Origin of the sequence: Vibrio sp. SCSIO 43097 (genome assembly GCF_023650755.1) — a bacterium.
Classification (GTDB): Bacteria; Pseudomonadota; Gammaproteobacteria; order Enterobacterales; family Vibrionaceae; genus Vibrio; species Vibrio alginolyticus.
The window spans coordinates 461,372-922,744 of the sequence record NZ_CP071841.1 but is presented as its reverse complement, the minus strand read 5'-3'; the positions used below and the strand labels follow the sequence as shown (position 1 = coordinate 922,744).

General features: G+C 44.2%; 373 protein-coding genes, 1 tRNA gene and 9 pseudogenes (2 of these 383 only partly in view). 231 read left to right on the top strand and 152 right to left on the bottom strand.

Annotated elements, in window-relative coordinates:
• The 3 genes from J4N40_RS20430 to J4N40_RS20420 all read right to left on the bottom strand — a co-directional run.
• Positions 1–756: the 5' portion of an ABC1 kinase family protein gene (locus J4N40_RS20430; protein ID WP_005373639.1), read on the bottom strand. Its footprint begins 567 nt before the window's first position; 756 of the gene's 1,323 nt are visible here — the first part of the coding sequence; its start codon is at positions 754–756; the stop codon falls past the left edge of the window.
• Between the two features lie 101 nt (positions 757–857).
• Entirely contained in the window at positions 858–2,081 is a 1,224-nt protein-coding gene (locus J4N40_RS20425; protein ID WP_054577755.1) for an HlyD family secretion protein, read from the bottom strand.
• The gene (locus tag J4N40_RS20420) at positions 2,081–2,407 is read right to left on the bottom strand and encodes an MFS transporter (protein ID WP_017635162.1); all 327 of its coding nucleotides are present in this window, start codon (positions 2,405–2,407) and stop codon (positions 2,081–2,083) included. The genes J4N40_RS20425 and J4N40_RS20420 overlap by 1 nt, the downstream gene beginning before the upstream one ends.
• 107 nt (positions 2,408–2,514) lie before the next feature.
• Between J4N40_RS20420 and J4N40_RS20415 the strand changes: the two genes are divergently transcribed.
• Positions 2,515–3,516, top strand: a complete 1,002-nt coding sequence (locus J4N40_RS20415; RefSeq protein ID WP_250654479.1) for an AraC family transcriptional regulator — start codon at positions 2,515–2,517, stop codon at positions 3,514–3,516.
• Positions 3,517–3,607: 91 nt separating this feature from the next.
• Here J4N40_RS20415 and J4N40_RS20410 read toward each other — a convergent pair whose 3' ends face one another.
• Both J4N40_RS20410 and J4N40_RS20405 read right to left on the bottom strand, forming a co-directional pair.
• The gene (locus J4N40_RS20410) at positions 3,608–4,297 is read right to left on the bottom strand and encodes a VV20781 family protein (RefSeq protein ID WP_081051361.1); all 690 of its coding nucleotides are present in this window, start codon (positions 4,295–4,297) and stop codon (positions 3,608–3,610) included.
• Positions 4,298–4,309: 12 nt separating this feature from the next.
• Positions 4,310–5,845, bottom strand: coding sequence for a hypothetical protein (locus J4N40_RS20405; RefSeq protein ID WP_250654478.1), 1,536 nt, complete (start codon positions 5,843–5,845; stop codon positions 4,310–4,312).
• Positions 5,846–6,211: 366 nt separating this feature from the next.
• On the opposite strand from J4N40_RS20405, the gene J4N40_RS20400 reads away from it, so the two are divergent.
• The gene (locus tag J4N40_RS20400) at positions 6,212–6,904 is read left to right on the top strand and encodes a response regulator transcription factor (protein ID WP_005373624.1); all 693 of its coding nucleotides are present in this window, start codon (positions 6,212–6,214) and stop codon (positions 6,902–6,904) included.
• Positions 6,905–6,907: 3 nt separating this feature from the next.
• The gene (locus J4N40_RS20395; protein ID WP_250654477.1) at positions 6,908–8,230 is read left to right on the top strand and encodes an ATP-binding protein; all 1,323 of its coding nucleotides are present in this window, start codon (positions 6,908–6,910) and stop codon (positions 8,228–8,230) included.
• On the opposite strand, the gene J4N40_RS20390 is transcribed toward J4N40_RS20395, so the two are convergent.
• Entirely contained in the window at positions 8,211–8,867 is a 657-nt protein-coding gene (locus tag J4N40_RS20390; RefSeq protein WP_250654476.1) for a pyridoxamine 5'-phosphate oxidase family protein, read from the bottom strand. The two genes, J4N40_RS20395 and J4N40_RS20390, sit on opposite strands and share 20 nt — an antisense overlap.
• 100 nt (positions 8,868–8,967) lie before the next feature.
• Between J4N40_RS20390 and pdxR the strand changes: the two genes are divergently transcribed.
• A complete protein-coding gene (pdxR, locus tag J4N40_RS20385; RefSeq protein WP_250654475.1) occupies positions 8,968–10,413 on the top strand; it encodes a MocR-like pyridoxine biosynthesis transcription factor PdxR in 1,446 nt (481 codons plus the stop codon).
• On the opposite strand, the gene yjeH is transcribed toward pdxR, so the two are convergent.
• Positions 10,414–11,676: an L-methionine/branched-chain amino acid transporter gene (gene yjeH, locus J4N40_RS20380; protein WP_042522677.1), complete on the bottom strand. Its 1,263-nt coding sequence runs from the start codon at positions 11,674–11,676 to the stop codon at positions 10,414–10,416. It lies immediately after the preceding gene.
• 327 nt (positions 11,677–12,003) lie between these two features.
• Between yjeH and J4N40_RS20375 the strand changes: the two genes are divergently transcribed.
• The 3 genes from J4N40_RS20375 to J4N40_RS20365 all read left to right on the top strand — a co-directional run bounded on the left by J4N40_RS20375 (position 12,004) and on the right by J4N40_RS20365 (position 14,138).
• A complete protein-coding gene (locus tag J4N40_RS20375) occupies positions 12,004–12,459 on the top strand; it encodes an Lrp/AsnC family transcriptional regulator (RefSeq protein ID WP_005373615.1) in 456 nt (151 codons plus the stop codon).
• A gap of 40 nt (positions 12,460–12,499) precedes the next feature.
• Complete coding sequence (locus J4N40_RS20370) at positions 12,500–13,414, top strand: LysR family transcriptional regulator (protein ID WP_042522676.1); 915 nt, start codon at positions 12,500–12,502, stop codon at positions 13,412–13,414.
• Between the two features lie 109 nt (positions 13,415–13,523).
• Positions 13,524–14,138: a LysE family translocator gene (locus J4N40_RS20365; protein WP_005373611.1), complete on the top strand. Its 615-nt coding sequence runs from the start codon at positions 13,524–13,526 to the stop codon at positions 14,136–14,138.
• 142 nt (positions 14,139–14,280) lie between these two features.
• On the opposite strand, the gene J4N40_RS20360 is transcribed toward J4N40_RS20365, so the two are convergent.
• Entirely contained in the window at positions 14,281–14,502 is a 222-nt protein-coding gene (locus J4N40_RS20360; RefSeq protein WP_005373607.1) for a hypothetical protein, read from the bottom strand.
• A 240-nt stretch (positions 14,503–14,742) separates the two neighbouring features.
• Complete coding sequence (locus J4N40_RS20355) at positions 14,743–16,176, bottom strand: glyceraldehyde-3-phosphate dehydrogenase (protein WP_250654689.1); 1,434 nt, start codon at positions 16,174–16,176, stop codon at positions 14,743–14,745.
• A gap of 615 nt (positions 16,177–16,791) precedes the next feature.
• Between J4N40_RS20355 and J4N40_RS20350 the strand changes: the two are divergent.
• Positions 16,792–19,428, top strand: a pseudogene (locus tag J4N40_RS20350) (hybrid sensor histidine kinase/response regulator).
• Positions 19,429–19,496: 68 nt separating this feature from the next.
• On the opposite strand, the gene J4N40_RS20345 reads toward J4N40_RS20350, so the two are convergent.
• Together J4N40_RS20345 and J4N40_RS20340 are read right to left on the bottom strand one after the other, a co-directional pair.
• Positions 19,497–20,840: an MATE family efflux transporter gene (locus J4N40_RS20345; RefSeq protein WP_085569148.1), complete on the bottom strand. Its 1,344-nt coding sequence runs from the start codon at positions 20,838–20,840 to the stop codon at positions 19,497–19,499.
• Positions 20,841–20,961: 121 nt separating this feature from the next.
• Positions 20,962–21,276 (bottom strand): DUF496 family protein, encoded by a 315-nt coding sequence (locus J4N40_RS20340; protein ID WP_005373603.1) that lies wholly within the window; start codon positions 21,274–21,276, stop codon positions 20,962–20,964.
• Positions 21,277–21,517: 241 nt separating this feature from the next.
• On the opposite strand from J4N40_RS20340, the gene J4N40_RS20335 reads away from it, so the two are divergent.
• From J4N40_RS20335 to J4N40_RS20300, 8 genes are all read left to right on the top strand, one after another.
• The gene (locus J4N40_RS20335) at positions 21,518–21,721 is read left to right on the top strand and encodes a hypothetical protein (protein ID WP_031777159.1); all 204 of its coding nucleotides are present in this window, start codon (positions 21,518–21,520) and stop codon (positions 21,719–21,721) included.
• Positions 21,722–21,886: 165 nt separating this feature from the next.
• Positions 21,887–22,537 carry a YceH family protein gene (locus J4N40_RS20330; RefSeq protein ID WP_005373594.1) on the top strand — a complete coding sequence of 217 codons (651 nt, stop codon included), beginning with the start codon at positions 21,887–21,889 and terminating at the stop codon, positions 22,535–22,537.
• Positions 22,534–22,851: a GIY-YIG nuclease family protein gene (locus J4N40_RS20325; protein WP_005373593.1), complete on the top strand. Its 318-nt coding sequence runs from the start codon at positions 22,534–22,536 to the stop codon at positions 22,849–22,851. Before J4N40_RS20330 ends, J4N40_RS20325 begins: the two co-directional genes overlap by 4 nt.
• Positions 22,852–23,181: 330 nt before the next feature.
• Positions 23,182–24,279 (top strand): autoinducer 2-binding periplasmic protein LuxP, encoded by a 1,098-nt coding sequence (locus tag J4N40_RS20320; protein ID WP_005385634.1) that lies wholly within the window; start codon positions 23,182–23,184, stop codon positions 24,277–24,279.
• A complete protein-coding gene (luxQ, locus tag J4N40_RS20315) occupies positions 24,279–26,855 on the top strand; it encodes a quorum-sensing autoinducer 2 sensor kinase/phosphatase LuxQ (RefSeq protein ID WP_250654688.1) in 2,577 nt (858 codons plus the stop codon). Before J4N40_RS20320 ends, luxQ begins: the two co-directional genes overlap by 1 nt.
• A 294-nt stretch (positions 26,856–27,149) precedes the next feature.
• Positions 27,150–27,605, top strand: a complete 456-nt coding sequence (gene slyA, locus J4N40_RS20310; RefSeq protein WP_017635177.1) for a transcriptional regulator SlyA — start codon at positions 27,150–27,152, stop codon at positions 27,603–27,605.
• Between the two features lie 35 nt (positions 27,606–27,640).
• The gene (locus J4N40_RS20305) at positions 27,641–28,699 is read left to right on the top strand and encodes an HlyD family secretion protein (RefSeq protein WP_065275182.1); all 1,059 of its coding nucleotides are present in this window, start codon (positions 27,641–27,643) and stop codon (positions 28,697–28,699) included.
• A 12-nt stretch (positions 28,700–28,711) separates the two neighbouring features.
• Complete coding sequence (locus J4N40_RS20300; protein ID WP_017635179.1) at positions 28,712–29,749, top strand: DUF2955 domain-containing protein; 1,038 nt, start codon at positions 28,712–28,714, stop codon at positions 29,747–29,749.
• A gap of 2 nt (positions 29,750–29,751) precedes the next feature.
• On the opposite strand, the gene J4N40_RS20295 is transcribed toward J4N40_RS20300, so the two are convergent.
• Both J4N40_RS20295 and J4N40_RS20290 read right to left on the bottom strand, forming a co-directional pair.
• Positions 29,752–30,414 carry a flagellar brake protein gene (locus J4N40_RS20295; RefSeq protein WP_064369362.1) on the bottom strand — a complete coding sequence of 221 codons (663 nt, stop codon included), beginning with the start codon at positions 30,412–30,414 and terminating at the stop codon, positions 29,752–29,754.
• 94 nt (positions 30,415–30,508) lie between these two features.
• The gene (locus J4N40_RS20290; RefSeq protein ID WP_017635181.1) at positions 30,509–31,435 is read right to left on the bottom strand and encodes a DMT family transporter; all 927 of its coding nucleotides are present in this window, start codon (positions 31,433–31,435) and stop codon (positions 30,509–30,511) included.
• Positions 31,436–31,583: 148 nt separating this feature from the next.
• Between J4N40_RS20290 and J4N40_RS20285 the strand changes: the two genes are divergently transcribed.
• Positions 31,584–32,039 (top strand): Lrp/AsnC family transcriptional regulator, encoded by a 456-nt coding sequence (locus tag J4N40_RS20285; RefSeq protein WP_005373581.1) that lies wholly within the window; start codon positions 31,584–31,586, stop codon positions 32,037–32,039.
• Positions 32,040–32,044: 5 nt separating this feature from the next.
• Entirely contained in the window at positions 32,045–32,668 is a 624-nt protein-coding gene (locus J4N40_RS20280) for a class I SAM-dependent methyltransferase (protein ID WP_054576117.1), read from the top strand.
• Between the two features lie 526 nt (positions 32,669–33,194).
• Here J4N40_RS20280 and J4N40_RS20275 read toward each other — a convergent pair.
• Entirely contained in the window at positions 33,195–33,743 is a 549-nt protein-coding gene (locus tag J4N40_RS20275) for a hypothetical protein (protein ID WP_017635183.1), read from the bottom strand.
• A 110-nt stretch (positions 33,744–33,853) separates the two neighbouring features.
• On the opposite strand from J4N40_RS20275, the gene J4N40_RS20270 reads away from it, so the two are divergent.
• The 4 genes from J4N40_RS20270 to secF all read left to right on the top strand — a co-directional run bounded on the left by J4N40_RS20270 (position 33,854) and on the right by secF (position 38,078).
• On the top strand, positions 33,854–34,522 hold the full coding sequence (locus J4N40_RS20270; RefSeq protein ID WP_053304530.1) for an SH3 domain-containing protein: 669 nt from the start codon (positions 33,854–33,856) through the stop codon (positions 34,520–34,522).
• A gap of 168 nt (positions 34,523–34,690) precedes the next feature.
• On the top strand, positions 34,691–35,170 hold the full coding sequence (locus J4N40_RS20265) for a hypothetical protein (protein WP_115386539.1): 480 nt from the start codon (positions 34,691–34,693) through the stop codon (positions 35,168–35,170).
• 164 nt (positions 35,171–35,334) lie between these two features.
• The gene (gene secD, locus J4N40_RS20260; protein ID WP_005373570.1) at positions 35,335–37,173 is read left to right on the top strand and encodes a protein translocase subunit SecD; all 1,839 of its coding nucleotides are present in this window, start codon (positions 35,335–35,337) and stop codon (positions 37,171–37,173) included.
• A gap of 2 nt (positions 37,174–37,175) precedes the next feature.
• Positions 37,176–38,078 carry a protein translocase subunit SecF gene (secF, locus tag J4N40_RS20255; protein ID WP_005373567.1) on the top strand — a complete coding sequence of 301 codons (903 nt, stop codon included), beginning with the start codon at positions 37,176–37,178 and terminating at the stop codon, positions 38,076–38,078.
• Between the two features lie 61 nt (positions 38,079–38,139).
• Here secF and J4N40_RS20250 read toward each other — a convergent pair whose 3' ends face one another.
• Together J4N40_RS20250 and J4N40_RS20245 are read right to left on the bottom strand one after the other, a co-directional pair.
• Positions 38,140–38,406: a hypothetical protein gene (locus J4N40_RS20250; protein ID WP_115386540.1), complete on the bottom strand. Its 267-nt coding sequence runs from the start codon at positions 38,404–38,406 to the stop codon at positions 38,140–38,142.
• A gap of 15 nt (positions 38,407–38,421) precedes the next feature.
• Positions 38,422–39,042, bottom strand: coding sequence for a LysE family translocator (locus tag J4N40_RS20245; protein ID WP_021035942.1), 621 nt, complete (start codon positions 39,040–39,042; stop codon positions 38,422–38,424).
• 739 nt (positions 39,043–39,781) lie between these two features.
• Here J4N40_RS20245 and J4N40_RS20240 point away from each other — a divergent pair.
• The 4 genes from J4N40_RS20240 (at position 39,782) to phaC (ending at position 43,977) form a co-directional block, all read left to right on the top strand.
• On the top strand, positions 39,782–40,522 hold the full coding sequence (locus J4N40_RS20240) for an SDR family oxidoreductase (RefSeq protein ID WP_115386541.1): 741 nt from the start codon (positions 39,782–39,784) through the stop codon (positions 40,520–40,522).
• Positions 40,523–40,534: 12 nt separating this feature from the next.
• Positions 40,535–41,743 (top strand): acetyl-CoA C-acetyltransferase, encoded by a 1,209-nt coding sequence (locus J4N40_RS20235; protein ID WP_053349411.1) that lies wholly within the window; start codon positions 40,535–40,537, stop codon positions 41,741–41,743.
• A 44-nt stretch (positions 41,744–41,787) separates the two neighbouring features.
• Positions 41,788–42,135 (top strand): phasin family protein, encoded by a 348-nt coding sequence (locus J4N40_RS20230; protein ID WP_005373550.1) that lies wholly within the window; start codon positions 41,788–41,790, stop codon positions 42,133–42,135.
• Positions 42,136–42,201: 66 nt separating this feature from the next.
• Positions 42,202–43,977, top strand: coding sequence for a class I poly(R)-hydroxyalkanoic acid synthase (gene phaC / locus J4N40_RS20225; protein WP_017819891.1), 1,776 nt, complete (start codon positions 42,202–42,204; stop codon positions 43,975–43,977).
• Between the two features lie 170 nt (positions 43,978–44,147).
• Here phaC and J4N40_RS20220 read toward each other — a convergent pair whose 3' ends face one another.
• The 6 genes from J4N40_RS20220 to napF form a co-directional block, all read right to left on the bottom strand.
• A complete protein-coding gene (locus J4N40_RS20220) occupies positions 44,148–44,282 on the bottom strand; it encodes a TIGR02808 family protein (protein WP_005373546.1) in 135 nt (44 codons plus the stop codon).
• 11 nt (positions 44,283–44,293) lie between these two features.
• Positions 44,294–44,872, bottom strand: coding sequence for a NapC/NirT family cytochrome c (locus J4N40_RS20215; RefSeq protein WP_005373542.1), 579 nt, complete (start codon positions 44,870–44,872; stop codon positions 44,294–44,296).
• A 28-nt stretch (positions 44,873–44,900) separates the two neighbouring features.
• Positions 44,901–45,356 carry a nitrate reductase cytochrome c-type subunit gene (locus J4N40_RS20210; protein ID WP_005389061.1) on the bottom strand — a complete coding sequence of 152 codons (456 nt, stop codon included), beginning with the start codon at positions 45,354–45,356 and terminating at the stop codon, positions 44,901–44,903.
• Positions 45,357–45,434: 78 nt separating this feature from the next.
• Entirely contained in the window at positions 45,435–47,924 is a 2,490-nt protein-coding gene (gene napA, locus J4N40_RS20205) for a periplasmic nitrate reductase subunit alpha (protein ID WP_005389060.1), read from the bottom strand.
• The gene (locus tag J4N40_RS20200; RefSeq protein ID WP_005373535.1) at positions 47,921–48,229 is read right to left on the bottom strand and encodes a chaperone NapD; all 309 of its coding nucleotides are present in this window, start codon (positions 48,227–48,229) and stop codon (positions 47,921–47,923) included. Before J4N40_RS20200 ends, napA begins: the two co-directional genes overlap by 4 nt.
• Before the next feature lie 47 nt (positions 48,230–48,276).
• Positions 48,277–48,762 (bottom strand): ferredoxin-type protein NapF, encoded by a 486-nt coding sequence (gene napF, locus J4N40_RS20195; RefSeq protein ID WP_005373529.1) that lies wholly within the window; start codon positions 48,760–48,762, stop codon positions 48,277–48,279.
• 247 nt (positions 48,763–49,009) lie between these two features.
• Between napF and narQ the strand changes: the two genes are divergently transcribed.
• Together narQ and J4N40_RS20185 are read left to right on the top strand one after the other, a co-directional pair.
• The gene (narQ, locus tag J4N40_RS20190; RefSeq protein WP_025767926.1) at positions 49,010–50,746 is read left to right on the top strand and encodes a nitrate/nitrite two-component system sensor histidine kinase NarQ; all 1,737 of its coding nucleotides are present in this window, start codon (positions 49,010–49,012) and stop codon (positions 50,744–50,746) included.
• Positions 50,747–50,750: 4 nt separating this feature from the next.
• The gene (locus J4N40_RS20185) at positions 50,751–51,365 is read left to right on the top strand and encodes a response regulator (protein ID WP_031777156.1); all 615 of its coding nucleotides are present in this window, start codon (positions 50,751–50,753) and stop codon (positions 51,363–51,365) included.
• 90 nt (positions 51,366–51,455) lie between these two features.
• On the opposite strand, the gene J4N40_RS20180 is transcribed toward J4N40_RS20185, so the two are convergent.
• Positions 51,456–51,629, bottom strand: a complete 174-nt coding sequence (locus J4N40_RS20180; RefSeq protein WP_005373524.1) for a hypothetical protein — start codon at positions 51,627–51,629, stop codon at positions 51,456–51,458.
• Positions 51,630–51,890: 261 nt separating this feature from the next.
• Between J4N40_RS20180 and J4N40_RS20175 the strand changes: the two genes are divergently transcribed.
• Complete coding sequence (locus tag J4N40_RS20175) at positions 51,891–52,754, top strand: DUF6279 family lipoprotein (RefSeq protein WP_047101217.1); 864 nt, start codon at positions 51,891–51,893, stop codon at positions 52,752–52,754.
• A 170-nt stretch (positions 52,755–52,924) separates the two neighbouring features.
• Positions 52,925–54,154 (top strand): peptidase T, encoded by a 1,230-nt coding sequence (pepT, locus tag J4N40_RS20170; protein ID WP_031781280.1) that lies wholly within the window; start codon positions 52,925–52,927, stop codon positions 54,152–54,154.
• 82 nt (positions 54,155–54,236) lie between these two features.
• On the opposite strand, the gene J4N40_RS20165 is transcribed toward pepT, so the two are convergent.
• A complete protein-coding gene (locus J4N40_RS20165; protein WP_005373515.1) occupies positions 54,237–54,701 on the bottom strand; it encodes a dCMP deaminase family protein in 465 nt (154 codons plus the stop codon).
• A gap of 419 nt (positions 54,702–55,120) precedes the next feature.
• Here J4N40_RS20165 and vmeY point away from each other — a divergent pair, with 419 nt between their 5' ends.
• Both vmeY and vmeZ read left to right on the top strand, forming a co-directional pair.
• Positions 55,121–56,248, top strand: coding sequence for a multidrug efflux RND transporter periplasmic adaptor subunit VmeY (vmeY, locus tag J4N40_RS20160; RefSeq protein WP_017635193.1), 1,128 nt, complete (start codon positions 55,121–55,123; stop codon positions 56,246–56,248).
• 8 nt (positions 56,249–56,256) lie between these two features.
• Positions 56,257–59,409, top strand: a complete 3,153-nt coding sequence (gene vmeZ / locus J4N40_RS20155; RefSeq protein ID WP_017635194.1) for a multidrug efflux RND transporter permease subunit VmeZ — start codon at positions 56,257–56,259, stop codon at positions 59,407–59,409.
• 89 nt (positions 59,410–59,498) lie between these two features.
• Here vmeZ and J4N40_RS20150 read toward each other — a convergent pair whose 3' ends face one another.
• Both J4N40_RS20150 and arfB read right to left on the bottom strand, forming a co-directional pair.
• Positions 59,499–61,268, bottom strand: coding sequence for a methyl-accepting chemotaxis protein (locus J4N40_RS20150; protein ID WP_171346088.1), 1,770 nt, complete (start codon positions 61,266–61,268; stop codon positions 59,499–59,501).
• 100 nt (positions 61,269–61,368) lie between these two features.
• On the bottom strand, positions 61,369–61,782 hold the full coding sequence (arfB, locus tag J4N40_RS20145) for an alternative ribosome rescue aminoacyl-tRNA hydrolase ArfB (protein ID WP_017635196.1): 414 nt from the start codon (positions 61,780–61,782) through the stop codon (positions 61,369–61,371).
• A 76-nt stretch (positions 61,783–61,858) separates the two neighbouring features.
• Between arfB and J4N40_RS20140 the strand changes: the two genes are divergently transcribed.
• Positions 61,859–62,461 carry a beta-phosphoglucomutase family hydrolase gene (locus J4N40_RS20140; RefSeq protein ID WP_017819896.1) on the top strand — a complete coding sequence of 201 codons (603 nt, stop codon included), beginning with the start codon at positions 61,859–61,861 and terminating at the stop codon, positions 62,459–62,461.
• An 89-nt stretch (positions 62,462–62,550) separates the two neighbouring features.
• Here J4N40_RS20140 and J4N40_RS20135 read toward each other — a convergent pair whose 3' ends face one another.
• Positions 62,551–63,543, bottom strand: a complete 993-nt coding sequence (locus tag J4N40_RS20135) for an OmpA family protein (RefSeq protein WP_171346089.1) — start codon at positions 63,541–63,543, stop codon at positions 62,551–62,553.
• Positions 63,544–63,745: 202 nt separating this feature from the next.
• On the opposite strand from J4N40_RS20135, the gene J4N40_RS20130 reads away from it, so the two are divergent.
• From J4N40_RS20130 to J4N40_RS20115, 4 genes are all read left to right on the top strand, one after another.
• A complete protein-coding gene (locus J4N40_RS20130) occupies positions 63,746–63,997 on the top strand; it encodes a hypothetical protein (protein ID WP_151515721.1) in 252 nt (83 codons plus the stop codon).
• Between the two features lie 5 nt (positions 63,998–64,002).
• Positions 64,003–65,055 (top strand): 3-deoxy-7-phosphoheptulonate synthase AroG, encoded by a 1,053-nt coding sequence (gene aroG / locus J4N40_RS20125; RefSeq protein WP_213972228.1) that lies wholly within the window; start codon positions 64,003–64,005, stop codon positions 65,053–65,055.
• Positions 65,056–65,214: 159 nt separating this feature from the next.
• Positions 65,215–66,387 (top strand): MFS transporter, encoded by a 1,173-nt coding sequence (locus J4N40_RS20120; protein ID WP_021035943.1) that lies wholly within the window; start codon positions 65,215–65,217, stop codon positions 66,385–66,387.
• A 209-nt stretch (positions 66,388–66,596) separates the two neighbouring features.
• A complete protein-coding gene (locus J4N40_RS20115) occupies positions 66,597–68,159 on the top strand; it encodes a methyl-accepting chemotaxis protein (RefSeq protein WP_151515720.1) in 1,563 nt (520 codons plus the stop codon).
• Positions 68,160–68,300: 141 nt separating this feature from the next.
• On the opposite strand, the gene tkt is transcribed toward J4N40_RS20115, so the two are convergent.
• Together tkt and tal are read right to left on the bottom strand one after the other, a co-directional pair.
• Positions 68,301–70,292 carry a transketolase gene (gene tkt, locus J4N40_RS20110; protein WP_042522667.1) on the bottom strand — a complete coding sequence of 664 codons (1,992 nt, stop codon included), beginning with the start codon at positions 70,290–70,292 and terminating at the stop codon, positions 68,301–68,303.
• A 125-nt stretch (positions 70,293–70,417) separates the two neighbouring features.
• The gene (gene tal / locus J4N40_RS20105; protein WP_005373488.1) at positions 70,418–71,368 is read right to left on the bottom strand and encodes a transaldolase; all 951 of its coding nucleotides are present in this window, start codon (positions 71,366–71,368) and stop codon (positions 70,418–70,420) included.
• A 466-nt stretch (positions 71,369–71,834) separates the two neighbouring features.
• On the opposite strand from tal, the gene J4N40_RS20100 reads away from it, so the two are divergent.
• Positions 71,835–72,836 (top strand): sugar-binding transcriptional regulator, encoded by a 1,002-nt coding sequence (locus tag J4N40_RS20100; protein ID WP_005387670.1) that lies wholly within the window; start codon positions 71,835–71,837, stop codon positions 72,834–72,836.
• A 165-nt stretch (positions 72,837–73,001) separates the two neighbouring features.
• Here J4N40_RS20100 and J4N40_RS20095 read toward each other — a convergent pair whose 3' ends face one another.
• The 5 genes from J4N40_RS20095 to moeA form a co-directional block, all read right to left on the bottom strand.
• Positions 73,002–73,832, bottom strand: a complete 831-nt coding sequence (locus J4N40_RS20095) for a sulfurtransferase (RefSeq protein WP_213907153.1) — start codon at positions 73,830–73,832, stop codon at positions 73,002–73,004.
• A gap of 140 nt (positions 73,833–73,972) precedes the next feature.
• Positions 73,973–74,467: a hypothetical protein gene (locus J4N40_RS20090; protein WP_213906157.1), complete on the bottom strand. Its 495-nt coding sequence runs from the start codon at positions 74,465–74,467 to the stop codon at positions 73,973–73,975.
• Between the two features lie 12 nt (positions 74,468–74,479).
• Positions 74,480–76,585, bottom strand: coding sequence for an LruC domain-containing protein (locus tag J4N40_RS20085; RefSeq protein WP_250654687.1), 2,106 nt, complete (start codon positions 76,583–76,585; stop codon positions 74,480–74,482).
• A gap of 176 nt (positions 76,586–76,761) precedes the next feature.
• Positions 76,762–77,511, bottom strand: coding sequence for a molybdopterin-synthase adenylyltransferase MoeB (gene moeB, locus J4N40_RS20080; RefSeq protein WP_213906155.1), 750 nt, complete (start codon positions 77,509–77,511; stop codon positions 76,762–76,764).
• Between the two features lie 9 nt (positions 77,512–77,520).
• On the bottom strand, positions 77,521–78,756 hold the full coding sequence (gene moeA / locus J4N40_RS20075) for a molybdopterin molybdotransferase MoeA (RefSeq protein ID WP_171346094.1): 1,236 nt from the start codon (positions 78,754–78,756) through the stop codon (positions 77,521–77,523).
• Between the two features lie 287 nt (positions 78,757–79,043).
• On the opposite strand from moeA, the gene folE reads away from it, so the two are divergent.
• Positions 79,044–79,697 carry a GTP cyclohydrolase I FolE gene (gene folE / locus J4N40_RS20070; RefSeq protein ID WP_005373478.1) on the top strand — a complete coding sequence of 218 codons (654 nt, stop codon included), beginning with the start codon at positions 79,044–79,046 and terminating at the stop codon, positions 79,695–79,697.
• A 45-nt stretch (positions 79,698–79,742) separates the two neighbouring features.
• Here folE and J4N40_RS20065 read toward each other — a convergent pair whose 3' ends face one another.
• Together J4N40_RS20065 and clcA are read right to left on the bottom strand one after the other, a co-directional pair.
• A complete protein-coding gene (locus J4N40_RS20065) occupies positions 79,743–80,708 on the bottom strand; it encodes a TDT family transporter (protein ID WP_115386549.1) in 966 nt (321 codons plus the stop codon).
• Between the two features lie 243 nt (positions 80,709–80,951).
• A complete protein-coding gene (clcA, locus tag J4N40_RS20060; protein ID WP_005373473.1) occupies positions 80,952–82,355 on the bottom strand; it encodes a H(+)/Cl(-) exchange transporter ClcA in 1,404 nt (467 codons plus the stop codon).
• A 470-nt stretch (positions 82,356–82,825) separates the two neighbouring features.
• On the opposite strand from clcA, the gene J4N40_RS20055 reads away from it, so the two are divergent.
• Positions 82,826–83,440 (top strand): hypothetical protein, encoded by a 615-nt coding sequence (locus J4N40_RS20055; protein WP_005373472.1) that lies wholly within the window; start codon positions 82,826–82,828, stop codon positions 83,438–83,440.
• Here the strand turns inward: J4N40_RS20055 and J4N40_RS20050 are convergent.
• Positions 83,421–83,834 (bottom strand): helix-turn-helix domain-containing protein, encoded by a 414-nt coding sequence (locus J4N40_RS20050; RefSeq protein ID WP_005387686.1) that lies wholly within the window; start codon positions 83,832–83,834, stop codon positions 83,421–83,423. The two genes, J4N40_RS20055 and J4N40_RS20050, sit on opposite strands and share 20 nt — an antisense overlap.
• Positions 83,835–83,929: 95 nt before the next feature.
• Between J4N40_RS20050 and J4N40_RS20045 the strand changes: the two genes are divergently transcribed.
• The 7 genes and pseudogenes from J4N40_RS20045 to J4N40_RS20015 all read left to right on the top strand — a co-directional run.
• Complete coding sequence (locus J4N40_RS20045; RefSeq protein WP_005387688.1) at positions 83,930–84,838, top strand: aldo/keto reductase; 909 nt, start codon at positions 83,930–83,932, stop codon at positions 84,836–84,838.
• A 367-nt stretch (positions 84,839–85,205) separates the two neighbouring features.
• Complete coding sequence (locus tag J4N40_RS20040) at positions 85,206–86,210, top strand: response regulator (protein WP_005373466.1); 1,005 nt, start codon at positions 85,206–85,208, stop codon at positions 86,208–86,210.
• On the top strand, positions 86,210–86,647 hold the full coding sequence (locus tag J4N40_RS20035; RefSeq protein WP_005373463.1) for a PAS domain-containing protein: 438 nt from the start codon (positions 86,210–86,212) through the stop codon (positions 86,645–86,647). Before J4N40_RS20040 ends, J4N40_RS20035 begins: the two co-directional genes overlap by 1 nt.
• An 86-nt stretch (positions 86,648–86,733) precedes the next feature.
• Entirely contained in the window at positions 86,734–88,275 is a 1,542-nt protein-coding gene (locus tag J4N40_RS20030; protein WP_115386550.1) for an NAD(P)H-hydrate dehydratase, read from the top strand.
• A gap of 436 nt (positions 88,276–88,711) precedes the next feature.
• Positions 88,712–89,755: a GMP reductase gene (locus J4N40_RS20025; protein ID WP_005373458.1), complete on the top strand. Its 1,044-nt coding sequence runs from the start codon at positions 88,712–88,714 to the stop codon at positions 89,753–89,755.
• Positions 89,756–90,932: 1,177 nt separating this feature from the next.
• Positions 90,933–91,343, top strand: a complete 411-nt coding sequence (locus J4N40_RS20020; RefSeq protein WP_225452424.1) for a TnsB C-terminal domain-containing protein — start codon at positions 90,933–90,935, stop codon at positions 91,341–91,343.
• A 207-nt stretch (positions 91,344–91,550) separates the two neighbouring features.
• Positions 91,551–91,731: pseudogene (locus J4N40_RS20015) on the top strand (IS5/IS1182 family transposase); the annotation flags it as partial.
• A 364-nt stretch (positions 91,732–92,095) separates the two neighbouring features.
• On the opposite strand, the gene J4N40_RS20010 reads toward J4N40_RS20015, so the two are convergent.
• The 7 genes from J4N40_RS20010 to J4N40_RS19980 form a co-directional block, all read right to left on the bottom strand.
• On the bottom strand, positions 92,096–94,804 hold the full coding sequence (locus tag J4N40_RS20010; protein WP_250654686.1) for a GH92 family glycosyl hydrolase: 2,709 nt from the start codon (positions 94,802–94,804) through the stop codon (positions 92,096–92,098).
• A gap of 47 nt (positions 94,805–94,851) precedes the next feature.
• Positions 94,852–97,272: a GH92 family glycosyl hydrolase gene (locus J4N40_RS20005; RefSeq protein WP_171346237.1), complete on the bottom strand. Its 2,421-nt coding sequence runs from the start codon at positions 97,270–97,272 to the stop codon at positions 94,852–94,854.
• A gap of 133 nt (positions 97,273–97,405) precedes the next feature.
• Positions 97,406–100,237 (bottom strand): GH92 family glycosyl hydrolase, encoded by a 2,832-nt coding sequence (locus J4N40_RS20000; RefSeq protein ID WP_250654685.1) that lies wholly within the window; start codon positions 100,235–100,237, stop codon positions 97,406–97,408.
• Between the two features lie 120 nt (positions 100,238–100,357).
• Positions 100,358–101,758 (bottom strand): PTS fructose transporter subunit IIBC, encoded by a 1,401-nt coding sequence (locus J4N40_RS19995; RefSeq protein WP_005453038.1) that lies wholly within the window; start codon positions 101,756–101,758, stop codon positions 100,358–100,360.
• A gap of 11 nt (positions 101,759–101,769) precedes the next feature.
• The gene (locus tag J4N40_RS19990; RefSeq protein WP_064376240.1) at positions 101,770–102,210 is read right to left on the bottom strand and encodes a PTS sugar transporter subunit IIA; all 441 of its coding nucleotides are present in this window, start codon (positions 102,208–102,210) and stop codon (positions 101,770–101,772) included.
• A 233-nt stretch (positions 102,211–102,443) separates the two neighbouring features.
• Complete coding sequence (gene manA, locus J4N40_RS19985) at positions 102,444–103,661, bottom strand: mannose-6-phosphate isomerase, class I (protein WP_373924679.1); 1,218 nt, start codon at positions 103,659–103,661, stop codon at positions 102,444–102,446.
• Positions 103,662–103,753: 92 nt separating this feature from the next.
• Complete coding sequence (locus J4N40_RS19980) at positions 103,754–105,661, bottom strand: PTS fructose transporter subunit IIABC (RefSeq protein WP_053349240.1); 1,908 nt, start codon at positions 105,659–105,661, stop codon at positions 103,754–103,756.
• Between the two features lie 385 nt (positions 105,662–106,046).
• Between J4N40_RS19980 and J4N40_RS19975 the strand changes: the two genes are divergently transcribed.
• Positions 106,047–106,889, top strand: coding sequence for a helix-turn-helix transcriptional regulator (locus J4N40_RS19975; protein WP_029802624.1), 843 nt, complete (start codon positions 106,047–106,049; stop codon positions 106,887–106,889).
• Between the two features lie 34 nt (positions 106,890–106,923).
• Here J4N40_RS19975 and J4N40_RS19970 read toward each other — a convergent pair whose 3' ends face one another.
• Together J4N40_RS19970 and J4N40_RS19965 are read right to left on the bottom strand one after the other, a co-directional pair.
• The gene (locus J4N40_RS19970) at positions 106,924–107,700 is read right to left on the bottom strand and encodes a PTS sugar transporter subunit IIA (protein WP_033906396.1); all 777 of its coding nucleotides are present in this window, start codon (positions 107,698–107,700) and stop codon (positions 106,924–106,926) included.
• A gap of 8 nt (positions 107,701–107,708) precedes the next feature.
• Positions 107,709–108,011: a PTS fructose transporter subunit IIB gene (locus J4N40_RS19965; RefSeq protein ID WP_005463048.1), complete on the bottom strand. Its 303-nt coding sequence runs from the start codon at positions 108,009–108,011 to the stop codon at positions 107,709–107,711.
• A gap of 267 nt (positions 108,012–108,278) precedes the next feature.
• Between J4N40_RS19965 and J4N40_RS19960 the strand changes: the two genes are divergently transcribed.
• The 6 genes and pseudogenes from J4N40_RS19960 to J4N40_RS19940 all read left to right on the top strand — a co-directional run bounded on the left by J4N40_RS19960 (position 108,279) and on the right by J4N40_RS19940 (position 113,826).
• A complete protein-coding gene (locus J4N40_RS19960) occupies positions 108,279–110,147 on the top strand; it encodes a fructose-specific PTS transporter subunit EIIC (protein ID WP_033906397.1) in 1,869 nt (622 codons plus the stop codon).
• Positions 110,148–110,279: 132 nt separating this feature from the next.
• Positions 110,280–111,059 (top strand): annotated as a pseudogene (locus J4N40_RS19955) (IS5 family transposase).
• A 316-nt stretch (positions 111,060–111,375) separates the two neighbouring features.
• Positions 111,376–112,026, top strand: a pseudogene (locus J4N40_RS19950) (sodium:calcium antiporter); the annotation flags it as partial.
• 221 nt (positions 112,027–112,247) lie between these two features.
• Positions 112,248–112,478 carry a mechanosensitive ion channel domain-containing protein gene (locus J4N40_RS24685; RefSeq protein WP_373924676.1) on the top strand — a complete coding sequence of 77 codons (231 nt, stop codon included), beginning with the start codon at positions 112,248–112,250 and terminating at the stop codon, positions 112,476–112,478.
• 87 nt (positions 112,479–112,565) lie between these two features.
• Positions 112,566–112,706 (top strand): hypothetical protein, encoded by a 141-nt coding sequence (locus J4N40_RS24680; protein WP_372061284.1) that lies wholly within the window; start codon positions 112,566–112,568, stop codon positions 112,704–112,706.
• 544 nt (positions 112,707–113,250) lie between these two features.
• Positions 113,251–113,826, top strand: a complete 576-nt coding sequence (locus J4N40_RS19940; protein ID WP_033906398.1) for a hypothetical protein — start codon at positions 113,251–113,253, stop codon at positions 113,824–113,826.
• Positions 113,827–114,137: 311 nt separating this feature from the next.
• Here the strand turns inward: J4N40_RS19940 and J4N40_RS19935 are convergent, their stop codons facing one another.
• Entirely contained in the window at positions 114,138–115,112 is a 975-nt protein-coding gene (locus J4N40_RS19935) for a peptidoglycan DD-metalloendopeptidase family protein (protein WP_115386557.1), read from the bottom strand.
• A gap of 253 nt (positions 115,113–115,365) precedes the next feature.
• Between J4N40_RS19935 and J4N40_RS19930 the strand changes: the two genes are divergently transcribed.
• The 4 genes from J4N40_RS19930 to J4N40_RS19915 all read left to right on the top strand — a co-directional run bounded on the left by J4N40_RS19930 (position 115,366) and on the right by J4N40_RS19915 (position 133,636).
• On the top strand, positions 115,366–125,328 hold the full coding sequence (locus J4N40_RS19930; protein ID WP_250654684.1) for a tandem large repeat: 9,963 nt from the start codon (positions 115,366–115,368) through the stop codon (positions 125,326–125,328).
• A gap of 767 nt (positions 125,329–126,095) precedes the next feature.
• On the top strand, positions 126,096–127,808 hold the full coding sequence (locus J4N40_RS19925; protein WP_033906401.1) for a hypothetical protein: 1,713 nt from the start codon (positions 126,096–126,098) through the stop codon (positions 127,806–127,808).
• Between the two features lie 3 nt (positions 127,809–127,811).
• Entirely contained in the window at positions 127,812–128,891 is a 1,080-nt protein-coding gene (locus tag J4N40_RS19920; RefSeq protein ID WP_250654683.1) for a YncE family protein, read from the top strand.
• On the top strand, positions 128,891–133,636 hold the full coding sequence (locus J4N40_RS19915) for an OmpA family protein (protein WP_064376244.1): 4,746 nt from the start codon (positions 128,891–128,893) through the stop codon (positions 133,634–133,636). Before J4N40_RS19920 ends, J4N40_RS19915 begins: the two co-directional genes overlap by 1 nt.
• A gap of 80 nt (positions 133,637–133,716) precedes the next feature.
• Here the strand turns inward: J4N40_RS19915 and J4N40_RS19910 are convergent, their stop codons facing one another.
• Positions 133,717–135,348 carry a sigma-54-dependent Fis family transcriptional regulator gene (locus J4N40_RS19910; protein ID WP_250654682.1) on the bottom strand — a complete coding sequence of 544 codons (1,632 nt, stop codon included), beginning with the start codon at positions 135,346–135,348 and terminating at the stop codon, positions 133,717–133,719.
• Positions 135,335–138,013, bottom strand: a complete 2,679-nt coding sequence (gene tssH, locus J4N40_RS19905) for a type VI secretion system ATPase TssH (protein WP_065275620.1) — start codon at positions 138,011–138,013, stop codon at positions 135,335–135,337. Before tssH ends, J4N40_RS19910 begins: the two co-directional genes overlap by 14 nt.
• A gap of 456 nt (positions 138,014–138,469) precedes the next feature.
• Between tssH and J4N40_RS19900 the strand changes: the two genes are divergently transcribed.
• The 13 genes from J4N40_RS19900 to tssG all read left to right on the top strand — a co-directional run bounded on the left by J4N40_RS19900 (position 138,470) and on the right by tssG (position 153,990).
• Positions 138,470–138,988, top strand: coding sequence for an Hcp family type VI secretion system effector (locus tag J4N40_RS19900; protein ID WP_005373415.1), 519 nt, complete (start codon positions 138,470–138,472; stop codon positions 138,986–138,988).
• 72 nt (positions 138,989–139,060) lie between these two features.
• Positions 139,061–141,139, top strand: coding sequence for a type VI secretion system Vgr family protein (locus J4N40_RS19895; protein WP_005373412.1), 2,079 nt, complete (start codon positions 139,061–139,063; stop codon positions 141,137–141,139).
• Positions 141,140–141,141: 2 nt separating this feature from the next.
• Complete coding sequence (locus J4N40_RS19890; protein WP_064376245.1) at positions 141,142–141,624, top strand: hypothetical protein; 483 nt, start codon at positions 141,142–141,144, stop codon at positions 141,622–141,624.
• Between the two features lie 94 nt (positions 141,625–141,718).
• A complete protein-coding gene (locus tag J4N40_RS19885; protein WP_064376246.1) occupies positions 141,719–143,038 on the top strand; it encodes a hypothetical protein in 1,320 nt (439 codons plus the stop codon).
• Positions 143,019–144,011: a DUF2169 family type VI secretion system accessory protein gene (locus J4N40_RS19880; RefSeq protein WP_053307562.1), complete on the top strand. Its 993-nt coding sequence runs from the start codon at positions 143,019–143,021 to the stop codon at positions 144,009–144,011. The genes J4N40_RS19885 and J4N40_RS19880 overlap by 20 nt, the downstream gene beginning before the upstream one ends.
• Positions 144,004–144,948, top strand: a complete 945-nt coding sequence (locus J4N40_RS19875; RefSeq protein WP_033906406.1) for a hypothetical protein — start codon at positions 144,004–144,006, stop codon at positions 144,946–144,948. Before J4N40_RS19880 ends, J4N40_RS19875 begins: the two co-directional genes overlap by 8 nt.
• 237 nt (positions 144,949–145,185) lie before the next feature.
• Complete coding sequence (locus J4N40_RS19870) at positions 145,186–147,186, top strand: serine/threonine protein kinase (RefSeq protein WP_033906407.1); 2,001 nt, start codon at positions 145,186–145,188, stop codon at positions 147,184–147,186.
• Complete coding sequence (gene tssA, locus J4N40_RS19865; protein WP_250654681.1) at positions 147,173–148,747, top strand: type VI secretion system protein TssA; 1,575 nt, start codon at positions 147,173–147,175, stop codon at positions 148,745–148,747. Before J4N40_RS19870 ends, tssA begins: the two co-directional genes overlap by 14 nt.
• A gap of 26 nt (positions 148,748–148,773) precedes the next feature.
• Positions 148,774–149,280 carry a type VI secretion system contractile sheath small subunit gene (gene tssB, locus J4N40_RS19860; protein ID WP_005373381.1) on the top strand — a complete coding sequence of 169 codons (507 nt, stop codon included), beginning with the start codon at positions 148,774–148,776 and terminating at the stop codon, positions 149,278–149,280.
• 8 nt (positions 149,281–149,288) lie between these two features.
• On the top strand, positions 149,289–150,764 hold the full coding sequence (gene tssC / locus J4N40_RS19855) for a type VI secretion system contractile sheath large subunit (RefSeq protein WP_005373378.1): 1,476 nt from the start codon (positions 149,289–149,291) through the stop codon (positions 150,762–150,764).
• A gap of 61 nt (positions 150,765–150,825) precedes the next feature.
• Positions 150,826–151,236, top strand: a complete 411-nt coding sequence (gene tssE, locus J4N40_RS19850; protein ID WP_250654680.1) for a type VI secretion system baseplate subunit TssE — start codon at positions 150,826–150,828, stop codon at positions 151,234–151,236.
• A gap of 10 nt (positions 151,237–151,246) precedes the next feature.
• On the top strand, positions 151,247–152,995 hold the full coding sequence (tssF, locus tag J4N40_RS19845) for a type VI secretion system baseplate subunit TssF (RefSeq protein WP_033906410.1): 1,749 nt from the start codon (positions 151,247–151,249) through the stop codon (positions 152,993–152,995).
• On the top strand, positions 152,992–153,990 hold the full coding sequence (gene tssG, locus J4N40_RS19840) for a type VI secretion system baseplate subunit TssG (protein ID WP_005373373.1): 999 nt from the start codon (positions 152,992–152,994) through the stop codon (positions 153,988–153,990). Before tssF ends, tssG begins: the two co-directional genes overlap by 4 nt.
• Before the next feature lie 54 nt (positions 153,991–154,044).
• Here tssG and J4N40_RS19835 read toward each other — a convergent pair whose 3' ends face one another.
• From J4N40_RS19835 to J4N40_RS19825, 3 genes are read right to left on the bottom strand one after another with little or no spacing between them, the layout of a single operon-like run.
• Positions 154,045–154,497: an Lrp/AsnC family transcriptional regulator gene (locus tag J4N40_RS19835; RefSeq protein WP_005373369.1), complete on the bottom strand. Its 453-nt coding sequence runs from the start codon at positions 154,495–154,497 to the stop codon at positions 154,045–154,047.
• Positions 154,498–154,528: 31 nt separating this feature from the next.
• A complete protein-coding gene (gene tssM / locus J4N40_RS19830; RefSeq protein ID WP_033906411.1) occupies positions 154,529–157,918 on the bottom strand; it encodes a type VI secretion system membrane subunit TssM in 3,390 nt (1,129 codons plus the stop codon).
• A gap of 27 nt (positions 157,919–157,945) precedes the next feature.
• Positions 157,946–159,259: a type VI secretion system ImpA family N-terminal domain-containing protein gene (locus J4N40_RS19825; RefSeq protein ID WP_186585412.1), complete on the bottom strand. Its 1,314-nt coding sequence runs from the start codon at positions 159,257–159,259 to the stop codon at positions 157,946–157,948.
• A gap of 503 nt (positions 159,260–159,762) precedes the next feature.
• On the opposite strand from J4N40_RS19825, the gene J4N40_RS19820 reads away from it, so the two are divergent.
• The 10 genes from J4N40_RS19820 to J4N40_RS19775 all read left to right on the top strand — a co-directional run bounded on the left by J4N40_RS19820 (position 159,763) and on the right by J4N40_RS19775 (position 168,493).
• Positions 159,763–160,362: a hypothetical protein gene (locus J4N40_RS19820; RefSeq protein WP_005386114.1), complete on the top strand. Its 600-nt coding sequence runs from the start codon at positions 159,763–159,765 to the stop codon at positions 160,360–160,362.
• Positions 160,363–160,371: 9 nt separating this feature from the next.
• Positions 160,372–161,865, top strand: coding sequence for a type VI secretion system-associated FHA domain protein (locus J4N40_RS19815; protein WP_033906413.1), 1,494 nt, complete (start codon positions 160,372–160,374; stop codon positions 161,863–161,865).
• Positions 161,858–162,358 carry a type VI secretion system lipoprotein TssJ gene (tssJ, locus tag J4N40_RS19810; RefSeq protein WP_005386118.1) on the top strand — a complete coding sequence of 167 codons (501 nt, stop codon included), beginning with the start codon at positions 161,858–161,860 and terminating at the stop codon, positions 162,356–162,358. The genes J4N40_RS19815 and tssJ overlap by 8 nt, the downstream gene beginning before the upstream one ends.
• A gap of 11 nt (positions 162,359–162,369) precedes the next feature.
• Entirely contained in the window at positions 162,370–163,695 is a 1,326-nt protein-coding gene (gene tssK / locus J4N40_RS19805; RefSeq protein ID WP_033906414.1) for a type VI secretion system baseplate subunit TssK, read from the top strand.
• Entirely contained in the window at positions 163,692–164,483 is a 792-nt protein-coding gene (gene icmH, locus J4N40_RS19800) for a type IVB secretion system protein IcmH/DotU (protein WP_005386120.1), read from the top strand. Before tssK ends, icmH begins: the two co-directional genes overlap by 4 nt.
• A gap of 147 nt (positions 164,484–164,630) precedes the next feature.
• Positions 164,631–166,148 carry a PAAR-like domain-containing protein gene (locus J4N40_RS19795; RefSeq protein ID WP_136976744.1) on the top strand — a complete coding sequence of 506 codons (1,518 nt, stop codon included), beginning with the start codon at positions 164,631–164,633 and terminating at the stop codon, positions 166,146–166,148.
• Between the two features lie 2 nt (positions 166,149–166,150).
• Entirely contained in the window at positions 166,151–166,897 is a 747-nt protein-coding gene (locus tag J4N40_RS19790) for an AHH domain-containing protein (protein ID WP_226083226.1), read from the top strand.
• Between the two features lie 7 nt (positions 166,898–166,904).
• Positions 166,905–167,471: an imm11 family protein gene (locus tag J4N40_RS19785; RefSeq protein WP_047008198.1), complete on the top strand. Its 567-nt coding sequence runs from the start codon at positions 166,905–166,907 to the stop codon at positions 167,469–167,471.
• A 21-nt stretch (positions 167,472–167,492) separates the two neighbouring features.
• Positions 167,493–167,981, top strand: a complete 489-nt coding sequence (locus tag J4N40_RS19780; RefSeq protein WP_033906419.1) for a hypothetical protein — start codon at positions 167,493–167,495, stop codon at positions 167,979–167,981.
• Positions 167,982–168,082: 101 nt separating this feature from the next.
• Positions 168,083–168,493: a hypothetical protein gene (locus J4N40_RS19775; RefSeq protein WP_033906420.1), complete on the top strand. Its 411-nt coding sequence runs from the start codon at positions 168,083–168,085 to the stop codon at positions 168,491–168,493.
• A gap of 114 nt (positions 168,494–168,607) precedes the next feature.
• On the opposite strand, the gene J4N40_RS19770 is transcribed toward J4N40_RS19775, so the two are convergent.
• Positions 168,608–169,744 carry a multidrug effflux MFS transporter gene (locus J4N40_RS19770; protein ID WP_054577797.1) on the bottom strand — a complete coding sequence of 379 codons (1,137 nt, stop codon included), beginning with the start codon at positions 169,742–169,744 and terminating at the stop codon, positions 168,608–168,610.
• A 99-nt stretch (positions 169,745–169,843) separates the two neighbouring features.
• Here J4N40_RS19770 and J4N40_RS19765 point away from each other — a divergent pair, with 99 nt between their 5' ends.
• Entirely contained in the window at positions 169,844–170,617 is a 774-nt protein-coding gene (locus J4N40_RS19765; RefSeq protein WP_017820362.1) for an AraC family transcriptional regulator, read from the top strand.
• Between the two features lie 90 nt (positions 170,618–170,707).
• Here J4N40_RS19765 and J4N40_RS19760 read toward each other — a convergent pair whose 3' ends face one another.
• Positions 170,708–171,616, bottom strand: coding sequence for a LysR family transcriptional regulator (locus tag J4N40_RS19760; RefSeq protein ID WP_005373334.1), 909 nt, complete (start codon positions 171,614–171,616; stop codon positions 170,708–170,710).
• A gap of 135 nt (positions 171,617–171,751) precedes the next feature.
• On the opposite strand from J4N40_RS19760, the gene J4N40_RS19755 reads away from it, so the two are divergent.
• From J4N40_RS19755 to mnhG, 9 genes are all read left to right on the top strand, one after another.
• On the top strand, positions 171,752–172,471 hold the full coding sequence (locus tag J4N40_RS19755; RefSeq protein WP_054576084.1) for an SDR family oxidoreductase: 720 nt from the start codon (positions 171,752–171,754) through the stop codon (positions 172,469–172,471).
• Positions 172,472–172,863: 392 nt separating this feature from the next.
• The gene (locus J4N40_RS19750; RefSeq protein WP_054576083.1) at positions 172,864–173,799 is read left to right on the top strand and encodes a universal stress protein; all 936 of its coding nucleotides are present in this window, start codon (positions 172,864–172,866) and stop codon (positions 173,797–173,799) included.
• Between the two features lie 109 nt (positions 173,800–173,908).
• A complete protein-coding gene (locus J4N40_RS19745) occupies positions 173,909–174,100 on the top strand; it encodes a hypothetical protein (protein WP_005373328.1) in 192 nt (63 codons plus the stop codon).
• Positions 174,101–174,264: 164 nt separating this feature from the next.
• Positions 174,265–176,934 carry a hydrogen gas-evolving membrane-bound hydrogenase subunit E gene (gene mbhE / locus J4N40_RS19740; protein WP_250654679.1) on the top strand — a complete coding sequence of 890 codons (2,670 nt, stop codon included), beginning with the start codon at positions 174,265–174,267 and terminating at the stop codon, positions 176,932–176,934.
• The gene (locus J4N40_RS19735) at positions 176,934–177,287 is read left to right on the top strand and encodes a Na+/H+ antiporter subunit C (RefSeq protein ID WP_017633704.1); all 354 of its coding nucleotides are present in this window, start codon (positions 176,934–176,936) and stop codon (positions 177,285–177,287) included. Before mbhE ends, J4N40_RS19735 begins: the two co-directional genes overlap by 1 nt.
• A complete protein-coding gene (locus tag J4N40_RS19730; protein WP_033906422.1) occupies positions 177,284–178,780 on the top strand; it encodes a proton-conducting transporter transmembrane domain-containing protein in 1,497 nt (498 codons plus the stop codon). Before J4N40_RS19735 ends, J4N40_RS19730 begins: the two co-directional genes overlap by 4 nt.
• Complete coding sequence (locus J4N40_RS19725; protein WP_054865529.1) at positions 178,777–179,253, top strand: Na+/H+ antiporter subunit E; 477 nt, start codon at positions 178,777–178,779, stop codon at positions 179,251–179,253. Before J4N40_RS19730 ends, J4N40_RS19725 begins: the two co-directional genes overlap by 4 nt.
• Complete coding sequence (locus tag J4N40_RS19720) at positions 179,246–179,524, top strand: cation:proton antiporter (RefSeq protein ID WP_005373317.1); 279 nt, start codon at positions 179,246–179,248, stop codon at positions 179,522–179,524. The genes J4N40_RS19725 and J4N40_RS19720 overlap by 8 nt, the downstream gene beginning before the upstream one ends.
• Positions 179,524–179,817: a monovalent cation/H(+) antiporter subunit G gene (gene mnhG / locus J4N40_RS19715; RefSeq protein WP_005373314.1), complete on the top strand. Its 294-nt coding sequence runs from the start codon at positions 179,524–179,526 to the stop codon at positions 179,815–179,817. The genes J4N40_RS19720 and mnhG overlap by 1 nt, the downstream gene beginning before the upstream one ends.
• Positions 179,818–179,836: 19 nt before the next feature.
• On the opposite strand, the gene J4N40_RS19710 is transcribed toward mnhG, so the two are convergent.
• Positions 179,837–180,544 (bottom strand): GntR family transcriptional regulator, encoded by a 708-nt coding sequence (locus J4N40_RS19710; protein WP_005373312.1) that lies wholly within the window; start codon positions 180,542–180,544, stop codon positions 179,837–179,839.
• Between the two features lie 180 nt (positions 180,545–180,724).
• Here J4N40_RS19710 and J4N40_RS19705 point away from each other — a divergent pair, with 180 nt between their 5' ends.
• Together J4N40_RS19705 and J4N40_RS19700 are read left to right on the top strand one after the other, a co-directional pair.
• Entirely contained in the window at positions 180,725–182,053 is a 1,329-nt protein-coding gene (locus J4N40_RS19705; protein ID WP_005373308.1) for a 6-phospho-alpha-glucosidase, read from the top strand.
• 55 nt (positions 182,054–182,108) lie between these two features.
• The gene (locus J4N40_RS19700; RefSeq protein ID WP_017633701.1) at positions 182,109–183,659 is read left to right on the top strand and encodes an alpha-glucoside-specific PTS transporter subunit IIBC; all 1,551 of its coding nucleotides are present in this window, start codon (positions 182,109–182,111) and stop codon (positions 183,657–183,659) included.
• A 178-nt stretch (positions 183,660–183,837) separates the two neighbouring features.
• Here J4N40_RS19700 and J4N40_RS19695 read toward each other — a convergent pair whose 3' ends face one another.
• From J4N40_RS19695 to J4N40_RS19685, 3 genes are all read right to left on the bottom strand, one after another.
• Positions 183,838–185,868, bottom strand: a complete 2,031-nt coding sequence (locus J4N40_RS19695) for an acetoacetate--CoA ligase (RefSeq protein WP_104980552.1) — start codon at positions 185,866–185,868, stop codon at positions 183,838–183,840.
• Positions 185,869–185,955: 87 nt separating this feature from the next.
• Positions 185,956–186,882, bottom strand: a complete 927-nt coding sequence (locus J4N40_RS19690; protein WP_005373301.1) for an electron transfer flavoprotein subunit alpha/FixB family protein — start codon at positions 186,880–186,882, stop codon at positions 185,956–185,958.
• On the bottom strand, positions 186,879–187,631 hold the full coding sequence (locus J4N40_RS19685; protein ID WP_005373300.1) for an electron transfer flavoprotein subunit beta/FixA family protein: 753 nt from the start codon (positions 187,629–187,631) through the stop codon (positions 186,879–186,881). The genes J4N40_RS19690 and J4N40_RS19685 overlap by 4 nt, the downstream gene beginning before the upstream one ends.
• Positions 187,632–187,786: 155 nt before the next feature.
• On the opposite strand from J4N40_RS19685, the gene J4N40_RS19680 reads away from it, so the two are divergent.
• From J4N40_RS19680 to J4N40_RS19640, 9 genes are all read left to right on the top strand, one after another.
• Positions 187,787–189,424 (top strand): electron transfer flavoprotein-ubiquinone oxidoreductase, encoded by a 1,638-nt coding sequence (locus J4N40_RS19680; RefSeq protein ID WP_005373299.1) that lies wholly within the window; start codon positions 187,787–187,789, stop codon positions 189,422–189,424.
• 242 nt (positions 189,425–189,666) lie between these two features.
• Positions 189,667–190,467: an ABC transporter ATP-binding protein gene (locus J4N40_RS19675; RefSeq protein ID WP_005373297.1), complete on the top strand. Its 801-nt coding sequence runs from the start codon at positions 189,667–189,669 to the stop codon at positions 190,465–190,467.
• On the top strand, positions 190,467–192,419 hold the full coding sequence (locus J4N40_RS19670; protein ID WP_005373296.1) for a long-chain fatty acid--CoA ligase: 1,953 nt from the start codon (positions 190,467–190,469) through the stop codon (positions 192,417–192,419). The genes J4N40_RS19675 and J4N40_RS19670 overlap by 1 nt, the downstream gene beginning before the upstream one ends.
• The gene (locus J4N40_RS19665; RefSeq protein ID WP_005373295.1) at positions 192,419–193,312 is read left to right on the top strand and encodes a branched-chain amino acid ABC transporter permease; all 894 of its coding nucleotides are present in this window, start codon (positions 192,419–192,421) and stop codon (positions 193,310–193,312) included. The genes J4N40_RS19670 and J4N40_RS19665 overlap by 1 nt, the downstream gene beginning before the upstream one ends.
• A gap of 11 nt (positions 193,313–193,323) precedes the next feature.
• Entirely contained in the window at positions 193,324–194,391 is a 1,068-nt protein-coding gene (locus J4N40_RS19660; RefSeq protein ID WP_005382737.1) for a branched-chain amino acid ABC transporter permease, read from the top strand.
• Positions 194,392–194,436: 45 nt separating this feature from the next.
• Positions 194,437–195,681: an ABC transporter substrate-binding protein gene (locus tag J4N40_RS19655; protein ID WP_005373285.1), complete on the top strand. Its 1,245-nt coding sequence runs from the start codon at positions 194,437–194,439 to the stop codon at positions 195,679–195,681.
• Positions 195,682–195,761: 80 nt separating this feature from the next.
• Positions 195,762–196,583, top strand: a complete 822-nt coding sequence (locus tag J4N40_RS19650) for an ABC transporter ATP-binding protein (protein WP_017633695.1) — start codon at positions 195,762–195,764, stop codon at positions 196,581–196,583.
• Positions 196,584–196,592: 9 nt separating this feature from the next.
• Positions 196,593–197,795, top strand: coding sequence for a phenylacetate--CoA ligase family protein (locus J4N40_RS19645; protein ID WP_115386575.1), 1,203 nt, complete (start codon positions 196,593–196,595; stop codon positions 197,793–197,795).
• A gap of 136 nt (positions 197,796–197,931) precedes the next feature.
• The gene (locus J4N40_RS19640; RefSeq protein ID WP_115386576.1) at positions 197,932–198,528 is read left to right on the top strand and encodes a methyltransferase domain-containing protein; all 597 of its coding nucleotides are present in this window, start codon (positions 197,932–197,934) and stop codon (positions 198,526–198,528) included.
• Between the two features lie 3 nt (positions 198,529–198,531).
• On the opposite strand, the gene J4N40_RS19635 is transcribed toward J4N40_RS19640, so the two are convergent.
• From J4N40_RS19635 to J4N40_RS19625, 3 genes and pseudogenes are all read right to left on the bottom strand, one after another.
• Positions 198,532–199,008, bottom strand: a complete 477-nt coding sequence (locus J4N40_RS19635; RefSeq protein ID WP_250654678.1) for a hypothetical protein — start codon at positions 199,006–199,008, stop codon at positions 198,532–198,534.
• Positions 199,009–199,125: 117 nt separating this feature from the next.
• Positions 199,126–199,745, bottom strand: a pseudogene (locus J4N40_RS19630) (c-type cytochrome).
• 76 nt (positions 199,746–199,821) lie between these two features.
• Positions 199,822–200,046, bottom strand: a pseudogene (locus tag J4N40_RS19625) (molybdopterin containing oxidoreductase); the annotation flags it as partial.
• On the opposite strand from J4N40_RS19625, the gene J4N40_RS19620 reads away from it, so the two are divergent.
• Together J4N40_RS19620 and J4N40_RS19615 are read left to right on the top strand one after the other, a co-directional pair.
• The gene (locus J4N40_RS19620) at positions 200,031–200,339 is read left to right on the top strand and encodes a class I SAM-dependent methyltransferase (RefSeq protein ID WP_226083206.1); all 309 of its coding nucleotides are present in this window, start codon (positions 200,031–200,033) and stop codon (positions 200,337–200,339) included. The pseudogene J4N40_RS19625 and the gene J4N40_RS19620 sit on opposite strands and share 16 nt — an antisense overlap.
• Before the next feature lie 131 nt (positions 200,340–200,470).
• Positions 200,471–202,384, top strand: coding sequence for a BCCT family transporter (locus J4N40_RS19615; RefSeq protein ID WP_064354691.1), 1,914 nt, complete (start codon positions 200,471–200,473; stop codon positions 202,382–202,384).
• Positions 202,385–202,474: 90 nt separating this feature from the next.
• Here J4N40_RS19615 and budC read toward each other — a convergent pair whose 3' ends face one another.
• The 3 genes from budC to budA are packed head-to-tail and all read right to left on the bottom strand — an operon-like array spanning position 202,475 to position 205,748.
• Positions 202,475–203,233 (bottom strand): meso-2,3-butanediol dehydrogenase, encoded by a 759-nt coding sequence (budC, locus tag J4N40_RS19610; RefSeq protein ID WP_064354692.1) that lies wholly within the window; start codon positions 203,231–203,233, stop codon positions 202,475–202,477.
• On the bottom strand, positions 203,230–204,933 hold the full coding sequence (gene alsS / locus J4N40_RS19605; protein ID WP_104980562.1) for an acetolactate synthase AlsS: 1,704 nt from the start codon (positions 204,931–204,933) through the stop codon (positions 203,230–203,232). The genes budC and alsS overlap by 4 nt, the downstream gene beginning before the upstream one ends.
• Before the next feature lie 29 nt (positions 204,934–204,962).
• The gene (gene budA / locus J4N40_RS19600) at positions 204,963–205,748 is read right to left on the bottom strand and encodes an acetolactate decarboxylase (RefSeq protein WP_137282721.1); all 786 of its coding nucleotides are present in this window, start codon (positions 205,746–205,748) and stop codon (positions 204,963–204,965) included.
• A gap of 97 nt (positions 205,749–205,845) precedes the next feature.
• Here budA and J4N40_RS19595 point away from each other — a divergent pair, with 97 nt between their 5' ends.
• Both J4N40_RS19595 and J4N40_RS19590 read left to right on the top strand, forming a co-directional pair.
• Positions 205,846–206,727, top strand: a complete 882-nt coding sequence (locus J4N40_RS19595) for a LysR family transcriptional regulator (RefSeq protein WP_250654677.1) — start codon at positions 205,846–205,848, stop codon at positions 206,725–206,727.
• Positions 206,728–206,905: 178 nt separating this feature from the next.
• Positions 206,906–207,661 carry a PhzF family phenazine biosynthesis protein gene (locus J4N40_RS19590; RefSeq protein ID WP_213899180.1) on the top strand — a complete coding sequence of 252 codons (756 nt, stop codon included), beginning with the start codon at positions 206,906–206,908 and terminating at the stop codon, positions 207,659–207,661.
• Positions 207,662–207,730: 69 nt separating this feature from the next.
• Here J4N40_RS19590 and J4N40_RS19585 read toward each other — a convergent pair whose 3' ends face one another.
• Genes J4N40_RS19585 through J4N40_RS19575 form a run of 3 tightly spaced genes read right to left on the bottom strand, consistent with a single transcriptional unit; the run spans position 207,731 to position 210,280 of the window.
• A complete protein-coding gene (locus J4N40_RS19585) occupies positions 207,731–207,859 on the bottom strand; it encodes a DUF2474 domain-containing protein (RefSeq protein ID WP_074190543.1) in 129 nt (42 codons plus the stop codon).
• Positions 207,860–207,879: 20 nt separating this feature from the next.
• A complete protein-coding gene (gene cydB / locus J4N40_RS19580; RefSeq protein WP_213905097.1) occupies positions 207,880–208,887 on the bottom strand; it encodes a cytochrome d ubiquinol oxidase subunit II in 1,008 nt (335 codons plus the stop codon).
• 28 nt (positions 208,888–208,915) lie between these two features.
• Positions 208,916–210,280: a cytochrome ubiquinol oxidase subunit I gene (locus tag J4N40_RS19575; protein ID WP_250654676.1), complete on the bottom strand. Its 1,365-nt coding sequence runs from the start codon at positions 210,278–210,280 to the stop codon at positions 208,916–208,918.
• 154 nt (positions 210,281–210,434) lie between these two features.
• Between J4N40_RS19575 and J4N40_RS19570 the strand changes: the two genes are divergently transcribed.
• Positions 210,435–211,850 (top strand): aminotransferase-like domain-containing protein, encoded by a 1,416-nt coding sequence (locus J4N40_RS19570; protein WP_250654675.1) that lies wholly within the window; start codon positions 210,435–210,437, stop codon positions 211,848–211,850.
• 9 nt (positions 211,851–211,859) lie between these two features.
• Here J4N40_RS19570 and J4N40_RS19565 read toward each other — a convergent pair whose 3' ends face one another.
• Positions 211,860–212,408 carry a sugar O-acetyltransferase gene (locus tag J4N40_RS19565; protein WP_250654674.1) on the bottom strand — a complete coding sequence of 183 codons (549 nt, stop codon included), beginning with the start codon at positions 212,406–212,408 and terminating at the stop codon, positions 211,860–211,862.
• Between the two features lie 338 nt (positions 212,409–212,746).
• Between J4N40_RS19565 and J4N40_RS19560 the strand changes: the two genes are divergently transcribed.
• Positions 212,747–213,613, top strand: coding sequence for a mechanosensitive ion channel family protein (locus J4N40_RS19560; RefSeq protein ID WP_017633679.1), 867 nt, complete (start codon positions 212,747–212,749; stop codon positions 213,611–213,613).
• Between the two features lie 98 nt (positions 213,614–213,711).
• On the opposite strand, the gene J4N40_RS19555 is transcribed toward J4N40_RS19560, so the two are convergent.
• The 7 genes from J4N40_RS19555 to J4N40_RS19525 all read right to left on the bottom strand — a co-directional run bounded on the left by J4N40_RS19555 (position 213,712) and on the right by J4N40_RS19525 (position 221,340).
• Positions 213,712–214,032: a DUF1840 domain-containing protein gene (locus tag J4N40_RS19555; RefSeq protein ID WP_250654673.1), complete on the bottom strand. Its 321-nt coding sequence runs from the start codon at positions 214,030–214,032 to the stop codon at positions 213,712–213,714.
• A 173-nt stretch (positions 214,033–214,205) separates the two neighbouring features.
• Entirely contained in the window at positions 214,206–215,108 is a 903-nt protein-coding gene (locus tag J4N40_RS19550; protein ID WP_213899177.1) for a hydroxymethylglutaryl-CoA lyase, read from the bottom strand.
• Positions 215,089–217,137 carry an acetyl/propionyl/methylcrotonyl-CoA carboxylase subunit alpha gene (locus J4N40_RS19545; protein ID WP_250654672.1) on the bottom strand — a complete coding sequence of 683 codons (2,049 nt, stop codon included), beginning with the start codon at positions 217,135–217,137 and terminating at the stop codon, positions 215,089–215,091. Before J4N40_RS19545 ends, J4N40_RS19550 begins: the two co-directional genes overlap by 20 nt.
• Complete coding sequence (locus J4N40_RS19540) at positions 217,130–217,912, bottom strand: enoyl-CoA hydratase-related protein (RefSeq protein WP_213899175.1); 783 nt, start codon at positions 217,910–217,912, stop codon at positions 217,130–217,132. The genes J4N40_RS19545 and J4N40_RS19540 overlap by 8 nt, the downstream gene beginning before the upstream one ends.
• Positions 217,913–218,016: 104 nt before the next feature.
• On the bottom strand, positions 218,017–219,624 hold the full coding sequence (locus tag J4N40_RS19535; protein ID WP_250654671.1) for a carboxyl transferase domain-containing protein: 1,608 nt from the start codon (positions 219,622–219,624) through the stop codon (positions 218,017–218,019).
• Positions 219,625–219,738: 114 nt separating this feature from the next.
• Positions 219,739–220,908, bottom strand: a complete 1,170-nt coding sequence (locus J4N40_RS19530) for an isovaleryl-CoA dehydrogenase (RefSeq protein ID WP_005373245.1) — start codon at positions 220,906–220,908, stop codon at positions 219,739–219,741.
• Between the two features lie 45 nt (positions 220,909–220,953).
• A complete protein-coding gene (locus J4N40_RS19525) occupies positions 220,954–221,340 on the bottom strand; it encodes a MerR family transcriptional regulator (protein ID WP_005373242.1) in 387 nt (128 codons plus the stop codon).
• Between the two features lie 209 nt (positions 221,341–221,549).
• Here J4N40_RS19525 and J4N40_RS19520 point away from each other — a divergent pair, with 209 nt between their 5' ends.
• The 14 genes from J4N40_RS19520 (at position 221,550) to choV (ending at position 239,329) form a co-directional block, all read left to right on the top strand.
• The gene (locus J4N40_RS19520) at positions 221,550–222,728 is read left to right on the top strand and encodes a thiolase family protein (protein ID WP_033906446.1); all 1,179 of its coding nucleotides are present in this window, start codon (positions 221,550–221,552) and stop codon (positions 222,726–222,728) included.
• 70 nt (positions 222,729–222,798) lie between these two features.
• Positions 222,799–224,292: a CoA-acylating methylmalonate-semialdehyde dehydrogenase gene (locus J4N40_RS19515; protein WP_053304725.1), complete on the top strand. Its 1,494-nt coding sequence runs from the start codon at positions 222,799–222,801 to the stop codon at positions 224,290–224,292.
• Between the two features lie 90 nt (positions 224,293–224,382).
• Positions 224,383–225,537 carry an acyl-CoA dehydrogenase family protein gene (locus tag J4N40_RS19510; RefSeq protein ID WP_006741037.1) on the top strand — a complete coding sequence of 385 codons (1,155 nt, stop codon included), beginning with the start codon at positions 224,383–224,385 and terminating at the stop codon, positions 225,535–225,537.
• A gap of 49 nt (positions 225,538–225,586) precedes the next feature.
• Positions 225,587–226,363 carry an enoyl-CoA hydratase gene (locus J4N40_RS19505; RefSeq protein WP_213891419.1) on the top strand — a complete coding sequence of 259 codons (777 nt, stop codon included), beginning with the start codon at positions 225,587–225,589 and terminating at the stop codon, positions 226,361–226,363.
• A gap of 10 nt (positions 226,364–226,373) precedes the next feature.
• Positions 226,374–227,504 carry an enoyl-CoA hydratase/isomerase family protein gene (locus J4N40_RS19500; protein ID WP_033906448.1) on the top strand — a complete coding sequence of 377 codons (1,131 nt, stop codon included), beginning with the start codon at positions 226,374–226,376 and terminating at the stop codon, positions 227,502–227,504.
• A gap of 19 nt (positions 227,505–227,523) precedes the next feature.
• Positions 227,524–228,420, top strand: coding sequence for a 3-hydroxyisobutyrate dehydrogenase (gene mmsB, locus J4N40_RS19495; RefSeq protein ID WP_033906449.1), 897 nt, complete (start codon positions 227,524–227,526; stop codon positions 228,418–228,420).
• Positions 228,421–228,429: 9 nt separating this feature from the next.
• Positions 228,430–229,188 carry an SDR family oxidoreductase gene (locus J4N40_RS19490; protein ID WP_033906450.1) on the top strand — a complete coding sequence of 253 codons (759 nt, stop codon included), beginning with the start codon at positions 228,430–228,432 and terminating at the stop codon, positions 229,186–229,188.
• Positions 229,189–229,651: 463 nt separating this feature from the next.
• Complete coding sequence (locus tag J4N40_RS19485; protein WP_372081377.1) at positions 229,652–231,673, top strand: diguanylate cyclase; 2,022 nt, start codon at positions 229,652–229,654, stop codon at positions 231,671–231,673.
• A gap of 605 nt (positions 231,674–232,278) precedes the next feature.
• Positions 232,279–232,878: a transcriptional regulator BetI gene (gene betI / locus J4N40_RS19480; protein WP_017820329.1), complete on the top strand. Its 600-nt coding sequence runs from the start codon at positions 232,279–232,281 to the stop codon at positions 232,876–232,878.
• Positions 232,879–232,896: 18 nt separating this feature from the next.
• On the top strand, positions 232,897–234,357 hold the full coding sequence (gene betB, locus J4N40_RS19475) for a betaine-aldehyde dehydrogenase (RefSeq protein WP_064354705.1): 1,461 nt from the start codon (positions 232,897–232,899) through the stop codon (positions 234,355–234,357).
• 180 nt (positions 234,358–234,537) lie between these two features.
• A complete protein-coding gene (gene betA, locus J4N40_RS19470; RefSeq protein WP_005373209.1) occupies positions 234,538–236,253 on the top strand; it encodes a choline dehydrogenase in 1,716 nt (571 codons plus the stop codon).
• Positions 236,254–236,289: 36 nt separating this feature from the next.
• Entirely contained in the window at positions 236,290–237,228 is a 939-nt protein-coding gene (locus tag J4N40_RS19465) for a choline ABC transporter substrate-binding protein (RefSeq protein WP_005382646.1), read from the top strand.
• A gap of 77 nt (positions 237,229–237,305) precedes the next feature.
• Positions 237,306–238,148 carry a choline ABC transporter permease subunit gene (gene choW / locus J4N40_RS19460; RefSeq protein ID WP_005392552.1) on the top strand — a complete coding sequence of 281 codons (843 nt, stop codon included), beginning with the start codon at positions 237,306–237,308 and terminating at the stop codon, positions 238,146–238,148.
• Positions 238,149–238,150: 2 nt separating this feature from the next.
• Positions 238,151–239,329 carry a choline ABC transporter ATP-binding protein gene (gene choV, locus J4N40_RS19455; RefSeq protein ID WP_017633664.1) on the top strand — a complete coding sequence of 393 codons (1,179 nt, stop codon included), beginning with the start codon at positions 238,151–238,153 and terminating at the stop codon, positions 239,327–239,329.
• Between the two features lie 96 nt (positions 239,330–239,425).
• On the opposite strand, the gene J4N40_RS19450 is transcribed toward choV, so the two are convergent.
• Complete coding sequence (locus tag J4N40_RS19450; RefSeq protein WP_017633663.1) at positions 239,426–240,082, bottom strand: NAD(P)H-dependent oxidoreductase; 657 nt, start codon at positions 240,080–240,082, stop codon at positions 239,426–239,428.
• A 243-nt stretch (positions 240,083–240,325) separates the two neighbouring features.
• Between J4N40_RS19450 and J4N40_RS19445 the strand changes: the two genes are divergently transcribed.
• Complete coding sequence (locus J4N40_RS19445; protein ID WP_017633662.1) at positions 240,326–240,760, top strand: globin; 435 nt, start codon at positions 240,326–240,328, stop codon at positions 240,758–240,760.
• A gap of 41 nt (positions 240,761–240,801) precedes the next feature.
• On the opposite strand, the gene J4N40_RS19440 is transcribed toward J4N40_RS19445, so the two are convergent.
• Both J4N40_RS19440 and J4N40_RS19435 read right to left on the bottom strand, forming a co-directional pair.
• Positions 240,802–241,584, bottom strand: a complete 783-nt coding sequence (locus J4N40_RS19440; RefSeq protein WP_005373196.1) for a slipin family protein — start codon at positions 241,582–241,584, stop codon at positions 240,802–240,804.
• 10 nt (positions 241,585–241,594) lie between these two features.
• Positions 241,595–242,971: an NfeD family protein gene (locus tag J4N40_RS19435; protein ID WP_053307604.1), complete on the bottom strand. Its 1,377-nt coding sequence runs from the start codon at positions 242,969–242,971 to the stop codon at positions 241,595–241,597.
• Between the two features lie 498 nt (positions 242,972–243,469).
• Between J4N40_RS19435 and J4N40_RS19430 the strand changes: the two genes are divergently transcribed.
• From J4N40_RS19430 to J4N40_RS19420, 3 genes are all read left to right on the top strand, one after another.
• Entirely contained in the window at positions 243,470–244,438 is a 969-nt protein-coding gene (locus J4N40_RS19430; RefSeq protein ID WP_318123497.1) for a cytochrome-c peroxidase, read from the top strand.
• Complete coding sequence (locus J4N40_RS19425) at positions 244,431–246,788, top strand: ATP-binding protein (RefSeq protein WP_250654669.1); 2,358 nt, start codon at positions 244,431–244,433, stop codon at positions 246,786–246,788. Before J4N40_RS19430 ends, J4N40_RS19425 begins: the two co-directional genes overlap by 8 nt.
• Before the next feature lie 99 nt (positions 246,789–246,887).
• A complete protein-coding gene (locus J4N40_RS19420; RefSeq protein WP_005373176.1) occupies positions 246,888–247,355 on the top strand; it encodes an OsmC family protein in 468 nt (155 codons plus the stop codon).
• Between the two features lie 76 nt (positions 247,356–247,431).
• Here J4N40_RS19420 and gdhA read toward each other — a convergent pair whose 3' ends face one another.
• Positions 247,432–248,784 (bottom strand): NADP-specific glutamate dehydrogenase, encoded by a 1,353-nt coding sequence (gene gdhA, locus J4N40_RS19415; RefSeq protein ID WP_017633658.1) that lies wholly within the window; start codon positions 248,782–248,784, stop codon positions 247,432–247,434.
• Positions 248,785–249,089: 305 nt separating this feature from the next.
• On the opposite strand from gdhA, the gene J4N40_RS19410 reads away from it, so the two are divergent.
• Both J4N40_RS19410 and J4N40_RS19405 read left to right on the top strand, forming a co-directional pair.
• Positions 249,090–250,100 carry a DUF2804 domain-containing protein gene (locus J4N40_RS19410; RefSeq protein WP_053307607.1) on the top strand — a complete coding sequence of 337 codons (1,011 nt, stop codon included), beginning with the start codon at positions 249,090–249,092 and terminating at the stop codon, positions 250,098–250,100.
• A gap of 7 nt (positions 250,101–250,107) precedes the next feature.
• Entirely contained in the window at positions 250,108–250,965 is an 858-nt protein-coding gene (locus J4N40_RS19405) for a sterol desaturase family protein (protein ID WP_182015899.1), read from the top strand.
• Positions 250,966–250,981: 16 nt separating this feature from the next.
• Here J4N40_RS19405 and J4N40_RS19400 read toward each other — a convergent pair.
• Positions 250,982–251,056 (bottom strand) — tRNA-Gly (locus J4N40_RS19400).
• A 371-nt stretch (positions 251,057–251,427) separates the two neighbouring features.
• On the opposite strand from J4N40_RS19400, the gene J4N40_RS19395 reads away from it, so the two are divergent.
• From J4N40_RS19395 to J4N40_RS19385, 3 genes are all read left to right on the top strand, one after another.
• Entirely contained in the window at positions 251,428–251,946 is a 519-nt protein-coding gene (locus J4N40_RS19395) for a DUF4136 domain-containing protein (RefSeq protein ID WP_138940147.1), read from the top strand.
• A gap of 144 nt (positions 251,947–252,090) precedes the next feature.
• Positions 252,091–252,471, top strand: a complete 381-nt coding sequence (locus J4N40_RS19390) for a hypothetical protein (protein WP_250654668.1) — start codon at positions 252,091–252,093, stop codon at positions 252,469–252,471.
• A 50-nt stretch (positions 252,472–252,521) separates the two neighbouring features.
• Complete coding sequence (locus tag J4N40_RS19385) at positions 252,522–253,202, top strand: DedA family protein (protein WP_250654667.1); 681 nt, start codon at positions 252,522–252,524, stop codon at positions 253,200–253,202.
• Between the two features lie 125 nt (positions 253,203–253,327).
• Here the strand turns inward: J4N40_RS19385 and J4N40_RS19380 are convergent, their stop codons facing one another.
• The 3 genes from J4N40_RS19380 to J4N40_RS19370 form a co-directional block, all read right to left on the bottom strand.
• Positions 253,328–253,651: a hypothetical protein gene (locus J4N40_RS19380; protein ID WP_005373158.1), complete on the bottom strand. Its 324-nt coding sequence runs from the start codon at positions 253,649–253,651 to the stop codon at positions 253,328–253,330.
• A gap of 86 nt (positions 253,652–253,737) precedes the next feature.
• On the bottom strand, positions 253,738–254,196 hold the full coding sequence (locus tag J4N40_RS19375; protein WP_017633653.1) for a hypothetical protein: 459 nt from the start codon (positions 254,194–254,196) through the stop codon (positions 253,738–253,740).
• Positions 254,197–254,523: 327 nt separating this feature from the next.
• Positions 254,524–255,165, bottom strand: coding sequence for a murein L,D-transpeptidase catalytic domain family protein (locus J4N40_RS19370; protein WP_005373154.1), 642 nt, complete (start codon positions 255,163–255,165; stop codon positions 254,524–254,526).
• 837 nt (positions 255,166–256,002) lie between these two features.
• Here J4N40_RS19370 and J4N40_RS19365 point away from each other — a divergent pair.
• Entirely contained in the window at positions 256,003–256,578 is a 576-nt protein-coding gene (locus J4N40_RS19365) for an imm11 family protein (RefSeq protein ID WP_206954258.1), read from the top strand.
• Between the two features lie 139 nt (positions 256,579–256,717).
• On the opposite strand, the gene J4N40_RS19360 is transcribed toward J4N40_RS19365, so the two are convergent.
• Positions 256,718–259,078 (bottom strand): EAL domain-containing protein, encoded by a 2,361-nt coding sequence (locus J4N40_RS19360; protein WP_238970430.1) that lies wholly within the window; start codon positions 259,076–259,078, stop codon positions 256,718–256,720.
• Between the two features lie 472 nt (positions 259,079–259,550).
• On the opposite strand from J4N40_RS19360, the gene rbsD reads away from it, so the two are divergent.
• The 14 genes from rbsD to vctC all read left to right on the top strand — a co-directional run bounded on the left by rbsD (position 259,551) and on the right by vctC (position 272,256).
• Positions 259,551–259,970, top strand: coding sequence for a D-ribose pyranase (rbsD, locus tag J4N40_RS19355; protein ID WP_005382620.1), 420 nt, complete (start codon positions 259,551–259,553; stop codon positions 259,968–259,970).
• Positions 259,971–259,993: 23 nt separating this feature from the next.
• Complete coding sequence (rbsA, locus tag J4N40_RS19350) at positions 259,994–261,499, top strand: ribose ABC transporter ATP-binding protein RbsA (protein ID WP_206954260.1); 1,506 nt, start codon at positions 259,994–259,996, stop codon at positions 261,497–261,499.
• A complete protein-coding gene (gene rbsC / locus J4N40_RS19345; protein ID WP_005382618.1) occupies positions 261,496–262,479 on the top strand; it encodes a ribose ABC transporter permease in 984 nt (327 codons plus the stop codon). Before rbsA ends, rbsC begins: the two co-directional genes overlap by 4 nt.
• Positions 262,480–262,564: 85 nt before the next feature.
• Positions 262,565–263,443 carry a ribose ABC transporter substrate-binding protein RbsB gene (gene rbsB / locus J4N40_RS19340; RefSeq protein WP_005373143.1) on the top strand — a complete coding sequence of 293 codons (879 nt, stop codon included), beginning with the start codon at positions 262,565–262,567 and terminating at the stop codon, positions 263,441–263,443.
• A 223-nt stretch (positions 263,444–263,666) separates the two neighbouring features.
• Entirely contained in the window at positions 263,667–264,584 is a 918-nt protein-coding gene (gene rbsK, locus J4N40_RS19335; RefSeq protein WP_047101385.1) for a ribokinase, read from the top strand.
• Positions 264,585–264,619: 35 nt separating this feature from the next.
• On the top strand, positions 264,620–265,627 hold the full coding sequence (locus tag J4N40_RS19330) for a substrate-binding domain-containing protein (protein ID WP_033906467.1): 1,008 nt from the start codon (positions 264,620–264,622) through the stop codon (positions 265,625–265,627).
• A 230-nt stretch (positions 265,628–265,857) separates the two neighbouring features.
• Positions 265,858–266,076: a hypothetical protein gene (locus J4N40_RS19325; RefSeq protein ID WP_005499106.1), complete on the top strand. Its 219-nt coding sequence runs from the start codon at positions 265,858–265,860 to the stop codon at positions 266,074–266,076.
• Positions 266,077–266,236: 160 nt separating this feature from the next.
• Entirely contained in the window at positions 266,237–266,968 is a 732-nt protein-coding gene (gene pnuC / locus J4N40_RS19320) for a nicotinamide riboside transporter PnuC (RefSeq protein ID WP_171345626.1), read from the top strand.
• Positions 266,969–266,978: 10 nt separating this feature from the next.
• Positions 266,979–267,710 (top strand): nucleoside phosphorylase, encoded by a 732-nt coding sequence (locus tag J4N40_RS19315; RefSeq protein WP_017635382.1) that lies wholly within the window; start codon positions 266,979–266,981, stop codon positions 267,708–267,710.
• A 134-nt stretch (positions 267,711–267,844) separates the two neighbouring features.
• The gene (locus J4N40_RS19310; protein WP_005382613.1) at positions 267,845–268,525 is read left to right on the top strand and encodes a Crp/Fnr family transcriptional regulator; all 681 of its coding nucleotides are present in this window, start codon (positions 267,845–267,847) and stop codon (positions 268,523–268,525) included.
• Positions 268,526–268,688: 163 nt separating this feature from the next.
• On the top strand, positions 268,689–269,597 hold the full coding sequence (locus J4N40_RS19305) for a siderophore ABC transporter substrate-binding protein (RefSeq protein WP_005376635.1): 909 nt from the start codon (positions 268,689–268,691) through the stop codon (positions 269,595–269,597).
• Between the two features lie 22 nt (positions 269,598–269,619).
• On the top strand, positions 269,620–270,555 hold the full coding sequence (gene vctD / locus J4N40_RS19300) for an iron chelate uptake ABC transporter permease subunit VctD (protein WP_017820306.1): 936 nt from the start codon (positions 269,620–269,622) through the stop codon (positions 270,553–270,555).
• On the top strand, positions 270,548–271,498 hold the full coding sequence (gene vctG, locus J4N40_RS19295; protein WP_005376631.1) for an iron chelate uptake ABC transporter permease subunit VctG: 951 nt from the start codon (positions 270,548–270,550) through the stop codon (positions 271,496–271,498). Before vctD ends, vctG begins: the two co-directional genes overlap by 8 nt.
• Positions 271,499–271,500: 2 nt before the next feature.
• On the top strand, positions 271,501–272,256 hold the full coding sequence (gene vctC, locus J4N40_RS19290) for an iron chelate ABC transporter ATP-binding protein VctC (protein ID WP_017635379.1): 756 nt from the start codon (positions 271,501–271,503) through the stop codon (positions 272,254–272,256).
• Between the two features lie 42 nt (positions 272,257–272,298).
• Here vctC and cueR read toward each other — a convergent pair whose 3' ends face one another.
• Together cueR and J4N40_RS19280 are read right to left on the bottom strand one after the other, a co-directional pair.
• Entirely contained in the window at positions 272,299–272,685 is a 387-nt protein-coding gene (gene cueR / locus J4N40_RS19285) for a Cu(I)-responsive transcriptional regulator (RefSeq protein WP_005376627.1), read from the bottom strand.
• Positions 272,686–272,772: 87 nt separating this feature from the next.
• Positions 272,773–273,741: a helix-turn-helix domain-containing protein gene (locus J4N40_RS19280; protein WP_250654666.1), complete on the bottom strand. Its 969-nt coding sequence runs from the start codon at positions 273,739–273,741 to the stop codon at positions 272,773–272,775.
• A gap of 116 nt (positions 273,742–273,857) precedes the next feature.
• Between J4N40_RS19280 and J4N40_RS19275 the strand changes: the two genes are divergently transcribed.
• Entirely contained in the window at positions 273,858–275,864 is a 2,007-nt protein-coding gene (locus J4N40_RS19275) for a TonB-dependent siderophore receptor (protein WP_005382608.1), read from the top strand.
• Positions 275,865–275,905: 41 nt separating this feature from the next.
• Positions 275,906–276,187: a DUF2218 domain-containing protein gene (locus J4N40_RS19270; protein WP_250654665.1), complete on the top strand. Its 282-nt coding sequence runs from the start codon at positions 275,906–275,908 to the stop codon at positions 276,185–276,187.
• Positions 276,188–276,275: 88 nt separating this feature from the next.
• Here the strand turns inward: J4N40_RS19270 and J4N40_RS19265 are convergent, their stop codons facing one another.
• The gene (locus J4N40_RS19265) at positions 276,276–276,527 is read right to left on the bottom strand and encodes a YgjV family protein (RefSeq protein ID WP_005376619.1); all 252 of its coding nucleotides are present in this window, start codon (positions 276,525–276,527) and stop codon (positions 276,276–276,278) included.
• An 861-nt stretch (positions 276,528–277,388) separates the two neighbouring features.
• On the opposite strand from J4N40_RS19265, the gene J4N40_RS19260 reads away from it, so the two are divergent.
• Positions 277,389–296,009 carry a retention module-containing protein gene (locus tag J4N40_RS19260; protein ID WP_250654664.1) on the top strand — a complete coding sequence of 6,207 codons (18,621 nt, stop codon included), beginning with the start codon at positions 277,389–277,391 and terminating at the stop codon, positions 296,007–296,009.
• Positions 296,010–296,192: 183 nt separating this feature from the next.
• Here the strand turns inward: J4N40_RS19260 and J4N40_RS19255 are convergent, their stop codons facing one another.
• The 3 genes from J4N40_RS19255 to yccS all read right to left on the bottom strand — a co-directional run bounded on the left by J4N40_RS19255 (position 296,193) and on the right by yccS (position 299,149).
• The gene (locus tag J4N40_RS19255) at positions 296,193–296,495 is read right to left on the bottom strand and encodes a hypothetical protein (protein ID WP_176311502.1); all 303 of its coding nucleotides are present in this window, start codon (positions 296,493–296,495) and stop codon (positions 296,193–296,195) included.
• 80 nt (positions 296,496–296,575) lie between these two features.
• Positions 296,576–296,806: a hypothetical protein gene (locus tag J4N40_RS19250; RefSeq protein WP_005376575.1), complete on the bottom strand. Its 231-nt coding sequence runs from the start codon at positions 296,804–296,806 to the stop codon at positions 296,576–296,578.
• Between the two features lie 189 nt (positions 296,807–296,995).
• Complete coding sequence (gene yccS / locus J4N40_RS19245; RefSeq protein WP_005376573.1) at positions 296,996–299,149, bottom strand: YccS family putative transporter; 2,154 nt, start codon at positions 299,147–299,149, stop codon at positions 296,996–296,998.
• A gap of 324 nt (positions 299,150–299,473) precedes the next feature.
• On the opposite strand from yccS, the gene helD reads away from it, so the two are divergent.
• On the top strand, positions 299,474–301,543 hold the full coding sequence (gene helD, locus J4N40_RS19240) for a DNA helicase IV (RefSeq protein WP_005376572.1): 2,070 nt from the start codon (positions 299,474–299,476) through the stop codon (positions 301,541–301,543).
• 77 nt (positions 301,544–301,620) lie between these two features.
• Here the strand turns inward: helD and J4N40_RS19235 are convergent, their stop codons facing one another.
• Positions 301,621–302,076, bottom strand: coding sequence for a methylglyoxal synthase (locus J4N40_RS19235; RefSeq protein WP_005376571.1), 456 nt, complete (start codon positions 302,074–302,076; stop codon positions 301,621–301,623).
• Between the two features lie 64 nt (positions 302,077–302,140).
• Positions 302,141–303,190, bottom strand: a complete 1,050-nt coding sequence (gene torT / locus J4N40_RS19230; RefSeq protein WP_080960073.1) for a TMAO reductase system periplasmic protein TorT — start codon at positions 303,188–303,190, stop codon at positions 302,141–302,143.
• 43 nt (positions 303,191–303,233) lie between these two features.
• On the opposite strand from torT, the gene torS reads away from it, so the two are divergent.
• Positions 303,234–306,197 carry a TMAO reductase system sensor histidine kinase/response regulator TorS gene (torS, locus tag J4N40_RS19225; protein ID WP_005376567.1) on the top strand — a complete coding sequence of 988 codons (2,964 nt, stop codon included), beginning with the start codon at positions 303,234–303,236 and terminating at the stop codon, positions 306,195–306,197.
• A 50-nt stretch (positions 306,198–306,247) separates the two neighbouring features.
• Here the strand turns inward: torS and J4N40_RS19220 are convergent, their stop codons facing one another.
• From J4N40_RS19220 to J4N40_RS19210, 3 genes are all read right to left on the bottom strand, one after another.
• Positions 306,248–306,439, bottom strand: a complete 192-nt coding sequence (locus J4N40_RS19220) for a hypothetical protein (RefSeq protein WP_005376565.1) — start codon at positions 306,437–306,439, stop codon at positions 306,248–306,250.
• 19 nt (positions 306,440–306,458) lie between these two features.
• Entirely contained in the window at positions 306,459–308,813 is a 2,355-nt protein-coding gene (locus J4N40_RS19215) for a fatty acid cis/trans isomerase (protein ID WP_250654663.1), read from the bottom strand.
• An 80-nt stretch (positions 308,814–308,893) separates the two neighbouring features.
• The gene (locus J4N40_RS19210) at positions 308,894–309,280 is read right to left on the bottom strand and encodes a winged helix-turn-helix domain-containing protein (protein ID WP_017635365.1); all 387 of its coding nucleotides are present in this window, start codon (positions 309,278–309,280) and stop codon (positions 308,894–308,896) included.
• A gap of 306 nt (positions 309,281–309,586) precedes the next feature.
• On the opposite strand from J4N40_RS19210, the gene J4N40_RS19205 reads away from it, so the two are divergent.
• Positions 309,587–311,134 carry an arylsulfatase gene (locus tag J4N40_RS19205; protein WP_250654662.1) on the top strand — a complete coding sequence of 516 codons (1,548 nt, stop codon included), beginning with the start codon at positions 309,587–309,589 and terminating at the stop codon, positions 311,132–311,134.
• 135 nt (positions 311,135–311,269) lie between these two features.
• On the opposite strand, the gene J4N40_RS19200 is transcribed toward J4N40_RS19205, so the two are convergent.
• Complete coding sequence (locus J4N40_RS19200) at positions 311,270–312,127, bottom strand: LysR family transcriptional regulator (protein ID WP_025767859.1); 858 nt, start codon at positions 312,125–312,127, stop codon at positions 311,270–311,272.
• A 140-nt stretch (positions 312,128–312,267) separates the two neighbouring features.
• Here J4N40_RS19200 and J4N40_RS19195 point away from each other — a divergent pair, with 140 nt between their 5' ends.
• From J4N40_RS19195 to yegS, 11 genes are all read left to right on the top strand, one after another.
• Positions 312,268–313,794 (top strand): arylsulfatase, encoded by a 1,527-nt coding sequence (locus tag J4N40_RS19195; protein ID WP_250654661.1) that lies wholly within the window; start codon positions 312,268–312,270, stop codon positions 313,792–313,794.
• 106 nt (positions 313,795–313,900) lie between these two features.
• Entirely contained in the window at positions 313,901–315,202 is a 1,302-nt protein-coding gene (locus J4N40_RS19190) for an anaerobic sulfatase maturase (RefSeq protein ID WP_033906479.1), read from the top strand.
• Between the two features lie 85 nt (positions 315,203–315,287).
• Positions 315,288–316,271 (top strand): AAA family ATPase, encoded by a 984-nt coding sequence (locus J4N40_RS19185; RefSeq protein WP_206948986.1) that lies wholly within the window; start codon positions 315,288–315,290, stop codon positions 316,269–316,271.
• 12 nt (positions 316,272–316,283) lie between these two features.
• Positions 316,284–317,246 (top strand): DUF58 domain-containing protein, encoded by a 963-nt coding sequence (locus tag J4N40_RS19180; RefSeq protein ID WP_017821549.1) that lies wholly within the window; start codon positions 316,284–316,286, stop codon positions 317,244–317,246.
• Positions 317,247–317,825 (top strand): DUF4381 domain-containing protein, encoded by a 579-nt coding sequence (locus tag J4N40_RS19175; RefSeq protein WP_054729304.1) that lies wholly within the window; start codon positions 317,247–317,249, stop codon positions 317,823–317,825.
• A complete protein-coding gene (locus J4N40_RS19170) occupies positions 317,818–318,888 on the top strand; it encodes a vWA domain-containing protein (RefSeq protein ID WP_250654660.1) in 1,071 nt (356 codons plus the stop codon). The genes J4N40_RS19175 and J4N40_RS19170 overlap by 8 nt, the downstream gene beginning before the upstream one ends.
• Complete coding sequence (locus J4N40_RS19165; protein WP_250654659.1) at positions 318,881–320,611, top strand: VWA domain-containing protein; 1,731 nt, start codon at positions 318,881–318,883, stop codon at positions 320,609–320,611. Before J4N40_RS19170 ends, J4N40_RS19165 begins: the two co-directional genes overlap by 8 nt.
• Positions 320,608–321,924 carry a BatD family protein gene (locus tag J4N40_RS19160; protein WP_250654658.1) on the top strand — a complete coding sequence of 439 codons (1,317 nt, stop codon included), beginning with the start codon at positions 320,608–320,610 and terminating at the stop codon, positions 321,922–321,924. The genes J4N40_RS19165 and J4N40_RS19160 overlap by 4 nt, the downstream gene beginning before the upstream one ends.
• Before the next feature lie 49 nt (positions 321,925–321,973).
• Entirely contained in the window at positions 321,974–322,399 is a 426-nt protein-coding gene (locus tag J4N40_RS19155; RefSeq protein WP_132937209.1) for a bifunctional diaminohydroxyphosphoribosylaminopyrimidine deaminase/5-amino-6-(5-phosphoribosylamino)uracil reductase RibD, read from the top strand.
• Positions 322,400–322,571: 172 nt separating this feature from the next.
• Positions 322,572–323,477 (top strand): LysR family transcriptional regulator, encoded by a 906-nt coding sequence (locus J4N40_RS19150; protein ID WP_250654657.1) that lies wholly within the window; start codon positions 322,572–322,574, stop codon positions 323,475–323,477.
• Between the two features lie 8 nt (positions 323,478–323,485).
• Positions 323,486–324,388: a lipid kinase YegS gene (yegS, locus tag J4N40_RS19145; RefSeq protein WP_250654656.1), complete on the top strand. Its 903-nt coding sequence runs from the start codon at positions 323,486–323,488 to the stop codon at positions 324,386–324,388.
• An 81-nt stretch (positions 324,389–324,469) separates the two neighbouring features.
• On the opposite strand, the gene J4N40_RS19140 is transcribed toward yegS, so the two are convergent.
• The 4 genes from J4N40_RS19140 to J4N40_RS19125 form a co-directional block, all read right to left on the bottom strand.
• Positions 324,470–324,805: a YgiW/YdeI family stress tolerance OB fold protein gene (locus tag J4N40_RS19140; protein ID WP_203345389.1), complete on the bottom strand. Its 336-nt coding sequence runs from the start codon at positions 324,803–324,805 to the stop codon at positions 324,470–324,472.
• Between the two features lie 15 nt (positions 324,806–324,820).
• Positions 324,821–325,468 carry an AcfA family outer membrane beta-barrel protein gene (locus J4N40_RS19135; protein ID WP_250654655.1) on the bottom strand — a complete coding sequence of 216 codons (648 nt, stop codon included), beginning with the start codon at positions 325,466–325,468 and terminating at the stop codon, positions 324,821–324,823.
• 163 nt (positions 325,469–325,631) lie between these two features.
• Positions 325,632–327,245: a VRR-NUC domain-containing protein gene (locus J4N40_RS19130; RefSeq protein WP_213971537.1), complete on the bottom strand. Its 1,614-nt coding sequence runs from the start codon at positions 327,243–327,245 to the stop codon at positions 325,632–325,634.
• A 67-nt stretch (positions 327,246–327,312) separates the two neighbouring features.
• Positions 327,313–328,545: an L-lactate MFS transporter gene (locus J4N40_RS19125; RefSeq protein ID WP_005388232.1), complete on the bottom strand. Its 1,233-nt coding sequence runs from the start codon at positions 328,543–328,545 to the stop codon at positions 327,313–327,315.
• A 576-nt stretch (positions 328,546–329,121) separates the two neighbouring features.
• On the opposite strand from J4N40_RS19125, the gene J4N40_RS19120 reads away from it, so the two are divergent.
• Entirely contained in the window at positions 329,122–329,478 is a 357-nt protein-coding gene (locus tag J4N40_RS19120) for a hypothetical protein (RefSeq protein ID WP_005376535.1), read from the top strand.
• Positions 329,479–329,581: 103 nt separating this feature from the next.
• On the opposite strand, the gene dcuC is transcribed toward J4N40_RS19120, so the two are convergent.
• On the bottom strand, positions 329,582–330,949 hold the full coding sequence (dcuC, locus tag J4N40_RS19115) for an anaerobic C4-dicarboxylate transporter DcuC (RefSeq protein ID WP_005376528.1): 1,368 nt from the start codon (positions 330,947–330,949) through the stop codon (positions 329,582–329,584).
• Positions 330,950–331,308: 359 nt separating this feature from the next.
• Complete coding sequence (locus tag J4N40_RS19110; RefSeq protein WP_005376527.1) at positions 331,309–332,433, bottom strand: acyl-CoA desaturase; 1,125 nt, start codon at positions 332,431–332,433, stop codon at positions 331,309–331,311.
• A gap of 271 nt (positions 332,434–332,704) precedes the next feature.
• On the opposite strand from J4N40_RS19110, the gene J4N40_RS19105 reads away from it, so the two are divergent.
• Positions 332,705–333,253 carry a GNAT family N-acetyltransferase gene (locus J4N40_RS19105; protein WP_005376525.1) on the top strand — a complete coding sequence of 183 codons (549 nt, stop codon included), beginning with the start codon at positions 332,705–332,707 and terminating at the stop codon, positions 333,251–333,253.
• 89 nt (positions 333,254–333,342) lie between these two features.
• On the opposite strand, the gene J4N40_RS19100 is transcribed toward J4N40_RS19105, so the two are convergent.
• Complete coding sequence (locus J4N40_RS19100) at positions 333,343–333,960, bottom strand: HAD family hydrolase (protein ID WP_017635351.1); 618 nt, start codon at positions 333,958–333,960, stop codon at positions 333,343–333,345.
• A gap of 363 nt (positions 333,961–334,323) precedes the next feature.
• On the opposite strand from J4N40_RS19100, the gene J4N40_RS19095 reads away from it, so the two are divergent.
• Positions 334,324–336,369, top strand: a complete 2,046-nt coding sequence (locus J4N40_RS19095) for a response regulator (protein ID WP_137282685.1) — start codon at positions 334,324–334,326, stop codon at positions 336,367–336,369.
• 103 nt (positions 336,370–336,472) lie between these two features.
• Here J4N40_RS19095 and cqsA read toward each other — a convergent pair whose 3' ends face one another.
• Together cqsA and ylqF are read right to left on the bottom strand one after the other, a co-directional pair.
• A complete protein-coding gene (gene cqsA, locus J4N40_RS19090) occupies positions 336,473–337,654 on the bottom strand; it encodes an alpha-hydroxyketone-type quorum-sensing autoinducer synthase (RefSeq protein WP_017635350.1) in 1,182 nt (393 codons plus the stop codon).
• A gap of 336 nt (positions 337,655–337,990) precedes the next feature.
• Complete coding sequence (gene ylqF, locus J4N40_RS19085; protein ID WP_005376521.1) at positions 337,991–338,935, bottom strand: ribosome biogenesis GTPase YlqF; 945 nt, start codon at positions 338,933–338,935, stop codon at positions 337,991–337,993.
• A 447-nt stretch (positions 338,936–339,382) separates the two neighbouring features.
• Here ylqF and J4N40_RS19080 point away from each other — a divergent pair, with 447 nt between their 5' ends.
• The 5 genes from J4N40_RS19080 (at position 339,383) to J4N40_RS19060 (ending at position 347,212) form a co-directional block, all read left to right on the top strand.
• On the top strand, positions 339,383–343,048 hold the full coding sequence (locus J4N40_RS19080; protein WP_250654654.1) for an ATP-binding protein: 3,666 nt from the start codon (positions 339,383–339,385) through the stop codon (positions 343,046–343,048).
• Entirely contained in the window at positions 343,032–344,198 is a 1,167-nt protein-coding gene (locus J4N40_RS19075) for an EAL domain-containing response regulator (protein WP_054577835.1), read from the top strand. Before J4N40_RS19080 ends, J4N40_RS19075 begins: the two co-directional genes overlap by 17 nt.
• Positions 344,191–344,787, top strand: a complete 597-nt coding sequence (locus J4N40_RS19070) for a response regulator transcription factor (RefSeq protein ID WP_017635347.1) — start codon at positions 344,191–344,193, stop codon at positions 344,785–344,787. Before J4N40_RS19075 ends, J4N40_RS19070 begins: the two co-directional genes overlap by 8 nt.
• 9 nt (positions 344,788–344,796) lie before the next feature.
• Positions 344,797–346,167 (top strand): GGDEF domain-containing protein, encoded by a 1,371-nt coding sequence (locus tag J4N40_RS19065; protein ID WP_053307630.1) that lies wholly within the window; start codon positions 344,797–344,799, stop codon positions 346,165–346,167.
• Positions 346,168–346,324: 157 nt separating this feature from the next.
• Positions 346,325–347,212: a LysR family transcriptional regulator gene (locus J4N40_RS19060; RefSeq protein ID WP_033906494.1), complete on the top strand. Its 888-nt coding sequence runs from the start codon at positions 346,325–346,327 to the stop codon at positions 347,210–347,212.
• Here J4N40_RS19060 and J4N40_RS19055 read toward each other — a convergent pair.
• On the bottom strand, positions 347,209–347,817 hold the full coding sequence (locus J4N40_RS19055) for a response regulator transcription factor (RefSeq protein WP_017635344.1): 609 nt from the start codon (positions 347,815–347,817) through the stop codon (positions 347,209–347,211). The two genes, J4N40_RS19060 and J4N40_RS19055, sit on opposite strands and share 4 nt — an antisense overlap.
• A gap of 684 nt (positions 347,818–348,501) precedes the next feature.
• Between J4N40_RS19055 and J4N40_RS19050 the strand changes: the two genes are divergently transcribed.
• On the top strand, positions 348,502–349,482 hold the full coding sequence (locus J4N40_RS19050) for a chemotaxis protein (protein WP_025998672.1): 981 nt from the start codon (positions 348,502–348,504) through the stop codon (positions 349,480–349,482).
• Positions 349,483–349,531: 49 nt separating this feature from the next.
• Here J4N40_RS19050 and J4N40_RS19045 read toward each other — a convergent pair whose 3' ends face one another.
• The gene (locus tag J4N40_RS19045) at positions 349,532–350,062 is read right to left on the bottom strand and encodes a prepilin-type N-terminal cleavage/methylation domain-containing protein (protein WP_005376513.1); all 531 of its coding nucleotides are present in this window, start codon (positions 350,060–350,062) and stop codon (positions 349,532–349,534) included.
• Positions 350,063–350,506: 444 nt separating this feature from the next.
• Here J4N40_RS19045 and J4N40_RS19040 point away from each other — a divergent pair, with 444 nt between their 5' ends.
• The 4 genes from J4N40_RS19040 (at position 350,507) to J4N40_RS19025 (ending at position 353,360) form a co-directional block, all read left to right on the top strand.
• Positions 350,507–351,229, top strand: a complete 723-nt coding sequence (locus J4N40_RS19040; RefSeq protein WP_042520743.1) for a sulfite exporter TauE/SafE family protein — start codon at positions 350,507–350,509, stop codon at positions 351,227–351,229.
• A gap of 102 nt (positions 351,230–351,331) precedes the next feature.
• Positions 351,332–352,237, top strand: a complete 906-nt coding sequence (gene rarD / locus J4N40_RS19035; RefSeq protein WP_250654653.1) for an EamA family transporter RarD — start codon at positions 351,332–351,334, stop codon at positions 352,235–352,237.
• A gap of 209 nt (positions 352,238–352,446) precedes the next feature.
• Positions 352,447–352,833, top strand: a complete 387-nt coding sequence (locus J4N40_RS19030) for an MAPEG family protein (protein WP_047101434.1) — start codon at positions 352,447–352,449, stop codon at positions 352,831–352,833.
• The gene (locus J4N40_RS19025) at positions 352,827–353,360 is read left to right on the top strand and encodes a hypothetical protein (protein ID WP_047101435.1); all 534 of its coding nucleotides are present in this window, start codon (positions 352,827–352,829) and stop codon (positions 353,358–353,360) included. Before J4N40_RS19030 ends, J4N40_RS19025 begins: the two co-directional genes overlap by 7 nt.
• Before the next feature lie 284 nt (positions 353,361–353,644).
• Here the strand turns inward: J4N40_RS19025 and J4N40_RS19020 are convergent, their stop codons facing one another.
• Positions 353,645–355,009 carry an endonuclease/exonuclease/phosphatase family protein gene (locus J4N40_RS19020; protein WP_250654652.1) on the bottom strand — a complete coding sequence of 455 codons (1,365 nt, stop codon included), beginning with the start codon at positions 355,007–355,009 and terminating at the stop codon, positions 353,645–353,647.
• Between the two features lie 394 nt (positions 355,010–355,403).
• On the opposite strand from J4N40_RS19020, the gene J4N40_RS19015 reads away from it, so the two are divergent.
• Complete coding sequence (locus J4N40_RS19015) at positions 355,404–355,718, top strand: DMT family transporter (protein ID WP_005376506.1); 315 nt, start codon at positions 355,404–355,406, stop codon at positions 355,716–355,718.
• Between the two features lie 79 nt (positions 355,719–355,797).
• Here the strand turns inward: J4N40_RS19015 and J4N40_RS19010 are convergent, their stop codons facing one another.
• Entirely contained in the window at positions 355,798–356,703 is a 906-nt protein-coding gene (locus tag J4N40_RS19010; protein ID WP_005376505.1) for a DMT family transporter, read from the bottom strand.
• Between the two features lie 168 nt (positions 356,704–356,871).
• On the opposite strand from J4N40_RS19010, the gene J4N40_RS19005 reads away from it, so the two are divergent.
• The 3 genes from J4N40_RS19005 to J4N40_RS18995 all read left to right on the top strand — a co-directional run bounded on the left by J4N40_RS19005 (position 356,872) and on the right by J4N40_RS18995 (position 359,545).
• On the top strand, positions 356,872–357,330 hold the full coding sequence (locus J4N40_RS19005) for an NUDIX hydrolase (protein ID WP_047101439.1): 459 nt from the start codon (positions 356,872–356,874) through the stop codon (positions 357,328–357,330).
• Between the two features lie 104 nt (positions 357,331–357,434).
• Positions 357,435–358,007 (top strand): GNAT family N-acetyltransferase, encoded by a 573-nt coding sequence (locus tag J4N40_RS19000; protein ID WP_047101443.1) that lies wholly within the window; start codon positions 357,435–357,437, stop codon positions 358,005–358,007.
• A 125-nt stretch (positions 358,008–358,132) separates the two neighbouring features.
• The gene (locus tag J4N40_RS18995) at positions 358,133–359,545 is read left to right on the top strand and encodes a coniferyl aldehyde dehydrogenase (protein ID WP_250654651.1); all 1,413 of its coding nucleotides are present in this window, start codon (positions 358,133–358,135) and stop codon (positions 359,543–359,545) included.
• Between the two features lie 175 nt (positions 359,546–359,720).
• On the opposite strand, the gene J4N40_RS18990 is transcribed toward J4N40_RS18995, so the two are convergent.
• Complete coding sequence (locus J4N40_RS18990; RefSeq protein WP_005376501.1) at positions 359,721–360,200, bottom strand: aminoacyl-tRNA deacylase; 480 nt, start codon at positions 360,198–360,200, stop codon at positions 359,721–359,723.
• 156 nt (positions 360,201–360,356) lie between these two features.
• Between J4N40_RS18990 and J4N40_RS18985 the strand changes: the two genes are divergently transcribed.
• The 4 genes from J4N40_RS18985 (at position 360,357) to J4N40_RS18970 (ending at position 365,349) form a co-directional block, all read left to right on the top strand.
• Entirely contained in the window at positions 360,357–361,898 is a 1,542-nt protein-coding gene (locus J4N40_RS18985; RefSeq protein WP_250654650.1) for a glutamate synthase-related protein, read from the top strand.
• A gap of 186 nt (positions 361,899–362,084) precedes the next feature.
• Positions 362,085–364,259 carry a catalase/peroxidase HPI gene (katG, locus tag J4N40_RS18980; RefSeq protein WP_250654649.1) on the top strand — a complete coding sequence of 725 codons (2,175 nt, stop codon included), beginning with the start codon at positions 362,085–362,087 and terminating at the stop codon, positions 364,257–364,259.
• Positions 364,260–364,424: 165 nt separating this feature from the next.
• Positions 364,425–364,877, top strand: a complete 453-nt coding sequence (locus J4N40_RS18975; RefSeq protein ID WP_017820987.1) for an Xre family toxin-antitoxin system antitoxin — start codon at positions 364,425–364,427, stop codon at positions 364,875–364,877.
• 1 nt (position 364,878) lies between these two features.
• Positions 364,879–365,349, top strand: a complete 471-nt coding sequence (locus J4N40_RS18970; RefSeq protein ID WP_005395216.1) for an RES family NAD+ phosphorylase — start codon at positions 364,879–364,881, stop codon at positions 365,347–365,349.
• Positions 365,350–365,428: 79 nt separating this feature from the next.
• On the opposite strand, the gene J4N40_RS18965 is transcribed toward J4N40_RS18970, so the two are convergent.
• Positions 365,429–367,279 (bottom strand): acyltransferase family protein, encoded by a 1,851-nt coding sequence (locus J4N40_RS18965; protein WP_250654648.1) that lies wholly within the window; start codon positions 367,277–367,279, stop codon positions 365,429–365,431.
• Positions 367,280–367,520: 241 nt separating this feature from the next.
• On the opposite strand from J4N40_RS18965, the gene nifW reads away from it, so the two are divergent.
• Positions 367,521–367,796, top strand: a complete 276-nt coding sequence (nifW, locus tag J4N40_RS18960; protein ID WP_115386613.1) for a nitrogenase-stabilizing/protective NifW family protein — start codon at positions 367,521–367,523, stop codon at positions 367,794–367,796.
• A 117-nt stretch (positions 367,797–367,913) separates the two neighbouring features.
• Here the strand turns inward: nifW and J4N40_RS18955 are convergent, their stop codons facing one another.
• A complete protein-coding gene (locus J4N40_RS18955) occupies positions 367,914–369,014 on the bottom strand; it encodes an alkene reductase (protein ID WP_115386614.1) in 1,101 nt (366 codons plus the stop codon).
• Between the two features lie 11 nt (positions 369,015–369,025).
• The gene (gloA, locus tag J4N40_RS18950; RefSeq protein ID WP_250654647.1) at positions 369,026–369,412 is read right to left on the bottom strand and encodes a lactoylglutathione lyase; all 387 of its coding nucleotides are present in this window, start codon (positions 369,410–369,412) and stop codon (positions 369,026–369,028) included.
• 211 nt (positions 369,413–369,623) lie between these two features.
• Here gloA and J4N40_RS18945 point away from each other — a divergent pair, with 211 nt between their 5' ends.
• Positions 369,624–370,052, top strand: a complete 429-nt coding sequence (locus tag J4N40_RS18945) for a PaaI family thioesterase (RefSeq protein ID WP_017820983.1) — start codon at positions 369,624–369,626, stop codon at positions 370,050–370,052.
• Between the two features lie 26 nt (positions 370,053–370,078).
• Positions 370,079–370,468 (top strand): MazG nucleotide pyrophosphohydrolase domain-containing protein, encoded by a 390-nt coding sequence (locus J4N40_RS18940; protein ID WP_115386616.1) that lies wholly within the window; start codon positions 370,079–370,081, stop codon positions 370,466–370,468.
• A 43-nt stretch (positions 370,469–370,511) separates the two neighbouring features.
• Here J4N40_RS18940 and J4N40_RS18935 read toward each other — a convergent pair whose 3' ends face one another.
• Positions 370,512–371,387 carry a universal stress protein gene (locus J4N40_RS18935; RefSeq protein WP_115386617.1) on the bottom strand — a complete coding sequence of 292 codons (876 nt, stop codon included), beginning with the start codon at positions 371,385–371,387 and terminating at the stop codon, positions 370,512–370,514.
• Between the two features lie 215 nt (positions 371,388–371,602).
• Here J4N40_RS18935 and J4N40_RS18930 point away from each other — a divergent pair, with 215 nt between their 5' ends.
• The 7 genes and pseudogenes from J4N40_RS18930 to def all read left to right on the top strand — a co-directional run bounded on the left by J4N40_RS18930 (position 371,603) and on the right by def (position 377,506).
• Positions 371,603–372,946 carry a magnesium transporter gene (locus J4N40_RS18930; RefSeq protein WP_115386618.1) on the top strand — a complete coding sequence of 448 codons (1,344 nt, stop codon included), beginning with the start codon at positions 371,603–371,605 and terminating at the stop codon, positions 372,944–372,946.
• Between the two features lie 290 nt (positions 372,947–373,236).
• The gene (locus J4N40_RS18925) at positions 373,237–373,779 is read left to right on the top strand and encodes an AAA family ATPase (protein WP_181881315.1); all 543 of its coding nucleotides are present in this window, start codon (positions 373,237–373,239) and stop codon (positions 373,777–373,779) included.
• A 107-nt stretch (positions 373,780–373,886) separates the two neighbouring features.
• Positions 373,887–374,894 (top strand): annotated as a pseudogene (locus tag J4N40_RS18920) (AGE family epimerase/isomerase); the annotation flags it as partial.
• 4 nt (positions 374,895–374,898) lie between these two features.
• Positions 374,899–375,246, top strand: a complete 348-nt coding sequence (locus J4N40_RS18915) for a hypothetical protein (protein WP_115386620.1) — start codon at positions 374,899–374,901, stop codon at positions 375,244–375,246.
• A gap of 1 nt (position 375,247) precedes the next feature.
• Positions 375,248–375,787 carry a tetratricopeptide repeat protein gene (locus tag J4N40_RS18910; protein ID WP_064354738.1) on the top strand — a complete coding sequence of 180 codons (540 nt, stop codon included), beginning with the start codon at positions 375,248–375,250 and terminating at the stop codon, positions 375,785–375,787.
• 513 nt (positions 375,788–376,300) lie between these two features.
• A complete protein-coding gene (locus J4N40_RS18905; RefSeq protein WP_017635325.1) occupies positions 376,301–376,765 on the top strand; it encodes an ABZJ_00895 family protein in 465 nt (154 codons plus the stop codon).
• A 234-nt stretch (positions 376,766–376,999) separates the two neighbouring features.
• The gene (gene def, locus J4N40_RS18900; RefSeq protein ID WP_017635324.1) at positions 377,000–377,506 is read left to right on the top strand and encodes a peptide deformylase; all 507 of its coding nucleotides are present in this window, start codon (positions 377,000–377,002) and stop codon (positions 377,504–377,506) included.
• Between the two features lie 72 nt (positions 377,507–377,578).
• Here the strand turns inward: def and J4N40_RS18895 are convergent, their stop codons facing one another.
• Positions 377,579–377,986, bottom strand: a complete 408-nt coding sequence (locus J4N40_RS18895) for a helix-turn-helix domain-containing protein (protein ID WP_169644070.1) — start codon at positions 377,984–377,986, stop codon at positions 377,579–377,581.
• A gap of 84 nt (positions 377,987–378,070) precedes the next feature.
• On the opposite strand from J4N40_RS18895, the gene J4N40_RS18890 reads away from it, so the two are divergent.
• The 4 genes and pseudogenes from J4N40_RS18890 (at position 378,071) to J4N40_RS18875 (ending at position 381,716) form a co-directional block, all read left to right on the top strand.
• Positions 378,071–378,574: a DUF2938 domain-containing protein gene (locus tag J4N40_RS18890; RefSeq protein ID WP_025767821.1), complete on the top strand. Its 504-nt coding sequence runs from the start codon at positions 378,071–378,073 to the stop codon at positions 378,572–378,574.
• A gap of 226 nt (positions 378,575–378,800) precedes the next feature.
• Positions 378,801–379,829 (top strand): phospholipase A, encoded by a 1,029-nt coding sequence (locus J4N40_RS18885; protein ID WP_064354739.1) that lies wholly within the window; start codon positions 378,801–378,803, stop codon positions 379,827–379,829.
• Positions 379,830–379,922: 93 nt separating this feature from the next.
• Entirely contained in the window at positions 379,923–380,381 is a 459-nt protein-coding gene (locus J4N40_RS18880) for a hypothetical protein (protein ID WP_005388759.1), read from the top strand.
• 328 nt (positions 380,382–380,709) lie between these two features.
• A pseudogene (locus tag J4N40_RS18875) lies at positions 380,710–381,716 on the top strand (metal-dependent hydrolase).
• A gap of 40 nt (positions 381,717–381,756) precedes the next feature.
• On the opposite strand, the gene J4N40_RS18870 reads toward J4N40_RS18875, so the two are convergent.
• The 4 genes from J4N40_RS18870 to J4N40_RS18855 form a co-directional block, all read right to left on the bottom strand.
• A complete protein-coding gene (locus J4N40_RS18870; RefSeq protein ID WP_064354741.1) occupies positions 381,757–382,149 on the bottom strand; it encodes a hypothetical protein in 393 nt (130 codons plus the stop codon).
• Between the two features lie 492 nt (positions 382,150–382,641).
• Positions 382,642–384,402 (bottom strand): ABC transporter ATP-binding protein/permease, encoded by a 1,761-nt coding sequence (locus tag J4N40_RS18865; RefSeq protein ID WP_115386621.1) that lies wholly within the window; start codon positions 384,400–384,402, stop codon positions 382,642–382,644.
• A 117-nt stretch (positions 384,403–384,519) separates the two neighbouring features.
• A complete protein-coding gene (locus J4N40_RS18860) occupies positions 384,520–385,047 on the bottom strand; it encodes a DUF6795 domain-containing protein (protein WP_104976122.1) in 528 nt (175 codons plus the stop codon).
• Between the two features lie 252 nt (positions 385,048–385,299).
• Positions 385,300–385,914 (bottom strand): 3'-5' exonuclease, encoded by a 615-nt coding sequence (locus tag J4N40_RS18855; RefSeq protein ID WP_169644072.1) that lies wholly within the window; start codon positions 385,912–385,914, stop codon positions 385,300–385,302.
• Positions 385,915–386,270: 356 nt separating this feature from the next.
• Between J4N40_RS18855 and J4N40_RS18850 the strand changes: the two genes are divergently transcribed.
• From J4N40_RS18850 to J4N40_RS18835, 4 genes are all read left to right on the top strand, one after another.
• On the top strand, positions 386,271–387,131 hold the full coding sequence (locus tag J4N40_RS18850; protein WP_104976121.1) for an immunity 49 family protein: 861 nt from the start codon (positions 386,271–386,273) through the stop codon (positions 387,129–387,131).
• Positions 387,132–387,268: 137 nt separating this feature from the next.
• The gene (locus J4N40_RS18845) at positions 387,269–388,345 is read left to right on the top strand and encodes a threonine aldolase family protein (protein WP_115386622.1); all 1,077 of its coding nucleotides are present in this window, start codon (positions 387,269–387,271) and stop codon (positions 388,343–388,345) included.
• 82 nt (positions 388,346–388,427) lie between these two features.
• Positions 388,428–388,688, top strand: a complete 261-nt coding sequence (locus tag J4N40_RS18840) for a DUF5062 family protein (RefSeq protein WP_005376453.1) — start codon at positions 388,428–388,430, stop codon at positions 388,686–388,688.
• 223 nt (positions 388,689–388,911) lie between these two features.
• Positions 388,912–389,406, top strand: a complete 495-nt coding sequence (locus J4N40_RS18835; protein WP_005376446.1) for a YcxB family protein — start codon at positions 388,912–388,914, stop codon at positions 389,404–389,406.
• A gap of 826 nt (positions 389,407–390,232) precedes the next feature.
• Here J4N40_RS18835 and J4N40_RS18830 read toward each other — a convergent pair.
• Positions 390,233–391,429: a lipase family protein gene (locus J4N40_RS18830; protein ID WP_115386625.1), complete on the bottom strand. Its 1,197-nt coding sequence runs from the start codon at positions 391,427–391,429 to the stop codon at positions 390,233–390,235.
• Positions 391,429–391,998 carry a DUF6795 domain-containing protein gene (locus tag J4N40_RS18825; protein WP_115386626.1) on the bottom strand — a complete coding sequence of 190 codons (570 nt, stop codon included), beginning with the start codon at positions 391,996–391,998 and terminating at the stop codon, positions 391,429–391,431. Before J4N40_RS18825 ends, J4N40_RS18830 begins: the two co-directional genes overlap by 1 nt.
• Before the next feature lie 315 nt (positions 391,999–392,313).
• Here J4N40_RS18825 and J4N40_RS24630 point away from each other — a divergent pair, with 315 nt between their 5' ends.
• Complete coding sequence (locus J4N40_RS24630) at positions 392,314–392,559, top strand: transposase (RefSeq protein WP_115386929.1); 246 nt, start codon at positions 392,314–392,316, stop codon at positions 392,557–392,559.
• Between the two features lie 203 nt (positions 392,560–392,762).
• Positions 392,763–392,915: pseudogene (locus J4N40_RS18820) on the top strand (YcxB family protein); the annotation flags it as partial.
• 119 nt (positions 392,916–393,034) lie between these two features.
• Here J4N40_RS18820 and J4N40_RS18815 read toward each other — a convergent pair.
• The 3 genes from J4N40_RS18815 to J4N40_RS18805 all read right to left on the bottom strand — a co-directional run bounded on the left by J4N40_RS18815 (position 393,035) and on the right by J4N40_RS18805 (position 395,448).
• A complete protein-coding gene (locus J4N40_RS18815) occupies positions 393,035–393,775 on the bottom strand; it encodes a helix-turn-helix domain-containing protein (protein WP_169644074.1) in 741 nt (246 codons plus the stop codon).
• 104 nt (positions 393,776–393,879) lie between these two features.
• Complete coding sequence (locus tag J4N40_RS18810; protein ID WP_005376442.1) at positions 393,880–394,341, bottom strand: carboxymuconolactone decarboxylase family protein; 462 nt, start codon at positions 394,339–394,341, stop codon at positions 393,880–393,882.
• A 195-nt stretch (positions 394,342–394,536) separates the two neighbouring features.
• Entirely contained in the window at positions 394,537–395,448 is a 912-nt protein-coding gene (locus J4N40_RS18805; protein ID WP_250654646.1) for a DMT family transporter, read from the bottom strand.
• 93 nt (positions 395,449–395,541) lie between these two features.
• Here J4N40_RS18805 and J4N40_RS18800 point away from each other — a divergent pair, with 93 nt between their 5' ends.
• The 3 genes from J4N40_RS18800 to J4N40_RS18790 all read left to right on the top strand — a co-directional run bounded on the left by J4N40_RS18800 (position 395,542) and on the right by J4N40_RS18790 (position 398,193).
• Positions 395,542–396,447, top strand: a complete 906-nt coding sequence (locus tag J4N40_RS18800) for a LysR family transcriptional regulator (protein ID WP_025767809.1) — start codon at positions 395,542–395,544, stop codon at positions 396,445–396,447.
• 266 nt (positions 396,448–396,713) lie between these two features.
• Positions 396,714–397,541, top strand: a complete 828-nt coding sequence (locus tag J4N40_RS18795; RefSeq protein ID WP_025767808.1) for an MBL fold metallo-hydrolase — start codon at positions 396,714–396,716, stop codon at positions 397,539–397,541.
• 250 nt (positions 397,542–397,791) lie between these two features.
• Entirely contained in the window at positions 397,792–398,193 is a 402-nt protein-coding gene (locus J4N40_RS18790; RefSeq protein WP_005388788.1) for a VOC family protein, read from the top strand.
• A 240-nt stretch (positions 398,194–398,433) separates the two neighbouring features.
• On the opposite strand, the gene gcvP is transcribed toward J4N40_RS18790, so the two are convergent.
• From gcvP to J4N40_RS18775, 3 genes are all read right to left on the bottom strand, one after another.
• Complete coding sequence (gcvP, locus tag J4N40_RS18785) at positions 398,434–401,298, bottom strand: aminomethyl-transferring glycine dehydrogenase (RefSeq protein WP_115386629.1); 2,865 nt, start codon at positions 401,296–401,298, stop codon at positions 398,434–398,436.
• 126 nt (positions 401,299–401,424) lie between these two features.
• A complete protein-coding gene (gcvH, locus tag J4N40_RS18780; protein ID WP_005376432.1) occupies positions 401,425–401,805 on the bottom strand; it encodes a glycine cleavage system protein GcvH in 381 nt (126 codons plus the stop codon).
• A gap of 53 nt (positions 401,806–401,858) precedes the next feature.
• Positions 401,859–403,154, bottom strand: coding sequence for a serine hydroxymethyltransferase (locus J4N40_RS18775; protein ID WP_005376430.1), 1,296 nt, complete (start codon positions 403,152–403,154; stop codon positions 401,859–401,861).
• 379 nt (positions 403,155–403,533) lie between these two features.
• Between J4N40_RS18775 and J4N40_RS18770 the strand changes: the two genes are divergently transcribed.
• Positions 403,534–404,157: a helix-turn-helix domain-containing protein gene (locus J4N40_RS18770; RefSeq protein ID WP_005376429.1), complete on the top strand. Its 624-nt coding sequence runs from the start codon at positions 403,534–403,536 to the stop codon at positions 404,155–404,157.
• 260 nt (positions 404,158–404,417) lie between these two features.
• On the top strand, positions 404,418–405,536 hold the full coding sequence (gene gcvT / locus J4N40_RS18765; RefSeq protein ID WP_017820967.1) for a glycine cleavage system aminomethyltransferase GcvT: 1,119 nt from the start codon (positions 404,418–404,420) through the stop codon (positions 405,534–405,536).
• Between the two features lie 71 nt (positions 405,537–405,607).
• Here the strand turns inward: gcvT and vdeR are convergent, their stop codons facing one another.
• Positions 405,608–406,336 carry an efflux transporter transcriptional repressor VdeR gene (gene vdeR, locus J4N40_RS18760; RefSeq protein WP_005376423.1) on the bottom strand — a complete coding sequence of 243 codons (729 nt, stop codon included), beginning with the start codon at positions 406,334–406,336 and terminating at the stop codon, positions 405,608–405,610.
• Positions 406,337–406,496: 160 nt separating this feature from the next.
• On the opposite strand from vdeR, the gene J4N40_RS18755 reads away from it, so the two are divergent.
• The 4 genes from J4N40_RS18755 (at position 406,497) to J4N40_RS18740 (ending at position 412,576) form a co-directional block, all read left to right on the top strand.
• Positions 406,497–407,570 carry an efflux RND transporter periplasmic adaptor subunit gene (locus J4N40_RS18755; protein ID WP_104976115.1) on the top strand — a complete coding sequence of 358 codons (1,074 nt, stop codon included), beginning with the start codon at positions 406,497–406,499 and terminating at the stop codon, positions 407,568–407,570.
• Positions 407,570–408,631: an efflux RND transporter periplasmic adaptor subunit gene (locus tag J4N40_RS18750; RefSeq protein WP_005376420.1), complete on the top strand. Its 1,062-nt coding sequence runs from the start codon at positions 407,570–407,572 to the stop codon at positions 408,629–408,631. The genes J4N40_RS18755 and J4N40_RS18750 overlap by 1 nt, the downstream gene beginning before the upstream one ends.
• Positions 408,631–411,690 (top strand): efflux RND transporter permease subunit, encoded by a 3,060-nt coding sequence (locus J4N40_RS18745; RefSeq protein ID WP_171345660.1) that lies wholly within the window; start codon positions 408,631–408,633, stop codon positions 411,688–411,690. Before J4N40_RS18750 ends, J4N40_RS18745 begins: the two co-directional genes overlap by 1 nt.
• Positions 411,691–411,865: 175 nt before the next feature.
• Complete coding sequence (locus J4N40_RS18740; protein ID WP_171345661.1) at positions 411,866–412,576, top strand: COG3650 family protein; 711 nt, start codon at positions 411,866–411,868, stop codon at positions 412,574–412,576.
• Between the two features lie 82 nt (positions 412,577–412,658).
• Here J4N40_RS18740 and fruA read toward each other — a convergent pair whose 3' ends face one another.
• The 3 genes from fruA to fruB are packed head-to-tail and all read right to left on the bottom strand — an operon-like array spanning position 412,659 to position 416,531.
• Positions 412,659–414,398 carry a PTS fructose transporter subunit IIBC gene (gene fruA / locus J4N40_RS18735; protein ID WP_171345662.1) on the bottom strand — a complete coding sequence of 580 codons (1,740 nt, stop codon included), beginning with the start codon at positions 414,396–414,398 and terminating at the stop codon, positions 412,659–412,661.
• A gap of 18 nt (positions 414,399–414,416) precedes the next feature.
• Positions 414,417–415,388, bottom strand: coding sequence for a 1-phosphofructokinase (pfkB, locus tag J4N40_RS18730; protein WP_042520798.1), 972 nt, complete (start codon positions 415,386–415,388; stop codon positions 414,417–414,419).
• 9 nt (positions 415,389–415,397) lie between these two features.
• The gene (gene fruB, locus J4N40_RS18725) at positions 415,398–416,531 is read right to left on the bottom strand and encodes a fused PTS fructose transporter subunit IIA/HPr protein (RefSeq protein WP_025767801.1); all 1,134 of its coding nucleotides are present in this window, start codon (positions 416,529–416,531) and stop codon (positions 415,398–415,400) included.
• Between the two features lie 373 nt (positions 416,532–416,904).
• Here fruB and cra point away from each other — a divergent pair, with 373 nt between their 5' ends.
• Positions 416,905–417,885 (top strand): catabolite repressor/activator, encoded by a 981-nt coding sequence (gene cra, locus J4N40_RS18720; protein ID WP_062730994.1) that lies wholly within the window; start codon positions 416,905–416,907, stop codon positions 417,883–417,885.
• A gap of 17 nt (positions 417,886–417,902) precedes the next feature.
• Here cra and J4N40_RS18715 read toward each other — a convergent pair whose 3' ends face one another.
• Positions 417,903–418,856 carry an endonuclease/exonuclease/phosphatase family protein gene (locus J4N40_RS18715; RefSeq protein ID WP_171345663.1) on the bottom strand — a complete coding sequence of 318 codons (954 nt, stop codon included), beginning with the start codon at positions 418,854–418,856 and terminating at the stop codon, positions 417,903–417,905.
• Positions 418,857–419,082: 226 nt separating this feature from the next.
• Here J4N40_RS18715 and J4N40_RS18710 point away from each other — a divergent pair, with 226 nt between their 5' ends.
• Positions 419,083–419,616 (top strand): RNA-binding S4 domain-containing protein, encoded by a 534-nt coding sequence (locus J4N40_RS18710; protein WP_005376400.1) that lies wholly within the window; start codon positions 419,083–419,085, stop codon positions 419,614–419,616.
• Positions 419,617–419,722: 106 nt separating this feature from the next.
• On the opposite strand, the gene J4N40_RS18705 is transcribed toward J4N40_RS18710, so the two are convergent.
• The 7 genes from J4N40_RS18705 to J4N40_RS18675 form a co-directional block, all read right to left on the bottom strand.
• Positions 419,723–420,541 carry an EAL domain-containing protein gene (locus tag J4N40_RS18705; RefSeq protein ID WP_017820958.1) on the bottom strand — a complete coding sequence of 273 codons (819 nt, stop codon included), beginning with the start codon at positions 420,539–420,541 and terminating at the stop codon, positions 419,723–419,725.
• Between the two features lie 92 nt (positions 420,542–420,633).
• Positions 420,634–421,554, bottom strand: coding sequence for an amino acid ABC transporter permease (locus J4N40_RS18700; RefSeq protein ID WP_053303584.1), 921 nt, complete (start codon positions 421,552–421,554; stop codon positions 420,634–420,636).
• 81 nt (positions 421,555–421,635) lie between these two features.
• Complete coding sequence (locus J4N40_RS18695; RefSeq protein WP_086047417.1) at positions 421,636–422,454, bottom strand: transporter substrate-binding domain-containing protein; 819 nt, start codon at positions 422,452–422,454, stop codon at positions 421,636–421,638.
• Positions 422,455–422,463: 9 nt separating this feature from the next.
• Positions 422,464–423,261 (bottom strand): amino acid ABC transporter permease, encoded by a 798-nt coding sequence (locus J4N40_RS18690; protein WP_213972204.1) that lies wholly within the window; start codon positions 423,259–423,261, stop codon positions 422,464–422,466.
• Positions 423,261–423,995, bottom strand: a complete 735-nt coding sequence (locus J4N40_RS18685; protein ID WP_203345420.1) for an amino acid ABC transporter ATP-binding protein — start codon at positions 423,993–423,995, stop codon at positions 423,261–423,263. Before J4N40_RS18685 ends, J4N40_RS18690 begins: the two co-directional genes overlap by 1 nt.
• Positions 423,996–424,157: 162 nt before the next feature.
• The gene (locus J4N40_RS18680) at positions 424,158–424,814 is read right to left on the bottom strand and encodes a lysoplasmalogenase (protein ID WP_005376394.1); all 657 of its coding nucleotides are present in this window, start codon (positions 424,812–424,814) and stop codon (positions 424,158–424,160) included.
• A gap of 294 nt (positions 424,815–425,108) precedes the next feature.
• Positions 425,109–426,257, bottom strand: a complete 1,149-nt coding sequence (locus J4N40_RS18675; protein ID WP_213972203.1) for an iron-containing alcohol dehydrogenase — start codon at positions 426,255–426,257, stop codon at positions 425,109–425,111.
• A gap of 206 nt (positions 426,258–426,463) precedes the next feature.
• Between J4N40_RS18675 and J4N40_RS18670 the strand changes: the two genes are divergently transcribed.
• Both J4N40_RS18670 and J4N40_RS18665 read left to right on the top strand, forming a co-directional pair.
• Positions 426,464–427,345: an AraC family transcriptional regulator gene (locus tag J4N40_RS18670; RefSeq protein ID WP_033906538.1), complete on the top strand. Its 882-nt coding sequence runs from the start codon at positions 426,464–426,466 to the stop codon at positions 427,343–427,345.
• 277 nt (positions 427,346–427,622) lie between these two features.
• Positions 427,623–430,784, top strand: coding sequence for a chitinase C-terminal domain-containing protein (locus tag J4N40_RS18665; protein ID WP_171345665.1), 3,162 nt, complete (start codon positions 427,623–427,625; stop codon positions 430,782–430,784).
• A 97-nt stretch (positions 430,785–430,881) separates the two neighbouring features.
• Here the strand turns inward: J4N40_RS18665 and glgC are convergent, their stop codons facing one another.
• The 4 genes from glgC to J4N40_RS18645 all read right to left on the bottom strand — a co-directional run bounded on the left by glgC (position 430,882) and on the right by J4N40_RS18645 (position 436,629).
• Entirely contained in the window at positions 430,882–432,099 is a 1,218-nt protein-coding gene (gene glgC, locus J4N40_RS18660) for a glucose-1-phosphate adenylyltransferase (RefSeq protein WP_025767797.1), read from the bottom strand.
• A gap of 537 nt (positions 432,100–432,636) precedes the next feature.
• The gene (locus J4N40_RS18655) at positions 432,637–434,385 is read right to left on the bottom strand and encodes a formate--tetrahydrofolate ligase (RefSeq protein WP_115386640.1); all 1,749 of its coding nucleotides are present in this window, start codon (positions 434,383–434,385) and stop codon (positions 432,637–432,639) included.
• A gap of 236 nt (positions 434,386–434,621) precedes the next feature.
• Positions 434,622–435,926, bottom strand: coding sequence for an inosine/guanosine kinase (locus tag J4N40_RS18650; RefSeq protein ID WP_005376376.1), 1,305 nt, complete (start codon positions 435,924–435,926; stop codon positions 434,622–434,624).
• Positions 435,927–436,158: 232 nt separating this feature from the next.
• Positions 436,159–436,629 (bottom strand): CreA family protein, encoded by a 471-nt coding sequence (locus tag J4N40_RS18645; protein WP_005397614.1) that lies wholly within the window; start codon positions 436,627–436,629, stop codon positions 436,159–436,161.
• Between the two features lie 145 nt (positions 436,630–436,774).
• On the opposite strand from J4N40_RS18645, the gene J4N40_RS18640 reads away from it, so the two are divergent.
• Both J4N40_RS18640 and J4N40_RS18635 read left to right on the top strand, forming a co-directional pair.
• Positions 436,775–437,284 (top strand): flavodoxin, encoded by a 510-nt coding sequence (locus J4N40_RS18640; RefSeq protein WP_250654645.1) that lies wholly within the window; start codon positions 436,775–436,777, stop codon positions 437,282–437,284.
• Positions 437,285–437,479: 195 nt separating this feature from the next.
• Positions 437,480–438,148, top strand: a complete 669-nt coding sequence (locus tag J4N40_RS18635; RefSeq protein ID WP_047103569.1) for an HAD-IA family hydrolase — start codon at positions 437,480–437,482, stop codon at positions 438,146–438,148.
• 430 nt (positions 438,149–438,578) lie between these two features.
• Here J4N40_RS18635 and J4N40_RS18630 read toward each other — a convergent pair whose 3' ends face one another.
• The gene (locus tag J4N40_RS18630; RefSeq protein WP_213967991.1) at positions 438,579–440,009 is read right to left on the bottom strand and encodes a methyl-accepting chemotaxis protein; all 1,431 of its coding nucleotides are present in this window, start codon (positions 440,007–440,009) and stop codon (positions 438,579–438,581) included.
• A 314-nt stretch (positions 440,010–440,323) separates the two neighbouring features.
• On the opposite strand from J4N40_RS18630, the gene J4N40_RS18625 reads away from it, so the two are divergent.
• The 3 genes from J4N40_RS18625 to J4N40_RS18615 all read left to right on the top strand — a co-directional run bounded on the left by J4N40_RS18625 (position 440,324) and on the right by J4N40_RS18615 (position 442,502).
• Positions 440,324–440,497 carry a hypothetical protein gene (locus J4N40_RS18625; protein ID WP_005376381.1) on the top strand — a complete coding sequence of 58 codons (174 nt, stop codon included), beginning with the start codon at positions 440,324–440,326 and terminating at the stop codon, positions 440,495–440,497.
• An 81-nt stretch (positions 440,498–440,578) separates the two neighbouring features.
• Positions 440,579–441,181 (top strand): acyl carrier protein phosphodiesterase, encoded by a 603-nt coding sequence (locus J4N40_RS18620; RefSeq protein ID WP_053303599.1) that lies wholly within the window; start codon positions 440,579–440,581, stop codon positions 441,179–441,181.
• 67 nt (positions 441,182–441,248) lie between these two features.
• The gene (locus J4N40_RS18615) at positions 441,249–442,502 is read left to right on the top strand and encodes a DEAD/DEAH box helicase (RefSeq protein ID WP_181881319.1); all 1,254 of its coding nucleotides are present in this window, start codon (positions 441,249–441,251) and stop codon (positions 442,500–442,502) included.
• 27 nt (positions 442,503–442,529) lie between these two features.
• Here J4N40_RS18615 and J4N40_RS18610 read toward each other — a convergent pair whose 3' ends face one another.
• Both J4N40_RS18610 and J4N40_RS18605 read right to left on the bottom strand, forming a co-directional pair.
• The gene (locus J4N40_RS18610; protein ID WP_042520834.1) at positions 442,530–443,318 is read right to left on the bottom strand and encodes an EAL domain-containing protein; all 789 of its coding nucleotides are present in this window, start codon (positions 443,316–443,318) and stop codon (positions 442,530–442,532) included.
• Between the two features lie 187 nt (positions 443,319–443,505).
• Positions 443,506–444,138, bottom strand: coding sequence for a hypothetical protein (locus J4N40_RS18605; RefSeq protein ID WP_005376385.1), 633 nt, complete (start codon positions 444,136–444,138; stop codon positions 443,506–443,508).
• 183 nt (positions 444,139–444,321) lie between these two features.
• On the opposite strand from J4N40_RS18605, the gene J4N40_RS18600 reads away from it, so the two are divergent.
• The 3 genes from J4N40_RS18600 to J4N40_RS18590 all read left to right on the top strand — a co-directional run bounded on the left by J4N40_RS18600 (position 444,322) and on the right by J4N40_RS18590 (position 445,844).
• Positions 444,322–444,564, top strand: a complete 243-nt coding sequence (locus J4N40_RS18600; RefSeq protein ID WP_042520836.1) for a DUF2164 domain-containing protein — start codon at positions 444,322–444,324, stop codon at positions 444,562–444,564.
• Between the two features lie 174 nt (positions 444,565–444,738).
• Complete coding sequence (locus J4N40_RS18595; protein ID WP_042520838.1) at positions 444,739–445,278, top strand: cytochrome b; 540 nt, start codon at positions 444,739–444,741, stop codon at positions 445,276–445,278.
• A complete protein-coding gene (locus tag J4N40_RS18590) occupies positions 445,275–445,844 on the top strand; it encodes a YceI family protein (RefSeq protein ID WP_017634178.1) in 570 nt (189 codons plus the stop codon). The genes J4N40_RS18595 and J4N40_RS18590 overlap by 4 nt, the downstream gene beginning before the upstream one ends.
• 137 nt (positions 445,845–445,981) lie before the next feature.
• Here the strand turns inward: J4N40_RS18590 and focA are convergent, their stop codons facing one another.
• A complete protein-coding gene (gene focA, locus J4N40_RS18585) occupies positions 445,982–447,433 on the bottom strand; it encodes a formate transporter FocA (RefSeq protein WP_250654644.1) in 1,452 nt (483 codons plus the stop codon).
• A gap of 301 nt (positions 447,434–447,734) precedes the next feature.
• Between focA and J4N40_RS18580 the strand changes: the two genes are divergently transcribed.
• Positions 447,735–448,640 (top strand): LysR substrate-binding domain-containing protein, encoded by a 906-nt coding sequence (locus J4N40_RS18580; RefSeq protein WP_005376369.1) that lies wholly within the window; start codon positions 447,735–447,737, stop codon positions 448,638–448,640.
• Between the two features lie 228 nt (positions 448,641–448,868).
• The gene (locus tag J4N40_RS18575; protein ID WP_017634175.1) at positions 448,869–449,351 is read left to right on the top strand and encodes a DUF1097 domain-containing protein; all 483 of its coding nucleotides are present in this window, start codon (positions 448,869–448,871) and stop codon (positions 449,349–449,351) included.
• 153 nt (positions 449,352–449,504) lie between these two features.
• Here J4N40_RS18575 and J4N40_RS18570 read toward each other — a convergent pair whose 3' ends face one another.
• On the bottom strand, positions 449,505–451,139 hold the full coding sequence (locus J4N40_RS18570) for an ATP-dependent endonuclease (protein WP_138940256.1): 1,635 nt from the start codon (positions 451,137–451,139) through the stop codon (positions 449,505–449,507).
• 268 nt (positions 451,140–451,407) lie between these two features.
• Here J4N40_RS18570 and J4N40_RS18565 point away from each other — a divergent pair, with 268 nt between their 5' ends.
• From J4N40_RS18565 to J4N40_RS18555, 3 genes are all read left to right on the top strand, one after another.
• Entirely contained in the window at positions 451,408–453,150 is a 1,743-nt protein-coding gene (locus tag J4N40_RS18565; protein ID WP_138940257.1) for a bifunctional metallophosphatase/5'-nucleotidase, read from the top strand.
• Between the two features lie 622 nt (positions 453,151–453,772).
• On the top strand, positions 453,773–454,792 hold the full coding sequence (locus J4N40_RS18560) for a TerC family protein (protein ID WP_053307682.1): 1,020 nt from the start codon (positions 453,773–453,775) through the stop codon (positions 454,790–454,792).
• Positions 454,793–455,071: 279 nt separating this feature from the next.
• Positions 455,072–455,263: a hypothetical protein gene (locus J4N40_RS18555; protein ID WP_005376351.1), complete on the top strand. Its 192-nt coding sequence runs from the start codon at positions 455,072–455,074 to the stop codon at positions 455,261–455,263.
• A gap of 186 nt (positions 455,264–455,449) precedes the next feature.
• On the opposite strand, the gene J4N40_RS18550 is transcribed toward J4N40_RS18555, so the two are convergent.
• The 4 genes from J4N40_RS18550 to J4N40_RS18535 form a co-directional block, all read right to left on the bottom strand.
• Complete coding sequence (locus tag J4N40_RS18550) at positions 455,450–456,007, bottom strand: PhnA domain-containing protein (RefSeq protein WP_005376350.1); 558 nt, start codon at positions 456,005–456,007, stop codon at positions 455,450–455,452.
• Between the two features lie 289 nt (positions 456,008–456,296).
• Complete coding sequence (locus J4N40_RS18545) at positions 456,297–456,506, bottom strand: YgdI/YgdR family lipoprotein (RefSeq protein WP_005376349.1); 210 nt, start codon at positions 456,504–456,506, stop codon at positions 456,297–456,299.
• A 136-nt stretch (positions 456,507–456,642) separates the two neighbouring features.
• Positions 456,643–459,051 carry a VolA/Pla-1 family phospholipase gene (locus J4N40_RS18540; RefSeq protein WP_138940259.1) on the bottom strand — a complete coding sequence of 803 codons (2,409 nt, stop codon included), beginning with the start codon at positions 459,049–459,051 and terminating at the stop codon, positions 456,643–456,645.
• 20 nt (positions 459,052–459,071) lie between these two features.
• Positions 459,072–460,307 carry an outer membrane protein transport protein gene (locus J4N40_RS18535; protein WP_138940260.1) on the bottom strand — a complete coding sequence of 412 codons (1,236 nt, stop codon included), beginning with the start codon at positions 460,305–460,307 and terminating at the stop codon, positions 459,072–459,074.
• A gap of 462 nt (positions 460,308–460,769) precedes the next feature.
• On the opposite strand from J4N40_RS18535, the gene J4N40_RS18530 reads away from it, so the two are divergent.
• Positions 460,770–461,373: the 5' portion of a site-2 protease family protein gene (locus tag J4N40_RS18530; protein ID WP_240703691.1), read on the top strand. It continues 425 nt past the right edge of the window; 604 of the gene's 1,029 nt are visible here — the first part of the coding sequence; its start codon is at positions 460,770–460,772; its stop codon lies off the right edge, out of view.

Here is a 461,373-nt window from a genome sequence, read left to right as displayed (position 1 = left end):
GATTTGCTCAATCGGGCTACCATCAATGAATTCCATCGCGAGAACGGAGTCTGAGCAACTTTCAGTATGAATCTTCGGTACGACAAAATGAGGGTGCTCCTTCAAAGCGTCATGATAACGAATGGCAAATTGTGCCTCTCGTGCGTAATCGGCCTCGTCATGTAGCTGCTTTTTCGCTTCTTCGAGCAATCCTTTGTAGTCGACAGACTCGGGAATCAACCCAACGACCTTGAGCAGTGTACCGACATTATCGACGTCGCTATCGATACTTTTCCGTATGCCCGGATATTGCACTTTGACGGCTAGGTTATCGCCCGCATCGCTGTAAGCTTGGTGCACTTGTCCTATTGATGCACTGGCGATTGGTTTGAAGTTAAATGACAGAAACTCAGCTTTCCAATTCGTTCCTAGCGAACTTTCCATTACTGCGTTGAGTTGTTTTGCAGGCATTGGGTCTGCGTTGGAACGAAGACGGGAAAGAATATCGGCAAGTTCAGGTTCTAAAACATCACCAGCATCCATTGACAGCATTTGACCAAGCTTCATTGCAGCGCCACGTAGGTGAGCAAGTTGGTCAGTTAAACGCGCGATGTTCTGTGGCGTCAGCAAGAGGTCTTTCGCTTTTGGTTTGTTGCCTTTGGCTATCTGCTTCGTGCCTTCTGTAATCACATTGCCTGCGACACGGGTAGCAAGTGAAGCGAACTTGCTGAATCTTGAGATGCGATGGGTAGGTAGGCTTCTTTCCTTTGCCGACATGAATCTTCTCCGCTATTTACTAACTAATTGTTATACGGGAAAAGGATATGTTTGGATACAAATGAAAAGAAAACCGCCAGCGTAACTGGCGGTTTGCGAGTTTAGATAGAGTAGAAGAAGTACAGTTGAGACTTCATTCGGATGATGATCCCGCGAATCACATCTAAGAAGGCCATGAAGCCTATCGGTTTTTCACCGCTGACCCATGCCAGGCCAACAGAGCCAACTGGGATATCGTAGCCTTCTGGCTCATCAATCTTAAGACGAACAAAGTGGTGTTTGTTCTGTAAGTTCTTTCCAGTGGTGACACGTACGGAATCATCGAAACCCAGTAGATTACCTTGTGACTCACCTGTTGCTTCAACAATGCCTTCGACGGTCGCTGAGAAGATCTTACCTGGGTAAACGGACGAAGAGAATTCCGCTGGCTGACCCGGTTTGATGTTACGAATCGCCTGGTGGTTGACTCGCATCAGCACGTACTTCTCGTTGGTGTACATGTTGATACGCGGCATCATCGATACACGCTGACCTTCACGCAGGATAAAGTTGGTGACAAAGCCATCTGTTGGGGCATGAACTTTTGTGCTATTCAAATCCCATTGCGCTTTTGCAATTTGCTCTTCAGCTTGGCGCAGTTCGGCTTGTTTAGTTTCAACTGCAAGTTCCGCTTTATGAATCGCCAGTTTTGCACGGGAAATATCGACTTGTTTCTTCTTGATTTGAGACTCAAGAGTTAACACGTTGTGACGTGCCATATCAACCGCACTCGATTGTTTGTCGATATCGCTTTCCGTGATGGTGTTGTGCACCACTCGGTTTTGCTCAACATAACGATCTAGCATTTTTTTCTGCAATTTGTAGTCAACTTTCGCCGCTTCCAACTGGCTCTTGGATGTTTCTAGATCTTGCACTAGCGCCTCGTGGTTAGCTTCTTCAATCTCGATGTCGCCTTTTGCCGTAGCTAATGCAACGCGAGCAGAATCAGCGGATACGTTCGCTTGATTTAATGCGATTTTGTATTGCGTTGGGTCAAGTTCATAAATGAGCTGACCTTCTTTAACTTGCTGATTCGGCTCAATGTAAATGTGGTCAACTTTACCTTTTACATTGGTTGAATCTGGACGCAATTGGATGTGTGGTGACTGCACGACAGAACCGCCGGATAAATCCATCGGGGTGAAGTTAATCAAACCTACCCAGACGAACATTAGCCAACCCAAGCCGCCAAGATAAGCGAACGATTTGGTTGCTTTGTTCCAAGGCATGCCAACCAAACGCAACAGATAAATGAAGAGTGCCCATACCGCTAAACCTTCTAACATTATGCTTCCTCTTTTGGCTGTGTTTCTGTTTGCGGTTTACTTTTCCATGTATCACGCAGATTGATGATGGCTTTTTCCATATCAACGAATGCAAAGATCACGGCTAGCACCCAAACCCAGTGCCAGACAAACCCTATCCAGGTAAGCGCAGTGATGAGCCCTATCTGATGATGGTCTTTGCTGTGTGCTTTATTGATAGGTAATTCATGGATTTTCCAAAAGCCGTAACACGCGCCCGCGACACTCGCGATTAAAACGACAGCAGCGACAACATGTAACGCCGTATCTGCGCCTGTACCGACAAATGGGACACTCAGTAAACTCATTAAACACTCCTCTATCAAACTGTTGGTGTATTGTGATCTGAATTTGATTTGCGGCTTTCTTTGTGACAGATTCAATCACTATAGGATTAAATTTGATGTAATTGGTTATGAAAACGGTTCGGTTTATTCGCGCGATGGGCATTCTAAACATGCATAACCTCGCGTTATCTAAATACAATTTGGACTCGGATGAGTTAGGGATCCCAGCATCGGTGTTTCGTAACCCAATGACACTGATCCCGCTAAAAGCCGTTGCGGAATGGTATCGTTGTGTTGAACAAGCCAGTGGTGACCCGGATGTGGTGTTGAGTCTCAGCCGAGGTATTGAACTGCAAAAGCTAGGGCCAGTGGGACGCTGGTTATTCTCCGGCAATGATTTGGCCAGTACCATTCGGCGAGTGAATTATGGTGTGAGCAACCTACAATCAGGGGCGTTTTTTGCTGGCGAACAGTCGGGTAAAATCATCAAATGGACTTACCACAACCCGTTTATAGAAACGCCAGTAAAGGTGCACGATAGTATCCGCTGTGCGGTATTTATGATTAAGGTGTTACGCGAATTTCTTGGTAAAGATTACCAGCCTTTACGTGTCAAGGTTTCAGGCTCGAGAAAAAATACTGAGCGATACCGGGAATATTTCGGCTGCGAGGTGGAATGGAGTCAGCCAAAAACAGAGATATGGATCCCGGGAGATGACCGACTAGCTTCTCGCCAAGTGAGCCATCGAGAAGACAACCGTCTAGCGATGAGTTTTTCCGATTTGGATGATTTGCTTAATATGCCCGACCCAGAAGATGAGTTGAAAGTGATTTATGAAGTGGTGAATTACAGCAGCCATTATGGATTGCCAACGTTAGAGCGCGTGTCTTCTCTGCTTGATTTATCTGAACAGCAGTTTCAACGTCGTTTGCATAAATTAGGGCTCAATTTTTCGACGGTTTCTGGCTATGTATTGAGTAATATTGCAGCTGGTTTGTTGAGTAAGCGCGTGAGTATTGATGACATTGCCACGCGCCTTGGTTACACCAATGTGGCGAGCTGCAATCGTATGTTTAAGAAACATCGTGGATTAACGCCCAAGCAGTATATGGGAAGATTAGAGAAGTAGTGCTCCACTTATTTCTATGAGTACAAGCAATAAAAGCCCTCAAAAAAGTAGAGGGCTTTGTTTTTTTGTGTGTTGTTGTTTTATGTAATGGCTATTTTTTAGGGCGCCAACTTAGTGCACTTGCAACAGCGCCGATGGCAACTACATCCTTTTTTTGTTCGCTAAGTTCAGGGAGCATCTGTACCGCAATGGTACCGTTCGTCTGCACAGCGGCAATTTCTTGTGTGCCTTCCTTAAAGCTATAACCCAATGGAATGTCTACCGCCATCATGGCGTCAGGACTAGTATGTACAGTTTCTACATTAAAGTGGGTGCTACCAATACGCACTACGCCTGTCTCTTTCTTCTCAAAGCTGATGTCGATGAGAGCGGATTTTGGCTCCATCGCAAACTCACCGACTTTTTTACCATCTTGAGTAATGTCACAGGTGTAAGGATCATTCCCACCAAAATCGACACCCATGTAGTTAACCGACATACCGCCTCCGGTGCAGTTCAAAAGCCAAGTTTCCCCGCTGTCGATCCGAGTCACTTCTGCGCCCATTGAACCTTCTTTGAAAGAGATACGGTTAAACCAACTTGAGTTAGAAGCACTGCGTGAATACTTGCCTTTGTACTTACCAGCAAAATCAAAATGGCCATCTGCACCGAATCCCCAAAAATCACCGTCGGTTTTGATCAGCATTTCTGGTTGTGCTTTTACGGCATCAGTACGATCCATGACGGCTAGGCCACCACAACCAGCAAGGAGCAAGGGAGCGAATAGAATAAGTTTCTTCATGTTTTTCATTGTTTATAGCTTGGTTACATCTAGGGTTTGGTTGGTGAATTGGATGTTCTGAATGTCGTACAACTCGTCAGTGCCTGTATTTGGGCACTCAACAGAAACACTCTTTGCTTTGATAACAGTACATTCCGCCAGTTTGTGTGGCACGATATAGGTGTTGATACCGCCTTCACCATAAATGCTGTTGTCTTTGCTGTTGCCTTCAAAAGTATTGTTTTGATTATTACCGATCACATTCATCGCGTCGTCGCCAATGATCTTCACTTTTGTTAGCCACTGAGATTTGTAGGTGTACGCTTCTATCAAACCGTCTTTGTTGGGAGCCATACGGAAGGTAGGTACTGTGCCTGGATTTGTCTTTTCTGTGTAGAGCTTGACGCCCGCAGAGTCGATATTCGCGGTATATTGCAAGTATCCGTGGAATAAGCCACTGATCCAATCAACGGCTTGAGGATCTTGGGTTTGCATTTCTTCACGCGTTAACGCTTGGTAGCCATCTAAACCATGTCCGTTTGCTTTTGCTACGCCCATGTACGCTTCAAAAGCGGCAGCAAAATATTCGTGAGAATATGAAGGGCCCGTTTGTTTCACACTTTCAGGATCGAAGTCGTCCGATTTCCAATCGTCCCAGTCATACTGAGTAGGGCGCCACACCGTCGGTTTGCCCGATTGAATATCGTTATAGATGCTTAACGCATGAGCTTGAATGTCATTTTGCAGTGCCGCAGTCGCCGTGTTAGGTGCAATACCTTGCGCTTGGACCAAGTGTAAAATTTCTTCAAAAGCGGCGTCTCGTTCGGCTTTTTTACCAAGATTGGCGCAGTAATCGGCAAAATTACTCATGTAATGGCAATCGCCTTCAACTGTCAGTTCTCGATACATTAAAGATTGGCTATTCCTTAGCCAGTTTGGTGTTTCTTTACTAGTTACTAATGTTGACGCGATAGATGTGACAAGTGTATCCATATCATCTTCGTTAAGTACCATCATGCTTACAACAAACTTTTCTAGAGAACTCGTATCAAAAGAGTGTGCTAAGCCCGAGTTTGTAACTGCGTCGTTCAGTTTGTCTTGGCGAATCAGTTCGTTGATAAAGATTTTGGTTAACATCTCATCATTCTGTTCGTCGTTTTCGGTCAGCATTAGTGTGGCATCACGCTCGGCTAATGTCTTAGCGATACGAGACTTGTCAGCACCGTACTTAGAGTCTGGTTGGTTTGTGAGAAGGTGTTGGATGATTTTGGCTGCACGAAAGATTTTTTCATTATTCGCACCGTCATCAACAGCCACAATGTGAAATGTATCGTTGTTGTTTGCTTCGGAAAGGGAGATTTTCACATAGTGGGTGAAGCCCGAATCAGCAGCCACTTTTAACTTGGCTGGAAACTTTGTAGAAACGACAGTTGGGATTGTGACAGTGCTCAATGTTGGCATTGGTGGAGGTGTTGTTTTCGATGGTTTCGGATTAGATTCACTGCCGCCACAAGCAGTTAGACTTATCGCGCAAAATATGGCTAAAGGTGTTAATTTGGAATATCTCATTTCATGTTACTCGTAGACTTTATTAGAGCAGGAAACTTAGAAGCAACATAAAGTCCTGTCTATATAAGCAAACTAAGTCATATATGTTGATATTGTTTTTTGGTAAGACCTATTATTCGATATATTTAAAAATATAGTGGATTTTTATTCCGAATTTTATTTTCTATGTGAAGCTATATTCTGATAATGAATAAAACCTCAGGTTATTGCATGGTTTTAGGGGTATAGAATGATTAGGATTATCGTATATGTATGGTTTGTAAGCGTATGTAAGCCTGCGTTTTATTAAAATTATCATTTAAGTAGGTTGCGCAGTATAGGACGAGCGATATACTCCCTCCATCATATTGGTGGAGTAAATGATTCATGGTGGGTAATACAATCTTACTGGTAGAAGACGACTCAGAGATTGCTCGATTAACCAAAATGTACCTCGAAGCCGAAGGATATACGGTAACTGTCATCGATAACGGTCAAAATGCATTAGAAACGATTAAGGGGCTCAAGCCGGACCTAGTGCTGTTAGATTTGATGTTACCAGGAAAAAATGGCGCAGAAATATGCCAAGAGGCGCGTAAGTTTTATCATGGTATTATCATTGTTTTGACTGCGACCGATGATGAAATGAGCGAGGTGAGCTTATTTAAGTTTGGTGCTGATGATTACCTTACCAAACCGATAAAAGGCAATATCCTTCTCGCCCGTATTGAAGCAGCGTTGCGTCGCTATTGTCGTCAAGTTGATATCGTTGAAGAAGAAAAGCTGAGCCGATATGGCATTAGTCTTTGTCTTCGTCGCTCCCAAGCATTTTACTTGCAAAAAGATATTGGTTTAACGAGTTCTGAGTTTGAAATTTTAGAGCTCCTGATGCTGAATGTCGATAAGCCAGTATCTCGTGAATCATGTTGCCGTCTTGCCCGAGGCATTGAATACTGTATTACTGATCGTTCGATTGATATGCGTATATCCTCACTAAGGAAGAAATTCTCTAAGGCTCATATCCATACGGCTACCATTAAAACCATACGTCACCACGGCTACATGCTGACAGGTAAATGACGCATGTTTTCCCTGTTTACTCGTCTATATGTGGGGTTAGTAACTGGCCTTGCGCTGACTGTTGCTTTGTTTCTCTTTATGGGGGAAGAGTACATGCGCAAAACAGAAGTCGGTGTTTTTTTGAGTGACGGTGCTTATTTTGTCGATCAATACATTGAGCAACGAGGCACTCCGGATTCTCTCTACAAGAAGTTAACCGAAAACGGCAAGCAAGATTTCTTTATCTTTGATTTAACATTGGTTGAAAACTGGGACGGATCACCGCCTTGTCGAGATTGTAATCTGCTGTACCGTATGCAAGGGATACCTGTTTATCTTATTGATGGCAGTACCTATGCTGCGGTATTCCCTTTGCCTAACACTTCGAAGAGTTTAGTTTTCAAAGAAAAAACGGATTTCTTTAGCCCACACGTTGATTGGAATGAAGATTCTGAGATTGTATTTATACTTACTCTACTTTTGGTTGTTGTATGCAGTTTAGGCATTATGGTTTACATACCTGTACGACGTCTTGACCGCCAAATTCGGCAACTAACGGCTGCGCAACAACAATTTGGTTCTGGTGAGTTGAATACGCGAGTCGAGCTAAAGCAATTTTCGCAACCCGTGAAAGAGCTCGCCCAAGGCTTCAACTGCATGTCTGAAGAGATTGAGAGACGAGTGCGCCAAACACACATCTTTACTCAAGCTATTCCTCATGAAGTGCGCACTCCGCTGAGTCGTATTCAGCTAGCGACGGATTTAGCTCGACGCACGAGTGGTGAAATGCAGGCAGAGTTACATGACGATATTGAACGATACGTTGATGTCGTGACGGATTTAACGTCCGACATTGTCATGCTGTCTCGCTTGAGTGTGAAAAACCACTCATGGATCGATTCTGTTGAAATCATGGAACTGCCACTTTGGTGTAAAAGCCGCATGAATTACCTAGGCTTAGAGTCCGCCATGTTGAGAGCAGAAAATAAACTCGCGAACCAATTGATTCACTTTCAGCCTACTTTGGGTAACCTCGTCCTCGATAATTTACTGCAAAACGCCAAGCGTTACGGTGAATCCTGCGTTGAGGTGGCGATTCGAACGGTAGCGGATTGCTGGAGCATCGATATTGAGGACGATGGCCCGGGCATCCCTGAGGCGATGCGAGAAGAAGTATTTATGCCATTTTCGCGCTTAGACAAAAGCCGCAACGCCGACATGACAGGCTTTGGTTTAGGGCTTGCCATCGCTACCAGTGCAGCGCGGCAACTGGGGTGGGAGCTTTCTGTCGGCGAGAGTCACTTAGGCGGTGCACGTTTTACGGTGCTTATTCCTGCCAACGATTAGAGTAGGCTCTGCGGTAGTCTGGCTCAGCGATACCTGCATACAAATCGTCACAAGCTTGCAGTGGACCTACGACGGTTCGGTAGGGTAGGACACCTGCCCAAACAGGAATGTCCATGTCTTCCGCATCGTCGTTGACGCCAAAATTGCTGATTTTCACTGATGCTTCTAGGAGTGGAATACGCAGCAGCATGGTGGCTTTGAGTTCTTTTTCATTACTCAAACGGACTTGTTCTGTTCTCCCCGGAGCGATCTGTTCAATAAAGTGATTCAGCAACCTGTCTTTCTCTTGGTTATCTTCCACCACCTCAAACTGGCCAAAGACCACAGCACTGCGATAATGCGCACTGTGGTGAAACGCACTTCGAGCCAATACCCAACCATCAAACAAAGTAAAGGTTAAGCACGTTTGCACTCCTTGTTTGAGTGAGCGTAACAGTCGACTGTTGTTGGCACCATGGATATACACGTAATCATCGACACGCCATGCCAGCATAGGGATGACCACAGGGCCTGACTCGTTGGTTATCGCAATATGAGCGATTAGGCTTTCATCTATGATGGCGTGCAGTTTGCTAACATCAGAGACGGCTTTATGTGCGCCTTTTTTAATTTCCGTTCTATTGGTGTTGGATAGCATTTTCTCTCCTTGTTTGCTCACGATTACGAGCGATTGATCCTCATTCTTTGATTGCAATGTAGCGTTTAACTGGTAGCTTAAAGAGAGCCACTTTTAACTAATGGATGGATCCAGTTTGTCTTTGATTGATATCGGTGACCTGCATTTAAAAGACACTGATGGAACGCGTCAGCAAGCGTTGTTTTTTGCTATTCGCAAGAAAATTGTTCAAGGACTGTGGATGAAGAATGGGAAGCTGCCTTCTACGCGGAAGCTTTCACAAGAGCTTAATCTAAGTAGGAATACCGTGATTTCTGCCTACGAACAGTTAGTGGCGGAAGGGTACTTGAACAGCCAAAAAGGTTCTGGTTTTTATGTTGCCGTAGAACTGCCAGAGCAGTACTTGCCTGAACCTAGTTCAGTTCAGAGAGACTCATCACCGAAAGCTCACTTTGATATCAACCGCGCATTTGCACCGGGTGTGCCGGATTTGGACGCATTTCCGATGGCGCAATGGCAAAAGTTACTCACTCGCCATATGTCTCGTACTTGCTTGTTGGGGAATCAAGATATTCAGGGTAGTTGGGCATTGCGCTGTGCTTTAGCTGACTACCTCGCATCAAGCCGTTCAGTGAATTGTTCTCCAGAGCGCATCATTATTACCTCTGGGGCGCAGCAAGCGTTGTCGATTGCGACGATGGTAGTGCTCAAACAAGGTGATAAGGTTCTGATGGAGCAACCAGGTTACGCGCAAATGCGGAAGTTGATTCAATTCCAGCAGTATCAATTTGAGCCTTTATTCGTCCGAGAGAAACTAGGCTTTGATGTGGAAGCTGTGACCACAAGCGATGCCGATGCCCTGTATATCACCCCAAGCAATCAATATCCGATGGGCACCACACTCAATACTGAGCAAAGAGGGAAGATCATCAACTGGGCAGTCGAACAGTCACGTTGGATCATCGAAGACGATTATGACAGCGAATTCCAGTTTGCTCATCGTCCCTATACCAGCTTACAGGGGCTAGCGGCTCAAATGGGTCGAGATGATCGTGTGTTGTATGTGGGTTCCTTCAGTAAAGTGATGTTTAACGGATTGCGGCTTGGCTACCTTGTAGTTCCTGAACGTTTAATAGAGCAATGTTTAGTGGTTAAGGATGCGTTAAGTGGTGATTCGCCGACGCATACACAAGAAGCATTGGCAGACTTTATTACTGAAGGTGGGTTATTACGTCATATTCGAAAAATGCGTCGACTGTACAAAACTAAGCATGAACAGATGCATGTATCCATTCAACAGCATTTTGGCGACCGTGTTTGCGTCGTTAGCCAAGCGGCGGGGCTTCATGTTACGTTGAAATGGCAAGACGGTATGGATGAGCAGCGTTTTATAAAACTAGCAGAGCATGAAGGGATCATCTTGCGACCTTTGAGCTATTATGAACACCCAGATTTTCAAGCACGTCACTGGCATGGTGCCGTGCTTGGTTACGGCAATATCGCGTTAGAGAACATAGACGCTGGTATCCAACGTTTAGCTCACATATTTCGAAATGGGAAGCGATGACTATTCAACTACACGTGTTTGTCGCTTATGTCGCCACTGTTTCCAAGGCAGTAAAAGTAGAGTAAAAATGCCAAGTGCATAAAACATTGACCAGCCTAAACATATAAAAACACCGGTACAAAGCAGTAGGGACAGTCCCGCAAGTGTTTTACCAAATCCTCGAAGCAATTTAAAAGCGGCTAACATCGCCAACATGTAAACTAGAACGAATACACTGTTTGCGAGTTTTAGGAAAAACTCCAGATCGAGCTGTGATAGGGTTCCTATCACACAAGATATCAATAATATACCGCCAACTAATATGGTGGCTGAGAAAGGGACACCACGACGCGAAATCTTGGCTAGTGGACTAGAAGGACGATGTTCCCGAGCTTGAGCCCAGACCATTCGCGCTAGGCTCTGTGTGTATAAGTTAACGCTCGCGAAACAAGCGGAGAAACCTATCAAGCTGATTATCCATTTGGCTCCATCGCCTAGTAGTTGGGCACTAAGCCAGGGGATGGATGCGTTATCAAATTGAGCGTTACCATACGCGCCAAATTTTAAAATAACGACAGAGCATGCCCAATAGGTAGCCCCTGCTACAAAACAACCGACCACAATGGCAATAGGGAAATCTCTTTGAGGGTTTTTGAACTCTTCCCCCATATGGGCAAAAGCCTCTATGCCAACAAAACACCAGAACATCACGCCTAACGCTGCGGTAATAGGCCAAATTGACTCTTGTGTGATGGCGGGCATCACAAGATCGGCGCTGTTAACGTCGCCTTTCCATAAAAATGCGCCAACAAGTGCGAAGACACTCAAAGCAATAAGAGTTTGTAAATGACCTGATGATTTTGTGCCCATCAAGTTGACGAACACAAGAAGTACTACCGTGAGAACTTGTGCAAACAGATTGTTGCTAATAGGCTCTGGCAATATTTGTTGTAGAAAGCCTGCGGCGAGTGCAATCGCGGCCGGAACCCCTACCGGAATGACACTAACAAATAGCCAAGCGACACTACTTTCCAGCTTGGCGTTAAAGGCTTTGCGTACAAAAAAGGCTGTTCCGCCCGCGTTGGGGTATCGTTTACCCAGTTGAGCAAAAGTCAGCGCAATAGGACAAATCGCGATGAACAATAAAATCCAAGCCCATAGTGAAAAATAGCCAGCTATACCTGCTGCGATAGCCGGGATCATAAACAGCCCCGTTCCCATTAATGTGGTGGATAACTGTGCGATACCTGATGTGAGTGAAATGTCTTTTTTGAGCTCTTCCATGCGAATTGATTCATCCAATGTTATGAGGCTTATTACGAAAAAGCTTGTAGCTTCTGATTATTTCGTTTTATGTGTTTAAGCGATGCTATTTATGTGTTGAGTGTATAAGGTGGGAATTTGATTTCAATGTGTTATCTATTTTCTGTTGAAATGGATAACAGCACTCATCTCATGCCCGCCAAATAGCATATCCAAAATGTTAATAACAAAATGATTTACTAAACCGTCAATATGACGGTTGTTTTAAATAATTCCAACAAAATGTTGGTTTCTTATGCAGTTAGAATCGGTATAGAATGAGAAAAATAAGGAAAGCTTGGTAACGGTATGGACAAGTTTGATCATAAGATTGTGGATCTGCTCAGGCACAACGCTCGGCTGTCGGTGACTGAAATTGCGGATAAAGTAAACCTTTCTCGTTCTGCGGTAACGGCCCGTATTCGCAAGCTAGAGCATGACAAAGTGATTCTAGGGTATCACGCTGAAATTGCGCCTTCGGGTGGGGATTCGATTTGCGCCTATTTTGCCTTAAAGTTCGATAAATCAACCTCTACGTATTATTGCGAATCATACGCGGACGAATTATACAAAATTGATGGCGTAAAATGGTGTCATGCGATCAGCGGTGAGACGGACATGATGGTTTTTGTCGAAGTGCCTACTATGGCTCGCTTGAATGAAATCAGAGATCAAATTCAACGATATCCAGAGCTTCGAAACCTGATGACTCATACCGTCTTAGCTGAATTCTTTAACACGACTGGGAACCTGTTTGTGAAGTGACCATGAATGGATGCCATGTTGAAAACCCTTCTGAGCGAATATGTTAAACAACATTAATTTGAATCTACTTAGATCCTTGCATGTACTTTTAGAGGAGTGTCATGTCAGCCGGACCGCAGAACGTTTGCACATTACGCAGTCTGCCGTCAGTCGACAGCTTGCACAATTGCGCGATCTGTGTGGTGACCCACTGCTTATTCGTCAAGGTAATCAACTGATACCAACGCCACGAGCAATAGCGTTAAAATCAAAGCTTGATGCATTACTGGCTGAGTTTGACCATTTACTCGATGACCAACCTTTTGAGCCGCGGCAGTGGCAAGGTGAGCTTGTTATTGCTTCTAGTGACTACGTGGCGCAATACGTATTGCCCGATATTGCCTCTCACTTGGGTGAACAAGCGCCACAGTTAGATATGGCGTACCGACTGTGGCAACCCAACTTTCTTGATAAACTTCATGAGACGGGCATCCATATCGCGTCTTCTATGTATCCAGAAAAACCACAGAGTGTGTCGAGCGTTAAAATTGGTGAGGATTCATCAGTTTGTTTGATGAAATCTTCTCATCCGTTAGCAAAGCAGGACCAGATCAGTATTGAAGACTTGATTTCATATTCACACATTAAAGTGACTGGCGGCGGAGACAAAGATTCCTACACTGATTTAGCATTGAAAGAGCTAGGGCACACCCGCCACGTTACCTTTAAGGTTCCATTCTTCTCTGCTGCGATCAATCGCTTAGTTGCAAGTGAGCACCTGATGGTGGCTCCTGAACATATTGCCGTTAACCTCGCTAAACATTGGGACGTAACCCATAAAGCATTACCACTCGAAACACCTATTCATCAATATTGGTTAATGTGGCACCCCAAATACGACACGGATCCTGCGCATAAATGGGTGCGAGAAGAGATTCGCTCAGTAATGCAAATCTCTGAGTATTCCATTCGCTAATACGTACACCGTTTAGCTATGACTTGAAGTCATGATTAGTATGAATAACTTTGATTTCTAATTATACCTCTTCCGTTGATAGAGTGAGCTTCAAAGAGGGGAGATTCTTATGACACTAACAGTTTGGTTATCACTTTTTACCGTGTGTTTATTAGGGGCTATGTCACCAGGTCCCAGCTTAGCTATTGTCGCTAAGCACTCGTTGGCTGGTGGACGTATCAATGGATTAGCTACGGCTTGGGCTCATGCGTTTGGCATTGGTATATATGCGTTTATTACCTTGATTGGGCTCGCTGTTGTTTTGCAGCAAAGCCCGATGCTGTTCAAGACGATTAGCCTTGTGGGTGCGGCATATCTTGCGTATTTAGGGTTTAATGCTTTGCGTTCAAAAGGTGGTGTGGCTGCGAAGTTGGAGTCAGGTGAGGAAACAACGGTAATCCAGTCTGCGCGAGAAGGCTTTTTTATCTCGATTTTAAGTCCCAAAATTGCTTTGTTTTTTATCGCATTATTCAGTCAGTTTGTCGCGCTCGGTAATGATTTGAGTAATCAGATGATCATTGTTGCCACGCCGTTTGTTGTGGATGGGCTTTGGTACACCTTTATTACCCTAGTGCTATCGAGCTCTAAAGTCGTTGACAGAATTCGCTCTAAGGCAGTGTTGATTGATCGTTTGTCAGGGGTAGTACTCATGCTGCTGGCTCTTAGAGTGGTCGTAACGGTATAGACAAGCTCGCAAGACAGAAATACTAAAAGCAGCCCGTGTGGCTGCTTTTCAAAAAAGCACCCTGCCATTTTAAGGACAGGGTGAAAGCAAGAAGTTTCTCAGGAGCGGTCGGGGGAGAGAAACTCATCTAAATCTTATTTACTTACCGGCGAACCTCTTCAAATTCACCTTCAATCGCATCTGCTTTACCTGTATTAAACTCATACTCTTCGTGCATTTCTCTCTGCATTTTCTTGACGCGCTTTTCAATACGTTTACCGGTAATTAATGCTGCGATGGTCAACGGAATCGCAATGATCAAGCTAAATACTAACGTAAAAAAGCCGGTAATCAGTGCTAGTGCAGTTACAATAATCCGATTCATAATCATGACCTCTCTGTAATTTATGTGCTCAGATTAATGCTGTGAACATGAACAAAACATGAATGCTGACGTTCACTTTGTCCGGAGAGTGTCAAATGAATGAAACGAAAAAACGCCTGAGGGTGATCAGGCGTATAAACGGGGAAAAATATTAGTAATGCGCATGGCGCTTATTATTTAGAACAAATATGAGATATTGTCCGCTACGCTATGTGGTTAACGTTGTGGAGCAAAGTTCACCTATCGAGGGAATGTTTGGTAACGAACACCCATCATTTGTTCCATACAGTGCACAACTTGGCAGCTGTAACCGAATTCGTTGTCGTACCAGATGTAAAGTACACAACGCTTGTCTTGTGCGATAGTCGCTTGACCATCTACGACGCCTGCATGACGAGAACCAACTAAGTCAGTTGATACAATTTCTGTTGAATCGGTGTAGTCAATCTGTGCCGAAAGCTCAGAGTTCAACGCCATTTCACGCAAGTAATCGTTCAGTGAATCACGGTCTACGTCTTCACCTAAGTTTAGATTAGCGACTGCCATAGATACGTTTGGTGTCGGTACGCGAATCGCGTTGCCTGTTAGCTTGCCTGCAAGCTCTGGCAATGCTTTAGCAACTGCTTTTGCCGCACCTGTTGAAGTCAGAACCATGTTTAGTGAAGCACTACGTCCGCGACGGTCACCAGAGTGGAAGTTGTCGATCAAATTTTGGTCGTTTGTGTATGAGTGCACGGTTTCAATATGGCCAGAAAGAACACCATATTTATCGTTCAGAGCCTTAAGGACTGGCGTGATTGCATTTGTTGTACAGCTTGCCGCAGAGATGATGGTGTCATCTTCTTGAATTACAGACTCATTTACACCGAATACAACGTTTTTGATGTCACCTTTACCTGGTGCTGTTAGCAGTACTTTCTCTGCGCCTTTACACGCTAAGTGTTGGCTCAGGCCTTCAGAATCACGCCAAACACCTGTGTTATCAACAACTAGCGCGTTATTGATACCGAAAGCTGAGTAATCCACTTCGCTTGGGTTATTTGCGTAGATGATTTGGATGTAGTTGCCGTTAACGATCAGTGCTTTACGCTCTTCATCGATAACAATGCTACCGTTGAACTGACCGTGAACTGAGTCACGACGCAACAAGCTAGCACGCTTCTCCAAATCGCCTTTTTTACCGCCACGAACCACAATCGCACGTAGTCTTAGTGGGTAACCTGGACCACTTTTCTCAATGAGAAGGCGAGTAAGTAGTCGACCAATGCGACCGAACCCGTAAAGAACCACATCACGCGCTTTCAATGAAGAATCTGCGTCGCGAGCGCCATCAAGTGCAGTGATAAGGAAATCGTTTAGAGAGCTTGTATCGTCATGTTCATTCCAGTACATAGTTGCCAATTGGCCAACATCGACACGGCATGAAGAAATGCTCATTTCACAAAGCGCTTGAATAATAGGCATCGTGTGCTCAAGCGAAAGTGGGTTACCGGTATAACGTCTTGCAACGCGATGAGTTTTGAGAATGTCTATAGTAGTAGCATTAATAAGCGTTTTACCAAACAGAACCACTTCGATTCCTTTTTGACGATATAGCTTACCAATTAGAGGGGAAATAGATTCAGCAATCGTTTGGCTAGTTTGCCAGTCTTGGAGATATTTCTCTGGACTCATTGTTGTATTAGACCTTTCACGTTTTGGGGGCTAACCATACTCTCTGCTGTTGCCTCTTCGGCAGCGTGCAAGAGTGTGGTGGGTTATGTAATCGGGTTGTAATAGTTATGTGTGCGGATTCTAAGGTCGGAGTCCTTATTCTGCTAGGAAAATTAAATCCAGTGTAAAACACTACTTAAGGGGACGTTAGTGGTGGATTAATGTGACTAAAGCAGTGGTTTTCACGTATTGACATTTAGAAAGTAACTTACTTTTTTTGCGATGATAACGTTTGCTTTCAAATTATTTTTGTTGACAAAAATGGATATTTTGCATTTTTGTGTGATTTAACTCGATAAGGCAACTCAATAGGTAAACATACAATAGATGATTTCCTGAAAAGTGATGCGACTCTTAGTTGTGAGTGAAACTTTATTGTTTGCATCCAACTTTAAGATCAAAAAATATGACTTGAATCACAATTGCCACTTCATTAGCCGATGATAAAACACTCACAATAACCATAATCTAGGTAGGTGAATGTTGTTTGAAAGTAACAATGTCGTATATGCCTTTCAATGCAAGAAACTAGTCTAATATTAAATAAACGGATGAAATCAACCATTAGGCTGATGGATGTTGAGATTATCAATAAAAACACGCTTAGCACTCCTCGCACTATTACCCGCTGTGGTAATAGTGGTGTTTGCAGTTCAGCAGTTTTCTGATAATGCGTTGCGCGTGAGCCGTCTCAATCAAACGGTTAGCAATATTCAAGGTTTCCAATTGATATCCAAGGCCTCCCACTTTATTTACTCCATAGAGAAAGTACGCCGACAGCCTGATCTTCAAGTCTCTGCAGCCATTAATATTGAAGAACAAGGTGAAGTTATTTCTTCTTTGCATCAAAAGTTTGTGAGTAACCCTAATACTGCTGAGTATGCTGATGAACTGAAAGAAGCCATGCTGGGGGTATTGTCAGGTAGATTGAGTGAGATGGACGACCTGGGTGATTGGGCATTTCAACAGCTCCAAAATATGTCGCGCTCTTTGTTGCAAAATCATCAATGGTATGGCAGTGACGATGGCATTCGCATGCAAAATTTTATTGCCTACCTTGCTCAGCTCTCTTTTTGGACACAGAAAGAAGCTTGGCTGACGAACCGTTTAGTCCAAGACCCTAAGAGTCGGCTAAGTCAAAGTATGTTTTATCAGGCGATTGACAGACAGCAGCAAAATTTGGATGCGTTTTTAAACTTAGGTGGGTCATACGAGCAAGTGGATAAATTGCTTGGCTTGTTTACTTCGCCGAGATATCAGAGAAACTTGGCGTCTCGCGGACAATTAATGTCAGGAGACATGTCACAAAGTGACTACGCCGCGTATTTAAAAGAACTCGATTTTCGTGTGCAGCGCTTACAAGTGCTCATTGATGGGTTCACCAAACAAACTGAGCAGTCGCTTCTCACGCAGGTTCATGAACAAAAGGCCAATATAGCGATGATCAGTTTTGGCGTCGCCTTAGTGGTTATCCTGCTTTGTTGGCTCGGATTTAGTACTTGGTTCCGAGTTAACAGCAAACTCGATGCGATCATTCATACTTTAAACGCGTTGATCAACTCCGAAGAGAAGCAAACAAAAGTCAAAGTTGATGGAAGTGATGAACTGACCATTTTTGCTCAGCAAGTGAATCGAGTGGTTGAAGAAATGCAGAGACAAACTGAAGAAATACTGCATGCAAAAGAGTCAGCAGTATCGGCTAATCGTGCAAAATCTGTGTTTCTTGCCAACATGTCACATGAAATACGCACGCCCCTTAACGGGATCATGGGCATGACAGAAATACTCTCTCAAAGTGAGTTGTCTTCGCATCAACAAGAAGTTGTTGATGACATTGACTCCTCATCTCAAACACTGCTTACTTTACTTAACGATATATTGGATCTCTCTAAAATCGAGTCTGGACGATTGGAGCTGTCACTAATAGAAGCGGATATCCGAGAAGTCGTGTATCAGTCGATGATTTTATTCCAATCCAAAGCAACATCTAAACAGCTAAAGTTAGGTATTAATTTAGCTTAAAATATCCCCATTCGCGTGATGGTCGATGATCATCGTGTCAAACAGGTAGTTACGAATCTGGTATCGAATGCGGTTAAGTTTACCGAAAGTGGGCATGTATGCGTTGATGTTAGTTATGAAGAGTTACTTGAGAAAGAACGTGGAGTGCTGACGTTTAAAGTAGAAGATACCGGAATAGGCATTGATCAAGATAAGTTAACCACGATTTTTGAACCCTTTACTCAGGAAGATGAAGGAGTGTCGAGGCAATTTGGCGGTACAGGGTTGGGTTTGGCAATTTGTTGTCAGCTTGTGTCGATGATGGGGGGCAAGCTCGTAGCAACATCTACAAAAGGAGTGGGCACATGCTTTGAATTCTCGATTGAGGTTGAAGCAATTCCGGTGTTTGGCTGGCGTTCGGAGGTGATTAATAAAGGGCTTTTGATCTGCTCAAATTACGACTACGCCGACCAAGTATTAAAAGAGTGTCGCTTAGCGAAAATCAATCTCTTTGGTGTTAATAATGTGAATGAAGTGCAAGCGATAAATGATGACTTTGATGTCATATTTCTGTGCCACAGTAACGACGCTAATACCGATGAAATCTTGGATAATCTATCATTTAATTACGATCTTCGCCGTGTGATTATTTGCCAGCATCATTTATCCACTCCCTACGAAAATGCAGAAAAAGTACATGCCGTACTCACATTACCTTTCCTTGGCAATCGATTTAAGCATGTCATTGATGATTTAGCTAAGGTTGAAAAGACTATATCAAGTGACAATGTCACCAATAATGTTGTCAGCTCTGAATATCGAGCGTCGCGCTCTCATCGGAGGATCTTAATTGCGGAGGATAATTTGATGAACCAGAAAATAGCGAGTTTTTTTCTGGATAAAGCAGGTTATGACTATTTGATAACAAGCAACGGTCAAGAAGCGTTAGAAGCCATCACAAAGGGAGAAGAATTCGATGCAATTTTAATGGACTGCATGATGCCCGTGATGGATGGACTGACCGCGACGAAAGAAATTCGTCGTTGGGAAAAGAAAGCAGGACGCGAAAAAACGATGATTATCGCACTCACTGCGAGTGTTTTGGAAGAAGACATCCACAACTGTTTTGCGGCAGGCATGGATGCTTATTTACCTAAGCCGTATAAATCGAACCAGTTATTTGAGCTCTTTAGTGAATTAAAACTCGCCTAGCTAACATTTCAACTTAGACAAGGCGTCAAAACGATAAAGCCCCACTTCAGGGGCTTAGTTCTGATTATTCATTGTTGTGCGTTGGCTTGAGCGCCTGCGAGTTTGCTTATGGTTTGGCGATAGGTTAGGTATGCGGAAACACCAGCTAACAGGTTGCCGATACAAGCGCCTAAGAGTAAACCTCGGATTCCATCCATTTGAGCGCCAACCCACAAGCACGGTAGGAAAAAGACAAACAAGCGCAGCGCTGAAATAGTGAGCGCGGTGTAAGATTTGCCTAATGCATTACAAAGAGAAACCATTAGCATACAAACCCCTAATGAACCCAAACTGATCGGCACTATCAGTAAATGCATTTCCAAGACTTGCTCCACTTGCACATCACTTGTCATCAATAATGCGAGTGGGTTTGCGACGGCAAATGTAATGGCAGCAATCAAAAGTTGGAAACCTAGAATGAATTTTACGGCAATACTGACGAGCCTTTGGATATCTTCATAGTTCTTTGCCCCAAGTAAGCGTCCAACCATTGGAGGCATAGACATTGTCAGCGCCAAGACCGAAACGATAGCAAAGAACTCATAGCGTGAACCAAGCGCCCAAGCGGCGACTGCTGCGGTTCCAAAGCTTGCCAATAATTTTGTTGCTAGCATGGAAGACAACGGTGGCAGCAGTTGGCTAATCATCGCGGGGCCCATAATGTTACCGATAGATGCAACACTTTTGGCTACGTTAAGATCTTGCCATTGTGTCGTTGCCCAGTGATTCTTCTTCACGCGAGGAGCGACGACTAAAATACCAAACCCAAAAGCGACGATGGTTGCTATTGCCGCTCCGTTAATACCCAAGTCAAACGTGAAAATAAATAGCGGATCGAGTACAAGGTTCACGCCGCTGGTTATCATCATCATTGTGCCAGGTAACATTGTATTGCCATTAGCTCGGCAGATACTGTAATAAAAATACAAAACCGCACCAGTCCATGAGCTTAATAACCACCAAGGCCAGTAACTGTCGATTATCGGCATAACAGATTCTGGAGCGCTTAATAGAGCTAAAATGGGGTAGCGCAAAAGCCAAATTAGCCCGCCAAAAATAGCGACACCAATTGAGCCGATCATCAATACCAATCCGCCAAGTTGTTTGGCATACCGACTTTCATTCGCCCCAAGAGCTTTAGAAATGACCGCTGTCGTTGCGATCCCTAGACCGACTTGAATACCGATAATGACCATTTGCAAAGGCAGAGTGAAACCTTGAGCGGCTAACGGTAAAACGCCGAGCTGACCGATAAACGCACTATCCACAAGCTGAAAGCTCATTAAAGACAGAACGCCAAATAGCATTGGCCAGGTCATCGTAAATAATTGTTTTGCAAGCGTTGGTTGTGTACTTGTCGTAGTTGAAGACATAGAAAGCTGAATGCGTTAGGAATAAGAGTTAGATTGATTGTACACGGCGGTTAGTTTAGAGACAAAAATAAACCCCGAGGAAGATATTCTTGCTCGGGGTTCGAAAATCTAGCTTACGCGTTTATTTTTTGCCGCTAGTTTGCTTGTCTTCTTCAGTCAGCTCACGAATGCGACGGCTGATGTCACGACGTGCTTTAGAGATCTCAGCGCTTTTAATGATGTGGTCATCAACACGATCTTCATAGTCTGCTTTCATATTTTTGATGATTGCGACGATTTCATCGTGAGTCATTTCTGGTTTGATGTAGTCTAGAAGGTTTTCTAGAAGATCAACACGTTTACGGTTATCACGAACTTTCTTCTCGTTATCAAGAAGCTCACGTTTTAGTTTGTTTTTACGACGAGCTTGGTTAACGATTTCAAATACGCTACTCATAGTTCTCTTTCCTAATTTTATGAATATCTTCCTCGATTAAAGCACAACATCCAGTGGCATAACAGTCTTTAGATCAATAGCAATGCAGAGTTGAACATTTCTCAACCAATTGCGTTGTGTCCATATAATCGTGCTGCTTTCTTCGAGTTTTGGCCAACATTGTAGAATCCATCGATTCATTGTCATAACGTGGCCTTCACTATATTATCAACACCATTGAATGCAAAATGATGAACTTGATATGGACTCTGGTAACACTGCGGAGCAAGTAAATAGTCAAGATAATGAGCAAGTCACTCGCTCTGTGGCTGAAAAGTTAAAAACGGCGTATATCAACGCACGCGAGCAACTCGAAATCATCGAAGTTGAGCTTAATCGTTCAAAAATAATGATGGTCGACCAAGATGGCAATTTGACGAGAGTGCCGATTCTCTCGGAGCATTGATACCTGACCCTATTCGTAAGGGGTGTCAGGTCTTACGCTATGCTTTAGCCTGACACCAACACCTGAACCGCTAACGCTTCTTGCACTGCTGTGTGAATTTATGGCGTATGATTTCGAAGCGATTTAGGTACAAAGTCAAATGCAAAAATAATAAGGAAATGCATTATGAAAGTTGAGCTAACGGCAATTGAAGCACGAGTTATTGGTTGCTTGATCGAAAAAGAAGTCACTACCCCAGATCTTTACCCCCTCAGCCTGAACGCATTAACCAACGCGTGTAATCAAAAAAGCAACCGTGATCCCGTGATGTCACTCTCTGAGTCAGACGTACTCGATGCCGTTGATGCTCTTATTGAGCGCAGGCTCGTCAGTGACGAAAGTGCGTTCAACAGCCGCGTCAGCAAGTATCAACACCGTTTCTGTAATACGGAATTTGGTGATTTAAAGCTGACAGAGCAGGAGAAAGGCATTGTATGCTGTATGCTTTTGCGCGGTGCTCAAACACCTGGGGAAATTCGTACTCGTACTAATCGTCTCGCGACATTTCATGATGTAAAAGAAGTGGAAACGGTCCTTGAGCATTTAGCAAGCGAAGAGAAAGGACCATTAGTGGTCAAATTACCACGTGAGGCTGGTAAGCGGGAGTCGCGTTATATGCATTTGTTCTGTGGTGATGTTGATGCGTCCGAACTTGCAGCGCCTGTGTCTGCTGCAAGCTCGAGCTCCGATCGAGTAAGTCAGCTAGAGCTCGAAGTCGCTCAGCTGAAAGAAGAGCTGGATGAATTAAAAGCTAAGGTTGAGTCACTGCTTTCATGATGGAAAATACAACGCAGCGTTGGAGTGTCTACCTGATACGAAATAACCGCAACGCGTTGTATTGTGGTGTTACCAATGATGTTGAACGAAGATTCAATCAGCACCAAACCGGAAAAGGAGCGAAAGCTTTGAAGGGAAAAGGCCCTTTGGTATTGGAATGGTCATCGGATTTTGACTCAAAGACGCTTGCCATGCGAGCAGAGTACTATATTAAGCAACTAACTAAAGCGAAAAAAGAGCTGCTCGTTATGTCAAAAGCAAATATTGTCGTCGACGAACATCAACAAATGATGTTAGAGATAGTGGCACTCTGATAAGCCCTTGCTACGCAAAGATACACGGAAACCGCCTATGTCACATTGGCGGTTTCTTTTTGTTTTTGGAGTACCATGTAGGAATAAACTGACGCATAATGGGCTGGCGTTCTGTTTAAAGGTCCCGAGTATGAAAAGCGCGAAATGTCTCTACGTCATCGAGACAAAGGAAGCGACTCAATGTACTTTATTTGCATCCACTCAGACCAAGAACCAATTTACTATTGAAACAGGCACTAAGAGGAAGGTAGATTACAAGAGTATAGGATGACTCGGCTAGGTAATGAATAGAGCTGAATTAGGCTCATAAAAAAGCTAAAAGAGCAGTAGATGAAAAAAGCGTTAGTATTCTCCCTGATTTCAATGGCCGCTTTTGCGCCGAATGTGCAGGCCACCCAAGTTCTTAATGGGTATTGGGCATATCAAGAGTTTTTAGACCAGTTTCCACAACAGAAGCAGCTAACTAGTGCGTTGGCTGAAGTGGTAAGAGAAACCCCTGTACCCGTAGCAAAAGACAAGAAGCGTCCACTGAAAATTTCTGTTGTTTATCCAGGGCAGCAGATCTCTGATTATTGGATTCGAAACATCGACGCGTTTGAAAAACGCCTAGATAAGCTTGATATCGACTATCAGCTAAATCAAGTGTTTACTCGTCCTAATGCAGATATAAAGCAGCAAAGTTTGTCTTTAATGGAGGCGCTGAAAAGCAACTCCGATTACTTGATCTTTACTCTAGATACCACAAGACATCGTAAGTTTGTTGAGCATGTCTTAGATTCAAAGAAAACCAAGTTAATTTTACAAAATATCACCACACCTGTTAGGGATTGGGAACATCATCAGCCGTTTCTTTATGTTGGTTTCGACCACGCAGAAGGAAGTCGTGAATTGGCCGTTGAGTTTGGCAAGCGTTTCCCTAAACATAGCCACTATAGTGTTCTCTACTTCTCAGAGGGCTACATTAGTGACATCAGAGGCAACACTTTTATCAACCAAGTGAACCGCGATAATCAATTTGAACTACAATCTGCTTACTACACCAAAGCAACAAAGCAATCTGGGTATGAAGCTGCAAAAGCCAGTTTGGAGAAGTATCCGGACGTTGACTTCATTTACGCGTGTTCTACCGATGTAGCATTAGGTGCTGTTGACGCTCTTAAAGAGTTAGGTCGTGATGATGTCATGATCAATGGTTGGGGCGGCGGTTCAGCAGAGTTAGAGGCGCTTTCTAAAGGGGAGTTAGACGTTACCGTTATGCGTATGAACGATGATACAGGTATTGCAATGGCTGAGGCCATTAAGTGGGATTTAGAAGGAAAGCCAGTTCCCACCGTTTACTCTGGTGATTTTGAAGTCGTTACCAAATCGGACTCTCCAGAAAGAATTGAAGCATTAAGAAAACGTGCATTTAGATACTCAGATAATTGATGACAACTACATCAAAAACAAGAAAGCGTCGCTCACTGTCGACGCTTATTACCAAAATAATTATTCTCGTACTTGCTCCGATCATTCTAGGCATCTTTGTTCAGAGTTATTACTTCTCGAAGCAGATTATTTGGCAGGAAGTCGACCGAACCAAGCAGCAGACCTCTGCCCTGATCCTGAACATTTTTGATAGCCATTTTGCAGCGATTCAGATTCATCACAACAGCAATTCGAAAAGTGATGTTGTATTGGATTTTTATACAGAACGTGATGAAGAGGCACTCAATTACTTTTTCATGAGTATTGACCAGAGTGATCCTTCCCATACACCGGAGTTTCGTTTCCTAACCGATCATCAAGGTATTATTTGGGACGATGGCAACGCGCATTTCTATGGCATCAACAACCTGATACTTAGCCGACTTGCCAGTCAAGTGACCTTTAGCAACAACTGGTATTATCTACCCTCACAGACCCCGATGGGAACTCGTCATCTGTTACTTCGTCGTGTACCTGTTTTACAACCTAAAACCGGTGAAGTGATGGGGTACTCTTACAATGTTGTTGTTTTAGATAATAACTTTGGGTTGATGGAAAGGTTAAAAAATGAAGGCAACGTCGACAATGTTGTGTTGGTCGCTAACAACACACCATTGGCAAGCTCATTAGTAGGAGATGAGGCTTATCAAATATTTGACGTACTCAAACGACGAGAGTCCCAGCACAAGCTTGACCAATTATTGATCATCAAAACCCCTATTGAGGTAAATGCCGCCGAGACTGACTTGTGCTTGCTTACTGTGCAAGACAATCAGAGCGTGGTGACATTGCAAATCCAACACCTGTTAGCAATGCTAGCCTCAGTTATCGGTATGGTCATGATTGCGCTAATGACTAAAGAATGGATCGAGAATCGAGTAGTTGAAGAGTTAGGATCCCTGATGGCATATACCCGCTCGGCTCGTGAAGAAAAAGGATTTGAGCGTTTTGAGGGGTCAGATATTGAGGAATTCGATCATATTGGTTCGACACTAGAAAACACTTTTGAAGAGCTTGAAGCACAAAAGCGGTCTTTCCGCGACCTGTTTAACTTTGCGTTATCACCTATTATGGTGTGGTCTGAATCGGGTGTACTTGTCCAAATCAATCCGTCAGCACGCAAAGAGTTAGTCATGGAAAACGATGTTGAAACCATGCACCCAGTGTTCAAAGGTTTCAAAGAAAAGTTGATGCCACACCTTCGCATGGCGGCTCAGGGAGCTACGTTGACAGGCGTTAATGTGCCAATTGGAGACAAAGTATATCGCTGGAACTTATCGCCGATTCGAGTTGATGGAGATATTAGCGGTATTATTGTTCAAGGTCAGGATATAACCACGCTTATTGAGGCGGAAAAACAGAGTAACTTGGCGCGCAAAGAAGCAGAAAAATCTGCTCAAGCCCGTGCCGACTTTCTGGCTAAAATGAGCCATGAGATCCGAACGCCAATCAATGGAATTTTAGGGGTTGCTCAATTGCTAAAAGACTCTGTGGAAACAGAAGAGCAGAATAACCAAATTGACGTACTTCGACATAGTGGTGAGCACTTACTTGCTGTTTTGAATGATATTTTGGACTTTTCGAAGATTGAGCAGGGTAAGTTTAATATCCAAAAGCACCCGTTTTCTTTCACTGATACAATTCGAACGTTAGAAAACATTTATCGTCCTATTTGTGAAAGTAAAGGTGTCAACCTTGTCATTGAAAACAAAATAGATCCCAATGTTGAAATCTTTACTGACCAAGTTCGTCTGAACCAAATTTTATTCAACCTAGTCAGTAACTCAGTAAAGTTTACGCCCTCGGGTAGCGTGCGCTTGCATGCGGAACTTGAGCAGTTCTATGGCGCTGACAATAGTGTACTGGTCGTGGAAATTACGGATACAGGTATCGGCATCGAGTCTGACAAACTCGACCAAATGTTCGAACCTTTTGTTCAAGAAGAAGCAACAACGACTCGAGAATACGGTGGCAGTGGCTTAGGGCTGACCATTGTGAAGAGCCTTGTCGACATGCTGGAAGGTGATGTTCAAGTCCGCAGTCAGAAAGGCTTAGGAACGACTTTTGTCATTACAATGCCAGTGAAAGATCGTGAGCGAGTACTCACCCCTCTTGATTCGAGTTTGCGAGTTAAGCCAGGTGAACTATTTGCAGAGAGTCTCAAAGTGTTGTTGGTAGAGGATAACCATACTAACGCATTCATTCTAAAAGCGTTTTGTAACAAGTACAAAATGCAGGTTGATTGGGCGAAAGATGGGTTAGAAGCAATGGAATTCTTAAAAGATCATACTTACGATTTGATACTGATGGACAACCAACTTCCGCATCTTGGTGGAATTGAAACGACCAAAGAGATCCGACAAAAGCTAAAACTAGGCACGCCAATTTATGCGTGTACTGCTGACACCGCGAAAGAAACCAGTGACGCCTTTATGGAATCGGGTGCGAATTACGTGCTTCTCAAGCCGATTAAAGAAAATGCGCTCCATGAAGCATTTGTGGATTTTAAACAGCGGTTCTTAGTTGAGCGAACATGAATAATTGGCTCACTACGGGATAACCCAATTATTCATTATCTGAAAAGCACAACACCATGACTGTGGGTTGTGCTTTTTTGTATCTGCCCCTTTTACTCTTATACAAATCAGACTTTATTGGTCTCGACGTTTGTTGTGTACATCGCTGCATTTCAAATTCAAACATAGTGTTGTATTACTTAGATTTCCCCCCTTCACTGACACACCTAGCGTGATTTCAATCACAAAAAGATATTTACTTAGCGTGCTAACTATTTTATATTGCTTAGCACGCTAAGTAATTGAGTAGATCTTATGATTCAAGACATCAACAGTTTGCGAGACCTTTCTCTGGCTGAAAAATTATCTCGTGTTGCTCGTTTGTGGAAAATGGTTGCAGATCGCGAGTTAGAGCCTTTAAACCTAACGTATCCGCGTTGGACTGCGTTATGGAAGCTTTATCGAATGGGTGACAACATCAGTCAGAAGCATTTGGCTGAAGCGCTTGAGATCGAGTTAGCGTCGTTGATGCGAACATTAAAATTATTAGAAGAGCAATCTCTGATCGTTCGCCATTGCTGTGAACACGATAAGCGAGCACGTATTGTTAGCCTCACAGAAGAGGGGAAAACCCTACTAAAGCAAATGGAGGCTCGAATTCTTCAAGTTCGAAGCAAGCTCCTAACGGACATCAACGACCAGGAACTTCAGCAGCTTTCATTGATTCTTGATCAGATTGCTCACAATGCACTTGATTCACTTAGCGAATAAGTCAGAAAACCGAATAAAAAGAGAAGTAAACGCCTATGACTCCAGATCAAAAATTCGCACGTTGGATCAAATATTCTTGCGTCGCGTTTGTCCTTGTCTTTGCCTATTTTCTAGTTGCAGATCTCGCCATGCCGTTGACGCCTCAGGCAATGGCAACGCGTGTGGTAACTAAAGTGGCCCCCCGTGTGAGTGGGCAGATTACACATCTTTATGTTGCCAACAACCAAGAAATAAGCCAAGGCGATCTACTATTTCAGATTGATCCCCTGCCTTATCAGCTCGCCGTAGAAAAGGCTCAACTTAACCTTGAGCGTGTGATTCAAAACAACGAACAACTTGATGCTTCTATTGCGGCGGCAAAAGCAGACGTTGAAGCGAGCAAAATCGTGGCGGAACAAAAAGTTCGCGAAGCGAAACGTCTTAATACCCTGTTTCACCGTAATGGTACTTCGCAACAACAGCGCGATGACGCACAGAGCAGCGCAACGGCAGCTAAAGCGAACTTACTGGCCGCACGTGCTCGTTTAAAAGAGTTGGAAGTAAACCGCGGTGATTTAGGCGCGACGAATGTGAATATCCGCGTGGCGCAAAACCAGCTAAAACAAGCGGAACTTAATCTGTCTTACACTCAAGTCTCGGCGGAACATGATGGCGTTGTCGCTAACTTGCAGCTGGAGACGGGGGCCTATGCGGCAGCTGGTACACCTCTTGTCGCTTTAGTCTCCGATGACGTGGATATCATTGCCGACTTTCGTGAAAAGAGTTTACGACACTTTAATCAGAACAGCCGTGCGTTAGTGGCTTTTGATAGCTTGCCTGGTGATGTATTTGAAGCTCGTATTACGAGTGTGGATGCCGGGGTCAGCTCGGGTCAGTTCGATGCGGATGGTCGCTTAGCAACACCAACTGACTCAAACCGTTGGGTGAGAGACGCGCAGCGCTTACGTTTACATTTAGCTATCGATGAGCCTCAGCAGCGTGCATTTCCAGCAGGGGCACGAGCAACCGTGCAGTTGTTGCCAGAAAACGCATTATCTGGCTGGTTAGCGAGATGCCAGATCCAATTCTTGAGTCTTCTTCATTATATTTATTAACGAGGAGGCGATATGAAGTTATGGGACCACCCCATGTCGGAAAACGACTTCCGTCAGTGTTTGCGCATTGCAACTGGTGCGACTATTGGTTTCACTTTATGTAAAGTATTTGGTTGGAACTATGGCGTATTCTTTACTGTAACCCCGATGCTGTTACTTGGAATGGTGCCAGTCATGAGTCTACATGCCGCACGACAACTGATTTTTTCAGCGGTTGTGTGTGGATTAGAAGTTGGGGTGCTTGGTGGATTGTTTGGTGGGCACCCAGGCATGATGACAATCATTGCATTCGGGTTGTTCCTATATAAATTCGCCTGTATGTCAAAAGGGAGCTTGTTCTTATTTGGAGCGAACAGCGTACTGAGCTTAAGCATCATGCTGCATTTTGCTAGTTATCCAACCACTGACTTAAATGACCTAATATTTAGCAACCTGCAAGCGAATGTTATTTCAGTGATCGTTGCTTATGTGGTGACATTTTTGATTCCCGATGCGGAACCTCGTCAGCCACCAGCGAAACCGTCGCAGCCTAAACAGAGTCATCGAATGCGTCATGAAGCCCTTATGGGGGCGAGTATCGCTACAATGTCTTTCCTTGTATTCCAGCTATTTGACCTCAGTGACTCTATGTCTGCTCAGGCGACAACCTTACTTTTATTGTTTCCTATGCATTGGAACGGTGCTTTAGGGTATGCGCGAAAAAGAGCAATGGGGACCTTGATGGGGGTGACCTTTGGTATTGTCGGACAACTTGTATTATACGATTGGTCGGATACCTTATTGTTTATCGTCCCATTGCTTTGGATTGGTGCAATGATGTTCAGTTATATGCACGTGAAAGAGTCTAGCGGTTCGGGAGCCGGATTTGGCGGTTTAACCACATTAGGCATTTTGTTCGGCCAATATCTTACTCCGGATGGTGACTTAATGTTCAGTGCGCTGTATCGCGTGAGCAGTATTTTGTTTGCTATTGTTGCGACGCTGCTTGTGACCTATACGGTTCACAGAATACTCAACAGCTTTGAGGCGACGCGCTTTAGCGAGCAGTAAGTTCAGACGTTACTGGTTAGAAAGGATTGCTCCAGTAACTCTGTTTTTAGTTCGTGAGTCATCGCAATGGGACTGGCAAACTTAATTCCAACTACCCATCCCTTCACCAATTTCTTAATGTTGGCAATGACACATCGATTTTCTTCTCCGATATAGTGGCTTAACGGGCATTCGATGGTAACACTCTCACCCACGTTGAATTCGGGCTCAATCAAGGTTGATATACCAACACCTGCTAGAGAGAAATCGATAAGGCTACCGTCGTAGACATTCCCTGCATGAATAACGTTACAGTCCATTTGCAACTTGTAACGCTCATGTTCCCGAACTGGTTTGGTTGCAAATGTTCCTGGAATGCGGATAAACAAAAGGGGGGATGGTCGAACGGTCGTCGTCAGCACGCTGGACTTAAACGCAATGACATGGCCTAACTCCGTATCTGATACACCACGCACGATGACATCGGCGTTGGGGAGTTTTCTCATCACTTGCTCTTCAAGCAAACGCATTGGTATATCAAGAATCAAATAAGCATTTTCTTTCATCCCCAGATAGGTGGTGGAATACGTATATTGATCCTTAGGCCCAAATTCGAAATTAGTAGAAAGTTTCATTCCCGGTTTGAGAAACCTATGCAGTTCATCTTTAGTATGAGTGGCTGGCATCACATTGGCGTTTTAATTATTAGTTAAGCTGAGGCTATCAAAACGCCATTTTGTTATTCAAGATAGTAAGGCATAAGTTTTTGTAAAATCATCGCTATCTGTGAAGTGGTGGGCGATAAGTTTGGCTCATTCCACCTTTCATAAAGATTTGGCTTGCCACAATACTGCCGCATGTGACCAACATCAGCGCTAACCAAGTGAGAGAATCTGGTTGTTCACCAAAAATTGGAACGGCAAGAAGTGTCGCGACGACTGGAGTTAATGAACCAAAAGCTGCGCTGGCTTCGGCACCGATGATCCTAATTGCATAAATGAAAGTGAAAGAAGCGATTAAACCTGCGCCAACACCTTGTAGCATCGCGTGGCCAAATAACTCCTCCCATGGCCACTGGCTGAACGGTGTTACCACCAAATAACTGTCTACCCACCCGAAACCAACGGCGATGATGAGCAGAGCCAAAGACGCGATTGCAACGAATCCTGCACAGACGTGTGCATTAAGATTGGCGACACGAGCGCTGATGGTGAAAGCAGCCCACATGATGCTGCCAGTTAGAAACAGGATATGCCCTTGCAACTGAGACCAGTTGTACTCTGCGCCGCTATTAGAAAGAAGGAATACGAAAATCCCTAACAACACCGTAGAAAGCCCGATTAAGCGGTGAGCACTCAGCGACTGTTGATAACAAAGTACCGCGATAGCAGAAACAAACAATGGCAAAGTGCCAGGTACTAATGCACTGCCGTGCGCCACGGGAGCGAAATGCATAGCCGTTCCGACGACCAGAAGATAGGGAAGGCCGCTTCCAACCACAACACCAACCAGGTAGCGTTTAGGCACTACGCGCAGCGACTGTTTATGCTTAATCACAAATGGTAATAAAATTATACTTGGGATTAGAAAGCGAACTAACGCGATATCGGCTGGCTGCAAGGCAGAAATTGCGCCCCCTTTTAAAGAAATAAAGAAACCAGACCAAAGCAGTAAGGTCGTTAATATAGCAGCGTATCCCAAGATCATTATCGACATGTCCATTTGTAAATGATGTGTTAATTGTTGAATAAAACTCTTGCCAAAGGGAGGCAAAGTTTGACGTAATTAGGCTTGATATTGGTGATAAATTGCGTATAAGTGTTAATTGTTGGTGATTAAAGGCATGGAAGAATAAATGGATAAAATTGACAGGCAACTTATCAACCTAATGCAGAAGGATGCCACTCTGACAACGGCAGAACTTGCTGACCAAGTAGGGCTATCGGCATCACCTTGTGCAAGGCGCATTAAGCGTTTGGAGCAGGAAGGTGTAATTAGTGGTTATCGAGCTATTGTGTCCAGAGACACTGTAGGCATCGCGATGACTGTATTTGTTGAAGTGAGTTTAAATAACCACCAAGCTTCTTCGATTGATGAGTTTGAACATGCCGTTGTTGAGATGGATGAAGTGATCTCATGCCATGTCGTATCAGGGGCCTATGATTACCTGTTAGAGGTGGTCAGTAAAGATCTCGCTGGTTATGAAACATTTACTAGAAAGTTACAGCGATTAGAAAATGTGAAAGATATTCATACCCACCTGGCGATTAGACAAGTGAAAGGAAATGGCAGTTTGCCGATTTATGCATAAGAAAGATGAAATTTTTCGATAGACTTAAGATTGCCCACTATCATCGAAAGCGATATAGACAGTTTGGTAAAGACAGAGCCCGAACTCTGGGATGGGCAGATAAGTATAGTCAGATCAGCCGTTTTGAGGCGTTGTGCCGAGGGTTAACGTTAGACGGTTCAAGTATTTTAGATATTGGGTGCGGCTACGGAGACTTGTTAGCGTTTATCGAACTTACGGGGGGGCTTCCTCAAAGCTATATTGGCATTGATCAGCAAAAACAGTTTATCTCTGAAGCCAGAAAACGAGATTTTCGTACGCAAAGTAAGTTTATATGTGGCGACTTTTCAACGTTGGTATTGCCTCGTTGCGACTTTGTTTTTGCTTCCGGATCATTGAACTATCAATCCACCAACCCAAATCATACCATTGAAATGATTGATAAAATGTACCGAGCGACAGAGAAAGGTTGTGTGTTTAACTTGTTGGATGAATCCAAACTACCCAGCATGAAAATGTTAGCGTCGCACAATAAAGAAGGTGTCTTTCGCTATTGTCGGTTGCTGTGTCCGAATACACGATTGATTGAGGGATACTCCGAGCACGACTTTACGATTGCCATGATCAAAAAAGCGAAGTCCGTTTCCTGACTCCGCCTTATAAATTCTTAAGCCTTATTGGTTTTTGTATTGTGAGATTTCACAGTTACCTGTGTATCTATCAACCTTGAATGAGAAAGCGGCTGAATGGTATTCCCTCCCATCACTCCATATTGTTTCTCCGAAGATTTTACAAAGATCCAAATCACTGATTGAACCGAACTCTTTTACGTGCCTAACTACTGACAAAAACTTGGCTTTGGTAGCATTAGGACACTCCCTGTTACTTAATCGATTGATAACCATGTTTGTAGCATCATCTCCAGCCAAATGTGACTTTTTATTAAATTTTATTAATGGCTAAACTAACCAAAAAATGTCCATAAGTAAAGCATTAATGTGACGTATGTCTCTATAAATTGATTGTCTTGGTCATGGTTTAGTCAAGTTTGTCAAAGGGAACAATCCCATTATTTACATTTGATATCATTCACGACTAAGGAAAGATAAAAAGCACGAATAACGTCCAATATTGGAGTGAAAAACCAACATCGTCTATTCAAAACTGGCTCTGTTTTTACTTCGAAACATCTTGAGCGTATTGAAGCGCTCGGGCTTCTTTATCATAGACTTGTGACAGAGTTTGATATTGTGAAGAGAGGCGCTTGTAATCTTCAGCAAGTTCCAAAGCGTTGGTGTTATACCATTCCGCAGTTATTTGATTGGCTGTTTTGTTTGACTCGCGGCACTTCTGGGCCAGTATCTCCCACCCATTTGCTGACCATTGGGATTGTGTGCTCAATTTAAGCAGCTGATTCGCTTTAGTTGTGAGCTCTTCTTTGTATTGAATCGATGCTTTTAATTGCGCTTTGAACACATTTTGGTTCGACTTGGCACGCCAAAGTAGCACGAGCTCATGCAGTGAAAAGGTTTCGGACAATAACTGACGCTGTTTATGTTCGGTCAAAAGTGTATTGAATACCTCAACATGCTGATTGTAATTGGACTCTAAACGATTGAATTGGGTAAGATTGTCATTCCACGACGATGGGTTACATTGAATATTGGCGTGCCCCGTTATCGGGAACAGAAGAAATAGTAGTATCCAATTGAGTCTGTTGATCATTATTGCTCGCGTTAGTTGACCTGCTCTTTTGAGTATATACCCAAATTTCTACGACATGCGTGCTGCTGGTGGGATAAGAATAAAGAATAAAGAATGAAAAGGAAAAGGGCATGAAGAAAATTCTCGTCGCATTGATTGTCATGCTGTTGCTCGGCGGAGCGGGGGCTGGATACTATTTCTTCTTTATGCAGAAAGATGAACCTGAAGCACCAAAGGCTACACAAGTCGAGCAATCGTCACTGCAAAAAGAAACATCTAAACCGATTCTGGATTTAGAAGCCGTTCCCCCGGAAGTTACCGAGTACTACGTTATTGAGCGTCGTGTCAATGTTTACAACAAGCCTAACCCTAATGCTTTAGTTGTCGATACGCTCTATAAGGGAGAAAAAGTATCGGTGTTAGAAAAAGTAGATGGGTGGTACCGAATCTCCGGCTATCTTGTCTATGAAGAGGGTGGAGAAGAAAAAGCCGAATGGTTGAATGCTGAAGGGTTATCGGATGCAGAGCCAGTTATTAAAGAGCAAGAGCGCTTAGAGATATTGGATGAATACCTACAGAAGTCGGATGATTTAAAAGTTCACTTGGATATTTTCCGTAAGAAAACACAGCAATTGTTAGACGATGAAACCTGTGATCCGAGTGATTTTGAGGAGCTCGGAGGCTGGGTTCGTTCTGTGACGTTCAAAAAGCGCAACGTTTACTTCATCTATTGTGGCGGTTTGGAGCAAGAGAACAAGATCTACTTAGATGTTGATAAGGGCGAGATTTTTTATAGATAGCTCACCACTAATTACACTCGTTCTCTAAAGACGTTTTGATAAAAGCAATAACGATGCAAACCTGAAATCAGAGATTTATAACTTTTTAGTTGTGAACCATAATCAATAGGAATACTATCAACGAGTCAAGTGACCTAACTTGGCTCTTTGTGTTTTTAGTGAGTTCCTATGCCTTGGATTTACCTTAGAAAGTTGATTGTGCTGCTATTTGCAATGGTATTGCTACCAGTGCATGTATCTGCTGCGCAAATCGATCACAAGGCTCACGTACCGCACTTTTCTAAGCTACAACCTTTTGTAGCCGTAAGTGTATCGCCAAACTCTTCCGTCGATTTTTCTGAAGTTTCAGAAGAAAGCTCTCAATCTCCAGTATCTGAAGGCCATGCAAGTCTCGATTCCGTTGCTTTGTTTAACTCTCAGCGCTGGACGTCTTACTTACGGGAAGGGCTTGATGACGAGCACGTAGATTTTGTCGGCGATCTCACTACTCCGTTTTACGCTGATGCGGGTTACGCATACAGCTTGATGGACATTAACTGGCGTCACAACCAGTCCACATTTTATCATTTCACAAGCGATCATCGCATTTCTGGTTGGAAAGAGACCAATGCCATGTACGTCGCACTCAATAGTCAGTTTTCTGCCTAAACACCATCTATTTGCACCATTGTGCACTCTTAACACGACGATTGTATTCGACAGGACGTGAGCGTTCTGAGCATTTCATACCCTGAATTTATTCTGGGAGCATCTGTCGTGTGTTAAGCCTTGTTATTAAAAGCTTCACTTCATTGTGAAGGGATGATGTTTACATGAAAAAAACACCAAAGCAGCAAAAGAACAGAAAGCTGATGAATCACTACTCAGCTTGGAAATATGTCGTATTAATCACGACGGTCATTATTTTAACCCTAAGTGCTATACCAACTTGGTTTGGCGAACAGCCTTCTATCCAGTTGACGTTTGCGGATCAAAACAACAGTGAAATGTCGGTTGTTCATCTGAATCAACTGCTAAAAACCAACCATATTTCAGCCGACAAAATCATCGAAAAAGACGGCAAAACAACCATTGTATTCGATGGTGAAGATGCGCAAAGTAAAGCTCGTGCGTTGTTAAACAAAGAGCTAAATAAAGACGACAGCATCACTTTCTCATACGTATCGGTTGCGCCAGAATGGTTGAATGAGATGGGCTTTAGCCCAATTAAACTCGGTCTTGATCTTCGTGGTGGCGTTCAGTTCTTGTTGAATGTTGATGTGAATAAAGCGTTTGAAGAGCAACGTGATGCGTTGATTGATGAAATCAAAGCGAATCTGCGTGATCAACGTGTTCGTGGTGTGCAAGTTCGAGCAGAAAGCGGCAACCGAATTACGGTAAACAGTGACAGCGAGCAAGCATTGTCGGAAGTAAACAAGTTCTTGCGTCAAAACTACCCGGGCTGGATTTCAAAAAGTTCATCTCGTGGCTTTGTGCTTGAACCAAGTGAACAAAATATCCAAGAATTTCAATCGTCGACCCTTCAACAAAACCTGAAGATCATGCGTGGTCGTATTGAAGAACTTGGTATCACAGAAGCACTAGTGCAACGCCAAGGTAAAGAGAGCATTCGAATTGAGCTCCCTGGTGTACAAGATCCTGCTCAAGCGAAAAACGTTATTGGTGCAACAGCAAGCTTGGCGTTTTATGAAGTGAAAGATGCGAGCCAAGCACACAGCAGCCAAGATCTTGTTCTTCAAGATAATGACGGTCGTACTGTGATTTTGGCAAAACGACCAGTTCTAACGGGCGAGCACATCGTGAACGCTCGTGCTGGTGTCGACAAAATGGGCATGTCAGAGGTAAATATTTCTCTTGACCACGCTGGTGGTAAGAAAATGAGTGACTTCTCAGCAACTCACATCGGCAAGCCAATGGCGACCGTTTACCGAGAGTACAAAACAAACGATCGCGGTGTAACTGAGCGTAGTGAGCGCGTTATCAGCGTCGCGACTATTCAATCTCAACTTGGTAGCCAGTTCCGTATTACTGGGGCAGGTAGCATGGACGATGCGCAGCAGTTAGCGCTATTACTTCGCGCGGGGTCACTGACAGCGCCGGTTACTATTGTGGAAGAGCGTACTATCGGTGCTTCTCTGGGGGCAGAAAACATTGAAAACGGTTTTGCAGCACTGGCTTTAGGTATGGGACTAACACTGACCTTTATGGCACTTTGGTACCGCCGCTTAGGTTGGGTAGCAAACGTGGCGCTTTGTGCCAACATGCTTTGTTTGCTTGGCTTAATCGCCTTGTTACCAGGTGCGGTTCTAACGCTTCCGGGTATTGCCGGTTTAGTGTTAACCGTCGGTATGGCAGTAGACACCAACGTTATTATCTTTGAACGTATTAAGGACAAAATGCGTGAAGGCCGCAGCTTCGCTCAAGCGATTGATCTTGGCTTTGACAGCGCATTCTCGACCATCCTTGATGCCAACATTACTACCATGATCACCGCCGTGATTTTGTACGCCATCGGTAATGGCCCAATCCAAGGCTTTGCCTTAACACTCGGATTAGGTTTGTTAACCAGTATGTTTACAGGCGTATTTGCCTCTCGAGCAATGATCAATTTAATTTGGGGCCGCGATGCCCGTCGTGATGTGAGGGTTTAATCATGGTCGAAATGCTAAAACAAAATATTCGTAAAATTCGCTACTTTACTACGCTAGTTTCCATCATTCTAACGGTGATCGCGATCGTCGCTCTAGGCTTTAAAGGGTTGAACCTAGGTTTGGACTTCACTGGCGGTATGGTGACAGAAGTAAAGGTAGATAAGCAGCTAACTAACCATGATCTGCTTGACGTTCTGCAACCAAAGCTTGGTGAATCTGCGTCAGTGACACGCTCTGGTGAAGATGGCCGTTGGGTGATTCGTTACTCTGCGCCGGAAGATGGACAAACGTTGCCAAGTGTAGAAGAGGTGTTGAAGCCAATCTCTCACCAAGTTGATGTTGTCAGCAACAGTATAGTTGGCGCTCAAGTTGGCCAAGACTTGTTTGAACAAGGTGGCTTAGCATTGTTGATTTGTGTGTTGAGTATTCTCGGTTACTTGTGTTTCCGTTTTGAGTGGCGTTTGGCCAGTGGTTCACTGTTTGCTTTGGCCCATGATGTGATCTTAGTGCTTGGTTTCTTTGCAATTACTCAAATGGAGTTCAACTTAACCGTTTTTGCAGCGGTGTTAGCAATTTTAGGTTACTCATTGAATGACTCGATCATCATTGCAGACCGAATCCGTGAGCTGTTGATTGCGAAACAGAGTTGGAAAACAGAAGACATCAATGATCAAGCTGTTATCGCGACGTTTTCACGCACTATGGTGACATCTGGTACGACATTGATCACTGTTGGTGCATTATGGATTATGGGAGGAGCGCCTTTGGCTGGTTTCTCAACCGCCATGTTTATTGGCGTTCTGTCGGGTACATGGTCTTCGATTTCGATTGGTACTGTGCTGCCGGAGTGGTTGAAACTGGAGCCGAAACATTATCTTCCAGTTGAGATCGACGCTGCGCCATAGCATCGTTCTTTTAAGGTAAAAGTGCTTGCGCCACTCATTTTGAGTGGCGCTTTTTTTGTGCTTATTTCACGCGCATCAGACGATGTTTTACTCGTCCCAAATCGAACTCTAAGACTTGTGAGCGCTTCATTGCTTCGACTTTATTCAACATTGGCTCTTGGTAGCCTTTCTTCTTCATCCACTGAAGAGGTACAGAGAAAGCATCTTCATTAACGACATAAGACTCGCCTTTATGCTCACCGCTATAGACGTTCACAACCCAAACTCGGGCTTGAAAGTCCAATACTTCACCCATGACTTTAGCGATTTTATTCAGAATATTTTTCATTGTTTCCAGTTTGCCTTAGCTTAGTAGCAACCAGACACCAACTCCCATCATTAAAGTGCCTGCGATACGGTTCATTAGACGTACATTCTTAGACTGACCTAATACGTGTTTCAACCCTTTACCACCAGTAGCGTACAGAGACATGCAAATGAACTCAAACAGTAAAATAATGGAGACAAGTATGATCAGTTGCGGTGCAAGCGCTGCGTTTTGGTCTATAAAAGGCGGTAAAAGAGAAATCATAAATGCCCAGCCTTTTGGGTTTGCGATTGCGGTAACGAAGCCTTGCATGATCAGTGCGATATTGTCACTCTTTGGTGTTTCTAAGTTGTCGACATTAATCGCAAGTTTCCCTCGCGATCGCCACATTTCAACACCAAGATAGAGTAAATAACCGCCACCAATGAACTTTAACGCGATAAACATCCAAGGATAATTGAGCATAATCGCAGCGATACCTAACACCGCAGAGACTGACACCAGCGCAACACCGAGAAGTTCTCCTATCATCATCCATAACGTGCGACGATAACCGATACTCATACCTAACGTTAGGGCGAGAGTCATGCACATACCAGGCGTGATTGAGACAAAAAAGAAAGTAGGGATGAACATACTGAGCAATGCAAGATTCATATCTGTTGATGATTTAGTGATTAAAGAGAAGCCACAAAGATAGTGCAAAGTGGAAAAGGATGCTACTACAAAGCGAATGATTACTTTCACTAGTAGCTAGTTGATGTTCTTCGAATATATAAATTTAAAATGAAATTATATTTTAATCTATGCGTCATAATAGTGCGTATTGCACCAGTATGAGACAAGCTCTTATATCATTTTTAGATTAAATATATTTAATTTATTATATTTTATCGGTATTAATCATCACTGTATTAAAATAATCAAATTGATAACTAAATTATCATTAAATGCAGTAATTAAATGATATGTTTGATAATTATTTTTACTGATAATTGAATTATTATTCTAATCTCAATTTTGTTGTAATCATATAGGCTTAAGATTCAGATCTTAAATCATGACATAATGTAACGTCTACCATTCTGTATGTAAGTGCATGATATTTAATAATTATGTTTCTATTTCTGTTGGTGTGGCTTTTGTGGAAGTGTGATTTAAAACAATGACTTATGTAAAATTAACCATTTTATAACATTTCACGGGTAATGAGATCTAAATCAATCTTATGCAATTGGGTGAGTTTTTTATTTGAAATGTAATATTTCTAGGTTAACTTAAAATAAAGGCAGCACGGGATTAGTTGTCAAAAGAATAAATAAACACGTCAGTTGGTGAACTATTTCATCAGTGTATTAAGTTTGCTTTTTAAATGCCGTTAAGAATGGAGTCTTCAATGAAGAAAGTCGCTTTGATCACTGGATCAAAAGGCGGAATTGGTTCTGCTATTTCCTCTCAATTAGTCAATGACGGTTACCGTGTAATCGCTACTTATTTCACAGGTAACTACGAATGTGCGCTGGAGTGGTTCAACAGCAAAGGGTTTACCAAAGATCAGGTTCGCCTTTTTGAGTTGGATGTAACAAACACGACAGAGTGTGCAGAGAAATTGGCGCAATTGCTTGGGGAGGAAGGAACCATTGATGTTGTTGTCAACAACGCAGGAATCACACGTGATAGCGTGTTTAAAAAGATGACTGCGCAAGCTTGGAATGATGTCATCAATACCAACCTCAATAGTTTATTCAACGTTACGCAACCCCTCTTTGCTGCAATGTGCGAAAAAGGCGGTGGTCGTGTCATCAATATCTCTTCAGTCAATGGTCTTAAAGGGCAGTTTGGTCAAGCAAACTACTCGGCGGCGAAAGCTGGGATGATCGGTTTCTCTAAAGCCTTAGCATACGAAGGTGCTCGCTCGGGTGTGACAGTTAATGTTATCGCTCCGGGTTACACGGGTACGCCAATGGTTGAGCAAATGAAGCCAGAAGTGCTGGAATCCATCACGAACCAAATTCCGATGAAACGTCTTGCGACACCAGAAGAAATTGCAGCATCAGTGAGCTTCTTGGTCAGCGATGCGGGCGCCTACATCACCGGAGAGACTTTGTCGGTGAACGGCGGCTTATACATGCACTAAGGAGAGAAGATGATGGAAAAAGTATTTATCGTAGCAGCGAAGCGTACTCCAATTGGTGCTTTTGGTGGCAGCCTGAAAAATACTTCTGCTGGCGATCTGGCAGCAGTAGCGATTAAAGGCGCGTTGGAAGCGGCAAAGTTGCCTGGCGACAAGGTTGACGAAGTGATTGTCGGCAACGTTGTTGGTGCAGGTCAAGGAATGGGGGTTGGCCGCCAAGCGGCACTGTTTGCTGGGATTCCTGAATCTGTTCCTGCATATGGCGTAAACATGGTTTGCGGTAGTGGCATGAAAACGGTCATGGATGCCGTGTCCCATATCCGTAGTGGCGATGCTGAGATCGTTGTAGCAGCGGGTGTTGAGGTCATGTCTCAGATTCCGTTTGCTGCACCAAGCAGCATTCGTGATGGCAACAAAATGGGCAATCTGGAGCTAAAAGATCTGCTCATAGCGGACGGTTTAACCGATGTTTACAACCAATATCACATGGGTGTGACGGCAGAAAACGTAGCAAAACAAATCGGCTTAACTCGCCAGCAGCAAGACGAATACGCGCTGTCTAGCCAACAGAAAGCGGTAGCCGCTATCGAAGCTGGCAAATTTCAAGACGAAATTGTGCCAGTGGAAGTAAAGCAACGCCGTGAAACCGTGATGTTTGATACGGATGAATACCCAAAAGCGAACGCGACAATGGAAGCCTTAAGCAAGCTACGTCCTGCTTTTGACCGCGAAGGCACTGTGACTGCGGGTAATGCATCAGGCATTAACGATGGCGCGAGTGCGATTATCGTGGCGTCTGAAAGCGCAGTTAAAGCGCATGGATTAACGCCGCTTGCTGAGATTGTAAGCTATGCGCAATCGGGTCTTGATCCGAAGATCATGGGCCTAGGTCCTGTTGAGTCGGTCAATAAAGCACTCGAAAAAGCAGAACTCACAGTAAATGATATCGACGTTTACGAGTTAAACGAAGCATTTGCAGCGCAAGCACTTGGCGTGATTCATCAGTTGGCGGAAACAAACCAAGTTCCAGTTAACGCGATTCAAGATAAAGCGAACTTTAACGGTGGTGCTATCGCGCTAGGACACCCGCTTGGTGCATCTGGAAACCGAATCTTAGTCACGCTGGTTCACGAGCTTCATAAGCAAAATGGTCAATATGGCGTTGCTTCACTTTGTGTGGGCGGCGGCATGGGCACGGCTGTGGTTGTAAAGACAGTTAAGTAATTATTTAAAAGGACATTTTTAATTCTTTCTCTAGGAGACAAACCATGTACACAGATTTCTTCAAAACATTTAGCGATCAAACTGAAAAAAATCTAGAACCTTACTTGAAGTTCAACAAGCTAGTGACAAAAAACGTAGAAGTGTTGACCGAGCTTCAATTGAACGCCATTCGCACATACAGTGAAGTGGGTCTAAACCAGATGAAAGCAGCGACAGAAATCAAAGACGTAACGTCATTGACTGCTTTCAACAGTCAGCAACTAAGCGTACTTACTAAACTTTCTCAACAAATGATGGATGACAGCAACAAGCTTCAAGCGATTGCAAAAGAGTTCAAAGAAGACGTTGAGAAAATGACTTCGGAAAATCTAAAGACTGTTACTCCAGCGTAATTTGTCCGATTCTCGCCGCCCCTAGATTTGGGCGGCGTTGTTTTTTCCGAATATAGGAGTAAGACTATGTTTCAACACTTCTTTTCGGACTATCTTGTGAAGCTTCAGGAAACCAATCATCAGTGGTGGCATGATTTCGAAGTGAACAAGGCAGTCGTGAACTCTCCTTTAAACAAGGCCATGCAAGAAGTGAACTTTGAGGATACTGCCAAACTGTTCGAACAAGCTGCGAATCAGCCTGCTGCGATTTTAAAGCTGCAAGCACAGTGGTGGGAACAGCAGCTGCAAATTTGGCAGAATGTTGCATTGGCAGGGAACCAAGCACAAATCGTCGAAGCTGAAAAAGGGGATAAGCGTTTCTCAAACGAAGCATGGCAAAATGAAGCCATGTATAGCTTCATCAAACAATCCTACCTTTTATTTAGTAAGACCTATCTGGACACCATCGAGTCTTTGGAAGGCTTAGATGAAAAGACGAAAGAACGTATTATTTTTTTCTCTCGCCAAGCCATTAACGCCCTTTCTCCTTCCAACTTCATCGCCACTAACCCAGAGCTTTTGAAGCTGACACTTGAGCAAAACGGTCAAAACTTACTGGCAGGCTTAGAGCAGTTGAAAGAAGACGTTGAGTCGAGCGCAGACATTTTAAAAATTCGTATGACGAATAACAATGCATTCCGCGTGGGAGATGACGTTGCGACGACACAGGGCAATGTGGTTTTTCAAAACGAATTGTTTGAGTTGATTCAATATCGACCTCTAACAGAGAAAGTGAATGCGACGCCGCTGCTCATCGTCCCACCTTTCATCAATAAATACTACATCCTTGATTTAACGGCAAAGAACTCAATGGTTCGATGGTTGTTAGAGCAGGGGCACAGTGTATTTATGATGTCTTGGCGCAATCCAGGCAAGGCACAAGCGCACATAGAGTTTGGTGACTACGTGACAGAAGGCGTAGTGAAAGCCGTCGCTGCAATTGAAGATATAACAGGACAAGAGCAAATCAATGCCGCTGGTTACTGTATTGGTGGTACTGTTTTAGCAAGCACGGTTGCGTACTACGCTGCAAAACGTATGAAGAAGCGCATTAAGTCTGCCACTTTCTTCACCACGTTGCTCGACTTCTCTCAACCAGGTGAAGTCGGCGCGTATATCAATGACACCATTGTTAGTGCAATTGAAGCGCAAAATAACGCAAAAGGGTATATGGACGGCCGTTCCTTAAGCGTGACGTTTAGTTTACTGCGTGAAAACAGCTTGTACTGGAACTACTACGTCGACAATTACTTGAAGGGTAACAGTCCGGTTGATTTCGACTTGTTGTACTGGAATAGCGATAGCACCAACGTCAGCGCTGCATCTCACAATTTCTTGCTTCGCGAGCTCTATTTAGAGAACAAGCTGGTGCAAGATAAAGGCGTCAAAATTGGTGGAGTATGGATTGATCTCAATAAGATCAAAATTCCTAGCTATTTTGTGTCAACGAAAGAAGACCACATTGCGTTATGGCAGGGAACTTACCGTGGTGCGCTGAACACGGGTGGTAACAAAACGTTTGTCCTCGGTGAGTCTGGTCATATTGCGGGCATCGTGAACCCTCCAGCTAAAAATAAGTATGGTTATTGGTTGAACGATAATTTGGATGACTCTGCTGATGAGTGGTTGAATAACGCGGAACACAAAGAGGGATCGTGGTGGACACACTGGAACGAGTGGTTACTCCAATTCAACCCTAAAGAGCAAGTTGAGCCTTTCCCTATTGGCTCAGAAAACCATCCGGTTATTGATGAGGCGCCAGGACAATACGTCAAACAGGTTCTGCCAGTAAAAGAATCTTAAACAACTCCCTATAGCAGTAAATCTTAGCGGCCTTTATGGTCGCTTTTTTTATGTATGATTGCTTGTTTATTGTTGGCAAGTACCATTGAGTAATAAATAAAAAGCGCCGAGCATTTGCTCGGCGCTCAGTGTCAACAAATAGGCTAGTTGACGAGTAGAGATGTGTTACGTTACACCTCTTTATCCTTACCAAATGACAGCAGCCAGAGAGAGATTGCTGCTACCGCCACAAAGCCGGAAAGAATAATCACTGGCATAGCACTGTAGCCAAGGATATGCCAAATTACAGATTCTAATGTACTCATGGTAAGTCTCCTTAGTGCCAGCCTTCAACGCCGCTCATGTCTGGTAGTTTGTGCGCAATACCTTTGTGACAGTCTACACATGTTTTCTCGCCTGAAGCTAGAGCGGTGGAGTGTTGTTCTGCCGCACGTGATCCTTGCTGAGAGTAATCCATGAAATCAAACTCATGACAGTTACGACATTCAAGAGAGTCATTCTTTTTCATACGTGCCCACTCTCGTTCTGCGAGGTGTCCACGACGCTCTTGGAACTTCTCTGGCGTATCGATCGTCTTCGTTACGAAGTGTGCAAATAGCTCTTTAGATGCCTGTACTTTACGAACGATCTTATCCGTCCATTCATGAGGAACGTGACAGTCTGAACAAATCGCACGAACACCAGAACGGTTGGAGTAGTGAATTGTTTCTTGAATTTCAGCAACGATCGGCGCGTGACAGCCAGAACAGAATTCTTCTGTGTTGGTTGCTTCCATACCTGTGTTGAATGCGCCCCAAAATAGAAGGCCACCAGCGAAGCCTAGAAATAAAACCACACCAGCGGCAGCTTTACTCGGGCTCGACAGTCTCTTCCAAAACGCTTTAAGTATTTTCATAAGTAACCTCTTAGTACTCGCGTTTCAATTACTGAAGCGAATCGACTGCCTTAAACTCGTTTTCCACTAGTGGTTTTGCATCCGTTTGTGGAACGTGACATTGCAAACAGAAGTAACGACGAGGAGACATATCTGCCAGTACCGCATCTTCTCTGTTTACATAGTGCGTTACGCTAATTTTAGTCGCACCTGACTCTTTTGCATTTTTCCAGCTATGGCATGCAAGACACTTGTTAGCATTTAACGAAATTTCGTAGTGACGAATGCTGTGTGGGATCAACGGTGGTTGATAAACATAGCTGTCTTCAACAATTTGATCTTTAGGGAAGTCTTTGAACTCGTCTGCTGGACGCGTATCTTCCAATTGAGACATTCCACGTAAAGATTCTAGACCTCCAATACCACCTGGATTATCCAACTCAGCTTGCGCAATGCCTGTCACTAACGCACCTACAGATAAAACTGCGACAAGTAATTTTTTCATCATTTCATCTCCGCCTTTATGGCTTAAATTCTTTATTAGGCCGCCATAATGACGGCCGTAGCATTCAGTATCTGAAGGTTAAGCAATCTTAGTGATTTTGACTGGGCACTTCTTAAAGTCTGTCTGTTTAGACAGTGGATCAGTCGCATCTAGGATAAGCTTGTTAATCAAAATACGTGCATCAAAGAACGGTACGAATACCAAGCCTTTTGGCGGACGGTTACGACCGCGAGTTTCAACACGAACGCGTACTTCACCGCGTTTGTTTGCCATGAGTACTTCTTCACCACGACGAACATTGCGTGCTTTTGCGTCTTCTGGGTGCATGTAACACACTGCGTCTGGTACTGCTTTGTATAATTCAGGTACACGACGAGTCATGGTGCCTGTGTGCCAATGTTCAAGAACACGACCAGTACATAACCACATATCAAATTCATCGTTCGGTACTTCTGGTGGCGCTTCGTATGGCGCGGAAATGATCTTCGCTTTGCCGTCAGCATTGCCGTAGAAGTCCCAACCAGAACCTTCTTTCGCGTATGGGTCTGAACCTTCTTTAAAGCGCCACTGTGTTTCCTTACCATCAACAACAGGCCAACGTAGACCACGTACTTGGTGGTAGCGGTCGTATGGAGCCAAATCATGCCCGTGACCACGGCCAAATGTTGCGTATTCCTCAAACAGACCTTTTTGAACATAGAAACCGAAGTGGTGAGCATCGTCATTCAGTTCACGAGCTTCTTCGATAGGGAATTTGTCGACGTTACCATTGCGGTAAAGTACGTCGTACATTGTTTTACCACGGTATTGAGGCGCTTTCGCTAGAAGCTCTTCAGGCCACACTTCTTCCATTTTGAAGCGTTTCGAGAACTCCATTAGTTGCCAAAGGTCCGATTTTGCTTGACCGACTGTGCCCACTTGTTGGTACCAAGCTTGGGTACGACGCTCTGCGTTACCGTAAGCACCTTCTTTTTCAATCCACATTGCGGTAGGAAGAATAAGGTCTGCTGCTTGTGCTGTTGCTGTCGGGTATGGGTCAGACACAACGATGAAGTTTTCTGGGTTGCGGTAACCTGGAAGACGTTCTGTGTTGATGTTTGGACCGGCTTGCATGTTGTTGTTACATTGAACCCAGTAACAGTTCAGAACGCCGTCATTCAGCATACGGTCTTGCAATACGGCGTGGAAGCCAGGTTTTGGTGGAATCGTACCTTCTGGCAGTTTCCAGATGTCTTCTGCAATCTTACGGTGTTTAGGGTTAGCAACCACCATATCCGCTGGTAGGCGGTGAGCAAACGTACCAACCTCACGAGCGGTACCACATGCTGATGGTTGGCCCGTTAGTGAGAATGGGCTGTTCCCCGGAGTCGAGATCTTACCGGTTAGTAGGTGGATGTTGTAAACCAAGTTATTCATCCATACACCACGAGTATGCTGGTTCATACCCATCGTCCATAGAGACATCACTTTCGTGTTTGGATCCGCGTATTGCTTCGCAAGCTCGATAAGCTTCTCTTTCTCAACACCAGAGATTTCAGATGCTTTCTCTACTGTGTATGGCGCTACTGATTTCTTGTACTCTTCGAATGAGATAGAAGTGAGTTTGCCAGAGTTCGGGTTCTTCGCTGCTTTTTGTAGCGGATCGTCGTCACGTAGACCGTAGCCGATGTCAGTGTCTGCTTGAGTGAAGTTCGTGTGTTTGTTCACGAAGTCCCAGTTTACTGCATCGTTTTCGATGATGTAGTTTGCGATGAAGTTAGCAATTGCAAGGTCAGACTGAGGATTGAAAATGTAGCCGTGGTCAGCCAACTCAAATGAACGATGGTAGTAAGTAGAAAGCACGTTCACTTTAACGTGAGGGTGGCTTAGGCGGCGGTCAGTAATGCGAGTCCATAGAACCGGGTGCATCTCTGCCATGTTTGAGCCCCAAAGAACGAAAGCGTCTGCGTTCTCGAAGTCATCGTAACAACCCATTGGCTCATCGATACCGAATGCGCGCATGAAACCTACAACGGCAGAAGCCATACAGTGACGAGCGTTTGGATCAATGTTGTTTGATCGGAAGCCTGCTTTCATTAACTTTGACGCAGCGTAGCCTTCCATTACTGTCCATTGGCCTGAGCCAAACATACCTACGCTTGTTGGGCCTTTTTTCTCGAGGGAAGCTTTCCATTTCTCAGCCATGATGTCGAAAGCGTCATCCCAAGAGATAGGTGTAAATTCACCATCTTTGTGGAATTTGCCATCTTTCATTCGTAGCATCGGTTGAGTTAGACGGTCTTGACCGTACATGATCTTAGAAAGGAAGTAACCTTTGATACAGTTCAGACCTTTGTTTACTGGTGCTTCTGGGTCACCCTGTGTTGCTACCACTTTGCCGTTTTGAGTGCCAACAAGAACAGAACAGCCTGTACCACAGAAACGACAAGGTGCTTTGTCCCATGTGATTTTGGTTTGATCAGAGCTTGCAATCAGGTTGGCTGCAGATGCTGGTAGTGTCACACCTGCGACAGCAGCAGCTGATGCAGCCGCGTTTGCTTTCACAAACGCACGTCTTGTCATTTTCATACTTCACCCTCGATTTGGGAATGTTGTGTTCCAGTGTCTTCTTCATCCGTTTCTTCAAGCCCAGTTTCGATTTGGTGATAAACCAATACCGTGCTTAAGACGTTCGGTAAATTGTTAATGGCATCGATAGTGTCTGTGATGAAACCTTGGTTCTCAGTTTCAAGTACGACGATAATCTTGCCTTCAGGACTGTCACCATAGATTTCCGCATTTTCGTGTGCTTCTATCTTTTGTTTGATTTCGTCCAAATGTTCCGGCAGCACATGTACTACCAAACTTGAAATATGCACTTCATTTAGTGACATATAGCTCTCTCATTTATTTTTATTGCCTTTGGCCGACGACATTCGGCTTAGGCTGTTGTATTGCTCACATTGATGGATGAAGTCGGGCACACTGAAACACAGGCGCCGCAGCCGTTACACTCATCAAGGTCTAAATTGGGTTGTGCTACTTTCCCCAGTTCTAATTTGAACTGAATTGCCATCGGGTCGCACATATCCCCACAACTTCGGCATTCGACATTTTGTTTTGCTAAGCAGTTATCGTTGATACTTGCTTTTGCTTGCCAAGGTTGTTCTGTTTCTGGCAAGAAAAGGGGCTCAGGACAGGCGTTTGCACATTGATAGCAAAATGTGCATTCATCGATGGAAAAATCGACCGAGGGGAATCCGCCATCACTTTTGGTTATAATCTTTGTTTCACAGGCCTCAATGCATTTACCGCAGCGAGTGCAATCGTCCGTAAACTGTTGCGGTTTAGTTAACCAAGGCAAACGTACGGCGTTGTCGGGGTGCGCTTTTCTTGCAAAGAGTCTTCTTCTGGAAAGGTCTACCACTTAGTCACCTCGAAACTTGGAACCCAAACTAAGCATAGTCCACAATTTTCATTAATAAACTGTCATTTAAACTAACGAAATTGTAGTTTTTGACATATTTGTATAAATACCTCTTAGGGGGTAAATGGTATGCAATATTGTTTTGGATCAATAAATTCCGTCGCAGGTGATCACATATTGATAAAGTTGAAAGGTAATGGGTTCATTGCACGTACATATAGGATTGTTAATGGGCGAGGAACTCAGATTGTTTAAAAATGTGAAAAAGTCGGTGACGCGCACGATTGCATCCGCGATGCTTCTTATTTTGCTGCTCTCAGTCGCTACGACTGGTTTTGCGATTTTTACGTTAGCGTCGAGTTTGAACGATGCTGAAGCCGTCAATGTTGCTGGCTCGATGCGAATGCAAAGCTACCGTCTGGCGAATGATATTCAGGTTAAATCTGTTGACTATTCTTCACATATTGACGCATTTGAACATTCGATATATTCACCTTCAATGAAAGCGCTTCAGCATTGGTCTGTGCCAGAAGACATCACTCACGATTACTACCGTCTTATTATCAGATGGCATGAACTCAAGGCGGTGCTGAGAGGAGACAACCCGGCAGAATATCAACTCCTAGTGGCCGGTTTTGTTGAACAAATCGATGAGTTTGTATTTAAGCTGCAGAGCTTTTCGGAGCAAAAACTGATTAACTTAGCCTGGATCGGCGGGTTAGGGTTGGGGGGCATTCTTTGTGTCAGTATGTTTGTCGTTCATTTTGTGCGCCTCGAAGTTGTTCGGCCTCTGCGTGCCTTAGTTTTTGCTAGCGAGCAAATTAAAAATCGCTCATTTAATATATCGCTCAATGTATCCAGCGATAATGAAATGGGAATACTGACTCGAACCTTTAATCGGATGGCGACAGACCTTGGTAAGTTGTACCGAGGATTAGAACAAGCGGTTGATGAGAAAACACGTAAATTGCAGCATGCCAACCAGTCTTTAGAGGTGCTGTATGACTCGTCAAAAGAACTCACGGCGTCGCGTATTAATCAAGACAATTTCCAGGCGATTTTGCAGCATATCGTCAGTCTTGAGGGCATTAAAGCGGTCAAACTTGAAATCGAGCAGCTGGGAGAACCGAGCTGGATATTGATGGAAGGAGAAGAATGCTGCCAAGATTGTGATGAAGATTGCCACGGTAAAGCCCTGATGCTAGATGGTGAGCACTTGGGTTATTTATATTGGAAAGCAGGGTTACCTTGTCCGAACGAGGCTCTTATTGACAACTTCGTGCAGATTTTATCACGCGCCGTGTATTACAATCGGGCGCAGCGCCAAGCAGAACAAATTCTGCTGATGGAAGAGCGAGCCACTATTGCTCGGGAGTTGCATGATTCATTGGCTCAAGCACTCTCTTACTTAAAAATTCAGGTCGCTTTGTTAAAGAGAAGCGTAAAGAACTTGCCTGACGAAAAGGCGATCGCGCAGGCTAATCAAGTTATTGCTGAGCTAGATACGGGCTTATCTGCGGCTTATACGCAGTTACGCGAGTTACTGACGACGTTTCGTCTTACGATTAAAGAGGGCAGTTTTGGCCAAGCATTGCAAGACATGGTTGAAACGCTCAGTGAACAAACTGCTGCGGACATTACGCTAAAAAATAGACTTTCATCAACTGAACTGGATGCACATCAGCAGGTTCATTTACTACAGTTGATAAGAGAAGCGGCAATTAATGCTATCAAACATGCGCAAGCAGATAATATTCACATTCAATGTCTCGATAATGATGGAAAAGTCACAGTAACCGTTAGCGACGATGGAATAGGCTTTGAACATCAAGACGAAAAATTAAATCATTACGGTATGAGTATCATGCAAGAGCGGGCCGCTAGACTGCATGCCGATCTTCACATCGAAGCATCGATAAACAAAGGTTGTACCGTAAAATTAGAATTCCAACATAGTAAGGAAGTAAACAGTGACAGTGTGTAAAGTAATGCTGGTGGATGATCACCCACTCATGCGAAGAGGTATCCACCAGCTTTTAAGCTTTGAGCCTGAGTTTGAGGTCATTGCAGAAGCAAGTAATGGCGCGGATGCAGTAGCGAAAGCGCATGAGCTGGAACTGGATCTTGTACTTCTTGATCTTAATATGAAAGGCATGTCTGGCCTTGATACTTTGCAAGCACTGCGTGCAGATGGCTGTGAAGCCAGAATTGTCATTCTAACCGTTTCGGATAGCCCAGCAGATATAGAAGCAATAGTTCGAAGTGGTGCCGATGGCTATTTATTGAAAGACACTGAGCCCGATGAGTTGGTTGAGTTGCTAAAACAAGCGCATCAAGGGGACAAGGCATACAGCCAAGAAGTTTCTAAGTATTTGAGTGAACGTTCAGAGCAAGAGGACGTGTTTGATACACTGACCGATCGTGAATCTCAGATCTTAAGAGAGGTGGCAAGAGGTTTCCGCAACAAGCAAATTGCCGATCGTCTTTTTATCTCTGAGTCTACGGTTAAAGTACATATGAAGAGTTTACTTAAAAAGCTTCAAGTTCCTTCTCGTACTGCAGCAACCGTCCTTTATCTTGAGCGCTTTGGCGACATCAAATAACATTGTTGGATTTGAATCTGTAATAATAAATAAAATCAAACAGTTATATTGATTCTGACGAATAAAAAAACCGCCTGTTAGGCGGTTTTTTTACTTGTCTGGGCGAATAGAGTACAAGTCACTGTTGTGCTTACCACACTCCAAATAGTACTGATAAGCCACTTTTTTGCTTTCAGCAATGACTCTCATGCAGTGCATTTTCCCCTGTTCAAAATATCGAATCTCATATTCTACACTGGTATCAAGTTGCTCAGCGGCTGCCATACTTCGCCTCCATAAACCATCCAAAAAACATCCATGCAAATTATATGCCGTTATAGGGAGCGTCGTTCGGTACGTTTTTTAGCCGATAATTGCGCTCTAACTCACTTTTTTGCGGATAGCTGTGATCAAAAAGTTAATTTCAAACTCTATATATTATTAAGGTGGCAATCAATATTTGTCACACTGGTGTAAGTTTGCCGCAATACTAAGTGATACAGGTTGAGTATAGAACTTAATCAACAGAAAAGGGAATACGAATAAGTGACTAAATTAAAGGGTGTATCTAATAAGGCGCTTCGTTATGGCCTTCTATTTTGCTTCGTATTTCTGCTTGCCGGTTGTGCGAAAAAGTTTTTATACAGCAATATCGATTGGTTCGTGCTCGATTACTTAGAGGACTATGTCTCGTTGCAAGGGGAACAAGAAGTCCTGGTGGAAGAGCGCTTATTATTGTTGGCAGACTGGCACAAGAAAGAGGAGTTACCATTATATATCGAACATTTAAAAGACCTTGAGAGATTAAAAGCGAGCGATATCACCTTAAATTACTTACAACAAAATCGAGATAGAATGCGAGCGCATTACGATAGAGTGGTCAGCAAAGCAGCACCAGATCTTTTTGCGTTAAGTTTGCAATTAACGAAAGAGCAAGAACGCGAGTTTTTGAGTAATGTACAAGAACATTATCAAGAGCGAAACGCAAAATATGCCGATAAGACAGAAGACGAAGTGCGTGAAATTATTCTGGATAACACTGAAGAGTGGATGGAAGAATGGCTAGGGAATCTATCAGGAAATCAGCGTCAATTAGCTCAAAGATTTTCTCAGCAAGTTATTTTAAACAGCCCTTTATGGAGAGATTATCGAGCCACGGTATATCAAGAGCTCGAATACTTGTTCGACAACAAATCTAATGTTGTGACTTATCAAGATATATTTATGCGACTCTTGTTCGAGCCAGAGAGTTATTATAGTGAGCAGCTTTCTCTGAATATTGACTCTAACTTTGCATTGGTTGATCAACTGACATTAGATGTTTCTCGTTCGATGACCGATAAGCAATGGCGTCATTTTCGTGAAAAGGTTAAAGAGTGGCGAGTACTGGCTGAGGAACTTTTAGATTAAATTCATACTTCAATGAGCGAAAGCAAAGCGCAAAAGCCTTTCTTATCAAAAAATGATTCAAAGCAAATTCTTATTGAGCTAAGAGCGTAACATAGCGTGAGGTTTGATGAGGCAACGTCAGCTTATCAATGCGTGATAATGCCTCATCGTACAAAACAATGAGAATAAATATGAAACATTTAGTTGAAAGATTTCTTCGATACGTCACGTTTGATACCCAATCCAATCCACATGTGACGCTTTGCCCAAGTTCACCTGGTCAGCTTGTGTTTGCTGAGTTACTTAAAAAAGAGATGATCGAGCTTGGTTTAAGTGACGTGACTTTGGATAAAAATGGCTACTTGATGGCTAAACTGCCAGCCAATGTTGATTATGAGGTTCCTCCTATCGGCTTCATTGCCCATATGGATACCGCGCCGGATGCATCTGGCAAAAACGTAAAGCCGCAATTCATCGAAGATTACCAGGGTGGCGATATTGCATTAGGGTTGGGGGATGAAGTGTTATCTCCCGTGCAATACCCAGATTTACATCACCTACATGGCCACAATCTTATTACTACCGATGGCACTACATTACTTGGCGCGGATAACAAAGCTGGTATCGCAGAGATTCTTTCCGCGGTAGCTCTGCTACTGGAAAACCCAGACATTCCACACGGCGACATTTGTATCGGCTTTACTCCGGATGAAGAAATCGGTCGTGGTGCAGATTTGTTTGATGTTAAAAAATTTGGCGCGAAATGGGCATACACTATAGATGGTGGCCCGCAAGGTGAATTGGAATACGAAAACTTTAATGCAGCAAACGCTGATGTAATTTTTCATGGAGTTAGCGTTCATCCAGGTACCGCAAAAGGCAAAATGGTCAATGCGATGAACTTGGCTGCGAAATTTCAAGTTCAAATGCCCCAAGATCAAACTCCGGAAACAACCGAAGGTTACGAAGGGTTCTTCCATCTAAAATCGGCAGAAATGGGCGTTGCACGAAGCGAGCTAGGTTACATTATTAGAGACTTTGACCGTCAAAGACTTGAGGATCGAAAAGCCTTTATGCAGAAACTCGTCGATGAAATGAACACGGGTTTACGCCATGGTTCTGTAGAGCTAAAAATAAAAGACAGCTATTACAATATGAGAGAAATGGTTGAGCCTTACCCTCATATCATTGAGCTGGCAAAGCAAGCGATGGAAGCGTGTGATGTGGAACCGATTATAAAACCTATTCGTGGTGGTACAGATGGTGCCCGTTTATCTTTTATGGGTTTGCCGTGCCCGAATATCTTCACCGGTGGTTTTAACTTCCACGGAATTCATGAGTTTATTTCTGTTGAAATGATGGAAAAATCAGTACTCGTTATTGTCAAAATTGCTGAGCTCACAGCGAAAAAACACAGTTAAAAGACTACGTCGAGACCTCTTGCAGATTTAATAACAAAATAGCCCAGATCTCTCTGGGCTATTTAAATATTAAGATGGAATACTAGCGCACGTCTTTGTCTTCAATTTCAATGTCTTCTAGCGGTAACCAGTCGACTTTCACACCCGCTTGGTCGAACATATCTTGACTGACTTGGATTTTATCTCCCCAGCGAGATAAAAAGTCTTCAGACTGCTCAGGGCAGTGTACGTGTGAGATCCCTGTTTGAATGATCTTTGCCGCGCAGTTAGGGCAAGGAAAATGCGTTACCCAAATATCACATCCGTCTAAGTCACGTTTTGAGAACAAAATTGCGTTCTCTTCCGCGTGCAGTGTTTTAAGGTATTTCAACTCGCGCTCATCGGTGTCGACACTGTCAGAAACACCATGCGGATAGCCATTAAATCCAACAGATACAATGCGATTCTGTTTAGTAATAACGGCACCGACTTGTGTTGATGGGTCCTTACTCCAAGACGCCACTAGTTCTGCCATCTGGTAAAAGCGTTTCGCCCATTTAGAAATCATAGTCATCCTCTCTGTCGAAGGCGTTGAATTAATTGAATGATAACCCATTTATATTAAAAAAATAGTCAAAATCGGGGTCTTGAGTATGAAGGCGTCACTTTTTACCTTTTTAGCCACAAAACGTTCTTATCTTGAGCACTGAATCTCACTTTACGCCCGAATACAATACTCCCGTTAGTGTTTCCAAGCACACGCTAAAATTCGCGATCTCCTAAGGCGTATATTAAATAGTTATGATTGAGTTGTATGTATATTGCTCATTGAATACCACTGTTAACTAAATTACTTTATTTTCCTTTTGTTTCTCATGTTTACATTTAGAAACACCTTGGGCGCTTTTCAGTGAAGTTTTCAGTGGCAGCAAGGAGTAAGGTTGATAGGAATTCAACAATATCCTGTTCTATAAAGACGGTAAATACATGCAAAAGAAACCACTTGTCGCACTAATGGCGGCTACAGCAATCCTCGCTGGATGCGGGGAAGCTAATAATGCCCAAACGAAAGGTCAAGCGCCTCTCGTAGTGACTCAGGATGTCACGGTTATCGACTACCAACCGAGCAAGTCTTATATCGGTCGCATTGAAGCAGTAGAAGATACCAATATTACCGCGCAGATTTCTGGCTACTTAAAAGCTCGTCACTTTGAAGAGGGGCAAATGGTAGAAAAAGGGCAGCTCCTTTACTCTATCGAGCCATCTTCTTTTGAAGCCCAAGTCGCGAGTGCTAAAGCCGCACTTGCACAAGCTAAAGCGGCGCTAAAAAAAGCCGAATTAGATCATACTCGAGGTAAAAACTTGTTGCCTCGCGGTAGTATCTCTCAATCTGAGTTTGATGCTTTAACTGCGGCACTTCTTGGTGCGAGAGCAGAGCTAGAAGCGGCAAATGCTCAACTTAAACTTGCTGAAGTTAACCTTTCCTATACTCAAATCCGAGCACCTTTTAGCGGACGTATTAGTGATACCAAAGTGAGTACGGGTGATCTGGTTTCTCCATCATCTGGCGTGCTGACAACTCTGGTGAGTTTAGATCCAGTTCATACCTCATTTAGTGTGAGTGAGCGTGAGCGTTTAGCTATGGGTATGGATCAAGTAAAAGGTGATGGCTCGGCTGAATCAAACCGCGTTGAAGTTCAGCTTGAACTGGAAAATGGACAGTTTTTTGAGCATCTAGGTAAGCTTGATTTCTTAGGTAATCGTATTGACACCAAAACGGGTACGATTGCTATGCGCGCGCTAGTGCCAAACCCAGAGCAGAAGTTACTTCCGGGTCAACACATCAAAGTGAACTTGAGAGATAAGAACACGAAAGACGTTATTGTTATCCCACGACGTGCCGTACAGACTGACTTAGAAGGTGACTTTGTGATGGTGATGGCTGAGGGAAGTGTGGCAGAGCGTCGTAACGTCGAGCTTGGCCCTCAGGTTGAACAAGGCATTATCATTCGAGAAGGGCTCGATCAGGAAGATACGGTTATTACACAAGGCCTACAACGTGTGCGTAATGGTGTAGAAGTGCGCCTTCAAGCACCTGCTGAAGATAAGCAGTAGGGGGCACTATGTTAAGTCGTTTCTTTATTCAGAGACCTAAATTCGCGCTGGTTATTTCGATCATATTAACGCTAGCCGGCGCGATCTCACTGGCGATTTTGCCAGTGGCTGAGTACCCACAGATAAGCCCGCCATCAGTAAGCGTTTCGGCTTACTACACTGGCGCGAGTGCGGAAGTTGTCGAGCAGGCCATTGCGGACCCCATAGAGACGTCAGTCAACGGCGTTGAGGATATGATATACATGTCTTCAAAGAGCGCGAACGATGGCTCTTACAGCCTAAACGTCACGTTCGATGTTGGCACCGATCCAGATATGGCGCAAGTTAACGTGCAAAACCGCGTGTCACAGATTGAGTCAAAACTGCCTCAAGAAGTTCGCATGGTTGGTGTGACGGTGAAAAAGCGTTCACCTGACTTGCTGATGGTACTTAACTTCTATTCACCTGATGGCAAATACGATGATCAGTTCTTGATTAACTACATTAACTTGAATGTAAAAGATCAGTTGGCTCGTGCGAAAGGTATCAGTGAAGTTAACGTGATTGGTGGTGGCGAATACGCAATGCGTGTTTGGTTAGATCCTGAAAAAATGGCCAACCTTAAGCTAACCACGTCAGACGTATACGCCGCTTTGGCTGAACAGAACGTTCAAGTTGCGGCAGGGCGTGTAGGTGCAGCACCATACAACAATCCGCAAGAAGTTCAGTTTAACCTTGTGACCAAAGGTCGCTTGGAAAGCGTGAGTGAGTTTGAGAACGTAGTCCTTCGAGCTAATCCCAATGGCTCTACGGTTTATCTGAAAGATGTTGCTCGCGTTGAACTAGGCAAAAAGTTCTACGATGGTAACGGTAAGTTCCGTGGCCAGGACGCGTCAATCGTTGCGTTGTCTCTTCAATCGGATGCGAATGCGTTAGAAAGTGGTCAGGCCGTCATGGAGCTCCTTGAGGGCTTGAGCAAAAACTTCCCAGAGGGAATGGAATACGAGACCAGCTACGATACAACCGTGTTCGTATCTGAATCGATCAAAGGGGTAGTAAAAACACTGATTGAAGCGATTCTATTGGTGATCGCTGTAACTTACTTGTTCTTGGGTAGTGCGCGTGCAACGTTGATTCCTGTTGTCGCGATCCCCGTTTCTCTGATTGGTACGTTTGCCATCATGCAGGCAACGGGCTTCACCATTAATACGGTTACTTTGTTTGGCCTGATCCTTGCGATTGGTATCGTGGTGGACGATGCGATTCTGGTTATCGAAAACGTCGATACTACCATGGCGAAAGACCCAACCATTTCACCGCGTAAAGCGACGTTGCTAGCGATGAAAGAAGTAACGGGACCAATCATCACGTCGACCTTGGTTCTACTTGCGGTATTCATACCCGTCGCCATGCTGCCAGGTATCACCGGTATCATGTATCGCCAGTTCGCTTTGACCATCTGTATTTCGGTTGTGATTTCATCCATCAATGCATTGACGCTGTCTCCAGCACTTTGTTCTCTGGTATTGAAGCAGGGTGGGGGCAATACCGCTAACTGGTTCCAGGCTTTCAACCGAGGCTTAGAGCGCATCACTACGCGTTATGGCCAGATCGCTGGTTTCTTGGTGAAGAAGTCTTTACTGCTCGTGACGTTCTTTATAGTTGCTATCGCAGCGGTCACTTTCTTTGCGAAAACCACCTCTACAGCGTTTGTTCCTCAAGAAGATAAAGGCATTTTGCTGGTTAACGTACAGCTACCAGATTCAGCCTCTTTATCACGTACTGAAGAAGTCACCAATGATTTAATGAAAATGATCGGTGAAGAACCTGGTGTGGATGGTGTGACGGTTGCGAACGGTTACTCGTTTATGACAGGCGCAGCAGCATCAAACGGTGCTTCTGTATTTATCAAATTGCATGACTGGGATACTCGTAACTCGCTGCAAGGAGAGCACTCTGCTAATGCTATCGCGGCACGTATTAACGGTCGAGCGGCGACAGAGTTACCTCAAGCGGTTGTTTTTGCGATGGGACCACCGGCGGTTCCTGGTATGGGCGCTGCGTCTGGTTTTGAGTTTGTGCTTGAAGACACGCTAGGGCGAAGTCGTACCGATTTGTCGATGGTCATGGGAGAAATGATCCAAGCGGCTAACCAAGCGCCTGAAATTGCCTACACGTTTAGCACGTTCCGCGCGAATGTTCCGCACTACTACGTTGATATCGATCGTGAGAAAGCGCAGCAATTAGGTATTTCGCTGTCGTCTATTTTCCAAACCTTGCAAGGCAACTTAGGTTCGCTTTATGTGAATGACTTCACCATGTTTGGTAAGAACTTCCGCGTAACCATGCAAGCTGATAGCCAGCACCGTAGCAGCATGGAAGATCTAGAGCGTTTCCATGTTCGTTCTTCGAACGGTGATATGGTTCCGTTAAGTACGCTAGTGAGCTACGAGCAAGTGTTTGAGCCTGATGTGGCATGGCGTTACAACATGTACCGCAGTGCTATCATTCAAGGCCAACCAGCTCCGGGTTACTCTAGTGGTGATGCGATTGCCGCAATGGAACGCGTTGCTGCTGAAGTTCTTCCGCAAGGGTACACGTATGAATGGACAGGTATGGCTTATCAGGAAGTGCTTGCGGGCAACCAAGCCATTTATGCGTTTGCGCTGGCTTTGATCTTCATTTACTTGTTTATGGTGGCTCAGTATGAAAGTTGGAGTATTCCACTGGCTATTATTTTGGTGGTCCCAGTAGCCACGTTAGGTTCCTTCCTTGCGTTAAATCTAACTGGCACGCCGCTTAACTTGTATGCCCAAATTGGTCTTGTCTTGCTCATAGCCTTGGCGGCGAAAAACGCAATTTTGATTGTGGAGTTCGCCAAGCAAGAGCGTGAAGAAAAAGATGCTGATATCGATAGTGCAGCGGTTAAAGGAGGCACGTTACGTTTCCGCGCTGTGAATATGACATCTTGGTCATTTATCCTGGGTATCTTCCCGCTTATCTTTGCCGCTGGCGCGGGGCACGTGAGTCAAAACTCACTCGGCGTGTCGCTGATTGGTGGTCTATTGTGTGTGCTTCTAGCAGGTACATTCTTGATCCCAGGCTTCTACGCTCTGGTGCAAAGACAGCGTGAGAAAGTTCATGGCGGCAACACCAAGCTGGTTCCTCTTGATGATGAATAATCACATCCGAAGTGCGCAGTAAGCACGAAGTGACAATTGAAAAAAAGCCCGAAGCAATGATTGCTTCGGGCTTTCTATTTTGAAAAGGGTTATTTTAGCGCAGTTTTGAATTGTGCAACGGCTTCATCCATATCATGAGCTTGAGCAGAGACAGAGTTCACTTCATGCAAGCATTCCTGAGCGGATTGCATGTTATTCTCAGATATTGCGTTTAGCTCGGTGATTGAACCGCTAACTTGGTTCATCACGATACCTTGTTCTTCAATTGCTGAAGCTATGCGCTCCGAATTACCTTGAATTGAATGCATGTCAGTAATGATCTGTTGCAGGCTAGAATCCAGTTTTTCAGAAGCATTAAGTGTTTGTTGCCCTTGATCGTTACATTGATCAATATCAGCAACAACTGTAGACATTTGAGTTTGAATGTCTGCAACGACCCGTGTGATTTCCTCTGTGGATTGATGAGTTCGGCTAGCTAGGGCGCGTACTTCATCGGCGACAACTGCAAACCCGCGGCCTTGTTCTCCTGCTCGCGCGGCTTCAATTGCTGCGTTGAGAGCTAGTAGGTTGGTTTGCTCTGCAATTTCTTGGATGATGTTCACGGCACCACCAATTTTATCTACATGCTGATTCAGCGAGCCAATCGACTGCTGGCTGTTTGATAAAATCGTGGTTAGTTGACCGATGTTGGTTACCGTCGCCTCAACAACTCCTCGACCTTGCTCGGCATTATTCGCTGCCTGATGTACGCCTTCTACCGCAACTGATGTGCTTTCAGAGATTTCACCTATTGTGGCAACCATTTGCTGAACTGCCGTCGCCATTGATGCTGTGTGGTCAGTTTGCGTGTGGAATTGCTCCATAACGCCTTCTAACTCACGATGCATATTATCGGTACTTGCAGTGAGTTGCGCCGATTTTTCTTGGGTACTACTAATTAGATGCTCAAGCTTATCCAATAGGTCATTGAGGTGATGACTGATATCAAATAGCTCGTCTTGACCTTTCAAATCAGATCGAAGTCCCATGTTGTTCGTTTCGCTGATACTTCGAATGGTGCCAAGTAAGCTATTCACTCGCGTATTGATTGAACGTGAAATTTGCCAAATCAATGCGAAAATAACGACTAAGATCAGAGCTGTAATGACCTGCTTGATGGTCGACATTTGTTCATCACGTTGTGCGGCAGCAGAGCTAAGGGCTGTGGAAAAGGTTTCAAATTGCTCTTCTACGGCATGGGATAATGCGCGAGTTTCACCGAGTAGGCCTTTGTCATAAGCAACCCCAACAACTTGCTTTTGGGCCGCCAATTGCTTACCTGTTTTGATAAGCTCCGGAGCATATTGCCCCTCAAGCAAGTCACTATTGAATAGTCCTGCTTTTACCGCAGAGTCAAAACGGACTAATGCCAATAACTGCTGGTGGTCTGAACGTTGTTTAGCTTCTAATAGTGCTTGTTCGTAACCGGCGAGAAGCCCACTCTTTGAATCAAGCCCGTATCGTTGGTAAGCGCTGACCAGATTCTGAAAGCCCCTTTGGTATGCGAGCAAGTCTTGCTTAAATTGTTGACTGGAAGGTAATTCATTACTCTTGAGTATGCTCGCAAGCTCTTTTTCTGTGTCTATAAACTTGTCAACATTGGCGTCAAACTTATTTAGATATTTGTCATTACTACGCAGTAGGAAATCTTTTTCATTTCTGCGTAAGTTGAGTAAGCGTATTTCTAGATCACCAACGAGTTTGATGGCGTGATTAAGATCATTGCTCTTATTTTCAAAATGGGATGACGTACCCAAAAGGGCCACGATGCCTAAAATGGCGATAACTCCGAGGAAGTAGAGTTTTTGCCTAATAGTCATATTGTTGTTTCCTGAATAAGTAACTAAAAAGAGAAATCCAATGAGATTTCCAAGGGCTAGCAAACGTTGTTCAACTAACATGTCGAGAAAACGACATGCACTAATACAGCACTTTTTTACGTTGCTGTTTTTTCGCTCCGTGCTTGTTTTTTGTATCAAGTCGTCGGCGTTGAGAAGCGCGGGTTGGTTTCGTTTTAATACGCTTCTTCTCCTGTAAAGCGGCAGCTTTTATCAATGCTTGAAGCCGATTTAGGGCGTCTTCCTTATTTTGTTCTTGTGTCCGAAATTGTTGCGCTTTGATGATGATCACGCCATCTTTACTTATACGACTATCAGAAAGTGCAAGTAATCGCTCTTTGTAAAAGTCAGGTAAGCTTGAATGCCGGATATCAAAGCGCAGGTGTATAGCGGACGCTACCTTGTTAACGTTCTGGCCACCATTTCCTTGAGCTCTAATTGGGGATAATTGAATTTCCCACTCTTGAATTGTGACGGAGTTCGAAATTTTGAGCATGATAAGTAAATGCCGGTAAGGACGATTGAAAGAGCTGATAAATTAACATTACAGATGCACAAATAGAAGAAAAGACATGAGCACGATTGATTTTAGACCCTATGAGGGATTCATATTTGATATGGATGGTACTCTAATCGATACCATGCCAGCCCATTTGGCAGCTTGGCAAGCAACTGCTGAGCGTTTTGATTTTCCGTTTTGCCAGGAATGGTTTCACAGTTTGGGAGGGATGCCGAGCTTTAAAATTGTTGAGGAACTAAATCGTGTGCATGAGCTTTCATTAGATCCTAAAACTGTCGCGACATTTAAAATGGAAACATTCGCTGCTATGGAGCTTCATGGTGACGTTATTCCTTGCACGAACATCGTGTTAGAGGAATATTTAGGCCATAAGAAAATTGCAGTCGGGACTGGCAGCCAACGAGAAAGTGCCATGCGCTTATTAAGCCATGCAGGTTTATTAGACAAGTTGGATGTTGTAGTAACCGCGAGTGATGTAGAGAACCATAAACCCTTTCCAGATACCTTTTTGGTGGCCGCGGAACAACTCGACTTGGAGGCGTCACAGTGTCTTGTGTTCGAGGATACTGAGTTGGGGAAGCGAGCGGCGCATGCAGCTGGTATGGATTGCGTTATGGTGCAAGATAATGAGTTGATCTTTTTCCCAAAACCATAGTGGCAATATCCCTTAATATGAGATCAAAATGGGGTGCAAATGCACCCCATTAATTTTTTACCACATCATCGATCATGAATCATAGATGCTTATTCTGGTTGAACTAGCTCTTGGTATTCAAATGAAGGTACCACAACTTCTACGCGACGGTTTTTCTCACGACCTTCGCGAGTGCTGTTGTCAGCAACTGGGTTTTCTTCACCCATACCTTTAACTGTCAAACGATCTGAACCAATGCCAGCTGCGGTTAGGTAATCAGCAACAGATTGAGCACGACGCTCAGACAGTTTTTGGTTGTATGCCGCAGGGCCTGAGCTATCCGTGTAACCAGTAATCTCTACTTGAGCTTGAGGATATTCGTTCAAGAATGAAACAAAGTTGTCCAGACGTTCAGAAACGGACTCTGTTAACTTAGCACTATCGAATTCAAACGTACCTGTACCGTACTCTTCTTTGTGCACCTTGCTCATCATCACTGGTTCTGGATCTGGCTCGATCACTTCTTCCGTTACAACTGCTGCAACAACTGGAGCTGCTGCGAATTTGTAGTTAACACCGATACCAAAGAAGTTAGCATCCATGTCGTCCCACACGTCGTCAGACATATCTTGGTAGCGTTGGTATTCAGCGCGAACACTCCAGTTTCTATCGATCGAGTATTCAGCACCCAAAGAACCTGTTGGGACAAAGTCTGTTTCGTCATCAGACATCATGTAAGCACCACCGATCTTAGCAAATAGATTCCAAGAGTCGTTTAAGTGCCAGTTTAATTTAGGTGCAAGTGTTAAAGCCGTTAGATTGCCGTCAATCGTATTAATCGTATTAGCCCCTGACCTAGAGTTTCCTTCATAGTCGCCTAAGAAGTCTACGCCGTACTCTAGCCCGATGATATCGGTAAAGTCATAACCGATATGTAGTCCTGCACCGAACGCTTCATCATCACAAGGGCTATTTAGATAGCAAGCGTCGTCAAGTGTAGTCATGCCCACTTTGCCCCCGATGTACATTTCAGCTTGAGCAGAGTTTAAAAGCGCGCTACTACCAGCTACCACTGCTGCTACTGCAATTGCTACTTTGTTCATAATGTTTCCTTGTATTGATTGCATATTAACTTCTACTTCGTTTTATCAAAAAATTAGAAAAAACCAGCGTTTATAAGAAATTAGTTTAATATTCTAATCATTTCATATCAAGCAACAATATATTTGAACTTGATCAACATTTACTACCCAAAAATACCTCACAAACTTCTGATATTTCTTACATTGTAGTAAAGATTTTTTGGTGCATAAGAAAATTGATGATTATTTTGAACTTTTTTTCGTAAACTTTACTTTACATTGTGCGCAGTGGTTAACAGGTGGTTTTTATTTGCATTTATTTGCAAAAACTGATTGCAAGTCTACGCCTAAGCCGATAAGTTACTTAAACGCTAGACAGAAAATGACCACAGCCCTTGATGCTGCTCGCTTTGTGAACAATGTTGCAATGAGTTCAGTTGGTAAAAATGGGGTCGGAAATAAAACCAGGAAGTAGAAGTAATGTTTCAAACTGATGATGTAAGAATAAATAGAGTAAAAGAGTTATTGCCACCTGTTGCAGTATTAGAGAAGTTCCCAGCGACTGAAACCGCTTCTTCGACCACTTTTGATTGCCGTAACGCCATTCACAATATTCTTGAAGGAAAAGACGATCGATTACTCGTGATCGTTGGCCCGTGTTCTATTCACGATCCGGCTGCCGCGGTTGAGTACGGCAAAAAGCTAAAAGTACTACGTGATGAACTGGGCGAGCAGCTTGAGGTTGTTATGCGAGTTTATTTTGAAAAGCCGCGTACGACCGTTGGTTGGAAAGGCCTTATCAATGACCCTTACTTAAATGACACCTATAAGCTAAATGATGGTCTACGTATCGGACGTAAACTTCTTCTTGATCTAACCGATATGGGCTTGCCAACGGCAAGTGAATTCTTAGATATGATCACACCTCAGTACGTGGCGGATTTGATCAGTTGGGGCGCTATCGGTGCTCGTACGACAGAATCTCAGGTTCACCGCGAGCTAGCTTCTGGTCTTTCTTGTCCTGTAGGTTTCAAAAACGGTACAGACGGGAATATTAAAATAGCGAGCGACGCGATTCGTTCTGCAAGCGCTTCCCATCACTTCCTTTCAGTAACAAAATACGGTCATTCCGCGATCGTAGAAACCGCTGGTAATCCAGACTGCCATATTATTCTACGTGGCGGTAAAGAACCAAACTACAGTGGAGCACATGTAGCTCAAATTAAAGATGAGCTGGACACCGCAGGTCTGCCGAAAAAAGTGATGATTGATTTTAGCCATGCTAACAGCTCGAAGCAGTTCAAGCGTCAAATGCTGGTGTCTGATGATGTATCCGAGCAAATCTCTGCTGGCGAAGAAGCCATTTTTGGTGTGATGATCGAGTCTCATTTAGTTGAAGGTCGCCAAGACTTAGTGGATGGCAAAGCAGCCACTTATGGTCAGTCGATTACTGATGCATGTATTGGTTGGGAAGATACGGAAACGGTACTTCGTCAGCTTTCTGATGCAGTAAAAGCGCGCCGCAACAAGTAAGCTCAACAGAAAAACTTTTTAAAAGCGAAAAGTGAATAGTGAAGAGCCAGAGGTACTATGCCTCTGGCTCTTTTTGTTGAGAATTACTCTCATATCTTTCTATTGTTTCTGCTTTCCTATATGTTATCTGTATACGTCGTAACCAAAAGGAATTTGGAATTGAATCGTAATGTATGGCTTCTATCCCTCTGCCAAGCCTTATTAATGACAGGGAATATTTTACTCATATCTGTTATTGCCCTTATTGGCAAAACACTTGCGCCGTCATCAAGTTTTATCACATTACCAGTTGCACTGCAGTTTTTGGGACTGATGGCCGCGACAATTCCTGCGTCGCTAATTATGGGCAAGTTAGGGCGTCGCCTTGGTTTTAGCCTTGGTAATGTCATTGGCATTTTGGGTGCTAGTCTAGCGACGTATGCATTAAGTCAACAAAACTTCTATCTGTTCTGCATGTCTACGTTTTTGCTTGGTGTTGGTATAGGTTTCGGTACTCTATACAGGTTTGCTGCCATTGAAGTGTGTGAAGAGTCGGCAAGGCATAGGGCGATTTCGATATCTATGGCGGGTGGGGTGTTAGCGGCGATCCTTGGGCCTAATCTGGCCGTGTACTCGCAGCAGTGGTCAGATGATGGCTTATACATTAGTGCATTTGCTGTGCTTGTCGTGCTTTATATAACCGCGTTGGTTGTGCTGCAAACCATTCGTTTTCCACCTGCACACACGCAGGCGCTACACGCTAAGGCGGATAAGCTGAGACTGATTATTCGTCGACCTAATTTCATGCTGGCAGTTATCGCGGCAATGGTTGCGTACGCGGTGATGAACATTTTAATGACAGCAACTCCTTTAGCGATGATTGGTTGTGGCTTTGATTTTGATAAAGCGGCGGGAGTGATCGAATGGCACGTGTTGGGTATGTTTGCACCTGCGTTTGTCACGGGCCGTCTGATAGAACGGTTTGGCGCTAAGAATATGATTTTGGCGGGTGGATTGCTATTTGTTGCTTGTATTGGAATTAATATACATGGAGTGTCTATCTGGCATTTTAGTCTTGCTTTAATCCTGTTAGGAATAGGGTGGAACTTTATGTTTATCGCAGCAACCGGGCTGTTTAGTCAAAGCTATGAAGCGAAAAACAGAAGCAAGGCTCAAGCGTTTAATGAATTCTTCGTGTTCAGTTGTGTCACCATCACCGCATTACTATCTGGTTGGCTTGAGTCTACCGTAGGTTGGCAGAATCTTAATTTGTATGTTCTTCCATTTGTGTTACTCGTTATCGCGATGTTTGCGTTAAAAACGAATAAAAAGCCAGAATCACAAACCGCTTAATTAAGGCTTAATATATAACCCGGCCTATCGTGTCGGGTTTGTTTATTAGCTCAAATCAACAATCTCTTCTTTATGTTTTTATCGATAATGTGAATTCCCACAATAAAAATGTCGATTTGATAAGACTTTTTATCTAACTTTTTGTAATAAAAATAAAAATCCTGTATATATCTTGCCGAAAATCAATAAAAACTAAAGAAGTTTCGTCTATGTCAGCCAATATTTCTCATAAAGCTCAAGAAACTCTCGTGAGGGAGTCTGAGGAACTCGTCTCAACAACGAACTTACAAGGTGTTATTACATATTGTAATGAAGCCTTTTGCCGCGTTGCTGAATACACTCACGAAGAACTTGTCGGTCAGAACCACAATATAGTTCGTCATAATGATATGCCTAAAGCCGCTTTCGGTGACATGTGGGCACGCCTTAAACAAGGTAAAGCCTGGCGTGGAATGGTTAAGAATTCCACTAAGTCTGGCGGTTACTATTGGGTTGATGCTTATGTCACCCCTATCTACGAAGACAACCATGTTGTTGGGTATCAATCAGTGCGCGTGAAGCCAAAGCGAGAGTGGGTTGATATTGCGACAAAAGCCTACAAAAGCATGCGTGCTGCAGAGAAGTCTGGCCGAACTTGGTCGTTGAAAATCAATGAAACCATTCGCTATGCGATTCTACTTGGTGCACTAACCGCACCTGCAACCGCATATGCGTTGTCTGTTGAAGGGCCGTTGGCTTGGCTTGCAAGTGCGTTACCTGCAAGTGTTCTGGCTCTGTTATTCCGCCAAGAGTTAATTGATACACCTCAGCAACTTAAAAAGTTACAAAAGCAATATGACAGCGTAAGTCGCTTGATCTATTCCGGTAACACGGCATTTTCGATTGCCGATTTCCATATCAAAATGCTATCCGCAAGAATTCGAACCGTGTTAGGAAGAATGACTGACTCCGCATTGCCTTTGCAGCATTGCGCCGAAGAGCTCAGTCAAACAACGGCAGAAGTCTCGGCTGCATTAAATCAGCAAAATACCGATATTCATCGTGTGCGAGATGCTACCCAAGAGGTGGAGTCGTCGGCAAATTCGGTTTCTTCGAGTACCAATGATGCCCATATGTTGATTGATGATACATTGAAGTCATGCTTGATGGCGAAGGAGACCATTGATCAAACGCACACCAATCTAGCGCAATTAAGCCTTCAAGCTGAAAAAGCGACGGAAACGACGTATCAACTGAGTGATCAGGCGCAGAAGGTGAACCATTTGATGGAAGAGATTGGTGGGATCGCAGAGCAAACCAATTTACTGGCACTTAACGCGGCGATTGAAGCGGCAAGAGCAGGGGAGCAAGGTCGTGGTTTTGCTGTTGTAGCTGATGAGGTCCGCGCGCTTTCTGGGCGTACATCCAATGCAACTGAACAAATCCAAGCTTCTATCTCCACTATGTTGGCAACGATTCAAAGTTGGCAGAAAGATATTCTGGCAAACAAAGAGCAAACCGATGCCTGTTCTCAAGTAGCAGAACAAAGCGCGTTGCGTTTGTCTGAAGTTGAACAGATGATGCAAACCATGAGTGGGCTGATGGTTGATGTAGCAGAAGCGGCGAATAACCAGTTAAAGCTATCTAGTGATGTAAACCAGCACATTCATTCTATCGCTTCGACCGCAGAACAAAACTTGGCAGCAACACATTCAGTTGAACAAAACAGCCGACAGTTGAAAGACCAAGTACAAGATTTCTATCAGCTCGCACTTCGATTTGAAGACAAATAGTCGTAACGAAAGTTGTGATGTTTATGTCCTGGCTGCGTTTATGCGAATAGGAGCCAGATAAAAGAAAGCCCCGCCATTGCTGGTGGGGCTTTTCAGTTTTCACATTCGCAATAGAGAAAACTGACTATCTTTTTACTGCAATTACGCGAGTAGCTCTTTTGCTGTGTTCACTACGTTTTCAGTCGTGAAACCAAACATTTTGAATAGTTCGCCAGCTGGTGCAGATTCACCGAATGAAGTCATACCGATGATGCGACCGTCGAAGCCTACGTACTTGTACCAGAAGTCAGCAATACCTGCTTCAATTGCGATACGTGCTGTTACGTCTGATGGCAGTACAGCTTCACGGTAAGCGGCGTCTTGTTTGTCGAATGCGTCTGTTGATGGCATTGAAACAACGCGTACTTTCTTACCTTCAGCAGTTAGCTGTGCTGCTGCTTCTACTGCTAGTTCAACTTCAGAACCTGTTGCGATAAGGATTAGCTCAGGCTTGCCTTCGCAATCTTTCAGAATGTAAGCACCTTTCGCGATGTCTGCTACTTGTTCTGCTGTGCGCTCTTGTTGCGCAAGGTTTTGACGAGAGAAGATAAGTGCTGTCGGTGCATCTTTACGTTCAATCGCCAACTTCCAAGCTACAGCGGACTCAACTTGGTCACATGGACGCCATGTGCTCATGTTTGGTGTTAGGCGTAGCGATGCCATTTGCTCAACTGGTTGGTGAGTTGGACCATCTTCGCCAAGACCGATAGAGTCATGCGTGTACACTTGGATGTTCTGAATTTTCATCAGCGCAGCCATACGCATTGCGTTACGTGCGTACTCCATGAACATTAGGAATGTTGCGCCGTAAGGAACGAAACCACCGTGTAGCGCGATACCGTTCATGATCGCTGTCATACCGAATTCACGTACGCCGTAGTGGATGTAGTTACCAGAGAAGTCGCTTGCTTCTAGAGACTTAGAACCAGACCACATGGTTAGGTTAGAAGGTGCTAGGTCAGCAGAGCCACCCATGAACTCTGGTAGTAGAGCACCAAATGCTTCTAGAGCATTTTGAGACGCTTTACGTGATGCAATGTTTGCTGGGTTAGCTTGAAGATCAGCAATGATTTGGCTTGCTTTTTCTTCCCACTGTGCAGGAAGCTCGCCGTTTACGCGGCGTTTAAATTCAGCTGCCAGCTCAGGGTACGCTGCTTCATAAGCTGCAAATTTCTCGTTCCACGCTGCTTCCTTAGCTGCGCCTGTTTCTTTCGCTGACCATTCTGCGTAGACTTCTTGCGGAATTTCAAAAGGACCGTGCTCCCAACCTAGTTCTTTGCGTGTTGCTGCGATTTCTTCTGCACCTAGTGGCGCACCGTGACAATCGTGTGAACCAGATTTGTTTGGTGAACCAAAACCGATGATAGTCTTAGTACAGATAAGTGTAGGACGTGGATCCGCTTTCGCTGCTTCAATTGCTGCGTTGATTGCGTCAGCATCGTGACCGTCTACTGCAGGGATTACGTGCCAACCGTAAGCTTCGAAACGCTTAGGTGTGTCGTCAGAGAACCAACCTTCAACGTGACCGTCGATAGAGATGCCGTTGTCATCCCAGAACGCGATCAGCTTGCCTAGACCTAGAGTACCTGCAAGAGAACATGCCTCGTGCGAAATACCTTCCATCAGACAGCCGTCGCCCATGAACACGTAAGTGAAGTGGTCAACGATGTCGTGGCCTTCTTTGTTGAACTGTGCTGCTAGCGCTTTTTCAGCTAGAGCCATACCAACCGCGTTAGTGATGCCTTGACCTAGAGGACCCGTTGTGGTCTCGATTCCTGGCGCGTAACCGTACTCTGGGTGACCAGGAGTTTTAGAGTGAAGCTGACGGAAGTTTTTCAGATCGTCGATAGACAACTCGTAACCTGCAAGGTGCAGTAGAGAGTAAATCAGCATTGAGCCGTGGCCGTTAGACAGTACGAAACGGTCGCGGTCTGCCCACTCAGGGTTTGATGGGTTGTGGTTTAGATGAGAGCGCCAAAGAACTTCAGCGATGTCAGCCATACCCATAGGTGCACCTGGGTGACCAGAGTTAGCTTGTTGAACACCATCCATGCTTAGCGCACGGATTGCATTTGCTAGATGTTTACGATCCATAGTGATTACTTCTCGATATTTGATTTAAATAGAGGGAACTCGCCGAAACAAGTTCAAATAGAATTTTTTGAAAATAGTGCTGATGGTAAAAGCGAGTAGACGGGCTACTCGCTTTTGGTAAGCAATTAAAGCTTAGCTTCGATCATCGCTTCTAGTTTGCCTTGGTCAACGGCGAAGTTGCGGATACCTTCAGCCAGCTTCTCAACAGCCATTGGGTCTTGGTTATGTTCCCATAGGAACTCTGCGTGAGTCATTGGTGCTGGACGCTCAGCTGCGCCTTTAGAATCAACTAGTTTCTCAACTACTTCACCTTCAGCTGCTTCTAGTTCTGCAAGTAGAGCAGGAGCGATAGTTAGACGGTCACAACCAGCTAGTTCTAAGATCTCACCGATATTACGGAAGCTTGCGCCCATAACTACAGTTTTGTAGCCGTATTCTTTGTAGTAGTTGTAGATCTTAGTTACAGATAGTACGCCTGGATCTTCTTGAGCTTCGAAGTCACGGCCTTCTTTCGCTTTGTACCAGTCCATGATACGACCAACGAATGGCGAGATTAGGAATACACCCGCTTCTGCACAAGCACGTGCTTGAGCGAACGAGAATAGAAGCGTTAGGTTACAGTTGATGCCTTCTTTTTCTAGGATCTCAGCTGCGCGAATGCCTTCCCAAGTTGAAGCCAGTTTGATAAGGATACGGTCGTTAGTGATGCCAGCATCGTTGTACATTTTCACTAGTTGACGAGCTTTCGCTACGCTGCCTTCCATATCGTAAGATAGACGAGCGTCTACTTCTGTAGAGATACGACCTGGGATAGTTTTTAGGATTTCTTTACCGATGTTTACTGCAAGCATGTCACAAGTGTCTTGAACTTGTTGAGCTTTGTCGTTGCTCTGTGCTTTAGCGTATTCGATTGAAGCATCGATTAGAGGTGCGTACTCTGCGATTTGAGCGGCTTTAAGGATAAGAGAAGGGTTAGTTGTTGCGTCTTCTGGCTGATACTTTTTAATTGCATCAATTTCGCCAGTGTCTGCTACTACAGTCGTTAGTTTACGAAGTTGCTCTAACTTGTTGCTCATAATCGATCATCCTATTTAAATGGGCTTAAGCGTGATTTTTGTTATCACAGCTTGTGCATTTGCAAGCGAGTTAGCTAACCGTCTCATCGCATTTAATGAGACATCTGCTCAGCCAACTACGGAAAATTTCGTTACCGAACAAATGCTATGAACATTTGATCGATAGCTGAGTAAATGATGTGTCCATATTTATCCTATCTATGCTGAAAGTCAATCGCTGAAATGGACTTATAGTGAACTTCATCAACGTTTTTTTACTGTGTGTTTAGTGGTTAACCCAAATAAACGTTTGCCCTTATTGTTCAAAGCTTGAGCGTTGTCCAAGAGGGTAAAAAATTGTAGTGAGAAAATGTTATTGCGATGAGCAAATGTAGCGTTTAAATTGATAAAGAACATATGCTAAGTCAATGAGCATATGTTCACTTATTGCATACAATATCGATCCTCTTAAAGGGCGAGAGAAACCATGAGCAGTTCTAATCAAGATATTTCCATTGAAAACACGGATTTGTTGACAGAGATTTCCGTCGCGTATTATCAAGACGGTGCGACTCAGGAAGAGATATCGAGAAAATTTGCCATATCACGCGCAAAGGTCGGGCGAATGCTCAAGCAAGCGCGTGATGAAGGCATTGTTGAAATTACCGTTAAATATCATCCGGTGTTCAGCGCTAAGATCGAACAACGTTTGATCGAACGATTCGGCGTTAAGCGCGCGCTTGTTGCTCTTGATCAACCGAATGAAGAAGCGCAACGACTACAGGTATCGGGATTGGTGTCCAATTATCTCACTAGCACGCTCAAAAACGGCATGGTGGTGACGGTCGGACAAGGGCGCAACGTGTCGTCTGTCGCTCACCATATTGGTGTTATTACGCCGCGTGATTGTAAATTTGTGTGTGGCATTGGTGGTATTCATCCGCGTGGCGGTATGTATAACGCCGACCATATTTGTCGTCAGTTGGCGAAGAAATATGGGGGAACCTCTGAAACCCTTTATGCGCCGGCATACGCAGAAAATAGAGAACAGAAGTTGGCCTTCATGCAAAATGCAACCGTGAAACAAACGCTCGACCTAGCACGTAAAGCCGATGTCGCTTTGGTTGGTATTGGTGACATGAGCGAAAACAGTTACATGGTCGACTTAGGTTGGTTTACGCCTGATGAAGTGGTTCAGTCGAGACTTCAACAAGGTGTGGTAGGGGATTTTGCAGGTTATGACTTCTTTGATATTCACGGTAATGTAGCGAACACGGTAATGAGTGACCGAGTAATTGGACTTGGTATTGAAGAGTTTCGGCCGATCTCGGAAGTCATTGCGATCGCAGCTGAGAACAGCAAGCCACTCGCTCTACTCGGAGCATTAAGAACTGGAGCGATAGACGTGATCGCCACGAGCGTTAGCAACGCATTAACCGTGCTCAACTTAGATGAGCAAATGCACGGCAACGCGACATCTGAACGCTAACGGAAATAGTCGGCTTTTGATGTAGTCAGGCTATGAGGGGTGACAAATCACTCATAGCCAGTTTCTATTTCGAAATGACAAGTTTGGTTTAGAAGCTGCGTTTAGTTTATTGGAACACATCATCTTTAGATAAACGTAAGATACTTTGTTAAACAGACACTTGTCTTAACACTCGATAGGTAGAGAGTGGTCTGTACCCCATTCGGTCCAAGAACCGTCGTACACCGACAGGTTGTCTAGACCAATTTGATACGCCGCGAGTAATAAAATGCATGCGGTTACACCGGAACCGCAACTAAAAATAATCGAATTGTCACTATCTATCGTTAGTGCGCTAAATATCTGTTGCAACTCTGAATTTGGTTTAATGTGACCGTTGGTCAAGAGTTCTTGAAACGGTAAGCAAACCGAATTTGGAATGTGCCCACTACGTAGACCTTCTCGTGGCTCAGGCACTTCACCAAGGAATCGTGCTTTGGCTCTGGCATCGATGATGTTGGCACTTTTATTGGTTGAATGAGCAAGAACATCTTGTGCACTCAAAAAGGCATTTTGGTTGAGCTTACCTGCAAAGTTACCTTCTTCGCTTGGTTGCGATAGGGTACTTTCAACAGGGAATCCGGCTTCAACCCAAGCGGGAAGGCCGCCGTTTAAGACTCGAACATTATCATGTCCCATAGCTTTGAACATCCACCAAGCTCTTGGCGCGGCTAAAGTGCCAGAGTTGTCGTAAACCACAATCAAATCTTCGTTGTTCAAACCGAGTTGTTGCGCACTTTGGTTGAAGCCTTCTTCTGTTGGCATCATATGCGGCAGGGAAGAACCGGGTAAACAAAAGTCATTGTCGTAATCGAAGCGTAAAGTATTTGGAATCCACTTATCTTGAATCTTTTTGCCTTCAGAAGGGATTTGAAACGCAATACTAGCGTCGAGGAGCTTGACGTTAGGTTGGCCGAGAAAGCTATTGAGTTCATCAGTACTAATCAGTGCTTGCATTGTCTTTAGTTTGCTAGGTGGATAATCTTACTGTTTTACAACAAAAAAATCGCATGTTCAAAAGAACGATGCGATTTTTAAGCTTGAGATTGAAGATTTATGATGAAAGGTCGCTTTCGCCATGCCTTCAATCTATCTAGTTACATGGTCCAAGTGTTGTCTCCAGAAGTAATCACTTTCTGAATTGGGTCACTGCCGTCATAGAACCAAATTTCAACAAGTAGGCTACCTTGGCTATCAGAAACATTAAAGTCGACGTTTGCTGTACCGTTGTTGAGTGGAACCGATGCGACTTTGCTTGGATATTTTGCATCGTAGTTACCTGAACTGTTCTCGACAAACTCTTTGTACACGCTTAGGTGTGCACGTTGTGAAGAGAAACCACTGATGTTTACATTGAGCGTACCTTCCGTCACTGGGTTGTAGCTAAAGCCATCCGGTACTACTAGGTCCTGCATGGTTGCATTTTCTACAGTTACGGTAGTCTCTTCTACGGTTGTTTCTTCCTGTTGGGTTGTGTCTTCCTCTGCAACGGTGGTTTGGGTTGGTGAAGGTGGTGTACTGTTACCACCTCCGCCGCCACCGCCACAAGCCGTTAGTGCTAATCCCATGATGATTGTGATAAGTGCTTTCATAATGTTATCTCCCTATGGAATGTAGCATTTGTTAGGTGTTGGAGCGGTGTGCCAATCTGTGCTTCGTTCGCCACCAGACTCAGCCCAAGTTTGGAATTGAGGGTATGCATCGACCATGTCTACACGCTCTAGCGGCCAATCCCAATCTTCTACTATCAACAGTGCCCAAGGTAAGTTGTTTGCTGTTTTGAAGTACACACCTTGCGCAGGGTCACTTGCATCGACGCCGACACCGAAGAGGTTTTGGTCATCAAACTGTTCTGTTGGTGCTTGGTCTGCTAAGTGAACTTCCCACTTACGCCCTGGTTGGAAAGTAATACCATCGCCATGGTAAGTGCCTGGTGTTGCAAAGATGAACGGGTCGTATGGCATGGCTTGAATTGCTGAACGGTCAGAGCCTTCAGTGAAGTACACATTCAAGGTAAAGGTGAGTGAAACGTTATCATCACAGCCAGACTCGGTACGGAAGTAGCTACAGCTGCTCGCCGCGTGTGTGCTTAAGTCTTCACTGATGATGAAAATGGCTTCATCAGAAATACTTTCCAAGCCATTAGATGCTTGTTCTACACCATTGAAGGAGAGCGTTGTTAGTCCGTTTTCAATCGAGCGTCTTAAAACACCCGGTAGTCGGATTGCGAAGCCATTTTTGTAACTTGCGCCGTAAGCCGCTAGGTCACCAGTAATTTGAATATTCTCAACATGACCAGCAAGACTGGTTTCAGTGATGCGGAATTTCACGACCACATCGTTCATATCGTAGTCTGCGGTGTATGGCCAGTTATCTTCGTAAGCGACGGTGGCGTAATCTTCTGCACTCGGGAAATATTCCACTGAGTAGCCATTACCAGTGATGGTAATTGGGTAATCTTCCACCTCACCAGATGTCGAACCACCATCGTAGTTTAATCCGGTTTGTTGGCTAAAGCGGAATCGGCTCCAGCTTGAACCTTCAGTTGCAGCGGTTGAAACGACAAACGGTAGGGGATTATTACCCGCAGACAGTAGTTGGTCAGTAAAGACTTGTTCGCCTTCATCATTAAAGTCACCATCGCGGTTCCAGTCAAACCATGCTGATAGGTAGCCAGAAGTGGAAGCCGTCACATTCACAATTGAACTTAAGCCTGGGTCAAGTGCGGATACAAAACCAACACCATCTTCATCAGCGGTGCCAACAGAGTTGTCGTTTGCTTGACCGTCGGCATCACCATCTGGCGCGACAGAACCAAGCCAAGTTACACCGTCCACCTCGTGGCGAGGACCATTTGACGCAAGTGTTGTGTGGTAGCTGTCTGGAGCATCACCAAAATCGATTGGCTCGTCTTCGTCAATCACTGGAGCATTTGCACAACGTGCGCCATCATTTTGGCTTGAGCTTGGACCGTTAGACACAAACTCAACCGCAGGAACGATACCTGCTGCGATATTGGCTGCGTTACCTTCCGAAAGGTCAACGCGATAGATTTTGCCATCTTGGTTACGTGACACGTAGTAGTTTCCGTTTACATCGAAGTAGCCAGCACCAAATGTGCCTAACTCGCCAGTGTCGCCTATCGCAGTCGTATTACCATTCGATGGGTTGAACTGGTACAGCACTCCAGAGTTATTGTCGATGCCGTAAAGGGAACCGTCGCCTGGATGGAATGCAAAGTCGGTTAGGTTCACAGTCGCTGTTGAACTAATTTTCACGATGCTCAATGTCGCATTTGGATCAGAATCGAGCGGAGAAAGGTCAATGGAGAAAAGTCCTTTGCCTTTGCGGTACAAGTAGTAGACGTGGTTGTAAACGTCACCTACGTAAAAGGTGTGGTCGGTTGGAAGACCCGAAACATTAAGCGTCTCTGCTTGGAAGTCTTGACCAAGACGAACAATCTTTTTGTTTGTGGTGTCGTAGCCGTAGATATAACGGTCAGTGAAGTTAAAGCCTACACCGTTGATGCCCGAAGCCAAACCTGTGTCGTCCTCTAAAAGAGTCGTAGAACCTGTAACCAAATTGACGCCATAGATTTGAACCGGGGTTGATTGGAATAGGTATGCTTTGCTTGGGCATGTGTCAAATGGCGCCGCTTGTGCATAAGCGCTCGCTATTAGAGACCCAAGTAGTAGTGATGTCCTTTTCATAATTCGCCCTCTCATTGGTTCGTGATATATGCAATGAAAGGAATGTGCCAACTTTTAAGTGGTTGAATTTTATGGATTTAATATTTGTAAGGAGAAGGGTTTTAAATCTGATTGTCAAAATGAGAAAAAAGCCCAACATCGAGTTGGGCTTTTTGGGAATGATTAGAGGTTTAGAGCTAACTACAAACCGGACAGGTGGGCATTTTCATCAGATTCATTTCTCGCCAAGACATGCTGAGCGCATCCAAAATCAGAATTTTGCCTTTCTTTGGTTGGCCGTAATCAGCAATCACTTTAATCGCCTCCATCGCCTGTACTGCGCCAACAATACCCACAACAGGCGCCATGACTCCGGCTTCGACACAACTTAACGCACCGCTGCCGAAGAGGGCACTTAAGCACTGGTAACATGGTTGCGCTGGGTCATCATAAGTAAACACGCTCACTTGGCCTTCCATACGAATAGCCGCGCCTGAAATTAGCGGTGTTTTAGTCGCAAAACATAGGCGGTTAAGTTGATTGCGCGTATCGACGTTATCTGATGCATCAACAACAATTGTGTGCTGTTCGATCAAGCTTTTTAGCTCTGTATCATCAAGACGTTTTTCGATGGTATCTACAATGATGTGCGGGTTAAGTTCGCGTAGTGCATCAGCAGCCGATTCGACCTTCTTACGACCAATATCCGCATCGTGGTGCAGAACTTGTCGCTGAAGATTAGACAACTCGACGATATCATCATCAATCAGCGTAATTTTACCGACACCAGCAGTGGCCAAATATTGGCTTGATGCGCAGCCTAAACCGCCAGCACCAAGCATCAGTACCGATGCTTGTTTGAGTGCTTCTTGCCCATCAAAGTCGAATTGACGAAGAATGATTTGGCGGTTGTAACGCAACATTTCCTGATCGGAAAGAATGTCCACAACGTCTTCCTAGTAAAGGGTTGAGTTGAATAGTTGAACCTGAACCGTTTCGCCCACTTCAACTCGGCCGCGCTCACGTTCCAAGACAACAAAACAGTTCGCTAGGCTCATTGAGCGGAATGCGCCAGAGCTTTGGTTACCGGTTGTTTCAACGACAAACTTGCCATCTTCCAATGTATAGATACCACGTTGGTAATCGGTACGGCCTGGCGCTTTCTTAAAGGCGGTTTTGGTTGTTGCCGGAATAGACTCGGGTGCTTTCCATTCGGTGTGGCCTGCAAGTTTTGCCAGCATTGGTTGGACAAGCACGTACATAGTAAGGACTGCAGAAACCGGGTTACCTGGCAGACCACAGAACCAAGCTGTACTTAGCTTACCAAACGCGAAAGGTTTACCCGGCTTGATTGCTAGCTTCCAGAAACCGATTTCACCAAGTTCTTCAAGAATGTCTTTGGTGTAATCCGCTTCGCCCACACTGACACCGCCTGAGGTCACGACCACATCTGCCAATGTTTGTGCTTTCTCAAAAGTTGCTTTCAGAGTCTCTGGGCAATCTGGAATGATGCCAAGATCAACGGCTTCACAACCGAAGTTCTCGATAAGTGGTTTAATACCGTAACGGTTGCTATCGTAGATTTGGCCTTCGTCTAGCGGCTCGCCCAGTGGTTTAAGTTCATCACCAGTAGAGAAGAAAGCAACTTTTGGCTTACGTACTACTGTCACATGGCTTATACCAAGAGACGCAATCATCGGAATATCGCGAGGTGTCAAACGTGCACCTTTTGCAAGTACGATGTCGCCTTGCTTGATGTCGTCACCTGTTGGGCGGATGTTGTTTTGTAGCTTCACGTCGGTTTGGTTGAACTGAATGCCATCATCTGTCACTTCAGTATTTTCTTGCATGATAACGGCATCACAACCCTGTGGGATTTTTGCGCCAGTCATGATGCGAACACAGGTACCTTGAGGCCATTCACCTTCAAAAGGTTGTCCTGCAAATGATTTACCTGCCAGAGGCAATACAGAAGATGACTCAAGATCTTGAATGCGAATAGCGTAGCCATCCATTGCTGAGTTATCGAATGGTGGTACGTGAATAGGAGACAAAATGTCTTCTGCCAGTACAAAACCGAGTGCGTCTGCAAGTGGAAGAGAAAGCGTTGTTTGGATAGGTTTGATTCGCGATAACATTTTGTCCATCGCTTCTTCAATTGGCATCAAGCCAGGTGCGTCGCAGCAGCCCATTGAGAAAATCCTGTGTTCTTTTGTTTTGTGGCAACTTTACCATAAAAGGGGACTGAGTAAGAATGTCCACCTATAAAATATGGGTGTAATTATTCAAAAATCCGAGTATCCTTGTCAGCCATCCAAAAGGGGTAAAAAACCTGCGGAGCTCAAGAAAATCAGCTCAGTACCTTCATCTGATGTGACTTGGTGTAAAGACACGAACTGAGCAACTCAAAGCGAAAAGTATGAATGCAATTTTGATTGGGTTTGTACGAAGGCTGAAGTAAAACAAAAGAGGAAGTGGAATGTCAGGTCTTAGCGAGTCAGCGAAGTTAGTAAAAGAAGCGCTAGAGCAACGCGGTTTGGAAACGCCAATGCGTCCAAACAACGTAAGTCGTGAAGAGAAGAAAGAGAAGATCGAACACCACATGCGTGAGATCTTAGGTCTACTTCAACTTGACCTCACTGACGATAGCCTAGAAGAAACCCCTCACCGCATTGCTAAGATGTACGTTGACGAAATCTTCTCTGGTCTGGATTACTCCAACTTTCCTAAAATCACGGTGATTGAGAACAAGATGAACGTGAGCGAGATGGTTCGCGTGAAGGACATCACGGTGACCAGCACTTGTGAACACCACCTTGTGACCATCGATGGCAAGGCTGCTGTGGCTTACATTCCACGTGGCAAGATCATTGGCCTGTCAAAGATCAACCGTATCGTTCGCTTCTTTGCCCAGCGTCCACAAGTTCAAGAGCGTATGACTCAGCAAATTCTTGTTGCACTTCAAACGTTGCTTGAGTCCGATGATGTGGCAGTGACGATTGACGCAACACACTACTGCGTGAAATCTCGCGGTGTGATGGATGCAACCAGCGAAACGACGACAACAGCATTGGGCGGTATCTTCAAAAGCAACCCAGCAACGCGTGCCGAGTTTCTGCACGGTTTACGCTAGGTAACCAAGCACTATTCTAAGAGGATGGCAAACGCCATCCTTTTTTTATGCTTGTTTAGAAAATGACTTCATGATTTCTGGCCAATACATTTTGACGTAACCTGCCGATACCCAAACAACCAATACAGTCGCGATACTGAGCTCTAGAAAACCAAAGTCGTGCAGCCAGTGCCATTGAGGGTGCGATTCGGCAAAAAAAGAGGTTAAGCGATGCATTGCGATAGCGCTGATCACGGAAGGAAAGGTTACTGCCGCGATAGAAGGTTGAAACTTCAAGCGAAGTAAGCGGAAGTAACATAAGTAGATCAATAAAGTCATAGTGATGGCGATCCCTGCCAATGCGCCTGTTAGTATCGGATCAGGTAAGGGAAAGTTCACCAAGTATGCTGCTAATGACAAGTTTACCGGCGCGGCCATAATCGCGAGGGTCGGTCTTGCTCGCCTTGGTAGAGAGCCGAAAAACACTAAACGATACAACACGAGTGGCAGCATGAAGAAATAAATGCCGATGCACATCATCGCTAACGTTTCGGAGAATAAGTTGTGACCTAGTTGAGAACCGGCTAGTGAACTACTGATCAGCCCCACCGGATAAAGAAACCAACTCGGTACGATATTGGACATTTTGAAGTTCATTAGCTGAAAGCTAAAAAACAGCACCATCATAGTAAAATGCAGCAAAAGCGCCATAAACCAAAGTGGATAAGCGATGATAGGCGCTACAGCGGCAAGATAATCTGCAAGGATCAGTAACGCCATACTCATTGGTGCCATTAAACTACCACTCAGCGGGTGACGAATGTCGACCATGAATAATCGTGGATTAGCGGCATATTTTATGAGTACAGGGGCGAGTAAAAGTGCGCCGAGTGACGCCAAAAATGGGCGTATCGGTTCACCAATCTCAGGAACATAGAGTGCCCAAGCTTGCCCTAAACCTATCATACCTAGTGCCAACGCGGCTTGAGACGGCGGGACACTATAAAACTGCACAAGTCTTCTCCAGTTCAAATCTACTCCATTTGATTTTTGCCTGAATGAAACAAAACATGACGATTTGGATGAAATGCTCTATTTAAATAGCGAATACTAACAAGTATGGAGAGGGGTTTCTCATGAAAGGTGGTGAGCAAATATCAGAGAATGATAATTTTGTGAGTTTGGTATCGAATATTTGGGAAAAGATGTAAAAATGCAGAGTTTATCGCTCCAAACCCTTCGATAGTCTGGAGCGAAGTGATAACAAAGAGAATGTTATGTTGATTGATTCTCCGGTAGATCCTGCTGGCGTAACTTTTCGTTTTTGATTGTGCGATGCAGCAGCTGGCTGTAAATAGGTTGTCCACCCAACAATTGAGCAATAATCACAGCGCCCAAACAAGTAATGATCAATGGCAGGATTAAGTAGTAGTTATTCGTCATTTCAATCACTAACAGAATACCAGTAATCGGTGCACGTACCGTTGCAGCAAACAGGGCACCCATGCCCGCAATCGCAAATACACCAGGCTCGATATCAAGCGCAGGGAGCAAGACATCAGCACTTGCTCCGAACGCATAACCAAATAAGGTTCCCAGAGCAAGCATAGGTGCAAAGATGCCTCCCGGCGCACCAGAACCAAAACAGAGCAGGGTTGTAATTACACGACCAAAGAAAAGCAAAACTAAAATGGATACCGAGTAGTTACCGTTAGTAATGTCAGGAATAAGGCCGATACCACCACCAGTTAGTTGGGGTACGTACAAAAGAAGCAAGCCAAACACGCCTCCCAGTAACGAACCCACAATCAAGTAGCGCTTACGATCGTTTTTGTGAATTGCGACAAAACTGTCTTGTGCCACGGTAATCAGTTTGTTGAAGATCACGCCAAACACGCCAAACAATGCGCCAAGCAATAAAAATAGCCATAGGGTTTGAAGCTCTGGCGACTGGTATTGCGGCATAGTGATAACGGCGTCTTGCCCGTTGATGGCGCGAAACACTATGTTCGCCATAATGGCAGAAATGATCACTGCACGAATTGAGATCAAAGAGTAGCGAAACTGAGGTCGCATTTCCTCCACAACGAACATAATGCCTGCGAGTGGGGCATTAAAGGCCGCAGCCAAACCACCAGCAGCACCAGACGCGAGCAGGGAGTGGCGGGTATCGTCATCCTTTACGCGGAATATATCGGTCACCATTCGACCAACAGCGCCCCCCATTTGAACGGTTGGGCCTTCACGACCCAGCACCATACCTGAGCCAAGTGCGCCCATGCCGCCGAAGAATTTTACTGGTAGAACTCGCCACCAGCGCACTGGACGAATATTATCCATTGCCCCTTCGATTTCAGGAATACCAGAGCCTGCCGCTTCTGGCGCAAAGCGGTGCACAAGAAAATAGCCAATAAAAGCTAAAAGTGCGCTAATGAGAACCGCTGCCAGCCACAATGGTAGAACATTACCAATTTCGCTTCTTAACCATTCTGTTCGTGTTTCAGAAACGAAATGAACGGCAAGCTCGAAATACGTACCGACAAAACCAGCCAACGTACCCACAATGGCGGCCATAATGAGAACAGAAAATGGTGTTGACCCTCGAGAGACAAACTGGTTAATCGCATCTTTCGGTACGTGCGCTAACACAGATTTCACAATTCTCTCGCGTTTGGTCATTAACAAGCTCTCCTGTTGCTGGGGGAAGGTACGAAAGAAAGTATACGCTTCGCAGAGTCTAGACCTAATCAATAAAGATGCAATTTAGCTTTTCACTATTGAGTGTTCGAAGTGTCGCGATATTATTCATTCACTCAGATTGTGCTATTGCTCTCATAATTTAGGATAAAAAACTTGTTTTTTGAGAAAAATGAACCATGCTTTAAATGTAAAGCAACATGACTGCTTCAGAAGGAGGGATGTGAGGTTTTACACACAATTTGGATGGATTCAAACCCTACGGTAAGTCCTCGTTTTATGTCCGGGATGCATCAATAGACATCGCCGATTCGCACACTCACGATTGAGTAACGAGGTAGAGGCGCACGCACATGTGCGCCTTCTTAATTTCTGCGTTATAACTTTCATCACCATAACTTTCATCGCCACCTGCCACTATTTTTCTCTTGAACATTTTCTTGCAGTCAGTAATGTCTTGGTTCGATGTCAACCAACTAGAGCAGTGCATGCGCTTTTATCTTCGACTCTTACTTTCTTTATGTTGTTGTTCGGTAACGTTTCCGGCACTTTCAACGCCGAGCTGGTGGCAAGACACGTTGTCAGCAATGCCATATTCCAATCTAAAAGAACGTATAGAAAAAAGTGGAAGCTGGTATGGTTGCGAAGTGCAGTTGCGAGACAACTCAACGTTTATCAGCGCATTTTGTTTGGATGATTTTTCGTACTACCAGCAGCACTTGTATGGTGAAGTGATTTTGAGAAGAGAAAGTGCTCAGTTCTCGTTTCTTACTGAATACGAGTGGCAGCGTCTGAATGACTTACTTCTCAACTTAAGAAAGGATGGGTTAGTTTTACGCAGAGTTACTATCGGACAAGAACACTATGATGTCGTTGAAGCTCTGGAAAAGAAATCTTCCGAGCTTGTCGATAAAGAAGTTATTTTGTTGATGAACCGCTATCCACAAGAAACGATTCGAAGTTTGCTTTGGGTAAAACCGGACGAGTTTCTGACGCCATCACCGTCCTTAAATGTGCAATTGCGCAGTGATGGCGAAATTATCGAGGTCAAAGTGACTCGTTTTTAGATTCTTTATGGAGAGATAGGAAGGTCGCCATTGCAGATTCGTCCAAAAAACCATCCGATTTTTTGTGAGCGCGCAGGTATTGATAGCCTGCGATTAGCTTGCGGTGTAGCTCTTCTGCATCGTCTGACAACGGCTGATTCATAACGTGTTGAAAGGCAAGTTTGTACGCATCCATATCCACGACTTCAGCACGGCGATATAGATAACCACATCCCGTTGCTAACCATTCGAGAGAGCAATTGGCGCGCATTGCAATTTGATTTGCTTTGGTTAGGCTAGGTTCACTGCCTTTAAGGTATTTGCGTATTAAAGCTTCAGACACATCGACGCGTCGAGCGAACCCGCTGATGCTTTCTTCTCCGATCAGGGTGGCTAGGCGTTGGGCAAAAGACATATTTCGTACTCCAGTTCGAATTGCGAAAGTTTACCCGTTGAGCCGGTACGAAAACAAGACTACGATGAATGCAGATCAATTGAAGGAGAAAACCCATGGTTGCAAAAGTAGTAACTGCACCAAAAGGCCCAGAGTTCTCAGAGCTGGTTCAAGGATATTGGCGTGCAGTTGAGTGGGGAATGACGGCTCAAGAGCGTTTGTCATTCCTCAAGCAACACATTGAGTTAGGCATTACGACAGTCGATCACGCCGACATCTACGGTAATTACGAGTGTGAGGCGTTGTTTGGTGAAGCGCTAGCTTTAGACAAGAGTGTTCGTGAGCAAATTCAGATCGTGACGAAATGCGACATCAATTTGTGTGGCGATAAAACGCCAGAGCGTAAGATCAATCACTACGACACGAGCTCAGCACATATCTACCAATCGGTGAATAACTCGCTAGAACGTTTGAATGTGGATGAAATCGACGTACTTTTAATTCATCGTCCTGACGTGTTAATGGATGCAGACGAGGTTGCAGAAGCATTTTCTGAGCTTCATAAAGTCGGCAAAGTGAAGCACTTTGGCGTGTCTAACTTCACTCCACGCCAGTTTGAACTGCTGCAATCTCGCTTAGGTAAGCCGTTGGTTACTAACCAAGTGGAAATCAACCCACTTAACTTTGAGGTTGCTCACGATGGAACGCTTGATCAAATGCAAATGTTGCGCACGCGACCAATGGCTTGGTCTTGCCTCGGTGGTGGTTCAATTTTTAGTGGTGACAGTGAGCAAGCTGTTCGTGTCCGTAACGAATTAGAAGCAATTCGTGAAGAAGTGGGCGCAGCGAGTATTGACCAAGTAATTTATGCCTGGGTACGTCGTTTGCCATCTAACCCTATTCCAATCATTGGCTCTGGTAAAATCGAGCGTGTGCAAACTGCAGTTAATGCATTGAACATCGAACTTACTCGAGAGCAATGGTATCGCGTATGGGTGGCTTCTAAAGGTCATGGTGTGCCATAGAATTGATATCTTATCGATGAAATTATTATTAAAGGCATCCTCTAGTAGGGTGCCTTTTTAGTTTTAGCGCGTTACTGTTTACCCATTATGGAAATGGAAAGAATGAAATTCGAGCAAAAATGGGCTTTGGATGTTAGCTGCAACTTTTTGCTTACTTTGGGTGGAGGAGTTTTACCCATGTTTGTTTTATGTCACTAAACAGCGAATGTGATGCTTGCTTTTTAGTCATTTTGTTCACTCATTCATTCATATTGCGTATGCTTATCGAATAATAAAGAAATAAAAAACTCGTCAGTTTTCTCGTATTACATGCTGTAACAATCTGTTAGACTCCGGCGCAGATTGTGGAATATAAAAAGGTGATTGAATGTCTTTTCCCGTACTCATCTGTGATGATTCAGCGTTAGCACGCAAACAGATGGCGAGATCACTACCAGCCACATTGAATGCCGATATTACGTTTGCTATCCACGGAAAAAACGCGCTAGAAGAACTCGAAAAAAACGAGTTTAAATTGATGTTTCTTGATTTGACCATGCCAGAAATGGATGGCTTTGAAACACTAGAGCACATGCAACGGTTGGGGGATAAAACTCCGGTGGTTGTGGTGTCGGGGGATATCCAACCTAAAGCGAAAGAGCGCGTGTTCGCACTGGGTGCAAAAGCGTTTATTCAAAAACCGATCGCCAAAGATGAACTCAAGAAGGCGCTTAAAGAGTTGGTCGAGCCAGAACCTCGTCCTCAAATTATCACGCCTGTCTCTATTGAGTTACCGATTTTACGTCGTCGCGATATTTACATGGAAGTGGCTAACGTTTCAATTGGTCGAGCAGCCGATGCGTTGGCGCGTCACTTTGATGTGTTTGTGCAACTACCTTTGCCGAACGTCAATATCTTTGAAGTGAGCGAACTTCACATGGCCCTACGCGACTTGGCGTCGCATGACAACGTATCGGGTGTTTGTCAGGGATTTTGTGGCGAAGGTATTGCTGGCGAAGCGCTAGTGATCTTGAGTGACTCAAGCGTATCTGATCTCAAAAAGTTGATGAAAGTACCAGCAGACAGCGAAGAGTTAGAAGAGCTTGAGCTGCTAATGGATATTTCTAATATTTTGGTGGGGTCGTTCTTAAATGGTTTAGGCGAGCAGTCTGAAGTCCGATTCTTCCAAAGTCCACCAGTACTCCTTGGTCAGCATATCTCAATTGACTCGATCATTGAATCTACAACTGGAGCATTCAGCCGCACGATGACATTCGAAGTGAGCTACAACATTGAAGGGACGTCGATTCGTTGTGACTTGTTGTTTATGTTTGTGGATGAATCCTTGCCGCTGCTTGATAACAAACTGTCTTATCTAATGGAGGAGTTCTAATGTTGAATATGCCAGCAGAGTTTGAACAATTCCATTGGATGGTGGATATGGTACAAAACGTCGACATGGGCTTAGTGGTCATTGATCGAGATTACAATGTACAGGTCTGGAATGGGTTTATGACTCATCACAGTGGTTTGCAGTCTCATGATGCGATAGGTCGTTCTATATTTGATATCTTCCCTGAAATCCCACAGGAGTGGTTTAAATTAAAAACAAAACCAGTGTATGACCTAGGCTGTCGCAGCTTCATCACATGGCGACAACGACCTTACTTATTTTGCTGTCGCAATGTTCGACCAGTCACGCAGCAAGCGGAGTTTATGTACCAGAATGTTACGTTGAACCCAATGCGCACACCGACTGGAAAAATCAACTCGTTGTTTTTGTCTATACAAGACGCGACGGCTGAAGCTCTGATGTCTCAGAATCAATAGCGATAAAAAACTTTCTCAAAAGCCAAGGTCCGCCTTGGCTTTTTTGTATACTTATAATTGTGTTTCCCAATGCGTAGAACGTGAATATGGACTTTAATCTCGCCCTAAAACTCTACACCGCAGAGCAAGTAAAAAACGGTGAAACGCTGGCTGCGCAAATGGCTGGTGTTTCTATGTATAGCTTAATGCAACGCGCTGGTATGGCCGTGTATGAGCGCTTTTTACATCTGTATCCTAAATCAAAAAATATCTTAGTGATTTGCGGTAAAGGGAATAACGGTGGCGATGGTTACGTATTTGCATCTCTTGCGAAACAAGCTCAACTCAATGTACATGTTTTCCAAATTGGTGATGTATCTGCGCTAAAAGGTGATGCTTTGCGCGCATACCAAGATTGGCAGTCAATCGACGGTGTTAACAATGATTGGGATGAATGGAATACCGCATTGCTAGAGGCGGATGTGATCATTGATGCCATGTTAGGTACTGGTTTAAGCGGTGAGGTTCGTTCGGAGTATCGTCGCTATATTGACCAAATTAATCAAATTCATACCCCTGTGATTGCAGTCGACGTTCCTTCTGGTCTGTGTGCTAATACAGGTGCAGTTTTAGGTGATGCTATTCGTGCCGAGCATACTGTAACCTTTATTGGGGTTAAGCAAGGCTTATGCACTGGACAAGCGAGAGATCGAGTTGGCGAGCTCTACTTTTGTGGTTTAGGCGTCAATACTAAGTTTGATACTATCGAAGTAGAAAGTGCATTAGGTATTGATCATCAGGTTGTTTCAAGATTAATGCCCAAGCCAAATCCAACGGTCCATAAAGGTGACAACGGGAAGTTGCTTTGTGTTGGTGGCAATCAAGGGATGTCTGGGGCGATTCGTTTATGTTCCTCCGCTGCGATTAGAGCCGGAGCGGGTTTAACTGCCGCAATTACTCACACGAGTAGCCTTATTCCACTGCAGGTTGGTTGCCCAGAAGTAATGAGCCAGAGCATCACCACTGACTTGCTCAGGGATACTGAGAACGACTTAACTAAACGCATACGCTGGGCTGACGTATTAGTGTTTGGTCCTGGCTTTGGAGATGATGAGTGGGCTTATCAAGCCTATCAATATCTGGCTCAAGAGCAGAAACCTAAAGTTGTTGATGCTGATGGCCTCAATATTCTAGCGATGCTGAGCCAGCGATGCGATGGCACTCTAGTGTGCGACAACCATCGAGTGATCACGCCGCATCCTGGAGAGGCAGCTCGACTACTAAATGTAACCATTCAACAAATAGAAAGTGACCGATACTCTGCTGCAAGACAACTGCAAGAGCGTTATGGCGGTGTAGTGGTTTTAAAAGGCGCGGGGACGCTTATTTACGATGGAACGAGAATGTACGTCTGTCTAGCGGGTAACGCCGGAATGGCGACGGGGGGAATGGGAGATGTGTTATCTGGAGTCATTGGTGCATTACTAGCCAAAGGTTTACCAATTTCTGTTGCCGCACGTTTAGGTGTGGTACTTCACAGTCATGCTGCTGATATAAACGTGAGTCAGAATGGTCAAATTGGTCTTTTGGCAAGTGATGTCGTTAGCACTCTTCGTACCGCTATCACCCAAGAGCTCTATCGAAATTAATTAGATTTCATGCATTGCTGAGAAAATTGGTCGATTTTTTTGAGTACTTTTTTACGAATTAGCAGGGCATCTTAGTATTAGGTGATTGAGTTTTAGGCAGATTTGAGAGGTGATGCGTTTTAATTTTTAAGATATGACGCAAAGGTTTGCGCAATGGGTTAACTTAAGTGTTTTCTCAAGTTGTTGATAGTTATAAATAATAAGAGGTTTTGGTAACTTGGGGAGCGTTTTTGATATGCGATTTTCAAGATGGTATCACAAAAAAAATTCAAATATCAGACTTGTAGGAAATAAATCACAGCCTATAATGCTGAAAACCGGAGCGTCTGCCAACGCTCCGGTTTTTTTGTGTCCGAAGAACAGTGAACTCGTCTGCCAACGAAGTCACTACGCACTCTGAAATGACACATATACATATGAATCAAGGAATTACACAATGCGTATCGAACAAGAACTTAAGTTAGGTTTTAAAGATGTACTGTTTCGCCCGAAACGTTCTACCCTTAAGAGCCGTTCTCAAGTAAATTTAACCCGCGATTTTACATTCAAGCATAGTGGTCGTCAATGGTCTGGTGTGCCAGTAATCGCAGCAAACATGGATTCGGTTGGTAGCTTTGCAATGGCTAAAGCGCTGGCTGAGCATGGTGTAATGACCGCTGTTCACAAACATTACACGGTAGAAGATTGGGCTGAGTTTGCTAAATCAGCAGATAAAGTAACCATGAATAACGTTATGGTGTCTACGGGAACATCTGATGCAGACTTCCAAAAAACCAAAGACATCATGGCACTTTCAGATGAATTTATTTTCATTTGTATCGACATTGCAAATGGTTACTCAGAGCATTTGGTCGAGTATGTTGAACGCGTGCGAGCAGAGTTCCCAGACAAGGTCATTTCTGCAGGCAACGTGGTTACTGGTGATATGTGTGAAGAGCTAATCCTAGCTGGTGCAGACATCGTTAAAGTGGGTATCGGCCCAGGCTCTGTATGTACAACTCGTGTAAAAACGGGTGTTGGTTACCCGCAGCTTTCTGCAATCATCGAGTGTGGTGATGCAGCGCACGGCCTTGGTGGCATGATCGTCGGTGACGGTGGCTGTTCTTGTGCGGGTGACGTAGCGAAAGCATTCGGTGGTGGCGCGGATTTCGTAATGCTAGGTGGGATGCTAGCGGGTCACGAAGAGTCAGGCGGCGAAGTGATCGAGAAAGACGGCGAGAAGTTCATGAAATTCTATGGCATGTCGTCGAAGAGCGCGATGGACAAGCACTCAGGTGGTGTCGCTGGCTACCGTGCGGCCGAAGGTAAAACCGTATTATTGCCATACCGTGGTAGTGTTCACGGCACTATTCAAGACATCCTTGGCGGCGTTCGCTCAACATGTACATACGTAGGTGCAGCAAAGCTTAAAGAGCTAACCAAGCGTACTACATTCATCCGCGTTCAAGAACAAGAGAACAACGTGTTCGGTAAAGAGTAAATCGACTGAATGTAAAAAGTGTAAAAGCAACCATATATTGATACTTGGTGCAACCATAATTTGATATTGCCTCTTCATAAGTCTATTGCTTTTTATGTTTATGACATTTTTGAAGAGGCAGTTTTATGTCTGCTTTACCTTCCCCTTCTACAGCCAGCCTGCTTTAACTTGAAACTGCGTTTGACACTCCTGCTCGAAACTAAACTAAATCACGTGAAAAACATACACCGTTACGTCAGTGCTAAGATGGGAAAAAGAGTCACGGTAGAATCATTTTAGAATGTGCCGCTTGTTATCATTTTGATTTCGAGCTTAGCATCGTTCGTTTTTGCTCCTAGCCGATACGGCTTTCATACTGCTTCAATAGCAAAACCCATACCTATGTTCCAGACTTTCTAGTATCAGTTTGATACCGGTGAATATACGCTGTATAAAGTAAAATCCGATATGGAGAGTTCAAAATCGGCATTTCAATGTGAATGGGAAGCAAAAGTACAAGGCGCGTTTGCGTTAGGTTTGGATCTAGAACTGGTTACAGAGGAAGAAATACTGGATGAGGTTATCTCTAGCAACCTTAAACTTTTGCATCGATATTCCTCAAGAGATAACCGAACCACTTTCATCAAACTCTCCTTACGATGTTAAAACTGAATGGTACCCAAACAGCGAAAAGTTTAGGACATCACCTCTGTCTAAATGGAAGAAAAATATTTCCATTCCTGTGTGATTTGCTCTCTCGAAGCCTACTGAAAACAAGCTTAGAGACCTCACCTCCTCTCGAATCTGAATTGGGTTGTTATGCCTAAGAAATCGTTCTCGAGTTTTCATCGGAAGTCGGCACTTCAGCAAGAAAAGCCTGAGCCAAATGAGAGGGTGTCGATACCAGCGATGTTGATGAAGAAACATATCGAGATATATCTGCATTTCCTGACAATATAGCCACTCAAATTACTTTTCGTCTAAGCATTCTTCGTTATTTAGCACTGTAAGTGCGAAAAATCATTCCAAAGACTATTGAACCACATCGTGTTGTACTACAACGGTTATATGACAGGATTATTCCAAGTGCAATATCAATACACCGGTGGTTGGTTTTCAGAGTATCTGATCATATAGATCCAAGGAATAAAGATAAGGGTAATAGTAAAGTCTAGAACTAACATTCGTTGATGCTTTGATGAAACAAGCTGTAGAAAAAGTTATCTTTGGGCGAAAAGCGCGTATCAGAAGGGCCTACAAGCGCGTGCGAAGGCAATTACGTCAGCATAATCTGAACAATGGAACGAAGTACAAATACCCAACTTATGAATCCCTTCGGAAACGGGTTAAAAAGAAGGCCCCTTTCGAATTACTGACCGCGGAGAAGGGGGAGCGAGTCGTGAAAATAGAGTTTCGTCGGATGGGGAAAAAGATGTTGAGTTTTTACGTCTTTGAGAGGGTAGAAATAGATCATACGGTGGTGGAACGCTTTGTTGTACATGAAGAGCATTGCAAGTCATTGGGCCGGCCTTGGCTTACTCAATTAGTTGATTGTTACAGCAAAGTTGTTATTGGTTTTTACCTAGGGTTTGAACCACCTTGTAATTAGGTGGTTAAGTAAATCTCGATGTTTGCTCAGTAACTCATTAGATAAATAACCTAAGTCCGTGACTTCCATACCTACAGTTAAGATTGATTCCAATATTTCGACTGCAACTGAAGTTGAACCGCTCTTGACCAATTTAACTAACACATAATTAATATTGCTGACGGTGCGATTATGCTCAGGTGAAACATTGAGAAGTTGTTTTCTTACCAAAAGCTCTATGGTTCGAAAAAAGTGGGAACGAAAGTATGGTTACCACAGGCCTTCATCGTCGGAGACCGCTATGTATCGCGTAAAACAACTACTAGGCGCTTCACTCACGCTTCGAAATTACAACGCACAAGTTGGGGAGGCATACGCCATTATCAAAGCACTCAACACGCATACTTGAAAGAGGTTTTTGGTTATATCGATGCGACAACGTTAATAGACATGATGATTACTCCTGTTCTTACTGGTTGCACCATTAGTTTGGTACAACGGTGCTAGAAGGGAGGTGCGAAGATCACATCAAAGCTACTAAGTGCATTAAGATAGAGTTGAGACTTGAACTATCTACATATGAGATCAAATCGCAGAATTCAGCATTGGAAAGGTTCGACCGATTTTGTCAACACGCTGTCCGTTACTTCTACTCATACTAAGTGCGCCATTAGTTTGGCGCAACGAAGCTAGATAGGAGATACGTTCATCACATCAAATCCCCCTGTATTCTTCAAGCTATTTTAGCCTGAGGAATACATTTCAAGTGAAGCTTATTGAGGCGCTTTCATCGCTTCAGATTGCTCGCCCGTCATCACGAAGTGCAACTCACCACCCGGTTTGAACTCGGAATGGTCGAAGAAGAAACCGTTATCCAACGCTTTGCCATTGATGGTGACAGACTTGATGTACATGTTGTCATCGGCGTTGTTCTCTGTGGTGATGGTGAACGTGCCGCCTTTCACCGGAATCACGGCTTTGTCGAATAGCGGACGACCCACAGTGTAAATAGGTTCTGCTGCGTTCACTTGGTAGAAGCCTAATGCAGACATCACATACCAAGCGGACATTGCGCCCACGTCTTCGTTACCAATGACGCCTTCTGGCGCAGCGAAATACATGTCATCCAGAATGTGGTCGACGACTTGTTGTGTCTTCCAAGGTTCTGCCGTCCAGTTGTATAGGTAAGGTACGTGGTGATCAGGCTCGTTACCCATCACGAACTGACCGATGTAACCCGACATGTCGTGTGATTGGCTCGTATCGGCGTTGGAGTCCGCATTAAACAGCGCATTCAAGTTAGCGAGGAATGCCGCTTTGCCTTGTTCGGTTACGTTTTCAGGAAGAGAGAAGTCAGTACGGTCGATGTGCTCGCCGCCCATCACGTTAGCCAGACCGTTCAAGTTGTGCGGTGCAAACCATGTCCATTGCCATGTATTGCCTTCGGTGAAGTCTTCACCACGGTGCTCGGCGCGGTAAGGCCAGAACACGTCACTTTCGTTGAGTGCTTTGCGGTCTTTACAGGCGTTGTAGTCCATACCGTCTGGGATAGACAGCGCCATGTTCTCGTCCAAACATTCTGCTTTCAGGTTGTTTGCCCAAACCTTGCTGCCGCTGTTCATGTAAGCCGGACGCATAAAGCCCGTCGCACCCAATGCGTTGCCTTTGGTGTCTTGCAGTTTGCCGTATTGCTCTGGGTTGTAATCGAAGTAGTTCTTGAACGATTCTGAGCGTGCCATGTAGCGGTCGTACTGTTGGTCGTTGCCCGCAAGTTTAGCGATCTGAGCGATACACCAGTCGTAGTATGCGTTCTCAAGACCGTAAGACACAGACTCGTTCACAAGCTCGTCGTATTTATCGACTTTTAAGCCTTCAACATAACCCGGTTTGTCACCAGAGTCCGGTGCCCATTTAGTGTTAGCTGGAATAAAGCCAACGTCTTCTTGGTAGTCGTTATGACGTGTCATGACCGTGAAGCGTTTGTCACCGTTCCAAGCGTCTTGGTAAGGCACCCAGCTCTCTGTTTTATCAAGGTTGAAGTTGACTGTTTCGTCAGCGGCTTTCAGTGCCAAATCAAACTCAGCTGCGGTAAAGGCTTCTGGGTGTTTGACCATGATATCGGCAATAACCGAGACCGCAGGATGACCGACCATTTCACCGGTGTAATCCGAGTGCAGTTCCCATTTTGGTAGTACGCCGCCCGTTTGATATTTGTTCAATAGATCGCGTGCGTGTTCAATCGCGCGGTCTTTATCGATGATGGTTTTCAGTGGGTGCGCGGCGCGGAAGGTATCCCACATTGAGTACACTGAGTAGTTCACTAAGCCATCTTCTGCTTGGTGCACTTTGCCATCCATGCCACGGTATTTGCCATCCACGTCTTGGTATAGGAATGGAGCTACAAACGTACGGTAGAGCGAGGTGTAGAACATGGTTTTGTCGGCTTTGTTGCCGCCTTCTAGTTCAAACTCGCCAAGGATGTTTTCCCAAGCCACGCGGTTTTGTTGTACGACGTTGTCGAAGTCCCAGCCGTTAGTGTCTGCTTCTAGGTTTTTCAGTGCGCCGTCAACGCCAGTGCCAGAAATCGCTACTTTGACCACCAATGGCTCATCGCTCTTGCCAAAGTTCAAATGCGTTAGGACATCGTTTGCGCGTTTTGCCAAACGTTCTAGATCAGGTTCTGGTTCGCCCGGCATTGGTTTGTGCTCTGCGTAGCCGCGGTAATCTTCCAAGCCGACTTCAGTCGCGTCAGTTGGAGTCAGTTTGCTTTCAGAAGCCAGCTTGGTGTACAGGTTTTCTTCGATGATTGGATCAGAGAATTCTGCTGCGAAGAACACGGTTTGCCATTGACCCCATTCGTTTGAGGTACGCGCGCCTACGACTGTGGTATCGTTAACGCGTTTGTAGTAGATGCTGCGAGAGTGGTTGCCGTATTGCTCCAACAGTTCGTGTTGCAGGTCGATACGTACTTTGCGGTCTTCACCCGGTTTGAAGGTGTAACGTTGGAACGCCACGCGGTCGGTTGCCGACAGTTCAGCTTTTACGCCAGTTTCTACAAGGTCAACCGAGTAGTAACCAACCTCTGCCACTTCCGAGCTTTTATCTATGGTCACGGCATCGGTATTGAAGCCTGTATATGGCAAGAAAGCGAAGTCGTTTAGGTCGCCTTTACCTGCGCCGGAAATGTGGGTCATTGAGAAGCCAGAAAGCAGGCTGTGCACAGGATCGTATTCGACAGGTGAACCTTTGCCATTCCAACCGTTTGGATCGAAGTTATCTGGTGATGGCTGAATCATACCTTCTGGCATAACTGGAGACGGGTTAACGTTGCCAAGACCTTTAGTGCCGATCAAGGTATCAACGAATTCCAAAGTAGGGGTAGAGATAACCGGAGTTTCTGGATCAGAGTCGCTGCCACAACCAGCAAGACCAAGCATGGCGGTTAACACTGCGGTAGAGAGTAGGGTTCTTTTTAGTTTCATTGTTTTTATTCCACGAGAAAAGGGGACACGAGGTCCCCTCAAAATCATTATTCGCCTAGGTTGGCTTGCATTGCTTCAGGCTTGTCAGCTGTCATCACGAAGTGCAGTTCGCCGCCTGCTTTGAATTCGCTGTGCTGGAAGGTGTTGTAAACATCCAGTGGCTTACCGTTGATGGTCACTTCTTTGATGTACATGTTGTCTGGACCGTTGTTCTCAGCCGTTACCGTGAAGGTGCCAGAGCCAATGTCTACCGTCGCTTTGTCGAAGATTGGACGACCGATGCTGTAGGTTGGATCGGTTGGCGAGATTTGGTAGAAGCCCAGTGCTGACATCAAGTACCACGCCGACATTTGACCTACGTCTTCGTTACCGATGATGCCGTCTGGCGTCGGTTTGTAGAACTGGTCGTAAACTTGGTCTAGGTATTCCTGCGCCTTGTAAGACTCTTCAGTACGGTTGTACAAGTAGATGACGTGGTGCGAAGGTTCGTTACCGTGAATGTACTGACCGATGTAGCCTGTCATGTCTTGGTGCGCTTCGCCGCCATTTGGATCGGCAGTAAATAGGTTATTCAGCTTCTCGTTCAAACCTTGCGTGCCGCCCATGATTTCAGTCAGTTTGTCCAAGTCTTGCATGAACGCCCATTGCCACTGCCACGCGTTACCTTCTGTGTAGTAGAACGCGTCAGACTTGTATGGGTCGAAGTCAGTTGAAGCGTATTTCAGTGCACATGGGTCGCCTTCTTTCAGCTCTGTTGGTACGAAGAAGCCCGTGCCGTCTGCGTTACCTGCTTTTGCATCCCAGTGTTTCAAAGAGTTGTAAGAACGAGCTTTGAGCTCTTCATACGCGTCCATATCGCCAGCAGCTTTTGCCATTTCTGCGATCGTCCAATCGTAGAAGGAGAATTCCAACGAGTACGACACTGAGTTCCAGTTCGGGTAACGAACACACTGTTCTTTCTCGTGGTAGTTCAACTGACCTGCCATAAGTGAGCTTAGGATGTCGTCATGAATCTGTGGGTATTCATGCGGTGTGTAACGTGCTGATTTTACTGACGCGGTGTAAGCTTGCTCAGCATCAATCAAGCCTTTGGTCACCGCATCGCCTAGAATTGCTGCCGATGGGTAGCCGATCATGGTGCCAGTTTCTGAGCCGTGACCTTCCCACTTCGGCAGTAAACCAAACTCGTCGTTGGATTTACGAATCAAGTCTTTCACGTATAGCGTTGCTTGATCTGGGTCGATGATGGTCCACATTGGATGAACCGCGCGGAACGTATCCCACGTTGAGTAAATCGAGTAGTTTGGTGTGTCGCCATCTTTCAGTGTGCGCACCGTGCCAAGCATATCCACGTATTGACCATCCACATCGTAGAACTCGATTGGCGCGATCATCATGTGGTACATGCCAGTGTAGAAGTTGGTTTTCTCTGCGTCAGTGCCGCCTTCAACTTTGATTTTCGCTAGCTTCTCAGCCCACGCGTCTTCCGCGTCTTCTTTCACTTGTGCTAGGTCGAAACTTGGTGCTTCCGCTTCTAAGTTTTTCTGTGCGCCTTGCCAGTTAACAGGAGAGATACCCACGCGGATTTCAATTGGTTCTTCGCCTGTGCCGAAGTTTAGGTAAGCCGTCAGATCATCGCCTGAGTAAACCGCGCCATTGCGCATTTCGCGCGTTGGTTCTAGATCTTGTTCGCCTAACAGTGCCTTGGCGATTGGTTGGTTGAATTTAGCGTAGAAGAAGATGTCTTGACCTTGGTGGTCTTGCCCTTGGAACCAGCCTGTTGATGTTTTACGACCGCGAATGGTGTATTCGTCCACCACTTCTACTTTGTTCTTCAAAGACTTGCCGTTGTTGTTCATTAGGGTATGACCTAAATCGAACTTCACGTTACGGTCAGCGCCATCAGCAAAGGTGTATTTGTGCAAACCAACGCGTTTGGTTGCGCTCAGTTCTACTTCGATTTGACCTTGGTTTAGCTTGGTTTTGTAGTAGCCTGCGCTTGCTTCTTCATTGGCTTTGTCGAAAGAGTTTAGCTGTGTGTTCGCCATGTCTGCGTATGGCAGAACCAAGATGTCGCCTAAGTCTGTTGCGCCTGTACCTGAAAGGTGAGTATGGGAGAAGCCGTACAGCGGAACGTCAGTGTTAACTACTTCGCCAGTTTCGTAGTTGGATGAATCCCAGTAGCCAGATGCCGAGTGCCAAGGGTTAAGCCCTGACTCGTGATCAGTGTTAGAGCCGATGAAAGTATCTGGAGACAGTTGAACCATACCTGCCGGTACCGTCGCGCCCGGGAACGTATGACCTGAAGCTGCTGTGCCGATCATTGGATCGACGTATTTCAATACCGCAAGATCAACAATTGGATCGCCCGGTAGTGAAGAGGAAGAATCGTTGTCACTGTTACAGCCAGCCAAGCCACCCGTCAGACCAACCAGGATAGCCAAAGAGATAAGATTACGTTTAAACATGTGCATACCGTTTTGTCGTTATTCGTATATAAAAAGTGTTTATAAGAGACTGTTTATAAAGAACTGCTTATAAAATTTTCTTGTAGGGATAGCCGGGAGATGCGCTCTCCCGGCTGAGTTGTCACTATTGGGATTAACGAGAACCTGCTGGCATCTCGTCTTCATGCAAGAACTCACCGATGCCTTGTGCTGGTGGAAGATCTTGCTCTAGAGAGCCCCAACGTTGATTTGGTTTGTCGCCCATCACGAACTCCAACTCACCGCCGTACATGATTTCGTCATGAGTCAGGTAAGTGCGGTTGAAGTCTTTGCCGTTGTAGCGAGCCGATTGAATGAAGATGTTTTCGCGGCTAACGTTTTTCGCGGTAACCGTGAACTTCTGGTTGTTGCAGACATCGATAGACGCGCTTTCAAACAGCGGAGTACCGATTTCGTAGATGCCAGAAGAAGCGTTCACAGGGTAGAAGCCAAGTGCACGGAACACGAACCACGCAGAGAGCGTACCGAAGTCGTCGTTACCACAAATGCCATCAGCGGTGTTCTTGTAGCAAATGTTGGTCGCTGCGGCGATGGCTGCCTGACCTTTCCAAGGTTGACCCACGTAGTTGTACAAGTAAGGAACGTGGATATCTGGTTCGTTACCTTGAACGTGCTGACCAACGTTACCTGTGTTGAACACTGGGAATTGGTTGTCGCCTGCGTTGCGGTCTGGGTAGGTTGACCAGTACTCATCCAAGCGCGCTGCGAACAAGTCACCGCGTTCTGCTTCAGGATTTTGTGTCTTGTCGAAGCGTGTCATCAGGTCAATCAAGCCGTGAATGTCGTGCTGAACACTGAACGAGTATTGCCAGCCGTTCGACTCAGAGAATGCCCAGTTGAACATGTCTGGACGCCAGTCTTTACCAACCGCGCGACCGGTGATTGGGTCTACCCAACCTGCATCGATAAACTCGCCATCGTAGTCACGGGCTTTGAACCAACCTTGGTATTGCTTACCGCCGAAGTCGAATTGCGCTTGCCAGTTTTTAGAACGGTTAGCGAACTCGGTGTAGCGTGGATCTTCTTCACCGAAGACTTCCTTGATCGATTGTGCGATTGCCCAGTCGTTCATTGAATATTCAAGCGAGTAAGATGCTGTCCAAGAGTCTTTAAACGGTGAGTGACCGCCGTAAGAATCTGGTGGAGTGTCGTGCAATTGCGCTGGCACGTAACCTTGTTCTTCGTACTCTTTGATCCATGCTACGCCTTGGCTCGTTGCGGCGCGCGCGTCTGTGATCATCGCTTCAACTAAACGTTCTTTAACGTCTTTGCGCTCTGCTTCTGTGAAGCCAAGATCGATCATGCGTTTTTCTAGTGAGCCTTTCGATAACACATCATGAATCACAGGCGTTGAGTGCATGCCCATCATCATGCCAGTTTCGTTGCCTTTGAATGTCCACTCAGGCAGGCGACCTTTGCGCACGTTGCCTTTGTCATCCACCCATTCTTCTTCGGCGTAAGACAACATAGACAGCACCACGTCGGCTAGGCGGTCAGGTTCAAGAATCGAAGACAGGGGTTGAACTGCGCGGTAGGTATCCCATAACGAGAAAGTGTCGTAGCGCGTGAAGTCTGCTTTGCCATCTTTGTTAGCATCGGCTGTGCGGATCGACTCTTTCAGCGTATCAATCTTATCGCCCCAAGGTGTGTTGCCATCTGGGTAAGCGTTACGACCTTGGTTAACTTGGCGGTAGCGACCATCTAAGTCAGAGTGAATGGTTTGACCTAGATACGAGTGGTACATCGCGGTGTAGAACGTCTGTTTGTAATCTTCGTCGCCAGAGACTTGGATCTTGCCGAGTTCGTCTTCCCATTTCTTCGTTGCCGCTTCACGTACTTGGTCGAAGTTCATGCCAGCAACTTCTGTCATGTTAAGAGAAGCACCTGACTTGCCGTTCTCGCCGATCTCAACGTTTGATAGCGCCAATTTCGCTTCAACCGTTAAGCCGTCTTTGGATGTGTCGAACTCAACGTAAGCGCGTGCGTATTGATACTTGCCACGTGTTTCGTTACCGATTTCCGTAATGCCTTCTGGCACGTCCATGTAACGACCTTGCTCTTTATCGTAGTAAGCAAAGCGAACGTTTTTGATTGGTTGGTCGAATTCCATCACGAAGAATTCTTTTTGGCTTGGTGCCCAGCCGTCAGAGAAACGGTGACCTTCAAGACGGTTATTGTCTTTGTCCCATTTCAAGTAAGAATCAGAGGTGTAGTCCCAGTTAATTTTGAAGCCAGTGTTCACGATGATTTCTGACTTCTCATCACGAGGGAAGGTGTAACGGTGTACACCAACGCGATCTGACGCCGTCAACTCAGCTTTGATGTCGTAATCCAATAGATCGACTTTGTAGTAGCCTGCCGTCGCTTGCTCGTCACGATGTTGGAAGCGAGACGCTTCTAGGTTTAGCGTTGCCGAACCTTCATCAATCATGTAATCCGAACGCGAGTTGATTGGCATGACGAAAATGTCCTTCAAGTCGCCAGCACCTGCTCCGGAAAGGTGGGTATGAGAGAAACCGGAAGTACGTGCGTCGTGGTAGTAGTAGCCTGAAATGTATTCCCAGCCGTTAGAACCGTTGTTTGGAGAAAGCTGCACCATGCCGTGTGGTGTGGTTGCACCAGGGTAGGTGTTGCCTAGGTTACCTGTGCCGATGAATGGGTTGACGTAGCGTGTTACGTCCATATCGGCGAAATCTACCGGAATGTGAACGCCCATGTCGATTTCAGGTGTTTCTGGGTTTGGCTTGTCATCGCAGTCGCCATCGCCAACTGGAGGACATACTGGCTTGCCGCCGTCAGGAATATCCGGCAGTGCAGGGTTGGTGTCACCGCCTTCATAAATGTTGGTTGTGTCGTCGTTACAGCCAGTCAGACCGACTAGACCACTGAGAACTGCGCAAGCGAGTAGGGAAGGTTTGAATTTCATTTTTAAGCCTTGTAAATTGTAGGGTTATGTAATTAAAAAAATCAGGGGTATTACTAAAACTTAAAAACTTGAAATAGAGCCCTTTGGGGGAAAGGGCTCTTAGGGGGAGGAGCTTAAGGTTTAAGCTTTCACAAGAGTCGCTGCGTTACGCATCGCTTCTTTCGTTGAACACTCAACAACGTTTGCTTTTGCAAAGCGGTGAGCGTCTTTTACTTGGATATCGTGAGCTAGAATAACCAGCTTCGCGTTTGCTACATCTAGGTCAGTGATGCGGTTCTGGATACCGTTTTGACCTTGAGTTTCTACTTTGATTTTCAGACCTGCTGCTGCACCTGCTTTCTCTAGTGCTTTCGCTGCCATGAATGTGTGTGCTACGCCAGATGGGCAACATGTTACTGCTACGATGTCGTACTCGCCTTCGCCTGCTGCTGGAGCCGCTTGAGCTTGTGCAGGTGCTGCTTCAACGATCTCGTCTTCTGCTTCTTCTTCAGCAACTGGTTTCCAGAAGCCAACGATAACTGCTGTTGTTAGTGAGCCTAGTGCGATACCCACAACGTACATTGGGATGTTGCTTGATACAGGAGCTGTGATTAGACCGCCCCATGGTGCGTGTAGCAGTACGTCTGTTAGGAAGCCGAACACACAGCCAACGATACCACCAGCAACGATTGAAGGAAGAACGCGTACAGGGTCGTTTGCTGCGAATGGGATAGCACCTTCAGAGATACCGATAGAACCCATGATTGCTGCTGCTTTACCTGCTTCTTGCTCTTGCTTAGTGAACTTCTTCTTGAATAGGAATGTTGCTAGTGCCATACCTAGAGGAGGCGTACAGATTGCGATACCAACACCACCCATTAGCCATGGTTGAGTATCAACTTGAGTTTGAGCGAATAGCGTTGCTACTTTGTTGATTGGACCGCCCATATCGAATGCAGTCATACCACCAAGAATCGTACCTAGAACCACTTTAGAAGCGCCAGCCATAGAAGCTAGGAATTCGTTCATAGACGCCATGAAGATCTTGATTGGCTCGCCGATACCCCATAGAACGATACCTGCAGAGATAAGCGTACCTAGTAGAGGGTAGATGAAGTAAGCGCCCAACGCAGTCATGTTAGCAGAAAGAGGGATCTTCTTAAGTTGGAATACCACACCACCTGCGATGAAACCCGCTACGATACAACCAAGGAAGCCGCCGCCCATGTCAGCCATGATGCCAGAAGAGATCATCGCTGGTGCTAGTGCTGGTTTGTCTGCAATTGAGTAACCAATGAAGCCACCAAGAATAATTGGGAACAGCACCAGACCTTTAATACCGATATTAGAAATATCAGCCAATAAACCGTCCGCAGGAACCGCACCTTTACCTGATGCCATTACCGCTAGCGCCAGTAGTACACCACCCGCAACGATAAATGGAAGCATGTGAGAAGTACCGAATAAAAGGTGACCTTTCATGGTACTTAGGATTTTTTTGAAATCGCTATTATTACTAGCTTGAGCTGTGATTGTACTCATAATTTCACGCCTTATGAATTAATTAAAATATTTAGTATTTGGTTTTCGTCTTTTACGTTATGAATATCTTCAATAAACTCTTCGCTAAATTTACCGAATAATTCTTGAAGAACATAAATATGGTGGTCGGCACCGTTATCTGGTGAGGCAATCATGAAGAATACGGTCGGTTTGACTCCCTCTTCGTCGCCATACTCGATGCCTTCGCGCTTTACGCCAACAGCGATTGCAGGCTCTGTAACCGCTTTGCTTTTTGCGTGTGGGTAAGCGATGCCGTCCATTGAAGTTACGCTTAATGCTTCGCGCGCTTCGATGTCGGTTAAAAAAGCCTCTTTGCTGCTGATTCGATTATTTTCGAATAGCATTTGCGCTAGCTCTTCAAAGACTTCTTTTTTATTATTTGCTTGAAGGTTGCCTTTAATTAAATTGACGTTTGTTAGTTCTGTAATCATTTTTTGACTCATTGGTACTGAAGTAATGAGGCAAATTTAATTAATGTTACGGTTTTCTGAAATAGTAAAAAAAAACCAATAACTATATTTTTGTATCACACAAGCTTAAGTGTGATTTAGCTCTCCAATATATCAATATAAAACTAGGATGAATGAATATCAAAAGCCAATAACGGCGGTTATTGGCTGAACTATAAAATGTAACAGTATGAAGGAAGCTTAATTAGCGTTCACTAACTGTGAGCGCGCGCAACACGACCTTCACAATCCAAAGTGACCTGTTTTGCGTAAGCCGGAATGAAAACTGATTGTCCTTTTTCAACCACGCATGTTTCACCGTTTGCGTGAGTTAGCACAAGTTTGGTATCCAGAGGCATAAGGATCTCAGCGGTTTGAACTTCTAGAGTACGCTGGTGAGCTTGTTTAACGATGGCGAATTTGAAATCGTCCACAGGAATTGGGTATTCCAACATATCGTCGATTTCAGTCGGTGCAAGCAATAGGCTGTCGAATGGCTTCTCATTGAAGCGTGTACATGCAACAAGCTCTTTCACGTCCATGTATTTTGGTGTCAGACCTGCGCGCAGTACGTTGTCTGAGTTTGCCATGATCTCAAGACCTGTACCTTTTAAGTAAGCGTGTGGCGTTTCTGCATCCAAGAACATAGCATCACCCGGTTGTAGGGTAATCACATTAAGCATCAGTGGTGCAAACAAACCAATATCGCCAGGGTATTGCTTCTCTAGCTCAAGAATAAGGTTGAACAGAGGTAAGTCGGTGATGCGAGCTTGAGCCAATAGCACCGTCAACGCCATCTCTTTCTGTTCGCCCTCTAGTGACAGTAGACCCGAGAAGAAGGTCGCCAAGCCCGTTGGCGTTTGGTTTGCGATTAGATCATCTACCAAACCTTGTAGCTCAGGAATCGCCAGCTCAGAGAAGAAGCTGATGATTTCACTTGTTGGGCGGAATCCATTCATCGCTTGGTATTCGGTTAGCGCGTAAACCAATTCTGGTTTGTGGTTTGGATCTTTGTAGTTACGGTTTGCAGCGGTTAGGGGAATGCCTTGTTTTTCTTCCAGTGCAAAACCTAGTTCTGCTTGTTGCTTGTTTGGGTGCACCTGAATCGACAGCGCTTTCTCAGCGGCAAGCACTTTAAACAGGTATGGAAGTTCACCAAAACGGTTTGCGACTTCTTCACTCAGAAAAGCATTCATGTCTTGAGCAATCAGTGAAGAGAGTTTGGTCTCCTTGCCGTTCACCATCACCACTGAGCAACCGTTTGGATGCGCGCCCATCCATACTTCTGCTTGTGGTTCGCCCGTTGGGTTTTCAATGCCAAACAGTTGGTTAACAGAAGTAGTACTGCCCCAAGCGTAGTTTTGAATCACGTTGTTCATCAGGAAAAACGTCGGATGCGCAGCTTGAGTTTGAATCGTTTGTGTATCGGACATCGTTAAATCAGACATAGAGTGTCACCATGAGAGAAAATCATGGCTTGGGCGACATTGCCCAAGCCATAGGAGCCATTTGGGGGTAGGGGTGATTAAGCGGCTGCTTGCATCATTTTTGCTTTACGTACTTTCTTCAACGTTACACACGTTACTGCGGTAACCGTTGCGCCAGCTGCCATACAAATCAGAGCAAGGACTGGGTGGTTCATCGCGCCAAGTAGAGCGACAACTGGACCGCCGTGAGCAACGCTGTTGGTGATGCCGAATGAGAACGCCATTACTGCCGCCACCATTGAGCCAAGTACGTTTGCAGGAATCACTGACATTGGATCTTGCGCTGCGAACGGAATAGCACCCTCAGAGATACCAACCAGACCCATTGCACCTGCTGCTTTACCTGCTTCGGTTTCTGATTCTTCGAACAGGTCGAACTTACGACCAAGCGCCGTTGCCAGTGCCATGCCTAGAGGAGCAACAGGGATTGCACACGCCATCGCACCCATAAATTGAGTTTGACCGCTCGCAATCATGCCCACAGAGAATAGGAATGCGACCTTGTTGAATGGACCACCCATATCGAAGCCAGCCATACCACCAAGTACGATACCCAGTAGAACGACGTTACCTGTACTCATGCTAGTTAGTAGCGCAGTCAGACCGTCCATTAGGCTTGCGATTGGCGCGCCGATAACGAAGATGAATAGACCTGCGATGAATAGCGAACCTGTGATTGGTGCGATCATGATTGGCACCAAAGGTTGGATGAATTTGTGGTAGTTAATCGACGTAATCCACTTCACGAAGTAACCCACAAGCAGACCTGCGATGATGGCACCGATAAAGCCTGTACCAGCGTCTGCGCCGTAGAAAGAACCGTTGTTTGCAATCCAACCACCGATCAAGCCAGGAGCTAGAGCTGGGCGGTCAGCAATCGCGTAAGCAATGTAACCGGCAAGGATTGGGATCATCAGCGTAAAGGCAACCACACCTACGTTGAGGATTTGGTTCCACATGCTGCCTTCAGGAATTGCCATGCCCGCTTCACTTGGTTGACCACCGACTGCAAGAGCAAGTGCAATCAACAGACCACCTGTTACAACGAATGGGATCATGTGTGATACGCCGTTCATCAAGTAGCGGTACAGATCAGAGCGAGCCTGAGAGGCTTTGTTTGCAACAGACGCTTGTGCATTGCTGCTTGCTTCTGCTTGGTATTCTGGAGCGCTTAACGCTTCGTTAATCAGACCTTGAGCATCGCGGATAGGGGCTTTTACGTTAGTTTTAACCACGCGTTTGCCCGCAAAGCGGTTTATGTCGACTTTTTTGTCACACGCTACGATGATTGCGTCTGCACGTTCGATTTCTTCTGCGGTTGGGCTGTTTTTCACACCGATTGAACCGTTCGTTTCAACCTTGATTTCGTAACCCATCGCCGCTGCACCTTTCTCTAGCGCTTCTGCCGCTAGGTAAGTGTGCGCTACGCCCGCAGGACAACCAGTAACACCAATGATGAAGCCTTGGTTTGCTGGTGCGTCTGTCACTGCTTGAGGCTCTTCTTTAGCAAGTAGAAGTGCCAGTGCGTCTTGGCTGTTTGCTGCACCTAAAAACGCATCGATGAAACCATCTTCAATCAGTTTTGAAGACAGTTCTGCAAGTACTTCGATGTGGTGGTTATCGCCACCGTCTGGAGAAGCGATCATGAAGAACAGCTTTGAAGGTAAACCGTCTTCCGCGCCGTACTCGATACCTGATTTGCTTACGCCGATCACAACCGCTGGTTCAATGACTGCTGCACTTTTTGCGTGTGGGATAGCAACGCCATCCTCAAATCCGGTATTACCTAATTCTTCACGTGCTTTTATATCTGTTAGAAATTGCTCTTGGTCTGAAATACGACCTTGGGCGTGTAGAACTGCAACCAGTTCTTTAAATACGTCTTCTTTTGAAGACGCTTTAAGATCAAGCTTAATTAAGTATTCATTTATTAGTTTGGTGATCATTATCGAACCCCTATAAATATAATTTTTATTTCAGAGGTATTTTTAAATTACTGAGAAAAAGACTGTAGTGAATAAAAAATGCATTTACTGGAGGATTGTAACCGACTAACTATAGTGTGATTTAGATCGTTCACTGGACAAATCTAGCTGCATATCTGTGACATGATGGATAAGAAGCTAAACGATAAGTGAAATGTGGCTTTGCTCCCATTTAAAAAGGGATTGAGTGTTTTTGATAGAGTTTTTGTTACTGGAAAATTGATGCGTTAACTGGGTTTTTGTAACATTAAAATGGAAGTGTGATTTTGCTCAATAGCACAAAAATCCAGTCCGGTGTATATCTATAGTAAATAGCATCATTGATGCATATATAGAGTGTGAGACAATGATTTTTCATGATTTAATTTCAGCGGTATTAAATGAAAGAGAGCCATTTCATAATATTTGGTTTGCAGGAGATTTTCATACGCCGCCTGAATTTAGCTATCAAGTTAATTTCCCTCGCCTAGAGTTAGTTCTGGATGGGGAATATATTAATGAAATGGAAAGTCATGATCGAAAAGTAACGCACATCGTTGCTAAAAAAGGCGACGCGATATTTATTCCACCTAACTGTTGGAATAAACCAGACTGGGATACCGATTGCTCAGTGTTAAGTATTTTGTTTGGGCGTCGACAACTTGGGTTAAGTTTGGTGAGCAAACGCAAAGGTGAGGCAAACTTTTACGATATTCAAAAGCATAGCATCCAAACACGCTCAGGATTTGCGATAGATAACATCTTAGAAGCGTTGAGCTCACTGGCTCGTGAGAATACTAAAAAACCAATGGATGAGCTTTTACTGCAAGCATTACTGCAATACGCGAAGACGATGTTGGATGCACCAGTCGAGCAGCAGTCACATAGCCGTGTGCAAGATCTCTATCAAGGGATTTGTATCTACATTCAAGAGAACTTCCATCGCCCAATCACACGTGACAGCATTGCGTTGAGATTCAGTATTTCCTCGAACCATTTGTCGCGCTTGTTCCGTCAGCAGGGGCACATGACCTTGGCAGACTACATTACTTGGGTACGCGTGGATCGTGCGAAGTTTATGCTCAAAAAATACAACTTCAAACTCAATGACGTGTCAGTGCGCTGTGGATTTAAAGACGTGAACTATTTCTGCCGAGTATTTAAGAACCGTACAGGCAGAACGCCGACGGAATATCGTGGTTCGATTTAAGCCTTCAGTCAGAGTGCGTAAATTATAGAGAAGTTTAGGCGAGCAGCCTCGACATGGCGTACATCAGCAGCGCTTGTAAGTCGACGCTGCTTTTTGTTAGTAGTAGGCGTTCCGCTATTTGATCGGTAAGCAGATTTCGTGTGAGGTTAGTAGCCGCAATGATCTGATCTCGGGTCGGCCTTTCTGGCATCACCAGTGCTATAGTCAGATGAACATCACCCATCTTTGAAGCCCAATCCATCGACTTTTCATTTGCAATAACGGCAATGGAAATGTGGTCAACACCTGAAAACATCACATGCGGTAGAGCGATCCCCGGAGTCACGCAAGTTGATGAACGTTCTTCGCGTTTAATAAAAGCAAGAATCAGTTCGTCGGGATGAATGGGGTGGATCAGCTGAGCTAATCCTTTAAGACATTCAAACTTGGTGAGCTCGGTATGCGCTTTGGCGTAGTGCCATTTGATTTCACAAGGTGGGCAAATTTGCGGTAAACGCTCGGCCAGTTGGCTAGAAAACTCATAGTTGATATGAGATCCCACCACCGTAAAGTGTTCAGCAATCATGTCTTTGATGACGAAGCAGGCCAGCTCTGCGTCAATGCCAATCGCTGTGATTTGACACAAATCACCTTGTTGTAGACCTGCTTGCAAAATCGCCACGGACTTGGTGAGTTCCGCAACACGATTTTGCGTTACATTAATGATATGTAAGGTACTTTTGAACTTCTTTGCCACTCGATTGAGTGGCTGAGCAAGGTGCGCACTGGCATTTGCATTATCGACGAAAAAGGTGATTTGGTATTCGTTCATCTGCAAATTTAGTCGCGGCAGTGGACGAGGAATACTTTGTCGACGTTCAGCAAAACCTCTTCAATGGGGATTTGAATTTTGCGCGTCCCTTCGAATCGGCCTGGTTGTTCTATCTCAATATCCGACACGATCAAAACCCGATCCGCTTGAGCAATATCGTGAGGAGTGAGCTGATTCTCTATCCCCATCGCACCTTGCGTTTCTACTTTAATTTGCACGTTATGTTTTGGCGCAGCTTTCATGAGTGCATCTGCCGCCATATAGGTATGAGCGATGCCTGTAGGGCATGCTGTCACCGCTACGATTTTCATGTTCTATCCATTTTATTTTTTGTGGATATTAACACAGCCACCGCAGATTGAATTGATTTGAGCTGGATTAACGCAAGAGCTCTATCACAGTTTGAATCTCATGTTACATTAATCCAGTTAATGCACTTTTAGTCCTATATATCAAAGGGTAGGCACTGGTTAATCTATGCCCAAATAAAATGAGTAGGAACGCATACGAGCCAGGGGATCCTGTATCTCAAACTCACTTGGGTATATATTCGAGCGTGAATATTGGAAGGTAAAGCAATGGACATCACAAACCTAATTGAGCTGGAAACGATATGTTTAGATCTAAAAGCTCAAACCAAAGATGAAGCGCTCAAAGAGCTGGTCGATATGCTAGAGGCCGCTGGCAAGCTCAACAGTCAAAGCCAGTTCTTGGCAGATATCTGGAAACGAGAAGAGATCGGTAACACAGGATTTGATGATGGTATTGCGATCCCTCATGCCAAAAGTGATGCTGTAGCGCAACCAGCTGTCGCGGTCGGGATCAGCCGTAATGGGATTGATTATGGCGCCGAAGATGGCGAGCTGTCCGATGTGTTTTTCATGCTGGCGTCTCCAGATGGTGATGATCATCATCACATTGAAGTATTGGCACAAATTTCCACCAAACTTATCGAAGACGGCTTTGTTGAAAAGCTCAAGCTGGCTCAATCGCGAGAAGAAGCGCTTGAGATGCTGACTGATATTCAAACCCAATCCAATGAATTTCTCCCGACTTCTTTAGAATTTGCATCAGACCCCCTGAGCCCTTGGGCGCAAAAACTTGGCCGCATTAAAGAGCACCTGCTGTTTGGCACATCCCACATGATCCCGTTTATTGTTGCGGGTGGTGTGTTGTTGTCGTTGTCGGTGATGATCTCTGGACACGGTGGTGTACCACAGGAGGGCATTCTGGCCGATATTGCCCAAATGGGGATTGCTGGCCTGACATTGTTTACTGCCGTTCTTGGCGGTTACATTGCTTATTCCATTGCCGACAAGCCGGGCCTTGCGCCGGGTATGATTGGGTCTTGGATTGCGGTCAGTCATTACAATACGGGTTTTTTAGGTGCAATTGTGGTCGGCTTTTTCGCCGGCTTTGTGGTTTGGTTGCTGAAGAAAATTCAACTGCCGGACAGCATGAGTTCGCTCGGCTCGATCTTTATCTACCCACTGGTTGGTACGTTTGTTACCTGCGGCGCAGTGATGTGGGTGATTGGTGCGCCTATCGCCAGCGCAATGACGACCATGAATGATGTGCTGACGGGGATGGCGGGCTCGGGCAAAGTGATGTTGGGTACCGTACTAGGTGCAATGACCGCGTTTGATATGGGCGGTCCTATCAACAAAGTGGCGACTTTGTTTGCTCAGACACAAGTAAATACTCAACCGTGGCTAATGGGTGGTGTCGGTATTGCGATCTGTACTCCGCCGCTGGGCATGGCGTTAGCGACTTTCCTATCGCCAAGTAAATTTAAACGTGATGAACGTGAAGCTGGTAAAGCAGCGGGCATCATGGGCATAATTGGTATCAGCGAAGGAGCGATTCCGTTTGCGGCGGGCGACCCAGCTCGCGTCCTGCCTGCGATTGTTGCTGGTGGCATTGTTGGTAACGTGATTGGCTTTATGTTCCACGTAATGAACCATGCCCCTTGGGGCGGTTGGATTGTTCTCCCTGTCGTGGATGGAAAAATTGGTTACATCATCGGCACGATTACGGGCTCAGTTACCACTGCATTGATCGTGATTGCACTAAAGAAAACCGTCACCGAAGATGAAAGCTACACTGGTCATTCTCAAGTATATGGTTCCGTTCAAGGCGAAGGTGAGGCAGATGTTTTGGCGGTTACATCTTGTCCATCAGGTGTGGCACATACGTTCTTAGCGGCGAAGTCATTGGAAAAAGCGGCTTGTGCACTCGGCATTAAGATTAAAGTCGAAACTCAAGGGGCGAATGGCGTCATCAATCGAATTACCGAGAAAGACATCGAGAAAGCGAAGTTTGTGATATTTGCTCATGATGTCGCGATCAAAGAACCGGAACGTTTTCGAAAAGTAAAAGTGTTGGATGTCAGTACTAAGGATGCCTTGCTTCATCCAATTGCTTTATTGCAAAACAAGAATGAATAGCTATCTTTTAGTTAGCACTTTCTTCGTTAAATTTACTATATATTTGGTCGACTAAGTCGGTAAACTGGCTCCAATTTGGACTATCGAGCACTACCTCAGAGTAGTACGATCTTGAAACCAGTTTGGCCATGGATGACATCTCTAATCAACCGTGGTTCTCTCACTTTCTGGATTGATGAAGAAGCCATTCGCAAGTGGAAGCAGAATAAGCAAGGTAAACGTGGTAAACCTTTTTAGATCAGCGGCTTAGCCATTATCACTGTGCTTATAGTGAAACGAGTTTTCTCAATACCGTTGAGAACATTGCAAGGGTTTATCGATTCTGTTTTTTTCATTGGCTAACGTCCCTATAGCCTGTCCACATTACAGTTGTATCAGTCGAAGAGCTAAGCAAGTCGAGGTTTTATTTAAACCAAAGACTAGAGGTGTAATATATCATCTAGCCCTCGATGCGGCAGGTCTCAAGGTCTATGGTGAAGGTAAACGGAAGGTCAAGAAGCATGTAACTGGCGGGAAGTGTAGAGTCTGGAGAAAATGGCATTGAGCTATCGATACCAGCACTTACGAAATCGTTGCGGCAGAACTGATTTTATCTAATGTTACCTATGCAGAAGTCCTCCCTTACTTGCTCAAGCAAACAAGTCGTAAAATCATAGCGATATTAGGTGATGGCGCTTATGACACAGGGGATTGTCACGATGTCATACGTATCCAAGTGTAAGTGGAAAAAAACGATACGGCTACCATAAACGCTCACTATCAGAGACAGCAATGTATCGAGTGAAGAAGTTGTTAGTTGAGCGGTTAAGCCTGAGAAACTACAATGTTCAGGTTGATGAAACTTACGCCATGATTAAAGAGTTGAACAAACTTACAGGGTTTGGTATGTCTGAAACTCAGTGTGCAGTATGAGAATTGCTCAACTTCAGGCTGTTTGGTGCTCTGACCGAATTACGAAACAAAGACCCGTTTGGTTCTAAAAGCACTCGTCTGGACTACCGATGTGAAGAATATGAAGAGTTAGCTAAAACAGAATCAAATAAATTTGGCAGAGGAGAGAAAATGAATCGAGATATAGGTTTATAGGTTTCGCCTAGCTATTTAACAAAGTATTTAAGATTGATTCGAAACACGTGGTATTACCAGTTCAAATTGAGTTTAGTGTTTACGGTGCAATGAATTTGTTCTGATCCATTGATACTGAATACTCTCGTAAGGGACTTTTTCCATACTTTTAGTCATTACGCTTGACGTTGGTGCAATGCTATGGAATCACCATATCAGCACGTTAGAAGCCTGGACTTTGATTGGTGGATTCATGCTTTTGATTGGTTGGTCAATCTGGAGCGCACTACGCTCAAAGGGAGACTACTTAGAGCAAGAGACGGGCTACGAACTGTCTAGCCAACGTATGTCACAGAAGTCTTCCATTTTCTGGCTGTTTACAGGGTTAGTGTTACTGATTATCAGCTCGCGCATTTTGGTGTGGGGAGCTGTGGAAATCGCACAACAACTCGGTGTCAGCGATTTATTGATTGGCCTAACTATTGTGGCTTTAGGAACGTCATTACCCGAATTAGCGGCATCTATAGTGGCGGCTCGTAAAGGCGAGCATGATATAGCTGTGGGTAATGTGGTAGGCTCAAATATGTTTAACTCCTTAGCAGTCATCGGTATTGCGGGCACCATTGCACCTATTGCCAATATTGGTGCTGAAGTCTTCTGGCGTGACTGGACATCGATGCTTTTTGTCACGGGATTACTGCGGTTGACCGCCGCTCGTTTTGGCAAATCACAGACGATTTCTCGCAGTGAAGGCGTTGTTCTGTTGGTGTGTTATTTGGGATACAACAGTTCTCTAATCTATGGAGCGCTTTAATACATAAATATTGAACAGTGAACTTATTGAGTCACGCAGTAAGATGGAACACATTACGGTTTTTTATGATACGCGTTAGGCACTCGTTGTGCTGATCTTGCAAAATACGCTCTTGACAATTTTATCTTGGCTTATGTGGTATCCAAGCTCGTCAACCTCGGGATATTCAAAAAGACAGACAAAGTCAGTGGTGGAGATGAAATTATCGCTCGCTGTCTCAAGTGGCTTCTTATGCGGTTTGTTTAGTCGCACTTGTAGATGTTGCCAGTTTGATAGCTTTAGTGGGTGCAGCGGGTTTAGCGATTGGTTTAGCTCTGAAAGGCACCCTGAGCAACACTGCCGCAGGTATCATGATTTTATTTCTGAAGCCGAACAAAAAAGGTGGGTTTGTTGAATTCGGAAGCTGCTCAGGTAGCTTGGTTGATATTGGTTTATTCACTCCCGTGTTTTAGACGGCAGATGGCCTTTACATTTCTAGTTAGAACAGTGTTATTTGGAGCTCAACTGTTTGTAATTTTAGTCATAGCAACAAACGTCGTATGTATATCATGGTTGGTATCTCTTACCAATATTTAGTCGAGGTCGGGTTGAACGTACTTAAAGAACTGGCGTTATCCCAAGCGCATATTCTTAAAGATCCTGAGTCTCAAGTAATTGTTCGCATGCTGGCTGATAGTTAGTTTGGCCTCCAGCTTTGCGTCTGACGTCCAACGGATAAATACTGAGAAACCTATTGGTCGGTGCAGAAGCAAGTGAAGCTAAATATCAATACGGCTGGGTTAGCTATATTCCTTTTCCCGCAGAGAAATCTTTACATGAAGTGGTTGTACAGTAATACTGAAGGTAACTTTCTTACCTATGGTTTTTTAGTAAACTGTCGGGTTCACAAAAATATCAACTTATGGTTCCTTTAAGTGATATCAACAAATGGTTGCTTTTTGAGTAAGCTATTGAAGTGAAAGAAATCGTAGATATCACTTTATGGTTGTTTCGATAGGAGGTTCGAATCATTATGAGCCGTAAGTAGCGCTCTTTTTGTCTCAGTTTTCTTAGCGGCGATGTATTCGTGTATACATGCAACGGTTTTTAGAGATAGGTTGGAATATTAGTCGAAATTTGAAACTGTAAACGCGTTTTTGGGACTAGAATTAAGTATCATGAAGATAATATTTGTCATTATCTTCAAATTCTTGTGAAGAAAGAACCAGTTTGGAAACTAGCTTAATGAGTATATATCAGGTAAGAAACCTCAATCGTTACTTTAAAGTTCTTGAGCATGATCCGTATCAGAGGGCCATAGATGCGGGCGATGATGATCTGTTGAATAGGCTTTTCAATGAGCCAGTAAGAGCAGAGGGCTTGTCTGATGTTTGGGTAGAAGAGAGTGTTCAATTTACGGCTCACTACAAGACATCGGTAAAAACCCCTGACATATCTGTTTGGGGAACGTGTTTAGTGCTGACGCTGCGAGCGGCTGAAGTGCTTAAACCATACATTGAAACAGATGGTGAGTTTTTACCTATAGTGATTGATGGTGAGAAGTTTCAGGTTTTCAATGTCATGAGCTTTGGAGAAGAAGACCAGGAAAATACGAAACACGAATATATTGATGAGCATCCGGTTGGCTTGACGTCGCTTAAGTTCATCGAGTTGAGCGTTGCAGATAAGTATGTTTTTAAGTCGTTGATGCAAGGGTGTAACTTGCTGTATTGCGATGATAAGCTAAAGAACTTGTGTAATGAACATGACCTGCGTGGTGTCGAATTCGATCTCGATCTACTAGATGTGTTCGACTACTAGTATACTAGTAAGCCGTTTCATTTTTATTGTCTCGTAGTTACCAATTGATTTTTTCTGTGACTACTTAGTAATACTAGTTATGAGTTTCTTTTATGTAATAACGTTTATTGTTGAATTTCTGAGTTTGAAACGTGATGTCACAAAGTATCAATTCATGGGTATGTAAATAAAGATTAGAATCATTAAGAGCCGCATGTAGCGGCTCTTTTTGATCATGAAATTGGTTAGTGGCGACAGACTACGAAGCGCTCAGAGGGTTACGAGGACTCGCTTCAGATAAATGAAGAAAGAGCGAATCGAAGTGGCTGTTGTTACCTATTTGACTGCTCATACCGTTGCCATTCCGCTGTTAACTCTGCTTTTTCTTTTCTCGCTGCAATCAGCATTTCTATATTTACGTCAGTGTTTGGGTGCCTTTGAATGTATCGCTCGTAATCAACCGGAACACCATTGATGTGCAGTTCAAGATGTAAATGCGGCCCTGTTGTTCTTCCTGTGTTACCCGTTTTCCCTATCACTTGTCCTCGGCTGATCTTCTCACCAACATGGACGTTGCGCTGAGATAAGTGTAGGTAGCGTGATACAGAGCCATTTGTGTGGCGGATATTAATGTAGTTGCCGGCAAAACGGTTGTAGCGGGACTTTAAAACGATGCCATCGGCAATACTACGAATCGGTGTACCTACAGGTGTGGCATAATCAGTGCCTAAGTGCGGAGTCGTTATATTGGTCACTGGATGTGTTCGCTTTAAGTCATAGTCAGAGCTCACTCTGTAGTTTTTATCAAAGGGTGAAGAAAACATGAACTGATTATTTATCGACACACCATGCTCATCAAATACGTTACCGTGACCATCATTGATAATAAATAAATCAGTTTTACTGCCTAAATAGTAAAAAGAACTAATGTAAGTTTCATTTTTACTATTTAATTTAGTTCTTAAGATAAAGTTATCACCTCTTTTAATAGAGTCAATAATATTAAACTTGCTTTTGATAAGTGCTAATAGCAAGTTGATCTCTTTTTGATTCACTCCTGATTTTAATAATGAAGCGACAAAAGAGTATTCAACAACACCGATAGTGATTTTTTGCCTACGAGTATTCTTATTAATTGGTGGCTGCACATTCTCACTTTCGAATTCTAAAGGCTTGATGGTAGGTAGCCTATCCACAGGAGTGAGGAAGTAGTGAGAAAGCGATACGCTAATCAATATGATTAACGCAGTAGTGATAAGGGCTACGGTAGGAGCTTGCACACTCCTTTTTATTATTAAAATAGTCATTAGTTTTGTTGATTTATCAATACTGACAGTTGTGCGTAGAGTATAATATTTTAAATAAAAACTAGCATTAAAGCATGAGTAATTCCTCTGTTTTAACTAAGTTAATGATTATAGGATGTGAAAATAATTTTAATAATTCAGTCAAAGTGACGGTTGGCTTGGTGTTTATGCCTATTTTGTTGGTGTTAATGTCACGTTGAGAAAATATTTTTCAATAATATAATCTCGGGAAAATATATTTTGCCAAATTACTATGTTCGCTAAAAATACGCTGAAATTAACATTAGGTCTTACGCTTACATCTCTTTTATTGAGTGCATGTGGTGGTGGTGATGGAGGAGACAACACACCGCCAGCTAGAAGCAAAGGAAGCATTTCCGGTATGGTGTTTGACGCCCCAGTCAATGGCGCCAAGATTGAGGTTTTCGAGTTCAAAAATGGAAACTTAGGTCGGAAGTTGGCTAACACAACGTCTGATGCCTTCGGAAACTATCTGCTAGAGTTTGAATCTTCGTCAATGCCTCTTTTTGTTGTTGCAAAAGAGGGGAGTTATACCGATCCGTTTACAAATGAAACGGTATCTGTGAGTAATGCGAAGACACTTAAATTTGAAGGTGTTGTGAACTTTAAAGAGGGGAGTGAGCAAAAGTTAATGCTTACTCCGCTGTCGAACTTGGCAGCAGGCTTGGCAAAGTACAAAATTTCCCAGGGGGCCACAGATGAGAGTTCCTTTTCAACTGCTTTGGATAGTATCAATAGCATGTATGGTTTTGACGTAAATGAGACCAAACCTATTGATATTACCAAAGGTGGGCAAAGCAGTTTTGCTAGTACTGGGCATCAATACGGCGCTTTATTAACAGCATACTCGTCTTACTCTTACGATCTTATAAAAAAATACGGCAACAGCGATAACGTCTACACTTCAATGCATTTCGCTGACATCCAATATCGGGATGTTATTGCAGATGGTGTTCTTGATGGTCTTGAAGTGAGCCAGACTTCAGGAGCAGTGACTCCCCTCAGCTTTGGACAGAAAAAGATAAACAGCGACGTTTACACACGTGACTTATCTCAGCACGTTTTGATCGTGGTAAACGACCCAAGTATCAATATTTCAGGTACTGATGCTGCCGACTATGTCGACTTTAGTAAGAAGCTTAATGACTTAGGTACATATGGCAGTACAGATGGCGTCATTCCACCGCGAGATGGGACGGAGATTGATACCACAGCGCCTATCGTGACACGCATTGACCGTGATGTACTTGCAGGCACCGATAAAGTTGACCTAAAAATTGTTGATGATATCGGTGTAGAAGACGTATCCGCCTTTATTCAGTATCAGATTAATGGCTCTTGGTCTGGTGAATTTCAATGTAACGACATACAAGATTTTGGAAGCACATTCTGTTCGGTTGAATTTGATGATTTTGAAGTTGGCCTTCGAGAGACCAACGTAAAAGTTAACATTAATACCAAAGAGATCGATAGTGTGGATATGAACCCTGCCACAGGGCTCTCAAACGTAACAGCAGCACGGTTAGTCTTGTATACAGCGGATGTACTGGGTAATGAGTTAATTCCAGGCAGCCATTCGGGTCTTCATATCAACTTTGAATGGGATAACGATGCGCCTGTTATCGATATTACATCGGCGAGTGCAATTAATAACCAACTTAAAGAATACGTTCTGAAAGGCGTTGTAAAAGAAAGCTCGCAAGAGATTAGTTCGGTCAGTATTTCATTTAAAGATGGCTTACATGAGGGCGTCACATGTTCTCCTGTCACTGTAGAGTCTGGAAATGCTTGTGAGTTTAGTAAGGCTTACCCAACTGATGAATTCCTATCTACGACGGTCTTTGAGGTTCGAGCGAGGGATAGCAAAGGCAATACGGGCTCTGCGCAGCATGCAGTAAGTCGTGACGATCAAGCGCCAGCACAGACGATAACCTATCCTGAAGGTACGTCAATGACGTACGTAAATGTGGGTTTAGATGGTGAACGAACCACTTACGATGGTATCTACTCTCAAGATACGTACACCCCAGACAATGTTCAAGCAAGCCGCGATTTCCTGAAGATTGATTATGCGTACGCAAGTTTAGGGATTCAGAGCTCATTAAAAGGGATAGATTTTAGTAACTTCAACGCTAATTTATTGAAAGAGAATAAAATCCCTTATGTTCGTGTGAAAGTTTCAGACGTAAATACCGATACGGTTTTAGGCTCTAACGCTAATAAGGTTAAGCTTGTCGTCAAGTACTACGTAAGCCAAAACAACGATAATAATTACTCACTTCAGCAAGTTATTGATACAACCGCATCAGATGACGATTACATCGCAAAAATTCCGCACGAAACACTGTTAGATAGCAATGGGCGAGTAGAGGATGTCATTTATTACATTCCTTTTGTAAGAGATATTTTGGGTGACAGCTTTAAATCGGTATCAGAAAACAGTAGTCAAAAGTTAGTCATTCAAACCATCGATGAGTCTGATAACGAAAGCACTCCAAGAGAAGTATATTTTAGAAGTAGCTTTGACCTACCAACCATAAAAGTGGTGACACCATTTATTGGTGCGCGAGCTCAACTTGAAGGGTTGAGCCCAAGTGGTGAATTCACTTCACTTGCAAGTTGTACCACTATCCAGCAACTGGAAAGTGACCAGTCCATGGCTCTTGACGTAGCGAGTTGTGAAACCACAACTGACGTAGTGAATTATGATTTCATGCGTGTTCGTTTAATTGGTATCGAAGGCAGTGAGCCATACTATTACCAATGGAAAAGAGATCCAGGGACCAAGAAAGTAACGGTTGACTTAAACAAGGCCAATATTGGTGTGTATTTTAAGCTCAAAGGTTCTCAAACTTACTATATTACTGAACTATCGACATATCAGACTGGTTTGTTTGATTTCCAGTGGGATCAAGTGACAGCGGGAGAGAAAACTTCAGAACGTGCGATTCAAATTCTTGATGAGGTGCGCTACGCGTTATCAGGTACGAATAACAACTCATTCTTTGGGTTTGACCCAACGGTTGTGTCTTATGCAACCAATGAAATGCTTACGACTAAAGCGATTCCAGACAAGCCATCAAATGACTATCTACACCGATTCCTTGTTGAAGCAATTGATAGTATTGCCGAGAGAATGCCAAGAAATAACTCATTAGATTTTGCATCTGCTATTTACGATGATTTTAGCTACGATGGAAAAGCAAATGGTGTAGGGGCAGGAGGAAGTCAAGTTACGCTCGATTCTTACACGTTTGGCGCTGAAACTTATCGAAAAGATCTGGCGCAATCCTATTATGAAATCATGGCGAGCAAATACGGTATTGAGACCAATATCGCGCAGCTCTATGCTGATGATATTTCGATGGCTAATCCTGACTTAAATGGTAAGAACATTTTTGATACAGAGGGTAGCAGTATCGATACCTTGCCTCCGCAGCCAAAATTAACCATTGAAAGCGGTAGAGAGACGATGGTTGGTAATAGGCTTTATATCGCTGGCGAGGTTGTTTCTAAAATTGTCCTAGACGATCCTTCTGGTATTGTAGGAACCGACGCTCACGGCCCGAAGTTTAACACGATGTGGTATCAAGCCAATGAGCCAAATATTGAAATACCACTGGACATCAACATCGTAGAAAACTCAGACAGCAGCAATACTTATCGAAAAGAGTACTTCTTCACCCTTAACTCCCAGTCTAGTGAACTAAAAGATATTATAGAGTTTGCCGTGGAGACCAGTGCTATGGACCCACATGGCAATGCGTATGGTTACAATGGTAAATCTCCGTTTATAGAATCGGTGTTTATTGATAACGACTTCCCTAAGGCCAGTTACCTTCCACCCAATGATGTCGATGGTAAACCTGTAGAAAACGGTATTTATTTAAATGCGAACAATACTCATGAATTAACCTTCAAGGTTGAGGATATTGTTGGTGATAAGCTTGCCTCGAGGGGCCTTGTTTTCTACCAGCAAACCGGTGAAAAAGTAACATACACACCAGAAAACTTTGCAAGTAACTCGAAAGACGCGTTTAAAGTCAAACTATGTACGGGCGAGATTTGTTCAAATCAAGGCTCTACGATTTATCCTGGTGATGGAGATTGGTTAGTTGTTGCAGCAGCAGAGGACAACTTAGGTAACTCCGTTTCAGAGTTAACTAGCACCGCTCCGAGATTCAATATTCGTATCGACTCTGAAGCCCCTATTGTAAAAAGTGAGCAGGTTCAAAGCCGTTTAGGTGGTAATAACCAATGGGCACCTGTCATTGATTGGGGGACGTTAAGCTCTGGCAATAACGTAAAAATAGATTTGCGCCGCGGATCTGGTCAGGCTCTGACATTAGAAAGCTGTGACCCTCTAACAGAGGCGTGTGACGTACCATACCTAGTTGGTGAACAGCCTGACGTCAAAGTCCAACTGGTTTCAAAAGCATTTGATTACGATGAATGGAATGAATTTTACGTCACTGCGACGGACAACGCTTACCCTGCCAATGTTAGTACAACAGGGAAATTTACCTTCCAAGTCGATAACAAAGGCCCTGAAATCATCCTAAATACGCCTTGGGTTGAAGACACATTGTCTAAAGAGAACTATGTCATAGGGCGTGAGTTCAATGTGCGATTTAAATCCGTAATAGACGATTCAGACCTTGAGCAAGTCTCGCTGTATCAAAGTGGTAAAGATTCGCCAATTAAGACAATTGTGCCAACGGATTCATCTAAAGAGTTTGTCATGTCTCTTATCAAGAGTGACACAGATAAAATAGACATTTCTGAAGATGAAAAAACAACGTCATTGTATGTAAAAGCAACCGATATTTATGGTTTTGAGTCTAGTTCTAACACGCACAAGGTTATTCTTGATCGTGATGGACCAACATTAGGATTAAGTGGTTTCAATGCGAATGACTACTACTTAGGTAACTATGTCTTTGACCTAACGGCGCTAGACCTAAATGCAAACGGTGATGTTTCAATTAATGGTGTCAATCGAGAAAGCCTAGAGTATTGGACGTTTAGCGATCTGGAACCATTACCTGGCTCTCCCGGTACAAAAATCAATGAGGATCTCAAAGTGAGCCTTGGTGATTTAGGTACGGGTACACACAAGGTTCGTTTAAAAGGGTCTGATGTTCGTGGCAACACAACCTTAACCAGTGATGAGCAAGATTTTACCGTCAAAGTGTACAACTCCATCCCGCAGGTGACGCTGGCGATGAGTTACACGGATGGAACGCCAATTACAAACAACACCATCTATCAAGATGGGAATATCGTACTTACGCTTGATATTGTTGATGATAGTGGCGTTGATCGAATTGACTCAACTTATAGATTCTCTGGAGAGCAAAACGGGACTAACTTTACGTTCTCAGAAACCGCAGATGGCACTTGGACTGCAACGTTGCTTTCTACACAAATTGCCAAAGATGGTAATTATGAACTTGATATCAAAGTTTATAACAAAGTTCGTTACCTTGATGAAAAAGACCGAAAGGTTGGAAAAGTAAACCAAACCTTTAGCGTACAGCGTGAAGGCGTGGTTCTAACAGTTGAAAGCCCGCTGGACTTCCAAAATTACTTATCTGATGGTGTTCTTGATGTCACCTTTACTACATTGAGTGCGGTCAAAGCCAAAACGTTAGAGTGTTGGGTTCGTGAAGAATACAACTCTCTGGATGCGCCACCAACTAATGAGCAACCAACTTCTGGTGTTATCAACGTATCGCAAGAACCTTACAGTTGTAGTGTCAATGTTGGGCAAAACATGACCAAAGCACCTGTTACTTTGATCACTAAAACCTTGGGTACAAATGGGCGTGAAACGATCAACAAGTTCAATTTCTCGATGGTGGATATTGATGCACCGACAGTCGTAGATGGTAACTCATACAGTTTTAAAGGAAGTGATGTTTGGTTTGATGAAGCTTTGAAGAAGAAGATGCTCACATTTGAGCTCTCTTTCAATGATGCTTTATCAGGCGTGAATACCGAAAGTTCAGATGAATATCCAAAGTTGGTTCGTAATCTTGGCAACAAAGCTTATACACCAACGACTTGTGCCAAAGGTGTTGGAAATATCAAGTGTACGTATTCTGAATCCTATGCCGATATTATTGATGGCCTGAGTACAACTCAAGAATACAAAATCAAGAACTTATCTGATTTAGCAGGAAACTTGACGCCAGAGCACGATCTACTGCTTGAATTACCTAAAGGTTCGGTAGTCGTTGAAATTACTGATCCGGTTGGAAACACAACCATTAATGGTCAGCAGCTTGTCGCCAAATTCAGAATTAAGCTGTATGAAAACTCTAGACTAGACAATGTGATGGCCAGGTTTGGAACGGAATCCTACAACTATAAAGATAATCCGGAGAAGTTTGCACAATTAGAGGTGTGTGCAGATGATCCAACCTACAAGTGTTCAACATTTACAAGTGAACTTCCTAGCGATGCGGATGGAAAAACGATCAGGACAACGATTACCGCAACGGATGTGTGGTCGAGAGTCGGTGAAGCGACCGTTGATATTAAAGTTGACAACACACCTCCAAGTGTTGGCGATGAGATTATCGTAACCGAATCGCCAACAAATCCTGATAATGTTCGTTTTCGTTTTGACATAACGGACACTGGTAGCAGCCTGGCAACAGTAAACTACTCGGTTTTAAACCCGAGTTATCAAGAAGAAAGAGTAGAGGATGGGAATGGTTCATCTACGTACTTTGAACTACCGAAATCTCAGTTAGAGGGGCGTGGTTCAATCACAGTAGACATCAAAGCGACAGATAGCGTCGGACTGTATTCTGATATCAGAAAAGTCATTGATATTAGTGTTCCTAAAGTCACGGTTGATTTCGATGGAATTACGAGTTTGCAGGGTGGGAAACTGTTCTTAACCAAGGCAAGCCAGCCGTTTACGGTATCTACGGTGGAAGGAGAAAGAGTGAAAGCTTCACAATATTCTGTGGAGCTTATTCCAAGCCTCGGTGATTCCTTGCGTTACTCAGGTGATGTTATCTCATCTAGTGGTAATGGAATGATGAACTTTGCCGTCGATAACCAAGGGTCATATACCCTTAAGGTGACGGTGACGGACTCAGTTGGAAGAGAGAATACAAGCTTTGAATTACTAGGCAAAAGTTATGATGGAAAGGTTATCGAATCTATTGTTGATTATGACGCTCCAAGTATTTCGGGCTTAAGTGCTAATCAAACCTCTAAGGTGCCGACAAACGATAAGTATCAACTAGAAATTAGTGCATACATTACAGATAAAAATTTAAATCTCGTCACGTCAAAAGCGGTGAGTGGTGGTAGCACAGTAGCTCCTCAAGCGATTACTGAGCCGACAACCGAAGCGGGGCCTTATGTCATAAGCTATTTGTTACCGAAAGGCGATCATACGATCACGGTGGCAGCAACAGACAAGGTGGATAACAAGAGTGAAAGTTCTATTGACGCGCATGTGGAAGCGGCAACCGTTCCCGGGCTAAGTATCTCTACCGCCTCAAGCGCCCCTCTTTTTGGAGGCGAAGAGATTACGCTTGCGTTTAACTTTACAGAAGAAGTTACGAACTTTGATATCTCAGATGTCCATCTTGTCGCTAGTGATAGCGGTGTAACAGGAACGTTAAAACAAGATACTTGGTCGACTTCAGACAATATTACGTGGACGGTTAACTATGTCAGCCCAGAAAAACAAGATAAAAATATCACTATTCAGGTAGAAGACAATAGCTATCAAAGTACCAACACAATTCCTGGAAAAGGAAGCAGCTTAAGTATCGCGGTTGAAGGAACCTTACCAAAACTAACCAATGTGACATTTAACCCCGAGCATCAGAGCGTGGGGCAAAGCGTGAGTGTCTCGCTTGAGTTTGATAAAGAGCTCCAAGAGGCGACCGCTACGCTTGGCGGCAATCGCATTAGTTCTCTGTCAGCAACGGCAGATAAAAAGGTCTGGGTTGGTGATGTACAAGTTCCGAGCACCGCGCTGTTAAGTGTCGACTTGGTTGTTAGTCAGTTTAAAGATTTGACTGGCAACATAGGTGAGGATAACACCGCTCACGAATTGCCAATCACGCCAACCTTAGCTATTAAGCCAGTGGGCAGTGTGGATGAAACGCATGCCGCCACGCTACAATTTGAAGGCACGTCGACACGTTTTGACGGTCAGTCCCTGCGTCTTGAAGTGAAAGCCCAAGGCAGCGCGACGGTACTAAAAAGCGGCAGCGCGACAGTACAAGCCGGTGGCACTTGGATCAGTGACGCAATGGACATGAGTCACCAAACCAATGGTACTTATACTGTGATGGTGACGGGGACGAACTCAGCGGGCATTGAAGTGAGTGAAAGCCAGAGCTTTACACTGGCGCAGTCTCTGCCAACGCTGACTAACGCGACGTTTACGCCTGAGCACCAAGCCATCGGCCAAAGCGTGACGGTGACGCTGGAATTCGATAAAGATCTGCAATCCGCCGCAGCAGAGTTAGGTGGTACGACGATCACTTCATTAGTGGCAACCGCGGACCCAAGTGTTTGGACTGGTGATGTGGTGGTACCAAGCACGTCAGAGCTGAATGTGGCGTTGCTTGTTCGTGACTACCAAGACTTATCAGGAAATACCGGTAGCCAGAACACGGCTTACTCCATGCCGATCACGCCAACTTTAGTTATTACGCCAGTGGGTAATGTGGATGAAACGCAAGCCGCCACGCTACAATTCGAAGGTACGTCGACACGTTTTGACGGTCAGTCCTTGCGTCTTGAAGTGAAAGCTCAAGGCAGCGTGACGGTATTGAAAAGCAGCAGTGCAACAGTACAAGCCGGTGGCACTTGGATCAGTGACGCAATGGACATGAGTCACCAAACCAATGGCACTTATACCGTGATGGTGACGGGGACGAACTCAGCGGGCATTGAAGTGAGTGAAAGCCAGAGCTTTACACTAGCGCAGTCTCTGCCAACGCTGACTAACGTGACGTTTACGCCTGAGCACCAAGCCATCGGCCAAAGCGTGACGGTAACGCTAGAATTCGATAAAGATCTGCAGTCTGCAGCGGCGGAGTTAGGTGGTACAACGATCACTTCATTAATGGCAACCGCGGACCCAAGTGTTTGGACTGGTGATGTGGTGGTACCAAGCACGTCAGAGCTCAATGTGGCGTTACTAGTTCGTGACTACCAAGACTTATCAGGAAACACCGGTAGCCAGAGCACGGCTTACTCCATGCCGATCACGCCGACCTTAGCCATCACGCCAGTGGGCAATGTGGATGAAACGCATGCCGCCACGCTACAATTCGAAGGCACGTCGACACGCTTTGATGGTCAGTCCCTGCGTCTTGAAGTGAAAGGCCAAGGCAGCGCGACGGTACTAAAAAGCAGCAGTGCAACGGTACAAGCTGGTGGCACTTGGATCAGTGACGCAATGGATATGAGTCACCAAACCAATGGCACTTATACCGTGATGGTGACGGGGACGAACTCAGCGGGCATTGAAGTGAGTGAAAGCCAGAGCTTTACACTGGCGCAGTCTCTGCCAACGCTGACTAACGTGACGTTTACGCCTGAGCACCAAGCCATCGGCCAAAGCGTGACGGTAACGCTAGAGTTCGATAAAGATCTGCAGTCCGCCGCGGCGGAGTTAGGTGGTACCACGATCACTTCATTAATGGCAACCGCAGACCCAAGTGTTTGGACTGGTGATGTGGTGATACCAAGTACGTCGGAGCTCAATGTGGCGTTGCTTGTTCGTGACTACCAAGACTTATCAGGGAATACCGGTAGCCAGAGCACGGCTTACTCCATGCCAATTACACCGACAATACACCTAGACGTTATCAACGATGTTACTGGAGTGGAAAGCATGACAGTAAGTGGTAGCAGTGAACGGTTTGAAGATGGTGAGTTCATAGATATTAAAGCAGTCGACGCTGATGGTACAGAAGCCACAGGTATGGCTACCGTGCTTTCAGACTCATGGACGACTGATTTAGATCTTTCAGGACTGAAGGAGGGGGTAGTGACGATTTATGTAAATGGTACCAACAAGCTTTCCGCCTCTGCCGAAGAGGCTCAAGCAACATTTAACTATGATCGTTTCGCAAGTACAGCCTCCTTAGGTGCTGTTTACAACCGATATTTTAGTGAGAACAAAACTTTAAAAAATGCGGCATAAATAAAGCGAGCGTTTAGCTCGCTTTATTTCTTTGGGACTTTTTGTGATATTTATCAAAATAATTGCCTTTATTGATAAGTTACTCGAATTAATGAATCGTCTTAATACAAGGCTGAATAACTATAATAACTAGGCCAATGTTGCTTTTAGGTGTGTATGACGTGATTGTGATGGTCGCTCGGCAGGTGCTGTGGTGAATGTGTCGCGTTGAAAATCTTTTTAAATATTATATATTTACGCTCGTTTCTATACTCTGAGTATAGTGTTCTGCATGAGGTCGATGGGTAATACCTCACCTCTTTAACTCGCGATGAAGCAAATTTAATCCTAGCAAGCTTCAGAGCAGTTACTTTTGTGAGTGCGTAATGCGCTCACCTTTTTATTTAAACTTCCTCAGTAACAGTCAATTTGTTGTTTGTTGCTGAGGAGGGCACCTCATAAACTTCTGAATTTCCTCGTGCTTACCTGAAGCGCACGTTACTACGATTTTTGTTAACTTCAGTCCATAAATTAAATTTTTTTAGATAGTACGATTTTACCATTTTGACAGAGTGCGTGATGTTACTGGCTTTTGTTGTGGTCAAATCGCATGTTTTGATAGCAAAAGTCACCATTTTTTTGGTGTTTTTGATTTCGGGCGATTTTTCTATCTCGTTGAAAATAAATGGCTAAGTAAGTAGGATACGCAGACCAAATCGTACTTGTAAGCCTTATCAGCTTAATTGTCACCGCAGCCATATTTACGATGTTGGTTGTGGAGAATTCAAATGCATTTAGTTTGCAAATTTATACCTAGCTCGAAGCTATCCTCCAACGAGCTATCTTATGTTCTTACACCGGACGAGTGTATAGGGCAGCTTTCGCGTTTGCGAAATTCAGATGACATCCTTAGAAACCTCCCTAAAGAGTTGGCGCAAAAGATTTCCATCTCTGCCAAAAAAACGACCAGCGCATTGCTAGCTGCTATAAGAATCGAATTGGGAAAAGGCAATTGGGTGTCATTATCTACCGTTGCTCGTCGGTCGCCATTGACGGACTCTCAGCTGCAAAGCTTCCCTAGACTTAAATCACTCGTTGACTCTGTATCTGCTTCGAATGAAAGCAAAGCTTTTAAAGCAGGATACAAGCAGGTTACCGACGATGTTGCTTTAGTTCGTAGTTACACGCATGTCCCCTCTGAGCCAAGTCTAGATCAAAAAATCGTTGTCGAGTTTGCAGGGCAGTGGTCTAGCAACGCGGCATGTTTGATGTTGGGAAAAACGGAAGCTCAAAAAGAAAAAGTGACTGTAGGCAAGGCTGATACAGAAAACAAACACCGCAGCCTCGCGACATTTAAAGATCTCGAAGCTGAGGGCAAAACGCTCTATATCAAAATCCCTTGCACTGATCAGCCTCAGCCAATTTTGCTTAAACTCGCCGAAGATATGCAACCCGTTGATAAAGAAATTCAAATGGATGAGTGGGATAACGTGTTGGTGCCTGTACTACCTATGCTAGAGGGCCCAAATGGACATGAGTTGGTTGCAGAAGGTTATTTCTATGTAATCTGGAATAACAAAGTTTGGCGAGAGGTTGAAGTTACACCAAAAGGCTACTTTGCTGATGTCGATTTAGAGTACTACAGAAATAATGATCCTGAATCCTCGATGAAAACACGACATGTCAACATTGATGGGGCCAACCTTGTACCAGACTACTATATTGGCGAAGAAGCATTTGAGATTTATCAATCCGGTCAGAAAGTGTATTCGGGACATCTAAGCCTTGATCAAGGTGCTAGGGTATTCCGCTTTGTAGATGAGGAAGTAGATGTTGTTTTTCCAGAATTAGATATTGATCCTATCACTGTTAAAACGGTGCTAAGCCCTTATAAAGCTGGCAAAGATGGTTTGCGTATTGCGCAAGGCGTTCCTCTACCGCATATTTGGGTGCCATACAAAGTCGCGGGAAAAGCACAAGAATGTTATATCCATTACTCCGAGTTGGCTTTGACAAACACGGAACTGTCTGAGCTAGAGAGTGATCCTGCTTCAATTGCTAAGTCTCTTTCAGAGTTGCAAATATACTCCTCATCCCAAAGCTTTAATAATGCGGGCGAGAATATTATTCCAGTTTCCGGTACCGCATCGACAGGCATCGGCAGTGGAGTCATCAACGAACACAAAGAGAGCAATATCGCGGGGCTTAAGTTGGCTCCAAGAGGCGCATTGCCTTCTATACGTTACCTTCACGAGCCTTTGACAGATCAGCCGGACGATTTCTTTGGGCTTCGTAACATAGAACAGGATTGGATTCACAAATCGTACTTTCGTTCAGCAATGAAAGATGACGATGGTTATATGACGCTTCGGTTCGCATTCCCGCCGGAAGAGGTCAAGAGCGTCGATATTGTTCGAGGTGTTCATTCGAGCCTCTCCACCGGTAGCCAACGTCTTGTCGTTGTAGAAGAAAATGTACCCATTTCAGAATTGCTAGGTTAAACCATGAAGAAAATACTATTACTGTTGCTTGCTGCTTTATCGATAGCGGGTTGTAAAGATGACGGCCGCACTTACATTGGTGAACACAACTATTACACCATGGAGCCAAGTGAGATCTTTAAATCTGACTCTGCGACATACCAACAACGTGACTTTCCTCGTTACTTTATCCATCGCGCCAAAGAATGGCCAAGGGAAGACTTAAATGACGCGAGCTCTTACGATTTGCCACGCGTTCAGTTTACTTGGGCCAACTTATCAAACGACTCAGGCTATGAGCCAGACCCTATGTATAATGAATACGAAGGACGAACCAAAATTTGGAGTATGAAGACTGATGGCACCGATTTACGTTTGGTGACCGATTTGCCATGGCTTGGCGATGGTGACATAACTGTTGATAAAACCAGTCGCTCGCCAAACAATCGTTACGTTGCAGTCGGTTTTGGTTTGACTAACTACCTTTTTGATATCAAAAACCAGAAGCTGATTAAGCTGCCACATGATATTGAAGGCCCTTCCGGATTTTTATGGGCGGAAGATAGCAGCTACGTTTATTACCGCACTGGTAAGGTTGGTCGTGTGGTTTATAAGTGGGATATTGCTAAAGGTGAGGCGGAAAAGACCGATCTTTACATCAGTGATACTGGCTTCATAAAGTACGGGAAAAGATATCAGGTAAATGATTTTGCTGCGCTTATTTACGATGCAAATACAAATCAAAAAGCAAAAGCAGTTTTTTGGGATAAGGACTTAGCGACGAATAAATCAAAAGCGGATTATAAAGCCATAAGTCCAGAAGGGGACATTGTCTGGGCGGCTAATCGCAACTATCACAATGTGTTTGTCGTCGACCTAGCGAAAGGTAAACAGATTAAGCGTGATGGGGCAATGCAATATGCCATCGGTTTAAATAATCGTTTTTCGCTAACAAATTACAACGCGATGCTGATGTCGGTGCAGAAAAACCATACTAAACAAGCGTGGAGCTGGTCTCCATTGGGTTATGGGCGCACGTTAGATCCTGCAATTGTGTATAACCTCTCCGCAAATCAAGGAAATTGGTTTAAGGAGGCGAACTAATGGCTTTTACGTTTGATAATGAAGTCTATCTGTTTGGAGCTTTCTTTAGTGCCGTAAAGAACGATGATGGTGTGGAAGTGTGGCCGGACTGGCATTCCCAGCCAGATCTCACTCAAGTAAATGAGCTAGAGGGTAAGATTCGTCCCATACCTTTGACTCCAGTGATGGTCAATGCCTTGTCGGGAGGTGAACCCGCACTGTGGGGCACCACCAGAGAGGGAAAATTGGTCGAGTTAGGTTTAGGCGAGCCACCACAAGCAATGGGTAAGCAACCTTTATCGGGAGAAAAGGTCGACTCTGAAAGTTCTGTACCGAGTGATGTCAACAATTACGAAGTACTCAAGTTGGGCAACCGACCGGAAGGGATCTGCAAAGGGAAAAGCTATGAATTAAGCTTTCCACCATTGCGTTTGTTGGCGCAGATGATTGCGCCGCTGAATGATCCAGAAAGTACTGGGGGCGCAAAAAATCTAGTAAGTCTTGCAGAAAACATTAAGCATTTTGCCCAGTACATTGATGATGGGACCAACAAAACAAACCAAACGGGTGTGAAGTTCCAACTTACTGAAATTGCAGTAAACCAACTTGCTCCTGCCTATGCTGGTGGTGACCTTTCGCCAGAACAACAAAGTTACAATGATTGGTTAGAGCGTCAGAAAAAAAGAAACAAACCCCTGAAAGGTTTTGTTGTGCCAAGAACGCACAGTTGTGCAGTGTTGTTCACTGATAATCTTTATCGTGGCGCGGAAGTTTCGCTAGTTAGACCGGTTAAGCAGCTCAAAGCGGGCGATTTAGAGAGCGCCGCAGAAGAAGTGATTAATGTGAAGGTAGTCGATACCAACGTTGCAAGATGGGCAATTGAAGTTGGTGAAAAAAACGTTTTACCAAGTGCATTGTTTAACCTTGACCCTAGCCAAGTTGAAGATGGTTTTTATTTGTTGCGCATCCAATTTTGGGAAACTGAATGGAAAGCACTCGATGAAACACGTAAAAAGTTACCTGAAAGTGTGTTGAAGGCCAATGCCACAAAGCAGTTTATGAAACACCCTAAAACTGATGTGGAGCAGAATGTATATACTTATGAGCTGCATGAAAAGCTGACGTTTATCGAGACAGCGGGCATTGGCAAAATGGCGTGCGTGTGTGGTGACATGATCACCTTAGAGGAAGCGCTCATCCAACAATTTCCTAATCAGTTGCCATCTTATTCAGACTACGCGACAAAGGGGTTAACCTATCAAACTAAGCAAAAGCCGGGCGTCGCACCGTTATCTTTGCATGCTGCGATCAACAAAACCTACGAATCGTTGAGCAGTGATTTTCTCTCCATTGACGGTGCTAAGCTTTTTGGCCCACCTGCGGATATGGCGAAAACCATCGGGCAGGCGCTATGGGAAAACAGTGAATCAGGGGCTTTACCTCCATTTCTGATGAGTGGTATCGCGTTACATTCGGCACTTGCCGCCACCAGTGGTGTTAAAAAGAGCGTCAGCCTTGCAAAGGTTTTTGCGCGTAAAGAGCTAACGCTGAAACAAGCACAAGCGTTAGTGTTTAGAAAGCATGTAATCGATATTCCTTATATCAAACGTGCTTTTAAAGCGGCAGGCCCAGAGTCAAAAATCATGCGTGGCGTTGGACGTTTAAGCAGTGATTTTTTGAGCGGAACAAATCGCGCGCTACCAGCAATTGGAGTTATCGCAAGTGGCAAGGAAGCGTTAGAGCAATATTCGGCGTTCTCTGAACAAATTAAAAATGCGAAAGAAGCGCAAGAAACTTTAAGCAAATACTCTGAAAACTATCTTTCTTCTTTAACGTTTGTTCGTCGCTTTGATAATCCAGAACATTGGCAAAAAAAGGCAGAAGCGGTGCAGGAAGCGCTTGGTAAAGAAGGGAATGCTCAGATCTTTGTTGATGGTCAAGGGGTCGTTGTTCGAATGAACTTCAAGTTTAACTCTGCTGAGTTTGAGAACGAAGTTCAAGTACTGCATATCGACTATATAGAAGTATGTAAAAAATTATGCCAGCTTTTATCCAAAAACCCTGATTACCAAGTTGCCATTATTGGCCATGCAGGGCCAATAGGAACGCATGAAAATAACTTAAAAATTTCCAGATTGCGTGCGGATGTCGTTAAAGAGGCCATCCTTGCCAAAGCAAGCGAAAAAGAACGAGCGAATCTAGAATCAAGGTTGTGGATTGAATTTAAGGGTAAGTCACAACTGATTGATGATATCGAAGGTTATGCCGACGTTAACGACCGATCAGATACTGCTGATATCGCTGTGAACCGACGTGTAGAGGTTAGGTTGATCATCCCTGACTTTGCGGTTTCCCTACCACCGAGCCGCTCGGGAACGATGGCATTAAATCGCGCGCATCAAATTTGGGAAGGGCATCAGCTTGCGGCAAAGGAAGCTCAAGATAAGTTGATTATTGCTGCCGTTGATGCAATGGCAAGTGTCGCAATCTGGACGCCTGCCGCACCAGTGGCTGCCTATTATTTTGCCGGTAAAGTGGGTGCAGATCTTTTGGGCGCTGCAACTGATTTCTATGGCGACCTTTTTGGTGATGCGACGTTTAAGGAGATCAAAGCTCAGTACAACAACAAAAGCATGCTAAAGACACTCAGTAGCATCAACAAAGAGCTTATCTCTCTGTACAAAGGGATAAGTCAAGACCTTCAACCTCAGGTCATTGATGCTGTTGGCTTAGCTGACTTTCTCAAAAAACAGGCGAATCATGATGAATTGTTGAAGCGCTTTTTGTTGCGCTCTTATGCTTTGAATTCATTGATTGAGTTACTAACGCTTCTCCGCGCTAAGTGGAGCCTGACGGGGGACTTTGATGATTTCATTGAGGATTATCGAGTTGACGAGTTTATTCAGCTGTATGTCATGAGTGATAACTGGGAAATTCCAGTCAATGATGGTAATACACTGGCCCTGAACTGGGTAAACCGCTTTAAAAAATCTGGTTTGTTCTCTAAATCAGATGCCAATAGCTCGTTACAATGGAGTTACGGTGAAAAAATAGGGGGGGCATTTAATACGGGATTCCCTGTACAAACACGTCTATTCTTGGACCGAAAATCAGATGAGTCCTTGCAAGAAAGAGCTTCTATCCGAGAAGGCCTAAAGGCATTTTGTCACGACTTCAACTTAGCTACAGTAGAACTTGGGCATGATGATATAGAGTTCAGCCGCTTGCTGGTTCAAGACGGTGCTAAATGGACGCCATATGTAGAGTGGGCATTTGCGCAGAATGGACGAAAGCTACGCCCACAAACTCGCGTGAAACTACAGGTGGTTTTAAAAGACAATGTCTCATCTAAGGCACTGTTTTTACAGGAGGTCGCTTATCGCGCCGCTGTTGTTGGTTTGGACTCTCATGGGCCAACCTTTGATGTGTTGTTTACAAAAATGGATGCTTCTCAATTCGAAGACCCTGATGAAGCGATTAAAGAACACTTTAAGAGTAAGCGTGTTGAGGAATTGCATGGTCTTGAATTTGAACCAACATATGAATTTGGTGAGTTTTTAATCCATGGCATCAAGCCGTTATGTCCAAATGTTAAAGTCATAGATGAGGTGAAAGCCTTCTTTACAGGTCAAAGCGTGTTTGAATATGTTCGAGACACTGGTGCTTTTGAGCAGATGAGATATGTCTTCTCACTAGGAGGACATGATTTGCTAGCGGGTAAGTTAGAGGGCTTGGGTACATATAAAAATTACACTCTAGATATTACTGAAGTTAACTTTGGTATCGATGGTCAAAGCCCTGCACAAGAAGCGAAAAACTTTAACGGTCGAACATTGGAAAAGACGAAACTCACAGACACTGACTTTTTAATCGAAGAGTTTGTCATGAGTGAGTCTGCATCATCCCGAGACACTACACCGAAGGTGATCGATGGCAACCTTATTATTTTGCCTGGTGTTGAAATTGACGGTGACCTTGCTTGGGGTGAAGGCAATGCGAATAAACTGATAAGCAACAAGTTTGATTGGTCGAAAGAGCAACGGTTCTCACTTTGTTTTGCGGTGTTAGGGGATGATCGTGCGAGTGACGATTACGATACAATGTTACTCAATGCCATTGAATGTGGGGTGAAACTGCAGATCAAAGATGGTCCAGTTAAACATGACGTGATGCATTATGCTGGAGTGGTCAACATTCATTCTCGTCTTGTTACCGAGAAGTCAAATACTGGGTATAATGGAATAGAAACAAGAACCGTTTTTGATCTAGAGCTTGACGATAGCGGCGCGACTAAGCGTACAGGTCTGGAGCAAAGCGCCGTTCAATTTATTGATCAGAATGACGCGAATTTCTCCCGTTTATTAACTTCAAGCGAGAAAAAGTACCTTTATATCATTCGCTTTGAGTACTCTTATGTGTCGCCTACAGGCAAACTAGTTAATGGTTTAAGACCTTTTGGTGATGTTTTAGATGGTAATGATCTAAAACCTATCAAACTTGAGCTGGCTTCATTTGAACAAATGGATGTAAGTGAAGGTTATGAACTACCGAAGTTTGAGCTTCAAGTTCCTGCGGTGAAAGACTTCATGACGGGTAAGCCATGGATAGAAACGGTTGAAAAGGAAAATGCGACAAGTGAGGCGAATCACTTACACTGGAAAAACCTAGGGGTACAGAACGAGCAGAAAGGATATGTTGAGAATTGGATAACGAAACAAGCGTCTTCGCTCAATGCTCCGGAAATCGCTCTTTTACAGGCAAAGTAACATACAAAAAAACCGCCTTCGGGCGGTTTTTCTTTTCTTATGACTTCATACTGAATTTAGAATTTTCTTTTTAAGCCCCATCAACCCGCTGCAGAAATGTCGTATTTCTTCATCTTGTGGTTGAGTGTGCTCATTGGCAGCGCCAATTGCTCAGCGGCCTTCTTGGTGTGCCAATTGCAGGCATTTAAGCAATCGATGATCACTGTACGCTCGTATTGGCTAACGACGTCTTTAAGGCTCTTTGAAACGTCTTCTAAATCCGCTTGTGCTTGCTGCTCGTAAGCAGGTTGCTCTGGGGTAGGTGAAGCTGCTTTCATGTCGATACTTGGTACATCTTCTGGGATTTGTTCGCCAAACTCAATGTGAGTAATGGTTTCAAAATCGGACAGTAGCACCGAGCGCTCAATGATGTTCTTAAGCTCACGCACGTTCCCTGGGTATTGGTAGGCAAGCAGCTGTTTACGTACGTTGGCACTTAACCCTGGCGCTTGCGGCAAACCTAGCGTGTTGGTGGTGTGTTGCACGAAGTGCTCTGCGAGAGGGAGGATGTCCGACTTGCGTGCTCTTAAAGGTGGCAATGTAATCGGGAAGACATTCAAACGATAGAACAAATCGGCACGGAATCCGCCATCTTTGATTTGCTGCATAAGATTACAGTGGGTTGCGGCGATTACGCGCACGTCCACATCAATCTCTTTGCTGGTGCCGATTGGGCGAACTTTACGTTCTTGTAGCACACGCAGCAATTTAGCCTGCAGTAGCATTGGCATATCACCAATCTCATCCAAAAATAGTGTGCCGCCGTTGGCTGCTTCAAACAAACCGACTTTGTCTTTGTCCGCGCCAGTGAATGAGCCTTTCTTATGGCCAAAGAGTTCTGACTCTAATAACTGCTCTGGGATTGCGGCACAGTTCTGTACGATCAAAGGTTGTTCTGAACGATTAGAGTTTTCGTGAATGTATTTCGCGATCACTTCTTTACCAGCGCCCGTTTCACCACGCAACAGAACGTCGACAGGAAGAGATAGCACCTTATCAAGACGATTCAAGACATTGAGCATTTCTTCGCTCTCTGCAATAGGACCCTGATAGGTTTTTTGGGTACGCTTTTTGAGTTGAGTGTTCTCACGCATTAGGGCGTGATTGTCTGCATTGAGATTTTTAATCACTTGCCCGTATTGCTCTAACCACACAGCTTGGCGAATATTACTCGCTGCCATTCGACAAAACTCCGTCAAGGCTGCCTCGTTGTCGATGACGTTCAAATCGAGTAAGACTAACAGCCCAATGGTTTTGCTTTCGCTATCAATCAAAGGCCAAGCCAATAAGTTCTCGCTTTTTAATCCCAGTGTCTGTTCTGTTTGATAGATGCTTTCGCAGTCATAGCCGTTGTACTTATACAACTCGTTAATCAACACCACTTCACCATTACGAATGGCAAAGTTAAATGGATCGTTCTCACTGGCTGAGTCTAACTGTAATGCTTCCCAAGGGTGGGAAACAATCGTTTTATCGTTATGGTGAGCGGTACTTGGAATCAACGCCTGCCCAGTCTGGTCCAAAACATAAATGATGCCGTGTTTTGCGAGGGTCATTTGTCTCGCAGCAGTCAACACAGCATCCAACGTTTGGGTAAGCTGGCTGCGATCAGCCAAAGACTGACTGATCGCAAGTAGGGCGTTACTAAGTTCGCTATGGTTAGCTGAACGCATAGGTTAGTGTTCCTTGCTCATCGACAGACACTTCGATTTGCGTATGTGAATCATCCTTGTCATGCACTAATAGCTGAGTCGATAGTTGCGGCAGCAACTGACGGTTGATGACCGCGTCGATATTACGCGCGCCTGTTTCAGCAAGGCGGCAGTTACCTAGTACGAACTCAACCAAACTTTCTTCGTAGCTTAGCGACAACTTGTGATGGCTCTGTAGACGCTGAGAAACTTTATTCAGCTTGTGGTGAATAATTTCTGTCATTGCTTCATCAGACAGCGGAACAAATGGTAGTACTGACATACGTGCCAACAGCGCTGGTTTGAAATGTTGGTTCAATGTAGGACGAATAGCTTCTGCGATGATGTTCGCATCGATGTCTTTTGATTGATGAACCAAAGATTCAATCTCGTGCGTTGCAAGGTTACTGGTCATGATGATCAGCGTGTTCTTGAAATCGATGGTTCGGCCTTCGCCGTCGTTCAATGTACCTTTGTCGAACACTTGGTAGAACAGGTTCAACACTTCAGGATCGGCTTTTTCCACTTCATCAAGAAGAACAACAGAATATGGACGTTGACGAACCGCTTCTGTCAGCATGCCGCCTTCACCGTAACCTACGTAACCCGGAGGTGAACCGATTAGGCGAGATACCGTGTGCTTCTCTTGGAACTCAGACATGTTAATGGTCGTCATAAAGCGCTCACCACCAAACATTTGATCAGCAATCGCACGAGCCGTTTCGGTTTTACCCACACCACTTGGGCCAACGAGCAGGAATACGCCTGTCGGTGCGTCTGGGTTACCTAGACCAGCTTTCGCAGTTTGAATGCCTTCAGACAGTGCATCGATAGCGTATTCTTGGCCTTTGATGCTTTGTGTTAGGCTTTCTTTCAGTTTTAGCGTGGTTTCTGCTTCGTCTTGAAGCATCTTACCCATAGGAATACCAGTCCAGTCCGAGATGACGTGGCTAACTTCATCTGGACCCACTTCAAAGTGAACCAGTGGGTTGCCATTGCGGATTGCATCTAGCTGTTCTTGGCAGGCCGAAATTGCAATGCGAACGGCTTCTTCATCCATTTCTGCATATGGAGAAACGTTTTGCTCTTGTTCTGAATCTTCTTCTGCAACAAGCTCCTCTTCATTTGTTTCGCCAAAGACCAGTTCATGCAAACGAGAGCGTAGAGCAATCATCTCTTGGATCTGCTCTTTTTCTTTGTGCCATTGCGCTTCTTGTTCTGCTAGCGCTTCTTTCGTTGTTTCCATTGCCAGTTTTAGGTCTGGAATGTTAGCAAGGCTGTGCTTGTCGCCAGTTTGCTGCAGAGCATCACGCTCAAGTGCTTCAAGCTCGCGCTGTTGAGCTGCAAGTTCTTGTTGCAGTGTCTCTACAGAAGCAGGAATGGCATTAAGGCTGATGTTCACTCGTGCACACGCCGTATCTAGTACATCGATCGCTTTGTCTGGCAGTTGACGACCAGAGATGTAACGAGCAGAAAGTGCTGCCGCAGCAGTGATAGCATCGTCACGCACGTAAACGTTGTGTGACTTCTCGTATGTTGGGCGCAGACCACGAATGATTAATGCTGCTTGCTCAGGAGACGGTTCGTCGAGTTTCACCAATTGGAAACGACGCGCAAGAGCAGGATCTTTCTCGAAGTACTTCTTGTATTCCGACCATGTTGTCGCAGCGATGGTTTTCACTTCACCACGCGCTAGGGCTGGTTTTAGCAAGTTTGCCGCGTCGCTGCCGCCTGCTTGGTTACCACCGCCAACAAGGGTGTGTGCTTCATCGATGAATAGAATGATTGGAGTTGGTGAGTTTTTCACTTCATCCAATACTGCGTTTAGGCGTTTTTCGAATTCGCCTTTTACGCTTGCACCAGCTTGCAGAAGACCCATGTCCAGGCCGTAAAGCTCAACACCTTTGAGGTTGTCTGGTACGTCACCTTGTACAATCTTAAGTGCCAAACCTTCTACTACTGCGGTTTTACCAACGCCCGGTTCACCAACAGCAATAGGGTTGTTTTTACGGCGACGAGCAAGAATGTCCACGATTTGGCGGATTTCTTGGTCGCGGCAGAAAACAGGGTCGATTTCGCCTTTGCGTGCTTTACCAGTGAAGTCGGTTGTGAACTTGCTCAGTGCTGAGCCATCCTCACGAGCTTGTGTTTTCTCTGAAGTAGCAACTTGCGCCTCAATAGAGTGGCTTGTTAGCTCTGCAAAGTTACGCTTAAGGCTGTCAGGGTTTACCGCTTCAAGGATAGAGGCGTAACCATGTTGGCCGTAACGGAGAGGGTTGCTAACAAGAGTAAGGAGTAAGGCACCAGAGCGGATTTGTGTTTCGGATAGATCTAAAGAAGAAACCAGCCAACTTTCTTGCAACCATTCGATTAATAAAGCAGAAAAAACAGGTTTGCTGCCATTTCCTTTGGCGTTGGTGTCGAGTGTGGATCGAACCGATTGTCTTAATAAGTTCTCAGAACAATCAAAATGACTTAATAAGACGTCAAAATCACTATTTGGCCTTTCTAATAGACTCAGTAAATAATGCTCAATTTGAACTTCGTTTGCTTTTTCAGAGACTGCAAGTGCAGCGGCGTCTTCTAATGCTACTTTTGCAATCGGGTGTAGACGCTGAATTAATGAAGAAAGGTTTATATTTATCATAGCCATTTTATTCTTTAGAGGAAAAGAGGTAGCAGCTATTATACTAAAAGTGATTGCGTTCTTTTTTTATCAAGATATTTTGACTATCGTTTGTTGGTTATTTTTAATGATTATTGTGACATTAATGTTTGTGGTTATTTTAATGGCGTTGTTATTCTAAATTAATTGATAGTAAAAGTGTCGGATTTATTAGTTTTAATGACTTTATTTACACGGTTTTATATGGTTATTTTCACTTTTTAAAGTTATAACAATTTATTATTATCTTAATCCAACTTTTTGGTTTTTTATCCAATAAATTGTACTCAAGATATTGGTGAATAATGTCTTAATTTATTTAAATTGTTGTTTTTATTGCATTTTTAAAGTTGGCACGGACTTTGATTATACCAAGTAGTCGCGGTGATAAGCGATTTGGTGATTTAAACAAAACAGATTTTAGAAAAGGAAATAGCGATGCCAACTCCAGCATATATGTCTATCCAAGGTGAGACTCAAGGCCATATTACTAAAGATACTTACTCTGCAGATTCAGTAGGTAACACATGGCAAGAAGCTCATGTTGATGAGTTCCTAGTACAAGAACTTGATCACGTGCTAACAGTTCCACGTGATCCACAAAGTGGTCAGCCAACTGGTCAACGTGTACACCGTCCACTTGTTGTAACTAAAGTTCAAGATCGCTCATCTCCACTACTATTCAACGCACTAGTATCTGGCGAAAAACTTCCTGAGTGTGTGATCCGCTTCTACCGTACTTCAGTTCAAGGTAAACAAGAGCACTACTACTCAATCAAATTGATTGATGCGCTACTTGTCGATATCCAAACTCGTATGAACCACTGTCAAGACGCAGCAACAGCTGACCGCGTGACAGAAGAAGTGCTTAAGTTCACTTACCGTGCGATCGAAGTAACTCACGAAAACTGTGGTACTGCGGGTAACGACGACTGGCGTGCTCCACGCGAAGCTTAATTGCTCGTCGCGTAAAGATTCAGGGCCAACGATTGTTGGCCCTAATTCGATTATTTGTATCAGGTAAAAGATATGGTGAATGACGTAGAATTTAAATTTGAAGTGCCTGGATGTGGGCATGAATTTCGGGTTGAGAGCTTTCATGTTCATGAAGAGTTATCTAAGCCTTTCCACATCAATCTCTCATTACTTTCACTTGATCCAGATATCTCGTTCGATGAGTTAATACGTAAAGCAGGAACATTGACACTTTACGGACAAGGTGTTGGGGCTGCGCGTGTGTTCAACGGCGTGGTGAATGAAGTTCGTTACTTAGGGACTGGACGTCGTTTTTCTCGTTATCAATTAGTCTTGGTTCCTCAAGCTTGGTTCTTATCTCAGCGCCAAGATTGTCGTATTTTCCAGCAAAAGTCAGCGCAAGACATCATCACAGAAGTACTCGATGATGGAGCAGTCACCGATTACCGATTTGAAGTGTCGGGTACTTATCCTCCAAAAGAATACGTTCTGCAATACCGTGAGTCTGACTTGCACTTCGTGCAGCGTATGATGGCTGAACACGGTATGTGGTATTACTTTGACCATAGCGATTCAAATCATACGATGGTCATTGTCGACAGTAATGACGCGATTGCACCTTTGATAAGCTCGCCACTAAATGCTTCTTACATTGGGCCGATTGTTTATCATGCCGATGGTGGCGGTGTTGCCGATCGCGAACATATCTCTGATCTCGAGTTAGTTAACCGCGTTAGAACGGGACAGGTTACGTACACAGATTACAACTACGAACACCCTAAAATTCCACAAGAGATGACACAGGCTGGCGAGCTAGACCAAGATCTCAAGCAGTTTGATTATCCTGGACGATACGTCGACCCGCTGATGGGGCAGGTGAGAACCACGGAGTGGATGTCGGAACACATAGTCGATAATCAACAAGTGGAAGCAACGAGTGACGTAATGCGCTTAGCATCTGGTTACAGCTTTAACGTCAGTGACCACCCGCGTTCTGAGATTAACCGCGATTACCTCATGTTGTCCGTAATGCACACAGGTCAAGATCCGCAAGTGCATGAAGATGAAGCGAGTGGTATGCCAACCACTTACTACAACCAGTTCTCGTGTATTCCACGTGATGTGGTGTTTAAAGCGCCTAAACTAGCGGCACCAGTAGTGGATGGCCCTCAAACGGCGGTCGTTGTAGGACCAGAAGGTGAAGAGATTTACACCGACAAGCTTGGTCGAGTGAAAGTACAGTTCCATTGGGATCGCTACGGTGATAACAACGAGCATTCAAGCTGTTGGATTCGTGTAAGCCAATCCATGGCGGCGCCAACATGGGGCGCAGTTTATTTGCCGCGTATTGGCCACGAAGTCGTAGTAACTTTCCTTGAGGGGGACCCAGATCGTCCGTTAGTTACGGGCGCAGTTTACAACGGTTTGCATTTCCCACCGTACTCTTTGCCAGAAAACAAAACTCGTACCACGTTCCGCACGCAAACGCACAAAGGAACAGGTTACAACGAGTTGAGTTTTGAAGACGAAGCGAACCAAGAAGAAGTCTATATTCACGCTCAAAAAGACATGTCGACCAAGGTGCTCAACAACCGTTACCGTGATATCGGTCAAGATGAATTCTTGAAGGTTGCACGTCACCAAACGAATGAAGTTCATGGTGACCATAAAGAAACCATTCATGGGCATAAAACGACACAGGTAAACAGTACGTTTACGGAGACAGTCGAGCAAGACGTTACCGTTACATACAACGCGAACGAAGCCCAGTATGTGAAAAACAATTCTGACTTAGAAATTGGTGATAACCGTACGACTAAGATCGGTAAAAATGATGACTTAGATATTGGCGAAAACAGTAACCTTACTATCGGTGCGTCTAAGAGTTCAGATATTGGTGCGGATGATAACCAGACGGTTGGTGGCAACTTAACGGTATCAGTGAAAGGGAACACCGCTTATAAAGCTGATGGTGCAACGCAAATTATCAGTGGCGACAAGATTGTATTGAAAACGGGTGGTTCCTCTTTAGTGATGAACAGTGATGGTTCAATAAAGTTATCAGGCTCGGCTATTACGATCGAAGGCAGTGACAAAGTCGTCGTGAAAGGTGGCAACGTAGTGGTTAACTAACAATGGAAAAACAACCTCTTACAACAGAAGTAATATCAGAGCAGCAAGCCGAATCAACGGCTTGCTTTTCGCGTTTTGGAATAATAGTGGCTATCAATGAGTCTACGGGCAGTGTGCGAGTTGATTTTGATGGTAACCCATTTAAGCAGCCACTCACTGCGAGACTGGGACGTGGCTTTCGTCGTTCTGAACTGCAAATGGCTATCGATAATCGATTAAGTTGTCGAGTTGAGTTTTTGAACGACGACTTAAGCTTGCCTCTTGTGACGGACATTTTCTTCTCCATTCTGGATGACTCTGACGAGTTTGTATTGCGAGCGAAGAAGATGGTTATCGAGACAGAACAAGAGTTGGTAGTCAAAAGTGGTGAGACAGAAACTCGCTATAGCGGGCGCGATGGACGAATTACCACTAAAGCGAAGTACGTCACTTCTCAAGCAGAAAAAGCACAAAAAATTCAAGGCGGAACGATCGCAATTAACTAATTACCTAGCATTAGCTAATTTACGTCGAGTTAGCTAATTACTTTGTATTAACTAATTGCAATCGCGTTATGGCACGCTAATAACGGATAACTAGATGCGACAAAGAATCGGTGTCGAGCACCTAAAGGCACCCATAACCAATCAAGAAGTCGAAGGCGCGTTAGCAAAAGCTGATCGCGCTGTGAATGACCTTTCCCAGTTGCCAGTAACATGGCTGGATTTCTGTAATGAAAAGCTGTCCATTGCTTCTGAAAGTATCGGTTTTTTAATCAGGCAGCGAGTTCAAATTCACAAAAGGGGTTATCCAAGTAGTGAGTTGGCGTATCTCAAGCTGATCGAACGCCAAATTGAAGAACTGAAGCAGGTGTACTTGTCGTTTTATCGGCTAGCACCGGGGTTGATTCATCAGTTAAGAGGCCAGGAGCCAGAAATCTACAGCTGGCTGATGCTACAGGGCGAGTTGGGCTCAGAGTTGGATAACCTTTTGTGCGGATTGAGTTTACTCGAAGATATTGACGCTAAAACCGCAATGGTCATTGCCGTACAATCTCCGGTTGAATCTATGGATAGCACGCTTTCGGAGCTTATTGAGGGTAATGCGACATCCAGTGCGTTTTACTTTGAATGCTTACGTGTACGTCAAACATTAAGTGTTTCTCTCATCAAGCGCTGGCACAAAGCCAGCATCATTAGCTCTCATGTTGCTTTGCCACTGCTCGCTTTACAAGACGTGAAAGAGGGGATTGATTGGCTCAATGACAATGCAGGCAGCGAACAATATCTATTTGAACGTTTGATTACCAAACGTGACAGAGGCACTTGGTTCCGTCAGTGCTTTGGCATCGAACCAAATGGATTACCATCAGCGCAAGTGCTCACTTATGCCAAGTTACTTGAGTTAAAAGAGTTTGAGGCGTTTGATATCTCTTCTTCATTAGCACCTGTTGATTTTGCGCTGGGTGGTAATTGGAAACTGGTGCCCCAAATCATCGAGCACTTGGAAAGTCTGGAGGAAGCTGAAGGTGAAATTTGGCTTCAAGCCTTGTATGTCGTCTACGGAAAGCTTCTTCCTCTGACTCCGCAAGATGTTGGTGTCGAGTATGAATGGGAAGAGATCGTCGATCTGCTCAATGAGTGGGTGGAAGATGAAAAATACATCCAAAATCTACCAAGCCGCTTGGGTTACGCATTGAGCTTCGAGTCTACGTTAGCTGCGATGCAAGATGCTAACGTTGATGTGCTGTTCCGAGATTGGCTATGGCGTCAACTCTGTATTCAATCCAGAGCCTACGTGCCTTGGGATATGGCAATGCCGATTCATCAACAAGACTGGAACTTCAACAATTTAAAGGCCGCACCTTCTGCGAGCGAACGATTCAACTTAAGGAATAGCAATGCAGTTATGGGATATTGAGGCGCACCCTGAGCTATCACTTAAAGGTCGTTTTCAACGTGACGAAAACGGCGATGAAGTCTGGGTTGTAGTCGCCAAACGCACATGGCAATTCGATGGTGTGGTTTGGCACGAATTAGGTGAAAGTGAAATCTTCGATGATCCCCAATATTTGGGCGAAGAAGGCTTCTCTGCGATGAAAGTTGACCACGAGTTCGCGTATACCAAAGAAAACACAGATGTACTTGTTTACGGCAAAGCGCGCAGCTACGCGAAAAAGCCAGTGACATACCAAGAGTGTCGTGTGCTGATTGATGGTCATATCGATAAGACTCTCGCTATTCACGGGGAGCGAGTATGGGTTGAGCATGCTGGTAGTATAACGCTGAGCAACCCAGTCCCATTTATTGAAAAAGACATTGATTACACTTGCGCGGTAGGCGGTGATTTACGTAACCGAATAGGCGGTGGTGTTGCCGATTCCAACAAAGAATTGCTTGAACAGAAAGTACCCTCGATTTTTTATCCCCGAGAGGACTGGAGTGCCGCCGCGAAAAAACTACGCGTTGCGGGGTTCGGGCCAGTGCCTCCGTTCTTTGAGGCGCGCCAGAAGCTGGCCGGCACGTTCGATGACGATTGGATTGAGAATCGCAAGCCAATGTTGCCACTCGATTTTGATAAGCGGTTCTTCCAAAGCGCGCCTATTGATCAACAGTGCAAAGGCTTTCTTCGTGGGGGGGAGCGTTTGATGATGAGTGGTTTTTGTCATGATGACACGCTTTCATTTCGAATTCCTAAAGAAAAATACCGTGCGATCGCGACGTTTAAAGGTCAAAGTTATCAAGCTGATATGGCGATGTACACCTTATTCGTTGATGCGGAAAAGAAAACTATATCAATCAGTTACACGGCTGCGTTTCCTTGTCAGGGCAAGGAGCATTTGTTGGTGTCGACATCGATCACTAAGTTGGAAGAGGTAAGCGAGCATGCATAATTCAACAGGCCGTTACGTGCTAGGGATGGAAGTGATGACGCCAACCGGTATGAATTTAGATATTGCTAGTGCAGTTTCGTATGCTGATTTAGGAAGATTCGACCAATGTGTAGGGGATGATGGTATCGAGCGTTTTACTTACGCCAAAATCGAATACACCAAAGAAAGTGAGCAGTTTGAGAAAACGTGTGAGTTAATCACCCACTTGCTTGATTCATTGTTAGCACAGTTACCACGTTCATTGAGACCAATACCTTTGCTTATAGCTGTGCCTGCGTCTGTTTCACTAGTAAAGGTGCAAGAATGGCTTGGTGAAAGTAACTATGCTGAATTTCTCTCTGTGGTGAATGCTGTTCATGCCAGTGGGCCCAGTTTCGTTCTCCAGGCCATGAAATCATTGGATAAATATGATGCTATGATGTGTATCAGTGTCGATTCCTTGGTGAGTTCGATGCAAACACTCATCGACGATGCGATGGTAATGAGTACCAATAATCCATGGGGCGTTATTCCGAGCGAGGGTGGGGCGGGTTTAATTCTTTGTCGAAAAAACACCGTAGAAACATTGAAACTTAAGCCTCAAGCGCAGCTTGGCTACATTGATACGGAATTAAACACTTCAGACCGAAGAGGCATGTTTCGACTTGTTCAACGTGCGAGTAAAAAGCTCGATTCATTTGGTGAAGTGTATTCCGATATGACGAACCTGCGCATGCATTCGGAAGATTACGGCTTTGCTCTGGGGGCGAAAGCAGAACGATTCACGAACCCAGAACAACCGCAGCTTATCAATGAGTTGTGGGGCACAATGGGTAGTTGTTCTTCTCTCGCTTTAATTGCCTTTGCGGTCAGAGAGCACCACTTTAAGCAACCAACTACATTGTTAATGTTCGACTTTCATGGTGACAAAGGAGTTCTCCAATTACTGCAATGTTAGTGGGCACTCATCGATCAAATGGCAATGAAAATATACTCATATTATTAGGTTGAAGTTTGTAACACGAAAAAGCGTATAACTCATGCAGTGAAAGCGTAAGTAAAAAGGTCTAATAAGTTAGTAATAATAACTAAAATAATAGGCTTACTGTTTGTTTTAAATACCAACCTTGATACAAGTACGTTCAAGAAAATATTATTCAACTCTAATAATATTTATTCTATGAAAGAGTACTAAGTGTCTAATAATCAGAGTACAGCCAAAGGATATATCGATCAGTTGGTTGTTAAAGCTATTGAGAAAAAGAAACTGAATGAGCAAAGGCTAGCAGAAAAAAATAAGCCGAAGCTTGAGTACGTGCTTTTTTCACAGTTTGATGTATTAGACAAGCTTCCTTCTAAAAATGGTAAGACAACGGTTTACCATCTTGCAAAAAAAGGGCAGCCAGAGAAGCAAATCTGTTGCAAAGTTATCAATGATGACTCGCCAGAATTTGCGAGCAAAATGTTGATTAACGAAGCGAGCAGGCTGGAGCTTTCTCAACACCCTAGCGTGGCTAACTTTGTAAAAATCGGCAACGAATTCGAACGCCCATATTTGATGTACGAGTGGATCCAAGGTGAATCACTGGCAGAAAAAATGGAGCGTCATTCTTCTAAAGGCTTCCGCCACGACCACATCGCTTGGTTGGTGTATCAACTCGCTGGCGCTCTAGAGTTTATGCATACAAGAGGTATCTGCCATCTTGATATTAAACCATCTAACGTATTAGTGAGTGAAGGCGATTACGTTAAGCTCATTGATTTCGGCGCTGCTCGTTACATTGGAGAGACAGAACCTTACGCAGAAGCAAGCTTGAGCTACGCTTCCCCTCTTTATATAGAAACTGGCATCGCGGAACCGCAAGATGATGTTTACTCTCTCGCTTTGCTCGCTGGACACCTATTTTTAGGATCAATATTTGGTGATGCTTGGAATAAGCAGTTAAAAGATCGAAAGCGTCCGGCTTTGATCCCGGCTCATATTTGGAAATTGCTGAAAGAAGTCATCAACAAACCAAGAGGGCATGGCTATACCGCTATTTCTTTTGCTCAACAGTTAGCGCGAATCGATACGCAATCAATTAGCTCAAATTCTAACGCACCAATTTTCAGTAGCTTGCGTAACGCGGACTTGCTGCTTACACACTGTAAGCCAAATGATAAAACGGCGTATGGTCGCTTTAAAATATTAGAGGCGAGCTTAGTGTTGAGTGTGCTGGCAACAGCAGGAAGTTATTTGTATCAACAGAATAAAGATCAATTGGATGCCATTTTTTCCCGAGGTGTCACTACTGTAACTCACGTTATTACGCCCTCTGAAACGGCTTCTTTTTTGGCTCAGCCTCCATGGAAAATCAAAGAAGAATTGTCTCAAGCTACTCAGAGTATTGATATGACAGTAGCTTATCGAACAGCATATCAAGCTCAGCAGTTAAGCCTCTCGAATTTATATGAAGAAAAACAGGCTCAGTTAACGTCGTATCAATCGTTAGCGGATGGCTTACCAATGGCATTAGTCGAATTACGTAAGGAGCTTGTCACCTTGCGAGAAACCCTTGTTAGTGACGGTGCTCTGTTTCCATATGCGGATGAGGCGTTGACTAAAGTGATGTCTGGGTTAAATGTCGCGTCTATCGATTCCATGAAAGTATCTGCCATAGCTGGCAGTCGAGATAAGCAGATTGCTCGCTTAATTTTAGATGGTGAAGCTAAGCTCGCAGAAAATGAAATGAAAGAGACATGGTTGTTAAACCAGTCACAAGCCTATTTCTACAACCAAATCTTACCAAAGGCTGTGATGGAAAATATTAATGACTCCATCGATAAACATGCAGAGGCGCACTTTTACACCAAAGCAATTGAAGAAGCCGAATTAGCCAAAGCCTACTTCGGTAATACGCCAGAACTAGACAAAAAAATAAAGGATTTAATCGTCGCAAGAAGCGAATTTATTTTGTTTAGCACCGTGATGGAGCAATCCGTTTACGACAAACAAAAGCTACATGAATCCCTTGCCGATTTAGAACGGAATGCACCAAGTAAATTTACAGAAATCACGAAAATTCTAGATAGCATGGCGTCAGATGCGATTGAGCAGAGCCATCGATTATCTAAGCCAGCAAATGGCGCAATTGCGGTAGCGCGTGCGTTGAGAGATTACTTGACTGAAGGAGACGTGAATTTTGTCCAACATTGATATCGATCGTCTGCTTAATCCTATTTCTGATGAATCTCCAGTGGGAAACGATGCCCGTTACGAGTTTTGCTACGAAATGATGGAGTCCGAAGTGAAGAAATTCGGTTCCTTGTTTGGCGAAACAGTAGATTGGAGCGTGGTAAAAACGCACGCGACTGAAGTTCTAGAGCACCACAGTAAAGACTTAAAAGCCATTTGTTACCTCGTTCGCGCGCTAACAGAAGAGTTTGGTCTGCAAGGCTTTGAACAAGGTCTAAAGCTGCTTAGTGAGGCGTTAAGTCGCTTTGGCGTTGAATTGTATCCTTCGCGAAAGCGGGGTCGAGATGGCGCGGTCGAATGGTTGAACCATCAGTTTAAACTGGTCAGCAGCAAGTTAGCGGAAAGCGCTCAGTCATGGGATTTGGTATCAAACTGCATTTCGACTATTGAAGAAGTGCAGCGCCAGTACGACGAGGTTTACCAAGACTCAGAAGCGGATTTCTTTGAGATTCGCACTCAACTCAATGTTTTATCTCAACAAGCGGCGGCTGATGAGCAGAGCGATGATGCAGTCGTTAACGTTGAACAAGCGGCGCCTGCACCAGCTACGCAGTCTGCTGCCGAAGAAACGCCAGCGCAGAATGAAGTGCAAACCGCACCGGTGAAGGCGGTTCCGCCGGCCCCTAAACCTGCGCCAGTTAAGAAAGCGGTAGCAAAAGAAGTCGATGTCGATACGGACTTCTCTTCGCCTACGGCTTCTAAGCGCACCTTGAAGAAGGTTGCGGAAGTCATGCTTCATGCGAACCCAAGTGATCCGCTGGCTTACCGGATTTATCGTCATCTGACTTGGGATGACATTGATGGTCTACCCGACCACCAAAATAATCAAACGCCTTTGAGCTTGGCAGTGTCGTCCGATCAACAAGCGGAATACCGAGATAAAGCTGAACAAGAAAGCGACATCGACACCATTAAGCGTTTGGAGCGCACATTAACGGATGCGCCGTTTTGGCTGACGGGCCATTACTTCGTGTATTCGATGCTTAATAACTTGGGCTTTGATGATGCAGCGCTTGCTGTGAAACAAGAAGTGACGCGTTTTGTTGAATCGCTAGAGGGCATCGAGCACCTCTCATTTAAGAATTCTATACCATTTGCAGATGAAGCGACCTTGAGCTGGTTATCGACTCAAGATACTACTTCTTCGACTTCTCAACCCGTTGCTCAAACGGTTGTGATTTCGCAGGAAGACTCGCTGCCAATGGAGGATATCACTCTAGAAAATCTAGGGGAATGTGCCGCAGAGCTTGCCCACAAACTTGAGCTGGATAGCTCGGGACGAGGGCAGTTCATGCTGTATTTACAATTGATAGCAGCTTACCAGTCTGTTGGATTATACCCGTTGTGTTTGCCGTATCTTGAGAAGGGGTGGGAAGTACAAAAAGCGTTTAATCTCGCGAGCTGGGAACCCCACTTATCGTCACAGTTAGAAGACCTAATTCGAAAAACACTCCATCGGTTATTTGGAAGCAAGGATCTTCTACCTGAGAAGTATGAAGAGTGGAAAGCAATTTACGACTAATTAAAGAGTTAGATAAGGAACGAATTATGTCACGTGACGGCTCGGTGGCTCCTAAAGAGCGAATTAATATCCGTTATGTTCCAGCAACTGGCGATACGCAAGAAGACGTAGAGCTGCCGCTAAGCATGATGGTAGTTGGCGACTTTACTGCGCGTGCAGATGAGACACCAATTGAAGAACGTACTCCAATTAACATCGACAAAGACAACTTTAACGAAGTGCTAGAGGGCATGTCTCCAAACGTTAAAGTCAACGTTGAAAACCGTCTTTCTGATGAAGAAGGCGGCCAGATTGGTGTTGATCTGACGTTCCAAAACATGAAGGACTTCTCACCTGAAGCGATCGCGAAAAGTGTACCTGAACTAAACAGCCTACTTGAGCTTCGCGAAGCCTTGGTTGCACTTAAAGGTCCTCTAGGAAACGTGCCTGCGTTCCGTAAGAAGATCGCATCGGTTCTTCAAGATGAAGAAGCGAGAAAGAAACTGTTGGATGAACTAAGCATTGGCAACGACCAAGACGCGAAAGAAGAGTAAGGGATATCATGTCTGCAGAAGCACAAGCGCCAGAACAAGAAGCAGCCTTAGTTGAATCAGGCTCACTTCTGGATAGCATTCTTAACGAAACACGTTTAAAGCCAAGTGATGAAGGTTTTGACGTTGCAAAACGCGGCGTAGAAGCATTCATCAGTGAGCTACTAAGCAGTTCGAACACAGAGAAAGTCGACCAATCTCTGGTTGATCTGATGATCTCTGAAATCGACCAAAAATTGTCTAAGCAAGTTGATGCAATTCTTCACAACGAAGAAGTTCAAGCGATTGAATCAACGTGGCGTGGCCTTAAGTACCTGGTTGATCACACTGACTTCCGCGAGAACATTCAAATTGAACTGATCTCTGCGAAGAAAGACGAAGTTCTTGATGACTTCGAAGACGCTCCAGAGGTGGTGAAGTCTGGCCTGTACAAGCAAATCTACACACGTGAATACGGCCAGTTCGGTGGTAAACCTGTTGGCGCCGTCATTTGTGATTACGCTATGTCTGCCTCTTCGCCTGACATCAAACTGATGGAATACATGGCGAACGTAGGCGCAATGTCTCACGCACCATTCATCACGTCGGCATCGGCTAAATTCTTTGGCCTAGACAGCTATGAAGAGCTGCCAAACCTAAAAGATCTGAAGTCTGTATTCGAAGGTCCACAGTACGCGAAATGGCGTGGTCTGCGTGAGCACGAAGATGCACGTTACCTAGGTCTATGTACGTCTCGCTTTATGTTACGTACGCCTTACTCTGTAGAAGATAACCCAATTAAGGCGTTTGACTACGATGAGCAAGTGACAGACAGCCATGATAACTACCTATGGGGCAACTCAGCGTACGCGATGGCGTCTAAGATCAGTGAATCATTTGCTAAGTACCGTTGGTGTCCGAACATTATTGGTCCTCAAAGCGGTGGTACTGTACAAGATCTACCGGTTTACAACTTTGAAGCTATGGGTCAAATCGAGACTAAGATCCCAACCGAGATCCTGGTTTCTGACCGTCGTGAGTATGAGCTAGCAGAAGAAGGCTTCATTGCGCTAACCATGCGTAAAGGTTCTGACAACGCGGCGTTCTTCTCTGCAAACTCTGTTCAAAAGCCGAAAGTGTTTGCGAATACGCCGGAAGGCAAACAAGCCGAGATGAACTACAAGCTAGGTACTCAGCTTCCTTACATGTTCATTATCAACCGTTTAGCGCACTACATCAAAGTGCTACAGCGTGAGCAAATTGGTTCTTGGAAAGAGCGTTCTGACCTAGAAATCGAATTGAACAAGTGGATTCGTCAATACGTTTCTGACCAAGAGAACCCGCCAGCGGAAGTTCGTGGTCGCCGTCCGCTTCGTGCTGCGAAGGTTGAAGTATCAGACGTAGAAGGCGATCCAGGCTGGTACAAAGTATCGATGTCTGTACGTCCTCACTTCAAGTACATGGGCGCAAGCTTCGACTTGTCTCTAGTTGGTAAGCTAGACCAATAACCCATTACTGAAACCATCAAGCAGCCAGTGAAGACTGGCTGCTTTTTTCGTAGGATCGCATATGGAAAAAGGTTACCGTCTTTTAGAGCGGATCGAGCTAGGAGAACCAAAAAACTGCTACGAGAAAGTGGTGTCTCATAAGCATTTGATTGAATCCATTCACTCGCATCTCGCTGACTTGTTGAATACGCACTCCGGCAACGCAATGATCGACAATGAGTATGGTCTGCCAGATTTTAACGACGTACTTTCTAACAACACAAACCTCGTTCGCCATATTCAAAAAAACATCACGTCAACCATAGAACGCTTTGAGCCCCGACTGTTTAATCTCGAGGTTCATTACCGTGAAGACCACCATAATCCATTACAACTCGGCTTTGGTATTCGCGGCGAAGTTTCCCATAACGGCGGTAAAGTCCCAATGTCGATCGATGTCTACATGGGAACCGACGGCCAATTTAACGTTTAGTAGGTGCCACTTGAGTAACAGTAAATACTTTCAAGATGAACTCACGTATTTACGCGAGTCGGGTAGTGAGTTTGCCAAATATCATCCGAAGTTAACTCACTTTCTCTCTGAAGGAACTTTTGATCCAGATGTCGAACGATTGCTGGAAGGTTTTGCTTTTTTGACCGGACGCATCCGCGAAAAGATTGACGATGAACTTCCTGAGCTAACGCAATCTCTGATGACTTTGCTGTGGCCACATTACATGCGTTCGATCCCGTCTTTGTGCATTAGCGAACTAAAACCGCATACCGGAAGTGTTACTGAGAAAACCGTGGTGAAACGTGGTGCGGAAATGGCTAGCGAGCAGGTAGAAGGCACGCAGTGTTTGTTCCGTACTTGTTATGACGTCAATCTATACCCAATTACGATTACTAACATTGAACAAACTAACAGCCGCACCAGTTCGATGATTGATGTAACGTTATCGACGGAGCATGGCCTTGAGCTGTCTCGGATAGGTTTAGACACGCTGCGATTGCACCTGCATGGTGAGATTCATATTACTCGCACTGTCTTCTTATGGCTGTTCCGTTATCTAGATTACTTCGAGTTGGATGTTGGTGGCGGCTACAAACATCGTTTAGGGCCAGAATACGTTAAGCCAGTCGGGCATGAAGAGGACGAGGCGCTGTTGCCCTACAGCAAAAACTCCTTTGCAGGCTACCGTTTGCTGCAAGAATTCTTCTCTTTGCCAGATAAGTTCATGTTCTTCGACATTAAAGGCTTAGAGTGGCTAAAAGGCATTCCACAGCGCAGTACGGTCAAAATCAAATTCCACTTTAAGCGTGCTTTGCCTTCAGAGGTGGTGCTTAAAGATAAACACTTAAGGTTGCACTGCACACCTGCGGTTAACTTGTTTGAAAAAGACGGCGATCCAATCCGTTTAGAGCATCGACGAAACGAGTACAAGGTGCGTCCACAAAGTAACACTCAGGAGCATTACGAGGTTTATTCCATTGAGCAAGTGGAGAGTTGGAGTAAAGACGAGCGTCGCCGAAAACCACTGATTGAATTTGAATCGTTTGAGCACCAAATCAACCAGCGTGATAAGCGAGAGTTCTACAAATCCAAAGTGGGCGAGCGAGTAAGCGGAAGAGGGTTAGAGCGCTATATCTCATTCCATACTCACAATGGCGACATCGCGGATTTAGGGACTGAAACAGTATTGATGAAACTGCAATGCAGTAACGCGGACTTAGCGGAGCGCCTGTCAGTAGGGGACATCACGTACGCGACGCACAAATCGCCAACGTATGCGACGTTTAAAAACATTACTAAGCCAACACAGTCAGTAAGTCCTCAGGTTAATGGTGAACTTCAATGGCAGTTGATTGCCAACATGTCGCTCAACTACTTGTCTTTGGCCAATATCGATGTGTTGAAAGTGTTGCTCTCGACTTACGACTTCCACTCTCGAGTCGATAGACAAGCCCACCGCGCGTCGATTCATCGACTTGATGGCATTATTTCTTCAGAGATGAAACCAATCGATCGCGTATTTCGTGGTGTATCTGTGCGTGGTAACCAATTCAAGCTCGTGACGGACTCTAAGTTCTTCGTAAATGAAGGCGATATGTTCCTTATGGCCACGGTATTGAATGAATTTATCCGTTTATATTCGAGTGTGAACTCCTTTACCGAACTAGAGGTGTTCGATGAAGCGACGGGCGAGGTTTACAACTGGGCAAGCCTAATCGGGCAGCAGACGATACTATGATTAACACACTTTCTGATAAGTCGAATGAGTTTAGTTTCTACCAAGCGGTGTTGCTGTTAGAGAAACACTACCAGCTGGAGCCAAACTCAAATTTTGTTGCCGTGGGCGAGAACAAATACTTTCACCAAGAGCGAATTGAGTTCAGCGTGTCGCCAAACCTGTGCTTTCCAAAGAGTGATATGGACTTTATTACTCATATGGAAAGAAACGGACAGCAATATTCACGTATTGAGACGAACTTTCTTGGCTTGCATGGTTCAAGCTCGCCCCTGCCAGCGTCTTACACTGAGAAACTCGTCGGTCGTGATCCCGATGATAACCCAGTGAAGGATTTCTTCGACTTTTTCCACAACCGCTATACAAGCTTACTGTATCGTGTTTGGAAGAAATACCGATATCACGTGCAGTACAAAAGCGGGGCAAGCGATGCGTTTTCTGGGCGCATACTGCATTTGGCTGGTCTCTCTAGTGTTATGCAAGATTGTGAAGTCGCGGAGTTAGATCGAGCGAAAGTTCTGTCTTACGTGAACCAGTTATCTACGCGTACACGTTCACCTAAGCTTATTTCCGGTATTGTTTCGCACTACTTTTCACTGCCGAATGTGCGAATCGAAGAATGGGTTTATAGACGCGTAGAAATCGCTGAAAGCCAGCGTAACAAACTCAATCGTTCCAATTGTGTATTGGGGCAAAGCTTACACTTGGGACAAAGCATTGCGGATTTGAACGGCAAGTTTAACTTGTGTATCGACAACATTGATTTTGAAACGTTTAAGCAGTTTTCCTACGATGGTGAGTTACATAAGACGCTGGTGGGCTTGATGCGCTTTATTCTGCGTGACCCAATGTCGTGGGACCTAAAGTTGACAGTTAACCTAGACAGTATTCCAGAAAACAAACTGGGTAATGGAGAAGGGAACCAACTAGGTCAAACGTTCTGGCTTGGCAACCCAGGTGATAAAGACGCCAAAATTCGACTTATCGGAAGCATATAAGAAAGCCGCTCAACGAGCGGCCCTTTATGTTTTCCTCGAAGAGGTCAGAAAAGCTTAACGACTGATCGGCTGATGCAGTACAACGGTAGTATCAAGCCTTTGAATGCCGTTAAATGATTCAATTTCATTACAAAGATGATGAATAGACTGCAGGTCGGGCGCTTCAATTAGGGCAATAATATCAAAGTTGCCACCAACAACGCTCGTTAAGCGAACCTCAGGGATTTCTTTAAGTGCATTCGTTACATCATTCTTCTTACCCTTTTCACAAGAGATCAGTAGATAACTAGCGGCTTTTCGCCCTTCATTTTCTACGCGAATCTGTGCGGTATAGCCTTTGATAATACCGGTCTTTTCTAAACGATTAATTCTTTCTGCTACTGCTGTTCGAGACAAACCAATGTTTCGGGATAGATTCGCAATCGACTCTCGCCCATTCGACAATAGACTTGAAAGTATTTTTCGATCTAATTTATCTAAACCTTGTAAAGTCATGTTTGAAATCATGTGTTCTGCCTATTTTGTTTTTATATTGTTATTAAATCGACTCTGGGAGCGTAAAGTTATACAGCTCAGCAAGAGTGAATGGGTTTTTCTGTGTCAACGGAGTGATGCGTAAGCTCAAGTCCCTCCCTGACACTTTTATGTCACTGACAAAGCTGCCGTTATGAGTGTTTGTCAAGGTCGAGTCACCTAGCAATCTGTATATCGCCCATTGACCACTCTTATTTAAAACGTGCTGTCTGCCTTCATCGGTTACATCCTGGAGTGTGATACTAATATTGAAGTCACCATTTTGCGGTGGCCATGCCATTTCACGAATGCGGCTTGGACCGTGGTAGTAACTTATATTGGTATCTGCAATTTTTAAGCTCGCTCTAATCGCACTAGAATCAAGATCGAGTACTCTTGCACTAAACGGAATATGAACGCGGTTAGTGCTTTTATTAATTAATGTGTCTCGAATAACGTTATAGTTACGCAGTTGCACTAACAGAGCCGGAGAGATTGGCATCGTCTCGCCATCCACCTGTTTTGGCGTCCACAAATTGGTATCGTAGAACGGTGCAAAATTTTTCTGAATAAATGTGTCTAACAAGCCACCTGAAGCAAACAGTAATTCAAAATCTTCAATTGAGATTTCCTCAGTCGCTGTTAGATCAAATGGGTATCGTCCTAGCCCTATCTCTTTAAACTTGGTGTAAATCTCGCTGTACCATTGGGTTTGAATGCCTTTAGCGGACTCTTTAATCATGACTGACCAGCTTTGTTGAACCACATCTAACAACCAGCTACGAACGGGTTCCGGTGATTTTTGGGCAATCTGTTTAAGTTTGATTAATGGGTCAGCTTCACTGCTGTTCATTCGATGCTGAGCTGCCGCTAGCGCCGCCATTTGCGGGTCAGGTGCATCAGCGATGTCTTTCATATAAGTGCGAACACGGCTTAACGCTGTTACGGTCTCATCCCAAGGAGTAGGGGAGTTTGGTGTTTCACTGACCTGAAGTTGGTTTAATAAGTGAAAAGCTTGTTCAACACGTTTCATCAACAAGTAATCAGGCTTAACTACTTCCTCTACTGCGTCTGATGCGGAGTCTGCCGCTGCCACGAGTTTCGGGTCTAGTTTTGAAATCAGAGCATTTTTTTCACCAACGGGTGAAAATTGTGTGTTGGCATAGACCTGCTTCAGTACGGTTGTCATTGGTGAAGAAGGGCCCGAGATTAAGTCTATCGCGTTCGTTAGATCGCCGACATTGTCATAGTTTTGGACTTTTAGTTCACTCAGCGCATTGCGCCAATTACTGATGTAGTCGTCAGTATATTTTTTACGTACTTCCTCTTTGAAGGCTTCTTGTTCTTCACTAGTAGGAATAACGTGTTGTGACAGACCTAAAACCCAGTTGTCACTGATGACTTGTTGTGACATTAGGTCCACGCGTGGTCGATAAAAAGTACTAAAACCAGTGGAGGTATAGATCTTATCTACGATCAAGCGTTCACTATCGATTGGTGTGTTGAATACATTGCTAAACTCAAAACCCACAGCTCGTTGCAGATCTAGGGTTCCTAAATCAATCGAATTTGCTTCGTTTAAAATGCCTGCATAAACGAGATCAACATTCGAATTTGCTAGCAGTGAGCGACGTGTTGCGCGAACAAGATCCATATTGATATCAATTGGATCAAACTGTGTGCGAAAGTAAGCGTCCAAATAGCGCATCGCCTGATTGACGACGTCACTTTGGTTGCTCAAATCGTTCATCATTTGGAGAGTTTGATGACGCAAAAAACGGATATCACGCTTTGTTGGATCGTTTAGCATTAGATACCCCTTCAATAGAGGTAAAGCGCGTGTAAAAGTGTTTTGATTTTGTGTCAGTTGTAGACGGTAACCTTTCTCAATGAGAGGTATCAACTGTTGAGCAACGTCCTTAAGTAATGCTTCGTAAGCGATGCGAGTGCTTTGATCCAAACGGCTAATGTTGAGTGGTAATATCTCTTCATCCAAAGCCTTAGAACCTTTAAGCCACGCCCCATAAGAAGGCTCTATTGCTTTCGTCGCCTTCGCTAAAAGCTCATTGAATCTTGCATCTTGCTCCACTTGCGATTTGTCATCGATACTCAAGAGTTGATTCATCACGTGTAAGTTACTGTCTAATGTCGTGAAAAAGAAGTAACTGCCCCCAGTAAGCAGGATAATAGAGCCGAGTATTGCCAAACGGCTTTGTCTCTGAATTAGACGAAGATACGTCTTGTTTTCGCCCGCAAAGTCGCTTTCCGGCAATATTTGTGAATCAATCAGAAAGCGAGAGAAATAAGGCGTTTCTGTTAACTGTGTATGCTCTGACGCGATAATAGGTAAGTTGAAGTAATTACTACAACTTTTTGCAAGCAAATTGTACTTGCGACCGCCTTGCAGACTCGAACTAAAGAAAATCTCACGGATGTCTAGTGAATAGACACCGTTGTTAACATCACATAGACGCTCAAGCACATAGCTGACTTCAGACTGACATAGCTCAAACTGCTTAGGGAAAGCGAGTATTGCTTGTTTCTCATCAATGTCCGTTGAATTAGCGGATGCATCTAGCGCATTACTTTCAAGCACTCTCACTAGATTTCGATAGCTATCGCGGTAGTACTCTGCAAATACACCCTTGGCTTCTTTTAGTGGGATAGAGAGGAACTCAACACGTGTCTTGAGAGAGCTAAAGTGCATGTATTCTTTAAAGCCATCTAACTTGTCTAGCTTTGACATAATCAAATAGATTGGCAATGCTGAAGACGTTTTAGAGTTGATGGTACTCAAGCGCGCCAATAACGACGAAATGGTGTACTCTTTTTGTTCTGGCTCAGAGACGATCATGAACTCGAAATCGATGAAGAATAGACACCCAGAAAATGGCTTTCTAGGTCGATGATGAATAACTTCTTCAATGAACGTATTCCATAAAGAAGCATCACTGCTTGATACTTCCTGGAACACTAAGCGTTGGTCTGGTTTGATGTATACAGCGCTGTCAGATTCGTACCATTCAAAAAAGTCATTCTTAGCGGTTCTAGTGCGATCCATCGGTTTAATTGCACTAGAATTAAATAAAAATTGACGTCGCCCTGACCCTTTATTACCAAGCATCAGGTAAATTGGTTTCTTGCCTGAGTTAGCAAGAAGAGGCTGGATAACCATAGAAAGTGCTTCTTCCTCGGTTTCCAAATGTTGAGCTTTAGCGTTGTTCTTTTTCTTCAACCATAATGTGAATTGAAAAATGACGTAAACAATGGCGATAGCACCAAGGGTCAGCCAAAGATAAATTTGATCGATTTCGTCAAGAAAAAGCAGATAAATAGTGGTGATAATTGCAGCCACTAAAAACATCAATATGGTAGAAATCACCACTGGATTTCTAAACAGTTTTTGTTTGAACATAAGCCTAAAACTTCTTTAATTGTATTGTTATTTATTGTCAGTTTTTTCAGCTTGTAGCTGACTCAATTTATATAGGTAGATGTTCAGTAAAAGGGTTGCGCGGTCAATTTCCTTTTGCTGTGAATACTTTTCAGCGTATTCAATACGACCTAAAAGCGGGAATAACGAGTTACTGTATTCGTACGCCTTTTCAGAGTTCTTATCTACATTCTGTCTAGCTACGTTGGCAAACACCGTTCTTGCGTCTGAGAATCGCTTATAAACATCCATAAACTGGTCTTCTAAATGGGCGCTCTGTGTCAAAAAGTTCTGACGTAGTTGCTGTGCAGAAGACGAATCCGGATAGATTGCGATTAATTCATTGGTCAAGCTATCGAGCTCGCTGACGTTACTTACTTTTGCCGAGTCTAAAAACCAGTTATTCATCATAATATCGACACGATTAATGGCCTGCGTTTTCAATGACTGAGCATATTTTTTATTTTCGTAATCTAACGAGGCGACCAAATTTACAAGTTCATTAAGTGAAGCTTGATTAATTTTTTGTTCCAATGTTCGATAACGTTGTTGCTCGTACATGAAATGTGAACATATCGCAGTAACAATCAAACCAATAACGAAGTAGATCATAAATCGACCAGACTTTGCCGGTGATGCTTTCTCTTGGCTATTTAGGTTGGGTAATGACACCGGTGCCGGAGAGGGAGACACATTCACTTTAATTTCAGGTGCCTTCTGCGTTGCTGCAGGAGCGCTAGTGTTGGCTTGTTTTTTCTCGCGTAACTCAGCCGCAATCTGTTGTTCTTTTATCTGCTCAATCCATTGATTCAAAATACGGCGAATGCGACCTAATGACGGCGCTTCAATACCGTAATGAAGACGAAGCTCTTCCTCAATCCTCAAGCATAATTGATGTGCTGCCTCTATCAATGGAAGCTCTTCTGGTAACGCCCGATGCTTATTAATTCGTTTTTCAGTATGCTCTACCATCCATTCAATAGCGCTCATTCGTGCCTTTGACTTTGAATGCTCTGGATACGCGTTGAACCAATATACGACACACACATCAAGTATTGAGTTTAACCCTTCAACAAGGCCTCTTAAGCCGTCGTTATAGGTTGACGCAACGGTAAAGTAACAGCAACAACGTAGGTCTTTCGCTTGGGTACTCAAGATCTTTTTTGAGAGTGTTTGAACCGTTTTCCACGAGACTCTCCCTGTGACTTTATTCAGGTTGTTTATTTGACGTTTAATTTCGTCAAAATCCTCAGAACCATTAGGATTAGAGCCGCTTGGGTTATTTTCATCGATTGGTCTTCGAGCGAAGTCGGTAAAAAACATAAAGAAAGTTCCAACTGATCATATAGAAGTATTAAGTTATATAGGATTTCACTACTGTTATATTAAATTATAAGCAGTGCACATCTGCCGCAATTCTATAGACAAAATAAGCGGATTAGATAATAAAAATTCATTAAAAGAAATTAAATTACTTTTAGTGTGATCTTTGTTCATAATATTAATATCAATAGTTAAGTATATTTATAAGAAGAAACTTATATATGAAGATGAGAACGTTGATTAAAAAGTAACTAAATTGTTATCGGAGATTACGGTTTGTTCAATTAGCAATCAAATTCTGTGACTTCTATTTAAATAGAAAGATTTACTGTCTCGTCACTTAATCTGTAGTCGGTTCTTTAGTTTTTGTTTGTAGGTAAAACAACCAACCTGATAGTTGAAATGTATTAAATTATAGGTGTTTTTTTAGGCTTATTGAAAAAGAGAATATAATTGATATCTTTCGCCTCTAAGTAGAATATCGGTTTTCCTAGAGGGACGAAATGCTAAAACCAAGTCAAATTGGGCTGATTTCAGCCATGTGTCTATTTTCTTCTGTTGCAATGGCAAAAGGGGAGCGATATGGACTCTCTACCAGTATCTTGACTATCGATAGCATTAAATACGATGAAGGTAAAAGTGGTGAGCAGGATACGCTTAGGTTCGGCTTGGTTCATACTCGTCCTATTGATGAAAACAATAACCGTTGGCGTTGGTGGTTAGGGCTAAACTATCTAGCAGAAGATATTGAAGCGCCAGCAAACGGCTTATATCAAGAAGCGACGAACTATGAACTTCGTGTTGTTCCTCAATATGCGTTGACTTCTTGGAGGGTTTTCACGCCATATGTTGGTGCGGGCTTGTCTGTCGGTTACTCGCAATATTCTAATCGCTGGCAAGTAGACCAAGAGGGCTATCGTTATGAGAGTGTTGAAGACATCGACCAGTTTGAGTTAGGTGCGGTTGTGACCCTTGGTACTGCTATAAAGTTAGGCAGTAATCCTGACGCCCATATACAAATTATCCCGCAGGCCTCTTATATCCTTCCGGTTGTAAATGATGGAATTGGTGGGCTTGAACTATCAGTTTCTTTGCTCTTTTGAGGTTCGTAAATGTACTCAAATCAGCTAGTTTTATTTATCTCAAAGTGTCCAGAGGAATACACCGGTGCAAAGCATATTGAAATGCCTGAAAGTGGTGGTTCGATAGGTCGTTCCCCAAGCTGTAGCGTGTCTTTAGCCGATCACAACCGCTTTATATCGGGCACTCATTGTTTGCTCAGCGTGTATGGAGATACCTACTATATAAGTGACGTATCAACTAATGGCACAATGGTAAATGGGAATAAAATACTAAAAAATCAACCCGTTGCGATAGTTGATGGCGACATCATTTCTTTAGGGCAATATGAGATTGGTGTTTCTCTTGAGCACGTTACCTCAACACTAGACATCGCCGCTGATATTGCTCCTGAGCGAGTATCTAGCGATCCTCTGGTTAGTCTAGGAGATGCGGTTGTCGAAGAGGAAGAAAAAGTCGGTGCCTTAGAAGATTTGTTTATGGAGACTAAACAGGATGACATTGATTGTCATGATCCTGTTGCTCACCTTAACTTTTCGATGCAGCGAGATGACGATTACTTAATTCGTGATAATGAGCGTACAGAATCTGAACAACCTAGAACCGTGGAAAGCACGCGTCAGGTGGTCGATGACAGTTTCAGTATATATTCCGAATTTGATCAACCAAGCCTAATCCCTGAAGACTGGATGGCTGCGGAAACCAAGAGTAACGCATCAGTCAATGACGCATTAGCGCCAGAAAGCGGTAAGCCACATAGAGCCGATATTGCCTCAGCTGAGGTGATGCAACCTGGCACAGTAGCCCCAGATAGCGCGATTCAAAGACAACATCGTACGCCTAATGTAACTGAGATGGTCGTAGAGCAGGCTAATACAGGGTCAAAATGGGAAGAGATGACCCAATCTTTTACGCCTTCTCCTAACACTAATCAGCAACTTCAAATACTTACGGAGCATCATGCGATAAACACCACGACGAAAGCACAAGTCGATACTGATGCGGCCGTTTGCTCTCAAGATATAGCGCAAGCGTTTTTTGATGGTTTGGGTATTCGAAATCCAGAGTTGATGACAAACGAGGCGCAGTTATTCAAGCAAATGGGCACTTGCTTGCGTTTATGTATTGATAACCTACAGAAAGAGTTGCACGAAGTGGAATCGTTAAAAGATGAGCAGAGTGCGAGTGAGGCTAACTCGAACATTGCAGAGCTAATGCTCACTTTGAATAGTCAGCAATTACTGGCTCCAAATGAACTGGTTGAACAAATGCTCGATGAGCTGAACGACCACCAAGTGATGCTTAACAAAGCACTGAATGAGCTCGTTTTAGAACAGTCTGAAACGAACGATCCCGTAGCATTTGCTAACAGGGTCGCTAGCCAGTCTTTGTTCTCAACTAAGTCAAAGCTGTGGGCCGAATACCTAGATTTCTACACTAATAATCGTCGCCTGCTTAATGAAACATCCTTAAAAGGGCTGATTAAGAAAAACTATAACAAAGTGATTAAGGGAAACCATGCGTAGTATCGCTGTATTACTCGGATTTGCCATGTTGTCCGGTTGTTCCATGTGGGATCAATTTAAAGAGTCCACGGGTATCACACCAGAAACTTCGTCGATTGAATTGGTTATTGAGGCATCACCTGTACTCAATGTGAGAAATGGGGGCCAGTCATCTCCAGTTATTCTTCGTCTTCACGAATTAAGTTCGCCAGTATTGTTCCGAAGCTTAGATTTCTTTGCCTTGTTTGAGAGCGATAAAGCGTCGTTGGGTGATGAGTACATCAAACGTTACGAATATCAAATACAGCCAGGTGGAAAAGTTCATGAAATGCTAACTCTAGACCCTGACACTCGTGCCGTCGGTTTTTCAGTGGCTTTTCGTGATATTGATGGTTCGTCATGGCGAAAAGTGGAAGTTATTGAAGAGAAGAGCGAGTACTACATCAAGCTCAAGTTAGAGGGCAGTGAGTTAATTTCTGATAACACTCGCGGCATTGAACAGGTTTACTTTTAAGGGATAGAAACATGTCTTTATACAATCCAGTTGTTTGGCAAGATGGAATGTTCATGAAGCCGCAGCATTTTCAACAACTCGATCGTTCGCAAAGTAAACTATCGAGCCTACTGAGTGCCAATGCATCGCCTTTGCATTGGGGAGTTAAACGTTTAGAAATCAACTCTCAGTTACTAGCACTGGGTAAAATCGGTATTACTCGTGCTGAAGGTATTTTACAAGACCGGACACCATTTGAGCTTCCGTTGCTTGCTGAGCTGCCTGAAGTGAAAGATGTAGATCCTTCGATTGCCGATAAAGTCGTTTATTTGTGCTGTCCGTTACCATCGGAACGTTCTGAGTTATTTGGTACCAAAAAAGACGGTGCGCGCTATACGATGGAATCTCAAGAAGCGGTTGACGCTTGTTATGATTCGGAAGACATGGCAAATATCGTCGTCGGTAAGCTTAACTTTTGCTTAATGTACGATCATGAAGATAAGAGTGCTTACACGTCTATTCCGATCTTAAAGATCTCAGAAGTGAAGCCTGATGGCAGCGTGATCTTAGATGATAGTTTCATTCCTACCTGTATCGATATTCATGCGTCGACAGTACTGAGTAAATTTGCGACCGAGTTTGCTTCTATGTTGAAGCATCGCGCGGAATCGATAGTCCAGCGATTAGGGGTGGTGGATCAACAAGGCGTATCATCGGTTTCTGACTTTATGCTATTGCAAGCGCTCAACCGATACGAACCCTTATTTTGGCATTTCGCCAGCACAGAAGCTGTGCATCCTGAGTCTTTGTATCGAATTCTTCTTCAGGCAGAGGGTGAGCTTTCGACGCTGTGCTCAACGACACGCCGACCTATTGAGTTTACGAAGTACAATCATGGTGATCTTACTAGCTGTCTTTCTCGCGTCCTAGACAGTGCGAAAATGACATTGAGCGTGATGTCTGAGCAAAGAGCAATTCCACTGACCTTAAAAGATCAGAACTATGGCATCAGAACGGCAGCAATCCCTGACAATAAGATCATTGATACGACAACCTTTATCCTCGCAGTTAAAGCCGACGTGACCTTGGATGTTCTGCATACCCAGTTTGTCAGCCAAACGAAGATCGGTTCTATCGATAACATACGTGACTTGATTAACCTTCAACTGCCTGGGATTGAGATCAAACCAATGCCAGTTGTGCCACGCGCGCTGCCGTATCACGCTGGCTACACCTATTTCGAGCTCGATAAAACGGGCGAAGAGTGGATGGCATTGAAGAACACTGCTGCGATTGCGATTCACGTTGCGGGCGATTTCGCTAACTTATCATTGCAACTTTGGGCCGTTCGTCTATGAGTTACGCAGAAACCGACGTCACCGTAGTCTTATTCCAACCAGAGCCTGGCAAACCAATGGAGGTAATGCCAGCGCCTGACTTGTCGAGAAACATAGCAGTACAAGATCTATCTATCGATAACATGGGTATTAACCCGCTAGTGGACCAGTTCTCATGGTTGATCGCCAGTCTGTCTTGTATGTCTTCGATCCCTTGGCTTGATGACCCGATGCCATTTCGTGAACAAGTGGCACGTGAGATTCGAAAAGGTGAACGAAAACTTAATGAAATGGAGCTCGATCGTGCTTCGGTTCTTGTTATTCGTTACTGCTTGTGTGCGGCGATTGATGAATCTGTTTGTCGGCAAGAATGGGGAGCAAATAGTCACTGGAGCCAGAACAGCTTACTGTCTGAATTCCATAACGAAACATCTGGTGGTGACAAGTTTTTCGTTATTCTCGATCGCTTAAAAGCCGACCCTCGTAAATACCGTCACGTTATAGAGTTTCTCTATTTACTGCTTCAACTTGGTTTCCAAGGCAAGTATGGCCGTGAAGAGCGTGGTAACGAAAAGTTAGCGGAAATTGGCAGCACCATTTATCGATTAGTGCGAGATGACCGCCTAGCAGAACAAGAAAAAGTTTCTTTAATCAACCTTAAAGCTAAATACCTAAAGAAGCCGTTAAAAAGGGTAATTTCACCCAAGCTGACCTTGAGTCTTAGTGCGATGACGTTTGCGCTTATGTATGCGGCAACCTACATCGTCATAGACTTAAAATTTCAGCAACTGCTTGAAATGTATAGATAAACAGAGGTCTAAAATGAGATCTTCTGCCAGTTTTAGGGCTTATTGTGAATATCACTGGTCTTTTAGTGAAATTCACTAGTTATTTAGAGAGATTGCAGCTTGCGATCTCTTTTATCATTCAATCAATAAAATTCAAATGGATTGGTTATGGGCGTAACAGTTGGTGCGAATGGACTTTCGATAGTTCATAAAGGCTCAGGTGGTGAAGCGAATGCAACGCTCCCAGATGTTTGTTTAACTAAGGTCGGCAAGCCAGTCGTTCCTATCCCTTATGGCAACAATGCTAAATCAGCAGACCTTGCAGGTGGGACTACGACGGTCTCTATGGATGGCGGTAACAGTGTCGCTATCAAGGGCAGTACGTTCTCAAAAAGTACTGGCGATGCGGGCGGTGACAGAAAAGGCGTTGCCTCAGGCACGATAGAAGCCGAAGCAAAATTCATTTCAGCTTCACCAACGGTTAAGTTTGAAGGTAAGGGCGTATGTCGCCTGTCCGATCAAATGACCATGAACAAAGCCAACACTGTGTGTCTTGGCGGCGCACAAAACCCATCGGTTTCTGTGAGTGAAGAGCAGGAAGGGACGTATACGGTTGATTTGTATCTCTCATACTCAGACGGTGAACCCGTTCAAGGCGCAACATACACTCTCACAGATCAATCTGGCGCGGTGTTTGAAGGAACTCTCGACGACAACGGTAAAGCATCTGTTGGTGGCGTTGCTCCGGGGGAGTTTGCTATAGAGTACGGCGAGGACAGCCGTGATTTTATGCCAAATGTCCCAACCAAGACCAACCCGAACTTTGATCCAAGTGCAAACGCGCAGCTAATTATTGAAGAAGCTAAGCGTGGAGAAGTCGGTTTCTGGGAGAATGCGTGGAAGAGAATGTCTGGTGCTGCAAGCTGGGTTTGGGGCGTCATTCTTGGTGACTTTAACGATGATGCCTCCGTAGAACAGATTATTGCCAATACGGCCCTGACCATGATCCCTGTTGTCGATCAAGCAGCAGATGTCCGCGATTTATCAGCGAACATTATGACGTTGTTGAATGAGGAAGAACGTGAAAAGTCGGAAAACTGGCTAGCTCTTTCATTAACGCTTATCGGTTGTGTCCCGACATTTGGTAGTGCAGTCAAAGGCACTTGTAAAGTTGCGTTAAAAGGCGGTAAAGGAACATCAAAAGATACTTTGCTTGCTGTTTTAAGAGGCATGGGTAAAGGCGATCCAGAAAAATTCCTACGCACGTTAGATTGGATGGATTATGCAAAACAGACCAGCCAGATTGTTAGCGATGTTCTAAAACCTTGCATTGAAGTGGCAACTGAGTTGGCTTCACACGCAAACAGAATGGGTGCAGATGAGCTCGGTACGTATTTCTTGAAGTTAGCGGATGAGGTAAAAATCATCGATAAGATGGTACCGGATAAGCTTAAAGAAGCGATGGGCGAGTTTGATGACCTTTTTGCTCGAATTTTAGGTAAGAGTGAGAAAACTTACCCAGCAAAAGTAAAACATAATACTGGCGAGTCTGCACAGTCAGGAAAGAGTTCTGCGAAGGCAAATGAGGATAAAGGGACTAAAACAGTTCGTTGTAGAGTGTGTAAGCGGGCAATCGCCGATAAACGACATAAGAAAAAATGTGTCCTTCCAGGAAGGAAAAAATGAGTATGAGCAATAACGGTTTTTCTCGACATGTTTCTGGTGAAGCATTACTAAAGGCCAATCATATATTAGCTGAAAAATGTGATTGTCCTCTTACTGGACATCATCTGATTAGCTTTAATTTGTTCGAAAAGCTATCAACTCAGCGAACAGAACAGATGCGAAACAAAGAATACAGTTGGAACAGTTTAGACAATATAGTAATACTTCCCAGCAGTGACAAAGGTACGGCTAAAAAGGTTGCGTGCAAGTATCGATTGCCTTGGCATTCTAGCGGTCATACGGGTAGAAATACAGTAAGTAAACTTAATCTTAAGAGTGATGAACAAGTGTACTCTAATGCAGAGCCTACCTCGATGTTAAATGGAGGGAATCCAATGAAGAGGGCTAGTATGCTGAACAAAGACAAAAATAAGATTAAAGCATATCCTTCTAAAGCCTATCATAAGTTTGTAAAGCAAGAATTGCTAGAGACGTTGGAAAAGCTACACTGTGAAATGCCACCTCCTGTATATCGAAAAGAACTGAATGATCTTTCGGAAAGAATTTGTGACATGATAAGTGAATTTACGATATTGCTTCACAATACAGGAGGTGACTTTTCTCCAAAAGGAAATGGTTGTAGAAGCTCAGATTGTCAGCAAAGAACACACAAAAATACAACTTGGCCGGAGATAGAAGAAATATGGAGTGGACTTTTTTATAAGAAAGCCCTTAAGTTCAATTATCTAAAGGTTGCTAGTAAATTATAGGTTTGAGATGGAAATAGCATACATAAATGAAGACTTTAACGAGGGTGAATCATTATTTACAGCCGTTGATAGTCGGTCGTCTTTCTATGATGATAATGATTTCACTCCCACTTCTTGTATAAGTGAGATTGTGTGGAAAGATGATGATATCTATGAAATGGAAGCGTTAGATTTAATCAGAGGCGGTGCTTTTAATGTCACTAAGCCTATTGCTGAACTAATTATGAGTTTCGACCCATACGGTGTTGAAGTTTATCCCGCAAAATTAACCTGTTCCGGAGACGGAGTGTTAACTGAGCGCTACATAATAGCAGTAGATAACTTAGTAGATGTCGTTGATTATGATAAAAGCATAAAAGTGACTGACGTAACTACTCGTTTTTACTTATCTGATGAAAAGATCAAGGAACTTCCGGATAGCAAGAGGCATGTTTTTAAACCTGTCGGAATGACAAAAACGTTCTTCTCAATCGAGTTGTTTGAAGCGCTTGTCCGTTTAGATGAGGAGGGTAAAATAAACACTAGTATCGTTGCCTTTTCATTTGATACATCCGAAGAGACGCCCCGAGTCTAGTGTAAGTAGGTAAATATAATAATGACTAACTACATAGTTTTATCTAAACAATCTTTGACTGACTTCCCATTCCAGCAAAGCCCTAAGCCAATAGTGCCAATTGAGCCTGATTTACTGCTTGAAATGACCTTTTCTCCAAAGTTATTTATCATCAGCGATATTGCGTCAAAAGTGGAGAAACTGGTCGTACACGGAGTAGAGTGGTTAGACGCTCGTGTCGATTGTTCTCCAAGCCAACCAACAGATGATCAAATTAAAGTTTACGAAGATTATCGAATGCCTTACATCCATCAAACTTATAAATTGACGGACAAAGAAAAACAATACGGCAAGTTAAACTGGTTAGACATCGAGTCAACGGAGTTTGATTTCTCTAAATTAGAAAATATTCCCTTAGAAGAACGATTAATATTTAAACTAGAAGAAGACTTTGGATTAGTTTTTATTCACCAGAGTGTGATTGACCTTCTTAAGAAAGACGTCAAAGACGTTTGGGTAAGGGATGTATAATTAATAGCGCCGAAAGGCGCTTTTTATTTTCTTTAAAATAAAGTATGGTCTCCCTCCTTTTAAAGTGGTAAGTGTTGAATAATTCAACAGTGGTTAGGTAAATGAATAAAATAACTAAACTCGCTTTGGCTTTGTCCGTATTGACATCTATTGTTGGGTGTCAACTGGTGTCAAATACGCCGATGCAATCGACAGCAACGAAGGAAATAATTGAAAAAGCAAAGGCAGAGTTTGATGGACAACGTTTTTATAAGTTGAATGAATATGATGAAGAAATCAACGTTTCAGATGACGGGGTCATTACCTTCAAGTCTTACTTACCACGCAGCGGCGGCTATGAATGGGTACCAATTGTGATACGCGATACTAGTTTTCGTGTTTCTTGCGATTATTTCAGTGAATATGTTGAAGCTGGAATGGTTGTTCAGGTTCAGTTTGTAGGTAAACGCGGGCGCATTGAAAATTACGACAAGCAACGTTGTGAAGAGTTTGGCGAGCCAACATGGCAATAAGATCTATGGATAATTAAAGCGCCGACAGGCGCTTTTTATTTACGTTTTAGTTAACCGTTAGAAAAGATGTAGACCAATCTTCGGAAGATTAGGCAAGCAATGCGTAGTATCTGGTCACAAGTTGGTATGAACTTGCCTTTTAGAAAACGCTAATAAAATCGCTAAACAGCTACATGATAATAGAACGACACCTAAGTTTTGTACTGTTCCAGCCATCGCTAATCCCGTCCCGATCATGATGTAGTACATGAGCCCAAATAAAGCGCCTGCGCTGCCAACCTGTTGTTTATAATTAACGAGTGCATCACTGAGTATGTTGGGTATCGCAATCCCGTAAGACATGACGACTAACACCATTGGAGCAACAAACCAGATTGATTGGTTCAGAATCAACACACCGACTGATCCAACGCTAATCAATATTGCTGAGAACCAAAGTAGCTGGCTTTTTTGAACATTTTTGGACACTAGGGATTTGTTTAAATAACTCCCAAGCAGAGTGCCTAACCCCAGTACCATGCCACTGTATCCAAATTGTTCGGAGTTATACCCAAGTGCTGAGAAAGTAAATGCGCCAAGCTGGTAATAAGAAAATAGAGCAATGTTATACAAAGCAACCAGTAATCCTGAGCGCCAAATTCGCGCGTCTCTTACCATTTTCCAGCTAAGTTGATGCAACCGTACTGGTGTCTGTTCCTTCTGTGTTTCAGGAAGCTTAATAACGTTATAAGCGAACAATACTAACGCGATTAAAAACAAGGCAAAAAATACATAACGGTATCCACCAAGCGCTGTAAGCTGCCCGCCTAATAGCATGCCAACTACCGGGCTGATTGATATACCCATCCCCATTAAGCTGAAGACTTTACTCAGTTCTTGACCGTCAAACGCGTCACGAAGCATGGTCTGTGTGACAACGGATCCTACCGCGATACCAAATGCGCTTAGGGCTCGCGCGGCCATGACAACAGCAAAGCTTTCGGTTTGAGTTGCGAGTAAAGATGCGCAACCATAGATAAAGAGCCCAATAAGCATGGTGGGCCTTCTTCCCAGTTTATCTGCGAGAACTCCCCAAACTACAACGCCAATGGCAAAAGCTAGGAAGTAAATCGACAATGTTTGGGCTGCTTGTGCGTGGTTTACATCAAATGATAGAGCGATTGAGCTCAACGCTGGGCTATAGATGGTTTCTACAATTTGCGGAAACATCAACATAACCAGCATGAGCCATAAAGAGGGCTTAGTATTCATATTGTTACCCATCGTTAATGAAGTTGGCGGGCAGTATAAATGAGGCTATGATTGATCTAATAACAACATAAAAACCAAATACATCAATATTCGGACAAAATGGCGCTTATTAACGAAAAAACACAATTTGATGCAGACAAGATTACTAATTATGTAGTGGGAATTGCTGCGGATATTGGCAAGCACGACTCAGGTATGCATATGCACAAGAAAGGGCAGTTATTGTACGCACCTCAAGGTTGTATGAGTTTTGCTCTGGAAGACTCGATTTGTATTTTGCCACCGACAAAGGCGGTTTGGATCCCACCTAATACGCCGCATCGTGCACTAATGACGAATGTGGTGGCGTATCGATCTTTGTATTTTGATTGTGAGGAGTTTGCCTGTCCGAGTAAGATCGCGATGATAGAAGTGAATAATTTACTCCAAGCTCTTATTGATAAAATGTCATTTTGGGAGTGGGATAAGCCTAGCAGCGAGATGGTAAATACGACGGCGCTTTTTTGGGAGGAGTTTTATGCTGCGAAACGTTATTCGTTTCAGTTGCCTTTGCCATCGCATCGGCGCTTAACAACGTTTCGTCGAGAGTTGGTTGAACCTTCATTTCTAGCTCCTTCGCTTACTACTCTTGCAAGCAAAGTTGGGGCAAGCACCAAGACGGTAACACGATTATTTAAGTCGGAAACGGGTATGAATTATCAAGATTGGCGGCAACAGTGGAGGCTTTTAAAAGCAGTTGAATTGTTATCAACGGGCATGCCAGTCAGCGCAGTTGCCGATTGGCTGGAGTTTTCGTCAGACAGTGCATTTATTGCATTTTTCAAAAAGCAAACTGGACAAACACCTCTGACGTTTATGAAAACCAAGCCTTAAGAGTCAAAATGCTCACACTCTTTCTAGAACAACCCCCAGGTTCACAGGCTCAGCCTATAAAGCATACATAGACAGGTACCAACGTGCAGGTTACTTGTCTTTACTCTGCAGTTTGCGAAAGTATTGCGTGGTAAAATCAACAAAGGCTCGGATGCGTTTTGGTTGATGTCGGTCGTGATGATAAAGGAGTGAAAATTCCACACTCGGAATGCTCCAATTGGTAAACACTTCTTTTAGCTTGCCTGTCTGGAGTTCTTGTTGACAATAAAGTGCTGGCACACGGATGATGCCATTTCCCGCCAAGGCTGCTTTTATCATTACTCTGCCACTCTTACATCGTAACTGTCCACGTATCTGGTGTTCCGTTGACTGCTTTGTATTCGTGTTCTCAAATGCCCACCGTGTCACACTACCTGTCAAACAAACGTGTTTTTCTAAGTCCTTTGGATGCGAAGGATAGCCATATGTTTCTAAATAGTTTGGGCTTGCGTATGTCCCCATTTCCACATCGATCAGTTTGCGAGCGATAAAGTTGGAGTCGTCTAACTTTCCCATTCGAAAAGCGATATCGAATTCATCCGCGATTAAATCGACACGATGGCTACTAAAATCTAAGTTAATGCTCACTTGTGGGTGTTGGATTAGAAACTGAGCAACGATATCTGCGACAACGTCTTCTCCTAAATAGCCCCCCACACAGTTGATACGAATGTCACCTCTTAAGTCTTCTACATCATCAACCACTGCCATAACAGCTTGATCAATATTGTGAAGGGCAGTTTCACACTGTTTATACAGAACCTTGCCTGCTTCGGTGAGGTTCAGTGTTCGAGTGGTCCTTTGTAGCAAAGTGACACCAATCTGTTGCTCCAGATTTGTTATTTGACGTGAAACGTGTGAGCGAGAAACGCCAAGTTGCTCTGCTGCTTTCGTGAAGTTTCCTAGTTGAGCGATTAGGACGAAAGAGCGAATATCCGCAAGGTTGATGTGTGTTTGCATGATGACTTCTTCATAATTCAAAAAAGTATTGTTGCAGTATAACAACAGTGTTTCAACTAGGTCGGTATATATCAACAAACAAAGTTTTCTTAAACTTACCGCCACTGATGTAAACCGTTCGATTAAGGATTCAAAATGAAAAAGTTAATTGTTATTACAGGCGCTAGTTCAGGCATTGGTGAAGCGATTGCACGTCACTTCAGTGAACAGGGCCATGCTCTTCTTTTGTTAGCAAGACGTGTAGAACGTTTGGAAGCATTAAACTTACCAAATACGCTTTGTGAAAAGGTAGATGTGACCGACAAAGCTTCTTTTGAGGCTGCAATTGAGAAAGCTGAAGCGTTGTATGGTCCGGTAGATGCACTTGTAAATAACGCAGGCGTTATGCTTCTAGGTCAGATAGATACTCAGGAAGCATCGGAGTGGAAGCGCATGTTTGATGTGAACGTAATTGGTTTGCTCAATGGCATGCAGTCCGTCCTAGCACCTATGAAAGCACGTAACAGTGGTACGATCATTAACATCAGCTCTGTCGCGGGCAAGAAAACATTCCCTGATCATGCTGCTTATTGCGGTACCAAATTTGCGGTTCATGCTATTTCTGAAAACGTACGTGAAGAAGTTGCGTCATCGAATGTTCGCGTTACGACGATTGCACCTGGTGCAGTGGAAACGGAATTACTTTCACATACAACGTCTCAAGATATTAAAGATGGTTATGACGCCTGGAAGGTGGATATGGGCGGTGTGTTGGCCGCAGATGACATCGCACGCGCAGTGCTGTTTGCTTATCAGCAACCGCAAGGTGTATGTGTTCGTGAAATTGCTTTGGCACCGACAAAACAACAACCTTAACATTGAGTTACGGCGATTTTAGGTCACTAAAGCCGTAAAACTTTGCATATCGATTCGTGATTGAGATGGCATCTTTAAACTAAGTTGCGTGAAAATTTAGGTCATCCATTTAAATCCGGACACTAAGTGTGTTATTGCTTATACCCAAGTTACTCAAGGTGAGAAAAAACTTTGAGTAATTTGGGTTTTTATTTGGTCTCAATTTAGGTAGCGGAATTTATTTAGGTCGAAGGCGATAGTTGTGAAGAAAGGAGAGTGTGACGTAAAACAAAATGAAGCAATATCCGTCTCTTAATGAGAATTGATTTCATCAACGTCACAAGCCGTTACAATTATCCGTTAGGTATTATACTTTGTGGGTGGTTAATATTTAACCAAACAAGGAGGTGTGTATGAAACGATTCGCAAACATACTTTTTGCAACACAAGGATTGCCAGGCCATAGTGACGCCCTCGAACAAGCGATGAGGATTGCATCTAGCAACAAAGTGCCTGTCTCAGGGCTAATAGCGTGTCCTGATTTCCCAACAGACATGATCCAGTATCAGCAAAGTTATGAGCAATCGCTGCAAGACTCCCTCAAACAAAGTATTCACGAATACAGACAGAAGCTGGGACTCTCTGAAGAGGATCTCGCATTTCCTCTTACTGTGAAAAGCAGTGAAAAGCCCGCTGTCTGTATTATTCAAGAAGCATTAGCTGATAACAAAGATCTCATCATCAAAGAAGCTGAACCGCTCGGTGAAGGTGTTGAGGGTTTCAAAGCTATTGATATGACTCTGTTACGAAAATGCCCTTGTCCGCTTTGGTTGCACCGACCAATTGATAAGCCAAGAGATAAGCGCCGTGTTGCTGTGGCTATCGACCCATTAACGGCAAGCGATGAACAGCACTCATTAGCCGTGCGTTTACTCGAATTATCGCGTTCGATAGCCGACACCTGCGATAGTCGTTTACACGTGATTTCTTGCTGGGAGTATTACTTAGAAAACTACCTTAATGGTAACGCTTGGATTCAAGTCGATGATGCTGAGTTGAAACATGAACTCGACAAAGCAAAAGCCGATCATAAACAAGCTCTGCAACAGCTGTTGGAGGAGTCTGGGATTACAGGTGAAATTGTGATTCACCACCTGCATGGAAAACCCGACGAAAAGATTCCAGATTACGTAGAGAGTATTGAGGTAGACGTGCTGGTAATGGGAACCTTAGCGAGAACTGGTATATCTGGCTATGTCATTGGTAATACGGCTGAAAATATTTTGCAATCGATTAACTGTAGTTTGGTCGCTCTTAAGCCCGATGGCTTTGTCTCACCGATTCAGTAATTGGGGTGTAACAAAGTTGGGTTTAAGTGATGTTTTAGGTAAAGGAGGGAGATGGATCTCTAGAACATGGAATTATCAATGTATCAATAAGTTATCAGAGGAGAGTGACATGAAAAACCTATGCCCGAAATGCCACACAGAAATGATAGAACGTTCGAATGTTTATGTTTGTCCGAGAAATGATATCGGTGACTGCACCTACGATGCATTCGAGTTAGCTGATGACGATAATCCATATACATTCAGCCAAGAACACGTAAGTAGTGACCTACGTTCTTATGCCGTAGCAGACAGCAAATAGCGGTTTGTATCGGCGTTCCTCTAAGTAGCACTCAGTGATTACTGTTTGCTACTTTTCCCTTGGTTTCATGATCGTTTTTGAAGCGCTTGGGTTAAAACAATACAGTGGAGTTTGTCATTTGCGCCGAATAGGGCGTACCTTCTTATAATAACGAATGGGCTGCGATGTTGAATAACATAACGGGTAAAGAAAACCTGCCGAAAAACCTAGATAATCAGTTGGTCTTACTGATTTTCCCTGCGCTGCCAGTTTTAATCTTCTCTTTTCTCTTCTATATCTATACTCCTGCAGGCGTGAGCTGGAATGCGGAATGGATACCAAGCCTCGATATCAACCTTAGCTTTAGATTAGATGGTCTTTCATTTCTTTTTGCGGGACTGATCAGTGGGATTGGCGCACTGATTCAAATCTACGCTTTGGCTTATTTACGAGAAAGTGATAGCCGGTTTTCCTTTCATTTGTATCTAACCCTATTCATGCTTGCCATGCTAGGGATTGTGATGAGCGATAACATTCTGTTGTTATTTGTTTTCTGGGAACTCACCACCATCACTTCTTATTTACTGATCGGGTTTAATCACGAAAATAAAACGTCTCGGAAAAACGCCTTGCAGTCGCTGATTGTTACTGGTGCTGGTGGACTAGCGTTGCTAGCTGGTCTTATCTTGCTGGGAGCAATGGCAGGGAGTTATGAGCTAAATACCATTATCGAGCAGGCAGACACTATTGCGCAGCATGAATGGTTTATCCCATCTCTAGTGATCATACTACTCGGTGCATTTACTAAATCTGCGCAATTCCCGTTTCATTTTTGGCTACCTAACGCGATGGCAGCTCCCACTCCGGTCAGTGCGTATTTACACTCGGCAACAATGGTAAAGGCAGGCATTTACCTATTAGCACGTTTATCGCCAGTTTATGCCCACAGCGAGATCTGGTTTTATGCTTTAGTCATCACTGGGAGTATCACGGCCATTTGGTGCACATTTGTCGCATTAAAACAAACTGACTTGAAGCTGATGCTAGCCTACAGCACGAATGTTGCTTTGGGTAAATTAACATTATTACTAGGTATGGGCACAGATTTGGCCGTTAGTGCAGTATTGATGTTTATTCTCGCTCACTCTTTCTATAAAGCTGCGCTGTTTATGGTGGTGGGTAATATCGACAAAGCGACAGGAACACGAGATATTGATCAATTGTACGGTCTGAAGTCAGTTCTCGTCATCAGCATGGTTGCGGGGAGTTTGGCCGCATTGTCTAAAGCGGGGTTCCCGCCGTTGTTAGGCTTTTTGAGCAAAGAATACATGTATAAGTCCGCAGTAGAGCTCAATAATTGGATCGCCTTTGTACTATTAATCGTGAATATACTGATGGTCGCGCTAACCATTATGCTTATTGCGAGACCATTCTTTGCTCGCCATGATCTCGTGCCGATTGAAACTAAGCCAGTTGAGACAAAAAAAGCCATGTGGATCTCGCCTTTGCTCCTGGCACTTGGCAGTCTCCTGGTCCCGTTATTCGGTTTAAATTGGTTAGATCGCAATATTATTTTTCCGGGCTCTGCTGACATTCTGCCCACAGCAGCTCTTAAAGAGACATCACTATGGCATGGCGTGAATGTACCGTTAGTGTTAAGCGTTATTACGTTAGCGTTGGGGTATGTGGTGTACCGTGTTTATCCAGCTGTGTCTGCATTTTTTCAACGGTTACATCTATTCGTCCCCAAAGCGGAGAATATTTTTGAACGACTATTAGATGGCATGATGACAGTGGCGAAGTGGCAAACGGCGCGGTTACAGCAAAAGAAATTGAGTCGCTATGTCCTATTATTTTTCACGGTACTTGCCGTTGCGTTACTGAGTCAGGTAGCGCTTATTCCTCTGCCTTTGGTTGGCGAACTTTCAAGTGTCACTTTCTATGAGATTGGTATTGCCTTATTGTTGATTGGTGCTGCGCTCGTATGTACGTTGTCCCACGCAAGACTTCTTGCGATTTCTGCGCTTGGTATGATTGGCTTCATGACCACGCTTGTTTTTATGATTTATAGCGCCCCGGACGTTGCGAAGACTTTACTGTTAGTGGAAACATTAATGGTGGTCTTTCTTGCATTGTTAATGCGTCATATGCCACGTCTAACCACCGTGCCCAAGCATTCAATAAAACGTAAAGTAGCGAATATTTGCATAGCAGGTGTGATAGGTGTTTCGGTTACTTTACTTTTGTTGGGAATCACGTCTCAGCCGATGGACTCTTCGGTGTCAGATTTCTTTGCAGAAAACAGTGTCCCGGGTGGACATGGGCGAAACATTGTTAACGTTATTCTGGTCGACTTTCGCGCATTTGATACATTGGGAGAAGTTGTCGTCGTTGTTATTGCTGGGATTGCGGCAGTGAGTTTGCTTAAGACAAGAGCGAAAAAACAAAATCGTATCCAATCATTAATTTTTGCAACCACGGCACACATCGTTTCGGCACTCATGCTCGTATTTTCAGTGTATCTGTTGTTACGTGGTCATAACGAACCGGGTGGTGGCTTTATTGGTGCGTTGATTGCCGTTATTGGTTTATCACTTCTCATGTTCGCGGAATCACCGAAATACGTTCGTTCTAGGTTGTATTTCAAACCGTTTCTCATTGCGTTATCTGGCATCGCATTGAGCTTAGTTTCTGGTGCTTTGAGCTTTGCGTTTGATAAACCGTTTTTGACCGGACTGTGGTGGAAAGACGTGATACCACTAGGGACGCCATTGGTTTTTGATGTTGGTGTTTACCTTGCCGTTATAGGTGGCGTGATGGGTATGCTGCTTCGTATTAATGAGGAGCTAGAGTGATGGAAATAGTCTGGAGTGTTGTCGTTGGAGTATTTGTCGCAGCAGGTGTTTATTTAATGCTTGAAAAGCATATCTTGCGCCTTTTGTTCGGCATCATGTTACTCAGTAGTGCGGTTAACCTTGCTATTTTTACCGCTGGAAGGCTGACGCCTGGAGAGCCGCCATTGATTGGCGATAATGCTCTTTTACCACCAGATAGCGCGGCAAATCCTTTACCTCAAGCGCTTATCTTAACTGCGATAGTCATCGGTTTTGGACTACTTATTTTTGCTTTAATGCTGTTCTATCGAGCTTATAAAGACACTGGAACTGCAAACGTCGATGAAATGCAACGTTCTGAGGAGGGTCAATGAGTTCGATTTTGCTTACGTTACCGGTTGTTCTCTCGCTGAGTACGGCGTTGACTATCTTCTTCGTCCGTCGCTCAACAAAAAGTGTTGAGTGGTTGAGCGGTGTAAGTGCGATTTCGAACCTTTTCGTTGCGGGCTTTCTCACAGAAAACATCATAAATAATGGTATTCAAGCCGTTGCTTTTGGTCAGTGGAGTGCGCCATTTGGTATCGTGTTTGTCGCAGATTACCTCAGCGTTGCTATGGTGATGATAACGGCGGTGATTGGTGCGATATGTGTTTTCTACGCGATGGCGGACCTTCACCGAAAGCCCTCCTATAGCAATTACCATGCGCTAATGCACGTGTTGCTTGCTGGCGTTTATGGCGCTTTCCTGACTGGAGATATTTTTAATCTGTATGTTTGGTTTGAGGTCATGCTCATTTCATCATTTGGTTTAATGGTGTTAGATGCAACGAAAACTCAAGTTGATGGTGCAGTAAAGTACGTGATGTTGAACCTGATTTCGACGCTGGTATTCTTACTTGCTATCGGTTTATTGTATGGCGCAACGGGCACCTTGAACTTGGCCGATCTCTACACCAAAGTTGGGGGAAATGAATTGAGCATCAACATGATGCTGTCCGCGCTATTTTTGTTTGCCTTTTCTATTAAAGCGGCACTCTTTCCTTTATTTGCTTGGTTGCCAGCTTCTTATCACACGTTACCAAGCGGTGTGGTGGCACTGTTTGCCGCGTTGCTTACTAAAGTCGGTGTATACGCGTTGATAAGAGTCTTCACCTTAGTATTTCCGCTCGCCGAGAGTGGCTGGCAACCGACGTTAATTTGGGTCGCAGGGCTAACCATGTTAACGGGCGTTTTAGGAGCGGCTAGCCAATTCGACATTAAGAAAATTCTTTCTTTTCATATTATTAGCCAAATAGGCTATATGATCATGGGGTTGGCTATTTACACTCCCTTAGCTTTAGCCGGTGCCATTTTCTACATTGTTCATCACATCATTGTAAAAGCGAATTTGTTCTTAATAGGTGGATTCATCGAGCGCAAATATGGCTCTAGTCAACTTGAACATTTGGGTGGGGTATATAAAGCTATGCCTTGGTTGGCGTTCTTGTTTCTTGTGCCTGCGTTTTCTCTGGCCGGTTTTCCACCGCTATCGGGTTTCTGGGGAAAGCTATTGGTCATCAAGTCGAGCATACAGGCTGAATATTACTGGTTAGCAGGTACCGCGTTATTGGTGGGGTTGCTTACTGTCTACTCGATGACGAAAATTTGGAGTGAGGCATTTTGGAAAAAGCCATTTAGAGAGAAGCCAGAACAGACTCTGCAGGCCAAAGTACATTGGTTGTACTGCGTTCCAATTATTGTATTGACGACGTTGACGCTAATCATTGGCTTAGTGGCGGAGCCTTTTTATCAATTTTCCGTTCAAGCTGCAGAACAACTGTTAAATCCGACTGAATACATCAGAGTGGTGTTAGGAGGAAATACATGATCTATCTATTCCTCAATTTTTTCTTAGCGTTAGCGTGGATGATGCTTAATGGCAGCTATTCGAGTCTGAATTTTGTTGTCGGATTTACGGTCGGTTTTTTTGCTTTAAGGTTGAGTCAACCATTTGGATTGAAAACGAGCTATTTTCAACGTTTTGCATCTGCATTGAAGTTATTGATGTACTTCGCTTATGAAATGGTTATATCGGTTGCGAAAGTGGTGTGGGACGTTGTGACACCTACTCATTTGAGTCAGCCTGATATCGTTTATGTCCCTCTGGAGGTCGATTCTGATCTAGAAATCTCATTACTGGCGAACATGGTTTCTTTAACACCGGGCACGCTTAGTTTGGATGTTACGGCTGATAAAAAGTATCTTATCGTTCATGCCATGTTTGCACCTGAACATGAAGAGGTTATTCGCGGAATTAAAGATGGGTTAGAGCATCGAATTTTGGAGGTGACGCGTGGATAGTTGGCTGCAAATAACGGTCACTTTTGCCTATTCTGGGCTACTACTCAGCTTTGTTATGGCTTTTGCTCGTTTAATTCTAGGACCAACGCTAGCTGATCGAGTTGTGGCGTTAGATCTGATTTCATTTATCACTATCGGATTTATTACGGTTTACACCTTAGACAGCGGTGAGGACGCTCTGTTAGATATCGCCATTACATTAGGTTTGGTTGCATTTCTCGGCACGATCGCATTTGCACGTTTGATCGTTAAAAGAAAGGAGAAAGAATAATGGACGTGTTGATTGGACTATTTTTATGCTTAGGAACATTGTTGACCTTGGTTGCAAGTCTAGGTGTCCTGAGGCTTCCTGATTTGTATACCCGAATGCATGCAGCGACCAAAGCTGGAACTGTCGGAGTGAGCTGCTTGTTATTAGCGGTCGCTTTCTCACTCCCTGAAGTTACCGTGATCTCTCGGGTTATCGGTACGATGTTGTTTATCGTTCTCACTGCGCCAGTCGCCTCCCACCTGCTCGGCAGAGCAATGCGAGAGGTCGGATATAAGATTTGGCGCAATGATTAACCATTAGCGTCGAATAGTACTACGTCCTAGTTGAAATAAACTCGAAGCTGTATTGATGAAGTCGGAAGTAATTGACGGTATATTCAAATGCACGACCATCTTCTAGGTAACCAGTGGACTCAACTTTTAGAATAGGGGAAGCTTCTGATTCATTCAGGTATGAGGCCGTCTCTGCATCTAACAAATACGGTTTGACAGACTGACTGCTTTTCGCAATTTTCAATCCTTTGCTATTTTCAATGTACTCATATTTAGAACCATTCATTATGGCTATGCTCAAGTCTGGAAATAACACTGCTGGCATATGAGTGACTTCGTAAATTTCAGGCTCATCATTAATACATCTGAGTCTATGTATTTCATATGTATCATCATTGGGCGAGAGATTTAACTGCTTAGCAACCTGTTCATTCGGTTTTTTAAGTTCGAACTTTATGACTTGAGAGCTAGGCGTTTTCCCCTGTTTACTGACTTCCTCGATAAAACCCAGCAAATGTAAGGCATCATGTTGGGCTTTTAGATCGTTTACATAAGTTCCACTACCTCTTGTCCGACTAATTAAATTATTGTCGACCAGAATTTGTAAGCTTTTTCTGATGGTTACGCGGCTTACGGAAAACTCTTCTTGCAAATCACTCTCTTTTGGAAGCATCGATTTAGGTTGTAGTTCCCCATCTTTGATCTTTTTTTCTAATCGTTCCGCAATGTCTATGTATTTGGGTTTCATAATACCTCGCTAAGTCTTGGATCATGATAGCAAGAATGTGATCTGAGATGTAGTTAATACTTTTCCTTAGGATCTTTGTGTGATTTTTATCTCGTATCTTTGTGCTTACACTTTAAATGTATCATAAAAGTATTAATACTTATTTTATACATTTTCAGGATAAACATTTGAGGTAGCGAAATGAAACGTCAAAAATTAACGATTGTTGGTGCTGGCAGTACATACACACTTGGTATGATGAACAGCCTTATTGCCGAAAAAGATAACTTTCCACTCGCAAAAGTCGTGTTTTACGACATAGATGAGAAACGCCAAGAATCGAATGCATTAGCTACTGAAATTCTATTGCGAGAACACTATCCAGAAGTTGAAGAGTTTGTTTATACAACGGATAAATCTGTCGCATTCGCAGATTCGGACTTTTTCTTTATCCAGATCCGCACTGGTGGGTTGGCCATGCGCGAGCGCGATGAACAAATCCCGCTATCCAACTCTTGTGTTGGGCAAGAGACATGTGGCGCGGGAGGAATGGCATATGGACTTCGCTCTATCGGCGACATGATCCAGCTAGTGAACGAGATCCGACAAACGTGTCCAGATGCGTGGATTCTTAATTACACCAACCCGGCGGCAATTGTCGCTGAAGCTTTAAATCGTGAATTTCCGCATGATAAGCGAATTCTAAATATCTGTGATATGCCAGCAGCGATTATGGTCAGCTATGCGCAATTGTTAGGATGTGAAATTTGGGACTTCGTTCCTGAATATTTTGGGCTTAATCACTATGGCTGGTTTACCAAAATTCGTAACAAACAGGGTGAAGACTTAACGGACAAAATTAAAAATATCATCCTAAAAGAAGGGATCAGTGCGGTTGATGCGGAAATAGCGGATGACCCATCGTGGCAAGCCACATTCAAAAACATGAGAACAATGCTTGCTGATAATCCAGAGTTTTTGCCGAATACGTATCTTCAGTACTATTTGTACCCTGAAAAAATGGTGGCGAAAGAGGATATCAACAATACCCGCGCAAGGCAGGTAATTAACGGCCGTGAGAAACGAGTGTTCGAATTGAACGCAAGAATAATTGAAGCGGGCACCACGAAGCACGAAACACTGCATGCCGATATCCATGGTCGATACATGGTGAGAGTTGCGGCTTCGCTTGCCTACAACTTGAGCGATGTGTATCTCGTCATCGTACCGAATAATGGTGCTATTACAAATTTACAAAATGACGCCATGGTAGAAGTTCCAGCTGCGCTAACTAGTGATGGACCGAAAGCTTTTACTGTAGGAAAAATCCCAACCTTCCAAAAAGCCATGATTGAGAGCCAACTTGGTTACGAGAAATTAGTTGTGGATGCTTGGTACGAAGGAAGTCAGCAAAAGCTGATTAATGCACTCACACTTAACCGTACCGTGGTTAATGTGCCAAAAGCTAAAGAAATAACAAAACAATTACTAGAAGAAAATAAAGCCTACCTTCCTCAATTTTTTCAATAACAACTGGACGTTCGGGGCCTACTTGTAGGCTCCGTGAATGAAACAAGAGGTTTATATGAAAGACATTATTCAAAGGTTCGGAGCCGCGATGTTTGTTCCCGTTCTATTATTTCCAGCAGCGGGCATGTTATTGGGTTTCTCTGTTGTGCTGTTAAATCAAGAAGTGTTTCCTTGGGCACTAGAGGGGAGTGCTTGGGTTAAAGTCTCGACGATCATTTTACAGGCATCTCTCGCTGTATTTAAAAATATGGCACTTATTTTTGCCGTTGGGTTACCTATCGCTTTAGCTAAAAAAGCATCTGGTCGCGCTGTACTTGCAACACTCGTTTCCTACATTACGTTTAACTACGTTATTGGTGGAATCCTTCAATTTTGGGGACCAGAACTGGGCGTGAACTATACGGAAGGTGAGCGAGGTTTGACTGAAGTTGGTGGCATTCTAACGCTTGATACCAACTTACTAGGTGCCATTTTAATTGCAAGTCTCTCTGTTTGGGTTCACAACCGATTCTTTGATAAAAAGCTACCGGATTGGGCGGCTGTATTTGGCGGAACGCCATTGGTTGTGATCATTAGTTTCCCCATTATGGTCGTGATGGCAATTCTAACTTGTTTGACTTGGCCAAGTATTCAGCATGGTATTAACAATCTGCAATCATTTTTGGTTTCTGCTGGATCGTTAGGGGTATGGCTATTTACGTTTTTAGAGCGAATCATGATACCAACGGGGTTGCATCATTTCGTATATGGTCCCGTTTTTTATGGGCCAGTTGCAGTCGATGGCGGAACGGTTGCCTATTGGATTCAAAATATACAGACATTCGCCCAGAGCTCGGAAAGTTTAACGACACAATTTCCTCAGGGTGGTTTGATGTTGACGGGAATGGGTAAAGTGTTTGGTTGTACGGGTATCGCACTAGCACTCTATTCAGTTGCGAAAAAAGAAAATAAAAAGATGGTGATGGGGTTAGTGCTCGGAGCCGCAATCACAGCAATTCTTACAGGGATAACCGAACCAATAGAGTTTACATTCTTATTTATCGCACCTGCGCTGTTTGCTTTGCATGCGTTGTTATCTGCGACAATGGCAACGATCGCCTTTATGTTTGGTGTTTCCGGTAACTTTCAGACTGGCTTGATAGACTTCATTTTCCAAAACTGGTTGCCTTTGGCTGGTAACCATGCAGGAACATACGTGATTCAGATTATTATTGGTCTCATGTTTACTGGTGTTTACTTTGTTACGTTTCGCGCGCTTATTTTAAAATACAACATACTTACTCCGGGACGTGAAGGTGCAGATAGTAAGTTGTATTCCAAAGCTGACTACAAAGAAGCGAAAGCGGTCCATAACAGTAGCGCAAGTCCGTCACAAGCTAGTGCCTTTATTGAAGGTCTGGGTGGAAAAGAAAACATTGAATTGTTAACTAATTGCGCGACGCGTTTGCGTGTTAAAGTTAAAGATGTCTCTCTTGTAAAGGAGAACGCATTTTTCACACAGCACGGAGCGGTGAATATTGTTAGAAATCAAGAGAGCCTTCAAATCATCGTTGGTTTAACGGTGCCACAAGTTCGCGAAGATATGAGCCAACTGATAAAAGCTTAACCCCCAAACTAATGCTCCAGCTCATATGGCTCAAAGGTGAGATAGAATTATCTCACCTTTTTTGTGTACATGAAGCATATTTCGCGCAGTTTCCACGAAAGTGGGGAGGAGTTATTGAGCGAGCTAAAAATACAGTTAGGTTATACCCGTCTGTATTGTTGGAAGACTTGTTGAGTCTCTAAGTGACAGTGGCGCCACTTTCTATGTTGAAAAGCGTTTTAATTTCTTCCAGCACTTCTGGGTTAGCAATAGCACCAATGTTTTTTACAGCTTGTCCGTTTACCAATTGTTTCACTGCTAGCTCAACCAATTTGCCTGAGCGCGTTTTAGGAATATCACTGATAGCAAAAATTTGTCGTGGGACATGGCGCGGTGAACATTTTGTTTTCAATGTTTGGCGAATTGAATCGGTGAGTTGTTGGGTTAACTCGACGTTGTGAGCGAGTTTTACTAGTAACCAGATTTCTTCAGACTGCTGGTTTAACTTGCCGACAGCGATGGAGTCTTCAACCTCGGGTAACGCGTTCACTTTCTGATAGATTTCAGCGGTACCGATGCGTACGCCGCCTGGATTTAAGGTTGCGTCACTACGGCCATAAAAAATAAAGCCGCCATGTTCGGTTTGCATCACATCGTCGCCATGGTGCCAGATATCGGTAAACTTGCTCCAATAAGCGTTGTGATAAAGTTCGCCGTTGTCGTGCCAGAAGCCAATAGGGAAGTTAGGTAGCGAGTTATTACAAGTCAGTTCGCCGCGTTTTTGCGTAATAGTATGTCCATCATCCTCTAGAACACGTGCGTCGATTCCCAGCCCTGCGCCTTGGCATTCACCTTTGTAAACTGGTGAGATAGGGTTTCCCAGTACAAAGCATCCGCAAATATCCGTGCCGCCAGCGATAGAAGCGAGATGCAAGTCCTGCTTGATGTGCTGATAGACATAACTAAATTGTTCTGGGTAAAGCACCGAACCAGTTGAGCAAAGAGTTTTGAGTGACTTCAGGTTATGTTCTAGTTTTGGAGAGCAGTTTGCCTGTTCCAGTGCTTCTAAGTATTTCGCTGAAGTACCAAACAGCGACACGCTATGTTCTTCTGCTAATTGCCATAAGACGGAGTGATCAGGGTAAACCGGACTACCGTCGTAAATCACTAAGGCTGCACCACTCGCAAGAGCGGAAACATGCCAGTTCCACATCATCCAACCACATGTTGTGTAGTAGAAAACCTTGTCTTGCGATTTGATGTCGCAATGCAGTTGATGTTCTTTGAGGTGATTGAGCAAGGTACCGCCTGCGGAATGGACAATACACTTAGGTTGACCTGTTGTACCAGAAGAATACAAAATGAATAACGGGTCATTAAACAGCATTGGTTGATATTGAATTGATTGTGGAGAAAAGTGGTGAGTAATATCGGACCAAGAGACAAAGTCAGAAGTGGTAGCTCTCTTAGCGTTTTGTAAATATTCGATTTGGCATACGCTAATAGTAGTCTCTTCGGAGGCACTGCTTAACTTACTACTAAGAGTGGTGTTCTTGTCCGTCATATCGAAAGCTTTGCCTCCGAACTGGTAGCCATCACAGCAAAAAAGAACTTTCGGCTTAACCTGACCAAAACGCTCTACGACGCTATCGATACCAAAATCAGGAGAGGTTGAAGTCCAAATAGCGCCAAGGCTTGTAGTAGCCAACATGGCTATAACGGTTTCAGGAAGGTAGGGCAAATAACCCGCAACGACATCGCCTTTACCGACACCACAATTGAGTAGCCATTGTTGAATGGCAGAAACTTGTTCAAGCAACTGTTTACCGGTGAGTTGTCGGTGTTCACCGCTTTCATTGCTAAAAACAATAAACTCACGCTCTGGTGATTGCTCAGCCTGAGATAGGAGGTTCTCTGCGTAGTTCAGCGTGGCGTCAGCAAACCATACTGTGTCTCTATTTACATGGTGATGATTAGAACCTGTTTGTGTCCATTTGGGACTGCCAAGGCTCTTGATTTGCGAACCTATATCTCCGATTACGTTGCAAAACTGCCAAGTATGTCGCCAAAATTCATCATTGTGCTCAATGGACCACTGGTGTAGAGACGTGTAATTGTTGATTACGGTACCTTCGGCTTTGTCTTTATTAACCTTTTCGATGAACCGTAATAAGTTGCTATTGCTGACGCGCTCAGCAGATGGTGACCAAATAGGTGCAGAATTTGGCATAGGTCCCTCTAATTTCAATTCTTTTGAATATGACCAAAAACAAAATAAAGGGGCGAACATAGCGGTGTTCGCCCCTTATCTGATCGTTTAAAGTTGTTCGGCAAGCTGAGGTAGTACCTCAAATAAATCACCAACCAATCCATAGTCGGCAACTTCAAAGATAGGAGATTCTGGATCTTTGTTGATCGCGACAATCACTTTGGATTCCTTCATTCCTGCAAGATGCTGGATGGCACCGGAAATCCCAACCGCTATATAAAGCTTAGGTGCAACGATTTTACCGGTTTGACCCACTTGTAAGTCGTTGGCAACAAACCCGGCATCAACTGCCGCGCGAGAAGCGCCAATGGCAGCACCTAGTTTATCGGCAACTTGTTCGATCAACGCGAAGTTCTCTTTGCTACCGACCCCGCGTCCACCTGACACAACCACCTCTGCCGCGCTTAATTCAGGACGTTCTGACACGGTTTTATCGACAGAAACCAATTCAACCATTGGAGCTGAGATAGTGACCTGCTGATGCTTAATATCAGCTTGGTTGTGACAAGTAACCGGCTCAAACGCAGACGCGCGCACGGTGATGACGCGAACCTTGTCGCTGGTGGTCACTTTGGCAAATGCGTTTCCTGCGTAAATAGGGCGGATAAAAGTGTTTTCATCGATAACTTGGACAATATCGGAAATTTGCCCAACGCCGAACTTCGCTGCTACTCGCGGTGCAAGATCTTTCCCTTTTGATGATGAGCTAGCCCAGATTGCGTCAAAACCTTCAGCAACACTCACTACAATAGGTGCGATACTCTCGGCAAATTGATGCTTAAGTTGCTCATCATCGACACAAATTACGTTTGATATACCATCAACGCGACAAGCTTGTTGAGCGACTTCTTCACACTGGTGGCCCACTACGATCAAAACATTGTCTTGGCTGACTTGTTTTGCTGCATTAACCACTTTGAGTGTGTCAGCATGCAATTGGTTATTGTCATGCTCTGCTATGATTAAGTTCTTCATGAAATCACCTTCGCTTCGTTACGCAGCTTATCGAGAAGCTCTGAGACAGATTCAACCTTGATGCCACCTTTTCTTTGCGCTGGCGGTGTGATTTCTTGAATGGTTTGGCTAAATACCACTTCAACACCCAGACTGTCAGGTGTGATGGTATCTAACGGCTTGCGCTTAGCTTTCATGATATTAGGCAAAGAGGCAAAACGCGGTTCATTCAGGCGTAAGTCAGTACTGATCACCGCAGGTAAGTTCATCGCGACCGTCATCAAGCCGCCGTCCACTTCTCTCACGACCTGAACTTTTTGATCTTCTATCTTCACGTCGGAAGCGAAAGTTGCTTGAGGCCAGTCAAGTAGGGCGGCCAGCATCTGAGCCACTTGGTTGTTGTCCGTATCAATGGATTGTTTACCCGTAATCACAAGCTGTGCTTGTTCTTGCTCAACCAGAGCTTTGAGCAGCTTAGCGACGACCAATGGCTCTATTTTGTCTTCAGTATCGATATGAATAGCGCGATCGGCACCTAACGCAAGCGCAGTACGTAGTTGCTCCTGACACTGGCTACCGCCGGCACTGACAACGATGACTTCATCTGCAATACCTTGCTCCTTTAGTCGTACGGCTTCTTCAACGGCTATTTCGCAAAATGGATTAATCGTCATCTTGACGTTATTGGTTTCAACATCGCTATGGTCCGCTTTCACGCGAACTTTAACGTAGGGATCAATGACCCTTTTGATTGGCACTAGTATTTTCACGTTAGATTCCTTTTACAGTGAAGACTATGTGTTTACAGTGAAGACGATGTGATGACGTCTTTAAAATGATGTTAATTTACCTTTACGTTTGCGTCAACTTTAAATATATTGTTGATTAACAAGTTGGCAACATGCAAAGAAAAAGGAATGCAATCATGGAAAGAGACTGCATGGAATTTGATGTTCTGATTGTAGGCGCAGGTCCCGCAGGCTTGTCTGCGGCATGCCGAATCAAACAATTAGCAGCAGAAAAAGAACAAGACCTCTCTGTTTGCGTGGTAGAAAAAGGCTCTGAAGTTGGAGCGCATATTTTATCGGGTGCGGTGTTTGAAACGCGAAGTTTGGATGAGCTTTTTCCCGACTGGCAAGAGAAAGGCGCTCCGCTCAATACCAAAGTAAACCAAGATAAAACCTACTATCTAGGCAATGACATCAATGGTCATGAACTGCCTTCTTGGGCGGTGCCTAATACGTTACATAACAAAGGTAATTACATCATAAGTTTGGGCAGTCTATGCCGATGGATGGCGTTGCAGGCTGAGAACTTGGGGGTGGAGATCTACCCAGGTTTTACCGCCAGTCAAGCGATCATCGATGAAGATAGTCGTGTTTGTGGCGTGATCACGGGCGATATGGGGTTAGACAAAAATGGTGAACAAAAAGGAAATTTCGAACCTGGTATTGAACTGCGAGCGAAGTTTACTTTATTTGCTGAAGGCGCACGGGGGCATATTGGTAAGCAGTTGATTAACCGATTTAATCTTGCTGAAGAGAAAACGCCTCAACATTACGCTATCGGTTTTAAAGAGCTGTGGGAAATCCCATCAGAGCAGCATCAGCAAGGTTTAGTAGTGCACGGATTAGGTTGGCCGCTATCAAATGAAGCTACAGGTGGCAGTTATCTCTACCATTTAGAGGGAAACCAAGTTGCCGTCGGGTTGATTGTTGACTTGAATTATAAGAATCCGCACTTGAGTCCATTTGATGAGTTTCAACGTTTTAAACACCACCCGTTGATTGAGCAATACCTCAAAAATGGGAAGCGTATTAGCTATGGCGCAAGGGCGATCACCAAGGGTGGCTTTCATTCGCTTCCCACTCAGCAATTTGCTGGTGGTTTATTAATTGGATGCGATGCAGGAACACTTAACGGCGCTAAAATCAAAGGCACACACACGGCAATAAAATCTGGCATGCTTGCCGCTGAAGCAGTATGTGAAGCCCTTGAGAGTCAGTCAGTTACTGCTGATTATCAAAAGCATTTCAAACAGTCTTGGCTGTATGAAGAGCTTTATCAAGCACGTAACTTCTCAAGTGGCATTCACCGCTTTGGATCGTGGCTGGGCGGTGGTTTAGCGCTGCTGGAACATAACGTATTAAAAGGCAAAGCTAAGTGGCATATCCGCTGTGATAAGCCTGATCATCAGTCTCTGTTATTGGCGGAAAGCAGCAATGAAATTGTCTATCCGAAGCCTGATGGCGTGTTAAGTTTCGATCGCCTCTCTTCTGTTTATCTATCCAATATCTTCCATGAGGAAGATCAACCATGCCACTTACGACTGGAGAACCAGCGGATCCCTATTGAGCAGAACCTTGAATTATATGCAGAGCCAGCACAGCGCTATTGTCCGGCTGGCGTGTATGAAATCGTACAGGGGGAGCAGCAGCCAGAGCTGCAAATAAATGCGGCCAACTGTATCCACTGTAAGACCTGCGACATCAAAGATCCAAGTCAAAATATTACCTGGACTCCGCCAGAAGGTGGTGGTGGTCCGAACTATCCAAATATGTAAGCGTTTGAGAATAATTTTTATTAACAATTTATTTACTTAAAGTTTGCGTTAGTTCAAATCTTTCTCGATGAACTCGATTGCAACTTAATCTTTCAGGCACTATTCTGATTTTAAATTGACGTTTACGTAAACTGAATACAAAGTTGATGCATAGGTGTAAAAGCGGTTACCAGTATCAAAGTTAGGTTTGATCAAATAGTGCTCAATGGAACGCACTTAAAATAACGAAAGGGAGATCAACTATGGTATCGGAATCGCCTCTGTTGCAGGTAAACGATATTTCATTGGCTTTTGGTGGGGTGAAAGCTTTAACTGACGTGAGCTTCCATGTGAATGAAAAGGAAATTTTTTCAATCATTGGCCCAAACGGTGCAGGTAAAACCTCAATGCTCAATTGCATCTCTGGTCGATACACACCAAACAAAGGCTCTGTAATCTTCGCTGGAGATGATGTAACTAAACGGACACCTAGCCAACGAGCTGAGTTAGGGTTGGGAAGAACCTTCCAAAACTTAGCGCTCTTTTCTCACATGTCGGTACTGGACAACATCATGGTTGGCCGACACCACCTACTAAAAAACAACTTCGTCACGGGGCCACTCTATTGGTTCTCTAATGCGCAGAAAGAAGAGATGGCGCACCGCAAATATGTGGAAGACGTGATCGATTTTCTAGAAATCCAGCACATCCGAAAAGCGACTGCAGGCACCCTATCTTACGGCTTACGTAAGCGTGTAGAGCTTGCTCGTGCCATTGCCTTAAAACCTAAGTTACTGCTGCTTGATGAACCAATGGCAGGTATGAACTTGGAAGAAAAGGAAGACATGGCACGTTACATCATGGATCTGAATGAAGAATTAGATATCACGATCATCATGATTGAGCACGACATGGGCGTGGTCATGGACATCTCTAATCGCGTTTTGGTTTTGGATTTCGGTAAACACATTGCTACGGGTGAGCCTGAAGAAGTGATGGCCAACCCACATGTGAAACAAGCGTACTTAGGCGAAGAGTTACCGACATTAGAGGAGAGTGCATAATGGCACAGCAACATAATGATTGGGCAGATATAACCCGCTTAGATACCTTTCCAAAAGTGTTGCAACACAATGCCAAGAACTGGCCCGAACAAGTCGCAATGCGTGAAAAGGAGTTTGGTATATGGCGAGAGTTCACTTGGAAGGATTATGAAAACCGCGTCAAGTGGATGGCACTGGCACTACGAGATTTGGGTATTGGTGAGCAAGATGTCGTTGGTTTGTTAGGTGATAACCGCCCGGAATGGGTATGGGGCGAGTTAGCGGCACATGCGATCAAAGGTTTCTCGCTGGGCATCTATCAAGATTCTATGCACGAAGAGGTGGCGTACCTTATCAACTATGCCAAAGCAAAAGTCGTGATTGCCGAAGATGAAGAGCAATGTGACAAGCTGCTTGAGCTTGGTGATGAAATTCCTAGCGTTGAATACATTATTTACTGCGATCCTCGTGGAATGCGTAAATACGATGATCCAAGATTGATTGATGTTGAACAGGTCTACAAAAAAGGTCAGCTGATTGATAAAGCGGACCCAGACAAATATCTCAATATGGTTGTTGAAACCAAAGGCAGCGATCTTTCAATTCTTTGTACAACGTCGGGTACGACTTCTAAACCAAAATTGGCTCAGCTACACAGTGGCACGTTCTTGGATCACTGTGCGGCTTACTTGCGTGCAGACCCTCGTTCCCCGGGCGACAACTACGTTTCTGTTCTGCCTTTGCCTTGGATTATGGAGCAGGTTTACGTGGTTGGTCAGGCGTTGATTTCTCGTCAAATCGTTAACTTTGTGGAAGAACAAGAAACCATGATGTCCGACTTGCGTGAAATCGGTCCAAACTTTGTGCTGTTAGCGCCACGTGTGTGGGAAAACATTGTGGCAGACGTGTCTGCACGAATGATGGATTCGACACCGTTTAAGCAAAAGATGTACAAACTGGGCATGAGCTTAGCCAACAAAGCGCTGGAGCAGGGTAAACGCTCTAAGTTGGCTGAATGGATTCTTCTGCGTGCTCTGCGTGACCGTTTAGGGTTTTCGAACCTGACATCTGCGGCAACCGGCGGTGCGGCGATGGGACCGGATACTTTCCGTTACCTACAAGCTATTGGTGTGCCACTTAAGCAGCTTTATGGTCAGACCGAAATGTGTGGCGCATACACCGTGCACCAAGCGGATGATGTGGATTACGATTCCGTTGGTGTTGCGTTTGATAATGCAGAAGTGAAAGTCATCAACCCGGACAGCAATGGCGTTGGTGAAATCATCGCGAAAAGTACAGGCATGTTTACTGGCTACTTAAACAACCAAGCAGCATATGATGAAGATGTTCAAGATGGTTGGATGCACACAGGCGATGCGGGCTATTTTAAAGATTCCGGTCACTTGGTGGTGATTGATCGTCTGAAAGATATGTCGGAAACCAGCCATGGCGACCGTTATTCGCCACAGTTTATCGAAAACAAACTCAAGTTCTCGCCGTTTATTGCAGAAGCCGTGGTGGTAGGTAAAGGTCGACCTTGGCTGTCTGCCATCATCTGTATTCGCTATGCGATCGTCGCGAAGTGGGCAGAGCAACGCGGCTTGGCATTTACCAACTACACCAACTTATCTGCTCAACCAGAAGTGTACCAAGCGATTCGTGAAGAAGTTCAAAAAGTGAACGAATCCCTACCGGATGCACAGAAGATCAGCAAATTCATTCTACTTTACAAAGAGCTGGATGCCGACGATGGAGAGCTAACTCGCACACGTAAAGTACGCCGTGGTGTGGTTGCAGAGAAATACGGAGACATCATCGAAACCATCTACAGCGACGATCCAAAAGTCGATGTCGATACAGTGATCACTTATCAAGATGGCACCAAAACACGCATTCAAACGTCGCTAGTTATTGAAACGCTTATTGAGCATGAGCCAACACTAGTGGATAGCGAACAACGGAGGATCGCATAGTGAATACGGATTTATTACTGCAACTCGTCATTAATGGCGTGATCGTTGGCATGTTGTATGGCGTTGTCGCCATGTGCTTTGTATTGATTTACAAATCGACCCAGGTGGTCAACTTTGCTCAGGGTGAGTTCCTGTTGATTGGCGCATGGGTATGTTGGGCGGCATTGGTACACCTACAGTTACCGTTTTTTATAGGCTTTTTACTCACGCTCGCGTTCATGATGATTTTTGGTATCGCCGTGCAAACCATTGTGCTCAGACCGTTGATTGGTGAACCGATTATCTCTGTGATCATGGTGACCATTGGTCTATCGATGTTTTTCCAAGCGCTGATGAAGTGGATATTCGGTGTCTCTGCTGTGTCGTACCCGCAAGTGTTCGAAACCAACGTGGTGAATATCGGAGGTTTGAATGTTGAGTTTGCTTACATTCTGAGCTTGATCTTCTCAATGCTCATCATGGGCGCGTTCTACTGGTTCTTCAAATTCAGCAAAATGGGTCTGGCAATGCGCGCAACGGCATTCAACCAGCAAGTAGCCCAGAGTCTTGGCATTTCCATCAAGAAAGTGTTCGCCATCAGTTGGGCCATTTCGGCAATGGTATCTGCAACAGCAGGGATTGTTATCGGTATCGTTAACGGCGTATCTGACGCGCTATCCATTATTGGTATCAAAGTTTTCCCAGCCGTTATTTTAGGTGGCTTAGACTCGGTAGTCGGCGCAATTGTCGGTGGTATTACCATCGGGGTGCTAGAAAACTTGGCTGAGTTTTTTGATAGCCAATACCTGCAAGTGGGTAACCTGTACAACATCGCACCATTCTATGTGCTGTTAATCATTCTTGCCTTCAAGCCATATGGCCTGTTTGGTACCAAAGATATTGAGCGTATTTAAGGAGAAATAACATGGCTCAACTTAGCATGCGCCCATGTGGGGATTTTCGAACCACATACAAAAGCGATACGCCAATTTTTGAAACCAAAACCATCAGAAGCCTTGCGATTGCAGGTGTCATCGCCATGCTGGCAGCACCGCTGGTCTTGGATATTTACTTCCTAAACCTGTTTATTCAGATTGCATACCTCGGTATCGCGGCATTGGGCTTAAACATTTTGGTTGGTTTTACCGGACAAATCTCGCTAGGTCACGGTGCGTTCTTTGGCTTTGGCGCCTTTGCATCGGCTTGGCTAAATAACCAGTTTAACATTCCAGTCGTGTTTGCGATTCCGCTCGCGGGTTACTTAACCATGATTGTGGGGATGCTGTTTGGTCTGCCAGCTGCTCGAATTAAAGGTTTATACCTAGCTATCGCAACGTTGGCGGCGCAGTTTATTCTAGAGGACTTCTTTGCTCGCGCAGATTGGTTCAGTGGCGGCTCATACGGTGCTAGCGCGAACCCAATTAATTTGTTTGGCTTTGAGTTTACGACTGACGAAAGCTTCTTCTACATCGCTCTGTTTGCGCTGATCTTCATGTATATGTGGGCATCAAACTTAATCCGTTCTCGTGACGGTCGCGCGTTTGTCTCAGTACGAGATCACTATCTATCAGCAGAGATCATGGGCATCAACCTAACCAAGTATCGTCTGCTCTCATTTGGAGTGTGTGCATTCTATGCAGGCATCGGGGGGGCACTCTACGGACATTATCTAGGGTTTGTATCAGCAGAAGGCTTCACCATCATGATGTCTATCCAGTTCTTGGCAATGATCATCATTGGTGGCTTGGGTTCAGTCAAAGGCACATTGATGGGGACGATATTTATCGTATTGCTGCCTGAAGTTTTGGAGTTTGGCGTAACGGGGCTTTCAGCGTTTGGTGATACCACCGCTTTCACTGATGGTCTGGCTTACTTCAAAGAGATGGCGATTGGTTTAGTCATCATGTTGTTCCTTATTTTCGAACCTCAAGGATTATCGCATCGCTGGCAACAGATTCGAGCATATTGGAAACACTATCCGTTCTCATATTAACGTGGAATTAAGTGGAATATACCTCAATAACAAGGACAACGAGTTATGAACAAAGGACATTTAGCGACAACGTTGGTGCTGTCATCTGCACTGTTTACTACCGCAACTTGGGCAAAAGATTCTGTGTTTGTCGGGCAATTAGTCGACTTTTCTGGACCAACTGCCTATGTGAGCAAGCCTTATGGTTCTGGCGTGCGAGACGCATTGCGTTGGATTAACCAAAACGGTGGCATTAACGGTACCGAGCTCGAATTTGAAACAGTAGACATGGCGTACAAAGTACCAGTGGCGATTTCTAACTATAAACGTTGGGTTGCGCGTAAAGACATGGTTGCGCTGCAAGGTTGGGGTACGGCGGATACCGAAGCGCTTATTTCGTTTGTTACCAAAGACAAAGTGCCGGTGTTCTCTGCTTCTTACTCTGGTCACTTAACTGACCCAACTGGCAAAAACCCAAAAACCGCGAAACCAGCGCCTTATAATTTCTTTTATGGTGCGTCGTACTCAGATGCGTGCCGTGCGCTAGTTAAGTGGGCGAAAGAAGATTGGGAATCTAAGGGCAATCAAGGTGCGCCGAAATTTACGCACATTGGCGATAACCATCCATTCCCGAATGCGCCAAAAGAAGCGTGTGCAGAGTACGCCAAAGAACTTGGTTTTGATGTGCAAAACCCAGTCGTTGTGTCACTAAAACCAGGGGACTTCAAAGCGCAATGTTTGTCGCTGAAAGAGTCAGGCACCAACTACGGTTACATTGCTAATATCGGTAGCTCGGTTATCTCACTAGTGAAGTCTTGTAACACGGTTGGGACAGAGTTCCAGTACATGGCAAACATTTGGGGCGGCGATAAGCCAGTGCTTGAAGCAGCAGGCGATGGCCTTAAAGATTACGTTTTCCCAGGTATGACGGCGTTTTGGGGAGACGATAATGAAGGCATGAAGCTGGTCCGTGAGATTTCTAAGCAGTCTGAATCAGAGCCGGGCGAATTCAGAACTCACCATTACATTCGCGGTATTTGTTCTGCGTTCTATATGAAAGAAGCAATGGAGTGGGCGAAAGACAACGGTGGTATCACAGGTGAAAACATCAAGAAGGGCATGTATGTCCATGACAACTGGGTACCACAAGGCTTAGAAGGTGTTTGTGTCCCTGCGAACTGGAAACCGGAAGATCACCGAGGCACAACAACCGTGAACGTCTTTATGGGCAACAACGATGGCGGCGCAGTTGATATTAAGAAAGTATCTCAGGTGACGTTGTCACGTCGTGACGATTGGCTAGGTTACTAATCTACGACTTATTAATAACAAAGCTTACTGAAAATAAGGATGGGTGAGAGAACACTCTCACCCTAGCAAGGAGTAGCTTGATGGCTGAATTAGCAACGAATATCGAACCGGCAGAAATACTGCTTTCAGTGAACAACATTGAAGTCGTCTACGACGAAGTAATACTAGTACTTCGCGGTGTGAGTTTAGAAGTTCCAAAAGGGCAGATTGTGACCTTACTGGGCGCCAACGGTGCGGGTAAATCCACAACGTTGAAAGCCATTTCTGGTTTATTGAAAACCGAAGATGGTGAAGTGACGCGCGGCGAAATCAACTTCATGGGCGAGCGTATAGACAACAAAAGCCCGGAAGAGATCGTCCGTTCGGGCATCTTCCAAGTTATGGAAGGGCGCCGAATTGTTGAAGATATGACGGTAATAGAAAATCTTCGCTTAGGCGCTTATACACGCTCTGACAACGAAGTTGAACAAGACATCGAAATGGTGTTTGACTATTTCCCGCGACTCAAAGAGCGCACTGGCCTGGCGGGCTATTTGTCTGGCGGTGAGCAACAAATGTTAGCGATTGGCCGAGCGTTAATGGCTCGACCGAAGATGATTTTGTTGGACGAACCGTCTATGGGGCTTTCTCCACTGCTAGTTAAAGAAGTATTCAGCATTATTAACAAGATCAACAAAGAGCAAGGTATTACCATGCTTTTGGTTGAACAGAATGCCAACTTCGCTCTTCAAGCGGCCGATTACGGTTACATCATGGAATCAGGCAAAATCGTACTAGATGGCAGCAAGCACGAATTGCTAAACAATGAAGACGTAAAAGAATTCTACCTTGGCGGCGGCGATGAAGATCGCAAGAGCTTTAAGAATCTGAAATCTTACAAACGTCGTAAGCGTTGGTTGTAAGGAGCAAGGATGAACGAACTATTTGATGCGAAAGAATCGTTGTCTCTACAGGCGCGAGAAGAGTCGTTGTTTCAACGTCTGCCAACGTTGATTGAAAATTCGAAAGTCAATAGCGAACATTACGCGGCGCATTTTTCTGGGTTAGAGCCTACATTGGCAAACAATCGTGAAGGGCTTGCTAAGTTCCCGATTACACGTAAGTTCAATGTACCTAATCAGCAGCAACTTAAACCGCCGTTTGGTGGCTTAAATAGCGTTGCCATTGGTCAAATGGCGCGTGTTTTTCAGTCTCCTGGGCCTTTATATGAGGCTCAAACGGATGAGGCCGATTTCTGGCGTATGGGGCGTGCGTTTCACGCAGCTGGGTTCTGTGCGGGTGATTTAGTGCATAACACGCTCTCTTACCATTTCTCTCCTGGCGGATTTATTATGGATGGTGGTGCAAGGGCTTGTGGCTGTGCGGTATTTCCGGCTGGAGTAGGCAATACCGAAGCGCAAATAGAGGCAATTAAACAGCTTCAACCTAATGGTTACACTGGCACACCTTCGTATTTGCTGACGTTGCTACAAAAGTACCAAGAGAAATACGATGAGCTGCCTAGCTTTGAGAAAGCTCTGGTCTCTGGTGAAGCGGTTACAGCAGACATGCAACAGATGTTTGAGGACAAAGGCATTGCAGTCTTTCAAGCCTACGCAAGTGCAGAGCTTGGTTTGATTGCTTATCAAGTGTCTGGTGAACAAGGATTAGTGATTGCCGAAGATATTATTGTTGAAATCGTTGATCCTGATGGTGTTCCTGTACAACCGGGAGAAGTCGGTGAAGTCGTTGTAACGTCGCTCGATGAGAAGTTCCCGCTGATTCGCTACGCAACGGGAGATTTATCGGCATACCTAGAAATGGGCTCGGATTCGCTACGCACGTATGCACGAATTAAGGGCTGGATGGGACGAGCAGACTCCGCGGTGAAAGTAAAAGGGCTGTTTGTTTATCCGCATCAGATCCAAGAAGTCTGTCGTCGCCACGATATTAAAGGCTCCTTGAAAATTGAACGCGATGGCTTCAACGATGCCATTACTTTCTGTTGTCATGATGTGCATGTATCAGCAGAGGACATTCAAGCAACACTCCAGTCTGTCACTAAACTGAAAGGCAATGTCCAGTTTGTACCGAACCAAGCGGAGCAGCCGTTAATCAATGATCTTCGCAGTTAACTCATTGGTGGCATAAGTGCAGTAGAAAGTGGTTGTCATAAAAAACTAACAACGTCAGACAAAAGGCTAGAAAAGGGATACCACATTGCGCTGCGTATCCCTTTATTTTTTACTACCGCAATCAGGGAGCGGGTAAATGAAACAGGCACCAATGATTAACACACAATTCTGGGATGATTTGTTTATCCGAGGCACTATGCCTTGGGATGCCCAATCGACACCTCAAGAACTCAAGGACTATCTCGACAATTCACTTCATGTAGGCCAGTCAGTGTTTATTCCTGGGTGTGGTGCCGCTTATGAACTGAGCACTTTTATTCAATATGGGCATGACGTGATCGCGATGGATTACAGCCAAGAAGCGGTAAAAATGGCGCAATCAGCGTTAGGTAACTACAAAGATAAAGTCGTATTGGGTGATGTATTTAATGCCGATTTTTCTCACTCGTTTGATGTCATTTACGAGCGGGCCTTTCTCGCAGCACTACCGAGAGACATGTGGTCAGAATACTTTTCGACGGTGGATAAATTATTGCCAAGCGGAGGTTTTCTAATTGGTTTTTTCGTCATTGATGATAATTACCTATCACGCTTCCCTCCATTTTGTTTGCGAAGTGGGGAGTTGGAGGGTTATCTAGAACCGGCGTTTAAGCTTGTGGAATCCTCAGTGGTGGCAAACAGTGTTGAGGTTTTTAAAGGCAGAGAACAATGGATGGTGTGGCAGAAACGTTAGTCGTCACTGAGACTTCTTTAGAAAGTATTCGCGGAAACTGTCTGGTTCTTTTTTAATCGCTGAAAAGTAAGTCACAAATGTATGATATTTGGTCGATGCCATGAGCCAGAGAGCGATAATAGGAAAAAGTACAAAACTAACAAAAAAAAGTTTATGTTCATCTTCAAGAAGGAATAGGCCAAGAGCGTAAACAAGGAACTGAAAGTAAATATTGATTAAGTTGATTTCTGCCGCTTTAGGTTTGCCTCTAACAATCATCATGCTTGGGATAACAAGCAGTAGAGTCATGACCCCAGCAAAAGAAAAGTTTAGAGCCAAGAAAGTATCAGTAGTTAAGTGCTCAGACGACTGGTCAATCAATATTGCCAGCAACGTTACTGCCATGCCGCCTCCCATCATAATCAAGGTAATGACTGCCACGCCAACAAGAAAAACCCAAATAGAAAGGTAATGGTTGTCAAAAAACTCTTCTGCCTTCAATCTTTTAAACCTCATCGATACATACTGTGAAATAACAGAGGTTACTTCACTCTATTCCTGTTGAGGGGATACTCACACAGAAAGAATACGTATGTAAAATATCAATAAGCGTTAGTTTTAAAGGCGGGAGTTACCCCCATAATAGGTCGAAAGGTATTTCAGAATGGCTTCGCGATTATCACCCGGCAGTTCATCCATCCCTTGCTCTTCAATCATCCAGTCTAAGGTTTCATCTCATCGTTGGCGGCTTAGTCATTGTTGTGTGACCATGTGTAACGAATGACAGGCTGAGCAGACTGCCGCGACGAGTTCCATATTCTCTCCTGGCGCTAATATCCCATCACCAGCTGATTTGACCTCCATTTCAGATGAAGCAGTATTCCAATCTGGTGGCGTGTAGGGTTTTGGGTTGCTAGCCATGCAATGATTGCGGCTCGCGCACCCTGGTCTTTTACGCCGGGAAAGACCATGTTTGTGCCCGGAGCAAACTCTGGTGGTGACGCCAAAAAAAGCATCCAGTTTTTCTGCGTCCCATTGACCTTGATGCTGTTTGATGGCTTCGCTGTAATTGAAGCCTGTAAAGCCGGCAATATCACGCTCTGCTAAGCCCCAAAGAGGCAGCCCCACAAGCACTTCCTCCATTTTTCAAACTGGTGACAAGCTTTACACACCATCGCTTGCTGTTCGCCTGCGGCTATCAACTCGTCATTGTTTGCTAAGGCTGAGTAACTTAACAGCGCGAGAAAAGTAAACGAGAGCGGGAAAACCCGCTTATTTAAGGATGTTGCTTTCACTGTTATTCCCCCTTCATGTTTAACCCTTAACAATCAGCGCGATTCGGTGGAAGGTGTTGTTGAGGTAACCTTTCGGGTTCCATGTGATAGCAAAAGGTTGGCCCACCTCTTGGTCATCAGTCGCCTTTGCCCCAACTTCGTAGTAGCCCGCTTGGGGGAATGTCACTTTGGCGTTGAACGTCTGCCAAGCGCTGTCATTGGCTGGGGCTGCGAGTTCGGCATCCATACATGTTGCGCCAAAATCAATCCTTTCTCGCTGCACTACCGAGAGACCAGTGGCCAGATTACTTTGCTATGGTGGATAAATTGCTGACAAGAGACGGTTTGTTAATTGGTTGTTTCGTTATAGATGATGATTACCACTCTCGCTTCCCTCCATTTTGTTTGCGAAGTGGGGAGTTGGAGGGTTATCTAGAACCGACGTTTAAGCTTGTGGAATCCTCAGTGGTGGCAAACAGTGTTGAGGTTTTTAAAGGTAGGAGCGCTGGATGGTGTGGCAGAAAAGTTGCCGTATTTAAACGCTATGGCATCAAATAATGAATACAAAATCAGCGTCACATAATGCATCTTTTAAAGACAATTATTCTTGTGGTAACGATAAGTGTTGTGAATTGGCGAAGTTGCGAGAAATGTGGATCATGTCCTTTGAAAATATAAGGATATATAATATGGACAAATCATTTTCTCTCATCGATAAGCCTACCTTCTTAGGCTCACTCTTTCTTTTACTCAGCGTCGTTATACCCTTAATTTTATTTCCCACACAAGGTGCGGATTGGATAGCTTCGGCCAAATTTTTCATGACCGATAAGCTTGGTGTGTTATACCTCGCACTGGGTATCGCAGCAATGTGTTTTATGATTTACACCGTGTTCAGCGATCTTGGCCAAATCAAACTTGGTGAAGCCGACGAGCAACCAGAATTTGGTAACGCCTCATGGGCTGCAATGCTATTTTGTGGAGGTATTGGCGCAAGTATTCTGTATTGGGGGTGTATCGAGTGGGCATACTACTATCAATCACCACCATTTCAGTTGGAAGCAGGCAGTGAAGAAGCCATTCGCTGGGCCGCGACTTATGGTCTGTTTCACTGGGGACCGATTGCTTGGTCAATTTACCTTATTCCTGCTCTGCCTATCGCTTACTTCTTTTATGTACGCAAACAACCTGTTTTGAAAATCTCTAGTGCGTTAATGCCTGTATTAGGAGAAAAGCGTGCAAACGGTGGTATTGGCAAGTTTATTGATGTGTTGTTTATTTTTGGTATGTTGGGTGGCGCGGCGACTACGCTTGGCTTAGCAGCGCCTCTTATCAATGGTGGTCTACATCATATCTTCGGTCTTCCAAACAATACCTTCAGCCAAGTGGCTGTATTACTTCTCTGTACTGCTATTTTTGGTTACTCCGCGTATGCAGGGCTTGAGAAGGGGATCAAATTCCTTAGTAACATTAACTTCTGGGGTGCGATGGGCTTGTTACTCTTTATACTTGCCGTTGGGCCAACCGTGTTCATGTTAGAAACGGGCTTAGATTCAATTGGTCGTATGTTGTCTAACTTCTTTGTTATGGCTACCTGGGCGGAGCCGTTTGGTGGTTATGGTGAGTTTACAGATACACACTTCCCGCAAGACTGGACTATTTTCTACTGGGCATGGTGGTTGGTCTTTGCTCCTTGTATGGGATTGTTTGTTGCGCGTATCTCGCGTGGAAGAACGATCAAACAGATGGTCGTAGGTTCTATATTTTACGGTTCTTTAGGTTGTTTCTTATTCTTCATTGTTTTAGGTAACTATGGTTTATCGTTGCAATTGACGGGTGAGCTTGATGTCATTGCAATCCTCAACGAATCAGGCGCGCCAGCGGCTATTTTTGCAACGTTAGACACATTACCGTTAGGGCCAATCGTTATTGGTGTTTTTACACTATTGTGTATCATTTTTACGGCGACTTCGTTTGACTCTATCTCGTACATTCTTGCGTCTGTGGTTCAAAATGATGTGACGGAAGAACCGATGCGCTGGAACCGTTTGTTCTGGGCGTTTACTTTGTCTTTTCTGCCAACCGTCCTAATGTTCATGGGAGGTTTATCGACATTACAAACCGCTGCGATCGTGGGAGGTTTACCGTTGTTAGTTATCTCGGTGATGTTGATGGTGTCCTTTGTCCGCGCGGCGAGCCTAGATATTAAACATCAAGCAGAATACGAAGAGCCAACCATTAACATTGAAGAACTGCCGGAAATTGACCCTTGGTCAACAGAGGGAATGGCTTTGGCGAAATTTGAGCGCTTTAAAGACTTAGCTCAACAGGCGGCTGAAGAAGAGCGCGAAGCAATGGCGGCCCTGATGAGCATGCGTAAGAGAATTCGCGCATTTGCCTTAGAACACAGCTGTGAATCTGGGTTTTCGGACCATCATTTACCAGAAGAGATGCAAACAGAGCTACAGCAACTAACCGAAGCGCTTGAGTTGGCTCAAAAGAAGAAACAAGAACTGTCTGAGCAAGCCCAAGAATCTCGAATGGAATTTAATCATGTGTTATTAGGCGGCGCGTCGGCAGGTTTAGCAACATCGCAGGCTTAAGAACAGGCACACAAGAGCCGAGTACAAACTCGGCTCTTTTTTTGCGTGGATACCTTACAGTTAAAAATTCTGCTCAATCAGTGTTAATGCTTACACTATTTTAGGTTGACCATCTGATGCGGTGGCACCGCCGTCTACAGGTAGGTTTACGCCATTAATGAAAGATGCGTCATCACTTGCCAAGAAAGTCACGACAGACGCAATTTCTTCAGGTTCGGCTGCTCGGCCAAGCGCAATGCGCTCATTGAATTTATCGCGGATGTCCTGCGGCCAGCCGTTTGTCATGTTGGTTTTTACTAAACTTGGGCATACGGCGTTAATTCTTACCCCATCCGCACCATGGTCCAATGCCATCGCTCGGGTAAGGTTCACCACTGCGCCTTTACTCGCGCAATAGAATGCGGCACCCCAGTCACCACCCAAACCGGAAACGGACGCGGTATTTACCATACAACCTTTCGTTTTTAAGAGTTCAGGCAAAGCAAACTTCGCGCAATAAACAACACCATCAATGTTTACACCAGAGATCTTCTTCCAGTCTTCCAAACTACCTTCAATCACGGAACCTGGGACATGTACGCCAGCATTGTTTACTAAAATATCCAGTTTACCGAAACGGGTAACAACATCAGAAATCAGTGCTGCGACTTTGTCTGGATCAGAAACATCAATGGAATGTGCCGACACACGCTGTTTATCAAAGCCCTCAACGGCGTTTGCCAACTGCTCTTCATTCCAATCGGCAAGAGCGACGTTTGCGCCTTCTTCATACAAACGTTTTGCGATGGCCAAACCAATGCCATTGGCAGAGCCAGTCACGAGTGCGACTTTATTTTTTAATCCTCTCATGCGATTTCTCCTTCGAAACTTACAAAAACGGGATCTTGATTTTTCTCTGTGCGCGGCAACATCAGTTTGTCGTTGTCGCTGTAATCTACGGGGATAGCCACCACTGCTGGTCCTTCAACGTCCATGGCTTTATTCAATGTCGGTAGCAATTCGTGTTGACTAGTCACTGCGAAGCCTTTCGCGCCAAATGATTCGGCGTAGGCCTTGAAATCAATTGGTCCAAATTTCACACCAGAGCAGCGCTGATATTTGTTGATCTCTTGCATTTCTACCATGTTGTAGGCGTTATCAACCCACACAATATGGACGATATTGCAGTTCAGTCTAACCGCGGTTTCTAACTCCATGCTCGATTGCATAAAACCGCCGTCTCCCGATATTGATACCACTTTGCTACCAGGTTTTAGTAGGCTGGCACCAATGGCCCATGGTAGTGCAACGCCCATTGTTTGTTGGCCGTTAGACACCAGCATTTGGCGAGCTCGAAAACAGCTTAAGTAACGAGCGATCCAGATGTGGAAGCTCCCCATATCAAGGCATAGCGTGGTATCTGGTGTGATGATGGATTGCATGGCTTTAATTAGCGCCAGTGGATGAAACCCTTGCTTGTTATAGACATTGGGATAGGTCTTGATCACTTGCCGTTGCAGTGCTACCTCTTCCAGTACTGAAAGTGCCGTTGGGGAAAGGCGAGCATATTCAGAGATATAGCTGCCCATTTTGTCTAATGACTGCGCAATGTTTCCGACGATTTCAACACAAGGCTGATAATTAAGTTGGTATTCTGCTGGTTCAATATCGAGGTGAATCACCGGGTTGCGGTGGCTGTTCCAAAGCTCAGGGTCATACTCTATTGGGCTAAAGCCGATGGTGAGAATTAAATCGGCGTCCCGCAGTAAAACATCGCCAGGTTGGTTATTAAACAAACCGACACGCCCAGCAAAGTGATGATAGTAATTGATGTCTACCGTGCCGGCGGCCTGGTAAGTGCCGACAACGGGTAGCTGCGTATTTTGAAGAAATCGGGCGATAGCAGCAGCGTTTTGACTGCGGCTCGCGTGAAGGCCAAGTAAAACCACACAGCGCTTTGCTTTACTGATTCGACTGACCGCTTCTTCGATTGCTACGATGTCTGCGCAACCAGGCTGTGTGTAAGGCGAGGGGACAATAATGTCCGTTTGGGTTTGCTCGGATAAAACATCTTGGGGGAGACTCAAAAAGCAAGCCCCAGGACGACCTGACTCTGCGATACGAAATGCGTTCGCCATGATCTCGCTTGCGGCGTCCACATGCTGCACTTCAGCACTGAACTTGGTTATAGAGCGAAAAATACTGACGGTATCCATGCTCTGGTGTGTTTGTTTTTGCTGGTCAGTTCGTTTCACCGCGCCACCGATAGCAATCAGCGGATCGCCTTCGGAGTTTGCTGTTGCCACCCCCGTAACTAGATTTCCACAGCCTGGGCCTGACGTAACCATTGTGACGCCTGCTTTACCGGTTAGTCTTCCCATAACGCCCGCCATAAATGCGCCGTTAGCCTCGTGACGTACAGGAATCATTTGGATGTTAGTGTCTTCAATCGCATCGAACAGTCGATCGATTTTTGCACCGGGAATACCGAATATGTACTTAATGCCGAGAGACTCTAGCTGTTGAGCGATCAACTGAGCTCCATTTTTATTTGAAGGTTTGGATTGCATTTGTTGTCCTTATTATTTGCCTGACTTTGTTACTTTTCCGCCTTTTCTATGGCGGTATTTATATCTTCCGGAGCCAAATTGGCGCTGAGAAAGTCTGTCGATACTGGGGTATCAATCACTAGCCGTGAGACTTTGCCAATCTGGAGAAATCCTGACGAAATGCTGTAATCCTGGATATGACCACCTCCTTGGCGGTCATCGGTAATAAAATGTTCGTGATAGCCGGGTACATTGATGCCAGTCGTATATTTAGGACTGCGAAAGCCGGCGACCACGCCTTGCTTATGCGTGAAGCGGAATGTTGGTTGTTCTTTGACCACTTCAAGCATTGGTCGATAAGGGCGTGTTTGTTTAGGTACGGTACGAGTACGAACTGAATCGAAAACACCATCAATGCGCACTGCGCAAAATAGGTTATCGCTTGGAACCAGGTCGTCTATGAGGCTATGGACTTCATGACGTGACATGCGCGATGTCAGTGGCAGCTCGATATCAGGCTTAAAAAAAGTCATGACAGCAAAGGGCGTTTTTTGCGCCAGGTCTGCCGGGTTTGCGGAGCCATCCGACTTGAGTTGAAAAACTTCCTTATCAAACGCAATCAACTCACCATCCAATTCATTGAACGTACCTAAACCAAAATCCCCATGTTTCAGCAGTTCTTCTATGGTTGTCGAGCCTTCGTAAACACCAGCGATCAAAGCACTCATTAACGAAGTCTGATAAATCTCACCATCTCCGGTAACATGATGGTATTCAGAAAATTCTTTCGCTACTTCAAGCGAACAAGCGCATAGAGGGTTATAAAATCCACGCATGAGTAAGACCAGTTATGCAATGAAGAGTATATTTAGATTGACTTCTACACGGTGCTAAATCCAATATAAAAAAGATTTATTTTGATATGGAAAATATATGGAATTTCGCTACCTGAAGTATTTTGTCGCGGTCGCCGAGATTCGTCACTTTACCCGAGCAGCTGAACAGTTAGGGATTGCGCAACCTCCTTTGAGTCAACAAATCAAAAAGCTAGAGCACGAGCTTGGCGTGGACTTATTTAAGCGCTTGTCTAGAGGAGTAGAACTGACCCATGCAGGGCAAGTCTTTTATTTGGATGCGGTAAATATTCTTGCTGATGTGGAACGCGCTAAAGCAAAAGCCCGACAGATTGCCCGTGGTGAAAATACGCAGGTTAAAATTGGGTTCGCGACGTCAACATCAACCTGCATTAAGGTATTGGAGAGGATTGGGCGTATTCAAGAGAATGGGGTTCATTTACAGACGGCGGAACTGTCAATGCCAGAGCTTGCCGCTCAGTTAAAAAGCAAACAACTTGATCTCGCAATCATGCGGCTACCCTGCTACGCCAGTGAGCCTTTTGAACACAAGGTGTTGTTTAACGACACGTTTGTCGCAGTGATTCCGGCGGGGCACGAACTGGCAAAATATCCCTGTATCCAGATGAAACAGTTGAGAGGCCATAAAATTTTACTGTTTCCACGAGAGACGGGCCCCGCATTGTTTGATGGCATGAGCACACTTTTTGCCGACGCAGGAGTAAGGCTCGAACCACAGTTCGCAGCACCGCAACTTCGTACGACGATTGCCATGGCGCAGGCCGGGTTAGGTATCGCTCTCGTACCGCGCTCACTGGCTGAACATCTCGATGATTCCGCGACAGTCGCCGAGATTGATGATATCCCTCTCACTAGTCGTGTTGTTGTTGCTTGGGAGGCATCTAATCTCAATAAACAAGCGTTAAAAGTAGCCATGCACATCGGTCATGTAGAGGCTTAAAGCTTTGTCATATAGCCTGTCGATTGTACCCAACGAACAAAACTTACTGAAAATTGCGACTCTGTTGTCGTATATATTACCTACATCAAGTTGACTTGATAGCTGAACTCTCGTTTTTATCGAGATGATAATGACGAGGAACTTGATTTAATGCATGGTTAAACCGCAAGGATGATGGATGATTAAAGCGCAAACATTTGATGTATTTTGTGATGAGTTGGCTCAAGGTAACCCTTGTGGCGTTGTCGAACTAAATCACTGGCTGAGTGATTCTGAGTTACTTCAAATCACTCACCAGGTCGCTCAACCTGTTACATCATTTATGGTTCAGTCTGGCAGTGACTACCACATTCGCTGGTTTAGCCTAGAAGGAGAGATAAACCTATGCGGACACGGAAGTTTGGGCGCAGGCACTGCAATCATTTCCAACTATCATCAGAATGAGGTCATTCTAAAAAGCCAGTATGGCCATATTACCGTTACTGAACTTGATGGAATGTACAGGATCGTGATGCCAAGTTGGCAAGCCAAGCCTCATGCCATCCCCTTGGGTATTTCAGGCTTTTCCAATCGCCCAGTAGATGCTTTTACAACGCGTGATTTGGTTGTTGTTCTTGAATCAGAGGATGATGTTGTTCGCTATCAACCTAACTTTGATGAGCTGATTAAAATTGATGAGTTTCATGCGGTCATCGTGACGGCTCAAAGTTCTGATAGTAGCTATGTGCTGCGTTACTTTGCACCTAAAATCGGTATTTCAGAAGATCTTGCCACAGGTTCGGCTCAGTGCTCATTGGCGCCTTATTGGTTTGAAAAGCTAGGCAAAGAAAAATTGACGGCTCGTCAGCTATCTCGTGCTGGTGGTTATTTTGAAGTGGCTCGCGGTTTAGAATCTACGATCGTATTGTCTGCACACGTGAAAAGTCGGACTTGAATGTAAACGCCTCTAGCTCTTACACAAGATCTAGAGGCATCCATTTTTTATTGACTTAAAAGTGCCGAGCTAAGATTTTAACCCTGCAGCGGTCATCATGACGCGAAATAACATAGACACTAACCCTAATGCAGCGACGCTAACGACCCATATTCCAATCATCCAAGCCCATTGGCGGCACCAATTTTTGATTTTCATACTCACTCCTTATCAACTCGTTAATGGTACGCTTCGCCTTCTTTTACTTTTCCGGAGAAGACGTAGTAACTCCAAAAGGTGTAAGCCAGAATGATCGGGATGATGATCACTGCTCCAACGAGCATAAAGCGCTGACTGCTTGCAGGAGCCGCTGCTTCCCATATTGATATGCTAGGAGGAATGATATTTGGCCAGATACTGATGCCAAGCCCTGCGAACCCGAGAATCACGATCACTAGCGCCATCACGAAAGGGCTGCGCTCTTTACGCTTTTTAACGGAGTCAGCAATCTTCAAACATACCAGTCCAGTAATGACTGGTACGGGCAGTAAGTAGAACAAATTCGGCAGAGAAAACCATCTTTCCGCAATGGTAGGGTAAGCAAGTGGAGTCCAAGCGCTCACAATGACTAATGCGGAGATCATCGCCAGTAGTGTTTTATTAGTGAAGCGGTACATCGTGTTTTGCAGTGCACCTTCCGTCTTCATGATGAGCCATGTGCTACCGAGCAGCGCGTACGTTGCGACTAAACCCAAACCGCAAAAGATGGGAAAAGGGGTAAGCCAGTCTAGTTGGCTACCTACGAAGACGCGGTTTTCCACCGCAAAGCCTTGAATTACCGCGCCAACAACGATGCCTTGGAAAAACGTGGTTAAAATCGATCCGACCATAAAAGAGCGATCCCAGAACTTTAAGTGGCTTTCCAATGCTTTAAAGCGAAACTCAAATGCGACTCCACGAAAGATCAAAGCAATCAACATCAACGTTAAAGGGATGGTTAGCGCTTCAATAATCACCGCGTAAGCCATCGGAAAAGCGCCAAATAGAGATGCGCCTCCAAGCACAATCCAAGTTTCGTTACCGTCCCAAACTGGCGCGACACTGTTGACCATGACGTCTTTTTGTTTTTCATCCTTGATGAAGGGCATCAGTATTCCAATACCCAAATCGAAGCCGTCCATGATGATGTACATCAAAGTGGCAAAAACGATGATCGCGAACCAAATCACGGATAAATCAAAATGCATATTCTCTACCTTAACTTTGTGACAAATTCTAGATGCGGCCTGAAACGGTCGTCATGTCGTGCTCATCGTGCTCGATTGCATCGGGGCCTTTCTTGATTTGGTGGATCATGTAGTAATACCCAAAACCAAACACCAAGCTGTACACAACAAGGAAACACAGCAGGCTGATGCTCATTTGTAGGTCTCCGTGTGCAGAAACCGCATCACGCGTTTTTTGTACGCCATACACGACCCAAGGTTGTCGACCAACCTCTGTCGTAAACCAGCCAGCGAGTATTGCGATAAGGCCAGATGGCCCCATAAATAATGAAAATTTGAGGAACCAACGCGAGGTATAAAGCGTGTTCTTTTTTCGTAACCACATGCTGTAGAAGCTTTGAAAAATCATCAGAAGTCCTAGCCCGACCATGATTCGAAATGACCAAAAGACGATAGGTGAGTTCGGTCGTTCCTCTTTCGGGAAGTCTTTCAGCGCCGGGATTGGCTCAGTTAAACTGTGGCGTAGGATCAAACTTCCTAGAACAGGAATTTCTAAGGCATAGTCTGTGCGTTCTTGTTCCATGTTTGGCATGCCGAACAAAATCAATGGGGTTGGTTTGCCATCACTGTTATCCCAATGTCCTTCGATGGCAGCGATTTTGGCGGGCTGGTGTTCCAGAGTGTTTAGCCCATGCACATCGCCAATCACGGCTTGGAGTGGCGCAAGGAACACTAAGATCCCGAGCGACATCGAAAACATGGTTTTTACCGCAGTCGATTGATTGCCTCTCAATAAATGCCAAGCGGCTGACGCGCCTACAAAGAGTGCTGAACTGACAAAAGCTGCAACGCTCATGTGAGCCAAACGATAAGGAAATGAAGGATTGAAAACGATAGCAAACCAGTCGGTTGGCACCACACGTCCGTCGACAATTTCATAGCCTTGTGGCATTTGCATCCAACTGTTGGAGGCGAGAATCCAGAAGGTCGAAATGATCGTGCCTAACGCCACCATCGAGGTTGCAAAAAAGTGCAGCTTTTCGCCGACGCGACGCCAACCAAACAGCATCACGCCAAGAAATCCGGCTTCGAGAAAGAAAGCCGTTAACACTTCATAAGTCAGTAATGGGCCAGTGATAGAACCAGCGAAGTCGGAGAAACCACTCCAGTTGGTGCCGAATTGATAGGCCATGACAAGGCCAGATACAACGCCCATCCCAAAGTTAACCGCAAAAATTTTCGACCAGAAGTGATAGAGCTTTTGGTAATCGGGATTACGTGTTTTTAGCCATAAGCCTTCCAGCACGGCGAGATAGGTGGCCAAACCTATGGTGATAGCGGGGAAAATAATATGAAAGGATACCGTGAAGGCGAACTGTATCCGTGCAAGCATAAATGCGTCGAGGCCAAACATTAAACTTCCTTTGATCTTTTAAGTTTTATGAGAGAGCTATTTTAAAAGGAGCGGAATGAGGGAAGTAGGTACAGACAGTGACTATAAACCTATAACAGATTAAATATTGAAGTGTTATTATTTTGAATTCAGCTTTATGGAGGGGGATTTGCGTTTGGCGAAGTATCAAGAGTTAGTGGAACAGCTTAAAAGGCAGATAAAATCGGGGATATGGCATCCGGGTGACAAGCTGCCTTCTCTGCGTCGCCAATCTGAACACTCGGGTTTAAGCTTGATGACGGTGTTGCATGCCTATCAAATTCTGGAATCTCAAGGCTGGGTAACGTCACAGCCGCGCTCTGGTTATCGAGTCGCTCCCAATATTAAGAGTTCAAATGAACCCCAAGCGCCAGCCGCGGTTTCGTGGACAGAGCAGGTAGACATCAATGAGTTTATCTTTGATGTTCTGCAGGCGAGTAAAAATCCATCCATGATCAATTTTGGCTTTGCCTATCCAGACCCAAGTTTGTACCCACGCTATCACGTGAATCGGGCGATGAGCGCAGCCGCTCGCAATATGCCGATTTCCACCACCTTTGATAACTTACCGCCGGGAAACGAACAATTACGCACCATCATCGCGAAGCGTTATGCTGCGAAAGGCATTGAAATTTCACCCGATGAAATTGTCATTACGGCAGGCGCGCTGGAGGCGTTAACGCTCAGTTTGCAAGCTTGTACAAGACCGGGAGATTGGGTGGTTGTGGAGTCGCCTGCATTTTATGGTGCATTGCAATCCTTAGAGCGGTTAGGTTTGAAAGCGCTCTCAGTAAGAACAGACCCAGTCACGGGCATTGACCTAGACTCATTGGAACGAGCGCTGCAAACACACGATGTGAGAGCATGTTGGCTGATGTCGAACTTCCAAAATCCTCTGGGTTTTACGCTCACCAACGAGAAAAAACAAAAGCTGATTGAGCTGACACAGCGATATAACGTGCCAGTGATTGAAGATGATGTGTACAGCGAACTGCATGCCGAGAATGACTCGGTTTACCCACTAAGAATGTTTGATGACACGGGCAATACCATGTTGTGCTCGTCGTTTTCAAAATCGTTAATCGCAGGGCTACGTATTGGTTGGGTTGCGGCGGGAAAGCGGGCGCTAGAGGTACAAAAGTTACAGCTAATGAGTACATTAGCGACGAGTGCACCAGTGCAAATGACATTGGTGCATTATTTAACAAGCCGCAATTATGAATTGCATTTGAAGCAGTTACGGAAAAAGCTGTTTGAACGCAAAAGTAAGATGACGGGTCTGCTCAGTGAGCTGTTACCTGAAGCAGTCAACGTGTTAAGCCAAAGCGGCGGGTACTTTATTTGGTTAGAGCTCCCCAAGCATATTGATGCCTTGCCAATATATCGAGAAGCACTAAAAGGTAATATCAGCATCGCACCGGGAAAGATGTTCAGCCTGACAGAACAATACGATCACTGTATTCGTCTTAACGCTTCTTTTGAGCTCAATGACAAATACGTTCATGCTCTCATTCTGCTTGCCAATATTATTCGCGACCATTTGGCGAAATAGCGACTTTCTTCAGTTTTTTGGTTTAATGGAGCGCGCCGGATTTCCGACAACTCGATCGCCCGGCACAACGTCTTTGGTTACGACAGAGCCAGCGCCAACGATGGCCTGGTCGCCAATGGTCACGCCTGGCAGTATGATAGCGCCCCCACCAATCCAAACGTTATTGCCGATTTTTACCGGTTTGGCGATCTCATCTCCGGCTAAGCGTCTTTGTGTATCGAGTGAATGAGCGGCTGTGTAAATTTGCACTCTAGGCCCAATCATGACGTTCGCGCCAATCTCAACTTGTCCATTGTCCAGAATAATGGCATCCCAGTTGATGTAGGTGTTTTCCCCGATGGACAAGTGGCAACCGTAGGTAAGTTGAAGCGGTGGCTCTATACAGGCGCTGTTTTCTAATTGGACGCCCATTTCCGCCAATAGTTGTCTACGGATATCTGGGTTTGGCTCGTGGTTAAATTGGAAGACAAGCTGCGCGGTTTTGGCGCGCATGAGCTTTAGTTCTTCATCCAGACAATTATAGGTTTCTCCAGAGCGCATCCGAGTCAGTTCTGACATAACAATCATTCCATCAATATTATTTGCAATAAGGTGCATAATGATAAGTGAAGGAGATTCGAAGTGAAAATTTGATGCTTAAAAATCAGAAAGTTATCACTGATTTGCCTTGCGTGTTTAGTCGGTTGATTGGCTCGTTGAGTACACAAATACGTGCTCCTTAAATGGCTTAATCGTGTTGAAGCCAAAGCGGGAAACCACTCGAAGCGTTTTGCGTAGATTACAATATAGTTAATAAGAAGAACTTAATTGAGCCGCTTGCGCTATCGATTGACCTAAAAATTTAAGACTTATGCGCTCTGGCTTGCTGGCAACGATGAATCAAGAGTGAGCACTTTATGTTCGAACGGGTCATTTCATTTTTAGAAACAACACTGTTTACCTTTAACGAACAACCTATCACGTTGTGGGCGATATTGATGGTGCCGACATGGGTGATTGTCGCTTTATGGTTGTCCAAAATTTTAATCAAAACCGTTACGTCAAGAATGTCCTCATCGGGGAAAGATCCAAACGTCATTCATTTGGTTAAACGGATATTATTTGTCATCGCTCTCGCCATTATTTTTATGACCACACTTTCGATGATCAATGTGCCAATTACCGCGTTCGCCTTTCTGTCTGGTGCCATCGCTATCGGCTTCGGTTTTGGTGCGCAAAACATCATTAACAACTTCATAAGTGGCTGGATTTTGATTGGTGAAAAGCCAATCCGAATTGGGGATTTTTTAGAGGTTGAGGGCGCCAAAGGCACTGTCGAGCAAATAAATACACGTTCAACGAGAATCAGACGAACCGATGGTGTTCATATGCTCATACCCAACAGTCAGTTGATTGAGAACGTTGTGATCAATTGGACGTTATGCGACAGATTAGTTCGTGGCTCGGTCGTTGTCGGTGTCGCGTATGGGAGCGATGTCAAACAGGTTGCTGCCTTAATGGCGGAAGTGACTTCGCAGCAAGCGCAAGTTCTGAGTTCGCCAGCGCCAGATGTGTTTTTTCAAGACTTTGGTGACAATGCTTTGATCTTCGAATCTTATTTTTGGATTAACTCAACGGTTGAGGGCGGTATTCGCTCGGTCGCAAGTGCCATGCGTTTTGAAATCTACGAAGCTTTCGAAAAGCACGGCATTGAAATCGCGTTTCCACAACGAGATGTGCACATTGATGGGGAAATCAAGTTGTCTAGGGAGAGAAACGGATAGGGCGATAAGCGGTATTGGTGTTCTTATCTTGGTGTCGAGTAACCATAGCGAGGCGGTCACAACACGGATTCACCTCGCTAGAAACAAGTTTGAAGGCGTTATTGGTTGTCCCACATGACTTCGCATTCTTCTTTGATTGCTGATTTTAGCAACTCAATCAGTGGAAACGCTCTGCGTCCTAGGCTTACCGCGGGCTCTGCTTGTTCTTCCTCTTCGTTTACATCAGTAGGGAGGTTTTCTTCAGCTGCATTTTTCGCAGATAGAGCAGAAGTTAATCTTGATAGCGCGTCAGGAACATCTTGAGCGGAAATTGATCCCGGCACCGTGCCGCTGTGACCCATCATTTTGAGCATATCTAATGCAATATCACCAAACATTGTGACGTTTGAGTGGCTTCGACAACGAAATGTTATGAGCATTTACCTGATCCTGTTTTATATGTTCGGTTTGAAACTAAATTGTAGCTGAAATCAGATACTAATTAATGTGATGAAGACCGTTGAGCGTTAAGGTTTTTATGAGTAACAACAAAAAACGGGCACGTACGTCTGCATGCCCGTTGAAATACATTACCTGATTGGTTGTTGATGATTTACAAGCTATACGGATCGCCCAGAGCTAATGCGACCCTAGAAGCAGGAGACTTTCCTAACGCACGGCAAATTTGCCAACCCGCTTCATTGATGACGCCAAGGTCAACGCCTGTTTCAATCCCAAGTTGCTCACACAGATAAAGTACATCTTCCGTTGCAACATTGCCACTGGCTCCTTTCGCGTAAGGGCAGCCGCCGAGCCCCGCTACTGCGCTATCAATGGTGTTGATGCCCATTAACAAGGCTTGGTAGATATTGGCTAATGCTTGTCCATAAGTGTCATGAAAATGTACTGCGAGCGCGTCTTTTGGCAGTAGCGTTAACAACGAATCCAGCATGGCGATAACGCGATTAGGCGTTGCTTTACCGACAGTATCACCGAGCGAAATCTCATAACATCCCATATCAAACAACGTATTGGCGACCTTGGTAGTTTGCTCTGGCTTGATTACTCCCTCATATGGACACACCATGGTACAAGACAAGTACCCGCGTACAGGAATGTTGTGCTGGTTCGCCAATTCGATAACGGGTTCAAATCGAGCGAGACTTTCGGTAATGCTGCAGTTGATGTTCTTCTGGCTGAACGTTTCTGAAGCGGAGCCAAACACCGCAATTCGCTTTACACCGCTTTCCAGCGCACGTTCTAACCCTGCGAGATTTGGTGTGAGCGCGCTATAAACCACTTCAGGCTTTTTTGAGATACTAGCAAACACCTGATCGGAATCGGCCATTTGAGGCACCCACCTTGGAGAGACGAAAGATCCAGCCTCAATATGCTTTAAGCCACTGCTGCTTAGTTGGTTAATCAAACGGATTTTATCAACCAGCGTCACTGCCGTTTCATTTTGCAGACCATCACGAGCGCCGACTTCGACGATATTAACCTTCGCTGGTAGCATATTCGCGCTCCTTATCTTCACTGACGTTATCCGATATCAAAGACAAATTCAGCAGGATGGAACCGTGCTGTACTTGGTCCCCGTGCTGATAAAACAATTCGTCGACTTTTGCTGCTACCGGAGCCGTGATGGTGTATTCCATTTTCATTGCTTCGAGTACCAAAAGCGGATCGCCCGCCGCCACTTCGTCACCTTTAGCCACCATAACTGCTGAAATTATGCCGTTGAGTGGTGCGGTTGGACTTAGTTCATCATCTACATCTTTTGCAGAGTCAAAGTTAGGTTGATGAGCGAACGTGCGCTGCTGACCAAGATAAAATAGTGTTGTCTTTTGTTCGTTGCTAAGTGCATTAAAGGTGTAACGCACATTATCAATATCGACGATAAACTGGTTGTCACTTTCAAGCAGGATGACCTGATGCAGCTCCTCACCACATCGGACAGTGAAGTGAGATCCTGTATCTTGCGATGATTGTTGCAAACGTACCTGATGGTTGGCATTGGCATCCGTGAAGTTAAATCGGTAAACGTTGTCAACTGACAGTCTAAAACCTCGTCTGGTTGGCGCGGGTAACGTTGAGCTGTCTGATTTTGAAATGAGATCATTCCAGCGAGCAACCGCCGCCAATGTAAGCCAGATTGAATCCGACACGTCTTGCTGCTCATTTATGCCTTGTTGATGTGTTACGATGAAACCTGTATCGAGCTCAATCTCGGCAAAGGCTGGCTGCGAAATAATACTGTGCAGATAACCAATGTTTGTCGTTACTCCACGTACGTGATATTGAGTTAACGCCTGCTTAATCTGCTTTAGAGCGATATCACGAGTTTGCCCCCAGACGATCAGTTTGCTGATCATTGGATCGTAATATTCGCTGATGCTATCGCCTTGGGTAACACCACTATCAACGCGTACGCACGCTAGGCGCACACTACTGTCTGATACGGGTTCTTTTAAGTAATCAATGCGGCCAGTCGACGGCATAAAGTCATTGTCTGTATCTTCTGCGTAAATTCGCAGCTCAATTGAATGACCGTTGTGGGTGATTTCAGATTGCGAAATAGGTAAATGCTCGCCAGCTGCGACTTTTAATTGCCACTCCACCAAATCAACGCCGGTGATCAATTCAGTGACAGGGTGTTCAACTTGCAGACGGGTATTCATCTCCATGAAGTAGAATTGACCTCGGCTATCGAGTAAAAACTCTACCGTGCCCGCGCCAACATAGTCGATCGCTTGAGCGGCCTGAACCGCAGCTTCACCCATTTGTTTACGCAGTTCATCACTAAGACCGGGAGCTGGTGCTTCTTCGACTACTTTTTGGTGACGGCGTTGAATGGAGCAATCGCGATCAGAAAGATAGACACAGTTGCCATGTTGGTCAGCAAATACCTGAACTTCAACGTGGCGAGGCTGCAATATACATTTTTCGATTAGAAGCTGCTTATCGCCAAAGCTTGAAAGTGCTTCACGCTGCGCACCGTCGATGGCCAGAGGCATTTCGGCTGCGCTATTGACCACTCGCATGCCTTTACCGCCGCCCCCTTGGGTTGCTTTAAGCATCACTGGGTAACCGATTTTTTCAGCTTCCGCTAATAAGTGCTCTACGCTGTTGTCTGTGCCGTGATAGCCGGGAACCAAGGGCACGTTCGCCTCTGACATGATTGCCTTGGCTTGAGATTTAGAACCCATTGCCTCAATTGCGCTGGTGGAAGGGCCAATAAAGGCGATGCCATTTTCGCTGCACGTTTTCGCCAGTTTCGGGTTCTCGGAAAGAAAACCATACCCAGGGTGGATAGCATCGGCTTGCCATTTTTTCGCAGCACCGATAATCGCATCGATATCGAGATACGATTCACTCGCCGGAGCGGGGCCAATGAATTCAGCGAAATCCGCTTGTTTAACATGTAAGCTGCTGCGATCCGCTTCGGAATAGACGGCAACCGTCTCTATAGCCATGCTTTTTGCAGTTTTAATGATTCGGCAGGCAATTTCACCGCGGTTTGCGATCAGTATTCTTTTAAACATGATTCCTCCAATTGGCGGCGCGCTTTTCAAAAAATGCAGCTAGTCCTTCTTGTCCTTCACTGGACACGCGAGCGGTTGCAATAGCTTGGCTGGTGTATTCAATTAATGAATGATCGATAGGTTGGTTATCACAGCGTAAACAAAGTGCTTTTGCAGCCTGCATGGCTTGTGGACCGTTGTTGAGCAGGTGATCAATGGTGCGATTGACGGCTTCACGTGGTTGAGAGTCTATCTGATGAAGAATACTCATCGATAGTGCGGTTTCGGCATCAATCAGTTCCGCGGTTAAAAAGTAGCGTCGGCTTTGTCGTTGTCCAATCGCTCGAATGACGTAGGGTCCGATTGTCGCGGGTAACAAACCGAGTTTCACTTCACTCAAACAGAAGCGGCTTTCAGGTGTACCGATAGCGATATCGCAGCAGCAGATAAGCCCAAGTGCGCCGCCAAATGCAGCGCCATGCACCATAGCAATGGTTGGTTTGCTAAAGGTATCCAGTTTGTGCAAGAGCAACGCTAACTGCTGTGCATCTTGCAGATTTTCCCCCTCGGTTTTGGTGGCCATTGACTGCATCCAGCCAAGATCCGCACCCGCAGAAAAGTGTTTACCTTGCGCCGTTAGTACCAATGCACGTAGAGAGTTGTCTCTCTCAAGTTTTTCCAAGGTGTCGATAAGTGAAGCAATTAATTCATCATTAAACGCGTTGTGTTTCTCTGGTCGATTGAGGCTCAACCAAGCAACGCCATTGCTGTCTTTTTCAAGCAGTAGTCCGGTCATGTGACTTCCTTTGTCTGACATTTCAGTCTGTATTTCAATGCTCGCTAACCATTACTTTTTAAACATCGGTATTCGCGAGGAGTTAAGGTTTGCCTTGCATCCGGCTACATGCGGAAGATGCCAAATTTACTGTCTGGTATTGGCGCATTAAGCGCAGCAGACAGAGCAATGCCGACAACATCACGGGTTTTCGCAGGGTCAATAATGCCGTCGTCCCACAGGCGTGCACTGGCGTAGTATGCATGGCTTTGAGTCTGATATTGCTCCGCAATTGGACGTTTGAACGCTTCTTCTTCCTCTACGCTCCAGCTTTCACCTTTGCGAGTTTTGATATCGCGGGTCACTTGCGCCATCACGCCAGCCGCTTGCTCTCCACCCATGACGGAGATGCGCGCGTTTGGCCACATCCACATCATGGTTGGATCATAAGCGCGGCCACACATGCCGTAGTTTCCTGCGCCATACGATCCACCAATAACCACGGTAAACTTCGGCACGTCTGCACACGCAACAGCAGTTACCATTTTCGCACCATGTTTGGCGATGCCTTCGGCTTCGTACTTCTGACCGACCATAAAGCCCGTGATGTTCTGCAAGAAGAGCAGAGGAATTTTGCGTTGTGCGCACAGCTCAATAAAATGCGCGCCTTTTTGTGCTGATTCCGAAAATAGAATGCCGTTGTTAGCGACAATGCCAATCGGCATACCGTGAATATGGGCAAAGCCACAGACCAAGGTTTCGCCGAACAAGGCTTTAAATTCATCGAGCTGGGAATCATCAACAATTCGGGCAATGACCTCTTTAACATCAAACGGCTTTTTAAGATCGGTTCCGACGATGCCGTACAGCTCTTGGGCAGGAAAACGTGGTTCCTGAGGTGCTTTTTGCTTGAGTTGAACGGGTTTCAAGTGGTTGATTTGTGAAACCGCTTGTCTTGCCAACTCTAACGCGTGGTGATCATTTTCTGCGTAATAGTCCGCCACACCAGAGGTGCGACAGTGAACGTCTGCGCCACCAAGATCTTCCGCGCTGACTTCTTCACCTGTCGCTGCTTTTACAAGAGGTGGACCTGCCAAGAAAATCGTACCTTGTTCTTTGACTATGATGGAAACATCACACATCGCAGGAACATAAGCGCCGCCAGCGGTACATAGCCCCATGACCACCGCAATTTGTGGAATGCCTTTGGCCGACATACGGGCTTGGTTGTAGAAAATACGGCCAAAATGGTCTTTATCTGGGAATACCTCATCTTGGCGGGGTAGGTTAGCGCCGCCAGAGTCGACTAAGTAAACACACGGCAGTTGGCATTTTTCTGCAATTTCTTGTGCTCTTAAGTGCTTTTTCACGGTGAGTGGGTAGTAACTGCCGCCTTTTACCGTCACGTCGTTCGCGACGATCATGCACTCAGTGCCGTCAATTACACCCACACCGGCAACCACTCCAGCACATGGAACGTAATCTGGATACACATCCCAACCCGCGAACTGGCCAATTTCTAAGAAGGATGAACCGGGATCGAGGAGGGCAAGAATGCGCTCACGTACCGGAAGTTTGCCTTTCTTCTGCTGATGCTCACGTGCTTTCTCGCCGCCACCATCTTCGATTTGCGCAGTCACGGTATAGAGTTGATCCACGAGCGACGCCATAGAGCGGTAGTTTTCCTGATACTGCTCTGAATGGGTATTAATATTGGTCGTCAAACAAGCCATAAATAGCCGATCTCCATTCGGTAGACGGGTGACACCACCCGCCTTTATCTATGTTGAATAAGATTTAGGTTGAATAAGGAATTTATTTAGATTCAGAACGCCTAGGTATGTTGATTAGGCGCTTTCGTTAAACAATTCGCGACCAATAAGCATGCGGCGAATTTCTGAAGTGCCCGCACCGATTTCATACAGCTTGGCATCTCGCAACAAACGGCCCGTATCAAACTCGTTGATGTAGCCGTTACCGCCAAGTAGTTGAATCGCATCCAGTGCCATCTTGGTTGCCAGCTCTGCGCTGTAGAGGATCGCGCCAGCAGAATCTTTACGTGTGGTTTCACCGCGATCACAAGCGGCAGCGACGGCGTAAACATACGCTTTAGCGGCATTCATTTGTGTGTACATATCGGCGATTTTTGCTTGAACTAGCTGGAATTCACCGATGGATTTACCGAACTGTTTACGGTCGTGAATGTAAGGCACAACGATATCCATACACGCCTGCATGATGCCAAGTGGGCCGCCTGCAAGCACCACACGTTCGTAGTCGAGGCCGCTCATCAATACTTTCACGCCTTGGTTTTCTTCGCCGAGAATATTCTCCGCAGGGACTTCGCAGTTTTGGAAGACCAGCTCACACGTATTCGAGCCGCGCATGCCCAACTTGTCGAGTTTTTGTGCTTGAGTAAATCCAGGGAATCCGCGTTCCACAATAAACGCCGTGATGCCTTTGGAGTGCTGGCTTGGGTCTGTTTTTGCGTAGACAACATAGGTGTGTGCATCAGGGCCGTTGGTGATCCACATTTTGTTGCCATTTAATAGGAAAATATCGCCTTTACGTTCGGCTTTAAGCTGCATAGAGACCACATCAGAGCCGGCGCCGGGTTCACTCATAGCAAGGGCGCCGATATGTTCACCGGAGATGAGCTTAGGTAGGTATTTCTCTTTTTGTGCTTGTGTGCCGTTGCGGTGGATTTGGTTGACACAAAGGTTGGAGTGAGCGCCGTAACTTAACGCAACCGAAGCGGATGCTCGGCTGATTTCTTCCATAGCGATAACGTGGGCGAGATAGCCCATGCCTGCACCACCAAACTCTTCGCTGGTGGTCACACCTAAAAGACCCATGTCACCTAATTTGGACCAAAGATGGTTTGGAAAGTCGTTAGTTTGGTCGATAGATTGCGCTAGCGGCGCAATTTCTCTTGCAGCAAAACTATTGATTTGCTCGCGAAGCAAATCGGTATTTTCGTCATAAACAAAGTTCAGGGAAGAGTAGGTAGATTTCATTGCGTGTCCTTGCCTTTACGTCACCTACATCCCAGAGTTGAGGTGTTAGGTGACTTTTTCGCCTTTCATGGATCTCAGTGTGTTTTGGCATCGCAACTGCGCAGCATTTAACTCCATCATTACCGCTTGAATGTCGTTTGCTTGCTGTTGCAATGCTGCCTTCTTCTCTTCGATCAACCGAATCATATAGTTCAACTGCTCAGTACTTTGATCGGTATCGTAGAGTTCAAATAACTCTTTGATATCTGCAAGAGAAAAGCCCAATCGCTTACCTCGCAAAATCAGTTTTAGTCGAATTCGATCACGACCATTGTAGATTCGAGTGTTGCCTTTACGTTCTGGAGTTAGGAGACCTAAATCTTCGTAGAAGCGAATGCTTCGAGTAGTAATGTCGAACTCTTTCGCGAGCTCGCTGATCTTAAATGTGTTCATTCCTTAACCTTACGACTTTCGTATAACATTTACATGAATATACAATTCGTTAACGTTAAAGTAAACAAACAACATCCACTCTTGAGCCTTGATATCACTCGCATTTACTCGAAATCAAAGAATCACTCGAACAAACAATAACCTCAAACTTGACGTTAACGTAAATGTTAGTATAGTTATGACGTAAACGTCAACAAAAGGTTAATGGAATGAAAAATGAAACATGGATTGTTGCCGCTAAGCGAACGCCTATCGGCTCTTTTCAAGGTGCATTAGCTTCAACAGATGTCACGGAACTCGGTGCGAAAGCCATTCAAGGGGCGCTAGCCGAAAGCCAACTCGATGTGCACAAAATAGACGAAGTGTTGATGGGGTGCGTTTTACCCGCCGGTGTGGGGCAAGCGCCTGCAAGACAAGCAAGCCTTAAAGCTGAAATGCCACAATCGATTGGTTGTACGACACTGAACAAAGTTTGTGGATCGGGTATGAAAACCGTGATGCTGGCATATGACCTTATTCAATCTGGTAATGCGCATGCTGTCATCGCTGGTGGCATGGAAAACATGTCGTCTTCTCCTTATCTATTAAAGAAAGCGCGTGATGGTTTCCGTTTAGGTCACGAGCAAGTGCTTGATCACATGTTTTATGACGGTTTGCAGGATGCCTACCAAGGCGAGCTGATGGGTGTCTTTGCAGAACAGACGGCGCAAAAGTATCAGTTCAGCCGTGAAAGTATGGATGCCTGGGCGCAGCAGTCGGTTACTCGTGCGCAGCAAGCAATCGAACAAGGTTTGTTCAAAGAAGAGATCGTGCCCGTTAACGTAAAAAGTCGACGCGGCGAAACCTTGGTTGTAGATGATGAGCAACCGAGCAAACTCGACGTCACTAAAATTCCTACCTTACGCCCTGCGTTTGCCAAAGATGGCGGCGTAACCGCAGCAAACTCTAGTTCCATTTCGGATGGTGCGTCGGCAATGATCTTAGTCGATAGTGAGTTTGGTCGTCAGGAAAACCTTCAGCCTCTAGCCAAAATTGTCGCGTACAGCACGCATGCAAGACAGCCTGATGAGTTCACCATCGCACCAGTCTTCGCGATTGAATCGCTGCTGGAAAAAACGGGCTGGGACAAATCAGACGTGGACCTTTGGGAAATCAATGAAGCTTTTGCTGTCGTGACTCAATACGCGGTGAAAGCTCTCGAACTGAACGAGAGCAAAGTGAACCCTCGCGGAGGGGCTTGTGCGCTGGGGCATCCAATAGGCGCAAGTGGCAATCGAATCCTTGTCACTTTGATTCATGCGCTAAAACAAACTGGTGGTAAGCGTGGCGTTGCATCGCTTTGTATTGGCGGCGGCGAAGCTACCGCTATCGCGATTGAAATCTGCTAAATCACTCTCAACAAAGTTTCACTTACATAACAGTAGTCAGTAACAAGCTGAAAAATACAAGGATGTCATCATGACAGAACAAGTAAAGCAGTATATCGGTGGTGAATTTGCCATCTCCGATTCAAAACAATGGCTAGATGTAACCAACCCGGCAACCAACGAAGTGATTGCACAAGTACCTTGTGCCACGGAATCGGAAATGAATGCGGCGATTGCCAGCGCAACAGAAACGTTCAAACGCTGGAAAGAAGTTGCAGCGCCGGAGCGTGCTAGATTGATGTTGCGCTACCAACATCTGTTAAAAGAGCAACACGATGAGTTGGCGATACTGCTTTCAAGTGAGACAGGCAAAACCCTCGCGGATGCAAAGGGTGACATTTGGCGCGGAATTGAAGTGGTAGAGCAAGCTGCAAACATTTGTAGCTCAATGATGGGCGAAACGGTTGAGAACGTCGCGACCAATATTGATGGTTACTCTTACATTCAACCGCTCGGCGTTTGTGCTGGCATTACACCGTTTAACTTCCCTGCGATGATCCCATTGTGGATGTTCCCGATGGCGATCGCTTGTGGCAACACCTTTGTTTTGAAGCCGTCAGAGCAAGTGCCACTAACGGCAATGAAACTGGCGGAGCTGTTTGAACAAGCTGGCGCACCAAAAGGCGTATTGCAAGTTGTTCACGGGACCAAAGAGCAAGTCGACCGCATTCTGACTGATCCAGTTGTTCGTGCGATCTCTTTTGTTGGCTCTGTGCCCGTTGGTGAGTACATCTACAAAACAGGTACAGACAACCTGAAACGCGTGCAGTCATTTGCAGGTGCTAAGAACCACATGGTCATCATGCCGGATGCAAACAAACAGCAAGTCATCAATAACCTAGTTGGCGCGTCAGTTGGTGCTGCAGGCCAACGCTGTATGGCTATTTCGGTTGCCGTATTTGTCGGCGAAACCAAAGAATGGATTCCAGAGCTTAAAGAGGCGTTAGCTCAGGTTCAGCCTGGCGCGTGGGATGATGAAACCGCTGGTTATGGTCCGCTGATTAGCCCTCAAGCGAAGCAGCGAGTGGTGAATCTGATTAATGAAGGCAAAGCGTCAGGCGCGAATTGTGTTCTGGACGGGACAGACTGCCAAGTGCCTGGCTTTCCGAACGGTAACTGGGTGGGGCCAACACTGTTTACCAACGTGACCACAGACATGTCGATTTATCAGGAAGAAATTTTCGGGCCTGTGCTGTTAACTATGGAAGTGGATGACCTAGATGAAGCGATTGAACTGATCAATGCAAACCGCTTTGGTAATGGTACGTCTATTTTTACGGCGAACGGCGCTGCCGCGAGAAAGTATCAACACAATATCGAAGTAGGTAACGTAGGCATCAACGTGCCGATTCCGGTGCCATTGCCATTTTTCTCATTTACTGGGTGGAAAGGCAGCTTCTACGGCGACCTGCATGCTTACGGTAAACAAGCGGTTCGCTTCTACACCGAGACGAAAACTGTCACCGCGCGTTGGTTTGAAGATGACATTCCAAGCGGTCCAAACATGACTATTCAACTTAGCTAATTACTGGATTAGCGACACCTCTAGCCAAGCCCTTCATCCTTTTAGAGGGCTCGGATACAAATGCAACGAATTAGACCTTAGGACTTCAAGATGGATTTTGAATTAAACGAAGATCAACTCGCGTTTGCCGAAGTAGCAAAGCAGTTTGCAGACCAAATGTTAGCGCCGCACGCGGCCGAGTGGGATGAAAACCATCACTTCCCTAAAGATGTACTGCGTCAGGCGGGTGAGCTGGGCTTTTTGAGTATCTACACGCCACCAGAGCACGGTGGCTTGGGGTTATCTCGTTTGGATGCGGCGATCATTTTCGAGCAGTTGGCTATGGGTTGTACCGCGACTACTGCGTTTATGACCATTCACAACATGGCGACGTGGATGATCACCAGCTTTGCCAAAGCCGAAGTGGCGCAGCAATTTAGCGCGGATCTAATTTCGGGTGAAAAGCTCGCTTCCTACTGTTTAACCGAACCTAATGCCGGCTCTGACGCCGCTTCTCTAACGACTAGCGCAGTGCGTGATGGCGATGAGTTTGTTCTCAATGGCGCAAAAGTGTTTATCTCGGGTGCCGGTGATACAGATGTATTAGTCGTGATGGCGCGTTCCTGTGGTGAAGGAGCGAGTGGCGTTTCTGCATTCGTTGTTCCTGCTGATTGCGAAGGCATTAGCTACGGTAAAAAAGAAGCCAAAATGGGTTGGAACTGCCAGCCAACTCGCATGATTACCTTCGAAAATGTCCGCATTCCGGCTGACTATCTGTTGGGTGAAGAGGGAGAAGGCTTTAAGTTCGCCATGCTTGGTCTGGATGGCGGTCGAATCAATATCGCCACGTGTTCCGTCGGTACTGCGCAACAAGCACTGAACGAAGCCAAGCAATACATGAACGAACGCAAACAGTTCGGCCGTTCACTGGCGCAATTTCAAGCGTTGCAGTTCAAGCTTGCTGATATGGCGACTGAGCTGGTCGCTGCGCGTCAAATGGTGCGACTCGCTGCCGCTAAACTCGATGCCCAGCACGCAGAAAAAAGTGCGTACTGTGCCATGGCAAAACGCTTTGCTACTGATGTGGGCTTTAAAGTCTGCGATCAGGCGCTGCAAATTCACGGTGGTTATGGCTACATCAAAGAATATCCAGTCGAGCGCCATTTCCGAGACGTTCGTGTTCACCAAATTCTTGAAGGTACCAACGAAATCATGCGTCTGATCGTCGCAAGACGATTACTAACGGAAGGCGTTGAGCTGCTTTAGTCAGCGAGACACAGCCTTACCTAAAGAAATTAAAAAGGACTGAAAGATTATGACGGCACAAATGAAATTAGAGCGCGAAGCGCATATTGCCAAGCTCACGATTAGTAATCCGCCAGCGAACACTTGGACGCTTGAGTCTTTGAATCAGCTAAAAGAGTTGGCGATTGAACTTAGCAATGATCGCTCTATTTATGCGTTGGTTTTAACAGGCGAAGGCGAGAAGTTCTTTTCTGCTGGAGCAGATCTTAATAACTTTGCATCGGGTGATAAATCACAAGCAGCAGACATGGCGTTCGCATTTGGTGAAGCGTTTGAAGCGCTGTCTGCATTCGATGGGGTTTCTATCGCAGCGATTAATGGCTATGCGATGGGCGGCGGTCTGGAAGTGGCGATGGCGTGTGACATTCGTATCGCAGAAGAACAAGTACAAATGGCACTTCCTGAAGCATCGGTAGGTTTGTTGCCGTGTGCGGGTGGGACGCAAAACCTGACCGCGTTGGTAGGTGAAGGTTGGGCGAAGCGTATGATCCTGTGTGGCGAGCGTGTGACGGCCGAGCGAGCGGAAAAAATTGGGTTAGTCGAAGAGGTGGTGGCGAAAGGTCAAGCACTCGAAGCGGCTATGGAGCTAGCACAGCGTGTTGCAGGTCAATCACCGAAATCTGTGTCTGCGTGCAAAACGCTCATTCAAGGTCGACGCAGCCAAACTCATGCAGCTGGATTGGTTTTGGAGCGTGAACTGTTTTTACAGCTGTTCAATACACAAGATCAGACTGAGGGTGTGAATGCGTTTTTGCAAAAGCGCAAGCCACAATGGACAAACAGCTAGCGGAGGCCAAATGACAGGTACAGTAAATGTTTCAAAGCTTAAGTGCGCTGATGGCTCTGTTATTGGTGTGCTAGAGCTTGATAACCCAGCAGCTCTCAACGCGTTGAGTTACGTGATGATTGAGAAGTTGTACAAACAGCTTAATGAATGGCAAACGGACGACAGCGTCATCGCGGTATTCTTGCATGCTCAAGGTGAAAAAGCGTTTTGTGCTGGTGGTGATATTCAAGCGATCTACCGTGCACTTGAAAACAAAGAGCAAGACTTTGATTCTGCGTTTTCAGCGATGGAAACCTTCTTTGACCTCGAATATCGCTGTGACCATCTTATTCATACTTATCCAAAACCGATCATCGCGTGGGGACATGGTTATTTGATGGGCGGGGGAGTTGGCCTGTTTATGGGTGCCAGCCATCGTGTAGCAGAAACCACCACACGCTTTGCAATGCCAGAGATTAAAATTGGCCTTTACCCAGATGTAGGCGCGACGTACTTCCTGAACCAGTTGCCAAAACATTTGGCACTGTTCTTAAGTTTGACGGCTTGTCAAATTAACGCAACAGATATGAAAGCGTTGGGGTTAAGCCAATGGATTGCACAGCCAGAAAACAAGCAAGTGCTGCTGGATCTGCTTGCATCGGTAAGTTGGAAAGGTGAAGCGAACATCAACGAAAAAATCGCCACTACGCTGCGTTCGGTACACGTGGACGAGCCAACCGAAGGGATGTTGATGCCCTATGCGGAATTGATTGAGCAGTTATGTTCGGGTGACTTAGCGTCAATTGTTGATGCAATCAGCCGTGCTAACGTTGATAACAAGTGGTTCGTCAATGCGCAGAAGTCACTGAACTATGGCAGTCCGTTGTCGCTCAGTATCACTTATCAGCAGTTAACGCAGTATCAAAACCTCTCTTTGAAAGCGTGTTTTGATATGGAATTTAACCTAACACTACGTTGTGGCTTAGAAGGTGATTTTAGAGAAGGGGTTCGTGCGCTGATTATTGATAAAACCAATCAACCGACTTGGCAACATCGCACGGTTTCTGACGTAACGCCACAAGTTTTGGAGCGCTTCTTCTCGCCAATTGACTCAGCAGAATACCCACTGACCGCATCGTCGGTAGCTATAGCGGCACTTTAGTACAAGGAAGAAATACGATATGGACAAAATTGCATTTATTGGCCTTGGTAACATGGGTGCGCCTATGGCTAAGAATCTACTTAAAGCGGGCTTGAACGTCGAAGTATTTGATTTGAACCCAAACGCAGTTGAGGAGTTGACCGCATTGGGCGCTTCAAGTGCCGATTCCGTTCAGCAGGCAGTACAAGGTGTTGATGTGGTTGTCACTATGCTGCCAGCGAGCCAACACGTTCAAAGCGTTTATCTTGGTCAAGATGGCATATTAGATAGCGTCGAATCAGGCACCTTGCTGATTGATTCATCCACCATCGATCCTGCGACTGCTCGTTTGGTTGGCGAAAAAGCATCGCAACTTGGTATAAGTTTTGTTGATGCACCAGTATCTGGTGGCGTTGCGGGCGCAGCAGCAGGTACGTTAACTTTCATTGTTGGCGGCTCGCAAGAGAACTTTGTTCAAGCCAAAGCGGTGCTTAGCCACATGGGTAAAAACATCTTCCATGCGGGCGATGTTGGAGCTGGTCAGGTCGCGAAGATCTGCAATAACATGATGTTGGGCATTTTGATGAGCGGCACCTGTGAAGCACTAAATTTAGGGATGGAAAACGGACTCGATCCCAAAGTGCTTTCCGACATCATGTTGCAAAGTTCAGGGCGTAACTGGGCGCTAGAGCTTTATAACCCTTGTCCAGGTGTGATGGAAAATACGCCTGCAAGCAATGGTTATCAAGGCGGCTTTATGAGCCAGTTAATGGCTAAAGATCTGGGTCTTGCGATGGAAGCGGCGGTTGCCAGTCAAACATCAACGCCAATGGGCAGCTTGGCTCGTAATCTGTTTAATTTTCACAACGGTCAGGGCAACGGGCAAAAAGATTTTTCAAGCTTGTTTGAGTTCTACCAAAAGCAAAATCAGGCCTAAGGAGCGCTTATGGAGTTAGCAAATAAGGTCATTGCGATCACGGGGGCAGGGCAGGGGCTGGGTAAACAAATGGCACTGTCACTGGCGGAAAATGGCGTTCATCTTGCGCTTATCGACCTCAATTCAGAGCAACTGGCTGAAACGAAAGCGGAATGTGAATCTCTCGGCGTTACCGCTCGTTTTTATGTGACGAACGTGACTGACGAACAGCAGGTGTGCACTGCTTTTGAGCAAATTGAGGCAGATTTCAAGCAGCTCAATGGCGTTATCAATAACGCAGGTATTATGCGTGATGGTATGTTCATTAAAGTCAAAGATGGTCAGGTTAACACGATGTCGCTGGAACAATTTCAGTCTGTTCTAGATGTGAATGTAACAGGCACTTTCCTGTGTGGCCGTGAAGCGAGCAAGGTAATGCTGAACACCGATAGCAAAGGGGTTCTGATCAACATATCCAGCGTTGCGCGTGCCGGGAATATTGGTCAAACCAACTATTCAGCATCTAAAGCGGCGGTAGCCACCATGGCAACGGTGTGGGCGAAAGAGTTAGGGCGTTTCGGAATTCGCTCAGTGGCGATTGCTCCGGGTGTCATCAAAACTGCCATGACAGACCAAATAAAACCTGAAGCGATGGAACGTTTAATCGGAATGATTCCGGTTGGACGTTTAGGTTTGGCGGATGAAATTTCATCGACCATAAAATACGTGTTAACCAACGAATTCGTGACCGGACGAGTGTTCGAAGTCGATGGCGGAATGCGAATGTAACCCCCTCTGCAACATAAAAAAAGGGGAGCGAGTTTGATTGTCCGCTTCCTTCCACTTTCTTCTTTCTTTTATTGCTTCTATCTGAAAAATGTATTGGATGCATGGTCGACTGCTATCTCATCGAACGGTATAAAAATTGATTCTATTTCTAATGTGAATGGTTAGTTCTATATTGCTTGTCATGTAAATGTATCAACTCACAACTAAGACGATCTTTTGTCTCACTAACGAGATCATTATTCTTGGTGTGTAAAAAACACTCTCATTGGTTGTATTGTGACCGAAAACTATTTCGGCATCTAAAGATGGTGATTTATTATTCAGCGCAAAATACATGGGAATATGAGGCTGACTGAATAACCTTCAGTTGTCTTAATAATAAATAATCAGAATTCTCAATTACACTGAAGTAACTACCCATTAGGGAAGAGCAATAATGTCACTATTTCATTCGCTTAGGACGATGCCGCTATTATTGGGGTGTCTGTGTTTTTCTGTTCAGGCCTCCACAGAAAAGGTGGAACAGGAAGGTAAGTTTTTACAGTCGTTAGAAGGCATCGAAAATCAAATTTACGCATTACCTCAGAGTTCTTTAGCTTTGATTGAAGCGTTAGAAGAAGAGTCTTTGCTACAAAACCAACCAACAGCGCTGTTGGTGCGTTACTGGCTTGCCAAGGCCACGGTTTTAGAGCTGCTAGGGCGCGTAGAAGAGAGTCAGAGTGTCGTTCAAAAAGGATTGGAGCTTGTGCGTCCACAGAGCCATGAGTATCTCCTGTTTAAGTTGATTCAGATGCGAACTATGGTTGGAAAGAGCGATATCGATACCGCGCTTTCTGCGTTGGATAGCTTGTTGGAAACATCGCGTGAGAATGGTGATAAGCAACTTGAATCAGAAATCCTGTTGCTAAAAGGACGCTATTACGATGAGCAAGGTGAGTTTAAAAAATCTTATGCTGCACTTATGTCGTCCATGGATGCGGCTGAATCTTCAGGTGTTCACGGGCTGGTCGAACGTGCAGCACTAGAGCTAGGTGACGTACTTGTCAAAATTCAGGGTTACGACCGATCTGAGGCGCTTTTGGAACAAGCATATCGCTATTTTAGGGATAGGCGTATGTCGTTCAATGAGTTGTTGAGCGTTTTGACGATAGCGAAACTTCATAAAGCACAGTTCCAATACGAAGAGGCGATAGCGTCATATCAGCGAGCGTTAAAGCTGGCTCAAATTATCGGTGATGGACGCTTTAGATTTCGAGTTAACCTTGAACTTGCAGCTTTATATCGTGAGACGAATCAAGAAAAGAAGATGGTTAACCACTTGAAGCTGGCGGAGAATTTACAGTACAGAGAAACGTCTAGCGCGTATTTGGCAACATTTAAGTTGTTACAAGCCGAATATATGTTAGAGCAGCAGCAATTTGAAATACTTTTAGCGATGATCGCGCCAATGCTGCCGGAGATTATAGAGAGTCGATACGTCAAGCAACAGCAAATGGAGCTACTAAAAGTCGCCGCTATGGCCTATGCGGGAAGCAATGACTTTAAACTAGCATTCGAAACTTACGGTAACTATCACGATAAATTTATCCAATTTAGCAATCAAAGAGAAGTTGAAAATCTTGAGCGCCAGCAGACGTTATTTGAGTTGGAACGACTTGAATATGAGAACGAAGATCTCAACTGGAACAATGTTTTGCAGCGTATGGAGCTAGAAAATAACCGTCGTACTTTTTACTTATTAGGTGAAGCGCTACTTGCGCTCATCGGTGTTCTATTTTTGATGGCGGTAGTATTTCTCGTCGTCAATCGCTCGCGTTTGAGAATGCGTCGCCTCGCAAAGACAGACACATTGACAGGGTTGTTCAATCGCCGTTTTTTAGAGGACTGGTTCACTAAGCCAGTAGAAGTGAGGCGTGAGCGAAAAGAGAAACCGGTACCTCAATCTAAGCAAGAAAAGATACAACACTTTGTTTATGAGCAAGTCGAGCAAGTTAAGTACGGTTATCTAGCTTTAAATAAATGGGTAGATAGCAAACTCGATAAACAGAAAATGGTGCCAAATAAACCACAATCGGGGCCAGTAACTTTAGCGTTAATCGATGTGGATTATTTCAAGCAGGTAAATGATACCTATGGGCATGTGTTTGGAGATACCGTACTAACGGGCGTTGCCAAAGTGTTGGAGGAAACTGTACGTGAGAACGACATTGTTGCTCGCTTTGGTGGGGAAGAGTTTGTTGTTGTTATGCCCAATACAGACCATAAAAACGCCCTTATTACTGCAGAACGTTTACGTAGCGCTTTATCCCTACATGGCTTTGTTACGGAACAGAAAGAAGAAGTGAGAGTGACCTGTAGTTTTGGAGTCGTTACCACTGAAGATAATGAGATGAGTTTTAAATCACTTTGCGATCAGGCCGATAAATTGCTTTATCAAGCGAAAGCGAACGGACGCAACTGCGTGAAAGGTCGCTCGCTAGCGTAACAGAAATCAAGAGTTCAGGCTCATCGCACGATGAATCTGAACTTATCCCTCCCATTTACTTTGATAGCCAAGTGACTTTGAGATCCTTGCTTCGAATATAAAACGCTGAATCTAACATCTTAAAGTCACTTGGCGATATTACTTAAAAATGGCTTAAGGATATCGAATCGCATATTCATGGCGTTCAATATAACCTCTCTCTTTGCCTTCTTCACCTTCAAAGTGCGAATGCCACTTGTGTCTACAAAACTATAACAAACTAGTGTGTCTATTCTTTGTACAAATAAACCGTGTACAGGTGAAATGATTAGTGGTCGATATAAATTTTTTGTGGCACAGATTTTTGTTGTTCAAAAATCAACTCGTTCATAATCGTTTTAAAAATAGAGTAAGAGTTAAGTATTTGATTTTGTTTTTCTTGTTTGTTTGTTCTTAAACTAAAATCTAGTTATCCCGACAAGTTCTTACCGAGCGATTTTTCGTACACCCTCAACTTTTCATCCTTTTTTACTAACATTTTTCTTTAAAAATAATTTGAGTTCGAATTAATTTTCAGGCATTTTATATTTAACTAACCGTTCAATTAAAAATAACAGGGACGCAAAATGCCAAAGGTGGGGATGCCTGAAATCAGAAAACCGCAGCTTGTGAAAGCGACAATGTCAGTGATTGATAGAGTCGGTTTACACGCGGCGAGTATTTCGTTAATCAGCAAAGAAGCCGGTGTATCAACGGGGATTATCAACCACTATTTCGGTGGTAAGCACGGATTGCTGGAGGAAACGATGCGAGAAATCTTGCGTCAGCTTTCGTCCACTATCACACAGAAGTTACGTGAGCTGCCAAGTGATGCTCATCACCAAAGAATTAATGCAATCATTGACGGTAACTTTGTCGGCTATCAGGCAGAAAACCAAGTTGCTAAGACTTGGCTGGCGTTTTGGTCGTACTCAATGCATGACGAGCAGCTCAAGCGTTTACAGCGTGTCAACGAACGACGTCTATTGTCCCACCTAAGAAAAGAACTCAAAGCATTATTAAATGCAGAGCAGGCTGAATTGGTTGCTCATGGTATTGCATCACTTATTGATGGAATTTGGCTGCGCGGAACGCTCAACCCGCAAGGCATTGATGCAGAAAGAGCGAGAATCATCATCAACGATTATCTCGAAAAACAACTTACGTTTTATTCTGAAAAAATATAAAAGTTACAGGTCTTCAAAATGGAAATGAAAGCACACTATATCAATGGTGCGATGTACGACGGGTGTTCAGATGAACACTTCACCACTTACAATCCGGCGAATGGTGAGCCATTGGCCAACATTAAACAAGCGAACCAAGACGATCTTCAAGCAGCGATTGAATCGGCAAAAAAAGGTTTTGCTGCATGGTCGGCGATGACTGCGATTGAGCGCAGCCGTATTTTACACAAAGCCGTTGCCATTTTACGTGAGCGTAATGACGAGTTGGCTGCATTGGAAGTGGCAGATACTGGTAAGCCCATTCAAGAAGCTATCGCGGTTGATGTCACAACAGGTGCCGATGTTCTTGAGTACTACGCTGGCCTTGCTCCAAGTCTACAAGGTGAACAGCAGCCACTCAGCGACGACCAGTTTTTCTATACACGTCGTGAGCCATTGGGCATTTGCGCGGGTATTGGCGCTTGGAATTATCCAATTCAAATTGCGATGTGGAAATCGGCGCCAGCACTGGCTGCGGGCAACGCAATGATCTTCAAGCCATCAGAAGAAACACCATTAACGGCGCTTAAGCTCGCCGAAATTTATTCAGAAGCGGGCATGCCAGATGGCGTATTTAATGTCGTGCAAGGGGATTACCGAGTAGGACAGATGCTAACGGCGCATCCTGATATCGCAAAAGTGTCATTCACAGGTGAGTCAGGCACCGGTAAAGTCGTCATGAGTGACAGCGCTAAGACACTAAAACAAGTAACGATGGAGCTTGGTGGTAAGTCTCCACTGATTATTTTTGATGATGCGAAGTTAAACGATGCCGTTTCTGCGGCCATGGTGGCGAACTTCTACACCCAAGGTGAGGTTTGTACGCACGGTACACGTGTATTTGTCCATGAAGGTATTTATGACGACTTTATCGCACAGCTTAAAGCCCGAACCGAGTTGTTAGTCGTCGGCGATCCGCTTGATGAGAACACGCAAATTGGCGCGCTAATCTCTAAAGATCATGAATCGAAAGTTCTAGGAGCGATTGAAGCCGCGAAAGCGAGTGGCGCGACGTTACTGACTGGCGGCTACAAAGTAACAGACAATGGCCTAGCTAATGGTAACTTTGTTGCTCCAACCGTATTTGTCGATTGCGATGATGACATGAGCCACGTTCAACAAGAAATCTTTGGCCCGGTAATGTCAGTTCTGAAATTCCGCGATGAGTCGGAAGTGATTGCGCGTGCAAATGGCACCGATTATGGCTTAGCGGCAGGTGTATTTACTCAAAACCTATCTCGTGCGCACCGTGTGATCCATCAAGTTCAAGCGGGTATTTGTTGGGTGAACACATGGGGTGACTCACCTGCGGAAATGCCAGTTGGCGGCTACAAGCAATCAGGTGTTGGCCGTGAAAACGGAGTCGAAACCCTTAAACATTACACACAAACGAAGAGTGTTCTGGTTCAGCTAAGCGACTTCGAAAGCCCTTACAAATGATACTACTCATAGTAGATAACTGACCACTTTAGCTTGTTAAAATGCTCGATAACTACGTTGTCAATTTTGATTGTAGGTTAACTACTTATCAAAATTTCCGCCTTGTTCTCAAGCATTTTTCCTACGCTAATTTCGTTCACTTATCTACGGTGATGAGTATTAACTCCTAGGAGAATAAAAATGCAACAACACTACGATTACATCATCGTCGGTGCGGGTTCGGCCGGCTGTGTGTTAGCGGATCGCTTAAGTGAAAGTGGTCAAAATTCGGTCCTATTACTCGAAGCGGGTGGGTCGGATAAAAGTATTTTTATCCAAATGCCAACAGCGCTTTCTTACCCGATGAACACTGAAAAATACGCGTGGCAGTTTGAGACGGTTGAAGAGCAAGGGTTGGATGGTCGCCAACTTCATTGTCCTCGCGGAAAAGTTCTGGGCGGTAGCTCATCTATCAACGGCATGGTTTACGTTCGCGGACACGCTTGTGACTTTGACCAGTGGGAAGAGGAAGGCGCGAAAGGCTGGAATTATCAGTCGTGTTTGCCTTATTTCCGTAAAGCAGAGTCTTGGATTGGTGGTGCTGATGAATATCGGGGTGATCACGGTCCAGTCGGCACATGTAACGGCAACGATATGAAGCTCAACCCGCTGTACCAAGCTTTTATTGATGCAGGCAAAGAAGCTGGCTACCCAGAAACAAAAGATTACAACGGTTATCAGCAAGAGGGCTTTGGCCCAATGCATATGACCGTCGACAAAGGCGTACGCGCTTCGACCTCTAATGCATACTTAAGCCGTGCTAAAAAACGCAAAAACTTCACCCTAATGAAGAGGGTGACGGTTCATCGAGTTTTATTAGAAGAAACTGGTGCAGAAGGAAAGAAAGCGGTAGGCGTTGAATTTGAAAAGTCAGGTTCAATTCAGCAATGTTTTGCGAATAATGAAGTGATTTCGAGTGCGGGTTCGGTTGGCTCCGTTCAGCTGTTGCAGCTTTCAGGCATTGGCCCTAAGGCAGTATTAGAAAAAGCGGGCATTGAGGTGAAACACTCGTTGGAGGGAGTAGGTAAAAACCTGCAAGATCACTTAGAAGTGTACTTCCAATATCACTGTAAACAACCTATCACGCTCAACAGCAAATTAGGTTTGGTGAGCAAGGGCTTGATTGGCACTGAGTGGATATTAACTCGCAAAGGCCTTGGTGCGACTAACCACTTTGAATCGTGTGCATTTATCCGCTCTCGAGAAGGGCTAAAGTGGCCAAATATTCAATATCACTTCTTGCCAGCGGCAATGCGTTATGACGGGCAAGCTGCTTTTGATGGTCATGGTTTCCAAGTGCACGTTGGACCTAACAAGCCAGAAAGTCGCGGGTCGGTCGAAGTTGTCTCTGCGAATCCGAATGATAAGCCGAAGATTGAGTTTAACTACATTTCCACTGAACAAGATAAGCAGGATTGGCGTGATTGTATTCGCCTTACTCGCGAGATCCTCAATCAGCCAGCCATGGATGAGTTTCGTGGGGACGAGATCCAACCCGGTCTGAACATCACAACGGATGAACAGATTGATGAATGGGTGAAGCAAAACGTCGAGAGTGCTTACCATCCATCTTGTACCTGCAAAATGGGCGCAGATAATGACCCATTAGCCGTCTTAAATGAGCGATGCCAAGTACGCGGTATTCAAGGCTTGCGTGTGGTGGACTCTTCTATTTTCCCAACCATTCCGAACGGTAATTTAAATGCGCCAACGATTATGGTGGCAGAACGCGCCGCGGATATGATTTTGGATAACGCCCTAGAAACGTCGAACAACGTACCAGTTTGGATTGCACCGGACTGGCAAGAGATGCAACGAATGCATCCGCCAAAAAGAGATCTCGATTCGATCTCATAAAATGAAAAAGTCAGTAATCATTACAAGGAATTCAACATGTCTAAGATGACAAAAATCTTCTCAACAATTGCACTAAGTACTTTAGCAACAGGCGCTTACGCCAACCAATGTGAAACGGTTCGTTTCGCAGATGTAGGTTGGACTGACATCACTGCGACCACTGCCGTTACATCAGAGTTACTTAAAGGGTTGGGGTACAAAACGAAGACTGATCTTCTGTCTGTGCCTGTAACTTACTCCTCTATGGCTAATGGCGATATCGACATTTTCTTAGGTAACTGGATGCCAACGATGGAAGGTGATATCGCGAAATACCGTGATGCAGGTACTGTTGAAACCGTACGCGCGAACCTCGTTGGCGCAAAGTACACGCTAGCGGTTCCAAAATACGTTTATGACGCAGGCGTAACCAACTTCGCTGACCTAGTAAAACATGCCGACAAATTTAAAGACCGCATTTACGGCATTGAACCAGGAAACGATGGCAACCGCTTAATTCAGTCAATGATTGATAGCAACGCATTCGGCCTAAAAGATTTCAGCCTAGTTGAGTCCAGTGAAGCTGGCATGGTGTCTCAAGTATCACGTGCCGCACGCCGCAATCAATGGATTGTGTACCTAGGTTGGGCGCCGCACCCAATGAATAGTAACGTTGAAATGGAATATCTAGCGGGTGGTGATGACTTCTTCGGTCCTAACTACGGCGGCGCGAACGTCTACACAAACGTACGTAAAAATTACCTCGCTGAGTGTCCAAATGTAGGTCAGCTAGTGAAAAATCTAGAGTTTAACCTAGAAATGGAAAATGAACTGATGGAAGCGATTCTTAACCAGAAACAGAAGCCATCAAAAGCAGCGCAAGCATGGTTGAATGCAAACCAAGAGCAAATTGAAGCGTGGCTAGAGGGCGTGAAAACGGTAGATGGCCAAGATGCGCTAACAGCTATTACAAACTACTTAAAAACAAACGCTTAATAAGCAGTATTTGAGCTCGTTTTTTTAAAAGAAAGTGGGCAGAGTTTTGCCCGCTTCATTAACACAAAGGTTTTATTTTGAATTTTATTACGGACAACAAACTACCGTTGGGCCAATGGATGGAAACTGGCGTCGATTGGTTAACCATCAATGCATCGGGTTTTTTCGATGCAATCTCTATTACACTTGAAACGATCATTCTTTTCGTGGTGGACATTTTTAAATGGATGCCACCTGCAGCGCCAATCATTATGACGGCGGCAATTGCTTGGTTCTTACATCGCAGCATTCCTCTTGTCGTATTTATCGTGTTGGCCTTACTCGCAATTCTCAACCTTGGTTACTGGCAAGAAATGCTGGAAACCTTTGTCCTTGTGTTTGCAGCGACAACGATTTCCGTATTAATTGGCGTGCCGTTGGGCATTATGGCGGCGCACCGTCCTTGGTTATACACCTTGTTGCGGCCAATACTCGATTTGATGCAGACCGTACCGACATTCGTTTACCTAATTCCAACCTTGGTTCTGTTTGGCTTAGGTATTGTCCCTGGTCTAATCTCGACCATCATTTTCGCTATCGCTGCGCCAATTCGATTGACGTACCTCGGCATTATTAAAGTTCCGGAGGAGCTACTTGAAGCGGGTAAAGCATTTGGTGCCAGCCGCATGAAGTTGCTGTTTAAGGTGGAGTTGCCTGCGGCATTACCAAGTATTATGGCCGGTGTTACGCAATGTATTATGTTGTCTTTGTCTATGGTTGTCATTGCGGCGCTTGTTGGTGCTGATGGGCTTGGTAAGCCAGTCGTACGTGCACTGAATACGGTAAACATTTCACAAGGTTTTGAAGCGGGTTTAGCGATTGTACTCGTTGCCATCATTCTTGATCGCTTGTGTAAAGCACCAAACCAGAAGGAGGCATAATCATGGACGCTATTACTATTAAAAATCTTGATGTCGTTTTTGGTCAGCAACAAGCACAGGCGCTAGCACTACTAGATCAAGGGAAGTCTCGACAAGAAATCATTGATGAAACTGGCCAAGTGGTTGGGGTTGATAATGTTTCGCTGAACGTGAAACAGGGTGAGATCTGTGTCTTGATGGGGCTTTCGGGCTCGGGTAAATCAAGTTTGCTGCGAACGGTTAACGGATTGAACGATATCTCTCGTGGCTCTCTGAAAATCAAAGATGGCGACGATATGGTTGAGCTCTCTAACTGTGACGAACAGAAGCTGCGCCACCTTCGTACGCACCGCGTGTCCATGGTGTTTCAGAAGTTTGCATTGATGCCATGGTTAACGGTGTTAGACAATGTAGCGTTTGGTCTAGAGATGCAAGGCATTGGTAAAGCTGAGCGCCGTAAAAAAGCGCGTGAACAGCTCGAAATGGTCGGTTTGTCTGAGTGGGAAACGAAATTCCCGCACGAGCTCTCTGGTGGTATGCAGCAGCGTGTTGGCCTAGCGCGAGCGTTCGCGATGGACACAGATATCTTGTTAATGGATGAGCCGTTTTCAGCGCTTGACCCATTGATTCGTGCTCAGCTTCAAGATGAATTGATTCTGCTGCAAGAAAAGCTAAACAAAACCATTCTTTTTGTGAGTCACGACTTGGATGAGGCGCTTAAAATCGGCAACAACATCGCCATTATGGAATCAGGAAAGCTGATTCAACATGGCAAGCCAGAACAGATCATTCTTGCTCCAGAAAACGATTATGTGGCGGACTTTGTTGCTCACACTAATCCATTAAATGTGCTGAAGGGACGTTCCTTAATGCGTGACGATTTGGTTCGCGAAGATACGCGTGTTCTGATTTGCCCTGATAAAGATATTTGGGTGATACAAGAGAGCAAGGGGTTAAGTTTAGCGGATAAAGGTAAATCGTTGATTCAATGGAAGAGCGATTCTTCGAACCTTGATGAAGTTAATGAAAACTCTCTGGTTCAGGTTAGCCCAGAAATCAGTATGCGAGAAGCGATTGAACTTAAACAGCGCAGCAATCAGCCTCTGCTTATGGTTGAAGATAATAAGCTGGTTGGTGTGTTAAGCGACAATGAGCTTTACGATGCATTGCTTGGTAATTTTAAGTCAGAGCAAGTTGCGTAACGTTGACGCAGAACCAAGTAAAAAAGAGCCGCACATTAATGCGGCTCTTTTTAGTTTAAACAATGAGTTAAGTCGCTAAGCTAAGACAATGGTCGACTATAGAGTCGTAATTACCTCATCCATTGCAAGGCGTGCTTTTGGAAGACCATGATTGTAATCTTCCCCATCTTTATGGTAGCCAATCGCCAGCGCAACTTCACAAATATGGCCCTCGAGCTCTTCTTTAAACTCTTCTCCAATCAGAGCCGGATCGACACCTTCCATCGGTGTTGAATCAATGCCTAGTCGTGCCAATGTGTGTAGTAGGTTGCCTAGTGCCAAATAGACTTGTGCTTTTGTCCAGTTTCCGTTGAAGCCATTTTCGTCCGTATTTGCATCGGCAAAAGCGTAAGCACCCATAAAGTTGTTGTACATCTCCGCTGGCAAGTGGCCAGATGTTACTTCTGCATCCACACGTTTCGCAAATTTCTCTTTAGTAAATTTAGGATCGTAAGCAAACAGAATCGTATGTGATGCGGCTTTCGCGTGTGGTTGGTTAAACTGGTGCATATTTGCAAACGTATTGTGGAAACGTTGCTTCGCTTCATCACTTTCAATAACGATGAATTTCCATGGTTGTGAGTTGATAGAAGACGCCGACAAACGCAGTGCTTCTTTGATTATCGCCATGTCTTCTTGAGAAACGCGCTTGGTTTCATCATATTTTTTTGCAGTGTAACGGTTATTTAGATCGGTAATGATTTGATGGGACACGTTTATATCCTCTTTATGTGATGACAGATGAGGATGCACTAGCATCGAAAACCATGCGTACCTCGAATATGGGTTCATGATAATGGATATTTTTTCATTGATAAGAGGGTGTTTATTTAAATCACTTTTTACTTTTTGTTGAAAATCGATGTGAGTTGATCGATTTGAAACTTAAAAGTCCTTATTTGGAAGCTTTTATTTGATATTAAATTAAACTCATATTGAGGCGTAGGGGAAAGCAACATGAACGTGATTGAAGTTTTTAATGATAGCTATGAACGTTGTACTTCAGATCAGGAGTTTTTCGACTTGTTCTACAAAAATTTATGGTCGAAAAGCGCCAACTTTAGACAGAAGTTTGACGGTATAGACATGCACCAACAAGTGAGAATGCTTAGAGGGTCTATCGTGTTTTTTATGATGGCAGATACCTCGACCGAAGCGCACAAAATGGTGGAAAAGTATGGGAAAAAGCATGCAAGTGCAGATATTGGTATAGAGCCGCAGGATTTTGATGTTTGGCTTGAGAGTTTGTTAGAAACGGTTCGGCAGTGTGATTCTGGGTACGATGCCGATGTTGAAACCGCTTGGCGAACATGCTTTAAAACGGGCTTAGAAGTAATGAAACAAGAATGTGATAAAGAAGATGGGCACATCCTTAAAGCGAGTACCAAATAAGGAAGTAACGTGAGTGGTCGTTACTTCCTAGGGGCAGAATCTTACTTATCTTGTGTCTCTTTATTCTTTTTCACCGCTTCGGCGATATCACTGACAGCTTCGACAAGATTGATCGGCATTGGAAAAATAATAGTGGATGTTTTGTCTGTAGTGATTTCAGTGAGTGTCTGCATGTAACGTAATTGCAGTGCATTCGGTGCTTCGTTGAGCATTTGCGCTGCTTCTTTTAATTTATTTGAAGCCTCTAACTCACCAGTAGCGTGAATGATCTTCGCCCTACGGTTACGTTCTGCTTCTGCCTGACGGGCTAGGGCTCTGACCATGCTGTCATTTAAATCAACATGTTTGACTTCAACCGTAGCAATCTTGATTCCCCAGTCATCAGTCTGTTGATCGAGAATGGATTGTAAATCCTTATTGAGGCGTTCTCGCTCTGATAGCAATTCATCGAGTTCATGCTGACCCAATACCGAGCGCAGCGTGGTTTGTGCTAACTGACTGGTGGCATCGCTGTAGCTTTCAATATTGTTAATCGCCATTTGAGGATCGACTACGCGAAAATAAACGACCGCGTTGACGCGCACAGAAACGTTATCTTTGGTAATTAAATCTTGTGTCGGCACATCCAAAACGACAGTACGTAAATCAACCCTCACCATTTGCTGAATAAATGGGATAAGGATGATCAAACCAGGTCCTTTGACTTCTTGAAATCGACCAAGAAAGAACACAACCCCACGTTCGTATTCTCTCAAAACCTTGAACATTTGGGTCGCTAGTGCGAACAGCAGCACCACGATCACCGCAACGGTATAGAGCATCATAAAGCGCCTCCTATTTATTTTGGCGGTCATCAGGCATCACAGTTAAGGTCAGCCCTTTAACATTAACAATGGTGACGTGATCACCTTGTTTGAATTGTTGATGGTCTTTGGCTTTAGCTCGCCATAACGCACCGTTGAGTTGAACGCGTCCTTCGCCATCGATAAAGTCATCGCTTACCACGGCGACCTTCCCAGGGTAAGTCTCTAAACCCGTCGTTACACGCCGGCGACGAATTTTGAGCAGCAGGCCGACGGTCAGCACGATTAGAGCCACGGAAAATATGGCAATACCAAAAATCAAAGGAAGGGCGATCTGGAATCCTGGTAACTCACTGTCCATGAGAAATATCGAACCGAGTACAAAGGCGACAACGCCGCCTAAGCCCAAAATACCAAAGCTCGGGCTGAATGCTTCCGCTATCATTAGTGCAATACCGAGTAACAGCAGACCAAGACCTGCGTAGTTGACGGGCATCATTTGTAGTGCGTACATGGCAAGAAGCAGACAAATCCCACCTAGCACACCGGGTAAGCCAATTCCTGGGTTGTAAAATTCAAGAAGTAAACCGTAGATGCCGATGAGCATTAGAATGTAGGCAACGTTTGGATTGGTTATAACGGCTAGCATTTCTGCTCGCCAGTCGGGTGTTCTTTCAATCCATACGGGATTTTCCAGTGACAATGTCACATCACGATTGTTAACTTTAACAGTTTGTCCATCAATGGCTTTGACTAAATCCTCTGGTGAGTTGGCTATATAATCAATAACGTTTAATTCCAATGCCTCTGTGGCGTCCAAACTCGCTGCTTCGCTCACTGCTTTCTCTGCCCACTCTGCATTTCGGCCATGAAGCTTTGCTAAGCCTTTAATATAGGCTCTAGCATCATTAATCACCTTTTTCTCCATTGCGGTTTTCGCGGGAACTTTCTCTGAACCTTCGTTGGTTCCTTCTGGCGTTTCTTCCGCGTTTTGATCTTTGCCATCATCCGATGAAGGAGGTTGAGGCGTACCACCTAACGCGACGGGCGTTGCAGCTCCGAGGTTTGTCGCTTCAGCCATGGCGGCTACGTGACTAGCGAGCAAGATGTATGTTCCTGCACTGGCAGCTCTAGAACCAGATGGGCCGACCCAAGTTGCAATGGGAGTCGAGGAGGTGGTAATCGCGTGAATAATATCTCGCATTGCGCTATCTAAGCCGCCTGGTGTGTCCATCTCTAAGATCACTAAACTGACACCGTTTAGTTGAGCTTCTTCTATTTCACGAGATAAATAGTCGCTAGTAGCAGGCCCTATAGCGCCTTTGACAGGAACAATCCAAACGGTATTCGCCAGTGCTTGACTGGCAATCAAGAGTAAAGGTAAGAACCATATCCATAGTCGTTTCATGCAGTCCTCCTTGTGTGGTCACAGGGACTTTTTGAAATCCTAATTCAAGTATATCCAAATAACTTAGAGATGCTTGAGTATAGGTTCTAATGAATAAGTTCCCGAGGCTAATTAGGAGACTACATTTTTATATATAAACGCTGTGTGAGATAGTAAACTAAAGCAAATTATTGGTAATTGTGATGTTTATGTTTATTGTTCAGCGTTTGATTAAGTTGGCCGTTATCTGTGCCGTATTCTTTACTATTTTCGATCTGATCTCGTATGGAGAGGTGACTTGGTTTCAACGGTTTTTGGCTTTTCTACACTAAACTCAGATTTCAATACGTTAGCTACTCATAAGGCGATAGGTTTCTTCCTATTCGCCTTATTACTCCCTCTTCAACCAAAGCCTTAAACAAAGCAATACTTAACTCGTTTTTTCAACTTCCTGTCGGTGGAAAAAACGCCAAAATGCAACTAAGTTCATATCAATGATAAGTTTAAGGTATGTAGTTGATGAGGCAATTCAGCGCAATCGCACTAGCTGTTGTAACACTCATTTTGAGCCAAACAACAACCGCAAGAAACGCGAAGATGTTAGGTGATATCTCCCTAGTTCAGCCCATACAGGGTGATCCTAATGTGGATATTAAGCTAGCGAGAATTGGCTGGCATCTCTTCCGCGATCCTCAATTATCGTCAAATGGTAATGTCAGCTGCGCGACATGCCACAATCTGCAAACCAATGGCGCTGAAAATACACCTGTCTCTACGGGGGTGAAAGGTGATGGAATTAGAAATTCTATAACAGTGTTTAATGCAGCGTTAAATTATCGTTTTTTATGGGATGGTATGGAAAACACCTTGATGGCTCAGATTGATGGTCCAATCCATAATCCAATGGAAATGGATTCAAACTGGCAAACAATAGAGCAATATGTAAAAGAGAGTGAACATTATCAAGCTCTATTTAATCGTGACGGTGAATTGCCGATTAACGTTCATAATATCAAGTCCGCTATTGTGGAGTTTGTTGAAGGGCTGCAGACGCCTGGCGCACCATTCGATGCTTACTTATTGGGTTACACGCATGTACTGAGTGAACAGCAAATCAGAGGTTGGAAAACATTTCAGACTTCAGGTTGTGTGCAGTGTCATCAGGGCAAAAATATCGGCGGAGCGATGATCCAAAGGTTCGCCTATTTCAAGGATAAGCCAGTAGTAGAGGACTCGGGCAGGCAACTCGTTACGATAGAAGATGAAGAGCGATTCTATTTTAGAGTAGCCAGTTTACGCAATGTCGCGCTAACGAGTCCTTATTTTCATAATGGGCAAGTCGATAAGTTATCCGACGCGATACAAATCATGGCTAAAACCCAGCTCGGTATAACGATGAACGATGAGAATGTCGCGGACATTGAAGCATTCTTGCAGTCGTTGACAGCACCTAGACCCATAATTTTAGAGGTGTTGGAAAATGAATAAATTCAAACTGATCAACTTTTGCTTTTTTATTGGGATACTGACGTGCTGCACACTGGCGTATATGTCGTATATGAATTCAAAAAACGCTCAAGAATTTCATGCTGGGCTAATGAATATCGGACATGAGTTGATTGAAGAGCGTGATGTTATCGTGAACCGATATGCCGTTGAAGATAGGAAAAACTATGAGTTAACAACATCTTTAGTAGAGATAGAAATCGCAGTACAGGCACTGTTGGAATCATCAAAGGCATCAGTTTGGTTTCCCGTGACACCCAATCGTATAAAAGTTAGGGATACGCTTGAACAGTTTAAGGAGCGAGTGCTTCAAACAACGTTGAAGCTTGATATGTTAATTGGTGTTCAGGTAGAAAATCGGTATGCATTACTCATGTTGTTCAATTTATATCAGCAAGATGTTTCTACCGAGAGCGGTCAATCTTTGGGTGGCAGTCGTTATTTTGAATTTCTCAACCAGTTGCTTCTAACACAAACTGAAGTTGAGAGTGAAAAGGAAGCGAACTTCCTTAAACGGCTTCAAACGAGTGATAAAAGAATTGAATTGCTGACGAATGAACTGCTTGATCACACTTATATTGAGTTTGTCGAAAGCTCAGAGCATCGGTTACTCAATATTGCTCAAAGTGAGGCGCGTTTTACGTGGTTGTTTGTATTTATCGCGGTGATGTTTCTAGTTAGCGCGTTTGTTTATCAGTCACATCACCGAATGCATAGCTTAAAACAGTTGAATCTTGAAATTGAAGAGGCGAGAAACAAAGCCGAGCGAGCGGCAAAAGCAAAATCAAATTTTCTTGCTGCAATGAGTCACGAACTAAGAACGCCGATGAATGGTGTACTAGGGCTTTCTCAAATGATTGCAGAAGAGACCAAAGAGCCGACGACGAAAGAGCACATTAGGGTTATTCTTGATTCTGGCCAGCATCTGATGACGATCCTCAACGATATTTTGGATTTTTCTAAAGTTGAAGAAAACAAACTGGAATTTGAGCAAGCTAAGTTTAAGCTCGATCAAGTGCTTTCTCCGGTGTGTAGCGCAATAAAACCACTTGTTGATGAAAAAAATATCGAGTTAATCTTGGAAAACGAGGTTTCTGAATATACTGAATTTACTGGAGATTGTGCGCGTTTACGACAGATCTTGTTTAATCTCGCCGGTAACGCGGTGAAGTTTACCAATGAAGGGCATGTGCTGGTTAGAACTGAGTTAGATGAATCGAATCAGTTGTTGGTCATGCGCGTGAGCGACACCGGTATTGGTATTGCGCCAGACAAGCACGAGCATATTTTTAACTCGTTTGAGCAAGCAGACTCATCAACGACTCGAAGGTTCGGCGGAACAGGGCTTGGGTTAGCCATCGTCAAAAAACTAACCGATTTGATGGGTGGCCATATTACTCTGAAGAGTATAGAAGGCGTTGGAAGTCAATTTATCGTTGAGTTGCCGATTCCTTGGGTAGAATCTGCTCCGAAAAAGCAGCAAGAAGCACCGAAACCTCGCGCAAAATCACACCATTTAAAGATACTACTTGCTGATGATAACCGTGTGAATGCCATTGTGGCAAAAGGGTTTTGCGAAAAGCTTGGGCATGAAGTGGAAGTTGCAGAAAATGGATTAATCGCGGTTAAAAAGGCGAAAGAGAACGAGTACGACCTGATCTTGATGGACAACCATATGCCCGAGATGAATGGCGTTGAGGCGACACGCGTTATCCGACAAGAGTTAGGTATCAAGACATTACTCTTTGCGTACACGGCAGACGTATTTCGTGAAGCTCACGATAGCTTTATCGAAGCAGGAGCAGACCATGTGCTTACGAAACCGCTACAGCATGAGAGCTTTTCAGACGCTCTCAAACAGTTTGCCGCCAGACTCGAACCGAAACAGAATCCGCCACTAACGAGTGACAGCAATGTGCTTCAATTGCAACGTAAGCCAATCGAGAACTTAAGGTTAACAGAGGAAGAACTCTCCCGTTCAGGCATGTTTACTTCTTTACGAGATGAGCCAGAAGCGCTCGACGAGTTGCTAAAAAGCATTATTGTCGATTTTGAGACTTCTGTTGATGAACTTATTGAATACTTTATGGCTGAAGACTTTGCTTCATTAGAGCTGACGTTGCACAAAACGAAAGGGATGGCACTGAACCTAAGTTTACCTATTTTGGCGAGCCAAACGGAGGCCCTGGAAACTCAACTTAAAGCCAACCAAAGTCCCGAGATTGAGCAGTTGCAGATGCTGATCAATCGGTTACAGGTCAACATCCATCAGTCTCATAGACTTTTGGATGATATCCAGAAGAACAATGCCGATCCTCAACAGATTTTATAGTCCCTGTGAGTGCGATGCTTTCCTTAACTCATTTTGTTGTGGTTTACTGTGGCAAGGACGGATAGTGTTGATTCGTCGTCGGAAAATCAGGGAGTTAGAATGAGTAAGCATTCCGCTTTAATCAAATGGCATCGTAAAGCTGGCGAAGAGTTTAGTGATAATAAGTATAGTAGGGCACACATTTGGCAATTTGATGGAGGGTTGCAAGTCCCAGCATCTCCATCTCCCCACGTAGTACCATTACCACTATCCGTAGAAGAAAATGTTGATCCAGAAGAAGCGTTTGTCGCGGCACTTTCTAGTTGTCATATGCTCGTTTTCTTGTCTATTGCAGCAAAGCGGCGTTACGTTGTGGACAGTTACTTAGATGAAGCGGTAGGGGAGCTTGAAAAAGGCGAAAACGGAAAAGAGTGGGTATCAAAGGTAACGTTAAACCCTAAGATAACATTCTCAGGTGAAAAACAACCGACACCATCTCAATTAGAAAAACTGCACCACATGGCCCATGAGAATTGCTTTATCGCCAACTCCGTTAAAACAGAAGTGACAACGCTTATTGCGAATTAAGTGGAGCTCTTTATCAAAAAGCGCGGCCTATTGCGGAGTTATATTAAGCCAGCAGTCATCCTGCTGGCTCGTTCATCTAGACGACACCTTGCTCAATCATTGCATCAGCGACTTTTCTAAAGCCTGCAATGTTGGCGCCTAAAACTAAATTTCCAGGTTGGCCAAACTCTTTACTGGTTTCGTTTGCATTGATGAAAATATTTTTCATGATGGTTTGCAACTGACTATCCACTTGTTCAAACGTCCAGTTTTGCATGCTGGCGTTTTGCGCCATTTCAAGTTGACTGGTTGCAACGCCGCCTGCATTGGCTGCTTTGGCAGGCCCATAAGCTATGTCCGAGTCCACGATAATATTGGCAGCATCACGGGTGGTTGGCATGTTCGCCCCTTCACTAATCAAAATACATCCGTTTTCGATAAGAGCCAGTGCGTCGTCTGACGTTAATTCATTTTGAGTCGCACAAGGGAAGGCAGCATCAGCCTGATATCGCCAAACAGCATGTCCTTCATTAGGATAGTCGCCCTCTGGTGTGTATTCTGCTTCAGGGTAAGTTTCTAAATATTCTTCTAAGCTTGCTCTTTTCACTTCTTTCAGTTGTTTTAGGAGCTTAAGATCAATACCGTGCTCATGATAGATCGTACCTCGAGAGTCGCTGCATGTAACCGGCGTTGCTCCCATATGGTACAGTTTTTCAATGGCGTAGATAGCCACGTTGCCAGCACCAGAAACGAGGCAAGTTTTCCCTTTCAATGAATCGTTGCGGTCGTTGAGCATGCATTCTGCAAAATAGACGGCGCCATATCCTGTCGCTTCTTTTCTGGCGAGTGATCCACCCCAAAGAAGACTCTTGCCTGTAAGCACACCTTCGTAGCGCCCCGTCAATCGTTTGTATTGACCAAACATATAGCCAATTTCGCGCGCCCCGACGCCGATATCGCCTGCGGGAACATCGGTGGCAGGACCGATATGACGGTACAACTCGTTCATAAATGATTGGCAAAATCGCATGATCTCGCCGTCGGATTTTCCTTTAGGATCGAAGTTTGAACCGCCTTTGCCGCCACCGATAGGAAGGCCAGTCAGTGCGTTTTTAAAGATTTGCTCAAAGCCGAGAAATTTTATGATGCTCGCATTGACTGAGTGATGGAATCTCAATCCTCCTTTGTACGGCCCCAAAGCAGAGTTGAATTCAACTCGATAACCTTTGTTTACTTGTACATTTCCAGCATCATCAACCCAAGGAACTCGAAACATGATTTGACGTTCTGGCTCGACGATCCTCTGGATAATCGCTTGTTCCTTATATTTATTATTGCCTTCTATTACCGGCGCGAGAGAAGTTAATACTTCTTCTACCGCTTGGTAAAATTCTTTTTGCGCAGGGCTACTGTGTTGCAACGCAACAATAGTATCGTGTATGTATGACATAGATTTCTTCCTTGATGTGAATAAGCAATCAGTTTATATGAATGTATTTCCATTAAATAGTGATTTTGACCAAGATTCAATGGTTGTAGTGGTATTTCCTGCGGATGAGAATGTGCAGCTTATAACCCGGGCAGTGTTGGTTGAGATAGGTAGGGTGAGCTAAGTAAGCGGGTGGTTGAGTGATCAGTTTCACATATAACAAGCAGAAATCACTTTAGTCGATGTTGTTGTGCAGTTACGCAAATTGTTTATGTTAACGTCATGTTAAAGTTTTTGTGTGTGATAACTTGTGAAAAGACAACTATATGGATGAGCTTAAGGTTCTGAACTCGTTTATTCAGCAGAATGGTCTACCAGCGTTTGGCCACCTTGATGGAATTCCAACATCGTTACAGCTAGATAAATTTACTTACCTCGATGAGATGGATAAGCCAGTGTCTAAGTGGCGCCGTTACCGCGATTATAAGCAGTTTCAGTTCGTCAATTTGGTCACACCTGATTACGTCATTGGAGTAGCGATTGCGGATATACGGTATTTAGCATCCGGCTTTTGCTACCTGTTTGATATTAAAAAGAATAAGTTGATTGAGCAACAATGGTTGAAACCTTTTAATATAGGTTATCAAACTCAGCCTTCCAGTTGGTGCAGTCTTGCCCATCTTGCTAACAAAAGAGTTCAGTTTTCTATTAAGGATGGTATTTGGCACGTCCACTTTGTGACAGAGTCAGTCAATGCGGATCTCTATTTACGTCCAGAAAATATGAGTTTGCCATTAATGTTGTGTACGCCAACAGGTTATGCGGGTTGGACATATACTCAGAAGCACAATGCGTTAGCAGTAGACGGTAACTTGTTCATATTAGGAAAAGAGCAAGATCTATCAGAGGTGGCTGCTGGTTACGATTTTTCCGCTGGGTACATGCGACGAGAAACAAGTTGGCGCTGGGCAAGTATCAATTGCTTTGAGGATGACAGGCGTCTGGGGTTGAACTTGGCAGCTGGCGTTAATGAAACTGGCTATTGCGAAAATGTATTGTGGATTAATGGTCAGCGTCACTTTTTGCAACCTGTGCAGTTTCAGTTTTCACGAAGTGATGAAGGGCAAAAGTGGCATATTACGTCGGAAGATAAACGAGTTAACTTACAGTTCACGCCTTTGAATCGACGCTCAGAGAAGAAAAATTTTTGGCTTCTCAAAAGTAACTTTCGTCAGTACATCGGTTATTTCTCTGGCTATCTTATCGATGGAAATGGCATCAAACATCAGTTAGAAGAAGTTATGGGTCTTACTGAAGATCACTATGCAAAATGGTAGAAACACAATGGATTGGACGCAGTTGATGGACCGCCCAGAATTACTTCTGATGATTCTGGCTCCAGTTTTCTTTTTCTGCATGCTTGCCGAATATTGGTTCGGACAAAGAAGGGGACGCTTGCCTGAAAGCGCGACGTATTACTTCCCTGAAGTAGCGTGTAATTTTGTTCTTGCGGGCTTACACCAAGCGACAGACATACTCACGGGTTTACTGATTGCTCAGTTGTATTTGTGGTGGTTTGATTGGCGTTTGTTTGATATCGAAATGAGCGTCTCAGCTTTTCTTTTACTTGTTGTCCTGCAAGATTTTTTCTATTACTGGTTTCATCGGGCTAGCCATCGTATTCGTTGGATGTGGGCCGCGCACGTTGTTCATCACAGTTCGGAAAGAATGAACTTCAGTACCGCCTTTCGTCAAAGTTTAATGTATCCGCTAGCGGGGATGTGGATTTTTTGGTTGCCCTTGGTGATTATTGGTTTTGAGCCAAAATGGGTTGTCTTCGTTGTGTTGTTTAATCTGGGCTTACAGTTTTTTGTTCACACCCAATCAGTTCGTTCGCTCGGGCCACTAGAGTGGGTATTTAACACGCCGTCTCATCATCGCGTTCATCATGGTGTGAACCGTCAGTACATCGACAAAAATTATGCGGGTGTATTAATTATTTGGGATCGAATGTTCGGAACGTTTGAACCAGAGGTGGAAACGGTTCGGTATGGGGTTTCTAAACCTGTAAACAGCTTTAATCCCATCCGCGTGACGTTTGCAGAATGGAAAGACATGTTTTATGACGTAACTCGACCAAACTTATCATGGAAACAACGCTGCCGCCGTTTGTTCGCTCCGCCATCGGATTTTTATGAGTAAATTGAGATAAAGAGATTGGAGCGGGCAGCGGGAATCGAACCCGCATCATCAGCTTGGAAGGCTGAGGTAATAGCCATTATACGATGCCCGCGCATCGATAGGACTCGGTTAATATGCCACACTGGACGAAAAAGAAAAGTCTTTTCTCATCAAATGTTTGTCAGTTGCCTAAAAAAGTAGCGGACTGATGTTAAAGTGTTCATTGTCTCTGGTTTTTTGTGGCACTCGCGATTTCGTTACTAAGCCTAGAGGCTTCCAATTAGGTCGTAAACACCGAATTCTTAGGTGTTTAGATGTTGATGATATTCAAGATTTTCTGTGTAAAGGTTAATCTCGTTTATTGAACAGTCACGTTTCATGGTCAAGACTAGATATTGAAATGATTACTTTTTACTGTTGATGCGTATGTATAACACAGGGTAATTCTGCTGAAACAGTCAGCTTAACCAAAGGAGATTTAACATGATGAGAGGTTTGATATTAGGGCTGGTGGTGATGCTGGTATCTGCTTGTACTACCGTTACAACCGATGTGGATAAACAAGCCGACTTTTCAGCTTACAGAACGTTTGACTTCGGTGCTCAGGCGGAAGCTCCTACCAGTATTGATGGTCGACGTATTGAGCAAGGGCTTGCTGAACAGCTTGAGAGTAAGGGTTTAATTAAGGTAAATAGTGGCGGTGACCTTTACGTACATCATGATATCGTAGAAGAATCCGAGCTTGTTTCTTCAGGATCGTCGGTGAGCTTTGGCTATGGCTGGAATAGCTTTGGTGTGATCACTTCAAGCCCAGAAAGATATAAAGAACGTAAGTATGGGAAGTTGGTGGTTGAACTGGTTGATGCAAAGGCTAATCAAGTCGTTTGGAAAGGCGTTTCAAGTCGTAAACTGTCTGAGTCATTGAGCTCTGAGAAAAGAGAATCTCTCATCCAAGAAGAAATCGCGAAGATGTTTGAAAGCTACCCTTACGGTGAAAAATAATTAGTATTCTTAACGATTAAGAATACTAATTGCCAATAGTTACGCACAGGGTTAAAAGAACTTATTATTTTGGTTTTGGTTACCTTTGTGCGTACGACCCTGATTGCTTTACTCGGACTACTTTTCTGCTTGTTGGCTCCGAGCATGAGCCTGGCGCACTCACACCCAAATTTTCTTTCCTTTCATAACCAGAATATTGCTGTTGACGCTAAGTCGAAGCACTTTTCAGAACATCCTATCTCTCCAATACAACAAGACTATCCGAGTTTAAACAGCCAGAATGTATTGAGGGTTAGCCATGCTAAGGAAATGAGCTCGAACGACGATGTAGAACCCGAATGGTTTGAAATGCTTGATGTAGCATGGTGGGCGCATCGTTCGGCAATTTACTCGATGAAGCGGCTAAAACGCATCGGCAATGAGGCTTTAGGTTGTTGTATTGAAAGTATTTTTACTCACTTTAAATACAGAATCGGAGTGAGAAAAGAATCGAATTTCATATACCGCTTTATACATGCTCGCTAACACACTCCATGTTTTTGCAACTTTTGGTTAATTATGCTTAGGAGCGGTTTATGTTTGATTCGATAATTCAGGTCTTGAGTGCCTTTTGGCATCAAGATTTCACGGCGTTAATGGCGCCAGGCAGTGCAGGTTTAGTTTATTTTGTTGTTGCTGTGATTATTTTTTTGGAAAGTGGTTTTATTCCTGCTGCACCTTTCCCATGCGACAGTGTCGTCGTATTATCCGGTACGCTGGCGGCGGTTGGCGTCCTTGACCCAATTATGATCATGTTGGTGATAGCTGTTAGTGCGGGATTGGGAAGTTGGGCGGCTTATTTACAAGGCAAGTGGCTAAATCGCTTACCTAAGGTCCAAGGTTGGGTGAGCGCGGTTCCTCAAAAGCGTTTGGAACAAGTCGACGTATTACTCAGTAAACATGGATTGATTGCGCTTTTTTGTGCGCGGTTTATTCCGGTTGTTCGCTCCCTATTGCCATTAATGATGGGGTTGCGAGTGAAACGTATTAGTAAATTCCATTACTTTGCGTGGTTGAGTGCGATTTTATGGACGCTGATATTATGCGGTTTTGGTTCATTACTTCCTTTGCTACCAGAAAATATGAGCAAAGCAATCACAATGCTATTAATGGCGGCACCAATAATTACTCTTGTGATTGGGATGCTTAGTTTCTTGTTTATTAAAGCACGTCGAGCGTTCTGTAAATCCAAGGATGTGTCAGAGTTTTCCCAGTAAGTTTACTTTGATTTGCACTTTTAAGCTTGTATGCAGATTAGACATCTAATCGACAGGTTTTTATCAGTAAAAAGAAAGGCGCATACATTGCGCCTTTCTTTTTGAGTGTCGTTAGGGTTTCGAATTTAATAGCCAATGCTATATAAGTATTCGCCAACTTCTTTGCACTGAGACTTGTAGATGTTCTCTACTTCAGACTCATTCTTATCTGCTGCTTTAAATTCAAGTTCGGCAGACGATAGCTGGTCAAAGCTGTAGTCTCTCTCAGACATTAAGTAGTGTCTGAACATCGCTCTGTGTTCCGGAACTGCAATACGTGCGTTAGAAACGTTGGCACACTCTAACAAAGTGTCGTTACTCATTTCTTCTGGCTTAGTTTCTGTGTTTGCTAAGGTTGAGCCTGCTGCGAATAGTAATGCTAGTGCGATGGTTGTAGCGATTCTTGTCATTATATGGACCTCAAATTGGTTCTAGTAACAATGAGCATATTGGCTCTTATGGTTACATTTTCGTGTTCTCTGTATGTCATAAAAAGTTAAACAACAGAGAAGGCGTTGCGACCATGAGTAAAGACGTACATTAAGTTCGCTTCCTTTCTTCCTGAGAGGCGATAAAGAGAGCGTTGACTCATGAGTCCGCCATAACTGTCTAGAGGTAAGCGAGATGCTTGTTTTGCCAACTCCAGTAGTGGTGGAGAAGAGAAAGCAATAAGTAAAAAATAATCAGGAGTAAAATCTGATGATAAAACGCCATCAGTAGCTGATGTTCGGCGACAGGAGACAAGCCCGAACAACTCGCGCTTTATATGTAGGTAGTAACTTTCTGATCCCCAAGAACTCAGAGAAGCTGAGGCATGAAAATCAGTGTGTGCTAGCTCAAAATCGTCTTGTTGTGAGAGTTTAAGTAAACGCTCGGAAGTGTAATGTTTGGTGTGGTGCCACTCATGCGCATATGAAGCTGTGATGAGCCCTGAGAGCAGGGACAAAGAAAGCATCAATAATATACGGTGTAGATAACGCAAGAAGTAACCCTAAACATATAAAGCCACAGTTACCCACCATGATTAAGGAATCTTAGTGGAACTATGATAACGATGAAAGCCAGTGTCTGATGAACTCAGCGTATACTAACGAGATGGAAGGGGGATGAACAGAGTTTTCTGATCGCACTTAGGTATATGAGCGAATAACACAATAATTTTCGCTTTCGAGTAAGCGAAAATGGAAAGAGAGTCGTTGCACAGGACGATTAAGCTAACAGGATTATTACTGGGGAAGAAATAGAATCTTCTTTTTTCTTCCCCATATGTGTCACATAGGTATTACGCGCTTGCGTAAATAACGCTGCCGCCTTTTATAGTGTCAATGATCTCGCGAGACAACTTCTCTGGTAAAGCAGGGCAACCCCAACTGCGTCCGAGGTATCCATTCTTCTTGATAAAGGAAGGGTTTGCGTAATCGGCACCGTGCACGACAATGTAACGCTCGCGAGCTTTGTCGTTTAATCCAGAGCTTAGCCCATCTAATCGAAGTGAATAGCCATTTGAGCCGTAGTAAGTGGTATCAGTCAAAAAAGTGCCCAATGATGTTTTTCGCGAGTTCACGACATTTGAAAACTGTGTCGCTGTTTTCTTTCCGCTGTTCACGCCGTGAGAAACATACGTATTGTAGATTAGCTTCTTTTTATCTAAATCAACCACATAAAAACGCTTTTCAGTTGATGGTTTACTATAGTCGATGATCGTTAGTACCGACTTCTTTCTATCGGGTGTCTTCTGATAAGCGATGTAAGCGTCACTGAACAACTTAAAGTCTACTATGCCATCTAGCTTGGCTTGTTTAAACACATGTTCAACTTGCTTTGGTCGTAAATGATCCCTGGGTTCGTTATCTGATTGTTTTGCAAAAGCAAAAGGTGAGACAGACAACAGCGCACATGTAAATAATAAAATTAACTTTTTCATCTTGGCTAAATAAAACTCTATGGTGTTACAAATTTACCGATTGCTTCATGCATTCGTTAAAACAACATGCACATCAATATAATTCTATTCCCAATGTTTCTTATTGCACGCTTAGGTGCTTGATATTGGGTTGACGATAAGTTTTCGAGTTAAAAACTAACTAATTGAAACTTATATAAAATATGAAGTTTAACGATGGTTTCTATAAACTTCGGCGTAAATAATATCTGATATATGTAATTAATAAAACTGTGTTTAAGGATATTTGTGAAGTTGCTAATTTATAAAAACGGCGTTTTATTTTTCGTACTTTAGAAACTCTTTTTATTTCAATGTGTTTTCTTTTTCTACGCTTTATCCAATACCTCAAAAGTTTGTGATTTAACTCGTAACAAATCGTAACGCCGAATCGTTATGTGTATAAGTGCATTTATAATGTATGAATAAACAACAGGGTGGTAAGAAAAGGCAGTAAAACAGCGGTGAATCGGTTGTTTTTAATTCACGATTGACAAAGCCAAGTCTAAGTCGTACAAAAATTGAACTTGTGAATGTATCGTTTAAGTGAGAGTGATGAGCTCGACAAAAGTGAAGTGATGCGTGCTATTGTTTATTCTCTAATTTATTCGATTACATAAGGAAGGGTACATAGTAAAAATTGAAAAAATAATTCTATCGTGTGGATTAAAATATATAAATAATAAAACTTAGAAATTAAAATATAAGAACGCCAGATCTGAATTCATTAAATTTTTGAACATGAAAGTAAACTCTATCTATTATGTTTGGTTTGGTTTGGTTTGGTTTGAAAGCGCTCAAATTGATTTAAGGACGGTTATGACAGCATTTAATAAAGTGTTTATTGTCACTCCCAATGTTAATGATTTTGCAATGTTGCGAGAGTCGTCATTGGAAATGTCTCTTCAAGTAACGGCAAGCAAACCTATCCAACTCTATGGAGAGCCTGTTAAAGCCAGTTGGAAAAGTATTGATATTGAATGGTTAGACGTTAAGGGTGAAAAGCCATTACCCAGGCCTGATATTGCAGCATGGGGATCTTTTACTCTTGCTGTATCCGCTTCTATTGCGGATAAGCTCAATGTGTTAAGCGAGAATGTCGAATTTTTACCATTAAATCTACAAGGAAAGCCTTGGCGAGCATTAAACATTGTCACTCAAATTGATGCCATTGATACCTCTGCTACCGAGTATAATCTTCGTCATGGTAAGCTAAGTCGTGTTAGACCGTTTAAGAAACTCGTTTTGAATAGAGAAGCCGTTAATGAATCTGATTTGTTCAGAGTAAAAGGTGCTGGGCTCAGAACGTTTTGCACGGACAAAAAAGGTGGCTTGTACGATAGAGTCAAAGCGCTGAATTTGACCGGTTTGGATTTCAAGGAAGTGCTGGTTTAAAAACGAATAAATAGTAATTTACTCAACTAAAGTCATAGATATAGGTATGGGGGAACAAAAGCTGAGCATCTATCAATTAAGCTCATATACAACTAAATACAGCCGCCACAGCTGTGACTGCTGTACTTCTCCCCTTAACTTATGTTCTTGAAACCCTAATTGAGCTGACCATGGACGCATCAAATCGACTGTCGTCATTTGCCGATTGCCACCACAAGCTCAATTGTTCTTTAGTCATTGGTTTGCCAAATAAATAGCCTTGCATATAGTCGCAGCGGTATGCCGATAACCATTCATGCATCATATTGTGTTCAATACCTTCTGCTGTAACCGTTTTATTTTGGGCATGGCATAGCTCAATAATAGGTTTGATCACATGTCCGTTGTTGGTGTTCATCAATGTAACGAGGAACTCTCGATCAAATTTGATTTTTTGAACCGGATACTGAACGAGCTGAGTTAACGATGTGTAACCAGAACCAAAGTCATCAATTGCAAGACGGTAGCCACGTTTTGATAGCTCATCAAGTAGGGCCGTGCCTTGTTGTTCTGCGGCAAAGGTTTCGGTTATTTCTATCTCAATACATTCTGGTTTAACACTGTGCAGTGTCGCTTGTTCATGGATGTAGTTTGCCATTTCTATCGAGTTTAGCTCTGCTGATGAAAGATTGACCGAAAGAACAATATCCTTACCGAAAATATTCCTTAATTGATGGTATTCCGCCGTTGCATTGGCGAAAACCCAGCGGTCAATTTTATCAAATAATCCGGCTTGCTCTGCAATTGGAATAAACTCCTTTGGGGGGATAGGGCCGATACCTTCGGCTTCCCAGCGCAACAAGACTTCTAACCCCTCAATTTCGTTGCTTCGATTGTTCATATAGGGTTGAAAAACAAGGTGGAATTCTTCCTCTACATTGCTTTTTCGGAGCGCACGTTCAAGCTGACTTCGTCTTTGAGACTCAATATTGAGAGCGGCTGAATAATAGGCGTATTGATTTTTCCCTGCCCGTTTTGCTTGATACATAGCCGCATCGGCACTGGAGAGTAACTTCGCGATGTCAGTACCGTCTTGAGGATATTGTGCAATACCTACGCTTGCCGTAACGGGAAATGAATTACTCCAAGATGAACTGAGATTACTAATCGGTTTTAGTAACTCTGATGCAAGCAAATCAGGCAAGCGTTTTACCTCTTGATTTGAGCTCAGCAAAATTGCAAATTCGTCACCAGATAACCTGGCGGCAAAGCAGGGGCTGTTGTAATCGTGCGAGAACTTTTGACAAGCATTCTTGATGTGTGATGAGAACACTTTTAATAAGTTATCTCCCAATTCATGCCCGTATTTATCATTCACGTATTTAAAGTTATCAAGATCGACGTAAACAACCCACAGAAACTGCGAAGGGGAGATAAGTTGACGAGTGGCAAGCTCATGAAAACGATGGCGATTGGCGAGTTGCGTCAGGTGATCCGTTTCAGCTAGGCGTTTTGTCTTTTTATAGATGACATTAAGTTCCTCATACATATCAAAAAAGCGTGCAGAGAGGCGTCCTATTTCATCGTTTGTTTCTAGCTTTTCAATATTGTCACGTTGATTAGATTCAAGTTCGTTCAGCTGCTTATCAAGGCGAGAAACAGGGCGCAACACATAGCGGTACAACACCAAAATGATTAATGTGATGGTGAAAAACGCCGCTACGCCAAAGGAGAAAGCAAGTTCTAGCCACACTTTATCGACTTTATTCCACATTAAATATTCGGCAGGAGAAAGCACGGCATAAAAGTGCGGCAGCAGCTCAATGGTTTGAGCGAGAGGAATATCAAGATAAATGGGTTTGTCGGCGAAAGTAATCACGCTGTGCGTGTCAAACTCGATTTCATGCTTAATCTCGTTAAAGGCTTCAAGTGATACGGAAACTACCACAAAAAACACATTTTTCGAGTCAAAGCTCAAAGGGTGAGTCCCCGTTCTTTTGTCGACGACCTCATATTGAAGAAGAATGCTTTGTCCACTGGAGTTATAAATAAAGCCAGTATGACTGAAAGCCTCTCTCTCATTGAAACTTCGTGATATGTACTCTAACACCTTTGGGTCGACCACGCCCGATGATTCGTAATATTTGTTTTCTGTGTAGTAGAGAAGGTTTTGTTTTCCGTCGAGGATCGCCATGCTCGCATCGCCTTTGTAACCATGGCTCAATACTTCAGCGGTCTCGTCTAATCGGTTAAACAAGACTCGTTCACGATAGGGGTTGTTATGATTTACCAAATAGTCTTGTAATACATCACTTTTACTGAGCGTATAGGCATAGCTATTAAGAAAAATATTCGCTTGTCGAAACTGCCCGGCGAGCTTTTCCATCTGCAACTGAATATAGCTGTCTTCCCGCTTGATGAGCGTCACTTTTTGAATGCTATAAATAATATAGCTAGATACTAACGCGCTTAATAAGATCACTGGCGCGACAAGCAAAATGACTCTATTGCTTAACTTCATTATGGTTCTTAGTTTCCGTTTGTGTCCCTACAAACGTCGCGTACCAGGTAAGGTACTGAACGGATGATGTGTTTTGGCAAATTGTAACCAGATTGTAAGGTGAGCGTTCTCCAAAATCAGGCAGCTATCTAAGAATTGTGATGACGTGAAAGGTTTCGAGCTTATTAACTAGAGGTTTTCTCAGTAGTTGGACGTCTCTTTTCTTCCCTCCCTGTATAAAACCTAACTGTAATGACAGGGAAATACTGTCATCGAAACGTTTCGATGATAAAGTGTGACTCAAGTGCACTTTTCCTATTCAATGACAATTGAATTACAGATCATTCTCACACCTTATCGATCTCACACTGGTCAAATTGCGATGACGAATTATTATTTCATCGAAACGTTTCGATGAGTTTTCTGTTAATAACAAAACACTTTAAAACAGGCGCTCATGGTTGTATGAACGTGTAACCGAAAGGTCGATGAGATGAAAAAAAGTACCCTAATTAACTCAGATATTTCTTACTTGGTGGCGACGCTAGGCCACACCGACGAGATCACTATATGTGATGCTGGTCTACCAATCCCAGAGCATGTTCAGCGAATCGATTTGGCGCTAACGCATGGGGTACCAAGTTTTCTTGATACTGTTCGCGTAATTCTATCTGAGTCCCAAATCGAAGGGGTCATCATTGCGGAAGAGTTCTCTGATGCAAGCCCAGTTTTGCATGAAGCGTTGCTCAACGAACTGAGCAAAGAGAGTGAAGAAACGGGCAAATCTATTGAGGTGAGCTACGTGTCACATGAAGCGTTTAAAGCACGCACGGCCCAAAGTCGCGCTATCGTAAGAACGGGCGAATGCTCGCCATATGCGAACGTTATTTTCCAAGCGGGCGTGGTTTTTTAAGCCAGAGATATTGAGGACAGATTATGACTCAAGCCATTCTACAACTAAGCGAAATTGAGAAGGCGTTTCCGGGCGTAAAAGCACTCGACAAAGCAAGCCTGAATGTTTATCCAGGCCGTGTTATGGCGCTGATGGGTGAAAATGGAGCAGGCAAGTCAACGTTAATGAAGGTGTTGACAGGCATTTACCACATGGATGCGGGGAGCATTCAATATCAAGGTCAGCCGGCGGCCTTTAAAGGTCCACGCGATTCACAGGAAGCTGGTATTAGCATTATTCACCAAGAGCTGAACCTGATTCCTGAACTGACGATTGCCGAAAATATTTACTTGGGACGAGAGTTCACTGGATCCTTAGGGCGTATCCAGTGGAGCAAAATGTATGACGAAGCTGACAAGCTTTTAAAACGCCTCAATGTAAAGCATTCATCAAAAACATTGCTTGGCGATTTAAGCCTTGGTGAACAACAAATGGTGGAAATTGCAAAGGCACTTTCGTTTGAGTCGAAAGTCATCATTATGGATGAGCCAACGGACGCATTGACCGATACCGAAACGGAATCACTGTTTAAAGTGATTAATGAGCTCCGCGAGCAAGGATGCGGCATCGTATACATTTCGCATCGTCTTAAAGAAATCTTTGAAATCTGTGACGACATTACCGTGCTTCGTGATGGTAAGTTTATCGGTGAGTGCAAGGTGTCCGACACTGATGAAGATGGCCTAATTGAAATGATGGTTGGCCGAAAATTAGAAGAGCAATATCCACGTATTGATGTCCAACATGGCGAAACTTGTCTTGAAGTCATTGGTTTGACTGGGTCTGGCGTTCAGGATGTGAGCTTTACTCTCAAGCGTGGTGAGATTCTTGGAATTTCTGGCTTGATGGGCGCAGGCCGCACTGAACTCATGAAAGTCATTTACGGCGCATTACCTAGTGAGCATGGTGTTATCAATCTTGATAACAAAACTATTAACCCGGTTAGCCCGCAAGATGGTTTGGCAAATGGTATCGCTTACATCTCTGAAGATCGCAAAGGCGATGGTTTGGTTTTAGGTCTTTCGGTTAAGGAGAACATGTCACTTTGTTCGCTAAACCAGCTGACCAAAGGCTTCCAGATTCAACACAGCGACGAAGTGATTGCTGTGGAAGATTTTATTAAGTTATTCAACATTAAAACCCCAACGCGAGATCAAATCATCGGCAACTTATCTGGTGGTAACCAGCAAAAAGTTGCGATAGCGAAAGGGTTAATGACGAAGCCTAAAGTTCTGATTCTGGATGAGCCGACACGTGGTGTTGATGTCGGAGCAAAAAAAGAGATTTATCAGCTCATCAACAAGTTTAAGGCCGAAGGCATGAGCATCATCTTGGTTTCTTCCGAGATGCCTGAAGTGCTCGGCATGAGCGACCGTATTTTAGTGATGCATGAAGGTCGTATCACTGGCGAATTTGATGCGAAAGACGCCGATCAAGAAAAATTACTCGCCTGTGCCGTAGGCAAAGAGATCAATGAGGAAGCAGCATGAGTACGAATACCATGAGCAAACCAACCGAAACTGGCAACAAGAAGTTGTTCACAAAAGAGTGGCTGATTGAGCAAAAATCACTGATAGCTTTGATCTTTCTGATCGTTGTTGTGTCATTTTTGAACCCGAACTTTTTTACGGTCGACAACATTCTCAACATTCTTCGTCAAACCTCCGTGAATGCCATTATCGCAGTGGGTATGACATTAGTTATTTTAACAGCAGGCATCGACTTAAGTGTTGGTTCGGTATTGGCATTGTGTGGTGCCTTTGCGGCAAGCATGATTGCGCTTGAGGTTCCGGTGCTGGTGGCGGTTCCAACTGCTTTAGTCGCAGGTGCAGCGTTAGGTGCGATCAGCGGTATCATTATTGCGAAGGGTAAGGTGCAGGCATTTATCGCTACGCTGGTTACCATGACGTTACTACGTGGTGTGACCATGGTGTACACCGAAGGTCGACCAATCTCGACAGGCTTTACTGACACCGCGGATGCGTTCGCATGGTTTGGTACTGGCTACGCGCTAGGCATTCCAGTTCCTGTTTGGTTAATGGTGGTTGTGTTCGCTGCGGCTTGGTATTTACTTAACCACACGCGCTTTGGTCGCTATGTTTACGCACTAGGCGGCAATGAGTCTGCGACTCGCCTATCAGGTATCAATGTAGACCGAGTGAAGATTGGTGTCTACGCCATCTGCGGTATGTTAGCAGCGCTTGCAGGTATTATTGTAACGTCTCGTCTTTCTTCGGCGCAGCCAACAGCAGGTATGGGCTACGAGCTAGACGCTATCGCAGCGGTTGTTCTTGGCGGTACCAGCTTGATGGGCGGTAAAGGCCGTATCATGGGTACCTTGATTGGTGCGCTGATCATCGGTTTCTTGAACAATGCACTTAACCTACTTGATGTTTCTTCTTACTACCAAATGATTGCAAAAGCAGTGGTTATCTTGCTTGCGGTATTGGTAGACAACAAAAACAAGTAATTCATAACAATCTGTATATATAACAGTGAATACAAACCGAGTCAGGGGACGTGTACTGGCTCACCCTACACAAAGGACTAGAACGATGAAAAAACTTGCAACTCTTATCTCTGCTGCACTTCTTTCTTCAACCGTATCGGTAGCGGCGCAAGCTCAAGATACCATGGCGATTGTGGTTTCGACGCTAAACAACCCGTTCTTCGTAACGATGAAAGACGGTGCGGAAGCAAAAGCGAAAGAATTGGGGTACGACTTAATTGTACTGGACTCGCAAAATGACCCGAGTAAAGAACTGTCGAACATCGAGGATTTAAGTATTCGCGGCGTAAAAGCAATTCTTATCAACCCAACGGATTCTGATGCAGTGTCTAATGCAATTCGTATGGCGAACCGTTCTAAGATCCCTGTGTTGACATTAGACCGTGGTGCAAGCCGTGGTGAAGTTGTGAGTCACATCGCGTCGGACAACGTAATTGGTGGTGAAATGGCAGGCCACTACATCATGGAAAAAGTCGGCGAAAAAGCAAAAGTCATTCAACTTGAAGGTATTGCGGGCACATCGGCAGCGCGTGAGCGCGGTGAAGGCTTTATGAATGCCGTGAAGGGCAGCGATATGGATCTTCTTGCTAGCCAACCAGCTGACTTTGACCGCACAAAAGGTCTAAACGTAATGGAAAACCTGCTAGCGGCTAACCCGGATGTACAAGCGGTATTTGCACAGAATGATGAAATGGCGCTAGGTGCACTTCGCGCAGTTCAAGCTTCTGGCAAAGATGTCGTTATCGTTGGTTTTGATGGTACGGAAGACGGCATTGCAGCAGTTAACCGTGGCAAACTAGCGGCAACTATTGCTCAGCAACCAGACCTTATCGGTGCTTTAGGTGTTGAAACGGCTGACAAAGTTTTGAAAGGTGAAGAAGTAGAAGAGTACATCCCAGTACCACTAAAAGTAGTCACTAAGTAAGTTTCAAGTTCCAATAAATCATCCTAATTTTTGCTCTCTCCTCCGTTTATATCTGTCGTTTAGGAGGTGAGGGCAAACTTACCCAAAATACTGCAAAGTGTGGGGTATAGATGCCTTTGGTTTTTTATCGAGACTCCTTCGTCAGGAAGAGAAGTTAAAGTCATCTAATGTATTTTCCTAAACAGTTTTTAAAAAGGGTTCATTCAGAACCGAGGATAACCGTATGAATAAGTTAGTGGTGTTAGGTAGTGTAAACGCTGACCATGTTCTTCAAGTGCCTTCTTTCCCTCGCCCAGGCGAGACGCTGCATGGTCGCAACTATCAAGTTATCCCAGGTGGCAAAGGTGCCAACCAAGCCGTCGCGGCGGCGCGATTAAATGCAGACATCGGTTTTATCGCTTGTGTGGGCGACGACTCATTCGGCATTAACATTCGCGAAAACTTCAAAATGGACGGCATCGATATCACTGGTGTGAAGATGCAGCCAAATTGCCCGACAGGTATCGCGATGATTCAAGTGTCGGACAGTGGTGAGAACAGCATTTGCATTTCAGCTGAAGCGAACGCCAAACTGACAGCAGAAGCGATTGAGCCAGATTTAGAGCGCATTCGCCAAGCAGATTACTTGCTAATGCAATTGGAAACGCCGATGTGCGGCATTGAGAAAGCTGCGCGTGTAGCGAAAGATGCCAAAACCAATGTCATTTTGAATCCTGCGCCAGCTCGCGAACTGTCAGATGAATTACTGTCTTGCATTGACGTGATTACACCAAATGAAACGGAAGCTGAAGTTCTGACAGGTATTACTGTAACAGACAACGAAAGCGCGCAAGAAGCGGCGAATGTGCTACATGGTAAAGGTATAGAAATTGTCATGATCACACTCGGTGCAAAAGGCGTTTGGTTAAGCCAAAACGGTCGAGGCGAAATCATCTCGGGTTTCCGCGTTGAAGCGACGGATACTACCGCTGCGGGCGATACATTTAATGGGGCATTCGTCACTGGTCTCCTAGAAGATTTACCTTTAGAATCAGCGATTAAGTTTGCACATGCGGCGGCTGCAATTTCTGTGACCCGCTTTGGCGCGCAAACGTCGATTCCAACCCGCGAAGAGGTGGACGCGTTTCTCGCTGAACAATAAGGCGCACAACGCCTCATTAAAATAGGAGTAGTAACATGGCGACGATGAAAGACATCGCAAAACTGGCAGGGGTTTCCACTTCAACAGTGAGCCATGTTATTAACAAGACGCGTTTTGTGAGCGAAGAGATCTCTGAACGCGTTAACAATGCCGCAAAAGAGCTTAACTACTACGCGCCCTCTGCGTTGGCGCGTAGCCTCAAAGTCAATCGTACCAAAACCATTGGTATGCTCGTGACAACCTCAACCAACCCATTCTTTGGCGAAGTCGTAAAAGGCGTAGAGCGCAGCTGCTACCAAAAAGGCTACAGCCTCATTTTATGTAACACCGAGGGTGATAACGAACGTATGCGTCAATCCATTAATACGCTATTGCAAAAGCGTGTCGATGGTTTGATTTTGATGTGTTCGTCGCTAGAAGGAGAGCGTATCGATGTATTTGAGCGTTACCCAGATATCCCAGTAGTGGTAATGGACTGGGGGCCGATGCTATTTACAAGCGATAAAATCCAAGACAACTCACTTCGTGGCGGTTACTTAGCGGCGAAATACTTAATTGATTGCGGCCATACCGAAATTGGGTGCATCACTGGCCCTTTGATTAAACACCAAGCGCAAATGCGATACGAAGGTTATAAGCGAGCAATGAACGAAGCGGGCTTGGAATTTAATGCCAATTGGATCATTGAATCGGACTTCGAGTGTGAGGGTGGGTATCAAGCGTTCAAAAAAATGGCTCAGCGTGGCGCATTACCTAGCTCGATTTTCGTCTCTAACGATATGATGGCGATGGGGGTGATTAACGCCGCAAATGAGCTCGATATTAAAGTGCCGGACGACCTGTCCATTATTGGTTACGATGACATCCATATCGCGAAATTTATGTCGCCATCGCTAACTACCATTCATCAGCCTAAGTACCGTTTGGGGCAGGCTGCCGTTGAGACTCTTGTACGAAGACTGGACGACAAATCTAACGACGCTCAAGTCGTTCAACTGGAACCAACATTGGTTGTACGCAACAGTGTGACGAATTTCTCTTAATTAAAAACAAACGCATGGTTAACAAATTTAGTGCATATAATTTATAAAAAATGGGCTAAAAAATAAATAAGCATGCAAAACAGATGTTCGAATTTATTAACTCAACATTTGAAAAGTGTGATTTTTTGCGAGTAACTCGAAAGATTTCGTGTCGATAGTGCTTAAAAAGCTTATTATTAATAAAGCCTATAATTAGATTTATAAATTATTGAGATGAATGGAAAATCTTTATGTTAGTTAAGAGATATGCACAGTATTCAGTAAAGAGGCCGTGGTTTCACCGTTTCAATATTTCACTAGTATTAACGGTGTTTGTCGTGAGTGTTTATGAACTACTTGCGAATGAAGAGTATGTATACTTGGCTGGCGTGGTGTTTACATTTGCTTCGACTTTACTGTTCGCGTCAGCATCGACGTTCAAAAAGCGCTACCTAGGACACGAGTCCTAGTTCATTTGGAATGAATAATTGAGATAAATAGGTACTTTCAAGTAAGTAATGAATCTGATTTATGATCGAGTGCATCAAGAGGAGGACAAATGTCCTCCTTTTTGTTGGATATCACGTTCTAATATAGGCGTATTCCAAACAAAATAATAAAGGACATGTTATGGACCTCTTTGCCTTACTCGATATTAATAATACTCTCTTTAACATTCCGATCGGCGACGGCTACGCAATGAGTTGGATCGAAGCTTTCGGTACCGTTTTTGGACTGCTTTGCATTTGGTTTGCCAGCCAAGAAAAAACCATCAACTACTTATTCGGTTTGCTGAATGTCACGCTTTTTGCCGTTATCTTTTTTCAAATTCAGTTATACGGATTATTGCTTCTTCAATTGTTTTTCTTCTGTGCGAACATTTACGGCTGGTATGCGTGGACCCGTCCAAACGCACAAGGTGAAACGCTGGAAGTTCGCTGGTTAAATAAACAGAAACTTATTACTACTGCCTCTATTAGCGTTGCATGTATCGCATTATTAACGATCTATATCGACCCATTTTTCTTTGCGCTAGCAAACATTGCTGTTGATAGCTTGAATCTCTTTGGTGCTGGCTTGGCTGAACCGGTGCTTGAACCTGACGCGTTTCCGTTCTGGGATGCGACCATGACAGTACTTTCTGTTGTTGCACAAATTCTGATGACACGTAAATACGTCGAAAACTGGATTCTATGGGTCGTGATTAATATTATCAGTGTGGGTATCTACGCGACGCAAGGTGTTTACGCAATGTCTGTTCAGTACGCGATTCTTATGTTCATCGCTGCCAATGGCACGCGTGAGTGGGCTCGTAGCGCTAAGCGCAATGGCGATAAAACCTTAGCGCACGCTGCTGCGTAAGGAACGAAAAATGGCCAAACAACCTCATATCGGAGTGGATGAAACACAAATCGCTCCCCTCGTTATTGTATGCGGCGAGCCAGATCGAGCGAATCGTATCGCGGCATTATTTGATGATGCAGAAATGGTGTCGGAAAACCGCGAGTACCGTGTGTTTACCGGCAACTACAAAGGCAAGCCTGTTTCAGTGTGTAGTACAGGTATAGGTGCGCCATCGATGATCATCGCAGTGGAAGAGCTAAAACAGTGCGGTGTGACTCATGTGGTACGTGTTGGATCGGCGGGGGCAATGCAATCAGGCATTCACCTTGGCGAGTTGATCATTGCCGAAGGCGCGGTAAGAGATGAGGGCGGCTCTAAAGCGTATGTCGATTCGTCTTATCCAGCCTACGCAAGCTTTTCACTGTTAAAGGAAGTTGAGCGTTACTTGTCGATGCAAAAAGTGCATTATCATTTTGGTGTGGTGCGTTCTCACGACAGTTTCTATACCGATGACGAAGATGCAATATGCCAACATTGGAACAAGAAAGGCATCTTAGGTGCCGATATGGAAACCTCTGCGCTGTTTACGGTCGGTCGACTACGAGGCCTTCATGTGGCTTCGATATTAAACAACGTGGTGCTGTATCAACAAGATGTGAAAGAAGGTGTTGGTCAGTACGTTGATGAAGCCAAAGTAATGATGCAAGGTGAGAAGAGTGCCGCGATTACGGCATTAGAAGCCTTGGTTGCTCAGCGTTAGCCAGTCTCTATCTCAGTAAGTCACATAAACAGAATAGATGTAAAGCGACAGCTCACTGTCGCTTTTTTATTTGGAGTTACGGGGTACAATCCACCTTAAATAGTTGTCCGTAACTTTTTCTGAGAGAGCAGAAAATGAAAATCAGCCCTTATCCGACTGGTCGCTTCAAAACATACCTTGAAGAAAAGAGTGCCACCTTTCGCGATTTGATTTATCAATGCCAAATAAATTCGCGTTACTTTGATGCTGGGGAAGCAATTCTCCGCCAAGGTGAGCAACTTCAGTACTTGTATGTTGTGCCAGTAGGTCGAGTCTCGATGAACATATTGGCCGCAAATGGACGACGTTTTCAATTAGGGGAAGCTAACTGCGACTATCATATTTATGGTGAAATGGAGTTCTTCACTCAGACTCCTTGTCAATGGAATGTGATAGCAGATGAACATATGCAGGTTGATGTTATCTGTATCCAAAAACTAACCGAAGCACTGCAAAATCATCCCCAAATGATGGTGTTCTTCGCTTCAGCATTGGCTGAGGATTATCAAGACTCCATGGATATCTACACTAATCGTTTGTTGCATCCCATTACTTACAACATTGCCTATGATCTTCTCGTCCGTAATCAGACGGATAAGTTGCTTGGTGGTTTTGATAAAGTGAACCAAGAGGCTGAGCGGTTTGGTACCTCAGGCCGAGTCTATCGACGTGCAGTTAAGGACTTGATTGAAAAGGGATTGATTACAAAAACGGACAACGGTTTGGAGATTATTGATGAGCTGGCACTCAAAGCGTTTATTGAAGCGCATGAATGATACGCCCAGGTATTGGAACTGATGGGTTTTATAAGTCTTTGATATATCTAAGTCTTGAGTAAACGTAACTAATGTAAAGTACCTTAAATTTTGTTGAATGCATTAAAGAGTAGCGTTATATTGCGAACGCGTATGATAATAGATCTCATTAAGGCTTAACAAAATGAAAAAATTCGTTGGTGCGGCTATGCTGTCGTTATTTACTGTTTCTCCTTCTTTCGCTGCTAAAGTTGTGATTGACCACTACATGGGTCAAACAGAGCTAGAACAATCCCCAGAGCGTGTGGTTGTGATTGGCTTTGGCCCGCTAGATGCGTTGGACAACTTTGGTATCGATCCTGTTGCAGTATCTAACTCTTCTAATCTTCCTAGTTACCTTTCAAAATACAGCAAAGATAACTACACCTCTGCGGGTAGTTTGTTTGAACCTGATTTTGAAACCATCTACATGCAAAAACCGGATTTGATTTTGGTTGGTCCGCGAGCGTCTGCGAAATATGAAGAGCTGAGTGAAATTGCCCCTACAGTTGTTTTTGCGGCGAAAGAGAACCAAGGCTATTGGGAAGGCACGCAAGCGCAATGGCGCAATATTGGTAAGATCTTTAATATCGAAGAAAAAGTAGAGCAGAAAATTGAAGCGCTAGATGCTCAATTCAAAGCAATCCGTGACTACAACCAATCGAACAAAAATGATGCATTAACGATTTTGAGCATGGGTGACAACATCAGCGCGTTTGGTGCCCAGTCGCGATTTGGCGTCATTTATAACGACTTTGGCTTCTTGGAAACGGTTGAGCACGTGAAAACGGGCACTCACGGAGATGTCATTTCTTATGAGTTTATTCGTGAAGCTAACCCGAAAAATATTCTCGTGGTTGACCGAAATTCTCTGACAGGTACGCCGGATAACGATATTCGTAAATCCATGGATAACGACTTAGTCAAAGCGACCGCAGCATATAAAAATCATAAAATCACTTATTTAGATGTGGACGCGTGGTACTTATCGATGTCTGGTGTGACAGCAACAGAAAAAATGGTCAGTGAGATAAAGCAAACCGTTGAACTGTAATCCAAGATAGCAGAGGTTAACTTTGAAGAAGTTATTGCTAACCCTTGTGGTTTTAAGCACGGTTTCGTTATTTGTTGGGGTGGCAAACATGACGCCCCAACAACTCTTTTCAGGTGATGAGAAAGCATTAGAACTTTTCTTTACCAGCCGTATACCACGTTTATTTGCCATATTGCTTGCTGGTGCTGGCTTGAGTATTGCAGGTCTTGTCATGCAGCAAATCAGCCAGAACCGATTTGCGGCACCTTCTACAACTGGTACGATCGAATGTGCCATGCTGGGCTATGTACTGAGCGTGGTTTTCTTTGGTAATGATAATCACCTTTGGCTCGTGTTCGGCATCTCGGTATTTGGGACGCTGGCGTTTGTTTTCTTTATTCAGCGCATTCAATTTAAGAGCGTGGTTTTTGTGCCACTTGTCGGGATTATTTTCGGCAATGTCATCCAATCCATGACTACGTTTATCGCTTACAAATATGATGCACTTCAAAGTCTGAATGCTTGGACAGTCGCAAACTTCGCCAACATCTTGCGTGGTGATTTTGAACTGCTGTACATCGCGGTACCAATGGTTATCCTCAGCTATCTTTTTGCCGCAAGGATCTCTGCCGTAGGTATCGGAAAAGATTTCGCGATTAACTTGGGTTTGAATTATCAGCAGGTTGTGACGATTGGCGTGCTATTGGTGTCCATCATGTCAGCAAGTGTCGTGATGATTGTTGGCCAGTTGCCATTCCTAGGGCTGATTGTGCCGAATCTCGTGAGTCACTTTTATGGCGATAACCTCAAAAAGAACATTCCGCTTACGGCCATGTATGGGGCCATTTTAGTGTTGTGTTGCGATTTGGTGAGTCGTTTAATTATTTTCCCTCATGAAATGCCAATCTCTATCGTGATCAGCATATTGGGTGGCGTGGTATTCATCGCTATGTTGTTGCGAGGTAAGCAACATGCGTGATTCAACGAAAATCCTGCTGCTAGGTGGCATTGCGATTCTTTTCGCGTGTCTGTTTATTGGTATTGGGCTAACGGCTGACAACTACCAATATTTTTTGTCTCGTAGAGTTCCTAAAGTATTGGCGATAGTGCTAGCGGGTGTGGCCATTGCTCAGTCTTCACTTGTATTTCAAACCATTACGCACAACCGAATTTTAACGCCAAGTATCATGGGTTTTGATGCGCTGTATGTGTTAACCCAAATTTTGATCGTGTTGATTTTTGGTGGGTTGAGTACCTTAGTTCTTAACTTGTACGTCAATTTCGCGATTGCAGTAATTGTAATGGTGTCGTTTTCGCTACTGCTGTTTGGGTTTTACTTTTCAAAAGGCAGCAAGAACTTGATTACGTTGCTATTGGTCGGCTTGATCTTTGGTCAGCTATTTTCCAATGCGGCGTCATTCTTTTCTTTGCTGATGGACCCAAACACATATGCAATTGTTCAGTCGAAACTGTACGCCAGTTTCAATAATGTCAAAGTGAACTTGGTTTACTTTAGTGCTCCGGCTTTGATGTTTGCATGTTGGTTGTTGTTTAGGATGCATCGCACTTTAGATGTGTTTTGGCTCGACCAAGACAATGCGAAAAGCTTGGGTGTTGATGTACCTAAAGTGACGAGAAATGTGTTTATTATCTCGGCGGTTTTGATTGCTATTTCTACGGCTTTGGTAGGGCCAATCATGTTCTTTGGTTTACTAGTGACCAACTTAAGCCGAGAAATGTTCCGAAGTTACCAACATAAAACGCTATTGGTCGGATGTTCGTTTCTATCCATCAGTTCACTACTTGCTGGGCAATGGATAATCGAAAACGTGTTCAGTTTTGAGACGACGTTGAGTGTCGTAATTAACTTTATCGGCGGTGCGTATTTCTTATACCTGCTGCTGAAAAACAAAGTTGTATAAATATGATAGTAATAGACAAATTAACGAAGGCTTTCGGTTCAAACAAAGTCGTAGACGAGGCCAATACTCAGTTTGAAAAGGGCAAGGTAACATCGATTATCGGTCCAAATGGCGCGGGAAAGAGCACGCTGTTATCTATGGCCTCGCGCTTAACGGAGCGAGATGGCGGTAGTGTTATCATTGATTGCAAGGAAATCGCGGAATGGGACACAAAAGAGCTAGCGAAAAAACTGGCAGTACTTCGCCAAGCTAACTCGATTACAATGCGGTTTACCGTAAAAGAGTTAGTCTCTTTTGGTCGTTTCCCATACTCTAAAGGAAATCTGACTAAAGAAGATCATGAGGTCATAGAACAAGCGATCGACTACTTAGATTTGCAAGATATTCAAGACAAATACTTGGATGAATTAAGTGGTGGTCAGCGACAGCTTGCATTTATTGCTATGGTGATTGCACAAGATACAGACTATGTCTTTCTTGATGAGCCTCTTAATAACTTAGATATCAAACACTCTCTTCAGATCATGAAAGTTGTGCAGCAGTTAGCCCATGACATGAATAAAGCCATGGTGGTCGTGATTCATGATATTAATTTCGCGGCGTGTTACTCAGATGTCATATTGGCGCTTAAGAAAGGTAAAGTTGTGGCGAGTGGTGCGGTTGAAGAGGTTATTCAAGCATCTACGCTAGAGGACATCTATGAAACGCCATTTAACATCATAGAGTTAAACGGTAAGCGCATGTGTACTTATCATTAAGCGAACTAGTTCGTTTTTAACGAGATCAATAGATAGGCGGGCTTACTTGGTGAGCTCGTCTATGATTGGGCATCGGCTCTCTGCATCTCCAGGACAAGAAGAAACCCAACCTTCAAGTTGTGTTTTGATCTCCATGAGGTGTGCAATTTTTTCTTCAACCTCTCTCAGTTTGTCCATGGTTCTTGCTTTTACTTCGCTACTTTTGCGGTTGGGGTTATGAGCAAGTTGTACGAACTCTTTGCATTCTTGCAATGAAAAGCCTGCGCTTTTTGCGCGTGATACCAAGTTAAGCTCTTGAATATGATTATCTGAATATTCGCGATAGCCAGAGTCGCTACGCGCTGGTGGAGATATGATCCCTTTGTCTTCATATAATCGAATCGACTTAGATGAAAGCCCTGTGAGCTTCGCGACAGCACCAATATTCATGTTTAACCTCCATAACGTTTAAGGCGAGTATATACCGATGTTGTGGATAAGACACTCCTAAATAACAGTTAGTTACCTAGAGTCCCCTTACTCTTTAATCACTTCATGTGGTGGCACACCAAATGCCTTTTTAAAGGCATAAGTGAAGTTAGAAGGGTGGTGGTATCCGGCTTCATAGGCGGCTTCTGTTATCGTCACTAAGCCACGTTCTAAATGTTGCCTAGCAATCTCAAGACGTCGAAAACGAATGTAGCCGTTTATGGTCATATTAAGTGATTGTTTAAATCGGCGCTGCAGGTTTGAAACACTCATTGAGAACTGGCTCGCCAACTTTTCTAAGCGTAGTTCTTGATCAAGGTGAGTTTCAATATAGCTGACAATATCCTCAATCCGACCATCAATGTGTCGTTCAATACTGCTGTTTTTAGCACTGAAATTCTTAGGAATTTGCTTGGTGGCTTGATGTAATATTTGATAGATCAAGCTTTCGACCTCTAGCTTCTCTTGGAACTCTTGCGGTGTTTCTCTATTTGTTAACGTTTCAGCCAGTTCGCATAGCGTCTGGTTAAGCTCCAACTGTTGAAACGCCTGATGAGAGTTAAAAAAGGCTCGATGGCTACAATTTTGCTCAAGGCGGGCCTCTAGCCATTGGGGCTTAACCAATATGTTGATCTTATTAATGAGGTTATCTTTGAGCAGTGAACGACGAAAATTTGCAGGTTTGAGTAAGTTCACCACTACACCCTTAGGGCCGTCGCTCGCGTCTAAATCAAATTGCAAACCGTCGTAGCCAAACGAGAGTCTACCTTCTAAAAGAATAGTGACCAGCAGTGAGGCGTGTGCAGTAGAAACAATATTCGAATCAATAAGTTCTAGACAACGCCCACCATGAACAAAAATTTGATCATTGTACTGATATGATAGGAACTTACCTTCGGCCAGTTGAGTTTGACAAGGTTGGCCTTGCGTGACAATCCATTGTTTCTCTGTCGCCTCTAGTCTTTGGGTTAAAGCTATCTTGGCAATTTTAGTTCGTTTTGTTGTGACTTCCTGCATTTGACACTTCCTCATAACACTTGTGCGATTTCGCATAACCAAATCGCCTTTGTATTTATAAAACTCATGCTTATTATACCTGAGAATTATTATCATTAATATTTAGGAATGAAGTTATGGAAAGCCCTGCTTGTTCACCTATCAAGCTTTCAAGCCTTTGCCTTGCAGTGGGAATGGCGCTATCAACCCCTGTTTTAGCTCAAGATACTGAGTCACATTTTGAAGAGGTCGTTGTATGGGGAACGAAAGTTTCCAGCAACACTGAGTCGATGTTTGCGGACGACATGTCACTGAAGCAAGCGGATCATATGTCTGATTTACTGCGCGATATTCCCGGTGTAGATGTTGGTGGAACACACTCTGTGAATCAACGTATTACGATTCGTGGTTTGAGCGAAACCGATTTGGACATTCGTCTTGACGGTGCTTCTCAGCATGCGAGCATGTTCCATCATATTGGTAACTTGACGCTGAACCCTGACATTCTCAAATCTGCGGACATTCAGGTAGGTAATAACTCTGTGACTCAAAACGGGTTAGGCGGTTCGGTTTACTTTGAAACGAAAGACGCTCGTGACTTACTTCGTTACGATGAAAAGTTTGGTGCGCGTGTTTATGGCGGCTATGCATCTAACGACAACCAGCAAGGTTCGTTGACACTGTACGGACTTTTGTCCGAAAACATTGATGCGATGGTCTATGGCCATTACGTTACGCGTGATGATTTTGAAGATGGTGATGGCAATAAAACCTATGGTGCTGCAGGTGATGTTTACAACATTCTGGCTAAGCTGGGGTATGAACTAAATGACATCCATCGTTTTGAGCTCTCTTATGACATGTACCGAGACAGTGGAGATTACAGTCCGCGTCCTGATATGTCTGGTAGTGCAAATAATAGCCTGTCGAGCAAGTTACTTATCCCTACGGATTATGACCGCGATACCGTTACCTTGAGTTACGAGTTGCGAGGCGAACAACACCAAGGAAACGTCACTCTTTATAATACCGAGACAGAAATTAAACGTGACGAAACGGTGATGGCCCCTCGTTGGCCCTCGAACCGTTTATCAAAGAACACCGCCAAAAACCAAAACTTTGGTTTGAATGGCAAATTCCAGTCAGATGTTATGTTAGGTGAGTTTGATAATCGAGTCACTTATGGCTTCGACTACATGGATAAAACGTCTTCGAGTTACTACGGTAGTCGTAAGTTTATGGACGAATCGGCGATTTCAACCGCACTGTTTGTAGAAGATCAGTTCTTCTTCTCTGATGCCTTCTTTATTACCGCAGGTATGCGCTTTGATGATTACAAACGCAAAGCTGAGACAGGAACCAGTAATTATGATGATGTGACTTGGGCTCTAGCAGCAGAGTGGGCGGTGACTCAAGATTGGACGTTGTTTGCGAGTGCACGTTCTCTATTTAAAGGTCCAGAGCTAATGGAAACCTTTATTGCTTACCAAGACGTTGCATTTTTAGAGGATGGGCTAAAGCCAGAAACGGGATTGAACACGCAGGGTGGTGTTCGTTTTGATAAAACCTTTGATAAGCATTTCTTTGGGGCGAATATTACGGTATTCCAAACGGAAATTGATGATTACATTGCAGACCAGTATCAAAACGCGACTCAAACTTACCTGATTTACAACTTAGGTGATGTTGAGATTAAAGGCTTTGAAGCAAGTGCTTCTTATGGTTACGACAAGTTTAACAGCAAACTTTCTTACTCTAAGTCGGACACCAAAAACAAGAATACTGGTGGTCCTGTTGCTGGGGGCAATGGGCGTAGCATTGATATGGGTGATAGCATTGCTCTAACTTTGGATTACCAGTCAGACGCTTTAGAAACGATCTTCGGGTGGAACTCAATGTTTGTTCTAGAGGAAGACAACGTCTTTGATGGTCAGCCAAAGAAAGCAAGTTATGATGTACATAATCTATACGCTCAATGGGTGCCGTCTGATATTGATGGACTGTCGGTGACCTTTGGTATTGATAATGTATTTGACGAGTTGTACAGCTCTCACGCGTCTCGTTCTGGTACTGCACGTGGCTTCACGCTTGATGACTACGAGCCGGGTCGCAACTTCAAGCTCTCTGCAGCTTATCAATTCTAACAAGGTTCTTCATAGGACGTTTCAAAGTAACGAGTAAGTTCATGATTAAAGAAAGCACCCGAATAGATAGCGAACACGCTGACAAATACTTAGTGACGCTTTGTCGGCATTTTGGACGAAAAGTTCCTGCTACTTGGAATGAAAATAGCGGTTTGGTGACATTTCCGACGGGAAAAGCTGAGTTTAACCTTTGTGTATCTAGCTTAACTATAACCTGTGAGGCGGATTCAGAAGAGAAACTGAATACGGTTAAGGCGATCATTTCATCGCATGTGGACATGTTTTCTCGTCGAGAAACACTAGCACTTAGCTGGGTTCGTTAGCGCTCGTTTAAGGATGCTGTGATAGAAAGGGAATGTTAAAAGCAAAAGCCCGCAATCTTATGATTTGCGGGCTTTTATTGTTTGAATGCTATTGCGCTTTCTCAGGCTCTAGGCTTTTTTTTTCCTGCTGCATTTTTGCTAGGAAGTAGATGTTAACGCAAGCAATAAAACCGTTAGTTAGTACTACAGGCCAAGAATCAATCATTAGTCCGTAAGCGGTAAATAGCGCACAACCAATAAAGTTAAGGATACGAAGCTTAACAATATCTTTCATAGTTAGCGAAATAGCGACCATGATTGACGCTGCATAACCTAAAATCTCAACCATATTCATGTCCATTTTTTGACCCTCTTAAAATCTGCCGAATTTTGTCGGTACCAATTCTTCTCATCTTGAGATTAATGAGGAAGCTCCATGCCTCGAATGGTCTTTTTTTGTTGTATGGACGCACTATATCAATGGAAAAACCGTGATAAAAGCCTCAAATCAAGGTTAAGAGAAGGTTAGCGATTACGCAAACGTTTAGGACTGGAATTGCTGATAATTTTACTTATTGTGTTGATTGATAATAACGATGACATTAATAGCTCAAACACCATTGAAAGTAAGGGAATATTTACATATCATTGAAAATGATAATTATTTTCAAGTGCTGTGTTTATGTATTTTATTATTAGCTTGCTCGTGTTTTTTTTGCTGTATATCAGAACAAAACCGAACTCGTGGTGTGCGGGGATTCATATCGTAAGCCACTTTTTTATCGTTGCATTTTGTCCTGCAATTTATGTTGTTCAATATTTAATCGTTACGTTTTTTTCGTCACCGATATTGATTAAGCTGTCATCACGCTCCGGTGTATACAACATTCTCATTGCTTTTCTTCCATTATTGATCGCAACCGGCAGTCTGGCGTTTAGCTGAATGATTTCATCTCTCTTCTTTTCTTAAAACAACTACACTTAATCAGAATAAGGTATCAATTTCATATAATTATTCGATATCTACGCGTCAGCACATGTGTCACATTTCTGTGACTACGAGTAAGTTTTACTTATGTTGCTTGGTAGTAGGGTATTTATCGATTGTTTAATGATTCAATACTTAGTTTAATCGTATAAAGGTGTGCAGTATGCCGCACTAAATTAATAAGAAATTATCTAAAAAGGTTAATGGGAAACGTAAGCCATTAGCGGAGGTCAGATGAGTACGCACACGGTACCGCAGAGCGCGATTGTAAATGCTGTCAAAGGTGAAGTTTTGGTTTTGGGCCTGGATGGAAACGTTAAGGTCATAAAAGCGGGGGATGAGTTAAGACCTGGCGAGATTATTATCACAGAAAATAATGCTTCTGTCGACGTACAGATAAATAATGAGCTTTATCTGGTCGATGCAAATTGTGTTGCTTGTCTTCCTGTGCCTTCTTCTGAACCGTTAGAACCAGTATTGGTACAATCTCCAGTTAATGGCTTAGTGACTTTTGACCCAACGGCTATTGGAAGTGCTGACTTCGACGCCAACGATATTGCCGCTATCCAGCAAGCTATTTTAGACGGAGCTGACCCTACCGCTATTTTAGAAGCAACAGCTGCTGGCGCAGGTGCTGAAGGCTCGGCTAATGCTGGCTACGTGACGGTTGAATATAATAACCCGGAAGTACTCGCTTCTACTTTTTTTGAAACGTCTGCGACTCGCAGCGGAGAAGATGATCGCGACGAAGATGACGGTTTGAATGTCACGATTTTTGCTGATGGTGGGCAGTCACTGCAATCTAGCGTAACAGAAGGCTCAATTTCTCTATCTAGCTACCCGCAAACCATTTCTTCTAGTGTGCTGGTTGAAGCAGGGGATCTCGCACTTGATACTGCTTCATTTGTACCTGAAACGTCCTCATTAGAGTCTTTGTTAACCGAGTTAAATAGTGACATTACCTCTGGTGGTCAGCCAGTGGCGTTTGTTTACGACGAAGCGCAAAATGCCATTATCGGCACTCAAGGTGGTAACGAAGTGCTTCGTATCGAGATCGAAGCGACATCTTTAGGCCGTGATTTAGAGTTAGAAGTCGTTACCACGATTAGCCAGGGCGTTGACCATGTTGCGTCTGTTGCTGATGGCCAAGTATCGATCGTCGGTGATCAAATCAATATTGCTTTTGATATTACAGGTGCAGATATTGGTGGTAACAGCATTCAAGCGCCTATCGATTTTACGACAACCGTTATTGATGGCGATGATCCTGCGCCGCAAAACGTTACTTTTGAAAACGTTGAATCTTCTTCTACACCAATTACTGGCACCTTTGTTGATATTGGTAGTGATCAATTGGCAACGGTCACGTTTAATCAAGAAGGACTTAGTCAGTTCGATGGCCTACTGAGTGATAATCAGGCGACAGAAGCGGTACTCTCTGAAGACGGCAGTACTATCACCTTGTCCATTGCTGGCTCGAATGAAACCGTCTTAACCATCAGTCTGAATACTGATGGTACCTACCAATTTGAGCAATTTAAGCCGTTAGAACAAACAAACGGTGAAGATACGATTGAGCTCTCTTTACCAACCACAATCGTCGACTATGACCAAGATACGGCAAGCAACACCTTTACGATGACCATCCTCGATGGCGATAACCCAGTGATTGAGAACGTGACGGGCTTGTCTTTAGATGAGGCGGGGGTTGACCAAGGTTCACAGGAAGGCGCGGCAGTAACAAGTGGTACTGGGTCGATCACGACAGCGGTCGGAAGTGACATCATTGATCACTATGAGTTGGAACCTACAGAGTTCAATGTTGGTGGAGAACTCCAATCTCAAGGGCAGGTTGTTCAACTAGAACTAGCGTCCGAGAGTAACGGCGTACGTACTTACGAAGGCTTCATCGAGCTGGATGGTGTGCGTATTACCGTATTTGATGTGGCGATTGATGCACCTGCATTGGGCGAATACCAATTCAACTTGTATGAACAACTTGACCATACGGGTGCTAACGATGACTCGCTCACTTTCTCACTGCCAGTTTACGCGGTAGATGCGGATGGTGACCGCTCCTCTATTACCGAAGGTTCGAACACACCAGAAGCTGCGCAAATTGTCATTCAAGTTCAAGATGACGTTCCTTCGATTGATGGCGTTGATGCGCTAGCCGTCGATGAAGACGATTTATCAAGCATTGGCTCCGATCAAAGCGACTCTGTGTTCGCGCAAGGTAGCTTCACGACTACTCAGGGCTCAGACCGTGTTGTAAGTTATCAATTAGAGAGCGGCACTGATCCACTCAATGGGTTGGAATCGCAGGGGCGATCTATCTCTCTGACGGAAACAACCAATTCAGATGGCAGCTTTACCTATTCTGCAACGGCAGAAGGGGACGCTATCTTCACCTTACAAGTGAACCCTGACGGTTCTTATTCATTTACCCTTGAAGGTCCAATCGATCATGCTGTGGGTAGCGATAGCTTAACTCTAGACTTCACTATTGTCGCAACGGACTTTGACGGTGACACCAGTTCACTTGTTCTACCGGTAACCATTGCCGATGATGTGCCAACCATTAATGACGTTGTTGCTCTTACCGTCGATGAGGATGACTTAAGTTCGGTAGGCTCTGACCAATCACAGCCAACGCTGGTTGAAGGTCAGTTCACGACGACTCAGGGTTCTGATGGCGTCGTACAGTATCAGTTGGATGTAAACGCTGATTCTTTAAATGGCCTGCAATCTCAAGGTCAAACCGTTTCCATTGCCGAAACGCAAAATGCAGATGGCAGTTACACCTACAGCGCAACGGCAAATGGCAGTGCAGTTTTCACATTAATTTTGAATACCGACGGCTCGTACAGTTTTGAGCTGCAAGGTCCAATTGACCATGCGGCAAATAGCGACAGCTTAACCCTTGATTTTAGCGTTATTGCTACAGACTTCGATGGTGACACAAGCCAAATCGTATTGCCTGTTACCATCGTGGACGATAAGCCGGTTATTACTGACGTCGACGCCATTACGGTTGATGAAGATGATCTAGCGTCAATTGGCTCAGACCAAAGCAATCCGATTTCTATTGATGGTAACTTCACCACCACACAAGGTTCAGACCGAGTGGTGAGTTACCAACTTGATGGCGCATCAACACCAGTTGACGGTTTAACGTCGCAAGGCGTGGCCGTCACGCTGACTGAAACCGCAAACGGTGATGGCAGCTTTACCTATCAAGCAACAGCAGGCACCGAGTCGGTCTTTACACTGACAGTGAACACTGATGGCTCTTATAACTTCACGCTTGAAGGGCCAATCGACCACGCGGTAGATAGCGATGAGCTGACACTCAACTTCCCAATCATCGCAACAGATTTTGATGGCGACACCACAAATGCCACTATCCCTGTGACGATCGTGGACGATAAGCCAGTGATTACTGACGTCGACGCAATCACGGTTGATGAAGATGATCTAGCCTCAATTGGCTCAGACCAAAGCAACCCGATTTCTATTGATGGTAACTTCACCACCACACAAGGTTCAGACCGAGTGGTGAGCTACCAACTCGATGCTTCAGCAACACCAGTGGACGGTTTAACCTCGCAAGGCGTGGCTGTCACACTGACAGAAACCGCAAATGGTGATGGTAGTTTCACTTATGAAGCGACTGCGGGTGGTAACCCAGTATTTACTCTGACAGTAGATACTGATGGCTCTTACAACTTCACGCTTGAAGGGCCGATTGATCACGCGGTGGATAGTGATGAGCTGACACTGAACTTCCCAATTATCGCAACCGACTTTGATGGCGACACCGTTACTGAAACCATTCCAGTTACGATTGTTGATGATGTACCGACCATCACAGCGGTGGATGCGTTAAGTGTTGATGAAGACGACCTTAGCGGTGTGGGCTCAGATCCAGGCGGCGATCTGTTCGTAGAAGGGGCGTTTACGACCACTCAAGGCTCTGACCGAGTGGTGAGCTATCAACTGGATTCAACCGCAGATCCTGTTGCGGGGCTGACCTCTCAAGGTGAGGCGATTACCTTGGTGGAAACCGCGAATGGCGACGGCAGCTTTACTTATGTTGCGACCGCTGACGGCAATCCTGTCTTCACGTTGAATGTAGCAACAGATGGTACGTACGACTTTACGCTGCAAGGCCCGATTGACCATGCAGCAAACAGCGACAGCCTGACGATTGATTTCCCTATTATTGCCACCGATTTTGATGGTGATACGACCACGGCAACCATTCCAGTTACAATTACGGATGATGCACCAATCATCGATAATGTTGTGCCTCTGGCTGTGGATGAAGATGATTTATCAGGCATTGGCTCAGACCAAACTGACGCTGTGTTTGTTGAAGGCGCGTTCACTACTACTCAAGGCTCAGACCGAGTGGTGAGTTACCAACTTGATTCAACTTCTGATCCTGTTTCGGGATTAACCTCCCAAGGTGAGCCTGTTACTTTGGTAGAGACTGCGAATGTCGATGGCAGCTTTACTTACGTGGCTACCGCGGATGGCAATCCTGTCTTCACCATGAACGTGAATGCAGACGGCACATACAACTTCCGTCTAGAAGGTCCGGTGGATCATGCGTTAAACAGCGACGAGTTAGTACTGAACTTCCCAATCATTGCAACAGACTTTGATGGCGATACGACGACCGCGACCATTCCAGTCACGATTACTGATGACGTTCCAACCATTAATAACGTTGTTCCACTGACAGTAGACGAAGATGATCTCGCTACAATTGGCTCAGACCAAAACGATGATGCGTTCATGTCGGGTTCTTTCAGCACAACTGAAGGCTCGGACAGCGTTGTTAAATACCAGCTTGATGCAACAGCAGATCCAGTAGCAGGGTTAACCTCTCATGGTGAGCCTGTCGTACTTGCTGAGACAACAAATGGTGATGGCAGCTTTACTTACACTGCCACAGCAGATGGCAATGCCGTATTTGAATTGGTGGTGAAGCCAGATGGCAGCTACACCTTTACTCTGCAGGGCCCACTAGACCATGCGGTGAATAGCGACAGTCTGCAAATCGACTTCCCGATTATCGCAACAGACTTTGATGGCGACACCTCATCGAAGACGTTACCTGTCACCATCGTTGATGATAAACCAACCATCACTGACGTAGACGCAATCCGCGTGGATGAAGATGACTTAGCGACGATTGGCTCCGACGGCTCAGATCCAATTTCGATCGATGGCAACTTCACTACAACGCAAGGCTCTGATGGGGTAGTAAGCTACCAATTGGATGCTGCTGCAACGCCAGTTGATGGTCTAACATCACAAGGTGTGGCCGTCACGCTGACTGAAACCGCAAACGGCGACGGTAGCTACACTTATGAAGCGACAGCAGGAACTGAAGCAGTATTTACGCTGACCGTTAATACGGATGGCTCATACAACTTCACGTTGCAAGGTCCAATCGACCATGCGGTAGACAGTGATGAACTGACACTGAACTTCCCAATCATCGCGACGGATTTTGATGGTGATACCACCACAGAAACGCTCCCAGTCACCATCGTTGACGATAAGCCAACTATTACCAATGTTGATGCGATTACCGTTGATGAGGATGATTTAGGTACGATTGGCTCAGACCAAACTGACCCGATTTCAATCGATGGCAACTTCACCACCACACAAGGCTCGGACCGAGTGGTGAGCTATCAGCTCGATGCTTCTGCAACACCAGTAGCTGGACTCACATCACAAGGCGTGGCAGTCACGCTAACTGAAACCGCAAACGGCGATGGCAGCTTTACTTACGAGGCGACGGCGGGGAGTGAAGCGGTCTTTACGCTGACAGTGAATACTGATGGCTCTTATAACTTCACGCTAGAAGGGCCAATTGATCATGCTGTTGATAGTGATGAGTTAACGCTCAACTTCCCAATCATCGCAACAGACTTTGATGGCGATACCACAAATGCCACTATCCCAGTGACAATTGTGGACGATAAGCCAGTTATTACGGACGTGGATGCCATCACGGTTGATGAAGATGATCTAGCGTCAATCGGTTCAGACCAAAGTGATCCAATTTCTATTGATGGTAACTTCACCACCACGCAAGGTTCAGACCGAGTGGTGAGCTACCAACTCGATGGCACATCAGCACCAGTTGACGGTTTAACCTCGCAAGGTGTGGCGGTCACGCTAACAGAAACTGCAAATGGGGATGGCAGTTTTACCTACGAAGCAACAGCGGGCTCTGAAGCGGTCTTTACGCTGACAGTGAATACTGATGGCTCTTATAACTTCACACTTGAAGGACCAATTGATCACGCGATTGATAGTGATGAGTTGACGCTTAACTTCCCAATTATCGCAACCGACTTCGATGGCGACACCGTTACTGAAACCATTCCAGTCACAATTGTTGATGATGTACCGACCATCACAGCGGTGGATGCGTTAAGTGTCGATGAAGATGACCTTAGCGGTGTGGGTTCCGACCCTGGCGGCGATCTGTTCGTTGAAGGTGCGTTTACCACCACTCAAGGCTCTGACCGAGTGGTGAGCTATCAACTGGATTCAACTGCTGATCCTGTTGCGGGGCTGACCTCTCAAGGTGAGGCGATTATCTTGGTGGAAACCGCCAACGGTGATGGCAGCTTTACTTATGTGGCGACCGCAGACGGCAATCCGGTATTCACGTTAAACGTAGCAACAGATGGCACTTACGATTTTACGCTGCAAGGCCCGATTGATCATGCAGCTAACAGTGACAGCCTGACGATTGATTTCCCAATTATTGCCACCGATTTTGATGGTGATACGACTTCGGCAACCATTCCAGTCACGATTACGGATGATGCACCAATCATTGATAATGTCGTGCCTCTGGCTGTAGACGAAGATGATTTATCAGGCATTGGCTCAGACCAAACTGACGCTGTGTTTGTTGAAGGCGCGTTTACGACTACTCAAGGTTCAGACCGTGTGGTGAGCTACCAACTTGATTCAACGGCTGATCCTGTTTCGGGGCTAACCTCCCAAGGCGAGCCTGTTACTTTGGTAGAGACTGCGAATGCTGATGGCAGCTTTACTTACGTAGCTACCGCGGATGGCAATCCGGTCTTCACCATGAAGGTGAATGCAGACGGCACATATAACTTCCGTCTAGAAGGTCCGGTTGATCATGCGTTAAACAGCGATGAATTAGTTCTGAACTTCCCAATCATTGCAACAGACTTTGATGGCGATACGACGACCGCGACCATTCCAGTCACGATTACTGATGACGTTCCAACCATCGATAACGTTGTTCCACTGACAGTGGATGAAGATGATCTCGCTTCAATTGGCTCAGACCAAAACGATAATGCGTTCATGTCGGGTTCTTTCAGCACAACTGAAGGCTCGGACAGCGTTGTTAAATACCAGCTTGATGCAACAGCAGATCCAGTAGCAGGGTTAACCTCTCACGGTGAGCCTGTCGTACTTGCTGAGACAACAAATGGTGATGGCAGCTTTACTTACACTGCCACAGCAGATGGCAATGCCGTATTTGAATTGGTGGTGAAGCCAGACGGCAGCTACACCTTTACTCTGCAGGGCCCACTAGACCATGCGGTGAATAGCGACAGTCTGCAAATCGACTTCCCGATTATCGCAACAGACTTTGATGGCGACACCTCATCGAAGACGTTACCTGTCACCATCGTTGATGATAAACCAACCATCACTGACGTAGACGCAATCCGCGTGGATGAAGATGACTTAGCGACGATTGGCTCCGACGGCTCAGATCCAATTTCATTCGACGGCAACTTCACTACAACGCAAGGTTCTGATGGGGTAGCAAGCTACCAATTGGATGCTGCTGCAACGCCAGTTGATGGCCTAACATCACAAGGTGTGGCCGTCACGCTGACTGAAACCGCAAACGGCGACGGTAGCTACACTTATGAAGCGACAGCAGGAACTGAAGCAGTATTTACGCTGACCGTTAATACGGATGGTTCATACAACTTCACGCTGCAAGGTCCAATCGACCATGCGGTAGACAGTGATGAACTGACACTGAACTTCCCAATCATCGCAACGGATTTTGATGGTGATACCACCACAGAAACGATCCCAGTCACCATCGTGGACGATAAGCCAACTATTACCGATGTTGATGCGATTACCGTTGATGAGGATGATTTAGGTACGATTGGCTCAGACCAAACTGACCCGATTTCAATCGATGGCAACTTCACCACCACACAAGGCTCGGACCGAGTGGTGAGCTATCAGCTCGATGCTTCTGCAACACCAGTAGCTGGACTCACATCACAAGGCGTGGCAGTCACACTGACGGAAACCGCAAACGGCGATGGTAGCTTTACTTACGAAGCGGCAGCGGGGACTGAAGCGGTCTTTACGCTGACAGTGAATACCGATGGCTCTTATAACTTCACGCTAGAAGGTCCAATCGACCACGCGGTAGATAGTGACGAGCTGACACTGAACTTCCCAATCATCGCAACCGACTTTGATGGCGACACGTCTGCTGAGACAATTCCTGTCAAGATCGTTGATGACAAACCGACACTTGGTGGCATCGAAGCAACAAGTGTGCAAACGGTTGACGAGGACGATATCCCAACAGTCGGATCTGATGGTACGCAGTCGAACAGCATTGCAGGTAACTTCATCGCGACTGATGGTTCTGATGGCATTTTGGAGTACAGCGTTTCTGACCTGACGACGCCAGTACAAGGCCTGACCTCTGGTGGTCAATCTCTGGTTATGGTTGAAGTATCAAACGCAGGTGGCGTTTCAGTTTACGAAGCTCGTATTGATGGCACGACGACACCAGTATTCCGTGTGACCCTTGATGCCTCTGATGACAGCTACACGTTCGATTTGCTTGCTCCTCTCGATCATCCAAATGCTGATGGCCAAAATGAACTGGTCATCAATTTACCGATAAACGCGACTGACTTTGATGGAGACGTGTCGAACAACATCACCTTACCAATTACGGTTGTGGATGATGTTCCGACCATTGATGGTTTGCTAGCAGGCAGCGAACAAACCGTTGATGAAGATGGCCTACCAGCAGGTACGGATGCTGCAAGTGCAGAAGATACTGTTATTTCAGGTACTTTTGATATCACCGGAGGTGCTGACCAAGTTGCTTCTATTCAGCTGAGTGACCTGACCACGCCTGTTGCGTCACTGACTTCAGATGGTGAAGCTATCACCTTAGTTCTGTCTTCTAGCGCAAATGGCGTGAACGTATACCAAGGTGTTGCTGGCAATCCTGCTGAAGTGGTTTTCGAACTGACGCTGGATGCAACGAACAACTCCTATGAGTTCGATTTACAGAAGCCGCTTGATCATCCCGATGGTAATCAGCAAAACGAGATTGTTATTAACCTCCCTGTGACGGCGACAGATAATGATGGTGATACTTCACCAGCCTTCACATTGCCAATTACCGTTGTGGATGATGTTCCAGTTGTTACCAATATTGAAAGTCTACGTGTCGACGAAGATGACTTACCTCTTGGTTCTGATGGAACGAAAGAGCCATTAACGGTATCAGGTGAGTTCGAAGTCACTAGCGCAGATGGTATTGATGCTTTCGAATTGGATCTGAGCTCAAATCCTATCCCGAATCTGAAATCGGGTGGAGAAGAGGTAACACTTTCTCAAGACGTTGGTGCTTCAACTGCTGACGCGCGTGTTTACGTGGGACAAACTCCGGGTGGAGTGACGGTCTTCACGTTGACACTTCATCAAGATGGTAAATACGACTTTGAGTTATCTGGTCAGTTAGATCACGCGGTTAACTCTGATGAGATTTTGTTGAATCTACCTGTGAAGATCACGGATGGCGACAACGATATCATCACTGCGACCTTGCCAGTGACCATCGTAGATGACAAGCCAACCATTGATGCTATTAGCTCTGGTAGTACCTTGTCTGTGGATGAGGATGATATTCCGAGCCAAGGTTCGGACGACACGCCAGAATCCAATATCATTGGTGGCAACTTTGACGTTACTGATGGTGCCGACTCTATCGTTAGCTTCCAGTTGGATAGCTTAACGTCGCCTGTTTCTGGACTTACCTCAGGTGGTCAACCGCTTGAGTTGGTTGAGTTTTCAAATTCAAATGGTGTGATTGAGTACCGAGCTTATGTACAAGGTACGACGGACACCGTCTTTAAACTGACGCTAAATGGTTCAGCAGACAGTTATGAATTTGAACTGTTGGGTGCACTTGATCATCCTGCGGGTAACGATGAAAACTCGTTAGTCATCAACTTCCCAGTCAACGCGACCGATTTTGACGGCGATGTGTCCAATAACATCACCTTGCCGATCACCGTGGTGGACGATGTTCCAGCTATTGTGAAAGTGACAGACTCTAGCCAACAAACCGTTGATGAAGATGATCTTTCCGGTGGCTCTGACACGACAAGTAGTGATTCAACGGTATTGAACGGCGGATTTGAGGTCGTTGCTGGTGCAGACAAGATTGTCAGCTACCAAGTTTCAGACCTCGATGCAGTCGTGTCTGGTTTAACGTCGAACGGCAGCAGCATCGAGTTGAATCTAGTAAGCACGAATGGTGGAGTAACCAGTTACGAAGCGGTTATTACTGGCACATCAACTAAGATCTTCACGCTGTCTCTTGATGCGAATAATGACAGCTACCAATTTGAGCTGTTGGGACCAATCGACCATGACGCTGTTCAAGGTGAAAACAACCTTGTCATTGATATTCCAATTACAGTAACAGACTTTGATGGTGACACGTCATCATCACTGAATCTTCCAATTACCGTAGTTGATGACATTCCCGAAATTAAATCAGCAGATGCTTTGGCTGTTGATGAGGATGACCTTGCCAACGGCTCTCAGGCAACCAACAAAGACAGCCTAGAAGCAACGGGCAATTTCGATACGGTGGAAGGGGCAGATACCGTTGTCTCTTATCAGCTGGATCTTACTTCTAACCCGATACCAGGAGTAACTTCAGGTGGTTTTGCGGTGACGTTAGTTCAAACCGCGGTAAGCAACAACAACTTTACTTATCAAGGTCAAACACCTGATGGTAACTCAGTGTTCACACTAGTTTTGAACGCTGACGGCTCTTACAAGTTTACGCTTGAGGGTGCGCTAGATCACTCAACTCAAGGCGAAGATACACTCATACTTGATCTCCCAGTCTTTGCGACCGATGTCGATGGTGATACGGCAGGTATTAACTTACCAGTGACGATTACCGATGATGTTCCAACCTTGCACGATGCATCTATTTCGCGTGTTGAGGGGCAAGGCAGCCGCACGGTTCGTTTATTCCGAGACCCTGTAGAGGGGGATGATGACCTTGGTGCTGACGACGCACAAGTGACTTCATTCTCGGCTGATGATTCAGGCATTTACTTTAAGCAAAATGGTGTTGATTCTGATTCTGTCGATTTGAACGGCAGCGACCAAGTCGTATTTGTTCACAAGGTTCTTGACGGAGTGGATACTGAAATCGGTCGTTTGGTTGTTCGAACCGATGGCAGTGTGTCATTCCGTCCGAATGACGACCTTGACCATACCGAAACCGACTCGATTGATTTCACCATCAACGTTGTTGCAACCGATGGTGATGGCGATATCGCAGATGCCGATGTGGATATCTCGATAAGAGACCGCAATGCGCAAATTGACACGTCTACCGTTACTGCGTTCGAAGACCAAGGGCGTGATGGTGTCGTTGTGGGCGTTGACTCTGCAAATACTCAGGACAACTTGTCGACGCTGGATGTTAGCCCTGCGAAAGTCGACTTGGTTATCAATTTACACGATATCGACCGTAACGAGAGCTTAGGTGACATCACTATTCGAGATGCTGATACTCACAACGGTACGTTCTACTACAGAGACGGCAGTGGCAACTACATTGAATTAACATCTGTGGGCAATACGGTTGTTCTCGACGCATCAAATGTTGAGCAGTCATTCAATGGTGAGCTTGTCTCGTTAGATAACTTGTACTTCGTACCAGATCGTCATACATCAACCGATGCTTCTGGTATCGATCCTCGTATCCGCGTGGAAATTCTTAACAATGGTACGCCAGATCATACGATTAATGGTCGTTTAGACATTGAAGTTGCTGCCGTCGCAGATATTGCAACGTGGACGGCAAGCAGCGAATTTAACTACTCGGTTGATGAAGATGGAAACAATGTCGCACTTAACATCACGGCTGAAACCCAAGACACTAGTAACCCAGAAGGCATTGTGTACGAGCTTGTCTTTACACAAGGAGAAGGTAACGCAGAGTTAGTCTATTCAGATGGTAGTGCGATACCAAAATCCGGTGGTGTTTATCTGGTGGATGCAAGCCGAATTGATGAAGTTCAAGTTGATCCGATAGATAACTTCTCGGGCGAAATCAGAATTGATGTCACCGCTATTACGACGGAAAACAACAATCCACTGCTTGGGAAAGATACCGCTCGCTCAGAAACCGAAACCATCATTATTGATGTAAACCCAGTTGCGGATAAAGGTAGTTTTACTGTAAACCGAATTAATGTGTTTGAGGATAATGCTCGAACTCAAAATACGGTAGACCCTGTCACTGATCACGATCCACTCCAATTAAGTGAAGTGATCACCATGAAACCATCAGCGGACTTAGATGGTTCTGAAGCGTTATTTGTGCGCATTTCTAACTTCTCAATTGATGGGGTTACTTTGGTGTGGCTGGACTCAGCAAACCCAAGTCAGATAGTAGAAGTGACCGATTCAGGCGGCAATGTACTTTATTACGAAGTGCCAGAGTCTGAATTAGCGAACGTCGAAGTTCTTCCTCCGTTGCACAGCAATGATGACTTTACTTTCAATGTCGAAGGCATTGTGAAAGACACAGCATCATTGTCTACCGGTACGACAGAAGATGTGTTGTCACTGGGCAGTAAGACCGTCATCGTTGGTGTAAAAGGTGTTGCTGACATACCAGACACGGTATTAATTGACGCGGGGAACGTTTGGAACCGATTCGTAGACGGAGATGTGGCCGGGATAGAGACGACTATCGAAGAGAATGGTGTTGTAAACCTTAACTTCTCGGTTGTATCTGGTGAAGTTGCCGATAGACCACAGGATGATTCAGAAGCCATTACTGTTATCCTGTCCAACATCCCCGACGGTGTTCGTGTCGTAGATTCAGACGGTTCAAGCGTTGACCTCACCTTTGTTGGCTATGATGGTAACGGTCAACCGATTTACGAAGCAAACATCACTGGGCTGAATTTTAATTCCGGTATTCAAATTATTCCGGAAGCCTCTTCAACTGAAAACATTGCGATTACAGGGACGATCATTGTTACCGAGAATGATGGTCATAGTCGTGTGATTGAAAGAGAGGTAAGGATCAAGGTCGAACCCGTTATTGACGCTCAAGATAACTACGTTGTTCGATCGGAGGGAGATGAAGATACGCGCTTTGACATCGATTGGAAACCGACGCTCGTACAAAGCCCTGATACCGATGAATTCTTTAGTGATGTAACCATCTCTGGATTTCCTCCAGGCAGCACGGTCTATGTAGATGGTGTGGCACAAACGCTTGTTTCTGGAACACTAACGCTTTCACCGCAAGCCGGTGAATCAGAGCAAGATTTTTCCGCTAAAATCTCTCAAAGTGGCTATGTTCAAGTTCAGTTGGAGCAGGATTCAAGTACTGACTTTGACTTGACCACAACCGTCACTGTGAAAGAGATTGACCATGAATATGTTGACGCTTCGAATCCCGGTGAAGGTATCGCTGAGAAAACCATCAATGGTACGGTGAATGTCCAAGTTAATCCAATCGTTGAGCCAGAGGATAATACGGGGGCAATAGATGACCAAACCCGTCTGCTTGTCACTGAAAGTGGTGGTGGTGCTACCGATATCGTGAAGTCAGACGATCAAGGTAACATTGACTTTACGATCAACACTTCTATGGGGGGCGAATCTGGTGCTCATATCATTAAATACCAAGAGTTTGATGCGTCTTCAGATGAAGTGGTGACTCAACTTGTTGTTCAATTTCACAATGTGGACCCTGAGATCCTCAACCAATTGGTTATCGTCGGTGCACTAAATGAAGGTGGAGGTCGCTGGACAGTAACCGATGAAGACAACTTCTCAATTAAAGCGCCGTCTGGCCTTGATTTAACACCAAGCGATGACAGCGACGATGGCGATAACGGTGGTCTCTCTCAAATTGGCTTAACCATTTACGCAGAAGTGAATGATTTGGGCGAAGATTTGGGCAACGAAAAAGATGCGACTGTCGTGCGTCAAACGGATGTGACACTAGAGTTTCCAACCGTCCTCACACCGAAAATGAGTGTAGCGGCAGAGATTCAGGTGGCTGATGATGTCCAAATTCAAGCGTTGGAAGACAATTCTATTAACCTTGGTGCTCAGTTGACGTCGAAAGTCGATGCGATTAATGCAGATGGTGTGGAAGATGTCTTAACTATTATCGTCGACCCGACAGCTCCTGGCATTCCTCCTGGTTTGGTGATCACGGGGACGGATGTTGATTTTGTCAATGGTAAATACGTGTTCCAAGCCCATATCGATGCGAGTGGAAATATTACTGGCCTTGATGGTTTGACGATGCACTTGGCAGAAGATTACGCAGGTGATTTCGAATTGCCAATTCGGTTTGTCACTAAAGACACTGAGTCCGGTGATGAAAAAGAAAATAATGTCCAGTTTCCAGTTCAGGTTTTACCGGTTGCAGACGTTCCGAGTTCAGCCGGGGATCAGCCGTTGGATAGCGATGTCACACCAAATGTAAGAGTAGATATCGTCGGTACTTTCGGCTTGGATGCAAACAAACAACCTGTGACTGATCTAAATAACGACGTTCCCACGGCGGATGGTGTTGGTTACGAAGATGGCTTAATCCAACTTAACTTGAGTGTTGATTTTGCCGATCAATTTAACAACACTCAAGGTGGTCGAGAAACACTAACGAACATCAAGTTAGAGCTTGATGACACAACATTAGGTGAGTTTGTTGATGCCAATGGTAACAGCTTAGGAACCAGTATTGAGTTTAATGAAGCTGAGATTTTAGCTGGTGCGCTTGACAATGTTCTGTTTAAGCCAAAAGAAAATTACCCCGTAGGTGGTGGCCAAAATACCGTCAAGATTAATATCGAGGGAGAAATTACTGATGAAGCTGTGTTTGATCAGTCTATCTTGAATAACTCTGGCGATAATATAGATGTGAGAACCTTCACTGACGATGTCACATTTGAAGTTACGCCAGTCGTTGATGACATTACCATTACAGGTGCCGATCCGACGCAGCCAATCACGGTGATTGGTGACGAAGATACTTTAATTTCGCTGAATCAATCGGGCTCTGGTGTTTCGATCAGCCTGAACGATAATGACGGTTCTGAGAGTTTCGTTTCACTCAAGTTAACGGGGCTTCCTGATGACTTTATCGTTAAATCCAATTCCTCTGATTATGTTGTTAAGAACAACGGTGGGGGCGAATGGAGTATTCAACTAAAAGATCTCACTCAGACGTCCATTGACCTGAGTGACATCCAAATTAAACCGCCAAAACACTTTAGTGGCGAGGCTGAGATAGGTATTACGGTCTTCATTCAAGAGGAGTTGCTACAAGTTCCAACGGAACGAAACAACAACTTTACGCTTATTGTCAATCCTATTGGTGATGATGTTGATGTGAATCCCGATACTTCGGCTGCAGGTAATGAGGGCGAAGACATTGTTATTAATGTAAATGCGTTAGTGGTTGATAACAAAGAGTCCATCGGAGATGGTGCAAACTACCAGGAAAATGATCCAGAGACGCTGAGAGTTGAGGTCTCCAATGTCCCTGATGGGGCGAGTGTTTCATTACCTGATGGGACAGTGTTTACTGACCAAGGCGGCGGCATTTTTGTCTTAGAAATCAATGCTCAAGACTTGGATCAAGTGGTGTTTAATTCTGGGGATCGCAACGATAACTCATGGGATGGTTCGCTGCATTTCAAAGTGCAAGCCGTTGATACTGGGCTCGATGGCAGTCAAAGCTTGGGCTCCGCAGAGGAGTTTGATGTCACTGTTGATGTTGAAGCAGTGAACGATCGTCCAGAGTTCGTCAATACCGTGGATGTGGAAACACCAGAAGATACGCCAATGCTGCTTGATGGTTTCAGCATTACCGATATTGATGCCGTACTCGATGATCCGAATGCTGAATATGTACTCAATGTGAACGTCGACAGCGGTATCTTGGAGCTTAATCCAACGCTCATCGCTACTTACAACCTAACCGTGAGCGGTGATGGTACGGACTCCGTTGAACTGAAAGGTACAGTGGCCGATCTAAACAATGCCATTGCAGACGGTCTGATTGAGTTTAATCCAGACCTGAACTTCTTTGGTGACGTTCAGGTGGACGTGACAGTCGATGACCAAGGTAATGAAGGTATCGTAATTGGTGGGGTAGATGACACCCTAAATACCAACAGCAGCAGCTTCAATATTGAAGTGACAGCGGTGAATGATACCCCAGAAACTACGCCAGTGACGCTACCGGATATTGAAGAAGATAGTGGTGTGTTCTCCATCTCTGAAGCGGATCTTATTGCGAATGCGACAGACGTAGAGAACGATAACCTCACGGTCAGCAATGTTCAGTTAACGGATCCGAATTCGGGTAGCATTACTTTCAACAGTGGTACGGGAGAGTGGGAATTTACCCCAGCACCAGATTACAACGGTCCAGTTGAAATCACGTACACCATTACAGATGATGGCACGACAAGTGGTGCATCCGATCCTAAATCGGTTAACGGCAGCGCATCGTTCAACGTAACGGAAGTCAATGATGCTCCAACGACGTCTGAAGTGACACTTTCTGATATCGCAGAAGACAGTACGGCGGTTGATATTACCCAAGCTGATTTGTTGGCGAATGCGTCTGATATTGAAAACGACACCTTGATGGTGAGCAATGTCCAGTTGGTTGATCCAAGCAGCGGCACATTGGATTTCGACAACGTAACAGGTACATGGTCATTTACTCCTGCGCCTGGCTACAACGGCAAGGTCGATCTGACCTACGACATTACCGACAACGGTACAACGAACGGTGTTTCTGATCCTCAAACGGTGTCAGGAACGGCGACCTTCGAAGTCACTGAGGTGAACGATGCACCGGTAACATCAGAGGTAACGTTGAGTAGTACGGAAGAAGATGGTGGTTCGGTAACTATTACGGCTACTGAGTTGCTGAGCAACGCAAGTGATCCTGAGTCAGACAACTTGACCGTCGATAATGTTGTGTTAGTGGATCCAGCTTCCGGCACGCTGACTCAAGTGAGTGCGACAGAGTGGACGTTTGAACCCGCAGCAGATTTCTTTGGTGACGTTAATTTCACTTATGAAATCACAGATGACGGAACCACTAACGGCGCTCCAGACCCAATTACAATCGCGGGCACAGCAGTGTTGAATGTTGAAGCTACCAATGACGCACCTGAAATCACTGCAACGTCGGTAACGGATACGATCAATGAAGCTGATGGCCAGAAAGTAACGGGTATTAGTGTGAGTGACGTCGACTTTGCGGGCGCACAAGCAAATGAAAGCATGACCGTGACTCTTACAGTTACCGAGGGCGACCTTCGTGTCGAGCCGCCAGCAGGTAGTGGTGTGACTGTTGGGGCGGGGATGGCTGGTGAAATCACCCTAATGGGCACACCAGATAATATTAACTCCGTTCTTGGAGCAACAGACGCTTCTGAGGGTGTATTTGTGGATGCAGGAGATGTCAACGCAGCTTCAATCACTTTATCGGTGAAAGTCGAAGACAACGGCGTGTACTTCGAAAATGCATCGGGTACCGCATTGGAAGCGAATCAAGACTTCACTATCAATGTGACACCTGTAGCTGATGCACCTACATTGAGTATCAATCCTCAGTTTAATTACATTCGTCAAATTGCGGCTAGCCAAACCGCGAGCAGTCAAGGTTTAGCGATTGTCGGAATCATGGCGGCGCTTACTGATATTGACGAGGTGCTGTCTTTGGAGCTAACGGGCGTACCAGCTAGTGCTGAGGTAACAAGTGGCGTTTCTCCATCAGGCATTAGCTTCGATGGTACCACTTGGACAGTACCAAGCGATGAAATTGATACGCTAGAAATTGTCGCAACAGATACTAACAGTGGTATTGATGTCGGTTCTTACGATATTTCGCTTACGGCGATATCAACGGAATCTAATGGCGATGAAGCGCAGTCTTCACCTGTCCAAATTAGTTTGGATGTGAGTAGTGATAGCGACGATATTGACCAGTCAACCGCAGTGGACGACAGCTATTTAGTCAGCGGAGACACAGGTACCAACTTGATTGGTGGAGACGGTGACGACGTTATTCTGGGTGGTGATGGTGATGACGTGCTTATCGGTGGCTTAGGCTCAGATATCTTAACGGGTGGAGACGGCAGCGATATCTTCAAGTGGACGGTAGATTCCGTTGATGAAGGGGCAGTGGATACCATTACTGACTTCACTGTTAACGAAGACAGTATCGATTTACGTGAAGTTATCTCTGATCTCAATAACTCAATGATCGACATGGATGATCTGCTTGGTCACATTTCGGCAGACTACGATGCATCGACGGAAAGTGTTTCTCTGAACATTACGACGGATGCAAATGTTCAACAGACTATTGTCGTGGAAAACTTAGGTACTTCAATCGACTTCAACGGTCTTAGCTCCAACGAGATTGTAGAGTCATTGCTCAACAACGGTGTTATTGATAACGGATAAACCTGTATACAACACAAAAATGGGCGGCTCTGATAAGCCGCCCATTTTTTTCGGGAAAGCTTGATTTTAAACAGGAGTATTTGAATCGAAATAGAAATAAAGTGCGAAGCAAAGGGGTTATCTTGTTACGACGTTATAGTGATAGTTGGAAATTAAAATAGCGATAATTTGACGTTAAATCGCCTAAACGTGGATGTCTAGCAAGCTGCCAATGATTTCATTGTTTTTCTCTATGACAGACGCGCCAACTCGGCTATAACCAGCGGCTTGTGCGAGGTTGATGAGAGATTCAACTTTTTGAGAGGGAAGGCTAGGTGTTGAGGCTGTTATTGCGACATCCGCAACCGCAGCTAAATCGATGTTGTGATCAGAAAGCTCTTCTTTTACCTTACTTACATTATTGCTAATGCCATGTGCAGCTTTCTCGGCCATTTGTTGTGACATCTGAACGATGTGGTATCCAGATTGAATTCCCGATACAGGCATATCACTACTCCCAACATTATGATAGTGAGAGCATAGGTGGAGTTTATAAAACGTTCAAGTGTTTTATATCAATGACTTGATTAGGCAAACAGTTTGGCAAGCATTTCTCTTTCTTCACCAGATAGAACCGGTTTTTGCGCTTTATTTAGTTTCACGCTGATCTCACCTTGTAATGACTTTAACTGACTTGCCGTTAAATCACTGAGCTTTTGTTTAAGTTCATTAAATTGTTGTGCGTTCATCTCAATACCTTCGTCGTGATTCGGTTTATCCGTCGTTGCCCGAAATTCTTCATCCTTTGGATACAACATATTTATTCAACCAAAATAGATTAGAATTTGATCGATTGCTTTTTGTCCGAATATTGTCAAGGTGTGTTAAGTGATACGTCAGATTTTTCCTAAGAAGGTACATAATTACCCACTTTGGGGTAGATGGAAGCGTAAAAAGAAAAAGGGAAGCGATATAGCGCTTCCCTCTTACATATGGTTTGAATGTTACTAACTTACCCTGACGGCAAACTTACTAGCAAGTGAATGAAGCTCTGGGAGCATGCGATAGATAAGATGAAGTTGCTGCAATACCATGCGGGCAGAGCTGTCGTCTTCATCGCGCCATTCGTTTAAGCGTTGCTCGAGTCCAGCATCATCAATATTAGATAGGTCACACTCCTCACAATGCTGGTGAAGCTGTTTATGAAGTACATCCAGATGCTGATGAATACAACGGTGAGCATCTAAAACGAGTTTATGAATTGACTCATCTTCGATGCGAGTTCTGTGCGCGCCTAATGCAGAAATATAGTTCAACATTGCGTGATTTAACGTTAGGAAGCGAAAACTTTCATCAACAGCTGCGCGATATTTGCCAGGCTCCGCCAGCATCGTACTAATCGCAGAAGAGAGTGAGGCATCATTATTGTGGGCCTGGCGGCGAGCGATACGGTAACTCAAATTGTCTTTCTTGCCGATTCTATACTGACCAATGATCTGATCGAGATACTGCTTGTTCGCCTCTATCGCATCCGACATAACTTTGTGAAGCCTTCTCGACTGCCAGTCGGGCAAAATAACTAATACAGCTCCTACTGCAAGCACACACCCGATGAGGGTATCTGCTAGTCGAGGAAGGACAACTGCGTAACCTTCACCTAGTTGATTAAATAAGAAGAGGACGAGCAGTGTAATAAAACCAGTCGCGTACCCATAGTTGTTCATCCGGAAGGCGAAAAACATCACACCAGAGATAACGATAAATACTAACTGGCTTTCTTGAGAAGGGAAAAAAGTCAGCAATGGTACACCAATCAACAAACCAGCTAATGTACCTATTACTCGCGCCGTCAATTTTTGGCGAGTGGCACTGTAGTTCGGTTGGCATACGAATAAAGTGGTTAAGAGTATCCAGTAACCTCGGTCGATGTTGAATATTTGAATGATTCCATAGCCAATCGTTAAGGCAATTGACATACGTAATGCATGCCGAAACAGCATCGAATCTTTGTGTAAATTTGCTGATATACGCTGCCACATCGCTTTTAGCGTGTGTGGGTTGGTATCGGCGAGGGTATCTTCTTCGAGGCCTTCAACATCTGGGTTGTTAATGTTATTAAGTTGTTTTTCTACCGTCGCTAAGTTATTGAATAAATATGTTAACTGCATCAGCAGACGTTTCCAGTGCCCTTGCTTTTGTTCTTCTAGATAAGCAAGAGAGTTTTGTACTTCAGCTAATGCCAGAATAGATTGATCGGTATGGGAGTATTCATTTCCTAGCTGAATGGCTAGTGCAATATCACGACACGCTTGGGCTTGAGACTCCAAAAGATATTTAAAACGAAACAGCACATCAGAACGTTCAAATTCGGTCGCTAAATCCTGATAGCGATAATGGCTAGAACTGACGCGTTCGTGAATGTCTTGAGCGATGAAATAAATATTTAAAAATCGGTCACTAGGCCCATCAATGTGACCCCGTTTCGATCGGTTAAGTAATGTGGTTTTACAAGCGTTTAGTGCCGTAACCGTGGCAGCATTGCATTTTGCAGCTTCAATCCGCAGCGGTTGTGGCGTCAAGTTGGTCACAGGGTGAAAAAGCTTGGCTTTCGCATCAAGATAATTCGCCATTTGGAAGAACACATTGGCTAAGCTTTGTTGCACCGGTTGAAGAGGCCAAAATATCTGCCAAATCATGGACATGAAGTAATACCAGGCGGCACCAGTCAAAAGCAGTAGTGGCTGAAACCAAATGTTGGTGCTTTCATGTGCGCCAAGCATAGTATAAATAGCGATCAGCAACGAACCAAAAGCAATACTCGCGTACTTAGGACCTATCGCCCCAAGAATGATGAAGCCGAAGGTTGAGATAAATAATCCCAACGCAAACGCCCATGGGGTATCGAACAAGATTTCAATTGAAAAAGCAGCAAGCGCAAAACAGAGAAAGGTGAGAATCAGAGCCTTGATGCGTCCAGTGAAACTGTCATCACTTTCAGCCAAAGCAGCAGCAATAACGCCTAATATTAATGGCGTTATCAGCGTGTTTTGCTCGAAGTACCAAGTTGGGATAACCACACCCAGTAAGGTAATGAGGATAAGAACGCTGTAATTTATCGTCTTGTTTGCCCAATATAGCCGAAATTTAGAAGTTGCTTGCACAATGCGCCTTATGTTTCCGATGAAGAACAGGGGGAATACTACCAGACCCACTATAGCGCGTTTATGATTTACTTTAAGAAAAATTCGTGGTTGCTGATAAAATCAGCAGGGATGTCATTGACTTATATTAAAGCTGCCAGGTCATGTATTGAGGATTGTAAAGCCAGCTTCAAATAACCTCAGCTTTAGGTTATTAAATCGACAGTAATGTGAATTTTATTAAAGAATAGAAGAAGAAGCTTACTTAGGAGCTCGCCGTTGCTACAATTTAGCGCCTTAAAATGATATAAATCGACAACTTCTAAACTAAAAGGCGCACGTTTCATGCAGCTTACTGCCACTAGCAAAGCACAGTTTTTTATTCAAAATGAGTACCATCACGTCGAAATAAAAGAGAACAGTGTTTTATTAAGCTCGATAGGCAGTGAAGAACATATTCCTTTTACGATCTGGAATGGCAAAGTTAGCGTAAAGCGTGGGTTATTATGGAGCTCTTTACAGTTTTTTGCTCATGAACACGAAGGCAAACAACAAAGCTGGCTAGTCCAAGGTTTACCGTGGCCACAATGCCGAAAGTTCGCGCTTGAGGCCGTTCGTCAATATCAAGAGTGGCACAACACTCAGTGCCGAAAACTGGCTGAGTATCTACCTAAGTGGGAAGAAGAGCTTTACAAACTAAAGCACTTGCCTGCTTACTTATCGCATTCTCAAGTGGTCTCCTGGGTTGAAAGTCTTAACCAAGAGTTAAGCGAGATGAAAACCACCCTAGAAGAAGCCAAAATGCGAATGCCGAATCGTATGTCGCAAATAGAGCCTTGGCTCATTGATACCTCTGAGGCGCTTGGTGAGCGTAATCGCGATTGGCTAGAAGCAGAACGTCCAAATTGGGAAGTGCTGTTTAATCAAATTGAATCCTCTCCTTTGAATTTATCCCAGCAATATGCGGTATTACTCAACGACGACCACAACTTAGTTCTTGCTGGTGCCGGCTCGGGCAAAACCAGCGTTTTAACCGCACGAGTTGCCTATTTGTTGCAAAGCCATCAGGCTCAAGCAGAAGAGCTTCTCATGTTAGCGTTCGGTCGTGATGCGGCGACTGAAATGAAAGAACGCTTAGTAGATAAAGTGGGCATGGCGGCAGACGGTGTGCGCGTCAACACATTCCATCAGTTGGGCTTGTATATTCTTAAACAAGTCGAACAGCAACCTGTCGAAATTAGCCCTTTAGCGTTGGACGAAAATCAACGAACGGCATGGTGTGTAGACTGGTTGAAAAAACATTGGATGACACCCACCAACTTTAAACGTTGGCAAAAACATTTAGACAAATGGCCGATTGCGTACCTAAAAGGGGATGATGAGTTAGGAAGCCATTCAGAAAATCCAAAACTGATCGCTTGGCTAGATTCGCAGCTGTCTCATTTAGCGGCGGTAGGGTTGACCAAAAAGCAAGTACAAGAAAAGCTCGTAAACCACCAAGACTATACGCGTTTAAATAGTGAACTCGCCTTATGCTGGCCATGTTTTACAGCGTGGCAGAAAATGCTTAAAGAAAGCAACCAAGTGGATTTCCCAACCATGATCAGTCGTGCGACAGATTATGTGAATAAAGGGAAGTTTGTCTCGCCATGGCGCTTTATTATGGTCGATGAGTATCAAGATATCTCTCCAGATCGTCTGGCATTGATTGAAGCACTGTGTGAATCCACTCAGAAACAAGCAGGTGCCACGTTATTTGCTGTTGGCGACGATTGGCAAGCGATCTATCAGTTTGCAGGAGCGGATGTAGATCTTATCACTGGCTTTAAAGAACGCTTTGCTCACTCTACCGTTCATCACTTAGATACAACTTATCGTTTCAACAATCAGATTGGTGATGTAGCGAATACATTCGTGCAGCAAAACCCATCGCAGTTGCCGAAAACACTAAACAGCCACAAACAACGCAAGCAGAAGAGCGTACATACCGCGCCGAGCAATCAAGTGGAAAAGATCTTGGATCACTTGAATCAACAAGCCAAGCAAACCAAGTCAGTTTTATTGCTAGGACGTAACCATTATCATAAGCCCGATTTGTTCGACGATTGGTTGCGACGTTTCCCTAATCTCGATATTCGCTTTATGACTTGCCATGCGAGTAAAGGACGCGAAGCTGACTTTGTGATTATTCTTTCTGTGGATGAGGGGCAATTCCCCGCTAAGAAGAAGCAAATTCACATTGATGGTGCGTTGACGGAGTCCAAAGACAAATTCCCTTACGCAGAAGAGCGCAGGCTATTTTACGTGGCGATTACACGTGCGAAAGAGAAGGTTTGGATCACGCATACTGGTGCGGGATCTGCATTCGTTCAAGAGCTCGTTAATGGTGACTATCCCATAGTGACTTCCCGTTAAATGCAACGTTTAGAATGTTAAAAACAGCAAGGGCGATACTTGGTATCGCCCTTGCTTTATTTGGTTGGCATCAAAGCTTACATGCGCTCAGCAAGATAGGCTTCGTAATCCGGTACTTCGATGTCTACTTCTTGCTCAAGAAGAGGGGAGTTAAACAGGAACTTAGCGGTGGCTCGGTTCGTTGCTACAGGAATATTCCAAACACTAGCAATACGAAGAAGCGCTTTAACATCTGGGTCGTGAGGTACGGCATTCAGTGGATCCCAAAAGAAAACGAGAACGTCGATTTTGCCTTCTGAAATGAGAGCGCCTAGTTGTTGATCACCGCCCATCGGACCACTGATCATGCTCTTGATCGCAAGTCCAGTTTCTTTACTCAGCATGTGTCCTGTCGTGCCAGTTGCGTAAAGGAAGTGACTCTGTAGCTTTTCTTTGTTTTCTTTTACCCAGCGAAGTAGCTCAGGTTTGCAGTTGTCGTGAGCAACCAAAGCCACATGTTTATGGGTTGGCATGGTACGAATGGTTTTTTGCATCAAGATGTTTCCGTTTGTATGATTTTAAAATTGTTGTGACTCAATAGAACACGTTTTTGGTCTTTCAATCAACAGCCTTAACACGGAATGTCGGCCTATATTCTGACGGAGATAACGATTCTTCGATCGTGTCGTCATGAAGCGTCTTCGGAGTCAGTGGTTTGATGGTTGGTGAGGCATGTTTGTCATAAGCTTCACCTCTTAAGTAATGCGTTGCTTGCATCACGGAAAGCCGACCTTGCTGCACCATTTTATCTGTTGGTGCGAAGAGTACTTTGTTACGTAACAGGCCTCGATATACACCATGACTTAAGTACACAGAAACTAAACCGATCTCCTCGGCTTTGCCGGCACTGCGCAGCTCACTGATGGCCGCTTCAATCGCCACTGCACTGCCAACAATGTAATCTATATTTCCCATATCGATCACACGTTGAACTAGGTTACGTTGTAACTCCTTGTCGTTGTCTGCCCAAAATGAGTCAACAATGTTGATATCACTTCCTTGTATCGCTTCATAAAATCCGGCAGTAACGGGTTTCGTACCACCACGAGTTCGCGGCCCCAAAAGTAAGGCAATGTTGGTTTTTCCTGACCCCTTTGGATGGCGAGCTGCCAAATATTGACCCGCTTCGTATCCCATCCAATGCCAGTCAACACCGACAGTCCCTTTTAGCAACTCACTTTGTTCTTCATCCAAGTCGAGTTGGTTCACAGTAGCAAAAACGGGAGTATTCCCCACCCAATTTTTAAGTGAATGCTCGTAAGCCTGTGGGTCCACGGTCCCAAGGATAACCGCATCTGCTCCCCATTGGTTACACAGTGCGAGTTGTTGTTCTTGACGGGTTTTGTTTGGGTAGCCGCCCGCTTCAAGGACTCGTAGCTCGACACCTTCTCTTTTCGCTTCGGACACCATTCCATAGTTTACTGACAACCAGTATGAATCCTTTAGGTGAGGGTATATTGCACATATTTTCTCTGCGGCAACCGCTGGCAAAGAAGCAACGAGGGTTAAAGTGGCTGCAGAATGTTTGAAAAATGTGCGAAATGCGTGTTGATTTTTAACCATGAAATGAAGTTCGTTGGCATAGATTAAGTAAACACTGCAAAATATAACGTAATATGTCGCTGAACACGAACATTAAGGTCATGAAAATATGCTGCTAGCAACTGCAAGCATCGGTCGTAAACTTTTGTTGTCTTTCATTGCGATGGCAATACTGGTCATGTTATCGGCACTTATTGGTGTGTCTGGATTTTCTTTGGTTGCCAAAACCGAAAGAAATGTCGTGGATTCTGCGATTCCCGCCATGATTGAGGCGAGACAAGTCTCTGAGTTGAGTACTCGTATTATTTCGTCTGTACAAATGTTGTCGAACGCAAGAAACGAGCAGGAAAGAAAGGAGTCAGGGCGAGTGCTGTTCGAACAGCTCGAGTCTTTACTCACTCACATCAAGGAGCTCGGGAGTGAGTCGTTCGATTCTCAATTGTTAGAAGCTTTAGAGAATAACGTCCAGAACGTTATCGACAATTTGGCAGAACTCGGTGTTTCGGTTGAAAAAAAGCTGTGGCTTGCAAAAGAGATAGATACTCGTGTTGAAGAAATGCGTCTGCTCAGTGAAGAGCTAGAACAACTAACTCGTACGCAAGTTCAGAATACAAGCACCATTGCTGTTGCTAACGTCACGCATATTTATGACTTATTAGAATCGAATAAAAAATCGCAAGTTTATCAGGCGCTAGATGCACTGGTGGAGGTCGATCTTGATCTGACCGAGCGATTGCATGAACTGCACTTGTTGGCCTTTAAAATGTTGAATCAGATTGAAGAGGCTCGGACATTAACGAATATTGAGCGAATTCAACAGGTTCAAAGTGATTTCGATAGCAACCTCAAAATCATGCAACGCCGTGTACTCGCTGTGGAAGATCCTACGCGCTCTAAGCAAATGAGCCAACTGCTCATAGAGCTTGGTAAGCGTCAGGTCGTATTTTCTATACTGATGCAGCAATACGAGAATAACGAACAGTCACAACAACTGATGCAAAAGACATTAGAGTTGTTCTCAGAGCTTAATGGCACGGTCAACAAATTGGTTGATGATTCAAACAAAACCACTACCGTTGCTGTAGACCAATTGACCAGCACACTGAAATTCGCTCAGTGGTCTTTAACCGTTATTTCAATTGTTGGTTTGATTGTATTGGTGCTGATTTTATGGCGTGTGGTGTACCTTTCTGTTGTGAAGCGGTTAGCTGAATATTCCGCTGCGTTGCTGTCTGTGGCGCAGGGTAACTTAGCGGTTGAGTTGGAAGTGAAAGGCAAAGATGAGTTGGCGCATATGGGGCAGGCCATCATCACGGCTCGTAATACCGCGCAAGCACTAAAAGTGGTAGCAGAGGGTGAAGCTCAAGCCAAGCGAGAGCTTGAGGAGCATAAAGAGCATTTAGAAGAGCTCGTTGAGCAGCGCACTTCGCAGTTAAAACAAGCAAACCGCCGTTTGAATGAAGAGGTTTTGAATCACGCTAAAGCTCGCAAGCAAGCAGAGCAAGCGAGCCGAGCAAAATCGGCATTCTTGGCGACGATGAGCCATGAGATAAGAACGCCAATGAACGGAGTGTTGGGGACAGCACGCTTGTTGATTGACTCAGGCCTCAACCCAATTCAAAAGCGTTATGCGGAAATCATTAATCGTAGTGGTAAAACGTTGCTCGCGATCCTTAATGATGTACTGGATTACTCCAAGATTGAAGCGGGGCATTTAGAAATTCGTCACATGGGCTTTGATTTACACCAAATGGTGGAGGACACTTTCCAGTTAATGAACAGTCGAGCACAAGAGAAGAAGCTGCTGTTCTCCTACCATATTGAAAGTGATGTTAGTCGCTACTGGAAAGGGGATGTCACCAGAATCAGTCAGGTGCTGAACAATCTCGTTGGTAACGCGATTAAGTTCACTGACGAAGGAGAAATTGATATCTACGTTAGCCTGAACCCAGAGGACGAGTCGCAAGTCCTGTTTGAAGTATCAGACACTGGAATAGGAATTGCCAAAAAATACCAGAGAACGTTGTTTGATGCCTTCACGCAAGCTGAAGGTGGGATGAGCCAAACTGGAGGCACGGGGCTTGGACTTGCCATCAGTAAGCGAATCATTGAAGCGATGGGCGGTGTTTTAGAAGTCGATTCCGAAGAGGGAAATGGTAGCCGATTCTGGTTCTCTATTCCGTTAGAGGAAAGCGAACCTATTGAAACAGGAACCGTGGCAACCGCACGTTGCAAAGTGAAAGCAAAGGTCTTGCTAGTAGAAGATAATGAAGTCAACCGAGTGGTCGCGGAAGGCTTTCTAGAAAGCATGGGGCACCAAGTCGTGATGGCAGAAAACGGCTCACAAGCAGAGCAACTGATCAGCACACAAGATTTTGATATCGCTTTGGTCGACATCAACCTCCCTGATTGTGATGGAACTGAGTTGATCCAACGCTTAAAGCGGATTGAGTGTGATAAGCCGGCCAATAAAGCGCTTGCCGTCACGCCAATGATTGCAGTGTCTGCGCACGTTTTTGCGGAAGAAGTTGAGCGCTATCTAGCCGCTGGTTTTGACGGATACTTGCCTAAGCCATTGGCAAAAGAGGCACTCGCGGCATTGATTCAGGATGCGCTAGACGGAAAGCCGTTGTTGTTGCCACAAAATGCCGACTGTACCCCGTTTGATCAAATTTCGCCTCAAGAACAAGAGCTACAATCAAAGGTCGTTCAAGCACCTAAAACAAAGGAACCCGATGTGGTTATCATTAATCCGAGCGTGATTGAGTCCGATATGAAAATCTTGGGCAGAGATAAGATGTTGCACATTATTAATCTGTTTAGAGCCACCAGCACTGATGTATTAAGCAAGCTGCAAGCGTCTGCTGAGGACAATGATAGTAAAGAAGTAAAGAACCTTGCCCATAAATTAAAGGGCAGTGCAGGAAGTTTAGGACTAACTGCGCTAATGAACGCTTGCCAAGCAATTGAAGCCGCGCCTCAACCTCTAGATACCTATAATGCGACTAAAGATGATTTAGTTTCTCAAGTGTCTGCATCAATTCAAGCTCTGGATGAGTTAATGGCGAAGTAATCCATCGAGCATTGAAAATAAAAAAACCTCCGGCTTTCCGGAGGTTTTTTCTATTCGGTCATGTCATCTTCCCACTCGAATCGAGTGTCTAGGGCATAAGGGTCATCATCAAAAGGATGTTCCACTTTGCCACGCAAGTATTCGAGTTGATGCTCAAGCATATTGACCGTTTCGTAGTCTCCCTCAGAACAAGCAACGTAAATCTGTTGTTCAAGAGCGGCAATGTTATCTCGGATACCCATGAGAACCCCCTTTAAATCATCATCGATTCTCAAAACGATTATAGTCAAGTAATCCAAATTCGATCGGTTGTTTTGTACGGTACCAATTATGTAAACGATCGCTAAATGACCAGAATTTTTCTGAGCTTCTACGAATCGCAAAATTATCCAATAACTTAACGTAATCGGACTCGTTTTGGATGGCACTAAATTGATCGACAAAATCTTTTACTTGGTTTTCGTTGATCGAGAAAAATGCCGCAGGGTAGCTTCCCACAACGCCGCGTACAATGGTCATATCATCGTTAGCAAAGTCACGGTTACTTTCTTCATCAAACAAGCTAGAGATGTTTGTGTGTGCATTGTTGTGAAGTAAGGTGAACAGTTCATCTTCCCCTGATTGACTTCTCACCATAAGCATAGTGATTTGCGGAACGGTTTTTAGGCCTTCACCACGAACGTGGTCAATACGTTTTAGTTGCTTTTCACTACTCGCAGAAAGAGCCGTGTCTTGAATTTCGTAGCGAGGCAGAAGCACATCTGAGACATGTTCGCTCAACAACTCCACCAACTCCGTTTTTGGATCGTCACTCTTATACTGAACGCTGGTTGGTTGGTTAAACGGCTTCACATTTCGTTGTAAAAAGTCACTCAACTGCGGGCTTTGATCTTTATACCAGCTAGATTGCAGTTCATGGCGCATATCGGCGGGTAACAACGAGATAAAGTTACTTTCGCCTTCTAGACGCAAGAAGTCCATAAACATTCGTGTCATGAGCTGATGGCCGAAGTTACCGTAAACGTCAAACCCAGCAACAAGCAAATAGTGGATACGCTCTAGTAACGCGTAGTCAAGAATCCACACTGTTTTAGGCTGCTCACCAACTAACCCTTGAACAACAGAAGCACTATCAAAATGGCGGAATATCGTTAATGCCGCATTATGGTTGGTGCCATTACCGTCCCAAATTACATCGGTGGATAGGTTTTCACCTTCTTTAAACCAGTTATTAGTGAACTCAGATTTAGCCTCTAGGTAGCGAGCTTGCTGGCGCGCGTACTTGACCCAGTTGGTAACAGGTAGCGTGTTACTTTCTTGTTCTGCCGGTAGTTTTAGGTTATCAGCCTGAGATCGGTAAAACTCATTTACTTCTGGGATGTCTGCTTTATCTGGATCAAGGAAAAACACCCAAAAGCGATCATTGATAACATTCAATGCCAGTTGGCCACGACAAACTGGGCCTTTGATGTATGCCATTATTGTATTTTGTGCATTATCTAGCATGAACTTAAAGCGCGATTTCACTGGAAGGTCGATGAATGATGTCATCGGGTTTGCAGCAACTTCTGGTGCATAACTCGGTAGCTGGCTAACCGTGTAATCAGCATCAATAAACCAAGTTTTCCAGTTCTCTATGCGTTGCTTGTTTACCGCGAATGGCATGTGAGTTTTATCTACTATGGTCCCTTGCTCTGGAATAATTCGATAAAACACACGTTCAACCCCTGGATCATCGTACGGGCGACGCGTTGAAATACGTTTGACGGGCTGTCCTGGTGGTGTAGCAGAGCGGACGAGCGTGAAGAATCGGGGATCTTCATCGAGTTCCGAAAAGTAGAGATGAGATAAAAACAAATGCTCATATATATACCTAGCCATCAGCTGATTTTTCAAATCAGAGTGGTTAAGTAATGCTTCGTACTTATCTATTTGCGCTTGCTCTTTCTCACTAACAGGTCGGTGAACGTTCATTATTGCGCCGTTTTCCAACCAAGTCATGAGTGTGTGGTATTCACTGTTTGATAGGTTTGGCATACCAAAAGGCATTCCCCAGGTCGGGTTATCCTTTTCGTATTGCTCGTATTCTTCAATCGTTGGACAGGTTTGCTCTCGGTCTATCGAAAAGTCAAAGCCTTCTAACTGGACTTGGTCAGGCAATGGGTGGCGCTCTTTTTGTTGTAGCAAACGTGCGATAAGGCCTGCATCAATGTTGGCTGCCATGCTTTGATCACGTTCGTTGAGAACCGGATGAAAACCCGCATCGCGCCACTCTTGGGTTGTTTCTGCATCTTCGAATAAGCGTGTTGGTGCTGCGGCTGTGAGTCTTGTTCCTTCATATACCAGTGCTTTACTCGCACCACGGTCAATGCCCTCAACAGAAGAGAGCTTAAGTTGACATGGTGCATCGTAGCACGCGTGGCAGACGACACAGCGGTTATCCATAATGGGTTTAACTTCGCTTTGGAAGAAGTTTGCTTGAGGGGTTTCCACGTCAACTGTGCGTTCACGCACGAGCTGTGGACCAAACAGTTGGTCATAGTTAAGACCAGCATAGGTTGCACAGCCGGCAAACAAAGTAGCAATGCAAAGTGTAAAAATTAAGCGCAAATTCATTGAGTTATTTTACGTGATTCGAATTTGCATTAATTAAAGCAAAATAAGCGGTCAATTACCAAAAGTTGGGCCAATTAGCGTTAATTTTTCTGTTGATTGTCTGAGCGCTTGAAAATGTAACCCTGGCGGTGGACTGTCTGAATTCTGTCTGTTGGAACGCCTTCGTGAACTAGACGCTTTCTCATTCTGCTCATGTGCATATCGAGTGCTCGATCATGTTCAGTAAATTCACGTTTTAGTACTGTTTCGTAAAGAAAATGCTTACTAAGTACTTGATCTTGATGGTGAGTGAGAGTTTGCAGCAGCTTAAATTGAATGCTTGTTAACTGAACAGATTTCTTGTTTGGCAAGTAATTGAGTACCACAGAGTGAGTGCGCTTATCTAGTAATAGCTCCTCATCATTATGGTGAACGCCGTTGTGTTGGCATTGGTAAGTTTTTCCATTTGAAACCTTGGAGTCAAGCACGCGGGCACCTTAATTATTAATGGTAGTAAAACGTATTATCATTAATATTTATATAAAAGCAATCAGGTACTTTATGGGCACTGTGATATGCGTAGACAATCTTAATATTTGAGATTAACAGTAGTGATGAATGGTGCGATGGCGCTCTGAACTAAAGTGCTATTGGAGTGCGTATTAGCTACAAATAACGGTGTAATGTTAGGCGAAGATAGAAAGAATTCTCATTTAGTAAATTCGCTTATCCGCTATTTGTGAACTATACATTCTGTTGCAGGAAGCACTTTTCTAATACACACAGAGGTTTATATGACAGCGAAATATGGCGTTAAACGCCGATTAGCGATTCTTGCCGCCGCTTTAATCGGTGCGACAAGTAGCAGTATCGCAGCAGAGAAACCAAATATTCTCGTCATTTGGGGTGATGATATTGGCCAGTCCAATCTCAGTGCTTACACGTTTGGCTTGATGGGGTACAAAACACCAAATATAGACAGTATCGCCAAAGAAGGCATGATGTTCACTGACTATTACGGTGAGCAATCTTGTACAGCGGGCCGTTCTACTTTCATTACGGGCCAAACCGTTCTTAGAACAGGTTTGAGTAAAGTGGGGCTTCCAGGTGCTGATCTTGGCTTGAAGGAAGAGGACGCAACCATTGCCGAAATGCTGAAGCCGATGGGCTATATGACAGGGCAATTTGGTAAAAACCACTTAGGTGATAAAGATGAGCACCTTCCTACTAATCACGGCTTCAATGAATTTTTTGGCAACCTTTATCACTTGAACGCCGAGGAGGAGCCAGAAAACGTCGATTATCCTAAAGATCCTGAGTTTCGTAAAAAGTTCGGTCCGCGCGGTGTTATCCGTTCGTACGCTGATGGCAAAATTGAAGATACAGGACCTCTAACTCGCAAGCGCATGGAAACCGTGGATGAAGAGACGTTAGATGCGGCACTCGACTTTATGGATCGTGCAGTCAAGGCTGAAAAACCTTTCTTTGTCTGGTGGAACGCAACTCGTATGCACTTCCGTACTCATGTGAAAGAAGAGAACTCTGGAAAAACAGGCATCAGCGAGTATGCAGATGGTATGGTCGAGCATGATAATCATGTAGGTCAGCTGCTGAAAAAAGTGGATGATTTGGGTATTAAAGACAACACAATCGTCTTTTACTCCACCGATAATGGCCCACACATGAACTCGTGGCCAGATGCAGGCACAACGCCATTCCGTGGAGAGAAAAATACCAACTGGGAAGGTGCGTACCGAGTTCCTGCGATGGTACGTTGGCCGGGTAAAATTAAAGCTGGCTCTGTTTCGAATGATATCATGCATCACATGGACTGGATGCCAACGTTCGTTGCTGCCGCGGGTGATGACAATATCAAAGAGAAATTGCTCAAAGGTTATAGTGCGAATGGTAAGAAATTCAAAGTTCACCTAGACGGCTATAACTTCCTACCATATTTGACTGGTAAAGAGGATAAGGCCCCACGTGAAGAAATTTTTTACTTCTCAGATGATGGAGACTTAACTGCACTTCGTTATAACAAATGGAAGCTGGTCTTTATGGAGCAACGAGCAAAAGGCACGTTGCGTATTTGGGCTGAACCATTCACCACACTTCGTGTTCCTAAGATCTTCAACTTGCGTATGGATCCTTACGAAGTGGCTGATATCACTTCTAACACTTACTATGATTGGATGCTAGACCGTGCTTACATGCTTGTTCCTGCGCAAGCTTACGTTGGCAGATTCCTTGAAACGTTTAAAGAGTTCCCACCAAGGCAAAAAGCAGCAAGCTTCTCGCTCGATCAAGTGATGGAGAAACTAAAAGAGAACCCAAATAAGTAAGAAAAGCTAAGTGAAGTTCCACATCTAGAAAGAGGCTCATTAACGTGAGCCTCTTTTTTTATCTGTAAAATTCTATCTATTCAGGTTTGTAGAAAGCTTGATGACGAAAACGCCTAACGCTTCAATTGACAAGATTTATAAACAAATTGGTTCGTAGTGGGCTGCCGTTAAGTTGGCTTTGATTTTTTCACGTAGAGCGATGTGGGCTGGGTTGTTTACCTCTCGCTTATGGTAAACGAACTTGTAAGGGATAGAGCGTATCGAAATGGGGCAGGGCAAAATTTGAAGTTTGAGCGCTTTGCTCCACTTGTTTGCAAAAGATTGAGACACGATCCCTAAACTGTCTCTTTGGGCGACATACAGCGCCATGCCCGCTAGCGAAGAGGTGATCAAGTCGACTTTTCTTTCTTGAATTGTTTCCTTTGCTAGTTGCTCGAACCCCGACATGTTGTTCCATTTTCCTGAAAATAAACAGTGAGTTTCCTCATAAAATTGCTCTTTTGTGAGCGTGCCGTGTACACGGGGATGGTTCTCACGACAGATAACCACGGCTTCTTCCTCATAGGCATCTTCAATAATAAACGCTGCATCTTTCGTGATCACCGTATCGATTACTAGATCGACTTTTTGTTGTCTTAACAGCTCAAATAATAGGAACTTTTCGGGTGGTGATTCATAAAAAATAGTGTTCTTTATTGGGTCCATAATGTGCAACAAAATTTCCGAACAACACACTTCAAAATGATTTTTATCAGATATCGCATTGTCAATAATATTAACCGCTTGCTGGAATTGCGGCAGTAATTGATAAGCGGTGGAGGTTAGTGCGATCCCTCGTCCTTTTTTAACGAATAATTGCTTATCTACGACTTGCTCTAAACGCTTTATTGCAGCGCTCACAGCAGGTTGTGTAAGCCCTAATTGTTCCGCGGCTTTTGTATAAGATTGAAACTCCGCAACAACAAGAAAAGTTTGGATCAAATTCAAGTCCATAACGTCACTCATAAATTTAATTTATAGGTTAACTAATTTTGACTGCATTTATCGCCTGAAATTAGTGCTTTATCTTATATCAACAATGGTATTGAAAAGCGAATACCATTTTTACGCACTAGCGAACTCTTGGAGATAATATGAAAAATGCGACCAAAACGAGCAGTAAAAAACTCGTACTTAACGCATGTACGTTAGCTTTGGGCGCTGCATCTGCAGTTGCACATGCAGCGGACAAACCCAACATTCTTGTCATCTTTGGTGATGATGTTGGTTACTGGAACCTTAGTACCTATAACCAAGGCATGATGGCGTACAACACGCCAAACATCGATAGCATTGCTAAAGAAGGTGCGAAGTTCACTAACTTCTACGCACAGCAAAGCTCGACAGCAGGCCGTTCTGCATTCATCACTGGTCAAATGCCAAAACGTACAGGTCTATCAAAAGTGGGCTTACCAGGCGTTCCGGAAGGTATCTCGGAAAAAGATCCGACGATTGCAACCGTGCTTAAACAAATGGGTTACGCAACCGGACAATTTGGTAAGAACCATTTAGGTGACCGAGACGAGCATCTTCCTACCAACCACGGTTTTGATGAATTCTTCGGCAACCTATACCACTTGAACGCAGAAGAAGAGCCAGAGAACGTGGATTACCCTAAAGATCCGGAGTTCAAGAAGAAATTTGGCCCTCGTGGCGTTATCCATTCTTACGCTGATGGCAAAATCGAAGATACCGGTCCACTAACGCGTAAGCGTATGGAAAATGTTGATGGTGAGTTTCTTGATGCCGCTGAGAGCTTCATAGAAAAACAAGTAAAAGCGGACAAGCCGTTCTTTACTTGGTTTAACACCACTCGCATGCACAACTTCACGCATGTTCCTGAAGAATACCAAGGTAAAACAGGTGCCGGTTTCTACGCGGATGGTGTTAAGCAGCACGATGACCAAATCGGTCAGCTACTTAACAAGATCAAAGAGTTAGGTGTGGATGACAATACAATCATTGTTTACACCACTGACAACGGCCCTATGGTGGATTTGTGGCCGGATGCAGGGATGACACCGTTCCGCTCAGAGAAAAACACTGGCTGGGAAGGGAGTTTCCGTGTGCCAATGTTGATTAAATGGCCTGGAAAAATTGAGGCAGGTAAAACATTCAACGGCATGATGTCATTAGAGGACTTTTTCCCGACACTAGTTGCTGCGGCAGGTGATACCAAAGTTAAAGACGAACTGCTAAAAGGCAAAAAAGTTGGCGATATGGACTACAAAGTTCACCTAGACGGTTACAACCAACTGCCATATTTAACGGGTAAGTCAGACAAATCCGCACGAAATGAGTTCGTTTACTGGAGCGACGACGGCGATCTTGTGGCATTGCGCCAAGGAAAGTACAAGTTCCACTTTATGATTCAAGAGAATGAAACGGGTATGGATGTATGGCGTAAGCCGTTCACTAAACTTCGTGTGCCACTGATCTTTGACTTGAGCATTGATCCATTTGAACGAGGCGATCAAGGCATGGGTTATTCTCGTTGGATGTACGAGCGTTCATTCTTAATGATGCCAGCAATGGATACAGTGAAAGAGGTGATGGGTACATTCAAAGAATTCCCGCCTCGTATGGAAGCAGGTTCGTTCGTACCTAAGTCTTCTAAGTAAATTAAGATTATATAGCGCTTTTTGGAGCGCTATATACCCAAATAGCTTCACTTTTGCTGTACAGCGCTCACGAGGTTATTTGGGTATATGTAATAGTGAGAAACGTATGAGTAAGATTTCCCCTCGCCATTCTACTACTATGCCTATTGTTCCTCTTAAAACGGCGTCTAAAGCGCCGGTTCTGGGCGCGTATGACCGTCGATTCCATGTGATGGCAAAGCCAGGCGGAGCAAAGTGCAACATCGATTGTCAGTACTGCTTTTATCTGCATAAAGAAAATCTACTGCACCAAGAAAAGCAGCCAAAAATGGACGACGCAACACTGGAAGCGTTCGTGAAAAGCTATATCGAAAGTCAGGATGGCGAAGAAATTGTATTCTCATGGCAGGGCGGGGAGCCGACGCTGCTTGGGTTGGACTATTTCCGCAATGTCGTAGCTTTGCAAAAGAAATATCAGCCGAAAGGCGTTCGCATTGAAAACGACCTTCAGACCAACGGCATTTTGCTAAACGATGAGTGGTGTGCGTTTTTAAAAGAGCACAACTTCCTAGTTGGCTTGTCGATTGATGGACCACGAGAGCTGCACGACAAATATCGCAAAACCCGCAGCGGTAAGCCAACGTTTGATCTCGTGATGAAAGCGGTAGATAAGCTCAAAGCGCATGGCGTGAAATTCAACGCGTTGGTCACGGTGAATCGTCACAATGCGAAATACCCGCTCGAAGTATATCGATTTTTAACCCAAGAATTGGGTGTGACTTATATTCAGTTTGCGCCGGTGGTAGAAGCCAACAACTTCCAAACAACCGCGCCGCAGTTTTGGAACGAACAGATGATCCCAACCAAAGGTAGTGATCTGGCTAAACCGGGGCATCCAATGTCGATTGTAACGGATTGGTCAGTCGATCCTGAAGACTGGGGACGCTTTTTAATGGCGACCTTTGAAGAGTGGGTGAATAACGATCTTGGCCGTGTGCTGGTTAATCTGTTTGAAACCGCGGTGGCGCAAGTAATGGGGAAACCGTCTCAGCTTTGCGTGACGGCGGAGTTTTGTGGCAAAGGGTTGGCGATTGAGCACAATGGCGACGTGTTCAGTTGCGACCACTATGTGTATCCAGAATACAAACTCGCCAACATTCATGAACACTCACTGAATGAAATGGCCTTCTCTACAAGACAATATACTTTTGGCATGGCAAAACGCGATTCATTGCCGACGTATTGTAAGCAATGCCCTTACTTGCCTTATTGTTGGGGTGAGTGCCCAAAAAACCGTTTGATCAAAACGCCGAATGGTGAGAGTGGTCTAAACTATTTGTGTTCGGGAATCAAAATGTTCTTTGATTATGCGTTACCGATGTTGGTTGGTCTTGCACAACTTCTCCAATCTCAAGAACCGCAAAGATAACATAGTGAATATAACCTTAAGTTATTTCATTTGTTCTTATACTTAACTATCGAAAAGACGGCTTAAACCATTGAAAAGGTATCCTATGAACCACGCACAACAAGCGATAAAAGAACTCATCGAACAAACAGAAAAAAGCGTCATTGGACAAAGCCACGTGGTTCGAGCTTTAGTCATCGGGTTATTAACAAATGGGCATATTCTGCTAGAAGGTTTACCGGGAACGGCAAAAACACGTTCCGTAAAATCGTTGGCGAACTTGTTAAACACCAGTTTTGGTCGAATCCAGTTTACGCCGGATCTTTTACCATCTGACGTGACGGGTACTGAGGTTTATCAAGAGCTGGATGGTAAGCCGCAACTCCACTTTCAACCTGGGCCCATTTTTAACAGCATTGTACTTGCTGATGAGGTCAACCGTGCACCTGCCAAAGTACAAGCGGCACTGCTTGAAGCCATGGCCGAAGGCACAATCACAGTAGGCGATAAAACTCACGTATTGCCAGACTTATTTATGGTGCTTGCAACGCAAAACCCAGTAGAGCAAGAGGGCACGTACCCACTGCCAGAAGCGCAAATGGACCGCTTTATCATGAAGGTTACCGTCGATTATCCAGAAGATGACGCAGAACGTGACATCATTCGTTTGGTGCGCAGTGAAGAATTGGGTGCGGAAACCAGCAGCGAAATTATTACGCCAAAACACATCGAGCCAGACGTGCTGCTAGAAGCGCGCCGTCAGTTACCAAACATCGTGGTATCAGACCTAGTGGAAAACTACATCGTTGCGTTAGTGATGGCGACTCGTAAGCCAGAGCGTTATGCTGATTCAAACTTAGCAAAATGGATTGAGATTGGCTCTAGTCCTCGTGCTTCTATCGCACTCGACAAATGCGCTCGTGCGTATGCGTGGATGCAAGGACGTGACCACGTTACTCCTGACGATGTGCGTGCCATGGTTCCGTCTGTATTGGGCCACCGTTTTTCTTTGACCTACGATGCACTGGCAGATGGGGTCGATCATCAACGAGTCGTACAAGAGCTGCTAGATTGTGTAGAAATTGGGTAAGTGGGAGGCATTATGGCTAAGCCAACTCTTGCGCCAAAATCACAGGGGATGGATCCCCGTTTGTACTGCGATTATGCTCGTTTAGTACGTCTGCAAGCACAAGCAGAATCATTCAGTTTACTTCCTCATCTAAAAGCGGGTAGCGTACTCTCTGGCCGACACAATTCGTTGTTTCGCGGTCGTGGATTGAACTTCGAAGAGCTGCGCCATTACCAATTGGGTGACGATATTCGTAACCTTGATTGGAAAGTTACGATGCGTACAGGTAAGCCGCACGTGCGCAGCTATACAGAAGAAAAAGATCGCAACGTAATCGTGTGTGTCGACCAGAGAAGCACAATGTTTTTTGCTTCGACGCAAGTAATGAAATCAGTTGTCGCGGCAGAGATCGCAGCGATGTGTGGGTGGCGAGTATTAAAAGATGGCGACCGAGTCGGTTTTGTCATCGCATCCCCGCAGGCATTGTTTCACAGCAAGGCACAGCGTTCGCAAAACGATCTTCTGGCGCAACTTAAACGTCTCGCTAAAGCCAATCAATCGCTCAATGTGGACTCCTGCAATTCCGAAAAAGTAACGTTCAGTCAATGGATTGAGCTTATTAAACGCATGAAGCTCAAGCAATCCACTTTGATTTTTATCAGCGACTGGAGCGACTGCGAGGAGCACCACCTTGATCACCTTAAACAGCTACAACAGCACAACGATGTTCTTGCAGTGATGGTCAGTGACCCATTAGAACAAGCGCTACCAGACGATTTGGCAAAATCGAAATGGGTGGTTGGTGATGGGCAGTATCAACTCAATTTAGACAGCAAAGCAAAGGTAGAAGCTGCGAGCGCAAAGCTTGAGGCTCGAACTAGCTTACAGCGTCAATCACTCTCTCAACTTATGGCGATGAAACACCTTCCGCACATCGAACTCGATACGACAGGTGAGCACATTAAACAATTCCAAAAACTGGTAGGAGGGCGTTAAATGAGTGATCTTCCTACGCCTCCGAGTACCTACATACTCAGAGAGCTGCATGATGTGGCTGTACCACCCAGCGTGAGTTGGTACCCGCAAACTATTGGCTGGAAAATTTTAGCGGCGGTTGTGCTCATTGCATTGGTGTATGTCGTATATCGATTGGCTCGGCAATGGTGGCATAATCGTTACCGAAAAGAAGCTCTACTGGCGATTTCGCAAATCAAATCGAGCGACAAAGACATGCCAAAAGTATTGTTCTCTGTGCTTAAAGTAGTGCTGATTCATATTGATAGCCGCAACGCGAAATTGTTTGATACCGCCTTTCTGCGCAAGCTCGATGCGCTGTATCCGCAAACCGAAGATTCTCAAGCAAACTCGCAAATGGTTTTTAACGATGAGCTTTCAAAGTGCTGGCTACAAAGTATTGTTGACCCAAGCGTTACGCTAACCAACGAAGAGCGAGTAACGCTTATTGCTCGTGCGAAAAACTGGGTGAGTGAGCACCGTTGTGATGCTCAAAAAAGCGCGGCAAATAAATCACCACGATTGAAACGCAAAGCACATCAGGGAGGTCAACATGAATGATCTTCTTGCATCGATAACTGGTTTGTCTGGTTTTGAATTTGCTCACCCAATGTGGTTTCTGGTTTTGCCCTTGCCGTTGGTGGTGTACTACTTGGTGCCCGCATATCGCACTAAGCAAATGGCGATCAAAGTGCCGTTTTTTAGTCAGCTGGTGGAAGCGATTGGCGAGACGCCATCAGAAGGTGCAAGCCAGTTGACCCCGAGTTGGTGGCAGCGAGCAACGTTAATTCTTTCATGGCTTTTGGTGGTGTGTGCGATGGCAAAACCCACCGTGTTAGGCGAGCCTCAAGTTCGCGCGAGTTTAGGCCGCGATGTGATGGTGGTGGTGGATCTTTCGGGCTCCATGGCCGAGCCAGATTTCACCTCACGTACAGGCGAAAAAATTTCTCGTCTTGATGCGGCAAAAGAAGTGCTGTCGGAGTTTGTTCAGTCTCGTAAAGGTGACCGATTAGGCTTGGTGCTTTTTGGTGATGCTGCTTTCGTGCAAACGCCATTTACCGCAGACCAAAAAGTGTGGCTCGAACTGCTTAACCAAACCGATGTGGCAATGGCAGGGCAGAGTACCCATCTTGGTGATGCGATTGGCTTAGCGATTAAAGTTTTTGAGCAAAGCGATAAGTCGCGTGGTGCTTTAGAACAAGATCAAAACCGTGAAAAAGTCGCGATTGTATTAACCGATGGTAACGACACGGGCAGTTTTGTTGAACCGATTGATGCGGCGAAAGTTGCGAAAGCCAAAGGCGTGAGAGTACACGTCATTGCGATGGGCGATCCGGAAACGATAGGTGAAACCGCGTTGGATATGGACACGATTCATCGCATTGCGAAAGAATCCGGCGGTGAAGCGTTTGAAGCACTCAACCGTGATGAACTATCGGCTGCCTACGACGAAATTGGCAAACTGGAACCTCAACTTTACGAAAGCACCACATACCGCCCAAAACAAAGCCTTCATCATTACTTGATGGCGTTAGTGGTCATCATGCATTTGCTCGCGTTCAGCGTCGCAACACTCAAAAGAAGGGCTGCAACACGATCATCATTAGGAGAGAGCGATGTTTGATTCTCTTAGTTGGACGCAATTCTTTACGCAGTTTCATTTTATTCGACCACTGTGGTTACTGGCTTTGGTCCCCATGTTTTTCTTGGTGTGGTTACGCTGGCGAGAAGAAAGCAAGCCAAGCTGGAAGGATATTCTGCCCGAACATTTACGCAATGCTTTGACGATAGGTGAGCGAGGCTGGCGTAAGCAACTGCCGCTTAAGCTCTTGATGCTGATTGTGTTCATCGCCATTGTGATTTGTGCAGGCCCAACGTGGCAACGAGAATCTTCTCCCTTTGGCGAAGATAAAGCCTCTATGCTTGTGGTGCTTGATAACAGCGACTCGATGCTGCAAAAAGATCTCCCACCAAGCCGCCTTGAGCGTTCCAAACAGAAAATACGCGATTTGCTAGTCGCGCGAAAAGGCGGAAAAACGGGTTTAGTCGTGTTCGCGGGCAGTGCTCATGTCGCGATGCCTATAACTCAAGACAGCAAAGTATTTGACCCGTTTTTGGCGGCCATTACGCCAGAAATTATGCCCGTGCAAGGTAAGCTTGCCGAAAAAGCATTGCCGTTAATTGACCAACAATTGCAAGGTCAACCAGGCTCCACTGTTCTGTTGGTGAGTGATGGCGTTAATCCAGCCACGATTGAGCAATACCAAGCGTATTTCTCGGGCAAACCTTATCAACTGTTAATTCTTGCGGCAGGGAATGCTGACATTGTGAGTAACAACCCAATGGATTTGGATTCTCTACAAAAACTGGCTAGTCAGACTAACGGTCGATTGGTGGAAGTGACCGTCGATAATAGTGATATCGAGCAACTGAACCGATACGTTGAGCGCAATATGCAGCTTAATGGCGAATCTTCAATGCCTTGGAAAGACATGGGATATCAGCTTCTGTTCCCAATCGCGCTGATCATGATGCTGTGGTTTAGAAAAGGGTGGTTAGTGCAGTGGTGCGTGATTGTAATGGTGAGCGGCACGTTATTGATGCCAACCAGTGCGTTGGCGGAGAACATTTCTGTTAAAGCCGAGCAGCCACAAGTTGTGCAAAAAGTGACGGCTTTCGACAAGGTAGCGCAATGGTGGTGGGATTTGTGGCTAACGCCAGACCAACAAGGACAGCGTTTGTTTAACAAACAAGCGTATTTAGAAGCCGCGAAACACTTTGTCAATCCATTACGCAAAGGCACGGCGTACTACTACGCTAGCGAGTTTGAACTCGCCCACAGTGCGTTTTTGGAAATGCAAAACGACCCGTCCGAAGAGGTTCGAGATTACGGTCTTTATAATGCGGCGAGTGCATTGGCGCGTCAGCGTGAATATTTGGCTGCACGTGACTTGTTAAAATCCCTAGCCAACAAGCCAACGTTGAGCGAGAGGTTAAGACCGGATGTTGAGCATAACTTGAAAGTGATTGGTGGTATTGTAGAGGACATCAACCGGATGAGTGAGAGTCAGGCAGGAACAGAGCAAGAAGCATCAACCGAGCTAGGCGATAACCCTCAAACCGCAGAAGGGGCGGATGAAAAAACGTCAGCGGAGTTGATGATTAAAGAGACGTTAAATGCAGACGACATCATAGGTAGCCAAGAATTAGCCGACAAATGGTTAAAGCGAGTCGAAGCGGATCCGAAGTATTTCTTACGCGCTAAATTCCAAATTCAATTACGCTCGCCAACAACGGGTAGATCAACTACGACAACGGAACACAATACAGAGGAGGCTGCCCAATGATGATGAATGTCCATCGCGTTACCTCTTTTGCACTTCCTGTACGGATAGTGGCATGGTTAGTGGTTTGTTTGAGTCTGTTCGTAAGTCGTCACGTTTTCGCTCAGGACATTTACGATCTTCAACGCAATCATGGTGTTGAGTTGCAAGCGTGGGTTGGTCAACAACCAACGGCTGGAGAAAAGCGTAAAACGCCAAGTTTTAGTGTCAACGAGCAAGTCATTTTAACCATCGAAGTGGCAACGCCGCGCTGGTTTACGGGTGGGACGCGAATTGGCAGTATTGAAATGCCCAATGTTATCGCCAAACAGCGTAATCAGTTAGCCACTAACTTCACGGAGCACAAGGGCGGACAAACTTGGTCGCGTCAACGCTGGGAAGTGACTTTGTATCCACAAGCATCTGGTGATTTTGTGGTTCCACCTGTCGCAGTGGGCGTTCAGGTGTCTGCGCCGGACGGCGAGAAGGTATCAGGCACACTTTACACGCAGCCGATTAAGTTCAAAACCGTCTTGCCATCGGGCCTGCTGAGTGGTGAGACACCTTGGTTTGCTGCAACAGATGTAGAGGTAAAGCAAGAGTGGGATACCTCCACTGAGTCACTCAAAGTTGGGGATGCAATCACGCGTAAAATCACCATTTCGGCTCAAGATTCACTATCTGTGTTGCTACCAGACTTGTTGAAAGGAGAATCAACAACCCGTTACCAAGCGTACCCTCAACCACATCGTCTTACAGATACGCAAACACGTGGTGATTACCAGTCAACACGCACAGAACAGAGCGTGTACGTGATTCAACAAGGTGGTGAATTAACCCTGCCGGATTATGAGTTCCGTTGGTGGAACAGTAAGACTCAGCAAGTGGAAACGGTGATGTTAGAGGGCAAAACTTTTGCCGCGAAGCACACGTTGAAGTCCTTCATCAGAACGTACTTTGAATGGATTGTTTCCACGCTTGTGTTGCTGGGTTTTGTGATTATTTCATTGGTAGCCATTAAACGTTACTACCGCAACAGACCGACACCAGCATGGCTGACGTTCCACCGTTTGTTAAAGGCTAAACGTTGGTCTCAAGCAAGGACCATATTGTACAAACAATTGCGTTTAAATACGGCCGAGCTAGAAATGACCAAAGCCGATACGAGTGAATCGTGGCAAAAAAGTGCGTCGCGAATGCAAAATGGTGAAAATAGCGCTCATTTACTGAAGTCGATGTGGCGCAAAATCCAGACCAAACAAAAACGCTTTAAATTCCGTATTCCGCGAGCGTTACCAGAACTGGACAAAGTCATTGGAAGAGATGGCAATGAATAAAACGGGGCGCTAATATAGCGCCTCGTTTTTATTAGAGAATAGAGTTCAAATGAGCCAAGAGTTTATGCGCCGCGCATTGGAAGTGTCCAAAAATGCGCTTCCTGAATGTCAACCCAACCCGCCGGTTGGCTGCGTGTTAGTGAGAGACAATCAAATCGTTTCTGAAGGTCATACTCAAGCGATTGGTGGCAATCACGCGGAAGTGGAAGCGCTGAATGCGTATCAAGGCTCGTTAGAATCGGTGACGGCATACGTTACGCTAGAACCGTGTTCGTTTGTTGGTCGCACGCCAGCTTGCGCGGTGACATTAGTCAAATCCGGCATAAGCAAAGTCGTCGTAGCCATATTGGACCCCGACCCACGCAACAGTGGTCGAGGTATCGAGATTCTAAAACAAGCAGGTATAGAGGTAGAAACTGGTTTATGCGGCGAGGAAGTCAGCGAGTTTCTTACCCCTTACCTAGGCAAAGCCTAAGTCAAGCTTTACGTTGCACTACGGTGCCAGTTTATGTAGTGAATGAAGTGCGTCAAAATTGAGTTAAAACTCATTAAAACAAGCGATACCGCTCATTTATTGCACTTGGCTACGTGAAGGATCATGCTGTTAGATTAAAATAGAGAAAGTGACTTTTGAAAAATTTAATAGCATGAAACCGACCGACCTTAATCTTATCCCCATTTTCACTGCCATCTATGAAGAGCGTAACTTGTCTCGGGCGGCGGCGCGCTTAAACATCACCCAGCCTGCGGTGAGTAAAGCGCTAGCAAGGCTACGTGATATCTACGATGATCCATTGTTTCATCGTTGCGTTAAAGGTGTCGAGCCTACCTCGTTTGCGATGGATATTTATCCTGCTCTTCTAGCTTCAGTACAAAATTTCACTTCGACATTATCGGCCTCTAATGAGTTTGACCCTAAAGTGTCGAATAGAGTGTTTTCTATTGCCTGTGTGTCCGTTGCGAGCTTTGAGTTGCTACCTCAAGTCATGAAACAAATCCGTGTGTCGACGCCAAATGTTGCATTAGAAGTACATCCGCTTTTTACGGAAGATTTTGAAAGTGATCTGCGGTTACAACGATACGATTTGATCATTGATATCACACCAAGAGCAAGAACGGTGCTAAAACTGGAAACTGTACTTACAGAGCGTTTGGTGGTGGTATGTAGCGAAACGCATCCACGCCTGAATGACGAGATTACGGCTGAACAATTTTTTGAAGAAGAACACGTAGTGGTTTCGCAGTGGCAGAGTCGTAAGAGCTTGTTAAACGCCGATGACATTGCCGACTTGGATAAGAGAAAGATTAAGTATCGAGCCTCAGGCGTACTAGAAATGCTCCCAATTATTTGTGGTAGTGAATACATTGGTTTAATGCCAGAGTCGATGATCAACTTGTTCAATAACACCTATCATGTTAAATCTTTATCAATGCCATTTGATGAACAAATGTATGAGCTTTGCACAATCTGGCATCCTAGTCGCACAAACGACAGCGCCCATCAATGGTTGCGTTCACAGATTAAGCAAGCAGGAAAAGTCATCAACCAATAGGAAGTGCAATGAAAAAGACAATACGTGCCATCCTTAACGGAAAAAAAGCTGGGAATCCAGAGTTAAGAGATGCAATCATGAAAATGAGAGAAAAAGGCATCGACGTACAGGTGCGTGTGACGTGGGAATCTCAAGACATGCCGCGGCTAGTGAAAGAAGCGGTTGATGAAGGCATTGAACGTATTGTTGTCGCTGGTGGCGATGGGACCGTCAATGAGGCGGCTTCTGCGATTATTCAAATTGACGAAGAAAAACGCCCTGAGTTAGCCATTATTCCCCTTGGTACCGCCAATGACTTTGCTACCGCTATTCAAGTACCTAATTCCATTAAGGCGTCTTTATCTCTTGCTGTTGAGGGGCAGTCCGCTTTGGTCGATTGCGTCAAAGCGAACGATCGCTGCTTTATTAACGTGGCAACAGCAGGGTTTGGCGCAGAAGTTACAGCAGAAACGCCTGTTGAACTCAAAAACTTTCTTGGCGGCGGAGCTTACACGCTAACTGGTGTTGTAAAAGCACTTGGCTTTAAACCATATGACGGAACAATAACGATTGAAGGTGGTGCGTATCAGGGAGAAATGTTGCTCGGCGCGTTTTGTAATGGGCGCCTTGCTGGAGGTGGGCAAGAGTTAGCTCCAAAAGCGATGATTAATGATGGGCTGATGGATCTAACATTGGTGTGCCCATTTTTACCTCATGAGCTGCCTAAAGTAATCGACGAGATCAATAACCCGAGTGAGAAAGGAGAGTTTGTGAAGTACACAAGAGCAAGCTGGTTGGAGATAGACTTCCCGAATCCATTGCCTCTTAATTTAGATGGAGAACCTTATCATTCGAGAACCATTAGATTTGATGTTCAGCCTAAGAGTATACGATTAGTCGTACCGCAAGATTGTCCTTGCTTGACTAGCTAAACGAGCGTTTTCCATGATTATTGCTTAACACAGCCACTAAAATGTGGCTGTGTTGTTTTTGTTGAGGTATTAGTCAACTTCTTAACGTTTTTGAATGGTCTCAACGTCTATCTGCGTAGCTGTCCAATCTGAATCAACCTCTCCTCGAATCATTACGGTATCTTTTGGTGTCACTTCTTGACCCATCCAATCTTCGTTGTCGATCTCTACTTCGATCTCACCAGTGTTGTCTTTGAACAAGTAAGTCTCGTTACCAAATGATTGAACAATATGCCCGGTTAGCACTACAGCGCTGTCGTCGGTTGCGTTGCGCGCCTCTTTCACCGTATTGATTGCACTGACTTCTGGACCATTAAACGCGGCGAAAGCCGAGCTTGAAAGTAGAGCAAGCATGGATGTTAACAATACTCTTTTCATTATCATCTCCTTATATTAGAAGTAATAAGTTGTGCCTACGTTAAAGGATGCAGTGTTTGCGTAGCTGTCTAGTTGGTATTTAGCGTTTGCGCCAATCGTGAGCTTTGGCAACACTTGGTATTCCGCGCCCACAGAGAACATTGCGCCTAACTCGTTGCTTTTCTCCGAGCTATGGAAAAGCGTGTTGCTTATTTCCACATCGTTATTCGCGACAAGCTCATATTCTTGATGTTGAGCAACCTTGGCGTCGTATTGTGTGTAAGTTAAACCCGCTTTGAATTTTGTTGTCCATTTATCACTTAATGCATAGCTAAACACTGGTGCTAGCGAGACTTGTTTGGCTGTGATAGAGGAATCCCAATCCATTTCATGATTGTAATCTTTGCCATCAATTGTCTTGATACCAAGGTCCTTAGAACGGCCGTCATCAAGGTCAAACTGGCTGTAACCTAGCTCAATTGCCCAATTGTCATTAAACGAGTAACCGATAAATCCTGAGAAAATACCATCCTCAAGTTCTGGGTTAAGTGTTACATTTTCAGCTGAAAAGTGAGGTTCCAAGTCATGGTCAGTGGTGCCTAGTCCATATTCCAGACCTACATAAGGAGCCGCAGATACCGAAACTGAGCAGGTAACGAGTAACGCAAGAATGGTTTTGTTCATTTTATTTTGCCTCTTCAAATCAACTTAATGAGTAGAAGCGCATTGTGTGTGATGAAGCGTGAAGTGATCGTGAAGAAACGAAAATATTTCAGAAAAAGAGCAAGGTGCGGTAAAGAAGAAATTGTTTTAATGAACATGCGCCAAGCTCTTTATATAAAGTGTGTTAACTTGCGGCGACGTAACACACCGCAAATGGCACATTAAGGCGGGTAAACTCTTTAATCCAACGCCATTGGTTGTCTTGGAGTTTATCGCCTGGCCCTTTTACTTCAATCCATTCGAACTCGTTTCCTTTAAAAGCAATCAGATCAGGCATCCCATTGCGGTAAAGCTTTAGGTCACTCAATTGTATTTTAAATAGCGCCATCAACATGTTAGTTGGGATTGTATCGAGTGCTGTTTCGAGTAGTTCTTTACTTATTAAGCTCCAATGCACAAATGGATTGCTGATACCAAACTTCTCATCGTAATTTGTCAATAACGTATGAGTGTTACCCGTTTCCAATTCGTCAAACGCCGCATCTATCAAAGCTTGGCGCTTGGTAACAAAATCCGAGTGATATAAATCTAAAGGACGGTGTTGATAAGCGTTAATGAATGCCCCTTCAATAGGAGCAAAAATCGCATCCCAAAAAGTGAGACCAAGTAATGCATTAAGCAGTGCATTTTCGGCGTAAAATACAGTCCAGCCTAAGGACTCAAAATACGCTTTGCTGGCGAGTTCGACTCTCTGTTGAGATAAATCCAGTTCAAGGCGGTATTCCGTACAGGTTGGCTTCGTCACTCTTGGCACTTTCTCGCCTTGTTTTCGTTTTAACCGTTGCTCAAGTTTTTGTGCAACTTCGAGCTCAGACACATCGATCGGTGAGTTAAGCATATCTGTGACAATGTCACCAAATAAATCATCATGGTTTAATTTGTCATAGATACGTGCGCGTCGTTCTCGGCTCGGTGTGAGTTGAGTTTGGCCAAATAGAGACAGGGCGGTCTCTAGATCATTAAGCCGTTCGTAATCACGTGCTATGTCATTCAACATGTGCTCGCGTTTACGATCTACGCAACGGTGTTTAACGGGCTGAGGCATTGCCTCAATTAATAAGTCGAGATTGGCTTTGTCTTTTCGGTCAAATTGCCAGTACAGGTTGGCCAACTGGCTCAGTTCAATTAAACGGTCTATTTGCTCACGTGAATCAAAGAAACGGCGCACTTTACTCAATTGATATTGCTCGAACTGATGCAAACCTAAGTCATCAAGCACAAACTGACTTAAGTCTTGATGGGTGTTGGCAAAAAACAGAGTGAGCAACACGTCGATCATATGAGCTGAATTGAGTTTGACGATCGTAAACTCAAGCTTCTCTATACGATCAAATTCCGCATTACTCAAACGTTCGACAAGGGCGTCTTTCTTGAGTGATTTCGGCAGTTCGGGATAAAGCGCAGAGATTTCTGGTTTGGTCAGTAAATTGGCCGCTAACTCTTGATGAGAAAGGTGTGGGGAAAGGGCTACAAACTCATGCTGACTCAATTCTACCAGTGCTTCATTGATAGAAGGTATTTCTTGATAACTCAGCTTATCGCTTCGAAACCAACACCCCTTTCGGCTGTATAAACGCACCAAAAGGCACTGGGCGTGTTTGCTCAAAGAATCAAACGAGCAAAGCCATGCGTGTTCTTCCTTGGTCAGTAAATCGCTGTACCAAGTTACTGCGTGATGAGTCAGCTTGAAGAAGTTCTCTAGATAGTAGTCTGGTGCAAGTTCGATAGGGCTTTCCATAAACGACCGATAACAAAAAAGGCTTAACCCATAGGTTAAGCCTTTTTGCTATCAAATCAATTCGCAATTATGCGTTTTTTAGCTGTGCTACTTTCGCTTCAGACAATGGCTTAGTGATGAACGCAAGTACGATACATACTGCCATCATTGCAGAAGAAATTGTGTAAGCCAAGGTGTAGCCGTCGCCATTTGTCATCGAGAAACCAACAACCGCTGCGCCGATTGCACCACCAATACCCCATGCAGTGTAAAGTACGCCGTAGTTAGTTCCGTAGTTTTTCAGACCGTAGAACTCAGCCGTTAGAGTAGGGAATACCGCTAGAAGTGTACCGTAACCTACCGCTGCGATTGCTGTACCGATGATCAGTGTAAACTCAGAGTCGAACGTCGCGAACAGCACCATGTTTACGCCTTGTAGAACGAACGCGAGTAGAAGCGTACGAACACCGCCGATTTTATCTGCAAGCATACCCGCGGCAACACGACCGCCAGAGTTGAATACAGCAAGAATAGACGCTAGGTAAACCGCGTTTGGCAAGTTTGCTTGAACGCTTGCGATTGTCGTGATGTTACCAATGATCATTAGACCAACAGAAGCTGCAAACGCGTACATGATCCATAGAGAGTAGAACTGTGGCGTTTTCAACATTGCTTTCCAAGTTAAGTCATCTGACTTTTTCACCGCTTTAGGTGCTTGGCCTTCTTTTACTTTAGGCTCAGCAGGTGTGTAGTCTGCTGGTGGGTTGTTGATGGTTGCTGCAAGAGGAACTGCAATCGCTAGGATACCAACACCAAGAACCATAAAGCTAGTTTGAATGCCCATGCTGTCTATTAGCGCAGAAGTTACTGGCGCAAGGTAAATAGCCGCTAGACCGAAACCTGCCGCAATAATGCCGTTAACCATACCTTTCTTCGAAGCGTGGAACCACTTCATCGCAGAAGGTGATAGGCATGCGTAACCAAAACCGATACCTGCACCTGTGATCACACCGAATGTAATGTTCAACATTAGTGGAGAGTTCACAAAGCCAGACGCGATCATGCCCAGACCTGTAAGAACAGTACCTAGGATAAGGATCATTCGAGGGCCCATGCGGTCTTGAAGAATGCCTGCAATAAGAAGACAGATAGAGAAAGTGATGGTTGCAGTTGCGTAAGGTGCAGAAGCTTCTGCAGCACTCCAGCCTGATTCAGTTACCAGTGCCTTGTTGAATACACTCCAAGCATACAGGATGCCAAGACAAAGGTTGATACAGAACCCTGCTAACAGGATGCGCATAGCTTTATCAATCTTGCTCATTTTTATTCTCAGTTTTTCCTCTTATTGGCAATGCCGCAAAGAAGGTTGGTTTAAAGATGTTTTTTCTCAAAATTAGTTTGCGTTTTTCAACGTTTAACGCAATGAGCGCGGATTATAACCAATAAATATGTGATTGGAATCTCTTTTTACGGTTACTGATAAAATAATTTGCAACATTAAAAGTGGATGTGAATTCATGGTTTTGTATGTAGTAAGAACGTTGTAAAAAAGTGATATTTTTTGTTCGCTAATAACGAATGATGAGTCAAGACAGAGAGGTTTTACGCTGTTGAGTGCACAGTTCACATTTCAAATAAAAAATTTCAAAATGTTTCCATGTTAACCATCTGTAACAAAAATGGCGAATTTATCATCTAACTGTCGTAAGTATCAGATGCAAAGGGTTTCTTAATTTTTAATTGTTAACCTTTTGTAATAATTGAAGCTGATTAGCTTTTATGTTCATTAAGTGAGCAAAAAAGTAACTTGTAATTGCTGATTTTAGGCGCAGAATATAGTGAAAAATGAGTTTTCATTTATGAAGGGATGCTTTTTAGATTTGTTGTGAGGTGACTTATGAAACTGTTCCTATTACTCATGGCTTCGGTATCCGCTGGTATCGCATCAGCAGACCACATCCATTCATTTATGTTGGGCTTATCTATTGCTTCTTTAGCGGTAGGTAGCTGTTATTTCTTCGCATTTCGCAGCTCGCGCTTTCCACAGCTTGCTTTATTCCTACTCATTTGCGGTATGCTTTCTAAGTTGACGATAACCGTAGTCGGTGTGATGTGGGGAATGTCCGCGGAATTAATCACGTCTCCAATCGTATTCGCACTTTCATATTTATTCTTTTCGCTTGCCGTTACCTACTTATGGTTTAGCTACAGAGAGAGCATCACTAAGATTCCTGACCGATTTAAGTCAGCGTAAATCAACACATTAGAATAAAAAAAACGCCAGCACATTTGCTGGCGTTTTTAATTAAACGTAATTTTGTTCGGATATTGCTTTTAGTTTGATCGTGGCAATACCGTTAGGCACTCATTGGAACAAGCACCATAGTACCAATAATCACCGTGATAAGGCCTGCTAGAACTGGAACGGATGTGCGTTTTACAACCTCAAACGGGCTGATGTTTGCCATACCTGATGTCGCAACGATTACGCCAGATACTGGTGAGATAGTACGGCCTAGGTTTGATGCTTGAAGCATCGGGATAATTAGGAAAGCAGGGTTTAATCCCATTTTCGCAGCCAAAGATGGTGCTAACTCCACGAACGCATAAAAAGGCGCGTTACCCGAACCCGTTGCAATTGCTGCTGCAACTGTCAATGCAGTTAGAATAAGCATTAAAGCAACGCCGCCTGCACCAGCATTATCTGCTAGATGAAGTAGGTTATCGATAGCTCCGATAGACATCAGACCTTGTGCAAAAACCCCTGCGGCAACCAAAAGCATCACAACGCCTTTGAACGCGTCAGCCATGCCTGCGTAACAAGAATCTAAATCTTCTAGTGATTTCTTACCATCGAACTTATTTACAACATAATGGATCAGAGCTCCAAGGAAAATCGAACCAACCACAATAGTGTAGATGTCTAGACTAAGTCCTGGAATGGTACGACCGTTGAATAGGAAAACGCCGATGATAGGTAGAAAAGGAAGAGCTGCATAAAACGCTGGTGCGTCAGCTTTGATCTCTGATACATCAATTTTTTCCATTGGTGTATTTTCTTTCTTATCTAAGTATTTGTTCCAGAAGAACGCTGCCGCTGCCATGACGATGATTGCGCAAATAGAAACAGGCAACACAGTTTGTACCGCAAACACATCAAGCTCTAAACCAGACTTTTCTGCTGCGATAACAACATCACCAGAAGTAGGAGAAAGGATGATTGCCGCTGGAGAGGCACACACTGCAACGGCTGCTGGACGAGAAATGCCCATCGCGACCATCATTGGGAATAATGTCGCCATTAATAGTACGCCAAGGCCTGTTGCAGAACTTACCGCAAGAGACATTAAACACGCCACAATGTAAGCCGCTACCAAAAGGACGTAAGGAGACTTGATGACAGAAAGCGGTTTAGAGAACTGTTTCACTACCACGTTGTTCGCGCCGATATGAGTCATGTATGACGCAAAACCACAAAGCAGCATGATTTGCATACCAAGACCGCCACCGCGGTATTGAAGCATGTATTTCACGTATTCAAGCGCATCTGTCACCATGTTACCAGTTGAGGTGATTTTTGACGGCAGCACGTCGTGCCCCAAAACGCCAGTCATAAGAAGTAAAGCAATACCAGCTGTCAGTAACACGCCCGCAGCTTTATAGCCTTTGACAATAAAGTAACCCACCGCAATGGTAACCACTAAGCCAATTAAGAGCTCTAACATAGGGATCTCCGAATGTTATGTAAAAAAGAAAGAAACTGTTTCAGTTTATGACAAGGAATTTACAGAATTCTTAGCTGTGGCACGAGACAAATATGGGGCTTGCATGATCTGAGACAAATAATAATTTAATAAATAATTTCGTTAGATTGTATTGTTGGAATTTGGTTTTCTAAGTGTTATGTGCTGGTTTGAAGCTATTTATAGGAAGGAAAATATGACTAGGAAAGTGAATGAATAATGAGTGAATTGATTCACAATAGGAAAAAGACTTTACTCAATAAGCAATTGTTGGAAAACACTCTTCACAACAAAAAAGCTTCGCCGAAGCGAAGCTAAGTAATCGTAAGAATGAGGATAAACTATGCGTATCGACGAACCATAAGGTTCCAACTACGTTGCTGCCGTTCGAACTCTGCTTTAATTTGCTGGTATTTCATTTTCGTTACAGAACATTCGTATTTTTTTACCACACTGGCAGTTTTAGCACCGAGTACTTCTTTGCGCATCTCGTAGTATTCCTGCATGTGATGAACTAGAGTATCAAACTCGTGCTGTAGCTGATCGAGGATTGTTTGCGTGTTCGGTTTCGATTCTAGCTTTTCTCTTGCTTTCTTCAAAAGTTGACTCGCACGGGCTTTTTCAATTCTAAATGTAGGCGTTGTGCGCAACTTAGATGTAAGTCCTAGCCAAGAACATGACTTTATCAACCACTTCGTTGGGTCGTAATGCCACCAATACACGCCATTGCGATAGTCATTCTCGAAAATATGATGGAAATTATGGTAACCCTCTCCAAATGTGAAAAAGGCGAGTACACCATTATCGCGAGCAGTGTTTTTGTCTGTGAAAGTTTGCTTACCCCAAATATGTGCGAGGGAGTTAATGAAAAAAGTTGTATGGTGACTCATAAATAGTCGAGCCGCACCAACGACCAATAACATCCCCCAGATATCACCGTAGATCAGTCCTAGTATGACTGGGAAACCAATATTAGTCAGTAGGGCAAGTGGAACATAATACTTATGCTGCCACATGACGATTTTATCGCGCTTTAGGTCACGGCAGTTTGTATATTCGTTTTCCTTTGATTTATTGTAATCACGTAACATCCACCCAATGTGAGAATACCAAAAACCCCGCTTGGCTGAGTACGGATCTTTATCGTTATTGTCGACATGTTTGTGATGCACACGATGATCAGAAGACCAATGTAATGCACTATTTTGCAAAGAAAATGCTCCTCCAATCGCAAAAATGGCGCGCAAAATAGGATGAGCTTCGTATGTTTTGTGGCTCCAGAGACGATGATAGCCTGCTGTAATAGAAAGGTTAGTGAAACTAAATGCAATCACTCCCCAAATTAGATGTTCCCAACCTAGTCCAAAATGATATGCATACCAAGGCATTACAATAAAAGTCAGAACAAAACTGGCAGAAAATATTAATGTATTCAACCAGATAACAGGTGGTTTGTTTTGAGTCACAGGTGTATCCCTAACTTTGAGCTAACAACTGTTCGCCAGAATATCAGCGTACACATGTAAGTCAAATTAAAGTTAGACAAATGTGACTATTCCTTTGGGTGTAGATTAAGGAACTTGATGGGATATTTTGCTTTTAATTGAATAATGAGTAGTATTAAAAAATGAGCTCTGGCTTAAGGTGTATAAAATCTGCCAAGAAACAAGTGTTATAAAGGTGGAATATACCGAGACTCTATAAAGAAGCAAAAATGTAAGAAAATAGGAATACGTAATGGATTTACGATTAGCGGAATATAAGGACTACGAGCGCATTGCGCATCTTCATGCGGATAGCTGGAAGCGTCATTACCGTGGCATTCTTAGTGATAACTATCTTGAGAAAGAAGCGATTGACGACAAACTACTGATTTGGCAAACCCGTTTGACCAACCCACCATTCAATCAGCACATTGTCTTGGCGGAGGAGGGAGGTTTGCTACTTGGCTTTGTTTGTGTGTTCGGCAACCATGATTTCGAGCGTGGAACCTTTATTGACGCATTGCATGTTGATGACAGTTACCGTGGTCGTGGGATTGGTAAGCAGCTATTACTTGCTGTCGCAGAATGGCAACAGCAGTACTTTAAAGACACAGGTCTTTATTTAGAAGTTGTGTCGCAAAACATTTCTGCGATTGAATTCTATCGCCACATTGGTGGTCAAGAGGATCAAGAGCGAACTTGGCGCGCACCTGATGGCAAAGAGGTGTTAGAAAAAGTATTCCGTTGGAAGAACGCCCAGTCATTAGTTAGTGGGATTGAGGAAAACGTGATTTACTCCTAACCTAGCGTTCTAAAACATTAGATAAGAGCAGTCTCAACACTGCTCTTTTTTGTTTATGCACCCTAACGTTATGTTTTATTGAAAGCTTTCTAGAAGTTAACCCCCATGGCTTTTAGTTCGAGCTCACATTGCTGAGCATTTTCAAACTGAATAGCAGCCATGCCAACTGCTCGGGCACCTTCAACATTGTAAGGCATGTCATCAAGAAATACTGTCTCTTCGGGGTTAAGCTGATACTTTGAAAGTAGAGTTTGGTAGATCTCCGCTTGTGGTTTTAGTAATTGAACTTCAGAAGAGATGATTGCTCCATCAAACAGTGGCCAAAACTCATAGGTAGTACGAAGATGTTCCACAATTTCGTTGATGTTGTCTGTGAGCGCATATACGCCATATCCGGCTCTTTTTACTCGTTTTAACAGCTCTATACTGCCGTAAAGTAATATTTGAGTGTGTTTTACATAATAAAAGAAGCGGTCCATTTCTTCCGTCGTTACTTGGTGTTCACGTTGATAACGCTGTTTTGCTTCCCTTTCGGAGATCGTCCCTTTATTTAAATCTTTCCAGATTTGTGATGAAAATAGCATCTGAGCCATTTTCTCTGATTCTACGGAACCACCAAATGTTAAGCGAACGATTTCTACTGGAGACCAGCGTACCAACACATTACCTACATCAAAAATGACATTTTTTATCTGGACAGAATTCATAACACACCCCAAGCCAATTGTTCTTCACCACGCTATATGCGGTGAGTGCTGTTTTTGAATCGTTGGAAAGTCGTGCCAAAGGCGCGACTTAAGTTTCTTACACAAAATGAGATTAACATCCAATTGGATACAGAGCGATTATCGCAAAATTGCACTAAACTATATGCAACTTTGTTTATTTGGTTGTAAATCAAGTGTAGCTGTCTTAAAAGATTGAAACTAAAGATAAGTATTGCGAGCTGTTTACGTCATTTCGCGCTGCTTATAAATGATGATTAATATATAATTAGTTAATAATAAAACGATAAAAGTGAATCAAAATCACACTATTGTGCGTCAGGCGGAGTAAGCAAAACAGATTATATGGACTCGATACGTAAGGTTTATCAATATGCAGAACCAAACCTAACTCTCGTTGGCTGGATGGGGTTTCTTGGCTTTCCGCTGTACTACTTTGTCTGGGAGTTTGCCTTTCCACAGGCTTATGAAAATTTACCCCTTAGATTGTTTTGTTCGTTATTGTTTTTCGGAATCATTTTTAGAAACCGCTTATCATCGACTTGGAGAGATTATGTTCCTATTTATTACCAAGTGACGATAACGCTGTGTTTACCGTTTTTCTTTTTTTATATGTTACTGATGAATGACTGGTCCAATGTATGGGTTATGTCGTTTATGTCTGCAATTTTCTTACACATTTTACTGGTTCATGTTACTAGGGTCATGTTTGCTCAAACCTTTGCTGGGATAGGCTTGGCCACATTCTTCGCTTGGGTTGCAAAAGGGTTCCATCTGGACCTGACCATGGATTGGACTCATGTGCCAATCTTTCTGTTTATTTATGTCTTCGGTAATTTGTTCTATTTTCGTAACCAAGTTGAACATGAAGCAAAAGTCTCGCTGGCAAAATCATTCGGGGCAGGGATTGCACATGAAATGCGTAACCCGTTGAGTGGGCTTTGCACTTCAATAGATGTTATCCAGTCGATCTTGCCCAACATGAAAGAGGCAGGAAAAGAGCAGTACGTCATGAGTGTAGAAGATGTCACCTTATTACGTGAAGTGAGTCAGGATGCAATGAACATTATCCAATCGGGTAATGAAACCATCGATTTATTGCTGACTTCGATTGATGAAAATCGAGTTTCTCGTTCTAGCTTCAAAAAATATTCAGCTCACTCGGTCGTTGAACAGGCAATTGAAAGCTTCAGTTATAAACGTGCCACTGATCGATTTGCCATATCGTTGGATGCGAGAAGTGAGTTTGAGTTTCTAGGTAGTGATACGCTGCTTAAATACGTTATGTATAATCTTTTCAAGAATGCCTTCCATCACCGTAAATCTGAAGATTTTCACATACATGTATCCATGATAAGTTCAGAACGCTTTAATCAAATTGTTGTAACCGATAATGGTGCTGGTATTGCTCCTGATGTTCTACGCAATATCTTTCAAGACTTTTACACCACCGGCAAATCAGGAAGTTATGGTTTGGGCCTACCGTTTTGTAAAAAAGTCATGCGTTCATTTGGGGGGAACATTGAGTGTCAATCTCAGTTAGGAGAGTGGTCTCAATTTACGTTAACTTTCCCACTAACGACATCTGATACCGTTACTGAAATCAAAAACGATCTGACTAAACTCAAAACCATTCTAACGGTGACTAGCCAAGATATCTTGGTGTCTAAAGTAACAGATATTAGCCGTTTTATGGGCTTTGACTCGACGATTTTAGATGCCAACCAAGTACTCAAAAAGAAAGAGTACGAGTTCGAATTCGATCTGATTTTTATCGATCTTGAGAGCTTAGATCCAAGAGCAAACCAATTGGATAGATTAGAATCTCTCTTGTCTTTCACTGAAGCACGCATAGTTTATCTTTTTGAGCATCATCCGACTCAGAGAGCACGTAAGGCTGCATATGAACCTATTTGGATCGAAACGCAAGCCTGGTTATTGAATACTAAACCAACTATTGAGCGTCTCTTATATGATTCAAGCTATGTATCGACACCAACGGCCTCGGTGACGTTAGATAATTCAAATAAGCGCACAATTATGGTCGTGGATGATAATGAATCTTTGCGTAAATTCACGGCAATGTTACTTGAAAAGCAAGGCTTTGAAGTGATTCAGAAAGAAGACGGGCAGCAGGCTCTGGATACACTAGAGCAAGAAGATGTTGATCTCATTCTGATGGATATCGAAATGCCAATTATGGATGGTGTAGAAGCGTCTAGGCGAATTCGAAGCTCGGATAAAAACTATGCGTCGGTACCTATTATTGCGCATACAGGGGATAGTTCACCTGTCACGTTGGACAAAATTGGGTCTTCGGGTATGTCTGACTTCATCGTAAAACCGGCGGATAAAAATCGTTTGTTCGATAAAATCGCAAACTGGATCTAATCATTCGCGACTTGTTTTCTTGAGGCGAGTTGCTCACAACGAATAACACGAATAAAGAGCTCAGCAAAACTGTTGAGCTCTTTAGTTTTATCTACACACTAACTTACACAAACTCTAAGTCAGGGTGTGCAAATGCTTGTTGGCAGACAGTGAGTACATGATCAACTTCAGCAGCTGTCATGTCTGCATTGACTGAAAAACGGATGATGTTTTTGTTCCTTCCAGTTGCAGGGCGGCAAAACACTGCGCCGTAAACATTTCGCTCTTCGAGAAAGTCGCGGACTCGCTCAGTGTTTCTCTCGTTACCACATTCTAATGCGATAATTTGTGATTCACTGCGAATAGTAAATCCAATGCGTTTTAAACCAACGGCTAAAGACTTGGCTCTTTCAAACAGAATATCTCGCTTATCATCTGATTTTCTTATGACGTCCAGTGTTTTCTCTAGCCGAATGATCTCTTGCGGTAATACGGTAGAACTAAATATTGCAGGGTACGCCACAAATGGAAGCGTCTTCGCCAGTTTTTCTGGGCCTAAAATCGCGCCAGCACGATAAGCAAATGTCTTGGCAAGACTAACGGTAATAAAATCTACCTTATGAGTTAAGCCAAGACCCTGCAGTATCCCCGCACCTTGTGGACCGTGTGTACCTAAAGAGTGTGATTCATCTACAACCAGGCCGCAGTCAAACTCCTGTGCTATTTCGTAGATATCACGTAGAGGAGCGATGGTCCCGATAGTGCTGTAAACCGAATCCACAACAATGATCCCTGAACCGTGACGTGAAATCTGTTTTCTTAGGTGACTGGTGTTGTTATGCATGAACGGATGAATTTGTGCTCCGGCAATACGTGCGCCTTCCCACAAAGACATATGTGCAAAGAAATCAATGTACACAGGTATGTTCGGTGCACAAATAGTCTGCAATAAACCGACATTCGCAGCCCAACCAGATTGAGAAAGTAGACAACTAGGCATACCAACGAAACTGGCTAGTTGCGTTTCAAATACAGGTTTCGATTCATCGTCTTGTAAGAAAATCGCGGACATCACGACGTTGTCATCGTGCTGGGAAATCGCATCACGATGCGCGTTTTGAATCTCCTTATTATGAGACAGTGCAAGGTAATCATTGCTTTGCAGGACAACGGCATTACACGGTGGGCGTTTACCAAGAACAAGGTGTTTTTTGTTCTCATTCGGTTCGATTAGATCTTGAATATAAAAATCTAGGCGTTCCTCGATAAAGGAGGGAAGTGGTTTGCTTTGTATAGTTTCACTCATAATAAATCTCTTCTTCATATGGAAAAACGCCAGCGCTGACACTTATTCATATTGCGGATTTTGGGGAGAGTGTCACTAACCAGGTTGCATAAGTTTGCAGACCCTTGCAAACTCGACATTTGAGGGTTGGATGGTGGCTGTAACTCTATAGGGGCCCGGGGTCTAAACTAGTTTGTGCTTAAAGTTTATACGGCGATTTTGCGGTGTTTTTTCGTGCTTCATATCTGGGATTTTGGATGAGGAATATAAAGTTTGAAAAGTGAAAAAATGGGCGCATTAGATAACAAAAAAGGCGCGAAAATCGCGCCTTGAAACATGAGTAGATAAGAGACAAGCTTATCGCTTATTACGTAAATAGCGCTTACGACGCTCTTCTTTACGCTTCGCTTTCTCTTCTTCTTTACGGGCGGTTTCAATCTCGACTTCAATCAGCTCTTGAGTGATCATTTCTGGGCGTTCTAATGTAATTTGGCCCAAAGTGCCTTGACGAAGTTCGTGCAATAAGATCTCTGATACTTTGTGCAAGTCAACACGTCCACCTGCACGTAGTGCACCGCGGCGACGACCAATTTCTTCCATGATCTCGATATCTGATTCTGGAAGCTCTTCAATTTGATAACGCTCTTTAAGCTTGTCTGCATAATGAGCTGCTAGGTATTCAATGGTATAGAATGCGACTTCGTCATATTCCATCGCTGTATCTTTTACCGCGCCAGTAGCCGCAAGGCGGAAGCCACTGTGTGGATTTTCCACTTTTGGCCATAAAATCCCTGGAGTATCAGATAATACGATGCCATTTTGCAGGTTGATACGTTGTTGACGACGTGTAACCGCGGGTTGGTTACCTGTTACAGCGATTGTTCGGCCTGCGAGGGTGTTAATGATCGTCGACTTTCCAACGTTTGGGATACCCATGATCATGGTGCGAATGTTTTTACCAATTTCTTCTCGGTGTGGGGCAAGTTTGCGGCAAAGCTCCATGATTCGATGTACTTCTTGTGGTTCAGAAGTCGTGATCGCCATTGCTTTTACATGTTGCTCTTGCTCCAAGTGCTCAATCCACAGTTGAGTTAACTCTGGATCGGCCAAATCACGTTTGTTCAAAACTTTAACGACAGGTTTGTCACCACGGATTTGAGAAATCAAAGGGTTTTCACTACTGAAAGGAATACGAGCATCCAGTACTTCGATGATCACATCCACTTGAGGGATTGCTTCTTCGATCTCTTTACGTGCTTTGTGCATGTGGCCAGGAAACCACTGGATTGAGTTATTAACCATTTGAATTTAATACCTTAATTTTTCTAATGCTCCAGCGGTTGTAAAAGTAGCAATGTGAATCTTGAGTGACACAATACTAGAACGCATTTTCTAAAACTGTGTTTACTTCAAGCTGCTCGAAACCGCGGAGTTGAGCTTTCTTTCATGTTAATGCGTCAGTTTATCATGGAATGATGATGAATCATTCAAGATGAAAGTAAAAAGCTATGGCGTGCAAACCTAAAAGCACACATCCCTTATGTATACCGACTCGCAGTGAATATCCGTCTGGGTGAGAGACCGAACGCAAACGCTGTGTAGTCAAAGGTGGATTGTGTTGTCAGATTGTTCTGACGAATTTTGGTTTTCTGCTTTTATATCAAAATTTTATTTTTATTTCGCTATTGAGCGAAGTTTGACTTTTATCTGACAAAAACTAGTCTGAGCTTCCATTCAGAGGAAGCAGTCATGCTCAGTATTCTTAGAAGTATTACGGTATCGTCCGTCGCCTTAATTTTTTTAGCGAGTTCTTTTTGCTCAACTGCCAAACCGAGTCCTAAACCGAAGGTCATCGTTGGTGTTATTGCGCAAGACGAAGCTAAAGACTCGTTTGACGGTAGCGTTGGTCCTTCGTACGGAATTAGTCTTGAGTATTTGTCTAACATTACTAAAGCTCTGGATTATGAGTTAGAACTTCGGACTTACAAGCATATTCCGTCTTTACTTGCGGATGTCGAAAGCAAGAGGATTGATGGTGCGGTTGGATTTAGTAAAACAGCAGCAAGAGAAAAGCGTTTCTTGTTTTCGATGCCTTTTTTTTCGAGCACTATCGCTGTTTGGTATCGGAATGCCACTTACCGAGATAGTGATGCGCGTGATCTTAAATGGGTGTGTGTTGAGGGCAGTGTGTATTGTGACAACCTCACTGAACGCGGTATCGATAAGATACATTACGTTAAAACACGTTTAGAGGCGTTTAATGAAGTTAAGCGAGGTAAAGCGAACGCGCTGATTTACACTTATGTTGGTATTACCCAATATTTGGATTTGAATGACATTGTAAAAGGGGTTGTCGATATTCCCAGTTGGTTGAAAAACGAAGAGGTGAGTTTTATCGCTTCGTTGGACAAACAGAGTCTGATCGATGACATCAACAAAATCCTTCAGTGGGAGCAAAATGGAAAAAACATTCGCTCCGTCGCCTCGAAAAATCCTTACCATATCAGTGATAAGTTATTGGTAGATTACCGACGTAATCATCAAAACAAACTAGTGATAACTTACAGCAGCAGTGACGAAGCTTATCCGTTTCTCTACCGAGATTCGCAAACGGGTGAGTTAGACGGTTTCTTTCCAGACTTCATCGACTTATTGCAGTCTCGTACTGGCTTGAGCTTTAAGTATGTGAAACCGACGTCGAGCCTTTCCAATGGATTAACGGCATTTGATGCCGATATAGTCCCCATCTCTTATGTGGGTGAGCTACCTAAGTCAGATTGGTTGTTCACTAAACCATTCATGCACAGTAATTACGTGGCTATCCAAGCGGAGCAGAGCAAGCGCGATAAATCTGCACTGAAAGAAGCGGGTATTCTGCTCACTTTGAAAAAGCAAGGGTTAGTTCATTTGGGCACTTGGCAGCAAGGCCAAGTTGATCATTATGATGATTTGAAGAAGCTGCTTACCGATTTGAAATCGGGCGTTTTGGATGTGGCTTACATTCCTGACGACATCGTTCACAACATGATTGCACAAGATCAAGTCAATGGCTTGGTGATCAATGCGGAGGACGTTTTGACGTTCTCTAATGCATTTGCGGTTGCAAACCACAATACACAACTGCAACACATGTTGAACAGCATCATCGAAACCATTGATTCTAACGAGATCGAAAAACTGCTGCGTTCTCACCGAAGCTTCAAACTGACTTATGGCTATGACGCGGAGCAGATCGCTACATTTGTTGTTGCTGGTTCATTCATATTCTGTCTCATGTTAATTGCGGCGTATTTCATCTTATCTCACATGCGACTTAAAGTGAGGTTAGCCGAATTTAATGCTGACAATGAGGAAGCGGAAAAGCAATGGCTGATGGACATCATCAAAGAGATCAATAGCTTGGTTTTTATCCATAGTGAAAATAACCATATGGAGATGAGCAATTGTGCCAACTACAACAGTAAACAGTGCCAACAATGTAAGTTGAAAAGTGATTCTGCGCACGCTCCTCTGGTGAATAATTTTGATGAACTAACCACTGTTATCGCTGGAAAGCGTATTTCAGAAGAGGTTGCCTCGTCGGGCTGTGAACTTGATATTAAACATGTATATCGAGAACGCAAAGTCATCGCTTCTCCTAGCGGTAAGAACAAGTTTGTACTGACTGTTATTCAAGATATTACCCAGCAAAAAGAACGTGAGCAGGCGTTAATCGATGCGCAAAAAGAAGCGCAAACCGCGGTACGTGCGCGCGAAAACTTTTTGGCAACCATGAGTCACGAATTAAGAACGCCATTGTCGGCAGCACACGGCATCCTCGATTTGCTAAATCGCCAAGTGACGGCAGATTCAAATCGCGAGTTAATTGCCCAAGCCATACGCTCGCTCAATCATTTGAATACGCTAGTAGACGAAGTACTGGATTATTCAAAGTTAGAGGCAGGGCACTTAACCGTCGCCCCAGTTAAGACCGACTTGCTTAAAACCTTGTGCGATGTGTTTCGAAGCTTTGAACCACGAGCGCTTGCGAAAGGTTTGGATTACAAAGTGACAATCAAACCATTTTCGAATGCTTTCATTGAAATCGACGCGCTGCGATTGGTGCAAATTACCACCAATCTACTCTCCAATGCGGTGAAATTCACTGCCGAAGGAGAGGTTGGAATCAGTGTCATTCTTCATGAAAAGCAGCTTATTTTGAAAGTGGCGGATTCAGGTATCGGCATGACGGATGACCAACTCGAAGGCATTCTCAATCCTTTTGTTCAAGCGGATGACACTATTACGCGTAAATATGGCGGTACTGGATTGGGGCTAAGCATTGTTGACCGATTGATCGACTGCATGGGCGGCGTGCTCTACATCGATTCACAATTTGGCTTGGGCACGACGATTACTGTCAGACTGCCAATTGAGCATTGCGACTCTGAGCCAGACGTTTGTTTGAACTGGACGTATAGCGAGAGCTTACCACTTAATATTCGCCAGTGGTGTGACGCGTGGAAAATGCGTCCAGCGACGTTAAAAACAATGGTGGCGAACCTTCACCCTATACACGACAGCGATGCCAGTTTTAATGGCCTAATGCTGCGTGACGAACAAAGGGTACTTGGCAGTCTTACGCTAAGAGAGATTCAATATCCAGATACATTGTTCAATTTGCTCAGCCAAACGCAGCAAGAAACCAAGCTTAGTGACGTAAATCAAGAAGTGGTTTCTTGGGTTCTCGGCACGGTACTGGTCGCAGAAGATAATCCCATTAACCAAAGTGTGATAGCAATGCAGCTTCATGAACTTGGAATCGAACCTGTCATTGTGAATAACGGCCGCGAAGCATGGGAATACATCAACCAAGATGAAAACGTTGTGTTGCTGCTGACCGATTTTCATATGCCAGAAATGGATGGCTATGAGCTTGTTAGGCACGTGAAAAACTCCGAATTTAAAGCAATTCCAATCATCGGTGTGACAGCAGAAGATGCTCGTCTTGCCATTGAGCGCACACAGGATATCGGCATTGATGATGTGCTCTACAAGCCCTATGACCTTAATCAATTAAAAACCGTTTTGATTCCATTTATTGGCGAAAAAGAGAGGGGTAGGCTGCCCGGCTGGATTAAACGGTTCAAAGCACAGGACGCAAAAGAGATTGCGCGCGTGTTTAGTCAATCAATGTCTACAGATATAAAAAACTTAAACGCCGCATCGACTGAGCGAGACAAAAAACGGGTCATTCATGGCATCAAAGGAGCGGTTGGGGCGATAGGGGTAAGCATGCTGACTGAGCTTTGCATTGAGGCAGAACGAGTTACTGCTGCGGAGTTTGACAGGCGAACAGCGGAGCTAATTTTACGAATCGAGCAGGAGATCGAAAACATAAACTATTGGGTAGAGACAAATGAATACACAATTTAATGTGATGGTGATTGATGACCATCCGCTACAAACCACAATACTTACGCAAATATTGGATCGCTATTGCGCGCAAGTCATCCCTTTTAACTGTGTGGATGCCGCTATTCAGAGTGTGCAGGAACAACATTTTGACGTAATTTTTTGTGATATCCAAATGCCCGGAAAAGACGGCATCGATATGATGGAAATGCTCGATAAAGTCCAGTACCAGGGGCAAGTTGTACTGGTCAGTGCAATGGAATTGACCATTATTTCTGCGGTAAGAGCCATGTGCGAGGGATTTAGCTTTGAAGTATTAGGGAAGCTGCCTAAGCCATACGATGAAAATGAAGTCGTTGATTTGTTGGGTAAAATAAAAGATGAAAAAGCGAAACAAGTCAGCTTTGCTCAACCTATTGAAGTGGAAGATCAAGAATTCCTGTTTGCTCTGGCTGAAGGGCGAGTGAAAAATTATTACCAGCCTTTAGTCGATGTGCAAAGTGGGGAAGTGCTTGGGTATGAAGCGCTCGCGCGTTGGAATCATCCTATTTATGGTGTGTTACCCCCTCATTATTTTTTGCCAATTGTAGAGCGTTGCCGCCTTTCTGGAGAGTTGTTTCAAGCTGTATTGAGTAATGTTATCTATGACATGAAACACCGCGGATTGACGCAAAACGTATCCATCAATGTAGACCATGAAAACATAGAAGATACGGCGTTCTCTCATTACTTTTTACAGCAATGTTTAGAGAGCGAGATTGACCCATCACAAATCACCATTGAAATTACAGAGCGAGATACATTTCAGACTAGCGCGTCCCTGTACAAGAATTTACTCAAGTTGAGGATGAACGGTGTCACTGTCTCAATAGATGATTTTGGCACGGGGTCATCGACGTTTGAAAAACTGGCTCAACTGCCATTCAACGAGTTAAAAATCGATCGTTCGTTTGTACAAGGTGTCGAATGCGACATCAAAAAACGCAACATCGTTGTTGCTATTTGCGCGTTAGCGAAAAGTTTGAATATACGACTGGTCGCGGAAGGTATTGAAGACGAAGTCACACTGCAAGCGATACGTGAGTATGGGATTGATCTTTGCCAAGGCTTCTACATTGATAAACCCATGCCACTAGAAGCCATAACCATACTAAATGAAAGATATGAATAAATTGAATTACTTGATCTTTGACGATCATCCTCTCGTTTGTGTTGCAATCAAGTCATTGTTGGAAGAGTTAGGGAAAACAAATGGGGTATTTACTGCAACATCAGCGAAGATGGCATTACAAATATTGAAAAAGGAAGAAATTCAACTGTTGATCTTAGATGTGAACTTGGCAGATTGCGATGGGTTTGATTTCTACAAACGTATCAAATCCCATGGTTATGAAGGCAAAGTCATTTTCTTCTCCGCTGAAACTAGCCAAATGTACAGCCAAATGGCTTTTCGTTCTGGCGCTGATGGCTATGTGTGTAAATCGGAAAATCACGACATTCTTAAAGACGCGATAGAAGCGGTAGAGAAGGGGTATACCTTCTTCAAATTTAAGCAAGTTGTTAACAGCGTTCGAGAAATGCCACAACTTTCAAGCAGAGAAAGTGCAGTAATGAAGTATTTATTACAAGGAAAGTCCAATAGAGAAATCGCTTCAGTGCTATCAATAAGTGATAAAACAGTCAGCACATACAAACGCCGTCTATTGGATAAATTTAACGTAAAGAACATTGTTGAGCTAACAAGAGTGGCGGGGGCGTAAGACCGCATCATGACACTTAAAAGTATCGCGTTGTCTCTTTTCATCGCAACATTACTATTCGTCACTTCTGTCACAATGATTGGTGCGGTGTTAATTTCTTATGAAGTAAAGCAGTTCAACACTTACGCGAATAATTTAGCCAAAATAAAACAAAAAGTAATTCTCATGGGGCTATTGACGGAAGCGCAGCTCGAGCAATACAAAGGCATGAGCGTGAGTGAAGTAGAAGCGCAAACAGAGCTGAGCTTTCAAGATGCGATTTACTCCCTGTCACGTTATGAAAAACTTAATTACGTTGAAGCTGTTGCACGGAAATCGCTTCATCAGGCTGAAGCGTATTTATCAAATGCGTTCAATCGACAAAATGCCGTTATGTATTTTCGTTCTTATACTGGAAACAAACTCATCTTAGAGAGACCGATTGAAGCGCTAGAGGGAGTGAAAGCCACATTTGATGTTGATTGGTGTAAAAGTAACTATTCTTGTGTGTTAGCCGCGTGGAAAGAGCAACTAACGGACCGGGTATTGTTTTCCCTACCATTTAAAACGACATACTCCGATGACATGGCGATAAGCATCATGAGTCCGGTTTACTTTCAAGGTGAGTTAGTGGGAGAGTTCTCGGAACAATTATACCTCTCGCCGCTTTATAATGATGGGAAAGCGGTGGATGTTCAAATAGCGAATGGGAACAAACAAATGGTGATTTATTTCGCTGGCTACCCCTTTCCATCATTCGCGTACACCCAATCATATGTCGCAGACAACAACAATCTTATCGTTTACATGTACCCATTCAGCAAAATTGTATTGGATTACGTGTTCTTGTTTATCATCTTCTTTTTCGTAACCTTAGCGTATTACAACAAAGCTTATGAATCTAAAGAGAGCCAACTTCGCCTCGCGAAAGCACTGACGAACGTGACGAAAGATGATTTAACGGGATTGTTTAACCGCAGAGTCTTTCAAGATAGCGAATTCAAACGTCGTTTGGAAACCGCGCCATATTCCGTCATTGCAATAGATGGCGATAGGATCAAGCGAATCAATGACCATTACGGTCACCATGTAGGGGACGAAGTTATTGGGATTATTGCTGATGCTATGTCTAAAGTGTTTCGAAATAGTGATTATCTAGTTCGAACTGGTGGTGATGAGTTTGTTGCGATTCTGCCGGGTTGCAGTATCAGCCAATCTTCAATATTGGCGAAGAAGCTTCGTAGTGTCGTTAAAGATAACCGACTAAAAACCTTGGATATCGAAGTTAGTGTGAGTACTGGTATCGCGGCGAATGAATTACACGAAACGCTTCAGGACGTTATTGTACGTGCAGATGAAGATCTCTATGAGATGAAAAAACACAGACAAAAGTCCCATTAAGCAGGTCTAGTATTGACTAAATGTTAAGTTACGGAACATAACCATGACATAACTGTTTGATTAATTTGACCAAACAGAATGAGTGGTCTTTTATATTAGAGCAGTCAACAAATAGTGATTGCTCTATTTATTCTCGACCTTACATCTGGTGTCGCACGTGAACAAAGATCTCGACTTAAACTTACTTAAAATACTTGTCTTACTGGATAAGCACCGTCAGCTCAAGCCCGTTGCGAAAGCGATGGGGAAGAGTGAAGCGTCAATTAGCAAATACCTTGCCCGATTGCGACTCCAGCTAAACGATGAATTGTTTATTCGGCATCCTCATCACATGGAACCGACGGACTATTTAAAACGTCAATTACCTAAAATTTCCGATGCACTCGAGAAGCTTGAAACTTGTCTAATTAGAGATGAGTTTGAACCGGAAAATTACGAAAAAGACATCACCATTTGTTTACCGCAAACCGCTCAATACTCATTTGGGCATTTACTTGCAATGGATTTAATGGTGCTGTTTCCCAAGGCGCACATTTCGATAGCAACGATTACAGAGTATACGATAGAAGAGATAATCCTAGGCAAAGTGGATGCGCAGTTACATTACTTCAACGAGGATGTTCCGAAATCTGTTTATCAGAAGTTCATCGGCTATGCGCCTGCTGTGGTAGTTGTCCCTGAAGAGCTGGGAATTACCACCCTGGAAGAAGCGGCCAAACTTCCCTTTATCATGTTAGAGATTATCGGTTGGAAAGAGAAAGAGCAGCTCGTTAAGCGTGCAATGGAAAGCCACGGTATGGTCATCAACCGTATTGCGGCTCTAGACAACGTAAGCAGCGTATTGAAGCTAATTAAGCAAAAAAGCGCCGCAACCGTGTTACTTGAATATCAGGCGCCAATTGATGGATATAAATTTATAAGAGTGCCAGAGCATTTTTACCCAGATGGCTGGCCAAAAGTGGTTGTACAGGTGAAGCAAAGCTTAAGACATGATGCAATGCACCAGTTGTTAATCGGTGCTATTGCAAAATACATGAGCGCTTAGCGGCAAAACTCAATGTTTTCTGACTGAGGAATAGTATGCAGAAGTTCAATCAACGTGTCCGCATGGTACTTTTTCAGAATACGCGTTTTGTAGGTGCTGATTGTTTTAGCGCTGAGTGAAAGTTGTTCAGAAATCTTCTTATTTGAGTAGCCTTGTACAAGATAATGGAACACCATGGCTTCGCGATTTGAAAGTGTTACGTTACCCGACGATGGTGTGTGAGTCGACTTAAACATTGAGTAACCGCGTGAAACACTCACAATTGCGTCAATAATGGTCTCTCTTGTTTCATGTTTGCTTAAGAAGCCATTTGCGCCCATTTCGTACGCTGCTTTAGAAAGACTCGAGTAGTCACGTGAAGAAACAAATAACAGTCGGCCACGATATCCTGTCGCTAAAATGTTTTTGGCTAAACGCATACCATCGCGGTCGCCAAGCACTACGTCTAAAATAATCAAATCAATCTTTTGGCCTCGGACAAGATCCATCACTTCCGCACTGTCAGTGGTTTGAATCACTTCAGCTGCGTTGATTATAGATTCAACTAGAGAAGCAAGTGCTTCGCTATACAATGGTTGAGCGTCGATAATAAGAACATTATTCAAAGTTAACCTCACCTAATACATCAACTAGTGTGCTGTCAGGCGACAGCGCAATTGGATGAATAGGATTGTAGGAAAAACCTTGCTAAGAGGAAGGAAAATGACTCTTTCCAAAAGTGAAAATCAGTGTCTTGATTATGGGAATAACGATGTCAGGTATTGAAATACCTAGTGATAGGATGATTGCTTAAAACTTACGCTGACAGAAAACTAACAAACTGAAAGTGTTCTTTCAGTGTTCTATGTCTTCAGATTTTCTTGCGATGCCTCTAGCGCTTCGATTTAAACTCGTGTGTTCACAAGCGCAGTTTTATACCATGCCACTTGAAGAGAGCTTGTTCTACACCAGGCATGAGCACAGTAGCCAACTTTGCACTGATATCTGTTGGATAGGTTTGGCTATTGACGCTGAACATCACTTCAAATTATTTCTAAACTTTTCATTGACTCGGTCGCTAAAAGTGGAGGTGTTAATTCGCACTTTGGCCACTCATAATGTCGTGTTCAAAAATGAGACAATTTTACATGGTTTGGTATGGAAATGTGCGTTAGCCGTCCTTTTGATGGTTTACAAATTTTGTTGTAACGACTAAAAAGGACTTTTGGATTTTTAGCCAGAGAATGGCTTCTCATGGCGTTTGCATCAAACTTTTTCTGATGCGTATTTTTGGTTGGATAATTGGCTTTATGAGTAACGTAACCAGCACCATTTTGACAGAAAGTGGTACCAATGAGCTTGAAATCATCGAGTTTCATTTAGAAAAAACATTGCCAGATGGCAGCACAAAAACTTGTTATTACGGCATTAACGTTGCGAAAGTACGAGAAGTGATTCGCGTGCCAGAAACAACCGATTATCCAAACGCACAACCTCATATGATTGGTGTGTTCTCATCCAGAGATGTACTGACGCCTTTAGTGGATTTAGCTGGTTGGTTAGGTGTGCCAACACGACAAGATCTGGAGCGCAAGTTTGTAATCGTTACGGATTTCAACAAAATGACCAATGGCTTCTTAATTGACAGCATTTCGCGTATTCATCGCATCTCTTGGAATGATGTGGAATCACCAAGTCAGTTTTTGGAAGCGGGCGAACAAGATTGTGTAGTAGCCGTTGTCCGTAAAGAAGGCAACCTGATCATGATTCTCGACTTTGAAAAAATCATCGCAGACATCAACCCAGAATTGAGTATGGAAAAATACGATGTGAAAGGGGACAAGTCGGTGGATCTCAACCAGAGAATGGTCGGTAAGCGTAATGCTAAAACGATCATGGTGGTGGATGACTCAGCATTTATTCGCTCTTTGATCCAAGATACATTAGCTTCTTCAGGCTACAATGTGATCACATGTAAAGACGGTGGTGAGGCGCATGAGAAGTTGATGAGTTTGATCGAGGTTGCGAAAGAAGAAAACTTGCCAGTTAAAGAGCTATTAGATGCGGTGGTTACGGACGTAGAAATGCCTCGAATGGATGGTATGCACTTAGTGAAGAGACTACGCGATACCGAAGCGTTTCATGAAATGCCGATCATTATGTTCTCGTCATTGATGAGTGAGGATAACCGAGCGAAAGCACTATCTCTTGGCGCAAATGATACGATTACCAAGCCAGAGATTGGCCGCATGGTGAATATGATGGATAAATACGTGTTTAACTTTGCGTAAAAAACCGATCAGATGAAACAAATAAGGCTGCCGATTGGCAGCCTTATTTTTATTGAGGGCAGGGAAGAATATCTAAGGTGTAACTCTCGTTTGGAGTCTGCGGTGGCCCATATAAAATTCCGCATTGTGTAAGGCTAGCTCTTTTTTCGTCGGCTGCAGCAATGACCATTTCGCGAGTTGTTGAACCAGCCGGGTGATGAAATGTTTTCCAATCCGAGTCTTCTTCGTTCAGTCCTTGCACGAGTAACTTCATCGATTCGCTATCAGAATCAGGATATCCATATAAAAAAACACAGCGCTTTGAACCACCAATATTACAGCCGTCAAATGGTAAATCTGCCATTAAAGCACTGTCTACGAAGTTTGAAACGTAAGGCTTGCTTTCCAATCCCGCAATCGCCATTTTCCCATAACCCACGCCTAATGCTGACGCAATAGCGCCTTTCATTCCTTCCAAACGTGCTTCACGTGCATCGCTTTGAAGGTTTAAAAAGCGTGGCGCGGCAGTGACAGCAAGAATACCGAGCACGACAATAACTACGACTAACTCTATTAGAGTAAATCCCGTTTGTTTTTTCATATTATTTTCACAGCAAGTTAAAGGTAGAAAAACACTGACCGTACACTTGTTTATTGTGTAAATAAGTACGGTAATGATAAATCGATCAGTAGTATAAAGAGGTGAGTTGTAAAGTGCTATACCGACGCCGCACTAATTGACTGAATCCATTAAATGCAATGGAGAATTCACGGGTCTAATTCTGCTAGATTTTAAGAGGTCATTAATTCCGCTGAAGAAATGCTGCGTGAACAGGCGAGCATGAATCCTCTTCGATGTAAGCAAACATGTACATCAGCGGAATGAAATACAAAATGCAAATGAGGGCGAACCGCACAAATGGATTGTCTTTTTATTCACTTTGATGAATGCTACGCGGAATTCATATCGCAGTATGCCTGAGGTATTCATCATGCGAATGTGCTTTGGTCTTGTGTTTATTTTTCAAATATAAGAATAATCTAAATGGAATTCGATTCGATAAACTTCCTTGCAATAGGTTTGATATTTCTTGGCTCTTATGTCCAGACCGCAATCGGTTTTGGCTTGGCTATTGTTGCCGCACCTTTACTGATTCTTTGGGCGCCAGAATATGTTCCTGCGCCAATCTGTTTAGTCGCGTTATTTATTTCGTTGATGAATGCGATGAAGCACCGCAGTAGTGTTGAAATCGGCGGCTTAAAGATGGCGTTGATTGGGCGAGTGCCGGGATCAATTGCTGGTGGCTTGCTACTCTTTTTTGTATCTACACAAACTCTCACGCTTTGGATTGGTTTGTTGGTGCTGTTTGCAGTCGTGGTGAGTGTTTTACCGTTTCGGGTTGAGCCTACGCCTTCGCGTATGACATGTGCTGGTTTCTTTTCTGGGTTGTTTGGTACCAGTTCTGCGATTGGAGGCCCTCCGATGGCGTTATTGTTGCAGCATCAAGAAGCAAATCAGTTACGCGGCAACTTATCGGCTTTTTTTGTTTTCAGTTCGATTATTTCACTAATAGTACAAATCCCAGTGGGCTTCTTCACATTGCATCATTTGGTCATTACTATTCCTCTATTACCTGCTGCGGCGCTTGGTTACTGGCTAGCAATGAAAACTACCCAGTCGTTACCAAAAGAAAAGATTCGGTTTGGGGCACTTATGTTGTGTTTTGTGAGTGGCTTTACCGCCGTCGTACAAGCGTTGAGCCAATAATGCCATCTGCATCATAAAGTCACTGCGGGATTGCATTCCTTTTTATGTATGGCGGACTTGTTTACTTACGCCAAATTGGTCGTTTAGATGGGCGATAGTTTTATGAATAACACTCGTTATGGCACTTTTATGGCAGCATTCTCCTTTGTGATCTGGGGATTGCTACCAATTTATTATCGTTATTTACCAAATGCTTCTATGGATGAGTTGCTAGCATGGCGAATCATTGGGTCTGTACCTGTCGGGTTTCTAATTGTACTTGGGATAACCCGTCGAGGGCTGAATTGGAAAGAAATCTGGCTTGATAAAAAATCCTTGTGGTACACGTTTGTGGCGAGCAGTTTGATGTGTATTTCTTGGAGTGCGTTCACTTGGGCTTTGACCCATCATCGGGTCATCGATGCCAGCTTAGGCTTCTTTATTGGACCATTAGTATCTGTTGCGCTGGGCGTATTTATTCTTGGGGATAGGCTCTCAAAAGGCAAACTTATTGCAATAGTGTTGGCAACAATTGGTGTTATGTATCAAGTGATTCACTATGGTCAGCTGCCCGTTATCGCACTAACGATGGGGTTGTTCTTTGCTTTGTATGGGCTTTACAAGAAGAAGATAAATTATGACTGGAGTACAACCTTGTTTGTTGAGGCGTTGTTACTGACTCCAGTTGCACTCGCATATTTGCTCTATAAACAATGGGCAACTGGTGAACTGGCTTCGGGCACAGATACCAAAACATTGCTTTTGTATTTTGGCAGTGCACCTATCACACTTTTACCACTTGTATTTTATTCTATCGCAATACGTATAACTAATTTATCAACCGTCGGTCTAATGCAATACATCGAGCCAAGCTTGCAGTTTGTGTTGGCAGTTATGTTTTTTGGCGAGTTGTTTGACGAAGTGAAAGCGGTGACCTTTGCATTTATTTGGGTAGGGCTGTTGTTCACCATTTTTGAAAGTATTATCAAAGGGCATCGGCGCAAAAAGCTGGTCAAACACCCCTTATAGTGGTTTCAATATTCTCACATATTAGCTTCTTTATTCTTATGCCCTCCATTCGAGGGCATTTTTAATGTCATGAAGCATTGGCTTTCGTTTTTTGCCTGAATAGAAATCATAACTTGAGATTATTTTACGCATTATCATAATGATACCGCTATAGTTATAGCCAAGTGACACGCTTATATAAGTGAAAACCAGATCAAGAAGGACGACATATGATCACTGCTCTGTATGCCAACATTCTCGCAATACTCATTATTTGGTTGGCTGTTCAAGTAATTAAGCAACGTCGCTTAAATCAAATTGCTTATGCCGATGGTGGGGTAGAGGCTCTACAAATTGCTCGTAGTGCCCAGAGTAATGCGACAGAATATATCCCCATCACCCTGATTTTAATGGCACTTTTAGAATTCAATAGTGCTTACCCAACATGGATACATCTCATCGGTGTTATTTTTGTAATTGGTCGAGTTATTCATGCTAAAGGCATATTGAAAAAAGACTTGAAAAAGCGCATTAGAGGGATGCAGGTGACATTTCTGGTGATACTTTCATTGGTTGTGTTAAATATGATTTACCTGCCATACGATAAGTTATGGTAAGTCTGCGACGTTATATTCCATCGCCTTGGGTACTCGTTCTGATTGGATTAGTACTGAATATTGGCGCGATCATCGTTACTAGCTTAGTCCTTGATAAGTTGGGTAAACAGCACTCGCAGCTCGCAGAGCAAACAGCAGAAAACTTGTATTCCATCCAACTCGCATGGAACAGTGTGGAAACCCTAGAAAGAAAAAGAGAAGCTTTACTGCTGCATGTGCACATAAGTCAGAGCGTAGCGATACCTTTAGAGCTAGAAGAGGTATTAGCAGGGCATTTATCTTCCTGGGTTCTCAACGAGTCGGATGAAATAAAAATTGATCAACTTCCTCAACTGATGTCAAAGATAAATCAGGCACAAGCTTCGTATAGAGACCGCATCGATAATTACTACATTGAGAATGTAGAGCTCAATGAGGTAATGGCAAAGCAGGATGAAAAGATCGCTTGGTACAAGAATATCGGACTCTTCTTGCAAGTATTCGGACTTGCGTTAATCCTTGCACGCGACTTAGCTAGGAAGCAATAAAAGCAAGAGCTAAAGATCAGGTTTATTGCGAAATGCCAATGGTAGTTTGCAAATTGCAATTTATTCTGTGAGCAAACAGTAGCTATTGGTTAAGTTTTAATGAAAGTGATTAAATAACAACCTGTTTTTGTGCACTGAAAAGTTGGCACGCCTCATGCTTTAGTATGAGTGACCCTTTCTAAGCCGAGGGTCACCTAGCCAACTGACGTTGTTAGTGAACCATCTTGTTCACAAATATATACAGCCAATCACGACTCCTTGTGGTTGGCTTTTTTTTATGCAGTCTAGAACTGTGCTTTAATCCAGATCATGCGATGGTCGGAAGATACATCCTTACCATCACCATACTTACCGATACGTGCATCGTTAAATAGTTTACGGCCTTCTTCATAAGACGCTGACCAGTACACACCAGAGTCTATTACATTCAAATTTGCTGAAGGCAAGGCATAGTCTACCCCTAAGCCAAACGTTGAAGTGATGCGATTCGGATATGGGTGAGTTGAACTGCGGTCAACAGCGTGTTCAGCTGCACCAAAGCTTGTTGGGTAACGCTCACCATTCATCACGGTTTGATTAACCAATGGATCGTTGTGCAGCTCTTGCATTACAGAGCTAATACCGTCACCAGCCACTGGATCAAGGTTTTGATCACCCATCATTACGAATTTAGTGCCGTTCGTTAAGCCACCTGTTTTACCCGCATCGTCGTAAAAATAGTCTTTGCCTTGAATGTAATGATGCCAAAACTCCACTTCTGCTGCGTTTTGCGCTTTGTTTTTACCGGTGTCGAATACTGGTGGAGTAGGATGAGACATCAACAAGTGTACAACTTCTTCGCCATTGCGAGTTGGAATGATGATTGGCGCGTCGACGTGATTTTTCGAAGATAGACGCACTTGATCCCATTCTTCCGCTGAGTACCATTCATCACCACACTTCATGCCGTCTGGAATCTTTTGCGAACCGTCACAGATAGTAATGGTTGGAATTTTCGCACCTTCCATATCTTTCCATTTAAATGCTTGGAATGTACGTGTGTTTGCCGTGTCAATTTTATACTTAGACATAAGGGCAAATGCATATTGACCATGGTACATGCCAAAGCCCCATGCATCACCTGGCATTTGACCTGCGGTTCCGTTGTTGTCGAGATCAAACTCACTCAATAACCCTGTATTGGTTGAATAAGACTCAGCATAAGGGTATTCAATAGGCTCAAGGTTTGCTTCACCGCCCGCGCCATCGATACTTTGCGCGACAGACAAGTAGTTCTTCTGGAATCCTTCAATGGCTGCTTTGCTTTCACCTGTTCCATCGTTGTTGTATTCCGCCATCATGAGAACATCAGGACGATTCTTTTGAATGATTGCTGCAACGTTACGAATTTGAATGACTTTTTCCGCAGTGGTTTTGTCTTCGGCTGCGATTGAACCGTCTAAATAAGAGGTGACCAACGCAGCTTGCTGCGTTGGTTCAATTTGCATTTCATCTACCAAAGTTTCGAAGGTAGCGCGGTCAAAAGAGAGGTTGTAAGTCGCTATTTTTACTTCTTTAGGCTGGACATTGACGTATTCAGTATCGTCATTACATCCAGATAGTAGAGCGGCGCCAACAAGGACAGCGATAGAGGTTTTGATTGCTTTCATGGGTACGTCATACCTTATAATTAATTCGGCTGAATATTAAAGTCATCAGTCATTGTTTTAAGCGATATTAGTCACACAAACGTTTTCATATTTACATGTTCAATTAGTTTTTGTGTGATTTGTGCAATAAATGCAACACTTTCAACACCAGAAGGTTATATGTAAATTGTTAAAAAACGGTGTCGTTATTGATGCGAAATAGAGAGTCCGCCACCGTTAAAAAGAAAAGCGTAGAATTTAAGCGTGCATGAGATGTTTGAGTTGTATGCTTATCGACGTGTTTTATTTTTTATGTTTAGATTTCCGTATATAATAAGCAGTCAATCAGAAGTGAGGACGACCTCACCGCTCTATCTTTTCTCGGGGACGACCCCATCTCGTTGGGAAATGTGACATGGCTTGGGGAATTCTCTTCATTGCGGGCTTGTGTGAAATCGCATGGGCTGTCGGTCTTAAATATTCACAAGGGTTTACCAAATTCGGTGCTTCGGCATTCACTATTGTCTTTATGTTATTGAGCTTTTGGTTGCTTGGCATTGCGTTAAGAACCTTGCCTTTAGGCATTGCTTATGGAGTATGGGTAGGGATTGGCGCAATAGGCACGGCAGTCGTGAGTATTTATCTGTTCAATGAGCCAGCAACACTTATCAAAGCCTTAAGCTTGCTAATGATTGTCGCTGGTATCGCAGGGTTAAAAATATCAGCTTAACGTTAGGCTAAACACAAAACAGCCAGAGTCACTCTGGCTGTTTTTCTAAATGTCGTGTTTACGGTTCTGGCGAGGTATATCAAGCGTTGCGCTTAATAAAAGGTAACCGTAAGTGATGACCAAACGCATTAATTAATGCGCCTGTAACAATCAGACCGCCACCGACGTACGTCCAAATGATCGGAACCTCGCCAAAGAAAATGATGCCCAACAACACAGAAAATACGATCTGGATATACGAATAAGCGGAGGCTTTACCCGCTTGTTGAGTTTGCATCGCTTTGGTTAACCCCAATTGTCCAATTTGGGTAAAGACACCAACTAGAACCAACATGAAAGTCAGATATAAATCGGGCATTACAAAATCGTCGCCAATCAGTAAGAGTGAAGCGGGGAGAGCAACCAACGGGAAATAGAAAATGATCACTGAGCTGTCTTCTGTCTGACTCAGTTTTCTGACAATGACGTAGGCAATTGAGCTACCAAATGCGCCTAAGATCGCAATCATGACGCTAAACATTGGTAAAGCGCTATCTGAGCCTTGCCCAGTTTCTGGGCTTACCATGATATAGATGCCGAGTAAGCACAACGCAATACAAAGGAAAGTTGACGGCTGGATGCGCTCTTTCAAGAAAAATACGGCGAGTAGTGCAGTAAATACCGGATGAATATATTGGAATATCGTCGCTTCTGCCAAAGGTAAGGTGGTCACTGAATAATATACACACATCAGAGCCATCGTACCCACAGCACCGCGTGCAAATAGTAATGGCTTATTATTGCCCCATACAGAAATTCGTTTTCGCTTTACATCGAAATAACTAATGATAAGTGAAACGAGCGCTCTTGCTGCAACGATTTCAAAAACGGGGATACCGTAGTTGCCGACGTGCTTTACTGTAGCCGACATCAGAGCAAAGCCGAACGCGGAAAGCACCATAAAGCGCACACCGATGGGAATCATAGTGTTGAATGAATTGGACATTTTACTGCTCATTTGTTGCGACAGATCTCACTTTAGCATACTTAGTTAGCGATTAAATCCTCTAAACTCAAACACTTCTGTCGGCAAGATGAATAAACAGTAGAATACGTAGCAATTAATCTGCCTCTCTCAGCGTAACAATAAAAACTCGATATTTAAGGAGCTTACATGATCCCGATAAAAGCAACGCATGTTTCAGGCGTTGTCATTTCAAAAATTGATGGCATAGAAAAAATGTTGTTACTCAAACGCGTAAAAGGTGGCTATTGGTGCCATGTTGCAGGTGGTATCGAAGCGGGTGAAGCCGGGTGGCAAACCATTTTAAGAGAGTTAAAAGAAGAGACACTAATTGACCAAGTTGAGTTACATACAGCAGACTTTCTAGAGCAGTTCTACGAAGCAAAAAATAACCGTATCATGGTTATCCCATGTTTTGTGCTACTTTGTCCGCCTAACCAATCAGTTGTTCTTAACGAAGAGCATACAGAGTATCGCTGGTGTACGCTTGAAGAAGCTAAGCAGCTGGCTCCGTTTGCCAATCAGCATCACCTATATGAACATGTATGGAAACATTATGTAGATGTGGCATCACTAACGCCATTTACGCTGATCGATCAAAAGGGCTAAATGAACGGCAACGGCTTTGATTAGTTTTTATAGAGAGGTTTGTTCTCATAAAATGAAGCGTTAGGATTTGCGCTGAGCGTTCACAATAAAAAGGAATAACATCTATGGATGAAGTCACATGCCAAGAGACGTATCAAGGAAATCACTTACAGAAGCGTTTTTCCGTCTCGCAAAGGGTCTCAATTGAGCCCCTCAACACGAAACACGCGTCCGCTTTACTAGAGGTTGTGAACACTCACCGAGAGAGCCTTGAGGGCTATCTACCTTGGACGGATTCTGTCACGAATCATAGAGAGGCCGTTAACTACATTTCCCAGCGAGTGAACAGTAACGCGCTGGATTCCCACTGGTGTGCAATTTATTTTGATGAGCAGCTTACGGGTGTTATTGGCATTAAAGGTGTGGATTCACATACGCGTGTTACTGAAATTGGCTACTGGCTTGCCAACAATGGGCGAGGCCATCGTGTGATTGATCAAGTGCTCGCAGTATTGATCCCTTTTTTGAAGCAGAAAGGGCACGCACAATTCATTCAGTTCCATTGTATGGAAGATAACATCGCTAGCATCAATATTGCTGAGCGTGCAGGCGCCACATTAAAAGAATACGTTGATCATGAGTTCGATATGCTTGACCGCTCTCAACGACTAGGCATTTATGAACTACGTTTGATGTAGTATCCACCCCAGAAATATTTTAATCAGAGTTCGAACTCTAACTTCACGAGCGCTACAATAGTAACATTGTTGCGCTCGTGTTAACTTGGGGCGTCATTGGCAGAAACTAGGCTAGGAGAAGCATCATGAACGCAATCACAGAGGTTGAAGTAGATAACTTGTTACAGCAAAGCCTCGGACGCTTAAAAGCGGCATATGCAGCCGAGCCTTATCCTAGTTTGGATGAACGTAAACAGCGCCTCGTTTTGTTAAAAAAATCTCTGCTTGAGAACAAACAAGCGCTGGTTGAAGCGTTAAGTGACGATTTTGGCTATCGCTCAGAATTTGATACCGCAATGACCGACGTTTTGCCAACGGTCTCGCATATTAATTATACCCTCAAGCGACTAAAAAAATGGTGCAAACCCAGCAAGCGCGAATCCGGCTTATTGCTCGCACCTTCTAAAGTAACCGTTCAGTATCAACCGTTAGGTGTCGTCGGGATCATTTCACCGTGGAACTTTCCTGTGATTTTGAGTCTTGCGCCTTTAGTGACAGCATTGGCTGCTGGCAACCGCGTGATGATGAAGCTCAGCGAATTTACGCCAAAAACCAATAAAGTCATCGTCGATATTTGCCGTGGGTTGTCTGAGTATGTCGAAGTTTTTGAGGGTGAAGCAGACGTCGCACAAGCATTCAGCCAACTGCCATTCGATCACCTTTTGTTCACGGGTTCTACGAGTGTTGGCCGCGCAGTGGCAAAAGCGGCAGCGGAAAACCTTACCCCGGTGACGTTAGAGTTGGGTGGAAAGTCCCCGGTGATCATTGCAAAAGATGCAGACATGAAGAAAGCCGTTGATGCTATCTTGTTTGGTAAATGCATTAATGCAGGCCAGATTTGTGTCGCGCCTGACTACGCGTTTGTACCGCAAGAACGTGTCGAAGAGTTCATTTCGCTATTCTTAAAACGTTTTGAAAAGCTCTATTTAAAATCCAACAAGAATCAAAAGCTGACCCATATTGTCAACCAACGACAATATGATCGTTTGACTGCGCTACTTGAGGATGCAAAAGCGCAAGGTGCAAACATTCATACTGTTGAAGCGTCGCCCCAAGAGGAACGACTTCTGTATCCTCATTTGGTCACGGACGTGTCGCCGAAAATGCGAATCATGCAAGAGGAGATCTTCGGGCCATTTCTACCAGTCAAGCCCTACAATGCGGTTGATGAAGCGATTGATTACATTAATCAGCGCCAAAGACCACTTGCGCTGTATGTTATGTCGGACGACAAATCGACCATCAAATATATTGTACGCCACACGCACAGTGGTGGCGTCGGCGTTAATGATACGGTTTTACATGTTGGCGCTGAAGATGCGCCTTTTGGTGGCGTTGGTGAATCGGGTATTGGGCATTATCACGGAGAGGAAGGATTCAGAACTTTTAGCCATGCGAAAACCATTCTTCACACACCGAAATGGTTGCCAAGAGCGAGCGTATTAATGCGCCGTAGGGCTATGGCGATAAAAGCGATCCAAAAGATCTTTGTTCGATAATAATTATGATTTGATTGATAAAAAACCGCCCGAATAGGCGGTTTTTTGTTTCTATGTGCTCTGAAACGCTGAGCGCCAAAGTCCGAGAAACTTCCATCGCGTGCTACCAACAAAACAAAGAAAGGCTCTTGTTGAAAGAGCCTTGTTCAGGAAATGTCGAGAGATCTTGGCAAGTTTAATGCAGAACTTCACTGCTGAATCTTAGATATCTACAGTCGTTCATCAGTTCTTTAAACGCCTTTCGGTCCAGCTTAATCAGAGTTTCATGATCGCCAGCTTCAAGGTAGACATGTTCCAAGTTTGCTAGTCTTTCATCGCAAACTGTCGACATGTGGTAAGGACTACCAATCGGTGGAATAGCGCCGTGTTCACAATCGGTGAAGAGTCGGTAAACCATACGCTCTTTCACCAAGTGGAAGGTGGCATTAAATTCGTCGTTTAATCTCGACAAACTGATTTTGTTGTTGGCAGGTAAGACCGCCATCATATGACGCCCTTCATGATCCTCTAGAATCACACCTTTTGCGATATTCATTAAAGGCACACCTGCTGCAACACCACTTTGTAGCGAGCTATGACTGTGGCTGTGATTCACGGTTTGAAAGTGAATGTTATGCTCAGTCAAATATTCATCTAATCGGGTTGCAATCGTCATATAGCCTCCACGTGTATGAGACCCATAAAAAGTATAGGTTAGTCGGGCGACAATCGCGCATTTTACTCGGCGACACTGACGCTCTTTACGCTCCTGTTCTACGCTTATTGCAAGCCAGCGAGAAAGCATGGTTAACAATAATAAATAGGGGGCAACATGAGCAAGCCAATCATCGCTGATAACAAGCCGATCAAAGTAGAGTTGAAAGCTGGGCAAGAATATTACTTCTGCCGATGTGGGCGCTCTAAAAATCAACCTTACTGCGATGGGTCTCATTCAGGAACCGGCTTAAAGCCAATGAGCTTTAGTGCGGAAAAAGACGAAGATGCCTATCTCTGCCAATGTAAGCATACCGCCAATGCTCCTTTTTGTGATGGTACACACAAGCGATTTACCGCAGAGCAAGTCGGTAAAGAGGGACCGGAACAAAAGCGAGAGAAAAGAGACAAACCAACAGCGTCTGCTACACAAGAAGAACCAACCCTCGAGTTTATCCACCAATTAGCGAGAGAAGGACTCTCTAAACTCGGTCATCATGGTCCGATGGCTGCAATGGGGGTTCCTAGGCATTTGCTACCACATTGGGATGCTATACAAATCATGGTGGCGCAAATGGCGACACAACCGTTGTTGGAAGACGTTCCTGTGTCTACCGAGTTGATTGTGGGACCAAACGCGCGTAAGCCGCTCAGACTCGCCATTCCTTTGTTGGTGTCGGACATGAGTTTTGGCGCACTTTCTGAAGAGGCGAAAATTGCACTAGCAAAAGGTGCAGAGTTGGCAGGGACTGGGATTTGCTCTGGTGAGGGTGGCATGTTACCGGAAGAGCAAGCCGCCAATTCACGGTATTTCTATGAGCTTGCTAGTGCTCAATTTGGCTACGACGAATCTAAGCTTCTTAATGTTCAGGCGTTTCACTTCAAAGGCGGGCAAGGAGCAAAAACGGGCACGGGTGGTCATCTGCCTGCAAATAAAAATGTAGGTAAGATCTCTCGGGTGAGAGGCATCCCCGAGGGACAACCAGCGATATCACCACCAACGTTCAAAGATCTTCACACTACTCACGATTTCAGAAAGTTTGCTGACAGAGTTCGTGGCATCACAGGCGGTATTCCAATTGGATTTAAACTCAGTGCCAACCATATTGAGCAAGACATTCAGTTTGCGCTTGATGCTGGGGCTGATTACATCATCTTAGACGGTCGCGGTGGTGGCACGGGTGCGGCGCCAACTATGTTCCGTGATCATATTAGTGTGCCCACCATCCCTGCATTAGCTCGTGCACGTAAGTACTTAGATGAAAAAGGTGTAAGTGACAGCGTCACATTAATCATCACTGGTGGGTTGCGAGTTCCTACGGATTTTGTCAAAGCGTTGGCACTTGGAGCAGACGGAGTAGCGATAGCAAACAGTGCGATGCAATCGATCGGTTGTGTCGCGGCTCGCATCTGCAACACCAATAATTGCCCTGCAGGTATTGCGACACAAAATGCCGATTTGAGGCAGCGTCTCGACGTTGAAAAGTCATCCCAGCAACTGAAAAATTTCTTCGAATCCTCGGTCGAGCTCATGAAAGTCATGGCGAGGGCTTGTGGTCATCACGCTCTGAGTGAATTTAGTCATCATGATTTAGCGACCTGGGATCACAACATGGCGAGGCTGTCTGGGATTAAGTATTCAGGTATGGACTTAAACTGATCTCTATCCATATTTTCTGCATATAGGTACATGTTTGATAACAATTATTTATTCGCTGAAATGTTTGAAATTTTGACTTGGCGTTAACTAAAAAAACAGTGTATGAACTACGCTGTTTGAGGTGGATATTCGATTTATTGAATAACAAAGAGTGGTTACCACAACCACGACACGAAGGAGCATTATATGAGCAAAGCAAACGGCGGTTCGGTAGGTAAATGTCCAGTTATGCATGGTGGGCAAACATCTACAGATAAGTCGGTGATGGATTGGTGGCCGAATGCCTTGAACTTAGACATCCTGCATCAACACGACTCCAAAACCAACCCATTTGGTCAGGACTTTAATTACAAAGAAGAACTGAAAAAGCTAGATGTCGAAGCACTTAAAAAAGATTTAAAAGATTTAATGACTGATAGCCAAGAATGGTGGCCTGCCGACTGGGGACACTACGGTGGTTTAATGATCCGAATGGCATGGCATGCAGCGGGCAGTTATCGTATTGCGGATGGCCGTGGCGGTGCTGCTACAGGCAACCAACGCTTTGCTCCTCTCAACTCTTGGCCAGATAACGCCAACCTGGATAAGGCTCGACGCCTTTTATGGCCAATCAAGAAAAAATATGGCAACAAACTAAGTTGGGCAGACCTGATTGTCCTTGCCGGTAACATGGCGTACGAATCCATGGGTTTTAAGACCTTTGGCTTTGCGTTTGGACGAGAGGACATTTGGCACCCAGAAAAAGACACTTACTGGGGCTCTGAGCAAGAATGGTTAGCCACAAGTGACGCTGATAACAGCCGCTACTCTGGTGAGCGAGATTTAGAAAACCCGCTTGCTGCGGTAATGATGGGTCTTATCTATGTGAACCCTGAAGGGGTAGACGGTAACCCAGATCCTCTCAAAACAGCACATGACATGCGAGTGACCTTTGCGCGAATGGCAATGAACGATGAAGAAACCGTCGCGCTCACAGCTGGTGGTCACACGGTGGGTAAGTGTCATGGTAATGGTGATGCCGCAAACCTTGGCCCAGAGCCCGAAGCAGCAGACGTTCATGAGCAAGGTCTTGGCTGGATTAATCACAAAACACGTGGTATTGGTCGTGACACGGTAACGAGTGGCATTGAAGGTGCTTGGACAACACACCCTACACAATGGGACTACGGATACTTCCACCTACTATTTAAGTATGACTGGGAACTGAAAAAGAGCCCAGCAGGTGCATGGCAATGGGAGCCAATCGACATTGAAGAACAAGACAAGCCTGTCGATGTTGAAGACGGTTCTAAGCGCTACAATCCAATCATGACCGACGCCGATATGGCGCTCAAAATGGACCCTGAATATCGTAAGATTGCAGAAAAGTTCCAAAATGACCCTGCGTACTTTGATGACGTTTTTGCTCGTGCCTGGTTTAAGTTGACACACCGCGATCTAGGACCAAAATCATGTTATTTCGGCCCTGATGTGCCAAGCGAAGATCTTATTTGGCAAGACCCAACGCCTGCAGGTAAGACAGACTACGATGTCGATTTAGTGAAAACAAAAATCGAAGCAAGTGGCCTATCCATTAGTGAGCTAGTAAGCACGGCTTGGGATAGTGCGCGTACTTACCGTGGCTCTGACCGCCGAGGCGGCGCAAATGGTGCGAGAATTCGCTTGGCTCCGCAAAAAGATTGGCAAGGGAACGAACCTGAACGTCTAAGACGTATTCTTGCGGTGCTAGAAAAAATAGCAGCAGAAGAGGGCTGTAGTGTTGCAGACGCTATCGTGCTTGCTGGGAACGTAGGTATTGAACTGGCTGCGCGTGCCGCAGGTCATGATGTTTCCGTACCATTCGCGCCAGGCCGAGGTGATGCCACCCAAGAGATGACGGATGTGGAATCGTTCGAAGTACTTGAGCCTGTTGCTGACGGTTTCCGAAATTGGTTGAAGAAAGACTACGCGGTTAAGCCAGAAGAGCTTTTATTAGATCGTGCTCAGCTTATGGGGCTTACGGCGCCAGAAATGACGGTACTTATCGGTGGTATGCGCGTTCTAGGCAGTAACTACGGCGGTGGAAAAGAGGGCGTATTTACTGACCGAGTCGGCACTTTGTCGAATGATTTCTTCGTGAACCTTACTGACATGGCATATACGTGGAAACCAGTGAGTGCTAATCAATATGAAATCCGTGATCGTAAAACCGACGCTGTGAAGTGGACGGCTACTCGAGTGGATCTTGTCTTTGGTTCAAACTCGATCCTGCGTTCGTATGCGGAAGTGTATGCGCAAGATGATAATCAGGAAAAATTCATCCATGACTTCATCGCCGCATGGACGAAAGTCATGAACGCGGATCGTTTTGACTTGCAATAAGTGAAACGATGCCCGTCGGTAGATGGGTTGATGAATAAGTAAGAGAGGCGGGCGAAAAGCCCGCCTTTTTCTTTACCTATCTTTTTACTTTGATTGTTACTTTGATTGAAAGTTAAGCTCATTTGAACCATAATAACTGGACCATATGAACCATAGGAGCTTGATATGGCAACTGCAGCATTAAAAAGCTTCAAACCGAAACAACCTCATAAAGCCAATTTCTGGTTTATGTTGGGTATTGAAGACGCTGAAACAGGTCGCACTGATGCGGTTCACAAAGGCTTTGAGCCAAAGGTGTATCGCAATATTGTTGAGCGTGTGAAGCTTTCTCAGAGTGAGTTTCAAAACGTCACATTGATACCTGTTAGCACGATCAAGCGTCGTCTAAAAAACGATGAGCGCTTCAATACGCAAGAAAGTGATGCAATCTATCGATTAGCGATGTTATTGAAACTCGCGACAGAACTGTTTGACGACGAAGAGCGCGCGTTAAAATGGATGAGAGAGAATGTGTATGGCTTAGGTGGAAAACGTCCACTTGATATGGTCTCGACCACGGTGGATTTTGAAATCGTAAAAGATTTGATCGGCCGTTTAGAGCACGGGGTATTCTCGTAATATGAAGCTCTATCGTCTCACACAAAAGAAATTTTCTGACACGCCATTCAGCCCCGTTGGCGCAAAGTTATTTGGAGGGCGATGGAATTCAAAAGGAACCGAAGCCCTCTACTTCTCTGAATCGGAATCCCTTTGCTCGTTGGAAGTATTTGTTCACGTAAACAACGATCCTGCTATCACCAAACTTTACGATTTATATCGTATTGAAATGCCAGAATACCTCATCGCCACCTTAGATGAAGAAGATCTCCCTGTGACGTGGCGAGCAATACCGGCGAGCGAGTCTACGCAGTACATTGGTGATCAGTTTCTCAATGATCCTCATCCAGAGTTTGCCGCGCTGCAAGTGCCTTCAACGATTTCACCTCGTGATAAAAACTACGTGGTGAATCCAAATCATCCCAAAATGAAAGAGATCATCAAGAAAGCCGAAAAGCTCGATTTCGCGTTTGATCCGCGCATTTTCAAATAGACGCCTAGCTTTGTCTTGTTTTAAAGCATTCAGCGCTTACCTTAGATAAGCACTGAAGCATAAAAGTTTATTCCCTTGGTTAATGTCGGTCGTAAGTGAACTGTTGCGCTTCATTTGTAGTGTTGTGGTAATGCCCAAGCACCAACTCAGCACCTTTGTAAGATAAATGGCTGTCATCCGTATACATCGCATTGTTTGCTCCAACTCTCATTCGACATACGCCATTTCTGCAAATGGCATCGGTCAAGTCGACAAACTCAACGTGCTCAAATTGCTCAAAGTAGTTCACTAACTTCGCCACGTTTTGAGGGTGATGTTGTTTGGGAGAAAAGTCGCAGGCAGACTCTTCTGTCTCGCCAAACAAACGCGCTTTCCAAAGGCATTCTCCTACCGCAAACGGTGCAGAAGGGGTTGGACCGAAAACGACCACTTCCTTTCCTTTCAGTTCATTCAATAATTTGGTTAATGATGCTTCATAATCGGCTTGTGAAAGCTCTTTATTGAAATTAGAAGAGATAACAACGCGACGAATGGAAGGGGTACTTAGAATGGTATCGACAGCCTCATTGAAGAACTGTCGGCAAGAAATTGAGCCAGCAGCTTCTAGGATGTCGACATAACCGACCGCACAGGAATCTTGAGTAAGTTGCACCACGCCAGTTGGTGTTACTTCGGATAGACGCTTCACGTAAACCATGCTGTGACTATTGCCTAACACAGCGATGGCGGGCTGCGGCGCAGACGAGCACACATCGTTAACGTTGGTGTTGCCGTTGCAATCTAAACCATAACCGTTGTTAACGCGCATGGCCTCGAAAAATGCGCTTCTTTCTGGAAAACCACCGTTTTGATGACCGATAACGCCGAGCGTTAGCAAGGGCAACGTCAACAACACAATAACCGCGGACACAGTGCGCATGCTCATGGCTTTTCGGCTACGGAACGGCTTTTCAATAAAGCGCCAAGTGAAGTAAGAAAGTACAAAAAGAGCGATAACGTAAAGCGGGATATTGACGTCTTGTGTTGTGTCCAACACGTAGCGGTAAAAGACAAATAATGGAATGTGCCACAAGTATAAGCTGTAGCTGATTAATCCGACGAACACGACCCATTTTAGGCTCAGTAATCTACCGCAGACATTGTCTTTAGAGGCAAACAAAATCACCAACGCGCTACCGATGACCGGCACCAGCAGCGTAATGCCCGCGCCATCTTGCGATTTTTCAAACAAAAGCGCGGAAGCCAATATCAAAACGATGCCAATGGTTGCTAGAGTATCGTTAGATTGAACTTGGACTTTTCTCATCACTAATGCGAGTAATGAACCGGTTGCCAGCTCCCAAGCGCGAGAGAAGATCATGTAAAAAGCGAAATCAGGATCGTTGCTCGCGTAGACAATAGTCATCAAACTCAGCACAAATACCGTGATAAAAAAAGTCAGGTAAAACGCGTTTTTGCCACGAGCGAGTAGCATGAGTAGCAAAGGAATGACAATGTAGTATTGTTCTTCAACGCCCAAGCTCCATGTGTGGAACAGCGGGTTGGCTTGATCTTCTAAACCGAAGTAATTGTGGCCTTTCAAATACAGAAGAATGTTGGATGAAGAGAGAATGGAAGACACTGCAAATTGACCAACGTCTTTGTGTGCTTGCGGCAAAAATAGCCACCAAGACATCAAATAGCTGACGGCGATCACCACCAGTAAGAGGGGGAGTATGCGACGAATGCGTCGCTCATAAAAATCACCAAGGCTGAACTTCTGGTTTTCTAAGTCGTTAATCACGATGGTGGTGATCAAATAGCCGCTGATCACAAAAAACACGTCGACGCCAATAAAGCCACCAGCGAATTGCTCAACTCCTGCATGAAACAAAATCACCAACGTGACAGCAATCGCCCTTAATCCGTCTACTTCTGCTCTGTAAGTCATATCGTGTTGCTCCAACATTCCGTTTAATGAAGTAGAGCAAAATATGAACCAGAAATAATGTTTATTTAAATCAGTACCTTAAAGTGATTGTCAAAATGAAAATGCTAGGTGGGTTAACGAATTCCCAAATTGAATTTCAATATGGAAACCCCATAAAGAATGATCTTAAGAAGAGCTAAATCAAAGAACGTAAAGCGCGAGGCACTTAGACTTCATTGAAAATGATTACGCTAAAGAAACGATGACAGAGAATACGATTCAGGAAAAAATTGCCAGCTTTACTTGTATCGAAGAGGCTTTGGATTACTTCGACATCGAGTTTGATAGCCGATTTATCGAAAACAACCGAACCGAGTTGGTTAAGAGGTTTAACGGCTACTTAATCCTCACTAAACCGGATGATTGGTTTTTAGGTCGTCGTGCTTTAAAGAATGCTTACTGTAAAGTACAACGCCGTTTGCTCAGTAAAACGACGCGCTCTGCGTGCCGAGGTTGTACATCTTGTCAAAGACGTTAATTCTGGTGGCTTGCCTAAAAAGAACCCTGCATCTTGGCGTCACAGGGGGAAGAGCAAGGTTCTTTTGGGTTAGCTATTGGTTTGTCGCGAGTTGCGAATCAGCTTTACGTAGATGAATTAACCCGCGTGATACGCAGGGTAGTCCACTAAGCCTTTTTCACCGCCGCCGAACAATGTGGCAGGGTCATGTTCTGCCAGTGGATAGCCATGCTTGATGCGGCTTGGTAAGTCTGGGTTTGCAACAAACGGACGGCCAAAGCCAATCATGTCAGCTAAACCACTTTCGATCGCGTGTTGCGCCTTTTCAGCGTTGTAACGACCGGCATAAATCAGTGTACCTTTGTACGCCTCACGAACTGCGGTTTTAAAGTTGTGCGGAGTGTCTGGCGCGTCGTCCCAATCTACTTCTGCAATGTGAATGTAAACCACATTGAGTTTATCAAGCAGCGCTGCAGCGGCGGTGTAGGTTTCGACTGGCGTACTATCAACGGTGCCATTTAACGAAGTGAATGGTGCAAGACGAACACCAACACGCTCAGCGCCAATAGCTTGCGTCATCGCTTCTATCACTTCACCAAGAAAACGCAGACGGTTTTCAATAGAGCCACCGTATTCATCGGTGCGGTTATTCGCTTCAGAATCGATAAACTGGTTAACCAAGTAGCCATTCGCTGCATGAAGCTCGATACCATCGAATCCGGCTTCTATCGCGTTTAGGGCGGCTTGGCGGTACTCTTCAATAACGTTCTTGATGTCTTGTTTGGTCATTTCACGTGGCTCAACCACGTCGACAAAACCCGGTTCGTCTGTGCCGTTATCGACAAATACTTTCACGTTTTCTGCTTTTAGCGCAGAAGAAGAAATAGGTTGCTCACCGCCAATGTTATCAGGGTGAGTCACGCGACCAACGTGCCACAATTGCGCGAAGATAGTGCCGCCATTCTCGTGCACCTCATTAGTTACCCTTTTCCAGCCAGCAATTTGCTCTGGGCTGTAAATGCCTGGTGTCCATGCATAGCCTTGACCCATTGGCGAAATTTGTGTGCCTTCAGCAACGATTAGGCCCGCTTGAGCACGTTGAGCATAGTAGGTCGCCATCATATCGTTAGCGATATTACCTGGTTGAGAAGCACGAGAGCGCGTCATCGGAGGCATAACGATACGGTTTTTTAATGAGAGAGAGCCAAGTTGAATGGGTTGAAATAATGCGTCTGTCATAGGAAACCTCGTTATTTTTGAGTTTGGATGAGTTCGATTTGGTAACCATCGGGATCTTTAATGAACGCGATGTGAGTTTCTCCGCCTTTCATTGGACCTGGCTCGCGAGTAACGTTGCCACCAAGCGTTTTAATTTTTTCGCAAGCGGCGTAAATATCTTCAGACCCCAGTGCCATGTGTCCGAATGCGTTACCCAAGTCGTAACTGTCGGTATCCCAGTTATAAGTTAGCTCGATGGTCGCGCCATCTGGTTGATCAGGGTTACCAACAAACACCAGTGAGTAACGGTATTCTTGGTTTTCAAAACGATCCAAAACACTCATTCCCAGAACTTTTGTATAAAATTCGATAGATTTGTCTAGGTCAGCTACACGGATCATCGTGTGGAGAAGCTTCATAAGTCGCCTTTTCATAACGTTGCGTAATCACTATGCAAACCATATCGCCACTCTAAATAAACTGGAAATTATCGTTAATTATTAAAATGATTATTTAGTGTTATGAAAAGCGAGGTTGCTGGCCCTGCAACATGCAAACAAAGATTACTCGCCGTTTCTTTTTAATTGTTGGCATATGCTAATTACTCTTTTGAGAAACCGAGTAACTATCATGTCCACAAACAGCTACTGTCATTACACTCACGAGTCTCATCATCAATGTGCGGTTTGTTCTTCAATTAATGTGAATCCGAACTCTTTGGCCGTGAACTACCAATACCTAGCCGATGGTTCTGTTGTCGGAGAGTTTCACGTTTTACCGCGTCATCAAGGTTACACAGACCTGTTGCATGGTGGTATTGCCAGTTCGCTTCTCGATGGTGCAATGACGCATTGTTTGTTATCTAGAGACATTCAAGCCCTTACGGCGCAGTTGGATGTGCGCTACCATGCACCTATTCAGTTAGATGATCGAGTCACGATTACTGCACACTGTGAAGGTGAACGACGCGGTATATATCAACTGGTGGCTCAATTGCGGGTCAATAGCGAAGTTAGAGTGACGGCTAAAGGGAAGTTTATTCGTCCTAAAAAGGCATAAATAAAAACGTGTTCTACGGAGAGGCAATGAAGAAATTTGATGAGCTGTATGCAATTGCGACGAGAAAATCTCAATATGACCAAACCAACACTTGGTTTAAAGGCGTAGAGACTTATCTGGAGGCCATTGGCAAAGAAGTTGATGAAGTCCGCGAAGAGATTCGTGAGGATCGCCTTTGTCATTTGGAAGACGAGTTAGGCGATGTGTTGTGGAACTATCTTAACGTATTAAAAGCGCTGGAAAGAGAAAAGGGCATAGATCCTGAGAAAGTACTCGAAAGAGCCTGCAACAAATACGATCAGCGTGTATCTGCGATTGAGTCGGGACGCAGTTGGGATGAGATAAAACAGCAGCAGAAACAAGCCTTGAACGCAGAGTATGAAGCCGCGCAGTTAGAAGATGTAAAGAGCCAATAACTGCGCTTGGTATTGAAAGGGTTGGTTAATAGGGAATACCTAGTCAGCCCTTGGAACTGTTGACCAACAGTAGGTCACAAGGTGGTTGATCAAGTAACGTGTCTACAGTGCTGCCAGACCAAAATTGAGATGACATGCTTCGTTTACATGCCCCCATAATCAAAATCGCCGCTTGTGATTGCTTAACTGCTTTTGGTAACGCCGTTTCAGGGTTTCCTTCCGGTAATAGTAATGGAACTCGCGTTAACTTTTGCGCACTAATAAAATCTGTAATGCCTGCTTTTTGATTGCTTAATATCTCTGCACGATAGCGAGAGAGGTATGGTGCGACGTATCGGCAGTAAACGAGCGTCATTTTCCCGCTTAAGGTTTGTTCTAATTTTGAGCCTCGCGAGACGATGGCTTTATCTACTATCGACTTTTCATCCCCTCGATGAAGTGGGTCGATTGCACAAAGCATGTTGGCGTGAGAAGGCCATGACCGCTCACTCAGTAGCAACAAGTCGCAATCTTGTTGTGCTAGTTCTGTGAGCATCGTTTGAATCTCGTGTTTGTTAAAGTGTCCCACGAGCAGTAAGTCAGTGTGGTCAACAAGTCGTTTCGCAACTTGCTCAACCCAATGGCTCCCTTTGAAATGCTCGTAAGAGAGCGTTGGTATTTCAAGCTCTTCTTCTTCACAAAATTCGAAAATTAATGCGTTGAACTTTAAGGTCCAAGCTTCAAACTCAGCTTGTCTTTTTTCTATATGGTCAGAGTTGAAACTGAGAAAATGAGCGAATGCGTGATCTTCACTTCGGCGATGGTCTTCCACTAAAACTACAATAGGCTGGGCCAGCGCTGTCGAAAATTGAATCACTTTACGAAGCACCTTACGACTTGGTAAGGCGGCCTGCTGAGTCAGAAAAAATACAGGTGCCATTGATTACTCCATTATCAAACAAGGCGAATGAGCCTGACACACATTCAAGTCTATACCATGAACTGATGCAGAGGCGTTTTGTTTCTGCGAGCGAAATATAAATTCCGCAATTAAGTCAACTATCGCCTAGAATTTTAACATCAAGAATTCATGCCTTCGGATAGCACATATCGTCAATGCGGCGAATGTGGTAGTGAAAGCTATAGGTAAAAGTAATGATAGATTCCAACCAATTGCAAATTAACCGCAAAGTGCCACATTTGCTTGCTGAGATCATTAAAGCGATAGAATCGACCGAAGACTTGAGCTTTTTGAAAGACTATCAAGAAGCACAGATTGCGAACATTTTGGAGTCGGTCAACATTGCTTACCGTAAACGTGTCATAGAAGCAGTGCCGCCTGAGAAGTATTGGACGGTATTAAATTTGCTCCGATACGACACCGCCAAGCACATTCATCAATCACTCAATAAAGACTTACAACATGAACGCTTGACGTACATAAAGGATTCAGAACTGATCATCTTTGCGGACTTTCTACCGACCGAGTTTGTAGATGAATACCTTATTGATCAAAGTGAAGAGTCTGTCGCGCATATCCAACAAGCATTGTCGTATGAAGACAACAAAGTTGGACGTTATGCCGAGCCTCACTTTCTGGTCGCAAACCCTAAAAACAGCGTAGGAGGCATCAAAACCGAGCTGCTAAAACGCGGGCAAAGTCCAGTGCGGTTGATTATTGTGCGTGATGCAAGTGGTGTGATTGGTACGATAGAGCCGCAAACCCTGTTGCTGCACGAGAATCATATCAAACTTACCGACTTGACCGTAGTTACGCCAATTCTAGAAGATATTCAAACGATTCAAAGCGTCAGCAAACAAGTCTCGATTGATGGTGGAGCACATTGGTTTCCTATCATGGCTGGTGGCAAAATTATGGGCGTCTTGTCGATGGCGACCATTGCGATTACGTTGCGCGAACTCAGCCTACAAGCCGTAGTGGCAGAAAACGTACGAAGCGAAGAAGATTTGTTCACACCATTAAGCGTGGCGACAAGGCTAAGAGCACTTTGGTTGGTGATTAACTTGCTGACCGCTTTCGTAGCCTCCGCCATCATTGGGCTTTTTGATAATGTGGTCGAGCAGGTCGTTGCGCTTGCGATCTTAATGCCTGTCGTGGCGAGCATGGGCGGCATCGCGGGTAGCCAAACCTTAGCGGTGGCCATTCGAGGTATCGCACTAAACCACTTGCACCAAAGTAACTTGAAGCTATTGGTGAATAAGGAATTAAAAATCGCCACCATTAATGGTTTAATTATGGGATTGGTGATCGCGGGTGTCGTTTATATGGTGTTTGATTCTTGGCCATTGGCACTTATTATTTGCTGTGCCATTTTCCTCAATAGTTTGGCGGCCGCGGCATCGGGTACGTTGATACCATTCACGTTGAAGAAGTTTAACATTGACCCCGCCGTGGCTGGCTCGGTAGTATTGACGACCGTTACCGATGTCGTCGGTTTCTTTGCGTTCTTAGGCTTAGGTGCCATTTTCTTGATATAGATATCCAATTGACGTGTTAACCAGCAGAACCAATCGCACCATTTCCTAACCCAATATTTTGGGTACGTTTGGTTCGCTCAAAATTCCTCCGTTTTCCATAACCGATGAACACGTCGTTTCGGTTCTTACTTTGTATATCTCTTCACTGCCCAGTTCTATTCCCCCAAATTTCCCACTACCGATCTCGCTTAACGCTGGCGTGCCAAATGCCAATTTCAAACGCCAGATGATGCCCATTTTCTTGGCTGTATACGCATTACTTCACTCAAACAAAAAATAAGGAAACAATTTTGAATAAACTCATCGTATTCACTGGTGGTCCCGGTGCAGGGAAAACTTCGGTAATCGAACAGCTAAAAACACAAGGCTTTATCTGCGCGCCAGAAACCGGTCGTCACGTGATACAAACGCAGGTTGCCAATCACGGTTCAGCATTACCTTGGAATGACAAACAAGCTTTTCGAGACGAAATGATGAAGGCAGAAGTGAGCAATTACCGAGCTTTCAATGTCCACCAAGGGAATGTGTTTTTTGATCGCAGTATTGCGGACGTATATGGCTACAGTAAGTTGGAACAACTGCCAATCTCGCATGAGCTCATCACGCATTGCCAGACGCTTCGTTATCATTCTCAAGTGTTCATTTTTCCACCTTGGGCATCGATATTCAGCAACGACGAAGAGCGAAAGCAAGATTTTTCTGAAGCGGTGGCTACGTATCAACAGATGGTCAACGCTTATCACAAATTTGGTTATCAATTGATCGAAGTGCCCAAAATGTCAGTCGAAGACAGAGTAGCGTTTATTCGCGGCTCAGTCATCGAACGAGGCTGAAAGATGATTGACGCAAACAAATGCGTAAGGCGATTGTGAGCACGACAACAATATGCGTAAAGGGAGTTATTTATACTGGATAAAATTCAATAACTTAATTGAGCATTATGTCTTTTAAATATCTTACCTTATTGCTCGCAACGATGAGTATGAACAGCTTTGCTGATGTAGGCCTGCCTTCGGGGGATGATTGGTTAAACCATGTGACGAATGGCCTAGCCCCATATTGGATGATGGAAAGCGCGCATGGGCAACCTGCGGGGAATTTTCCGACTTTTCGTTGTGATAACGGTGTCATTCTCGACCCACAAAAGCCGTGTGAAGAATTAAACAAAGGGTGGATTAGCCCGCACTTCGATCGCGAGTACACCCGCATGAAATCGCGCCAAACTTACGCTTATGGCGTACTTTTTCATCTTACGGGTGACAAGCAAGCATTAGAGCTGGCAAAGAAAGGGGCTTATTACCTGATTGATCATCAACAAGATGAGAAAAACGGCGGGTTTGTGAGCTTTACGCGTAGTGGGAAACCGGGGATGGAGTGGCAACAACGAACTTCTCAAGACCAAGCTTACGCCTTAGTGGGTTTGGCGATGTACTACTACTTGACTCAAGATCCAAAGGTCGAACAAGCGCTTATCGACCAGCAAGCGTTTATATTTAAACAATACCGACGAAGCGATGATCGCGGTCTGGCTTGGGTTTTGAAAGACGGTGATGGGGAAAGTGCGAAGCAGCAAGAGCTAGTCGCTCAACTTGACCAAATTAATGGCTACCTGTTGTTAACGGCGCCATTTTTACCAGAACCAGCGCAAGCCAAGTGGAAACAAGATCTGGAGTGGCTGACGCAAGTGATGCTGGATAACTACCACTCCGACAAAGAGCAGCGCTTTTATGGCGCGATACACCACAAAGCGGTAATGATGCCAGATGCGAAACACAATGATTTTGGACACACCATCAAAGCGTATTGGATGACGTATCTCACTGGTCAGTTGTTGGAGAATTCCAATTGGACAGAGTTTGGCTTCAAAGGAATGAAACACACACTTAAACAAGCGCAATACCAGCAAAACTTTGAGCAAGTCAAAGCGCGCTTCTCACCAGAAAGGCAGAGCTATGCTTCTCTTTGATATTATCCGACAAAACGTTAGAGTACTAGCTAATCGAGTACACAATGCAAATCTAGAATCATCTGGCTGCATTTTGATTGTTAATGTGAAGTATTTGAAAGTCGAAAGGGAATATGGGAAAGCTCCTCAAATATCTAGAGTTTCATTAGCAAGTATAATTTCTCAAGAAGACAAGTATAACTTTGATTCGAGTGCTTATGTTCGTGGTCAAATTGCCAATATGTGTGAAGCTAGTGCTAAAGCTCCGATCAATACAAAGTTTCAAATTGTAAGCGGTCAGTATGACGATTCATACTCGACAGCAGTCTTGTTTATCAAATGTACATGGGAATAACATGAGAATTGTTAACGTTTTATTCGTAGTGCTCCTTGTTACGGCATGTAACGATACTACGTCAAAGTTTGAGGCAACTAAAACGACAGAAAGCCTCCTAACTAAGAACCGAGAAGCTCCAGAGCAGTTGTACAGCGAAGCAAATAAATTTTATGAACAAGGTGATGTGCAAGGAGCAAAGTCTTTATTGATCAAAGCTATCGAAGTGGATGATGTTCATAGTAAAGAGCTTTTAGGGGTAATCCTTCTGAAAGAGCCAAAAGTCATGGATGTTAAGCGGGGCTTTTCTTTAATCTCAGAGGCTGCTGATGATGGGTTGGCTAGTGCACAATTTTATTTAGGATCATGTTTGTATGATGATGGCTGTGGTTTACCTGAAAATAAGGTGCTTTCAGCCTATTACTTGACGCAAGCGTTAAATAATGGTGAAGGTGGTGCACAAATGCTACTTGGATTTCTAGATGAAGAAATAGGTGACACTGCGATTGATCAAAAAACATATGCGGTAGAGCTGAATCGCTATATAGAACAACTCAATTAATATTGCGGCTTAATGTTTTATAGGGTTTTAATCGAACCTCAAACAGAGAGTGCTGGACTTCTACAAAGCAGTAGAAGCCACAGCGAATCTGCAACAATAATCGAGTGTGTAATAGAAAATAAAAAGCCGTCAGAACCAACTGGTTTTGACGGCTTTTTATTCTATGACAGGTAGAGGATTCAATTTTCAGCGCGATAGGTCCATGAAAACTTAAGTGAGATTCCAATCACGTCGCATAATCTCACTAGTGTCATTGGAAATAAATGAATTGTTTCTGATACATAGAACGTATTAACATGGTTGCACTAGGCCCATATGAGTAAACTTATTGAATATACAATTTGAGAGAGAGGGTTTAGTTTTAAAAAATAACAGTTAGTTGGAATCTAGGTTAAATGAAAATAAAACTATTTAAAAAGCTACAAGTTGTATTTCTTGTGGTGTTGTTTCTCTAGGTTGTCCAAGCGGAAGCATGATCTAAAACGCTTATTTTATTCAAATAAATGGAAAGAAATGAAAGTGGAATTAAAAAATAACTATTCAGAATCAGAAATAAACCAGCCACCATCGGTACTTCTTGTTACGTCTCTGTTGTGTCTGGCGTCCGTTTGTTGGGCTGCATTGCTGTTGGCCATTGAATATATTGTTGGGATAGAAATGAGTGGTACAGGCTTTCTTAGCACGTTAATCCCAGCCATGAGTGTTGGTTATTACTTCGGCTACAAGACTGGAGATGTAATGCCATCAAAAACAAGATGGTATGCTGTTTTACTGTGGACTTTAGCAAGTTTGGTAGTGTTCTCTCTTATCTTAATGTCGTTAGATATTTCTCCGTTTTATTTATTATCTGAGCTCGGTGGGGTAAGTATTTTTATTGCTATCATAATGCTAATAACGATTGGCATCGCCTACTTAATTTTAAAAAGTGGTGAGAAAATGGCGATTAGAGTATTACTCAAAGCCAAGGAAAGTCAGTAGATAAAATACAACAAACGATTCAATTAGGATCATGACAAGACGCCAGCCATAATGTGCTGGCGTTTTAGTTTCCTGTTTGTAGGATTTTTTGTCTAAAAGGCAACCCCATTTATTGTGTTGTCGTTTGAGTTAATGGTTTATGCCTTGTACGCAAGATAGCTTAGCAGGTTTATGTATCGAGAAACGTGTGTATAATTCGCCACGAATTACGATTTATAGATATGAAAGGTAAGTATGGCAGTCCTCGAAATTCTCTCCATTCCAGACCCAAGGCTTAAAGTAAAAGCAGAAAAAGTCACTGATGTATCGACAGTACAAACGCTGATAGACGATATGCTAGAAACACTTTACGCAACGGGCAATGGTATCGGTTTAGCTTCAACCCAAGTAGGCAGAAAAGAGGCGGTTGTTGTCATCGATATCTCTGACGAACGCAATGATCCTTTAATCTTGGTTAACCCAGAAGTGGTGAGCGGAGAAAACAAAGCACTTGGTCAAGAGGGATGCCTCTCTGTTCCTGAGTACTACGCAGATGTAGAGCGTTACACGTCAGTTGTTGTTTCTGCACTAGACCGTGATGGCAACCCGATTACAATCGAGAGCGATGAGTTCTTGGCGATTGTGATGCAGCACGAAATTGATCACCTATCTGGTAACTTGTTCATTGATTACCTTTCACCGCTGAAGCAAAAAATGGCGATGAAAAAAGTGAAGAAGTACGTAAAAGCGAAAGCTAAGTAATATGAAAGGAAGTAACTCACAACCGCGAGTTACTTCCTTTTAAATCAAGAATAGGAAGGTAGTGAGAGCGGTTTATCTCTGTTTTTGGGGGACATAACGCTTTACGACCTTCATAAGCTTCTGAAATGAAGAACAGTCCATATGTGACTCATGAGGGCAGGTGGCAACATGGTTTAGGCTGTCTCGCACCGCTTTCAAACGTTTTATTTGCTCATCAATCTCAAGTGCCTTTTTCGTTAGTAAGTCACGATCGATATATGGCTTTGAAACTTCTGATTGATTCAACATTTCTGCCATTTCGTTAAGCGATATTCCAGCGATACGCCCCAAACTAATTAAATTGAGTGTATTGAGTACCTCTGATGAATATTGGCGTCTCAATCCATTCCTTCCTATCGAGCGAATTAACCCCAGCTGTTCGTAATACCTGAGCGTTGAAGTCGGCAATCCTGATTTTCTAACCACTTCTGCAATATCCATATTATTCCCCATTGACTTCAAGTTGGCTTTAAGTTGTAACATGCAACTAAGACCTTAACAAATCAAAAACTTGAGGAGAGAAAAATGCTGCTTTTAATGGGATTGCAAGCTGTGCTAATAGGGATTGGTGCCACTTTGATAATGGATTTATGGGCATGGTTACAAAGGAGAGTGTTTGGTATTCCTTCATTAAACTATGCGTTGGTTGCGCGCTGGGTTTTGTACATGCCCCAAGGAAAGTTTATGCATGCGCCAATTATGGCGTCAGAGGCGATGCCGGGAGAAAAGTCACTTGGCTGGTTTTTGCATTATGCCATCGGCGTTACTTTCGCTTTGGCTCACGTTACTGTTTTTGGTCATCATTGGTTGGTAGAGCCCAGTCTAATGCCCAGCTTAATTACAGGCGTGGTAACGTTGATCTTCCCATTTTTGGTCATTCAACCTTGTCTAGGATTTGGTTTTGCTGCGAGTAAAACCCCAACACCTTGGAAAGCCCGTTTTCTTAGCACATTGGCGCATTTGGGTTATGGTTTGGGTTTATTCATAGCCGGGTTTGCAATCAAAGTTACGAGCCAGTATTTTGCATAGAGAACATGAGCATCATGCAAACGAGTGGTTTTTATCTATGATGCTCAACTCTTGGTTGTTTTTTGCGCTTTGATCATAGTTGACCGATATGTCTAAAGTCTGTTGCATTTATCCAAGACGTAAAGTCGGCGGACATTTAACATTGCCTTAACGTCAGAATGGCAAGCGGTTTACCAAGAAAAACTAAAATTATCTGGTTTGACATAAAGAATATTAAGGGTTTCAGATGGCTTCAAAAGTGGCAGGGATATCAATACTGAGTTTATTGGCAGCGCCAGTTGCGATGGGAGAAACAGCCAGTGCTTATGATTTATGTTTGCTAGACAAAATAAAGCAAAGCAAAGGTGAGGAAACCATAAAGAGCATTCGCGTGCAGTGTGAGCTTGACACAGTAACCAGCACAGTGCCCGCAGATCCAGAAATTGAAGAGCCTGAAGAACTTCAGGAAAGCTTGGTCGACAAGCGTTTGGAATCAGAACGAGAAAACGCGTTCGAACCGTTTAGCCTAGTCGCGCATCGCGTTAACTATATTCTTCCGTTTACGTACAGTGATCGAGTAAATAAACGCGCGTATGCCGACACCAAATACGGCGATGAACTGCGTAAGGAAGAGGCGGAGTTCCAAATCAGTTTTAAAGTACCAATGAACTATGATGACTTGTTGTTTGATGGCGATGGTCTGTTTTTTGGAATGACTCTTAAATCATTTTGGCAGGTATACACGGGTGCAGCATCTCGTCCATTCCGTGAAACCAATTATCGTCCAGAGCTTTTTTACTACACCCCAACTGACTGGATACCACTTGATGGTTCGACTTGGTTAGGTTTTGGTATTGAACATGAGTCTAACGGTCAGAGACAGGAGCTATCGCGCAGTTGGAACCGTGTCTATGCCAACGTAACCTTTGCAAAAGACAATTTTGCGGTTTCTATCCAGCCTTGGTGGCGTATACCTGAAGATGAAAAGACATCGCCTAATGATCCCAAAGGTGATGATAACCCGGATATCGAAGACTATATGGGACACTTTGAGCTATCGAGTGCTTACAAGTGGAATGGTTACGAGTTTACCTTTTTAGGTCGCCAGAACTTTCAAACACATAAGGGTTTTGCAGAACTGGGTGTGTCATTTCCGATTTGGGGCAAAGTTCAGGGGTACGCACAATACTCAGCGGGTTATGGTAAGAGCTTGATCGACTATGATCATAATCAGCAGCGGATTGGTGTTGGTATTGCAATCAACGGTGTTTTGTAGTTTTTCGTAGATGGATAGAAATTAACACTGGCAATTGAAATTTCAATATTTAGAATGCGAGGCTGAAATTGATTTCTAACCTAGAGTGATTTTATGCTTCGTGATTACACCTTCGATTGTCTTGTAACTATGCCTCGCCATGAGCTGGAAGAGTTTAGTGCTCGTATGATCAGTAAAATGGTGCCAGAAGACGTGATGAATGAGCTGTTCACTTTTGATCAAGAAGAAGTGGATAGTGAAGACCGCATGTTGTCTGCACGTCTTGATGCAATGCTACGCATGACAGCAATCGCACTGAGTGAAATTCAACAAGCGTTTGATGACTCAGACAACGCAAAGCAAAATAGCGAGCGAATGACGCGATTGGTGCTTTGGCATTTCTACGCGATCTCATTCCGTTTGGAAGAGGCCATCACGCTAGAAACACACTGTGCTCTAGTGGAAAAACTAATCGAAAATGCACCTTCGGATGTTTTTGCGTGGGTAAAAACATTGACGGAGCTGCTGCACACTTACGCTGAAATCAACGCGAAAGAGAATCCTCAAGACTAAACACCTGTCGTTTATCGTTCAGTAAATTAGAAACAAGGCGAGCCATTTGGTTCGCCTTGTTTTTTCGCGTCAGATAAACCTTCGGGTTTGAAATACCAAACAAGCCTAGACTCAGATTTGTTCGTTCACTAGCGAACGGCGTGATTCCTTCTTACACTGAATCAAGGTGTTTGTTGCTAAACAAGCAAATGCATGACTAAGTCGTGTATTGTTTTCCACTTAAATGCGGATAATTTATGTCGAAGAACCTTCTGGTTTTTAAATTGGAACCGACTATTGAGCGTTCACGCTTTCCAGCTGAGCTTCATCTATCTAAAGGAAGTGAACGATGGATCCGTTAACGCAAGGTTTATTGGGTGCAGCTTTGCCACTGGCCGTGAGCAACAAGCGAAACCTTGCAGTTGTTGGCGTGTTGGGCGTGTGGTCTCTGGGATGGCTCCGGATTTAGATGTGCTCATCCGTTCTTCAACTGATCCTTTGCTGTATTTGGAATACCATCGCCAATTTACTCACTCGCTCTTGTTTATCCCGTTTGGTAGTTTCATTTGTGCTTTGGTGTTGTATCCATTGTTCGCAAAAAAGCGAGGACTAAGCTTCCGGCAGAGTTGGTTTTACTGCGCGCTTGGTTATAGTACCCATGCGTTATTAGACGCATGCACCAGTTATGGAACACAGCTTCTATGGCCGATAAGCAACACGCGTTATGCTTGGAACACTATTTCGGTAATCGACCCCGCGTTCACACTCCCTATTTTAATATTGCTTTTGTTTGTTGCACTGAAGCGAAGCCCAAACTATGCCCGCATTGCATTTTTATGGTGCCTGGCTTACCTAAGTCTTGGAATGATCCAGCGAGATAGAGCAGAAGTAGCTGGTTGGGAAATCGTCAAAGAGCGACAACACAACGCTGTACAATTAAAAGCCAAACCAAGTTTCAGCAATCTTTTGGTTTGGAAACTAATTTATGAAACGGAAGAGAGCTACTATGTAGATGCCGTAAGGGTGGGGCGTTCAATAAAAATTTACCCTGGCGAATCAACTCCAAAGTTAAATATAAAAGAGCAATTTCCGTGGCTAAACCCGCAATCGCAACAAGCAAGAGACATCGAACGTTTCCGTTGGTTTTCAAACGGTTTTGTAGCGACGGATCCGAATAATGAAATGCGAATTGTTGATATGCGTTATTCCATCGTACCAAACCAAATTAATGCGTTATGGGGCATCAATCTATCCCCAAAAGCCAGCGCAGACGCGCACGTTGAATACACTGCTCATCGAGGAAGTACTGCAGAAGATCGCCAAGTTTTCTTCAACATGCTTACGGATTTTGAGTGATGGCTTTACTTTGGATACCGATGCGGTGTCGTAGTAACCATTACGTAGACTGAAAGTCCTTTACTAGGGTCGGCTTGCTAGCGAAGAAAATCTTGCCAAACAGGGACTTGTACTTCCAGCCAAGAGACAAAAGCCGTTTAGCTAAGTTCTTGTTTTCAATGATTGCAACCTCAACACCTTGGTAGTGGTAAGGATTGCTTTTGATATAGTCGATAAATGCAGTAAGCACGCCTTGCCCGCGAACGGAGGGTGCAAAGTTGACTGCTACAATAGAAAAGCGTTGGCTACCTGCTGGGCAACGGACTAAACAGTGCCCAAGAGGATGAGTAATAGTCTCAGAAAATTCAGGAAAAGGGCGAGACTCAAGCTCTTGAGAAAGCGCATCGTATCGCTGACATAGATAAGAAAATAGTTGTTTCGCTTCGCTGTTCATATCGGTGCCGCTTTTGTGTTGCTTGGTTTGAAGGCATTGATGTCTCAAACATTGTAACCATAGATAGCAACACAAAACGCGGTAAACTTTTTCAGTAATGATTTCCTATTTTTGAAACCTGAATTGTTACAAATGAAGTTGATTGGGTTTTATATGGTAGTTGTGAACGAGTATTTCTAGTTGAAGGGAGAATACGCTGGTTACTGGATTCTTACTGGAATTCCTTTGTTAAAAGGCGAGCTGCTTGGTTTAATGCCGCTCGTTTAACTGCGAGTGGCATCTGTTGTATTTCGTCACCTTGTACAGCGACGATGGGACATGATGTGGGATCTTCTATCCTAGCTCTTCATGGTCTAAATTATCTCATTAACCACTCAGAGCTAGATTCTTAGTCTCGCCAAGGCTCGCTGGACTGACACAAAAACATCGTTAAACTCCTGTTATTAAATTATTTGGTCCGCCTTTGCTTACTTTTGAACGCTTAACTAGGCGTTACTCCAAGTGCTTAAATTGCAATGCCACAAGTCGCTGATACAACTCACAGCTTTGCATTAATGATTGGTGGTTACCGACATCGACTAACTCGCCATTGTCGAGCACCGCAATTTTATCCGCATGTTGGATAGTCGAAAGACGATGAGCAATAATCAGCGTTGTGCGTCCTTTCATTAGAGCTTCAAGTGCTTGTTGAACGTGATGTTCACTTTCACTATCAAGGGCGCTGGTAGCTTCGTCTAGCAGTAAGATTTTTGGATCTTTTAGAATCGCGCGAGCAATCGCAATACGCTGCTTTTGTCCGCCCGATAGCCTAACGCCGCGCTCCCCTAAAAAGCTGTGATAGCCCTCGGGAAGCTTCTCAATAAACTCATGGGCATGGGCTTTTTTCGCGGCTTCGATAACTTGTTCATCCGTGGCTTCTGGATTGCCGTAACGAATATTGTGAAACACATCATGGCTAAACAGCGCTGGTTGTTGAGGTACGAGTGCCATTTGGCGTCGAAGCTCGTTTGGATCGAACTGTCGAATGTCTTCGCCACCAAACAACACTTGCCCCTGTTGTGGGTCATAAAAGCGTTGCAGCAGTTCGAATAGCGTTGTTTTACCTGCACCAGAAGGGCCGACCAACGCCAACACTTTTCCTTGTTCAGCAGTTAGATTTAACTCTTTGATAGCTGGTTGATTTGGGCGAGAAGGGTAGTTGAAACTCACCGAATTAAAGTTAACCTCAGCAGGCATGTCGGCACGGACAGGCAAATGGTTGCTTGGCGCTTTAATATCACTGGCTACTTGAAGGATCTCAATCAGCCGTTCGGTAGCACCTGCGGCTCTTTGCAATTCACCCATGACTTCGGAAATGGTTGCAGTCGATGAGGCAACCATAATGGCATAAAACACAAATGCGGCTAGGTCACCCGCAGACATTTTTCCGTGAATCACATCGCTGCCGCCTACCCAAAGCATGCCTGCAATCGCGCTGAACACAATCACAATAACGCCTGATATCAGGATCGCTCGCTGCTTTACTCTCTGTCTACCTATTTCATAAGCTTTTTCCACCTCGACAGCGAAAGCCGCTCGTTCATGCGACTCTGAGCTAAAACTTTGCACGGTTTTAATATGTTCTATCGCTTCTCCAGCGTAGCTTCCGACATCGGCCATTGAATCCTGACTTTTGCGAGAGAGCGCACGCACGCGTCGTCCATAAAACAAAATTGGTACCAAAACCAAAGGCACAGAAGCAAGCACAATCAGCGTGAGCTTAACGTTGGTAGCGAATAACATAATGATGGCACCAAAACACATCAAAGCGCTACGCATCGCCATCGAGAACGATGAACCAATAATGCTTTGCAGCAATGTGGTATCGGTAGTCAGGCGCGACATTATGTCGCCACTACTGTTAGTCTCAAAATAGCTCGGATGCAGCGTAATCACATGGTTAAACACTGCAAGGCGAATATCCGCACTAACGCGCTCACCTACGGCAGAGACAAGGTAAAAGCGAAAGAAAGTCCCAATGGCAATACACAATGTGACACCGACAATAAACTGAATCGCATTGGTGAGCTCTTGCAATGATTGCTGAGCAAAGCCTTGGTCGATAAGAATGCGCACTCCATAGCCAACGGATAACGTCAAACTTGCTGTCGCGACAAGGGCAACCAAGGCTGCCGCAACCCGCCATTTATAAGGTGCAATAAAGGTGCTGAGTTTAAGAAGAATGCTGAGGTTTTTGTTATTTTTTCTGCTCATGAGTGACTCACAAAGCGTTTTAGGTACCTGGCATAGTAAGCCAGTTTGGTTGGTGAGACCAGCGATCTACCGCGTTCGGATTAGGAAGTTGAGGAGTTTGATAGAGTAAACATTACTCTATCTGTTTACTTTTAAGTAATCACTTAAGTCACATTGACTACTTACGGAATCCCCATAGGATTGAAATTCAAACTTTCTGATGGGGTTGGTGGCTTCGCAGTTTAAATTAGACATATTTACTCTTTCCTTCATACCGATGACATGATGCCTGAAAATTCCTTTCCAAATAACAACCTTTTGATTGGCAACGGTTGTGGTCACTTCTACACTGCATATTGTTTGAAATAGGCCATCGAAAATACTTAGAACTTTGTTCCTTTTTCTGAAAACAGGATCAAACTTGAATTCCCCATTTGTATTCGTGGTGAAGCTACGTTCGAAAGAACGATTTGCTGACCGAATGTTAAGTACTACATTTGCATTCTTTATGGGAGTATCGTTCTTCGTAATACGTCCTTTTATGCTTGGTGTAAACTCTTGAGCTTCCTTACCAAAAAATAAAAAGCCAACAGCAAAAACAGAAATCAGTACGAGTATGAGTAAAGCTGCAAACTGTTCTAAGAACAGAAAAACATTGTTGATCATCGCTTACAAATCAGTAGTCAGTGAATACACCTCGAATTGTTGCGTATTGTCTCGAATGACTATAGCGAGTATCTAAATCGGTGAGACATAATTCACGATTTTTTTAGAAGTTTTGGAGGATAGAGTGACCCAGGCGATCTTTGTTTTGAAAAAGAAGCACTGCGATAGTGACAGATATAGCCAATATCGCATGTATATCGAAAATCACTTAAACGTCTAAGAGACTAGAATCAGCTTTCAGTTCGGAGGGGGTTACGCACGGCTTTTGGCGAGTAGCAGGTCGACTTTTCCTTTGGCTGTTTTACTGACCGTTTGCATCAACTGAAAACTTGGTTTTTCGACGCCTGAGTTTTCTATCCCTTCGACCATTAAGAGCCAAAGCTTGGCTGTCATTTGCGCATCGGCTAGTGCACGGTGGAAAACACCGTCGTTGTCGATATTTTTATAGCGAACAAGTTCACCTAGCTTATGTGATGGGGCTTCTTGAATGAGCCGTCTTGCTACCAGTAAGGAGCAAGCAAACTCACCCGAATAACCACAGTTGATTCGTTCAAGCTCTGCATCTAAAAATCGTTTATCGAAGGACGCGTTGTGAGCGACAAGGTTCTCGCCAGCAATGAACTCACTAAATGACGCCATTACCTCTTCGCAGCTTGGTGCCGATCGCAACATATTGTTGGTAATGCCGGTGTAGTTCTCAATGAAAGAACTCACTCTGAAACCGGGATTCATGAGTTGCTGAAAGCTATCGACAACCTCGCCATTGACTAACTTTACTGCACCAATTTCTATTGCGCGATCACCTAAAGTAGGAGAGAGACCTGTGGTTTCAAAGTCGAGTACGACCACAGAGTTTGCTTGAGGCATAAAATTTTCCAGCTGAGTAATATTGCGCAAGAGTATTATTGAAAGCGACAGAAAAAGAAAGGCGAACACAATGGTGAATATCTGTCTATCTTTACTCCACAAAGTCAGTGTTCGTCGTCCACTGTTTATGGACAGGCACGTTCTGGCTTACCCATCGCGGCTTGTGCGGTAGCCTTATATTTCAAATGTTTTTCGGCTTTTCGATTCATTTCAATTAAGCATTAACTTTCGATATAAAATACTGATTATAAATTGATTTTATAAATCCACTTCGGCATCATTCACGGCTTGATTTTAAAGATGAATGTCATCACGGCAAAAAATTAGAACAACTTATAATGCGAGGCTAGGGAACGATGGAACAAATGAAAAATCACTATTTAGAGATACCTGAAGAAAGAAAATTGCGTATTTTTCGTGAAGAAGACGAACGTTTCTACAGCTTTTGGGAAAAAATGCTTGATGAAAAGCAGTCCTTTTATCAACAACCTCTCAAAAGAATGAAAGGCGACGCTTGGTATTCGCTTGATGCATTCTTCACTGCTTCAAAATACGGACAACATCAGGCCTCACCAGCTTATATAAAAAGAGCGCTTGAGTTACTGAATAACGTGTACTTGCTGGCCAATCATTCAGACAAAGTGGTTGAATTCTCCGTTGGGCAACGACATTTTTCGGAAGTAGGTAACCGTTCTATTGCAGGGGGAACGATGGATGCTTGGTTGGATGAAATCTGTTTAGCGATGGCCGCGAGAGATTGGCGCTGCGTAGAGCTGATGACCATCATGGATGAGTCGTTAGTGCGTTTAAAAGATCCATTCGATGTTGCGCTAGTCGAGTTCGTTAACGGTGTATTTAGCAATTCATCAGCGTTACCAGAGTTATTGCAAACTGTGATGGAGAAATCCTCCCCGCAATACTTAGAATCAACCAGAGTGCCATATGTACACTCTTTGTTTATTCCATTTGTGAATGTGTTTGTTGCCATTATCGATGGCGATGAGGCACATTATCAAGAGGCACTGAGGGATGCGTTAGAGGCGCATTACCAGTTCTACATGAATGAAGATGTTCGCTATTCGCCAAAAGGAAATGTTTCTCTGAAACTGACTGGTCTTGCTGCATTAGCATACGATAAGTATGGCTGGACGATTCCAGAAGCCGCATATTTACCGAAATGGCTTGTTTACGGTGAGCATGATCTTCGTTCTGCGTAAATCACTCTTAAGTTAAATCTATGTCCAATCGGAGGTTCAGCATGGAAGCATAAGCAGAAAATGCATCGCGAAAATGCAGTTTACGCCTCCGTTTTAACAAGTTACATTGTTGAAACTTTGATTCAAAGGACAGAACAATGAGTGCCCACCTAAAACAGCTTTGTCATACCCATCTCTCCGGTAATAAAGAAGATTCTCCAGCCGAACACTTTGCGAAAATGGCGAAGTGGTGCGAAGAAAACAACGTTAATCACGATGTCTACGGTGAGGGAGAAACGATTCAAGCGTTCGAGCAAAAGGTTGCCGATCTGCTGGGTTACGAGGCAGGGCTTTTTGTTGTAACAGGAACGATGACGCAACCAACGGTGCTTGAAATTGTCACAAGACAAAAGCGTAATCCTATTGTCGCCATGCACGCATCTAGCCATATTCCGGTGCATGAAAAACAAGGTTATCAGCTTCAACATCGCTTTAGTATTTTGCCAGTAGGGAACCCTTATCAAACATGGAAGCTTGAGGATCTCACTGCGTGGCCGGATGAAATCGCAGCCGTTCTTTATGAACTCCCAATGCGAGAAATTGGCGGTCAGCTACCTTCATGGCAAGAACTAGAAGAAATTAAAACGTACTGCGCCGAAAATGACATTCATCTCCACATGGATGGCGCAAGACTATGGGAAACCGCAGCTTACTATCAGAAAAAATACCGCGAGATCGCCGCTAGTTTTGATACGACCTATGTTTCACTTTACAAAGGCATCAACGGCATGGGCGGCTCTATGCTGCTTGGCTCAAAGGCGTTCATTGAACTGGCCTCAATGTGGATGAAGCGCCAAGGTGGCAACCTGTATCACAGAACACCTTATGTGGTGTCTGCGGCGATGCAGTTTGATGAAAGGTTGGCACAAATGCCAGCTCTGTTTGAGCGAACAAAGCAGATCTACAAGATCATTAAAGAGTTCCCAACTTTGGCGGTAAGACCAACCCAGCCTCAAGCAAACATGTTGCACCTTATCCTGCCATTTAGCTGCGAAGAGTTGAAAGAACTCCAATACACGTTTGCCACGGAAAAGGGCATTTGGTTTGGTAACCCGCAAGTCACGGCACATCCAAATCAATCGATTATTGAATGGTATGTTGGTGACTACCTGCTCAATCTTGGTGATGACGAATTAAGGTCGTTTTTCAATCAGTTACTCGGTAATAAGGCATAAACTTATCAATATGCGAGCTTACTAACACGCCATACGTGGCACTTCATGTATTCTTAATTGAAGCGAAGAAGAGGATTTATCAATGTCAAAAAGCTCCAAACTTCACAATGAAGACAAACTGGTTAAGAAGGCACTAGAGATTGGTGGGAAGATGGCGAAGCTACAAGGCTTTGACCTTCCTCAGTCACCACAACCTCTAAGAGTAAAAGCGATTTACCTATTCTTGGTTGATGCCAAACAGATCACCCCATTACCGGAAAGCAAGCTAGACGGCGCAAGCATCAAACACCGACTGGCAGTCTGGATACACAGTGCATTGCCAGACAACGACCCTCTAAAGTAGAAAACCTCATAAGTCATATAGGTCATTAATTAACTAGGCGAGCCAAATGGTTCGCCTTGTTTGATCTTGGCGAGTGCACCGAGGTCTTTTGGCGTGGCGGTATCATTGATTTACAAAACAAAATCAAAAGGACTAAAGATAAATCTCGAGAAGCGCTACAATGCAGGTGTTGCGAGAGTGCAACCAAGATTACTCATTTACAGAAGCCTTGAAGTAACCATACATGTCTAAAGATTTCGAATTCACTACAGAATACATACTCGACAAACCTTTCTTTGCTGAGTGTTATGATCAAACTAGCCAGCCAACGAAGTTCCCACAAGCGTACCTAAAAGGGATGCTGTTTCTTATCTTTGGTGTGGTTTTATTGGAGTTTGAACTGCTACCTAACGGTTATGTCGGTTGGTTCTTTATCGTATTGAGTGTGATTGAAGCGTGCAGCGTTTACTTCAAAAGAACTTGGTGGCTGTGGCGTCAAACCATCAGCTCAAGTCGCGGCAGTAAAGTGGTGTTTGAAGTGAATGCAGATGGCGTACGCTACAAAAGCGGTAAAGTTGACCGCAGCCTCGCTTGGAATGATATCGACCAACTCGAACAAACTGATTTGGGCTTTATCCTTCACCTTGGTAAACAACGCCAATACATCAGCAAATCTTGCTTAAACGAAGAAGTGATCGCGTTTATGGTAGAGCGGCACGCGGCATCAAAAGCGAGCTAACAAAAAAAGCGAGTCCGTGGGTTTGCTTTTTTGATCTTAGGGTTTGATGCTTATGGGGTAGCTCTGATTCAGACTCAAAATCTGAACCACTACACTCGGTGTTTCTGGTTGCGTCTTTCCAGTATATGGACTCCTTAAGTGTGCTGCGGAGTTAGTGTGTAAACTGAACCAAAAAAGTGGCAATGAGATAGTTTATTGTGAGCCTAAAGTGATGACGCCAACTTCTAGAGCATTTTTGCTCGATTACTATGTTCGGCAAAGGTTTTACATTCGTTAGTTTGTTGGATTTTCCCTAATAAAGTTCATGTGGCCAGTGTTGGACTTATGCGTCTAAAGGTAACTTCTATGCGGAAGAAACTTATTCGATTTGAGGGGGCTATCCATGGAATTGCGATTCGAGCCCCATGGGAGGCGTTCGAAGTTTTAGGGAAAGTAGCCTATGAGAATGGAGTGTGCAGCGAGAATCGAACCTACATCATCATCAGCTTGGAAGGGGGCGCAGTTCGGGTTTTGTAAGAGCTATTTCCCATTAAATCTATTTAATCTCAATTGTTTAAGTTACTTTTCCAACAGATATCCAAAAACAGTTGAAATTGTAAACCTACATTTTGGCTCCTAATCACGAATTTGAAAATAGTGAAAAATTCATTATTTTCAAATTCGTTTTGATAAATCGCGACCCGATTTGGTTAGAAAGTTTCATCTAAAAAGTGCTTAATAAGAATCCCATTTAGCGGCGTTATGTCAATGTCACCAGTTAACTTATGAGGTGATGAGTTCACCTCTAACTAAGCAATCACGTTACTATGCCATTGCAATGGTTAGGTTAACTTAGCAACGATATCGCTTGTTTAGATACTCTGACTAGTCGTCCAATGGTTCTTTCGAAAACCCATCTAATGAATCGGGCGGATAGATCCTCAATGATGGTCCCATAGTGGCCGGCAAAAACAAGCATATGGCCTAATAAGCCTTTTAGTTGCTCTTTATTGCGCTTAGATGATTTAGCAACGGCTTCTAGCTTTCTTGAAAGCCAATCATAAAAGGTCAAGCCAGCAATCACGCCTGCTTGAATCGTTACCGTTGACAAAAGAGCCACATCTTTCAAATAGGTGATAAGTGCGCCCTGTATTCTATCGGCCCAATACTCCGAAAAAGAAGCTTGATTTCGTTGCTCATACTTTAGACGGATAGGGGTAAATAAGTGGTCATTCGATTTCCTCTTCAACGCTCCCCAAGAATCCGAGGAAGCAGTGTTTAAGTAACCCGGATTTTTGTTTCTTGCCATCAAATGGGCTGATATGCTTAACCCAGTGCCAGAGTCCAAGCGGTACTCGCCTGTTGAGATTGGAGCATGAATAAATGGCCAAAGCGGTATTTTTGGTACAGGATCAGCACCATGCGTACATCGATAAACACCATCGTTTAGCTTTTCCGATGAGCGTGCGTATGCTTCCAGACCAACTCTAGGAGCGCCAAAGGTGTATAAGGTGGTTCTGACCTTCATCTCATTACGCACCCAATCAGCGCAAAGTGATGCGAGTGCTCCACCTAAGCTGTGCCCAACGCAATGTATACGTTTTGGTTTAGGATTCATCTGCATAATATACTGCTTCAACTTGGGGCTAAGACTTTGAAAACAATTGTTGAAACCAGCATGAGCGGGCGAACCGTTTGGTGATCCTTTCACCCCTATATTCGCATTTGTGATCCAGTCATTAGCATTTTGTGTTCCTCGAATTGAAATGACAATTTCATTCTCAAATGTAGAACCTTTACCAGTGCCAACCACTGCAAACGCCTCTGAAGTTCTCATCAAGCCAGGGATAACTTTACGCAATACCGGTACATTGGATAAACCCGCTACACCGCCTGTAAAACCATCAAATACATCATCTTCAGAAAAAGAAAAGTGATTTGAAAAACTGTTTTTGCCCGGCATGATAAAACGGCCATTATTTTCATAGGCTTTGTAAGGAATATCCGCTATTTCTGAAGCCATTTTTGGTGTTAACTTTGCCATTACGTGTCCTTATTTAGTAATATTTTTTCAGAAAATCCTTTCAAATCACACCTACTAATAATTTCAAGATCGAGGCCATTCTCAACAAATTTATTTTTAAAAAAGTAACGATATTCGTCCGAATTAATCTCACAACTTAAATCAAGAAGATTATCTGAAATAAATTCATAGGGTTTCACGTCAGAAAAGCGAGCCTCTAGTAAGTAGTATTTTTTTCCATCTACAAAAATGTAAATACCAATGTAGCTAGAGGATTCATGAAGGGCAGGTTCTTTAAACGTCTGATAGTGGTATGTAGGTTCGAAATGAAAATAACCATTTTCTGACGTAATTGTCTCGGTGATATAACGGTTTTTAGAAAAAGCCGTGTGTAGATAAACTACCTCGCTAGTAAACGCTTTCCCGTCTAAGTATAAGCGACCAGTAATCTCTGAGCTAAGTATGTATTGAAACTTTTTTGATTTGAAGAAATTAAACATATCTGCGTTACAACCTGTTGAGAGCAATAATATTGTGGCACTCATAAGGGAAACCAGTATTTTAGTCATTTGTTTGCCAATATTGTACATAGGTCAACCCATATCCACGCGTGAGACGATACTATGTCCTAATGCTCTCAAGTGCTAGCCTAGAACCGCCCCAATTCTCAAAAATAAGTCATGTCAAAGCTTATATCTAGGCATACTTTAAAAAATAATGTAAATGACATGTCTATTACTTTCATGGGTTAAACATAAGTAGACTCCCTCTGGCAAAAAATACCGAGCTATTCGTTAAAGTACTTATCCACGTCCATTTCGTAAGCTTGCATACTCATTGTCTCGTTCTGAATTCTTATCATGAAGATCAGTTAACAATAGCCACCGCGAAAATGGTTTTTTTTTATAACCGATAAAACATGGCGCCATCTCAACTTTTTTCAGCACCATTGCTATATCACAGCGAAAATACCTCGAGTTCACTATAAAGCTCATCTATGTGCTTGGGCAGGTTGGAGTGGTGTCAAAGATGAGCTTCCGAAAGCGAATGTTACTCTCGACTGGTTCCATGTAGTGTATTTATTTACACGAGCTGTTGATGACGCTCGAAAAACAATGATATGCAAAAAGCTCTTCGTTGGGCGGTGTTAAAGGATGCTGAGAGTCCGATGACAGATAGGCAAGTACAAGCTCTAGTTGACTAGAGCAAGTAAGAAAAGTCCTAACAACCTTAGAAAAGCACCCAGAGAGAATACTTCAACGTTGGAGCTCGACCTATGCTAATACCGAGAATTTTGACTGACCGAGGCACTGAATACTGTGGCCGTGTTGAACAGCATGATTACCAACTCTACCTAGCTATCAATGATATCGACCAACTCGAACAAACTGATTTGGGCTTTATCCTTCACCTTGGTAAACAACGCCAATACATCAGCAAATCTTGCTTAAGCGAAGAAGTGATCGCGTTTATGGTAGAGCGGCACGCGGCATCAAAAGCGAGCTAACCAACTCACATCAAGCTGGAATGAGCGATCGAAAAAGTAGGTGATATATGATCGAACATTGTAACAAGTATATGGTCGATTCTGAATCAATGGGGTTTGATGTAGAAAGCTAATAAGGTTTAGAGGTTTCTCTTTCGGACATACTGCTTCGGTGTCATGCGCGCAATCTGCTTACACTCTCTAGTCATGTGTGCTTGATCGGAAAAACCTTGCTCCAGCGCCAACTCCGATAAAGTAAGATCGGGTTGCGCTCGGAGTTGCTCTAAAGTGTGCTTCACTCGTTTAATGCGTTGGTAATGTTTAGGAGTAATCCCCAACCATTTCTGAAAATTGCGCTCTCTCTGGCGCTGACTGATGGTCCCTGTAGGTTGGTCAATAATGTGGCCGACATACTGCGGTTCATATTCCTCAATCAGTGTTTGAACCCAGCGATATAACGTAGAAATCCTTGCATATGGCGAACGAGCTATTTGCAGAGACTCAAATGTTGCTAGTGCAGAAGAAGCCAAAGGGTGGTCGTCTTGAATCCGCAATAGCTGTTCTAGACGTTTACCAAATAGTTGATAACCAACAGCAGGATGAAAGCGTACGCCAGTCATCACCGCGCCTGGCGGTAGGCAGACCTGATGTGCCAGAATGCTTATAGGCAGTAGGACAACCCCCGGCGTCTGCCACTCACCATCCATTTGTACTTCATTCTGTAAAATGAATACCACACCTGTACCAGCATCACTGAGTAATTGTTTACGTACGGTTTGCGTCGTATCAGGTTTGACGGATGCTGACCAAATGGCTTGAACATAGCCAGCTAAAGCCTTTTGAGGTTTTAAAATATCAAATTCTAAGTTCAAATGAATCATCCTATTTAACCTCAACTTAAATGAGAAAGTGATACACATGTACTTTTCTTCCTATTAAGTTGAGGTATAAGCATTGGCTTACAAGTAAGAACCGTCAAATAGAATTATCGAGGTTTATAGACTCCAACCTTTGGCTTAAATGCCTTAACTATTCGGTTCCAACTATTGATCGCGTTGATCGCAATTGTTAGGTTGACCATAGCTTCTTCTCCAAAGGTATTCAAGGTCAGCTGATAGGTATCATCATCTACTGGTAGGCCAGCAGTTAGTAATTCAGCCCAGCCAAGCGCAACGTGTTCTGCATCGCTGTAGAATGGCATATCTTTCCATGCACTAAGCCCCCATATGCGTTCCGGCTTTTCACCTAACTTAAGCGCATCTTTACTATGCATGTCGATACAAAATGCACATTGATTGATTTGCGATATGCGTAACTTAACCAGTTCCCATATGATCATGTTCATAGTTTCTGATTGGCTAAATTGTTCATGGAAGTAAGCTTCCTGAGCGTATAGGATTTCTATTGCTTTTGGCGCTACTTCAATATAGTTGAGTCGTTTTTTCATGGTCATTCTCCTCTGTTTTTTACATAGTAAAAAACGCTCTTAGCAAAAGATTGAAGATTTTCGACATGCACTCAATAAAGTTAGATAAAAGAGTGAACGACGAAAGCGAAAAGTGTACCTATTGGAAACCAAGAAAACTTATGCCAATTAACAAAGTATTGCTCTAAATAATGGACTTAAGGTTGGCGTCTATTTTTACTCCACCACCTTCCGTAAACGAGCAAAAGGTGCTGAGTTACCTATATACACACCAGCCGCAACGATAAAGACGCCTAAAACATTTTCCCATTGAGCCTGCTCACCAGAAATGAACGAAATCAGTAGAGTGAATACCGGCATAATATTAAATAATGGAGACATTTTATCTGGACCAAGAACGATAGCACCTTTCATCCAAAAATAATAAGCGATCAAAGTGCCAAACAGGCTCATGTACGCTATTAGTGATAAGTCTTTAAATGTTATGGCATTTAAGCTACGGCTAAAGTCGCCGTGGTACATCGCTATAGCGACCATTTGAATGGCACCAATACTTAACACCCAACGTAACTGCTGAGTTAATGGGATATGAGATGTTAAACGCTTCGCTAGAATTGTGTATAAACACCCACTAATTAAAGCAAATAACATGTATAGATCACCAATATTACTATTGCTGCTAATAGAATGAATATTTCCCCCTGTAATGACGATTACCACTCCACAAAAACTGATTAGTGCACCTAAAATAGTTTTAACCGAAATGGAAGTCTTGAGAATAACGCCCGACAACAAGATAGTGACAAGTGGTAGGTTTGCCTGAACAACCGCTGCGTTAACTGGGGTAGTAAATCTCATTGCAGAGAAAATAGAGAAGTTTTGGATAGTTACACCCACGGTTGCTATAACAAACAACGACAACATACTTTTTCGTGTGAGTTTGGCTCCATATGGAGAGCGTTTAGTACCTCTTATCAGTAAGAGTATTAAAGCTGCAACGGAAAATCGTAACGTCGCTGAATCCAAAGGAGAGACATCGCTATTAATAGCCTTTATTACGTTAAAGTTACTAGACCAAAAAAAGATAGCGACAACAACACCGCACCAAATTGATAAATGCTTAGACATAGATCTTCCTGATAAAAATTAACTTGACGCGATAATGCTATATATTTCATATTTGATTTTTAATAGCCAAATTTAAGAGGGTTAATCCCAAATATGGAACGTCACTCTTTGGATGACCTTTTGTTATTCGTTTCTGTTGCTCGCTATCAAAGCCTAACACAAGGATCTGAGCGTCTTAATGTCCCGTTAGCCACGCTAAGCCGGAAGTTAAAAAGGCTGGAAACAAACTTAAATTGCAGACTATTTAACCGCAGTGCACACCACTTTGCGTTAACAACTGATGGCGAAAAATATTATCAACTCTGTGAGCCGTTACTTCTTAGCTTAAATAATGTGACATCGAGAATTGCGACTGAGCGTCAGTCTTTAAGCGGAACGATCAAAATATCAGCGCCAATTAACATGACACAGATGTGGTTAAAGCGGTGCGTTTATGAATTTGCAGAGCAACATCCGAAGATATGTATCGATTTAGATGTACAGAATGAAAAAATCAATCTTGTATCTAACCGTGTCGATGTTAGTTTTCGTCTTGGTGATCTTATTGAACAAGACTGGATTGCTCAGAAATTATGGTCGATTCCATTTGCGCTTTGTGCATCACGAAGCTATTTAGAACAACACCAACCGATTACCCATCCAGAACAACTTGTTCATCATCGCCTAATTACGGTAAACAACGACAGCCAATGGAAATTAGTTAATCAAATCACCAATGAAACATTTGATCGTCCGCTAAAGTTTCAATTCACTTCAAATGATGTACTACTAGTTAGAGACGCCGTCATCCATGGTTTAGGAATTGCTTGGATTCCAACCTATTACTTTCATGAGCTAAATCATGATCAACATAACCTGCTGCCTTTGTTGCCAGAATGGCAATGCTCGGGTAAAGAAGTATTCATTATGTATCGAGACCGCGATAAAAGGCCTGCAAGAGTTGATGCATTTATTGAACATGTCTTAAATTGGAAAAATCGCATTCAAATGTTTGCTTGAAAGAGGTTTATCACATTGTGCTGTGCCGCTAACCTCAAGTGAAGCTTCATGACTCTGCTTCAATTGAGTTCATTTATTTAACCTCTAAAAGAATCATGAATACATAGGCAGTTAATAGGATTCGAGTTTACAAGTGATTCGGTCAGCTAAAACTCAAGCTAAGTAGAAAGTATTTGCAGTTGTATTTGCCTCTGAAAATCGTTTAGAGCTTTCTCATCCGCGAGGTTCTATAAGAAATTATTAAGGATATATTTGTGTGTGATTTCGTGAAAAAAATTATTGTAGGTTTACTTTTCAGTGCTTCGTCTTTTGCTTCCTTAAGTCAATATGTTCCAGCAATGAATGATAAGAACGGTTATGTAGAACCATTTCAAATGTTTGATAATGTCTATTATGTAGGAGACAAGTGGGTCTCATCATATGCCATTGCTACAGACGACGGACTCGTTATCATTGATACGCTTGACTTCCCTTACTCTGAGTGGATACCTATCAACCTAGAGAAGCTAGGGCTAAAAGATAAGCCAATAACGCACATATTGGTAACTCATGGGCATTCTGACCACGTTGGAGGCGCCCAGTTACTTCAAGAGAAGTATGGTTCCAAAGTCGTGATGACCAAAAGCGCTCATGAACTAGCTATACAGCAATCAAACAAAAGCGAAGGTGAGAACAAGTTCCTTCCTCCAAATTTAGACATAGAGATAAAAAGCGATAGCTCTATGGCTATTGGTGGACATGAGTTTAAGTTCTATCTCACACCTGGCCACACGGAAGGTGATTATTCCTTAGACTTCACTGTTGAAGATAATGGCGAACAATATCGTGCTTTTATCGTTGGTGGGCATAGCGTAAGTAGCAATGATCCAGAAGTTATTGGCCAGTTCCTGACTAGCATGGAGAAAATTAGAAAAATTTCACTACAGGCACCTATTGTGAACGTTAACCTTTCGAACCATCCACATAAAAATTTCCTTTTTGAAAATAGGAAGAAGCTCGGCACAAGCGGTAACCCGTTTATCAGTGAGGCAAACTTCTTCATGTTCCTTAAGCAACAAGAAGATTTAGCTAAGGGAAAACTAGAAGAACTATAATACCGTGGTATACGAGCAGCCTTCTTTATTAGGTTAGAGATTTGCTCTTGAGTTATAGCTAAGGCTTTAATAAGTTGCTCAATCAAGATTCGACACTGGTGGCAGCTATATTGTTTGTCGGTTCTAGTGACAAAGGCGCCGTGCGTAAGCATTCGTATTGTGTGCCTTACACATTTGCAAGGCGTTATGTGCTTTCTAGAAAAGTCTCAAAATAGAGTACAATTAGCGTTTTGACACAGCGGAAATCATCATGGCCAAAACTGTTCAGCAGCAAATCGGAAACATTGCTCTAGTCGTTGAAAATTACGACGATGCTATCGAATTCTATACTCAAAAACTTCAATTCACTCTGGTTGAAGATACCAACCTAGGTGGTGGTAAACGCTGGGTTCAAGTTTCTCCTCCAAACTCCAATGGTACAAACCTACTTTTAGCTCAAGCGAGTACACCGGAGCAAACGCATGCAGTAGGAAATCAAACAGGTGGTCGTGTTTTCCTGTTTCTGCAAACTAATGATTTTTGGCGTGACTACGAGTTGATGAAGAAAAATGGTGTTGTATTTAATGAAGAGCCTCGTGTGGAAGAATACGGGACAGTGGTGGTGTTCCAAGATCTCTATGGTAATAAGTGGGACTTACTGCAACTGAACTGAGAAACTACACAGCACCTGCATAACATAGTGTTCATGAGGAGTTTCCAACAAGCTTTTAAGGCTCTGAGATATTAGTGCTAATTCAAAGGTTCTCAGAAGTCACTGTATTTCTAAATCACTTTTGTGCAAACAATAACTAGCCATCATTCCTTCTCGATGTATCAACAAATGTTACGGCGGCACACCAAAAACAAAGGCGAACCAATCGGTTCGCCTTTGTTTATTTAGATTCTACAAAAATTAATCTTCGTAGTTATCGATGCTTGGGCATGAACAGATTAGGTTACGGTCGCCGTATACGTTATCTACGCGGTTTACCGTTGGCCAGTACTTCCAAGATTTGGTCGCTTTAGACGGGAAGCAGCCAATCTCGCGAGAGTAAGGGCGGTCCCAATCTTCAGCTGAAAGATCAACTTGTGTGTGTGGCGCGTTAACAAGTGGGTTGTTATCCAGTGGCCATTCACCGTTTTTCACTTTCTCCATTTCTTCGCGGATAGCGATCATCGCATCACAGAAGCGGTCCAGCTCTTCTAGATCTTCCGATTCCGTTGGCTCAACCATTAGCGTGCCCGCTACAGGGAACGACATAGTTGGTGCGTGGAAACCGTAGTCCATTAGACGTTTCGCGATGTCTTCTTCGCTGATACCTGTTTCTTCTTTCAGCGGACGAATGTCGATAATACATTCGTGCGCTACGCGGCCATTTTTGCCACGGTAAAGAACAGGGTAGTGTTGGCGAAGTGTTTCCATCACGTAGTTTGCGTTCAGAATTGCTACTTTTGTTGCATCTGTTAGGCCAGCTTCGCCCATCATTGCGATGTAAGCCCAAGAGATAGGTAGGATAGAAGCGCTACCCATATCCGCTGCGGATACTGCGAAATCTGCGCCTTCTACACCGTCTTCAATATGCCCTGGTAGGAAAGGAGCTAGGTGAGATTTCACACCGATAGGACCCATACCCGGACCGCCACCACCGTGCGGGATGCAGAAGGTTTTGTGTAGGTTTAGGTGAGAAACGTCTGAACCGATGAAGCCTGGTGATGTTAGACCAACCTGCGCGTTCATGTTAGCGCCGTCTAGGTAAACCTGACCACCGGCGGCATGAACCATTTCACACACTTCTTTCACTTTCTCTTCGTAAACGCCGTGCGTAGAAGGGTAAGTGATCATAATGCTTGATAGGTTGTCTTTGTGTTTCTCGATTTTCGCTGCTAGGTCGTCGATGTCGATGTTGCCTTCTTCATCACACTTAACCACAACCACTTTCATTGACACCATAGATGCTGTCGCAGGGTTAGTACCGTGCGCAGAGCTTGGGATCAAACATACGTTGCGGTGACCTTCGCCACGGCTTTCGTGGTAGCGTTGAATCGCGATAAGACCTGCGTACTCACCCGATGCACCAGAGTTTGGTTGTAGTGAGAATGCGTCATAGCCAGTGATTTCACATAGCTTTTCTTTAAGGTCTTTTGCGAGTGCTGCGTAACCAGCTGCTTGTTCTGTTGGTGCGAACGGGTGGATCGAACCAAACTCAGGCCAAGTAACTGGGATCATCTCTGCTGCTGCGTTCAGCTTCATCGTACAGCTGCCCAGTGGGATCATGCCGTGCGTGAGTGAGAAGTCTTTGTTCTCTAGCTGTTTTAGGTAACGCATCATCTGTGTTTCGCTGTGGTGCGTGTTAAACACAGGGTGTGTTAGATATTCTGTTGTGCGGCGCAATGCTTCTGGAATGGCTGCAAACTCGTTGCCCGCGATTTCAGTTGATAGTGCTGCCACTTCTTCTTTCACACCGAATACTGCGAATAGGGCTTCTACATCTGCCACGGTTGTGGTTTCGTCGAAGCTCACACCTAGCTGAGTACCCAACTTACGTAGGTTGATGTCTGCGGCTAGTGCTTTCGCGTATAGGTCTTCAGTTTGTGCACCTGTGTTGATAGTGATAGTGTCGAAGAAGCTGTTGTGAGCAAGCTCGAAGCCGCCTTTAGTTAGGCCAGCGGCTAAGATGGCTGTCATATGGTGCGTACGACGAGCAATCGTGCGTAGACCTTCTGCGCCGTGGTAAACCGCGTAGAAAGACGCCATGTTCGCTAGCAGTGCTTGAGCAGTACAGATGTTTGATGTCGCTTTTTCACGACGGATGTGCTGTTCACGCGTTTGCATTGCCATACGCAGTGCTTGGTTACCGTTGGTATCGATAGAAACACCGATAACACGACCAGGCATTGTACGCTTGTGCTTATCACGCGTTGCCATGAAAGCAGCGTGTGGACCGCCGTAACCCATCGGCACGCCAAAACGTTGTGCTGAACCGATTGCTACGTCTGCGCCCATTTCACCTGCAGGTTTAAGCAGGGTAGAAGCAAGAAGGTCCGTTGCTACAGTCACTAGTGTTTTGTTTGCTTGCGCTTTAGCGATGATGTCCGTTAGGTCACGAACTTCACCTGTTGTACTTGGGTATTGAACTAGTGCGCCGAACACGTCTTGCTCTGGTAGTGATTCTAAAGAACCAACCAAGACTTCAAAGCCGATGAATTTCGCACGAGTTTTTACCACTTCGATGGTTTGTGGGTGAACGTCGTCAGCAACGAAGAATACGTTGCTCTTGCTTTTACCCGCACGCTTACAAAGCGTCATCGCTTCTGCTGCTGCCGTTGCTTCATCAAGCAATGACGCGTTCGCGATTTCCATACCAGTAAGATCCATCACCATTTGTTGGTAGTTTAGAAGTGCTTCTAAACGACCTTGTGAGATCTCTGGTTGGTAAGGGGTGTAAGCAGTGTACCAGCCCGGGTTTTCCATCACGTTGCGTAGAATCACGTTCGGCGTGAAGGTGTTGTAGTAACCCTGACCAATAAATGTACGTTTAACTTGGTTCTGATCGGCGAACTTACGCATTGCTGCCAGCATGTCTGCTTCGCTTTTCGCTTCTGCCAAGCTCATTGGTTGCTCTAGGCGAATTTGTGCTGGTACGGTTTCGTCGATAAGCGAATCTAGGCTAACTGCGTTGATCGCTTCCAACATTTTCTGTTGGTCAGATTTGTTTGGTCCATTGTGGCGAGCAACGAACTCGTTTTGTGTGCTGAGGCTTTGAAGTAATTCAGTCATTGTCCTTTACCTACTCCTTGGTTCGGGTAACGGATTTGCGTTACTGATAAATTAAATTATACGTCCGAACCTAGAAAAAAAGCTGTTCTCTAAACAGGCTAGGGAACAGCTTTCGTCACATCCTAATTACTCTTCTTCGATAGAGTTTAGGTATTCGTCTGCGTCTTTCAGGTTATCTAGTTCAGATACATCAGACATCTTCACTTTTACGATCCAGCCACCTTCGTACGGCTCTTCGTTAATTAGCTCTGGGCTGTCTTCTAGTTCTTCATTGATTTCTACGATTTCACCAGTGATTGGTGCGTAGATGTCTGACGCTGCTTTTACAGATTCAACGAGAGAGAAGCTTTCACCTGCTTCAACTTCGTCTTCTACGTCTGGTAGGTCAACGAATACCACGTCACCTAGCATTTCTTGTGCATGCTCAGAAATACCAATTGTTACTGTGCCGTCACCGTTGTCACGTACCCACTCGTGGCTATCTGCAAACTTCAGTGTTTTGTCCATTGCTTAATCTCCGAATAACTTGTCAGGAATTATTATGATTTCAAAAAAATCGTTTACTGGTATAGAGGAAAGCGACTGCAAAGTTCTTTTACTTCTTTGCGAACGCGTTTTTCAACTTCTGCGTCACCTTCAGGGTTGTTCACTAAACCGTCCAGTACGTCACCAATCCAATTACCGATGAGTTTGAATTCTTCAGCGCCAAAGCCGCGGCTTGTACCCGCAGGCGTTCCTAAACGGATGCCCGATGTAATCATAGGCTTCTCTGTATCGAATGGGATGCCATTTTTGTTACATGTGATCCCAGCACGCTCTAGAGCTTCTTCTGCTTTATTGCCTTTCAACCCTTTCGGACGAAGGTCAACCAGCATTAGGTGCGTGTCTGTGCCACCAGTTACGATGTCGCAACCGCGAGTTTGCAATACTTCCGCTAGGACTTTTGCGTTATTGATCACCGAATCAATATAAGTTTTAAATTCAGGGCCAAGCGCTTCACCAAATGCGACCGCTTTGGCTGCGATAACGTGCATCAGTGGGCCACCTTGTAGGCCAGGGAATACGGCTGAGTTGATTTTCTTAATGATGTCTTCGTGGTTAGTAAGAATCATACCGCCGCGAGGGCCACGCAATGTTTTGTGTGTTGTAGTCGTAACAACGTGTGCGTGTGGCAGTGGGCTAGGGTGTGCGCCTGTTGCAATAAGACCAGCGATGTGCGCCATGTCGACCATAAGAATTGCATTTACTTCGTCTGCGATTTCACGGAATTTTGCAAAGTCGATAGTACGTGGAATAGCGCTACCACCTGCGATGATCATTTTAGGTTGGTGCTCAAGTGCAAGCTCACGAACATCTTCGTAGTTAATTTCTAGTGTTTCGCGATCAACACCGTATTGAACTGCATTAAACCATTTACCAGAAAGTGCAGGGCGTGCGCCGTGCGTCAGGTGACCACCTGCGTCTAAAGACATACCAAGAATGGTGTCACCAGGTTGAAGCAGTGCCAGCTTTACTGCGCCGTTTGCTTGTGCGCCTGAGTGTGGTTGAACGTTTGCGTATTCACAATTGAAAAGTTTTTTTGCGCGTTCGATAGCAATGGCTTCCACTGTATCTACGTGCTCACAACCACCATAGTAACGGCGACCTGGGTAACCTTCAGCGTATTTGTTTGTTAGGCATGTGCCTTGAGCTTGCATTACCGCTTTAGAAACAATGTTCTCTGAAGCGATAAGTTCGATTTGTTCGTTTTGGCGAGCGGATTCCGCTTGAATTCCAGCAAAGACAGCATCATCTGTCGCAGAGAGGTTGGTAGAGAAAAAGTTTTCCAAGCTGTGGTTAGGGTAACTCTTATTCATGGTAGTTGACCTTCCAAATCTGAAAATGAACCCGCAATAGATGAGTTATGATTTGCGGTTGTGGTTCATTTGTCCTCAAAAACAGCTGAACTGCGTAGCAGAACAGAGTGAACATCCGGCCCTAAATTTGGGCAAAAACTCCGTTGGATTGCGTGTTTCCTTTACCAATCTCTTACGGAAATATGCATCTCTACATCTAACAAGTTGGTAACATAGCGCCTGTGACGGGAACAATCAACCAAAAATTTCCTATAGGAAACAAGATTTCAAAATTTGTTAACAAGAGCACGCTTTAATTCACTTGGTGGACTTCTATCCACTATGTGCTTCATGCACAATGCGAGTAAGACAAAAAATATGGATATCTATAGAGGGATTTATGGCAGAAAGTATTTACGATGAATACCCATCGATGACGTTGGCAAAAGAGCAACATGACCAAAATATCGAGCCGTTAAAACTGGGCCAGCGTATTAAGGATATCCGCTCGAAACTCGGTATCACATTAGAAGAAGCGAGTCAGCGAACAGGGCTTGCTCGATCTACACTGAGCAAAATAGAAAATGAGCAGATCTCCCCGACGTTTCAAGCGATGCAAAAATTGGCACTAGGCTTACAAATTGACATGCCACAACTCTTTGAGCCACCTAGAAAAAAGGTAGCGACAGGGCGCAGGGATGTTACCAAGAAGAATGAAGGTAAACCACACCCAACACAAACCTATGAACATGAACTGCTCGCGACACAACTTTCCAATAAGAAAATGATGCCGTTTAAGAGCCAAATTCGAGCTCGTAGTTTTGATGAATATAAAGACTGGGTTCGTCATGACGGCGAAGAATTTTTACTTATCTTATCTGGCGAGGTTATGTTCTATTCTGAGTTTTACGAACCTGTTGTTTTAAGCGAGGGAGACAGCGTTTATTACGATGCAAATATGGGACATATGTTGACCAGTGTTAGCGAGGAAGATGCGCTCATTTTGTGGGTGACAGCCAAATAGTGATAAATACTTGTAAATTTCCTATAGTGAAAGCAAACGATTGCTGTTGGTGGTCGTTATGATGAAAAAGCGCTTTTTTGATGAGAACTTGCTCATTAAAGCGCTTTTTTTGTACGATTTGTTGTGATTAAAATGTTAAGAGTCACACTTTTGCAAGTCGATCTACGTCTTGTTCGTGCAAAATAGAATGAGCCATGTTTATTATTGGAAACACATCGAATGCCGATAGCATTCTCGGGTCTATCTAAATGGAGACGAAAATGACTCAAGAACTACTGAAAACACCACTACACGCACTTCACGTTGAAGTTGGTGCCAAAATGGTCCCGTTCGCGGGTTACGATATGCCTGTTCAGTATCCTCTAGGCGTAAAGAAGGAACACTTACATACTCGTGATGCGGCAGGTCTGTTTGATGTTTCTCACATGGGACAGCTTCGCCTAATTGGTGACGGTGCAGCTGCGTTCCTAGAAACATTAGTCCCAGTGGATATTGTGGATCTTGAGTCTGGTAAACAGCGTTACGCTTTTTTCACTAATGAAGAGGGCGGCATCATGGACGACTTGATGGTGGCTAACCTAGGTGATCATCTGTTTGTGGTTGTGAACGCAGCATGTAAAGCGCAAGATATCGCACACCTACAAGCGCATTTACCATCTGGTGTTGAGCTAGAAATTATCGAAGACCGAGCTCTACTTGCAATCCAAGGCCCTAAAGCGGCGGCTGTATTGGCGCGTTTTGCACCAGAAGTTTCTGAAATGCTGTTCATGGATATTCGTAAAGTCGATATTTTAGGCGCCGAGTGCATTGTTTCTCGTAGTGGTTATACAGGCGAAGACGGTTACGAAATCTCGGTTCCTGCTGACAAAGCGGAAGAGCTAGCACGTAAACTGACTGCGGAAGATGAAGTTGAATGGATTGGCCTTGGTGCTCGTGATTCACTTCGTCTTGAGTGTGGCCTTTGTCTATACGGTCATGACCTAGACACAACAACAACACCTGTTGAAGCGAGCTTGCTATGGGGTATCCAAAAAGTTCGTCGTATTGGTGGTGAACGTGAAGGTGGTTTCCCTGGCGCAGACATTATTCTTAAGCAGATTGAGACTAAAGATGTGGCGCGTAAGCGTGTGGGTCTAGTAGGTCAAACCAAAGCGCCAGTGCGTGAAGGTGTTGAACTGTTTGATGCCGACGGCGTTAAAATTGGCGTTGTAACCAGCGGTACGGCGGGTCCGAACGCAGGTAAGCCAGTCTCAATGGGTTATGTTCGTGCGGATTTGGCGGCGATTGGTACTGAAGTGTTCGCTGAAGTGCGTGGTAAAATGCTACCAATGACAGTTGAAAAAATGCCGTTCGTACCACAACGTTACTACCGTGGTTAAAACGAATTGAAACAAAAATGCCGAGCTTTGTAGCTCGGCATTTTTTATGTCTTCTTTTCGCTTGTTTACTTTTAGTTTACTGCTTCATCAATAGTACAGCACATATCAATAACGATATCTTCAAGCTTTTCCGGATGAATCATCTCTTCTTTTGGGATCCCAAATTGAGAGGCCATAATGGTATTAAACAATTCCCAATGCTTGATCAGCAGTTTTTCGCGATTATCTGCAATATCCGGCCATGTTTCTTGCATCATTGGCGCGAGACTGACAGCACCATGTGCGAAGATCAACATTTGCCACTTTGATTCCCACTGATCAAATTGTGCATTAGGGTTTTCGCTGTTGTACTGCTCGAAAATTCCGGTAAATATTGCAGCGAACTCATCTTTTGATTTTAAGAAATACTGCAGCAGAGCACCGTCATCGCCTTGTCGAATGGCATCGGCGATCATCTGTACTGGGTGAGGATTGACGAGAGCAAATGCTAGCATGCGAACCATAAACAGATAAATTTTTCTATTCGAAGGTGTGTTCTCCGGCATTTCATTGATGAGTTCAGCCATATAGCACTGCATGAACTCGTCCATTGCATCGCTAACCGCTTGCCAGATTTTCTCTTTGCTACCGAAGTGGTGACGGATCAAACTATGTGAAACACCAGCCTTTTCACTGATATTGCGCAGCGAGACACGCTCGTAACCAAGTTCACAAAACATATCTGCTGCCACTTTAAGGATCAGACACTTAGTTTGTTCTGCTGCTTCAGCACTTCTACGCCCCTGCTTTCTTTCATTCATAGTTCGAATTTTCCCGAATATTAATCACGCGCTTACTTTTACCAGAAACCGAACGCTTTGACTAATTAATTTGCTATCCATCTGGAAAATATGTTGATCAATTTCAAATTCTGCTTATACTGCACGGCTGTGTAATATATAAAACCTACGGAGAAAGCGGGTGCGAAAACAATATTTAAAGCGCACTTTAGTTGGCGCAGTGGTGACATTAAGTCTTTCTGGGATGCTAACTGGGTGTAATAAAGCCATTTCTGAGCCGTCTGAACCTTTAATCAAACCTGTAAAATTACTGGCGGTGAAAGACCTAGAACTTGAAGACTCGCACGCCTTTTTAGCGCGTATTGATGCAACACATCGCGCGCAGCTTTCTTTTCAGGTTGGTGGAGAGGTTGATGAATTACGTGTACGCATGGGTCAAAAAGTCCAAAAAGGTGAAGTGCTCGCAACGTTAGACCCTAAAGATCTTCAGCTTGCGTTAGATGCCGCTCAAGCGCAGTACGCGTTAGCGAAAACACAATGGGACCGCGCGAAAAACCTTTACGGAAAAAAACTCATTAGTACTGATGAGTACGATCAGAAAGAAACTCAATATAAAGCGGCATTGGCGAACTACGAACAAGCTAAAACCGATTTGAGCTATACCAAAATTCACGCACCGTTTGATGGCATTGTGTCATATACCTATGTCAACCCGTTTCAAGTAGTCGCAGAGAAGCAGGAGATCTTGAATCTCATTGATAACACGACGTTGGATGTATCTTTCACCTTGCCAGTAAGTTATGCGGAATCTGTATCACTTGAGTCACTGCAAAACTCCGATATGTGGGTGACGATGGATAGCGAGCCAAGAAAACGTATTCCTGGGCAATTTAAAGAAATTTCGACGCAGCCAAACATCGATACCAATAGTTATGAGGCGATCGTGACCATCACTCGACCAGAAGATCGCAATTTGCTGACAGGTATGACTGGGCAGGTACACATTGCTAAACAACATGTATCGGACGCGATGACGTTACCTCAGTCTGCTTGGGTCAACAAAAATGGGACGCAAGGTGAAGTTTGGGTAATGGACAGAAGCACGCAGCAGGTCAATAAAGTCACTGTGTCACTTGACGCAGCAGGTGGTGTGAAAGCCGGGCTTGATAACAATGATTACGTTGTTATTGCTGGTGTTGAGAGACTGGTTGAAGGACAAGTGGTGAAAGCTTGGGTTCGTGAGGGAGGCATTTAATGAAACGTTCTCTACTTACGATCTCTGCGATTGCACTTGCAGTTTTAACAGGGTGCAAAAATGAAAACCAAGCTATCGTCGAGCAGCCACTTTTTGTGTCGACTATCTCGGTGGATGCACCAGTACAAAGTCAACATCGCGCGTTCAAAGGCATAGTAGTGCCTGCAGAGCAAACGCCAATGGCATTTCGCCGCGCTGGGGAAGTTCAGCACGTATTGGTTAAAGCGGGTGACGTTGTGAAGCAGGGGCAAATGATCGCAAAGCTAGATGATAGCAAAGAGAAGCAAGCCGTGAATGACGCAGAAGCACAATACACACTCGCAATTCGTCAGCTTAAACGCGGTGAAGACTTGCATGCACGTCAAATGATTTCAAAAGCGGAACTTGATGAGCTAACCGCCAATAAAGAGCTAGCTGAGGCTACTTTCTATAACGCGACCAATCAATTGAATTACACCCGTTTATTCGCCCCGTTCGCCGGTAAAGTATCCGATGTTTTCAAAGAACGTTTTGAGCGTGTGGCAATTGGTGAACCCGTGTTAAACCTATACCAAAACGATTTGGTTTACGTGCGTATTGAGCTTTCCGACAATGTTTTAGCGATGGTAGACCCAAACTCAGACAGCATGAGCTACAAGCCTAGAGCAACCTTCTCCGGCATCGATGGCAGATTTGCTTTGGACTATTTAGAGCACACAAGTGAACCCAACGCTGAAACTCAAACCTACGAAATGTACTTGACGATGCCACAGCCAAAAACAGAGATATTGCCGGGAACCAGCGTAAGCGTTTTGGTCGATATGGTGAAGGCGGGCATTACCTCTATTGATGGTTACAGTGTTCCTGTCACGGCGCTTCAAGCAGGCAGTGAAGGGAATGAGTTCTTTGTGTGGAAAAAAGAAGGTGACATTGTCACACGAGTGCCTGTCATGATTTCTCAAGTGAATGGCAATGGAGCCATTGTGTCGTCAGGTGTTAGCCAGGGCGATATTCTGATTAATTCAAATCTGCGTAAATTACGCGAAGGTAAACATGTGGATGTTGTGGAGAATAACCAATAATGAACATTGCTGAGTATTCAATAAAAAACAAAGTCATCAGCTGGTTGTTCATTATTATCCTTGCTGTTGGTGGTTTAACGTCATTTTTGGAGCTTGGACGATTAGAAGACCCGGCATTTACGATCAAAGATGCCATGATCATCTCAACATACCCTGGCGCGACGTCAAAAGAAGTTGAAGAAGAGCTGACGTATCCTCTAGAAAAAGAGATTCGAAAACTCCCTTATATCGACAAAATTACCTCTACGTCTTCTAATGGTATGTCTCAAATAACGGTGAGCATGGAAATGGACTATGGTCCTGATGAACTGCCGCAAATTTGGGATGAAATGCGCCGTAAAATTAATGATTTACGACCATCATTGCCTCAAGGTGTTCAGTCTTTACAGATCATTGATGATTTCGGTGACGTTTATGGCGTGATGTTAATGCTCACTGGTGACGATTACGACTATGTAGAGCTGAAACGTTATGCGGATTACCTGACCCGTGAAATCGAGCTTGTTGATGGTGTTGGTAAGGTAGACATCACGGGCGATCAGCAAGAAATGCTATTCGTTGAGATCTCACTTGATCGCCTTGCTGCACTGAACTTAGACATGAATGTGGTTTCGAGCTTGTTGAACCAGCAAAACAATGTGGTTTCAGCAGGTGAAGTGATGGTCAATGGCGAAAGCCTTGTTATTCGCCCAAGCGGCACCTTAAACACTGTAGAAGCACTAGAAAATCTGATCATTCATGGCCGTGACACAGGAAATCTAATTCGTCTAAAAGACGTAGCAACGATTTCTCGCGGTATTCAAGAGAAGCCAAGCAACGTCGTACTCTTTAACGGTCAAAAAGCGATTAATATCGGTATCTCGTTTGCATCGGGTGTGAACGTGGTTGAGGTTGGTGAACGTTTGGATGCGGAGCTCGCGAGCCTAGAGTCTATCAAGCCTGCTGGCATCGATATGAACTACTTTTACAACCAAGCCAATGAGGTGGATGAATCTGTTAAAGCGTTTGTAATTAGTCTAGCGGAGGCAGTGGCGATCGTAATCATTGTGTTGCTGTTTACTATGGGTTTACGCAGTGGTGTCATCATTGGAGTTGTGTTGTTATTGACGGTATTTGGTACCTTCATTTTGATGAATTACAACAACATCGAACTGCATCGTATTTCTCTTGGCGCGTTAATTATTGCCTTGGGTATGCTGGTTGATAACGCGATTGTTGTCGTGGAAGGCATATTGGTTGGCCTAAAGAAAGGGCGTACCAAAGTTCAAGCGGCTGTCGATATTGTAAAGCAAACACAATGGCCTTTGCTGGGCGCAACTGTTATTGCAATTACGGCTTTTGCACCTATCGGTTTGTCGCAAGATGCGACAGGTGAGTTCATGGGCTCTCTATTCTGGGTGCTGTGTTTCTCATTATTTTTAAGCTGGATTACCGCTATTACACTGACGCCTTTCCTTGCCGATCTTTTGTTGAAAGAGGAAAGCAAAGAGCAGGGTACTAGCGAAGATGATCCTTATAAAGGCTGGTTGTTTGTCGTATTTGGGGCATCGCTGAAATTTGCATTGCGATTCCGCTGGCTTACCGTTGCTGGCATGGTGGCGCTATTAGTGGGTGCTGTCGTGGCATTTGGTAATGTAAAACAGCAGTTCTTCCCACCATCGAATACGCCGATGTTCTACGTGGATATGTGGATGCCAGAGGGTACTGACATCCGTGAAACGATTAAAAAAGCTGAAGAGGTCGAAAGCTACATTCGTCAGCAAGATGATATTGACTTTGTTTCTGCTTCGATTGGGCAGGGCCTACAGCGTTTTGCTTTAACCTATCAACCAGAAAAAAGTTACGAAGCGTACGCGCAGTTCCAAGTTCGCGCGACTGATCGTGAGAAAATGTTTGGTTTACTGCATAAGTTAGATGCGAATCTGGCGAAAACATTTGATGCGCCTACGTTCCAGTTTAAATTGATGGAATTTGGTCCATCACCAGCGTCTAAGATCGAAGCGCGTATTACTGGCCCTGAACCACAAGTTTTACGTGACTTGGCGGTGCAAGTTGAAGACATCCTTCATACCGACCCTGGTGCTCGAAACATTCGTCACGATTGGCGAGAGCGCACCAAGGAACTTGTACCCGTTTTCAATGAGTCTAAAGCTCGTCGCTTAGGTATTTCGAAAGAAGATCTTTCAAGCACACTGCAAATGGCGTTTGGTGGTAGCACCTTAGGTTACTTGCGTGATGGTACACATACGTTGCCAATTATGACACGCCTTCCTGAAGAAGAACGCGTAGATTTTGAATCACTACAAAACGTGACCATTTGGAGTCCTTCGTTGCAAACGTATATTCCGGTTGATCAAGTGATTGATGGCGTTCAACTGGATTGGAGTGAGCCGCTAATTCAGCGCCGTGACCGTAAGCGTACGTTAACCGTTCTCGCGGACCATGATGTGTTGAGTGACGACACGGCAGCAAGCTTATTTGCTCGTGTACAGCCTAAAGTGATGGCATTGCATGTTCCAGAAGGATACGAAATCACATGGGGTGGTGAGTACGAATCATCCAAAGATGCACAAGAAGGCCTATTCGGTTCATTGCCGATGGGTTACTTGTTGATGTTCATCATTACTATTTTACTGTTTAACTCAATCAAAAAGCCGTTGGTCATTTGGTTCACCGTTCCGTTAGCGATCATTGGCGTTGCTTTTGGTTTGCTTACCACGAACATGCCGTTCAGTTTTACAGCATTCCTTGGTTTGTTAAGCCTAAGTGGCATGATTTTGAAAAACGGTATTGTGTTGCTTGACCAAATAAACCTTGAGTTGGAGTCAGGTAAAGATCCTTACCTCGCGATTGTCGATAGTGCGATAAGCCGCGTTCGTCCGGTAAGTATGGCTGCGCTAACAACTATCTTGGGGATGATTCCACTGGTCTTCGACGCCTTCTTTGGCTCGATGGCAATAACGATTATGGCAGGTCTTGGTTTTGCTACTGTACTGACACTGATAGTGGTGCCAGTGATGTTTGCAATTCTGTTTAGGGTAAAACCGACCACTGCATAGGGACTCCTGGCTATTTGCCAGCTTCCTGCCTAGCCCTGAAGGTTTTCTTCGGGGCTTTTTTGATCTTACTAATATATACCAAACCATTCATTTGCTTGATTTTAATGATTTTCTTAAGATTACAATGCAAATCATGCGTATACTGATGTAACGACACATCAAAGATTGAGATTACATGAATAAGCGCATATTAAACGGACTCTTCTTCGTTGGTTCTTTCACCTTGGTTGGCTGCACCGCGACGGATAGCATGCCGACAGAAACCAAACAACCTGCCCCTAAAGTCAACAGTGTTAGTGCTGAAGTCATTTCCAGTTGGATTGATAGTAAGGTTTTAGCCTCTGAAGGGCTGTCGCTCGAGCAAGACAATCTACGTTATCTATCGGGTAGCGCCGACCTAAACAGCGACGGCAAGGCAGAATACATAGTGTTGCTTCAAGATCGCTATTTCTGTGGTAGTGGTGGCTGTGCTGCATATATGTTTGATAATGAGGGAAAAGTTATCAATCGAATGTCGGTAACTCGCACGCCTATTGTACTAGCCGACAGTTACAGTAATGGTTGGCAGGACTTTATCGTTTGGAGTAATGGCTCCTATCGACTCATGAGTTACAACGGTGAATCTTATCCAAGTAATCCGTCATTAGAGCCAAAGGTTGATCGAGACGCTAACCAGCAGGCGGCAATCGCAAATGTAATGGCGACAGAGCTTTATCAGCAAGACGGCTATGACATTCTGCCCGCAGAGTCAAAAACCTTGTGGACGCCAGCTAACGTTTACCACTTTACCTTCAAGCACTACGGTGACCCGCATAGCGCTTATCAAGCAACGGTGGATATGAGCAGTGGGGAAGTAGACATTGTAGCCGTTCCGGCTGCGGAATAAAAAACACCTCCCTTAACCGGAATTAAAGGGAGGTGCTAAATGCCAAATTCGAGGGTGGCATTGTTAACCGGAGTCGCTCTAATTAAGCTGTGACTTCTTGTTTCGCTTCTGCTTTGCTTTTTAAGAATGCGTAAGTAAAGCCAGTTACCGCTGTACCTGCTGCAATAGCCACTAAATACATTAATACTGGTGAAATTGCGTTAGGAATTAGCAGCACGAATAGACCGCCGTGTGGTGCCATTAATTTCGCACCGAATAGCATCGATAGGGCACCAGTAAGTGCGCCACCTGCCATACAAGATGGAATCACGCGCATTGGATCTTTCGCAGCAAATGGAATTGCGCCTTCAGAGATGAAACAAAGGCCCAAGACAAATGATGCTTTACCTGCCTCACGTTCATTTTGTTCAAATTTGTTCTTCGCAATGAAGGTCGCTAAACCCATACCTAGCGCAGGAACCATACCTGCGGCCATGATTGCCGCCATTGGCGCGTAAGTTTGTGAAGCCAAAAGGCCAACACCAAATGCGTAAGCGGCTTTGTTTACCGGGCCTCCTAGGTCGAAACACATCATTGCGCCAAGGATAATACCCAGTAGTACTGCACTGTCAGATCCCATGTTGTTTAGGAAGTCAGTCAGGCCGTTCATGATGCCTGAAACTGGGCCGCCTACGATGTAGATCATCACAAGACCAGTGAACAATGTTGCTACAAATGGAATGATCAGAATCGGTTTAAGCGCCTCCATCGATTGTGGCAGTTTCACCTTATCTGCGAGGAGTTTCGCTGCGTAACCGGCAATGAAGCCAGCTGCGATACCACCTAGGAAACCAGCACCCGTTGAACTTGCTAGCATACCACCAACAAGACCAGGAGCCAGACCAGGACGGTCAGCGATTGAAAACGCAATATAGCCAGCAAGTACAGGAATCATCAATGCGAATGCAGAGCCACCACCAATGTTCATCAAGGCTGCTGCTAGTGTGCCTTCTTCTTTAAATGCTTCAATACCAAACACGAACGATAGGGCGATGATCAAACCACCAGCGACAACCACAGGCAGCATGTGCGATACCCCTGTCATCAAGTGTTTGTAAGCGCCTTTCTTCTCGTCTGCTGCCGAAGCAGAATTTGCAGAACCTGAATGTTGGTAAATCGTGGCTTGCTCGAATGCTTTGTCCATCTCTTCGGCTGTTTTTTTCAGAGCTGGGCCTGTTTTCGTGCGGTACATCTTTTTGCCGTTAAAGCGATCAAGTGGCACTTCAATATCCGCAGCAATGATCACCAGATCGGCATCTGCAATTTCTTGCTCAGTCAGTTGGTTTTTAGCGCCAACTGAACCACGAGTTTCCACCTTGATTTGATGGCCACGACGCTTGCCTTCTTCTTCTAAAGCTTCTGCCGCCATAAAGGTATGCGCAACGCCAGTAGGGCATGCCGTGATTGCAACAATCTTCTTTGATGCTGATGTTGTATCTGTAGTGATAGGGGCTGCAAGTGTGGTTGCTTTTTCAAGTAAAGTGGCGTTTTCAACCGCTTGCTGGAGAAACGCAGTTGCGTCTTTTGCTACTTCGCTAATTTCCGCTTGGTAAACCTTTTTTCCTACAAAACGAGAAGTGTCGACGCTAGTATTTGCCGCAATGACAATGACTTCTGCTTGTTCAACGTCAGCTTCCGTCAATAGTGTTGGTTCAACCACACTTGATTGACATTCTATTTTGGCATTCCAGTTTAATTTTGCGGCGGCTTGTTCTAGTAATCCTGTCGCAAGGATGCTATTTGCTACACCGCTCGGACAGGCAGTAATAATGGCAATATTCATACGATAACCTTCTGTTCCTTAGTTTTGTTCTAAGTTTGTAATAGGGTAAAGCGCGCTAACTTCAGTTTGTCGCTTGATATTTTCCAGTTCTTCCTGACTGGTTAGCCCTACGCCAACTTGACTAACTGCCAAAGCAGAAAGTGCCGTAGCGAAGCGCAATAAATCGTTTTTAGGCATCAGTTGCATGTGGCCCCAACACAAGCCAGCGACCAGCGTATCGCCTGCGCCAACGGTGCTCACGACATGCATTCGAGGCGGTTTTGCACTAAGCCATTCGCCTTGGTTGAGCCACATAACACCGTCAGGTCCCATAGAAACCACGATGTTTTCTATGCCTTTGTCGCTCAGTGTTTGCGCTGCAGCTTGGCACTGTTCAGGTGTTGCTAGATGTTCGCCAACAAAATCACCAAGTTCTTCATCGTTAGGTTTAATCAACCATGGGTGAGCATCAATACCTGACTTCAATGCGGCTTTGCTACTGTCGAACAACACCTTTTTGCCTTGTTGATGCAGTGCTTCTATCCATGCAGCGCATTGCTCTGCAGTAACACCGCCCGGTAGGCTGCCTGCCAATACAAAGTAATCGTGTGTTTCAGCAAGGCGGAATAGGGTTTCTTCAAAGCGCGCGATTTCTTCTGCCGTAACTTGAACACCAGGGAAGTTGATATCACTGACGTTGCCATTAGCCTCAACGAGCTTGACGTTGATACGAGTTGCACCTTGTACTTCTACAAACTCATTCTTAACGCCGATGTCATTGAAAAGCTGATGGAATAGCTCAGGGTTATCTTTACCAAGAAAGCCGGTAACCGTGACATCTGCGCCTAAATCGCTCAACACTTTTGCTACGTTGACACCTTTACCTGCAGCGTGGAGATTGCTTTGCTGTACTAAGCTCACGGAACCAACGTTTAGTTCATTTACTGAACCTGTTAAATCCAATGCCGGGTTGAGCGTAATAGTGACAACCTTATTTGTTTTGTTTGTCATATCGGATCCTTAACCTTCACCAAGGCCAGAAGCGATTGCATTTCCGATAGACTCCAAGGCTTGCGGGGCATCAGGACCTTCTGCTGTAAATTGAAGTTGGTGACCGTGCTTAACGCCCAGCGCGATAACTTTCATTAGGCTCTTCGCGTTTACTGCTTTTCCATCTCCGTCTAGGTTGGCAACACGTATAGTGGATTCAAACTTTTTCGCTTCTGCGACTAACATTGCCCCCGGACGAGCATGTAGGCCGTGAGAGTTTTTGATTTTAAATACAGCGGTATTGCCTTCTTCTGAAGATGCAGCTGTGACTTCTTCACCTTTGAACAAAGCAAGAATCTGTTCTACTGATGCATCTAAAAGCTTGCCGTGTTCATTGTTAAACACAATATTAGAAAGCGTTTTTAGGATAGATTGGTGAGCATTGTTACATGCTGCGAACGCGACAAGTGCACGCACTTTTTGACCTTCATATTCGCAGTCGTTTGCCGTCGAGACAAATGACACGCCTGTGCGAGTGACATGTTTGTCACTGCCAATTAACCACAGGCCATTACCTAAGTGAGTTGGTTGTTTGGTAACGAGATCAGCAACGAATTCGTTATCAGCACATCCCGTATTTTTTAACAGACCACCAGCAACAGCACTCATCTGTAGCATGTCGCTCGCAGGGAACATGAGTTGAATTAAAGAAGCGTCAAAGTCTGCTTCAAGCTGAACATCACCGTGCAGTAGGGCGATGATCTCGTCTTCGTTTTTTGCATTACGCAGACGCTCTTCTACGCCATCTGCGCCTAACACTTTGGTGAGCTGTTTAAGAATGCCAAGGTGCTCATCAGATTTAGCTGCGATACCGATAGCGACGAACACAGTATTGCCATCACCCCAGTCGACACCTTGTGGGAAGTGATGCACAGCAACACCCGTTGTTTTCACCATTGAGCGAGTGTCAGTCGTGCCATGTGGGATAGCAATACCGTTCCCCAAAAACGTAGAGTTTTGGTTTTCACGGTTTAGCATGCCTTCAACGTAACCGTGTTCAACTAGGCCTTTATCAGTCAGGCTATGAGCAATACTCTTTATTGCTTCAAACTTATCTGTCGCTGATTGCGAGAGGGTAATGTCGTTCTTATTTAGCTTAAGCATGGTGCTTCTCCAGCCTTAAGGTATCAATTTAAAAATGTATTCTGTGTGAGAAGTTGAACGCCGCTTCTTCTGAGCGCTTATCACTCCTCAAACCTTTTATATTTCAAGCTAAATCGATTCAGCTTGTTGGTAAATTTTTTAAAAGACTCAGAAAAACTGTTTTAAAAACTGACGTTAACAAACGAGCCTTTGCCGCTGTCCTATAGCCTAGCTCACAAATTGGTTTGTTGCGTGTTCGGGTGATTTACGTCAATTTTTAAGTTTTGCTGAATCCTTTCAGCTTTTATACTGAATCGGTTCAGCTTATAATTCAACTTATCGAAAGATCGTTGATGTATTAATATGATCGCGCGCACAGAATAAGGTTTAGAATATGACACTGGATGAAATAGCCAAATTAGCGGGTGTTTCTAAGACAACTGCAAGCTATGTGATTAACGGAAAAGCGCAGAAATACCGCATCAGCGAGAAGACTCAGAAAAAGGTGATGGCCGTTGTAGAAGAGTACAATTATAAGCCAGATCATGCGGCGTCTTCCTTGCGGGCAGGTAATTCACGCTCATTTGGGCTTATCATCCCAGACTTAGAGAACACCAGTTATGCGCGTCTTGCAAAGCTGATAGAGCAGAACTCTCGGAAGGCGGGGTACCAAATTTTGATTGGCTGCTCTGATGATGATCCTGATACAGAGCAAAAGGTGGCGGAAGCATTAGTCAGTCGTCGTATTGATGCGTTGTTTGTGGCAAGTGGTATGCCCACTGCAAACGAGTATTATCTTAAGTTGCAAAATTCTGGTACGCCAGTTATCGCGCTAGACCGTCCAATGGATGATGAGCACTTTTGTTGTGTCATCAGCGAAGATTTTGATGCCGCACTTGAACTCACTCAGTCAGTACTGTCAGAGGATATTAAGTCCATTGGCTTAATCGGTGCATTGCAAGATCTTCAAGTCTCAAAAGAGCGTGAGCTTGGTTTTCTATCTGCTTCTCAACAAGGTGGTAAAACGGCAACAGTGGGTTATGGACAACACTTCTCCCGGGAAGAAGGCAAGAAAGTCTTAGAGAGATGGTTAACAGAGAACGCATTGCCAGATGCCATTGTTACAACGTCATACACACTGTTAGAAGGTGTGTTGGATGTAATGCTAGAAAAACCAGAACTGATGGGAAAGGTGCGTTTAGCGACATTTGGTGATAATCGACTGCTGGACTTTTTGCCTGTGAAAATCAACTCTTTGCCTCAACAGTTTGAGTTGATCGCGGACAGCGCAATGGAGTTAGCACTCAATGCTTCCGCCAAGCGTTACAAGCCTGGCGTAGAACTTATCCCGCGTAAAATTGTGAAACGTCACTAAGTAACTAAATAGGTTGCTCAAAGCTTTACTTCAGCCGTCAGTGCCACAAATGCGTGGTCGCTGGCGTTTTTATCTCTGTCATAAATCGGGTTGATCAGATGTTGGTTAGACACCTGATAGTCAACAACCTCGGCAACCGATATATCTGATAAGGTGTCAAACTCTTGTGAGAGCAAGATATAGTCGAGTACATTCCCAGTGGAAAAATGATAGTGCGTGGCTGGGCGTTCATCCTTCAGGGTGTCACTTTGCAATAACCAACCATCTTTGAGTTGTAATTCAGTGACGCTGTCACCAGTATTGGATACCAATGCGCTGTTAACGCTGATAGGAGTGATAGGCTGATTCATATCGCCCATTAACACTGTCGGCATTGGTTCTTTTCGATACCTCTTTTGCATCGCGTCTCTTAACATCGCTGCTTCCCAGCCTCTTTGCTGGGTGGATAACCAGCGCCCAATAATCGTGCTAGACGTTTCTGGTTGTTCTGAGTCGGCCGGGCGTTGAGATTTCAGGTGCGTTACGTAAACGGCGATATGACCAAGTACAGGATGTATTACTTGGGCATAGATGGGTTTGCGACTGAACTCTGGAGCAACACTTACTCCAAAAGGTTTAAGCGTTGCTAAGTCAAACTCTACCGCTTGTACTTTTTCTATTGGAAACCGAGATGCGATTGCCACAACAGGGCTTGAGTAAATGTACTCATCCTCAACATGTGGAGTGTCAACGGTCGCAAAGTAGGGGTAGCCGATGGTTGAAAAGAATGCCTGGGTCTTCTCGATACTGAATACTTCTTGTAAGCCAATCACGTCGCCTTCCAGTTTTTCAACTTGACGTTGCGTCCACGAAAGTTTGTCTCGCCATTGCTCTAACGAGTATATGTTCTCGAAATCATAGTAGGCGTTAGGCGGTGCGACAAAATTAAACAAGTTCGCAGTGACAAAGGTAATTCTACTTGGTTGAGACAAAGTATTCGCTCTTTTCAACAATAACTTAGAGAGTATATACCTTCAGGTTGCGTAATTGCATCTTCGTTTGAGCTACGCATCGGTATACAAGCTAACAAGCGACAAGTTAAATGGGTTAAGAGGTGCTCAAACGCCAAGGCGAATCGGTGATTGAACATCGGCAGAGGTTTCTATTTTTAAGCATTGCGTTTAAACTTCAGGGCATCAAATAGTAAGAGTAAGTAACATGACCCAAGATTACGACCACGAAGAGTATTTAGAAGGCGAAGAGATTGAGATCGAAGCGATTGGCATCGATGTTGATGCGCATCCAATCGAACTGTACAAGCTTTTTAAAATCGCAAACTTGGTCAGCGGTGGCGGCGAAGCAAAACATATCATCGAGGAAGGCTACGTTGCGGTGAATGGTGAACTAGAAACACGTAAGCGCCGCAAGATGTATGATGGTGACTTTTTTGAGTTTAACCAGGAATATTATGTTGTGGTTTGCGATGCGCCAGTAACCGAACCTGAAACGGCAGAGCAAAAAGCAGAAAAGAAAGCGAAAAAAGAAGCGCAGTCTTCTCGTAAAGATAAGTCTCGTCAAAGTAAGTCACCTAAAGCCTCTGGGCCTAAATCAACAGGCCGTAAAGCGGCACATAAAGAGCGTAAAGCGCAGAAAGAAGCGTTGTCTCAGTCTGCTAAGAAAGGCAAAAAAGAAGACAAACCGCAAGCCACTCGTGATCCGAAGAGTGGACGTAATTCTATTGATTTTTTCTAGGGAAATGAACGCTTAACTAAATAAGTGACATCTGAGTAAAACTAAAAAGCGCCGAGCATATTATATCGGCGCTTTTTTGGTTTCACTGTGCTGTAAGTGGGTAGTGTTAATGCACTGTCGTCTCGATGTTTAGGCTATCTGTCCAGTGATGAATGGCGCAAGGCTTTCCTAAGTAAAAGCCTTGGTAATAATCCAAATTAAGTTGATACATAGCTTGTAGCTGCACGTCTTCTTCAACCCCTTCTATAATGACTTTTGCTCCCATATGATCCGCTAGATCAACGGCGCTATGTATGGAAAAGGTTTCTCCGGCGCAGTAGTCTAGTAAATAGGAACGATCGATTTTGATGATGTCAGGGCAGAGCTGCTGAACACGTGCGATATCAGAATGTTGGGCGCCAAAATCATCGATAGCAAAGATAAAACCATTTGCTTTCATTAACTGTACGGCTTTGATTAATAAATCCGTATCTCCGCATGACTCTTCGACTACTTCAAAAACTACGTCTGATGGGCTCATACCAAGTTCGGAAAGGCGTTTGTAAAGCAGGCCGTTATCTTTAAAGCCCATGTCTTTGGTTAGTGTGAGTAGCGTTTGAGGCATGACGTTAAGAAACAGTTTGATCGGCGTCCCTGCGAAATAGCGTGCGAAATTTCGAATGTGCATTGCTCTAGATAAAAACTCTACACATAAGCGAAAGTAGGGATCAAGACCATTATTGGCCAGAAACACGTCAGGACGAATTAGGGAACCATCAATGCCACGAATACGCAGTAAGGCTTCCATACCAATAATACGTTGGCGTCTATCAAAAATTGGCTGATAAACACTGTGAAAAGTGAATTGATTGAGAACTACGTAATATTCACCAAGATTATCTTGTTTTATGTATCGCTCGTAGTCGGATTGATTCTTTAACTCCATGAAAAACGCCGAAAATTTAGCATCTTGCCAATGTAACAGGGTGCAATTCTGATTTGAAGAATCAAATGTGCCTAATTACATATGCGGTTGAGTTAATTTGAAATGGCTTCCGATTTTGCTTCAATATGGCGGAAAATAAGTGACAGACCAAAACAGATTAAGAAGTAAGCAAGGCCGACAATCAACCAAATTTCAAATATATACCCTGATGAATTTGCCATCTCTGTCCCAACAAACGTCATTTCTTGTATCGAAATCAGTGAAACAATAGAGGTGTCTTTCACCAAAGAGATGGTTTGACCGGCAAGTGCAGGTGTTATTGATTTAAGCACCTGTGGCGCGATAACAAATCGGTATTTCACCCATCGAGACAAGCCCAATGAGTCAGCCGCTTCCCACTGACCTTGGTCGATACTTTGTAAACCACCGCGCACAACTTCTGCAATGTAGGCAGAAGAGAGTAAGCCGACGCATAACACGCCAGAGGCAAGGTTTTCCCAAAGGTTAGAAGGCCCAAACAGAAAGCGCTGTAGCGCATTTGGTTCGCCGTTGTAGTTTCGTAGAAGATCTTCCAAACCGAGTAACGGGATCAATTGGTTAGAAATGAAAAAGTAGAAAATAAAAACAAACACCAACGGAGGGATGTTTCTCACTAACTGGATAAACGCATTGGCAGGTGTGCGCAACCAAACGGAACGAGAGAAGCGTGCTAAGCCTAACAAAGTGCCAAACACTAATGCGAAGCTGATGCCCCAAATACTGAGCCTTAACGTCGAAATCAAACCTTGGAAGAAGTAGGGCAAACCACCATCTGCTCTAGGCGTGAAAAGTAATTCAAGCGCCTCTTTCCACTGCCACAAATAATGCACACCAACAGCGGACCGATGGTACAGCCAAACACCACCGATACCGCACATAACAAGTAGTATCCAGTCTAGTGTGTTTAATTGCGGTAAAAGGTAGCCTGTGCTGGATTTCGCGGGTGCTGTGCGAGTGGTAGTGTGTTCGCCCAAAAATTTGACTCCGATAAGTTATGGAAAAGTAAAATGGATGATTGGAGAGTATAGGCTCGCGGCGTCCACGAGCCATTTAGATTACTGGCCTTGCGCGACTTGATCTTGCCAATCTAATGTCGAGAACCAGTATTCATAACGTTGTTTTAACCATCCATCTTGGGTTCTTGCTTCAATCCATTTATTGAAAAAGGCCTTTTTATCTTCTTCCCCCAAGCGAACTGCAAAGGCTTCGTTACCTTGTGATAGTCGCTCAGAGAATGGAAGGAATAGTTTGTCGCTGTGTTTCACTGTCTCATGTTCTGGTTTTGGGCTAGAAGCAATGACCGCGTGGGCGTTACCATTCAGCACCTCTTGGAACGCTTGCGCGTCGTCATCAAATTGCAGGATCTTCGCTTTCGGGAAGGTTTCTCTGGCTACTTGAACGGTGAATGCGCCGCGACGAGCCGCAATTTTTACGCGTCGTGAGTCAAAATCCGAAAATTCGCTAAAACCAGAGGCGAGTTCTTTGTTTGCTGCTACTTGAACGCCTGAGTGCGAGTAGGGCTCAGTAAACAAGACGCTTTTGGAACGCTCAGGCGTAACCGACATGCCACCGATGATCACGTCGAACTTTTTCGCCAGTAGTGCGGGAATAATGCCATCCCACGCAGTCGGTACGAATTCCACTTTCAAACCTGAATCTTGTGCTAAGCGTTTGGCAACATCGATTTCAAAACCGATTAACTCACCTTGCTTGTTACGCATTGCCCAAGGTACAAATGTTGACATACCAACGCGCAAAGTGCCTCGTTCTTTGATTTGATCTACATTGGGTGTGGCGACATCTTCTTTCGCGATTGTAGGCATAGCGATGGCTAGCCCTAATAATGCAGTAATGGTCGCTTTGAATAACTTCATGTTATCTCCTTATAATTTGCGCCAACTGGCTCCGAGTTTGTGTTCTAGCCTTGCAGACAAGCCAGAAAGTGACAGAGTGAGAGCAAGATAAATTGCTGCCACGGTAAACCAAATTTCGAACGGCATCGCCGTCTCTGAGACGATGTTGCGTGCCTGTGTTGTTAGATCAAAAATCGCCATCACGCTTACAATGGAAGAGTTTTTGATCAAAGAAACCACTTCATTGGTTAATGGCGGTAATGTGCGCTGTAAAACCTGAGGAAAAATTACGTCTTTGTAGGTGTAAAACGGTGATAGCCCGAGAGTTTGTGCTGCTTCGAATTGCCCTTTAGGAATACTGTTTAAACCTGCACGGAATATTTCCGCGGTGTAGGCACCTTGGAAAAGGGACAATGCCAAAACGGCGGTGCTGAATCGGTCCAAACCAATCACCGGGCCAAACACGAAGTAGAGTAAATAGATTTGCACCAACAACGGCGTGTTACGTATTACTTCGACATAAGTGGTACCAATAACATTGCCGACTTTCGAATCGCTAAGCCTTAGTAACGCGGTAACCAACCCTAATACTAAGGTAAAAAATAGACTAATAGCCGAGATGTTAAGCGTTACCAATAGCCCATCAATAAGTTCTGCCGGCCACCATTCGCCATCTTCATAAAAAGCGATGTAATCAGGTACGCGCTCCCATTGCCATTGATAGCCCATAGCGTCGGCACCAGAGTCCAACACCCACACAATCGCGATGAAGAGGAGCGTCATTTGCAGTATAGCTTGAAGGACAGGTTTGATTAAGCGAACTATCATCAGTAACTTAAAATTTGGTTCAAAAATGCTTGGGTTCGTGGATGCTGTGGTGTCTCAAATAAGGCGACTGGAGAGTTCATTTCCACGATTTGGCCTTCATCCATAAATACCACGCGGTTCGCTACTTTTTTGGCAAATCCCATTTCATGCGTGACGCAAATCATCGTCATTCCGCTTTGAGCCAGCTCAACCATGACATCCAACACTTCGTTGATCATTTCCGGATCAAGCGCTGAAGTTGGCTCGTCAAACAGGAGTAAATCCGGTTCCATACACAAGGAGCGGGCAATCGCGACGCGTTGCTGCTGACCGCCAGAAAGCTGGATAGGATACTTACTCGCTTGCTCTTCAATATTGACTCGCTTTAGGTAATGTCTTGCGCGTTTTTCAGCTTCTTGTTTTGATAATTTGAGTGTGCGAATCGGCGCTAAAGTGAGGTTTTCCAGTACAGTCAAATGAGGAAAAAGGTGAAAGTGTTGGAACACCATGCCGATTTTACCGGGCTTGAGAGATTTTGCGTGAGAAGGCTGGTCGAACACATGAAGCTGGCCTTCTTGAATCGATTCAAGATGGTTGATGCAACGAATGAGCGTTGATTTTCCGGAACCAGAAGGGCCACACACCACGACGATCTCGCCAGAATGCACGGAGAAGTTGATGTCTTTTAGAGCGTGGTAATCGCCATACCACTTATTTACGTCGCTAAACTCAACGACGGGAGTATTCTCTTTCAAAGGGGCACGCTATAACGGAAAAATATCCTTTTACAATAGCAAGTTGTGCGCGTAATTTCATTAAGAATAAGCTAATGTTTAGGCGATGATTTTAAGACTCTATTCAGATCGCTTACAAGATACATCCATGTTTCTTTAATGTTGGTGCAGTCTAGAGTATGACTAACTCAGTTCAACGAGATACGGATAACGAACAACAATCGCAACAACAGACATAACCATTAGTGTCTGTGCAGAATAGTAGGTCACCATGACAACTTGTCGTGAAAATATTGACCGTCCACCAAAGCGTTCGAAAGCCAATACGATGCCAGAGATAATAAAGATAAAGCTTCCGAGCACTGCAAAAGAGGAGGATTGTGTTTTCCCACTCAAATAATACTCGATCGAAGCCCAGCACATAGTCATCAGTACCAATATATAACTGGCAACTGGCCGTTTTTCTTTACCGAGATCCGGTCGGAACAACCAGTAGACGCATATACCCAGTCCGAACAAGGCAATTGGGAGCCAAGGTGTAAAATGCCACGCTGACATGATGGCAAAACCATAACTATAGGAGAGATGGGCAGAGCAAAAGAGCACTAAGCCTGTAATGAACTTGTCTCTAGGGAGCATTAATAACACGTCACCAAGCAACGAGAGCGATAAGCCAATCAAAATCCAATGCGCATATGGCATTGGGTAAGCCGGGGACTGAATTAAAATACCAAGCATACAGAGCACTGGTAATGGTTTAGAAACGTAAAAGAGCCATTTAGAGCCTTTACGGATACTGATGATATGTATGAATGCTAATACGACAACAACTAGCCACATAAAGTGTTTTCTCGAACAGACAAAATTATGTAGTACATCACTACAACAAATCAAAACTTAATTAACGAGTTAACTCGTTCTTTGATCTCAATTATTTTTATTTGTGTAAAGCTGGACAGTTGTCTCTTTACTAACCAACACGGCCGATTTTTTGTCTGGAGGGAATCGTTGTTTTTAGAAGCCTCCTCGTTTTGAACGTGATGTGGCTTACAAAATAGCATAAAAAAACGGTATTGTGACTGTTAAGTCACAATACCGTTAAACCCTAGGAAGGGCAGTGAAGAATTGTTGCAGTTATGAGACAGCTAACTCTAAGATTTCTCGGCTACGTTCAAGTGTGATCGCCTGGTTTTCACCTAAAACAGTCATGCCGTGTTTGTTTAGTTGATCAATGATGGCATCGATAGCTTGTTCACGGCTCTCACCATAGTTTTCGAGCTTAGTTGCGACATCAAGTTGATGATAAAACGCTTCGATAGATTCGATTGTGCGCTCTGCTAAATCCTCACCTGCTTCAAGACCAAATACGCTGCGACCCATTTGTTCTAACTTAGGGCGCTTAAACTGCATTTGGTTACGAAGTAACGACGGTTGGACAATTGCAAGAGAACGCGCATGATCAACGCCCCATAGAGCCGTTAATTCATGGCCGATCATATGTGTTGCCCAGTCTTGTGGAACGCCACTACCAATTAACCCATTCAATGCTTGGTTAGCAGACCACATTAAGTTTGCGCGCCACATATCGTCGTCTCGTTCCGCAAACTGTTCTCCGAGTGTTTTTAAAGTTTTCAGCAGTGTTTCTGCGTAACCATCTTGAACCATTGCACCGGTAGGAAGCGTCAAGTATTGCTCACATACGTGCACCCATGCGTCAACAATGCCGTTGATAAGCTGGCGTTCTGGCAGTGTTTTCATTACATCTGGGTCTAACACGGCAAATTTTGGCTGCACTGCTGGAGACATGAACGGAAGTTTGTCTTGAGTTTCTTTTTTAGTGATAACTGCGCCCATGTTTGACTCTGAGCCTGTTGCTGGCAATGTCAAAATTGCAGCTAGAGGCGTCGCTTCAGTGACTTGGTGCTTACCAATCATGATATCCCAACCATCACCATCATACTTTGATGCCGCTGCTACGTATTTGGAGCCATCGATGACTGAACCACCACCTACCGCTAAAATAAAGTCAACGCCATGCTCTTTTACCATTGCGACTGCTTTATCGAGTGTTTCTTTGGTTGGGTTTGGTTCAACACCTGAAAACTCTAGCCATTCATGTCCCTCAAGAGCTTCTGCTACTTGGTCGTACACGCCATTTTTTTTGATGGAGCCACCACCGTATACCACTAAAACTTTTTGGTCGGATGGGATAGCTTCTTTGATTGCTGCGATTTGTTTTTGACCAAAGAAAATCTTGGTTGGGTTTACATAAGAAAAGTTCATTATTAGCCCTCTTGCTTCCAGTGAAGGAGATTGAATACATGCATATTAGTCCCGATTAACGATGGTTAACAGGTCGATTTCTGCAAATAATTTGCCTATTTCTACAAAATTGATGCTCTTGAGCTAGAAAGTTAAAGTCGAGAGGAAGTATAGTGCTCGAAACGATAATAGAGACCAAACTCGTTGGTCATTGATGGAGCGCTCTAATGCACACTCTCGCAGATATCATGCAGCAATATGTTGAAAAGCAGGGGCTGCATGACCTAGAAGGTATGAAGAAAACAGCGATAGATGGCGTATGGTTTTATCGCAGTAGCAAAGGGAATCATCGCCAGCCGTTTGTCTATCAGTCCGGCATCATCGTCTTGGGTCAAGGGCATAAGAACATTCATATTGGTGATACACCAGTGCAATATGGGCCCGATGATTACCTTGTTGTCGGGGTTCCCATGCCACTAGAGTGCGAAGCGTTTGCGACAAACAATGAGCCTTTACTTGGCATTTCGATAGATATTTCGCCAACGCTTCTTCATAAACTCGTTAAAAAATTAGAGGCTGAGAAATTCAGTAATAAGTGTCTGGATGCTACCCGTTGCGGCCTTAAGTCGGTACGTATGAATGAAGGTATGTTGGATGCGTGCAAGCGGTTAATGAAAGCAATGTGTGACGAGCTTGATGTTATCATGCTTGGCGAGCTGCTTCTTGAGGAAATTGTGTATCGTACTTTGGTGAGCAAAGAGGGGTATGTTTTATTTGACCTAGCACATCAAGAAGGTTCTTACGCGAGGGTCGCTAAAGCACTAAATCGCGTGCATCAAGCGTATCACGAACAGTTGAACGTACAAGCATTGGCTGAAGAAGCCAACATGAGTGTGTCTGCTTTCCATCAAGCATTTCGCAATGTCACGCTTGAATCTCCGCTGCAATATATTAAGAAAGTTCGACTTAACAAAGCGCGCGAATTGATCCAGTTAGAGGGGCGACGTGTTAATGATGCAGCGAGAATGGTCGGGTACACGAGCCCATCACAGTTTAGTCGCGAGTACAAGCGGCATTTTAATGAAACGCCAAGGTCAACAAAGGCTTAGTGATCTTTATTTCAAAATGGCGACTTTTTTTACCTTTTTTATTAATTTGCGAGTGACATATTTATTTGAGTTATAAAATTAGTTACTGGTGCCAAATAATAGGTACGTTGTTGCAATCATTTAGTGGATTGTTGCGAGGCGGTGTGGAAAACTCGTAAATAGATAGTGTGAAATCACCAACTTGTACTTAAGTTATTTTACGTCGAAATAAAAGTATAGATGCGCTTCGTTTAGCGCATTTAGTATTGTTTTAACAATAACTTAAGGAAGAGCGATTATGCACCTTAAAAACGGCAACGCAGTGAAAAACGTGTTCACACTAAGCACACTCACCGCTTCTTGTCTTATGGCCTTCAATAGCTACGCAGCAGTTGACTGTGCCCCTCTAGAAACTTGGCAATCATCAAAAGTTTATAACGGTGGCGACCAAGTTCAGCATGAAGGTAATGCTTATAAAGCGCGTTACTGGACGCAAAACAACAATCCAGCGCAATCTGGTGAGTGGGGCGAGTGGGAAACACTTGGCGCTTGTGATGGCACTGGACCGGTTGATCCACCTCAGAATGAAGTCCCGACGGTTACTCTGACATCGCCTTCTGCGTCGGCTTCTGTGACTGCGGGTGATGTTGTTAGCCTAGCTGCAGATGCGGCAGATACTGATGGGACTGTTAGCAAAGTAGAGTTCTTTGTTGATGGTGTATTAGTTGGTCAGGCAACGTCTGCGCCGTATGCTGCATCGTGGACAGCAACTGAAGGACAGCACGAGTTCTCTACCAAGGCCTATGACGATGCAGGTGCCGTTAGTACGGCAAGTGTTGTGACGTTAACTGTGGCATCAGCGCAACCTGGTAACGAAGCGCCGACAGTGGATGTCGCGCTTTCTGCGAGCTCTATTGACCTGGGTGGTTCCGTAACACTGACTGCAAATGCTACGGATGCGGATGGTACCGTTGCTAAAGTTGATTTTTATGTTGCAGGTGTGCTTGCTGGCACTGCTACAACAGCGCCATACACGCTGGATGTAACCCCTTCACAAGCTGGCTCATTAAGTGTTTATGCGAGAGCAACCGATGATGCTGGAGCAACAGCAGATTCTGCAATTGCGACGTTAACAGTAAACGGCGGCGCAGTGACATCTAATTGTCGTCCTGATGGTCTTTATCAAACAACGGGTGTAGATGTTCCTTACTGTTCTATTTATGATGAAGAAGGTCGTGAGAAAATGGGGGCTGATCACCCACGTCGTGTAATCGGCTACTTCACCAGTTGGCGATCAGGTGACGACCCACAAGCGACTTACCTTGTTAAAGACATTCCTTGGGAACAACTTACTCACATTAACTACGCGTTTGTGAGCATTGGTTCTGACGGCAAAGTAAACGTTGGCGACGTTAATGATCCTAACAACCCTGCTACAGGTAAAACTTGGCCAGGCGTTGAGGTAGATCCTGCTCTTGGTTTTAAAGGTCATTTTGGTGCACTAGCAACTTACAAGCAAAAACATGATGTTAAAACGCTAATCTCGATTGGTGGTTGGGCTGAAACGGGCGGTCACTTCGATACGAACGGCGATCGTGTAGCTGATGGTGGCTTCTACACCATGACGACGAATGCGGACGGTTCTATTAATCATGCTGGTATTGAGAAGTTCGCAACTTCTGCCGTTGAAATGATGCGTCAGTACAAGTTCGATGGCCTGGATATTGACTATGAATACCCGACGTCAATGGCTGGTGCTGGTAACCCTTACGACAAAGACTTCATGGAACCACGTCGTCAGTATTTATGGGCGTCTTACCAAGAGCTGATGAAAGTATTGCGTGAGAAACTTGATGCGGCATCCGCGCAAGATGGTATTCATTATATGCTGACTATCGCAGCACCATCTTCAGGTTACTTGCTACGTGGGATGGAAACCTTCGATGTAACTAAGTACCTAGACTACGTAAACATCATGTCTTACGACTTGCATGGGGCTTGGAATGATCACGTTGGTCATAACGCGGCTTTATTCGATACAGGTAAAGACTCTGAGTTAGCGCAGTGGAACGTATACGGCACTGCTGCATACGGTGGTATCGGTTACTTGAACACAGACTGGGCTTACCATTACTTCCGTGGTTCTATGCCAGCAGGTCGTATCAACATTGGTGTTCCTTACTACACCCGTGGTTGGCAAGGTGTTACTGGTGGCGAAAATGGCCTATGGGGCCGAGCGGCACTACCAAACCAAGCAGAGTGCCAACCGGGCACAGGTGAAGGTGAGAAGAACAACTGTGGTCACGGCGCTATTGGTATCGACAACATGTGGCATGATACCGACCCTAAAGGAAACGAAATGGGCGCTGGTTCTAACCCAATGTGGCATGCTAAGAACCTAGAAAACGGTATTTGGGGCTCTTACGCAGCTGCTTACGGTCTCGACCCTGTCAACGATCCTTCAGATAAGTTTGTTGGTACTTATACCCGTCATTACGATAGCGTTGCTGTGGCACCTTGGTTGTGGAACGCAGAGAAGAGCGTATTCCTATCTACGGAAGATAAAGCTTCTATCGAGGTGAAAGCCGATTACGTTATCGATAAAGAGATCGGCGGTATCATGTTCTGGGAACTAGCCGGTGATTACAACTGTTACGTACTGGATGCAAATGGTAATCGTACGGCAGTAGATGCCACTGAACAAGCTTGTGCGGCGGGTAATGGTGAATACCACATGGGTAACACTATGACCAAAGCTATCTACGACAAGTTTAAGTCTGCGACGCCTTACGGCAACAAAGTAGCGACTGGCCCAACACCAACTGAAGCAGTAGACATTACTGTTAGTGTTGGCGGCTTCAAAGTTGGCGACCAAAACTACCCAATTAACCCGAAAATCACGTTTACGAACAACACTGGTCAAGCGATCCCTGGCGGTACTGAATTCCAATTCGATATCCCAGTATCTGCGCCGGACAACGCGAAAGACCAATCAGGTGGTGGTTTGAAAGTCATTGCTTCTGGACATACTCGTGCAAACAACATTGGTGGCTTAGATGGCGTAATGCACCGTGTGTCGTTCTCTCTACCAGCATGGAAAGACTTGCCAGCGGGCGGCACTTACGAGCTTGATATGGTTTACTACCTACCAATCTCTGGTCCGGCTAACTACTCAGTGATTTCTGGTGGTAAAGAGTTTGCGTTTAAGTTTGAACAGCCAGATCTACCAATTGGTGATCTCAATGCGGGCACGGGTGGTGGTACCACTGAACCAGGTACGTGTGATACGACAGGTTTAGTGACATACCCAGCTCTGCCACAAACGGATTGGGCAGGTAATCCAAGCCACGCTAACCAAGGCGATAAGATCATCCACAACGGTGTGGTTTACCAAGCGAACTGGTGGACAGCGGCTGAACCGGGTACAGATGGTAGCTGGTCAACGGTATGTAACATCTAATTATTATGGATTATTTGTTATAGCCTAATGTTTACAGGCACTTAAACAAAAGCGCACGATGATTATCGTGCGCTTTTTTGTTGTGATAGTTTGTCGTTTAATCGAATTGGTAACTTTCAGGTATGACGACAATACCTTTGTCTGAGATTTTAAATCGCTTCGCATCTTCAAGTTTGTTGATGCCAATTTGAGTATGTGGCGGAATACGAACATGTTTATCAACTATGCAGTTGACCAACTGACTTCCTTCACCGACTTCTACGTCATCAAAAATGATGGAATCGACTACCGTTGCACTATCTTGAATGCGTACATTAGAGGAAATAATGGAGTGCTGTACCGAGCCTCCGGAATTGATGACACCGGTAGCAATGATGGAGTTAATAAAAATGCCTTCATTACCCGTAGCCGACGATACAGTACGAGCTGGTGGAAACTGCGGCTCGTAAGTACGAATCGCCCAATTAGACTGATAAAGGTTCATTGGCGGCACAGGTTCTAGTAGATCCATATTCGCTTCATAGAAGGAATCAATGGTACCCACGTCGCGCCAATAGCAATCTTTATCGACGCGCCCTTTACTGCCACAGAATTGATAAGCGTAAACGGATTCGGTATCAATTAGCTTAGGTATGATGTCTTTTCCGAAGTCATGGCTTGATGAATCGAGTTTTGAGTCTTCTTCAAGCGCTTCTTTCAAAACATCCATATCAAAGATATATATTCCCATAGAAACAAGGCTTCTGGTCGCGCTTCCAGGAAGAGTAGGTGGGGTTTCAGGTTTCTCTATAAACGAAGTAACGAGCCCGTTTTCTGTGGTGCCCATTACACCGAATGCTGAAGCATCCTCTACGGGAACATCCATACAGGCAACGGTGAGCTTAGCACCTTTCTCTTTATGCTCTTCAAGCATTGCGGCGTAGTCCATTCGATAGATATGATCGCCGGATAACACAACCACATACTTTGCATCATTTCGCGATAGCAACCACATGTTGTGATAAATCGCATCGGCGGTTCCTTCATACCATGCACCACCTTTGCGCATTTGTGGTGGAACAGCAGTAATGTACTCGCCTAGCTCTGGATTGAATATCGACCAGCCGTCTCGTAAGTGTTTTTGAAGTGAATGAGATTTATATTGGGTTAAAACAAGGATCTTGCGTAAACCCGAATGTAAACAATTGGTTAGTGTGAAATCTATAATTCTATATTTTCCGCCAAAAGGTACGGCTGGCTTGGTTCTGTCATCGGTGAGTGGGCTGAGTCTAGACCCCATCCCTCCTGCTAAAATTACGGCGAGTGCGTCTTCCATAATATTCCCTTTCCCTTTTCTGACATGCATCAAAACGGTGCTAACCTGAAGGAGGTGGTATGCAACGCAGAGGTTTTGAAAAGCATGTGCTAATGTGCTTATTAGTGAAAAGTCTACTACAAGAATCGAGCCATAGAATATCTCCTTAAAAATCAAGGAGGTTAAAATTTCACTGTAAGACAACTGCACCATATTAGTGAAGCGCTAAATAGCCCGTGCATCAAATTGGCGCAAAATTGTAGAAAGGAGAAGTCAACAAGTATGGATTTACAATGTAAAGTGGCGACAAAACAAGAAGATAAATAGGGTTTTCTAGCTTAATAACTATGGCCAAACAAGGCTTAGGGTTAGCGTCTTAACTCTAAAGGTCTAAAACAGGCGCGTTGATGTAAGGCAGGAGAGCTTTGTATCAACGATTCAAGAGTAGAAGGCCTGAGACAACTCTTTTCACAGTTGTTGAGAGTGAGTGGATAGGTAAGTAGACCACTCACTCAATGAATATGCTCACTTCACTGATAGCGATACGTTATCACTGCACTAAGAGAGACCGACGATATTTCCTTCATCATCAAGATCTAAGTTCATAAATGCGGGTTTATCAGGTAAGCCTGGCATCGTCATCACGGTACCAGATAATGCATAAACGAATCCTGCACCCGCACACAAGCGCAGCTCGCGGATTGGGACGGTAAAACCAGTTGGTGCGCCTTTGACTGCGGAGTCTGTGGTTATCGATAGTGGTGTCTTCGCGATGCAAACCGCTAAGTTGTTAAAGCCTAATTGCTCAAAATGTTTGAGCTGTTCAGTCGCGATAGGAGTCATTTCTATATTGGTTGCTCCATAGCCCGCTTCACATACTGCCATGAGCTTTTCGAGTAATGATTGCTCTTTGTTGTATAACGGACAAAACTCTACAGGCGTGGTACACGCATCAATAACATGTTGAGCTAGTTCCGTTGCGCCTTGTCCGCCTTGCGAAAAAGCGGTGCTGATGGCTACTTTAACTTCGGGATTAAATTGGTGAATCAGATCTTCAAGAGCTTTAAGCTCTTTCACACAATCTTGTGGAAACTGGTTAATGGCAACGACAGCAGGTAAACCGTATTTATGAACGTTATTTATGTGCCATTTTAAATTTTCAAACCCAGCCTCCAATGATGCTTGGTCCGGATTAAAAATGGAATCTGAAATAGCCATACCTGGTCGTAAATCGTAGTGTCCGGAATTCGCTTTGAGGCCGCGTAATGTTGCTACGATCACTACACAGTCCGGGGCTTTGTTGGCGGCAGCAGCTTTAATGTTACACGCTTTCTCAAATCCCATATCCGAACCAAAACCGGCTTCAGTTACCGTGTAACCTGACAGTTTTAGCGCAATATCGTCCGCGATAATGGATGAATTTCCATGGGCGATGTTTGCAAATGGACCTGCATGGATCAACGTAGGAACACCTTCTAGAGTTTGCATCAGTGTTGGTGCAATCGCCTCTTTTAGTGTTACTGCCATTGCTCCTGCAACTTGTAGATCTTCCGTAGTGACGGGGTTTCCGTTCAAATCGTACGCTACGACAATTTTCCCAATACGTTGACGTAAATCTTTTAAATCTTTGGCTAGTGCAATGATAGCCATTAACTCAGAAGCGGCTGAAATATCGAACCCTTCGTCACGCTCGAAACCATTGATGGTTTTTCCTGCATCATTGAGGCCAATTTTGACTTTACGTAGTGCACGATCATTATGGTCCATCACTCGTTTCCAAGTAATACTTGCCGTGTCGATTTTAAGTGCTCTTAACCCGGTGCGAGATTCAAAGGCATCATAACCCTCGCGTTGCTCATGGAACAAGCGAGCGTCAAGAGCGGCTGAAGCAAGGTTGTGCGCCGCTGTCACTGCGTGAATGTCACCAGTAAGGTGTAAGTTTAACTCTTCCATTGGAGCTACTTGAGAATAACCGCCGCCCGCTGCGCCACCTTTAATACCGAAGACGGGTCCCATCGAAGGTTGCCTTATACATGCAATAACAGATTGATTAAGCTTTGCTAAACCTTGCGCCAGTCCTATCGTCGTAACGGTTTTTCCTTCGCCAAGAGGAGTCGGCGTGATCGCAGTGACGAGTACAAGTTTACCGTCATCATTTGCTTTGAGTCGTTCCAAACATTTTGGGTGGACTTTGGCTTTGTGCTTCCCGTGAGTGTCATACTCTTCGGGCAATAGTCCTACTTTTTCCGCGATAACATCAATAGAAGAAAGTGGTGTGTTTCGGCAAATTTCGATATCTGACTGCATGGAGAATCCCCAAAGTGGCACACAGGTAGCGTTGAAAAACTACCTGAGTTATAACGAGTATTATTGTGAGGCAAAGGTCTGCTTGGTGATGGTACTGTTTCGGTTAGGCTTGTAAAGAGTTTACTGCTTCGTATTGTGCGACATACTAACAAAATCTACTCGTTACAGTGCTAGATAAAAACAAAAAGGCCACCAAATGGTGACCTTGATATATTTTCAGCTTTAAAGCTGTCGTTTTAACGATCCCAATAAGTCTCTTCTAAGCTATCTTCTCGTTCAGGAAGCGCTCGCGATAGGCGAGGAGAGTGCTGCGTCAACACTTCATAGCTTACTCGGTTTGCGTATTTACAGATCTGAGAAAGCGAGGAGTAGGTTAAGCATCGTACTTCGTGCTTTTCTGAGTTAGGCACTTCTTTTTGGTGGAAAGAGTTTGCTGCCATGTCATGCAGTAAGGCTGAAAGGGCTGCATCACCTGCACCGTTAGTGTTCTTAATCTCTAGTGGTCCACCAAGGTAAGGGCCGATGTGAGAGTAGACCTTCATTGGGTTTTGACAGTCTTCTTTACGCATCGCACGACTAAACTCGTACTGGTTAAAGGCTTCGAGGGAGCTTTCAAGGATGTCGTGTGTGGTTTCTCGTTTTACTTTCTCATCGGTGTAACCAGCCATGTACAGACCATTTGGTCCTGCTGTACAAAGTACGAGATCAACCCACTCAAGCGCTTTATCTGCAGCTGCTAGCGGCTCTGTTTCACCTGTTAGCGCCGCACCTTCTTCTTCATTCATAGCGACAACAGAAATGTTTTCGCGAATGTATTCTTGCCACCACTGTGCGTTACCTTCGATAACGTACTTTGTCCCTAACGTAAGTACAACAGGGACATCGTGCTTCTTAGCAAAGTCGATCGCTCTTTGTACCGCTTTAGGCATTGGATCTTCTTCTTTACCACGCATTAGGTAAGAAGAAACAACCAGGGCTGATGCTTTCTCAAAGATCTCTTCAGGAATGCTCTCCGGAAGTAGTTGATTCATATGACCTTCGTTGATAGCAAATGTACGCTCACCGTCTTGAGAAATTAGGGTGTAGCAGCGACCAATAGGGCCATCTACCGTTTGTAAATGGTTAAGGTTCATGCGTGAAGACGTACGGCAAAGGTAGCGGTAAGCAAAAGAACCGACTTGAATGTTCTTAGACATCACACCGAGCAAAACGGATTTGCTATCGGCTAAAACTGAGTAGTTGTGAAGAGTATTGCCAATCGTGTCACCTGGGTATTGGTGTGTGATCAGGCCTTGCTCAACCAGTTCTTCGTAAAGTGCATCTGCTTTGCTTTCTTCAAGAACGAGCGAATGTCCTTTACTCAGGTTGTATTTCTCTAAAAACGCGTCATCTACACGTGCTTCGATATCTACAATGGTTTGACCGACACCAACAATAGTTGGGCGATATAGCTTAGGTGCCTGTCGGATTTGGTTTACTAATGGATCTCGAGCGTGAGTTGGGAAGTAGTGTTTAGATTTACGCTGACCAGGAAACTTCATGCTTGTTCTTGAGTGAGAAAAAAAGAGGCGGGATTGTATCACAAAAAAATGAAAATCGTGGCGATTTATTACAAAGAAGTCTGCTCGCTGAAAAAATCAGCGAGCTGAGTAAATAGCAACCAAAGCAGCTGCAATTTATGGCGCTTGTCGTATTGCAATGGGTTGTTTTTTAAACTTGTTGCTCAGCAGCGCCCGGAAAGAGCCTGCTCCGCGCTAACTAAATTTACCTGCGTTACTTTTTCACTTCAGTTGGCTCAACGTAAGCCTTGGTACCCCAAAGTGGGACTGTCGAAAGGCTATGCTTAAAACTACCATCGGTCTCTTTTGTTGTATAAGACAAGTAGAGTAAGGTTTGGTTATCGGCATCATAAATACGGCGAACCTTCATTGTTTTGAAGAAAATGCTTTTTGACTTCTTAAATACAATTTCACCGGACTTACTCTTATCTATTTTTGCAATCATTTCCGGTGTGATTTCGCCAGTCTGACGACATGATATTGAGCTATCACTTGGATCCGCTAAGCTGAAATCCGCTTCGATAGAGGCGATGTGACATGTGACACCTGTTACCACCTCGTCTTTCAACTCACCGACTTTGATGTCTTTCAAAGTAAACCAACCGAGCCCCACGTCAGCAACATCGTTATCTGAACAACCAACTAGAGTAGTAGCAAGCAATGCACTTAACAGCATCTTTTTCATTATTTTTGTCCTTAACTAGGAAAGATATTGATGAAATCTATCAGAGGTTTGCACCTAAAACAAAATTTAGCCACGGAAAGGTCTATGTGCGCTAGGTTTGTTGCGGGCTTCATGCTAATGTACTGCTCTAAACGAAGGTATCAAGATGAATGAACAACAGTTAGCCAGTATCGAGCGTAAAAATACATGGCTGTATGATCTGGTCGAAGTTGAATTTCCGACACCAGAGAGTTTGAAAGGGCGCGATGTCTATTTCAAAACGCTAGAAAAAGCAACGTATCAAGTAGTCGACAAAGACACACTACTGGAAAGTGACTCTGAATTTAACCCCGACGATATTTTTCTGGTCGATTTTCATCGACTCACCATTATGTTCTCTATCTTGCAATCTCAGCGCTGGGAACAGCAGTATGATAAAGATATGATCATTGAATATCTGACACAGATTATCCTCACGCCAGATTTTGAATTATATGTTGGTTTTAAATCTGGAGTCCCAATTGGTGCTGCTATTGTTAGCCATCTCGAAGGAAATACACTCATCTCTGATGTTGCTGTTTCTGAATCAAAGTACAAAAGCTCGTTTGTGGCTGATCTGGCTAAAAGACTAAGCACCGAGCAAAAACTGTTAGACTCAGTGGTTATCGAAGGCTAACTTACACATCAATGTGCATAAAAAGTAAAGCAAGATGACGTTGGGTGATCTTGCTTAGAAAAACTGTAATTGCTCCCTTCTATTTCCATGAAATGCCAAGCTCGTCGTTTCAACAATCCCAAACTCAAATAAGATTAATCCAAACATTCTTAAAATCAGCTTGGGCTTGAGCCTTTAAGACGTCTGGAGATGGCTATGGCAATTACCAATATTAAGTGCGTGATATTTGACTGTGATGGTACGTTGGTCGACAGCGAAAGACTGTGTTGCCAAGCGCTCGTCAATGTATTTAACCAGCATGGGGCTGAGTTAACGATGGAAGAGTGCGTTTCTCACTTTAAAGGAGGAAAGCTCGCTGACATCCTTTTAGATACTAAAGAATTGAAAGATATCAAAGTCCCAATTGATGTTTTAGAACCGCAATACCGAGAAGAAGTCCAGTCTCTTTTTGTGCGTCACTTACAGCCGATGGATGGCGCAAAACGATTAATTCAGTTTTTGGATTCGCATAATATCGAATATTGTGTGGCGTCTAATGGACCTAAAGATAAAATTGAATACGCTTTGGAGTTAACCGGTTTACTCGATGCTTTCCGAGGGAAAGTGTTCTCGGCATTCGATGCGAATAGTTGGAAGCCTGAGCCCGATTTAATCATGTACAGTGCTATGAGCATGGGCTTTTTACCAAGTGACTGTCTTTATATTGATGACACGCCTAAAGGAGTCGAGGCGGGACTAAACGCCGGTATCAAAACGGTGCAGTTATTTAATGGTGAAGCTATCAATCGTGTTGATGACGAGCGTGTAATTCGCATCCATCATTTAGATGAATTAAAAGAGCAGCTGTGTGGCTGCTCTGTTTGACCTATTAATGGCAAACCGGACTTAAGCTGTGGATGTGCTTAAGTTTAGACTGTAGGTAAGGCGTTTGATGTAGACATTGGATAGATGAGAAGTTTTTTGTATGAAATCCGCAAGCAGCGCATGTGAATTTCTCGCCATCCGATGAAATGAGATATTCATCTCCTTGGCAGAGTGGGCAATTCAGGTTCTCTATGTCTTTTGTGTCTTTGTAATTATTCATATTGTTTTCCAGCAGCAAATTGGAATTGGCAAGATCAAGCATAGCGGAACGCTCTGTTTAAGAACATTATTTCATCGGGTACAGCGAGAACTTGAGATTCACTTCAAATATCCACTTGGATGTCGTAGAAAATATCGAAGGTAATAGTTGAACACGGTTTAAAGAAAAGGGCTCCCTAAGGAGCCCTTGTTGATCATAAGTTCCACAACGTTATGCGGTGCGGTAGCGTTGTAATATCTCACCAAGAGAAACGGAGGCTTGCGTGAGATTAGCGACGCCAGCGGTAGATTGCTCCGCCACTTCTCTGATTGTGCTTGATTGACTACGAATTTCTGAAAGTTCCGATGCAATATCGTTAGCAACTGCGCTTTGTTCTTCAGCAGATGTGGAAATCTGAATGCTCATGTCCATTAATGAGCGTGCTGACTCGGCAATAGAGGTAACATCATGGCCGATTTCATCAATAAGCTGGCTGCTGGTTTGAGCTTGCTGAACGGTTCGGTTGGTGATTGAAGCAATGTTCTGACTCTCTATTTGAAGCTTCTCAATCATGGCTTGGATCTCTACTGTTGCCTGTTGAGTTCTGCTTGCTAATGTACGTACTTCATCGGCAACCACTGCAAATCCACGACCTTGTTCACCAGCACGGGCTGCTTCGATTGCTGCGTTTAGTGCCAACAGGTTAGTTTGTTCTGAAATGGCGTTAATCGTTGTGATCACGTCATTAATCTGCGTCGTATTCTCGTTTAAATTGGTTACTGACGTAGAGGCTTGTTCAATATAGCTAGATAACGTCTCTATCTCGCCAATCACGTTTTGTACACGGCTTCTGCTTAGTTCGATCTTCTGGGCATCTTGGTCTGACTGCGTCGTTGCTTGTTGAGAAATACTTGATACCTCCTTTGCAGAGGCTGTCATTTCTTCCATTGCCGTCGCGACTGAATCAAGCGTTTGATATTGATGAGATATCTGGGTTTCACTCAACTGCATATCTTTTTCGAATGCAGAAGATGTCTCGCTCAACATCGTTGCATTATTTTTAACACTATTAACCAGTTCACTTAAGGTATCCATAGACTTGTCTAGCGCACAGCCGATGGTACCGAATTCATCTCGACCTGGATGGAAACCAAGGCGAGAGGTTAAGTCACCGTCACCAATTTTTTCGGTTGTTGTATATAAAACCCACAGAGCTCCTCCGATAAACGTTGCCACCCAGTAAGAGAATAGGGCAAAAGGAATACCCCATAAGAAGCTGAGTAATAGTGACGATAGAGCTGATGATTTTAACGATTCGTATTGTGTGGACACATTTTGAGTCAGCTTAATCACTTCTCCAGAATGCAACTTGGCATAAGCGGTCACAGACCCATCGACAAAAGAACTCTCGCTTACGCGGTTCGATTTCGATACGCCGTCAATTTCTGTAGCGCGGTTTGATTGAGCATCAACGATACCAGAAAGCTTCGCTTCGCTCGCCGAGATGGCTTGCTGCTCAAATTGTTGTATTTCATTGAAGTAGCGGCTTCCAGCCACTGAAGTGAGGGCTACTAAAAACAGTAGGAATATCACCCACATTTTGTCGTTGATAGACATCTTGATAAACAGCCTGTCTATCGTTCTAAACTCAACTTCTCTCATTTAAAGCTCCATTAGAGATAAAAGATATTGACCAAATCTATTGCTATATCGAAACAAAATATGCGAAGTTAATCAGCAAAATATGTAACGAATACTAAATTTAGTTTAAGAAATGAGATCTAAGGACGCCTATAACAGTATGTTATATCTTTAAATTGACATGAATGTTGATAAAAGAGTCATTTCTCTAAAGTGTTAAGCGGATATGAAACTTAATTGCAATCGTTTACTTTTGATTATGCTCATAGGTTTTTAAATCTTTACTTCTCGCTGTCATGAATGTGTCATATAAAGACTATAAAAAGGAGTTGCTGATGTGGATATGGCAAGAGTCAGGCCGTCAGCAAGTAAAAGCAAGAGAGCTTAAAATAAAGGAGGTCACAATGAGCGACCAATACCAAAACGATGAGAGCCTAGAGCTGCTAGATGCGCTTGAAATTGGCATTATCTTGTCGGAATACGTTGGCTCAGACAACGAAGCCGAATAGCGGAACACTCTCATCTCGTCGTAATTGACGTTATACTAGGTTCATGTCACACCAAGCCCTAGAGGCCAAAACTGGCGTCGAATGAACTTTCTAGCCCACCTGCATATCGCAGAACACAGTAACAGCCATTTATTGGGAAACTTGCTTGGAGACTTCGTAAAAGGAGATCCAAGCAAGCTGTATGATCGCGATATCTCAAATGGCATCAGATTACATAGATTTGTTGACCGTATTACTGACCATCATCCAATCGTCAACGAATGTAAGCCTCATTTCACTGGTGTTGCGAGACGTTTTGCACCTATCGCTTTAGATATGTTTTGGGATCATTGCCTCGCAAAACACTGGAACGACTTTCATTCCGTGTCTCTCGAACACTTTGTAAAAACGGCATACGAGAGAGTAAACCGAGAGGTTCATGAACATTTGCCGCCACGTTTTTTGGTGCTCCACAGCAGAATGTGGCATGGCCGATGGCTTCAATCCTATCAAGATCTAGACAATATAGAATTTGCACTACATCGGATGTCGCAAAGAAGTCCTAGAATGGCAGACTTAACCACAACATTTAAAGTGATTGAAAGTGATTACACCGAATTAGAAGAGAAGTTCTCGTCACTTTATCGAGATGTTTTGCGCCAGTCGTATGATTTTCAGCAACAGCTTAATGACTCAACTCAATGAGATAGAAAAGTAGTATGGCTTTAGGGGCTCTGGTAAACTCTGCGCTCCAAAAATAATGAGGTTACACATGTCTGTTAATTTTGCTGATTTAGGCATCGAACAAAAGCTAATCGAGACGCTAGGCAATCTAAATATCGTGACGCCAACACCAGTGCAAGAAAAGTCAATTCCACACGTCCTTGCAGGAAAAAACTTACTTGCTGCTGCACAAACTGGTACGGGAAAAACGGCTGCGTTTGGTTTACCTATCATACAAACCGTTCAGCAAAAGAAACTTAATGGCACACCTCGAGCATTGATTTTGGTTCCAACACGCGAGCTTGCACAGCAGGTATTTGATAATTTGAATCAGTACTCGGCAGAAACAGAACTTCGCATCGTGTGTGTTTATGGTGGTACAAGCATTGGCGTACAAAAGAGAAAGTTAGAAGAGGGTGCTGATATTTTGATTGCCACGCCAGGCCGCCTTTTGGATCACCTGTTTAATGGTAACGTAAACATCTCTAAAACCGGTATGCTCGTGTTAGACGAAGCCGACCGTATGTTAGATATGGGATTTTGGCCTGACTTGCAGCGCATCTTCCGACGTTTGCCTGCTGAGAAACAGATCCTATTGTTCTCTGCGACATTTGAGAAGCGAATCAAAACTATTGCGTATAAACTCATGGAATCGCCAGTTGAAGTCGAAGTTTCACCAGCAAATACGACTGCTGAAACGGTAACACAAATGGTTTATCCAGTGGATAAAAAACGGAAACGTGAATTGCTAGCGTACTTAATTGGCTCGCGGAATTGGCAGCAAGTGCTTGTATTTACAAAAACGAAGCAAGGCAGTGATGAGTTAGCGAAAGAGCTCAAGTTAGATGGCATCAAAGCGGTTTCTATCAACGGTGATAAATCACAGGGTGCCCGCCAAAGAGCTTTGGATGAATTTAAACAAGGTAAGGTACGTGCTTTGATTGCAACCGATGTGGCAGCACGAGGGTTAGATATTCAAGAGCTAGAACAAGTCGTGAACTTTGATATGCCATTCAAAGCAGAAGATTATGTCCATCGAATTGGCCGCACTGGAAGAGCTGGAAAGTCAGGTTTGGCGGTTTCTCTGATGAGTAGAGATGAGGAGTACTTGTTGCAAGCTATCGAGAATCTGCTTGATCAACGCTTACCCCAAGAATGGCTGGCAGGTTTCGAACCAAGTCTTGTAGAAGAAGTTGAGCCTGAACAAAATGGGCGTCGTCGTAGTCGTTCATCTGAGAAGCGTAAGCTAAAAGCAAAATTGGCGATTCATAAGAATCGTGGTAAATCACGTAGCTCTCGCTAAACCGCGCAAACTTTTGTTCTTACATAGTCAGGCTGTTTTTGCCTCTTCATAGACGTCTAACGTTTGGGGGATAGCAAGTAGGTACCCTTGATACATATCGAAACCGAGCTTTTTCATTAAGCGAAGTTGATGCTCGGTTTCAATTCCTTCGATAACGGTTTTAGAGCATAACGCTTTTGCGAGTGATAATGCATCGTTAAGCGCTTTAAAATCACCGTTTTCATACCTTAGCAATAAAGAGCGATCCATCTTGATTATATCTGGGCAAACGCTTCTCACTCGCTCAGTTGTCGATGCATTGACGCCATAATCGTCAATCGCTAATTTAAATCCTTCAAGACTTAACTCCCGAGCAGCTTGAGACAAAGAGAGTTCATCCTCCACCTTCAATTCAAGTAACTCCATGACGATTTGTTCATTCATCAAATGCGATTCATAAATGGTTTGTTTTAGCAGTCGGTTATAAGTGATGTCTTTGACTAGTATCTCTGCCGCTACCGGTAATACATTGAGAAACAATTGTTTTGTGTGAAAGCGAGACTGAGAGAAATTTTTGATATGGATTAGGCGACTTAAGCGTTCAACATTGAGCAAATCTTGAGTGGGAGTCGCTTTGGATTGGAAAAACTGATCTGGCCTAACCATGGTGCCATTGGCATTGCTAATTCTTACCAGTGCTTCAAGGCCAACGATGGAAATATCGTTCTTATATATGGGTTGAAAGACACTGCGGAGAGTGAAGTTCGCGTATTTCGCAATATACTGCCCGTCGGCTTCTTTCCGGATGCAACTAAGTAGTTGCGAGATGCTCATCATTGTTACCACAACCTAAATCAATGTCTCAACATCAGCGTTATCGCGCTAATTTTTCTATTTCATTGGCAATGAATCTAAGTGTGCTCATTAACTCAAGCAAGAACGATGGTAATGGATGGGTAGTTTTGTCGAGTGATATCAAACAAATTGATGAAATAATTGATAATCTCAGCACTTCAATTTGATGCTACCATTGCAGTACGGCATACAACTGCAAATATTTTCTGACTAACTGCTGTTTGTTCGAACGCCGTAAAGGATGCCCAAACTTAATGTAACAAGGGCTAATACCGAATCGAGTGTCCAACGATTGCGTGAGTTGCGACTCGCTGGTGTACAGTGTGATTCCTTGTTCTGTGTATTCGTTGATCTGATCGGGTAGTTCCCCCATCCACCAATGAAGCAATTCTCGGCTCGTTTTGCTGCGACTTATCCAATGATCACAAACTAAAAAGAGTAGGTCATTAGGCTGTAAGGCATAGCCATATTCACTCTGCCATTCCGTAATTGATGAGAGTAAGTTTTCCCGGCAAGATTTTCCGGCACTGACCATATGGTGACTCAGAACCCAGACAGTGCCGATGTCGGATGAAATTCGATAGTGATGGGGAAGGTCTGGAGAATCCAACACTTCGATTGGCTTTATCACGCAGTTGTATCCAAAGTGACGAAAAGTATGTTCCATCCTTCTTGAAAACGCGAGACCAAGATGATGCTCACTCATGCCTTGGTTATGCACCGCAGGGTAATGCTTTTCACACAGCTTAAGACAGTCGTCTTGAAAATCATTAACACTTTGAATAACTAGGTCGAGTAGCAAAGAATATCCCTTAATAATTACAAAACGAACTGCAAAAGGTTAGCATAGTCTTTTGAGAATAGACTAATTTACTTCGGCAACTTCTTGATCTAAACACCAAATTTCTCACAAATGACCGTGTTTAATCTTTAATAGAGCAACACGAAAGAAGCAGAAGTTGAACAAAAATTTGAAAGGGAAAAAATGATAAAGCTAGAACGCGCACAAAAAGAGGCGTTGGCCACCGCCATTCAAGATTACATGCAAGACGAGCTAGATGTTGAAATTGGCCAGTTCGATAGTGAGTTTCTAATTGATTTTATTACAGAAAAACTAGGACCAATTTATTATAACAAGGGTGTTGAAGATGCTAAGTTACTGGTTGAACGCAGAATGTTAGAAGTTTCCGAAGAGCTGTATGAGATAGAACAAGAAATTAAGCTGTAAGTTTCAGTTTTACAAACGATTTAAAGTTCCTTCAAAAAATTCGAACAACTTGATAGATACGGTACCATTGGCTGGATGTAAATGATGGTAAATAATCTGTTTCATATGACGTAAATAGGTTAATGTAGTGTTTCTTGCTCAGCATTAACTTAGGAATATATCTAGGAACTTGAGATGGATACACTGGTAAAGAATTACAACCTTACTGCACGCGTGATGCATTGGTTATCAGCGCTGTGCATTATTGGTCTATTTGCAGTGGGTTTGTGGATGGTCGACCTTAGCTATTACAGCGAATGGTATCGAACTGCGCCGCATTACCATCGCTCTGTCGGTATTTTACTCGCTATTTTAACTTTGGTACGCATAGTATGGAAACATGTGACGGCGTCACCAAAGGTAGAAGGCAAACGTTACGAAGTGCTTGCTGCTAAAGCAGCGCATGGTGTCATGTACCTACTATTGGTCACCATCTTTGTTTCAGGTTACCTCATTTCAACGTCTGATGGACGCGGCATCGAAGTGTTTAATTGGTTCACCGTGCCAGGAGCGGGAGAGTTATTCCCAGGCCAATCAGATATTGCAGGTGAGATTCACTTCTATGCAGCTTGGGCAGTCATCCTGATTGCAGGCTTACATGCTATTGCTGCACTAAAACACCACTTTATCGATAAAGACAACACATTAAGAAAAATGTTAGGAGCTTCAAAATGAAAAAGTCACTTTTCGCTACAGGATTAGCTATCGCTATGGCACTGCCATTTGGTGCGCAAGCTGCAGATTATGTCATCGATACCAAAGGTGCTCACGCTTCAATCAACTTTAAAGTTAGCCACTTGGGTTACAGTTTCATCAAAGGTCGTTTCAATACATTTTCTGGTGACTTTTCTTTTGATGAAAACAACATTGCTGACTCAAAAGTAAATGTTGTTGTTGATACAACCAGCCTAGATTCAAACCATGCTGAACGTGACAAACACATTCGTAGTGGTGACTTCATCGATGCTGGCAAATACAGTGAAGCAACCTTTACTAGCACAAAAGTGGTTGATAAAGGCAATGGCAAACTAGATGTAACTGGTGATCTAACGCTACACGGTGTTACTAAGCCTATTACTATTGAGGCTGAATTCGTTGGTGCTGGTAGTGACCCATGGGGCGGCGAGCGCGCTGGCTTTGTTGGCAACACTCGCCTAGAGCTTGCTGACTTTGACATCCCAGTAATGGGTGCTTCAAGCTACGTCGATATGGAACTTCATATCGAAGGTATTAAGAAGTAATTAGTTCCTTTTAGATACACTAAAAGCGCTCCTTCACTTGAGAGCGCTTTTTTATTATCTTAATCACATCACTAACATCGATAAACCCGTCAGTGATAGCGATTGAAAGCCAATAGACGTTGTAAATGTTTAGCGAATTACGCTGTTTCTAACTCGCTTTTTTCCACTAGGTTTAAACGCTCACCAAAAATCGGGCGTAGTGCTTTTAATACTTCAGTACGAGTAACCACCCCGACCATCTGCCCCTTTTCAAGCACAGGAAGCACTTGTGGCTTACTTACTTTGATACTTTTAGCGCGTTCTTCGAGAGACAAAGACGTCAAGCGAGTGGCAATACCCATACTGCTCGCTGGGTACAACTGCTCTTTATCGATACATAGGAATTCCACAACATCAACGAGGCGATCACCAGCGTCAATTGCGACCACATCTCGGCTCATGATGTCGACGACTTTTTGGTCTTTCACCGGAATGTAGTCCTCACACCATAGTTCTACCATCACATCGTGAGCAGAGAAGAAGCCAACTAATCGATTTTGTACGTCTACAACAGGTGCGCTAGTTACGTTGTTATCAAGTAACACATCCAGCGCGGCTGCAATTGGCGTTTCTGCACGAATGGTGACTGGCTTTGGGTTCATAATGTCTTTAACAAAAGAGGCATTTTTCATGGTGAAATCCTTAACTGACGACAGTGTTGTAGTTGTAGTGATAGAAGAAATATTCGCTGCTTTTAGTTCTGGTCGGCGAAAAATACACCAGTTTGAAAGGCCAACTAATACCGCTCCGCCGACGATGTTGCCAAGCGTGACAGGAATTAAGTTAGCGGTAATAAAGTGGCTAATGTTTAGGTCTGTGTATTGTGACGCGGGCACACCGACAGATGCCCAAAAAGATTCAGGTGCAAAATTCGCGATAACAATACCAAGTGGAACCATAAACATGTTCGCAACACAGTGCTCAAAACCGCTGCTGACAAACATTGCCACAGGCAAAATTGTCATTGCTGCTTTTGTCATTGCATTTGCAGAACTAAATGTCAGCCAAATCGCTAGGCAGACCAACAGGTTACAGAGAATACCGAGTGCAAACGCTTGAATGAGAGTGTGGTGAAGTTTGTGTTGTGCGATGTTAAGCGCATTTAATCCCCATTGACCGCCATCCATCTGATAAAGACCAGCAGCAGTAACCAACGCAAGTAGGAACATCGCACCAATAAAGTTACCAACGTAAACTTTGCCCCAGATCGAAAGCATCTTACCGAACGAGATTTGCTTATTGGCCCAAGAAATACTGGATAGGACGGAGCTGGTAAATAATTCACCACCGCAGATCACTATGAGGATCAATCCCATGCTAAATGCGAGTCCACCAGCTAGGCGGCTCAAGCCCCAACCAGCGCCCGTACTGCCGGTGGTCACCGTGATGTAAAACAAGAATGCTAACCCGATGAACGCGCCGGCCATAATGGCGAGGCTTAATGTCATACTGCTGGTTTTGTTTGCCTTACTTAACGCAAATTTTTCCGCTTCAACCATCATCTCTTTTGGAGAAAAATACTGGTGATTTTGAGAACTGGTCACCGCCATATTGACTCCTTAATTTGTAATCGCATAAAAAATCCTTGGTTATTAACTCAAAAATGAAATTGTTGTTTTTATTAAGAGCCTCAATGACTTCGGTTTCAAAACCATTGAGGCTTGCGGTGTTCCCGAACCGCGTACTCAGAATAGGGAGAACGGTTAGTAAGGTAAAATTGATAATATTTAGAAACCTCATCAAATTAATTGATAACTTTACGGGGCTAGGTAAAATGAACTCTATTGCTTATTGGGGCATGCTTTAACAATTGTGGGGATTGGGAAATACCCACTAATAATGGAGGACACTTTGCGCTACTCACTTAAGCAATTAGCGGTTTTCGACGCAGTTGCAGATACCGGCAGTGTAAGCCAAGCCGCAGAAAAATTGGCTTTAACACAATCAGCGACGAGTATGTCGCTTGCGCAATTAGAGAAGATGCTTGGCAGGCCGTTGTTTGAGAGGCAAGGCAAGCAAATGGCGTTAACCCATTGGGGGATGTGGTTACGACCAAAAGCAAAACGCTTGCTACAAGATGCATTGCAGATTGAAATGGGCTTCTATGAGCAACATTTATTGAGTGGTGAGATTCGTATGGGAGCGAGTCAAACCCCAGCAGAGCACTTAGTTCCCGACCTTATCAGTATCATTGATAATGACTTTCCAGAAATGCGTATTTCCCTCGGTGTACAAAGTACAAAAGGGGTGATTGATGGGGTATTAGATTACAAGTATGACTTAGGGATTATTGAAGGGCGCTGTGATGATAACCGTTTACACCAAGAAGTATGGTGTCGTGATCATCTTACTGTTGTCGCAGCTTCTCATCATCCTTTTGCGCGTAATCAGTCTGTTAGCCTTGCGCAGTTAGAGCAAGCGAAGTGGGTACTAAGAGAGCATGGCTCTGGCACACGAAAAACATTTGATAGTTCCATTCACCACCTTATTGAAGATTTGGATGTGTGGCGCGAGTATGAACACGTTCCGGTGTTACGTAGTTTAGTTGCTAATGGTCAGTACCTTACTTGCTTACCGTATTTAGATGTAGAGCGATATATAGAAGCAGGTCATCTTGTGGCATTAAATGTACCTGAGTTAAAAATGGAAAGGACGCTTTCATTTATATGGCGCTCAGATATGGCAGAAAACCCATTAGTCGACTGCATTAAAAGAGAGGGGCTGCGAATGATGAAAGGGAAGCCTTCAGTTCTTTAAAGGTTGATTAAACATGCCTACGAGATGAGTTGGGTTTATTCCCCAAATCTGTTGATTTATCGGTTGCGTCAAACTTTTAATGTAAATTGTGAAAATAATAATATCTTATTGTGATCAGTATCACCGATAAGCTGAGCTGATGTATCTAACATGTGTCCTTGATTTCAATGTATGAAGGCAGTTATTGAACCATATAGGTACGATAATAGCCGAGTAGGTATGACTACCATGACGACACTTTTAGCTATTTCTATCACTACTGGAATTTTATCTGGCGTATGGGGTTGGATCGCCATCTCTTTAGGTTTGCTTTCTTGGGCTGGTTTTTTAGGTTGCACGAGCTACTTTGCAGCGCCAACGAGCGGATTGAAAGGACTAGGCATCAGCTTAATCACCAATATGACAGGCGTATTCTGGGCAATGGTAATTATTCACGGTTCCACTTACGTGGGGTTGGAAATTATTGGCTATGTGATTACCGCTATTGTGGCATTCTTCATGTGTATTCAAGCTAAACAGGCTTGGCTCGCGTACATCCCTGGTACTTTTATTGGTTCATGCGCAACATTTGCGGCTGACGGAAACTGGCAACTTGTCATTCCATCGTTGTTGCTAGGTGGTGTGTTTGGCTATCTAATGAAAGCGACAGGGCTATGGTTGCATACGAAATCAACCGCTACTTCTTCTTCGCTTGCTGAGCAAGCACAGTAGTGAACCCCCGATCTTATTGGTATCCACTGTGTATTGAGTTTTATCCCTCTCAATACCCTTAATCAAAATTAATGATGTTTGATACAAGCACACCAAATTGGTGTGCTTTTTTTGTATTACAAGACAATACGCTGAGTGTAAAATACGTCTAACTCATGTATTGCCGTTGGCCATGGTAACAACGCGTTTAAGTGTCCAGCGCAGAAGAACAGGAATACACTCCATGCCTTTCTCTTCACAATGAGAAACAATAGCCAAAGCTAAGTCCGGTTTTGCATGTTTTTTCAAAACACGATTTACGACTTTTTTAGCAGGGATAGGGTGGTCATGAGGAACTTTGATGATGTCCTTAAAGAAAAGTTCAAAACCATTGTTGTACAGAAAGTGCTCGATGTCTCGGTCGGGTAACTCCGTAAGTCGATGCCTTTCCTGATCATGGTCGAGCTGTGCTCGCACTGCATGCGCGTACTTTTTCCCTGCTGGGTCGCCATCGGTAACGACATGCCAATCAATACCAAACTCTTTTGCTACTTTGATGAGTGATTTTAGACCTGATTGAGCAAACTCAACGATTTGAACCCCTTCGGCAGCCAAGTCATACCCGCATTGACGAGCCAGTTCATGAAAAAGCCAAACTTCGGTTTCGCCTTCAACAAGTAACCAGCACCGCGCAAATAATGCTCCTGAACGATGAAAACGAATATGGAAACCAATTCGGCGCAACTCGTCTCGACCAAACTTTGTTGAGTTTAAACTCTTAGCGATGGTTCTGTCTGATAGCCGAATTAAACGTCGAATTGAATACAGTGGAACAGAACCGAGTAACGTGCCACTGTTGGTGGTTAATATCTTTTGCATTGGCAACAATTGCAATAAGGACCACGCTCTCGCTAGATGAGTTGGATGCAGTCGACCTTCTGGATCTTCAATGATCAGTATTGGTCTCGCACAGCGCCTTAAATCGGTGGGGCCTTTAGCTTGAAGATAGGCATTGAGTAACCCCATTAAGAGCAAGCGGCTTTGTTTGTCATTGGTTTCTTTCAAGAACTGACTCAAACCTTTATCAGAGGAAGGGCTTGTATAGAAAAGACCATCACGAGGTTTGCGTGGGTTACCTTTACTGACACTTCTGAATGCAAAATAGTGTTCAACAAGCGTTTGCATTGAGTCGAGGCTACTACGAATCTCACCTTTATTCACATGGCCAGGCATAGCCAATAAGCGTCGACAGGTGTTGTTGATTCGTTTTTCAATCCGAGCATTTTTACCATCGCCGTTGACATGGTTTAAATCTGGGAAGCGTCGGGAGTCGCGTAGTCGGATTACAGGATGAAGTGTCATTAACTCAATAGCGAGTTTCTCTGAGTGGTGAAGTTTTTTGGGTTTGCCGTTATGCTCCAAAAACGCGTACTCTGTATTAATGCCGTGCTCATCGCGAGACGCACTAATACGATAGTAAATGACTTGCTCACCATCTTCGTTGGTGCACCATGTAGGCTTTATGCGTCTGTAGCGTCCCGCTTTTACTTCGTTTTTATCCTGTGCTTTAAAACAAACAATGATCTGTAAGTGTTGTGTTTGTGGATGAGAAATTGAGTAGTCAACGTGAAAATCTTTCAGTTTGAATTGATACAATGAGCCATTGGCAGGTAATGCGATGGAAAGGGCATCGAGTAATGATGATTTGCCCCACGTGTTTTCACCGATAAGCGTGGTGAGTTCGTCAAAAGAGAGTGAAAGGCGTTTGATGCCTCTAAACCCGGAGATTTCGATGCGTTCTAGTCTCATCTCAATCCTCCTTGCAATTATTTGAATTATCGAGAGTTATTTTGCTACTCCTAAGCATATATGAATTCGAAATTTTTGAGTTAAGCTCAGTTCACAAAATTACGAGAGCCTCTTACTGAATAGAGACCGTTACAAGCGAGGCTTGCTTTCAAAGCCGGGGCACAGCATCGTGATCACTTAAACATGAAATCCTAAATCGCAGTTTCATAAAATTCATGATTCTGTCATGATTCACTTCTTATTATTATAAGGAATGAAAAAAGAGAAGATGAAGATGAATAACAATCATAAGCCAGTGAGAATCAAACTGGCACACATCAATGACACACATTCCTACTTTGAACCAACGTCATTACAGTTAAAGCTTAAGATAAACAATGAACTCACGCTAGAGCCCTATGTCAGTGCTGGCGGCTTTTCTCGTATCGCAACCCGAGTCGAGCAGTTAAGAGATGATGCTCAGCGCCAAGGTCATGGGATGTTGTTCCTCCATGCCGGAGATTGCTTCCAAGGTACGCTGTATTTCTCATTATTTAAAGGCAAAGCCAATGCCGACTTATTGAACGCATTAAAGATTGATGCAATGGCGTTAGGTAACCATGAATTAGATATGGGGAATGAGCCAGTTGCATTGTTTTGCCAACGTACTCAGTTCCCATTGCTTGCTGGCAACTGGGATTTATCCAATGAATCACTTAAAAAACCTCACCGTATCAGTGATTGCAAGGATGTATATAGTTACCAACCGGATACACAGAGCGCTCAATACATTGTTAAAGAATTCCATGGTGAGCGGGTCGCGATTTTCGGATTATCCATAGATAAAATGAGCGACATCGCAAACCCTGATGCAGACACGCCTTTTCACTCAGCAATTGAAACCGCCAAGGCGACCGTAAAACAAATCCATTCATCAGGTATAAAAAATATTATTCTTCTGAGCCACTTAGGTTATGAAGGTGATTTAGAGTTAGCTGAGCAAGTCTCAGGTATTGGTATAATTGTTGGTGGACACAGCCACCGGTTGCAAGGTGATTTTTCATCAATAGGGTTAGGACAAGACGATCCCTACGGTATCAAAATTAATGATACCTATGTGGTGCAAGCGGGTTTCCATGCTTTGACAATGGGGCACTGCGTCATTGAGTTTGATGAACACGGTAAAGCAACGATGTTGAGTGGACAAAATGAACTGTTGCTTGGCCGACGTATTTTTTGGGACTCGACGCTAAACCAACAGCTCGACCAAGGTGTATTCGAAACCGCGTGCGACTTCATCCATGGTCAACCGAATGTCGTGGTTTGTAAGAAACACCCGGAAACTCAAGCGATCCTGAGCGATAAATATATTCCTCAGGTCAGGCAGTTACAGTCACAAGTCATTGCTAGTGTTGACACCAAAAAGCGTCATGTGAGAATTCCCGATGAATTTGGTGAGAGTGAGTTAGCTTCCTCCGTTGCCCGATCATTTCTGCACTGTTTAAACAAACGTGGATATGACGTTCAATTTGCAATTCATAATGCGGGTGGCGTGCGAACCTCTTTGAACCCTGGCAACATCACAGTGGCAGACATTGCCGGACGGCTGTTGCCTTTTGCCGTTCCTATCGGCTTTTACGATGTAAAAGGCAGCGCTATTCGCCGTGCACTTGAAGGCGCGATAAATAATGCACTCAACAATGGCGTAGAAGGCACTGGATCTGGCAGTTATCCGTACACTTACAATTTAAACTTCGAGTACCACGCAGATGCCCCAAAAGGTGAAAGAGTTCAATCATTAGTGATTTTTGATGGCAAACAATGGGTTGGTGTTCAAGATGATGTTTGGTATCGAGGGACTTCTTCTGCCTATACGATGAAAGGGAAAGAGGGGTACGACGCATTGCAGGAGATGAAAGGAGAAGGGCGTGTGACCAGTTTGTCCATGGCTGATTGTTTTATTGAACTCCTGACCGATGAGCCAAACTGTTTGAATCAAAGTCACAAACTTTACACAAAGCGACGTCGATAATAGATACTGGTATTGATTTTGCTGCTCTCCACTTACTACATGGGTTGATGAGGATGGCAGTATGTGGAATAAAGATTGGGCAGATACGGCAGTCGTGGTTGCCTGGATCGCAATTTGGTCAACACTGGTCTACTTTGTGCCTCTAAGCGGCTTTTGAATTGCTAAGAATGTGGATGTTACAAAAGGGAGCAGTAATGCTCCTTTTTTGTATCTATCTTCCCCGTTAGGGCCCTAACTAATGAAGAGTTTGTCTTGAGCCATTTGCTGCTTTTTGTCTGTTTACTATAGTTCAGGTGGTTGAATCCATTTCTTTCTTTTTATAGTGCTTCCTGATTTTTGATAAGAATTTTATTTCGATAAGACAAGGTTTTTTTGTTGGAAAGCCTGACGCTCGGCGTTATTATGTCGGCGTTTGGGGAGTAGTTAGCGCAAGTTTACTTATCGTCATCTCGTTAAGCATCAGCTTATCCGGTAAGTAAAGGTGTTACGTGGTTCATTCACGTCAACACTTCAACGAGACCAACGCATTCATTGACTAGCAGCACATAATCGTTATGTGGCTGTTGGTTGTTATTGTCTGCGGAAGGTCACCCAACGAAGTCCTTCCGCCATGGGAGGAAATATGTCTCTTATCGAAAATACCACCCAATTGAGCCAATCGGTGCCTCTTCAAGAATCATTAGCGATGTATGGTGCTTTTGGTTTATTTACCCTTGTTCTTGTTACGCTTGATATCTATCAAACACGTGGTGGCGCTATCACGATGAAAAAAGCCATCGTTTGGAGTGTTTTTTGGTTCTTGCTTGCCTTTGTTTTTGCAGGTTCTATTTATTTATTCTGGGACTTTTACGCGCCACATAGCGCTTATACGAACGACAAAGCAACGATTTCATTCTTAACTGGTTACTTACTAGAGAAGTCGCTAAGCGTGGATAACTTGTTTGTGTTTGCCATCATCTTTGCACAATACAGTGTGCCGGAGCATTTGCGTCCGAGAGCATTGCTTTGGGGGGTGATAGGTGCGCTAGTTTTACGCGCTGTCATGATTGCGGTTGGTGCTCAGTTACTTTCACAGTATCACTGGGTATTGTACTTATTTGCTGCTTTCCTTATTTGGACGGGTGTTAAGCTAGCTCGCGACAAAGGCGAAGCAGAAGAGGTTAATCCATATCCGGAGCAGTTGATTCGAAAGGTATTGCCAGTTACAGATGACTACCAAGGAAATCACTTAATCTTAAAGCAAGCTGGTAAGTGGGTGGCAACACCGATGCTGATCGTTGTTGGTGTCATTGCAGTAATGGACGTTATGTTTGCGTTGGATTCTATACCAGCTATATTCGCGGTAACACGAGAGCCATTTTTAGTCTTAGCCGCGAACGTATTTGCATTACTGGGTTTGCGATCGCTGTACTTTGTTCTTCAAGCAATGTTAGACAAGTTTGTATACTTAAAACCAGCATTATCAGTAATCATGATGTTTATCGGGGTAAAAATGCTATTGGTTGGAACAGAATATGAGATTCCTACAACATGGTCTCTCACATTTTTAGTTGTTGTGATGACATCGGCAGTGGTGGCATCACTTCTAAAAAATAAAGCGAAGCGTCAAACTAGCGTTAATATTACTAATCAAAAAATATAAAGTAAGCACTAAAATCAAAAGAAATAACGAAAAATATTGTTAAATATATGTTGTTTCTTAAGGGGCAATTATGCAGGTAATGTTCAGTTATTCAATGTAATTACAGCAATTGTGATTATTTATGCCGTTATTATTCATTTGTATTTTTGAGTTTTGTAATGAGTTTGTTTTATTAGAAATTCTAATTTGAATGGGTAAAATTTGTCATTTCTTAAACAATAAGAAACTGACTAATATACAACCAACTAAACAGACTACTGCTTTTAAAGAGAGGCAATCATGGCACAAGCAATGCAAATGACAAATGTAGCTTTACCAACCTCTATGGATAAGAAAACCTACGCGGTTAACTTCAAAGGACTGATTGCTCACTTACTGGACATTCTATTTGTAGATAACACTGCGCCACGCAGTTACTACGCAGAAGACTTGTCAGCACATATTCAAAAAGACATCGGTATGTACCGTTGATATTGAAATAGTGTAAGAAATACCGGCCTATGAGCCGGTATTTTTTTTATTTGTAAAACATGCCTACTCAACCTACGCCCTAGAAAAGAAACACTCTAGAGGAGGTAGACATGATAGTAGATTAAGTGTTGTATAGAAAAACGGGGCACCATTGGTGCCCCGTTTTGACATGACTGAAGTGCGATATTACTTCTTGCGGCAGTATTCTGCGATCACGTACATCGACTGACCACCATTTGCCTTACCCGAAACTAGCTTTGGATCATCGCCAAGGCTAATACCACGAATCACGGTACCTTGTTTGATTACTTGGTTAGTGCCTTTTACTGGTAGGTCTTTAATTACTGTTACATCGTCACCTTTCTTAAGTTCAGTGCCGTTACAGTCAACCGTTTTATCGTCAGCAGACATCCCTTTCATTGCCCAGTTCATTTGCTCTTCTTCCATGTACATCATGTCAAGAGCATCTTGAGCCCAGCTTTCTGTGTTTAGGCGAGTGAGTTGGCGCCATGCAGTCACTTGTACAGCAGGAACCTGGCTCCACATACTTTCGTTTAGACAACGCCAGTGGTTAATGTCTTTTGGCTCATCGATCTCACCCAGACACTTATCACAAACCATGATGGCAGTATCAACCGTCACATTACCGTGAGGTGGGACAGCGTATGCAGTTAGTTGAGATTCAGAAGAACACAGTTCACATTTTGACTCGCAGCGCGCAAGCAGAGTAGCTTCAATAGACATAAGGACTCACCTTAGTAATGTTATTTTGTGGCGGTATTATCCACTTTATCCTGAGAAATAAAAGGGTGTTAGCGAATTAAAGATTAGATTTTACAATACTCCAACCTGATTAAGGTGAAGATGTAAAATATTCGCTAAATAAATAATACGGAAGTATAAAAGACACTATTAATTGTTTTGGCTTATGAATTAGTTGTGTCAATTTCTACAACGATTACAAGCCTAAAAGAGGTAAATGTAGAGAGAGGGTGGCTAGAACATAGCCCTCTAATTTACAGAGGGCCTGTCGTTAACGTTCGACAATCTGGACAATTTGCTCTTTTGAAATACTCATTTCTTTACCATCCATGTCTTCATACTCGTACATACCCGTTTCCTCGTTCAGGTCTGGTTTACCGTAAGAGGTAATAATTTTCCCTTCATTTGTCGACATCAGATATTGGCTACTTCCGCATGCAGCAAGAAGTAATACAGTGGCAATAACAGTCAATACGCGCATAGAGTTTTCCTTTTAAACAAGTGAGTTAGGCAAAGACATCGTTTTAACTATAGCAGAGGAAATATGAGTGGGTTTGAATACAATTGAAATGAAAAAGCCCAGTAGAAACTGGGCTTTGGTAGGAAGGGCGTTACGATTACTTCAAAACAGAAGTGTTAGTGACACCTGTTAGTGTTTCATCCATCAAGAAGTCAGTGTTTTCCATCTGCATCTCTACATGATGATCAATATCAGACAGAGTGCCATTTGGCGAAGCAAAAGTACTGTGCGATGCAGTAGCATTAAACTGTACAAAGCTCGCAGTTGCATTCACAGTAGTGTCCGTACTGTTCACAGTCTTCAACCCTAGCTTATTAGCGAGCGGTTCAGTACCCGCGAATGGTGCATTTGGAACGCTGTTTGGTACTGTGCTATCGCCATCCACTTCTGTCATAAAGAATGGTGTCGTTAGCGAACCAGATGCCACTAAATCTGAAGCGTTTGTGAACGGATCGACAGTGTCTAGTGTAGTCTGTGCTGCATAGATAAATTGTGAAAAACCTGCTTCTAGCGCTGCTACTTGAGCTTCCGTTGCCGCAGCCTCAAAAGCTTCGTAACATGTTTTATCTTCTAGATCCGCACATGATGCATCAGCGTAATTCGCATAGTCTTTTGATGCTGCATAAGCGAGGTTATGTTTGATCTGAGGGCCGTAATTGTCTGAACCCAGTAACAAATTACCAATTTGTCCACCAGAGTTCTGTACTGATGCAGAACTAAAGGTGTACAGCGCATCCGCAGAAGGGCTGCCCAGTGTATTGTTTGCTGCTGCGACGGCAGATGTAGCTACAATACCGCCAAGTGAATGACCTAGCATTTTGACTTTTGAACCCGTCATTGGGTTGAAGCCTTGCAGAGGACCTCCAGCTAAAAGACCGCCTTGAGCAGATACTACTAAGCTAGCGCGCAAACCTAACACATCCAGAACACTCTGACGTAGGTTGTCACGCGCAACGGCTAAGTTGGAAAGATTTAGATAAGCCAGTACATTCGCATTTGCGGAACGTTGTTCATCTAAGCTGCGCGTACCATGAATAGGTAAGTCAATAGCGATAACTGCCACACCTGCTTTTACCATATTGAACGCGAACGCGTACGCATTCTCTTTCGCTGAGGTGATGCCGTGTTGATAAATCACAACGTCTGTCGCGACGCCAGATTTAGGTGTGAAGACCAGTACTTCGACATCTTCAACCGATTTCACTACGGGAACAGGCGAGTAGCGAGTAATAATACGCTCACTATCAAGCTGGGTACCATCGGTAAGAGTAAGCTTAGCTCCAACAAGTTTTAGCTGCTCTGTAGGATCTGTAGCAAGCTTTGTCACATCAACAGGATCATTTGCAAAAACGCCTGTTGATAGCTGCTGAACCATGTTTGCTTGCTCGTTCGGATCCGCTAATGCTGCGCTTAGCTTCGCTAGGCTTGGCATCGCAGATACCATTGGTTGCATGTTCCAGCTTGCGCCTTTTTCCAAGTAATGAGGCAGTCTTACCACACCTTGTGTCACGCTTACATCGGCACCTGATTGCATGTAAAGGCCTTTAATTGCCGTTTTAGCTGCGTCTAGATCGCTAATGTATTTACTAAAGTCATCGTCAGAGTCTAGCGCAGTGCTAAAGTCTTGGGTTTCACCGAGCGTTATTGTGTAGGCCGTTGATAAGTCAACTGAACCTTCGTTTGAGTCATTTTTGTAAACGGTATTTAGTGTGTTTGCGCCAGTAGAAAAACCAGTAGCGGTTACTCCTTTGACTGCCGCTAACGTATCACCTACTGACTGGGTGCTGAACCATGAAGAATAAACGATGTCTGCAGGGTTTACTTTGGCAATACCAAAAATTCCTTCAACCGCCTGAGTGACTGCTTGAACAGAAGCAAGGTCGCCAGTTTCATAAACGATCTCTTTCGATTTACCAGTTGCATAGCTTGCAGATGTACCAATTGGCTCACCATTTACGTCAGTAACATCTTGTGTGACCGCAAAAATGTACTCGCTTGACTCATCAAGTGCAGCCAAGAACTGGATGTATAGAGAGTTACCTTTTGCTTGAACTACGTAGTCTTGGTTCTGAACAAGCTCTTCTTCGATTGGGTTAGATTTGCGGTCCCACTCGGTTAAGCGTTGATTAATCTTGATGACTTTAACACCAGACGACAGCATGCCCGTTGCAAAACCGTCTCCGTTGAAGTTAAGAACGATTGGCATAGACGTTGACCATCCATCCATCGTGTTCATTGAGGCTCTAGGGTTGGTTAAAGCATCATCGCCATCAGTTGGCAGACCAAGCGTACCATCGCTTGTGTCCATTAATAAGTAAGACGGTGCCGGTACATCTGCGTTCGCTCCTTGAAGCGTAAAACTGATGGATGTTTCGCGATCAAGCAATGCTTGGACTTCATCTTCAAATTGAACTTTGTCGGAAGTACCAGAACTGGAGGTATCATCACCACAACCAGCAAGAAGGATTGCAGAACAAAGCATTGATAATTTAAACGTGTGTTTCATTGGTTTACTCCGTAATCCCATTATTTGAAGGTGTAGTTCATCTGTACCGCGCTGATGTAAGCAGTACCTTCTGAGTCAAACTTAATCTCTTCACCCAGAGCATTTGTCTCAGTGAAAGAGCCTGATTTACTCTTAACAAGTGCAAAGCCTGCATCGAAAGTTAAATTCTCACTCATTGCGTAAGTTAGGCCCGCGCTGTACCAAAAACGGTCACTGTCAGGGATACTCAATGTCGCTTCACCTGCTTGTTCGTCGTACGCAAAGCCTGCACGGAATGTCCAGTCTGTATTAAGTATGTAAGTTGCACCAATGGAGTAGCGATTGTTGTCTTCATATTTCTCAGGTTTAAAGAAACATACTCCGTCATTACATTCGTTACTGGTCGCTTTTAGTTCTTTAAATGTGCTCCAGTCGGTTTGTTGCCAGCCGTAATGTACAGCCCATTGTTCATTCAGTTGATGGAAAGCCGATAATTCGATAATTGAAGGGAGAGAGATTTTTAAACGGCCATCAACTTTTGGTGATGAAGCTCGACCAGAGTCGTAACTACTAAACTCACCGTCATCAAAATCTAGATCAACCTTAGAGCGGTAGCCAAAGCCAAAACGGTTGTTTTCATTTAGCTCAAATAAAGCGCCGACATTCCAACCCCAAGCGAAAGTTTCACCTTCCATGCCGACAAGGTTATCGGACTTATTACCACCTAAAATACCGGCGAGTGCGCCTTTGTGGCGAGTCAGCTCTGCTTCAGCGTATACTAGGTTGATACCACCACCGACACTGAAAGACTCGTTGATACGGTAAGCGACATTAGGGTTGATGTTTACTGAAAGTAGGGAAGTGTCACCCGCCATATCACCTGCGGAAATATCATTTGGATAGTCAGTGGCAACACCGTATGTTGTGAACATACCGATGCCCCAAGCCCAGTTATCATTGATAGGGCTGATGTAATAACCTGCTGGCACGAGCTGTAAAGGGGCGACATCTTTCGCGTGTTCATTGTTTACAGTGTCGTACACATCGACTTCAGGGTCGATGATAGATAACGCGCCCGAAAATTGAGCTTCTTTGAAAAGTGTCATTGCTGCAGGGTTACGAGCAAGGACGCTGGCATTATCTGCGACAGCCCCTTCACCTGAAAATGCTCGACCAAGACCAGATGCCGAATGTTCAGCTACCTGGAAGCCCGCTGAGTGGGCATTACACGCAAACAATATTGAAATTGTAAGCAGAGAGCAGTGCTTCTTGTTCATCCTTGACCCTCCTAGGGTGTCATAATGCTGGACCGAAGTCCTTGTAATTGTTGTGTGGTACTTACACCAATTGTTAATACGCGAAATACAACGGTGATGTAAATGTAATGTTAATTGTATGTTTAATAACTTGTCAAAGTTTGAGCGTATTTTGCGTTTTAAATATGATGCATAGGTCAAACGATGGCTTGTAAGGGCATGTATTATCGTTATATTTTTGAAGAGAATGGTACGACCAGAATTGTTTTGCGAGCTTTATAGTTAAATAACGATCAAATCAAGAGATAGCTCGCTTTGCTGTTTCTTCACTTCACAGGCATAATTCGCGCTCGCTTTGCTGTTTCTTCACTTCACAGGCATAATTCGCGCTCGCTATGTAGTTATTCAATAGACGCAATAGGAACCGCATTGGAATTACTGAATGTTGAATTTTTAGGTCGTTCGCTAAGGCTCGAAGGATCGATGGCTGGGTGGCAGCAGTTATATTGGGATAATACGTTGGTGTCTCAAATCGATGCCTGTGACAATACCGCAGAGACTTGTCTACACCAGTTTAAGCTCTCTGCGGGTGAGGAAATCCTGAACTGTCATTTAGAGTGTTCTTTAACATGGCAACCGTTTGAATTGAGTTACAAGGTCACAATTAACGGTGAGCTCATCAATGAAGGTTGTCGAAATGAAAAAGACATCGAGCGCCAAGTGCCAGAAGTTACGCCACCATCCGAAAAGCGTTTAAGTGTAATAGGCCTCGTATCTCTTGGGATGAAAGCACTTAAAAGTGCGAAAGTTATTAAAGTGGCGTTAGCGTCTGCAAGTCTCGCTGCATATTCTTGGCTATTTTCCATCGAGTTCGCGCTAGCGTTGATCGCTTGTTTGGTTTTTCATGAATATGGTCACATTAGAGCGATGAAGTATTTTGGAATGAAGACCAAAGGAATCTATTTGATTCCATTCCTAGGTGGTTTGGCGTTAAGTGACGAAAAGATAAACACGCGCTGGCAGGATGTGGTTATCTCAATCATGGGACCATTTTTCGGTTTAGTACTTAGTATTGTTTTTACTTTGC

What these genes read in the sequence shown, in the direction of transcription:
- J4N40_RS19095 (WP_137282685.1), top strand. Translation starts at nt 334,324, where the DNA reads ATGGACTCGATACGTAAGGTTTATCAATATGCAGAACCAAACCTAACT.
- J4N40_RS20275 (WP_017635183.1), bottom strand. Translation starts at nt 33,743, where the DNA reads ATGATCAACAGACTCAATTGGATACTACTATTTCTTCTGTTCCCGATA.
- J4N40_RS19885 (WP_064376246.1), top strand. Translation starts at nt 141,719, where the DNA reads ATGCGACAAAGAATCGGTGTCGAGCACCTAAAGGCACCCATAACCAAT.
- J4N40_RS19030 (WP_047101434.1), top strand. Translation starts at nt 352,447, where the DNA reads ATGATCACTGCTCTGTATGCCAACATTCTCGCAATACTCATTATTTGG.
- cqsA (WP_017635350.1), bottom strand. Translation starts at nt 337,654, where the DNA reads ATGAGTGAAACTATACAAAGCAAACCACTTCCCTCCTTTATCGAGGAA.
- J4N40_RS19275 (WP_005382608.1), top strand. Translation starts at nt 273,858, where the DNA reads ATGGAAAGCCCTGCTTGTTCACCTATCAAGCTTTCAAGCCTTTGCCTT.
- J4N40_RS20010 (WP_250654686.1), bottom strand. Translation starts at nt 94,804, where the DNA reads ATGAAACTAAAAAGAACCCTACTCTCTACCGCAGTGTTAACCGCCATG.
- J4N40_RS20030 (WP_115386550.1), top strand. Translation starts at nt 86,734, where the DNA reads ATGGACTTTAATCTCGCCCTAAAACTCTACACCGCAGAGCAAGTAAAA.
- J4N40_RS18670 (WP_033906538.1), top strand. Translation starts at nt 426,464, where the DNA reads ATGCACACTCTCGCAGATATCATGCAGCAATATGTTGAAAAGCAGGGG.
- J4N40_RS18825 (WP_115386626.1), bottom strand. Translation starts at nt 391,998, where the DNA reads ATGTACAATATTGGCAAACAAATGACTAAAATACTGGTTTCCCTTATG.
- fruA (WP_171345662.1), bottom strand. Translation starts at nt 414,398, where the DNA reads ATGAATATTGCCATTATTACTGCCTGTCCGAGCGGTGTAGCAAATAGC.
- J4N40_RS19520 (WP_033906446.1), top strand. Translation starts at nt 221,550, where the DNA reads ATGAAAAATGAAACATGGATTGTTGCCGCTAAGCGAACGCCTATCGGC.
- napA (WP_005389060.1), bottom strand. Translation starts at nt 47,924, where the DNA reads ATGAAAATGACAAGACGTGCGTTTGTGAAAGCAAACGCGGCTGCATCA.
- J4N40_RS20040 (WP_005373466.1), top strand. Translation starts at nt 85,206, where the DNA reads ATGTCTTTTCCCGTACTCATCTGTGATGATTCAGCGTTAGCACGCAAA.
- J4N40_RS19315 (WP_017635382.1), top strand. Translation starts at nt 266,979, where the DNA reads ATGGCCAAACAACCTCATATCGGAGTGGATGAAACACAAATCGCTCCC.
- yegS (WP_250654656.1), top strand. Translation starts at nt 323,486, where the DNA reads ATGAAAAAGACAATACGTGCCATCCTTAACGGAAAAAAAGCTGGGAAT.
- J4N40_RS20020 (WP_225452424.1), top strand. Translation starts at nt 90,933, where the DNA reads ATGAAACAAGCTGTAGAAAAAGTTATCTTTGGGCGAAAAGCGCGTATC.
- J4N40_RS19725 (WP_054865529.1), top strand. Translation starts at nt 178,777, where the DNA reads ATGATCTATCTATTCCTCAATTTTTTCTTAGCGTTAGCGTGGATGATG.
- J4N40_RS18945 (WP_017820983.1), top strand. Translation starts at nt 369,624, where the DNA reads ATGTCCACAAACAGCTACTGTCATTACACTCACGAGTCTCATCATCAA.
- J4N40_RS19360 (WP_238970430.1), bottom strand. Translation starts at nt 259,078, where the DNA reads ATGAAGTTAAGCAATAGAGTCATTTTGCTTGTCGCGCCAGTGATCTTA.
- J4N40_RS19795 (WP_136976744.1), top strand. Translation starts at nt 164,631, where the DNA reads ATGGGCGTAACAGTTGGTGCGAATGGACTTTCGATAGTTCATAAAGGC.
- J4N40_RS19080 (WP_250654654.1), top strand. Translation starts at nt 339,383, where the DNA reads ATGCTCAGTATTCTTAGAAGTATTACGGTATCGTCCGTCGCCTTAATT.
- J4N40_RS19435 (WP_053307604.1), bottom strand. Translation starts at nt 242,971, where the DNA reads ATGAAACGACTATGGATATGGTTCTTACCTTTACTCTTGATTGCCAGT.
- J4N40_RS18965 (WP_250654648.1), bottom strand. Translation starts at nt 367,279, where the DNA reads ATGACTTACAGAGCAGAAGTAGACGGATTAAGGGCGATTGCTGTCACG.
- J4N40_RS19900 (WP_005373415.1), top strand. Translation starts at nt 138,470, where the DNA reads ATGCCAACTCCAGCATATATGTCTATCCAAGGTGAGACTCAAGGCCAT.
- J4N40_RS18970 (WP_005395216.1), top strand. Translation starts at nt 364,879, where the DNA reads ATGAAGCTCTATCGTCTCACACAAAAGAAATTTTCTGACACGCCATTC.
- J4N40_RS20290 (WP_017635181.1), bottom strand. Translation starts at nt 31,435, where the DNA reads ATGATCTTGGGATACGCTGCTATATTAACGACCTTACTGCTTTGGTCT.
- J4N40_RS20405 (WP_250654478.1), bottom strand. Translation starts at nt 5,845, where the DNA reads ATGAGATATTCCAAATTAACACCTTTAGCCATATTTTGCGCGATAAGT.
- J4N40_RS19615 (WP_064354691.1), top strand. Translation starts at nt 200,471, where the DNA reads ATGGACAAATCATTTTCTCTCATCGATAAGCCTACCTTCTTAGGCTCA.
- J4N40_RS20230 (WP_005373550.1), top strand. Translation starts at nt 41,788, where the DNA reads ATGTACACAGATTTCTTCAAAACATTTAGCGATCAAACTGAAAAAAAT.
- J4N40_RS20365 (WP_005373611.1), top strand. Translation starts at nt 13,524, where the DNA reads ATGACACTAACAGTTTGGTTATCACTTTTTACCGTGTGTTTATTAGGG.
- vmeY (WP_017635193.1), top strand. Translation starts at nt 55,121, where the DNA reads ATGCAAAAGAAACCACTTGTCGCACTAATGGCGGCTACAGCAATCCTC.
- J4N40_RS19705 (WP_005373308.1), top strand. Translation starts at nt 180,725, where the DNA reads ATGAAACGTCAAAAATTAACGATTGTTGGTGCTGGCAGTACATACACA.
- J4N40_RS18995 (WP_250654651.1), top strand. Translation starts at nt 358,133, where the DNA reads ATGAACGCAATCACAGAGGTTGAAGTAGATAACTTGTTACAGCAAAGC.
- J4N40_RS19965 (WP_005463048.1), bottom strand. Translation starts at nt 108,011, where the DNA reads ATGAAAATCGTAGCGGTGACAGCATGCCCTACAGGCATCGCTCATACC.
- J4N40_RS18645 (WP_005397614.1), bottom strand. Translation starts at nt 436,629, where the DNA reads ATGAAAAAGATGCTGTTAAGTGCATTGCTTGCTACTACTCTAGTTGGT.
- mmsB (WP_033906449.1), top strand. Translation starts at nt 227,524, where the DNA reads ATGGACAAAATTGCATTTATTGGCCTTGGTAACATGGGTGCGCCTATG.
- J4N40_RS18975 (WP_017820987.1), top strand. Translation starts at nt 364,425, where the DNA reads ATGGCAACTGCAGCATTAAAAAGCTTCAAACCGAAACAACCTCATAAA.
- J4N40_RS18885 (WP_064354739.1), top strand. Translation starts at nt 378,801, where the DNA reads ATGGCTTCAAAAGTGGCAGGGATATCAATACTGAGTTTATTGGCAGCG.
- J4N40_RS19185 (WP_206948986.1), top strand. Translation starts at nt 315,288, where the DNA reads ATGAACCACGCACAACAAGCGATAAAAGAACTCATCGAACAAACAGAA.
- J4N40_RS19390 (WP_250654668.1), top strand. Translation starts at nt 252,091, where the DNA reads ATGAGCCTGGCGCACTCACACCCAAATTTTCTTTCCTTTCATAACCAG.
- rbsC (WP_005382618.1), top strand. Translation starts at nt 261,496, where the DNA reads ATGAGTACGAATACCATGAGCAAACCAACCGAAACTGGCAACAAGAAG.
- J4N40_RS20000 (WP_250654685.1), bottom strand. Translation starts at nt 100,237, where the DNA reads ATGAAATTCAAACCTTCCCTACTCGCTTGCGCAGTTCTCAGTGGTCTA.
- J4N40_RS18590 (WP_017634178.1), top strand. Translation starts at nt 445,275, where the DNA reads ATGAAAAAGTCACTTTTCGCTACAGGATTAGCTATCGCTATGGCACTG.
- J4N40_RS18895 (WP_169644070.1), bottom strand. Translation starts at nt 377,986, where the DNA reads ATGGATATTGCAGAAGTGGTTAGAAAATCAGGATTGCCGACTTCAACG.
- J4N40_RS20135 (WP_171346089.1), bottom strand. Translation starts at nt 63,543, where the DNA reads ATGAACAAAGTAGCAATTGCAGTAGCAGCAGTGGTAGCTGGTAGTAGC.
- J4N40_RS20395 (WP_250654477.1), top strand. Translation starts at nt 6,908, where the DNA reads ATGTTTTCCCTGTTTACTCGTCTATATGTGGGGTTAGTAACTGGCCTT.
- J4N40_RS18990 (WP_005376501.1), bottom strand. Translation starts at nt 360,200, where the DNA reads ATGACGATTGCAACCCGATTAGATGAATATTTGACTGAGCATAACATT.
- J4N40_RS20200 (WP_005373535.1), bottom strand. Translation starts at nt 48,229, where the DNA reads ATGTCACTAAATGAAGTGCATATTTCAAGTTTGGTAGTACATGTGCTG.
- J4N40_RS19200 (WP_025767859.1), bottom strand. Translation starts at nt 312,127, where the DNA reads ATGGACTTGAATTTGATCCAAACTTTTCTTGTTGTTGCGGAGTTTCAA.
- J4N40_RS19835 (WP_005373369.1), bottom strand. Translation starts at nt 154,497, where the DNA reads ATGATTTCAAACATGACTTTACAAGGTTTAGATAAATTAGATCGAAAA.
- pnuC (WP_171345626.1), top strand. Translation starts at nt 266,237, where the DNA reads ATGGACCTCTTTGCCTTACTCGATATTAATAATACTCTCTTTAACATT.
- yjeH (WP_042522677.1), bottom strand. Translation starts at nt 11,676, where the DNA reads ATGGAAGAGCTCAAAAAAGACATTTCACTCACATCAGGTATCGCACAG.
- J4N40_RS18575 (WP_017634175.1), top strand. Translation starts at nt 448,869, where the DNA reads ATGACGACACTTTTAGCTATTTCTATCACTACTGGAATTTTATCTGGC.
- J4N40_RS19555 (WP_250654673.1), bottom strand. Translation starts at nt 214,032, where the DNA reads ATGCTCATAACATTTCGTTGTCGAAGCCACTCAAACGTCACAATGTTT.
- vctC (WP_017635379.1), top strand. Translation starts at nt 271,501, where the DNA reads ATGATAGTAATAGACAAATTAACGAAGGCTTTCGGTTCAAACAAAGTC.
- J4N40_RS20215 (WP_005373542.1), bottom strand. Translation starts at nt 44,872, where the DNA reads ATGAAAATACTTAAAGCGTTTTGGAAGAGACTGTCGAGCCCGAGTAAA.
- J4N40_RS20050 (WP_005387686.1), bottom strand. Translation starts at nt 83,834, where the DNA reads ATGTCTTTTGCCCAACGCCTAGCCACCCTGATCGGAGAAGAAAGCATC.
- J4N40_RS18535 (WP_138940260.1), bottom strand. Translation starts at nt 460,307, where the DNA reads ATGAACAAGAAGCACTGCTCTCTGCTTACAATTTCAATATTGTTTGCG.
- J4N40_RS20325 (WP_005373593.1), top strand. Translation starts at nt 22,534, where the DNA reads ATGATGGAAAATACAACGCAGCGTTGGAGTGTCTACCTGATACGAAAT.
- J4N40_RS19205 (WP_250654662.1), top strand. Translation starts at nt 309,587, where the DNA reads ATGACAGCGAAATATGGCGTTAAACGCCGATTAGCGATTCTTGCCGCC.
- J4N40_RS19890 (WP_064376245.1), top strand. Translation starts at nt 141,142, where the DNA reads ATGGAAAAACAACCTCTTACAACAGAAGTAATATCAGAGCAGCAAGCC.
- J4N40_RS19775 (WP_033906420.1), top strand. Translation starts at nt 168,083, where the DNA reads ATGAATAAAATAACTAAACTCGCTTTGGCTTTGTCCGTATTGACATCT.
- J4N40_RS18600 (WP_042520836.1), top strand. Translation starts at nt 444,322, where the DNA reads ATGATAAAGCTAGAACGCGCACAAAAAGAGGCGTTGGCCACCGCCATT.
- J4N40_RS18810 (WP_005376442.1), bottom strand. Translation starts at nt 394,341, where the DNA reads ATGAAAAAACGACTCAACTATATTGAAGTAGCGCCAAAAGCAATAGAA.
- J4N40_RS19105 (WP_005376525.1), top strand. Translation starts at nt 332,705, where the DNA reads ATGGATTTACGATTAGCGGAATATAAGGACTACGAGCGCATTGCGCAT.
- J4N40_RS18860 (WP_104976122.1), bottom strand. Translation starts at nt 385,047, where the DNA reads ATGATCAACAATGTTTTTCTGTTCTTAGAACAGTTTGCAGCTTTACTC.
- J4N40_RS19970 (WP_033906396.1), bottom strand. Translation starts at nt 107,700, where the DNA reads ATGAACGAATACCAAATCACCTTTTTCGTCGATAATGCAAATGCCAGT.
- J4N40_RS19260 (WP_250654664.1), top strand. Translation starts at nt 277,389, where the DNA reads ATGAGTACGCACACGGTACCGCAGAGCGCGATTGTAAATGCTGTCAAA.
- gcvH (WP_005376432.1), bottom strand. Translation starts at nt 401,805, where the DNA reads ATGGACAAAACACTGAAGTTTGCAGATAGCCACGAGTGGGTACGTGAC.
- J4N40_RS19935 (WP_115386557.1), bottom strand. Translation starts at nt 115,112, where the DNA reads ATGACTATTTTAATAATAAAAAGGAGTGTGCAAGCTCCTACCGTAGCC.
- J4N40_RS20330 (WP_005373594.1), top strand. Translation starts at nt 21,887, where the DNA reads ATGAAAGTTGAGCTAACGGCAATTGAAGCACGAGTTATTGGTTGCTTG.
- vmeZ (WP_017635194.1), top strand. Translation starts at nt 56,257, where the DNA reads ATGTTAAGTCGTTTCTTTATTCAGAGACCTAAATTCGCGCTGGTTATT.
- J4N40_RS19425 (WP_250654669.1), top strand. Translation starts at nt 244,431, where the DNA reads ATGAATAAATTCAAACTGATCAACTTTTGCTTTTTTATTGGGATACTG.
- J4N40_RS18595 (WP_042520838.1), top strand. Translation starts at nt 444,739, where the DNA reads ATGGATACACTGGTAAAGAATTACAACCTTACTGCACGCGTGATGCAT.
- J4N40_RS19755 (WP_054576084.1), top strand. Translation starts at nt 171,752, where the DNA reads ATGAAAAAGTTAATTGTTATTACAGGCGCTAGTTCAGGCATTGGTGAA.
- budA (WP_137282721.1), bottom strand. Translation starts at nt 205,748, where the DNA reads ATGCGTGGATTTTATAACCCTCTATGCGCTTGTTCGCTTGAAGTAGCG.
- helD (WP_005376572.1), top strand. Translation starts at nt 299,474, where the DNA reads ATGCAGCTTACTGCCACTAGCAAAGCACAGTTTTTTATTCAAAATGAG.
- J4N40_RS19180 (WP_017821549.1), top strand. Translation starts at nt 316,284, where the DNA reads ATGGCTAAGCCAACTCTTGCGCCAAAATCACAGGGGATGGATCCCCGT.
- J4N40_RS19540 (WP_213899175.1), bottom strand. Translation starts at nt 217,912, where the DNA reads ATGACCGGACTACTGCTTGAAAAAGACAGCAATGGCGTTGCTTGGTTG.
- J4N40_RS19515 (WP_053304725.1), top strand. Translation starts at nt 222,799, where the DNA reads ATGACAGAACAAGTAAAGCAGTATATCGGTGGTGAATTTGCCATCTCC.
- J4N40_RS19505 (WP_213891419.1), top strand. Translation starts at nt 225,587, where the DNA reads ATGACGGCACAAATGAAATTAGAGCGCGAAGCGCATATTGCCAAGCTC.
- J4N40_RS20375 (WP_005373615.1), top strand. Translation starts at nt 12,004, where the DNA reads ATGGACAAGTTTGATCATAAGATTGTGGATCTGCTCAGGCACAACGCT.
- J4N40_RS19925 (WP_033906401.1), top strand. Translation starts at nt 126,096, where the DNA reads ATGCATTTAGTTTGCAAATTTATACCTAGCTCGAAGCTATCCTCCAAC.
- J4N40_RS20345 (WP_085569148.1), bottom strand. Translation starts at nt 20,840, where the DNA reads ATGTCTTCAACTACGACAAGTACACAACCAACGCTTGCAAAACAATTA.
- gloA (WP_250654647.1), bottom strand. Translation starts at nt 369,412, where the DNA reads ATGAAGCTTCTCCACACGATGATCCGTGTAGCTGACCTAGACAAATCT.
- J4N40_RS19065 (WP_053307630.1), top strand. Translation starts at nt 344,797, where the DNA reads ATGACACTTAAAAGTATCGCGTTGTCTCTTTTCATCGCAACATTACTA.
- J4N40_RS20055 (WP_005373472.1), top strand. Translation starts at nt 82,826, where the DNA reads ATGTCTTGGTTCGATGTCAACCAACTAGAGCAGTGCATGCGCTTTTAT.
- J4N40_RS19325 (WP_005499106.1), top strand. Translation starts at nt 265,858, where the DNA reads ATGTTAGTTAAGAGATATGCACAGTATTCAGTAAAGAGGCCGTGGTTT.
- pdxR (WP_250654475.1), top strand. Translation starts at nt 8,968, where the DNA reads ATGGATGGATCCAGTTTGTCTTTGATTGATATCGGTGACCTGCATTTA.
- J4N40_RS19785 (WP_047008198.1), top strand. Translation starts at nt 166,905, where the DNA reads ATGGAAATAGCATACATAAATGAAGACTTTAACGAGGGTGAATCATTA.
- tkt (WP_042522667.1), bottom strand. Translation starts at nt 70,292, where the DNA reads ATGGATCGTAAACATCTAGCAAATGCAATCCGTGCGCTAAGCATGGAT.
- J4N40_RS18870 (WP_064354741.1), bottom strand. Translation starts at nt 382,149, where the DNA reads ATGAACAGCGAAGCGAAACAACTATTTTCTTATCTATGTCAGCGATAC.
- J4N40_RS18770 (WP_005376429.1), top strand. Translation starts at nt 403,534, where the DNA reads ATGGCAGAAAGTATTTACGATGAATACCCATCGATGACGTTGGCAAAA.
- J4N40_RS18655 (WP_115386640.1), bottom strand. Translation starts at nt 434,385, where the DNA reads ATGCAGTCAGATATCGAAATTTGCCGAAACACACCACTTTCTTCTATT.
- J4N40_RS19930 (WP_250654684.1), top strand. Translation starts at nt 115,366, where the DNA reads ATGTTCGCTAAAAATACGCTGAAATTAACATTAGGTCTTACGCTTACA.
- J4N40_RS20240 (WP_115386541.1), top strand. Translation starts at nt 39,782, where the DNA reads ATGAAGAAAGTCGCTTTGATCACTGGATCAAAAGGCGGAATTGGTTCT.
- J4N40_RS18845 (WP_115386622.1), top strand. Translation starts at nt 387,269, where the DNA reads ATGAGTGCCCACCTAAAACAGCTTTGTCATACCCATCTCTCCGGTAAT.
- J4N40_RS19825 (WP_186585412.1), bottom strand. Translation starts at nt 159,259, where the DNA reads ATGTTTTTTACCGACTTCGCTCGAAGACCAATCGATGAAAATAACCCA.
- J4N40_RS20390 (WP_250654476.1), bottom strand. Translation starts at nt 8,867, where the DNA reads ATGCTATCCAACACCAATAGAACGGAAATTAAAAAAGGCGCACATAAA.
- nifW (WP_115386613.1), top strand. Translation starts at nt 367,521, where the DNA reads ATGACAGAGAATACGATTCAGGAAAAAATTGCCAGCTTTACTTGTATC.
- betB (WP_064354705.1), top strand. Translation starts at nt 232,897, where the DNA reads ATGGAAATGAAAGCACACTATATCAATGGTGCGATGTACGACGGGTGT.
- J4N40_RS19410 (WP_053307607.1), top strand. Translation starts at nt 249,090, where the DNA reads ATGGATGAGCTTAAGGTTCTGAACTCGTTTATTCAGCAGAATGGTCTA.
- katG (WP_250654649.1), top strand. Translation starts at nt 362,085, where the DNA reads ATGAGCAAAGCAAACGGCGGTTCGGTAGGTAAATGTCCAGTTATGCAT.
- tssC (WP_005373378.1), top strand. Translation starts at nt 149,289, where the DNA reads ATGTCTGCAGAAGCACAAGCGCCAGAACAAGAAGCAGCCTTAGTTGAA.
- tssJ (WP_005386118.1), top strand. Translation starts at nt 161,858, where the DNA reads ATGCGTAGTATCGCTGTATTACTCGGATTTGCCATGTTGTCCGGTTGT.
- J4N40_RS18790 (WP_005388788.1), top strand. Translation starts at nt 397,792, where the DNA reads ATGGCCAAAACTGTTCAGCAGCAAATCGGAAACATTGCTCTAGTCGTT.
- J4N40_RS19960 (WP_033906397.1), top strand. Translation starts at nt 108,279, where the DNA reads ATGGACATCACAAACCTAATTGAGCTGGAAACGATATGTTTAGATCTA.
- rbsB (WP_005373143.1), top strand. Translation starts at nt 262,565, where the DNA reads ATGAAAAAACTTGCAACTCTTATCTCTGCTGCACTTCTTTCTTCAACC.
- J4N40_RS19250 (WP_005376575.1), bottom strand. Translation starts at nt 296,806, where the DNA reads ATGTTGTATCCAAAGGATGAAGAATTTCGGGCAACGACGGATAAACCG.
- J4N40_RS20295 (WP_064369362.1), bottom strand. Translation starts at nt 30,414, where the DNA reads ATGCCAGCCACTCATACTAAAGATGAACTGCATAGGTTTCTCAAACCG.
- J4N40_RS19760 (WP_005373334.1), bottom strand. Translation starts at nt 171,616, where the DNA reads ATGCAAACACACATCAACCTTGCGGATATTCGCTCTTTCGTCCTAATC.
- J4N40_RS19585 (WP_074190543.1), bottom strand. Translation starts at nt 207,859, where the DNA reads ATGAAAATCAAAAATTGGTGCCGCCAATGGGCTTGGATGATTGGAATA.
- J4N40_RS20340 (WP_005373603.1), bottom strand. Translation starts at nt 21,276, where the DNA reads ATGAGTAGCGTATTTGAAATCGTTAACCAAGCTCGTCGTAAAAACAAA.
- J4N40_RS18940 (WP_115386616.1), top strand. Translation starts at nt 370,079, where the DNA reads ATGAAGAAATTTGATGAGCTGTATGCAATTGCGACGAGAAAATCTCAA.
- rbsA (WP_206954260.1), top strand. Translation starts at nt 259,994, where the DNA reads ATGACTCAAGCCATTCTACAACTAAGCGAAATTGAGAAGGCGTTTCCG.
- J4N40_RS19375 (WP_017633653.1), bottom strand. Translation starts at nt 254,196, where the DNA reads ATGCTTTCTTTGTCCCTGCTCTCAGGGCTCATCACAGCTTCATATGCG.
- J4N40_RS20355 (WP_250654689.1), bottom strand. Translation starts at nt 16,176, where the DNA reads ATGAGTCCAGAGAAATATCTCCAAGACTGGCAAACTAGCCAAACGATT.
- J4N40_RS19595 (WP_250654677.1), top strand. Translation starts at nt 205,846, where the DNA reads ATGGAATTTCGCTACCTGAAGTATTTTGTCGCGGTCGCCGAGATTCGT.
- J4N40_RS19050 (WP_025998672.1), top strand. Translation starts at nt 348,502, where the DNA reads ATGAGTAACGTAACCAGCACCATTTTGACAGAAAGTGGTACCAATGAG.
- J4N40_RS20115 (WP_151515720.1), top strand. Translation starts at nt 66,597, where the DNA reads ATGTCAGCCAATATTTCTCATAAAGCTCAAGAAACTCTCGTGAGGGAG.
- J4N40_RS19915 (WP_064376244.1), top strand. Translation starts at nt 128,891, where the DNA reads ATGGCTTTTACGTTTGATAATGAAGTCTATCTGTTTGGAGCTTTCTTT.
- J4N40_RS19010 (WP_005376505.1), bottom strand. Translation starts at nt 356,703, where the DNA reads ATGTCCAATTCATTCAACACTATGATTCCCATCGGTGTGCGCTTTATG.
- J4N40_RS20285 (WP_005373581.1), top strand. Translation starts at nt 31,584, where the DNA reads ATGGATAAAATTGACAGGCAACTTATCAACCTAATGCAGAAGGATGCC.
- J4N40_RS19005 (WP_047101439.1), top strand. Translation starts at nt 356,872, where the DNA reads ATGATCCCGATAAAAGCAACGCATGTTTCAGGCGTTGTCATTTCAAAA.
- glgC (WP_025767797.1), bottom strand. Translation starts at nt 432,099, where the DNA reads ATGGAAGACGCACTCGCCGTAATTTTAGCAGGAGGGATGGGGTCTAGA.
- J4N40_RS19195 (WP_250654661.1), top strand. Translation starts at nt 312,268, where the DNA reads ATGAAAAATGCGACCAAAACGAGCAGTAAAAAACTCGTACTTAACGCA.
- J4N40_RS19025 (WP_047101435.1), top strand. Translation starts at nt 352,827, where the DNA reads ATGGTAAGTCTGCGACGTTATATTCCATCGCCTTGGGTACTCGTTCTG.
- J4N40_RS18840 (WP_005376453.1), top strand. Translation starts at nt 388,428, where the DNA reads ATGTCAAAAAGCTCCAAACTTCACAATGAAGACAAACTGGTTAAGAAG.
- J4N40_RS19750 (WP_054576083.1), top strand. Translation starts at nt 172,864, where the DNA reads ATGAAACGATTCGCAAACATACTTTTTGCAACACAAGGATTGCCAGGC.
- J4N40_RS19640 (WP_115386576.1), top strand. Translation starts at nt 197,932, where the DNA reads ATGAAACAGGCACCAATGATTAACACACAATTCTGGGATGATTTGTTT.
- tssH (WP_065275620.1), bottom strand. Translation starts at nt 138,013, where the DNA reads ATGATAAATATAAACCTTTCTTCATTAATTCAGCGTCTACACCCGATT.
- J4N40_RS18620 (WP_053303599.1), top strand. Translation starts at nt 440,579, where the DNA reads ATGAACTTTCTAGCCCACCTGCATATCGCAGAACACAGTAACAGCCAT.
- J4N40_RS19370 (WP_005373154.1), bottom strand. Translation starts at nt 255,165, where the DNA reads ATGAAAAAGTTAATTTTATTATTTACATGTGCGCTGTTGTCTGTCTCA.
- J4N40_RS19305 (WP_005376635.1), top strand. Translation starts at nt 268,689, where the DNA reads ATGAAAAAATTCGTTGGTGCGGCTATGCTGTCGTTATTTACTGTTTCT.
- J4N40_RS18540 (WP_138940259.1), bottom strand. Translation starts at nt 459,051, where the DNA reads ATGAAACACACGTTTAAATTATCAATGCTTTGTTCTGCAATCCTTCTT.
- J4N40_RS19680 (WP_005373299.1), top strand. Translation starts at nt 187,787, where the DNA reads ATGGAAAGAGACTGCATGGAATTTGATGTTCTGATTGTAGGCGCAGGT.
- J4N40_RS18565 (WP_138940257.1), top strand. Translation starts at nt 451,408, where the DNA reads ATGAAGATGAATAACAATCATAAGCCAGTGAGAATCAAACTGGCACAC.
- J4N40_RS19560 (WP_017633679.1), top strand. Translation starts at nt 212,747, where the DNA reads ATGTTCGAACGGGTCATTTCATTTTTAGAAACAACACTGTTTACCTTT.
- J4N40_RS19430 (WP_318123497.1), top strand. Translation starts at nt 243,470, where the DNA reads ATGAGGCAATTCAGCGCAATCGCACTAGCTGTTGTAACACTCATTTTG.
- J4N40_RS18830 (WP_115386625.1), bottom strand. Translation starts at nt 391,429, where the DNA reads ATGGCAAAGTTAACACCAAAAATGGCTTCAGAAATAGCGGATATTCCT.
- ylqF (WP_005376521.1), bottom strand. Translation starts at nt 338,935, where the DNA reads ATGGTTAATAACTCAATCCAGTGGTTTCCTGGCCACATGCACAAAGCA.
- J4N40_RS19280 (WP_250654666.1), bottom strand. Translation starts at nt 273,741, where the DNA reads ATGCAGGAAGTCACAACAAAACGAACTAAAATTGCCAAGATAGCTTTA.
- J4N40_RS19815 (WP_033906413.1), top strand. Translation starts at nt 160,372, where the DNA reads ATGTACTCAAATCAGCTAGTTTTATTTATCTCAAAGTGTCCAGAGGAA.
- gcvT (WP_017820967.1), top strand. Translation starts at nt 404,418, where the DNA reads ATGACTCAAGAACTACTGAAAACACCACTACACGCACTTCACGTTGAA.
- cra (WP_062730994.1), top strand. Translation starts at nt 416,905, where the DNA reads ATGACACTGGATGAAATAGCCAAATTAGCGGGTGTTTCTAAGACAACT.
- J4N40_RS20140 (WP_017819896.1), top strand. Translation starts at nt 61,859, where the DNA reads ATGAGCACGATTGATTTTAGACCCTATGAGGGATTCATATTTGATATG.
- pfkB (WP_042520798.1), bottom strand. Translation starts at nt 415,388, where the DNA reads ATGACAAACAAAACAAATAAGGTTGTCACTATTACGCTCAACCCGGCA.
- J4N40_RS19045 (WP_005376513.1), bottom strand. Translation starts at nt 350,062, where the DNA reads ATGAAAAAACAAACGGGATTTACTCTAATAGAGTTAGTCGTAGTTATT.
- J4N40_RS19365 (WP_206954258.1), top strand. Translation starts at nt 256,003, where the DNA reads ATGACAGCATTTAATAAAGTGTTTATTGTCACTCCCAATGTTAATGAT.
- J4N40_RS19550 (WP_213899177.1), bottom strand. Translation starts at nt 215,108, where the DNA reads ATGCTACCAGCGAAGGTTAATATCGTCGAAGTCGGCGCTCGTGATGGT.
- mbhE (WP_250654679.1), top strand. Translation starts at nt 174,265, where the DNA reads ATGTTGAATAACATAACGGGTAAAGAAAACCTGCCGAAAAACCTAGAT.
- J4N40_RS19675 (WP_005373297.1), top strand. Translation starts at nt 189,667, where the DNA reads ATGGTATCGGAATCGCCTCTGTTGCAGGTAAACGATATTTCATTGGCT.
- J4N40_RS19380 (WP_005373158.1), bottom strand. Translation starts at nt 253,651, where the DNA reads ATGACAAGAATCGCTACAACCATCGCACTAGCATTACTATTCGCAGCA.
- J4N40_RS18615 (WP_181881319.1), top strand. Translation starts at nt 441,249, where the DNA reads ATGTCTGTTAATTTTGCTGATTTAGGCATCGAACAAAAGCTAATCGAG.
- J4N40_RS19670 (WP_005373296.1), top strand. Translation starts at nt 190,467, where the DNA reads ATGGCACAGCAACATAATGATTGGGCAGATATAACCCGCTTAGATACC.
- tssB (WP_005373381.1), top strand. Translation starts at nt 148,774, where the DNA reads ATGTCACGTGACGGCTCGGTGGCTCCTAAAGAGCGAATTAATATCCGT.
- J4N40_RS19130 (WP_213971537.1), bottom strand. Translation starts at nt 327,245, where the DNA reads ATGGAAAGCCCTATCGAACTTGCACCAGACTACTATCTAGAGAACTTC.
- J4N40_RS18675 (WP_213972203.1), bottom strand. Translation starts at nt 426,257, where the DNA reads ATGAACTTTTCTTATGTAAACCCAACCAAGATTTTCTTTGGTCAAAAA.
- budC (WP_064354692.1), bottom strand. Translation starts at nt 203,233, where the DNA reads ATGAGAGGATTAAAAAATAAAGTCGCACTCGTGACTGGCTCTGCCAAT.
- J4N40_RS19980 (WP_053349240.1), bottom strand. Translation starts at nt 105,661, where the DNA reads ATGATCACCAAACTAATAAATGAATACTTAATTAAGCTTGATCTTAAA.
- J4N40_RS19490 (WP_033906450.1), top strand. Translation starts at nt 228,430, where the DNA reads ATGGAGTTAGCAAATAAGGTCATTGCGATCACGGGGGCAGGGCAGGGG.
- J4N40_RS19015 (WP_005376506.1), top strand. Translation starts at nt 355,404, where the DNA reads ATGGCTTGGGGAATTCTCTTCATTGCGGGCTTGTGTGAAATCGCATGG.
- J4N40_RS20180 (WP_005373524.1), bottom strand. Translation starts at nt 51,629, where the DNA reads ATGGCAGCCGCTGAGCAACTTGATACCAGTGTAGAATATGAGATTCGA.
- J4N40_RS19310 (WP_005382613.1), top strand. Translation starts at nt 267,845, where the DNA reads ATGAAAATCAGCCCTTATCCGACTGGTCGCTTCAAAACATACCTTGAA.
- J4N40_RS19040 (WP_042520743.1), top strand. Translation starts at nt 350,507, where the DNA reads ATGGAATTCGATTCGATAAACTTCCTTGCAATAGGTTTGATATTTCTT.
- J4N40_RS19790 (WP_226083226.1), top strand. Translation starts at nt 166,151, where the DNA reads ATGAGCAATAACGGTTTTTCTCGACATGTTTCTGGTGAAGCATTACTA.
- J4N40_RS18800 (WP_025767809.1), top strand. Translation starts at nt 395,542, where the DNA reads ATGGAACGTCACTCTTTGGATGACCTTTTGTTATTCGTTTCTGTTGCT.
- J4N40_RS19780 (WP_033906419.1), top strand. Translation starts at nt 167,493, where the DNA reads ATGACTAACTACATAGTTTTATCTAAACAATCTTTGACTGACTTCCCA.
- J4N40_RS18805 (WP_250654646.1), bottom strand. Translation starts at nt 395,448, where the DNA reads ATGTCTAAGCATTTATCAATTTGGTGCGGTGTTGTTGTCGCTATCTTT.
- J4N40_RS18710 (WP_005376400.1), top strand. Translation starts at nt 419,083, where the DNA reads ATGACCCAAGATTACGACCACGAAGAGTATTTAGAAGGCGAAGAGATT.
- J4N40_RS20150 (WP_171346088.1), bottom strand. Translation starts at nt 61,268, where the DNA reads ATGACTATTAGGCAAAAACTCTACTTCCTCGGAGTTATCGCCATTTTA.
- J4N40_RS18955 (WP_115386614.1), bottom strand. Translation starts at nt 369,014, where the DNA reads ATGACAGACGCATTATTTCAACCCATTCAACTTGGCTCTCTCTCATTA.
- J4N40_RS18630 (WP_213967991.1), bottom strand. Translation starts at nt 440,009, where the DNA reads ATGAGAGAAGTTGAGTTTAGAACGATAGACAGGCTGTTTATCAAGATG.
- J4N40_RS19070 (WP_017635347.1), top strand. Translation starts at nt 344,191, where the DNA reads ATGAATAAATTGAATTACTTGATCTTTGACGATCATCCTCTCGTTTGT.
- J4N40_RS18570 (WP_138940256.1), bottom strand. Translation starts at nt 451,139, where the DNA reads ATGAGACTAGAACGCATCGAAATCTCCGGGTTTAGAGGCATCAAACGC.
- tssM (WP_033906411.1), bottom strand. Translation starts at nt 157,918, where the DNA reads ATGTTCAAACAAAAACTGTTTAGAAATCCAGTGGTGATTTCTACCATA.
- J4N40_RS18695 (WP_086047417.1), bottom strand. Translation starts at nt 422,454, where the DNA reads ATGAAGTTATTCAAAGCGACCATTACTGCATTATTAGGGCTAGCCATC.
- J4N40_RS20220 (WP_005373546.1), bottom strand. Translation starts at nt 44,282, where the DNA reads ATGAGTACATTAGAATCTGTAATTTGGCATATCCTTGGCTACAGTGCT.
- J4N40_RS19465 (WP_005382646.1), top strand. Translation starts at nt 236,290, where the DNA reads ATGTCTAAGATGACAAAAATCTTCTCAACAATTGCACTAAGTACTTTA.
- J4N40_RS19215 (WP_250654663.1), bottom strand. Translation starts at nt 308,813, where the DNA reads ATGAATTTGCGCTTAATTTTTACACTTTGCATTGCTACTTTGTTTGCC.
- J4N40_RS18610 (WP_042520834.1), bottom strand. Translation starts at nt 443,318, where the DNA reads ATGATGAGCATCTCGCAACTACTTAGTTGCATCCGGAAAGAAGCCGAC.
- J4N40_RS20425 (WP_054577755.1), bottom strand. Translation starts at nt 2,081, where the DNA reads ATGTTAGAAGGTTTAGCGGTATGGGCACTCTTCATTTATCTGTTGCGT.
- J4N40_RS18915 (WP_115386620.1), top strand. Translation starts at nt 374,899, where the DNA reads ATGCTTCTCTTTGATATTATCCGACAAAACGTTAGAGTACTAGCTAAT.
- manA (WP_373924679.1), bottom strand. Translation starts at nt 103,661, where the DNA reads ATGTCCGATACACAAACGATTCAAACTCAAGCTGCGCATCCGACGTTT.
- J4N40_RS19975 (WP_029802624.1), top strand. Translation starts at nt 106,047, where the DNA reads ATGATTTTTCATGATTTAATTTCAGCGGTATTAAATGAAAGAGAGCCA.
- J4N40_RS19745 (WP_005373328.1), top strand. Translation starts at nt 173,909, where the DNA reads ATGAAAAACCTATGCCCGAAATGCCACACAGAAATGATAGAACGTTCG.
- J4N40_RS18625 (WP_005376381.1), top strand. Translation starts at nt 440,324, where the DNA reads ATGTGGATATGGCAAGAGTCAGGCCGTCAGCAAGTAAAAGCAAGAGAG.
- secF (WP_005373567.1), top strand. Translation starts at nt 37,176, where the DNA reads ATGGTCGAAATGCTAAAACAAAATATTCGTAAAATTCGCTACTTTACT.
- J4N40_RS20265 (WP_115386539.1), top strand. Translation starts at nt 34,691, where the DNA reads ATGCCTTGGATTTACCTTAGAAAGTTGATTGTGCTGCTATTTGCAATG.
- J4N40_RS20305 (WP_065275182.1), top strand. Translation starts at nt 27,641, where the DNA reads ATGACTCCAGATCAAAAATTCGCACGTTGGATCAAATATTCTTGCGTC.
- J4N40_RS19445 (WP_017633662.1), top strand. Translation starts at nt 240,326, where the DNA reads ATGAACGTGATTGAAGTTTTTAATGATAGCTATGAACGTTGTACTTCA.
- J4N40_RS20250 (WP_115386540.1), bottom strand. Translation starts at nt 38,406, where the DNA reads ATGAAAAATATTCTGAATAAAATCGCTAAAGTCATGGGTGAAGTATTG.
- J4N40_RS18815 (WP_169644074.1), bottom strand. Translation starts at nt 393,775, where the DNA reads ATGATTCATTTGAACTTAGAATTTGATATTTTAAAACCTCAAAAGGCT.
- cydB (WP_213905097.1), bottom strand. Translation starts at nt 208,887, where the DNA reads ATGCATTTTGATTTATCCGTGATTTGGTTCGCGATCATCGTTTTTGCC.
- vctG (WP_005376631.1), top strand. Translation starts at nt 270,548, where the DNA reads ATGCGTGATTCAACGAAAATCCTGCTGCTAGGTGGCATTGCGATTCTT.
- J4N40_RS19730 (WP_033906422.1), top strand. Translation starts at nt 177,284, where the DNA reads ATGAGTTCGATTTTGCTTACGTTACCGGTTGTTCTCTCGCTGAGTACG.
- J4N40_RS20370 (WP_042522676.1), top strand. Translation starts at nt 12,500, where the DNA reads ATGTTAAACAACATTAATTTGAATCTACTTAGATCCTTGCATGTACTT.
- J4N40_RS18930 (WP_115386618.1), top strand. Translation starts at nt 371,603, where the DNA reads ATGATAGATTCCAACCAATTGCAAATTAACCGCAAAGTGCCACATTTG.
- J4N40_RS20400 (WP_005373624.1), top strand. Translation starts at nt 6,212, where the DNA reads ATGGTGGGTAATACAATCTTACTGGTAGAAGACGACTCAGAGATTGCT.
- J4N40_RS19255 (WP_176311502.1), bottom strand. Translation starts at nt 296,495, where the DNA reads ATGCCTGTATCGGGAATTCAATCTGGATACCACATCGTTCAGATGTCA.
- J4N40_RS19020 (WP_250654652.1), bottom strand. Translation starts at nt 355,009, where the DNA reads ATGAAAGCAATCAAAACCTCTATCGCTGTCCTTGTTGGCGCCGCTCTA.
- torS (WP_005376567.1), top strand. Translation starts at nt 303,234, where the DNA reads ATGCTGCTAGCAACTGCAAGCATCGGTCGTAAACTTTTGTTGTCTTTC.
- J4N40_RS19525 (WP_005373242.1), bottom strand. Translation starts at nt 221,340, where the DNA reads ATGAACACATTTAAGATCAGCGAGCTCGCGAAAGAGTTCGACATTACT.
- J4N40_RS18985 (WP_250654650.1), top strand. Translation starts at nt 360,357, where the DNA reads ATGAGCAAGCCAATCATCGCTGATAACAAGCCGATCAAAGTAGAGTTG.
- J4N40_RS18910 (WP_064354738.1), top strand. Translation starts at nt 375,248, where the DNA reads ATGAGAATTGTTAACGTTTTATTCGTAGTGCTCCTTGTTACGGCATGT.
- J4N40_RS20090 (WP_213906157.1), bottom strand. Translation starts at nt 74,467, where the DNA reads ATGAAAGCACTTATCACAATCATCATGGGATTAGCACTAACGGCTTGT.
- J4N40_RS19190 (WP_033906479.1), top strand. Translation starts at nt 313,901, where the DNA reads ATGAGTAAGATTTCCCCTCGCCATTCTACTACTATGCCTATTGTTCCT.
- J4N40_RS19660 (WP_005382737.1), top strand. Translation starts at nt 193,324, where the DNA reads ATGGCTCAACTTAGCATGCGCCCATGTGGGGATTTTCGAACCACATAC.
- J4N40_RS20045 (WP_005387688.1), top strand. Translation starts at nt 83,930, where the DNA reads ATGGTTGCAAAAGTAGTAACTGCACCAAAAGGCCCAGAGTTCTCAGAG.
- tssK (WP_033906414.1), top strand. Translation starts at nt 162,370, where the DNA reads ATGTCTTTATACAATCCAGTTGTTTGGCAAGATGGAATGTTCATGAAG.
- J4N40_RS19420 (WP_005373176.1), top strand. Translation starts at nt 246,888, where the DNA reads ATGAGTAAGCATTCCGCTTTAATCAAATGGCATCGTAAAGCTGGCGAA.
- gdhA (WP_017633658.1), bottom strand. Translation starts at nt 248,784, where the DNA reads ATGTCATACATACACGATACTATTGTTGCGTTGCAACACAGTAGCCCT.
- J4N40_RS19270 (WP_250654665.1), top strand. Translation starts at nt 275,906, where the DNA reads ATGATTAAAGAAAGCACCCGAATAGATAGCGAACACGCTGACAAATAC.
- moeA (WP_171346094.1), bottom strand. Translation starts at nt 78,756, where the DNA reads ATGGGCTGCTGCGACGCACCTGGCTTGATGCCAATTGAAGAAGCGATG.
- clcA (WP_005373473.1), bottom strand. Translation starts at nt 82,355, where the DNA reads ATGACCAAACGCGAGAGAATTGTGAAATCTGTGTTAGCGCACGTACCG.
- J4N40_RS18905 (WP_017635325.1), top strand. Translation starts at nt 376,301, where the DNA reads ATGAAAGTGGAATTAAAAAATAACTATTCAGAATCAGAAATAAACCAG.
- J4N40_RS19170 (WP_250654660.1), top strand. Translation starts at nt 317,818, where the DNA reads ATGAATGATCTTCTTGCATCGATAACTGGTTTGTCTGGTTTTGAATTT.
- J4N40_RS19710 (WP_005373312.1), bottom strand. Translation starts at nt 180,544, where the DNA reads ATGAAACCCAAATACATAGACATTGCGGAACGATTAGAAAAAAAGATC.
- J4N40_RS20320 (WP_005385634.1), top strand. Translation starts at nt 23,182, where the DNA reads ATGAAAAAAGCGTTAGTATTCTCCCTGATTTCAATGGCCGCTTTTGCG.
- J4N40_RS19940 (WP_033906398.1), top strand. Translation starts at nt 113,251, where the DNA reads ATGAGTATATATCAGGTAAGAAACCTCAATCGTTACTTTAAAGTTCTT.
- J4N40_RS19220 (WP_005376565.1), bottom strand. Translation starts at nt 306,439, where the DNA reads ATGGGTATCCGAGATAACATTGCCGCTCTTGAACAACAGATTTACGTT.
- J4N40_RS19765 (WP_017820362.1), top strand. Translation starts at nt 169,844, where the DNA reads ATGGCGCTTATTAACGAAAAAACACAATTTGATGCAGACAAGATTACT.
- alsS (WP_104980562.1), bottom strand. Translation starts at nt 204,933, where the DNA reads ATGCAATCCAAACCTTCAAATAAAAATGGAGCTCAGTTGATCGCTCAA.
- J4N40_RS19385 (WP_250654667.1), top strand. Translation starts at nt 252,522, where the DNA reads ATGTTTGATTCGATAATTCAGGTCTTGAGTGCCTTTTGGCATCAAGAT.
- J4N40_RS20270 (WP_053304530.1), top strand. Translation starts at nt 33,854, where the DNA reads ATGAAGAAAATTCTCGTCGCATTGATTGTCATGCTGTTGCTCGGCGGA.
- J4N40_RS20335 (WP_031777159.1), top strand. Translation starts at nt 21,518, where the DNA reads ATGGACTCTGGTAACACTGCGGAGCAAGTAAATAGTCAAGATAATGAG.
- J4N40_RS24680 (WP_372061284.1), top strand. Translation starts at nt 112,566, where the DNA reads ATGTATATCATGGTTGGTATCTCTTACCAATATTTAGTCGAGGTCGGG.
- J4N40_RS20235 (WP_053349411.1), top strand. Translation starts at nt 40,535, where the DNA reads ATGGAAAAAGTATTTATCGTAGCAGCGAAGCGTACTCCAATTGGTGCT.
- J4N40_RS19160 (WP_250654658.1), top strand. Translation starts at nt 320,608, where the DNA reads ATGATGATGAATGTCCATCGCGTTACCTCTTTTGCACTTCCTGTACGG.
- betI (WP_017820329.1), top strand. Translation starts at nt 232,279, where the DNA reads ATGCCAAAGGTGGGGATGCCTGAAATCAGAAAACCGCAGCTTGTGAAA.
- J4N40_RS19995 (WP_005453038.1), bottom strand. Translation starts at nt 101,758, where the DNA reads ATGAGTACAATCACAGCTCAAGCTAGTAATAATAGCGATTTCAAAAAA.
- focA (WP_250654644.1), bottom strand. Translation starts at nt 447,433, where the DNA reads ATGGCGGTGACCAGTTCTCAAAATCACCAGTATTTTTCTCCAAAAGAG.
- gcvP (WP_115386629.1), bottom strand. Translation starts at nt 401,298, where the DNA reads ATGACTGAATTACTTCAAAGCCTCAGCACACAAAACGAGTTCGTTGCT.
- J4N40_RS19645 (WP_115386575.1), top strand. Translation starts at nt 196,593, where the DNA reads ATGAACGAACTATTTGATGCGAAAGAATCGTTGTCTCTACAGGCGCGA.
- J4N40_RS19395 (WP_138940147.1), top strand. Translation starts at nt 251,428, where the DNA reads ATGATGAGAGGTTTGATATTAGGGCTGGTGGTGATGCTGGTATCTGCT.
- J4N40_RS18560 (WP_053307682.1), top strand. Translation starts at nt 453,773, where the DNA reads ATGTCTCTTATCGAAAATACCACCCAATTGAGCCAATCGGTGCCTCTT.
- tssE (WP_250654680.1), top strand. Translation starts at nt 150,826, where the DNA reads ATGGAAAAAGGTTACCGTCTTTTAGAGCGGATCGAGCTAGGAGAACCA.
- J4N40_RS18555 (WP_005376351.1), top strand. Translation starts at nt 455,072, where the DNA reads ATGGCACAAGCAATGCAAATGACAAATGTAGCTTTACCAACCTCTATG.
- J4N40_RS19655 (WP_005373285.1), top strand. Translation starts at nt 194,437, where the DNA reads ATGAACAAAGGACATTTAGCGACAACGTTGGTGCTGTCATCTGCACTG.
- J4N40_RS19545 (WP_250654672.1), bottom strand. Translation starts at nt 217,137, where the DNA reads ATGTTTAAAAGAATACTGATCGCAAACCGCGGTGAAATTGCCTGCCGA.
- J4N40_RS18640 (WP_250654645.1), top strand. Translation starts at nt 436,775, where the DNA reads ATGAATGAACAACAGTTAGCCAGTATCGAGCGTAAAAATACATGGCTG.
- secD (WP_005373570.1), top strand. Translation starts at nt 35,335, where the DNA reads ATGAAAAAAACACCAAAGCAGCAAAAGAACAGAAAGCTGATGAATCAC.
- pepT (WP_031781280.1), top strand. Translation starts at nt 52,925, where the DNA reads ATGAAACATTTAGTTGAAAGATTTCTTCGATACGTCACGTTTGATACC.
- J4N40_RS20185 (WP_031777156.1), top strand. Translation starts at nt 50,751, where the DNA reads ATGCTGGTGGATGATCACCCACTCATGCGAAGAGGTATCCACCAGCTT.
- J4N40_RS18890 (WP_025767821.1), top strand. Translation starts at nt 378,071, where the DNA reads ATGCTGCTTTTAATGGGATTGCAAGCTGTGCTAATAGGGATTGGTGCC.
- J4N40_RS18690 (WP_213972204.1), bottom strand. Translation starts at nt 423,261, where the DNA reads ATGATAGTTCGCTTAATCAAACCTGTCCTTCAAGCTATACTGCAAATG.
- J4N40_RS18545 (WP_005376349.1), bottom strand. Translation starts at nt 456,506, where the DNA reads ATGCGCGTATTGACTGTTATTGCCACTGTATTACTTCTTGCTGCATGC.
- J4N40_RS20005 (WP_171346237.1), bottom strand. Translation starts at nt 97,272, where the DNA reads ATGTTTAAACGTAATCTTATCTCTTTGGCTATCCTGGTTGGTCTGACG.
- J4N40_RS19620 (WP_226083206.1), top strand. Translation starts at nt 200,031, where the DNA reads ATGTTGCGCCAAAATCAATCCTTTCTCGCTGCACTACCGAGAGACCAG.
- J4N40_RS19330 (WP_033906467.1), top strand. Translation starts at nt 264,620, where the DNA reads ATGGCGACGATGAAAGACATCGCAAAACTGGCAGGGGTTTCCACTTCA.
- J4N40_RS19175 (WP_054729304.1), top strand. Translation starts at nt 317,247, where the DNA reads ATGAGTGATCTTCCTACGCCTCCGAGTACCTACATACTCAGAGAGCTG.
- J4N40_RS19590 (WP_213899180.1), top strand. Translation starts at nt 206,906, where the DNA reads ATGATTAAAGCGCAAACATTTGATGTATTTTGTGATGAGTTGGCTCAA.
- J4N40_RS19000 (WP_047101443.1), top strand. Translation starts at nt 357,435, where the DNA reads ATGGATGAAGTCACATGCCAAGAGACGTATCAAGGAAATCACTTACAG.
- icmH (WP_005386120.1), top strand. Translation starts at nt 163,692, where the DNA reads ATGAGTTACGCAGAAACCGACGTCACCGTAGTCTTATTCCAACCAGAG.
- J4N40_RS18745 (WP_171345660.1), top strand. Translation starts at nt 408,631, where the DNA reads ATGAACATTGCTGAGTATTCAATAAAAAACAAAGTCATCAGCTGGTTG.
- choV (WP_017633664.1), top strand. Translation starts at nt 238,151, where the DNA reads ATGGACGCTATTACTATTAAAAATCTTGATGTCGTTTTTGGTCAGCAA.
- phaC (WP_017819891.1), top strand. Translation starts at nt 42,202, where the DNA reads ATGTTTCAACACTTCTTTTCGGACTATCTTGTGAAGCTTCAGGAAACC.
- J4N40_RS19500 (WP_033906448.1), top strand. Translation starts at nt 226,374, where the DNA reads ATGACAGGTACAGTAAATGTTTCAAAGCTTAAGTGCGCTGATGGCTCT.
- J4N40_RS18740 (WP_171345661.1), top strand. Translation starts at nt 411,866, where the DNA reads ATGAATAAGCGCATATTAAACGGACTCTTCTTCGTTGGTTCTTTCACC.
- J4N40_RS19690 (WP_005373301.1), bottom strand. Translation starts at nt 186,882, where the DNA reads ATGAAGAACTTAATCATAGCAGAGCATGACAATAACCAATTGCATGCT.
- J4N40_RS19880 (WP_053307562.1), top strand. Translation starts at nt 143,019, where the DNA reads ATGCAGTTATGGGATATTGAGGCGCACCCTGAGCTATCACTTAAAGGT.
- J4N40_RS19120 (WP_005376535.1), top strand. Translation starts at nt 329,122, where the DNA reads ATGAAACTGTTCCTATTACTCATGGCTTCGGTATCCGCTGGTATCGCA.
- J4N40_RS18550 (WP_005376350.1), bottom strand. Translation starts at nt 456,007, where the DNA reads ATGTCTATTGAAGCTACTCTGCTTGCGCGCTGCGAGTCAAAATGTGAA.
- J4N40_RS19135 (WP_250654655.1), bottom strand. Translation starts at nt 325,468, where the DNA reads ATGAACAAAACCATTCTTGCGTTACTCGTTACCTGCTCAGTTTCGGTA.
- betA (WP_005373209.1), top strand. Translation starts at nt 234,538, where the DNA reads ATGCAACAACACTACGATTACATCATCGTCGGTGCGGGTTCGGCCGGC.
- J4N40_RS20035 (WP_005373463.1), top strand. Translation starts at nt 86,210, where the DNA reads ATGTTGAATATGCCAGCAGAGTTTGAACAATTCCATTGGATGGTGGAT.
- J4N40_RS20210 (WP_005389061.1), bottom strand. Translation starts at nt 45,356, where the DNA reads ATGAAAAAATTACTTGTCGCAGTTTTATCTGTAGGTGCGTTAGTGACA.
- J4N40_RS20165 (WP_005373515.1), bottom strand. Translation starts at nt 54,701, where the DNA reads ATGATTTCTAAATGGGCGAAACGCTTTTACCAGATGGCAGAACTAGTG.
- J4N40_RS19770 (WP_054577797.1), bottom strand. Translation starts at nt 169,744, where the DNA reads ATGAATACTAAGCCCTCTTTATGGCTCATGCTGGTTATGTTGATGTTT.
- mnhG (WP_005373314.1), top strand. Translation starts at nt 179,524, where the DNA reads ATGGACGTGTTGATTGGACTATTTTTATGCTTAGGAACATTGTTGACC.
- J4N40_RS20280 (WP_054576117.1), top strand. Translation starts at nt 32,045, where the DNA reads ATGAAATTTTTCGATAGACTTAAGATTGCCCACTATCATCGAAAGCGA.
- J4N40_RS20420 (WP_017635162.1), bottom strand. Translation starts at nt 2,407, where the DNA reads ATGAGTTTACTGAGTGTCCCATTTGTCGGTACAGGCGCAGATACGGCG.
- J4N40_RS18880 (WP_005388759.1), top strand. Translation starts at nt 379,923, where the DNA reads ATGCTTCGTGATTACACCTTCGATTGTCTTGTAACTATGCCTCGCCAT.
- J4N40_RS19510 (WP_006741037.1), top strand. Translation starts at nt 224,383, where the DNA reads ATGGATTTTGAATTAAACGAAGATCAACTCGCGTTTGCCGAAGTAGCA.
- tssG (WP_005373373.1), top strand. Translation starts at nt 152,992, where the DNA reads ATGATTAACACACTTTCTGATAAGTCGAATGAGTTTAGTTTCTACCAA.
- J4N40_RS18775 (WP_005376430.1), bottom strand. Translation starts at nt 403,154, where the DNA reads ATGAATAAGAGTTACCCTAACCACAGCTTGGAAAACTTTTTCTCTACC.
- cueR (WP_005376627.1), bottom strand. Translation starts at nt 272,685, where the DNA reads ATGAATATTGGTGCTGTCGCGAAGCTCACAGGGCTTTCATCTAAGTCG.
- arfB (WP_017635196.1), bottom strand. Translation starts at nt 61,782, where the DNA reads ATGCTCAAAATTTCGAACTCCGTCACAATTCAAGAGTGGGAAATTCAA.
- J4N40_RS19735 (WP_017633704.1), top strand. Translation starts at nt 176,934, where the DNA reads ATGGAAATAGTCTGGAGTGTTGTCGTTGGAGTATTTGTCGCAGCAGGT.
- J4N40_RS19895 (WP_005373412.1), top strand. Translation starts at nt 139,061, where the DNA reads ATGGTGAATGACGTAGAATTTAAATTTGAAGTGCCTGGATGTGGGCAT.
- J4N40_RS19990 (WP_064376240.1), bottom strand. Translation starts at nt 102,210, where the DNA reads ATGATTACAGAACTAACAAACGTCAATTTAATTAAAGGCAACCTTCAA.
- J4N40_RS19650 (WP_017633695.1), top strand. Translation starts at nt 195,762, where the DNA reads ATGGCTGAATTAGCAACGAATATCGAACCGGCAGAAATACTGCTTTCA.
- J4N40_RS19100 (WP_017635351.1), bottom strand. Translation starts at nt 333,960, where the DNA reads ATGAATTCTGTCCAGATAAAAAATGTCATTTTTGATGTAGGTAATGTG.
- J4N40_RS20360 (WP_005373607.1), bottom strand. Translation starts at nt 14,502, where the DNA reads ATGAATCGGATTATTGTAACTGCACTAGCACTGATTACCGGCTTTTTT.
- luxQ (WP_250654688.1), top strand. Translation starts at nt 24,279, where the DNA reads ATGACAACTACATCAAAAACAAGAAAGCGTCGCTCACTGTCGACGCTT.
- rbsK (WP_047101385.1), top strand. Translation starts at nt 263,667, where the DNA reads ATGAATAAGTTAGTGGTGTTAGGTAGTGTAAACGCTGACCATGTTCTT.
- J4N40_RS18650 (WP_005376376.1), bottom strand. Translation starts at nt 435,926, where the DNA reads ATGAAGTTTCCTGGTCAGCGTAAATCTAAACACTACTTCCCAACTCAC.
- J4N40_RS19820 (WP_005386114.1), top strand. Translation starts at nt 159,763, where the DNA reads ATGCTAAAACCAAGTCAAATTGGGCTGATTTCAGCCATGTGTCTATTT.
- J4N40_RS19125 (WP_005388232.1), bottom strand. Translation starts at nt 328,545, where the DNA reads ATGAGCAAGATTGATAAAGCTATGCGCATCCTGTTAGCAGGGTTCTGT.
- dcuC (WP_005376528.1), bottom strand. Translation starts at nt 330,949, where the DNA reads ATGTTAGAGCTCTTAATTGGCTTAGTGGTTACCATTGCGGTGGGTTAC.
- J4N40_RS19440 (WP_005373196.1), bottom strand. Translation starts at nt 241,584, where the DNA reads ATGATGCTCTATACCGTTGCGGTGATCGTGGTGCTGCTGTTCGCACTA.
- J4N40_RS18835 (WP_005376446.1), top strand. Translation starts at nt 388,912, where the DNA reads ATGTCTAAAGATTTCGAATTCACTACAGAATACATACTCGACAAACCT.
- J4N40_RS19485 (WP_372081377.1), top strand. Translation starts at nt 229,652, where the DNA reads ATGCCGCTATTATTGGGGTGTCTGTGTTTTTCTGTTCAGGCCTCCACA.
- J4N40_RS18750 (WP_005376420.1), top strand. Translation starts at nt 407,570, where the DNA reads ATGAAACGTTCTCTACTTACGATCTCTGCGATTGCACTTGCAGTTTTA.
- rbsD (WP_005382620.1), top strand. Translation starts at nt 259,551, where the DNA reads ATGAAAAAAAGTACCCTAATTAACTCAGATATTTCTTACTTGGTGGCG.
- J4N40_RS20300 (WP_017635179.1), top strand. Translation starts at nt 28,712, where the DNA reads ATGAAGTTATGGGACCACCCCATGTCGGAAAACGACTTCCGTCAGTGT.
- J4N40_RS19265 (WP_005376619.1), bottom strand. Translation starts at nt 276,527, where the DNA reads ATGGACATGAATATGGTTGAGATTTTAGGTTATGCAGCGTCAATCATG.
- J4N40_RS19155 (WP_132937209.1), top strand. Translation starts at nt 321,974, where the DNA reads ATGAGCCAAGAGTTTATGCGCCGCGCATTGGAAGTGTCCAAAAATGCG.
- J4N40_RS18680 (WP_005376394.1), bottom strand. Translation starts at nt 424,814, where the DNA reads ATGTGGCTAGTTGTTGTCGTATTAGCATTCATACATATCATCAGTATC.
- J4N40_RS20095 (WP_213907153.1), bottom strand. Translation starts at nt 73,832, where the DNA reads ATGCAAGCACTGATTAGTACTGATGAACTCAATAGCTTTCTCGGCCAA.
- J4N40_RS18935 (WP_115386617.1), bottom strand. Translation starts at nt 371,387, where the DNA reads ATGGCACCTGTATTTTTTCTGACTCAGCAGGCCGCCTTACCAAGTCGT.
- J4N40_RS20410 (WP_081051361.1), bottom strand. Translation starts at nt 4,297, where the DNA reads ATGAAGAAACTTATTCTATTCGCTCCCTTGCTCCTTGCTGGTTGTGGT.
- J4N40_RS19235 (WP_005376571.1), bottom strand. Translation starts at nt 302,076, where the DNA reads ATGCAAAAAACCATTCGTACCATGCCAACCCATAAACATGTGGCTTTG.
- J4N40_RS20245 (WP_021035942.1), bottom strand. Translation starts at nt 39,042, where the DNA reads ATGAATCTTGCATTGCTCAGTATGTTCATCCCTACTTTCTTTTTTGTC.
- J4N40_RS18635 (WP_047103569.1), top strand. Translation starts at nt 437,480, where the DNA reads ATGGCAATTACCAATATTAAGTGCGTGATATTTGACTGTGATGGTACG.
- J4N40_RS19150 (WP_250654657.1), top strand. Translation starts at nt 322,572, where the DNA reads ATGAAACCGACCGACCTTAATCTTATCCCCATTTTCACTGCCATCTAT.
- J4N40_RS19575 (WP_250654676.1), bottom strand. Translation starts at nt 210,280, where the DNA reads ATGTTTGGCCTCGACGCATTTATGCTTGCACGGATACAGTTCGCCTTC.
- J4N40_RS19695 (WP_104980552.1), bottom strand. Translation starts at nt 185,868, where the DNA reads ATGCCAAATTCTGCACCTATTTGGTCACCATCTGCTGAGCGCGTCAGC.
- J4N40_RS18855 (WP_169644072.1), bottom strand. Translation starts at nt 385,914, where the DNA reads ATGCCTCAAGCAAACTCTGTGGTCGTACTCGACTTTGAAACCACAGGT.
- J4N40_RS19405 (WP_182015899.1), top strand. Translation starts at nt 250,108, where the DNA reads ATGGATTGGACGCAGTTGATGGACCGCCCAGAATTACTTCTGATGATT.
- J4N40_RS19075 (WP_054577835.1), top strand. Translation starts at nt 343,032, where the DNA reads ATGAATACACAATTTAATGTGATGGTGATTGATGACCATCCGCTACAA.
- vdeR (WP_005376423.1), bottom strand. Translation starts at nt 406,336, where the DNA reads ATGAATGAAAGAAAGCAGGGGCGTAGAAGTGCTGAAGCAGCAGAACAA.
- J4N40_RS20085 (WP_250654687.1), bottom strand. Translation starts at nt 76,585, where the DNA reads ATGAAAAGGACATCACTACTACTTGGGTCTCTAATAGCGAGCGCTTAT.
- J4N40_RS18665 (WP_171345665.1), top strand. Translation starts at nt 427,623, where the DNA reads ATGCACCTTAAAAACGGCAACGCAGTGAAAAACGTGTTCACACTAAGC.
- J4N40_RS19910 (WP_250654682.1), bottom strand. Translation starts at nt 135,348, where the DNA reads ATGCGTTCAGCTAACCATAGCGAACTTAGTAACGCCCTACTTGCGATC.
- J4N40_RS20025 (WP_005373458.1), top strand. Translation starts at nt 88,712, where the DNA reads ATGCGTATCGAACAAGAACTTAAGTTAGGTTTTAAAGATGTACTGTTT.
- J4N40_RS19140 (WP_203345389.1), bottom strand. Translation starts at nt 324,805, where the DNA reads ATGAAAAGAGTATTGTTAACATCCATGCTTGCTCTACTTTCAAGCTCG.
- J4N40_RS19700 (WP_017633701.1), top strand. Translation starts at nt 182,109, where the DNA reads ATGAAAGACATTATTCAAAGGTTCGGAGCCGCGATGTTTGTTCCCGTT.
- J4N40_RS19920 (WP_250654683.1), top strand. Translation starts at nt 127,812, where the DNA reads ATGAAGAAAATACTATTACTGTTGCTTGCTGCTTTATCGATAGCGGGT.
- J4N40_RS18865 (WP_115386621.1), bottom strand. Translation starts at nt 384,402, where the DNA reads ATGAGCAGAAAAAATAACAAAAACCTCAGCATTCTTCTTAAACTCAGC.
- rarD (WP_250654653.1), top strand. Translation starts at nt 351,332, where the DNA reads ATGAATAACACTCGTTATGGCACTTTTATGGCAGCATTCTCCTTTGTG.
- J4N40_RS18850 (WP_104976121.1), top strand. Translation starts at nt 386,271, where the DNA reads ATGGAACAAATGAAAAATCACTATTTAGAGATACCTGAAGAAAGAAAA.
- folE (WP_005373478.1), top strand. Translation starts at nt 79,044, where the DNA reads ATGTCAGGTCTTAGCGAGTCAGCGAAGTTAGTAAAAGAAGCGCTAGAG.
- J4N40_RS19875 (WP_033906406.1), top strand. Translation starts at nt 144,004, where the DNA reads ATGCATAATTCAACAGGCCGTTACGTGCTAGGGATGGAAGTGATGACG.
- J4N40_RS19530 (WP_005373245.1), bottom strand. Translation starts at nt 220,908, where the DNA reads ATGAAATCTACCTACTCTTCCCTGAACTTTGTTTATGACGAAAATACC.
- J4N40_RS19565 (WP_250654674.1), bottom strand. Translation starts at nt 212,408, where the DNA reads ATGTCAGAACTGACTCGGATGCGCTCTGGAGAAACCTATAATTGTCTG.
- J4N40_RS19165 (WP_250654659.1), top strand. Translation starts at nt 318,881, where the DNA reads ATGTTTGATTCTCTTAGTTGGACGCAATTCTTTACGCAGTTTCATTTT.
- def (WP_017635324.1), top strand. Translation starts at nt 377,000, where the DNA reads ATGGCAGTCCTCGAAATTCTCTCCATTCCAGACCCAAGGCTTAAAGTA.
- J4N40_RS19535 (WP_250654671.1), bottom strand. Translation starts at nt 219,624, where the DNA reads ATGGCTTGTTTGACGACCAATATTAATACCCATTCAGAGCAGTATCAG.
- J4N40_RS20415 (WP_250654479.1), top strand. Translation starts at nt 2,515, where the DNA reads ATGAAAACGGTTCGGTTTATTCGCGCGATGGGCATTCTAAACATGCAT.
- slyA (WP_017635177.1), top strand. Translation starts at nt 27,150, where the DNA reads ATGATTCAAGACATCAACAGTTTGCGAGACCTTTCTCTGGCTGAAAAA.
- aroG (WP_213972228.1), top strand. Translation starts at nt 64,003, where the DNA reads ATGTTTCAAACTGATGATGTAAGAATAAATAGAGTAAAAGAGTTATTG.
- tal (WP_005373488.1), bottom strand. Translation starts at nt 71,368, where the DNA reads ATGAGCAACAAGTTAGAGCAACTTCGTAAACTAACGACTGTAGTAGCA.
- J4N40_RS20100 (WP_005387670.1), top strand. Translation starts at nt 71,835, where the DNA reads ATGAGCAGTTCTAATCAAGATATTTCCATTGAAAACACGGATTTGTTG.
- fruB (WP_025767801.1), bottom strand. Translation starts at nt 416,531, where the DNA reads ATGCTTAAGCTAAATAAGAACGACATTACCCTCTCGCAATCAGCGACA.
- J4N40_RS18705 (WP_017820958.1), bottom strand. Translation starts at nt 420,541, where the DNA reads ATGGAGTTAAAGAATCAATCCGACTACGAGCGATACATAAAACAAGAT.